Origin of the sequence: uncultured Roseobacter sp. (genome assembly GCF_947493125.1) — a bacterium.
Lineage (GTDB): Bacteria > Pseudomonadota > Alphaproteobacteria > Rhodobacterales > Rhodobacteraceae > Roseobacter.
Genome location: NZ_CANLQB010000003.1, coordinates 1 through 443,992, shown reverse-complemented (window position 1 = coordinate 443,992; position 443,992 = coordinate 1). Strand labels below are relative to the sequence as shown.

Below are 443,992 nucleotides of genomic sequence, written 5' to 3'. Positions count from 1 at the left end.
ATGAACTCCGCCCCGCGATAGCCGATGATCATCAGCACCAGCCCGGCGACGACCCCCACGGCCACGAGCCCCTTGCCCGGGTCTCCCAGCGCTGCACGACGCTCGGGCGCAAGACGCTTGAAATAGTGAACGAGGGTCCAGAGGATCAGTCCGGCGAGGATCAGGGCCATTGGCTTACTCCGCGGTAAGAGCTGCTATCGCATCCATCTTTGCCAGTGTTTCGCGGGCGGTTGCAACATGCAGGTTTTCGACGATCCGCCCATCGACCACGGCAACCGCCTGCCCCGCCGCAATCGCCTCGTCATATGCGGCGATCTGCCGCCGGGCCAGGTCGACCTCTTCCTCGGTCGGCGAGAACGCCTCATTGGCGATCTCCAGCTGTGCCGGATGGATCAGCGTCTTGCCATCAAACCCCATGTCGCGGCCCTGTGCGCATTCGGCGGCGAGGCCCTCGGCATCCTTGAAGGCATTGAAGACACCATCGACAATGGCGACCCCATGCGCCTTGGCCGCGAGCAGGCACAGGCCGAGCCCTGTCATCAGCGGCAGGCGGTCGGCGCGAAAGCGCGTGCCCATGTCCTTGGCGAGATCATTGGTGCCCATGACCATGCCCTGGCACAGCGCATGCGCGGCGATCTCGGCGGCGTTCAGCATGCCCTGCGGTGTCTCCATCATGGCCCAAAGCGGGGTTTCTCCGGTGATCTCGGCCAGCGCATCGAGCTGCCCGGGGCCGTCCACCTTGGGCAGCAGAACCGCATCCGCGCCCATCTCGGCGGCAGCTTCGGCATCCTCCGCGCCCCATTGCGTGTCGAGCCCGTTGATCCGCACAATTTTTAGGCGCTCGCCGTAGCCCCCCGCCGCCAGGGCGTCCCCCAGCGTGAGGCGTGCAGCGGGTTTTTCATCCGGGGCGACCGCGTCCTCGAGATCGAAGATAACCGCATCTGTCGGTAATGTCCGGGCTTTCTCCAACGCGCGGGGGCGCGACCCCGGAATATAGAGAACGGAGCGCAACGGGCGCTGGAACTGTGGCATCGATTTCAATCCGGCTCATCGGTATGATCACAAAATTGCGCGGAATGGGGCATTTTCTGAAACAAACTGCAAGGGAAATTGTGCCGCAATGCAGCAAATTTCGAATTATCTACATCCCCGGACGCCGGATTAACCATTACTTCAAATCTCCAGCCGATGGTGTTGGCGTCGAATATCCGGGACACTACCGCGTCGGCTCGGCCGCTGATCGCACCCCCTCCGGGATAGGATCGATGCATAACTTGAACCGGGGCCGCCCGGTCATCACCGGTAAAACCGGTTGGGCCAGATGACAGCGGGTGCCGCCTTTTGAATTGAAGGCAGACACGAGTATGAAACGCACGACCAAAATCCTGCATTTGGGGGCGCTCAGCGCGGCAGCCGCTCTCTACATTGCTTCCACCACCGATGCAGCGGCGCAAAATGCCCGCAACTGCGCACCCCGCGACGCCGTGATTGACCGGCTTGCCGAAGGGTATGGCGAATCCCGCCAGTCCATGGGCTTGGGCGCCAACAACGCGGTGGTCGAGGTCTTCGCCTCGGATGAAACCGGCACCTGGACCATCACGGTCACGACCCCCAATGGTCTCACCTGCCTGGTTGCGTCAGGCCAGTCTTACGAGACATTGGCAGAAGCGCTGCCCGCCAAAGGCAACGACGCTTGAGCGATACGAGGTGGGCCAGCGGCCCGCCTGATATCCCGCCCGGCCCCGAGGCCGGATCGGGTCATGTCAGACCATCCCAGATCAGCTTGAGCCCCGTCAGGCTCAGCAATACGTAAGTCAGCGCGAAGAAAAGTCTCTCGGGGACCAGCCGGTGCGCGCGCACGCCCAGCCACGCGCCGAGCAGCGCGAAAGGGGCGAGCGCGAGATTGGCGAGACCGGTCTGCAGCGTGAACATCCCCAGAAAGGCGTAGGGGATGAACTTCGCGATATTCACCACCCAGAACACCAGAACGGTTGTCGCCTGATACTGCGTCTTGGTGAGCGGCTTTGACAGCAAATAGACCGCGGCGGGTGGCCCGCCTGCATGGCTGACAAAGCTCGTGAACCCGGCGAAGAGACCGGCCAGCACCCCGGCCCATCGGGGCAGTTGCCGCTTCGTCCGCACCGCCGACCGGCGCGCGAAGAAAAGCTGCCACACCACGAAGGCCACGGAAATCACCCCGATCAGCACCCGAAACACATCCGGCTCGGCAACGGTATACAGTGCCGCCCCCAGAGCCACGCCGGGCAACCCGCCCAGGATCAGCAACAGCGCCCCCTCTCCGTCCCATTTGCGCCAATAGGGTCCGAGGGTCGCCACGTCGATCAGCATCAGCAGCGGCAGCATCACACCCAGCGCCAAACCCGGCTCGACCACAAGCGCCAGCACGCTGGCCGACGCGAAGGCCGCGCCCGAGCCAAACCCGCCTTTCGAGATGCCCGCGAAGATCACCGCGGGACCAGCGATCAGAAAGAACATCCAATCAAGCATGAGCATCGCGTGGCCTTTCCCGCTGCTGCACAGGGTGCGCCCTGTCCGCGGGCCTCTGCCGCGCGATTCGGCCTGCCCAGATCACGACACCGCGCGCCCGAACACAACCGCCCGAGCAAACTTGCGCAATCTCGCGTTAATGGGTAGCAGGGGCCCAACTTCAACCCAATGCGGAGCATATTTCCATGGCAAGACCCAAAATCGCGCTGATCGGCGCCGGTCAAATCGGCGGCACGCTCGCTCATCTGGCGGCGCTGAAGGAGTTGGGCGACGTTGTCCTGTTCGACATCGCCGAGGGCACGCCCGAGGGCAAGGCGCTCGACATCGCGGAGAGCGGCCCGTCGGGCAAGTTCGACGCGGCTCTGTCCGGCACGCAGTCCTACGAGGATATCGCGGGCGCCGATGTCTGCATCGTCACTGCCGGTGTGCCGCGCAAGCCGGGTATGAGCCGCGACGACCTGCTGGGCATCAACCTCAAGGTCATGAAATCCGTGGGCGAAGGCATCCGCGACCACGCGCCCGACGCCTTTGTCATCTGCATCACCAACCCGCTCGACGCGATGGTCTGGGCCCTGCGCGAATTCTCCGGCCTGCCGCATGAGAAGGTCTGCGGCATGGCGGGCGTGCTCGATTCCGCGCGCTTCCGGCACTTCCTTGCCACCGAATTCGACGTGTCGATGAAGGACGTCACTGCCTTCGTTCTGGGCGGGCACGGCGACACGATGGTGCCGCTGGTGCGCTATTCCACCGTCGCCGGCATCCCCCTGCCCGATCTCGTCAAGATGGGTTGGACCACGCAGGAGAAACTCGACGCGATCGTGCAGCGCACCCGCGATGGCGGCGCCGAGATCGTCGGCCTGTTGAAAACCGGCTCGGCCTTCTATGCACCCGCAACCTCGGCCATTGAGATGGCGGAAAGTTATCTGAAGGATCAGAAGCGCGTACTGCCCTGCGCGGCCTATGTGGATGGCGCCTATGGGCTGAAAGGCTTTTACGTCGGTGTTCCCACGGTGATCGGCGCGGGCGGTATCGAGCGGATCGTGGAGATTTCCATGGACAAGGACGAGCAGGCCATGTTCGACAACTCGGTCAGTGCGGTGAAAGGTCTGGTCGAGGCGTGCAAGGGTATCGACAACACGCTGGCGTGAGCCGCCGGCACGACACGGACGAGGCGGGCCATCGTGCCCGCCTTTTTTTGTGCCGGAACCAAGCGCTGACCCTGCAATGCGGCCCAAAGAGTTGCCCGTCAGGCGCGAGACAGGCATGCCTTTCAGCACCCGGCACGCAGGCGTTCGGGGAATGACCTTCAGCCCGGACTGAGACGCGCTCCCAACCGGACAGGCGCCGGGCGGAGATGAGTATGTGCCGAGAGCCCTGCCGGTGGACGATTCGTGGTCAGCCTTGCCATGTCCGGCGTCGGAGGCGATGTCTGTCGAACACGAGCTGCCGCCAGCGATAGGGCGCGGCCAGCCCGCCGGCTCTCTAGACGGCCGCGTCACGAGGTGGAGGCAGAACCGCGCCGGCGCGATCATCACGCATGGCCCGTCTCGCGCTGAAGCCGCCGCGCTGAGGCACCCCTTATCAGGGACAGGACGATACATTGGGTCGTGTCACCGCATGGCGTTTGCTATCCAAGCCCCTACCCCGCGCGAATCCCTTGCTTTATATGAAAATTGTGAAGCTGATGGCTTTTGTGATCACACTCAGAAATGCCGTGATCACAAAATGTCGATTTCCTGTGCGCAGGCCCCGCTTCCGGCCAAAACGGGTTCCCTCCCGGCAAGTTCACGTCTTATATCGGCGACAATGATCCGATCCATCAACACGGGACCTTTTTCATGAACATCCACGAATATCAGGCAAAAGCATTGTTGCGCAGCTATGGCGCGCCGGTCTCCGATGGTCGGGTGGTGCTGCGCGCCGAGGAGGCCAAGACGGCTGCGGGCGCGCTCGATGGTCCGATGTGGGTGGTCAAGGCGCAGATCCACGCCGGTGGTCGCGGCAAGGGGTCCTTCAAGGAGGCCGACGCGGGCGAGAAAGGCGGCGTGCGTCTGACCAAATCCGTGGAAGAGGCTGCCGAGGAAGCCAAGAAGATGCTGGGCCGCACGCTCGTCACGCATCAGACCGGCCCGATCGGCAAGCAGGTCAACCGGATCTACATCGAAGATGGCTCGGGCATTGAAACCGAGATGTACCTCGCGCTGCTTGTGGACCGGCAGACCTCCCGTGTCAGCTTTGTCTGCTCCACCGAAGGTGGCATGGACATCGAGGAGGTGGCCGCCGCCACACCTGACAAGATCCTCAGCTTCTCCGTCGATCCCGCGACCGGATATCAGGCCTTCCATGGCCGCCGCATCGCCTTTGCGCTGGGGCTGGAGGGCAAGCAGATCAAGCAATGCGTCGGCCTGATGAGCCTTCTCTACAAGGCGTTCATGGAAAAAGACATGGAGATGCTCGAGATCAACCCGCTGATCGTCACCGACAGCGGGGATCTGAAGGTACTCGACGCCAAGGTCAGCTTCGACGGCAACGCGATCTACCGCCACCCTGACATCGCCGAGTTGCGTGACACAACTGAAGAAGACGCCAAGGAGCTGGAGGCGTCTAAATACGATCTCAACTACATCGCGCTCGATGGCGAGATCGGCTGCATGGTGAACGGCGCGGGCCTTGCGATGGCGACCATGGACATCATCAAGCTCTATGGCGCGGAGCCTGCAAACTTCCTCGACGTAGGCGGCGGTGCCACCAAGGAAAAGGTCACCGAAGCCTTCAAGATCATCACCTCGGATCCGAACGTGAAGGGCATCCTGGTGAACATCTTCGGCGGCATCATGCGCTGTGACGTGATCGCCGAGGGCGTGGTCGCCGCGGTGAAGGAGGTCGGCCTCAAGGTTCCGCTCGTGGTCCGGCTCGAAGGCACCAACGTGCAGCAGGGCAAGGACATCATCAACAATTCGGATGTGGATGTGATCGCCGCCGACGACCTCAAGGACGGCGCGCAGAAAATCGTGAAAGCGGTCAAGGGCTGAGCAGCCATGCGCGTGACCTTCCCACTGGTCCTGGCGGGGCTCCTCGGCCTCGCCGCCTGCGGGCCAAGCGAGCAGCAGATTGCCGCCGCAACATTCTCCGTCGCCGAAACCACCACGCCCGTCGATGTGTTCTCCGAGACCTGTCTACGGACCTTGCCGAACTTTGACGGCTACGAAGCGGCGGTCACGCGTCGGGGTTTTCGACTTGCGACACGCGAGAGCGTTGGCACCATCTACAGGGCACCGGGCGACAAACCCCTGACGTCCGTGCGCGCGTCGGAGCGGTTCAAAGAGGCATGCGGGGCTGCTTTCCTGGGCTCAGCGGACACGGCCGCCGTGGGGTCGCAGTTCTTGGCCGAGGCGGTACGTCGAACGGGCGGGCAGCCCAGAGAGAAACTGCCAAGCTCCTTTTTCCAGTACGCCTACCATCTGAGGAACGGCAGCGTGATGACACATGACGTCCGCCGTAGTGCCGGCCAGACGCGGCATATCGTTTTGATTTCCCCACCCGTCCCGAAGGAAGATATCGCTGAGTTGATCTACAACTGAACCGATTTCTAAGCAGCTTATGTGCGACATGAAAACCACGGCCGGACTTCGAGGCATCGCTTCTGCGGTAGGGCGAGCCATGAGCCAGTGGACCGTGAAACGTGCCCCACCGGACAGCGGGGGGTGTCGGCAGCTCCGCCCCCGAGCCGCGGCTGGTGGCCGCTCGACGTTATCGCGGCCTCAGCATAGGTGCCATCTGCCGACCCGCCCTTGTGGGCTAGCGCGCCCCGTTGCCGTGTCAGCCGCGCTTGCCGTCGCGACCCCAGCGCTGCCCCAGAGCTTCGAGGAGGCGGTCTGGGCCAACACCGGGCTGGCGCTGCAATACTGTCTTATCGACGGCGCTGCAGGTGCGACGCGCGCGGCCTGGTTCCGGCAGGCGGGCTTCACCGAAACGGTCCAGCGGAGCAGCGTGAATTCGGACACCACCCATATCTTCACCGCGCCGGCCGAGACGGTGGAGGTGGAGCTCTACTACGGCGAGATGCCTCAGCACTGCATCGTCACGACGCAGCATATGGGCGTGACCCAAGGCAGCGCTCTTCTCGATGGCCTGGTGCCGCAGATCTTCCCCGGCTTCGCCCGCCGCGTGATCGCCGGAACCGGCGCGACATGTGTGACCTATGAAGACCCCGCCAATCCCATTGGCCTCGCCATCGGCGTTGGCTCCGCGACCGATCAGGGCTGTGCGGAGAACGGCACCGCGGTCTTCTACAGCACGTATCGGGTGTGATGCGCGGCGTGGGGCTCATATCCGCGTGTCTGGCGCTGGCGGCCTGCTCCGCAGAAGGCGTCTCGCCGGACACCGCCGAGCTGCGCAACATGTGGCGCGGCAATCTGGTGCCGAAATCGAGCCCGGCGCTGATGGTCCGCGCCTTCGACCGGTTCTGCACGGACGGCCCGCGGGACGACGCCACCCTGCGCGCGGCGGGCTATGTCCCCCTGCCCCGGCGCACGGCTGGCGCAAGGGCCTATGTGATCGACGACAGCCGCCCGGCGGTTGCTGTCTCCGAGACCATGTGCCTGGTGCAAGCGGAATCGCGGACCGGCCAGACCACGCGCTTTCAGAACTACGTCGCCGCGACCTATCCGGGCGCCCGGGCCATCGACCCCGCGCCGCTGGGCCAAAATATCGAGCAGGCCTGGTCCGTTCCCACCAGCCCGCCTGCCATCATCGCGACGGAACGCACCGTGAGCGTCGGCTGGTATCGCTATGCGCTCATCCTGTTTCAGCCAGGGGCGACATGATCCGGGCGGCGCTCATATCGCTGGCGCTTGCGGGTTCTGCCGGTGCGAGCCCGGTGGCGGAGAGTGCCATCGCCAGCTTCACCACGCTCTGCTTCACCGCCGGACAGACGGCAGAGGAGGTGCGGACCAACATGCAGGCGCGGGACGGCGCCCCGCTGCCCTATACGCTGATCTTCTGGGACACGACACTCGCGCCCGCGCCGGGCATGCCCGAGGCCATCGAACGGCGTTGCGAAGTAGCCTTCGACGGCGATCATACCCAGGCCGCCATTGCCGCGCTGCGCGAGAAGATGGAAACACCGCCGGTCTTCGGCAGCGCCACCGAGCTGCCCGCCACCCATGCGGAGGAGCCCGGCACCGCCTTCATCGAAGGTCGCGAGCTGCTCGGCGGGCGCGTCGCCGTGGTGCATGTGGGCACCCGCGCAGGCCAGACCTTCATGGCCGTCGACCGGCTGCCCGCAGACTGGGAGGCGCTCTGAGCCATGGCCCCGCGTCTTCATATCGAGATGATCAACCTCGCCCGCGCGTCAGAGCGCCGCGCGCGGATGCAGGCCGAGCTGGCGCAGGCCGGTGTGGAGGCAGAGTTCCACCCAGCGTTTGATATGAAAGAGCACCCGCGCGAGGAGATGCTGCGCCACTGCCGGCCTGACGGGCCCTGGGGCCTCTTTCACGACAGCAATATGGCGATCACGATCAGCCACGCGCAGGTGTGGGAGCGGTTCCTCGCCTCCGATGCCGAGCTGTGCCTGGTGATGGAGGACGACATCTTCATCGCGCCCGAGCTGGGCCAGTGGCTAGAGGATCTCAGCTGGTGGCCGGCGGATGCGGATATGGTCAAGCTCGAGCGCTGGCGCGCGCGCAGCCTCAAGGTGCTTCTGGGTGCGGAGGGCGAAGGCTATCGCGGGCGGCGGATCACGCGGCTGTTGTCGCGCCACGTGGGCGCGGCAGGCTACATCCTGACCCGCGATGCCGCCCTGCGCTTTCTGGCCGAGCGACCCTTCGACATCACCATCGACAACCTTCTGTTCAACTTCAATGCCTCGCCCGTCGCGCGCGCCATGCGCGTCTATCAGGTGCAGCCCGCGCTCATTGAGCAGGGCAACGAGCCCGAGGGCGTGGCCCTGCAGACCGCCACCCGCTTCCGGCCCAAGGGCCTCGCCCTGGTGCGCCAGAAGCTCAAGCGCGCCTATTATGAGCTGGCCTACCCGTTGCCCACGCTGTTGAGCGCCCTCACCGGGCGCGCCAGACTGCATCAGATCACCTTTCTCGCCCAACCTGCGGAGGCCAAGCAATGAGCCGCCGCACCCCAACGCCCGCCGACCTCGGCGCCAGAAATCTGTAAGTCAAAAGGACACACCATGGCCGTACTCATCGACGAAACCACCAAAGTCATCTGTCAGGGTCTGACCGGATCGCAGGGCACATTCCACACCGAGCAGGCCATCGCCTATGGCACCCAGATGGTGGGCGGCGTCACCCCCGGCAAAGGCGGCCAGACCCACCTGGATCTGCCGGTCTTCAACTCGGTGCATGAAGCCAAGGCCAAGACAGAAGCCAATGCGTCGGTGGTCTATGTGCCGCCGCCCTTCGCCGCGGATTCGATCCTCGAGGCCATCGATGCCGAAATGGAGCTGATCGTCTGCATCACCGAAGGAATCCCTGTGCTCGACATGATGAAGGTGCAGCGCGCGCTGGAAGGGTCTTCGTCGCGGCTGGTGGGCCCGAACTGCCCCGGGGTGATCACGCCCGACGCCTGCAAGATCGGCATCATGCCCGGCCACATCCACAAGCGCGGCTCCTGCGGCGTGGTCTCGCGCTCAGGCACGCTGACCTACGAGGCGGTCAAGCAGACGACCGATCTGGGCTACGGCCAGTCGACCGCGGTGGGCATCGGCGGCGACCCGATCAAGGGCACCGAGCACATCGACGTGCTGGAGATGTTCCTCGCCGATGACGAGACGCAAAGCATTATCATGATTGGTGAAATCGGCGGCAGCGCCGAGGAAGACGCGGCACAGTTCCTGGCAGATGAGAAGAAAAAGGGCCGCTGGAAGCCCACGGCGGGTTTCATCGCAGGCCGCACAGCCCCTCCGGGCCGCCGCATGGGCCACGCGGGCGCGATCGTCGCGGGTGGCAAGGGCGGTGCTGAGGACAAGATCGAAGCCATGCGCGCCGCCGGGATCGTGGTGGCCGACAGCCCCGCAACGCTGGGCGAAGCGGTGAAAGAGGCGATTGAGAAGGGGTGAGGACCGATCCGAGCATAAGCGAGGCAAACGTGCCACTGGCACGTTTGAGGTCCGAACGGGCGGAGCCCCGGAAAGGCGACGGGTCGAGCACGCGCAATTCAGTCCTGCCATTCACTCGCTCGCGGTCTGAGCGAGCGAAGCCTCAGCCCGCAACCAAAGGATGCACCGACGCGCTGAGGGCAGCGCCCGACCCTAGGGTGGGCGAGAAGCGCCCTCCCTGGGGGGAGGGTCGGGCGCTGCCCGGCGATGCCCGTCGGGCGGGAGGTCCCGCAAGATGACCACCATTCAGGAAGACGCACGGCAATTGCTTGTTGATCTCTTTTCAAGACGCGGGCGATTGCCTGCGGAAAGATTTAGGGCAGCTTATCGTGCCAGCCTAGCAATGATGATCATAATCAACGCGCTTTCGTTACTTGCTTCAGGCGCTCTTTCACTAATTGCAGGCTTCTTTGGCGTGGCCCTAGCCTTTTTTGTCGTTGCCAACGTGGCAGCTAAAAGGCACCGCGACACTCGTCCCTTGCACGTCCCGCCGATCTATCCGTTCCGTATTTTCTCGTCTAATCCGTTTGCCAATCAAAATGGCCGGAGTGGTCTATGCGCCATTGGACTGTTTTTTATGGCGATGTCGCTACTCCATTTGATCCATCTTGAACACAACAAGATGGCCTTACAGTTCCCTGCCGCGACTTTTTTTATCGGCAGTGCGGCCACCTTCGCAGCGCGATATCTCTGGGTGGCTCCATCATATCCCGGCCCCAACACATACGGTCCCAACCCACATGAGGTAATCCCATGACCGAACACACCCCCAACGACCAGTTCCATGCCTCCTCCTTCATGCAGGGGCACAACGCCGAATACCTCGAACAGATGTACGCGCGATACGCCAGTGACCCCAATGCGGTCGATGACGCCTGGCGGGCCTTCTTCAAGGCGATGGGGGATGATGAGGTCTCGGTCAAGAAAGAGGCCACTGGCCCCTCCTGGGCGCGCACCGACTGGCCGCCGCAGCCGGGCGATGATCTGACCGCAGCACTCACCGGTGAGTGGGCGCCGGAGGCCGAGGTAAAGGGCGCGGGCGACAAGATCAAGGCTAAGGCGGCAGCAGCTGGCATCGAGGTGACCGACGACCAGATCAAGCGCGCCGTGCTCGACAGTATCCGCGCGCTGATGATCATCCGCGCCTACCGGATCCGGGGGCATCTGGTGGCCGATCTCGACCCGCTGGGGATGCGCGAAAACACACCGCATCCGGAGCTTGACCCGCGCTCCTACGGCTTCACCGAGGCCGATATGGACCGGCCCATCTTCATCGACAACGTGCTGGGGCTGGAGACCGCCTCGATGCGCGAGATCCTCAGCATCGTGCAGCGCACCTATTGCGGCACCTTCGCGCTGCAATACATGCACATCTCCAACCCCGAAGAGGCGGGCTGGCTGAAGGAGCGCATCGAGGGCTTCGGCAAGGAGGTGTCCTTCACCCGCGAAGGGCGCAAGGCGATCCTGGCCAAGCTGGTCGAGGCCGAGGGTTTCGAAAAATTCCTGCACGTGAAATACATGGGCACCAAGCGCTTCGGCCTCGACGGCGGCGAAAGCCTGGTGCCCGCAATGGAGCAGATCATCAAGCGCGGCGGTGCTCTGGGCGTCCGCGACATCGTGATCGGGATGCCGCACCGAGGCCGTCTATCGGTGCTGGCCAATGTGATGGCCAAACCCTACAAGGCGATTTTCAACGAGTTTCAGGGCGGCAGCTTCAAGCCAGAAGACGTCGACGGTTCCGGCGATGTGAAGTACCACCTCGGCGCGTCCTCAGACCGCGAGTTTGACGGCAACACCGTGCACCTGAGCCTGACCGCCAACCCCAGCCACCTCGAAGCGGTGAACCCCGTTGTGCTCGGCAAGGCGCGCGCCAAGCAGGACCAGAACAACGACCCCGACCGCACCTCCTGCATTCCGATCCTGCTGCACGGCGATGCGGCCTTTGCAGGCCAGGGTGTCGTGGCGGAATGCTTCGCGCTCTCGGGTCTGCGCGGTCACAAGACCGGTGGCACGATCCATCTGGTGGTGAACAACCAGATCGGCTTTACCACCGCGCCGCATTTCAGCCGCTCCTCCCCCTACCCCACCGACAACGCGCTGGTGGTGGAGGCCCCGATCTTCCACGTGAACGGCGATGACCCGGAAGCCGTGGTGCACGCGGCCAAAGTCGCCACGGAATTCCGCCAGAAGTTCCGCAAGGACGTGGTGATCGACATCTTCTGCTATCGCCGCTTCGGGCACAACGAAGGCGACGAGCCGATGTTCACCAACCCGATCATGTACAAGAAGATCAAGAGCCATAAGACCACGCTCAGCCTCTATACCGAGCGGCTGGTCAAGGACGGGCTGATCCCCGAAGGCGAGATCGAGGACATGAAAGCCGCCTTCCAGGCCTATCTGAGCGAAGAGTTCGAGGCGGGCAAGGAGTATCGCCCGAACAAGGCCGACTGGCTCGATGGCAAGTGGTCCCACCTCGACAAACAGAAGACCCAGTATCAACGCGGGCGCACCGCGATCTCCAAGGGCCTGCTGGCGGAAGTGGGCGCGGCGCTGAGCGCGGTGCCCGAGGACTATCCGCTGCACAAGACGGTCGGACGCCTGCTCGAGGCGAAGAAGGAGATGTTCGAAAACGGCGCCGGTATCGATTGGGCCACAGCGGAGGCGCTGGCCTTCGGCTCGCTGCTGACCGAAGGGTATCCGGTGCGGCTCGCGGGGCAGGATTCGACCCGCGGCACCTTTTCGCAGCGGCACTCGGGGCTGGTGAACCAGGACACCGAGGAACGCTTCTATCCGCTCAACAACATCAAGCCCGGTCAGGCGCATTACGAGGTCATCGACTCGATGCTCTCGGAATATGCGGTGCTTGGCTTCGAATATGGCTACTCCATGGCCGAGCCCAATGCGCTGACGCTCTGGGAGGCGCAGTTCGGCGACTTTGCCAACGGGGCGCAGATCATGTTCGACCAGTTCATCTCGTCGGGTGAAAGCAAATGGCTGCGCATGTCGGGTCTTGTGTGCCTGCTGCCCCATGGGTTCGAGGGCCAGGGGCCCGAGCACTCCTCTGCAAGGCTGGAGCGGTTCCTGCAGATGTGCGGGCAGGACAACTGGATCGTGGCGAACTGCACGACGCCCGCGAACTATTTCCACATCCTGCGGCGGCAGATCCACCGCAGCTTCCGCAAGCCGCTCATCCTGATGACGCCGAAGTCGCTCTTGCGCCACAAGCTCGCGGTCAGCACGGCGAAGGAATTCACCACCGGGTCGAGCTTCCACCGGCTGATGTGGGACGATGCGCAGGAGGGCAACTCCGAGACTACGCTTGTCGAAGACAAGAAGATCAAGCGCGTGGTGATGTGCTCCGGCAAGGTCTACTACGACCTGCTGGAAGAACGCGACGCCCGCGGGATCGACGACATCTACCTCTTGCGGGTCGAGCAGTTCTACCCCTTCCCCGCCCAATCCGCGGTCAAGGAGCTGGAGCGGTTCAAGCAGGCGGAGGTGGTCTGGTGTCAGGAAGAGCCCAAGAACCAGGGCGCCTGGACCTTCATCGAGCCCAACATCGAATGGGTGCTGGGCCGCATCAAGGCCAAGCACACGCGCCCACGCTACGTCGGGCGCGCGACGTCCGCCAGCCCCGCAACCGGGCTCGCCAGCCAGCACAAGGCACAACAAGCAGCGCTCGTCGATGATGCGCTGACACTCAAGAAATAAGCGTCGAAGGGAATACTGAAATGACCACCGAAGTTCGCGTCCCCACGCTGGGCGAATCCGTCACCGAAGCCACTGTGGCCACCTGGTTCAAGAAGCCCGGTGACACGGTCGCCGTGGATGAAATGCTCTGCGAGCTGGAAACCGACAAGGTCACCGTCGAAGTGCCCAGCCCGGTCGCCGGAACGCTGGATGAGATCGTCGCGGGCGAAGGGGAGACGGTGGGGGTCGATGCCCTGCTGGCCAATATCTCCGAGGGCGACGCAGGCTCGAAAGCGGCACCGAAAGGCAAGGAAGCTGCAAAGGACGAAGAAGCGCCCTCCTCCGCGGCGCGTACGGCCTCGGGCGATGGCGGAGGCGAAACCATCGACGTCATGGTGCCGACGCTGGGCGAAAGCGTGACCGAAGCCACCGTGAGCACCTGGTTCAAGGCGGTGGGCGACAGCGTGGCCGCAGACGAGATGCTCTGCGAGCTGGAGACCGACAAGGTCAGCGTCGAGGTGCCTGCGCCCGCCGCAGGCACGCTCTCCGAGATCCTCGCGCCCGAGGGCACGACGGTGGATGCCAGCGCCAAGCTTGCCGTGATGACGCAAGGTGAGGGCGCGGCGCCTGCCGCCACCGAGCCGGCCGCCCCTGCGGGCGACACGCAGTACAGCACCCCCGCTGCGGGCAAGGATGCCAGCATGGGCAAGGACGTGGAGGATGCGCCGTCGGCCAAGAAGGCCATGGCCGAAGCCGGGATCGACCGCGATCAGGTTACCGGCTCGGGACGCGACGGGCGCGTGATGAAAGAGGATGTGCAGGCCGCCATCGCCGCCGCAGAGTCGGCCCCAGCGCCTGCGGCGACTGCGCCCGCCCCGCGTGCCCCTGTGGCCGCCGATGACGCGGCGCGCGAGGAACGGGTGAAAATGACCCGTCTGCGCCAGACCATCGCCAAGCGCCTGAAGGACAGCCAGAACACCGCGGCCATGCTCACCACCTACAACGAGGTGGACATGACCGAGGTCATGGCCCTGCGCAATGAGTACAAGGACCTGTTCCTGAAGAAGCACGGCGTCAAGCTGGGCTTCATGTCCTTCTTCACCAAGGCCTGCTGCCACGCGCTGAAAGAGGTGCCGGAGGTCAACGCCGAGATCGACGGGACGGATATCGTTTACAAGAACTTCGTTCATATGGGTATCGCGGCGGGCACGCCGACGGGCCTCGTGGTGCCGGTCATTCGCGACGCGGACGCGATGAGCTTCCATGCCATCGAACAGGCCATCGCCGAAAAAGGCGCCCGCGCGCGGGACGGCAAGCTCAGCATGGCCGAGATGCAGGGCGGCACCTTCACGATCTCCAACGGCGGTGTCTACGGCTCGCTCATGTCCTCACCGATCCTGAACCCGCCGCAATCGGGCATCCTGGGCATGCACAAGATCCAGGACCGCCCGATGGCGATTGGCGGCGAGGTGAAGATCCGCCCGATGATGTATCTGGCGCTGTCTTATGATCACCGCATCGTCGACGGCAAGGGCGCGGTGACCTTCCTGGTGCGAGTGAAAGAGGCGCTGGAGGATCCGCGGCGGCTACTGATGGATTTGTGAAATGGTTGGATCTTACAGAACACTCAAAAAACAATACGACGACTTTCCGGAGGCCACGAGGAATTATCTTAGAAAATTAGATATGCTGCTAGCTGACGGTAAGAACTTAGATGCCGCGCTAGCATACATTTTCATGAAGCTGGAAGAAGGGCATCACAAGGCGCTAAAATGCGGCTTGGTTAGAATTCATGATTGCAACTCCGCGAAGGTTGACGAAGCACTCAGGAAACAACACTTCACCCGGGCATACTTCCGAACGGTCTATAAGAACGTTTTTGGAGAGGCTATTCCCTCAGAAATAACCGAAATTATCTCGATCGCAGAGAAGACACGGGACGGTCTGATCCACGGGAAAGATGTCAAGGAGCTCGAGTTGCGGAAGGCAATTTCTTTGGCGTTGTCTTATGTGTTTGAGGTCGGACAGCTTGTTGAAAAGAAAACGGGGAAAAATCCATACGGGGATCTTCGTGGGTTGGCAGGCAGAAAGGCTCCCCTCAAAAAAACGACTTCATACTGGGTAATGAAAGGCATTGGCTTGTACTCCCAAGACGATGGCGACTAGCGCAGGAAAAGAGGCCATCGCCTGACCGCCGGGTGGAAGCGAAGCGCCCGCCCGAGGGGGGCGGTCGGGCGCTGGCCGGGCCGCAAGCGCCCCGGCTGGGGCAATTCACCTCGGATCTGAGCTGTTGATTGAAACCGTACCTGCCTCAAACATGGAGTGCGGCAGACGTCTGAGAGGAAGAAACCGAAAATGACCGAAATCCAAATCCTCGCCCTCTACGGCCTTCTGGTGATCCTGACCCTGATCCTGCAGGCCACGGGCGGGCTGACGCAGCTCGGCATGGGTTACCTGCTGGGCTCCCGCGATGAGGGGCGCACCGTCTCCGGCATCGCCGGGCGGCTGGAGCGCGCGCTCAACAACTCCGTCACCGCCATGGTGCTCTTTGCCCCTGCGGTCCTGCTGATCAGCATCACTGAGAGCAGCACCAACGAAACCCTGCTCGCCGCGCAGGCCTTCCTGATCGCGCGGATTGTCTACCTGCCGTCCTATGCCTTCGGCATCGTCGGGCTGCGCAGCCTCGCCTGGACGGTGGGCATCGTGGCGACCGTCGCGCTCTACCTGCTGGCGCTCTAGGCCACGGATGCTGACCGCCACGCTCCGCAATCGCTGCATCGCGGCCCGCCGTGCCTTCCGGCGCCCGGGCTATCACAGCTATGCGGATGTGGGGCTCGAAGGCGACTACATCAGCCCCTATCAGCTGAGCTGTGGCAGCCCGACAGGGCCGGTGTTGATCAGCTACAACTGGCTCGACGCGCCGACGGCCAAGCTGCACCACGAGACGCTGGCCCGGCTGGGCTATCTGCCGCAGATGGTGTTCAACCGGGTGCTTGATCTTGCGCTTGCCCTCGCCGGGCGGACGCGGGACGCGATCTATTTGACTCATGCCTTTCATTTGCTGCCCGCGCAGCGGTCGGCGACGGTTCCGGTGGCGGATGTGGAGGCCAGCTTTGAGGCTATCACCCGACATGAGATTGCGGGCCGCCCGGTGGTGGCCCTAGGACGCGTCGCGACAGCGGCCTGCGCGCGGTTCGGCATTCCTCACCGCGCCGTGGCCCATCCCAGCGCCCGCGGCCTCCCGGTCCGCACCAAAGCGACACAGATAGCGGAGGCATTGGGCGCATGACGGTTGAGCTCACTGTCCTCGCGCTCGCCGCCCTTCTGCAAGGGGTGCAATTCGGTTTGATGGCCGTCCCCGCCAACATCGAGCTTGCGCCGGGTGAAACACTCAGCCCCCGCGACAGGAACAAACTCGGCGGGGATCTCGTTGACAAACTGTCGCCGCGCACGGCGCGCCTGTACCGCGCGCTGAACAATCACTTCGAGGCGCTCATCCTCTTCACCATCGCGGTGGTCGTGGTGGCACTGGGCGAGCAGTCCTCAGGCGTCACCCGGACCTGCGCCTGGGTCTACCTCGTGGCCCGCGTTCTCTATGTTCCCGCCTATGCCTTTGGCTGGGTGCCCTGGCGCTCGCTGATCTGGTTTGTGGGCTTCGGCGCAACCCTCCTGATGCTGCTTGCAGCTTTGGTCTAAGCGGGGCAACTATGGCGAGAGATACTGGCAAAAAACCGACGTGGGCACCGACGCAATACCGACGTGATACCGACGTTATACCGACGTTCCAATTTGAAGGATCTGACCCATGGCTAACTACGACGTGATCATCATCGGCTCCGGCCCCGGCGGCTATGTCTGCGCCATCCGATGCGCGCAGCTGGGGCTGAAGGTGGCCTGCGTCGAGGGGCGCGAGACGCTGGGTGGCACCTGCCTGAACGTGGGTTGTATCCCGTCGAAAGCGCTGCTGCATGCGAGCCATATGCTGCATGAGGCCGAGCATAATTTTGCTGAGATGGGCCTCAAGGGCAAAAGCCCGTCGGTCGACTGGAAGCAGATGCTGGCTTACAAGGAAAAGACCATCGGCCAGAACACCAGCGGCATCGAATTTCTGTTCAAAAAGAACAAGGTGGACTGGCTGAAAGGTTGGGGATCGATCCCCGAAGCCGGGAAGGTGAAGGTGGGCGATGAGGTTCATGAGACCAAAAATATCATCATCGCCTCCGGGTCGGAGCCCGCGTCGCTGCCGGGGGTCGAGGTCGACGAGAAGGTGGTGGTGACTTCCACCGGTGCGCTGGAACTGGGCAAGGTGCCGAAGAAGCTGGTGGTGATCGGCGCAGGCGTGATCGGGTTGGAGCTGGGCTCGGTCTATGCGCGGCTGGGCTCCGAGGTGACGGTCGTGGAATTCCTCGACGTCATCACGCCGGGCATGGATGCGGAGATCCAGAAAGCCTTCCAGAGAACGCTGAAAAAACAAGGGCTTGAATTCATCATGGGCGCCGCGGTTCAGAAGACCGAAGCGACCAAGACGAAGGCCAAGGTCCACTACAAGCTGCGCAAGGATGACAGTGAGCATGTGCTCGACGCAGATGTCGTTCTGGTGGCGACGGGTCGCAAACCCTACACCGAAGGTCTGGGGCTGGACGCGCTCGGCCTGAAGATGACCGAGCGTGGGCAGATCGCGGTGAACGGCAAATGGGAGACCAGCGTGCCCGGGATCTACGCGATCGGAGACGTGATTGAAGGGCCGATGCTGGCGCATAAGGCGGAAGACGAAGGTATGGCTGCCGCCGAGCAGGTGGCCGGGAAACATGGCCATGTGAACTATGGCGTGATCCCAGGCGTGATCTATACCCACCCGGAAGTGGCCAATGTGGGCGCGACCGAAGAGATGCTGAAAGATCAAGAGCATAGCTACAAGGTCGGCAAGTTCAGCTTCATGGGCAACGGGCGGGCGAAGGCGAATTTCGCCGCAGATGGCTTTGTGAAGATCCTCGCCGACAAGGAGACAGACCGCATTCTGGGCGCGCATATCATGGGGCCTGCGGCGGGCGATCTCATTCACGAGATCTGCGTAGCGATGGAGTTCGGCGCCTCGGCAGAGGATCTCGCGATGACCTGTCACGCGCATCCGACCTATTCCGAAGCCGTGCGCGAGGCGGCATTGGCCTGCGGTGACGGCCCGATCCATATGTGAGTGACGCGGTGGCCTGAAAGCCCACCGCACCTGCCTGTCCTGACGTTCGTGTTGGCAGGTAGGGTGGGCTTTCAGGCCACCCGTGCTTACCACATCGTCTTGGCCGCCCGCGCGCCCCAAGCGGCATCGTAGCTCTCGCCGCCCTCCTCGCCTTCGGACACCTCTGCAAGGATTTGACCAACCGTCGGGACATCGGCATTTTCGCAGGTCGGATCCCACAGTCCGGCGCGCAGCATCGCGCGGGCGCATTGCGTGTAGATCTCGGACATCTCGATGACAATCACGGTAGCGGGCAACAGCGTCTTCTTCGCGAAGCGTTGACGCAGATCGGCATCTGCCGTCAGCCAGGCCACGCCGTTCACCCGCACGACATTGTTGGACCCAGGCACGAAAAACATCAGTGACACGCGTCCGTCGGTGACGATATTCCGCAGCGAATCCAGCCGGTTGTTCCCTCGCCAATCGGGCATGGCCAGCGTGCCGGGATCGAGCTCCAGCACAACCGGACCGTCTTCGCCACGCGGGCTGCCATCCGTGCCCTCCTCTCCGACGGTGCTGAGCACGCAGAAGCGCGACGCCATGATCCACTTGCGATACAATGGGGTCATCCGGCGCGCCACCTTGCGCAGCGCTGGCGCCCCCGGCACGCCATAAAGCGCCTCAAGCGCCGTCAGACTGTCAATCGCCTGGTCTTTGTTCGTCATAGTCAAAACCCGCTTCTGCCATCAAGGAATCCGAGCTCAGCTCGACCGCGGCCTCGAGCTGCGTCATGAACGCATCCCGATCCAGCCCTGGCGGAATGGCCGGCAGGAACTCCACCACCGCCACCCCCGGTTTGCGCAACAGGCCGCGTTTCGGCCAGAGCACGCCCACATTGGTCGCAACCGGCACGCACGGCTGATCGAGTTGCTCGTAGAGCACAGCCGTGCCGATCTTGTACGGCAGCTTTGCACCTGGCGCGACGCGAGTGCCCTGCGAGTAGATGATCAGCTGCCCGGGCTCGGCGCGCCCGGCGTTGACATCCGCGACCATCCTTTCAATGGCGGCACCGCGCTTGCCCCGATCCACCGGGACACACCCGAGTTTGCGGGCGTATTGTCCAATGATCGGCGTCATCAGGATTTCCTTTTTCATGATGAACTTCGCCGCCGGCAGAGCCGTGAAGATCATCATGATATCGAGGAAAGACTGGTGCTTCGCCGCAATCAGGGCCTCGCCCTGCGGCACCGTCCCCCGCACCTCACAGCGCAGACCGACCATCCAGCGCGCTGTCCAGAAGACGTAGCGTGAATAGGATTTGCAGGCCGCAAAGGCGCCACGGCGACTGAAGAGCGCCCAGGGCGCGAAGACAAGACCGAAAACCGGCATGGCCACATACATCTGGACGATGAAGAACACGGAGCGAGTGTACTGCAGCATCAGGCAAGCCTTTTCAACGTTCGGCCCGCCGCGGCACGTGTCGCGACGAAGGCCACCGCCGCGCAGAGCAGCGGGATCAGGAAAGGCAGGAACCAGTGCCAGCCTTGGAAACTCAGGCCGGTCAGAAACCCGGCGGTGTCCGACGCATCGGGCAGAAAGGCCACGACAGCCATCGCAACAACGGAACCAACCAGCGCGCCGCCGAAGGCCCGCAGCGTGAACCGGCGAATGAAGGCCTGCGCGATATAGCGGTCTGTCGCACCCACCAGACGCAAAACGGCGATCACCTGCGCGTTGGCTGCGAGGGCTGCATGAGCGGCAAGGGTCACCATGGCCGCAACACTTGCTCCAAGAAGCACGGCCGACAGCCAGCCCAGCAAGCGCAGCCGGTTGGCCGCATCAACGAGCGGCGCGCGCCAGCGGCTGTGATCATCGAGGATCGCTCCGGGAACCTCGGCGGCCAGTCGCAGGCGCAGACCGGCGGCGTCAAAGCCACTGTCTTCCTCAATGACTTCAATCAATTGCGGGACAGGCAAGGTCTGAAGATCGAGTTCGGCTCCGAACCACGGCGCCAGCAACGCCTGCTGTTCCGAGGCGCTGAGGGCGCGCGCAAATGCGACACCGGCTGTTGTTTCCAGAATGCCCAAGGCCGCCTCTGTCTGCGCCGCACGCTGATCGAGTGGTGCCACGATCCGGATTGTGGACGACTGGGCCAGCTCATCGCCCCAACGTGTCGCCAGCCGCCCCGCCGCAAGCGACAGGGCCATGGCGAAAACCGCCAGGAACGCCATCGCTGCGGCAGCAAAAACGGTAAGCTGAGCGGTGAACCCGGAGCGGGGAACCACCCGATCCGCCTGCCGGTCGCCCAGCACAAAGCGTTTGACGTCGGCCCGCACCAGCTTCACAGATCCGCTCCGGCAAGTTGGACCTGCCGATTGGCGATCCGCAGCACACGCGCCTGCACTTGGCTCTTGGCGGCGCGGATCAGGCTGAGATCATGTGTTGCGATCAGCACCGTCTTGCCCATCTTGTTGAGTTCGACCAGCAGGCGCAGCAGGCGCTGGGACATCTCCCAATCGACATTCCCGGTGGGCTCATCTGCGAGCACGACATCGGGCGACATGATGACGGCCCGCGCCAGTGCGGCACGCTGACGCTCACCACCAGAAAGCTCCGGCGGAAGCGCCTCTGCCCGGTGGGTCAACCCGACCCAGGCCATCAGCTCTGTCAGATCCTCCTGCGCCGCCTTGCTTTGACGTCCGGAGACCCTGAGCGGCAATGCGATATTCTCCGTCACGCTGAGATGATCGAGAAAACTGCAGTCCTGATGAACCACGCCCATCCGGCGCCGCAGTACAGCGATGTCGTCCCGCGCCAACCCGGCGACGTCGTCCCCGAAGAGCGTGACCTCGCCCGAAGTCGGCTGCAGCGCACCGTAGCAGAGTTTCAGAAGTGTGGTCTTTCCGGCACCGGACGGTCCGGTGAGAAAGTAAAACGAGCCGGGCGCCAATTGCAGCGAGATGTCCGACAGTAATGCGCCGCCACCATAGCTGTAGGCGACATTGTTGAGCTCGATCACGCTGCCCCCCTTTTTGTGGCGCTTTTGTGCCTCAACGCTGGCCCGGTTTCAATGCACGACATGGCGGGTCAGCGCGCAGTTAACGCTTTTCGCACGACAATGATGTCAATATGGTGCGGGGAAAAATATGGGGTAGTTATGAAGCAGGACCCGCCATGCGCCTGATCTGTCCGAATTGTGGCGCGCAATACGAAGTGCCCGACGATGTCATGCCCCCCGACGGCCGGGAGGTACAGTGCTCGAATTGCGAACAGACCTGGTTCCAGGCCCACCCGGACGCCGAGACGGCGCCGGAGGACGACGTGGATGTGTCTGCTGATCGCACCGCAACCTCCGACCCCGATGCGAAGACGGCGCCGGACAGGAAAAAGACATCACAACCTGACCCCGAGAGCGACTCAGAGGAGGACGCGGACGAGGCGCCCAACCCTCTACCGCGCCGACCGCTTGATCAGGCTGTCATCGACGTGCTTCGCGAAGAGGCGGAACTGGAGAAACAGGCCCGCCAAAACGAAGCGACGGGCGGCGCAGTGGAGAGCCAGCCCGACCTCGGACTGGACGAGAGTGGCGGAAGCGATGAGGCGCGCCGCCGCGCCCATGAGAGCCGCGACCGCATGGCCCGGATGCGGGGCGAGGATCCTTCGGGTCCGGTGACGGAGACCACCGCGGTTTCGGACTCGCGGCGTGACATGCTTCCCGACATTGCCGAGATCAACTCGACCCTGCGGTCGAACAGCGATCGCTCACCCACCGAAGATCCGGGGCAAACCGCACAAGTCGAAGCGCGCGAGCGTCGCAGCTTTGGGCGTGGTTTTTTGGTGATGGTGGTGCTGGTCGCCCTGCTTTCGCTCGCCTACGCCTTTGCACCGCAGATCGCCGAAGCGGTGCCGCAGGTGGACCCATGGCTCAGCACCTATGTCGGCATGATCGACCAGTGGCGCGTGTGGCTGGATGGCCAGGTTCAGAGCCTTCTCGCCTGGTTCGACCCGGCCGCGGACAGCAGCGCCCAGTGAGCCTGATCAGAACCGGTCGAGAAGGCGTTTGAGGTAGTTGCGCTCTTCTTCCGGGCGCGCGGTTTCACCGGACCGGCGGCGGATTTCATCGAGCAGTTCGCGGGCCCGGCCATAGGCATCCTCATCGTTCAGCGCCAGCGGCCCGGTATCGCCATCGGGGCCCGTGTTGCCCGACTCACGGCCCAGCGGATCGCGGTTTTCGGCCTGGCGGTCCGAGGGTTGCGAGCCCTGCCCCGGCTGCTGGTTCTGCTGTTGCTCTGCCATCATCTCTCCGAGCGCGCGCATGCCTTCGCGCAGCGCCTCCATGGCCTGACCCTGATCGTCAATGGCACCGGCCAGATCATCGTTGCGCAGCGCCTCTTCAGCATCATCCATGGCGCGCCCTGCCCGGTCGAGCGCGTCGCGGGCGGCGTCACCGCCGGGTGTGCCGGCGCCCGGCAGATTTCCCTGCTGCCGCCGCAGTTCATCGCGCAGCGCACGCTGCCGGTCGGCAATGGAGCCTTCGGAGCCCGGATTTTGGCCCTCCGCGCTGCCATCGCCCTCGGCCTCACCCTGACCGGACTGGCCTTCATGGCTTTGTCCGCGGCCCTGGCCGCCATTACGGCCTTCGTTGTCCTGGCTTTCGCCCGCCTGCGCACCGGGGTTGAACTGTTCTTGCAGATCGCGGAAAGCCTGATCGGACAGGCCCTGCTGTTCACGCAAGGTTTCGGACAGGCCTTCCATCGCCTGCTCACCAGGGCTCTGACTGCCCTGGCCCTGCTGGCCTTGCGCCATCTGCATGTTTTCCATCAGCTGTTGAAGTTCCTGCAGCGCCTGTTGCGCCTCGGCCATGCGGCCTTGTTCCATCAGCTCCTGAATCCGGTCCATCATGCGCTGCAGGTCGTCCTGCGTCATCATCATGGAATCCTGGTTCGGCGCTTCGAAGTTGTTCTCGTCGTTCTGCTGCTGTTGCCGCTCCGCCTGACGCATCATCTGCTGCAAGTAGTCTTCGGTGGCGCGGCGCAGCTCGCGCATCAGCTCGGCGATCTCCTCATCCGAGGCACCGTTCTCGATGGCCTCGTTCAGCCGCTCCTGCGCGCGGCGTAGGCGCTCCGCAGCATCGGCCAGATCGCCCTCTTCGAGAATGATCGCGAGATCCCACATCTCAGCCGCCAGATCGTCCTGCATCTCGTCTGTCAGGCCATAGGTGGCAAACGTCTCAAGCTGCCGGATCACCTTGCGCAGGCGCAGCGCGTCGACCTCCTTGCGGAAGAGATCCTCCGGCACATAGGCGGTGGCACGCAGGATCTGGCTGATGCGACCGCTGTTCGCCCGGGACCACAGCAGATCCCGGCGCTGTTCGATGACGGCGGCCGCGACAGGATCGAAGAAGCGACGTCCGGGCAGAACCATCGCGCGCGGCTCGGTCTCATACTCCTGTTCGGCCCCATCCAGCGCGGACAGACGCACCTGCACCGGCAGGTTGGCCCAGGGGTGCTCGGAAAAATCCTCGATCAGGTTTTCTTCGAACTCACGGCGATTCCCCGCGATAGGCGTGGGCAGCGGCACCACAAGATCGGGGCGCGTTTCCGGAGCGATGGTAAGCCCGTGCTGGCGGGTGACAGAGGCCAGATCAAGCGAAAACCGCGCTTCGCCTGCTTCCACGCCGTAGTCATCGCGCGCCTCGAAGGGCAATGTCATCTCACCGAATGCCGACGCGGAGGGATCTTCAAGCACGGCAATCTCGGGCGGGGCGTCGGCGATTACTTCGACCTGCCAGCTGCGCCCTCCGGGACCGCTGATCGTTACGGTGCCATTCTGGACGACGGTGAAGTCCTGCGCCGGGTCGGAGGCGGGTGGCACATCCGTCCGGCCCGAGACGGTTTCCGACAGGGTCAGCGCTCCGATCTCGCCATAGAGCCGCAAGGTGATCAGGCTGCCGACCGGCACCTGAAGCCGGCCGTCCGGAATGTCGTTGAGATAGATCGTCGGGCGCCCTGTGTACCGGGGGCTTTCCGCCCAGCCTTCCCAGATCGGGCCGGACGCAAGCCCGCCGCCCCCCGGTGTCATCTCGGCCACCGAGCCCACGCGCCAGATCGAACCGAAGAGCAGTGCGATGCCGAACACCAGCACGGCAATGTAGCGCAGGGCATAGGGGTCGCGGTCGGAGACGCGCAGATCGGCGGGCACAGGCTCGGCTGCAGCGGCGCGCTCTGCCATCCGTGTCTGATGCGCACGCCAGACGGCGGCCGAGGCCGCATCCTGTGCGCCGATGGTTTGGGTGTCGAGCAGCGCCTGCAGGGGACGCCCAGACATGCTGGCGTCAAGCCGGGCTATGGCAGCCGTCCGGCTCGGCAGCCGGAACCGCTTGAACGCATAGCCCAGCGTGCCCAGCAGCCCAAGGCCGGCCGCCACGGCCAGTGCCCAGACAAGTTCGACGGAGATCGCATCCTGCAGGCCCAGCATCAGCGCGGCCAGCACCAAGAGGCAGACGGTCAACAGCGGCCAGAGGCTTTGCACGAGCGCCTCCGCAACCATCCCCAGCCACGTCAGCCGCAGGGGCCAGCGCACCGTTTTCAGGCTATGGCTCGCGTCTTGCCGGGAAAATGACGCCATCGCTTCGTCTCCGCTGGTCCATGACCCCGGGGATACGGGATCAAAGCCATTCTGGAATGGTATCTCGTTTTATCATTTCGTCAAAGGTCGGACGTCGGCGAATAACCGCAAATTGATCCTCATTCACCAGAACCTCGGGGATCAGGGGTCGGGAATTGTACTCACTGCTCATCACCGCGCCATATGCACCGGCCGAGCGGAAGGCAACCAGGTCACCGGCGGCCACAGCCGGCATCTGTCGCCCGCGCGCGAATGTATCGCCGGTTTCGCAGACCGGACCCACGATATCGAAGGTGGCAGGCTCGGCGCCCGGCGCAGGTTCGACCACCGGGATGATGTCGTGATAGGCCTCGTACATGGCGGGGCGGATCAGGTCGTTCATCGCGCCGTCGATGATCAGGAAGTCGCGGTCTTCGCCGGACTTCACGTAGATCACTTCGGACACCATGAGCCCCGCGTTTCCAGCGATCAGTCGGCCCGGTTCGATCTCGATCTCACACCCCAGATGACCAAGCGTGCGCTTGATCATCGCGCCGTAGTCCAACGGCAAGGGAGGCGCCTGGTTGTCACGCGCATAGGGGATGCCGAGGCCACCGCCCAGATCGAGGCGGCGGATGTCATGCCCGTCGGCACGCAGTTGCTCTGTCAGCTCGGCCACCTTCTGGTAGGCCAGTTCAAAGGGCGCCAGATCGGTCAGCTGGCTGCCGATGTGCACGTCGATGCCGATGACGTCCAGCCCGTCCATGGAAGCCGCCAGCGCATAGACCTCCCGCGCTCGCGAAATCGGGATGCCGAACTTGTTTTCGGATTTGCCGGTTGCGATCTTGGCATGGGTCTTCGCATCGACATCCGGGTTCACGCGAATGGTGATCGGAGCGATCTTGCCCATGGCCAGAGCGGTGGCGTTCAGCACCTCCATCTCCGGTTCGGACTCGACATTGAACTGGCGGATACCCCCTTCGAGCGCGAGGCGGATTTCGGCGGCGGTTTTGCCGACACCGGAGAAGACGATCTTGTCGCCCGGCACACCTGCGGCTTTCGCACGCATGTATTCGCCACCCGATACCACATCCATGCCCGCGCCGGCCTGTGCGAGCGTTGCCAGGATGGCCTGGTTACTGGCCGCCTTCATGGCATAGCAGACGAGATGGTCGAGCCCCTCCAGCGCGTCATCGAACAGCTGGAAGTGCCGCAGCAGAGTGGCGGTGGAGTAGACATAAAACGGTGTGCCGACCGCTGCGGCGATCTCCGCAACGGGAACGTCTTCGGCGTGCAATGCGCCATTGCGGTAGAGAAAGTGATCCATTCGGTGCCCCTGATTGGCCGTCTCCGCCTCATAGCAGACCCGCGCGCCGAGGCAATCTTCTGATCGGTGCTGCGATCATTTGTCGAAAGAGGATGGTCGCCGCCATTGCGGCGCGCTGTCTGACATGCAGACGCATCTGCGCGGGGGACGTGACCGTCTAGGCAGTTGGCCTCGATCGCAAATATAGATAGAGCGGCAGCCCGCAGCTGACACCGATACCGAAGGTGGCGGGTATCGCCAGCAGCCCGAGCCACAGGCGTTTCTGCACGCACTCCACAATCACCCAGATGGTCAGCGTCACGGCGGCGACGGTGAGATCCCACACAAGCCCGCTGGTCGCGGCATTTGCGTGCCAGGCATCGACCATGGCCATCAGGTTATAGCCGTTCTCGTTGAACCACTGCAAAAAGTAGCTCATCGGGTGGATGGTGCCCCAAATGGCAAGCACGAGCCAAATCAGTCGCATCGACACCGTTCAGCGCCCCTTGATGTATCCGATGGTGGCATAGCCTGAGAGCCGGATCCCGGCCTCGGGCTCGGCGCGCTCCGGTTCGGGCGCCGGAATCGGCCCGGTACATGCGGCCAGCGCCAGCACACATCCCGCGAGCAGGACACTCCGCATCACAGCCCGAGCCAGATCGAAAGCGGCCCCTTGCCCAGACCCACGGAGGCACTGGGATGAATACCGTTGTTGTTGATGGTTACACCGCCGTTGATCTGCGGGGTCACCGGCTCTCCGTCTGCACCGCATCCGGCCAAAAGCCCCAGACCAGCGGCGAAAATCAGGCGTTTCATGCGATCATCTCCTTCCAGCGAGCGATCTGTGACCGGACCTGTACGGGCGCCGTGCCTCCATAAGAGGTACGACTTCTGACGGAGTTTTCCACCCCAAGCACGTCGAAAACCTCGGCCGTGATGCCCGCATGAACCTCAGTCATATCCTCAAGCGTGAGGTCAGGCAAATCGCACCCCTTCTGCTCGGCCCGCGCGACAAGCCGCCCAGTGATGTGATGGGCCTCGCGGAACGGGAGCCCCAGCACCCGCACCAGCCAGTCCGCAAGATCGGTTGCCGTGGAGAAGCCCGACCCTGCCGCCGCGGCGAGGCTGCTTCGGTTTGCGGTCATGTCCGACACCATCCCCGTCATTGCCGCAAGCGCGAGCATCAGGGTATCGGCGGCATCGAAGACCTGTTCCTTGTCCTCTTGCATATCCTTCGAATAGGTCAGCGGCAGGCCCTTCATCACCATCATCAGCGCCGTGTTGGCGCCGAAGATCCGGCCCACCTTGGCCCGGATGAGCTCGGCGGCATCCGGATTCTTCTTCTGCGGCATGATCGACGAACCCGTGGAGAACCGATCAGATAGGGTCACGAAGCGGAACTGGGCCGATGACCAGATCACCAGTTCCTCGGCAAAGCGGCTGAGATGCACGGCGCAGATGCTGGCGGCACCGAGAAACTCCAGCGCGAAATCGCGGTCGCTCACGGCGTCCAGCGAGTTGGCCGCGGGAGCATCGAACCCCAGTGCCTTGGCCGTCATCTCCCGATCGATGGGGAAGGATGTCCCGGCGAGCGCCGCTGCACCGAGGGGCGACGTATTCATGCGGGCCCGCGCATCGCGCATGCGGCTGAGATCACGCCCAAACATCTCGACATATGCCATCATGTGATGACCCCAGGTGACCGGCTGTGCCGTCTGCAGATGGGTAAAGCCGGGCATTACCCAATCCGCCCCCGCCTCGGCCTGATCGAGCAGCGCGCTGATCAGCGCCAGCAGCCCGCCTTCGGCAGCATCCAACTGATCGCGTACCCAGAGCTTGAAATCGGTGGCGACCTGGTCGTTGCGGCTGCGACCTGTGTGCAGCCGCCCGGCGGGCTCGCCGATGATCTCCTTCAACCGCGCCTCGACGTTCATGTGAATGTCTTCGAGTGCCGTCGAGAAGGCGAACCGTCCCTCCTCGATTTCTGACAAGACTGTGAGCAGGCCTTTCCGGATGGCCTCGACATCGCTAGCTTGCAAAATGCCGGTTGCGCCCAGCATCGCGGCATGCGCACGCGAGCCGGCAATGTCCTGCGCCGCCATCCGTTTGTCGAAGCCGATGGAGGCGTTGATCGCCTCCATGATCGCATCCGGACCGGCGGCAAAGCGCCCGCCCCACATCTGGTTGGAGGTGGTGGCGTCAGGAGCGGCGGGCGTGTCTGTCATTGGTTTGAACCCTTCGGAGGGAATATGAAAAGAATTCTTGCTGCGCTCGTTTATACGGCCCTCGGCGCAGGCGCAATCATGGCTCCTGCCGCTGCTCAGGCCGACCTGGCCGCTGCCGCACTGTTGCGCGATGGCGACATGAAGAAGCTGGTCTTCCATGAAGTGCCCGAAGCCACGTCAAACGCCGCCTATGACCTTGCGGATGGAGCGGGGCAGCAAACACTCGAAGCCTATCGCGGCAAATACATCCTGCTGAATTTCTGGGCCACCTGGTGCGCGCCCTGCCGCAAGGAAATGCCGCAACTGTCAGAGCTGCAGGCGGAATATGGCGGCGATGACTTTGAAGTCGTGACCATCGCAACCGGGCGGAATTCGCCCGAAGGCATCAAGAAGTTCTTTGCCGAAATCGGCGTCGACAACCTGCCGCGCCATCAGGACCCAAAACAGGCACTGGCCAGTCAAATGGCGATATTCGGACTGCCGATCACGGTTCTGATCGACCCCGAGGGCCGCGAAGTGGCGCGCCTGAGGGGCGATGCAAACTGGTCGAGCGACAGCGCCAAGGCAGTGATTGCCGCCGTGATCGGTGCAGACAGCTAGGCGGCGTACCGCAGCTGCACTGCCTCGGGGCGCGTAAGGCTGCGCCGGGCGTAACTGCCATAGGCCCGCGGATCGCGCGCAAGCCGCGGGTGTTGCTGCAGGAGCCTGTCCCGGTCGCTTGGGTCAAGCATTGACAGCGCAGCGCTCGCCGGGTGGAAGCTCTCGGTGAGCACACCGTTGGCCCAGATGACGCTGTGCCGTGGCAACAGCAAGTGGATATAGACAACTTCCTTGACCGAGCGGTCTACCACGATCTTGCGGCCGTCGACGAGATCCTTCGCGGTGACCAGCACTTCGGGCGTGTTGAAGAGCGCGCGAGCCGCACTGCCGGTGATCAGCATCCGATGCTGCGGCGAGACGAGCAACTCTTGGTCCGGTCGGTCCACGCCGAGAGCGCCCGCGCGAATGCGCACAGGTCGACACCCCGCCATGGTCAGCAGCCGGGTGCCGTTCATATGACGGCGTCCGATCCACTGCACCGGTTGCGGCCCATCGTCTTTGGTCAGCACCAGATCTCCCATCTTGAGATGCTCGATGAGGCGCGGCCCGGAGGGCGTGGCAATACGTGTGCCCAGGGTGAAACAGATGACGGCGGAGCTGTCGTCCTGTGGCTCGCGGATCATAGGGTCGTGCAGCGTCTGTCGCTCCACCCAGAGATCGGTGCCACGCGGTGGCAGCTCGTCGACGAACATGAGCAAAGGTCCGGCCTCATCGGCGCCGCCGATCATCGTGGCCGCATAGCTGCGCGCACCGTCCGTGACTGCAAAGCTTTGTGAGGGCAGGCTCGCGGCGCTGGCGATGGGGTGAGCCATATGCAAAGATCCCCCCTCGAGCGCATTATGAACGAGCCGGTACACACGCGCGGTGGCGCGACGGCGCAAGGCGTCGGTGCAGCCGTCCCGATCAATGCGCAGAAGACCGGCAGGCCCGTCGATTTGAACCGCGTCGCCGCGCCAGGACCACGCGGCCCCAACGGTGAGCGACAGAAGCGACGGCGCGTCCAGGCCGTCGATTTCCGTTTGAGACCATTTGATAACAAACGTGCCGTGACAGCCCGTCTTCATAAACGCCAAGTTCCGCCCTGTTGTCTTTGATCCATCGGTAACAATCTTGCGCGGTGGTGGGAATATGCGCAGCGCACTGGAATCGAAGTGTTGCAAAATGACCTCGGAACAGAGCGCCAGATGCTAAGTTTTTTGAGACTCCGGCGGCTTCCAGCCGACAGATCGCGGCTCCGCCGCCGAGGACAACGCCCAACAAACGTGATCGAGCCCGAACGTCCGACCGAACGGCAGGGTATCTCAGGCGCGCGCCTTCTCCCGTTTCGGGTCGACGAAGGGTACATCGGTGACTTCAGCTGTCAGACGCTTCATGCGCCCATCGAGTTGTCCGACCTCCAGCGTCTTCCCCGTCTCGGCGTGCTCGACACTCAGTCGTGCCATGGCAATTGACCGCTCCAGAAGCGGCGATTGCGTGGCAGAGGTGATCGTGCCCACTTGCCGTTCGCCGCAATAGACGGGAGCGCCTTGCGGGGGCACATCCTGACAGTCAAACAGCAGTCCTTTCAGCCGGCGCCGGGGGGCTGTGGCATTGCGCTCCAGAGCCGTTTTGCCCACGAAGTCGGCCGCCTTCCGGTCCACCGCGAAACCGAGACCGGCTTCATAGGCATCCACGCTAGCGGCAAACTCGGCGCCGGCCGCAGCCAGCCCGGCCTCGATCCGGATGATTTCCAGCGCGGCTGACCCCATCGGCTTGAGACCAAGAGACGCTCCCGCGTCCATCACGGCATCCCAAAGACGCACGGCATCCTCCTTTGAACAGAAGAGCTCGTAGCCCAGCTCGCCGGTGTATCCGCTGCGGGTCAGGAAGAACGGCACGCCGTCACGATCTCCGATGCGCGCGACCGTCGCGCCAAACCATTTGAGCTGGTCCAGCGTCGGCACATGAGGTTGCGTAAAGACAATCTTGCGCAGGATATCCCTGGATTTCGGCCCCTGAAGCGCGAGGTTCGGCAAGGCGCCGCCCAGGTCGTGGATCCGGACCTGCAGATCGTCGCGATCCGCCAGCGCCTTAAGGGTGCGCCCGCTCTCCTCCGAGCCGCAGCACCACCGGAACAGATGCGGAGCCATGCGGAAGAGTGTGCCGTCATCAATCACCTGGCCTGTGTCGTCGCACATTAGGGCGTAGCTGCCGCGCCACACCGCCAGACGTCCGATATCGCGGGTCAACGCGCGCTGCAAAAGCCGCTCTGCGTCCGGCCCAACCACGTCGTATTTCCGCAACCCGCTCATGTCCTGCAGCGTGGCGGCTTCACGGCAGGCCCAGTACTCTCCCAGGGTGCCGTGGGACGGAAAGGAGACGGGCAACCAGAGATCGCGCGCGGGAGCGAATTGGTCGGTCAGAGGCGCCAGTCTCTCGTGAAAGGCAGATTCCTGACTGATCTGCATGGGCGCGTCCTCTTTGTGGCGATAGGCAACCGATCGTGTGAGCTTGGTATCGGACCGATAGATGCGGATATGCACATCCGTCGGGTTCCAGCCGTTTATGGGGTCGATGTCGTCGGGACAGGCGGTGCTGACGCAGGTCAGATCGTCCAGCGCCTGCATGGCCACGTAGTCCCCGGGTCGGGAGTGGCTTTCATCGGTCTGGATGTGGTGCTGCGGATCAATCCAGGTGTTCCAGAAGAAGTTGATTGCGGGCCAGGCCGTGCGCGGTGCGACGCCGAAGTCCGCCAGCGCCTCCGAGATGTTGTCCGAACAATTGACGTGCCCGGGAAATCCGCGCTCCTCATAGCCCCGCGCCGTACAGGCCATGCCAAAGGTGTCGTGTCGCCCGCAGGTGTCACGCACAACCCGCAGCATCGGCGTCATCGCCGCGTCGAAGAACTTGTCGAAGAGCCCCGGACCGGGGAAGGATCGGCGGACCATGCTGCGCGTGGCCGTTGCATCAATCAGGCGTTCCTGAGCGCGGCCCAGCGCGGCCAGACCGAACGCCTGAAAGTCGGAGCATTGCTGACCCTCGACGTCGATCACCTGCAAGATTTCGCCGCGTTGAATCTCATAGGCCCGCGCCGTGCCGCGCGGGATGGTGAATTCCTCTCTGACATCGCCGAATGGCTCCGGTAGGCGCGCGGGGGTGGAGTGCGCGGTATGCTCCACCAAGGCTGTAGCTCCGCGTCCTCCGTCGACAAGCTGCACTTGCGATGTCGGATTGACCAACCACACGGTCAGGGCCGAGGGCGCCCGCAAGACAACCCCGTCGTCCTGGAATGCGACCCGACCGGCGGACAAACCGCTTGGAGCATCGCAGCGCTGCGCATGCAGCCAGCCGAGAAGAGGTGCGGAGGCAAAGTCATCGCTCGAAACCGAATCTATTGTTGTGATACCGAAGGCGGCCTCCTGTCGAGACCCGTCCGGTCCGAAGGCCAGAAGGCCCAGATGCCTGTCGTGTCCCGCCAGCACGATACGGATGAGATCGCCTTCGCCGACCTTCAGGCGCAGGCTGCCGCGCGGTTCGATCCGATGGGAAACTGAATTATTGGACGCAAAACCCGCGAAGTTGCGGCTCTCCGAAACATATCCAACGTTGGAAAAGCTGCGCAGGGGCTGGAGACTTTGCATGACAGGTCGCGCCGGGCCAGATGTAACTAGTTACACGATGATCGAAGTGTGGGATATATGTCAACGGCCTTGCCACCATTTCGGCCTCTAGAGGAGCAAGAATTGACCGAGAAGACAGCGAAGAAACGTCACAACATGCGCGATGTCGCGCGGTATGCCGGGGTGTCTGTGGCAACCGTGTCGCGCGTGGTCAGCGGCGCGTCCTCGGTGGCAGATACAACGCAAGCGCGGGTCCGCAGTGCAATCGACGCGCTGAACTTTGTCCCAAGTGCAGCGGCCCGTGTCATCAATTCCGGGCGCAGTTACATGGTCGGCGCCCTGGTTCCGACGCTCGATCACGCGATCTTCTCCCGGTTTCTCGACGCATTGGAACGTGAGCTTGCGGATCACGGGTTTTCGCTGGTGGTCGCGACCACGCATGATGACCCGGACCGAGAGGCCCGGCGCGCGCAGGATTTGCTCAATCTGGGTGTCGAGGGGTTTGTCGTCTCTGGCCTGTCGCACAGCGACGCGTTCGGGGATCTGATCGCACGGTACAAGACACCGGTGATCGCCACCTCGTATTTCGACCCGTCGAGCCCGCTGGTCACGGTGGGGTACGACAATGGCGCAGCGGCGCTCCGCGCTCTCGATCATCTTGTTGAGATGGGTCATGAGACTATCGCGGTCCTTTCCGGTCCGATGCGTGACAACGACAGGACCCGCGCCCGGGTGCGTGCATTGAAACGGCAACCCGCGCAAGCTCTTCAATTCCACGACGTGCCGATGGGCCTCGCTGCCTCCGAAAGTGTTGAGGACGTGTTGCAGAGTGATCCGCGGGTGACGGCGATCCTGTGCCTCTCGGATGTGATCGCTCAGGGCGCCATGAACGGGTTGCGACGGCTGGACGTTCGGGTGCCGGAGGACATGTCGGTGGTGGGGGTGGACGATTTGCCGAGTTCGCAAAGCATCTGGCCCCCGTTGAGCAGCGTGCATCTTCCGGTGACGCGAATGGGCACCTGTGCCGCCGAGAGGCTCGCCCGATGGATCGAGACAGGAGAGCGCGCGCGGCCGCTGGAGCTCGAGACCCGCATGGTCGCCAGATCGACGGTGAGGTCTCTCGATGGGAGGGCACGCGAGCCGTAGCAGACGGTGCAGCTTCGACATCGACGCGCGGATGTGGTTCGAGGCTCTCGAAGGCGCCGGACGTTCCGAGACGCGGCGATCCGCGCGTCATCCGGACCGGTCCAATGTTTCATCTTGTTGCCGCGCGCCCGTCTGTTCGACGACCGGCTCCTCCGCCTGCGTGTTTTCTTGCCCGCGCAAGACGGCGCGGTTTCAGGCCCATAGCCACCGCCGATCACAGAGGAAGAACTCCCCACTCACCGTCTGTCCGTTGAAGGCTGTGTCGGTTGACGTGAGCCCACCTGAGACCTGACGTTAGGGCCGAGGGCAATCGGGGTCTCAAGCGGGTCAGACCCAACCCGATCATGGGGTTCATTGTTGCAATGCGGCCTGCCCCTATGCCCGGAGATGACCGAAACAGGACCGGCCCCGCGACCAACCACCCCCTCTGTCAGGCGCTTGGCGCCCACGCCGCTGGTGACGTGTGGGGTCATGGTCTTGCCAAAGGTATCGACAGACGGTTGAACCGCGCATCACGGATCGCGATATTCACACTGTAAGGGTCACAGGAAAGCGGCTTGACAGACATGAACAAACTCAAGCGTACCTCAGCCGAGATGGTCCGGGCCGCCAGGGACCGGATCGAGGAGATTGAAACCGCGGATCTGATCGCTAGGGTGGACGACCCGGATGTGGTGATCGTCGATATCCGCGACATTCGCGAACGGCAGCGGACGGGGGTGATCCCCGGTGCCGTACATGCGCCGCGCGGCATGGTCGAATTCTGGGTCGATCCCGACAGCCCCTATTACAAAGAGGTCTTCGGACAGAGCGGCAAGACATACGTCTTTCACTGCGCCTCCGGCTGGCGCTCGGCCCTGACAGTCGCGACGCTGCAGGACATGGGGTTTGAAGCGGCGCATCTGAAAGAAGGGTTTTCCACCTGGGCGGACCAAGGCGGCCCCGTCGAACAGGTGGAGAAATCGGATTGAGACCGCCACGCGGCGGGCCTTCGACCGGGTCGCGGTCACTCGAGATCGACCTGGCATCCAGCCGGATTTGGGAGAGGTCCAGCCGGGCGCGGTGCTTGCGAGACCGAGCGGGCATGTTAGGATCATGATCAATGGGAGACGCTGAAATGACTTTGCCCAAGGTTCATATGGACAAGCACCCCAAGGTACAGTCCTTCTTCGATCCGCAATCCAACACCATCAGCTATGTGGTCACCGATCCTGACAGCACCTCCTGCGCCGTGATCGACGCGGTCATGAATTTCGACTATGCCGCGGGGCGATTGAGTTACGACAGCGCGGACGAGGTTATCGCCTACATCGAAGCGCAGGGGCTGACGCTGGACTGGATCATCGAGACCCATGTGCACGCCGATCATCTCTCTGGCGCACCCTACATCCAGCAGAAGCTGGGTGGGAAGATCGGGATCGGTGAGCACATCCAGACCGTACAGGACACCTTCGGCAAGATCTTCAATGAGGGGACGGAATTCCAGCGCGATGGCTCGCAATTCGACGCGCTGTTCAAGGACGGCGATAGCTATCACGTTGGCGCGCTGGAGTGTTTTGCGCTGCACACCCCCGGCCATACGCCCGCCTGCATGGTGCATATCTTCGGCGATGCAGCCTTTGCGGGAGACACGCTTTTCATGCCGGACGGCGGGTCGGCGCGGGCGGATTTCCCCGGTGGTGACGCAGGCGAGCTTTACGATTCCATTCAGCGCATTCTCAGTCTGCCCGAAGAGATGCGCCTTTTTGTCTGTCACGACTATGGCCCCGGTGGCCGTGCCATCGCCTGGGAAACCACGATCGGACAGCAGAAGGCCGCCAACATTCACGTGGGCGGTGGAAAGGGCCGCGATGACTTCGTGAAAATGCGAACGGAGCGGGATGCACAACTGTCGATGCCCAATCTGATCATTCCCTCCTTGCAGGTGAATATTCGCGCCGGCGAAGTACCGCGCGATCGCGACGGCAACATGGCGCTGAAAATACCGCTGAACAAACTTTGAGCGGGATATGCGTCGGCCTGCGACTGTGGCCTAGGCGGTAGCCGAAAGCCGCAAATCGTCGTCCAAGGCGGAGGCCGCGCGGGACGGAAATGAGGCGGGCACCCTCGGCGCGGTCAACGTCAGCGGCCAGGTGATCAAGATCACCGCACAGCCGGTGACCTGATGCTCGGCCACGACCTCCTCAAGATCAGCGACCCGGCCGCGGAGGATCCGCTCCGTCGGTTTTGTGACGTCAACGGCGAGCGTAAATGGCGTGTCATCGGGCAGCCCGCGCCCCAGCAGGGCCTCCCGGATCGCACCTGATTGACGGGCGGCCATATAGAAGGCCGTGCTGGTGCCGGGACCGCTCAGGCGCACGCAGTCAGGCAGTACGCCGCCATGCGCGCCCGTCCCTGTGGCCAGAACGAGGCTGTTCGTCACGCCACGCTCCGTCAGGCTGGTGCCAGCGCTGGCGGCAGCGGCACAGGCCGCCGTCACGCCGGGCACGATTTCGACTGGAATGTTGCGCGCGCGGGCGGCGGCGATCTCTTCACCGGCGCGCCCGAAGATGCCCGGATCCCCTGACTTGAGACGCACCACCCTCCTGCCCTTGAGCGCTTCGGACACGATCAGCGCATTGATGCGCTCCTGTGGCCAGGCGCTCGTGCCCACCACCTTGCCGACATACACCCGGTCCGCATCCCTGCGCGCCAGCTCGAGCACCTCCGGGTCCACCAGCCGGTCATAGAAGATCACATCCGCTTCCTGCAGGCGCGCGACCGCCCGCAAGGTCAGAAGATCCCGCGCCCCGGGTCCCGCCCCGACAAGTGCGATGGAGCCATGGGACGCCACGCCCGGCGCGCCACCCGATGCGATGGCCCGTTTGATCGTGTCAACGGCGTCCCGCTCGGCGCCGCGCGCCCAGAGCTCCCGCGGCGTCTCGGCAAAGACCCAGCGCCAGAATGCGCGGCGCACAGGCCGCGGCACCCGCTGCGCCACCGCAGCCCGCAACCGACCGGCCACAGCGGCGAGACCTCCAAGCGTCGGCGGCAAGAGTTCTTCAACCTTCGTCTTGATCTGGCGCGCAAGGACCGGTGCCGTGCCGTCCGAACCGATGGCCACGACAACTGGGTCCCGGTCGACAATCGACGGTGTGGTCAGATCGCACAGTGCCGGCTGATCGACGACGTTGACCGGACAGCCCGCAACACGCGCGAGCCCGTGCAGGCTGGCATCCAGCCCGGGGCATCCTGTGGCGATGAAGCCCATGGCGGCATCCCGGAAGAAGGCGGCCGTCACCCGACCGCTGTGCCATGTTGCACGACCCTGGGCGACCACACCCTGAAGTTCCGGATCGAGCTCGGGCGCGGCGATTTCGATATTGGCGTCGCTCTTCAAGATCAGGCGCGTCTTCTGCGCCGCCTGTTCGCCACCTCCCAGGATCACCACGCGGCGCCCGGTTGTGCGGATGAACATGGGAAAGCTCTTCATGACAGTCCTTTCTTTCAGGCGGTGGCGTCATCGCCTCCCGCGCGGCCTCTGCGCACATCGTCAGACGCGGTCATTCTGCAGCCTCCCGAACGGTCCGGCTTTCCAGAAGAGCGCGAAGCTCGGGCCGACAGGAGCCGCAGTTCGTACCGGCACCCAGAGCGGTGCCGATCTCCTCAACCGATATGACGCCTTGGGTTTCGATAGCTGTGAGTATCGTGTTCACCCCCACATTCATGCAGGCGCAAATCACCGGCCCAGGATCCGGACGGTCGGCGGGTGTAAGCCCGGTCAGAACATCGCAACCCGGCTGGTGGATTTGCCCCGCCAGATAATCGCGCATGACCGCAACGGGCTGCGGCGAGACAAAAAGCGCCGCGATGAGCCTCCCTCCCTCGTGAAATGCCATCCGCACGGTGCCGCGCGCCGGATCCTCGACACTCTGCAGGCTGGCGGTGGGCAGGTCGAACATGCGCCGTGCCTCGGCCTCCCAGTCGGAGACCTGTGCTGTGCAGGCCAGCTCCGCCCGCCAGCCGGCGGCGGTGCGCGCGCGCGCCCAGTAGGATGCCCGAGGGTTCAGCGGCTGCGCCGAGACGGCGAACCCGTACCATGCCGCGTCAAAACGCGTGGCCGCCACAACAGCTGCCTTGCTTTCCGGCTGGCCCGAGACGGGATCCACCGCGCCTGCAACCAGCGCGTCGATCCGCCCGGTGGGCGCATATTGGGCTGTCCAATGCATCGGAGCAAAGAGCTGCCCCGGAGTCTGCGCATCGGCGATCCGTGCGCGTAGAATGGCAGTGCCATGGGGGCTGGTCAGACGGACCAGCTCTGCCGGAGACACTCCGATCCGATCTGCGTCAGCGGGGTGTATGTCTACAAACGGCTCAGCCAGGTGCGAGGACAGGCGCGGTGACAGACCGGACCGGGTCATGGTGTGCCACTGATCCCGGATGCGCCCGGTATTCAACCTGAAAGGATAACGCCCGTCTGTCCGGGCGACCGGGGGCCGCGCGCGCAGCGGCAACATGCGCGCCTTGCCATCCGGGTGGAAGAACCCGCCCCGCGCAAAGAACCGCCCGCAGCTTTGCTTGGCCGAGAGCGGCCAGCGCAGGGGGGCCAGCGCCTCATAGGCCGCATCATCCAGATCGCTCAGCGCCGAAATGTCGAAGTCACGCCCCAGGCGCGCGGCAACCGCAGACAAAGCCGCATGTTCGCGAAAGATCTCCGCCGAAGTGGTGTAGTCGAACGCGTCGGACCAGCCCATGCACCGGCCCACCTCCGCGAGGATGGCCCAATCGTCGCGCGCGCTGCCCGGTGGGGGCAGCACCGCGCGCTGTCGGCTGATCGTCCGGTCGGAATTGGTGACCGTACCGCTCTTCTCGGCCCAGGCAGTGGTAGGCAGAAGGACATCGGCCAGGCGCGCCGTATCTGTCGCCGCCGTGATGTCGCTGACGACCGTGAACTCACATCCGGCGATGGCACGGGCGACCCGGTCCGCTTCGGGCATCGACACCGCCGGGTTGGTATGGATGATCCAAAGCGCCTTGATCTCCCCCGCCTCAACCGCGCGGAACATATCGACGGCCTTCAGGCCCGGCGCAGTGGGCAGCCACCCCCCGCCCCAGAACTCTTGCACCGCGGCACGGTGAACCGCGTTCTCCAGATCGAGGTGACAGGCGAGCGTGTTGGCCAACCCACCCACTTCACGCCCGCCCATGGCGTTCGGCTGGCCGGTGACGGAGAATGGCCCCATGCCCGGCTTTCCAATCCGGCCCGTGGCGAGATGGCAGTTCAGAATCGCATTGACCTTGTCGGAGCCCGACGTGGACTGGTTCACTCCTTGACTGAAAACAGTGACGACTTTCTCGGTGCCGATCCAGGCAGCGCAGAACTGCTTAACATCGCTGCGGTCGAGCCCGGTCACTGTCACATCGTCGACATAGGCCGCACAAAGCGCCGCGTCGAACCCGGAGACATGTCTGAGGTAGGATTTGTCGAGTGCGCCGCCTTCGTAGATCTGCGTCAGCAGGTGGTTGAAGAGTGCGACATCACTGCCCGGCTCCAATGCCAGATGAAGATCCGCCTGATCACAACTGGCCGTGCGGCGCGGGTCGATCACGATGATCCGGGTGCCGCGCGTGGCCCGCGCTGCCATGAGCCTTTGGTAGAGGACCGGATGGCACCAGGCGAGGTTGGAGCCGACCAGCACGACCAGGTCCGCCTCGTCCAAATCCTCGTAGGTGCCAGGCACCGTGTCCGTCCCGAAGGCACGTTTGTGCCCCGCGACGGTCGAGGCCATGCAAAGGCGGGAATTCGTGTCGATATTCGCTGAGCCGATGAAGCCCTTCATCAGCTTGTTGGCAACATAATAGTCTTCGGTCAGCAACTGCCCCGAAACGTAGAAAGCAACGCTGTCCGGCCCGTGCTCTGCAATGGTCTCGGAGAAGCGCGTGGCCACATGTGCGAGTGCGTCGTCCCAGGGAACCTCCGCGCCGGCCACCTGCGGCGCCAGCAATCGCGTGTCCAAGCCGACGGTCTCGCCCAAAGCTGCACCTTTCGAGCAGAGCTTGCCGCGATTGGCCGGGTGGTCGGGATCGCCCCGCACGGCAAGTCCGCCCTGCCCGTCCGGGCGAAGCAACACGCCACATCCGACCCCGCAATAGGGGCAGGTCGAGCGTGTCTCGGGCAAGCCGCTGCCGTCCATCAGGCCGCGCTCCGCTTGCCCACTGCTGTGCCGTCAAGCAGGATGCGCCCCTGCTCCAGACGCACCGGGTAGGTGGCGATCCGGGCGTCTTCGCCCATCGCTTCGCCCGTGTTCAGGTCGAAGACCCAGTTGTGCAGCGGGCAGGTCACCTTTTGCCCATGCACGATCCCTTCGCTGAGCGGGCCGCCCTTATGCGGGCAGCTGTTTGAGGCGGCAAAGACCTCGGCCTCGCCTGTCCGAAAGAGCCCGACACAGCCCACATGCGTCTTGACCACACGCGCGCCGCGCAACGGGATGTCGTCGATATGGCCAATGTCGATCCAGCTCATTCCGCGGCCTCCAGTTCCAGATTTGCGAGCGGGGCAAAGGGCGCGGGTTCCTTGGCGCGTTCGGCCCAAGGGTCTTTGCGATAGATGCTCTGCGACAGCTCAAACCGCTCGGCCAGCGCGCGGCGGTTGTCGAGGTCCTCGACCACCTGCTCTTTGACCCAGTCCATGCCGACCTTGGCCAGCCACTTGTAGATACGGTCGAGATACTTGGCGCCTTCGCGGTAAGCTTGGGTCACGGCCATCACGACCTCGATGGCCTCCTCCTCGGTCGGCACCTGCACCAGCAGTTCGGTTTCCTTCACGTCCATGCCCGCTGCGCCGCCAATGCTGATCTGATACCCGCTATCCACGCAGACGACGCCGATGTCCTTACAGGTCGCCTCGGCGCAATTGCGCGGACAACCCGAGACGGCCAGTTTGAGTTTATGCGGCGTCCATGAGCCCCAAAGCATCTGTTCCAGTTTGATGCCCAGACCCGTCGAATCCTGCGTGCCAAAGCGGCAGTGATCTGTGCCCACGCAGGTTTTCACAGTGCGCAGGCCCTTGGAATAGGCGTGGCCCGAGACCAGCCCGGCCCTGTTCAGATCGGCCCAGATGTAAGGCAGGTCTTCCCCTTTCACGCCCAAAAGGTCGATGCGTTGCCCACCGGTCACCTTGACGGTCGGCACATCGTATTTCTCTGCGGCGTTAGCAATCGCGCGCAGCTCATCCGGGTTTGTGATGCCGCCCCACATGCGCGGGACCACGCTGAAGGTGCCGTCTTTCTGGATGTTGGCGTGCTTGCGTTCGTTCACGAAGCGGCTTTGCGGGTCGTCGCGGTATTCCAGTGGCCAATCGGCCAGCAGGTAGAAGTTCACCGCCGGGCGGCAGACATGACAGCCGTTGGGTGTTGTCCAGCCCAGCTCCTGCCAGACAGCGGCCTGAGACTTCAGCTCCTGCGACTTGATCAGCCGCCGCACGTCCTCATGGGTGAGGTCGGTGCAGCCGCAGACCGACTGCGCGGCAGGCATCTGGAAGTCATCGCCCAGCGTGACCTGCAGCAACTGCTCTACCAGCCCCGTACAGGTGCCGCAGGACGCGCTGGCCTTTGTGGTCGCGCGTACGGCGCCGAGGTCGGTTGCGCCACCGGCGATAGCGTCGGTAATCGTGGATTTGCAAATGCCGTTGCAGCCGCAGATTTCCACCTCAGGCGGCAAGGCTGCAACGGCTGACAGGGGGTCCACGGGGGACCCTCCCTGATAGGCCGGGCCAAAGATCAGCGTCTCGCGCATCTCGGAGATGTCGGTGCCGTCCTTGATGAGCCCGAAGAACCAGTTGCCGTCGGCTGTGTCGCCGTACATGACGGCGCCGACCAGCCGGTTCTCTTCGATCACCAGCCGCTTGTAGACACCCCGCGACGGATCGCGGAAAACGATATCTTCCCGCCGCTCCGCTTCGGCGAAATCGCCTGCAGAGAAGAGGTCGCAGCCCGTGACCTTCAGCTTGGTGGAGAGGCTTCTCTGCACGAAAGCGGCCTCCTGCCCCAGCAAGGTTTGGGCCGCCACCTTCGCCTGATCATAGAGCGGGGCGACGAGGCCAAAGACAGCACCGTCATGCTCGACGCATTCACCGACGGCGAGCACGTCCTCAACCGAAGTGAGCATCTGGTCATCCACATGGATGCCTCGCCCGACAGCCAGCCCAGCGGCTTGTGCTAACGCCACATTAGGCCGGATGCCCACCGCCATAACCAGCAGGTCGCAGGGCAGTTCCGTACCATCGTCCAGCAGCAACGCACGGGCGCGCCCGTCGGCGCCAAGGATCTCCTTGGAATTCGCGCCGCAGAGGATTGTGATGCCCTTGTCTTCCAGCGACTTGCGCAGCAGGTAGCCCGCCGCCTCGTCCAGCTGCCGCTCCATCAGGTGGCCCATGATGTGCACCACGGTCACGTCGACGCCACGCGCGGCCATCCCAGCCGCGGCCTCCAGCCCCAGCAAGCCCCCGCCGATGACGACAACCTTGTTGTCTGGCCCCATGGCCATCATCCGCTCGGTATCTTCGAGATCGCGGTAGGCAATGACTCCTTCCAGATCATGACCCGGCAGCGGGATCATGAAGGGGTTGGACCCAGTGCCAAAGAGCAGCTTGTCGTAGCCCAGCATTTCTCCTGTTTCAGAGGTGACAGTCTTGGCGGTGGTGTCTATCGCTGCGATGCGCTCACCAAAGTGGCAGGTCACACCCGACCCGGCATACCAGTCGTCACCATGGGTGACGATCTCGTCGTAGGTCTTTTCACCCGACAGCACCGGCGAGAGCATGATGCGGTTGTAGTTCCCGCGCGGCTCCGCGTTGAAGAGCGTGATGTCATAGGCGTCAGGGTTCGCCTCGGTCAGATGCTCCAACACCCTGCCCGACGCCATGCCAGCCCCAATGACGATGAGTTTTTTCCTAGACATGGGATGCACCCGTAGTTGGGAGTAATGAGAGGAGCGACCGGTCGCGGGCGTCGCGCTGCAAGCGCCCGCCGTTTTGCTGAAGGCAAACCAAAGGTTTGACGGGGGCGGTCGGTCGCTCCCCGGCATATCCGCCGGGGGCAGCATCAATTCGAAAGGGATTCTTCATTTCCATCACTCCGCCGCCATCGCCTTGGGGGCAGTCTTCTGCGCCGCCTTGGGCGTGTTGCCGTGCTCGTATTCCTCCAGGAAGTCGAGCACCTCCTGCCGATAGGTATAATAGTCGGGATGCTCCAGAAGCGCCTTGCGCGTGCGGGGGCGCGGCAGATCGACCTTTGTGATCTTGCCGATGGTCGCTTGCGGGCCGTTGGTCATCATCACCACGCGGTCGGCGAGAAGAATGGCCTCATCCACATCATGGGTGACGCAGATCGCTGTGACCTTGGTGCGCGACCACACCTCCATCAACACCTCCTGCAGCTCCCAGCGGGTAAGGCTGTCGAGCATGCCGAAAGGCTCATCGAGCAACAGCAGCTTGGGCGAGAGCGCAAAGGCTCGCGCGATGCCCACACGCTGCTTCATCCCGTTGGACAGATCAGCGGCGGATCTGTCCATTGCGTCGGCGAGGCCCACGCGTTCGAGGTAGTATTCGACCACGTCTTGCCGCTCCGCGCGGGAAGCACGGGGGTAGACCTTGTCGACGCCGATGGCGACGTTTTCCTTGGCTGTCAGCCAGGGAAAGAGGTTGGGCGACTGGAAGACCACGGCCCGCTCCGGGTCCGCGCCTTCCACATGGCGGCCGTCGAGTTTGATGGCCCCTTTGGAAATCTCATTGAGACCCGCCGCCATGGTCAGCACGGTCGACTTGCCACAGCCAGAGTGCCCAATGAGGGAAATGAACTCGCCCCGGTCGATCTTGAGGTCGAAGTCCTCCACCACGGTCAGCGGCCCTTTCGGCGTCGGGTAGACCTTGTGCAGCTGGCTGAAGTCCAGAAAGCGCTGATCGATCAGACCTTTCTGCGCATCGGCCACCGCCGTGGGCACGTCATGAATGGGCGTCACATCCGGCAGCTCGCGCGTGCCTTCGACCTTGGCTTCGATACCCACGTCCATCAGGTAGCCCGTGACCTCGGCCCGCAGCGCCTTGAAGGTGGCGTCGTTGTTCATCGCTGTGCGCTCGCGCGGACGTGGGATGCTAACCTTGAACTCCTGGCCCAAGGTGCCTTCAGGTGTCAGCGCAATGATCCGGCCGGCCAGAACAATCGCCTCGTCCACATCATTGGTGATCAGAACGCAGGTCTTGCGATCTGCCTCCCAGATGTGTTCGATCTCATCCGCCAGATTGGCGCGGGTCAGCGCGTCCAGCGCCGAGAGCGGCTCATCCAGCAGCAACACCTCCGGGTTCATCGCCAGCGCGCGGGCAACATTCACCCGTTGGCGCATCCCGCCCGACAGCTCCGCCGGGCGACGGGTTGCAGCGTGGCTCAGGCCCACCATCTTGACGAAATGCGCGACCTTCTCGGCCTTCTCGGATGACGACAGCCTTGGAAAGACAGTATCCACCGCCAGCCGCACATTGCCGGTGACCGTGAGCCACGGCATCAGCGAGTAGTTCTGAAAGATCACCCCCCGCTCCGGCCCCGGCCCGGTGATTGGCTTGCCGCGGAAGGTCACGCTGCCGGTGGAGGGTGTGTCCAGCCCAGCCATCATATTGATCAGCGTGGTCTTGCCCGTGCCGGAGAAGCCGAGGATCACGAGAAACTCGCCTTCCTCGACACTGAGGTTGATGTCTTTCAAAACCGGCGTTTCACCAAATGCGAGTGAGACCTTGTCGAATGTCAAAATACCCATGCCGCTCACCGGTTGTTCGTGAAGGTGAAGAGCGATTGCAGCGCGTACATCACCCGGTCGAGCAGGAAGCCGATGATCCCGATGGTGAAGACCGCCACCATGATCTTGGCCAGCGAGCTGGAGGAACCGTTCTGGAATTCGTCCCAGACGAATTTGCCCAGCCCCGGATTTTGGGCGAGCATCTCTGCCGCGATCAAGACCATCCAGCCGACGCCGAGGCTAAGGCGCAGACCGGTGAAGATCAGTGGCAGGGCCGAGGGCAGCACCAGTTTGGTGATCTTGGTATAGGTGTTCATTTTCAAGACCTTGGAGACATTCACCAAGTCCTTGTCGATGCTGGCTACGCCAAGGGCCGTGTTGATCAGCGTGGGCCAGAGGGAGCAGAGCGTCACAGTGATCGCCGAGATCAGGAAGGATTTGGCAAACCAGCCGTCTTGCGTCACATAGACCGCCGAGACCACCATGGTCACGATCGGTAGCCAGGCGAGCGGCGAGACCGGTTTGAAGATTTGGATCAAGGGGTTGAGCGCTGCGTTGGCGGTGGGAGAGAGCCCCGCTGCGATGCCCAAGGGCACGGCGACAACCGTCGCGATCAGGAAACCGAAGAAGACGGTTTTGATCGAGGTCCAGATCTGCGTGTAGTAGCTCGGAGCGCCAGTATAGGCAATGGTCTTGACCTGATCCGCCTTGCCCGCGTCGATGAGCTTCTGGTTGCGCTTCTCGACCATCTCATTGAATTTGGCTTCTTTTGCAGCCTTGGCCTGCGCGTCTTCGTGCAGGTTGACCACCTCGGTCCAGACCTGCGCAGGACCGGGCACGGCGCCGAGCGAGGTCTGCACTTTAGGCGCCAGCGTGCCCCACATCAGCAGGAAGGCGCAGATCGCGAGAAGCGGCACCCCCGCGAGGCGCCACAGGTCTTTCATCTGGGCGCGGGGGTTGTCGCCAGCGGCGGCCTTCAGGAGCGGCGTGATCCAGGCAAGGCCCAGAACCTGGAACCAGCTGTCGGCCTTGTTGATGCGCGTGAAGAGCCGCGCGCGGCGCGCCTCGCGGGCCTCTTCGGCGGCGAAATCCGGGTCCACTGTGGTCATCTGGGGTCTCCTGGATGGGGATCGAAAGGGCTGTCGGTGGCGCGTCTGTTTTGCGTCGGTATCACGTCGGTGCGGAGCGCGCGGCGGGGCAAGGCGGGGTTAACCCTGCCTTGCCCCGCCGCGCCCCCCCGTCACCCGCGGACCTCGGAGCCCACGACCGTCTGACCGGCTTTCAGGCCGATCGGCAGGCTGTCGAGATAGGCGTTCGGGCTGCGTCCGTCGTAGGGAATACCGTCGATGATATCCTCGGCAGGTGTCGCGGCTTTGTAGCCATCGCTGTCCCAGGGGAAGTCCGCTTCATTGGCGAGGCCCTCATCCACCAGCAGACGGGCCGCGGCGAGATAGATCTCGGGCTTGTAAACATCCTTGGCCACATCGTGATACCACTGATCGTCCTTCGCCTCGTCGATCTGCCCCCAGCGGCGCATCTGCGTCAGGTACCAGATCGCATCGGAGTAGAAGGGGTACGTCGCGTTGTAGCGGAAGAACACGTTGAAGTCGGGGATGTCACGCTTGTCGCCCTTCTCGAACTCGAAGAAGCCGGTCATGGAGTTGGCGATCACGTCATAGTCCGCGCCAACGTATTCCGGCTGGCTAAGGATTTCGACTGCCGCGGGGCGGTTGGCGTTGTCGTTCTCATCGAGCCAGATCGCCGCGCGGATCAGTGCCTTGGTGATCGCCAGCGTGGTGTTGGGGTACTGCTCGGCGAACTCGGCAGTGATGCCGAAGACCTTTTCGGGGTTGTTCTTCCAGAGCTGGTAGTCGGTGATCACTGGCACGCCGATGCCTTTGAACACCGCCTGCTGGTTCCAGGGCTCGCCGACGCAGTAGCCGTGGATCGTACCGGCTTCCAGCGTCGCGGGCATCTGCGGTGGCGGCGTCACGGAGAGGAAGACATCCGCGCCGATCTGGCCGGAGATGTTCTCGGGGCTGTAATAACCTGGGTGCAGACCCCCCGCCGCCAGCCAGTAGCGCAGCTCGTAATTGTGCGTCGAGACCGGGAAGACCATGCCCATGTTGAAGGGCTCGCCGTTGTCCTTGAAGGACTGAACCACGGGCGCCAGCGCCTCGGCGCTGATCGGATGCTTGGGACGACCGTCGTCCATTTTGGGGATGTTCGGCTTCATCATCTCCCAAACCTCGTTGGAGACGGTGATGCCGTTGCCGTTCAGATCCATGGAGAAGGGCGTGATGATATGCGCCTCGGTGCCGAAACCGATGGTCGCCGCCAGGGGCTGGCCCGCAAGCATATGCGCGCCGTCAAGCTGGCCGTCGATCACGCCGTCGAGCAGCACTTTCCAGTTGGCTTGCGCCTCCAGCGTGACGAAGAGACCCTCGTCGAGGAAGTAGCCGTTTTCATAGGCGACCGCGAGCGGCGCCATATCCGTCAGCTTGATGAAGCCGAAGGTGAGCTCGTCCTTTTCCAGCTCCAGCGATTGCGCCGCTGCTGGTCCCGTGATCGTGGCAGCGGCGGCCAGTCCGAGAAGAATGTGTTTCATATCAAAGCCTTTCGCTCTCGCGCCCGACCTCCGGGCAAGAAAAAAAGCCGCCGATCTTCACCGCCGGGGAGGAGAGAGGCGGGTCAGATCGAGCGGCTTTGCTCAGTAAATCCCCAGTCGAGGGGCGTAATTCGGTGACGGACATCCTTGTCCGCCGATACCATAGGTATGCCGAGTTGCGCGGCGTGCGGGCAAGTCGGAGTAGCGCATTTTCGAAAAACTTTCTGCGATGCAGCAGTGAATGCGCCGCGCCTGCACAAAATTGCGGCAGTTGCTAACCGGTCGGCTCAAAAACGCGCCCATCGAAGAACCGGTCGCGACACAGAATCACGCGGCCCGCGGCGGAGGCGACGGCGGTGTCGCCGTCCAAAGCGCCTTCGATTTTCGACGAGGCGCCGGGCAAATCGGCGCTCGTGTCCTTCAAGGCGGCACGGAAAAGGTCGGTGCGGTAGACCTGTGCGGCGGCCTGTCGCGCGGTACTGGGATCGTGCCCGGTGCGCAGCGCCATCTGGTGCCCGATCCACTCCGCTTGGCTGCGCCAGGGGAAGTTGGCCGCGCCACGGGCGAATTCGACGAATTGCGGGGTGTGACGCTCTTCGCCCGAAGCGTTGATGGTGAGCCGCCCGGTCAGGGCGCGTTCGATCAGCTCCGGCGGCAGGTCGAGATAGGCGGGTTTGCTGAGCAGTTCGCTCGCCAGCAAGGTCGAATCCGCCTCAGCCAGCCAGCGCCCCGCGCGCCAGACCGAACGGATCAGGCGGAAGAGCAGCGATTGTTCGGTCTCGGCCCAGTCCTGCCGCACCGCCAGCACCTTTTCGGGCGCGAAGTTCCAGATGGCCGTTCCGGGCAGCAGAAGCGCGCCCACACCTTTCTCAACCGAGCGGGAACCCCAGGGCTCGCCGACGCAGAAGGCGTCGATCTCGCCCGCTTCGATGGCTTCAGCCATCAGGGGAGGCGGCACGGTGCGGATCTCGATCTGCCCGTCGGCGACCGAACCAAGACTGGCGAGCCAGTAGAAGACGAGTTCTGCGTGCATGGAAAACGGAAAGGGCACGCCCACGCGCAGCGGTCGGTCGCTGACCTCAAACAGGGCCTGACCGGCGGCGCTGGCATCTTTGAAGTCGAAGCCAAAGCCCACGTCACGCAGGCGCTGTTCGAGCACACGGTTCAAACCGACCACATTGCCATTCACCGACATCACCGAGACGGCGGCGAGCGGGGTGCCGCCGCCGCCCAAGCCCATCGCGACCGCGACAGGCACGGTGGAGAGCATATGCGCGGCGTCCACCTGCCCGAAGCTCAGCATGTCGCGCAGGCTCGACCAGGAGGGCGCGCGTTTGAGGTCAAGCGCGATGCCTTCCTGTGCGGCGAACCCCATCTCCTGCGCGACGATCAGCGGCGCGGCATCGACCAGCGGGATGAAGCCAACGGAGACGGTGGCGGTTCTCATGACAGAAGTCCGGCGGCGGTGACAAGCGCGCTGGCCACGTCGGCCACGCGCTTGCCCTGGTCCATCGCGGCCTTGCGCAGGATGGCATAGGCTTCCTCTTCCTCGACACCCCGCGCCTTCATGATCATACCCTTGGCGCGGTCGATGAGCTTGCGCTCTTCCAGCGCGCGCTTGGTCTCGGCCAGTTCGGCGCGCATGCGCTGGAACATCCGAAAGCGCGCGATGGCCGCATCGAGCACAGGTTTGACGCGCGCGGGCTGCAACCCGTCGACCACGTAGGCCGAGACGCCCGCCTCGATGGCCGCATCGGAAAGCCCGGCCTCGGAGCGGTCTACGAACATGGCCACGGGGCGGTCCATGGGCCCGGAGGCGATGGCGAGCTCTTCGAGCGTGTCGCGCGAGGGGTTGGCGATGTCGATCAGCACGATATCCGGCTCTCGCGCCATGATTTCCCGCGCAAGCCGGGTGCGCTCCGAGATCACCTGGATATCGAACTCACCGGCCTGCTGCAGGCCATCGACGATCTGCATCGCGCGATCCCGATCCGCCTCGACCACAATTATGGACATCTTCCCCGTCATTGGCCTCTAAATCGCTGTGTGGGCCAAGGTTTGTAAACCAGCGATGCTGCTCTGCAGCAAGAGCGCGAACGTCCGGCGCACCCGGTGATTAATTTTTGAGCGGCTTCCCGGTGTGGCGCCAAGAGGTCGCAGGGGCTTTTGCTTGATTTGACTCGAATGAGAACATATCAGGAACATATGGCGCGATTGACCTTGAAAGAAAAGCTCGCGATCCTGAGCGATGCGGCGAAATACGATGCCTCCTGCGCATCGTCCGGCTCGACCAGGCGGGACAGCCGGGATGGCAAGGGGCTGGGCTCGAACGAAGGCTCGGGCATCTGCCATGCTTACGCGCCGGACGGGCGCTGCATCAGCCTGCTGAAGATCCTGATGACAAATTTCTGCATCTATGACTGCGCTTATTGCATCAACCGCGTGTCGTCGAACGTGCAGCGCGCGCGGTTCTCTGTAGAGGAGGTGGTGCAGCTCACCATCGAGTTTTACCGGCGCAATTACATCGAAGGGCTGTTTTTGTCCTCCGGTATCATCCGGTCTCCGGACGCGACGATGGCGGATATGGTGCGGATCGCGCGCAAGCTGCGCGAGGAGGAGAACTTTCGAGGCTACATTCATCTCAAGACCATTCCGGACGCGGCGCCCGAGCTGATCGAGGAGGCGGGGCGGCTGGCGGACCGGCTGTCGATCAACGTGGAGCTGCCCACCGATGCCTCGGTCAAGCAGCACGCACCCGAGAAGAGCCCGGACCAGATCCGCCGCGCGATGGCCGATGTGCGGCTGCGGCGGCAGGCCGCGAAAGACCGCAGCCATACCGGCAAGCGCCCGCCCCGCTTTGCGCCTGCGGGGCAGTCGACGCAGGTGATCGTGGGGGCGGATGGGGCCAATGATGCGACCATTCTGGGGCAATCGACGCGGCTGTATGGCTCTTACGGGCTCAAGCGCGTCTATTACTCCGCCTTCTCGCCGATCCCGGATGCCTCGTCGCGGCTGCCGCTGATCAGCCCGCCACTGCAGCGCGAGCATCGGCTCTATCAGGCGGATTGGCTGCTGCGGTTCTATGATTTTCAACTGGATGAGATCACCGGAGTTGCCCCCGGGGGCAATCTCGATCTGGAGGTGGACCCCAAACTCGCCTGGGCGCTGGCCAATCGCGCCCAGTTTCCGGTGGATGTGAACCATGCGTCGCGTGAGATGCTGCTGCGCGTGCCGGGGTTCGGGGTGAAAACCGTCAACCGGATCCTGGGCACGCGGCGGCATCGGCGGGTGCGCTATGAGGATTTGCTGCGCATCGGCGCGTCGATGAAGAAGGCGCGGTCGTTCATCACCGCACAGGGCTGGAGCCCCGGCGCGCTGACCGACAGCGCGGATCTGCGCGCCCGCTTCACGCCGCCGCCGGAACAGCTGAGCCTGTTTTGACCGGGCGGGTGACCCTGCCTCGGATCGGCACGGAGGCGGCATGGCGCCGGGCAGCACGCGGGTTTCTGAGCGCCGGCGTGCCACCCGAGGACCTGCGGTGGACGGACGCCGCCGCACCGCAGGGGCTCTTCGATGACGAGGCGGACGTGCCGGACGGTGCGCGCGAGATCCGGGTGCCGCGCGCCTTTGCCGCCATGAGCAACGCGGTGATCTGGCATAATGATGCGGATCGGTTCGACCGGCTCTATGCCTTTCTCTGGCGGCTGCAGCGGGAGCCGGGGCTGATGCGGGATCGGGGCGATGTTCAGCTTGCGCATCTGCGGCGGATGGAGAAGGCCGTGCACCGCTGCAAGCACAAGATGAAGGCCTTTGTGCGCTTTCGCGAGATCTCCGCGCCGCAGGATGGGCGGCGGCAGTTCGCGGCCTGGTTCGAGCCCACCCATCATACGGTGGAGTTCACGGCCACCTTCTTTGCCCGGCGGTTTGCCGACATGGACTGGCGGATCTACACGCCTGACGTTTCGGCGATCTTCGAGGACGGGCGCCTGCGCTTTGGGCTGGATGTGCCGCGCCCGGAGTTGCCGGGGGACGCCAGCGAAGACCTCTGGGTCACCTATTTTCGCAATATCTTCAACCCCGCCCGATTGAAGGTACAGGCCATGCAATCGGAAATGCCGAAGAAATACTGGCACAACATGCCCGAGGCCGCGAGTATCCCGGAGCTGATCGCGGAGGCCCCGGCGCGTGCGCGTGCGATGGCGGCGGCGGCCCCCACCCTGCCCCCTGTGAGGACCGCACGGGTGCAGGAGGTGGCACGCGCCCAAGCGCCGGATCATTGGAGCGGGCCGCGGGAGGGCTTTGCCGCAGCGCTCTCGGGCTGCACCCGCTGCCCGCTGCATCGAGGGGCCACGCAAGCGGTGCCGGGCGCCGGGCCCGAGACGGCGGCGCTGATGATCGTTGGGGAGCAGCCGGGCGACCTGGAGGATTTGCAGGGGCGGCCCTTCGTCGGGCCAGCGGGGCAGCTGCTTGATGCTGCACTGGCGGACGCGGGCGTGCCGCGCGCCGAGGTCTATCTCACCAATGCGGTGAAGCACTTCAAATACGTCACGCGCGGCAAGCGGCGCATTCACCAGCGGCCCAACACCAGCGAGATCGACCATTGCCGGTGGTGGCTGGAGGCGGAACTGGCGCGGGTGCGCCCGACCGTGGTGCTGGCCCTCGGGGCGACGGCGGCGCAGGCGCTGACCGGCGAGGGGGCGGGTATCCTGAAACGGCGCGGAGCGACGGAACGCGGGCGCCATGGTGGCGCGGTCATGATATCGCTGCACCCGGCGCATATTCTGCGGGTGCCGGTGCCGGCAGAACAGGCGCGGCTGCGGCGCGCGCTGACGGACGACCTTGCCGCGGCCTTCGCGACCTGCCGGGGCGCGGACGCGCGGATCGGGCGTTAAAGTTGGGCCGGAGCTTTCCACTGGTCCGGCCAGCGCCCCCATTGCTTTCAGCCGGGCGACGGCGCGGCCTTCGGTTCGGTTCCGAGGCGCGGCGGATGAGCCGCCAGATGCTCAGGGGCGGCGCGCGTACGGATCGGCCAGACGCGCACGCAGGAGCACATGGGTCTCGGCAATCTGGCGAGCGCGCCTGTCGGTCAGCGCCCGGGCCGCGCGGTAGGCCACCAGCAGCGCGCCCTCCGTCGCCAGATCCTCGCCGAGCGCCATAAGGATTTCGTCCCGCAGCGCGGTCTCGGACACATCCGCGGCAACGGCAAGCGCCTCGGCATGGCGGCCCGCGCGATGCAGCGCGTTGACCAAGGCGCGGTGTTCCGCGGCGCGGGTTTGCGGGTCCGCGGTTTGCAGGACGGCGGCGCGCAGATCGGCCAGCGGCTCGGTCTGGTCCTGCGCCGCTGGCCCCTGCGCCAGCAGCACGATCTGACCCATCAGGCGCTGGTGGCGCTCGGGCAGCTGATCAATCCGCGCGCGGGCAACCGCGAAGAGGCCCCGCTCCGCCTCGAAACGGGCGAGCGCCAGACGCGCCGCCGCATCGCGCACCACCGCGTCCGGCCCGTCGACCTCGGCCAGGGCGCTCATATAGGCGCGTCGGGCCTGCGCGTGGTGCCCGATCCGCAGCGCGGCCCGCGACAGGGCGAGCCGGTTCAGAAGGCGCGCAGTCTCATCTTCCTGAGCGTCGATCAGAAGGCGCGCGTCCGCCGGTGAGGCCGTGTCGAGCAGGCGGGTGATCAGGATAGCCCGCGCGCGCGCGCGATAGTCCTCCAGGGTGATCCCATTGAGAATCTCCACCGCGCGCTGCGGATCACCGCCGAGCGCCATGAGAGTGGCAGCCTCGGCCCCGATCTCTGCCCGGGAGACGACACGCGGCTCCTCGGCGCTCGGCCAGGCGGCCCAGTTCAGCAGCTCCAGCGCATCCTCCACCACGGGGCGCCAGTCTGCGGGCGCATGCTCGCGCTGCAGCAACGCGGCGAGCAGGAGCAGGGACTTGGCATGATCGGGCGGGAAGGTTCCGGCATCGCGGGCCATTTGACGGGCCAGCGCGATCTCATCGGCTTCGATAGCGACGGCGGCCAGTTCCTCGAAGAGGGGCAACCGGGCCAGCGGGTCGGATTCGCGCGCCATGGCCTCGGCGGCCTCCTCCAGCAGCGCGCGGACGCGATCCGTTGGCTGCCACTGCCGGCTGATATATCGCGCGATATGCGCGGTGGCCGTGGCCCGGAACACCTCCGCAAAGACACCTTCGATCCTGTCTCGCGCGGTCAGGGCGGCGTCAAACGCGCCCGTCTCCAGCAGGACGGGCACAAGATCGGCCAGCGTGGGCCCCCGCGACATGGCGGTGTTCCGGTCCAAGAGGTAGGCGATGGCGGCGTCCGGCTGACCCTCGCGCGCAAGGGTGAAGACCACGGCGCGCTCTGCCTGCAGGGAGACGCTCTGGCGCGGGCGCTGGGTCGCGTCGGAGACCACGCGGGCAGCGGCGGCGCCTGCGGTCTCGGCCACCCGATCAACAAAGGCACCCCGCGTACGACGCGCCAGCGCATGGTCGGAGATCTCCGCCAGAAGCTCCACGGCGAGATCCAGATCCTCGGGATACCGGCTTGCGGCCACGGCGGCGCGCGCGGCCTGGGCTTTCTGCGCGGAAGACCGCATCTGCGCGATCAGCGGTCGCATCTCCGCGAGGGCGCCCATACGCGCCAGATACTGCGCCTTGAGGTCGAGGAGCGCGGGCGGCCAAAGGTCGGGCGGCGCGTCGGTCTGGAGCCTCGACAGACGGTCGGTGAAAATAGCGGCGCAACCCGCTTGCGGCGTCTTGAGGCAGGCGGCGACGCGCTCGGACGGATCCGCGCGCGAGCCAGGCGCGGTGAGGCAGAGCAAGGTCAGAAGGAGCAGGATCGCGTGGCCGGGCAGCAGCATGGGAGTTTTCATCTCAGTTGGTCCGAAAGCGCCATGATACCGCCCGCAAAGCTGCGCTGACCAATCAAACCGGCGCTGCTTTGCATGCCGTGAGGCCCTGTTTTTCGGCTCGACAGAGCCTCTGTGCCATAAGGGGGACCGATGCCTTGGCAATTTGGGGCGGTGGGGGTCGGCTGCGCGCGATCCAACGGTTCCGGTCAGGTCAGCGTGACAGGCTGGCCCGTCTGCCAGGAGTGCGTGGCGGCATCGGCAAGCAACTGCGCGCGCAGCCCGTCGGTGATGCCGGGCGAGAGCGACGCGCCATCGCGGACAGCCGTCACGAAATGCGCCATCTCGGCGAGGTAGGCCGCCTCGTAGCGTTCGAGGAAGAAGTGCTTGGCGGGGGCGGTGGCGAAGCCGTCGACGGTCGCGGTCTCGACCGTGTGCTCGGGCACGTTGGCGGCGCGCAGCATGCCCTTCGCGCCGTGCACCTCGATGCGCTGGTCATAGCCATAGGTGGCGCGGCGCGAGTTGCTGATCTGGCAGATCTTGCCGCTGGCGGTGGTGAGGGTCACGGCGGCGGTGTCGGCGTCGCCTGCCTGGCCGATCTCCGGGTCGACGAGCGCGCTGCCCACAGCGAAAACGGTTGTGGGTTCCTCGCCCAGCAGGAAGCGCGCCATGTCCAGATCATGGATCATCATGTCGCGGAAGATGCCGCCGGAGCTTTGGATGTAGCTCACCGGCGGTGGGGAGGGATCGCGGGAGAGGATCGTGACGATCTCCGCCTCCCCGATATCGCCTGCGGCGAGGCGCGCTTGCAGATGCGCGAAGTTGGGGTCGAACCGGCGATTGAAGGCAGTCATGAAGGGCACGGCTGCGGCCTCGACTGCCGCGATGCAGTCGCGGATGCGGTCGGCGGACATGTCGATGGGCTTTTCACAGAAGATCGCCTTGCCTGCCTGCGCAGCCGCGTGGATCAGGTCGTAATGCGTGTCGGTGGGGGTGCCGATGACCACGGCGTCCACATCCGCGCTGGCGATGAGGGCCTGGCTGCCCATGGCTTGCGCGCCGGTCTTGGCCGCGAGCGCTTCGGCGGCGGCAGGCACCGCATCGGCGACGGCTGCAACGCGCACACCGTCCAGCCGGTCAATGGAGCCCGCGTGCACCGCTCCGATGCGACCGCAGCCCAGAAGCCCGATGTTCAGCATTGATCTTCTCCCTTGAAGCCCTGCAGCACGGTGCGGGTGGCGGCGACCAGAGGGGCATGCGTATCCTTGAGGATTTGCACACGGTCGAAGCGGCTGGGGTCGCTGTTGACGGCGGCGCGCAAGGCAGTGCCGAAGGCCATGCGCAGCTCGGTGCCGATGTTGTATTTGCAGATCTGCGAGGTGCGCGCGAGGTGCTGACGCTGTGCCATGGGCACGCCAGAGCCGCCGTGGATCACCAGTGGCGTGTCGGTCAGCGCTTCGATGGCGCGGATGCGCGGCTCGTCGAGCCCGCCGTCCTTGTTCTCCTGCAGGTGCACGTTGCCGACGGAGATGGCCATGGCATCGGCGCCGGTCTCACGGGCGAATTGCGCGGCCTCGTCGGGGTCGGTGCCTTGTGACGCAGCACCTTCGGCGTAGCCGACGAAGCCAATTTCGCCCTCGCAGGAGACGCCCGCGCTGTGAGCCATTTCGGCGATGGCGGCAGTTTCGTCGATGTTCTGCTGCAGCGGCAGGCGGGAGCCGTCGAACATGAGAGACGTGAAGCCGGACTCCAGAGCCTCGCGGCACTCGTCAGCCGTATAGCCGTGGTCGAGGTGCGCGACGACGGGCACGCTGGAGCCTTCAGCGAGATGCCGGAACATCTTGCCGAGGATCGGCAAGGGCGTGTGTTCGCGGCAGGAGGGCCCGGCCTGCAGGATCACGGGGACGTTTTCGGCTTCGGCGGCGGCGACGTAGGCGCGCATGTCCTCCCAGCCAAGGGTGACAAGGCCCGCCACCGCGTGGCCTTCCTTGAGTGCGGGTTGCAGGACGTCGGAGAGGGTGACGAGGGGCATGGCGGATGACAGCCTTGATTTCTTTGGTTGCGATCAGGGCTGTGACGACCCGCAGGGTGGCGCAAATGCGCCGCCCCATGGGGGCGGGTCGGCGCAGCCCGGTGGTGCCCACCGGGCGGGGCTTTCTATTTGAACTTCGCCACCATGTCCTTGATCCCAGGGATCGTCTCGATCTGGTAGGCGTGTGTGGGCTGGAAATATTGCACGAGACTGCGCTGGCTCAGCCCGCCCAGAATAGTGAAGTAATACATCTCGTAGCCCGGCATCACCGCGCAGGGGTGGTAGCCCTTGTCGATGCAGATCGTGGAGCCGTCCATGAGCTGATAGGCATCCCCCGGCCTGCCCTCCTCGCGCTGCAGGATCTGCACGCCGGAGCCATGGTTGGGCCGGAACCGGAAGTTGTAGGTCTCGTCGTGCCGTGTCTCATGCGGCAGATTATCCGTGTCGTGCTTATGCGCGGGAAAGCCCGACCAGCCGCCCTGCCCCACGGTGAAAAGCTCCGAGACCAGCAAGCGCCCCACCTTGCCATGCTGCTTCTGGCCGAGGATGTGCTTGATCTTGCGGTGGGTCTTGGTGTCGTCGGAGCCGTATTGCACCTTGTCGAGCTCGGGCACGCGCACGTCGAAGGGCTCCAGCACTTCGTCGTATTTGGCCCCGGCGATGAAGGTCTCCGTCGCGTCCGAGGTGCAGGTCATGCGGACTTTCGCGCCGACGGGCACATAGACGCCCTCGGGCTCGCCGTCCCAGACATCCTCGACGCGATTGCCGAGTTTGTCGAAACGGACACCCTCCACTTCCACATCCACAGTGCCGGTGGCGGGCACGATGCAGGTCTCGTAGCCCGGCACCTGATACTCGAAGCTCTGGCCGTCGGTCAGCTTGACGATGTTGAAGTAGTTCAGCGGGACGGTGGGGTCCTCCGCGTCCACGATTGCCTTGTTCTGGTTGTCGTGCGGTGCGATGTGCATGATGTCTCCTTCCTAGGCCGCGGTCGGGCCGGGGTGCGCGGCGAGGAACGCCGCGAGTTGATCGGTATCGGGCATGGCGGGGGCGCAGCCGGGGCGGGCCACCACATGGGAGGCACAGGCGGAGCCCCGCAGAACGGCCTCCTTCAGCGGGCGGCCTGTCGCAAGGCTGGCAAGCAGACCCGCCATGAAACTGTCGCCCGCGCCGGTGGGCTTCACCGCCTCCACGGGGTAGATGCCGGTGCGGGTCTCGGCACCCTCTGCGAAGGTGATCGCGCCCTCGGGACCCATCTTGTAGATGACGATTTCGGCGGACGTCTCGGCCAGCGCGCGGGCCTTAGCGAGGCCCTTGTCAATGTGCCCGGCCATGAAGCCGAACTCCTCATCATTGCCGACGATCACATCGGCCATATCGCCCGCGCGCGTAAGCACGTCGGCAGCTTCTTCCGCCGAGGGCCAGCTGTAGGGGCGGTAGTCGATGTCAAAGAGGATCGGCAGGCCTGCCTCTTTCGCCTTCTCGAAAGCGCGGAAGGCTGCGTCGCGGGAGGGTTCGGCGGCGAAGACTGTGCCGGCGGTGAGCACGGCGCCGTAGGCGGTGAAGTCGATAGCCTCGACGTCCGCGATATCCATTTGGAAGTCGGCGGCATTGTTGCGGTAGATGACGGACTGGTGCTCTTCGATGCGGGTTTCGTAGACGGCGAGCGAGGTACGGTATTCGCCGCGTACGCGCTTCACATGGGTGCGGTCGACACCGTAGTGATCGAGCTGGCCCTCGCAGTACCAGCCCACGGCATCATCCGACACGGCGGTGACCAGCGCGGCCTTGCAGCCCAGCTTGACCAGACCAGCGGCGGTATTGGCCGCCGAGCCGCCCATGCCCACATGCATGGTTGTGGCCTCGCGCGTGCGGGTGCCGGGCGGGTCGGGGAAGAAATCCATGCCCACCCGGCCAATCACCAGGAAGTTACCGGTGCTGAGCGCGTCTTTCAGCATCAGACGCCCTTCCTCTGACGCGGGCGGGCGCTTTCCCACTCGGCATGCGCCGCGCGCACCGTCTCGGAGGCGGAGACCTGCGGCGTGCCGCATTCCCACCAGGTGTGGCCTTGCGTCGTCCAGCCCTCATAGGCGTCGACCTTCATGACGATCACGCTCGTCTTGTCGGCGGCTTGCGCGCGCTTGAAGGCTTCGGCGAGCTCTGCGGGGTTTGCGACGGTTTCGGCGTGGGCGCCCATGGAGGCGGCGTGGGCCTCAAAGTCCACGGCGAAGGGCTCCGCGACCGTGGGGCAATCGGCGATCAGGTTGTTGAAGCTCTCGTTGCCGGTGTTGTTCTGCAGCTTGTTGATCACCGCAAAGCCGCCATTGTCGAGCACGAGGATGATCAGCTTCTTGCCCGTGAGCACCGAGGAGTAAATGTCGGAGTTCAGCATCAGGTAGGAGCCGTCACCGCAGAAGGCGATGGTGTCGCGTTCGGGCTCGCGCTGGGACTGGGCGATGCGCGCGCCCCAGGCGCCCGCGATCTCGTAGCCCATGCAGGAGAAGCCGAACTCGACGTCGACGGTGCCCGGATCCAGCGTGCGCCAGTTGGCGGTGACCTCGGCGGGCAGGCCTCCGGCGGCGGCGACCACCCGGTCGCGCGGGTCGCAAAGGGCGTTCACCACGCCGATGGCCTGCGCATAAGAGTTCGGACGATTGTCGCCGTAGGAGACGTTGGCCGCCACATAGGCAGTCCACTTGGCGCGATGGGCTTTGGCGGCTTCGACCCAGGATGCGGGGGCTTGGTAACCGCTGAGGACGTCGCCGAGGGCCGTGAGCCCAAGCTTGGCGTCTCCGACGATGGGCAGGGAGCGGTGCTTGCCCGCGTCATGACGGCCCGCGTTGAGCGAGACGAACCGCGCGTCCTTGGCAAAGGCGGTCCAGGAGCCGGTGGTGAAATCCTGCAGACGCGTGCCGACCGCGAGGATCACATCCGCCTCCTCGGCTATGGCATTGGCGCTGTCTGACCCGGTCACCCCGATGGGGCCGATGTTGAGCGGGTGGGTATCGGTGAGGTTCGCGCGGCCCGCGATGGTCTCGACCACGGGGATCTGATGCGCTTCAGCAAACCCGGTCAACTCAGCGACTGCGCGAGAGTATTGAACGCCACCCCCGGCGATGATCATCGGGCGCTCGGCGGTTTTCAGGAGCGCCGCTGCGTCAGCGATTTCGGCCACATCAGGCGTCTGGCGACGGATGCGGTGCACCCGTTTTTCGAAAAACTCCTCGGGGTAGTCATAAGCCCAGCCCTGCACATCCTGCGGCAACCCGATGAAGGCGGGGCCGCAGTCGGCGGGGTCGAGCATCGTGGCGAGTGCTGCCGGCAATGACTGGATGATCTGCGCAGGGTGCGTGATCCGGTCCCAATAGCGGCTGACCGAGCGGAAGGCATCGTTCACGCCGAGGGTGGGGTCGTGGAAATGCTCCATCTGCTGCAGGACCGGGTCCGGCAGGCGGGTGACATAGGCGTCCCCGCAAAGGAGCAGCATGGGCAGGCGGTTGGCGTGGGCAAGTGCTGCGGAGGTCACCAGGTTCGACGTGCCCGGCCCCGCAGAGGCGGTGCAGAACATAAACCGCTGGCGCAGCCACTGCTTGGCATAGCCTGCTGCGGCAAACCCCATGCTCTGCTCGTTCTGCCCGCGATAGAGCGGCAGCGTGTCCTGCACACCATAGAGTGCTTCACCGAGGCACGGCACGTTGCCATGTCCAAAGATCCCGAATCCGCCACCGCAGACGCGCATCTCAACGCCGTCGATTTCGATGAACTGAGTGTCCAGCCATTTGATGATGGCGTGCGCGGTGGTCAGAGTGTGAGACGTCATCGAAACAGGGGTCCTTCAGGCGATTGTTGCTGCCAGATCAATTCGCGTCTTGAACCGGGTCGAGTCTCACGATACAAATTTTGCAACCGGTTGCAACCGGAGTCTCGGAAAAAGGACGCGCCGATGGCTGAGATCGGGATAGGCATTGTCGGCGGCGGTTACATGGGTAAGGCCCATGCGGTGGCGATGTCGGCTGTGGGGGCGGTGTTCAACACCGCGCTGCGGCCCCGGCTGGAGATGATTTGCGCCACCTCTCCCGAAAGCGCCGAGCGGTATCGGGCGGCCTATGGGTTCGCCCGCGCGACCGAGGATTGGCAGGTTTTGGTGGCTGATCCGCGCGTCGAGGCGATTGTGATCGCCAGCCCGCAGGAGACCCATCGCGCGATTGCCGAGGCTGGTTTTGCCCTTGGCAAGCCAGTGTTCTGTGAAAAGCCGCTTGGGGCCTCGCTGGACGACAGCCGCGCGATGGTCGCAGCGGCGGAGGCCGCGGCTGTCGCGAATATGACGGGGTTCAATTATATCCGCACGCCCGCCAGCCAGTATGCGCGGGCACTCATCGCTGATGGTGCAATTGGCGAGGTGACCTGGTTTCGCGGCGAGCATACGGAGGACTTTCTGGCCGATCCGCAGACGCCCGCGTCCTGGCGGACGCAAGGCGAGGCCAATGGCACCATGGGCGACCTGGCGCCGCATATGATCAACGCGGCGCTGGCTTTGCTGGGCCAGATTGATCGGCTGATTGCGGACGTCGAAACAGTGCACGAGACCCGCCCCGGCGGCATGGTCACGAACGACGATCACGGCCAGATGATGTGCCGCTTTGCGCGTGGGACGATGGGGCAGCTGTATTTCTCGCGCATTTCGACGGGGCGCAAGATGGGCTATGCCTATGAGATCACCGGCACCAAGGGGGCGATCCGGTTTGATCAGGAGGATCAGAACGCGCTCTGGCTCTACCGTTCCGAGGGGCCGGAGGCGACGCGCGGCTTCACCAAGATCCTGACGGGCCCGGCCCATCCCGATTACGAACCCTTCTGCCAGGGGCCGGGCCACGGCACCGGCTATCAGGACCAGATCATCATCGAGGCGCGCGACTTCCTGCAGGCCATCGAGACCGGCGCGCCGGTGTGGCCCACCTTCAAGGACGGCATGGAGGTGAACCGCGTGATCGCAGCGGCGATGGCGTCGTCTGCTGATAAAACCTGGAAAGAGATTTCCGATTTCTGACCCAAGAAAGGGCTCTCATGACGATACGGATTGGCAATGCGCCCTGTTCCTGGGGTGTCGAATTCGCGGATGATGCGCGCAACCCGACATGGCAGTCGGTGCTGAAGGATTGCGCGGAGGCCGGTTACACCGGCATCGAGCTGGGACCGGTCGGCTTCATGCCGGAGGACCCTGTGCAGCTGGGTGAGGCCTTGGCCGAGCACGACCTGGCGCTGATCGGCGGCGTGGTCTTTCGCCCCTTCCACGACCCGGGTGCCTGGGAGGATGTGATGGACGGCTCGGTGCGCACCTGCAAGGCGCTGACTGCCCATGGGGCGCGGCATCTGGTGCTGATCGATTCCATTTCGCCGCGCCGGGCGCCGACGGCTGGCCGTGCGGCGGAAGCGGAGCAGATGGACAGTGCGGAGTGGAACGCCTACCGCGACCGGATCGGAACCATCGCAAAGATGGGGGCGGAAGAGTACGGTCTCACTGTCGGCATCCACGCCCATGCAGCGGGGTTCATGGATTTCGAGCCGGAGCTGGAGCGGCTGCTGGACGAGATCGATGACAGCCTGCTGAAGATCTGCTTCGACACCGGGCACCACTCCTACGCGGGGTTCGATCCGGTGGCCTTCATGCAGCGGCACATCGGGCGCATTTCCTACATGCATTTCAAGGATACCGATCCGGCGGTTAAGGCGGATGTGATCGACAAGCGCACCGGGTTTTATGACGCCTGTGGGCAGGGGATTTTCTGCAATCTCGGGCAAGGGGACGTGGACTTTCCGGCGGTGCGGCAGGTGCTGCTCGATGCGGGCTTCGAGGGGTGGTGCACGGTGGAGCAGGACTGCGACCCGCTGCTCGATCCTGACCCGTTGGGTGATGCGCGCGCCAACCGTGAATACCTTGAATCCATTGGCTTTCAGTGAGGGGCCGGATCATGATGAAGCTAAACTGGGGTATGATCGGCGGCGGTGAAGGCAGCCAGATCGGGCCAGCGCACCGGCTGGGGGCGCAGGCGGATGGGAACTTTGTGCTGGCGGCGGGGGCGCTCGACGTGGATGCGGAGAAGGGCCGGGCCTATGCGGAAGCGCTAGGAGTTGCGGCGGATCGGGCCTATGCGAATTGGCAGGAGATGCTAGAAGGGGAGCATGCGCGCGAAGACCGCGTCGATCTGGTGACCGTGGCCACGCCGAACTCCACGCATTTTGAGATCACCAAGGCGTTTCTCGAAGCAGGCTTCAACGTGCTCTGCGAGAAACCGATGACGATGACCGTCGAGGAAGGCGAGGAGATCGTGCGTGTGGCCGAGGCCTCGGGCAAGATCTGCGCGGTGAACTACTGCTATTCCGCCTACCCGATGGTGCGCGAAATGCGGCAGATGGTGAAGACCGGGCAGATCGGCAAGGTGCGCCTCGTGGTCGCCAACTTCAGCCACGGGCACCACGGCGATGCGGGCGACGCCGACAATCCGCGCGTCCGCTGGCGCTATGATCCGGCGATGGCGGGCGTGTCGGGGCAGTTTGCGGACTGCGGCATTCATGCGCTGCATATGGCGAGTTTCATTGCCGGGGATGAGGTGCGCAGCCTGTCTGCCGATTTCGCGTCAACCATACCGTCACGTACGCTGGAGGACGATGCGATGGTGAACTTCCGCATGGAGGGCGGAACGGTCGGGCGGCTCTGGACATCGTCGGTGGCGATCGGACGGCAGCATGGGTTCGACATCCAGGTTTTCGGCGAGACGGGCGGGATGCGGTGGGCCTCGGAGCAGCCCAATCAGGTGTTCTATACGCCCGTCGGCGGGCGCACGCAGATCATGGAGAAGGGTGAGGCTGGGCTGTCGGATGAGGCCGGGCGACTGAGCCGCGTGGCGATTGCCCACCCCGAAGGCTTCCCGCTGGCGGTCGCGAACATCTACGTCGATCTGGCTGCGGCGATCCGGGGAGAGGTGCGCGACGCCCTGCCCTCCGCGACTGACGGTCTGCGGTCTATGGCGGCGGTCTATGCGGCGGTGGAGTCGGCCAAGGCGGAGGGCGCCTGGATGGACGCCCGCCCGCCAATGTTGCGCTGATTTTCTCGATCCACCTTGCGGCTCTGCGGACTTTGTTGCCGTTCGTCTTTTTCCTAAAGAAAGGCCGCTTATCCGGGAAAGCTGATTTCACTGGCCGCAACACTGCTTATCAAACCACCGGTGTTCACAGCACGATATATGGATCGTGGCGGGCGGGCGGCTTCGTCAACATGGCGGTGAACCCAGCTTCTGATCTCCATCGTTTTCAATGACTGCGACAAGGCGCGATCCGTAATCGTTCGCAAGTTTCGTTTGATATCATTGAAGTGGCTTGGCCGATGGATTGCAGTCAGAACCGGCAAGGTCCATGAGCGCCGGAGCAAGTCCTGATCTCCTTCAGCAGCGACGCTTTGAATTCTGTTGGCAAGCGCCGCAGCAGAAATACCAAGCTCTGTCAGTCGAAACTCTGGACGCAGCGGATGGCCATAGCCGGGGTTTCGTTCCAGCAAGCTGATCGAGATGAGGTGATCCATGCTTTGCGCAAAAGCAGTTCTGCTCGCTCCGGTGGCAGCAAGTAGCGGCGCTTGTCTTCCGGCAATGCCTGCATGCAGGCTCGCCAGAATAGGAATGGCCCAAGCCCTTGAGGTGGTGTTGACAAAGACTTCAATGTCCATAAAGTATAGTTAATATATTTACAAGATAAAAGGAAGACCATGTCGCTCATTTCACTTGAAGAAACCATCACCATCGCGCTGTCAGTCAAAGACCGCCATGCAAGTGCCGAGTGGTACGGCAGCATGCTTGGGTTTGAAACGATCTACCACGCGGATGAGGCAGGGTGGTCAGAGCTTCAGACCAAAACGACCGGCGTAACAATCGGTTTGGGCGAACATACGGAACCTGCGCCTGGAAACTGTGTTCCTGTCTTCGGTGTCGCTGATCTGGACGCGGCGCGGCAAAAAATGGAACAGGCCAAAGTTGAATTTGACGGCGAAACCGATGTCGTTGAAGGCATGGTCAAGACGGCAACTTTCTATGATCCCGACGGCAATGCAATGATGCTTGCCCAGGATTTGACCGGCGGGGCAGAATAGTGCGCGGGCTGGTTTTCCTTTAGCGGTCGTTTAAAGTCTCCGCAGCATCAGTAACTTTGGGCTCAGAACCGACATACGGATATCAGTTACTTCAACGGCCTGAGCGTCCCACGCTCGACAATGGAACACGGGAAGATGCGCGCCTCGGGGTAGCGGTCGGGTTCGTCCAGCATAGCGACCATCAGCTCAATGGACGACGTGACGATCTGGCGGATCGGTTGGTGGATTGTCGTGAGGTTGATGTTCTCCCAGCGGGCCATTTCCATGTCGTTGAGGCCGATGATCCCGATGTCCTCAGGCACGCGCAGCCCGCTGTCAGCGATGGCGGAAAGCACACCGATGGAGAGCACGTCGTCGCCGCAGAAATAGGCCTCCGCCGGGTCGGATTTCAGAAGGCGCAGCATTTCGCGGCGGCCGGCGTCGAAGGAGTAGGCGTCGGCGAAGCTGTAGCTCGTGGTCACGTCCCGGTGGGCGCCGAGTTCGGAGAAGAACCCGGAGTAGCGGTCTTGCGTGGACGTCGCGCTTTCGGGCCCGCCGAGGAAGGCGATCTTGCGGTAGCCGCGCGCGACCAGCGTGCGGGCCGCCATGCGCCCGCATTCCACGTTGTCGATGCCCACCACATGCACCTGTGGCGCGCTGGAATAGCGCCCGAAGCTGTGCACCACGGGCACGCCTGCGTCGCGGAACGCCTTGGAGAACCCGGGCGGCAGTGTCGAGGAGGCGACCACCGCGCCATCGACGGAATACTGCCGCAGCATGGCGACGGACGCCTGCGGGTCGGTCTCATCCGTCAGGTTCACCAGCAAAGGACGCAAGCCGCGATCCTGCAGGCCCCGGGTGAAGAGATCGAAGACCTGCAGGAAAATCGGGTTGTGGAAGTTGTTCGAAATCAGCCCGATCAGCTTGGTCCGTCCGGTCGTCAAAGAGGAGGCCAGTGCATTGGGGCTGTAGCCCAGATCACGCGCGGCCTTCTCGACCTTGCGGCGCATCTTCTCCGAGACCGAGGCGCCATCGGTGAAGGTGCGCGAGACGGCGGAGCGGGACACGCCCGCGCGCTCTGCAACCTCTTTCAATGTGACGGGCATGGCTCTGGGTCCGATGGGGTTAGGTCCGCTCTGTTCTAGCTGACGATCAACGTCCTTGCAGCATGAAACAGCGCGCGCGCTTTTGCAACCGGTTGCAAAAAATCCAACCTCGTGCTTTAGTCAGATTCGGAGAAGTGACAGAGGTCACTCTTGCGCCATGAGAACGGTGAACCCTTGGGAGGAACATATGACATCTTTGATGAAGAACCTGGCATTGGCCACGGCGGTGGCCGCCGCATCCTTTACGGTCGCACAAACGGCGGCGGCTGAAGGCGAGAAATACATCCTCGTCAGCCATGCGCCGGACAGTGACACCTGGTGGAACACCATCAAGAACGGCATCGCGCTGGCGGGTGAGCAAGTGGGCGCCGAGGTCGAGTACCGCAACCCGCCCACGGGTGACATCGCCGATATGGCGCGGATCATCGAGCAGGCGACAGCCTCGGGCCCCGACGGGATCATCACCACGCTGGCGGATTTCGACGTGCTGAAGGGGCCGATTTCGGCCGCAGTTGATCAGGGTATCGACGTGATCATCATGAACACCGGCACGCCCGAGCAGGCGCGGGAGATCGGCGCGCTGATGTATGTGGGTCAGCCCGAGTATGACGCCGGCTACGCAGCCGGGCTGCGCGCCAAGGATGAGGGCGTGACCAACTTCCTCTGCGTGAACCACGCGATCCAGCAGCCCACCGTGGGCGAGCGCTGCCGCGGCTATGCCGATGGTCTGGGCATTGATCTGGGCGATTCCATGATGGACAGCGGCACCGACCCGTCCGAGATCAAGAACAAGGTGCTGGCCTATCTTTCGGCCAACCCGGATGTGGATGGCATCCTGACGCTAGGCCCGGTCTCGGCGGATCCGACCATCGCGGCGCTGCAGGAAAACGGCATGGCCGGGGACATCCACTTCGGCACCTTTGATCTGGGCGAGGAGATCGTGAAGGGCATCAAGGACGGCACCATCAACTGGGGCATCGACCAGCAGCCCTTCCTGCAGGCTTATATGCCGGTTGTGATCCTGGCGAACTGGGACCGCTATGGCGTGCTGCCGGGCAACAACATCAACTCCGGCCCCGGGTTCGTGACAAAGGACGCGCTGGCCAAGGTGGAAGAGTTCGCGGGCGAGTTCCGCTGATCTTCTGACAATTTGGGGCGGCTTTCGCGAGACGATAGCCGCCCTTTTTCTCACTTTCTGCATGCACCGGGGGATGAGGCCATGGCAGACACCACTGACGAGCGCATAAAAGAGATATCGCCGCTGCGGCGCGCGCTGATCCGGCCGGAGTTGGGCGGCATGGTGGGGACCGTCGCGGTCTTCACGCTGTTTGCGCTCTTTGCCTTCGATTCAGGTATGTTCAACAGCCAGGGCGTCATGAACTGGTCGATTGTCTCGGCGCAATTCATGATCATCGCGGTGGGGGCGTGCCTTTTGATGATCGCCGGGGAGTTCGACCTCTCGGTAGGCTCGATGATCGGCTTTGCGGGCATGATGATCGCTGTTTTCGGCGTGGTCCTGGCCTGGCCAATGTGGATCGCGATCCTCATCACCTTCGTGATTTGCTGCGCTTTGGGCGCGCTCAACGGGTGGATCGTGGTGCGCACAGGCCTGCCGAGCTTCATCGTCACACTGGCATTCCTGTTCATCCTGCGCGGCTTCACCATCTACATCCCCCAAACCATTGAGCGCAAAACCATCATCGGCGGTATTCGCGATGCGGCCGAGGGCGACTGGCTTGCGCCTATCTTCGGCGGCAAGATCGGCCAGCCTATCTTTCAGTGGCTCGGCGATATGGGCGTGATCGGGGTCTTTGAGCGTGGCACGCGGGCGGGTGAACCGGTGGTCGACGGCATCCCGATGCTGATCGTCTGGGCCATTGCTCTGATCATATTCGGGCACATCCTGCTGACCCGCACACGATTCGGCAATTGGATCTTCGCAGCAGGCGGCGACGCCGAGGCCGCGCGCAACTCGGGCGTGCCCGTGAACAAGGTCAAGGTCCTGATGTTCATGTTCACCGCCTTCTGCGCCACGGTCTTTGCGGTCTGTCAGGTCATGGAGTTCGGCTCCGCAGGGGCCGACCGGGGGCTGCTGAAGGAGTTCGAGGCGATCATCGCGGTGGTCATCGGTGGCGCGCTGCTCACGGGTGGGTACGGCTCGGTGATCGGCGCGGCATTGGGCGCGTTGATCTTCGGCGTCGTGCAACAGGGGCTGTTCTTCGCGGGCGTTGAATCAAGCCTCTTTCGGGTGTTCCTGGGGGTCATCCTGCTCTTTGCCGTGATCCTGAACACCTACATCCGCCGCATCATCACGGGAGAACGCTGATGGCCGATCCGATCATCCAGATGAAGGACATTCAGAAGCACTTCGGCTCTGTCATCGCGCTGGCGGGCGTCTCGGTCGATGTGTTCCCGGGCGAGTGCCACTGCCTGCTGGGCGACAACGGCGCGGGGAAGTCGACGTTCATCAAGACCATGTCCGGCGTGCATAAACCCACCAGCGGCGAGATCATCTTCGAGGGCCAGCCGCTCGACTTCGCCGACCCGCGCGATGCGATGGCGGCGGGAATTGCCACGGTGCATCAGCATCTGTCGATGATCCCGCTGATGTCGGTCAGCCGGAATTTCTTCATGGGCAACGAGCCGATGAAGAAAATTGCCGGGATCAGCTTCTTCGATCATGACTACGCCAACCGCGTGACCATGGAGGAGATGCGCAAGATGGGCATCAACCTGCGCGGACCCGATCAGGCGGTGGGCACGCTCTCGGGCGGCGAACGCCAGACGGTGGCGATTGCGCGCGCGGTGCATTTCGGGGCCAAGGTGCTGATCCTGGACGAGCCGACCTCGGCCTTGGGCGTGCGGCAGACGGCGAATGTGCTGGCGACCATCGACACCGTGCGCAAACAGGGCATCGCCGTCGTGTTCATCACCCACAACGTGCGCCATGCGATGGCGGTGGGCGACCGGTTTACTGTGCTGAACCGCGGCCAGACGCTTGGGACCGCGGTGCGCGGCGAGATCACGCCGGAAGAGCTGCAGGACATGATGGCCGGTGGCCAGGAGATGGTGAAGCTCGAAGGCAGCCTCGGCGGCACCGTCTAGCGGACAGGCCCGGCGCCTATCCTGACAGATCGCACGACCGCCCCGTCCGGCTGACAAGCCGGACAGTGCGCGCGCGCCCTCGATGGGGGCAAGCGCACTTCCCCCGGGGCCTGCTCAAACGGATCTGTTCAGAACAGCCGAAAGCCCACCTTGTTCCACAGCCGGTCCCAGACGTGGAAATCGGTGAAATAGCCCGTGTGCCCGCCGGCAGGCACCGCCCAGTTGCCGGCCAGCCCGTCAACACCGTCGATGGTGGTGCCGACGAAATCGTCGCTGCGATGGATGTTGTGCCAGATGGTGCGCTCAGGCATGTCCGCCAGCGCCACCTGAAAGAAATGCCGGAAATACCGACGATAAATATGGGTGACGGGCGAGCCCATGGTCACCAGCAGAACGTCGGGCGCCTGTCCGCTCGGCCGGACCTCGGCAAGCTTGGCGATCTTCCGTTTGACCCATGTGTTCTGCAGCATCTGGGTGGTGATCACGGTGCCCTGCGAGTGCGAGATCACCGTGATCCGGTCAGGTTTCAGCGCTTCGGCACCATAGTAGAGCACCCGGCGGAACCGGGCGTCGATGGCGTTGCGCTCATGGAAATTGGGGCGCCGCTCCTCGACGGAGCTGAGCCACTTGCAGTTCCTGACGACCGCGTAGGTCACGATATCGCGGACCACGCCCAACCCACCCGCAACAACGCTGGAAAAGTTGTAGATCAAAACAAAGAGCCCCAGCATCGCCGCCGTGGCGATTGGGCTGACCACCTCCTGCAGGCAGATCACGGCCTGATCGAAAGAGCCGGTGGCCTCGGCCAGCACGCATCGCGCATCCTCCTCTGACATGCTGGTCCCGTGGTGCGTGTCATAGACGATAAACACCGCAATCAGCGAGAGCGCGATGAAGAAAGCCCACTGCAGCGCGATGTTCAGAATGATGCGGGAGCCAAGTTCGCCCTGCTTGTAGAGCAGTTGCTTGTTGAAGACCCGCACAGCCACGATCAGCACCGCCACGAGGACCAGCAGGATCAGTCCAACAAAGGTGATCGACAGCGTGCCCATGGCCTGGTTCATCGGATCGGCAAAATACGTGTTGAGAAGTTCGAGGCCCTTGTTCCCGGTCTCTTCCGGGGTGGGGCTGCTCTGCGACGATGCGCTCTCCTCCGTCTTTGGGGCCGTGGTCTCGACCAGTTCCACAAACCCCATCCAGATCGCGCTGGAAATCACCATCCAGAACAGGATCATCGCGGTGCAGATACTGGGATAGATGTTGCGGTGTCCCACCGGCGTCTCGGGCGGCGCGGCCGCGCTCTGGAAGATCAGGGTGAGGTAGCTGGTCAGCGCCAGCACGACCACGGCGGCCCAGGACACACCCAGTGTCGCAACGCTATAGGTGACGAAGGCATCCAGATTGGCGAACTGGCCCTTTGCCGCGGTCTCGCAGGTGACATGATCGCAGAAGTCACCGCCGAAGATGCCGTATTCCCAGAGAAACAGCATCACCACACCCAGCACGGTCATGCCGCGTCCGAAGATGCGCACGAGGTAGGTGTTGGCCCGGGCGGCGGTCACCACACCGACCCCGAGCGTGAGCAGCCCATGCAGAAGAAACACCCATATGAGCGGGATGTCGGTCCAGTCGCGCCGGGCCGCAGGTACGTCGCTGGCAACGATGTTCAGCGCGGTCACGTCCACCAGCAGAAGCCCCGCCCCCAGTGCCAGCATCGCGTTCAGGGGCGCCACAAGCCCATAGAAGACCCAGGTGAAGAGATGCACCACACCGGTCGGGAACCAGCCGCGATTGTTCTCCACGTTGTCCATGGCCAGATAGCCGAGGCCCAGGACCACTCTCAGCAGATCGAAAATCGTGCGGAACGGGCCCACCGGCGCCGGAGAGCGATCCGCCCAGTAGACCTCGGCGAAGAGCGTTTCATCGTCCCCGTCGACCGGGCGCACCCGGCGCAGGTGCATCGGGAAAAGCTTCGCGTTGCGCGAGGTTCCGTCGAACTCTTCCTCGGCCAGCTGGATCAGATCGCGTTCGACCGTGACCGGCACGCGGTCGATCCCGGGAAAGCGCGTTGTGGCGGCGCCCACCACCGCGTCGACCGTCTCGCCAGGTTTCTGTTCGCCGATGCCGTGAACCGTGAGTACTAAATGCCGCCCCATCCCGTCAGTCCAAAAAACCTTAACCAATGAGCCGTGTTTAGCATGATTCCCGCATCTCGCCTATGACGTGCATCACACACAGGCGGGTCCTGTGCCGCCTCCCCGGAGGATCGCGCCAAGGGAAAGACAGGCGCGTCTGGCCCGGCGCTGAATGGCGTGGAGGTGTCGCGGCGCACCGGGACCGCGTGGTTTTATGGGGGCGCCGGTCTGCTGACGAAAGCCGCAGCAAGGCGCATTGCCCGGGCGCCCCGCATGCCCGAGCGTCTCTCATGCCGTGCCGGATGGGGTCAATGACATCAGACCGAGAAGAGACGCTGCCGCCGGGCGACGGGCGCGAGATCGCGCGCAAGGACGACCCGGGACCCACCTTTCGCAGCACGGGGCGTCCGCTTTGGATCATGATCATCGCAGCGTTTGCGGCGATGTCGGTCTATCGCTTCCGTGCCTCGGGCTTCGACCTCATTCGCGAGCTCTTGCACCGCGGCACCCACCTGTCTTTTGCGCTGGGGTTGCGCGGGTTGCGGGCCGAGGAAGAGCCGAAGGCGACCGCAAAGGCCGCCTGTCGAGCCGGTGCGCAGACCGCCCTACCGCTTGGCGCGGCGGCGCAATGCCACCAGACCGCCCAGGCCGACCATGAGCAAGGGCAGCGCCGCAGGCGCCGGGACGGGCGTCAGGTCGGAGTAAACCCGGGCGGTGACAGGCGAATAGAGATCGCCCGCAGCTGTTTCCTCGAAGAAGGAAAAGACGACCGTTGCGGTATCGCCGAAGAGACCCGCGTCGTCCCCCGACAGATCCCCGAAGACCACGGTGAAGAAATCTTCGGTCGCCAGCCCGTTGTCGGGATCATTGAGGGTCAGGTCGCTGCTGACAACCGTCGTGCTTTCGAGCAGCACGCCGGTGGCGCTCAGAAAGGACGACACGAAGAGCCCGGCATCGACCGTGGCGCCGGTGGTGTCTGCTTCGGCGGCCACATCGATGTCATCAAGGCCCAAGTCGAAAAACGCACCCGCAAAGCGCGTCCCGTCGGTGACGTCCACGATGGCTTCGCCGGTTGCTTCGTAGACCAGAACAGACGCGGCCTGTGCCGAGATCGGGGCCAGCAGCAACAGGCTGGCTATAAAGGCACTCAAGTGTTTCATGGGTAAAATCCTTCAAAGATAGAGGGCGCGGCGACAACCGCCGCACCGAGAGACTTAGGCGATCTCGAAGATCCCTTCGTTGATGATCGTGATGTCGTCGAGATCGTCGATACCGCGCAGGAAGATGCTGTCGCGATCCTCCTCCAGTTGCAGCAGCAGGTTGTCGCGCCCGAGGGTGCGGGTGGCGGCGATGATCGCGCCATCCAGATCGAGCGTATCGACCCCGGCTTCGAAGTCGAGGATGCGCAGGCCATCGCGCGCGCCCTCGAGATCGGTGAAGACGAAGGTGTCGGCGCCACCGCCGCCTGTCACCACGTCGATGCGGCCCCCGCCAGAGACGATCTGTTCCGCCGCATCGGTGCCGTTGAGGCGGTCGTTCCCCGAGGTGCCCGCGATCAGCAAGTCAGTGTCCCGCTCCAGATCCAGGCCGACGATGACCGGGTCGTGATCGGAGCCGCGCAGCGGGGTGCTGCCGTCGAACAGGCCCTGATCCGTCGGGCGCAGGGTGTTCGGACCGGTGAACGTGTCGTCGAGGTTGTAGTCGAAGAAGACCGGCGTATCGGCGTTCACGTTCCAGGTGGTTGCCCCCGTCACCTGCCCCAGCAGCCCCTCGTTTGCGAGCGCATAGTCCAGCGTGCCGATCTGGCCGCTAAACCGGTAGGAGTAGACGTCATCGCCCTCGAAGGTCCGTGCCAGATCGGTGTAACCTGCGGCCTCCAGCACCTGGATCGGGGTCTCGCGGGCATAGGCGTTGAGATCCCCGAGGATCATCACGTCCTCGTCGTCAACGCCCGTCGGGTTGGTCTCGAGCCACTCCGCCAGCTCCTGCGCGGCCAGCTCGCGGGTGGCGTTGTTGCGCCCGGCGCCATCGCCCTGGTCCTGATCCTCGACCGCGCCCGTGGGCGAGCCCTTGGATTTGAAGTGGTTCACGGAGGCGGTGAAGACGCCACCGGTGTCGATCTGCTCGAAGCTTTGTGCAAGTGCTGCCCGGTTGAAGGCATCGCCCCCCTGCCCCGCGCCCAGCGGGTCGAGGAAGGCGTCCGTATCCAGGATCGCCGCATCGCCCACCAGCTTGGTGGTGGTGGTGTCGTAGATGAAGGCGACGGCAATGGCGTCATCGCCCACGAACTCGGTGCCCGGATCGACGAAGGACCAGACCTCGGAGCCCAGCGTGGCGTTGATCTCACCTACCAGCGTCTTGATCGCAAACTCATCGCCGGCAAAGTCGTTCTCGATCTCGATGAGGCCGATCACGTCGCTCTCCATGCCGAGAATGGTCTGCACCAACTTCTCGGTCTGGCGCGCCAGCTCCTCGGGGTTTTCGGCCCCGCGCGGGTTCTCGCCATTGTCGATGGTGCCCTCAAGCGTGGTGAAATAGTTCAGCACGTTGAGCGAGCCGACCTTGTAGTCGCTGCCCACATCTTCGGGTTCGGCGGGCACGGGGTTGGTCTCTGCGTCCAGCTCGAAGGCGACACCTTCAGGCAGGCGCAGGCGGAATTCGCCGAAGTCGAAATCCATGATCGCGGTCAGCCCGTCGACCGACTGCCCCATGCGCACGCCCTCCACGGGCCCTTCGACCAGCGAGCCATCGGGCAGCGTGATCGGGTCGAAATCGCCTCGCGCGCTGTTGGTGCCATCGTCGATGGCGATGAGGCGGTTGGCGACCTCCTCCTGATAGGCGGCGTTGCCCGCCGCATCCGGCGTGTTGAGCTGGCTGTACTGGTAGACCGGGCCATCCGACGAGAGCGTGGCGCGCCCGAAATCCTCATAGTCGAAGCTCTCGGTGAAGGTCAGCGCCTCGTCGATGGTGACCAGCATGCTCTCGAACGCCTCGCGATCCTCGAGATCGGGCAGCGTGATCGACTGCGCCAGCGACAGCGGATCCACCGCGCCGGGCTCTTCCACCCGGATCTCCTGCACTTGGATCGTGGTCTTGCCGAAGCGTTCGATCACGGTGCCGAGCACGCGGACCTTGTCGCCGTCGTTCACATCCGTGAGCAGACCGCCCCCGCCCTCAAAGGCGAAGATACCTTCGGAGGTCAGGGCATCGGCGTCCTGGTCAGAGCTTTCCTCCATCAGGAAGAAGCCGCCAAGATCGCGGAAGCTGTCATCATCGCCGTTCTGGAAATCACCGGTCACGATCGCCTCGACGACCACGGTCTGCCCCACCAGGCCGCTGGCCGCACCGCTGCCCTGGATCTCGCTGATCAGCGTGGGCGCATCGTCGATGTTGCCACCGCCCCCGCCACCGCCGCCGAGGCCGGTCCCCGCCGTGGGCGTGTTGACCTCCGGGTTGTTGCCGAAGCTGAGGAGCTCGAAATCAGCGGCCGTATCGGTGTCGACGCCGTCCTCGATGCGGCCGACGCCCGCGGGCAGGAAGTTGCCGTCCGGTCCCACGACCGGCGCGCCCAGAACAGATGTGTCGCCATCCTCATTCACGGTGGCCACGGAATCGATCACCACCTCGCTGCCGGTGACGCTGTCACCAGAGAGGCTCGCGGTTTCGACCAACGCGAAGGTCGACGAGCTGTTCTGGAACGCATCGGTGGGCAGAGAGATATTGGCCTCGACGCCATAGGTCGCCTCGGCGATCTGGTTGGCGAGGAGCAGGAACCCGTTGTCGCCGAGCACCGTGCCGGGCGCGAAATCGAGACGATAGGTGATGGTGCCCTTGGAGGCGCCGGTGTTGCTGTCCACAACGATCAGGCTGAGCCCGTCGAGCGCGGCACCGGGCGTGCCGAAGAGCTCCACATATTCGGAATCCGTGCCCGTGGTGCTGGAGAGCACTTCGTTGATCACCACGCTGTCGTCACTGCCACCCTCGTCGAAGACGGTGTCCTCGCGGAAGTTCAGGTTCTGGATGCGGGTGTCGCCACTGGGGTCGCTGTCGGCCTCGTCGAACGGCGCGTCGAGATCGTCGAGGTATTCGGCCAGCGCATCCTGTTCGGAGCCGTCATCGGCGAAAGTGGCGTCCCCCGTCCGCGGCGCCCCGTCCTGCGCCAGATCGACCCGGTTGGCGCTCTCGCCCTGCGGGAAGGGAAAGCCGTCCCCGCCCCCGGCGAGGAAGTTCAGCGTCACGATGCGGAATTCCTGGCTCTCGTCGCCGACGATCGCGCCGTCGCGGACCAGCTCGGCAATCTGGGTGCCGTCCGCATCGACGATTTCCGCGTTCACGATGCGGCTGCCCGCTTCAAGGTCCGGGTCGAAGGAGAATTCGACGCCCGACACCTGAGGGAAGCGGCCCGCCACATCCGGCAGTCCGCCGACGCCATGCTCCAGCACCGCGACCAGTTCCGCCTTGGTCAACGTCAGCAGGGTCAGCCCGTTGTTGAAGGCCAGCGTGGTCTGGATGTCGTTCTGGCTGATGCCGCCTTCTGGTTTCACGATATTCCCGTCGCTGTCGACAATCTCGCCGTTGGGCAGGCGCGTGGCGGTCGTATCGCCCGGCAGCACCACGGTTTCGCCGATGGAGGCGCGGATGCCGCCACCGTTCTTGATCGACACCACGACCGTATCATCGGCCTCCTTGGCCGCGGCAAGGTTGGCATCGGCGGTCAGATTGCCGAGGTTGGTTTCCTGGGTGCGTACCCCGTCCGGGTCCCCTTCGGCGCCGGAGCGGTTGCCATTCAGGAACACCTCAGAGCTGCCGAAGACGTTCGATTCCGTGGCGATGATCTGCGCTTCGATGGCGTCCGCAATGGCCTGGATTTCCGGGTCCACCAGCGCTTCGGCGCCGAGGTCTGCCACGCCCTGGGCATCCGTCGCATAGGCGCCGGAGACCTCCGCGTCATAGGAGCCGGGGATAATGTTGCCGTCTTCGTCGAAGTCGATGACCAGACGGCCCACATATTTGTAGCTGCCATCGGTGTTGACCACGGCGGTCTGGGTGCCGCCGGCGTTCTGCACGAAGATCGGATAGTCACCCTGCACGCTGTCGCCGTCGCGCGGGCGGTCATTCTCGTCAAAGAGGCGGGTGTTGGAGCCGCCCGCGACGATCACGTCCACATGCTCCAGCCGCGCGGCGAGCTCCTGTTCGAGGGTCAGCCGCTGCATATGCGACAGCAGGATCACCTTGTTCATGCTCGGATCGGCAGCCAGCAGACCGTCCACTTCGGCCTGGATCTGTGCGGCCAGCGCGTCCAGCTGCTCCGGCGTTGGCGTGTCATCGAAATCTCCCGGCAGGATACCCAGATCGCCGGGGTTCGAGATGCGCCCGAGCGTCGGGGTCGTCGCCCCCACCACGCCGATCTTCTCGCCGCCCGTCTCCAGCACCACCGAGGAGGTCACGGTATTGCCGAGCGCGGATCCACCCCCCGCCACTTCGAGGGGCGCAAGGTTCGTATCGGTGGAGAACTCGAGATTGGCGGAGAGATAGGCGAACTCCGTGCCGCCGAAATCGGTGCTGAAGACATCGCCGGGCGCCTCGCCCGAAATGAGACCGGCCAGCGCTTCGGTACCGAAATCAAATTCGTGGTTGCCCAAGGCGATGGCCTGAATGCCCAGCTCGTTCTGGATCTGGATATCCGCGATGCCGGCGGAGCCGAAAATGGCCTCGGAGGCATCGAAGAACACACCGGGGATGATCGCGTCACCCGACGAGAGCGTCAGCGTGTTGTCCGGCTCGCCATCATCGCCCAGATCCTGCGCGCGGAGCGCGTTCAGCACGGCGGAGAGGTTGGGCGCGTCGACCACCGCGCCGGAGGAGGCTTCCTGATCGGCGATATGCAGCAGTTCCAGCGTGAAAACGCCGCCTTCGCCATCGGTCGCCTCGAGCCCGTCCACAAGCAGATTGTCGATGCCGAACTCGTCGCGGGCCCCGCTGCCCTCCACATCATCCCCGTCCCAGCGCAGATAGAAGGTGGTATTGGCGGGAAGGTCCGGCAGCGGCACCGCCACGGTGGAGGAGACCACGCCATTGGCATCCGCTGCCGCCGCGCTGGCGAAGGTGTCAAGCGGCTGGAAGGTCACACCGTCCAGCGAGAACGACAGATCGAAGGCGTTGCTGCGCGGCTGGTCGTTGGTGACGAGCCGCTCGAAGCTGACCACCACATCCGTAAGATCGGTGGGTCCGCTCTCGAGCGCGAGCGTCAGGCTGCCCGGGGTGAAATCGCTGCCCCCCGGCTGCAGGTAGAGCGCATTGTCTCCAGCGCCGCGGTTCAGCGCATAGAGCCCGCCCGTCGATACGCCACCGTCTGTTTCTCCCCGCGCCAGGTCCGCCTCGGAGTTGAACCCCTCGACCGACCACAGCATCGCATCGAGCTGTCCAGCCGCAGGCGTATCCGCCAGTCCCAAACCCAGAAAATCATTGAAGGTGTTCGCGTAAATCTGACGGCGCATAGCAGGATCCATTCTTGAAACAAAGACGGCGGGCGTGCCCTGACCTGATCAGGCGACCAGCGACCACACCCACTTCGCTCATCGGTAGAATTTATTTGTAACGGGTTGTTAACGATTGCCTAGAAATTTCTGCACGCGACGCGGGTGACGTCGGGGCGCCCGTGCTTGGGTGATGCAATCACAGGCATCGCCCTGCGCCGGCGGTCCGGGCCTTTCCAATGCTCACGAGAAGGTCCGGGCGCCCGCCCGGCAGATCAGTCTTCGCCGGCCGGCACGCTGTCCGCAGAGGTCAGTTCGAGGCCGTAGGCGCTACGCATCTGCTCGATAAAGCTGAGCGTATCGTCATCGAAAGGGGACTTGCCTTCGAAGCTGTGGAGCAGAATGCCTTCCAGCAAATCTCCCAGCGACATTTCATGCTGCGCGGCGACCGCCTTGAGAACTTTTAAGATGCGCTTTTCGATGCGAACACCGGTTTGCACGCGCTCTATCCTTTTATTCGCCATTCAGCCCCAACCGCACGCTGCTCCCCTGTTACAGGGGCAAAACGTAACAACTTCGACTGGGACTGGAAAGGGTTGGTTGACATCAGCAGGCCGTCAAACGGCCTTTTTTAAAGGAAATTCTGCGATAGGACGCGGAATCTGATACGATAGGTTGTAGGGGTGCACGGGTGGGTTGATACTTTTGAGTCCGATCCTGTTCTCCCGTCCCTTGCGACCCGTGGCGAGTCGCCGCGCGCGGCATGGCCTGGCGCGTGCCAGATGGCCCCGCCCGTCATCGCCGCTGGAGGCCCGGGCAAGACGACCCACCAGGGGGCCGACCCGCCCGGGCGCCATCTCGCTGTGTCACGACATGTGCCGCACCATGGCAACCAAACAACCTTGTTCACTCACCGCGCCGGAGGTCGAACCGGTCGGGGCAAAGCTGCCAGCATCGCCTCCACCGATCACGCACACCGTACGCGTCATGGGCATGAGATATCGCGCACCCGCCCCGGCGGGAACCCAAAGCGCTGCAAGCAGGTCTTGCGCGGATGCATGAGGCCTGTCCCCGACGTCTCGAAAAGGGCCGGCCCAGCGGGGGCAGTGGCACCACAGGCGGCGCCGGGGCGGGCCGCAACCCCTGCACGATGGCAACAGATGCGCGGCTTTGCTCTACCCCTGCTTGTAAAATTCGACATATGCGTGCACAAGACGGGCGGGGTCTTGCGGCATCGCGGAGGAAAAGATGGGGTCGTTCGTCAACCGTCTGATCGGGATCGCCGCCACCTGGGTGATGCTGAGTGCGGCACCCGCGCCTGCTCAGGACAAGCTGATCGTGGTCGCCGATGAATGGCCCCCCTTCTCCGGTGCAGCCCTGCCCGGCAAGGGCATCTCCATCGACGTGACCCAAGCGGTGCTGACCCGCGCTGGCTTCGAGGTGGAGACCGCGATCCTGCCCTGGTCGCGTGTGGTGAGCGGGGCCCGCTCCGGCGACTATGACGTGGTCACCAGCCTGTTCCTCGATGCGGAGATGCAGCAGGCGCTGGACTACTCGGAGCCGTTCTTCGAGACCCAGGTCAAATTCGTGCGCAAGACAGGCTCCTCGGTGCGCTATGACGGTCTGCAATCGCTCACACCCTATGTGATCGCGGTGGGGACCGGCTTTCTCTATGAACCCGCCTTCGACACCGCGGAGTTTCTCAACAAGTTCGAGGTCACCACCACGCTTCAGGGGGTGCAGATGGTCGCCGCCGGTAGGGTCGACCTGACGCTCGACAGCACCCATGTGGTGACCCACTCGGTCCTGATGGAAGACCCCGGGCTGCTGGATCAGATCGAATTCCTCGAGCCGTCGCTGGCCGATCAGAAGATCCACATGGCGGTGTCCAAGCGGCGGCCCGATCATGACCGCATCGTCGCCGCCTTCAATACGGCCCTCGCCGAGATGCGCGCCGACGGCTCGCTCGCCGCGCTGCTTCAGAAACACGCCGTGGACTGAGCGGCGTGCCCTCGCGTTGGAACAACCCGCTGGCGCTCAAGCTGCTGGTTCTGGTCCTCGCGATCAATGCGGTGCTGTCTCTGCTGGCGACCTCGGTGCAGCTTTACCTGACCTTCGTGCGACAGGACGAGGCGCTGCATGAGGTGACGGCGCAGATCGAGCAGGGCTTCGGGCAGAGCCTCAGCTCCGCGCTGTGGTCCTTCGACAGCCAACAGGTCGGGCAGATCATGGACGGCATCTTCTCGGGCGCCGATATCGGCGCGCTCAGCCTGACAACCGATGCCGGGACCAGCTGGACCCGGGGCCCGAAGGAGGACGGCGAGCAGCTGCAAATGGATACCATCGCGCTGCTGCACAGCGATCCGCTGCGCGGCGTCAGCCCCGTCGGCACACTGGAGGTCGGCCTCAGCCGGGCGCGGATCTGGTCGGACCTCTATGCCCAGGTGCTGGTGCTCTTTCTGTCGAACCTGGCCAAGACGGGCATCGCCTCCATCGCGATTCTGGCCATCTTCGGCCGCTTGGTCAGCCGCCACCTGCGACAGATCGCCAGATACGTCTCCGGGTCCGACTGGCTGACCCAGAGCCACGCCCTGGTGCTGGACCGTCGGACCGGCGGCAGAGCGGACGATCTGGACGCAATCGCGACGGCGATCAACACCACCCGCGACCACTTCGAAGATGTCGAGCGCGATCTCACCGCCACCTCCGAACAGCTGCGCCTGGTGCTCGACACCACGATGAACGGGATCATCGGCCTGGACGAGACGGGCAGGGTCGATGTGATCAACCCCGCCGCGCGGCACATGCTGGGCGGCACATCGCAGGAAACACCCTTTGCCTGGCCGGAGGCGATCAAGTTCCTCGACATCATCGACATGCATCCGCTGGAATCGTCGGCGGATCCGGTCAACCGCGTGATGGTGGGGCAGGCTCTGGCGGGCGAGACCCACCTGATGACGCGGCAGGGCGGCAGCGAAAACCGCTATGTCCGGGTGTCCACCTCCGTCGTCAAGGACCCCTCCAGCAGCCTGCGCTGTGTGATCGTCCTGGATGACGTGTCGCTGCTGGAGAAAAACCGCCAGCAGATCGAGCGCAAGGGCCGGCTGGATGCTCTGGGCCAGCTGACCGGAGGCATCGCCCATGATTTCAACAACCTGCTGGCGACGATCCTCTATGCGATGCAGCTGACCCGGACGGACAACCTCTCCGAACGGTCCGACAGGATGTTGGAAGCCGCGCTGGGGGCGGTGGAGCGCGGGCGCGAGCTCACGGGACGGCTGCTCGCCTTTGCCAAACCGCAGCCCGGCCTGTCGAAATCACGGCAGGTGTCGGACGTGTTCAGCGATGTCGAAGCGCTCGTTCGCCCGGCGATCGAGGCCAGTGTGGAGATCACCTTCCTGCCGCCCGAACCCGACATCCTGATCTACTGCGATCACGGCCAGCTCGACAATGCGCTGCTCAACCTCGTGCTGAACAGCCGCGACGCGATCCTGCGGACCGGCAAGGACGGCAAGATCACCGTCAAGGCGCGCGCGGTCGATGAGGTCGATGCCGATCTGGCGCTGCGGCGCGAGGATCTGAATGCCTATATCGCGCAGGGCATGAAACGCGAGCATGCCAAGGACGTCGCACGCCATGACGCGCGCGCCCATCGCTATGTGGAGATCTCCGTGACCGACGATGGGCCGGGCATGTCCGAAGAGGTCAAGCGCCGGGCCATTGATCCCTTCTTTACCACCAAGGACACGAACTCGGGCAGCGGCCTGGGCCTCTCCATGGTCTATGGCTTCATCCAGCACGCGGACGGCGAGCTGCGGATCTACTCCGAGATCGGCTTTGGCAGCACGATTCGCATGATCCTGCCCCGCGGCACCACCGAGGACGTGCGCGAAGAGCCGATTGCCCGGCTGCCGATTCGCCAGGGTCAGGGGCAGACCATCCTCGTGGTCGAAGACGAGGAGCCGCTGCTGGAGGTGATGCAGGACCTGCTCCAGGAGCTGGGCTTCGGGTTCCTGCCGGCCCGCTTCGGCAACGAAGCGCTGGCGGTTCTCGAAAGCGGCACGGAGGTCGACCTGCTGCTCACCGACATCGTGATGCCCGGCGGCATCGGCGGGTTCGAACTCGCCCGGCAGGCGCGGCAGCTGCGCCCCGAACTCCCCGTTGTCTATATGTCAGGATATACCGGGTTTACTTCCTCCGAGATGGGCGAGGTGGTGGCCCCGCTGCTGCAGAAACCCTGCCCTCCCGTGGAACTGGCCGACGTTCTGGCCAAAGCGCTGGCTGATGCAGCCGCCGGAAAGGAACATTGAAACAGTGCCCATGTCCGCCGCACCGCAGGCTCCTGCCTTGTTTTTTCATCCCGATATTGGCAAAGGGGGTGCCACGGCGGCGACGGACCGGTCAACAAGGTGGAGCATCCCTTGGTCAAGATACTGTTGATGGACGATGACGAGGCCTTCGCCTCTGTGCTGAGCGAGCTGCTTGCCGCGAACGGCCATTCGGTGCGGTGCTGTTCGACGGCCTCCGACGCCATTGAGCTGATCTCAAAAACACGCTTCGACCTGCTGATCACCGATATCATCGTGCGGCACGACAACAAGACCGTGCCCGACGGCGGTATCTCCCTGATTTCCCGGCTGCGCGGGGCGTTGAGCTGGAATCTCGAGCCCTGGATGAAGGAAATGCCGATCATCGCGATCTCGGGTGCGATTCACAATCAGGGCTTGTCCGACCTGCTGCGCATCACCAAGGATCTTGGCGCCGATATGGCGCTCGGCAAACCCACCGACACCGGCGAGTTGCTCGACGCGATCCACCTTCTGACCCGCAAGCCGAAGAACAGCCCGCAGGGCTAGGCCCGCGCGCGGCCGGTTGGGGTGCAGGGCAGCGGGAGGCCCGCGCCCGCGGCCTCAGCTCCGGCGCTTCTCCGTGACCCGCGTCCGGCAGCACCCGGCCCTGCCCGGCGCCCAGGGCTCCAACTCATAATCGAACCCCGCCGCCTCCCACAGCGCGGCGTCAAAGGCGGTGGCGCAGCGCAGCAACGTACAGACCTCCGCATCGCTGCATCCCATCTCGCGCCAGCCGTCCTTGAGCGGACAGGTCATGAACTGCACCTCGACACAGTCGGCAGTGATTTCCCGCAGCTCAGGCGCATAGGTCGCGCTGTCGGGTCCCAGGAAATAGGACGCAAGCAGCCCCTTGAAGTCCCGCGGGGCGAACTGCGCCAGCCCCGCGCCAACCTCCAGCCCATGGGCGCGGCTGGCACTCTGCAGCACGCGGACCGCTTCCGCTTCGCCGTGGCTCTGCGACAGCTCGCGAAAGATGCCCAGATAGATCCGCGCGCGGTCGCGCACGGCGCTCTCGTGCAGCGACAGGCAGGGCGCGCCGGTCATGCCGCCGCCACCGCTTCGATTTCCAGAAGCCAGGCCTCATCGAAAATCCCGGCGATGATCACGGTCAGCGCCGGTTCATGGGAGCCCAAAACCTCGCGGCGAATGCGGCTGTTCTCGGCCCTGTCCGCACGGTCGGCCAGGTAGGTCGTATGCCGCACCAGATGCTCCAGCCCCAGGCCCGCCGCGGCCAGCTGCGCCTGCACATTCGCCCAGGCCTGCCGGGCCTGCTCCGCGAAGGTCTCGGGCACGCTGCCATCGGCACGCACCGGGATCTGTCCGCTCACGTAGACGGTGCGCGCCGCCCCCGTCACGGCCACACATTGCGCATAGCCGGTCTTCCGATCATGCGCCTGTGGCGATGAGATATAGTCCAACGTCATAAATCCTCCGGCACTGTTTCCTGGCCCAAATCACGCCCGCACCCTAGGGTGCACCGGGGCCGTCTCCCAACCCAGAAGATCTCCTGCGCAGACCGAGAAATACTGAGTCTGCAAGCCCCGCCGTTTGTGCGATCCTGCCGCCAGGAGACCTGCCGATGACCTACAGACTGCCCTCGCTCAACAGCCTGCGCGCCTTCGAGGCTGCGGGGCGCCATCTCAGCTTCAAGACCGCCGCCGATGAGCTGGGCCTCACACCCGGCGCGGTCAGCCAGCAGGTCAAGAAGCTCGAAGCCTCGCTTGGGGTGCCGCTGTTCCGGAGGCTGCCGCAGGGCCTGCTGATGACCGCCGAGGGAGAGGCCTACCTGCCCGATGTCACGCACGTGTTCGAGGATCTGACCCGGGCGACGGAAGCCATCGCGCCGGGCATCAACAGCAAGAAGTTTCGCGTGGGCCTCGCGCCTGCGGTGCGACGCCTGCTGCCCGACGCCTGGCCGCAGCACTGCGAGACGCTGAAACACCACGTGCGCGACCTGGTCGAGACCAGCGACGTGGAGCGGGTGCGCCGCAATGAGATCGACTGCCTGATCCGGCCCGGCGGCGGCCCCTACGGTGCGCTGGCTCTGGTGATCCTGCCCGGCTGCGGTGCCGGAGAGGACCTGCATTTCATCTGCAGACCCGGCCTCGCCGACTGCGCCCAATCCAAAGCCATCCTGCAGGATCTCACCCGGCAGGTGGCCACCGTCTACTGAGCGGCGCACGCGCGACTGGCCAGCGCCGGCATTTGCCACACATTCTGGGGCCAGGAGGGTCGGATGATGCCAGGACGGAGCACCCCGCGCGCACCCCTATGCCGATGAACGACGCCGAGACACGGGAGTTTGCCGCGGAATCGGCTGCACGTCTGAAGCGCGCCGAAGAACAGGGGCTGCGGCTGGCCATCGCCTGCCGGACCGTGGTGACCGGGGCCGCCTTCGCCTGGTATGTGGGCGCGCCGCTGATCTTCAGCGGGTTCGAGCCACGGGTCGCCGCGGTCGTGGTCCTGCTGATCTTCACCGCCATCGGCATCGCGCATCTGGCGCTCATTGGCACCCGCTACGACCGCTGGTGGATGAAATACGCCGTCTACGCGATGGACAGTGCCGCCATTTGCGCCACTTTCGCGCTGGTCCCGATCAGCCGCGCGGACGACGTGCCGCAGATCATCGCCTTCCGGGCCTATGGCATCTACTACCTCTTTCCGATCATCGCCATTTCGTGCCTGAGCCTGTCCTGGCGGCTGGTGATCTGGACCGGCGCGGTCTGCGTGATCGCCTGGTGGGCGGCCTTTCTCTGGGTCGCGCTTGGCATGGACAGCGTGCTGTCCTGGGGGGACATCCCGGTGAACGCGACCCGCGCGGATTACGACGAGGTGTTCCTGTCGATGGACTTCATCGGCCGCGGCAACCGCATCGAGGAAACCGCGATGATCTTCTTCGCCGCGCTCAGCCTTGCCGTCGCCGTCTATCGCGCCCGCGCGGTCTTCTTCGCGCAGGTCGCCTCCGATGTGCAATGGCGCCGCGAGCGCTCCATACGCCGACGCATCAGCCGGCTCTTCGGCACCTATGTGCCAGCCGAGATCGCCCGGCGCCTGATCGCCGATGACAGCCCCATGGAGCCGCAGCAGACGGTCGGCACCGCGCTGGTGATGGACATCGCGGGCTTCACCCCCTTCTCGGCGCAGCACGCGCCCAAGACCGTGATCGCCCTGCTCGACCGGTTCTTTGCCGATGCCACCCGCGCGGTCTCGGAGGAGCGCGGCGTGGTCATCACCTATCTGGGCGACGGCTTCCTCGTCACCTTCAACGCGCCGCTGACGATCCCCGACCCGGCCGATGCCGCCCTGCGCACCGCGAGCAGGCTGCTGGAGGTGGCCCGCGCGCATGACTTCTCCATTCGGATCGGCATCGCCACCGGTGATCTCGCCTCCGGCACCGTCGGCTCGGATGACCGGCAGACCTTTACCGTCTACGGCAGCTCCGTGAACCTCGCCGCACGGCTCGAGGCGCTGAGCAAGCGTCTGGGCGAGCCGGTGCTGCTCGACGAGGCGACCCGGGCGGCCCTCGGCAACACCTGGGCGACCTCCCACGTGGGCGATCACCCGCTGAGCGGCTTTGCCGAGGCGCTCCCGGTCTTCAAACCGGACGCTCCCGTCGCCTGAAGGCAGCGCGCGGCCCGAAGGCGGTCATTTGCTCACCCAAGCCGCTCGGACCTCGCGACGGTGTTCAAACCGCGACACAGGCTCTAGGGTCGGTCAACATTCGCATCAGAAGGGTTTTCACGTGGCGGATTCCATCATCGAAGAGGACATGACCATCCAGGGCAATGTCGTCTCCAAAAAAGGCAGCATCGAGGTGAAGGGCAATGTGGTCGGCGACGTGACCGCGGATGCGCTGACCGTTCAGTCCACCGGCTCCATCGACGGGGCGCTCTCGGCCAAGACCATCGCCATCGAAGGCCGTCACAAGGGCAGCCTGAAATGCGATGACCTGACCTTCGCCGCCTCCTCGCATGTGCAGGCAGACGTCACGGCACAGACCATGACGACCGAGAGCGGCGCCAAGGTCGTCGGCAAGATCAACATCACCGGCGGGCCGTAAGCCACCGGCCTGTGGGCGTCAGTCCCAGAGCTCAGCCCGCCAGTCGGGGTTGGGCAGCGTCTCGACCACCTCGAAGGGGTAGCTCCGTGTAAAGCTGCGGCCATGGCGGTCCGTGGTGGACACCGTCATGCGGTGCACACCCAACGGCAGATCGGAGGGCAGATCGACCCGCCACAGATGCTGGCTCGCGTCGGTCAGCATCCAGCGGTGGTAGGGACCCACCGCGCCAGACCATTCGGAGCCCTGCCAGGTGGTGTAGCCCTCAGTGTCCGACCCGCCATCCACCGAGCGGGCCGCGACCGAGCTGATGGTCGACTGCTGCCAGATCGCCAGCGGGTCGGCATAGGCGAGCCCCCGGAGCTTGCCTTCACCCGCGCCGGGCTGGGTGCGCGTGCCATCCAGCGCCGGGCCCTCGTTGATTGAGACCGACACTGTCGCGCTTCTCGAGCCGTTCCAGACGTTCACCGCCACCCAGCTGCCCTCGGCCAGATCCTCCTGGGTGAGCATGTAGAGATCACCCAGATCGCGATTGATCACCGGCGGCACCTGATCGAAGGAGCGCGGATAGAGATCGCGATAGGCGAGCAGCCGGCCCGCCCAGTGGCGAAACCGCGGCGTGTTGAAACTGGCATGCAGCTGGGCGCCCTCCTGACCGAAGACATGATAGGTCTCCACATACTCGGCCCCGTCGAAGGACAGCTGGTAATACCCGCGCGGGCTGCCCAGCCGCTGGGTGCTGCGCGGCACGCCCTGGTCGTTGAGATCGCCCGCCCACCAGGACCCCGAGACCGCCCCCGTCACGATCTGGTGGAACGGTGCGCCCGCCAGATTGGTGTGCTGCTCCCAGCCGTCAAAACGCTCGCCGGGCTCGATGTTCTCGGTGGTGTGCGTATGCCCTGCAAGCGCCAGCACCTTCCGCCCTTCGAGCAGGGCCGCCAGAGCATCGAGATTGTCGGTCTGATGCTTGGCCGCATTGTGGTCCGTGAAGGTCTGAAACGGGATATGCGCCGTCATCACGATCAGGCGCTCCTGCGGCACAAGGGGCAAGAAGTTGCCCAGCCACTCCAGCTGCCGCTCGCTGACCACACCGTTGTAGGTGAGCGCCGTGTCGCTGGAGCAGAACGGGTGCGGATCGACGCCGTTGCAGGGATAGCGCACGTTGTCGAGCCCGATGAACATCACCTGACCGATCTCCGCCGCCCAATACTCCGGCCCCCACTCGCGGCGGAAGGTGTCGAAGCTGTCGGCATCGGAGGCGGCGTCGAAATCCACATCATGGTTGCCGCCCACAAAATACTGCGGCGTCCGGCCCACCGCCACGATCTCCTTGAAGCGGTCATAGAGCGACAGATCGTCGCCCATGACATCTCCGGCGAAAATCAGGCAGGCGGTCTCGCTCAGGTCCCGCTCCGCCAGCATGCGCCCGACAGTGTCGCGCACATATCCGATTTCGCGGTTGCTGTAGGGCTGCGTGTCACCGAAGACGAGGCAGTCGAACACATCGTCCTGCGCCTCTTCGATCAGCGGGAAATTCACCGCCGCGGGCAGCGGCCCCGTGGGCTCCAGCCCGCCAAAGCGCAGATCCGGTGAGCCCGCCTCCTTATGCACATAGGCGAACTGCGGCACCATCTGCGGGCTCACCGGCGTGACATAGCCCGCAGGCTGGGTGATGAAGAGGTTCATGTCGCCATAGGCGGGCAGGCGATAGGTGCCGTCCGCCCCCGTCACCACCACCTCGCGCCCGTTCGAGACGATCACACCCGCGACCTCGGCTTCGCCCGGGTCCAGCACCGAATTGCGATTGGCATCGAGAAAGACCGTGCCCTGCGCCTGCTCGGGCGCGGCGCCCGCGACAACCTCAACGCCCCCGATATAGGATGCATCCTTGGCCAGGCCCCCCCCGGTCAGGGCGAGGACAGTGGTCGCGGTCAGAAAGCGCAGCATCGGGATCTCCTTGGCCTGTGAAAGGTCCCCTGTCACCCAGGTTCGTGACGTAACGAGGCCCCTGCTGGGACAATGTGCCAAAGCTTTGATGACTTGCGTATGACAGTCGCCCGCCGCAGGTCCGGCTGGCAGATCCGCGCCGACGCCACCGCGCCCGGCGGCGCTTTCGATGACGGGTGACATCGGCAGATGGTCCGTCTGGTGCGGTCAGATCTACGACCGGTCGCCATCGGCCCCTGCGGCACCGGCCTGTCATGGCGGTGGCGGCGCGGGCCGTCGTGGCCGCCGTGAGGCTGCCCCACCCGCCCGGCTCACCGTGCGGAGCGGGGCCGGGCCTGCGGTTTGCCTGGAAGCAGGCGGCCCAGCCCGCGCAGCACAGACCGCAGCGCCAGCAAGCGCGCACGGGCCTTGCGCTGACGCAACTCCGCTTTCAGTTTTGCAAAGCCCGCGCGCTCCTTTTGATATTCCGTGGGCTCTGAGGATGCGTTAGGCAGAGGGCGGATCAGGGGCATCATGAGAGGTCTCCTTTCTGGGGTGCTCCTGAGATAACCCGCCGCCTGACATCCCATGAGTCCCCGAAACCGGAGGTGAACTTTCAGAAATGAAAACCGGTCCCGACTGGAACGATCTGGCCTATTTCTCCGCCATCGCCCGCACCGGCGGGCTGATGCGCGCGGCCGAAGAGCTGGGCGTCAGTGCGGCGACCCTCAGCCGCCGGATGAAAGCCTTCGAGGCCGCGCTGGGGCGGCGGCTCTTTCTGCATGGATCGGAAGGGTACAGCCTCACCGCCGATGGCCGGGCGCTGGCCCAGCAGACCCGCAGCATGGAGGATATCGCGCGCCAGATCGACATCTGGCAGGGCCAGGCCGCAGGGCCCGTCTGCGTGCGCATCTCCGCGGGCACCTGGACCGCCTTCGATCTGGCCGAGCGGCTGTCGGACTACTGGCGCCCGGACGCGCCCTGGGTGCCCGAGTTCATGTATTGCGATCTCGATCTCGACATCGCCCGGCGCGAGGTCGACATCGGCATCCGCAACCGCCGCCCCGAACAACCCTGGGTCGCCCGGCAACAGATCGGATGGGTGGACTATGCGGTCTATTCGGCAGATGAGGGCGTGCAGGGCTGGATCGGCCCGTCCTGGGACGCGGTGATCACGCCCTCCACGCGCTGGATCCAGAAGCACCACGGCGACGAGATCGTCACCAAGGTGAACAGCTCGCATCTGGCCTGCGCCCTCGCCCGTGCAGGAGTGGGCCGCGTGGTCCTCCCGGTTTTCGTGGGCGACCGGATGCCCGGGCTGGCACGGCTGTCCGACCCCATCGAGGCGCTGCGCAGCGAACAGTGGCTGGTCTCGCATCACGAAGGGCGTAACCAGCCTCCCATCCGCGCCGCCCTCGATGCCATCGGCGGATATCTCAAACGGCGCCCCTAGCTCGGGTCCCTCGGGACCGGCGCGGGGGCCCTACCATCCGGCAGATCCGGCCAGAGACTGCGCGCCGGGCGCGTCTGCCGCGGAACCACGGCGCAAAAAAAGGGGGCGACCGAAGCCGCCCCTCAAAAGGTTTTTCAACTGTGCTTAGCTGGTCTGATCGCCAGTCTGCTCTTCGATCTCGACGCTCGCGCGTGCCTGCTCCACAAGGTCTTCGATCTTGTCGCCCCCCTTGCCGGGAATCCGCGCATCCAGAATGTCCTGCGCGTTGCTCACGTCATCCCCGACCATCACGAGGGCGACCATGCCCATAGATTGGTGCGGCAGACAGATCACGGCGGTCAGCCCGGTTTCGGTCACCTCGTATTCGACGACCTGGTTGACCTTGCCGCGAAAACCTTCCTGACCCTCGGGCAGAGCCCTTTTGACCGATTGCGCGTTGTGCGACTTGTCGGTCGGCACAAAGCGGATCACATCGCCGACCTCGGCGCGGATCAGCTCTTCGCCAAAGACCATGCGGTCGCCGGCGTCGTTCTTGTTCAGCATCTCGATCTCGATTGTGTCGGCGAAGGCCGCCACGGACGACCCAAGAACCAACGCGGTGGACAGCAGAATATTACGCATGTTTTCCTCCTGTGTGTGCGTTTCGCTTCATCGGACATACGCACCGCAGACGGCATCGGTTCGGCCTCTTTCGCAAATCGCGACAGTCTTACACACCCTGCCGCGGCGTGAGCGCTAACGGTCGTCGCCTGCCTCTTCCCCGTCCAGCAGGTCTTCCTCGATCTGCGCCTGTGCGGCCGCCGTGACCGCCTTCTTGTCCTCCTCGGAGAGATCATCCACCTTGCCATCGGCCAATCGCACGGTGACTTCCTTGTGGGCGAACTTGATGCCCTCCCGCTCGAAGAGCGCGCGGATCTCCTCATAGACCTTCTTGCGCACCAGCCACTGATCGCCCGGCTTGGTCATGAACTTCACCCGGATGATCATCGCAGAATCCTGCATCTCGATCACACCCTGTGATTTCAGCGGCTGGATGAAGTTGTCGCCGATCACCGGATCATCCAAGAGCTCGATCCCCAGCTTCTTGATCAGCTTGCGCACCTGCTCCACGTCCGTGTCATAGGTCACCCGCAAGGGCAGCTTCATGATCACCCAGTCGCGCGAATAGTTGGTCATCACCTGGATCTCGCCAAAGGGAATCGTGTGCAGCGCACCGAGGTGGTGACGCAGCTGGAAGGACCGCACGGAGATCTTCTCCACCGTGCCCTTCACCCCGCCCACGTCGAGGTACTCCCCCTTGCGGAAGGCGTCATCGAACAGGAAGAACCCGCCCGAGAAGATGTCCCGCACCAGTGCCTGGCTGCCAAAGCCCACCGCCACGCCGACGACACCGGCCCCGGCAAAGAGCGGGCCCACGTTCACCCCCATCTCCATCAGCACGATGAGCGCGATGGTCACCACCAGGATCACCAGGATGAAATTCCGGAAGAGCGGCAGCAACGTCGCCAGACGGCTGGCGCTCGACCCGCCGCCCTCGTCGCCCAGCTCGCCCTCCTCGACCTCGCCCTGCTCCTCGCGGATCTTGTTGTCGATCCAGATCCGGAAGATGTGATAGACGATGTAGCCGAAGAAAATGATCACCATGATGTCGAGCAGACGGTTGGCGAAGGTCTCGGCCATCTCGGCGGATTCGTTGTCCCAGATGTAGAAGAACGCATAGACGCCCGCGACAAAGGCCAGAATGCCCGCCACCCGCCGGGCCAGCGCCTCGAAGGAGTTCAGCGCATGGCGCGGCTGCAGCTGGCGCACCTCCGCGTCGATCTCGGCCTCTTCCTCCGGCGTCAGATCCTCGTCAGCGCGCGCCTCGTTCAGCGCACGCAGGGCCCGGGCGCGCTGGAAACTGCGCTCGATCATGTAGTTGATCACGCCATAGACCACGATGATCGTCATCAGGATGCCATAAGCGCCGGCAATCAGCGGGATCGAGGAGGGGTTGCCCAGCACCAGGTCATAGGTCAGCTCGACCCAGGCGAAGAGCACATAGACGATGACCAGCGGCGCCCAGCCGTTTGCAAGCATCTTGATGATCCAGCTGGTCTGCTGCGGCGCGCGGCCATTGCGGATCGCGTTGGAAATGGCCGTGCGATTGACCAGCACCATGATGATGTTCAGCAGGACGACAAAGCCCGACATGATCGACGACAGGAAGGCATAGACGTCGTAATTCAGCCCCAGCTCACCGATCCAGACGCCAAAGAGGATGGCGCAGATGTCGACAATGGCCACCGTCACCAGCCAGAGATGCAGCCGCCTGGCATCGCGGGTTTCCATCCGCGGGATGCGGTACTGCGCCATATACGGCGACAGGATCATGCGCCACAGACCCGCGGCAAAGCGGCAAAAGAAGTAGCCTGCATTCACGATGCTGGCGGTGAATTGCACCGCCGGGTCCTTGATCGGCCCGAAGATCAGCGCCCCCAGCAGGTAGGCGACCGCCATGGAAATCAGGATGCCGACGACGCCCAGGAAGAAGCGGAACACCAGCCAGGGCATCTTTTCGGCATAGCCCTGCGGGTTTTCCTGCGTGCGCGCCACCACCCAATGCACCGCAATGCGCCGCCCATAGACGAAGCGTTCGACCAGCCAGCCCACGAAAAACAGCGCCAGCGAAAAGACCAGCACCTCGCCAAAGGTCGAGATCTGCCCCGTCGGGCTGGTTGCCCTCAGGATATAGAGCACCTCGTTGAAGGCATTCGGCAGATCCAGCACCCGCTCGATCAGCGCCGCGCGGAATTGCACCGCCGCGTCCTGCGCCTTCATCAGGTTCGACCCCTCGGTGCCGGCGGCGGCCCCGTCCTCCACCACCGCACTCGGCACCGTGCTGATCATCTGCCCGTCGCTGTCGATCACCACGACACCGACCCCGTTCTCGGCGGCCTGCCTCATGATTTCGGAAATCTGGTCGGAACTCTCGCTGCTCTCGGACGTTCCGGTGCCGAAGAGAGAGCCCACGCTCTGGGCCTGCAGGGGCGCGATAAGGAGCGCTGTTGTCAGAACCAGGCAGCACAGCAGCGCGGCAAATCGGGCAAGACGCATAAATACCGTCCGAAAAGGTCGTAATTCCAAAGGACGGTAGGGGAGGGTGCGCCGCATTGCAATCACACATCACCGCAAACCTGGGAGAGCAGTCGTGTTTTGCACCCGGCGCGCTTTTATGCCAAAGACTGGAACCGGGGCGGCTCTGGCGCCCCGCACCAAGACGCAAGGACTGGCCAATGCGGCTGATATCACTCCAAGGGGCCGTGGCCGGTTTTCCTGACCATCTCGACCACCAGACCTCCGTCGCGACAGGACGTCACGACGCCTCATGAATGTGCAAAAGCAGATGAACGCAGCCGCGCCCTCGGCCAACAGCGACAGCAGAGCCGCGCCCGCGCGCGAGCATCGGATCATGCTCTACAGCCACGACACCTTCGGGCTGGGGCACCTGCGGCGCTCGCGTGCGATTGCCTCGGCGCTGACCGCGCATGACCCGAACGCCTCCGCGATCATCCTCACCGGCTCGCCCGTCGCGGGCCGCTTCACCTTTCCCGAAAAGGTCGACCACATGCGCCTGCCCGGCGTCACGAAGCTGCCTGACGGCACCTATGTCAGCCAGACGCTGGGCCTGGATATCGACGATACCACCAACCTGCGCTCCGGTCTGATCCAGACCGCGGTGGAACAATACGAGCCCGACCTGCTGATCGTCGACAAGGAGCCCACGGGCTTTCGCGGCGAGCTGCTGCCGACGCTGGAATGGATCGCCAGCCGTGGCACCACGCGCTGTGTGCTGGGGCTGCGTGACGTGCTGGACGCGCCCGGCGCGCTGGCCACCGAATGGGTCCGCAAAGGGGCGACGGAGGCCACGGAGCGCTTCTACGACCAGATCTGGGTCTACGGCCCCCGCTCGATCTACGACCCGACCCAGGGCCTGCCGCTGTCCGAGGCGACCCGCGCCCGCATCCACTGGACAGGCTATCTGCGCCGCGAAGTCACCGATGTGGCCGAAACGCCCGACACGCCCTACGTGCTGATCACCCCGGGCGGCGGCGGCGACGGGCGCGCCATGGTCGATCTGGTGATTCGCGCCTACGAATCCGATCCGACGCTCGCGCCCAACGCGATGCTGGTCTACGGGCCGTTCCTCTCGGGCGAGGTGCGCGAAGCCTTCGAGGCGCGGGTTGCCAAGCTGAACGGCCGCGTCACCGCGCTGGGCTTTGAGAGCCGGATCGAATCGCTCTTTGCCGGGGCCCAGGGGGTTGTGTGCATGGGCGGCTACAACACCTTCTGCGAGGTGCTCTCCTTCGACCAGCGGGCGGTGATCGTGCCGCGCACCGTGCCGCGGCTGGAGCAGTGGATCCGCGCCGCCCGCGCCGAAGAGCTGGGGCTCGTCCGCATGCTCGACGAGGAGCGCGACGGCATGACCGCCCAGACGATGGTGGAGTTCATCCGCGCCCTGCCCGCGCAGCGCAAACCGTCGCAGGCGGGTGCGGACGGGCTGCTCGACGGGCTCGACGTGGTCGTCGCCCGCACCGCCGCGCTGCTGGCCGAGAAATGACACCGCGGCCCCGGCGGCTGGCGGTGGTGGTCAAGGGCTGGCCGCGTCTGTCCGAGACCTTCATCGCGCAGGAACTGGTGGCGCTGGAGGAGGCCGGGCTGCCGCTTGAGATCTGGTCCCTGCGGCATCCGACCGACACCAAGACCCACCCTCTGCACGACCGGCTGCAGGCCCCGGTGCGCTACCTGCCCGAATACCTCAAGGACGAACCGCAGCGTGTGCTGCGCGGGCTGCGCGCCGCCCGGCGGCGGCCAGGGTTCGCGACCGCCTGGCGCCTCTTCCGCCGCGACTATGCGCGCGACCGCACGCCCAACCGCCTGCGCCGCTTCGGCCAGGCCTGCGTACTGGCCCGGGAGCTGCCCGCCGACACGCCCGGGCTCTACGCCCATTTCCTGCACACCCCCTCCTCCGTGGCCCGCTACGCGGCGATCCTGCGCGGGCTGCCCTGGGCCTTTTCCGCCCATGCCAAGGACATCTGGACCTCGCCCGAGTGGGAGCTGCGCGAAAAGCTCGCACCCGAAAGCTTCGGGGCCGCCTTCGGCGCCACCTGCACCGGTGTCGGCGCCGCACATCTGCAGGCGCTGGCCGATACGCCCTCCCGGGTCGATCTGGTCTACCACGGCCTCGATCTGGCGCGCTTCCCCGCCCCACCCGACCGCCCTGCCCGACAGCTCGGCGATCCGCTGCGGCTGATGTCCGTCGGGCGGCTGGTGGAGAAAAAGGGGTTCGACCGCCTCATCGACGCCTTTGCCCTGCTGCCGGGCGATCTCAATTGGCACTGGACCCATATCGGCGGCGGCACCCTCAAGCACGACCTGCAGGCGCGCGCGCAGGCCACCGGCGTGGCAGAGCGCATCACCTGGCGCGGCGCCTGCGACCAGCCCGAGGTCATCGCCGCCATGCGCGCCGCCGATCTCTTCGTCCTGCCCAGCCGTGTGGCCGCCGACGGCGATCGCGACGGGCTGCCCAACGTGCTGATGGAAGCCGCGAGCCAGAGGCTGCCGATCCTCTCCACCCCGGTCTCCGCCATCCCCGAATTCATCGAGACCGGCACCCATGGCACGCTCACCGCCGACGCCCCCGACGCCCTCGCCCGCGCCCTCACCGACATTGCCCAGACCCCCGAGGCCGCCGCCCGCATGGCCGAGGCCGCGCATGCCCGGCTGCTGGCCGAGTTTCAGATGGCGCCGGGCATCGCCCATCTCGCCGACCGGCTGCGCCGCATGATGGAGGCCGCCGCGTGACCCCGGTGGCCTTCTACGCCCCGATGAAGGCGCCGACCCATCCGGTCCCGTCGGGAGACCGCACCATGGCCCGCGCGATCCTCAAGGCGCTGGATCACGGCGGGCTGGGGTGGGATCTGGTCTCCACCCTGCAAACACGCGACAAGGCCGGCGACACCACCACGCAAAACCGCCTCATCGCCGCCGCCGAGACGGAGGCCGCGCAGCTGATCGCACGGGGCCGCTGCGCCGGCTGGCGGCTCTGGCTGACCTATCACAGCTACTACAAGGTGCCCGACCTGCTGGGCCCGCCCGTGGCCGCAGCCCTCGGCATCCCTTACGTGCAGATCGAGGCGACCCGCGCCCGCAAGCGCCTCACCGGCCCCTGGGCCGCCTTCGCCGCCACCGCCGAAGCCGCAAGCGACGCCGCCGCCGTCATCTTTCACCTCACGGAGCGCGACGCCGAAGCGCTGCACGCCTATGCGCCACCCGGCCAGCGCATCCTGCACCTGCGCCCCTTTCTGGCCCAGGAGGAGCTGCCGCAGGCCGGACCCCGCACCGGCCCGATGCTCAGCGTCGGCATGCTGCGCCACGGCGACAAATTCGCCTCCTACGAACTCATCGCCGATACGCTGAAACTGCTCACGGTGCCCGACTGGCGGCTGGTGATCGCCGGAGACGGTCCGGCGCTCGACGCGGTGGCCTCCATCATGCACGGCTTCGGGGATCGTGTGGTCCTGCGCGGCTCGCTGGACGCCGCCGAGATGCAGCGCGCCTACCGCGATGCAAGCCTGCTGTTCTGGCCGGGCGTGAACGAGGCCTTCGGCATGACCTATCTGGAGGCCCAGGCCGCGGGTCTGCCGGTTGTCGCACAGGACCGGCTCGGCGTGCGCGACGTGCTGCCCCCCGGCCCGCACCCGGCGCCCGGCGACGGGCCCGCGGCCCTCGCCGCAGCCCTGCACCACCTCCTGACCAACCCCGCCGAGCGGCTGGCCCGGGGCGATGCGGCCCGCGCCCATGTGGCCGCCCGGCACCTGCTGCCCGCGGCAAGCGCCACGCTCTGCGGCACCATCGCGGAGCTGATCGCATGATGCGCCTGGCGCTCCTGCGCCACGGCCACACCGCCTGGAACCGGGCGGGCCGCATCCAGGGCCGTACCGATGTGCCGCTCGAGGCCGACGCCGAGGCGCAGCTCGCCACCCTGCGCCTGCCCACGCCCTGGGACCGCGCCGCCCTCTGCGCAAGCCCGCTGGCCCGCGCCCGGCGCACAGCCGAATGCATCGCCGACCGGGCACCGGAGACGCACGCCGCCCTCATCGAAATGGACTGGGGCGCCTGGGAAGGGTTGCAGGGCGCCGTGCTGCGCGCCGATCCCACCAGCGGCTTTCGCGATATCGAGGACTGGGGCTGGGACTTCCGCCCGCCCGGCGGCGAAAGCCCCGCCGAAGTGCGCGCCCGGCTCACCCCCTGGGCCGAGGCGCTGAGAACCGACACGCTCGCCGTCTGCCACATCGGCATCATGCGCGTGCTGCTGGCCGGGACCACCGGCTGGAATTTCACCGGCCCCGCACCGTTCCGGATCAAGCGCAACCGGCTCTATATCCTCAGCCGCACCGCCACGGGCTGGCAGCTCGACGATCCGCCCCTGCGGCTGGAGGCGCGCGCATGAGCACCGTTGCGATTCTCGTTACGCATCTGCTCGGCACCGGGCATCTGGCCCGCGCACTGACTCTGGCCCGCGCCTTTGCCGCAAGCGGACACCGCGCCGTTGTCCTCTCGGGCGGGCGCCCCGTGCCGCACCTCGACACCCGCGAGATCGAGATGCGGCAGCTGCCACCGCTACAGTCCGACGGTGTGAATTTCACCCGGCTGCTCGACGGCACCGGCGCGGTGGCCAGCGCCGCCTATCTGCAGAACCGGCAAGAACGGCTCTGCGGCAGCCTCGCGGATCTCGCCCCCGATGTGCTGATCACCGAGCTCTTCCCGTTTGGCCGCCGCGTGCTCCGCGCCGAATTCCTCGCAGCCCTTGAGACCGCACAACATCGGCCGCGCGCGCCCCTCATCTGCGCCTCGATCCGCGACATCCTCGCGCCGCCCTCCAAGCCCGCCAAGGCCGAGGCGACCGCCGACATCATCCGCCAGCACTACGATGCGGTGCTGGTGCATTCCGACCGCGATGTCACCCCGCTGGACGCCAGCTGGCCGGTGTCTCCCGACCTCGCTGCCAGGCTCTGCTACACCGGCTTCGTCGCGGCACCACCGGCCCGGCCCCATCCCGACGGGCTGGGGGCCGGTGAGGTGCTGGTGAGCGCCGGGGGCGGCAACGTCGGAGCGGAGATCTTCGCCGCCGCCCTGCAGGCCGCCACCGCCGACCCGACCCGACCCTGGCGCCTGCTAATCGGCGGCGGCGACAGCGCGGCGCAGATCGCGGCGCTCCGCCAGACCGCCCCGCCCAATGCCACCGTGGAAGCCGCGCGCCCGGAGTTCCGGCAGATGCTGCACCACGCCGCCGCCTCCGTGTCCATGGCGGGCTACAACACCGCGCTCGACCTTCTGCAGACCGGCACGCCCGCGGTGCTGGTGCCCTTTGACGCCGGGGGCGAAGTGGAGCAGCGCCTGCGTGCCGAGGCGCTCACGCAGCTGCCCGGCGTAGCACTCCTGCCCAGCGCGGCCCTCTCCGGCCCCGCCCTGCTGGAACACGTCCGGCAGGCGATCTCCGCGCCGCGCCGCCCGGCGCGCACCGACGGGCTCGATGGCGCCGCCGAGACCGTGCGATGTGTCACGCGCCTGCTGGAGCAGCGCCATGCGGGTTGACTGGTCTCCCCTGCGCCGCGAACTCGCCCTCTGGCGCGCCGAGGGCCGCCACCCGCCGCTGTGGTGGCGCGACGATGACGCGGTGCGCGCCACTGCCGCGCTCGAGGACCTGACCGCGCTGGCGACCGCGCTTGAGCTGCCCGTGCACCTCGCCGTGATCCCCGCCTTCGCCGAACCCTCGCTTGCGGAGGCCGTGGCGGAAAGCCCCATGCTCCTGCCCACGGTGCACGGCTGGGCACATGAGAACCGCGCAGCACCCGGCGCGAAAAAGGCCGAATTCGGCGCGGCGCACCCCGACAGCGCCACCCTGCTGAGCCGCGGTCTCACCAAGCTGCAGGCGCTCTTCGGCCCGCGCCTCCTGCCCGTCTTCGTGGCACCTTGGAACCGCCTGCATGCCGACGTGCTGCCGCACCTCGCCACCGCAGGCTACCGCGCGGTGTCGACCTTCACGCCCCGCCCGCAGCCCTTTGCCCGGCCGGGGCTGTTGATCGTCAACACCCATATCGACCCCATCGACTGGCGCGGCACCCGGGGCCTGCATGACCCGGCTGTGATCGTCGCGCAGACCGTGGCCCACCTGCAGGCCCGGCGCGCAGGCACCGAAGACCCCACGGAACCGCTCGGATATCTCACCCACCACCTTGTGCATGATGCTGATATCTGGTCCTTTTCGCGCGCGCTCCTGACCGAACTTCTGGACGGCGGCGCCACCGCAACCCCCCTGACCCAACTGCTGAAGGACACTGCATGAGCCGCCTTGAATCCATGCGCCGCAGGCTCACCGCCCAGATCGACGGGATCAACTGGGCCGCCGAGACGATCGCCCCGCTGCCGGGCGACGTGCTCGAGATGGGCTTGGGCAACGGGCGCACCTACGACCACCTGCGCCAGCAGCTGCCCGACCGGCGCATCTGGGTGATCGACCGGGTGCTGCAACCGCACCCCTCCTGCATCCCGCCCGCCGACTGCTTCCTCGAAGGCGAGGCCGACGCCATGCTGATCCGCCTCGCAGAGACGGGCGCGCGCATCGTGCTCGCACATTACGACTTCGGCTTCGGCATCAAGGAAAAGGACGTGGCCGAGGGCGCGCGCCTCTCCCCGCTGATCGCACCCCTCATGGTGCCGGGTGGGCTCATCGTCAGCCAGCAGCCGCTCACCGGGTTCGAGCAGCTCTGCGGCCCCGACAGCATCGCCCCCGACCGCTACCTCTTCTACCGGGCCGGCTGAACGCACGGAACCATTCCGCCGCAGGTGCGTTCCTGTCTCGGATCAACGAAAGGAAAGACCATGCTGAGATTTGTTGCTGCACTCACCGTACTGACCGCCCTGGCCGCCTGCGAGACCACCAAAGGCGTGGGGCGCGACGTGGAAGACGCAGGCGAAGCGATCCAGGACGCCGCAACCTGACCGGACCGGGTCCAGACAGACCTCAGAGGTGGCCCCGCGCCACCTCTTTTTTTGCGTGAACTGCCCTCGAAAATGGGTATACCTTGGGCGAAGACTTCCAACCAAAGGACCACTCCGATGATCAGACTTGCCGTTGCCCTCGCCGTCATCTTCACCCTGACAGCCTGCGAAACCACCAAGGGCCTCGGCCGTGATGTGACCAACGCCGGCGAGGCGCTCGACGAGGCGATCTGAGCCCCTCAGGCGGAGATCCGCGCCGCCACCGCCCAGGACACCGGCAACGCCAGCAGCGCGCCCACCCCCGCGGCCACCCCGATGGGCAGCGCCGCGGTGTATCCCATGCTCAGCACGGCGATCACCCCCGTCCCGGCCAGGGTGGCGGCGACGAAACAGTAAAGAATTGCAATCAGACGTAGCATGTCAGGCCTCATGCGGATGTGGCTGCGCAGGTCTTGCACAGCGGTGTGTCGGGCAGCACGGCCAGCCGCGCCTCCGAAATATCCTCGCCACAGGTGAGACAGACGCCGTAGGAGCCCGACGCAACCCGGGCCAGCGCGGCATCGATCCGGCGCAACTCGTTCAGCTCCGCCTGCCCCAAGGCTTCCAGCACCTCGTCGCCCTGCCGTTCGGAGGAGAAATCCTCCCAGTCCTTCGGCGGCGTCGCATCCAACTGCTGCTCCACCTCCGTCAGATGCCCCACCAGCTCGGCCCGGCGGCTCAGCAGGATGTCCTTGGCCCGCGCGTCATCCATCACCTGTCTCCTTTCTCTTGCGAAAAGAGATCGCACAGGGCGCGCGCCCGTGCCTTGATGTGGGTCAATTGAGCGGGGACAAAAGGGGGCGAAACAAGCGAAAGGCGCCAGGGGATCGAACCGAAGTCCAGACCCGTGCCCGAGAGCACATCCTGACGCCTTCTTGAACCTCTATATCCCCCCAGAGGGCGACAGCAGGCCCAGCTTGCGTTGAGAGCGTTGCCACCCTCCGCCGAGACGACCCGTCCGAAGACCGGCCCTCCCCCGCATCATCCCTACCTGACCCGGGTCCGTCTTCGCCGCCCTTGCGAGCCGCTCCAACCTCTCCGTGCCCGGCCTCCGCCGCCCTTTCGCCACGAGGCTTTCACCTCCCCGCGATCCGACCTGCATCCTCGTGGAGTTTGCGATCCGAACCTGACCCGAAGGCCTATCCCGTCTCGCCACCACCCCGAGGGGCCTTTGCGTCCTCAACTTCGTTCAGTGAACTCCGCTGCGGTAAGGTCAGATTGCGTCTTTCGAGGTGAGTCGCGCAACAGAAAAATGACGGATCGCGGAAATTTCTTGTGGATAAGGTATTGAATTTGTTGCGGTTTCAACTGTGGGTAACTTGGGGATAAGCTGGAATTTATGTTTGTTTTGGCAGGTTTCCAGAGGGAAGGTGTTTTTCTCGGCGCGCCGCTTTTTTGGGCAGGCCGAAAACGGCTTTCTGGCGTCAAATCGGAGCCTGGGTCTTGCCTCTTTTGTGCATTCGGGGCAAATGAGGCGCTGTCGGGGCATCGCCCGCGCGCCGCTGTAGCTCAGCTGGTAGAGCACGTCATTCGTAATTAGCGGGTCCGCTCGTGAATGTGATGTGATGCCAAGGGATTGGCGAAACGGAATTGAAAATAGTAGGGCATTAGTATGGTGCCCTGCGTTTGGTTAGGCCGCATTAGCTCAGTTGGTAGAGCACGTCATTCGTAATGACGGGGTCAGGTGTTCGAGTCACCTATGCGGCACCACCGTCGCCGTGTCAAAGGCGACGAGCAACGTTTCAGTCTGGTGCAAGCGGCAGGCGTGTCGCAGACATGCCGAGAGCGCGCCTCTTTCTGCGCTAGGTGGATCAAACAGTTCGGAGTGCGGTTTGAAGAGACGAAAGTGGAGAGCGCAAACGCTACGCTGAGCAACGCTATTCCAGTCTGCATATGAAATCCACCTTGTCTCTGCTCGCAGGGTTGGAGCGAAGTGGCGGCCGAACCAAACGCCCGCAGCACGCCTCCGGCGCTGTTTGAGTACGGCAGAGGCGGTCCGTGCGCTAACCGATTTCTGGTTGAGCATTTAGCAAAGGCGTTTTGCGTTTATCTCGATGTGATAAGAATGAGAAAAATTCGGTAAACTGTAAAAGTAATTATTATACCAAGGATAAAAACTACTAATTGTAAGTTGCCGAGCTCCGCCGCGTATATATACTAAAGTCTTTTCGCTGGTATACCCTCAAAATATTCATTCAGTTCTTTCCCAGCCAATTTTACATCTAATTTGCCATGCCCATCACTGCCAAATTTAGACATGAATAGCTTTCTAGCAAATGGACGGAACTTGAAACTTCCCGAACTCTCAGCGATCATGAATTCACGTGAACACTTCAATAAGTTGTTGTCGGGAAAGTTAATGCGCGGCGACTTAGGATCACTCAAGGTATTTTGGCACCAATTGATATCAGCCTGAAATTCTGGTCCTATCTGACCTTTCGTGAAGGTCGGTCTTTGCGCAAAAATTGAAACTATGGTCAGAAGCTTAGATTTATACTTAAAATGGTATTTTGCCGCTAAGCCCCAAGATTCCCCATCATGTAGAAGATGACATAGTGAATAGTTCATTTTCTTAAAACCACCCGACTTCAACGGTACCGTCCACTCAAGACCTGATCCGTAGGCTTTCTCTATGTCCATGCGGAATTGGGTTTCACGATAAAAGTACTCTCCAAGCCTTTGACTTGCTGCACGAAGGGCAGGACTAAGTCCGCCATACTCCTCACATACCAAAGGATGAGTAAAATTCGATTTCATTGGTCCAAACTCATCCCAATACAAGTCCCCTGAACCAGAACCCATCGAAACCACAATCGTTTCGTCGTTATCATCGCTAAAACTATTAGTGATGTATTTAATCCTTTTTCCGTCAAAATGGAATAATGCCCATGACAGTGATCTTAAGTTTAAATCTGAGTACTGAGTTAGGTAATTCTTAACTTCGTTAAATTTTTTGGATTTCAGCCTTTCTAGCTCACGAACAATACTCGCAGTTTCAATCCTTATACCAGCCCATAAGAATAGGTACTTACCGCAAATATGCATCTTCTGAACCAGATCTACACCTAAGGTAGGATGGGGGAGACCATTTTGTCTAGACGGAGAAAGTCCATTCCAGACCCACTTCTCTTTTCCATCTGACAGCAGTAGATCGGATACGAATAGCGAGGAGATAGGTGAAAACTTTGAGATAAAAGCTGCAGCAAATATCATGGTGTCGGCGCTAAAAATATCCTAGTGATGAAAGTAAACATATAAAATCTGAGATCCTGCTGCCGCTTTGCTAAGTCCCAGAGATGTCAAAGCTCACCTATCCATCCCCGCCACCACTGTACTGAGGTGCGGCCGCAACTCTGCTATGCAAAGCCGCTTTCCCGCACGCGTCGTCAAAAATGGCCAGCTGTCAGCCATCCATTTTTAACGCGGAAATAAACGCCTCCTGCGGAATATCCACCTTCCCGAACTGGCGCATCTTCTTCTTCCCCGCCTTCTGCTTGTCCAGCAGCTTGCGCTTCCGCGTCGCGTCGCCACCGTAGCACTTGGCCGTCACGTCCTTGCGCATCGCCGAGAGCGTCTCCCGCGCGATCACCTTGCCACCGATGGCCGCCTGGATCGGGATCTTGAACATGTGCCGCGGGATCAGGTCCTTCAGCTTCTCCACCATCGCCCGCCCGCGCTGCTCCGCCCGGTCGCGGTGGACCATTGTGCTCAGCGCATCCACCGGCTCGTCGTTCACCAGAATGGACATCTTCACCAGCTTGTCCTCGCGGTAGCCGATCATCTGATAGTCAAAGCTCGCGTAGCCCTTGGTGACCGATTTCAGCCGGTCGTAGAAGTCGAACACCACCTCGTTGAGCGGCAGGTCATAGACCACCATCGCGCGCGACCCCGCATAGGTCAGATCGAGCTGAATGCCCCGCCGGTCCTGACACAGCTTCAGCACGTCGCCCAGATACTCATCCGGCACCAGGATCGTCGCCTTGATCCGCGGCTCCTCCAGATGATCGACCAGCGTCAGATCCGGCATATCCGCCGGGTTGTGCAGCTCCATCATCTCGCCGTCCTTGAGGTACACATGATAGATCACCGAGGGCGCCGTGGTGATCAGCTCGATGTCATACTCCCGCTCGATCCGGTCGCGGATTACCTCCAGATGCAAGAGCCCCAGGAACCCGCAGCGGAACCCGAAGCCCAGCGCGGCGGACGTCTCCATCTCATAGGAAAACGACGCATCATTCAGCGCCAGCTTCTCGATCGCATCGCGCAGGTCTTCAAATTCCGCTGAATCCACCGGGAAGAGCCCACAGAACACGACAGGCTGCGAGGGCTTGAACCCCGGCAGCGCCACCTCCGTGCCCTTCTTCTCATGGGTGATCGTGTCGCCCACGCGCGTATCCCGCACCTGCTTGATCGAGGCCGTCAGGAACCCGATCTCCCCCGGCCCCAAGGCGTCAATCACCGTCATCTCAGGGCGGAAGACACCGATCCGGTCGACGTGATAGCTGGCCCCGGTCTGCATCATCCGGATGCGCTCGCCCTTCTTGAGCACGCCGTCCATGATCCGCACCAACACGATCACGCCGAGATAGCTGTCGTACCAGCTGTCCACCAGCATCGCCTTCAGCGGCGCCTCGCGCGCGCCCTTGGGCGCGGGCAGATGCTGCACGATGGCCTCCAGCGTCTCTGTGATGCCCTGCCCGGTCTTGGCCGAGACTTGGATGGCGCCGCTCGCATCGATCCCGATCACATCCTCGATCTGCTCCGCCACCCGGTCACAGTCGCTGGCCGGCAGGTCGATCTTGTTCAGCACCGGCACGATCTCGTGATCCGCATCAATCGCGTGATACACATTCGCCAGCGTCTGCGCCTCGACGCCCTGCGTGCTGTCCACCACCAGCAAGGACCCCTCGACCGCCCGCATGGACCGCGAGACCTCATAGGCGAAATCCACATGCCCCGGCGTGTCGATCAGGTTGAGCACATAACCCTCGCCATTCTGCGCGGTGTAATTGATCCGCACGGTCTGCGCCTTGATGGTGATGCCGCGCTCGCGCTCGATGTCCATGCTGTCGAGCATCTGATCCTTCATATCCCGGTCCGCCACCGTGTTGGTGGACTGAATGAGCCGGTCAGCGAGCGTCGATTTCCCATGGTCGATATGCGCGACGATGGAGAAATTGCGGATATGTGAAAGCGGTGTCATGGTGTTGGGATATGGTGCGGAATCCTCTAAGGGTCAATTAGTTTTAGATGTCAGAAATTTTGGATTTCGACAGCGCTGGAGATTGGCTGGACGGTCAAAATCATCAAACCAGAGTCTGGTTTGGGGCGCGTTCCGCACTCCGGTGCTTGCCTGCGCTCGAAACGCGAAGTGAAGACCTTTTCAACGGTTTTCGCGCCGCGCTGATCGCCTCAGCCGCCAGCAGAGATCATGACGGTGGTCGAGTAAGATTCGCAAAAGCCGCAGGCGCGGCGGCAGAAGCCATAGCCGATGCAGCTTTGTATGACGAAGAAGCACATGAAAGAGCCGCTCTATCCCTTCAATGCGCGCTATTCACTGTCTGCGACTCACAGCAGGATTCCGTTCTCTTCGCTCGCAACACTTTAGGGCGAACGGCTGCTAGCGCCCGCGAACTCGTCGCGCCAACTGGCCCAGATCCACAGAACCCAGAATACAAACCGGAGGACCTACCAGATCGAGAGCGCGCCGCATCGTCCATCTATAGAGCCGCGCACCTCGACAGCCTCCAGCCTTTGTCGTGGCCGCCTTTGTGGCACGATGAGCAGCTGGCCAACCCCTTTCCATCGCTCGCTCCGAGCGTTTTTGGACACTCCGATGGCAATAGCCGGAATAGATACTTTTTGTACGATTGGTACGACGCCATTCTCAAAGGTACTCCGCTGCCGTGGGAACTGACTCAACGCATTGCACTGGAGATTACCGATAGGCATTGGGAGTCTGGGCAAGCCGTCCTAGAACGTCGCATTTCTGAAATCCGTGCCGCTTATGATGTCCAGGTCATCGCTCACGGCATCGCAGAGTCTGCCCACTTGTCACAACCCGGCGGGCCGGGAATGGGCCACAACCAGCCGCCCTCCTTGGCGGACGACGACCTTCCTGCTCAAGCGCCGGAGACCATAATCTGGGTCGCCGCAGACGAACTGCGCACACAGGCGCAGGCGGAAACGCCAACGCCGTCCAGAATCAAGCGCGCACTCTCCCTCATTGCAGGCGTATTGAAGGCATCCGGACTTTGGGTCGCGGGGACGGTCGCCACAGGTATCAGCGTAGCAACTGTAACTGTGGTCAAGAAGGGAGCAGATGCTTGGGCGGTTCAGAACCAAGACAAGCTCGTTGAACTTATCGACGCGGCGCTCAAATGGCTATCGCTGCTTTTTTGAATCCGGGTTGCAGCAAAACGCTTCTCTAAATGCCCAATCTCCGATTGGGCAGCGCCCGAACCGCCCCCGTCGTGCCAGAGGCACGCCTGCGGCGTGACGCGGGCGCTTCGCGTCCACCCCTCGGTTCGGGCGCGGTGCTATACTGAAAGCGTACCGCCCTTCACGCTTCCCCCGGGGCACCGCCCGTTAACGGCTGAAACAGCCCCCGGATAGTTTCCGAGGCGCTGCCACCCCCCCTCGGTTCGAACGCAGGCGCCATTCTGAAAGCGCATCGTATGATATCGGTCCACCCTGGCGCTTCGCGAAGCTGGTGCCCGGCACCTGTGTCGGCGACAGAGCGGAGGCAAAGCCTCTGTGGAGTTGGCCGGTTCTGCCCTCAAGCGACACAATGCGTGTTCGGCCCACCAATGACCTGCCGGACCGTTGGACGACGGCCTCATCCCGGACGGCCTCCCAGACGGGCCTTACCCACCGGCCCAAGTCTTGCGACGTGTGTGTACGGCACGTTGAACCGTCCCCCCCGGACCGTTCAATTCGGCAATGCCGAACCGTGCCTTAACCCCCTCTCAACAAACCCCACCGCGCTCTCTCTTAACCACGCAACGTCGGTGCGCGGCACCGACACAATACCGACGTTATACCGACGCGATACCGACGTCCAAATCGCCCTGAAAACCTGCGTTAACCCGCGATTCGGCGCCCCACGCCAAAACCACCGCCCGAACTGTTGCGCGTACGGTCCCTTTACGGCCCGATCAACTTAGAGACCGAATGGTCCACAATTCCGCACAATCCCTCGTGCACCCACGCACCGCCCTCCGCCACTCGTGAGTTTGACCCACCCAGATACACGCGTAAGATGTATAGAGACGCCGGTCCGGCGCCGCTTCCCGAAAGGCACGTCCATGACGCACTCCCCCCGCATCCTCCCCGCTTCCGCCGGGCTCCTCGCCCTTGCGCTGCCGCTCGCCGCCACCGCTCAGCAGGCAGGCCCCGAGGTCGATTTCTACGGCCATCTGAACCTCGGCATCATCAACGTGGACAATGGCGACGGATCGAATACAGGCCTGACAGATAACGATAATTCCAACAGCCGGATCGGGTTGATCTACAAACAGCCACTGCAGGGCGGCGCCGAATTCCGCCTGCATTTCGAGACCGCTCTGGGCTTCACGGGCTCCTCCAGCATCAATGGCGCCGACGACGGGTTCGAGCAGAATTACCGCCGCACCGAGATCCGCAAGTTCGAGGCGATCTACCAGTCCCACACCTTCGGCACCTTCTCCTTCGGACAAGGCAGTATCGCCACCGACAGCACGGCGGAGGCCGACTTCTCCGGCACCTCCGTCATCGCCTACTCCAGCCTGCAGGATCAGGCGGGCAGCCAGGTCTTCCAGCTTGCAGGCGGCGGCGCCTCCGGATTTGACATCGGCGACGCCTTCAGCGCCTTCGACGGCGGCAGGCGGTTCCGCATCCGCTATGACACCCCCAGTTTCGCCGGATTCTCGCTGGCGGTCAGCGCCGGGGAAGAGGTCCTAACCCGCGGAAATGAAGACGAATTTTACGACATCGGCCTGAAGTACGATCAGGATTACGGCGCCTATCAGGTGGCTGCCCGCGCAGGTCTGTCGATCCGCGATTCCGATGAAGAGCTGCTGCTCGGGTCGGTCGCGATCCTGCACAAGGACACCGGCCTCAACCTCTCCGTCGCCACCGGTCGCCAACAGGACGGCGACGCGAGCTATGTCTACATCAAGGGCGGCATCAAACGCGATTGGATCGCCGCCGGAGAGACCCGCATTTCGCTTGACTACTACGCGGGCGAAGACTTCGGCGTGACTGGCTCGGACTCAAGCTCCGTCGGCCTCGCCGTGGTGCAAAAGGTCGATGCCTGGAACACCGAGCTCTATGCCAGCTACCGCACCTTCGAGTTCGACGACACCGGCGCCGACTTGCTGGATCAGGATGTGACCTTCGTCGGGGCGCGCTGGCGCTTCTGACGGGTTTGCAGTGGGCGCCGTGATGCGCCATAACAGAGCCATCTCAACGCGGGACCTTCACGATGCTGCGCGGCGCTGGCCTGATCTGTTTCATTCTGACCTTGGCCGCCTGCGGTGGCGGGAACGCACCGCAGCAGACCGCGGCTCTCAGCCCGCCCCCTCTGCCCGTTGCCGACGGCACGCCCCAGTTCGCCTCCGGCCCGATTGGCACCGCCTGTCTCGTGCATCGACGCCCCGGTGCGACGCGGGAACGTTGCGGCTGCATCCAGGCCGCCGCCAACCAAACCCTGACACCGGCCCAGCAGAAGCGCAGCGTCCGTTTCTTCAGTGAACCCGGGCAGTTACAGGATGTCCGACAATCCGATGCGCCGGGCAATGAACGCTTCTGGACGGCGTGGAAGCGCTTTGCAGAGACCGCCGAAACCTTTTGCAGGGAAGTCTGACAGACCCGGTCAAAGGTCCCGCATCCAGAACTGCAGCGTCTTTTCGGTCTCGTTGGCGGTGTCCAGATCTTTCCACGAAAACCGCGCTGTCACCCCTTCGAGCGGTGCATAGCCGCGTTTGCGCCAGAACGGGTCCAGCGGAGCATAGCCCGCTGGCCGCGCAGGATGATCACCCGGCCGGATCACCGCACAAAAGCAACACTTGAGGTACCCCAGATCCCGGGCATGAGCCTCGCGCGCCTCGAAAAAAGCATGGCCCGCACCCTGCCCGCGATACTGCGGCAACAGGACGCTCTCGGCGCAATAGAAGATCCTGGCGAGGTCCAACCCGGCCTCGGCAAAAGCCGCCGCGAAGTCCTCCGCATGATCGCTCAGCGGTGTTCCGGTGGAAGCGCCGACCAGCCGTGCGCCGTCAAACGCGCCCACCACAATCGCCTTTGCGCTGGTCAGATAGGGCTGCAGATACCGCTGCTCGTAGTCGAGGTCACCGTCGTAAAGATAAGGCCAATCTCGGAACACGGTGATCCGCAGCCGCGCGACATCTTCGATGTGATCCGACAGTTCGGACCGGCTCAAGGGGCGGATATCAAGCGCCACGCTCAGGAGACCTGCCGGACCCAATCCGAGAAGTTATAGCGCGTCGTCACACGGGTGATCAGCCCGTCTGCGACATCAAAGAACGACCCCGCAGGCAGCTGATATCGCTGGCCTTTCGCCTCGGGCAGCCCCTGATCTGTCTCGAGATAACGGCCATTCACCACATATTCGGCAGCGGCGCGCCCATGCTCAGGCGCATCGAAAATCACCATGTCGGTCAGTGTCTCGTCGTAACAGCGGCTCATGTGGTCACAGAACACCGCGAAGGCCTCCTTGCCCCGGCGCACACCGCCCTCGTTCACGTGATGTGCCACGTCGTCCGACAGGCAATCGAGCATCGCGCGCGTGTCCTTTGCGTTGAAGGCCTCGAAGTATCGCTTCACCACATCCGCCATGGCGGTCCTCCTCAGATAATCTCGGTGGGCGCGCCAAACCGGTTGAGTAGACGCTCTTTGATCTGATCGCGTGCCTGTCGGTAGCTCTCGAGCTTGGCCTCGCGGCTCTCGCCGAGGCCGGTTGGATCGAGAATGGGCCAGTATTCCACGTCCAGATGGTAGAAGCGGGTAAGATCCAGCGCCCGGCGCTGTGACGCGGGGCTCAGCGCGATGACCAGATCGAAGGAACTCAGATCATCCCCCCAGTTCTCCATCTCATCAAAGCTGCGCGAGCGGTGGCGGGACAACTCCACATCCATTTCTTGGCACACAGCGATGGAAAACCCGTCGATCTCCATATCGTTCGTAACCCCGGCGGACTGCACGTAAGTGCCCGTGCCGTAGAACTTTTTCATGATCCCTTCGGCCATGGGAGAGCGCACGGCATTGTGGTCGCAGCAAAACAGAACCGACCCTGGGAGCGCGTCGCTCATTCAGCCTCCGAAGTGCAGCACACAGATCAGCGTGAAGAGGCGGCGGGCGGTGTCAGTATCCACCTCGACCTTGCCGTCGAGCCGCTCCTGCAGCACACGGCTGCCTTCGTTGTGGATGCCGCGGCGGGCCATGTCGATGGTCTCGATCTGGCTGGGTGGGAGCTTTTTCACAGCCTCGAAATAGCTTTCGCAGATCTGGAAATAGTCCTTCACGACCTGCCGGAAGGGCCCCAGCGAGAGATGAAACTCCGCCGCCTTTTCCGCGCTTTCGGTGTTCACATCGAACACCAGCCGCTTGTCGCGGATCGCCAGGCTCACGTGGTACGGCCCCTCGGGCACCGCGCGCCCATCGCGGGCAGGCAACTTGAAGGTGTTCTCCTCAAGCAGATCGAACATCGCGACACGGCGCTCCTGTTCGATCTCTGGGGTGGCCGGCGGCAGGCCAGCGTCATCAAGGACGATCTGTGAAATACGGGACATAGGAGAGGTTCTTCACGCAAAACAAACAAACTCGAGATGCTTAACGCAGGTTCGCCGCAAAGAGCAACGACGAAGGCGCCCCGGGTCAGTCGTTGAGCTTCTTGAGCCGTGCAGTGACCGAGAGGCCGTGCGCTTCCAGGCTTTCAGTCTGTGCCAGCGTCTCCGCCGCCGGGCCGATGCTGCGCAAGGCGCCGGGTGTCATGCGCGCGAGCGTGGTGCGCTTGAGAAAATCCAGCACCGAGAGGCCCGAGGAAAACCGGGCAGAGCGCGCGGTGGGCAGCACGTGGTTTGGCCCGCCCACATAGTCGCCGATGGCCTCCGGCGTCCACTGGCCAAGGAAGATTGCCCCCGCATGGGTGATCTGCGCGCTCAAGGTCTCGGGATCGGCGACGCAGAGCTCAAGGTGCTCGGGCGCAATGCGGTCACTGAGCGTTGCAGCCGTTGTAAGGTCCGGCACGGTGATGATCGCCCCGAAATCGCGCCAGGACGTGCCCGCGATTGCGCGCCGCTCAAGCGTTTCAAGACGCGCTGCGACGGCCTCCGCCACCGCGCGCCCGAACCCCGCATCCGTGGTGATCAGGATCGATTGCGCGCTTTCGTCGTGCTCCGCCTGGCTCAGCAGATCAAGTGCTATCCAGTCCGGGTCGTTGTCACCATCGGCAATGACCAGGATCTCGGACGGCCCGGCAATCATGTCGATGCCGACCTTGCCAAACACCCGGCGCTTGGCCGCAGCCACATAGGCGTTGCCGGGGCCGGTGATCTTGTCCACCGGCGCGATGGTTTCGGTGCCATAGGCCAGGGCCGCCACCGCCTGCGCACCACCGATCCGGTAAATCTCGTCGACACCGGCGAGCGCGGCAGCAGCCAGCACCAGGGGGTTCAACACTCCGTCCGGCGCCGGCACAACCATGGCAAGACGCGGCACGCCGGCGACCTTGGCCGGGATGGCGTTCATCAGCACCGAAGACGGATAGGAGGCCAAACCGCCCGGCACGTAGAGCCCTGCGGCGGCCACGGGCGTCCAGCGCCAACCGAGGGTCGCGCCGCTTGCATCGGTCCACTGCAGATCCTGCGGTTGCTGGCGCTCGTGATAGGCGCGGATGCGCTCGGCAGCAAGCTCAAGGGCCGCAATCTCCACCGCCGGGACATTGGCCGTGGCCTCGTCAATCTCCGCCGCCGAGACCCGCAAGGCCTCGGACGTCAGCGCGAGCCGGTCATATTTTTCGGTAAGCTCAAGCACTGCCGCGTCCCCGCGCGCACGCACATCGGCGATGATGGCGGCCACAGCCTCATCCACATCCGGGCTGTCCTCGCGCTTGGCGGTGAGCAGGCGCTCGAACGAGCTCTCAAAGTCGGGCGCGGTGGCATCGAGGAAGACGGGCATGGGGCTGACCTTGGACAGGCGTCGGAGGCCGCTGCGGCATCGACGCAAGGAGATTGAGACAGAGACGCATTCAGTCCGGGTGTTCCGGCGTTTTCTTCGACGGAGCCATATAGGGTTTGGTGACGTCTTTCAAAGTGGCTTCCAGCGCTTCGACAGACAGCCGGATCGCGCCATCTCCCGCAAGGGTCAAAAGCACCTGTCCTGCGGGCGCGTCGATTGCCTCGAAGGCAATCGACAAGAGAGACAGCACAGTGTCGCAGTCGGTGCGGTCGATGCCGTTGCTTGCGACACCGGTGACCCCTTCGAACACCAGAAGGGACTGCACCCGTTCGGGTGAGGCCGCACGCGCCGGACCTTCCTCCCACCGGAACCGATTGATCAGCAGGGCAAAGCGGCGCGCGCTCCGGTCCCAGCGCATCTCCGTCGCGGGAAACACCCCGTCCTGAACCAGCGCGGAGACCACGGCCAGATCATCCGCATCCACCGCGCCGAGATTGAGCGGTGCCTCCCGGCCATCTTCGAAACGCGCGTCGTTCATGTGCCGGAAATCCGCTGGATGTTTGCGCCGACGCCGGAGAGCTTCGCGACCACATGTTCATAGCCGCGGTCAAGATGATAGACTCGGCCGACCAGCGTTTCACCTTCCGCAGCCAGCCCCGCCAGGATCAATGAGACGGACGCGCGCAGATCGGTTGCCATGACCGGCGCGCCCTTGAGCTTTTCAACCCCGGTGACAGTTGCAGTCCCTCCGTGCACGTCGATGTCAGCGCCCATGCGCATGAGTTCCGGCGCGTGCATGAAGCGGTTTTCAAAGATCTTTTCTTCCAGAACGGACGTCCCGTCTGCGGTACAGAGCAATGCCATCATCTGCGCCTGAAGGTCGGTTGGGAAGCCCGGGAAGGGCTCGGTCGTGACATCGACCGCGTGAACTCCGGCGTTGCGACGGCTCACCTTGAGCCCTCGCTCGGTTTCGGTCACGTCGACACCTGCAGCGTCGAGCTTTTCGCAAAACGCCTCCACCAGATCGAGGCGCCCCCCCAGCAGTTCGACCTCGCCGCCGCATATGGCCGGCGCCAGCATGTAGGTGCCGAGCTCGATCCGGTCGGTCACAACGGTGTGCGTGGCCCCTCCCAGCCGGTCGATCCCCTCAATCGTGATGATCGACGTGCCTTCACCGGCGATCCGCGCGCCCATGGCACGCAAACAGCGCGCCAGATCCACGATCTCGGGCTCACGCGCCGCGTTGTTGAGAACGGTCGTGCCCTTGGCCAGGGTCGCTGCCATCAGCGCGTTTTCGGTCGCCCCCACAGAGGCGAAGTCGAAATCCACCGTACCACCCTGCAGCCCGTTCGGGGCTTTGGCATGCACATAGCCGTCTTTCAATTCAAGGTCGGCCCCCATGGCTTCCAGCGCCTTGAGGTGCAGATCAACCGGACGCGCGCCGATGGCGCATCCGCCCGGCAGCGAGACCACCGCGTGACCTTCCCGCGCCAACAGCGGGCCCAACACAAGGATCGAGGCGCGCATCTTGCGCACGATGTCATAATGCGCGGTGTGATTGCTGATATCGTGGCTCGCCAGAGCAATGACCTGTCCATCCTGCAGGGCGGCGACCTCTGAGCCCAGGGATTGCAACAACTGGGTCATGGTCTGGATGTCGCTGAGCCGCGGCGCGTTGATCAGTGTCAAAGGTTCCTCGGTCAGAAGCGTGGCGGGCATCAGCGTCAGGCAGGCATTTTTGGCGCCCGCAATGGGGATCTGCCCGCTCAACGCGCCGCCGCCCTTCACAAGTATTGAATCCATGCGCTTATGCGTCCTTTTCTGCTCCGGCGTCCGGTGAACCGCCTGCCTGTGCCCCCTGGCTTTGCGCCCGCGCCTGTGCCTGCGCCTTGCGGCGCGCCATGTTGGCTTTCAGTGCCGCCTTCAAGCGATCTTCACGTGCCGCGCCAGCGCGAACCGGCTCTCGAGGGTCTGATTTCCGTGCCATGGCGCCTGTCTATCGCAGGCAGCCGAAAGCGTCCAGATTGGGCTTGCGCCGCTGCGGGATTGCGTCTAATCACCCGAGCCATCGGCGCTGCTGTAGCTCAGAGGTAGAGCACTCCCTTGGTAAGGGAGAGGTCGAGAGTTCAATTCTCTCCAGCAGCACCATCTCGCTTTCACACCGAATATTCTTCTAAACATGTCGAATGGAGCGCTAAGCCGAGCATTCGAGACATACCTTTTTGGCGGTATCGACGTGCGACCTCGCACCCAACGCAGGCAGAAGTCTCTCGCCTTGCAAAAGCTCAATTCCAGAACAATTTGGGCGAGTTTGACCGAAGTCCAAGGGTGAGTTCGATACAGTCCCATGGCCGAAACCTTTCTGACACCTCGTGCTTAGTCTTCTCCCGCAGTGCAGTTCTATTTCTTTCCAGCTATTTGATCTCGCCCTCTGAGGTGCGGACCACCGTGGATTCATCCGCTTCAGTCACACGATCCGGAAGGCTCTCGACCTGTCGCTTGAGATCGTCGAGTTGGTTCTGCGATCCCAGCCTTTCACCTTGCGCTGCGACAAGCCGTTTGTCAGGCCAATCGCAGAGAGGTTTTGGTCTGAGGCCGCGATGATGACCAGTCGGTTGACGCGCCGCCCTTGTCGTATGGATGTCTCACCGTGGCTGCTGACACAAAGCATTGAGACCCTTGCGGTCATGGCCCTGGCGTTGTGCTTCCACGCGCCTAACGCGCCGCGAAGCGGTTGGGCGTGTAGGGGCGCAGGTCCATGTTGGGCACCTGACCGGTGAGCATCTCCGCGATCAGACGGCCCGTCTTGGGACCGCCGGTCAGGCCGATGTGGTGATGCCCGAAAGCGCTCAGCACACCGGTTTCGGCAATCTCTCCAATCAGCGGCAGGCTGTCGGCGGGCGCGGGGCGGTGGCCCATCCACTCCACCTCCCGCCCGTGGGTCAGAGAGGGGTACGCCACCCGAACCTGCCGTCGCAACAGCGCGAAGGGCGCTTTCGACGGGCCGGTGTCCAAACCCCCAAGTTCCACCACGCCGGCGCAGCGCAGCCCGGCGGCCATTGGTGTCGCCACGAATTTCCCGCTGGTCACCATCGTGGGAGCCTGTGGTCCCCCCACCGCACCTTCAAAGACGATATGGTATCCCCGCTCACTCTCCAGCGGCACGGACAGACCCAACTTCTGCATCAGCGGCTTTGACCAAACGCCAGTGGCCAGAACCACGCGATCACAGGGCAAGGCGCCTTCGGTCGTGCAGACCGCCGCGACCCGCCCACCTGACAGATCAAAGTCCGTCACCTCCGCTGTCCTGATCTCGCCCCCTAGATCAGTGAAGACCCGCGCCAGCGCAGCAACATACCCGCCCGGGTCCCGGATGAACCCGTGATCCTTCATCGTCGCCAGACATCCCACCGCTGGCGAGAGGGCGGGCTCCACCTCCCGCACCGCCGCCCCTTCCGTGATCTGGGGCACGAAGCCCGCCGCGCGGCGCAGCTCCCAGGTATAGCCATCGGCGTCGAAGGCTGCGCGATCCCTGTAGGCGAAATGATAGTCGCTGTCGGTGACCCAATCGGCCGCTTGAGTGCCCTGCACCAGCGCCTTGTGCTGCTCAACCGTGTCTGCCACGATCGGCGTGAGGCCCTGCGCAATCCGCCGCGTCTCCCGATCATTGGCATGGCTGAGGTACTTCATGAGCCAAGGCGCGAGCTTCGGCAGATAGCCCCATCGCAGGAACAGTGGAAAATCCTTGTTCAACAGCATGGCCGGCGCTTTCGGGATCAGGCCCGGTGTCGTCACGGGCACCATCGAACAGGCCGCCAGCACGCCCGCGTTGCCAAAGGAGGTGCCCTGCCCCGGCGCGCTGCGATCCAGCAGGATGACCTTTGCGCCATACCGCCGCAGCCAGATCCCCGTCGAGACACCGACAATGCCTCCGCCGATGATAATGATGGTCCCGGTCATCGCTCATCCTGTCCCCGCAGGACCATTTGGCGGGCAGGGGACGCTGCGTCAATCCTTTGTGACCGCGCAGGACAGGTGCTGCACGATTGCCCTTTCGGCATAAGTGAGACAGCATATGAGGCGAAAAAGGGCCACAGCGGCACGGAGCGAGCGATATGGATGTCCAACGGGGCGGCAAAACGGTCTATGGGGCGACCGTCGGCATCCTGATGCTGGAGACGCGGTTTCCCCGCATCCCCGGCGATATCGGCAATGCAACGACCTGGCCGTTCCCGGTGCAATATCGCGTGGTGGAAGGCGCCACGCCCGATCAGATCGTGCTCCAGGATGCACGGGCGATGCGGGATGCCTTCCTCACCGAAGGCCGGGCGCTGGTGCGCATGGGGTGCGACGGAATTGTCACCAACTGCGGGTTTCTGTCAGTCCTGCAAGACGATCTGGCGATGGGACTGGGCGTGCCCGTGGCCAGTTCGGCACTGATGCAAATCCCGATGATCCAGCGCAGCCTGCCGTTTGGTCAACAGGTCGGCGTGCTCACCGTCTCGAAAACCAGCCTGACACCGGACCATCTCGCCGCCGCCGGCGTGCATGCGGAGGTACCAATCGTGGGCACGGAGGGCGGGCGCTGCTTCTCCCAGGCCTTTCTCACCGACCAGCCGCGCATCGACTTCGGCGCCTGTCAGCGCGATATGCTCGACAGCGCCACAGAGCTGGTGGGCACCTACCCCGACGTGGGCGCCATCCTTCTGGAATGCACGAACATGGTGCCCTATGCCCCGGACATCCGGCGCGCGACCGGGCGGCCCGTCTTTTCGATCTACACCCTCGTCAACTGGTTCCAGGGGGCACTGACCCCGAGGATCTTTGGGCAGATGGTGGAAGATCCGCGGCCCCTCTAGCGATCAAACCTCGCCCTGGGCAGCGTAGGCCCGGCCGGTCCCCGTCTGCAGGAACGCCGCCAGGGGCACATCCTCCTGCTTCAGAAATCCGGCAGACGGCAACACGCCATCGCGCACCAGCTCGATGATGCCCACAACGGAACAGGCCGTTGTCCATGCAATCGCCGTCCTGCTGCGCCCGGCGAGCGCCATCGGCTTGTACCCGCGGACGAACTCGCGCCGCTCCAGCGCCCCGTCAATCCTGCCCTCTGCCGAGACATGCACATAGACGATGTCATCATCGACCGGCGGCTTGGCATTGACGAGGATCTCGCCAGCCTCGCGTCGGCGGTCGCGCATCAGCAGTTCGTGAAAGAAAAAGTTCATCAGCGCCACATGACCGGGATAGCGCATGGTCTTGTAGTCCATGTTGGGCACCCGCCCGTGATACGTCTCACACATGGTGCCGAGACCGCCCGAGGTCGTGAAAGCCTCCAATTCGGTGCCGTTGATATAGAGTTTCTCGATCCACTCCATCGGCGAGACGGTCTTGATCTGCCCGTCCTCCAGCACCTCGCAATCGTTGAGATACTCGTTCACGACGCCCTCCGGTGACCAGTTGAACGAATACCCCATGAGCCCGGTGGGGTGCTGCGGCAGCGCGCCCACACGCATCTTGCACATCCGACAGTCATCGAATTGCCCGATGAGATCGGCGCCCACGATCCCCACAAATCCCGGCGCCAGCCCGCATTGCGGCGCCATCAGACCCGCTGAGGTCTCTGCCAAATCACGGATGGCCTTGGTCGTGGGCACGTCCTCGGTCAGATCGAAGTAATGGATGCCGGCCGCGTGGGCGGCTTCAGCCACGGCCGCGCTGAGGTGATAGGGCAGGCAGGAGAGCACCGCATCGGTATTGCGCAGTTCACCGGTCGGCTGTGTGAGGTCGGCCAGGTCATGCCGCCGCGTTTCGAACGGCAGCTCGGCAGGGGCCGTCTCCATATCCATCCCGGTCACGGTGAACCCTGCCGTGTGCAGCAGTTCCCCCGCCAGCGCACCCACTTTGCCCAAGCCCAATACGACAATAGACTTCATCTGCGCTCCCCTCCTGCCTGCGGCGGTGATGCTCCGCCGATCACATGCAAATCGCGTTCGCGACGAGAGGGCAAGGACGTTTTTCTAAAGCGGGTTGTGACAGGCCACACTGTGATCGCGCGCAAGATCACCAAGCGGTGGAGCTGTCGTGGCACAAAGCTCCGTGGCGCGCGAACAACGCGCGCGGAAGGCACAGCCCAGCGGCGGGTTCAGCGGGTCGGGCAGTTCCGTTTCCCGCCCCTCCGGCGCGGAGAGGGCGCGCCCGACCACCGGTGCGCTGTCAGCAAGCAGCCGGGTGTAGGGGTGGGCCGGTCGGCCAAAGATCGTCTCGGCACGGCCAATCTCCACAATGGAGCCGAAATAGAGAACAGCGACACGATCACTCACCGCCTCGACCACCGCCAGATCATGACTGATGAAAAGATAGGTCAGCCCCAGATCGCGGCGCAGATCGGCCAGCAGGTTCAGCACCTGCGCCTGCACCGAAACATCCAGCGCCGAGACCGGTTCGTCCAGGATCAGGATGCGCGCCTCAGCCGCCAGCGCCCGCGCAATCCCGATCCGTTGTGCCTGCCCGCCCGAGAACTCGTGCGGATAGCGGTCCAGAAACTCCTCCCGCAAGTTCACCGCAGCGAAAATCTCGACAATGCGCGCCGCGCGCGCGGCCCGGTCCAGCGCATGCAGGTGTTTCAGCGGCGCGTCCATGATCTGCCGGATCGTCTTGCGCGGGTTCAGGCTGCTGGTCGGGTCCTGGAACACGTATTGGATGCGCTTGCCGAAGGCGGCGGCGTCCGCGGTGTTGAGCACCTCCCCCTCAATCTCGATCTGGCCCGTGGTCGGCGCCGTCAACCCGACCAGCAATCGCGCGAGCGTGGACTTGCCGCAGCCAGATTCACCGACGATGCCGAGGGTCTCTCCCGTTTGCACATCCAGTGTCACCGGATGCACCGCATGCACACGCCCCTTCGCCCGGCCAAAGAGGGACTTGCCCACGTCAAAGGTCTTTGAAAGCTCCGTCAGGCGCAGCGCAGGGGTCATGCCACGGTCTCCGCAAGAGCCACATCCGGGTCAATGCAGCGCACCGCGCGGGCGCCGCTCTGCGCCAAAGCGATTTCTCCGCCGCGGCAGGCATCGCGCGTCTTGATGCAGCGTTCCGCAAAAGCGCAGCCCGCGGGCAGCTTGTCGACCACCGGCGGCAACCCTGTGATCGCCTCCAACCGCCGCCGTCCCTGCCCCAACTCGGGCACGCAGGCCATCAGCCGCGCGGTATAGGGATGCGCCGGCGCGGTCAGGATCGCCTTGGTCGGGCCCTCCTCCACGATCCGACCCGCGTACATCACCGCGACGCGGTCGCAAAGCTGCGCCACCACGCCAAAGTCATGGGTGATGAAGATGATCGCCAGCCCACGCTCGCGCCGCAAATCGTCCAGCAGCGACAGGATCTGTGCCTGCACCGTGACGTCCAGCGCAGTCGTCGGCTCATCGGCAATGATCACCTCCGGATCATTCGCAAGTGCCATGGCGATGCCGACGCGCTGGCGCATTCCGCCCGACAACTCGTGCGGATAGCTGTCCACCCGACTTTCCGCATTGGGAATGCGCACCGAAGTTAGCAGCTCGATCGCACGGCGGCGCGCCTCGGCACGCGCAACACGGTGATGCGACTGCACCGCTTCGATCAACTGATCCCCCAAGGTATAGAGCGGATGCAGCGTCGAGAGCGGGTCCTGGAAGATGTACGCGACCCGGTCACCACGCAGAGACCGCAGCGTCTCGTAGGGGGCGCCGATCAGGTCCTCCCCCTTAAAGCGCACGGCCCCGCCGGTGATGACACCCGGCGGCGACGCAACCAGCCCCATGATCGACAGCGCCGTCACCGACTTGCCCGAGCCGCTTTCCCCGATGATGCCGAGACACTGGCCCGGCTCCACCGTCAAGTCGACCCCGCCGACCGCGCGATACACACGGTCCTTCACGTGAAATTGCGTCTGCAACTGCTGGACGGCCAGCAGCCCGTCGCCCTGCGCGGCTGGCACCTCGGCCCGATCCACCGCCGTCGCTGGCATCGGTCGGCTCAGCGCGCCGGATTTCAGCCGCGGGTCGAGCGCATCGCGCACCCCGTCGCCCAGCAGGTTGATGCACATGACGATCACGAGGATCATCGCGCCCGGCACAATCGAGGTATGCGGGTTGGTGATCAGAGCCGCGCGCGCCTCCCCCAGCATCGAGCCCAGATCGGCCTGCGGCGGTTGCGAGCCAAGTCCAAGGAACGACAAACCCGCCGTCTCCAGGATCATCCAGCCGATGGTTGTCGACATCGCGATCACAATGACCGGCAAGACGTTTGGCAGGATTTCAAAGAGGATGATCCGCGCGTTGCTCATCCCCGCCAATCGCGCCGCATCCACAAACTCCTTATGCGCGATGCTCACCGTGACCCCCCGGATATTGCGCGCGAAGAAGGGCACGTTCACCGCCGCCACTGCGATCAGCGCATTCAGCAGCCCCGGCCCAAGTGCGGCCACAATCGCCAGCGCCAGCAGGATGTAGGGAAAGGCCATCAGCATATCGACGCCGCGCATGATCACATTGTCAGTGCGCCCGCCATAGAAGCCCGCAATGATCCCGATCGTCGCCCCGACGGTCGCCGCAATCAGCGCTGCCGCAAACCCCACCGCCAGTGACAGCCGCGTCCCCCAGAGCAGCCGACTCAGCAGATCGCGGCCCAGATGATCGGTGCCCAGCAAGGCACCTTCCGAGAACGGCGGTTTGAACCGGTTGGCGGTGTCGGTCACATCGGGCTCGGCCAGCGGCAAAAGCGGCGTGATCAGCGCCAGCAGCACCACGACCGAGAGAACAACCCCACCCCACAGCGCCAGTCGATTGCGCGCCAGCAGGGACAGGAAGGTCCTCACGTCTTGATCCTCGGGTCGAGCAGGCTCTGCGCGACATCCACGGCGATGTTGAACATCACATAGCAGGCGGCGACAAAGACCACACCGCCCTGCACCAACAGAATATCACGCTTGAGAATGGCATCGACCAGCATCCGCCCAACGCCGGGCCACTGGAACACGATCTCAACATAGACCGCGCCCGACAGCACAAACCCCGCCTGAATGCCCAGAACAGGGATGATCGAGACCATGGCCGCCCGCAGCGCATGCCGCCAGATCACCCGACGCTCGGGCACCCCCTTGGCGCGCGCCGTGCGAATGAAATCCTGCCGCAACACCTCCAGCATCGCCGAGCGGGACAGCCGCGCGATCACCCCCGTCGCCACCACCGCCAGCGCCAGCGCGGGCATCGTCAGGTGGCTGATCAGCGCGCCCAGATCCCGCGCGCCATAGATCGGCCACATGCCCGAGACCGGAAACCAGCGCAGACTGACCGCGAAGGTCAGGATCATCATCATGCCGAGGAAAAACGACGGGATCGAAATCCCCAGCAGCACGACGAAAGTGATGGCCTTGTCCGCAAACCCGTACTGCCGCGCCGCCGAGACCACCCCCGCCATCACCCCGAAAAGCGAACACAGAACGAAGGCTGTCCCCGCGAGGATCAGCGTCGCTCCAAACCGCTCCAGCAACTCGTCGATCACGGGCCTGTTCAGTGCGAAGCTCTGCCCGAAATCGCCCTGCAGCATATTGCCCAGCCAGATGAAGTACTGGGCGACCAGCGGCTTATCCAAACCGAGGTCCCGGTTCAGCTTCTCGACATTCTCAGGCGTCGCAAAGGACCCCAGGATCGCGGTCGCCGGATCACCCGGGATCAGCGCCATGATTGCAAAGACGATCACCGTGATGCCGAGCAGAACCGGGATCGCCGACAACAGCCGTTTCAGTATGTACCCCGCCATGCCCGGGCTCCCCTGCACTGGCCACATGTGTCCCCTGGGGGTCCGGGGGCGCAGCCCCCGGCCGGTCGGACCGGGCCTCGCCCGGTTCGAAACCAGATCAGTTCTTCACCACATCCTTCAGCAGCAGGAAGAACGACGGCTGCAACGCAAAACTCTCCACCCGGTCGGATGTGACGGCGTTCTGCTTCCAATTGGCCACGAAAACCCAGGGCGCGTCTTCCTGGACGATGGTCTGCATCTCCTGATAGAGCGCCGCCCGCTCGGCCTGATCGGTCGCAGAGCGTGCATCCTCCAGCAGCTTGTCCACCTCCGGGTTCGAGTAATAGCCGGAGTTGAAGCCGCCGTTCTCCGGCCAGGCCTCTGTGCGCAGCGCCAGATAGGGCAGCGTGTCAGGGTCATTCGTCATCCACGCCATCTGCGCCATATCGGCCTTGCCCTCCAGCCCTGGGTTCACCTCACCAAGGAAGGTGTTCCACTCGTAGGTCTCGATGGTCACTTCGAAGCCCACTGCCTTCAGATCGGCTTGGATCGCCGTCCCCATGGCCACCGGGTCCAGCATGCCCGAGCCCCCTTCGGTCACATAGAAGGTCAGCTCGGCGCCCTCTGCGCCCGCTTCGGCGATCAGCGCCTTGGCCTTCTCCGGGTCATAAGGATAGGGCTCAAGGCTCTCGTTGTACGCCCAGGCAAAGGCGGGTGGCGTGGGTCCGGCTGCGACAGCAGCTGTACCCTCCAGCACATCGTTCACAATGGCGGATTTGTTGATCGCGTAGTTCGCCGCCTGCCGGACGCGCACGTCGGCAAAGGGCCCCTCTTTCGCATTCAGGATCAGGAACCACACATGCGGGCCCGCCTGCTCGTGCAATGTGTATGCGTCCCCCGCAAATTCCGAAAGCGCTACCGGCGGCACCTCGACCATCAGGTCGATCCCGCCCGCCAGCATCTCGGCCGTGCGCGTGTTCGCATCGGAGATCGGCCGGAAGACAACCGCCTGGCTCGCCGGTGCGCCGTCCCAATAGTCCGGGTTCGCCTCGATCACGACCGCCTCGTTGCTGCGCCATTCCGCAAAGGTGAACGGACCGGTGCCCGACGGGTTGCGCCCAAACTCCGCGCCGTGTTGTTCCACAGCGGCAGGCGATACGATCAACCCGGTGGGATAGGCCAGATTGGACAGGAACGGCGCATATGGCGCGTCCAGCGTGAATTGCACAGTGAGCGGGTCGATCACCGTGACCTCCTGCACAGCCGAGAAGAAGAACGCCAGCGGGAAGGGGCCGGTGTCGTGGTAGGGGTGATCCTCCTTCAGCATCCGGTCGAAGTTGAACTTCACCGCCGCCGCGTCGAAAGCGCTGCCATCGTGGAAGGTCACCCCCTCGCGCAGCGAAAATGTATAGACGGTGCCGTCCTCGCTGATCTCCCAGGCCGTTGCCAACGCGGGCTCCACCTCCAGCGTCCCGTCCTTGTACCGCACCAGTCCGTCGTAAACGTTCATCAGGATGCGGAAATCATTCACCGCCGTCACCGCCGCCGGATCGAGCGCCTTGGGCTCCGCGATCTGCCCCACGATCAGAACGCCCGGCGGTGTTTGCGCGAGTGTCGGCGCACTCAGACCCAGGCTCAGGCCGAAAGCAGCTGACGCAGCCAGCACGCTGCGCCGCGTCCATGTCAAAACTGTCATTTCTGTTGTCCTCTCTGTTGACTGCAGCGTATAATTTTCATGATTAATTGCAGTGCTGCAAATTTTCATGATAAATACAAGGAAAATCCCCCCGGGTGAGTATATGACAATTTCCATTCTCGCGTACGATGCAAAATCGGGCACGTTTGGCGGTGCCGCGGCCACAGGCAGCCTTTGCGTCGGTGGATGGGTGCTGCGCGGCGATGTGCGGTCGGGCCTCTCCGCATCACAAGGCACCTCCCCCAGCACGCTCTGGGGGGAAGACGCTCTGGCGCTGATGAACGCGGGCGTCTCAGCGCAGGACGCTGTCGCCGAGCTGACCAAGGGCGATCCGGGGCGCGATCACCGACAGTTGAGCGTGCTCGACTGCGCGGGCCGCACGGCTGGTTTCACCGGCCACGAGAGCGTCGCCCATGCGGGCGTGCTCGCCGCCGATTGCCTTGTCGTCAGCGGTAATATGCTGACAGATGGCGCAGTGTTGACAGCGGCGCGCGATGGCTACCTCAACGCTCCGGGCTCGATGCCGTTGCGGCTGCTCGCAGCGCTCACCGCGGCGCAGGAGGCGGGCGGAGACATCCGCGGGTTCAAATCCGCTGCTCTTCTGCAACTGCACCCCGATCAAGCGCCGCTGTCGCTGCGGATCGACTACGCTGAAGAGCCCCTTGCAGCCATGCACGATCTCTACGCGCGCGCCACGTCACAGCCCTACGTCGGCTGGACACAGGTCGTCCCGACGCGCAGCGACCCGTACCGCTCAAAAACTGCCTAGGCTCTGCTCGGCCATGAAGCGCCGCTGCACTTCTGCCTCCTGCCGGATCATCATCGCTTCGGCCGCCTGCATGTGCTCGGCCATGATCTGGCTGGCGTCTTCCGGGGCACCGTCCCGCAGCGCGACGAGCAGGCGCTGATGACACTCCCGCCCCTTCCGCCACAGCTCCGTATTGGGCGGGTTGTAGAGGCGGCGATAGATCGTCAAGTCCGACAAAATCTGAGACATGAAGCCAATCAAGAAGCCAAGAAGCTCGTTCTGCGCAAAGGAGGCAAGCCGCGCATGCACTTCGAGCGAGCCGATGTGATGCGCGCGCTCTTCTTCGGCAGACTGCGGCGGTGCCGGAAACTGCTCTGCCAGATCCTCCAACTCGGCCAGCTGCGCCCGGCTCAGCTGCCCTGCCAGCGAAGCAGCCAGTTCCGGCTCCAGCACCCTGCGCACCTGGTATATGTCGGCAATCGTCAGGTTCTTGAAATAGAAATAGTTGCCCAGAAGAGCCCGCGCCCGCTCGACCGAGACCTCCCCCACGAAGCTGCCGCCCCCCGGGCCCGTGCGCGTCTCGATCAGCCCTTGTGCTTCGAGAATGCGCATGGCCTCGCGGATCGTGCCCTTGGCCATGCCAAATCGCTCGATCATCTCCGGCTCTCCCGGCAGGCGATCCCCCCGCTTGAGGTCCTGTTCCACAACCCACTGCTTGATCTCATCGGCAACGCGGACAGGTCTGCTGCGCCGGGGCGTACGGGTGGTGGCGTGGGACGATGTGGGTGACATGAGCGGCGCGGTCCTGGCTGCGTCGGATGCCGATGTTCTATCGCCAAGTGCGATGAGATTGAACCGATAATTTATAATGATAAATAGCTCAAATAACGATACCGAACCCGCCACCACCCCTGCAGACCTCTGATAAAACCCCGCGCTTTGCTCTCCGTTTCGCGTCAGCCTCAATCAAAACTAGAAAAATCATCCGTTTTGGTGTGAAATGGGCGGTATTTCAGTGACCCATTTTAGACCGTGCCGGAGAATTGATCATGGCAGAGAGCTCTCACTCGCAACACAAAACCTTCCTCGCAGCTGCCTGCGCCCTCATCGGCGCAGTCATGCTTTACCAGATGATGCGACATCTGACCCAATTCCCGGGCGACGGGGCGCGGCTGCTTCTGGTCCCCGTTTTCCTGGCCAGCCTCTTCGGCATCTACAAGCTGTGGCGCGGTCGGCAGCATGGCTGGTGGATCTTCACGGTCTTCAGCGTGATCGCCGGGCTCTGGTCCATCGTGGCGCTCGACCAGCCATGGACAGGCCAGCTTTGGTATATTCTTGCCTTTCCTCTGGTCTTTCGTGCCTTCTACGGACAGATGAAAAAGTCGCGCACGGTCGATCTGTTCCTGCGCCGCGTCTTGGGACGCATCGGCGACGCTTTAATGGGGCTGCTGAACGTGCCCTGGATCGTCGCGCTGATCGAGAAGGTGCCGCCGCTCGACGCCTTCATCAACCGCGTGGTGATCAACCGGATCGTGAAACAGGTGCGCAACCGCCCGCATCCCTTCTCCACCCGCAGCGACTATACCTCCTGGGCCAGCCTGACCGACACCGAATGGAGCGCGCGGCACCTTGGGGTCTCGCCGCTTGATCAAGAGAGCCTGCCCAGTTGGGAGGAGATCAGCCCGCTCTTTGAACGCACCTCAGGCACACAGCGCATGTGCCCGAAGTCCACCTGCCTCTTCCCGTCCTTCGCGCAATATCTGACCGATGGGTTCATCCGCACGCAGACGAATGAGACCGTCACGGATCGCCTCAAGAAGAACACATCGAACCACAACATCGACCTCTGCCCGCTCTATGGCCGCACGGAAGAACAGACCGTGGCGCTGCGGGTGAAAGATCCTGCGCCCGAAGATCGCGGCAAGCTCAAGTCCCAGCTGTTGGACGACGAGGAGTTCGCGCCCTTCCTGTTCGAGGGCGACGAAATCAAGCCGGAATTCGCAGTGCTCGACAAACCTCTGGGGCTCGAGAACCTGACCAACGCCATCGACAAGGCCATTGCAGAGGACAAGCCCGAGGTGGCCGAGAAGGTCCGCGCCAAACGCGGGCGGCTCTTTGCCTTCGGCGGGGACCGGGCGAATTCGGTGCCGCAAACCGCAATGATCAACACCGTTCTTTTGCGTGAACACAATCGCCTCGCCGCCGAGATGGGCAAGCGCTATCCCGACTGGGATGACGACAGGCTGTTCGAGACTGCGCGGAATATCGTGATCGTGCAATTCATCAAGATCGTGGTGGAGGATTACATCAATCACATCGCGCCCACGGAATTCCGGCTGAAGGCCGACCCGAAGGCGGCCTGGAACGCCAACTGGAACCGTCCGAACTGGATCACGACGGAGTTCAGCCTGCTCTACCGCTGGCACGCGCTGATCCCGGATGAAATCCGCTGGGGAGAGACCACGCATAAGACGAACCCGGCGTATTTCATGGAGATGAAACCGCTGCTCGACGGCGGGCTGGCGCAGGCTTTCGAGGACATGAGCGCGCAGGCCACGGGCGAATTGGGCCCGCGCAACACCACGAAGTTCCTCATGCATGTAGAGCAAGCTTCGGTCGAGCAGGGCCGGTTCTGTCAGCTGCGGCCCTTCACGGACTATCTGGAATACCTCCAGCGCCTGCCGATCGAGAGCATGTCGGACATCTCCTCTGATCGTGAGGTCGCGAAGATCCTCAAGAAGACGTATGGCGATGTGGACCGGGTCGACTTCTTCGTGGGCCTCTTCTGCGAGGACCGGGTGAAGAACGCGCCGCTGCCGCGCACGATCCTGTCCTTCGTGGCGCTGGATGCGTTTTCACAGGCGCTGACCAATCCGCTCCTGTCCGAACATATCTTCAAACCGCCGCAGGACCCGGAGGTGGAGCATCCGACGTTTTCCAGATACGGCTGGGAGCAGATCGCGGCCTGCGGTTCGATGCGCGATCTGGTTCTGCGCAACGTGCCGGCACCTGCCGAGCTCGGCTTCGTCGGAATGACGCAACGCGGGTGGGTCCGGGCGTAGCACCCGCCGGGCCGCGCGCCCGTCATCGGGCGCGCGGCCCGGCGGGTGACGCGGCAGGCAAGCGCCGCGCACCGGTGTCAAACCGCAGGAGGCAGTGCGCTGAATTCCTGGACCAACCAGTCGAACACCAGCCGCACACGGCGGCTGGAGTTCACTTCACGGTGCGCGACCAACCAGACCTCGAATTCGAAGGGAGGCAGCCAGGGGGCAGCCTGCGCGACCCCCGGATCCGCATCGCCTACACGTGACAACATCACCCCAATGCCCAGCCCCTGCCGGACCATCTCCCAATGCACCAGATGCACCGCAGTTCTCACACCGAACTGACGCTCGTCGAGACGCAGATCCATGCCGTTCAGGAATTCGATGAAGGGCATGTTGTCCTCGAACCCGATGAACTGGGCCCGCGACAGATCTTGCGGCGCCTCGAACGGGCCTTGCGCCTCCAGATAAGCCTTGCTCGCATAGAGCCGCGCCACTTCGGAGGGCAGCTTGCGCCCGATGAGCTGCGGATCGGCCGGGCGCACCGTACGGATCGCGATATCCGCCTCGCGCCGGCGCAAATCGCGCAGCAGGTTCGTGGCCACAAGCTCCACCTCGATACCCGGATGGGCCGCCCGCAGCCGGTCGATCATCCGGGGCAGCACGAAGGCCGAGGCCACTTCGGTGGCCGTGATCCGCACCGTCCCTTCCACCGAGGTCGACTGACCCGAGGCGGTCATGGACACATGGCTCGCCGCCTCGCCCATGGCGCGCACGTGATCCACCAGTTCCAGCCCGTTCGCGGTCAGCGTCAGCCCCCGCCCGACCCGGTCAAAGAGCAGCACACCCAGTTCCTCTTCGAGCGCGGCCACCTGTCGCCCGAGCGTGGGTTGCGTCATCCCCAGCGCCCGCGCGGCCGCCGAGAGCGAGCCCTCCTCCGCCGTCACCAGAAACGCGCGCGCGCGGTTCCAGTCAAATTTCATTGACCGCCAATCCATGCAAATTCGCATAGCAAATAAGCCAATTTAGTCAATTTATTTGCTACGTACGCAGAGATATAGCCGCGGCACACGACCCCAAGGTGACAAAGATGACCTATTCAGACCCTCTTGCAATGACCAACGCTGGCGAAACCCGGTTCTGGGACAGGGTTGCGCCCGGCTATGCCAAGCGGCCCGTTGCCGACCAGGCGGCTTACGAACGCAAGCTCGAGATCACGCAGTCGCACCTCAGCCCCGGTATGGATGTGCTCGAGTTCGGCTGCGGCACCGGCACCACGGCACTGATCCACGCCGCCCATGTCAATCATGTGCTCGCGTTCGACTTCTCTGCCCAGATGATCGCCATCGCCGAGGACAAGGCGAACGCGCAGGGCGTCGAGAATGTGACCTTCGTGCAAAACCGGATCGAGGATTTCGAGCCACCGGCAAATCGGTACGACGCCGTGCTCGCCATGAGCATCCTGCACCTGCTGCAAGACCCACGCGCCGCGCTCGCAAAGACCTTTGACATGCTCAAGCCGGGCGGGACGTTCCATTCCAGCACCGTGTGTCTCGCGGACGGGATGCGCTGGTTCCAGCCCATCGCGCTGGCCGGGCGGGCGCTGCGCCTGCTGCCCCGGGTGCGTTTTCTGTCCGCGCCACAGCTGGAAGACATGGTGCGGGACGCCGGATTCGAGATCGAAACCGCCTGGCGCCCCAAAGACGGGCGCACCCTGTTTCTGGTCGCCCGCAAACCCGATTAACCCTCGCCCTTCACGATTTTCTTGACGGATCGCCCGAATTGATCTTAGCGTCTGGACAGAACTGTACAGTACTGTCCAATGCCTGCGCCAAGATCACCGGGAGGATCCCCATGAAGTCGCACTACCGCGTTGTCGTGATTGGGGGCGGCGTAGTCGGCGCCTCCGTGCTTTACCATCTGGCCAAGATGGGCTGGTCCGACGTCTGCCTGATCGAGCGCTCGGTGCTGACCGCGGGCTCCAGCTGGCACGCGGCGGGCGGCATCCACGCGCTGAACGCCGATCCGAACATCGCGCAACTGCAGGCCTATACCATCGACCTCTTGAGCGAGATCGAGGCGGAAAGCGGCCAGAACATCGGGCTGCACATGACCGGCGGGCTGACGATGGCCGGAACCCCCGACCGCTGGAAATGGCTGCAGTCAGCCTACCGCACCTTCCAGTCCATCGGCATCGAAGACTGCCGCCTCGTCACCGTCGAAGAGGCGATGGAGCTCAATCCGATCATGTCGGGTGACGGGCTGCTGGGCGGCATGTGGGCAGACCGCGAGGGGTACATCGACACCACCGGCACCGTGCACGCCTATGCGGGGGCCGCCAAGAAGCGCGGCGCCGAGGTGATCGAGCACAACCGCGTGTTGGAGCTGAACCAGACGCTGCAAGGCTGGGAGGTCGTCACCGAAAAGGGCACGGTGACCTGCGAGCATGTGGTCAATGCCGCCGGTCTCTGGGCCAAGCAGGTGGGACGCATGGCGGGCATCGAACTGCCCGTCTCCCCGCTCAACCACCACTACCTGATCTCCGACACGATCCCGCAGCTGGAGGACATCGACTTCGAAGTGCCAATGACCGTGGATCTGGAGGGCTTCACCTATCTGAGGCAGGATCAGAAAGGCGTGCTGCTGGGCATCTACGAGATCAATCACCAGCACTGGATGATGGACGGCGCGCCATGGGAGTATGGCTTCGAGCTCCAGCAGGAAGACCCTGACCGCATCGAGTATGAGCTGACCCTTGGCTTCGAACGCTACCCCTGCTTGCAAGAGGTCGGCGTGAAGACCTGGGTCAACGGCGCCTTCACCTTCTCGCCCGACGGCAACCCGCTGGTGGGCCCGGTGCCCGGCAAACGTGGCTATTGGTCCGCCTGCGCGGTGATGGCCGGCTTCCTGCAAGGCGGCGGCGTGGGCAAAAGCCTTGCCGAATGGATGATCCACGGCGCGCCCGAAGCGGATGTCTACGGGATGGACGTGGCCCGCTACGGCATCTGGGCCGAGAACAAACAGTACATCAAGGAGACCACCGGCCAGTTCTACACCCGCCGCTTCGTGATGACCTATCCGAACGAACAGCTGCCCGCGGGCCGCCCGCTGAAGACCGCAGGCGCTTACGCCGACATGACCGCCGCGGGCTGCCAGTGGGGCCAAAGCTGGGATCTGGAGGTGCCGCTCTATTTTGCCGAGCCCGGGTTCGAGGAAACGCCCTCGCTCAAACGCTCGAACGCACATCTGATCGTGGCCGATGAATGTCACGCCGTGCGCAACGGCGTCGGCCTGCTCGACATCACCGGGTTCTCGCGCTTCGAGGTCACCGGCCCGAACGCAGAGGCCTGGCTCGACTGCATCATGGCCTCGAAACTGCCGAAACCGGGTCGGGCGAAACTGGCGCCCATGCTGGCGGAAGACGGGCGTCTCAAAGGAGACCTGACCATCTTCAACTGGGGCGACGGCACCTGGTGGATCATGGGCAGCTACTACCTGCGCAGCTGGCACATGCGCTGGTTCAACGACCACATGGACGACGGCGTAACCATCCGCGACTTGGGTGACGACACCGCCGGGTTCTCGCTCTCCGGACCTGCGTCGAAGGCGGTCATTGAGAAACTCACCGACGGCCCCATCGGCGACCTGCCCTTCATGGGCTGCGGCGCCTTCGACATCGGCCTTCTGCGCTGCAAGGTGGGTCGCCTCTCGGTCACGGGCGAGCTGGGGTATGAAATCCACTGCCGCGCGGGCGATCACGCCACCCTGCGCCGCATCCTGCTGGAGGCGGGCGAAGAGGACGGTATCCGCGAGATCGGGTTCAACGCGCTCCTCAGCCTGAGGATCGAAAAGAGCTTCGGCATCTGGAACGCCGAATTCACCCAAGGCTACACCCCTGGCATGACCGGCATGGACCGCTGGATCGACTGGGAGAAAGACTTTGTCGGCAAATCGGCAGCCCTGGCGGAACGGGACGGCAACGGCCCCGCGCAAATCCAGGTGACCCTTGAAATCGACGCCAAGGACGCGGATGCCAGCGGCTATGAACCCATCTGGGCCGGCGAGGAAAAGGTCGGCTTCGTGACCTCCGGCGCCTTCGGGCACACCACCGGCAAATCGCTCGCCATGGCGCTGGTCAACACCGAACATGCGAAACCGGACACAGCACTCAGCGTGCATGTGGTGGGGATCGAGCGCGCCGCGAAGGTTATCCCGCCCTCGCCTTATGATCCAGAGGGCAAGGTCATGCGAGTATGACGCTGGCCGAAAACACCGGTCGTCGGCGGACCCGCCGGGGCGGCGGCGCCCCGCCCGAGAAACGCAAGGTCGACTATCGCCGCCTGCGCAACCCGTTCCCACCCATGTCGGTGTTCTCGGAGGATCGGATCGCGGCGATCCACGAAGCCGCGCTGGACGTGCTCGAACGCCTCGGCATCAAGGTGCTCCTGCCCGCTGCGCGCGACGCCTACAAGGCGGGCGGTGCCACGGTGCACGACGACACAGAAATGGTGCACATCGGGCGCGAGATTGTGGAGGCCGCGCTGGCCAGCGCGCCCCGCTCTATCCCCGTGCGCGGCGCCGTGCCTGATCGTGACATCACCCTGGAGCTCGGCAACCTTGTCTTTCAGCCCGGCGCCGGCGCGCCCCATGCCACCGATCTGGAACGGGGCCGCCGCCCCGGCACAGACCGCGACTTCCGCGAGCTCGTGCAGCTCACCCAGCATTTCGACGTGCTGCACATGGTCCCGCCGCTGATCGAGCCGCAGGATGTGCCGATGCACCTGCGCCACTACGCAACGCTGGACGCGCAACTGTCGCTGTCGGACAAGGTGCCCTTCATCTTCTCGCGCGGCACGCCGCAGGTGGAGCAAAGCTTCGAGATGCTGCGCGACTTCCGGGGGCTCTCGGATGCGGAGTTCACCGCGGAAAGCCACTGCTATACGATCATCAACACCAATTCGCCCCGCACGCTCGACATCCCCATGGCGCAGGGGCTGATGGATTTTGCCAAGGCCGGGCAGGTCAGCATCGTCACGCCCTTTACCCTCATGGGTGCGATGGCCCCGATCACCGTGGCGGGGGCGATGACGCTCAGTCACGCCGAAGCGCTCGCCGCCATCGCCCTCACCCAACTGGTCCGCCCCGGCGCGCCGGTCTGCTACGGCACCTTCACCTCCAACGTCGACATGAAATCCGGCGCCCCGGCCTTCGGCACGCCCGAACACTTCAAGGCGAGCCTCGCCGCAGGCCAGCTCGCGCGGTTCATCGGCCTGCCCTGGCGCTGCGCCAGCGGGTCGGCGGCCAACCTCGGCGATGTGCAGGCCGCCAATGAAACCCAGTTCGGCACCTGGGGCTGCCTGCTGGCGGGCGCCACGGTGGTGATCCATGCCGCCGGCTGGCTGGAAGGTGGGCTGACCGTGTCCTACGAAAAGCTGATCACCGATCTGGAAGTGCTGCAAATGGTCGCTGAGCTTTGCGCCGAAACGCCCGCACAAGACGCCGACATCGGCCTCGCAGCTCTCGAAGAGGTCCAACCCGGCGGCCATTTCTTCGGCGCCGCCCACACGATGGAGCGCTATCAAACCGCCTTCTACGAACCGCTGATCGGGGACCTCTCGAACTTCGGCACCTGGCAGGAACGCGGCAGCATCGACACAACCACCCGCGCCACAGGCCTGTGGAAGCGGATCCTCGCGGATCCCACGGGCCCGACCGTCGATCCCGATGCGCTGTCGCGCCTGCACGCCGATATCCGCACCAGATCGGACGCGGGCGGCGCGCCACCGGAGAGCTGAGTGCCGCGCATCAGGCAGAAATCCGGCGATCTCGTCGGCAATATCAAGGTCACCCGGCAGGACTGGCTGGATGCCGCCCTCACCGCGCTTCTGGAGCACGGCGTCGAAGGCGTGAAAATCCAACCGCTAGGCGAACAACTCAACGTCTCCCGCTCCAGCTTTTACTGGTATTTCCAGTCCCGCCAGGATCTGCTGACCGCGCTTCTGGAGCACTGGCAGCGCAGCAACAGCGCCGCTCTGATCGCAATGGCCGAACGCCCGGCGACGACCATCACCGAAGCCGTCGGCAACGTCTTTCGCTGCGTGATCAACCCCGCGCTCTTCGACACGCGGCTGGACTTTGCGATCCGCGACTGGGCGCGGCGTGCCCCTGACGTGCGCGCCGTTCTGCACGCCTCGGAAGCCGCGCGGCTGGAAGCTCTGCGCGCCATGTTCGCCCGCTTCGGCTGTCCCGATCTCGAGGCGATCGCCCGCGCCCGCATTCTCTACTACATGCAAATCGGCTATGATGACGCGCAACTGAATGAACCGATGGACGCGCGCAACCGCCTGATGCCCAGCTATCTCATTGGCTTCACCGGACAGGAGCCGCTGGACAGCGAGGTCGAGGCGCTCATCGCCTACGCGAAAGCCGTCGAGGCCGGCAAAAACCCGAAATAAACCACCCGGTCACGCATTTTTGCCAAGCGACATGCGCACTTAAGTGTTATTTGATTGCGGTGGGACCGCGCTAGATCCTCCCAAACGTCCCATGGTGGGCAAAAAAGGCATCCCTATGACTGCATGTGCACTTCCTAGATTGCTGCAAGTTGTGCTGGGCACCGGCGCGCTCTGCCTCGCGGCGGCGGTGGCTTTGGCCCAAAATGGCCCGGCCTCCGTGGGCGTCGAGACGGTCGAGACCAGGACCATCGCGGAAACCGTGCCCCTCTTTGCGGAGGTGGTGACCTCGCGCGAAGGCACCGTGGCCAGCCGCATTGCGGGCACCGTGGAGGCCGTGCATGTGCTGGAGGGGGTCGCGGTATCGGAAGGAGACATCCTCGCCGAGCTCGACACGGAACTCCTCGACATCCTGGCACGGCAGGCCGAAGCCGGGCTGGCTGAAACACGCGCAGGCATTTCCACCGCCAAGGCGCGGGTCGACCGCACCGCCAAGGCGTTCGCCCGGATCGAAGGTCTGCGCGGCACCACCTCGTTTTCGTCCAGCCGGTTCGATGAGGCGCAGAGCGACGTCTTTGAAGCCCAGGGCCAGTTAGCCGAGGCCGAAGCGCGCGTGAAAACGGCAGAGGCCAACGCCGCTGAAGCCCGCTATGAGCTCGACCGCGCCCAGATCCGCGCTCCGTTTTCCGGCATCGTGCTGGAGGTCAACGTCAACCCCGGCGAGTTCATCAGCGCCGGTTCCGCCGTGGTCTCCCTGCTCGACACCGCCTCTTTCGAGATCGAAGCCAGCGTGCCCTCGAAATACATCCGCGTGCTGGAACCGGGGCTGGCCGTCGAGGGAGTGACGGAGGCGGGCGAAGATCTTGCATTGACAGTGCGGGCGTTGCTGCCGGTCGAGGAGACGGCAACCCGCACCCGGCCCGTCCGCTTTGCCTCCGGTCAGCTCACGGGCCTGCAGACCATCGCGATCGGCCAGTCGATCACCGTATCCATCCCGATCAGCACCCCCCGCGAGGTGCTCTCGGTGCCAAAGGACGCCCTAGTCCAGGCCCGCGGCGGTTGGACGGTCTTCGTTGCGGAAGACGGCCAGGCGCAACCGCGGCCCGTGGAAATCGGCGTCGCTCTGGGCGACCGCTTCGAAGTGCTCGGCGGGCTCGCCGAGGGAGATGTTGTGGTGACCCGTGGCAACGAACGCCTGCGCCCCGGCCAGCCCATCGCGCCCATGGGCGACCCGACGAACGGAGGCTAGCCATGGACATCATCCGCTTTGCAATCGACCGCCCCGTTGCCGTCATGGCCGCGGTGGTGATGGCCGTGCTCTTCGGTGTGATCGCCGTCACCCGAATCCCGATCCAGCTGGCCCCGGACGTGCGCAAACCCATCGTGGTGATCACCACCAACTGGCCTGGGGCCGCGCCCTCCGAGATCGAGCGGGAAATCATCAACCCGCAGGAGGAGGCGCTGCGCGGGCTCGAAGGGCTCGACGTCATGACCTCTCGGGCCCAGACCGGTGAGGCCGAGGTGACGCTGGAGTTCGGCATCGGCACCGATATGAGCCAGTCGCTGCTGCTGGTCTCGAACCGGCTCGACCGGGTGGGCGACTACCCCGACGAGGCGGGCGAGCCCTCGCTCGACACCTCCGGGTCGGATGACAGCCCGATTGCCTGGGTGCTGCTCACCGCGCAGGACGGCAACACCCGCGCCATGCCGACCTATGGCGACTTCGTGGAGGACATCATCAAGGACCGTGTGGAGCGGATCGAGGGTGTCTCGGCCGTGAACGTCTTTGGCGGCGTCACACGGGAATTGCAGGTTGTGGTCGACCCGCGCCAGCTCGCCCGCTTCGATCTGACGGTGCCGGATGTGGTGCGGATCCTGCGCAACGAGAACATCTCGCTCTCCGCCGGTGACGTCGAAGAGGGCAAGCGCCGCTACGTGGTGCGCGCCGAGGGCAACCTCAACACGGTCGCCGCCATCGAGGAAGTCGTTCTGCGCTCCGAGATCGGCTCAGGCGGTTCGGGCCGTGTCCGCGTCGGCGATGTGGCCGAGGTGGGCTTTTCCTTCGAGGAGCCGCGCGCGCGTCTGCGCTTTCGCGGTGAACCGGGGCTCGCCTTCAACATCGTGCGCGAACCCGGCGCCAATGTGATCGAGACCATGGACGCCGTGCGCGCCGTGCTGACCGAGCTGGATGAAGGCCCCGTCTCCGACGCAGGCCTGAAGATGCGACAGGTCTACGACGAGACGATCTACATCAATGGCGCGATTGACCTCGTCACGCAAAACATCTGGATCGGCGGCGTGCTGGCAGCTGCCGTGCTGCTCTCCTTCCTGCGCAGCCCGCGCGCAACTCTGGTGGTCTCGCTCGCCATCCCGGTCAGTATCGTGGCCACCTTCGTCGCCATGGCCGCCACCGGGCGCACGCTCAACGTGATCTCGCTCGCAGGTATCGCCTTTGCGGTCGGCATGATCGTCGACGCCGCCATCGTTGTGCTCGAAAACATCTACCGATTACGCGAACAGGGCCTCAGCCGACGTGAGGCCGCGTACAAAGGCGCCAAGCAGGTATGGGGTGCGATCCTCGTCTCAGCACTAACCACCGTTCTCGTCTTCGTCCCGATCCTGATCATGCAGCTCGAAGCGGGGCAGCTTTTCCGCGACATCGCCGTGGCGATTTCCGTATCCGTGCTGCTGTCCCTCGTTGTCGCCGTCACGGTGATCCCGGCCCTGGCCAGCCGCCTGCTGAAACAGGGCGAGCAGACCACCATCGGCATCCCGGGTCTCGACCATCTGGCCCGCGGGTTCCACGGGCTGGTCATGCGCTACGTGCGGATGACGGTGCGGTTCCGCGCCATCGGGCTCCTGATGGTCGCCGCCATCGCGGGGGGGGCGGCCATTGCGGCCGTGATCTTCCTGCCACGCCTCGAATACCTGCCGGAAGGCAACCGCAACCTCGTCTTCGGCTTGATCATTCCGCCACCGGGCTACAACCTCGACACCACCGAAACCATCGCGCAGCGCATCGAAGGTGTGGCGCGCCCGCTCTGGGAAGCCGCGCCCGAGCCGCAGATGGAAGACGGCACACCGACGATTGAGAACTTCTTCTTCGTGGCCCTCAGCGGCACCAGCTTCGTCGGCGCCGCCGCCGTCGACGGCACACGCGCCGGCGAACTCATCCCCGTGCTCTCCGGCCCCATCTTCGCCGAACCGGGCACCTTCGGCTTCATGACCCAGCCCTCGCTCTTCGGACGCGGCGTGGGGGGCGGGCGCACCATTGAGCTCAACATCTCCGGCCAGGACCTGGAAGACATCCTCTCCGTGGCCGGTCAGGCCGCGGGCACGATCTCCGGCCTGCTGCCGCGCTCGGAAGGGCACCAGTTCCGCCCGATCCCCGGGCTTGAGCTTGGCGCACCCGAGGTGCGGCTGGTGCCGGACCGGCTCAGGCTGGCCGACGCGGGGCTCACGGCCTCTGACCTCGCGCTCACGGTCGATGCCTTCAACGACGGGCTGCGCATTGCGGAAATCACCGTGGGGGCAGAGCGCCTCAACCTCATGCTCAAGGGTGATCCCGGCCTGCAGCTGGCGCAGCGCACGCAGGACATCGGGAACTACCCGGTGGTCACGCCCTCGGGCCAGATCGTGCCGGTGTCGGCCTTGGCCGACGTCATCGTGACCGCTGGCCCCACGGAAATCCGCCACCGTGACCGGCTGCGCACCGTGACGCTGGAAGTCCGCCCCTCCGATGCGCTCCCGCTGGAGGCGGCCGTCGAACTGCTGCAAACCGAAGTGGTCGATGCGCTGGAAGAGCAGGGATTGCCAAACGGCATCCGCATGAGCGTCTCCGGCACCGCGGATCAGCTGAGCCAGACCTGGGACGCGATCCAGATCAACCTCGCCGTGGCGCTGGTCATCGTGTTCCTCGTGATGGCAATCCTCTTCGAGAGCTTCGTGCTGCCCCTCGTGATCCTGATTTCCGTCCCCGTGGCCGCGGCAGGGGGTGTCGGAGGGCTGGCGCTTCTGAACACCTACCAGACCCAGCCACTCGATATGCTGACGCTGCTGGGGTTCATCATCCTCGTCGGCATCGTCGTGAACAACGCCATCCTGATCGTGCACCAGACGCTCTACCATTTGCGCGAGGATGGCCTGGCGCCCATCGACGCGATCGAGGAAGCCACGAGCAACCGCATCCGGCCGATCTTCATGTCCACGCTCACCTCCGTCTTCGGGATGCTGCCGCTGGTGATGATCCCCGGTGAAGGCTCGGAGCTCTATCGGGGCCTGGGCGCGGTCGTGGTCGGCGGCCTGTCCATGTCCGCCTTCCTGACGCTGCTGACCGTGCCGCCGCTCCTCCGTCTTTGCGTGCGCGCCCCCCGCCCCGACGCGGACACCGCAATGAGCCAGAGCCCCGCGGAGTAACGCTATTTCCGCCAGTGAAACGGCACGATGATCAGCGCGCCGATGGAGGCGGCGATGGCGTTCATGCCTGGGCTGCGGAAGCCAATGCCAAACATCAGTGTGATGAAATAGAACACGAAGGCTCCGCCCACGCAGATCACGATGCTCTGCAGCACGCCGTTGTGCGTGAAGCCCGTTCTCTCGCAGAGGTAGCCGACAATGCCCGCAATCACCACGGTGCCAATGATGGTTGGAAACATGCGCTGTCCTCCTCGCTCGCGGTTCGACTATTCATTCAGACAGACCTAACGCTTCTTGCGTTTGAACCACAGGTGAAAAGCCGCAAAAAGCGGTTCATTGTAAAGTCGAATTGCGTCAAAGCTGCTTGCCCGCCGGCATGGGCCATCCTCGCAGGAACGTGTCGGCATCCTGCACCCCTTTGCCCGCCCGCTGCAAGCGCGTGAGTTCCACTGCGCCCTCCCCGCAGGCCACGCGCAGCGGGCCATTCAGAATCGTCCCGGCCGCGCCCTGCCCGTCGGCCACACGCGAACCCAGCAGCTTGATGCGGGTCTCGCCGTCCAGCGTCCAGGCCCCGGGAAAGGGCGAGAGCCCACGGATCAGACGGTCCACCTCCGCCGCATCCCGGGTCCAATCCACGCGGGCCTCGGCCTTGTCGATCTTCTCGGCATAGGTCACCCCCGCCTCGGGCTGAGGCTCGGCCACCAGATCATTGATCTGCGACAGCGCATCGACGATCAAGCGGGCGCCAAGCTGGCTCAGCCGGTCATGCAACTCCGAGGTTGTCTCTTCGGCGCCGATCTCGGTGGCCTGACGCAAGAGCACCGGCCCGGTGTCGAGGCCCGCCTCCATCTGCATGATGCAAACACCGGTCTGCGCGTCCCCCGCCATGATGGCCCGATGGATCGGGGCCGCGCCGCGCCAGCGCGGCAGCAGGCTGGCGTGGATATTGAGGCACCCATGCGCCGGCGCTTCGAGGATCGCGCGCGGCAGGATGAGACCATAGGCCACCACCACGGCCACATCGGCATTGACAGTGCGGAAGGCCGCCTGCGCCTCGGGGTCGCGCAGCGAGGCCGGTGTGCGCACCGGCAGGTCGAGGTCCAGCGCGCGGCTGTGCACCGGGCTGGGCCGCTCGTTCTTGCCGCGCCCTGCCGGTCGGGGCGGCTGGCAATAGACGCAAGGAATCTCGTGCCCCGCCGTCACCAGCGCGTCCAGCAGCGGCACCGAAAACTCGGGCGTTCCCATGAAGATCACACGCATGTCACTGCTCCGGGCCGGGGTGGCCTGAAAGCCCACCCAACCTGCCAGCCCAAAGGTCAGCCACCGGCAGGTCAGGTGGGCTTTCAGGCCACCTCACCGCTGCAGCTTGCGGGCCTTGCGCAGCAGCATGTCGCGTTTGACCTTGCTGAGCCGGTCGAAATACATCCGCCCCTGCAGATGATCGATCTGATGCTGCACGCTGGCCGCCTCCAGCCCTACGAAATCACGCCGCACGTACATCCCCGTCTCATCCAGAAACCGCACCGCCACACCGCGTGGACGCGAGACCTTCGCCGACACGCCCGGCAGGTTCGGGCTGGCTTCCTCGTGGTCGTTCATCACCGCAGACGCATCCAGCACCTCTGGATTGGCCATGCGGATGCGCCGGTCGCGCTTATCGGAGGCATCCACCACGGCGACCTGCAACAGGACCCCGACTTGCGGCGCCGCAAGCCCGACCCCCGGCATCGCATCCATCGTCTCGATCATATCATCCCAGAGCGTGCGGATCTCATCGGTGATCTCCTCTACCGGCGCCGCCCTGGCACGCAACCGCGGGTCCGGCCACTGAAGCAAAGCGCGTTGGGTCACGTCCGGGCAAGCTCACGCTTCATCTTGACCATCTTGCGCGTGATCATCTGCCGTTTCAGCGGCTTGAGATAGTCGATGAAGAGCTTGCCCTCCAGATGGTCGATCTCATGCTGCGCGCAGGTGGCCCAGAGCCCGTCGAACACCTCCTGCTGTTCCCTCCCATCCCGGTCGATCCAGCGTACCTCGACCTCCGCGGGACGCGTCACATCCGCAAACTGCTCCGGCAAAGACAGGCACCCCTCCTCATAGACGTTCGTCTCGTCGGAGGAGGATACGATCTCCGGATTGAACAGGACCATCGGGCGCGGCGTCTCCCCCTCGCCCTTGATGCAATCCATCACCACCAGACGCTGCAAAATCCCCACCTGCGGCGCCGCCAGGCCTACGCCAGGCGCGTCATACATGGTCTCCAGCATATCGTCGGCCAAAGCGCGCAGCTCATCGCTCAAATCCGCCACAGGTGCTGCGACCTTTTTCAGGCGCGGATCGGGGTGCAGCAGTATCTTTCTCTTCATAATCTGCATGTATGCCAGCCGCCACGGCTCTGCAACACACACGGGCTTGCAGCGCCCCACAAACCCGCTAGCTTGCGCATCAAACGCAGGAGACCTCCCATGAGCCTTGATACCCCACATGACCCCCGCTTCGATACGCTGATCGACCGCTGCGGCACCGATTGCGCGAAATGGGACGGCATGCAGGGCCTCTACGGCGTCTCACCGGACAGCGGCCTGTCCATGTGGGTGGCGGATATGGACTTTCGCCCGCCAGAGTGCGTCCAGACGGCGCTGCAGGGGATGATCGACCACGGGATCTACGGCTATTACGGCGATGAGGGCAGCTACCGCGCCGCGATCCAATGGTGGATGCAGACCCGGCACTGCTGGCACGTGGAGAGCGACTGGATCTTCAGCACCCACGGTCTTGTCAACGGCACCGGGCTCTGCATCGACGCCTTCACAGAGCCCGGCGACGGGGTGATCCTCTTCACCCCCGTCTACCACGCCTTCTCGCGCGTCATCAAAGCGGCTGAACGGCAGGTCGTCGAATGCAGGCTGGTCAACACGGATGGCCGTTACGAGATGGACTTCGACGCCTATGACGCACAGATGACCGGCTCCGAGAGGATGATCATCCTGTGCTCGCCGCACAACCCCGGCGGGCGCGTCTGGACACGCGCAGAGCTTGAGGGGCTGGCCGCCTTCGCGCGCCGCCACGACCTGATCCTGGTGTCGGACGAGATCCACCACGATCTGGTGATGCCCTGTCACAGCCATATTCCTGCCGCTCTGATCGACGGCATCACCGACCGGCTGGTGATGATGACCGCCACCAGCAAAACCTTCAATCTCGCCGGGCACCACACCGGCAACGTGATCATCGAGGACCCCGCCCTGCGCGCGCGCTTTGCGCAGCGCATGGCGGGGTTGGGGCTCTCGCCCAATTCCTTCGGCCTGGTGATGGCCCGCGCGGCCTACACGCCCGAGGGGGCGGCCTGGGTGGAGGATCTGGTGGGTTACATCGACGGCAACCGCCGGCTCTTCGATGCCGAGGTCAACGCCATCCCCGGCCTGCGCTCCATGGCGCTGGAAAGCACCTATCTGTCGTGGGTCGACTTCTCCGGCACCGGCATGGCACAGGACGAGGTGATCCGCCGCATCCAGGACGACGCGCAGATTGCCGCCAACCACGGCACCACCTTCGGCGGCGGCGGCGAAAGCTTCATGCGGTTCAACATCGGCACCCAGCGGGCGCGCGTGAAAGACGCCTGCGACCGGCTCGCCCGCGCCTTCGGAGACCTGCAGTAGAGCCCGACCCGCGGCTCAGCGCGCGTCTTCGATCAGCCCCGCAGGTGCCTCCTCGTCGATCTCGAAATCCACCGCCGGTGCGTCGGAGACGGCTGTCGCGCGCTTGAACTCATAGCGCCGCTCGCCCGCCTCGTCGGAACTGGTGATGATCAGGCACTGAAACAGATGCACCGCGCCATCGTAGAGATCGACACGGCCGCGCAGCGCCGGCGCATCGCTCGGCAGCGCAAAGCCGGTCTTCCACATGTGCAGAACCGGGTGGATGTCACCATCGACCCGCACCCGCAACCGCGATGACTTCTTCATCGCGTCGATCCGGGCCTGATCCAGACCCGCTTGAATTTCCTTGGAAAAAATCGCTTCCATATCGTTACGCCCTACAAGACCCCCGGCTGCCAGATGAGACGCGCTTTGTCTAAAAATCAAGTTAAGTTTTTGTGGCAGACGCCGTTGTGCAGGCGTGCAGATCCCCTGCGCGGCGGCGCCTATGGTGCGCGGGTCGGTCCCAGCCTAGGGTTTGGCCAGAAAACACAGGAGAATGCGTGTGGGACTATTGGTAGACGGCGTTTGGCAGGACAGCTGGTATGACACTGCGTCAACCGGCGGCACATTCAAACGCTCCGAGTCGAAATTCCGCAACTGGATCACCCCGGACGGGGCGGCAGGCCCCTCGGGCACGGGCGGTTTCACGCCCGATTCGGGCCGCTACCACCTCTATGTCAGCCTCGCCTGTCCCTGGGCGCACCGCACGCTGATCTTCCGGCAGTTGAAGGAGCTGACCAGTCATATCTCGGTCTCAGTCGTGCACCCGGACATGCTGGGCGAAGGCTGGACCTTCGAAACCGATGACCAAGGCGCCACCGGCGACACACTCTACGGCCTCCCCTTCGCGCGCGACATCTATCTCAAGGCCGATCCCCAGATCACAGGGCGCGTCACCGTCCCGATCCTCTGGGACCGGCAGCGGGAGACCATCGTTTCCAACGAAAGCTCCGAGATCATCCGCATGTTCAACACGGGCTTCAACGACCTGACCGGCAATACCGACGACTACTGGCCCGAAGCCCTGCGCACCGAGATCGCCCCGGTAAACGACCGCATCTACGACACGCTGAACAACGGCGTCTACAAGTCCGGGTTTGCCACCACGCAAGAGGCCTACGATGCTGCGATAACACCGCTTTTCGAAACGCTCGACTGGCTCGAGGCGCGGCTCTCGGACCGGCGCTACCTCATGGGCGACCCGCTGACGGAAGCGGACTGGCGGCTCTTCACCACGCTGGTGCGCTTTGATCCGGTCTATCACGGGCATTTCAAATGCAACCGCAAACGGGTGATCGACTACCCCCACCTCTGGGCCTACACGCGCGATCTCTACCAGACCCCGGGTGTCGCCGAGACGGTCAACTTCGCCCACATCATCCGGCACTATCACTACAGCCACGAGACCATCAATCCGCACAGGATCATTCCGATCGGGCCGGATCTGGATTTCATGGCGCCGCATGGCCGCGGCTAGGCTGGTTTGGGCGTCTCGGTCAGCCGGACGCGGTCAGGCCGCGCCCGATTGCGGCGTCGTGGCACCGTAGTGTTCCACCATGGCCGCCAGATCTTCGGGCGGCGTGGCACTTTGCACGAAGGCGCAGGCGTTGGTGGCATGCGAAAAGATCGAGCCATCGGAGAAGAACGACGTGTTGGTGACAAAGATCACCTTGGCGTCGGGCTGCCGATAGCTGGCATAATCCGCAACAGCCAGCGCAGATCCATCATCCAGAACCAGGTCCATGATGATGATGTCCGTATCATATGTGCTCAGATGGCAAATCGCATCCGTCTGCCCGGACGAGCGCGACACGCTCATACCCATGCGTTCAAGATGTCTCTGCCAGATTTTAGCCAGATCGTTTTGGCTCTCGACAATCAGAACCTTCATCTGTCCTCCATCCCGGAAGCTCCGGAATTGTTGCACTCTGTAACACTGTGGTGTGCTTCAAAGGTTAACAAACGATTAAGCGATCAGCGACAACTTTATGATTTGCGGTCAGACTTGATTAACAGGCTGATTTCCGCTTTCTGCGACGGGCAAAGCTGCGGTTTTGCGCCACGATCCTTGATTTTGAGGCCGACTGTTGACGACAGGTGAACGCGACCACGGCGGCGGACTGGATGCTGCGATTGCGAAGTTCGGCGGCAACCGAATCGGCTGGATCGACCTGTCGACCGGCATCAACCCGCACCCCTACCCGGTCTCCCGGCTGCCCTCCGCGGCCTGGGCCGCCCTGCCCGATACCGGCGCTGCGGCTCGTCTCGAGGCGGCGGCGCGGAGCTTCTGGCAGGTCCCGGACATGGCCGCGCTGCTGGCCGCGCCCGGCGCCTCGGCCGTCATCGCGCAGATCCCGCAGCTGCTGCCGCGGGGCACCGTCTGCATACCCGGGCCCACCTACAACGAACACGCCGCCGCTTTCGCCGCCCACGGCTGGCAGGAGGTCGAGACCGCGCCCGCCATCGCACAGGTTGTGGTGCATCCCAACAACCCCGATGGCACGCTCTGGACCTCCGAAACCCTGCCCGCGCGCGATGCCACGCTCACTGTGATCGACGAAAGCTTCTGTGATGTCGACCGCACCCAGTCGTTGATCTCCCTGGCCGACAGCCCCGGCACGCTGGTGCTCAAGAGCTTCGGGAAATTCTGGGGGCTGGCGGGGCTGCGCCTTGGGTTCGTCGCGGGCGATCCGGCGCTGATCACCCGGCTGCGCGAGCGGCTGGGCCCCTGGGCGGTCTCCGGTCCCGCGCTGCATCTGGGGGTCGCGGCGCTGACCGATCCGCAGTGGGCCCGCGACACCCGCACCCGTCTGGCGGAGGACGCCGCCCGTCTCGATGCGCTCATGCAGATCGCAGGGGCCCGGGTGCTGGGCGGCACCACGCTCTTCCGGCTGTACGAGGTCACGGACGCCAGCGCCTGGCAAACCCGCCTCGCCTCACATCGGATCTGGAGCCGTGTCTTCCCCTACAACCCGCGCTGGCTGCGCCTCGGCCTGCCGCACCGCCTGCACTGGCCGCGCCTCGAAGCCGCGCTGGCATGAGCGCCGCCGCCCTGCTGATCTGCGCGCTGCTGCTCGACGCGCTGCTGGGTGAGCCGCGCTGGCTCTGGGACCGTGCGCCGCATCCCGCCGTGCTGATGGGCCGGCTCGTCGCAGCACTGGACCGACGCGTCAACGCCGGCACGCATCGCCGTGCGAAGGGGGCGCTCTGCGCCTTTCTTCTCTGCCTCACCGGCGTGGTCTCCGGCTGGCTCCTCCAACACCTCGGCCCCTTTGCCGAGATCCTCATCGCCGCCATCCTGCTGGCTCACCGCTCGCTGACCGAGCACGTCGCACAGGTCGCCCGCGGCCTGCGTCGGTCGCTGCCTGAGGGCCGCCGCGCCGTCGCCCTGATCGTCAGCCGCGACACCGCGGCCATGGATCAAAGCCAGATCAGCCGCAGCGCCGTCGAGAGTGCCGCAGAAAACCTCTCCGACGGGGTCATCGCGCCTGCGATCTGGTTCCTGGTCGCCGGGTTGCCCGGCCTGATCACCTACAAGCTCATCAACACCGCCGACAGCATGATCGGCTACCGCACCCCCCGGCACGAGGCCTTCGGCTGGGCCGCCGCGCGGCTCGATGATGTGCTGAACCTGATCCCCGCGCGCCTGACCGCCCTGCTCATCGCCGTGCCGGCCGGCGTCGCTGACGCCCGCGGCATTCGCGCCGATGCAGCCAAACACCGCTCGCCGAACGCCGGCTGGCCCGAGGCGGCCATGTCCCGCGCACTCGGCATCGCGCTGGCAGGCCCCCGGGCCTATGACGGCGAGATGCGCGATTATCCTTTTGTAAACCCCACCGGCCGTAAGCTGCTCACATCGGTGGACATCGAAGCCAGTATCGCCATGCTGTGGCGCGCATGGGCCCTCTTTGTCGCCTTTTGCACCGTAATTGTTGCCGTTCAATTCTTGGGAGACCCCTGATGCGCCTGCCCCTCCTCGCTGCTCTTATGTTCACCCTGCCCGGCGTCGCAATGGCCTGCGGGGGCAGCTTTTCCGGCTTCGTGACCGACCTCAAGGCCGAAGCGGTCCGGAAGGGCCACGATCGCGGCACTGTCGATCAGTTCTTTGCCAGCGTCCGGCAGGACCAGGCCGTGCTCAAGGCCGACCGCGCGCAAGGCGTCTTCCAACGCCCCTTCCTCGACTTCTCACAACGCCTGATCTCCGCAGACCGGCTCAAGCGCGGCCAGACCAACGCGCGCACATACGACGCCGTCTTCGACCAGATCGAACGGCGCTACGGTGTGAGCCGCGGTGTCCTGCTGGCCTTCTGGGCCTTCGAGACGGACTACGGCGGCTTTCAGGGGGACTTCAACACAGTCAACGCGCTCGTGACGCTCTCTCACGACTGCCGGCGCCCGGAACTCTTCCGCCCGCAGGTCTTCGCCGCACTGGAACTTTTCGAGCAGGGCGGCCTTGATCCGCGCACCACCACCGGCGCCTGGGCGGGCGAGATCGGCATGGTCCAGATGCTGCCCCGCGACATCATCGAAAACGGGGTGGATGGCGACGGCGACGGTAAGGTTTCGTTAAAGACCTCGCCCACCGATGCGCTGATGTCCGGCGGCAAGATGCTGCAGAGTCTCGGCTGGCGTGCCGGAGAGCCCTGGCTGCAGGAGGTCACCGTGCCCGCCACTATGGACTGGTCGCAAAGCGGGCTGCGCACCCAGAAGACCGCCGCGCAATGGGAGGCGCTCGGCGTCCGCGCCCGCACCGGCAGCCTGACACGCGGGCTCCAGGCCTCGCTGCTGCTGCCGCAGGGTCACAAGGGCCCGGCCTTCCTCGCATATCCGAATTTCCGCGTCTATTTTGAATGGAATCAAAGCTTTACCTATGTTCTGACCGCCGCTTATTTCGGCACACGTCTGGAAGGCGCCCCGGTCTATGATGCCGGAAGCCCGGATCCGGGCCTCAGCGGCGCCCAGATCAAGGAGCTTCAGCGCAAGCTGCAGGCCCGCGGTCATGATGTGGGCAAGGTCGATGGCATCCTCGGGGCCCGCAGCCGTGCCGCGGTGCAGGCCGAACAGAAACGCCTCGGCCTGCCAGCGGATGCCTGGCCCACGCCCGCGCTGCTCTCACGGCTCTGACGCCCGCGGCGTTTACCTTTCTTTACGAGCGCGGGGCTATCTTCTCCGCTGAACTCACATTCAGGTTTGTCACTTCATGACCCTGTGCGCCCCAAAGCCACAGGGTCTTTTCTTGGGCCGCCCTAATCCGCCAACGGTCGGATCGGAAAGCGCTCCCCTCTCTCGGTCAGCATGACGATCCGGTCGCCACTCTGAACATAGCGGTCACAGCGACCAAACCCGTTGCGATAGTCGATGCACACGGTCCCGTCGGCCTCGACCCGATAGCGCCCAAAGGCCGATGCGCCACTGGCATAGGTGTAGGAATAGGCCCCGCCCGCCGAGAATTTCGACCGCCCGTCATCATAGAAGACCAGGGTCCGCCCTTCGGTCAGGGCCGCGACCTCTTCCCGCGTCAACAGACGATCCTGCGCACGCAACGCCCAGTCCTGCGCCAGCACCGACACCGGACAAAAGGCAGCCACAAGAGCAAGATACCGCAAAGACATGGCGGCCACCTTACCGCAGCGCAGGACACATCCAAGACACGTTCCGGTGACCGCAGGCAGGTGCGGTGGGCTTTCAGGCCACCGCCGGCGCAGGCTCACGCCACCAGTGTCTCCGCCCTCTTCAGATCGACCGAGACCAGCTGGCTCACGCCCTGCTCCGCCATCGTCACCCCGAAGAGCCGATCCATCCGCGCCATGGTCACCGCGTGGTGCGTGATGATCAGAAACCGCGTCTCCGTCCGGCGGCACATCTCGTCGAGCAGATCGCAGAACCGGGTGACATTCGCATCATCCAGCGGCGCATCCACCTCGTCGAGCACACAGATCGGCGCGGGATTGGCCAAAAACACCGCAAAGATCAGCGCCATCGCCGTCAGCGTCTGCTCCCCGCCCGACAGCAGGCTCAGCGTCGAGAGCTTCTTGCCCGGCGGCTGGCACATGATCTCCAGCCCCGCCTCCAGCGGATCGTCGCTCTCCACCATCACCAGATTGGCCTCACCGCCGCCGAACAGATGCGTGAACAGCATGGAGAAGTTGGAATTGACCTGTTCAAACGCGGTCAGCAGCCGCTCGCGCCCCTCCTTGTTGAGGCTGGCAATCCCGCTGCGCAGGGTCTTGATCGCCTCCTCAAGATCGGCCTTTTCCCCTGTCAGGGTATCGTAGTCCGTCTGCACCTCGGCGGCATCTTCCTCGGCGCGCAGATTGACCGCCCCCAGCGCATCGCGCTGTCGCTTCAACCGGTTCACATCCGCCTCCAGCGCATCTGCGCGCGGCATGTCGTCGGGTGTCACCTCCAGTTGCCCCAGGAGCTGGTTGGGCGTCACCTGCGCCTCATCCGCAATCCGCTCCGCCGCCGACGCCACCGTCTCGCGGGCCGCCTCGCTGCGCGCCTCCGCCCCGGCACGCGCCTCACGCGCCTCCGACGCGGTGCGCTCGGCGTCGCGCTCCGTCTGCGTGGCACCGCGCAGCACAGTCTCCGCCTCCGACAGCGCATCGGCACTCTGCGCCTTGCGCACCTGCGCGATGGAAATCGCGTCACTCATCTCCAGACGCTTCGCGGCAATCTCCTCGGGCGCAGCCTCTGCCAGCGTCAACTCCTCCTCGGCGGAGGCCTTGCGCGCCACCAGCTCGGCCGAGCGCTTCGCCGCCGTCTCGAGCCGGTGCCGCCAGCCGCTGATCTCCTTGGTCACTTCCTGCGCCCGCCGGGTGCGCGCCTCCCCTTCGCGGCGCAGCTCATCATGGGCCGAGCGGCGCGACATCATGGTGATCCGCGCAGCCTCGACCGCCATGCGCACCTGCTCGACCAGCGCCCGCGCTTCCTCCAGATCGCCCAGTTCCTCCAGCGCGCGCTCGGCCTCCTTCAGCCGCGTGCGCGCCGCCATCGCCTCTTCCTCATGCCGCGTCACCGCAAGCCCGAGCGACTCCAGCCTGCCCTCCGCAAGATTGCGGTCCGCCTCCGCACGGCTCAGCTGGCGCCCGGCCTCCGCCATCAGCCGGTCCGCCGCCCGCCGCGCATCACGAGCGCGCTTGTCGGCCTGGGTCAGCTCTTCCAGCTCCTCTCCAAGCCGCAGATGTGCCGCCCGCGCGCCATCGGCCCGCTGGGTCGCAGCCTCAAGCCCCTGCTTCAGCTCCTCCAGCCGGTTCAGCTGCTGCAGCCGCAGCGCCGCCGCCGAGGGCGCATCCTCGGCCCAGGCGCGGAACCCGTCCCAGCGCCACAGATCGCCCTCAACCGAAACCAGCCGCTGCCCCGGCCCGAGCGCGGCCTGCAACCGCGACCCCTCATCTGCCTCCACCAGCCCGATCTGACTGATCCGCCGCGCCAGAACCTCGGGCACGTCGACAAAGAGCGACAACGGCTTCACACCTGCAGGCAAGGGCTGGTGCCGCTCATAACCCGGCAACGCGGCCCATCCCGACGGCCCATCATCCGCCACCTCGGGCGCGCGCAGATCATCGGCCAGGGCCGCCCCCAACGCCTTTTCATAACCCGCGGTCACCTGCAGCTGGTCGAGCACCTGTCCGCCCTCCGTGGTGTCCCGCTCCACCAGCTTGGCCAGCGCCCCCGCCTCGGCCCGCAATGCGTTCATCTCACCTTCGGCTTCCGAGCGCTGCGCCCGCGCCTCCGCCTCCCGCGCCTGTGTCTCCGCGCGCGCGTCTTCCGCCGCGATCAGGGCCGCATCGGCGGTCTCGGCACTGGCCACCGCCTCTTTCTCCGCAGCTTCCGCCGCCACGAAATCCGCCCGGGCCCGGGCCAGCGCCGCCTCGCTCGCGGCCACCGCGTCGCGCGCTCGCGCCGCTTCGGCCTCGGATTTGCCCAGAGTCTTCCGACTGTCCTCCAACACCCGCTGCGCCGAGCCGTGCCGTGCGGCAAGCCGCGCCATATCCTCGGTCTGGGTCGACATATCTCCTTCACGGGTCTGCAGCACCGCCGCCGCCTCGCGCGCCGCCTCTGCCGCCTCGGCCAGATCCGCCTCATGGCCCTCCGAGGCCTTGGCAAGCTCCGCCGCTTCCCATTCGAGCCGCGCGATCGTCTCGCCCGCATCGCGGTTCAGCCCGCCTTCGCGCTCGATGTCATGGCCCAGTTGCGCGATCCGACCCGTCAGCGTCTCGATCAGCGCCAGCGCCCGCGCCTCCTGCTCGTTCAGCGTGTCGCGCTCGACGGTCAACCGCTGCAACACCGCCGCGGCAATCGCCTCTTCCTCGCGCAGGGGCGGCAGGGCAGCCTCCGCCGCTTCCCGTGCCTTGGCCGCCTGACGCACCGCTGCTTCGGCCTGCGCCGCCTCGGTCACCTTGCCGCGCAGCGCATCCTCGGCCTGGGCCCGCGCCTCATCCGCCTCGCGCCAGCGGCGATAGAGCAGCATGCCCTCCGCCCGCCGCAGCGATGCGCCGATCTCGCGATACCGCGCCGCCTGCTTGGCTTGCCGCGCCAGCTGAGCCAACTGGCCTGCCAACTGCTCGATCACATCATCGACCCGCGCGAGGTTCGCCTCGGCACCCTTCAGCTTCAACTCCGCCTCATGCCGCCGCTGGTAGAGCCCGCTGATCCCCGCCGCCTCTTCCAGAACGCGCCGCCGGCTCTTCGGCTTAGCATTGATCAGCTCCGCAATCTGCCCCTGCCGCACCAGCGCGGGGCTGTGCGCCCCCGTCGAGGCATCGGCAAAGAGCATCTGCACGTCGCGCGCCCGCACATCCTTGGCCCCAACCTTATAGGCGCTGCCCACATCGCGGGTGATCCGCCGCACGATCTCCAATTGATCGCTGTCATTGAACCCCGCAGGCGCCAACCGCTCCGAATTGTCCAGATGCAGCGCCACCTCGGCAAAGTTGCGCGCGGGCCGGGTCGCAGCGCCGGCGAAGATCACGTCTTCCATCCCGCCGCCGCGCATCGCCGTGGGGCGATTCTCGCCCATCACCCAGCGCAGCGCCTCCAGCAGGTTCGACTTGCCACAGCCGTTCGGGCCGACAACACCGGTCAGGCCGTCCGCGATGATCAGATCGGTGGGATCCACGAAGCTCTTGAAGCCGGTCAGTCTCAGTTTGGAAAAGCGCACAGCGGTCCGCCCTTTGATTCCTATGGTGCCTCAGCCTGCGGGCGCCAGCAGGGTGTGTCAACCAAAACACACCACACCCTGCGCGACAGGGCGGGTTATCCACAAGATATTGTTTCGGCACCGAGAGCAGCCCGCCGCGCACGCACATCCGGGCGTCGCAAAAAGGGTTTCCCATCCCCTCGAAGTGGTCATATAATTTGACCAAAATGGAGCAGACATGCCTTTCCGCCCCGTCCAGTCCGAAAAGCTTTCCACCGCCGTTGTCCGGCAGATCGAGCAGTTGATCCTGCGCGGCATCCTGCGCCCGGGAGAGCGGCTGCCGGCAGAGCGCGAATTGGCCGAGCGCCTGGGTGTGTCCCGCCCCAGCCTGCGCGATGCGATCAGCACGCTGCAGGAGCAGGGGTTGCTCAGCACCCGGGCCGGGGCGGGCGTCTATGTGGCCGATGTTCTGGGCTCGGCCTTTGCCCCCGCGCTGGTACAGCTCTTTGCCCGTCACGAGACGGCGGTCTTCGATTACCTGTCCTTCCGGCGCGACATGGAGGGGCTGGCCGCAGAGCGCGCCGCACGGCTTGGCTCCGACACGGATCTGCGCGTCGTGCAGACCATCTTCGAAAAGATGGAAGCCGCCCATGCCAAGCGGAACCCCGAGGACGAGGCCCGGCTCGACGCCCAGTTCCACATGGCCATCATCGAGGCGAGCCACAACGTCGTCATGCTGCACATGATGCGCTCCATGTACGAGTTGCTGCGCGAGGGCGTGTTCTACAACCGGCAGATCATGTTCAAACAGCGCGCAACGCGCGAGACGCTGCTCGACCAGCATCGCGACATCAACGACAGCCTGCAGGCCCGCGATGCCAACGCCACCCGCGCGGCGGTGGAGGCGCATCTCGACTACGTGGAGACCTGCCTGCAGGATCAGGTCAAGGCGGAGCGCAACGAGGAGGTGGCCCGCCAGCGTCTTGACCACGAGGTGCACGAGCGCTGATCCGCATGGCCTCTTCTCATCGGCGCCCTGTGTCCCCACGCTCCGAAACGACACCGTCCGTGATGGGCTGACACAAATGCAAAAGCCCGGCGCGGTGGCCGGGCTTTGCAACAGTCAAAAGCGGTTCGGGTCAGTGCAGCTTGGCATCCACTTCCGAGATCGCCTCGTCGATCAGCCCGTTGGCCTGCGCCGCCGTCATCTGCTTGGCGATCACCTCGCGGGCCACGGACATGGCAACGGTCACCGACTGGTCGCGCACTTCCCTGATCGCCGCGCTCTGAGCATTGGTGATCTGCTCTTCGGCCGCAGCCATCCGGCGCTCCAGCGACTTGGCCAGATCCGCGCGCGCTGCCTCGGCGGCGACGGTGGCTTCTTCCTTGGCGGCAGCCACAATCCGGTCCGCCTGCTCCTGCACCTCGCGCTGCTTGCGCTCATAGCTGGCAAGCAGGGCCTGTGCCTCGTCGCGCAGGCTGCGTGCTTCGTCGAGCTCCGACTGGATGCCCTCGGCGCGCTTGTCCAGCATCCCCGCCACCAGGCTCGGCACCTTGAAGTAGACAAGGATCGCAACAAAGAGGATCAGGCCCAGCAGCACCACAAAATCGGTGTTCTTGAGCGAGAAGAACGGCTTGTCGCCCGCCGCAAAGGCCGGGTTCGCGAGAAGCAGGCCAGCGGCCAGCGACAGGTGTCCGGTCAGGGTCCGCATGACGTTCATCCTTTCATCCGTGCGTCGACGGCAGCGGAAATCGCCTTGGCATCCGCTTGTCCGCCCATGGCCGCCACGATCCCCTGCGCGGTCTCGGCAGCGACCTCCTTCACGGCCTCCATGGCACCGGCCCGGATCTCGGCGATGGCCTTCTCGGATTCAGCCGCCTTGGCCGCGATCTCCGCATCCGCCTTGGCCATGGCGGCGTCCAGATCGCCTTGGATCTCGGCCTTGGCTTCCGCCACGATGCGATGTGCCTCCGCGCGGGCATCCACCAGCGCCTTCTCATAAGCCGCCTCTGCCTGTTCCGCTTTCGCCTTCAGATCCTCGGCAGCCGCCAGATCGCTTGTGATCGTGCCTTGCCGCTCCGCCAGAATGGCCGCAATCCGCGGCAGCGCGATGCGCGACAGAACGAAATAGATGACAATGAGCGTCAGAACCAGCCAGAAGATCTGGTTGCCCCAGGTCGAGAAATCGAGCTGTGGCATGCCCCCCGAGGAGGCGGCGTCTGCGCTTGGTGTTTCGGTTGCCATGGTGGTCTCCTTCGAGGCGGTCCCAGACATCGGGCAGCGCGTCGTCGCGCCGCCCGAGCGTAAGGAAAGTCGTCTCTAGAGCTTAGACGGCAAACATCAGCAGCAGGGCGACGAGGAACGCGAAGATCCCGAGCGCTTCTGCGAAGGCGATGCCGATGAAGAGCGTCGCGGTCTGCGAGGCTGCTGCGGAGGGGTTGCGCAGAGCGCCGGCCAGATAGTTGCCGGCCACGTTGCCCACCCCGATGGCAGCCGCGCCCGAGCCGATTGCCGCCAGACCTGCGCCGATATGTGCGAGTTCGCCTTCCATGTGAATTCTCCTTACGATTGGAAGTTGAGTAGAGTTACGGACGGATCGTCCGAATTAGTGATGCGGGTGCAGCGCGTCCTTGAGGTACACGCATGTGAGGATCGTGAAGACATAGGCCTGGATGAAGGACACCAGCACCTCCAGCCCGTACATCGCGGTGATCCCGAGCACCGCCACCGGGCTGACGGCGGCGATGGCCGCGAAGCCTGCAAAGACCTTGATCACCGCGTGGCCCGCCATGACGTTGCCCGCAAGACGAATGGAGTGGCTCACGGGCCGCACGAAATAGGAAATGATCTCGATGATCGCCAGCACCGGGCGCAGCGCCAGCGGGGCTGAGGACACCCAGAAGAGGCTCAGGAACCCCGCCCCGTTCTTCACGAAGCCCAGCACGGTCACGGTCAGGAAGACCGCGAGCGCCAGCACAACCGTGACCGCAAAATGCGAGGTCGGCGTGAAGGACGTGGGGATCAGCCCGAGGAAGTTCGCGCAGACAATGAACATGAACAGCGTCATGATATACGGAAAATACCGCAAACCTTCCTTGCCGCAGATGTCCTCGACCATCTTGTAAATGAAGCCATAGGCGAGCTCCGCAATCGACTGCGACCGGCTCGGCACAATGGCGCGGTGACGGCTGCCCAGAACCAGCAGGACGATGATGGCGATGATCGAAAAGCCCATCCACATCGCCGTGTTCGTCGGCGTGTACCAGGTCACCTCACCGCCGAACAACGGCTTGATGATGAACTGGTCCATGGGGTGAAATACCAGACCGCCTTCTTCCGCCTTATCCGCCATTCCCGGCTCCCTCGTCTTTCTTCTCGGCCTCTTCGGCCAATTTCTTCTCCTGGATCTCCTTGGCGGAGCGCAGCATCGTCTTGATCCCCGCCGCCAGACCCAGCATCGTAAAGAGCACCAGGAAGATCGGGATGGTCCCGAACAGGCTGTCGAGCCCGTATCCGATGCCGAAACCGATCCCCAGACCGGCCACCAATTCGATCACCATGCGCCAGGCCAGCTGCGCCTGTGAATAGTGTTCATCCTGCCGGGGCTTGGGCGCCTGACCCTGTTTTGCCGCCGCGATCCGGGCCTCAAGCTGCTCAAGTTGCCGCTTTTCGTCCGGGTCGGTCACGCGCAAACACTCCCTTCGGATGGTTGCGCCGTTGCTATTGCGCAGGGCGGGGTGAGTCAAGCGCACTGCCCAGAGTGTTGGAACTGGCACAAGTATCTGTAAAATTTCATATTTTTGGAACAATGAAAAGGCGGCGCGCGCTTTGCCGCAGCCCGGTTTCCGGCCAATTGGCGGTAAAGTCTTATTCAACCATATGGTTGATCGTCGTCAGATCGGCTCGTCCCGATGTGGTGCGGTGCGGTCCATCAGCCAATCCCGAAACAGGCGGACGGGCTTGCGCCGCCGCGCACCTTCGCCGAGTAGGAGATAGTAGCCCCCCTCGCGGAAACCGATGTCCGACAGACGCTGCAGCCGCCCGGCTGCCACATCGAGACAGGTGACCTCGCTCGAGGTCAGAAAGACGCCCTGCCCGGCCAGAGTCGCCTCGTAGGCCAGATAGGACCGCATCCGCCAGCCGATCGACGGCACGATCTCCGGGTCGTGCTCACCCGCGCAGGCAAACCAAACGCCCCAGGTCCCGGTCGAGCGGTCCCGCATCAGCGTGTGCCGTGCCAGATCGCGCGGGCGCGCCAGCGGCAGATCGACCAGGCCAGGTATTGCAAAAGGATGGAGCGGCGCGTTGCTGAGCAAAACCGCATCCGGGTCGGAGCCCGCCACCTTGAGAAACCGGATCGCGATATCCGCCTCATAGCGGCTCACATCGGCGAGCCAGCGAGAGCCCTCCAGCCGGATCTCGATCTCCGGATGCGCCGCGTGAAACTCCGACAGCCTCGGGATCAGCCATTTCGTGGCAAACAGCGGCTCGCTGTTGACCATCACGACACCTGCGGGCTGTTCGGTGACCCGATCCGTCGCCTCTGCAATCGAATCGAGGGCCGGGGTGATCTGCTCCAGATAGGCCGCGCCATCGACGGTCAGCTGAACTCCCCGCGCCAGATCGCGAAACAGCCGCGTGCTCAAACGGTCCTCGAGCCCCCGCACGTGTCGGCTGATCGCGGAATGGCTGACGCCCAGCTCCTCCGCGGCTCTGGAAAAGCTCTCGTGGCGCCCGGCGGCCTCAAAGGCGCGCAGAGCATTCAAAGGGGGGAGCCGACGGGACATGCCAATTTGTGCCTTTTTTGCACAGATCCAGTCAAGCAATTGATTTTGAAATCAGCGCATTCTTACAGCAGACTAGGCTCAAATCCTCGAATGGAGGCTCTACATGGCCAGTCTAACGCGTTTGCGCGCTCGCTCTTTTCTTGCATTTTGGTCACAAAAAAGTGCTTTGAAACAGATGAAGGGCTGGTTTCGGCGGCCCACGAAGGGGCTGAAGCTCGGTCAAATCGACGATCATCTCGCCCGCGATATCGGGCTGTCCCCCGCAGAGCTGGAGCGGCATCGGATGGAACTTCCGTCTCAAACCACCCACCACCCGCGCGGCTGACAGGCTTTCCCTGGTCCAGTGCCAGCGCTATGACGGGGCATGACCCGCGATCTTGATCAGGCCTTTGCAGCACTTGCGGACCCGACGCGCCGGGCAATTCTGACAATGCTTTTGGAAGACGATATGGCCGTCACCGATGTGGCCGAACCTTTCGAGATGTCGCTGGCCGCGATTTCCAAACACCTCGGGGTGCTCACCGCGGCCGGGCTGATCTCACAGGAAAAGCGGGGCCGCGTGAAGTGGTGCAAGCTCGAGCCGGACGCGCTGCGCGCCGCCTCGGTCTGGATGCAGGGATTCGGGCAGTTCGAGCCGGTGAACCTCGAGGCGTTCGAGCGGTTCCTCGCGGCCGAACTCCCGGATCAGAGCGCCTGAGCGCTCGACAGTGTCAGGTGGCGAGATTGATTACCGCCATCACCACAACAACAAGGCCAATAATGTAAATAATGCTACGCATGTTCAGGGTCCTTTCTCGTTTCGTTGAAAGCTCAACGTGAGAGCTGCGTCTTTGGTTCCCCTTGGCTTGTCGTTTCATCGCGAAGCAGCAGCGCCAGCGCCACCATGGTCAGCGCCACGCCCCCCAGCACCAGCGCGTGTGGCACCCCGTTGCCAAAGGCGATCTCCCACAGGATCACCCAGCTGGGCGTGAGGTAGGTATAGGCCATGACCTTGGCGCTCGGCAGGCGCAGCGTGGCGAATTGCAGCAGCACGAAGGTCGCGGCGGAGGCAAAGAGCGCCACATAGATCAGCGTGACCCAGACGATCCCCGGCAGCCCCCTCCAATCCGTCGCCAGAATGTCACGCCACGCGACCACGGTCAGCAGCACCGCCCCCGCCACCAGCATCCCGAAGGTGAACACGACCGCCGGCTCCCCCCGGTTCAGCTTGCGCACCATCGGCGTATAGGCTGCATGCGCCACGCACCCCAGAAAATAGATCGCCTCCCCCCGCCCCACCTCGAACGCCCGCAGCGCCGCGAAATCTGCCCGAAAAATCACCCAGAGCGCACCCACGGCGCCAATGCTCAAGGCGAGCGCCATGCGCGCCGTGGTGATCTGGCGCAAAAGCAGCCAGCCGAACCCCGCCGCCATCACCGGTGTCAGCGTGAAGACCGCCGCCGCACTCACCGGCGGTGCGGTCTTCAGCCCCTCGAACATCAGCACGAAGTAGATCGCGAAGGTCCCGCCCAACAGCGCATAGCGCCACGGCGCCCGGAAGGCTGTGCGCGGCACCCCGGTTGTGGCCAGCGCCGCCGCCCCGATCACCGCCGCGGCAATGACAAAGCGCGCGGCATTCAGCACCGCCGGATCAATCGCATTCGCCGCCTGCGCGCCCAGCGAGAACGACCCCGCCACCAGCGCCGAGAAGGTCAGCATCGCCAGATGCCCCTGCGCGCCAGGGCTCATGCGCCCCAGTCTTTCGACTGCTCCTTGAGGAAACTCAGAAAGGCCTGCACCTTCGTCGTCCGGTGCAGATCCACATGGGTGACCAGCCACAGCGGCGCCGACCAATCCTCCTGCCGCGGGATGACCTCCACAAGCTCCGGATCGTCCCGCGCATCCAGCACCGCCATGAAGCCGATGCCCGCGCCTGTCTTCACCGCCACATCCAGCGCGCGGGTGTCGGTGGAGCGGAAGATGATCGCCTCGGCAGGCACATGCGCGCGCAGCCAGCGATTGAACGGCGCCCGGCTCTGATCGCTGTCGTGCCCCACGAAGCGGTGCTGCGCGAGATCCGCCACCGACGCCGGTGTCCCATGCGCCGTCAGATAGCCACGGGTCGCATAGAGCCCCATCTGCTGATGGTGAAAGGTCTGCACCACATTGTCCGGCTGGTCCGGCGCGCTGCCCGCGCGGATCGCCACATGCGCCTCGCCGTACTCCAGCCGAAACAGCCGCTCGCCCGTGAGATACCGCACCACCACATCCGGATAAAGCTCCTGAAACCGCGCCAGCAGCGGCACCATGCGCGGCGCGAGGCTGATCAGCGAGGTGATCACCAGATCGCCCGAGACCTCATCGCCCAACCCCTTGATGCGGCCCGCCAACTGGCTGAACTGATCATCCGTCGCCTGCGCCACGCGCAGCAGATCCTGTCCCGCCTCCGTGGCGGTATAGCCCCGCGCGTGCCTCTGAAAGAGCTTCACGCCCAGCCGCCCCTCCAGCGCATCGATATGGCGGATCACCGTGGCATGGTGCACCCCCAGCACCTCCGCCGCCCCACTGACCGTGCCCATGCGCGCCACCTGATAGGCCGTCTTGATCTCGTCCCAGTTTTCCATGGCAGTCCACTCACCGAAGCTGTGCGCAACCGCACATCTGATGTGGAAGATCAAGAATTGCGTTCGAAATTGCAATAGGCATCTTGGAAGGCACCACGACATCCCCGATCCTCAACCAAGGACACGCCCCATGACACAGACCATTTTGCACATCGACGCCTCCGCGCGGACCGCAGGCTCCACGTCGCGTCAACTCACCGCCTCCATCGTCGAAAAGCTCGGCGGCGACGTGATCCGCCGCGACCTGACCGCCGCAATTCCACAGATCGACGAGAGCTGGGTGACCGCCAATTTCACCCCCGCCGATCAACGCACCGAGGCACAGAAAAACGCGCTGGCGCTCTCCGACACGCTGGTGGAGGAGATCAAATCCGCCGATGTGCTGGTGATTGGCGTGCCGGTCTATAATTTCGGCATCCCTGCGGCCCTCAAGGCCTGGGTCGACCAGATCGCCCGCGCGGGCCTCACCTTCAAATACACCGAACAGGGCCCCGAAGGCCTTCTTCAGGGCAAACGCGCGGTGATCGCCCTGGCCACCGGCGGCACGCCCGTGGGCTCCGAGATCGACTTCGCGAGCGGCTACATGCGCCACATCATGGGCTTCATCGGCATCACCGACGTCGAGATCGTCGCCGCCGACCGGCTGATGGCGGATGCCGAGAAAGCCATGGCCGAGGCCACCGCCCAGATCGCGGCGCTCGCCGCCTGACCGTCACGATGATCGGGGGCGGAGAAAAGCCGCCTCCGATCGCCGGGCTCAATGACAATGATAGGGTTGTAACCCGTCATGGCAGCATTGTCCCGGGGGCGAGCTTTTGTGGCACCCACCCCCATGCGACATCTCGGTGTTGTCCGGCCGCGGTAGGTCCGCCAAAGCCGCGAATGATGACGTCGCGGCCAAAGACACTGCGACCGAGGCCAGTTTCACAAGGCTCATATCCCTATCCCTACAGGTCGTAAGGTTGACCTTGATGGGGTTCGCGGCACTCCGCCTTGCGCCGGATCAACACAAGCCCGTGCCGTCGTCATGCACCTGTCTTCACCCTTCCCCAAATACTCAGACGCGCCGCGGGCCATCCGGGGCCGCCGCCACCCTCCTGCTCGGAAGCTGCCGCAATACCACCATTCTTTTGCGGCACACTTGCCGCATGAAGATTCTGATCGACACCCCCGACCTCCTGGTGCTGGAGCACCGCCCCATCCTGCTCGGCCTGTCCCTGACCGCGCTGACCCTGATCCTGGTCTTCGCGGCCCTGAGCAACTATGCCGACGGCTACGCCGCCAGAGGGCATTTCGTCCTCTTCCTCACCGCAGCACTCATGGGCCCCGCCTTCTGGTTCGCCATCGAGCGGGTCCAGGTCACTTTCGACCGGTCCGTGGGCACCGTCACCTGGCGCGCGCGCCGGTTTTCGGGCGAGCGCGTCACCACCCACGCGCTGGGCGAGGTGACCCGCGCCATGCTTCAGACCCGCAAGGGCAATCACGACACCGCCGACAGCCACCGCGTCGCCCTGGTGCTGGGGACCGAGCGGCTGGAAAACCGCCACGGGCTCACCCGCAGCTACCGCAGCGGGCCGCATGCCGAAAAGGTAGTCCAGCGCATCAACGCCTGGCTTGACTCGCGGTCCATCACCGCCTAAACGCCACCCAACATCCGGAAGCATCAGCCTTCCGGTCCCGAGCCGTTCGGGATCGCCCTCCGTCAGCGCGTCGCGCCCACGGGGGCGCTTTTCGTTTCGGTCCGGCCGGGACGTTTGTGCAATGACCGTGGGTTGCTTACATCAGAAGCATCCCGCAACCGACATCGAAGGGGGCCATGGCCCATGTTTGAAAATCTGTCCGAACGCCTCGGCGGCGTCTTTGACCGGCTCACGAAACAGGGCGCGCTGTCCGAAGACGATGTCACCACCGCCCTGCGCGAGGTGCGCGTGGCGCTGCTGGAGGCCGACGTCTCCCTGCCCGTCGCCCGCGACTTCGTCAAAGCCGTTCAGGAGAAAGCCACCGGGCAAGCGGTCACCAAATCGATCACGCCGGGCCAGCAGGTCGTCAAGATCGTGCACGATGCGCTGATCGACGTGCTGAAAGGCGAAGGCGAACCCGGTGCGCTGAAGATCGACAACCCGCCCGCCCCGATCCTCATGGTCGGCCTGCAGGGCTCCGGTAAGACCACCACCACCGCCAAGCTCGCCAAACGCCTGACCGACCGTGAGGGCAAGCGCGTGCTGATGGCCTCGCTCGACGTGAACCGCCCCGCCGCGATGGAGCAGCTCGCCATTCTCGGCCAACAGATCGGCGTCGACACCCTGCCCATCGTCAAGGGCGAAGACCCCGTCGCCATCGCCAGGCGCGCCAAGACGCAAGCGGGCCTCGGCGGTTACGACGTCTATATGCTCGACACCGCGGGTCGGCTGCACATCGATCAGGAGCTGATCGCCCAGGCCGCCGCCGTGCGCGACGTGGCCAACCCGCGCGAAACCCTGCTCGTGGTCGATGGCCTCACCGGTCAGGACGCGGTGAACGTCGCCACCGAATTTGACGACAAGATCGGCGTCTCCGGCGTCGTGCTGACCCGGATGGACGGTGACGGGCGCGGCGGCGCGGCGCTGTCGATGCGCGCCGTCACCGGCAAGCCGATCAAATTCGTGGGCCTGGGCGAGAAAATGGACGCCATCGAGACCTTCGAGCCCGAGCGCATCGCGGGCCGCATCCTGGGCATGGGCGACATCGTGGCGCTGGTCGAGAAGGCGCAGGAAACGCTCGAAATCGAACAGACCGAGCGCATGATGAAGCGCATGACCAAGGGTCAGTTCAACATGAACGACCTCAAGATGCAGCTCGAACAGATGCTCAAGATGGGCGGGATGGAAGGCATGATGGGCATGATGCCCGGCATGGGCAAGATGGCCAAACAGGTCGAGGCCGCGGGCTTTGATGACAGCATCCTCAAGCGCCAGATCGCGCTCATCCAGTCGATGACCAAGAAGGAACGCGCCAATCCGCAGATCCTGCAGGCCTCCCGCAAGAAACGCATCGCCAAGGGCGCCGGCCTCGAGGTCTCCGAGCTCAACAAGCTGCTGAAGATGCAGCGCCAGATGGGCGACATGATGAAAAAGATGGGCAAAATGGGCAAAGGCGGTATGCTGAAACAGGCCATGAAGGGCATGTTCGGCAAAGGCGGCATGCCCGCGGGCATGGACCCCAGCCAGATGGACCCCAAACAGCTCGAAGCCGCGGCAAAGGCCATGGGCGGCAAGCTGCCCGGCGGCCTCGGTGGTTTGGGCGGTGGCGGCGGCATGCCCCTGCCCCCCGGCCTGTCTGGGTTCGGCAAGAAGAAATGATGCAGGTCGAGGACCATACCCTCATCCGCATTCCCACCCTGCGGACGGAGCGCTTCGTGATGCGCGCGCCGAAAGCCTCGGATTTCGAGGCCTATGCCGCCTTTCGCAGCTCCGACCGTGCGGTGGGCGTGGGCGGGCCCTACACGCGCGAGCAGGCCTACGACAGCCTCTGCGGCCTCATCGGCCACTGGCAGGTCGAAGGCTACGGCCGCTGGATGGTCACCGACGCTGACGACACCCCGCTCGGCGTGGTCGGGCTGATGAACACACCGGCCTGGCCGGAACCCGAAATCGCATGGTCGGTCTTCGCCGACGCCGAGGGCAAGGGGGTCGCCTATGAGGCCGCGCTGGCCACCCGCACCTACGCCTACACCGTGCTCGGCTGGTCCACGGTCATCAGCTGTGTTCTCAAGGACAACACCCGCAGCCACGCGCTGGCCAAACTCCTGGGGGCCACGCGCGACGGCAGCTTTACCGCACCCGACCTTGGCGAGCTTCTGATCTACCGCCACCAACCGGCGAGGGATGTCGCATGATCACCTGCACCGTCCGATATGAAATCGACCCGGCCAAGCTCGACGCCTTCGAACGCTATGCCCGCTTCTGGATCTATAAGATCGCGCAGATGGGTGGCACGCACCACGGCTATCACATGCCCCACGAGGGCCCGAACGACATCGCCTACTGCCACTTCTCCTTCCCGTCGCTCGCCGCCTACGAGGACTACCGCACCCGCATGTGGGAGGATGAGGAGTGCCTGGCCGCCTACGCCCTGGCCACCGAAACCCAATGTATCCGCCGCTACGACCGCTCCTTCACGCGACCCGTGCTCGACGGCGCCCGCCCCACCGATCTCGGCCTGATGTAACGTGACCACAGCCCCCGTCATAACCAACGGCCGTGTGCGCCTGCGCCCCCATGTCCTGGACGACATGGAGGCCTTCTGGTCGTTCTACCAAAGCTCGCGCGCTGAGTTCATGGACCGCCCGAACACCCGCACCCACCTGTGGTACGGCTTTGCCTCCGAGGTCGGCTCCTGGCAGCTCACCGGCATGGGGGGCTGGGGCATCGAGGTCGAAGGCGCTCTTGCAGGACAGGTCGCCGTCACCCACCCGCCCCATTTCGCCGAGCCGGAACTCGGCTGGGTCCTCTTCGACGGCTTCGAAGGCCAAGGCATCGGGTTCGAAGCAGCAACCCTTGCGCTCGACTATGCGCGCAGCACCATCAAACCCGCCTCGCTGGTCAGCTACATCCACCGCGACAACGCGCGCTCCATCGCGCTGTCCAAACGGCTGGGCGGCACCCACGATCCAGCGGGCGAAACGCACGACGCCGATGATGTGGTCTACCGCTACGAGGTCGCCGCATGAGCTTCGCCTGCGAAACGCCCCGCACCGGCCCCGCCGCGATGTTTGCGCTGCACCTGCAAGGCCAATTGCCGCTGCTGGCGACCGACCGCCTCTTGCTGCGCGCGCCCAAGGTCGAGGACTTCGACGCCTTCGCCCGCATCGCCTGCACCGAGCGCGGCCAATATTTCGGCGGCCCCATGACGCGCGAAGACGCCTGGGCGGACTTCACGCAGATGACCGCCACCTGGCTGCTGCACGGCCATGGCATCTGGACCATCGGACGTGGCGGAGAAATCGCAGGCTTCGTCCTGCTCGGGTTTGAGCCGGGCGATCTGGAACCCGAGCTCGGCTTCCTGCTGCTGCCCGAAGCCGAAGGCTGTGGCATCGCCTTCGAGGCCGCGACCGCGGCGCAGCATCACGCCCTCAACGGCCTCGGCTGGACCACGCTCGTCAGCTACATCGACCCGAGCAACACCCGCGCCCAGCGCCTCGCCACCCGGCTGGGTGCTGTGCGCGACGGCCTGGTCGACGACGCGCAGGTCTGGCGTTATGGCAGCGGGGGGGTCGCCGCATGACCCTCATCAAAACACCCACGCTCGAGACCGACCGCCTGATCCTGCGCGGCCCGAAAGCCTCCGACGCCGAGGCCTTCATGGCGTTCTACGCCACCGAGCGGTCGCAGTTCACCGGGGGCCCGATGACACCGCGCCAGGCCTGGAATTTCTTTGGCACCGAAATCGGCCATTGGGCGATCCACGGCTTCGGCATGTTCATCGTCACCCGCAAAGGCTCTGACGCCCCCTTGGGCATCGTCGGCCACTGGTACCCCTGGGGCTGGCCCGAAAAGGAAGTGGGCTGGGTCCTCTTCGAGGCGGCCAGCGAAGGCCAGGGCATCGCCTTCGAGGCGGCAAAGGCCTGCGTCGACCACGCCTGGCGGGTCCTGAAATGGCCGACCATCGTCAGTTACATCGCCCATGGCAACGACGCCTCCGTGGCGCTCGCCAAACGCCTTGGTGCCTTGCTCGACGAGGAGGCCGTCCAGCCCAAACCGGAAACACCCGGCTACGTCTACCGCCACCCCCGCCCGGAGGGTCTGGCATGACGGGCCTCCCTTCATTCTTCCCAAAATACTCCCGCCGGAGGCGATCCACGATCTCAATCTGCTTTGAGGTCGCCCAATGAGCATGCAAATCCCCACATTGGAGACCCGCCGTCTCGTCCTGCGCGGCCCGGAACCGGAAGACTATCCCGACTTCAAGGCGACCTTCACCAGCTACCGCGCACGCTTCATGGGCGGGCCGCTCAACGCCTATGAGGCCTGGATGCTCTACGCCGCCGAAATCGGCCACTGGCAGATCCGCGGCTACGGCATGTGGATGATCCACGACAAGGCCAGCGGTGACACCTTCGGCATGGCGGGTGGCTGGAAACCCGCGAAATGGCCCGAGGCCGAAATCGCCTGGGTGATCTGGCCGGATCGCGGCGGCAAGGGTTACGCGCTCGAAGCCACCCATGCCGTCCGAGGTTACCTCTATGACCAACTCGGCTGGGAGACGGCGGTCAGCTACATCGACCCCAAGAACCTGGACAGCATCCGGCTGGCCGAGCGGCTGGGTGCTGCGAAGGACCACGACGCGGCGACCATCGACGGCAATGACGCGGTCTACCGCCACCCCGCGCCCGCCGAGATCATGGGCTCGCAGCTCGCGCATGGGATCGAAATGGAGATCAGCCACTACGCCGATCCGCTCTTCAAACCGAAAGGCTGGGCCATTGACTAGACCTTACCACAGCGCGCGCCGCGCACCGACGTTATACCGACGTGATACCGACGCGATACCGACAGGCCACAGACGTCGGATTTGGGGGTGCGCATGACCGACGCTGCAACCCGCGCGGCAGAGGTGCTGAAAGAGCACCGCGCCTCCATTGACCGCCTCGATGCGATCCTCGTCTATACGCTCGGCGAGCGGTTCAAACACACGCAGGCTGTGGGGAAACTCAAGGCTGCACACGACCTTCCCCCGTCCGATCCCGCGCGCGAAGCCGCACAGATCGAACGGCTCGAAGATTTGGCGAACCGGGCCGATCTCGACCCCGAATTCGCCAAGAAGTTCCTGAACTTCATCATCGCTGAAGTCATTCAGCACCACAAACTTCACCAAACCTAGGGTGGCCTGAAAGCCCACCCTACCTGCCGATTACAAAGGACACACACTATGGCTATGAAAATTCGTCTTGCCCGCGGCGGCTCCAAAAAACGCCCCTTCTACCGGATCGTTGCAGCCGACAGCCGCATGCCACGCGACGGCCGCTACATCGAGAAACTGGGCACCTACAACCCGCTGCTGCCGAAAGACAGCGAAGAGCGCGTGAAGATGGACGTCGAGCGCGTCCAGCACTGGCTCAGCCAAGGCGCGCAGCCCACCGACCGTGTCGCCCGCATGTTGGAAGCCGCTGGTCTGAAAGAGAAAACCGAGCGCAACAACCCCAACAAGGGCACACCTGGCAAGAAAGCGCAGGAACGCGCAGAGGAGAAGGCGGCCAAGGCTGCAGACGCCGCTGCTCCGGCTGAAGCCCCTGCGGAAGACGCGCCCGCAGAAGAAACCACCGAGTAAGGCATGTACTGCCGGGCTGCCCCGTTTTTGGGGCAGCCTGTCTCCGGATGCCGTCTGCAACATCGAGGATGGCCGCTGAGGTGCCTCATGTTTCGCCCGATCCGCACGCTCATGCTGGTGCTCGTCGCCTTCCTCGCCGGCCTCTTTGTCGAGCGGGCCAATCAGCGTGACAGCTGCCTTGATCGAGGCGGAGCAATGTCCGAAGGTCTCTGCATAGGAGTGGACGAATGATGTCGGAGAAGGTCTGTGTCGGTGCCATCGGAGGGGCTTATGGGGTGCGCGGCGAGCTGCGCATCAAGAGCTTCTGCGCCGTGCCCGAAGATGTTGAAACCTATACGCCACTGACCACCGAAAGCGGCGAACAGACCTTTCATCTCGCCCTCATCCGGCCCATTAAAAACGGCTTTGTCGCCCGCATCGCGGAAGTCGCGACAAAAGAGGAGGCCGACGCGCTGAAAGGGACACAGCTCTTCGCACGCCGCGATCAACTCCCGGGACTGCCGGATGATGAGTACTACCACGCTGACCTGATTGGGTTGGACGTCCTGGACACCGGCGGTACGCTCTTGGGACGTGTCAAGACGGTTCTGGACCACGGCGCCGGTGATCTTCTGGAAGTCCAGCGCCCGGGATCCTCCGAAACCGTCCTGCTCCCTTTCACGCTGGCAGCCGTCCCCACTGTCGACATCGGCGTCGGGCGGATCATCGCCGACCCGCCCGAGGGCCTCTTCTGACATGAGCGACACGCCCAGAAGCCACGGTCGCAAGCGTCTTCGGCCCACCCTCACACCCCGGTCCCTGATGGACGAGACGGAGACGCTGGCTCGGGCGTGGCAGGCCCGGATCGTTACGCTCTTCCCCGAGGCATTTCCCGGCGTGCTGGGCCTGTCGCTGACGGGCAAGGCGCTGCAAGAAGGGCTCTGGCAGCTGCATACCCACAATCTGCGGGACTTCGGCATCGGCAAGCACCACAACGTTGACGACACACCGGCCGGTGGTGGCGCGGGGATGGTGATGCGTGCGGATGTGGTCGGCCCTGCCATCGCCGATGCACAGCAGCATGCGACAGGCCGCTGGCCGGTGCTCTATCTGTCGCCTCGCGGACGAGTTTTCGATCAAAGCATGGCCCGTGATCTTGCGCGCAGTGACGGCGTCACCCTGCTCTGTGGTCGCTTCGAAGGCGTCGATGAACGGGTTCTCGAACACTTCAGCATCACCGAGGTGTCTCTCGGGGATTTCGTGATGACAGGCGGCGAATTGGCGGCGCAGGCGCTCATCGATGCCACCGTGCGGCTGCTGCCCGGTGTGCTGGGGAATGCTGATAGTACGCGGGAGGAAAGCCATGCGGACGGGCTGCTAGAGCACCCGCACTACACGCGGCCCGTTGTCTGGGAAGGCCGTGCGATCCCCGATGTTCTTCAGTCCGGACATCATGGGGAGATCGCAAAATGGCGCCGGGAACGGTCCGAAGCGCTGACCCAAGAGCGCCGGCCTGACTTGTGGTCGACGTTCGCAGGAGAGGACTGAGCCTGGCACGCACCGAACCTTCGGCCTGCCGTTTGGATTGGGCTGCCCGGTTGCAGCCGCAAATCGGGCCAGTCTTGACTAAAAATCGACACATTGACCCGCGACCTTGGAGGCAACGTCAATCAGGGGCCACATCAGATGCCAAAACCGTCCGAAACCGCCGCGGCAGAAACCCGTAAGAACACGCAGCCGCCTGAGGATATCCGCTATACGCGCTTCACCCACACCAAGACACGCGCCGTCTTGGCCGCTCCGGTCGCTGCGATGTCGCTGTCCGAGCATGACGGGACCGTCCGCAGCATGTCGCGTCAACCAGCGTCCCGTGTGGCTGTGCCCGACTCGTTGCCGATTGACGAAAACGCTCACCTCTACGCGGATACCGGCGTTTCTGTTGCCGTCTTGCGGCGCGCTCTGCCGCAAAGATTTGCCGATCTGGTCTGAGACCCACGCGACCGAGAGCATCCCGGATCGGCTGTACGATCAGTCGGCGTTCTCGGTGCGTCTGGATCGCTGTACTGCGTCGATTTCTCGGGTAGTCAGGATGTAGGACTTGGGGCGCTGCCGTGCGGTCATGTCGTAAGCCGGCGCCTCTCCGAATTGAACGAGTGTGCCTGTCTGGTCGGTGAAGGCCCATCGGGCAGCCACCAGTTGGTAGATCCCGTTCTCGATGTCATCGTCGTCCCGCCGGGACTGTTGCCGCCAGGCTCCTTTGACTTGAACGGACAGCCGGACCAGATCCGGACTTGGCGAGGGGCGCCGCGCGGCGACGGCGGCCCGACGTGCCCGGCTGTCGAGCCATCGCAAATGCTGATGAAGCGGTCCGATCTCGCGCGCTCGGCGTCCCGGAAACATGACAGAGATTTCGCGTACCCCCTTGAAGAAGGCGTGTATGACAACATCGCCCGCCGCGTCGCGACTTAATCTCGGAACCAGCTCAACCTCGATTGGACCGCCATAGGTCCGGAACAGGCCGCGATCCTCCTGTTCTGGAGACAATGCGCTCGCCGGTTCTCGTCTTTTTGCCATGTCAAATCACCCCGTCCAACTCCACTCAGATCGCTCCGCTGCCCCCACAAGCAAAGCGCCGGGCCACACGCTAGACTGCAAAACGTTAACGAAGAATTGAGCCGTATATCTCCTCTTGATCCGCAGGCGGTTCCCGCTTATACGGCCCAGGTTCGGACAGAAAATGCTGTACTGGACCCGTTACTCATGGAGCATTAAGCGCTGTTTTCTGTCGGCGTTCCATGACAGGCGGTGCATCAAGGAATGACGTTTGGACTCTCCCGGCGGGCGCAAACTGCGGACCCGATGACAGACCGGAAGCTCTGGAACGCGGTACAATCTTCGTGGAACAACCACGAGCAGATAGGAGATGATCCGATGGATCTGATAGCTGAGATTGAAGCGGAGCAAATCGCCGCTCTGGGAAAAGATATTCCCGACTTCCGCGCCGGAGATACCATCCGCGTCGGTTTTAAAGTGACCGAAGGCACGCGCACCCGCGTGCAGAACTACGAAGGCGTCTGCATCGCCCGCAACAATGGGTCCGGCATCGCGGGCTCGTTCACGGTGCGCAAGATTTCCTTCGGCGAGGGCGTGGAACGTGTGTTCCCGCTGCATTCCACCAACATCGACAGCATCACCGTTGTCCGTCGCGGGCGAGTCCGTCGCGCCAAACTGTACTACCTGCGCAGCCGTCGCGGGAAATCCGCGCGGATTACGGAAAACACCAACTACAAGCCCAAAGCGGGCGCTGAAGCGTAAGGATCTGACCGATGAAAGCCGATACACATCCCGAATATCACATCATCGACGTCAAGATGACCGATGGCACCGTGGTGCAGATGAAATCTACCTGGGGTAAGGAAGGCGACCAGTTGGCGCTGGATATTGATCCTTCCGTGCACCCGGCCTGGACCGGCGGCTCGTCGCGTCTGATGGACACCGGCGGGCGCGTGTCCAAGTTCAAGAACAAATATGCAGGTCTGGGCTTCTAAGATCAGCTCGACTGGACAGTCGGAAAGCCATCTGCGGTGCGGATGGCTTTTTCTTTTTCAGAGGTATTCAGCGACGGTTGGAGCCTTGCAATGACTATGGCGCACCTAGGGGGCCACGGAACACTCACGCAGATCTAGAACTCTTCCCAACCGGAATCGAGATCAGGCTGGTCGGATACCGCAAGTGCGGCATTCCCATCCATTCTGGGCGCCGGTTTCGCAGCTGCGGCCCGCGAAGACGCGCCAGAGGCTGCCGCCTCTATAGAGACAGCAGACCGCGATGCCGCCCGCTCTGTACCAATCGAGAAGCGGGCCATGGCCGCCTTGAGACTGTGCGCCTGTTTGGCCAGTGATTGCGTCACCGCGTTGGTCTCTTCGAACATGGCCGCGTTCTGTTGGGTCACGCCTTCGAGCTGCTGCATCGCATCGTTCGACTCCGAAATGCTCAAGGATTGCTCCTCGGCCGCCGTTGCAATCACCGAGACGAAGCTGGCGATATCCTCCACCGCCTCATTAATGTTCTGCAGCGCGTTGCCTGCCTCGCTCACAAGCTCCACACCGTTCGCGACCTGCTTGCCGCTCGCGTCGATCAACTCGCCGATCTCGCGTGCCGCTTCGGAGGATCGGCGCGCAAGCTCGCGGACCTCCGACGCCACGACCGAGAACCCACGCCCGGTCTCACCGGCGCGGGCCGCCTCCACACCCGCATTCAAAGCCAGTAGATTGGTTTGGAAGGCAATGTCTTCGATTACCCCCACAATCTTGGCAATCTGCCCGGAGGAAGTTTCAATCTCTGCCATTGCAGAGACCGCCTTGCGTACAATCTCGTCAGAGGAATCCGCCTTGGATTTCGCGACTGCAACGGCCTCATCGGCCTGTTTTGCGCTCTGGGCTGCGCTTCCCGAATTGGCGGAAATCTGAGAAATCGCGGCAGTCGTTTCTTCGAGCGTTGAAGCCTGGGACTCGGTCCGCTTGGCCAGCGTATCTGCCGCATCCTCGATAGAGTTCACATCGTCGACAATGGTTTCCGCATTCTGGTCCACTACCGTCATGGCTTCGCGCAAGGCGGAGAGCGCCGTATTGAAGTCACGACGCAGGTCTTCGTATCTCTCAGGCAGCGGCGTCTCAATCTCCTTGCACAGATCCCCCGTCGACAGATTGCTCAAAGCGTCGCGCAAGGTGTCGACGACAAGAGTTTGCTCCGCCTCGGTCTTGGCCCGCTTCTCGCGCGCAACCTCTTCGGTTTCGCGCGCCTTGCGATCAGCCTCGATGGCGTTCTGCGTTTCCTGCTCTGCCGTCTTGCGTGCCTCAAGTGCCTCTTGCTGTGCAGCCTTGGCGGAGGCAAGCGCATCTTCAGTCTCGGCCCGGGCGGTTTCCGCCGCAGCCAGTGCAGCCCGCGTTTCATCCGCCGAGGCCTGAATCTCAGCACTTTTTTTCAGGCTGTCCTCATACGCCGCATTCCGATTCCGCAGCGCGATCCAGAGCACCGCAGCCTCGATCACGACGACAACGCCATGCAGCGCCGTTCTGGACAGGTTCTCGCTCAGGTCTGCCGACGGATATACCAGCGCCGGGAAGGCCACCGACAAGCTAAGGTGATGCGTGGCAATGACGCCCGCCGCGGCAAGGATCACCAGCGGCTCCGACATGATCATGCACACCGCCAGAAGCGCGAAGAAAATCATATGGCTGTCAAGCTGCCAGGGATGACCGGACAGAGCAGCGGTGATACAAATCGCCTGCCCAATCAGGCCAACCGCCGCCAGGATGCGACCATGGACGTTGGGCAGGCGCGCACCGACGAACGCGAGCCCGGAAAAAGCGGCCGCAACAGCCCCCACAAGCAAGACAGGCGTCCCCGCAATCCATGCCGCGAGCAGTGCAAATGGCACCAGCGCAGCACTGCCAAAGGCAACCTGCGTCGCCGCCCTTTCCGCCGCCTTATTCCATGCCTCATCACGAAAGGTTTGGGGGGTGCTCATATTTCTACTCCACAAAAAGCCGCAATGCGCCGACCATCGACGACGAACCATGCGCCCTGTTCCACGAGCACATGCGAAAACTCTGCAAGATCGGATTGAGCCAAAGCGCCAAAGCGCGCCAGTTCCGGCCCGATCAGGTGCCCCCCCGCTGCAGTGATCACAGCAGGCTGCACGGACGCCGACGGACCGATCACCAGCATGATCTCTCCCGGGACCGGATCGGCCGCGGCAAGTGCCAGCAACGGGCCGGAAAAGGCAACCAATGTGAACGCCATGATGTAGGACAGGATCGGCATAGACTCTCGCTCATCTTTGCTGCGGAATAGCAACCGAAAGTTTACAAGCCGCTAAAACCGGGCAATTTCCTGGCGATGAACCGCCTCGCCGATGGTGCACCGCACGGGGTGCGAGTCTCGGCGCCAAAGCGGACAGACTTAGGCACTCTGACGCCTTCCCAAAGACCCGAACACTCCATAAAGTGCCGCCGAACAGACAGGCCGCGCGAAGCGGTCGGGGCAAAGGATCGGGCCATGGCGCATATCATCGTCGTCGGGAATGAAAAGGGTGGCGCAGGCAAATCGACCGTCTCTATGCATGTGGCCACGGCCTTGGCCCGCATGGGCCACAAGATCAGCGCCCTTGATCTGGATCTGCGCCAGCGAACTTTTGGGCGCTATACGGAAAACCGCAAAGCCTTCCTGATCAAGGCGGGCTTCGATCTTGCCAGTCCAACCACCTGCGAGCTGCCGGAAATTGCACCGGACAGCCTCAAGCCTGGTGAGAATATCTACGACCATCGTCTCTCGGCGGCAGTGGCGTCGCTGGAGCCGGACAATGATTTTATCCTGATCGACTGCCCGGGCTCGCACACGCGCCTCAGCCAGGTGGCACATTCTCTGGCCGACACGCTGATCACACCACTGAACGACAGTTTCGTCGATTTCGATCTGCTGGCGCGAACCGATGCGTCGGGGGACGAAATTCTCGGCCCGTCGGTTTATTCCGAGATGGTCTGGAACGCGCGCCAACTCCGGGCCCAGGCAGGCCTGGCGCCGATTGACTGGATCGTCGTGCGCAACCGCATGGGCGCGCAACGCATGGTCAACAAGGAAAAAATGGAGCGCGCCATCAGAAACCTCAGCAAGCGCATCGGCTTCCGCATAGCGCCCGGCTTCTCCGAGCGTGTGATATTTCGTGAGCTCTTCCCGCGCGGATTGACACTGCTCGACCTCAAGGACATCGGGGTCAAGCAACTCAATATCTCCAACGTCGCCGCCCGTCAGGAGTTGCGTGATCTGATGAAGGCGCTCAACTTGCCGGGGGTTTCCGTTGATTTCTGACATGGCCTGACCGACCGGTCGTCTTGCACGGCATGCCTTCGCTGCGGGGTTCTCTGGAGATGTGAACCCCTGTGGTCAGAAGATCCGGAAAAACTGTTCGACAGCCCGCCAATAGAGAATAGATATCCCTCATGTCGCATATGCTGATTGACCTTCTGTTCTGGACTGGGCTCTTTGTTGTGCTGTTTGTCCTCTTTCGCTGGCTGCAAGCGCGGAAAAAGCGCGACAGCGCCCCTCCGGACGAATGAGCCGCGCCGAGGCACCGATGACCCGACAGATCACGCCCCTCGACGCCTATCTGAGGATGGCCGAGAACAACGCATGGGCAAACGCGACGCTCTATGAGGCCGCGCGCAGGCTGCCCGACACCGACGCCACGAGGTCGGCACCCGGGTTCTTTCCGACGCTTACGGCAACTCTGAACCACATCTATGAGGTCGACCTTTACTACGTCGACGCGCTTGAGGCGGGCAGGCTTGGGCGCCGTGTCTACGCGCGTGAGGAGGAGCTGTCCCTGGCGAAACTGGCAGAAGAGCAAGCGTCCGTTGACGCCCGTCTGATCGCCTTCTGCACAACACTGACGGTTGAGCAATTGTCCGAGAGCCGCGCGACGGAGCGTCGAGACATGACGACGGAAGAGACGGTTCAGGCGCTGTTGTTGCACCTCTTCCAACATCAGGTGCACCATCGCGGACAGGCGCATGTGCAATTGCAAGCCCTGGGCGTCGCGCCACCGCAGCTCGACGAGTTTCACCTCTCCTTCGATCGGGCCCCTTCCGCGGAGATCTACTGGACATGAATAAATACGGCCCCAGCAGGAAGGAACTGAAGTTCCGGCTGTACGTCTCGGTGGGTGGTCTCGTCTTCATGGCAATCGCCATCGCCTATCGGGGGATGCCACAGGGCCCGGCCATGTTCGAAACCATTGGCATCGCAGGTGCCTTCTTCGGGGGCACCTTCTTGTGGAGCCTCAAGAAGCTGCTTCGCAAGGAGTATTCGGACGCGCCCGACCCCTAGCCGGCGGCCGCGGCCCAAACCTCCACCTCCACGACAAACTCCGGGCGGGTGAAGCCCGACACGATCACGAGCGTCGACGACGGCAACACCGGCACGCTGCCAAGGAAGCGATCACGCGCAGCCATATAGCCTGTCATGTGCACGCGATCGGTAACGTAAGCACTCAGATGACACACGTTCGCTGGCACCATCTCGGCTTCCGCCAGAATGGCTGCGATGTTGCGAAAACAGATCTCAGCCTGGGCCTCGGCACCGTCCGGCACGGTTCCGTCGGGCGCCGCCCCCAGCTGCCCCGAGGTGCGCACGAGCCGGACCCCTGCAGGCAACGCAACACCATGCGAATAACGGGCGAACGGAGGTGCGATACTGGCTGGTGAAAGAGCTCTCATGACATCATCCTGCTGTGCGGGTCGCGGTCATGATGATAGCAGTGGCGGCTTTTGCAACCTGCAATGAAATGACCGGTGGCAAAGTTCTAGACCGACAAATCAGATTCGCACCCCGCAACGGAGACCAAACCCACCGCAATGAGGGCCCGCGCGCGCTACCAAAGAAGACAGCAGACAAGTTTTTTCGTGCGCACCCAAACCCGTCAGCTGCGCGGGGACGGGCCGCAAAGCATTGGGGGCTGCCACAGACGGGGCGACTTGCGTTGCACTTTCGCGACATCTCCTGTCAAAAATCCGCCGTGCCCGACCGTCAGCTCGGGGTTTTCCAGCCCATTTGAATGCGTCCCGGCTTTGCACCAATCGGCTGGGCAGCAGTGCGTCCTCGCGGATGCAGCCCGCAGGACCTCCCTGCAGAGCTCGACGCTCCGGAGAAAGGGTTGACGCCACGGCTGTGACATCTGACACTCTGCGCGTTCCCCGATGGGCGACCAATGAAGGCAGAACAACTGCATCACCGATGCCGATGTAATGCGGCAAAGCGCGCCAGGACTGCGTGCAAAAAAACAGAGAGGAAGAAGATGACATTTTTCACACGTACCGGCAAACCCTTGCCGAAAACCGTGGTGGACTCAGCGGCGAAGGTCGGGGCCGACCCGGTCAACCGCCGCGAGTTTCTGGCCATCGCCAGCGCCTTTGGCGCGACGGCGGCCACAGCCTATTCCATGATCGGTATGGCGGCCCCCGCACAAGCGGCGGGACACAAAGAAGGCGGCGTTGTCCGCATGCAACAAGAGGTGCGCGCCCTCAAGGATCCGCGCACCTACGACTGGTCACAAATCGCCAACTTTTCGCGCGGCTGGCTCGAATATCTGGTGATCTACGAAAACGACGGCACCTTCACCCCAGCCCTGCTGGAAAGCTGGGAGATCAATGACAACGCGACCGAATACACGCTGAACGTCCGCAAGGGCGTGACCTGGAACGACGGCAGCGATTTCACTGCCGAGGATGTGGCGCGCAATATCACCGGTTGGTGCGACAAAGGCCTCGAAGGCAACTCGATGGCGGGCCGTTTTGCCGTGCTGATCGACGACGATACCGGCCAAGCCATTGACGGCGCGATCACGGTGGTGGACAGCCACACCGTGAAGCTCGCCCTGCCGCGGCCCGACATCTCCCTGATCCCTGGCATGGCGGATTATCCGGCTGCGATCACACCTGCGGGGTTTGACGCCGGCACAATGCTGGAAAATCCGGTCGGCACCGGACCGTACCTGCCAGAGTCGCTAGAGGTGGGCGTCAAGGGCGTGCTGGTCAAGAATACCGAGCACACCTGGTGGGGCACGGAGGTCTTCGGTGGTCCTTACATCGACCGTCTGGAATATATCGACTATGGCACGGATCCATCGGCGTTTGTCGCCGCTGCGGAAGCAGAGGAGATCGATGCGGTCTATTCCATCGAGGGCGACTTCATCGACATCTTTGCAACGCTCGATGGCTGGGTGGAGAACTCCATCGCCACGGCAGCGACGATTGTCATTCGCCCGAACCAGTTGGCCGAAATCGACGGCGAGAAGCCCTATGCGGACAAGCGCGTCCGACAGGCGCTGGCCATGGCCGTGGACAACGAAGTGCTTCTGGAGCTTGGCTACGGCGGGCGCGGGATCGTGGCGGAGAACCACCACGTGGGCCCGATGCACCCCGACTATGCCGAGTTGCCCCCGATCAAGGTTGACCCGGCAGCGGCGAAGGCGCTCATGGACGAGGCCGGTATGGGGGATTTCGAGCACGAACTCTTCTCCATCGACGATGCCTGGCGCAAGGACACCACAGATGCCGTCGCAGCGCAGTTGCGCGACGCGGGCATCAAGGTGAAGCGCACGATCCTGCCGGGCTCCACCTTCTGGAACGACTGGGTCAAGTACCCCTTCTCGTCGACCAACTGGAACCATCGTCCCTTGGGCGTGCAGATCTGGGCGCTGGCCTATCGCTCTGGCGAAGCCTGGAACGAATTCGGTTGGTCCAATGCCGAGTTCGACAAGATGCTCGATGAAGCTCTGGCCACGGCAGATGTGGAGGCGCGCCGCACGATGATGAAAGACATGCAGGCGCTCATTCAGGAAGAGGGTGTGACGATCCAGCCGTACTGGCGATCGCTCTACAACTTCACCAAGGACGGCCTCGTCGGCGCCGAGCACCATATCGCCTTCGAGTATCATCCGGCCCGTATGGCCTGGACCTGATCAAAATCAAACTCAAGGGTCGCGCACCGCGCGGCCCTTTTTCTGTCGGAACTCAGCAAAGGACGCACGTATGGACAGCGTGTTGTTGCTGGCACAGACCGTTTCAACCGGGCTGATCGCTGCGTGGCTGTCGCTGGGGCTGCGCGACAATCTGCTCTACCCGTCGGTGAATGAGACCTACACCGCACAGGTGCTGGCCATGACCCGGATGCGAACCGACTTCCCGGAGGAATTTGCGCATGTCGCCCACAGGGCGATTACGAACCGACAGCTTCAGCAGCTTGCCTTCAAGCTCGTGTTGCTGACCGAAGGTATTGCCTGCCTGCTGCTTTGGGTCGGCACCGTCGGGCTGCTGATGGGCATGGCGGGTACGGCGTTGCCGGAAACCGGGCGGGCCTTGGCTCTCCTCGGCACGTTGAGTTTCACCGCCGTCTGGGCCGGGTTTCTCGTGATCGGCAACCACTTTTGCTACTGGTTTTGTCACGAAGACGCGCAGAACACGCACTTCCAGATGACGCTTTGGGGCTTGGCGACAATGATCCTGCTCGCTCAGGGGTGAAGGAAAATCACGCGGATGTTTTAAAGTGCGAGCCTTCAAACGCGGGCAAACGCATCTCCGACGGCAACGAGACCGGCCGCGCGGGCATGGCTGAGAAGCCCGCCCTTCGCACGTGGAAAGCCAAGCCGGTCACAGCTCACCCGGTCAATCTGGTCAGGTGCGGCGCCGGCACTCATAAGTGACAGACCCTCGCGCAGCAGGCCGGCGAGCAGTCCGGTCATGAGCGCAGCGTCAGAAACTTCCTTGCGCTCACCTTGAGCAAACCATGCTTCCTCCCGCAACAGATCTTCGACCAGAGGATCGACCACTGGGCCGCCACCGCCCGGATACCGATACCATCCAACCCCCACCGCACGCCCAAGGCGGCCTTCCGCAACCATCCGCGTCAGGACCGGTGTCGGAGTGTGACCAGTCTTCTGACGCTGCGCGCATATGGTATCCAACCCCACGGCATCCTGCAGGGCGCAGACGCCAGCTGCAAAACCGAAATCGGTCATGACCGCGTCTAACTCCCAGGGCGTGGTCATCCGAAAGAGAAGATCGTCGGCAACAGCATTCAAACTGTCCTGCAACTGCGCTGCGATCTGAGCCTCGGTCACTCCGCTGCCCCATCGAGAAAGCCCTTTGAGGCAATCACTTTGAGCAGATCATTCAGCGATGACTTGACCGTCTTGCTCGACGTGTCCACCTGCGCATCGGCGCGCCGATAAAGCGGTGCGCGCGCATCCAGAAGCGACTTGAGCTGCTCCATAGCAGCCGGGTTGCCCTGCATAGGGCGTAAGTCACCTTGCGCGCGAACCCGCTGCATATGCTCCACAGGAGATGTCTTCAGCCAAACGGTGTGGAACCGCTGCAACACCTGCTCATAGGTCGCCTCCTCGGCAACCAGCCCGCCGGCCACGGCCAGAACGAGGCGGTCGTGCGTCGCGACCACGCGAGAAATGGCGTCTGCCTCCAGCGCGCGATATCCCTCCTGTCCATAAAACGCCATCACCTCGGCCAGCGGCATACCGGTCTCGCGCTCAATCTCGCGATTGAGCTCAACAAAGGGCAGATTGAGGGCTTCGCTGGCCAGCTTGCCCAAGGTGGACTTTCCCGCACCACGCAGGCCGATCAGGCAAATCCGGCCTGCCCGCAGGGCCGCTGGATTTTGAGGTGCCAGCAACCCCCGGACCGCCCTTTGAACGTCCGGAGAGGCCTCGCGATATAGCTCGCCAATGCGCTGCGCCTCGCGGTCTTGAGGAGCATCCTCGGACAGCAGGCTGTCGACCGGAAGACCAAGCGCCAGAGCGATCCGGTGCAGCAGCGCGATCGAGATGTTTCCCTCCCCCGCCTCCAACTGCGCGAGATAGCGGGGGGACACGTCCGACATCTCCGAGAGCACCCGGCGCGGCAGGCCTTGCGCCTTGCGCTGGCTGCGGACACGGGCCGCAACACGGTTCTTCAGCTGCTGCGAAGGGTCGGCGACGAGCGGTGTTTCGGTCACGCCGCCCTCCCCCACACGCGTCTGCGCGAACCGACGCCATATACCGGATGGGTCGGCACCCGCAGGTCCGACAGAAACCCGGAGGCGCGCCAGACCTCAATACGTCTCGACATGATACCGGCCCTCTTCGCGCATCTGCTGGCGCAGCGCGGCCCAGTCTGTACCCGACGCCTCGGCAATGTCCTGCAGCGCGTCCTCCACACCTTCTTCCATCGCCTTAAGCCCGCAAATGTAGACGTGCGTTTTGTCCCGACCGAGCACCGAGGCCACCACATCGGACTGTTCCCGAAGTTTGTCCTGCACGTATTGCTTGGGTTGATCCACGGCACGGCTGAACGCAAATGACTTGCGCATAAACTGATCGGGCACTTTCTTGAGCGGCCCGAAATACGGCAGATCCCGCGCACTGCGCGCTCCGAACACCAACGTGAGACTGTCGCGGGCACCGGGTGTCTCACGCTGGCGGCGCATCGTGAAGCCGCGAAACGGAGCGGACCCTGTCCCGGTGCAAATCATCAGCAGATGTGCGGTCGGATCGGACGGCAACAAAAACGTCGACCCGAACGGCCCAGTGATCTGGACCGTATCGCTCTTCTGCAGATCGCAGACGTAGTTAGAGCAGACACCCTGGCGCTCCCGTTTGACTGTCAGGGAGATATTGTTGAAGCCGGGCCGCTCGCCGTCGCGTGGGCTCGAGACGGAATAGAGCCGTGGCAAATGTGGTTTCCCGTCCGCGTCCTCACCGGGTGGAACGATCCCTATGCTCTGCCCTTCCAGGACAGGAAACGGTTGTGCTCCCAGATCGAGAATGACATGACGCACGTCGTTCTCGCCATCGGCGTCCGTCAAGCGGTAGTTGCCCTGCACGGTCGCGGTCGCCGGATTGCCAAGCGCATAGAGGTTGATTGTCGGTTTGGATGCGGATGCGGGCGCGCGCGTCTTGCCACCCGTCCCCTTGTGAGCCTCGGCCAACAACGCAGCGATGGCCGTTTCATGCGCCTCGATCTCCGCTGGTTCGGATGCGTCTGGAAGCGCGATATCGTCCTGCTCTGGAAGTTCGTCAAAGGCATACTGCTGTTCGAGAGTATATGGTTGCGCCACCACACGCCATTCGTCGATGGACCCGGTGGGACAGACCGGGATGCAATCCATGCAGAAGTTGCATGTGTCCGGGTCCACAACCACGTTTGTATCGTCGTGCTGGATCGCTCCGATGGGGCAGGTCATCTCGCAGGTATAGCAGCGGATGCAGATCTCCGGATCGATCAGATGTTGTTTGACGGGGGCGGTCATGGGCTGGCGGCGGGTCGCTTCAAAATGGCCTCGGGCAAAACCGCAAGGTCGAGGATATCCCGGCAAAGGCCTTTGCACTCGGTACAGCCGATACAGGCTGGCCTGGGTTGTGGATGTAACGGTGTCACTTGAGTCTGCATGGGTCAAATCTCCTTAAGGCGCCAAAGTCACAGTGGACAGTTCACAACAGTCAAATCGGCCTGCCGGTCGAATACTTTGATGCACATCAAGCCATGTGCAGTTTCACGTATTCGAAATCGCCGGGCTTGTTGTCGATGCCAACCTTTGGCGGTGCAATCCAGGAGGCGTATTGCCCCGGCTCATAGCAGGGAACCATCAGCGACTGTATGAAGTCTCCGTCAGCCTTGGTCGGCAGCCAGGCATCGCGTTGCCTCGCCCAATCGTCGGCGGAAATGATAGTGCCGTCCGGATCAACGGTGACAGTAGAAAAAACCCCGATCTGCCGGTTGAAGCCTTCGTGTGGCAGCTTGAGTTCGAACTGAACGCCGGCCTTCGCGATGGCCTTGTTCCAGCGGCCTACGCCGCCTGCCGCATCGCGCACGTAGTCGTCCCGCAGCCGCATATTGATTGCCGTCAGCGCTGGAACGTCTTCTGTCAAGATCTTGCCATCCTTGATCGACGTCACCGCATATGTGTCATTCTGGAGCTTGTGATCATCGTCGATGCGCTGCTCCATGTAGCGCCCCTTGATGCCCGCGTTGAAGGCATTCGCCGCGTTGGTGGACACCTCCTGGCCAAACAGGTCGAGCGACAGCGTATAGTGCAGGTTGAGTTTCTTCTGGATTGTCGGAAGGTCGATCACACCGAGATCGCGGACCTTGTTGATATCGTAGGGATCGGTGAGCCCGGCCTTGTTCATCGCTTCCAACGTGGCCTGAATGGTCCGTCCGACGCCAGTCTCTCCGACAAACATGTGGTGCGCTTCTTCGGTCAGCATGAAACGGCAGGTGCGGCTCAACGGGTCGAAGCCGGATTGCGCGAGGCTCTCCAGCTGCATCTTTCCATCCCGATCCGTGAAGTAAGTGAACATGAAAAAGCTGAGCCAGTCGGGCGTTTCTTCATTGAACGCGCCCAGCATCCGCGGCGCCTCATCCGATCCCGAAGAGCGGACGAGCAGATCATCCGCCTCTTCGCGCCCGTCTCGTCCGAAATACTTCTGCAGCAAATAGACCATTGCCCAGAGGTGACGGCCTTCTTCGACGTTGACCTGGAAGAGATTGCGCATGTCATAGAGCGAAGGCGCGGTCAGCCCGAGGAATCTCTGCTGCTCGACAGAGCCCGGCTCGGTATCGCCCTGAATGACAATCAGTCGCTTGAGCATATTGCGGTACTCACCCGGCACCTCCTGCCAGGCGAGCTCACCCAGATGCTCCCCCATGGGGATGCGACGGTCCTCAACCGCCGGGGCCAGAAGGACGCCCCACCGATATTCCGGCATTTTTACATAGTCGAACTTGGCCCAGCCTTTTGGATCCACAGAGACAGCCGTCCGAAGATAGACCATGCTCTCCTGGAAGTTCTGCGGGATAAGGTCATTCCACCAATTGATGTAACCCGGGTGCCATTTTTCCAGTGCCTTGAGCACTTTCCTGTCCGAACTCAGTCCGACATTGTTCGGTATTTGGCTGTCGTAGCTGACATTGATCAGATCAAGCATTTAGTCCTCCTGTCGCGCGGCGGCCTGAAAGCCCACCGCACCTGCCTGTCCTGCCCGTCGTGCTGGCAGGTAGGGTGGGCTTTCAGGCCACCCTCGTTACACACGTTGCATGTCATAGACGGCTCGCATCCCTGTTCCATAGCGCTGCAGGGCGCCCTCGGGACCGACGGCATTGGGACGCTGGAAGATCCAGTTCTGCCAGGCCGTCAGACGCCCGAAAATCCGGGTTTCCATTGTTTCCGGTCCCGCAAAGCGCAGGTTGGCCTCCATGCCGGTCATTGCATCGGCCGAGAAACTCGCGCGTTCTTCGCGGAACAGCCGTACCTCATCCTCCCAATCGATATCGTCGAAGGCATAGGTTACCAGACCAAGCACCTCAGCTGCCTCGGCGTCCAAAGTGACGCCTGTTTTGGGTTGCATCGTCTCGACGTGATCCGGCGTGCCCCAGAACCGGGTCTGAAGGCGGCTCAGCCCGTTGCTCATGACATACTGCCCGAAGTTGCCAGGTGTCAGAGTGATGGCGGCCAGCCGTCTGTCATCATCTTCAAATGGATCCAGCATCATGTAGCTGCGATCCACAGCCCAAAGCAGTTCGGCCAAAACGCCCGCGAAACAAGACCCGTGCTCGACCAGCGCGACAAGACTGCGTGACGTCATATCAACGCGTTTCAGCACCCGCTTCCAAAGGCACACCACTTCGTTGGCGAGCCAATGTTCCCGGTTCGACAGCAACAGCGCCTCGTGCGCGACCACGCGCGCCGGGTCTCCGATCGTCTGGAATTCGATGAGGCCGAGCGCGCCTTCATTGGTACGCAGGTGCAGGATCGCGTCGTCCAGTTCCCGCGCGCACCGCAGCATCCAGGCATCGGACCCCTCCGCTTCAAAGGTGGCCATATCAATAGGCGCGTCTTCGTTCGGACCCCGAATCGTGATCACCGCGCGCCGACCAGGGCGATCAAACTTCACGTCCAGAGTCGAATAGGTCACGCTGTCCGTGGCAAATACACGGTCCAGCGGCTTCAACGTGATGCCCCGCGCGACATCAGGTTTGTCCGACGCCTCCGCAAAACCTCGCGCGCGCTCGCGCACTGTCTCTTCAAACTTGGAATTCGGGATCACTTCATCGACCAACCGCCACTCCACAGCACGCTTGCCCTTTACGCCCTCTTCCACCGAACAAAACACATCCGCGAGGTCGCGACGCAGCTTGCGCTTGTCGGTCACGCGCGTCAGGCCACCGGTGCCCGGCAGGACGGCCAAGAGGGGGACTTCAGGCAGGGCGACCGACGAGGTGCTGTCGTCTGTCAGCATGATATGGTTGCACGCCAGTGCCAGTTCGTAACCGCCACCCGCACATGCGCCGCGCACTGCACAGATGTAGTTCTGTCCACTGTCCTGCAGGGCAGCCTCAAAGGTGTTGCGGGTCTCATTTGTGAATTTGCAGAAGTTCACCTTGTGCGCGTGCGCCGCACTGCCCAGCATGCGAATGTTTGCACCCGCGCAAAACACCTTCTCCTTGGCGGAGCCGAGGACGACCACCTTCACCTCCGGATGCTCGAACCGCATGCGCTGGACCACATCCGCAAGCTCGATATCCACGCCAAGATCATAGGAGTTCAGTTTCAACTGGTAGCCTTCGAAGAGGCCACCGTCTTCATCAACATCCATATAGAGATATGCGACAGCACCGTCGTAGGTGACCTTCCAGTGCTTCATCTTGGTTGGATCAACTTGAAAATCTATGCGCTCGCTCACGGGCTGGCCTTTGGACTGCGCCGGTAAGCCCGACAAGTTTTTGAATGATAGTACACAAGTTTCCGACATGAAACACCGCTAAGGTGCTCGATACTTGTGCAAAGTGATCAATTTATGATTTATAGTGCACCTAAAGGGAGTCTCGTGTCTCAGTCAGTTCCTTGGTCAGATCCGCGATTCCCACCCCAAGAACGCGTCGGTGCCCCTCACATCGGCACAGATGAGTATCGACGATATCGCACAGCCGCCGGGCCGCTCTTGGTCGCGACATCTCAAGCTTAAGGCGTGCGTTAGCCAGTTGGATCAAGGCGACGACAAGCGCACGTTCGACGCTGCGCTCGGCGGTGCGCATCCACACCGCCTCAAGCACCTCGTGACATTCCCAGAAAAACCCCTCCCCAAAGTAGGCAAGACCGGTCTGAAACGCGACCGTATGGTGCAAACGGCTTGGCGGCACACCGGCGACCGATGCCTTGATCTGATCGAACCAGTCCTCCGGATGTCTTGCGGTTTTGCCAGGAATATAGGCGTGAGGCGGTCGCCAGTGGGGCCGCAACTCAGGCCAGAGCGACATGGTCCTGCTCGAGCCGAAGCAACCGCGCGCAAAACTCTGTGATCGTATCCAGAGTTGCCTCAGGGCAGTCCACATGTGGAGCGTGGCCGCATCCTTCTATGATCTTCGTCTCAAGAGGCGCGTAGATTCGAGCCTCTATCTCGTCGATTTGCGCGAGACTGCCATAGACATCCTCCGCGCCCTGGATGGCCAGAACAGGAACGCGCCAATGGTCTATGGCATCGGTCACATCCCAATCGGCAAAGGCCGGGTTGGTCCACGCATCGTGCCACCCCCAAAACACCCGATCAGCATCCTTGTGGTGGCGGGCAAGCCTGTCGCGAAGATCGCCCGATCCAAACTTCGCCCCCGCAGCACGAATCGCGGCGACGCCCTGTGGTTCCGCAAAGAAATGCGGCGCGATCAGAATGAGCCCACGCACCCGCCGGTCGCTGACCGATCCGGCATATTCTGCAGCGATGGTGCCGCCATCTGAGTGCCCGACCAAGATGACATCCCCCAGACCTGCCGCGTCGATAACCGGGCCGAGCACGGAGACGGCTTCTTGGGTGAGGTAGTCAAGGGGACGCGGCAAAGAAACCGGGTCCGACTGCCCATATCCCTGCCGTGAGTAAGCAAAGACACCCAAGCCAGTTCGCTGTGAGAGCCGCGTGGGGACATCCCGCCAGAGCGTGACGCACCCCAAACCTTCGTGCAAAAGGACAAGCGTTGGCCCCGTACCAGGGTGCGGTCCGTGGCAACTGTACTCCAACCGAACGCCTCCTACGTCAAGGGGCGAGGACGGTGTGGCGCTCCAGTCCATCAATATGCCTCTGGCTCGCGGAGCTTGAACCGTTGGATCTTCCCCGTCGCGGTCTTGGGCAGATCCTCCACAATTTCGATCCAGCGTGGATACTTCCACTTGCCCACGCGCGACTTTACATGCTCAACCAGCTGGGCTTCGAGGTCGGCCGGCGCTTCGGCCTCGAGCACAATGAATGCCTTGGGTTTGTCCAACCCATCACCGTCCTTCGCAGCGACCACAGCAGCTTCCATCACAGCGGGATGGCTTGCCAGAGCCTGCTCAACCTCAAAGGGCGAGACCCAGATACCCGACACTTTGAACATGTCATCCGTACGCCCGCAGTAGACGTAGCGGCCATCCGCGCGGCGTTCGTATTTGTCGCCTGTTCGTGTCCAGAGGCCTTCAAACGTGCGGCGCGACTTGTCCCTCTGGTTCCAATAGGCTGCTGCTGCGGACCCGCCAGTCACGAGAAGTTCGCCAATCTCATTGTCCCCGACATCACGACCCGAGTCGTCCACAAGCCGCACGTCGTATCCCGGCACCGGCGTTCCCGAGGTGCCATATTCCAGATCGTCAACTGTGTTGCTCAGGAAGATGTGCAGCATCTCGGTAGATCCGACACCGTCGAGGATATCGACGCCCGTGTGCGCTTTCCAGCGCCGCCCTACGTCCTCCGGCAGGGCCTCGCCTGCCGAGATACAGCGGCGCAGAGGCACCTCAGGCACGCCGGACTTATCCATCTCGGCCACCAGCGCGGCATAAAGCGTGGGCACGCCGCAAAACACCGTGGGTTGTTCCGCCTCCAGCGTCGCGATCATATCTCCGGGCGTTGGGCGACCTGAAAACAGGATCGTCGTGCCACCAACGGCCAGTGGGAAGGTCATCGCATTTCCGAGACCGTAGGCAAAGAAAAGCTTGGCAGCGGACAGCACCGTGTCCTCTGCGGTCAGGCCAAGAACCTGAGCACCGTAGGTATCAGCCGTCGCCTTCAAGCTGGAATGAACATGTTGAACGCCCTTCGGTCGACCGGTGGACCCAGAGGAATAGAGCCAGAAGGCGACTTCATCGGCACTGACATTCGCCGTCGGCAGCGTCTCCGCCCCGGACATGAAGGTCTCATAGTCCATGCCGCCTAGGGGCGCGGGCCCGCCGACCACGACGACCGCGCGAATGTAAGCGTTACCGTCCAGAGCAGGCTTGACCGCCTCGTAGAGCGGCGCCGATACGATCAGCGCGGCGGCACGGCTGTCCCGAAGAATGGAATCGTAGATCGGGCCTGCGAGCAAAGTGTTGATCGGGACAGGTATGACGCCGCACTTCAGAGCGCCAAAGAAAACCTGCGGAAACTCAATTGTGTCAAGCATCAGCATGGCAACACGCTCTTCCGGTCGAAGCCCTGCGCGCAACAGGGCGCCCGCGCATTGTCCCGCTCCATCGGCCAATTGTTGATAGCTCAATGACCGACCAGTGATCGCTTCCCGGTACGCAACCCGCTCGGATCGGCCCTCCGCCAGGTGCCGGTCAACAAAGTAGCTGGCCGCGTTCATATCAGTCCCGATCACATCGCTCTCCCCGGCCCCCCGTGACGCACCTGCATTAGTGCACGCGTGTTCGAGCGCTGCAAGTTGTCGGATACTGCTTTGCACTTTCGTGCATGCCGTCTCAGCCGGGCAGCAGGAAGAGCGTGATCGCCGGAAACATCACGAGGATAATCACCCGCACAATGTCCGATCCGACGAAGAACAGGACGGCCTTGTAGGTCTCGGTCATGGGTGTTTGCCGATCCATCGCGTTGATGACGAACAGATTCATACCCACAGGTGGTGTGATCAGCCCGACCTCAACCACAATCAGCACAAGGATGCCGAACCAGATCGCCAGATGCTCCGGTGACATGCCGAAGTCCATCGCCGCGATCACCGGGAAGAAGATCGGCACAGTCAGCAGGATCATGGACAGGCTGTCCATCAGACAGCCGAAGATCAGGTAGAAGACAAGGATCACCGAGAGGACGAACCAAGCGCTGAAGCCTTGGGCCAGGACCCAATCGGCCATGAACTGCGGCACACCGGACAGCGCGAGGAAGCTGTTGTAAAAACTCGCGCCCAGCACAATGAAGAAGATCATCGCCGTGGTGCGGGCCGTCCCAAAGAGGCTGTCGCGGAAGACGGCCCAATTCAAACTGCCAGACAAGAGCGCGACAAGCCCGGTGCCTGCCGCTCCGATGGCTGACCCTTCCGTCGGAGTAAACCACCCCAGATAGATACCGCCGACAACCAGCCCGAAGATCACCAGCACAGGCCAGGTCTCCGCCAAGGCCGCCCAGCGTTCGGACATGGGCTGAGGTGGTCGCGTGCCCGCGGCATCGGGATAGAGCCGAACGTAGAGCGAGATGGTGAGCATGTATCCCAGCGCCGCCATGATTCCTGGGATGAACGCGGCCAGAAACAGCTTGGCAATGTTCTGCTCCGTCAAAATTGCATAGATCACGAGGATCACCGACGGCGGGATCAGGATGCCCAGCGTCCCACCCGCAGCCAGCGTAGCGGTGGAGAACCCGCCCGAGTACCCATAACGGCGCAGCTCAGGCAAGGCGACCTTGGACATGGTGGCCGCTGTCGCAAGAGAGGAGCCGCAGATCGCACCGAAGCCTGCACAGGCCCCCACCGACGCCATTGCAACGCCTCCTCTGCGGTGGCCCAAAAAGCTCTCGGCCGCTTTGAACAGAGCGGACGACATGCCTGAGAGCGTCGCGAACTGCCCCATCAAGAGGAACATCGGGATGATCGACAGGGAGTAGCTGGAAAACTGCGTATAGGTTTCGGACTTCAGCTTGTTCAGCAGGACATTGGGATTGCCGCCCATGGCAAAATACCACCCCGCGAAGCCGCACAGAAGCATGGCCAACCCGATCGGCGCACGCAGAAACACCATGAGCAGCAGAACCGGAAAGGACCAAAACCCAAGTTCAAGGTTGCTCACGCCGTTGGTCCTCAGGCCGTCGGCAGCAAGGTGCGCCCGCTCACGACCTCGCGCACTCGCAGCACAGCGCAGTAGATTGCGACAATGCAGGTCACGACGCAGGCTGCAAAGCTGAACGCATAGCCCCACCAGACCGGAAACTGCAGAAACAGCGTCGTCTCGCCATTGCCAATATAGCGTTGCATCCCTTCATAAAGACGCCAGCTGATCAGCAGAAGTGCGGCGGTCAGGACGAGCTCCCAAAACGCAATGATGGCGCGGTTCACCCGGTCCGGCAGTCTGGATGTGAAGATGTCAACTGTCGCATGCGCGCCATACAACTGACAAATCGGAAAGAAGGAGAAGATGGCAAAGGCCACGCCCGCTTCGAGGATTTCGTAGCTGCCGTTGACCTCGCCAAGCCCCAGCTCTCGGCCGGCTGTTGACACAGTTGTCAGGGCGACGAGCCCGACCAGAACAAGACCGCCGATGATCGCTGTCCCGCGGGCGAGCAGTTGCACGGCCTGATGCATAGAGAGCTCCGTCAGAAGAAAGGCCCGCGGTGCGACACTGCGGGCCAGCCGATACCGCGATTACTCGGTGTATTTGTCGATCAGCATGCGGGCTTCATCAATCAAGGCCTGCCCGTCGATGCCCTTCTCGTTCATTTCTGCCACCCATTCGTCGTAGATCGGCTGCGCAACGTCGCGCCACGCAGCGGTTTCCTCTTCGGTCAGCGTGACGATGTTGTTGCCCCGTGCAGCGGCTGCCTCACGTGCGGGCCCATCGGCATCGGCCTGCGTTCCCCCTGCAAACACAGAGAACTCCAGGCCGGAGTTGTCGTCGATCACCTTCTTCAGATCATCGGGCAGGCCCTCGTAACGGTCCTTGTTCATGGCCAGCACGAAGGTCAGGACGTAAAGCGCATTTCCAGTGAATTCCGTGTGGTTATCCACCAGTTCGGGGATCTTCAGGGCCGCTGTGACTTCCCATGGGATCGTGGTGCCATCGATGACCCCTTTGGACAACCCTTCCGGCACTGCGGGTACGGGCATGCCGACAGGTGTCGCACCAACCTTTTGCAGCAAAGCATTGGCCAGGCGCGAGCCTCCGCGAATCTTCAGACCGTCCATATCGGAGGGCTTGCGCACCTCCTTGTTGGCATGGATCAAGCCCGGTCCGTGGACCCAGGTGCCAAGGATATGAACGTCCTTGAATTCCGTGTCTTTCATGTGGGTCTCGAACATCTCCCAATAGGCGCGGGAGGCGGCCCTTGCATTGGTCATCATGAAGGGCAGTTCGAACACCTCGGTCGAGGGGAAGCGACCCGGCGTATATCCGACCACGGTCCAGACGATATCCGCGACCCCGTCGATGGCCTGATCCATAAGCTCAGGCGGCTTGCCGCCCAGCTGCATCGACGGATACCGCTCCACCTTGATGCGCCCGCCGCTGTCTTCCTCCACACTGTCGGCCCAGACATCCAGCACGAGCTTGGGCACATTGGCCTGTGGCGGCAGAAATTGATGAAGACGCAGCGTAACCTCCTGCGCCATGGCAGAAGGCGCGCCCAAGCCAATCATCATTGCGGCAGCGGCCATACCCAGAAATGTTTTGCGTGAAATCGTCATGACGGTTCCTCCCTAATCCCAGCCGGGCCTCGCGTTTTGCGGCCTCTGACTCGTCTTCCCTGTCAAATTGCTATTGCAGATCTATCGGGATGTCACCCGGGTTTGTCATCGCGCCTCCGCCATCCGAGGCCAGTTCTCAGCTCCGCGTCACCCCGCCGGCCACGTTATCGCCACCCAACCAAACGACGGCAGGCAGAGCTGGGAGCGCAGGCAGAGAACAGGAGGGCGAGTTGGTGGCGTTAGGTGGACTTGAACCACCGACCTAACGATTATGAGTCGTTCGCTCTAACCAACTGAGCTATAACGCCACGAGCGCTTCGATTAGTCCGCCGGGCTGAGCGCGTCAACCCAGAAATCAAGGTTATTGAGCCCGAACAGCGTCAATCATTCGCTGGACGTTGTCGGGATCTGCATCGGGCGTGATGCCGTGCCCAAGGTTGAAAATATGAGGTCCGTTGGACAGTGCGGTGACAATCGCCCGTGTCTCATCAACCAGCGCCTGACCCCCTGTCACCATATGGCTGCTGGCCAAGTTCCCCTGTACGCAACCGTCGACCTGCACATGTTTGGCGGCCCAATCTGCGCTCACGGAATTGTCGAGCGCAACACAATCGACCCCGGTAGCCTTCGCAAAGCCGATATAGCTGTCCCCCGCCTCCCGCGGAAAACCGATCACAGGGATGCCGGGATATCGCTCTTTCAATGCCTTCGTGATCTCGCGTGCGGGCTCAAGCGCGTAGCGCTGGAACGCATCTCCCTTGAGCGAGCCAGCCCAGCTGTCGAAAATCTTGACCACCTCGACCCCAGCATCGATTTGCGCGGCGAGATAGTCTATTGTCCCCGCCGTCAAACGCGCAATGAGCGCCTCGAAGAGCGGTCTGTTTTCCTGCATCAATGCGTGGGCGGGCCCCTGATCCGGGGTCCCGCGTCCCGCGATCATGTAAGTGGCCACAGTCCAGGGCGCTCCCGCAAACCCGATCAGGGTTGTCTCCGACGGCAACTCGCGACGCAGAATGCGCACGGTCTCGTAGATCGGCCCCAGCGTCTCGTGGATGTCATCGACCGGACGCAGCTTATCGAAATCGGCCTGCGTCTGGATGGTCGACAGGCGCGGCCCTTCTCCCGTCACAAACCAAAGATCGGCCCCCAAAGCCTGCGGCAACAACAAGATATCCGCAAAGAGGATCGCCGCATCGAAGGCATACCGTCGGATCGGTTGCAGGGTCACTTCGGCTGCAAGCTCCGAATTGTAGCAAAGCGACAAAAAGTCCCCGGCCTGCGCCCGAGTCGCCCGGTATTCGGGCAGGTACCGGCCCGCCTGGCGCATCATCCAAATCGGTGGTGTCGGGAGAGTTTCACCCGCAAGCGCGCGCAGGATCGGTTTTGTCGCAGCCATGATCATCCTCATCTGTCTTGGCACGTTGGTCGGTGTCCGACGCGCCATTGTCAAGACGCTGACGGGTTGTCAGGAGAAATTGACGCGCCTAAAGATATCGCTATGACAGTGACGCTCCCAACACCCGATAGACCTCTCAAAATTGGCACCCGCGGCTCTCCCCTGGCGTTGGCTCAGGCATATGAGACGCGTAACCGACTGCGCCAAGCCTTTGATCTTGATGATGATTGCTTTGAGATTGTCGTGATCAAGGTGACCGGTGATGCGATCCAGGATCGCCCCTTGAAAGACATTGGCGGCAAGGGGCTGTTTACACGCGAAATCGAAGAGGACCTGCTGTCAGAAAAAATTGACATCGCGGTTCACTCTATGAAGGACATGCCGACAGTGCAGCCCAACGGGCTGGTCTTGGAGACGTTTTTGCCGCGGGAAGATGTACGCGATGCCTTCGTCTCACCACGGCTGAAAAACCTCTCTGAACTTGCCGAAGGTGCTGTCGTTGGAACGTCCAGCTTGCGGCGCAAGGCGCAGTTGCTCAATCGTCGCCCCGATCTGCAGGTCGTAGAGTTTCGTGGTAATGTCCAAACCAGACTGAAGAAGCTTGGAGATGGCGTGGCCGAATGCACCTTCCTCGCCGCAGCTGGCTTAAATCGTCTCAAGATGGACGAGGTCCCTGCCACGCCAATTGATCCAGACAACATGCTGCCCGCAGTTGCCCAAGGCGCCATAGGTATCGAGCGGCGGGTCGCGGATGAAACCACTGCCGCTTTGCTGGCCGCCGTCCACGACTTGCCCACCGGGCATCGCTTGATCGCCGAACGCAGTTTTCTCCTCACGCTGGATGGGTCCTGCGAAACGCCCATTGCCGGCCTTGCCGAACTGGACGGTGATCGCCTGCATCTGCGGGGCGAAGTGCTGCGCCCTGACGGATCGGAAGCGATCGCAGGAGCCCGGGATGGCAGCATAACAGACGGGGCGCGGATGGGAGAGGATCTCGCAAAAGAACTACTCGCCAGAGCTGGGGCAGATTTCTTCGACTGGCACCACAGCTGATGCGCCGCGTCTAGGTCAGACCCATTTGGCCAATGGTGGCAGGCTCATGAGGACAGCGTTGGCATCATGGCCTGTCTCAAGGCCAAACTTGGTCCCGCGGTCATAGACAAGATTGTATTCCGCATACAGGCCCCGATGTACCAATTGAGCGTCTTTGTCCTGATCTGACCACGTCTGAATGCGGCGCTTGCGAACCAGCGGAACAAAGGCAGGCAGGAAGGCGCGACCGATATCCTGAGTCAGGCTGAAATCCTTCTCCCAATCCCCGGTACAATGGTCATCCATGAAAATGCCGCCAACGCCCCGAGCCCGGTTGCGGTGAGGCACGAAGAAGTACTCATCCGCCCAGTCCTTGAGCCGTGGGTAGAGCTCGGATCCATGCGGATCCAGCTTCTCTTTTTGCTGCGCGTGAAAATGCGCGGTGTCTTCGTCATATTCGATGCACGGGTTCAGGTCGGACCCCCCACCGAACCACCAGGCGTGCGGTGTCCAGAACATGCGTGTATTCATATGCACGGCGGGCACATGTGGATTGTTCATATGCGCCACAAGACTGATGCCGGAGGCCCAGAACCGCGGATCCTCCTTCATGCCAGGAATTCCCTTTCGCGCGGCCATCGCCATCTGCGCCCGCGCACCCAATGTGCCGTAGACGGTCGAGACGTTCACACCGACCTTTTCGAACACGCGACCACCGCGCATCACGCTCATGAGGCCGCCGCCCGCGTCCGTCCTATCGTCGCTTTTGCGCTGCGTTTCGGTCACGTCGAACCTGCCGGGCGCCGCCTCCGAAAGTGGCCCTTCTCCGTGATCCTGCTCCAAGGCTTCAAATGCCGCGACGATCTCATCGCGCAGGCTGCGGAACCAAGCGGAAGCACGGGTTTTTTCGGTCTCAAAGCTGTCGGTCATCCATCGTCCAATGTGTCAATCTGTCCTGACACCCTCTGTAGCGCGGAACGGGCAGGGACGAAAAGCCGCAATTCTTAGTGCGCAGGTGCAGACACGACATCCAGAAGGCTACGGCCGCCATCGACCGTGATCACCTCCCCGGTTATGAAACCTGATCCATCAGCCGCCAAAAACTGAACCGCGTCCGCAAGCTCGGATGGTCCAGCGATGCGCCCAAGCGGTGTGTGATCCAGAATATCTTCGCGCCAATCTGCATTCTCGATCACGGATGACTTGAGCGATGCGCTCATCACAGACCCGAATGACACCGCGTTGACGCGAATGCGCTCAGGCGCCAGCGCCAATGCCATCGAGCGGGTCATCTGTTCAAGCGCTGCACAGGCAATCGAGTATCCCATCAGCTCGGGTCGTGTGTGGCGTGCGGCGATTGAGCTGAGGTTGATGATCGACCCCAGCTGCCCTTCGGGCTGATCTGCGCCTTGCTTGATCATGCGCTTTGCCACCTGCTGGATCAGGCTCAAGGACGTCATGAGGTTTTGATCCAGCAGAACACCGACGGACGTGTCGTCGACATTCAGCGCGTCTGTCGGCATGACCTGCCTTGAGGCGTTGACCAGAATATCCACGCGCTCGAACGCATCTATTGTCGCAGAGACCAGATTGGCGATTGTGAGGCGCTGGCGCAGATCGCCCGCGAAATAGCGCAGATTGCCATCTTCGGCCTGATCTCCCCATTCGCTGACAAGTTTTCTTTCGTCCATATCCGCGCACATGACATTGGCACCGCGGTCTGCGAACTGACGTGCTATGGCCAAGCCAATGCCATTCGCGGCACCGGTCACGATCGCTGTTTTACCGTTGATAGAGAATGACATCAGGGCCCCCTGTGGTACGTCTTCATCGCGGTGGCGTCAGGCTGGTGTACGACGTGGACGGCTGGCATGGAACAGCTTGAAAAGCCTGTCGCCCGCCAGTTCCGTGGTTTTCGCGAAGAACGCATTTAGCGTCGCCTCATAAGGCAAATGCCGGTTGGCCACCATCCAAAGCTGGCCTTGGGATGTCAGCATTTTTGCCGCCGCCTGTATGAAAGCCTGACCCAAGGTCGGCTCGGCTGCGCGGCCGACGTGGAATGGCGGGTTCATGACAACGGCATCGACGTGGTCTGATGGGCGCCAGTCTGTTGCATCAGCCCAATGAAAGCGCGCGCGCGGGTCAGTGACATTGCGTTTGGCGCACTCCAGCGCCACATGACCCGCTTCGACCAGGTGTAGCTCTTCAACGTCTGATCGCGTCAGAACATGCGCTGACAAAAACCCCCATCCGGCACCGAGATCGGCCACGCGGTAACCGAGAGTCTCAGGCAGTGAAGCCGCCAGCAGTGCCGAGGCAGGATCGATGCCATCTGCCGAGAAGACACCCGGTGCAGTCCAGAACCCACCATCGGTCAATACGGGCCCCGACGCCCAATCCTCAAAGGGATTTCGATCTCCTGCCGCGATCCAGAAGAGTTTACCGTGGCCCTTGTTGATCGGCCCGGCGATATCGGTTCGCTTTCGGACATCGCGCAGCAGACTGTCAATTCCATCAGTCTTTTGCCCGTTGATCACCACGGTTCCGTCGGTGCGAGACGCCGCCTCGGCGACCAGTGCGCGCGCCGCCGTCTTCGCGCGCGGCAGAGAGACGATACTCAAGCCGTATAGCTGCTGAGGCTCGACCACGCAGTCATATCCACGATGCCGCCACTGATCTACGTCCGGCTTGAAATCCGCTATGATCTGGGCACGGTCCTTCGGAAGGCCCGGAAGCGATGCGCCGACCGGCGGGTTGAAAACGCCCAGTCTGCCCCGCGATGGTAACTCCAGCCCGCCTTGATCAAGCGCGAGCGATAGCCGGGCGTCGATCACGCGCTCAGTCTTCTTTTTCCATCGTGCATTGCAGCGGGTGCTGATGACGCCGTGCAAAATCCATGACCTGGGCCACCTTGGTCTCGGCAATCTCGTGGCTGAAGACACCCACCACCGCAACGCCCTTCTTGTGCACGGTCAACATGATCTCGAAGGCTTGCGCGTGGTTTAGGCCAAAGAACCGCTCTAGCACATGTACAACGAATTCCATCGGTGTGAAGTCGTCGTTGAGCAACAGCACCTTGTAGAGCGGCGGGCGCTTCGTCTTCGGCTTGGTCGCGGTCAGGATCGACGTGTCGCCGTCATCGTCTGATCGGTCTGCCATCATCATTGCATCGCGGTGCATTTCTGCTCCTGATCTGCGTTTAGGTCGTGGTGAGTCGTTGAGCGCTCTATATAAACTGTCTGAACATTTAGAAAAGGGGCGAGCACCGTGGGTCAGCGGCTGAGCACAATCGGATTTGATGCCGATGACACGCTCTGGCACAACGAGCGTTTCTTCCAGATGACCCAGGCCCACTTCGCCGGCCTTCTCTCCGACTTCACCGACCGCGACAGCCTGCTGGAGCGCCTGCTGGCAGCTGAGAAACGCAACTTGGGTCACTATGGGTTTGGCGTGAAGGGCTTTACACTGTCGATGATCGAAACTGCAATCGAAGTCACCGGCGGTCAGGTCCCCGCACCGGTTATCGCGGAGATCCTCGATGCAGGCCGCGAAATGCTCCGTCACCCTGTCGACCTTCTGCCGCATGCCCGCCGGGCCGTCGAGTGCGCCCGCGAAACGCACCGCATTCTGCTGATCACCAAAGGCGACCTGCTCGATCAGGAACGCAAACTGGCACAGTCCGGGCTGGACGATCTGTTTGATGGCGTGGAAATCGTTTCGTACAAAACCCCGCAGGTCTATTCTGAAATCTTCGCGCGCTACGGGACGGTCACCGACCAAGGCATGATGGTGGGCAACTCCTTGCGTTCCGATGTCTTGCCGATGATCGAAGCGGGTGGCTGGGGTGTCTTCGTCCCCCATGAACACGAGTGGGACATGGAACGGGCCGCACCACCGGCTCGCAATGATCGGTACCATAGTTTGACCAGCCTTGCCGAACTGCCTGATCTGATCCGGCTAATTGAGTCGTCCTGAACCGACGCAACCAAATGGTTGTCATCTTCAATACACCGGCAATCCTCCTTTTTGGGGGCCTAGGGTGTTGGCCCCCCAGATGTGGATTCGGGTTCATCAAAACTTAACGCAAATACTTTAAATCAAAGACTTTATAGAAATCCAAAGCTGTGTTAGTCTCGCACACAATAAAATAGCCAGTCGACTAATCGGCGGCGTGAGGCAGAAAAGGCAGGTTATCATGAAGGTTCGGCGCGCGGTGCCGGCCCGGTACGGGCTATTTATTCTGGCAGCTTTATGGATGTTGGTCATCGTGCCGCTGAGTGCGGTGGCAGCACCCTACGCGGCCTACGTCATGGATGCACGATCCGGCGAGGTCCTGCACTCTCGAAATGCCGACACACGCCTGCACCCGGCCTCTCTCACCAAGATGATGACGCTATACATTGCTTTCCAGGCTGTTGAGCAGGGCGAAATCACACTCGACACCAAGGTCAAGATTTCCCGGTTTGCAGCCTCTGAACCTCCCTCCAAGCTTGGACTCAAGCCGGGGCAGCGAATCGCATTTCGCTACTTGATCCGCGCCGCTGCCGTGAAATCTGCCAATGACGCGGCGACGGCCATCGGTGAGGCCTTGGAAGGCTCCGAAGCTGCCTTTGCACGCCGGATGAACCGCACAGCCAAAGCCTTGGGCATGACCAGAACGACCTTCAAGAACGCGCACGGCCTGACCGAATCCGGCCATCTGTCGACGGCGCGTGACATGTCGATCCTGGGCCGTCATGTGCTGTATGACTATCCGGAGTACTACAATCTCTTTTCGCGCCGCTCGACCAACGCAGGCGTGCGCGAAGTTGCCAATACCAATCGGCGACTGTTGTCAGCCTATCGTGGCGCAGACGGTATCAAGACCGGGTACACGCGCGCTGCAGGGTTCAACTTGGTCGCCTCCGCCGAGCGCGGCCGCGAGCGGATCATTGCGACGGTTTTTGGCGGCACGTCCACAAGCGCGCGGAATGCGCGTGTGGCCGAGTTGCTCGACATGGGGTTCAAGCGCGCACCCTCGCGGGTCACCTTGCGCAAACCCAAGAAACCGGCGTACGTCCGTGGTGGAGCCGGAAAAATCGTGCGTACGAGTGGGCTTACCCGAACCAGCCTACGCCCTCAGATGAGAGCGGGCAGCTTGATAGCCGCGGCACCAGCCGCAACGACGCCCCCTCCCGCAGCGGCGCAGGCCAGCACCAGCGGCGTTCTGTCCTCTGACATTCAAATGGCTTTGATCGCAGCACAAGAAACCCCGATCGAGCCCGCGCCAACGACGGCGTCAGCCTCCAACGGCTTGGCTGGTGTCAGCCTGCGGCCCATCCTGCGACCTGCAGATGAAACCCTGGCCGAGGCAGAAGGCGCCGCGGAGGAGAATGAAGTCGTGACACGCCTGTCGACATCCGGGGGGCATCAGTGGGGCGTAAACGTCGGCCGCTACACCACGCGGTACAATGCGGAACGCGCCTTGGTCACGACAGCCCTTGCAGAGATGACCACGCTGGAAGGTACGTTGCGCAAGGTTGTGAAGAAGCCGACGGGCTTTGAAGCGAATTTCCTGGGCATGACGCAAGAAAGCGCAGATCTTGCCTGCCGCAGGCTCACAGCCAGAAATATCAGCTGCCAGATGGTTGGACCGTCCTGACGACCAGCCTAGTCGTCTTTGGGATAATCGTCCCAGGTATCGCTGAGGATCCGACGACTGTCGCCCTCCGGATCATCATACTGGCGTGACTTGAGCGTATAGAGAAACCCCAGAAGGCCCAAGCCTCCGAGGATGAGCGAGATGGGGATCAGGTAGGCCAAAACGTTCATCGACGTCCTCCAATTCGCAGCGCATTGAGCGACACCGAGATAGAGGATGTTGACATGGCCAGCGCCGCTATGAGCGGTGTCGCCATCCCCGCCACGGCCAAAGGCACTGCGATGACATTGTAGAGAGTGGCAATCTGGAAGTTCTCGCGGATGCGTCGTGTGGCTTGCCGGGCCACCGCAACCGCATCGGCAATCGGAGACAGGGTCTGGCCAAGCAAGACCATGTCAGAGGCTGCGCGCGCGGCATCAAGCGCCTGTGCGGGGCTGATCGAGACATGCGCGGAGGCCAACGCGGCTGTGTCATTCAGGCCATCACCGACCATCAGCACGCGGCGCCCCTGATCACCAAGCTCCGCAACGAATTCCGCCTTCTCTTGCGGCAACATGCTCGCGTGCCACTCATCAATCCCAAGCGCATCTGCAAAGGCTTCGACGGCTGCGGTCCGGTCACCTGACAACAGCACGACGTCAAACCCCTGATCCTTCAGCGCTGTCAAAAGCTGATCAGCCCCCAAGCGCGCCGTGTCAGTGAAGGTCAGCAGGATCGGCGCCGCACCGCCCACCTGCAGAGCAGTACAGATTTCGTCTCCATCCGAGACAACGCCGATCCAGTCGGGCCGCCCCATGCGCACCTTCTCCGATCCAAAAGATGCCTCGACACCAAACCCCGGTATTTCGCTGGTATCTGACAGCTGTACCTGCTCACAGCCCTGAGCGCGCGCCATCTCGACAATCGCCAGCGACAACGGGTGCTGAGACCCCAGTGCCAAAGCATATGCGACCGCCTTTTGCTGTGCCTGCAAATCGTCCCAATTGGTCAGTTGGGGCTTGCCGGTGGTCAACGTTCCGGTCTTGTCGAACACGACGGTGTCGACCTCGGCCAGCCGCTCAAGCGCTGTGGCGCTCTTGATCAGAAGCCCTTGGCCAAACAGGCGCCCTGAGGCCGCGGTTGTGACGGCTGGCACGGCCAACCCGAGCGCGCAGGGGCAGGTTATGATCAGAACAGCCGCCGCAATATTCAACGAGACCCGCATGTCGCCCGACCAAATCAACCATCCGATAAAGGCCAGGGCTGACAAGATGTGAACGCCCGGTGCGTAGAGCTTCGCCGCGCGGTCCGCCAAGGATGTGTAACGCGACCGACCGCTTTCCGCGATGGTGACCAGAGCCGCCATGCGCTGTAGCGAGGTATCCTGACCGACGGCCGTCGCACGAAGGGTCAGCGGCCCGGTCAGGTTGACCTCACCCGCGCTGATCATGTCTCCGGGGCATCGCCGCTCAGGCAGGGTCTCTCCGGTGAGCAGGGCCCGGTCCACCTCCGACTGACCGTTCACAACCTCGCCGTCAACCGGCGCGCGCGCGCCGGGGCGCACCAGCACACGATCACCCACCTGCAACTCCGAAACAGCGACCTCGACAGGGCCATTCTCGGACCAGCGCAATGCGCGCGGAACCTCAAGAGCTGTCAATTCCTCCGCAGCAGAGCGGGCTGCAGAGCGGGCGCGCGCGTCAAGCCAACGCCCCGCGAGCAGAAAGAACGTCAGCGTCAGCGCGGCGTCAAAATACGCATGATGGCCGGAGAGCCAGGTCTCCCAGAGCGACGTGACCAAGGCCAGGACGATTGCGAGGCTGATCGGCACATCCATGTTAAGCCGGCCGACACGCAGCGCATGCCAGGCATTCACGAAGAACGGCTGCGCCGAGAACGAGATGGCGGGCAAAGCAATGGCCGCTGAAATCCAATGGAAGAGGTCGCGCGTCGCGTCTTCGGCGCCGGACCATACGGCCACGGACAGCAACATCACGTTCATCGAGGCAAAGCCGGCCACAGCGAGGCGCATGAGCAGGTCCCGCCCCGCCGTCCGGGTCGTCGTTTCACTGAGGGCACCGGCGTCCAGTTCGTGGGCTTCAAACCCTTCATCGGCAAGAAGATCGATCAGGGTGCCGGTCTCGACCTCGGGGGCCGCCTCGATCATGGCCCGTTTCAGTGTCAGGTTCACACGGGCCGAAGTCACGCCCAAGTACGAATTCAGGGCACGCTCGACTTTGGCGATGCAGGCCTGGCAATGGACCGTCGGCAAGGACAGCAGGATCCGCGCATCTTTTGATGGTGCATCGATGGGATCAACGGGCCCGGCAAGGCACCCCGGACAGGCAACCGCCGTATTTGTGGTGACGGTCGTCACGACTTGGCTCGGGGAACGTGCAGGATGACACGCTGCTGAAAGACTGTTCCATCATCCGCGACGGCCTTCATCCGCAGGTTCCAATTGCCGGGTGCGAGAGTCGCGGGCGCGACATAGGCCGTTCCGTCGAAGACGAAGGCTGGCGTCTGATCATCGCGCACATGGGTCGCGCGCCCCAACGTGGCCTCCAGTTCATTCACCTCGACTGGCCGACCCGCGCTGTTTGTGATCGACAGGACAACGTCATCGCCGCGAGCCTGTGCCAGCACCGACCAGCCGAGCGCCTGCTGTGCGGCACGGTTTTCATCGAACGTCTGGCTGGCCACATAGGAGTTCTTCACTTCGAGGCCGGGAAAGGTGCTCAGCGCGTTATAGGCAAGCGTCAGGTTGACGCCGATGATAACGGTGAAGGCCGAGACGAAGATCAAGGCCACATGGCGACCTGTCAGTTGTTTGGGCGCTGATGTCATTACTCGTCTCCTTTGCCGTTAAAGCTGCTGTCCTTGTAGGCACGGTCACCATTCGTCAGATCCTCAACCCAGAACCGCAGATCGGTACGCGCGGCTTCGGCGGGGTCAGACCCCGGCGGGGCGATGACATAAACCCGCTGCAACAGGGAGGTGTCGGCGGGGACATCGACTGACCCGTAAGGTGTGCCCTCAAGTTGGATCCGCAGTGCCGGATCACCGGCGAGCGACAAGCGGAAAAGCCGCTCATCGTTGTTCTTGTTACGCAGGCGGATGTCGTAGGTATTGCGGATCGAGCCGTCGGAGAGCGTGACAAACGTCGGATTACGCACGGCAGCCACGGTCATCTCGATCTCTGCGCGGATGAACAGCGCCACGAGAAGAGCGACACCGACACCGCTCCAAAGCGCCGTATAGAGAAGTGTGCGCGGACGGAAGACGTGCTTCCAGACTGCTCGCGGTTCGGCGCCGGCACGTTCCCGCTCTTCGTCAGACAGGGCAATATAGTCGATCAGCCCCCGCGGCTTGCCAATACGCTCCATCACATCATCGCAGGCGTCGATGCAAAGCGCGCAGGTGATGCACTCAAGCTGCTGTCCGTCGCGAATGTCGATGCCCATGGGGCAGACGTTGACGCAGGCCATACAATCGATGCAGTCGCCCTGCGGCTGTGTCTTGGCCTCCTGGCTGTGTTTGCGCGGCTCGCCCCGCCATTCACGATAGGCGACGGTGAGTGTGTCTTCGTCCATCATCGCGGCCTGGATGCGCGGCCAGGGGCAGGCGTAGATGCAGATCTGCTCCCGCATGAAGCCGCCGAAGACGAAGGTCGTCGCCGTCAGGATCGCGACGGTGATGTAGGCCACAGCGTGCGCCTGCCCGGTGAAGAGATCGACAAAGAGTGTCGGCGCATCGGCGAAGTAGAAAACCCAGGCCCCACCGGTTGCCACGGCAATCAACAGCCAGAGAACCCATTTGGTCAGCCGCAACCGCAGCTTGCGCCCATCCATTTTCGCTTGCCGATGCAGCCGCAGGCGGGCGTTGCGATCTCCTTCGACCCAGCGTTCAACGAGGATGAACAGATCCGTCCAGACGGTCTGCGGACAGGCATAGCCGCACCAGACGCGGCCCAAGGCGGAGGTGAAGAGGAAGAGCCCCAACCCCGCCATGATCAAGAGCCCGGCAACGAAATAGAACTCGTGGCTCCAGATCTCGATCCAGAAGAAGTAGAAGCGCCGGTTTGCCAGATCGAGCAGCACGGCCTGGTTGGGCAACTCTGGTCCGCGGTCCCAGCGGATCCAGGGCACGAGGTAGTAGATGCCGAGGGTGACCGCGAGGATCACCCATTTGAGGTTGCGAAACGACCCCGAAACGCGGCGCGGAAAAATCGGCTCGCGAGCGGCGTAGAGGCTGGGAGGCGGCGCTTGATCTGTCACGGCTGTCCTTGCGGATAGGGTAAGAAGCTGTCGGGGCCGGCGTGTATCTGCGGCGGCTTACCGCAAATCCGGCCCCGGTTCGGCGGGGTTTACTCCCCCCCGCCAAGCTGGTGCACATAAAGTGCGACCGCCCTGATCTCTGCCTCGCTCAAGCGGTTTGTCCAAGGTGGCATCACGCCATAGCGGCTATAGGTCACAGTCTCGGTCAGGGTTTCTTCGTCACCCCCATAGAGCCAGATCGCATCGGCGAGATTCGGTGCGCCGAGATCGGTGTTCCCGAGCCCGTTGTCGCCGTGACACGCCGCGCAATTATCGGCAAACAGTTCGGCCCCCGGCTCGGCCAGCGCGGCATCATGCTCCCCACCTGAGAGCGACATGACGTAGTGGACCACTTGGCTGATCTCCTCAGGTTCGAAGATGTCGCCATAGGCCGGCATCTCCGAATAGCGCGCATCTGGATCATCCTCATTGCGGATCCCGTGCGCGATTGTTGTGTGGATCGCCTCGATATCCCCCCCCCACAACCAGTCATCATCCAGAAGATTTGGATACCCCACAAAGCCAGCGGCACCAGAACCGTGACATTGCGCGCACCAAGTCCGGAAGACGGCGGCCCCGGAAGAAACAGCATAGCTGTTTAGGTCCGCATCAGCGGAGATCTCTGTCAGTTCCGCTTCGGCCAGCCGCGCATTGATACCCGCATTGGCCTCTTCAACGGCAGCGATTTCAACCGCCACTTCCTCTCGGGTCGAGTATCCCAGAAGGCCAGCGGTGGCCGAGGACACCAGCGGCCAGGCGGGATAGGCGATGGTGTACAGCACACCCCAGACGATGGTGGCGTAGAACGTCCAGAGCCACCAGCGCGGCATCGGGTTGTCAAACTCTTCGATCCCGTCCCAGCTGTGACCGGTGGTGTTCGGATCGCCCTCTTGCTTTGGGGGTACTTTGCTCATTTGTCTGCCTCCTCTCGGGGCGCGGGTCGTTCATCGTTACGGAAGATCATGGTTGCGGCTTCGCGGTGGGCCTTTCCCGATCCGGGCCGGATGACCCAGAACCAGATACCCACAAAGACGCAGAACAGGACCAGAAGCATCCAGCTGTCAGCGAATTCACGCAGGAGCGAATAGGTTTCCATTTCTTGGCCCTCCTATCGGCTTGCGTCAGGCGTGAAGGTCGAGAAGTCGACCAGCGTGCCCAGCATTTGCAGATAAGCGATCATCGCATCGGCCTCGGAGATGCCAGGGGCGCCGTCGAAGTTGCGCACCTGTGCGCCCGGATAGCGCTCCAGCAGCCCGTCAAAGTCGCTGTCGGGGTCGGCCTGCGCCCGGAAGTCCGCAGCCGCTTCCGCGATCATCTGGTCTGTATAGGGCACACCAACCAGTTGGTGAGTCCGGAGCAAGTCCTCGATATGATCGCCTTCGATCAGCGTTTCCTCAAGGAACGCATAGGGTGGCATGATTGATTCCGGCACCACCGCCTTGGGGTTGCGCAAGTGGTCGATGTGCCAGTCATCCGAATAGCGCCCACCCACGCGGGCCAGGTCCGGGCCGGTCCGCTTGGAGCCCCACTGGAACGGGTGGTCGTACATCGATTCCGCGGCAAGGCTGTAGTGGCCGTAGCGCTCGACCTCGTCCCGCATCGGGCGGATCATCTGGCTGTGGCACACATAGCAACCCTCGCGGATGTAGATGTCGCGACCCGCCAGCTCCAGCGGCGAATAGGGGCGCATCCCCTCCACTTTCTCGATGGTGTTTTCGAGGTAGAAGAGCGGCACGATCTGCACGATGCCACCGATGGTCACCACCAGGAAGCTGAGGATCAGCAACAGGGTGGCGTTGGTTTCGATGAGCTTATGTTTTGTGAGGATCGACATCTTGGCCCCTCCTTATTCCGCAGGGACGGCTGTGCCGAGGGTCGCCTTGGCAGGCGCCGCACGGACAGTCATCCACAGGTTGTAGCACATGATGATCGAGCCAGCGAGGAACAGCACCCCACCCAGAGCGCGCACCACATACATGGGGAACTTGGCGCTCACGGTGTCGGCAAAGCTGTTCACGAGGAAACCGTTGGCATCCACTTCGCGCCACATCAAGCCCTCCATGATCCCGGTCACCCACATGGACGCGGCGTAGAGCACGATGCCGATGGTCGCGAGCCAGAAGTGCCAGCTCACAAGGCTGAGGCTGTAGAGCCGCTCGCGCTTCCAGAGCACGGGCACCAGATAGTAGAGCGCGCCAAAGGTGATCAGCCCGTTCCAGCCAAGCGCACCGGAATGCACGTGCCCGATGGTCCAGTCGGTATAATGGCTCAGGGAGTTGACCGAGCGGATCGACATCATCGGCCCCTCGAAGGTGGACATGCCGTAGAACGCGAGGCTGGTGACCATCATCCGCAGCACCGGGTCGGTGCGCAGCTTGTCCCAGGCGCCTTGCAGCGTCATCAGGCCATTGATCATCCCACCCCAGCTGGGCATCCACAGGATGATCGAGAAGACCATGCCAAGCGTAGACGCCCAGTCAGGGAGTGCGGTGTAATGCAAGTGGTGCGGCCCGGCCCAGATATAGAGGAAGATCAGCGCCCAAAAGTGGATGATCGACAGTTTGTAGGAGAACACCGGGCGTTCGGCCTGCTTTGGCACGAAGTAGTACATCATGCCCAGGAACCCGGCCGTCAGGAAGAATCCCACAGCGTTGTGGCCGTACCACCACTGCACCATCGCATCCTGCACGCCTGAGAAGACCTGCACCGATTTGCTGCCCCAGATCGAAACGGGGATAGAGATGTTGTTGACAATATGCAGCATCGCCACCGTCACGATGAAGGACAAAAGGAACCAGTTCGCCACATAGATATGCGGCTCTTTCCGCCGGATGATCGTGCCGAGGAAACAGGCGAGGAACGCGACCCAGACAATGGTCAACCAGATGTCCACATACCATTCGGGCTCGGCGTACTCTTTCGACTGCGTGCCGCCCAGAAGGTACCCCGTCGCCGCAAGAACGATAAAGAGCTGATAGCCCCAGAACACGAACCACCCCAGGTTGCCGCCCCAAAGCCGCGCTGCCGAGGTGCGCTGCACGATGTAGAACGACGACGCGATCAGCGCGTTGCCTCCAAATGCAAAAATCACCGCCGAGGTGTGCAGCGGACGCAGACGGCCAAAGTTGCCATAGCCCTGTGTCCACTCGAAATTGAGCTGTGGAAAAGCGAGCTGAAAGGCGATCACCACACCCACGAGAAAGCCGACAACGCCCCAGAAGGCAGTTGCAATCACGCCCGCGCGGACGACGCTGTCGAAATACTCGTTGGTGGGGATAGGCTTTGCGGGCTCATCCGTCGCGCGCAGAGTGACCAAAAACAGCCCCCCTGCAACGATCATGAAGATGATCATGTGAACCTGATAGGCGAGATCGCGGGCATAGCTGGCCGCGATCATCGTAAACAGCGTGGCGAGCGCCAGGACCACCAGCTTCACGTAGTTTGATGTTCCGGTATTCATTGTTCCGGGTTCCCTTACGGTTAGCCCCACGCAGGGCGTGGGAACGTCTCAATACTTTGCATGTGCCGGTTTGACCTTCGCCGCGCTTTGATCTGCATCAAGAATCCTGGGCTTTTTGCCTGACGAGGATCAAGGTTCACGCAGGGCGCGAAGGCTAGTTTTGCAGGCAAGATCACCACAAAGGACCTGCGCCATGACCTTCAAGACACTCTTCACCGCGCTGACCGACTTTGAAGCCGGCAAGGCCGCCCTGGCACAAGCTGCCGCAATGGCGGAAACCCTCGACGCGCATCTGGATGTAATGTGCCTCGGCATGGATCGGTCGCGAAGCAACTACTACGAGGTCGGGGCCAATGCGATTCTGGTCCAGACGGCGCTCGAAGAGGCGCATCGAAAGGCGGAAAAGACCCGCGTCGAAGTCGATGCCTGGCTTAAGACCGCAAACCTCCGCTGGACCGCCGTAGACGCCATCGCCACGCTTGCGGATGCCGGGCGTCCTCTGGCGCTGGCCGCGCGCTTTGCTGATCTCAGCGTTGTGCCTCTGCCCTATCGCAAACACAGCAGCGCTGAGGAGACCCTCATTCTCGAAGCGCTGCTCTTCGATGCGTCATGCCCGACGATCGTGATGCCGGATATGGACCCGGTCGCCGCACCGTCGCGTATCGTGATCGGATGGAACGAGAGCACCGAGGCACTGCGTGCGATCCATGCGGCGATGCCCGTCCTGACCGCCGCCAAGGAGGTGCATATCGCGATCATTGATCCGCCGGAACACGCCGCCGACCGCTCAGATCCCGGCGGGGCGTTGGCGGTGATGCTGTCCCGGCATGGTGTCAACTGTGATATACAGGTGATGTCGCGCAACGGCGCCCGTATCAGCGAGCGGTTGCAGCGCCATGTCACCGAAATGGGCGCCGACATGCTGGTGATGGGCGCCTATGGGCACTCCCGTTTTCGAGAGGCGATCCTTGGTGGCGCGACGCGCGAGATGCTGGAACACGCCAAGGTGCCGGTCTTCATGGCGCACTGATGCGGATCAGACCAGATAGCCGCCATCACTGTCGTCGCCCGCCTCGGTCATGAGCCGATCCATATCGGGAATCGTCACCAGCCGCTTGCCGCTGAGCACGATCACGCCGTCCCGCTTCAGTGCGGAGATTTGGCGGCTGACGGTCTCCAGTGTGAGGCCAAGATAGTCCGCCATGGCTTCGCGTGTGAGCGGGATCTCGACCTGCAGCTCCTTTCCGGGCGCGGCCAGACCAAGGAGCGCATCACGCCGCGCGATGATCGAAAGCAGGCTGGCGATCTTCTCGCGCGCTGTTTTTCGGCCTAAAACCAACATCCATTCGCGCGCTGCGTCTAGTTCGTCCAGCGTCATCTCGAGCAAACGGTGCGCAATATGGGGTGTCGTGCTGATCATCTGCTCAAAGGGTTTGCGCCGGAAGCAGCACATCACCAAATCCGACGTGGCCGTCACCGTATAGGCCGCCTCGGCGCGTCCGGGGCGCCCGACGAAGTCAGACGGCAGCAACAGGCCGACCATCTGGGTCCGGCCATCCTCCATCGTCTGAGTCAGGGTTGCGACGCCCGACACGACCGAGGCCACGAAGTCCATGTGATCACCGGCCCACATCACGGTCTGCCCCGCACTGAAACTTCGATAATACTTGATGTCTTCCAACAGCTCGAGTTCTTGGCTGTCACATTTGGCGCAGACCGCCCGATGACGGATCGGACAGTCCGAACAGGTCTTGAAGGCAGGGGCAACCACCTGCTGCATTTTGGAGCTCCACTTTTGATCTGTGTCAAGGAACAGTGACACAACGCACTTTATGCGAGCAGTATGCACATGACATCCAAATTAGCAAAGCTGGGTCTTTTTGACGCGATGGTGCCGAGGTACACAAGCTACCCTACCGCACCCCAGTTCAAATCCGACATTGGCGGAGGGCAGATGGAAAGCTGGATCCGTGCGATCCCGCAGGGCAGCCAGATCTCGCTCTATCTGCATATCCCCTTCTGCAGAAGGCTCTGCTGGTTCTGTGCCTGCCGCACGCAAGGGACCCAGACGCTGTCACCGGTTCAGGGCTATCTCGACACGCTGATTCAGGAGGTTGAGATGCTCGGCCAACTGCTGCCATCCGGTGTCACGCTGAGCCGGATGCACTGGGGCGGCGGAACACCGACGCTTCTGCCGCCTGACATGATCGCCAACCTGGCAAGTGCGGTTTCCGATGTCGCGCCGCTGGCCCCGAATGCGGAGTTCTCGGTGGAGGTGGACCCCAACGAAATTGATTCGGCACGCGTGCAGGGGCTGGCAAAAGCGGGCATGAACCGGGCCTCGATTGGCGTACAGGACTTCGACCCGGAGGTTCAGACCACCATTGGCCGGATCCAGGGCTTTGAGATCACCCGCGACGCGTCCGAGATGCTCAGGGCCGCCGGCATCACTTCTCTGAATGCGGATATCCTCTACGGTTTGCCCCATCAGGACGAGACCAAGATCGCGGCCTCCGTTCAGAAACTGCTGACACTGAACCCGGACCGCGTGGCGCTTTACGGCTATGCGCATGTGCCTTGGATGGCGCGGCGCCAGTCGATGATCCCAAGCGATGCCCTGCCAGCACCCGAACGACGGCTGAACCTGTTTGAAACGGCAGCGCGGCTCTTCGATTGGGATGGGTATACCCAAATTGGCATCGACCACTTCGCGGCGCCGCACGACAGCCTGGCTATTGCAGCGCGTGCGGGGTGCCTGCGCCGAAACTTCCAGGGCTACACCGACGACCCCGCAGATGTGCTTATCGGCCTTGGCGCTTCGGCGATTTCGCGGTTTCCGCAAGGATATACCCAGAACGCCTCGGCGACATCGGATTATGCAAAAGCGGTTCAAAGCGGGCGGTTTGCCGCGGCGCGCGGGCACGCCTTTGCTGGCGAGGACCTTCTACGCGCGCGGATCATTGAAGCGCTGATGTGTGACTTTGACGTGCGTTTTGATGACATTGCGCAGCGCTTTCCCGATCACGTGCGGCGCCTTGCGGAGTTGCTGCAATCGGCAGCGGATCGGTTTGGAGAGATGGTGCAGTTGACGGAGACGGGTCTGCGGATCAGACCCGAGGGACGCCCGCTCACCCGGATTATCGCGCGTTTCTTCGACGCCTATGACATGTCGGGCGCGGGGCACGCCTCGGCGATCTGACGCAAGGGTGGCCTAAAGCCCACCCAACCTGCCGGTGTCACCGGACACGCGAAAGATCAGACCGCAGCCTGCAGGAGCGTGCGAGTGTACGTATGTTGCGGTGTGTCAAAGACGGCATTCACATCTCCAAGCTCAACAACATCTCCACGGTTCATCACCATGACCTGATGTGACATCGCGCGAACGACTTTGAGATCGTGGCTGATAAAGATGTAAGCCAAACCATATTTCGCCTGCAAATCGCGCAATAGATCGACGATCTGCACCTGCACGGTCATGTCGAGCGCGGAGGTTGGCTCGTCCAGAACAAGCAGACGCGGGCGCAACACCATGGCACGCGCAATTGCGATCCTTTGCCTCTGACCACCTGAGAATTCATGCGGATAGCGATCCATCGTGGCCGGATCCAGACCAACTTCGACCATGACCTCCCGGACTAGATCCCGCGGGTCACGATCCGCGTCCACATTGTGAATGCCAAGCCCTTCGGCGATGATCTGCGCGCAGGTCATCCGCGGAGAGAGCGAGCCATAGGGGTCCTGGAAAACGATCTGCATGTCTTTGCGAAGGCTGCGCAGCTCGCGCGTCGACCATTTGCGCACATCCCGCCCCATGAAGACGATCTGGCCCTCCGACGCAATCAGCCGCATGATCGCCAGTGCCAGCGTGGTCTTGCCCGATCCGCTTTCGCCGACGATCCCGATGGTCTCCCCTGCCCGGACGGTCAGACTGGCATCGTTGACCGCTTTCACATGGCCGACGGTGCGCCGCAGCAGGCCAGCCTGGATCGGAAACCAGATCTTCATGTTGTCTGTTTGCGCCACAATATCGGCATCCTGTGGCACGGGCGCGGGGCCACCCGACGGCTCGGCACTTAGAAGCTTTATCGTATAGGGGTGGCGCGGTGCGTCGAAAATCTCGCGTGCAGGACCGGTCTCGACGATCTCGCCATGCTGCATCACGCAGACGCGATCCGCGATGCGCCGTACAATCCCCAGATCATGGGTGATAAACAACAATCCCATCCCCAGACGATCCTTGAGTTCCTTGAGCAGATCGAGGATCTGCGCCTGGATGGTGACATCGAGCGCCGTCGTCGGCTCATCCGCGATCAACACGTCGGGCTCATTGGCAAGCGCCATCGCGATCATGACCCGTTGCCGTTGCCCGCCGGACAACTGGTGCGGATAGCTGGCAAGCCGCGTCTCAGCGTCGGGAATTCCGACCTGATCCAGCAACTCCAGTATCCGTGCCCGCGCCGCAGCCCCGGCGAGCCCCTGGTGCAAGGCCAGGCTTTCGCCAAGCTGCTTTTCGATGGTGTGCAGCGGGTTCAAGGACGTCATAGGTTCCTGGAAAATAAAGCTGATATCATTTCCGCGCACCTCGCGCAGTTTCGCCTCCTCTGCGCCAATCATCTGTTGGCCGTCGAACACCACAGATCCGGAGACCTCAGCGCTTTCCCCAAGCAGCGCGACCGTTGACAGAGCGGACACAGACTTGCCCGATCCGGACTCGCCCACCAGCGCAACGGTCTCGCCACGTGCGACAGAGAAGCTCACACCCTTGACCGCTTCGGTCAATGTCCCGTCCTGCCGGAAGCTGACGCGCAGGTCTTTCACCTCGAGCAATGCGCTCATGAGAAGGTCTTTCTCGGATCGAACGCATCGCGGATGCCTTCGAAGATGAAGATCAGCAGCGAGAGCATGATCGCGAAGGTGAAGAAGGCGGTGAAGGCCAGCCACGGCGCCTGAAGGTTCTGCTTGGCCTGCAAGGTCAACTCGCCGAGGGACGGGGCTGAGGATGGCAGGCCAAAGCCGAGGAAGTCGAGGATCGCAAGCGTCGAGATGGTTCCGGTGACAATGAACGGCAGCATGGTCAGCGTGGCGACCATCGCATTTGGCAGCATGTGGCGAAACATGATGGTCATGTTGCCAACGCCCAAGGCCCGCGCGGCACGCACATACTCGAGATTGCGCGCGCGCAGAAATTCCGCCCGCACGACGCCAACCAGCGACGTCCAACTGAACAGCACCAGCAGGATCACCAGCAGCCAGAAACTTCGGCCGAGAATGGCGAACATGATGATGATGACGTAGAGAGACGGGGTCGAAGACCAGATCTCTATGATCCGCTGAAAGATCAGGTCGGTCTTGCCGCCGAAGAAGCCCTGTACGGCTCCGGCGATGATTCCGATCAGGCTCGCGGCTCCGGTGACGATCAGCGTGAAGATGATGGACAGGCGAAACCCGTGGATCACACGAGCGAGCACATCACGCTTTGTGCCGTCGGTACCAAGCAGATTCTCCGCGTTTGGCGGCAGTGGCGCAGCGCCGGGACGGTCAACGGCGGTGTCGAAGGAATACGGGATGAGCGGCCAGATCGCCCACCCTTTCTCGATGGGCTCTCCCTCGATGATCCCGTCCTGCGCGTCTTCGATGTAGCCCTCTGGGTCGTCGAAGCAGAGCTCCAAACCACCGGTCTCGATCAGGCATTGCACCTCAGGGTCGCGATAGACGGCCTCGGTCTGGAAATCGCCGCCGAATTCCGTCTCCGGGTAGAAAGACCAGATCGGCGTATAGTAGCTGCCGCGATACTGAACCAGGATCGGTTTATCATAGGCGACGAACTCCGCCATCAGCGAAATCCCGAAGAGCACCGCGAATATCCACAAGGACCAGTAAGCGCGCCTGTTCCGCTTGAAATTTCGCCAGCGGCGCTGGTTGAGCGGGGACATGGCCATCAACCTTCCCTCCGCTCAAAATCGATGCGCGGATCGACGAGCACATACATGAGGTCGGACAGGATCCCGACGATCAAGCCGATCAGGCCGAAGATGAACAGGGTTCCGAAGACCACCGGGTAGTCCCGTGCGACCGCCGCCTCGAACCCCAATCGGCCGAGGCCATCCAGGCTGAAAATCGTTTCGATGATCAGCGAGCCTCCGAAGAACACACCGATGAACACGGCCGGAAAGCCCGCAATTACAATCAGCATCGCGTTACGGAACACATGCCCATAGAGGACCCGACCCTCGGCAAGGCCCTTGGCACGGGCGGTGATCACATACTGCTTCTTGATCTCGTCGAGGAAGCTGTTCTTCGTGAGCAGGGTGAGCGTCGCAAAAGCCGAGATGGTTGAGGCCAGCACGGGCAGGGTGATGTGCCAGAAGTAGTCGGCAACCTTGCCCAGCGGGCTAAGCTGGTCAAAGTTGTCAGACGTCAGACCTCTGAGCGGAAAAATCTGCCAATAGGAGCCGCCAGCGAAGAGCACAAGCAACAGAATGGCGAAGAGAAATCCGGGTATGGCATAAGCGGCGATGATGGCGCCGGAGGTCCAGGTATCGAAGCTGGTTCCGTCCTTGACCGCCTTGCGAATGCCCAGGGGGATCGACACCAAATAGGCGATCAGCGTCGACCACAGCCCTAGCGTGATGGAGACCGGCAGCTTTTCCTTGATCAGGTCGATAACGGAGATGGAGCGAAAGTAACTTTCTCCGAAATCAAACCGCATGTAATTCCAGATCATGTTGAGGAAGCGTTCGATCGGCGGCTTGTCAAAGCCGAACTCACGCTCGAGTTCCGCGATGAATTCGGGCGGCAGACCACGGGCGCCAACGTATTTGCTGTCTGACGCCGTATTCAGCTCATCCACGCTCGCATCGTTGTTTGTGCCCGCAAAGCCTCCAAACACGTCGCCGCCGCCCTGAGCGCGGGCAATCGCCTGTTCGACGGGGCCTCCGGGAACAAACTGCACAAGCGCGAAATTGATGAGCATGATTCCGAGCAGGGTCGGAACAATGAGCAGAAGACGTCGGACAATATAGGCGCCCATAGGGAGACTACCTCAGCGCCCCTGCGTCGCGCAGTGCGTCCGCCTTGTCTTCATTATACCACCAAAAGTCTAGATACCCCAGGTTATAGGGCGGGATCTCAGGATGCTCGTATTGATCGTAATAAGCCACCCAATGAGAGGGGTTATACCAGAGCGGTATCATGATGAACTCATATCGCAACGCTCGGTCGAGCGCCATCAGAGCAGCCGTTTCCTCCTCCCGCGTCTCGGCGTCCAGAGCAGCGTCGATCAGGGCATCCACAAGTGGACTGGCAAGCCCCGCCGGATTGAACAGGGAAAAGGCCGCATCCTCGGAGCCGAACCGCTGTGTCAGCCCGGTGCCCGCCGCGAGGAAGCTCGCATAGCTGTCATAGAGCAGATCATAGTCCCGGTCGCGCTCACGGGCTGTGTATTGCGAGGGGTCGACCTTTTCGAAGGCCACGTTGATACCCATTTTCTGGGCGTTCGACACGAAATTCTCCATCGCAGCCGTGAGTGTGGCACCGGCAGCCGAGTTGAACAGGAAATTGAGCGTCAAGGCGGTCCCATCGGAATTGCGCCGCACCCCGTCATCATCGACGGTCCACCCGGCCTCATCCAACAGCGCCATCGCGACACGCGCCTGCCGCCGATCAAACAGGCGATCAGCGCTGGACGCATGGGGGATACGGACATTCTCCGTCAGCATCTTGGGAGGCACCAGGTCGCCCAGGGATTGCAGCAGCTCAAGTTCCGCGCCTGTCGGCGTGCCCTCCGCCATCAGCGGCGAGCCTTGGGTGAAGGATACACGCTGGTTGTACAACCCGTACTGCAAGCTCTCGTTTGTCCATTCGAAATTATAGGCACGCGCGACCGCTTCCCGAACGCGCTTGTCCTGCAGCACCGGGCTGGCGAGATTGAAGATGATACCGGTGGGCACCGGCGGATTCCCATTCGGCAATTCCTTCTGGACCACCTGGCCAGCACGGGTTTTTGGGAAATCATACCCGGTCGCCCAACGCTTTGGGTCGGCCTCTGCTCGGAAGGTGTACTCTCCGGCCTTGAAGGCTTCAAACGCGGCGGTGTCGTCTCCGAAAATCTCCAGGCGGAGCCGGTCAAAATTGTGCCGCCCGCGGTTGAACGGCAAATCCGTACCCCAATAGTCGGGGTTGCGTTTCAAGACGATCCGGCGGGAGATATCGACGCTTTCCACCATATACGGCCCGGAGCCGGTTGGCGCCTCCAGGCGGCTTTCGTCAAGCCGTGCGCCGGTGTCTTCGTACCACTTCCTCGACCAGGCCGGCACCGTCCCCACTTGCTCAATCAGGCTGCGCCGCGAGATCCCCTCGGCGAAATAAAACTTAATCGTGTGATCATCCAGTACTTCGACTTTCGGAATGGCCCGGCGCACGCTGTCCGCGTAGGACTTGAAGCCTTGATCCAGCAGCAGGTTGTGGCTGAAGGCAATATCATGCGCGGTGACTGGTGTGCCGTCCGAGAACCGCGCTTCCGGCCGCATGTAGAAGATCACCCAGTCCTTGCTTGGCGGGTACTCCAGCCGTTCCGCCAGAAGTCCATAATACTCCCCGTAAATATCCGCCGGTGCCGAGGTGCCCGCCGCACCTTCACCCAGAAGGCTCTCGTACATGAAGACGGAGAAGGCGTGCGCACGGCCCTGACGGGCATAGGGGTTCATGGAATCCAGCGTTCCAACGAAGGCGATGGACAACTCGCCGCCTTTCGGCGCATTCGGATTCACATAGCTGAAGTGTTCGTAATCCTCGGGGTAGCTGAGATCGCCATAGAAGGAATACCCATGGCTTACGATCGTCTCTTCTTCAGCAACGACCGCGCTGGGCCAGACCCAAGATAGCGCCAGCAGCAGAACGCCAAGACCGACCGTCTTGAGGCCTCTCCATGAAGGCTGCGCAACCTTACGGGCCTGGGGGGGGGTCATCTCGCATATCCTCCGGTTTTGCGCCGCGCATCTCGGCGTCTCTGTCGTTAACCATGTAAGCTAACGGAGCGGCGCGCCAAGTTACAAGTTGCGAAAATGTGATCGTATCGCCAGAGACACGTCCGTGAAAAAAGCCGCCTGTTTCTTAACAAGCGGCTTCTTTGGTTAATTTGTGGTTAAGATCAGTTGTCGAGACTGTCCAGATAGGCGATCAGATCGGCCCGCTCTTCGACCTTCCGCAAGCCCGCAAAGCTCATCGAAGTGCCGGGCGCATAAGAAGAGGGACGCTCCAGGAACCCGTTGAGGTTTTCCGCAGTCCAGTCGCCTTCCATCGAGGCCAGCGTGTCGGAGTAGTTGAACCCATCGACCCCGCCTTTGTCGCGACCGACCACTCCATAAAGATGCGGGCCGGTGCCGTTTTCACCATCAGCCAGCTTGTGGCACGCGGAGCATTTGCGGAAGACACGCGCGCCCGCCTCCGGGTCGGCCGAGGCCAGAACCGTTGCGAAATCGACTTCTTCTTCGACTTCCGCAACCTCTTCGGCACCCTCGACCTCGATCACGTAAGACGCTTCGCCGTGACTGTCCACATGATACAGCTCCTCGGCGGCCCATTTACCAAGCAGAAATACAAGCAGTGCGCCACAAACGGCACCGGCTGCTTTCGTGAAGGTCATTGTGTCGAGCATTCTCATCGATCCATTTCTACGGGTTTGCGCGCTATCTATTGCTTCACCTTACCGGTGGCAAGGTGTAGTTACCGCGACCAATCGACCCCGCATAGAAGAAAAGAGCCAAGGAACGCTTAATGAGTACCGCATCCTCCGCCCGCATCGCCTTCCAGGGTGAATTGGGCGCCTATAGCCATGAGGCCTGCAGGGTGGCACGCCCGAATATGACCCCCGTCCCCTGCGCAACCTTCGAAGATGCAATCGATGCGGTGCGCAGCGGCAAGGCCGAATTGGCGATGCTGCCGGTCGAGAATACGACATATGGCCGTGTTGCCGACATTCACTCGCTGCTGCCGAAATCCGGCCTTCATATCATCGAAGAAGCGTTCGTGCGGGTCCATATCAACTTGCTGGCCGTGCCGGGCACGGCCATCGAAGACGTAAAATCGGCAATGAGCCACACCGTGCTGCTGGGGCAGTGCAAGGCATTTCTCGCCCGCCATGGCATTTCTCGCGTGACCGGCGCTGACACCGCGGGATCGGCCAAGGACGTGGCCGCGACCGGAGACCCATCCATGGCGGCGCTGGCGAGTGAGCTGGCAGGGGACATCTACGGGTTGGACGTGCTTGCGAGACACATCGAGGATGAAGGCAACAACACCACCCGATTTCTGCTGATGTCGCCCGAAGCGGATCACAGGCGGCGGGGCGATCACGGGATGATCACAAGTTTCGTCTTCGAGGTCCGGAACATTCCCGCCGCGCTCTACAAGGCGATGGGGGGCTTCGCGACCAATGGGATCAACATGACCAAGCTTGAAAGCTACATGGTCGGCGGCTCATTCACGGCAACCCAGTTCTATGCCGATATCGAAGGTCATCCAGACGATCCGGGCGTGCAGCGGGCCTTGGAAGAGCTGGAATACTTCACGAATATGGTCGAAATCCTCGGTGTCTATCCCGCGGACCTCGGTCGACACTAGGTCATTTCCGCCGAGCCTGCTCCCTCATACCGGCTCTCCAGATCTCCGATATGACGGGCGATGCGGGCCTTGTACCGTTGGCTCAGTCGCGGCTTGGCAAGCTTGAGCGACTGAAGCAGGAGACGCGCCGCCAATGTGACAGGCCGCATCTCCAGGCTGACCATGACCCGCGTCCGGCTGGCAGAAAGCATCACCAGTTCCAAACAGGTCTCGCCGGATAGGCCCTGCGACAGGAAATCCAGCGTCAGCAGCCCAGGCGGCTCGAACCGGGTCACCTGCAGGCTGATGTTCCGCCTGCGGTTGTTCAAAGCAAACGACGCCTCCCAGGCCAGCCCGACACCAACTTGACCGGGTTCGCTCACCCGCCGCAGGTCCACACCACGGTGGATAGCGGCCTGCTCCAGTCGTTCGAAATCCGTGAGCATGTCGAACCCGGTTTGGACCGGAACCTCCATCACCTCTTGTGTAGAAAACTTCATGCAGCGGATATCTTCTCTTCTGGCTCTGGGCCGACCCTAGTCCAACCTGTCCGACAACCAGTTTTCCAGCAAGAAATGCGCAATCGCACCCCTGCGCGCCGGCTTGATCTTCGGGTGTTTGCCGGAAAAAACCGTCATCATCTCTTCGCGGCCAACCCAGAGGGCGTCTTCGATTTCAACGGGGTCGATCGTAATGCTGTCGCTGATCGCTTCGCCAGCACACCCAAACATCAGGGAGGCCGGGAACGGCCAGGGCTGGCTGGACAGATAGGTGACCGGACCCACCTTGACCCCGGTTTCTTCGAAGACCTCGCGCCGCACGGCGGCCTCCAGCGTCTCTCCCGGCTCCACGAAACCGGCGAGCAACGAATACATGCCGTCGGGCCATCCCGGCGAGCGCCCCATCAGCACGGAATTGCCGCGCGTGATCAGCATGATCACCACCGGATCGGTGCGTGGGAAATGGGTGCCGGCGCAGACCGGGCACCGGCGCTGCCAGCCGGCCTGACTCATGTCTGACTGAGCACCGCATCGCGAACAGAACCGATGGGTCTCATGCCATCCGAAAACCGCCTTTCCGGTCGCAGCCAGTTCCGCATCCCGCGGAGTGAGCCAGGTCATCACACGCCGTAATTCCAAAAAAGCCATTGTATCGGCCAGCTGAGGATGTCGTTGTTCGCTAGGGTCCAGAAACCCGCCCAGAGCCGCCTCATCCAAATCATCGGGGGTCCAGCCTGACAGGTCGCAGGCGAACCGATAGGCGCCCTCCTCCCGACCCAGCAGAATGCGCTCCTCTGACGCCTCGGCAAGAACGGGGTGATCCATTGGCAAACGCACGAGCTCTGCAGGATCGGTCATTTGGATCAACGGCTTGCCGCGCCAGAACAGGATCGCCCGGGTCTCGGCGGCTCCAGCGGCTGCCCCGACTGCAGCGCAGTCGAGGCGTATCTCACCTGCCCGATCCAGCCCGGACCCGCCAAAGGTCACCGTTTCCGCATGTCTCATATTCTGTCCCTGCCGTTTTGGAACGACTGGCATGCAGCCTGCATTCTTTCAAGGGCCATGACGCTTTTCCGCGTCGGCGAAGGCTTGCCAACTCCTGCGCGATCTGATGGATATGATTTCGTGCGAAAGTTGAATGCTTCGATCATGGATTCCTCCAAGACCTCGTCAGCTGCGGCCCCGCGCGCCAACGTCGAGCGTCTGTATCTGCGAGTCCTGGCGACGAGCGATCTGCACATGCAGCTCATCGCTTACGACTACGTTAAGGACAGGCAGACCGATGGGGAGAGCCTGGCGCGTCTTGCCACGCTGATCCGGTCCGCACGATCCGAGGCCGAGAGCATAGGCGCGCTGTGCCTGCTTCTTGACAATGGCGATACGCTTCAGGGCAACCCACTGGGCGCCTTTCTCGCCAAGACGGAATTCCAGCCCAACCCGATGGTCACCGCAATGAACACGCTCGGTTATGACGCCGTGGGTCTGGGCAACCATGATTTCGACCATGGTATTGCCCATCTGGCGCGCTGTATCCAGGCCTTCGATGCGCCTGTCGTAGGCTCAAATGTGACGTCCAAAGAGTTGCCCGGTCTGACGGCCTCCGCGCTGCTTGAAAGGGACGTGCAGACCACGGCCGGAGCCAGCGCATCTTTGCGCATCGGCATCATCTCTGCGCTCCCGAAAGAAACGGCGACGTGGAACCGTCAGCAGTTGGACGGCCTGGTGCAGATCGATCCGCCGGTGAGCGCGCTGCAGCAGGCCGCCGATCAACTGAAGTCCGATGGCGCCGATATCGTGATTGCGCTGGCACACATGGGCATCGCCCTTTTTGACGAGGGCGAGGAGGCCCAAAACCGCGTGGCCGAGGTGGCCGCGCTCCCGCATGTGGATGTTGTGATCGCGGGGCACACACATCTCCGTTTCCCCGGGCCCGATCATCAGTCGGCCGCGGGCGCCAACAGCGACACAGGCCTTATCTCTGGCACGCCCGTCGTCATGCCCGGCAGCGGCGGCTCGGATCTTGGCGTGATCGACGTGTGTCTGCAACGAGACACGCCGGAAACCTTCTGGACCGTCTCCGACCGGGTTGTCACCCTGCGGCCGCTGACGGAGGACATTCGCGAAGATCCAACAGTCGCGACCCTGGCGGACGACGCGCATCTCGCAACCCGCAAGCATCTGGCACAGCCGGTTGCCCGGATCACCGAGCCGATGCACAGCTACTTTGCGCTTGCCAGTCCCAGCCCCGTCACCGCGTTAATGGCCGCAGCCAAACGATATGCGATCGCGAAGGCGGTCGAAGCGTCCGACCTTGCGCAACTGCCTCTGATCGCCGCAGCCGCCACGCCCGCAACAGGAGGGTTTGACGGGCCCGGGAACTTCATCACGCTTCCCTCAGGCCAGTTGGAGCAACGCCACGTGGCTGGTCTTGTGCCCTATGCCAACCAAGTCTGGGCCGTGAAGGCGACAGGCGCGCGGATTGCGGGCTGGCTGGAGCGCTCGGCCCTCATTTTCAATGTCCTGCGGAAGGACAGGTCCGACCAGATGCTGATCGACCCCAAGGTGCCGGGCTTTCGCTACGACGCGCTTTACGGATTACACTACAAGATCGACCTCACCGCGCCCTCGCGCTTCGACGCAGCCGGTCGCCCCTTGCCCGGCGAACGCGGTCGGGTGTCGGACATCACCTGGCAGGGCGCGCCAGTCGATCCTGATCAGGAGTTTCTGGTCGCCGTCACCGACCACCGGGCCGGAGGCGGCGGCATGTTCAGACCGTTCGAGGAGGACGACATCGTCGTCCGAGACAACGCCCCGCTGGACCGAGCCTTGATCGACTATCTGTCGCTCCCATCGCTCGAACGCACAGTCCCGGCTGCGCCTTGGCAATTCAGACCCGCACCCGGCGTCACGGCGATCCTTCACACCGCACCGAATGCACTCAACCATCTTGACGACATCGCCCACATGGCACCGGAACCCTGCGGATTCACGCAAGACGGGTTCGCGCGATTGCGGCTGCATCTTTAGTCTGCGGCCTTGCCTCGCGCATTGGGTTTGCCTATATCACCAGATGAGAGGTTGGCGCGGGCGAGCGCCTCGCCAACCCGGTCAGGTCCGGAAGGAAGCAGCCGTAACGAGCCCCGCTTGGGTCGTTGTCCAGCCTCTCACTCCACCTCTCGTCAGCGCCTTTTCAGACTGTAGCCGCATGTTTCGGCGTGGAGTTCGGCACGGCCTCGTCCGGACCAAAGAGGAGCCGTGTCCACACCGCATCGTTCTGGCGCGCAAAGGCGCCGATATGGCCCAGGGTGCGCAGCCCCACATCTGAGGGTCGGACGAAATCTATGTCGGCAAAACCACCATATTTTGCCGCCAGTCTGCGCGTGCACACCTCGGGGCAGACATCGTCGTCCGTGAAGGAGATCAGCCGCACCGGAGCGCCAGATCTGGACCAGTCCGGCGTCGGCAGGCTGTCCTGCACCGCGCCGGCGAAGACGCTGGGCGTTGTGCACCATCTGCGCCATTCCGTATAAGCAGGGGCCGGCATGTCAGCTCCCAGCCCCAGCCGTCTTCCCGGCAAGTACCCGAACAGACGCGCCGCCACAGGCGGGATTCCGAACCAGAAGAAGAGCGCCAAGGCGCGGTAGGGCCACGGATGATCCGCGTGATGCACGAGACCGCTGGCCACGCCGATGACCTTGTCGATCCCCGAGAGGTCCTCTTGCATCGGCAACATCATCGCTCCGAGAGAATGGCCCATCACCCAAAGCGGCACATCCGGAACCGCCCTGCGCAAATATGCGCGGGCGGCCACATTGTCGCGCAAGCCCCAGTCGGACATGGTGGCACGGCTGTCCCGCATCGACCCGTTCAGCGAACGACCCGTTCCACGGTAGTCGTAGGTCAAAACAGCAACCCCCTGTTCGGTCGCGGCCCAGCGGGCAAAACGCTGATAGTAGCTCTGCGGAACACCCGTGGCACCGTTCAGCACCAGCGCAGCGCGCGGCTGAAAGGGAGGCAGAATAAGCGTGCCCCCCAACTCGGCCCCATCGGATGTCTTGATCAGGCGCCGCCGGACGACGGGTGCTTCCACGACTTTCAACATATCCAACTCCTCAGCGCTAGACCAATTGGTCTAGCTCTATCACTGGACCATTTGGTCTAGTTGTGTCAAGCTTTTTGGATGACCACCGCTGCGCTTCCTACCAAGGACAGGCTGATCCAGGCCGCTGCCAAGCTGTTCCGCACCCACGGATATCACGGGGTCGGGCTCAATGATCTGCTGACCGAGGCGGCCGCGCCCAAAGGGTCGCTCTATCACCATTTTCCGAATGGAAAATCCGATCTGGCCATCGCTGCCGCCACATGGGCCTCAGACCAGATGCTGCGCCTGATTGCAGCAAGCTTCGCCGAGGCCAAAACCTTTGAGGACGGTGCAACAACGCTGTGTTTCAAGCTGGCCAAGCTCTTCGATCTGACGGGGCAACAGGACGGCTGCCCGATCGGATCTACACTGTTCGAAGATCCGGGGAATGCCGAGTTTCTGGAACATGCAGAGCGCTGCTACTCCGGCTGGATCGATGAAGTTCAGGACAATGCGAGACGCTTCGGCCTGAGCGAGACTGACGCGAAGAGGTGCGCGGAACATGTCTTCCTGCTGATCGAAGGCGGCTGGCAACTGGCCAGGGTGCGGCGCAACTCGGACATACTGAGGTCTCTGCCCGATCTTTTCAAGACGCCGCCAGCCGCACCCAAAAAAGCCAGCTGATTTCAGGACACGACGCGGTGCCGCCGCTGGACGGCGACCTGCGAAGCCTCTACCTTACCAGCAGCCAGCCTCGAAAGCGCATCATGCAAGACACCACATCGGACTATCAGGTCCTCGCAAGAAAGTACCGTCCGGAAACCTTCGCCGATCTGGTCGGACAGGATGCGATGGTGCGCACCCTGAAGAATGCGTTCGAGGCCGACCGGATCGCGCAGGCCTTCATCATGACCGGCATCCGGGGCACCGGCAAAACCACCACGGCACGGATCATCGCCAAAGGCATGAACTGCATCGGTCCCGACGGTCAGGGTGGCCCGACGACCGATCCCTGCGGCACTTGTGAGCATTGTTCCGCGATTATGGAGGGCCGCCATGTCGATGTGATGGAGATGGACGCGGCATCGAACACGGGCGTGGCGAACATCCGTGAAATCATCGATTCGGTGCACTACCGCGCAGCCGCCGCCCGCTACAAGGTCTACATCATCGACGAAGTACACATGCTTTCGACCGGCGCGTTCAGCGCGCTGCTCAAGACCCTGGAGGAACCGCCCTCTCACGTGAAGTTCATCTTCGCGACCACCGAAATCCGAAAGGTGCCAGTGACGGTCCTGTCGCGCTGTCAACGGTTCGATTTGCGGCGGATCGAACCGGAAGTGATGATCGCCCTGATGCGCCGGATCGCGGAGGCCGAGCGCGCAAAGATCGCCGGGGACGCCCTTGCGCTGATCGCGCGGGCGGCAGAAGGGTCGGCTCGGGATGCGACCTCGCTGCTGGATCAGGCGATCAGCCACGGCGCAGGCGAGACCACCGCGGCACAGGTCCGCGCGATGCTGGGTCTGGCGGACCGCGGGCGCGTTCTCGATCTTTTCGACATGATCCTGAAGGGAGATGCCGCCGGCGCACTGACCGAACTCTCCGCGCAATATGCGGAAGGGGCCGATCCGATGGCCGTCCTGCGGGATCTGGCGGAGATCACCCATTGGGTGTCGGTCGTGAAGATCACGCCCGAGGCCGCCGCCGACCCGACGGTCTCCCCGGACGAACGCACACGGGGTGTCGCCATGGCCGATGCGCTGCCGATGCGGGTGCTCACGCGTCTCTGGCAGATGCTCCTGAAGGCATTGGACGAAGTGGCGAGCGCCCCGAATGCTATGATGGCCGCAGAAATGGCCATCATTCGCCTCACACATGTGGCGGACCTGCCCAGCCCGGAAGACCTCGTGCGCAAGCTGCACGGCGCCACACCTCCGCCCGCCTCTGGACCGAATGGCGGCGGACAGCCTGTGCAAAGCACAGGCGCGCGTGCCGCGACCGGGGGGGCCTCGGCTGCCGCCTCGGCCCCGACATCCGCAAGCCGCGGCGCGGTGCCTGTAACCGCGCAAGCCGTTGATCTGGATGCGGCGCTGGCGCGGTTCCCGACCTTCGAGCACGTGGTGGAGCTGATCCGGGCAAACCGCGACGGCAAGCTGCTTGCCGATGTGGAGACGGACCTGAGGCTGGTTTCATATCAACCCGGGCGGATCGAATTCCAACCGACCGACCGCGCGCCCCGCGATCTGGCCCAGCGTCTTGGCCATCGCCTGCAAACGTGGACAGGAAATCGCTGGGCAGTCACTATCGTCAATGACGGCGGCGGCAAGACCATCGACGAGGTGCGCAACGCAGAGCTCTACGCGCTGCACGAGGCCGCCAAGGAACACCCCCTTATGCAAGCCGTGATCGCCGCGTTTCCCAAGGCGAAGATCAAGAACATCCGCACGCCTGCGAAAATCGCCGCCGAAGCGGAACAGGAGGCCCTGCCCGAGGTCGAGGACGAATGGGACCCCTTCGAGGATGACTGAGCTGCGCGCCCTCATCCCGGACGAGATGGCCGCGCTGGAGCAGGACTGGCGCATGTCGCCCGGCCTTATCTCCGGCGACCACGTCTTTCTCACGGGGTTCAACGGCTGTCCACTAGAGGGCCCTCCGCCACCCGAGCCGGAGATCCAGATAGAGACCGCCTTCGAAGCCGTGAAGACGGTCCTTGCCGAGGCCGGGCTCGACTTCACCGACGTCGTAGATATGACCAGCTACCACCTGGGGCTTGCCGACCACCTCACACTGTTCCGACAGATCCGCGCCGCTCGCGTGCGTCCGCCTTACCCCGCATGGACCGCAATTGAGGTCGCGGGCTTTGCCACCCCGGGCGTCATTGTTGAGCTGAAGGTGGTCGCGCGGCTTCGGACAGGCTAATTTCAGATCAATCACGGTTCATCCAGAGGCAACAAGGAAAACAGGACATGTTCAAAGGACTAGGCGGGCTCGGCGATATGGCCGGCATGATGAAGAAGGCGCAGGAAATGCAGGGCAAGATGGCCCAGCTGCAGGAAGACATGCACAGCATCATTGTGGAAGGGGCCTCCGGTGCCGGGTTGGTCAAGGCCACCTGTACGGCGAAGGGCGAACTCAAGACGCTCGATATCGACCCCTCGATCTTCAATGGCGATGACAAGGAAGTGGTGGAGGACCTGATCCTCGCCGCCATCAAGGACGCGCAGACCAAAGCCAGCGAACGCGCGCAGGAGGAAATGTCGAAGCTGACCGAAGGGCTCGGGCTGCCCGCGGACATGAAACTGCCCTTCTGACCGAAGATGTCGGACGGCCCTTCCACTCTGGACTTTCACGCGCCCCCCTATCTGGTGCGTGTCGGGGGATGGGTCGTCTTTGCCTCCGCTGTTGTGGCGGGGCTCTACGCCGGGATCCAGGTGGCGCACATTGGCGCCTTGAAGGATGCCGCCCTCATCGTTCTGGTGACGGCGAACACGCTCTTCATCTACCGCTTCGGCATCCATATCGCGCCGCGCATCGCCGACATGTTCCGTGACTTTCCGGTTGCGGGCCGTGATCCGCAAGCCGCCGTCGATCACCTGCTGGGAGACCGAACAACGGCCCTGCCCGCGGTGGTCTATGCAGCGTTCATCGCCTTCGCGGTCTGGCAGATCGACCCCTGGCGCGAGACGCCCGACCTCACCATCTGGCTTTGCGTCTTTGTCTTCGTCAACAACCTGATCGTGGGCACGGTGATCGTGGGCATCGGTCGCTTCTGGCAGTCAGTGCTGCGCGAGATGTCGACACTCGACCTGCGCATTCTCAATCTCAATCGCGCGCCCATGATCACCCTGCTTCGCATAAACAGTCAGATCGTGATGGCCACCGCCCTCGTGGCCTGCCTGTCCATCCTCGCGGTGGTTTTGTCGGATTACGCCGTCGACCCGATCATATTGGTCTTCTCCGTGTCCGCACTGGCCATGGTCGTGGCCACCTACGCCGTCCCGGTCCTGCCCCTTTCGAACCTGCTCGCCGTCAAGAAGGCCCAGGAACTCGACCGGATCGAGCGCATGATCGACGCGCATATCCGGCACCTTGGCAATCAGACCCCGCGCGAGGATCTCGAGGTCGACATCGACAAACTGCCCAGCCTCGGGGATCTGGTGAACGCGCGCGACCTGCTGCTCAAAGTGCGCACGCTACCGCCGGGCGGGCAAATCTCGGTCTCTGCCGCGGCCATCGTGACCTTCTTGTCTTTCATGCCCAGCCTCATAGACTACACGATGCGCAAATTCTTCTGATCGCAGCGACCAGAGGCACAAAGAGGCACCGCAGTGAGCAGCACCAAGGATATCGACGCTCTGATCGAGTTGATGGCGAAACTGCCGGGGCTGGGCCCGCGGTCAGCCCGGCGGGCCGTGCTGCATCTGATCCGCAAGCGCAGCCTGTTGCTCACCCCCCTTGCCGATGTCATGCAAACGGTGGCCGCGACCGCGCGGGAGTGCCTGAACTGTGGCAATGTCGGCACCTTGGACGTCTGCGATATCTGCACTTCCGAGAAGCGCGCGAATGGCGAGCTTTGCGTGGTCGAGGATGTGGCCGACCTCTGGGCGATGGAACGCGCGGGCGTCTTCAAGGGGCGCTATCACGTGCTGGGCGGCACGCTGTCCGCGCTCGATGCCATCGGGCCAGACGACCTGCGCATCCCCCGCCTGATCGACCGGGTCCCGAGCGAAAACATCACCGAGGTGATCCTCGCGCTGAACGCCACCATCGACGGGCAGACGACGGCCCATTACATCGCCGACCGGCTCGACGGCCAGGTCACCTTGACGTCGCTTGCGCAAGGCGTCCCAATCGGCGGCGAGCTGGACTATCTCGACGATGGCACGATCTCCGCGGCATTGCGCGCCCGCAAGGCGTTGTAGCGGGCGCGACGGCGCTCTTGTTTCATTGATTGCGCACCGAGACACTTAAGTGCTTAGAAGCAACCCCGATCAAGCGACCAGAACTGCCCCGGTCGCGGGCCTAGGCGTCTTCGGTACGCCGCGCTTTTCCGGCGGTGCGTGTGGACGTTTTTCGAGCCTGGAGCGCCAGATCGACGCCCGCGCGTTCCAGCGTCGCATTGAACGCTTCGAGATCAATCGCCTTGGGGTCGATCTGCCCCATCAAGGTCGCCAATAGAGCAGGTCGTATGGCGCCGTCCGGCAACTCCGCTACAAGATCGTCAAGCTCGGAGGCTTCGAGGGCTGCGCCGCCAAGGCCAAACGGCTGCCCGGGCTCTATCGCCATCTTGCCTTCACCGTTCGCAAGTGGCAGCGACGATTGTGTCTGCGCGCCGATGGCACCGTCAGGCTTCAGATAGGTGGCGCGGTTCTGTGGTGTCAGCAAGACGTCAACCGGCGCATCGCTTTGCGGCACCTGCTGGAAGAAGCCGAACCCGCCGGGTCCCTCCACGAACTGGAAGAGCGCAGGCAGGCTGATGTCGACATAGCCGCGGCATTCGAAATCAGGCGTCGGCGGCGTGCACCCTGGCAGGGCAAATGGATCGCCCGGAAGCACCGCGACCAAAGCGGTGCCATGCGCCGGAACTGTCACAAGGGGGTTCAGCCGGAAGGATTTGGCATCGAGCCCGCCCACAAGGCTGAAGGTTCCGGCCGCGTTGTTCTGGCCCGGTGTGTCTACGAAAACGATCGTGTTTTCGAACAGGCTCCTGTCCGGATCTGAAATCGAGGACGTCGTGAAGTCCAGCCGGTAGGACAGCTCCTGATCTTCGACATTGCTGATCTTCAGAAAATACCCTTGGAGCACCGTATCGGCTGGGCCTTCGGGAGATTGCGGTTTGAATACGAGTTCGAATTGAGAAACATTCATTACTGGCTCCTAAAAAAGAATTTATCAAAGAGCCATATTATACACGTTTTGAGGGAAATTCCCATTTGCACCGTTTCAGTGCCGCAAACCTCTGCAACCAAAAGAAAACCCCCGGCGCCATCGGCACCGGGGATGTCAAGCGTGTCAATGGAGAGAGAATCAGCGCTGCGGGTCGCTGTCTTCGTCCTCTTCCACCGGACCATCGGGCAGGTTGAAGAAGCTGTCCGCATCCGCAAAGGTTTCTTTTTCTTCCTCGGCGGTTTCGTCGACCGGATCACCCGCCAGCGTGAAGGTTTCCAGGCCCTCGATGGCTGTCGGGATCTTCGGTTCCGCGTCCAGACCGAGGCTCTGCTCGGTGCTCACCAGCTTGCGGCGCTCGTCATCGCTCATCACAGGCGCATCGGCGGCCTTCTTCGCGGCGGCTTTCTGCACGGCGGCATCCAGCTCGGACTGCTTGCAGAGCCCCAGGGCCACCGGGTCAATCGGTTGGATGTTGGCGATGTTCCAGTGCGTCCGCTCGCGGATCGCCTGGATCGTCGGCTTAGTGGTGCCCACCAGCTTGCTGATCTGACCATCGCTCAGCTCAGGATGGAATTTCACGAGCCACAGGATCGAGGCCGGGCGGTCCTGCCGTTTCGACAGCGGCGTGTAACGGGGGCCACGGCGTTTCTCTTCGCCTTGGGCAGCAGCGTTGAATTTCAGCTTGAGCTTGTGCAGCGGGTTGGACTGTGCAGCGTCGATCTCCTCCTGCGTCAGCTGGTTGTTGGAGATCGGGTCAAACCCTTTCACACCCTGCGCCACATCGCCATCGGCGATGCCCTGCACTTCCAGCTCGTGCATACCGACGAAATCGGCGATCTGTTTGAAGCTGATGGTGGTATTGTCCACCAACCAGACGGCGGTGGCTTTGGCCATGATCGGTTTTGCCATTGTCTTAACTCCTGTCTACCGGTCTTTGCCCACATCTCTCCTGTCGCCTGAAAGGGCTGTCCCTGGGGCCGGAACGGTTTCCATTGTGGGGGAACTTGTGGCTTATATAGGCGGATCGACCGGATAAGGAAAGACCCAATGCGCAGCCTGCTTTTCTGGCTTTTAACCGCCCTGCCCCTTGCGGCACAGGATCATCGCGCGGGCGAATTCGACTACTACGTCCTCAGTCTGAGTTGGTCGCCGAACTGGTGCGCGCTCGAGGGCGACGCGCGCGGGTCCGAGCAATGCGAGGCCCACCACGATCACGGCTGGATCCTGCACGGGCTCTGGCCGCAGTATGAGCGCGGCTATCCCGAGTATTGCCACTCGTCGGAACGCGCGCCCTCGCGGCGCATGACGGGTGAAATGGCGGACATCATGGGCACCTCCGGCCTCGCCTGGCATCAGTGGAAGAAGCACGGCACCTGCAGCGGGCTGGACGCAGCCGGCTACTACGCGCGCTCCCGTGACGCTTATGGTCGGATCACCCGCCCGGCGGTGTTTCGCGGCTTGGAGACGGCGGTACGACTGCCGCCGTCCGTAGTCGAAGAAGCGTTTCTCGAGGCGAATCCGAAGCTGACTGCCCAGGGGATCACCATCACCTGCCGAGAGGGGCATATCCAGGAGGCCCGGATTTGCCTGACCCGCGATCTGGAGCTCCGCACCTGCGGTGCGGACGTCCTGCGCGACTGCAGCGCGCCCAATGCGCTCTTCACGCCGATCCGCTAGCGAAGGGTGGCCTGAAAGCCCACCCTACCTGTCTGAGACGTTCAGGACGATCTTGCCGATATGATCGGAGCTTTCCATACGGGCATGTGCCTTCGCGGCCTCCTCCAACGGGAAAGACTGATCCATGACCGGAGCGATGCGCCCCGACGACAGCAGCGGCCATACCGCCTCCCGCAGGTCCTGCGCAATGCGCGCCTTGGCCAGGTCGCTCTGCGGGCGCAGCGTGCTGCCTGTCATCGTCAGCCGCCGCATCATCAGCTGCGCGAAATTCACCTCGACCTTGGGGCCTTGCAAAAACGCAATCTGGACCAGACGTCCGTCGTCGGCCAGCGCCTTGAGGTTGCGCGGGATATAGTCGCCGCCCACCATGTCGAGGATCAGATCTGCGCCGCCCTCGCCGCGCAGCACCTCCACAAAGTCCTGCTCGCGATAGTTGATCGCGATCTCGGCACCCAGCTCGACACAGGCCGCACATTTCTCGTCGGACCCAGCCGTGGCAAAGACCCGTGCCCCGAAGGCGCTCGCCAGCTGAATGGCGGTGGTGCCGATCCCCGAGGAGCCGCCGTGTACCAGAAACCGCTCGCCCCCTCTCAGCCCGCCCCGGGTAAAAACGTTAGACCAGACCGTAAAAAAAGTCTCGGGCAAGCAGGCTGCTTCTTTCACCGCCATGCCCTCCGGGACCGGCAAGCAGTGAGCCGCAGACGTGGCCACATACTCCGCATAGCCACCGCCCGGCAACAGTGCGCAGACCTGATCACCGACCGAGAGCCCGGTGACGCCCGCACCGAGCGCCACGATTTCGCCCGCCGCTTCCAGACCGGGCAAATCGCTCGCCGTCGGCGGTGGGGCGTAGAGACCCGCCCGCTGCAGCGCGTCGGGGCGGTTCACCCCGGCCCAGGCGACCTTGATCACCACCTGCCCGTGGCCGGGCACCGGCACCGGGCGGTCGGTGATCTGCAAGACCTCCGGGCCACCAGGTTTGGTGATTTCAACGGCGCGCATCATCTCGGTCATGAACTGATCCTTTCTGTTGCCCCATGCGTAACAGGACAACTCGGAATGGCAAACCAAAGGCCTCGCATACTCGCGCTGTCCTTCCTTGCGAACTGCTTGATCGTCTTTCCCGTCGCGGCCTCACCGCTGCACGGCTCCTCCACAATGACGGAGACCCTTGGGCCCGACACGGTGGCCCGGCCTATCCTTTCAAGTGTCTATCTTGGGATCGGCGCTCTCAGCCGTGCCGCACGCGGGCTTATGGCCTAGGGCCAGTCAAACGCTTTGACCGGTCTCGCGCTTGACCTGCTGCCGATTTAGATCCCCTACAAGCTGATCACCGTCGTCACGGTGGCCCGGCCAGCCCCTTGGTCTGCGTCAACTTCGGGGTTGTTGTCCTGCACAGCCTGACACTGGCCAGTCTGCCGCTCTCGTCATCAGTCGCGCGGTGCGGTCCAACTCCCGGGGAAGTCCATCTTGGGCATGCGTGTCGGCGCCTTGATCCGGCTCAACACCCAATTGGGCCCCGTCATCAGGCGGCTGAGCGTGGGACTGTTGCGCAGGCGCGCCTTTGCCTTTTCGATCTGCATCACGTCCTCGATGCGGCGATCCAAAAAGGCCCAGGTGGCCATTGCGTCAGGACTGTCGTCGCCGAGCCAATAGAGCACGGTCGAGGAATAGACCCCGCTCAGCGTCGCGCGCTTGGTGTACCAGTTGATGTCGTCTGACGTATCCCCCAGCGCCGTCCAGATCGCATCCGACGTGCCCCAGATCAGCTTGGCGCCGTCAACGGCATGCATGGGCAGCGCAAAGAGAGTGGTGCCACGGCGCACGGCTTCCTTGTCCTCCACGGCTTCCAACCGCCACCGCACGGCGGCAGCGACCTTCTCGCGGAACTTCATGCTGCTCATATCTTCGGACTTGATGCGCGCCTCCATCGCCTCGTCCCCGCGCTTGTGGAAAGCCACGGCCAGATCGACAGCGCCCCGCGGGCAGATCGCCCGCGCCACCGTCGGGCTCACATCGGTGTCGCGAATCGCTGCCTGAAAGGTGGCGTTCGACCAGCCGTCAAATGGCACATGCGCCAAAGCGGCGTCCAAAAGCTGTGTCTTGGCAGTCTCGTATGATGTGGTCATGACAACTCTCCGAGAGGACTTACGATGGCATACTAGACAAGTTAGGGCGTCCTTGCTATATGCCCACTTCCTGCAATTCCTTGCAACTCAACTTAGAAAGGTGGTGAAAACCACATGCAGGTTAGTGTTCGCGACAACAATGTCGATCAGGCGCTTCGTGCCCTGAAGAAAAAGCTGCAGCGTGAGGGTGTCTTCCGCGAGATGAAGCTCAAGCAACATTTCGAGAAGCCGTCCGAGAAAAAAGCGCGCGAGAAAGCTGAAGCGATCCGCCGTGCCCGTAAGCTGGCACGCAAGAAAGCCCAACGCGAAGGCATGCTCTAAGCACCTCGCCAACAGGCTGATCTAAACACAACCCCCCGTCCGGCATGCGCCGTGCGGGGGTTTTTGTGTCTGCTCCTTGGCTCCCTTGCACATAAAAGCCGCGGGTTTTTGCCGATTTTACCAGGCCCGCAGCGCTCCAAGCGAACGCGGCGTTTTTCTGCTGTCGCGGCTCCGGCATTCGCGCTCGTTATTGCTTAAAAAACAGGCATACGGTGACGGACCTATCCGCACCCATCTCCAGCTTCTAGCGATCTGCAGGCTGACACACCGCATCAAGGAGAATGACATGTCACGCGCAAGCGACTTAGAACGGCAGATGCTCGACCTCATCAACGAGGAGCGCACATCCCGCGGCCTCGACCCGGTCGAGCTGGAGCTCCGGCTCAATGACAGCAGCGAAGACCACAGCCAGTGGATGCTCGAGGAGGACCGCTTTTCACATACGGGCGAGGGCGGCAGCAGCGCGGGCGAGCGCATGCGTGACGCCAATTTCGACTTCGACGGCAACTGGACCTGGGGCGAGAACATCGCCTATCAGAGCGAGCGCGGCGCGCCGGGCCTCGCCGATGACGTCGAGGACCTGCACGACAGCCTGATGAACAGCCCCGGCCACCGCGCCAATATCCTGAACCCGGATTTCGAGGTCGTCGGGCTTGGCATCGAAATGGGCGACTTCAACGGCTTTGACGCGGTGATGGTCACACAGAACTTCGCAGCGACGGATGCGGAGCTGCAGCTTGACGCGGGCACCGCGACATCGCCCGAGGAGGTTGACGACACGTCCGACCCGCAACCGGACCCCGAAGACCCAGTCGCCGAAGCGCCCGAACCGGAGACGGAAGACCCTGTGGCCGAAGCGCCCGAGCCCGCGCCGGAAACGCCCGAAGAACCCGTCGCCGAAGCACCAGGCCCAGAGCCTGAGGAACCAGAGGAACCCATCGCGGAGACCCCCGAGGAGCCGGTGGCCGAGGCTCCGGAGCCCGATCCCGAAGCGCCGGAAGAGCCGATTGCAGAAGCTCCGGAGCCCGAAGCCCCAGAGCCGGAAGAGCCGGTCGCCGAAGCACCGGAGCCTGAGCCGGAGACACCCGACATGCCCGACCCGGACACCCCCGATGACGGCGATGAAAGCCCCGTGGGTAAAATCGACAGTGACACATTTGCGCAGCTGCAATTCTTCGTCACCGGGTTCCTGGCCACGCTCTTCGACGACGATTTCACCTTCACCTGGACTGGCGGCGACGAACCGCAGACAGTGACCTTCAATATCGACGAGCTGTTCGACGAGCTGTTCAACGGCTCCGACGATGGGAGCGACATGGACGACGATGACATGATGCTCGCGCAGGACGATACCGCCGGTGACGGCGGCTCCGGCTTCCAGTTCATGCAAGACTGGGACTGCCTCGCCTAGTCCTATCGCGGCCTGCCTTGGCGGGCGGGCCGCATCCCGATCTCTCAGGTCACGGGCAGCGCGGTGGTCTTGAACACCGTCCGCAGCGCAAAGCTCGACTGCATTTGCCCGACCCCCGGCAGCCGCGCCAGATACTGGCGATGGATACGCGCAAAATCCTCGGTGTTCTCCGCCACCACCTTCAACAGATAATCCGCCGTGCCCGCCATCAGATGGCATTCCAGCACATCCGGAATGCGCCGTACGGCCTTCTCGAAAGCCTCCAGCACCTCATCCGCCTGCCCCTGCAGCGTGATCTCGACAAACACGGTCGTCGGCACCCCCATCTTGCGCGCGTCCAGCAGGGCCACATAATCGCGGATATAGCCCTCCTTCTCCAACCTCTGCACCCGCCGGTGACAGGCGGAGGCCGAGAGGTTGACCGCCTCGCTCAACTCGGCATTGGCCATGCGGCCTTTCCGTTGCAGCGCCGTGAGAATCCGCCGATCCGTTGCATCCAGGCTCATATGCGCAAAAATCTCCCGCCGTACGACATCTGTACGCCAATATATTCGGAAGATATGCCGAATGGCGAGGCATCTTTGGTGCAACATTGCGTGCGCGGCACGATATCTACGACACAAACCTTTGGTGGAGGAGAGCCCCCATGATTATCGGATGCCCGACAGAGATCAAACCGCAGGAATTCCGCGTTGGCATGACACCCAATGCCGCGCGCGAAGCTGTGACCCACGGCCATAACGTTCGCATTCAGGCGGGCGCGGGCACAGGGGCCGGCTTTGAGGATGCAGACTACATCGCTGCAGGTGCCACCATCATCGACACGGCGGAGGACATCTTTGCAACCGCCGACATGATCGTGAAGGTGAAGGAGCCTCAGGCCGGTGAGCGCAAGATGCTGCGCGAGGGCCAGTTGCTCTTCACCTACCTTCATCTCGCGCCTGACCCCGATCAGACACACGACCTGCTGGCCTCCGGCGCCACCTGCATCGCCTACGAAACCGTGACAGACGACCGGGGCGGCTTGCCCTTGCTCGCGCCGATGTCAGAGGTTGCCGGGCGGCTCGCGCCGCAAGTGGGCGCCTGGACCCTGCAAAAGGCCAACGGTGGGCGCGGTGTGTTGATGGGCGGCGTGCCCGGCGTGGGCCCCGCGCGCGTGGTGGTCATCGGTGGTGGTGTCGTCGGCACCCACGCTGCCAAGATCGCGGCCGGCATGGGCGCCGATGTCACCGTGCTTGACCGTTCGCTCACCCGCCTGCGCTATCTCGACGATGTCTTCGGCGGCACCTTCAAGACCTCCTACGCCTCGGCGGGCAACACCCTCGATCTGGCCCAGGCCGCTGACATGATCATCGGCGCCGTGCTGATCCCCGGCGCCGCAGCCCCCAAGCTGATCAGCCGCGCGCAACTGGCGGATCTGAAACCCGGCGCCGCGCTCGTCGATGTGGCCATCGACCAGGGCGGGTGCTTTGAGACCTCGAAGGCCACGACCCATCAGGACCCGATCTACGATGTGGATGGAATCATGCACTACTGCGTGGCCAACATGCCCGGCGCCGTGGCCCGGACCTCGACCATCGCCTTGGGCAACGCCACTATGCCTTTCATGCTGGCGCTCGCCGACAAGGGCTGGCGGCGGGCCTGCTTGGATGATCCCCATCTGATGAACGGGCTGAACGTACATGCAGGACAGCTCACCTACTACGCGGTCGGCAAAGCGCTCGGCATCGACGTGATTGCCCCCAGCATCGCCGTCAAAAGCTGAGCGGTGTCTCGCGCGTGCGCCCCTCAAAGAGCGGGCGCTGCGCCTGGATCCGCGTTGCCGCGAACTGCGTGAAGGTCGTGACCTTTCGCGTATCGCGCAGATCAGCGTGGGTCAGCACCCACAACGGTCGATAGGGCATCAGCGGCACGCCCGGCAGTCGCTCCAGCCCGGGCTCGGCATCCCCGATGAAGCACGGCATGCGCGTCGCCCCCATGCCGCTGCGGACACCCGCAAGCGCGGCATACATATCGTCGACGGTCAGCGTCACGCGCCGGTCGGGCCAGACCTCCTTCAACGCTTCCGGCGGGCCGGGCCAATGAGCAAAGCGGATCCAGTCGAGCGGACGGCCTGGCTCCAGGCGCATCCTGTCTGCGAGCTCCGTCGCGATATAGGCGGCCGCGGCCTGTTCCGTAACGCGGCGGCCCACGAGCGTCTCTCCGGGTGTGTCGGAAATCCGAAACGCCACATCGGCCTCATGTGCGGCCAGGTTCAGCGTTCGGTTGTCGGCAATCACCGAGAGGTCAATCGCGGGATAGCTCTCCTTGAACTCCCGAAGGATCGGCGCAAGCAGGCGGTCAACGAGCAGTTGCGGCGCGGTCACGGTCAAGCTGCCACCCAGCACCTGGTCACGCGCGGTCAGCCGCCGGCTGAGATCAAAGCTCCTGGCCTCCATCTGCTCGGCGATCTGCGCCGCTTCCCGCCCTGCGTCCGTGGGACGGTAGCCTGCAGGGGCACGGTCGAAAAGCCGGGTGCCCATCGCAGCCTCCGCCGCAGCAATCCGGCGTGAGACGGTGGCATGGTTGACCTTCAGCGCCCGCGCCGCGCCGCTCAGCCCGCCATGCCGCACGGTTTCAAGCACAAAGCGCAGATCGTTCCAGTTCAAACTCATCCGATCATTTTTGCACATGCCAGGCGCAATGTTGAGCGGTTTTAGGCGACAAACATGCTGCCTAGGTCGAAACTGTTCAACAGAAAAGGAGACCCCCATGCCCGCATACGCCTTTGTCACCCTCGATGTGACCGACCCCGACAAGCTCGCCGCCTACCGTGAAAGAGCCGGCGACGCACTGGCCAAACACGGCGGCAAGGTGTTGCAGGCCTCCGCCAATCCGACCGTGCTGGAAGGAGACGTCGCCACGCCGCAAATGGCCGTGGTGCTGGAATTCGAGACGCGCGAGGGTGCCGAGCACTGGCGCGCGGATCCGGAACTGGCCGATACCCATGCCCTGCGCACCGGCTCCGGGCAGACGTCCATCACCCTGCTCTGATCTCACACAAAAAAACCCGGGCCGCTTTCGCCCGGGTTTTCAAAGCTTCACGTGTTGCTTCAAAGCCCGATGGTCACCTCGACCAGCGCCATAAAGAGCGGGATGCTCAGGATCGCAACCGGTGTGCCCAATCCCGTAGAGGCGCCGATATAGGCCGAGGGGTTCGCCTCGGGCAGCGCCCCGCGCATCGTCGGCGGGCCGGAGATATCCGAGCTGGAGGCTGCCATGATTGCCAGCAGAACCACGCCACCGCCGGAAAAGCCCGTGAGGTGATGCGCGACCAGCCCGAGGCCAAAGCCCATCATCCCATGCACGATCGGTGCGGTCAGACCGTAGATCACATAGGCATGGGCCACCTTGCGCAGTTCCGACAACCGCGACCACGCCTCCATGCCCATCACCAGCATCAGGATCGACAACAGCCCCCGGAAGAGCGGCTCGTAGAAGCTTTCATAGACCGACTCGGGCCGTGCGAAGAGGCCGATGGCAATGCCGAGCACCAGCGCCGAGATCGCCGGGCTGCGGAAGGTGTCAACCAGAATGCCGCGCACCACGTCACCGTCAAACCCACTGCCGGAACCGCCACCGCCCACGGTCACCGTTCCGCCGGACTGAACGTTACTTGCCGCGCGCCGCTCCGCACTCATCCGCGCCAGCACGATGGCCGTGACCAAGGCTGCAATGTCCATGAAGGGATAAAGCGCGCCGATGAAGCCTTCATAAGCGATATTCTCCGCGTCAAGCATCGCCATACCCGCCGCCAGCGTCGAGGCAGAGACAGCGCCGAAAAGACCTGCCGTCGCCATCCCGTCCATGCGGGAAACCCCGCGCCACCGCGCCAAAGTGCTGCCGCCGAGCAGGACAATAGCCACACCTATCGCAGCCGCGCAGAGCGCCGGCACGGCAAGCGCAATCACATCGGCCTCGCGCACCGAGATACCCGCGCCCAAGCCGACTTTGAGCAGCAAGAGCATGACAATGAACTTATAGACCGGATCCGGCACTTCGAGCTTGCTGCCGAGGGCAGCCAGCATCATCCCACCCAGCAGGAACGCCAATGTCGGTTTTTGCATTTGCGCCAGAATGGTCGTGGCGATGTCAGCGATGATGTCCATAAAACCTCCGTTGTGCAACGTCTGATCATATGGCGCATCCCAATGAAGAAATAAAATATATCTTTTTGTAATATATGTTCTACTAAATAGAACTAAGGGCCAAGCCAGTCTCCCAGGCCTAAAATAAGCCCGCGGGACGTCGCACGCGGGCTTCCAGGTTATTCCATTATGTTCAGTCTGACGTCTTCAACGCATCCCGGATTTCCAGCAGCACGTCCAGCTCACTCGGGCCGGAGGGCTCTTCAGGCGCGGCCTCTTCTTCCGCGGTTGCCGCATCCTTGATGCGGTTGACCATCTTCACCAGCAAAAACACCACGAAGGCCACGATCAGGAAATTGATCACCGCCATCACGAATTTGCCCACGGCGAAGACAGGAACACCCGCTTCGGTCGCCGATTCAATGGAGGCAAAAGTCTCTTCGCCCAGAACGTAGAACCAGCCGGAGAAGTCGATCCCGCCGGTAAAGAGCGCGATGATCGGATTGATCAGATCCCCCACCAGCGATGTGACAATCGCCGTAAATGCGGCCCCTATGATGATGCCCACAGCCATGTCCATGACATTGCCCTTGGCAATGAAATCCTTGAATTCGTTGATCATTGATGTCCCTCACACTGTTTTTCCGGCGGTCTGTTTCACGGAACCGGCCGCCTTGTGCATTTGTTAACACATCGCTGCGCGCAAACGAGACTGTTTTTACGGGGAAATCCGCCTAGCTTGCACTCACAATCAGACCGAGGAGAGCCAGGATGGCGGATGTGTCCAACTTCAAGATCAACGAGAAATGGCCCGCGAAGGACCCCAGCGTGCTGCAGCTCTATTCCTTCCCGACACCAAACGGGGTGAAAGTATCCATCGCGCTGGAAGAAATGGGCATTCCCTATGAGGCGCATACGGTCACGCTTGCGGATGCGGATGTGAAGAGCCCGGAGTTTCTCTCGCTCAACCCGAACAACAAGATCCCGGCGATCATAGATCCGGACGGCCCCGGCGACCAACCGCTTGAGCTCTTCGAAAGCGGGGCGATCCTGATCTATCTTGCCGAGAAGTCAGGCAAGCTGATCGGGTCCGGGGCCGCCGAAAAGGCGCACATCATCCAATGGGTGATGTTCCAGATGGGCGGTCTGGGGCCGATGTTCGGCCAGCTTGGGTTCTTCTACAAATTTGCCGGATCTCAATGGGAGGATAAGCGCCCTCAAGAACGCTACATCGGCGAGGCCAAACGCCTGTTGGGGGTGCTTGACGGCGTGCTGGACGGCAAGACCTGGATCGCAGAGGAGTACTCCATCGCCGATATCGCCATTGCACCGTGGCTGCGTGCGCTGGATTTCTACGGTGCGAAAGAGGCGGTCGGCTTCTCCGGTTACACAAATGTGGCAGCCCATCTCGACCGGTTCCTGGAGCGGCCTGCCGTGGCGACAGGGCTGCAGATCCCGCCGCGCGAGCCGGCATCACGCGCCGCCTAGCGGTGGCCCAAAGGCCCACCGTACCTGCCAGGCCTGACCGTGTGTGCTGGCAGGTGGGGTGGGCTTTCAGGCCACCCCGCGGCGCGCCGTCAGGACGGCAGCGTCCCGGTGAGCACGTAGCGTAAGATCTGCACCACCTGCCCGGGCTCTTCGGCGACCGCCAAGGCCGCGGCATCCACTTCTTTCAGCGCATGGGCATGATCGGGCCCGTGCAGGATGATCAGTGATTTTCCGAGAGCTGCGGCATAACCGGCATCGAAGGCGGCATTCCACTGCTTGTACTGGTCGCCGAACCTGACGACCACCACATCGGCATCCGCGATACCTTTGCGCGTGCGGATGGCATTTACCATCGCGCCCTTGTGGTCGTGCCAGTACTTGTTCAGCTCCGCCCCGAGGATCGCGACGCCGCAATCATCACTGGCCGCGTGGTCGGTGACAGGACTGTCGAACCGCACATCAAGGTCCTTGGCCCCGTCAATGATCTGCTCGCGCCAGTCGGTGTGGATTTCTCCGGACAAATAGACGTTTAGCGTCATGGCGCTCTCCTTCGTTTCGATATTTGCCCTGAGATAGGGCGCCAGTCGGGCCTGTCCCGCACTAACCGCGCAGGACAGCTCCGGTCGCCTTGCTGACTTTCTCGACGACCTTGGCACTGACCGCTTCGATATCCGTATCCTTCAAGGTCTGGTCCACCGGTTGCATCCGCACCGTGAGCGCGAGGGATTTCTTGCCCTCTCCCAGGCTGCCGCCGATGAACTCGTCGAAGATGTGCACATCCTCGATCAGCGCCTTGTCAGCACCCATGGCGGCATTCACCAGAGTCAGCGCTTCTACATCGGCATCGACCACGAAGGCGAAATCGCGTTCGACCGCCTGCAGATCAGAGATCTTCAGCGCGGGCCGGGTCGCGCCCGTCTTGCGGGGCATCGGCACTTCGCCGGGCCAGAGCGTGAAAGCCATCGCCGGGCCTTTTACATCCATCGCAGCCAGCACCCGCGGGTGCAGCTCGCCAAAGATGCCCAGAACCTTTTTCGGGCCCAGGCAGATCATCCCGTGCCGACCCGGGTGCCACCACTCTGACGCGCCGCGCAGGATCTGCACCTTGGCGGGTGCCCCAAGCGTTGCGAGCACGGTCTCTGCATCCGCCTTCACGTCAAAGACATCGACCGCGCGGGAGGCGCCCAGCACGTCCTTCGGGCCCGTCCGTCCGACGAGAAGTCCGCTGACCAGCGTGTGCTGCTCTCCGGGCTCGCCCCCATGGAAGGCGGGGCCGACCTCGAAAAGCGCCAGATCGCCGAAGCCCCGCGCCTGGTTGCGGGCCGCCGCCTGCAACAGCCCCGGCAACAGTGCCGGGCGCATATGGCTCATGTCGCTGCTGATCGGGTTTTCCAGCTTGGTGTCCTCCGCACCACCGCCAAAGAGCGCGGCCGAAGCCTGATCAATGAAAGTATAGGTCACACACTCATTGTACCCGAGCGCCGCGCAGGTGCGCCGGGCGATCGCTTCGCGGCGCTGCACCGGCGACAGGATCGGCTTGGGCACGCCCTCCGTGACCCGCGGCAAAGGCTTGCCCTGGAGCTTGGTAAGCGACGCCACGCGTGCAACCTCTTCCACCAGATCGGCCTCACCCTGTACATCGGGGCGCCAGCTGGGCACATGAGCCATACTGCCTTCGAGAACGAAGCCCAGAGAGGTCAGCGTCTGACGCTGCTCGCTTTCGGGAATATCCATGCCCACCAGCGAGCGCACCCGCGCCGCATCCAGCTTGTAGGCGCGGCCCGTCTCGGGGATCTTGCCCGCCACGATCACCTCGGAGGCCTCGCCGCCCGCATGATCCAGGATCATCCGGGTCGCGTGCTCGATGCCATAGGGTGTCCACGCCGGGTCAATGCCCCGCTCGAACCGGTATCGGGCGTCGGAATTGATCTTGAGCGCGCGGCCCGTGTGGGCCGTGCGGATCGGGTCGAAATAGGCCGTCTCAAGGAACACATTCGTGGTCTCTTCCGTGCAGCCCGACGCCAGCCCCCCCATCACACCGCCAATGCTCTCGACGCCATTCGCATCCGAGATCAGGGTCATGCCCTCGTCGAAGGTGTAGTCCTTCTCGTCGAGACCTATCAGCGTCTCGCCGCCCTTGGCGCGGTGCACGCGCAGGGCCTTGCCGGCAATCTTGTCCGCATCAAAGACATGCAGCGGGCGGTTGCGGTCATAGGTGAAGAAGTTTGTGACATCCACGAGGAAGGAGATCGGGCGCAATCCGATGGCCCGTAAACAGTCCTGCAACCAGGCAGGGCTAGGCCCGTTTGACACGCCGCGAATGACGCGGCCGTAAAACACCGGGCATTGCTCCAGCGTGTCGCCATCAATAGTGACGCTGACCGGACAGGGGAAGGTGCCCTCCACCGCATCCACATCGCGCTTCTTCAGGGTGCCGAGCCCGCGCGCGGCCAAATCACGCGCAATGCCGCGCACGCCAAGCGCATCGGGCCGGTTCGGCGTGATCGCAATCTCGATCACCGGGTCGACCTTGGCCGGGTCATTCTCTGCCAGCCAGTCGACAAAGCTCTGACCCACCTCACCCGAGGGCAACTCGATGATGCCGTCATGCTCATCGCTCAGCTCCATCTCGCGCTCGGAGGCCATCATGCCGAAGCTCTCGATCCCGCGGATCTTGCCCACGCCGATGGTCGTGTCGATGCCGGGCACGTAGACACCCGGCTTGGCCACCACCACGGTGATGCCTTCGCGGGCATTTGGCGCCCCGCAGATAATCTGCTTCACACCCTCGTCCGTTTCAACCTGGCAGACGCGCAACCGGTCGGCATCGGGATGTTTCTCGGCGGATTTCACATAGCCGATTGTAAAGTCGCGCAGTTTTGCCCCCCGGTCCTCGACGCCTTCGACCTCAAGCCCGAGGTCGGTCAACGCATAGAGGATCTCATCCAGCGTCGCGGTTGTGTCCAGATGGTCTTTCAACCAGGAAAGCGTGAATTTCATGTCTCGGCACCGGGGCAAATCAAGTCCGCGCCCTGATAGCGGAAAGGACCGCGAGGGGAAAGGCATTGGTGCGCTTAGGGATAGGAGGGTGGCAATCCCAGCAACTCGTCGAGCTGACGCGCAATCCAGCCGTGCGGAATGAAATGCCCGCTGGGATGCAGATCGAGGCTCACGCGCCCGCCGTCACACTCCCATGTGGTACGCTCAAAGGTGAGGAACTCCCGAGCGCTCCACGAACCCTGCGCGATCCCCTCCATGCAGCCGAAATGCGCACGCCACAGCGCCACCGGGTAGGTTTCGTCCCCGCCGGGACCCACCGGAAAATCCATGACCGTATCTGCAAGCCCATGCACGTGGCGCACTTCGCGCGGCGCCTGCGGGCAGTCCTCGCTCTGCCGCAACGTACCTGCAACCGCCAACAGGGCGGCCACGCCATCGCCGTTCTCGCAGACAAACCGCCAGGCCATGGCCGATCCGAAGGAGTAGCCCGAGACGTAGATCCGCTCAGGATCAATCGGGTAGCGCCTCGCAGCATCCTCCAGAACAGCTGCGGCAAAGGCCACATCCTCCGTCTCGCTGTCCCAAAAGTCCCAGGTCTTGCGCAGCCCGTTCGGCGCCAGCAACAACACGCCTCGCCGCCGGGTGGCCCCCGAAATCCGCTGGTGCTTCACCGGCAGGGCACCGGTGCGCTGCCACCCGTGAAAATGCAGCATGACCGGCAAGGGCGTGGTGCCGTCCCAGTCATCGGGCAGCTTCAAGTGATACGACCGGTCTCCGAGGACGCAAGGCACGTCATCCATGCAAGCGGGCGTCGCGGGCCCCATCGCAAAGCTGGCGGGTGCCAAGCACATAAGAGAGATCATCACGAGAAATCGCAACAGCATGGTCGCACTCTATGCAGCACCGATGCCGTGTCACATCACGTCCGCGTCAGTCGCCCCCGTCAGGGGCTCTGAACCTCCGGGTCCTCGTCCGTATTGCCCGACTGGATCGTGGCCAGCCAGCGGTCGACCAGAAGGATCGGGGCAAGCACGATGGTCCAGCCCGCTGCATTCAGAACCGTGAAGACGATCTTCAGGTCGCGCGGCATGTCAGAGAACCACATGAACACATGTGCCACGATGATCAGGCACAGCATCACGGCCACCAGCAAAACGCGTGAGCCCCGGTCGGGTGTCTGGTCTTTCTCTACCATGGCGGGAATCATAGCACGCTTTTCCCGTGCCGTCGATATTTACCGACTCAGGCCGCCGTGCAGGGTTGGCTGATCCAGGCTGGCAAAGCCGTAGTGGCGCAGCCAGCGCAGATCCGAGTCGAAGAAGGCGCGCAAATCAGGGATGCCGTATTTCAGCATCGCGATACGGTCGATGCCCATGCCAAAGGCAAACCCCTGCCAGCTCTCGGGGTCGATCCCGCCCGCCTTCAGCACCTTGGGATGCACCATACCGGAGCCCAGGATCTCAAGCCAATCGTCGCCCTCGCCCACATTGAGCTTGCCACCCTCCCAAGAGCAGCGAATATCCACCTCGGCGGAGGGTTCGGTGAAGGGGAAGTGCGAGGCGCGGAAGCGCAGGTCGACACCGTCTACCTCGAAAAACGCCTTCACGAACTCTTCCAAGACCCACTTGAGATTGGCCATGGAGATGTCTTGGTCAATGGCCAGACCTTCGACCTGGTGGAACATTGGTGTGTGGGTCTGGTCATAATCCGCGCGGTAGACGCCACCCGGACAGATGATGCGCATCGGCGCGCCCATCGTCTCCATCGAGCGGATCTGCACCGGCGAGGTATGCGTGCGCAGCACATGCGGCGGGCGGTTATCGCCCTCCGCGCGGTGCATATAGAAAGTGTCCATCTCCGCCCGCGCCGGATGATGCCCGGGGATGTTCAGCGCATCGAAGTTGTACCAATCGGTGTCGATGCGCGGGCCTTCGGCGACGCTGAACCCCATCTCGGCGAAGATGGCGGTCACCTCTTCGGTGACCTGGCTGATCGGATGGATCGTGCCCTGTCGCCGGCTGCGCGCCGGCAGGGTGACGTCGAGCCACTCCTCGCGGAGCCGCGCATCGAGCGCCGTGTCCGCGAGGGCCGCCTTTTTGGCGGCCAGCGCCGAATTAATCTCGTCCTTCAAGGCATTCAGCGCCGGGCCCGCGACCTGCCGCTCCTCGGGCGTCATCTTGCCGAGCTCGCGCATCTTCAGCGCAACTTCGCCCTTCTTGCCCACGGCGGAGAGCCGGATCGCCTCCAGCACGGCTTCATCGCCTGCATCGGCAATCTGGCCCAGGTATTTCTGCTTGAGGTCGTCCATCTCTGCCTCGTCGATCATAGGTGCGCAGGTGCTAGCAGAATGCCCGTCGATTGCAAGGTGGGCTGCGGATCCATAGGCTGACCAGATGGCAATCCCGCGTTGCACGCCCGGGTCAGGGGTGGCGGACGAGGGGCGGTCTTGCCATGCTGGAACAGAGATCGAACGAGAGGGACGCAGCATGTCGCACTGGGACATCGCCGATGCGGTTCACACCTCCGCGGGACAGGTGCGCGCGGGCCGCAGTGGTCGCGGGCCGGACCTTGTTCTGGCACACGGCTGGCCATGGTCGTCCTTTTCCTGGCATCGGATCATTCCAACGCTCGCCAAAGCCTACCGGGTCCACTGGTACGACATGCCCGGATACGGACAATCCGAGAAGCGCCCCAACCAGCGCACGTCCCTCGATGTTCAGGGTGAGATCTTTGCCGAGATGCTCGATCACTGGGGGCTGCGTCGTCCGTCGGTCATCGCCCATGACTTCGGCGGGGCCACGACACTGCGCGCGCACCTGTTGCACGGCTGCGACTTCGACCGGTACGTGATCATGAATGTGGTCGCCATGCGCCCCTGGGGCTCTGAGTTTTTCGACCACGTCGGCAAACATGTGGCCGCCTTTCAGGGCCTGCCGCCCCATATCCACAAAGCCATCGTCGAGGCCTATATTCGCGGCGCCCTCGCAAACGGGTTACCGGAGGACGACGTGACCCAACTTGTGGCGCCCTGGCTGACGGAGGATGGCGCCGCCAGCTTCTATCGCCAATTCGCTCAGGCCGATGAGCGCTACACCGCAGAGGTCGAGCCGCTCTTTGCGAGCATCCGCTGCCCGGTCAAGGTGATCTGGGGGGCGGACGATCCCTGGATCCCCCTCGCCCGCGGCGAAGCCCTGCACGCGCTGATCGGCCAAGAGCAGTTCGAAACCCTGCCAGGCGTCGGCCACCTGCCGCAACTCGAAGCCCCCGAGGCCGTTCTGAACGCCCTGTCAGGCTTCCTGCCGGGGCTCGGGTGATCGCTGATCAGCGCAGCACGGACCGCAGGAAAGCCTGCGTCCGCGCCACCTGGGGCGCGCTAAAGATCTGCTCGGGCGGGCCCTGCTCCACGATCACGCCGCCGTCCATGAAGCACACCCGGTCGGCCAACTCGCGCGCAAACCCCATCTCGTGCGTGGCCAGGATCATCGTCATGCCTTCGGTGCGCAGCTGGCGCAGCACCTGAAGCACCTCCCCCACAAGCTCCGGGTCGAGCGCCGCGGTGATCTCGTCAAAAAGCATGATCTCCGGCTGCATCGCCAGCGCCCGGATCACCGCGACACGCTGCTGCTGCCCGCCCGAGAGCTGGTCGGGATATTTGCGCATGTGCTCAGCGAGCCCGAACCGCGCGAACAGCGCCTCCGCCTCTGCGGTGCTGTCCCGCTGCAAGACCCGGCGCGGCGCCAGCAGCACATTCTCCAGCGCCGACATATGCGGAAAGAGATTGTAGGACTGAAAGACAATCCCGATGCGCCGCCGCACCGAGCTCAGATCGCGTCCCGGCTCCGAAATATCGATCCTATCCAGCCAGACGGCGCCGTCGTCAATCGGCTCCAGCTGATTGATACAGCGCAGGAGCGTCGACTTGCCAGACCCGGAGGCGCCGATCAGGCAGACCATCTCACCCGCCGCCACATCGAGGTCGATGCCCCGCAGCACCGCATTGTCGCCAAAAGACTTCTGCACGCCGCGCAAGGACAGCTTAGGATCGGGCATCACGATCCTTGTTCAGCAGATGGTCCGCATAGCGCGTGGCCGGCACGGTGATCGCGAGGAAGATCACCGCAGCCACCACGTACGGTGTGAAATTGGCCAGCAGGCTCTTGTAGATGCCGGCCTGCCGCAGAATCTCCACCGGCCCGATGAACGACAGCAGCGCCACGTCTTTCTGCAAGGCCACAAGCATGTTCATATTCGCAGGCAGCACGCGGCGGACGGCTTGCGGCAGGATCACATAGCGCATGGTGTCGCGCTCGCTCAGCCCCAAGCAGATCGCGGCGTTGCGTTGGCTGGCGTGGATGCTCTCGATCCCTGAGCGCAAGACTTCGGCGATATAGGCGGAATAGGTCAGCACCAGCGCCACCGTCCCCCAAATGTAGGGGCTGTTCCACGGGCGGGGCAGCCCAAGCCCCGGCACCCCGAAGCCAATGAGATAGATCGTCAGCACCACCGGCACGCCACGGAAGATGTCCACGTAAACCGCGCCGAAGATCCGCAGCGGAAAGAGTGCGGGCGCGCGGGCGCCTCTGGCCAAGGCAACCGCCAGCCCCAACACACAGATCAGTGGCACCGACCAGGCAAAGATCATCACGTCGATGAGGAAGGCTTTCAACAGCGTTGGAAAGGTTTGCACAAAGACCGCGCCGTCAAAGAAGCTGGCCCGCACCGCAGGCCAGCCCGGCGCAAGCGGGACCAGCAAAACAACTGCGGCGACCACCAGCCCGGTGCTCAGAGCGGCGACGATCAGCGCGCGCCGTCGCTCCGCGGCCTCATATGCCTGCCTGCGGTTCATCGGCCTATTGGATCAGCGGAACGCCCGTCGCCTCCTGCAGCCACTCCGCCTCGATGGCCGCGAGCGACCCGTCCGCCTTGAGCGCCTCGAGGGCGGTGTCCACGCACTCTTTCAGCGGGTTGCCTTCGGTCATGAGCGCACCGAAATGATCGGGGTTGGCAGCCTCATCAGGCGCGAACTGACCAAGGACCTGCCCGCCTTCGAGAACAACAGCCGAGAGATAGAGCGCAGTGGGCAAATCGAAAAGCGCCGCATCGACCTGCCCCGCCTTGATCGCCTCGACCACATTCGCGTTGTCATCATAGACCAGCGGGCTCGCGGTCGGCTGGATTGTCTCGGTGATCATCGGCAGCGCCGTAGTTGAGGCCACGACGCCCCATTTCAGCGCCTTGAGCGCGTCGAGGTCGGCGCTGAGATCGCCGCCACCCCGCACCAGCACCGCCATCGGCGCGGTGTAGTAGGGCGCCGAGAAATCCACCACCTTGTCGCGCTCAGGCGTGATGGAGAACTGCTGCATGTTGATGTCGAAATCCTTGGCACCCGGCTGGATAGCCTGATCGAAGGAGGTGCGGGTCCAGACCACGTCCTCCGCGGCAAAGCCCATCTCGGCGGCCAGCGCATAGGCTACGGCCGCCTCGAACCCCTTGCCGCTTTCGGGCGCATCGTCGATGACCCAAGGATAATAGGCCGGATTGCCGGTGGCGATGGTCAGCTTCCCCTCGGTCAGGGTCTTGCCGTCGCTGCAGCTTTGCGCCGCCGCCGCACCTGCGATCAGCACCGATCCCAGCACCGCGCCTGTCAGTTTCGTCCACATGGTCATGCTCCCCGTTTGTCATCTGCTTGCTCCGGTTATCCCCGGAGAGGCGCCCGCAGGCAAGGCCCGGGCGCAGCCCGGGCCTTGCCTGCGGGTGACGCGCCTCAAATGTCAGCGCCCAGAGGCTTCCAGCGGCGGTGCACCCACAACCATTGGGCCATGTGCGCGCGCACCTGGGCCTCCAGGCTGTCATTAAGCGCCTGCGTCATCTCCTCCGGCGTCGTGTGCGGAACGGGCGCTTCGAGCACCATCTCGAAACTGAGACCATCGGGCTGGCGCACGCCATAACAGGGGACCAGCAGCGCGTCGTAGCGCAGGGCAAGCTCCGCCGCCGAAAGGGCGGTATAGGCCGTATGCCCGAAGAATTTCAGCGGCGCGCCTGCCGCCATATGCTGGTCGATCAGCAGCGCAATCGCATTGCCCGCCTTGAGGAACTTCACCATCTCGCCCATGCCGCGCCGCCCGCGCAGGAACAGCGGCGTGCCCACCTGGCTGATGCGCGAGACGTAGAATTCGTTGAATCCGCGGTAGTTCATCGCCCGATAGAGCCCGCCGACCTTGTGCCCGCGCTGGATCAGAACCGAGCGGGCGATGTCGTAGTTGCCGAAATGGCCCGAGACCAGAATGATCGGGCGCCCCGCGTCGCGTGCGGCATCCACAGCGTCGATCCCCGCGCCCGTAACCGGCGTCTGTGCAGCGGTCCTGATCAGGTCTTTCGGCGAGAAGAGCTCGGCCAGCGTGCGTCCGATGTGATCGGGGACCGCGCGCGCCAACTGCTCCTTCTCGGCCAGAGGCATCTCCGGAAAGATCCGGCTGAGGTTGTCGCGCACGCGCGTGCGATAGCCGATCAGCGGCCCGACGATGCGCGACAGCACCCAGCCACTCACCGGCACGCGGGTCTTGTAGGGCAGCAGCGTCAACAACCGGATGATCCCGATGATGATCGCGCTGACGATCCGGTCTTTCAGGCCGACCTGGTCGTCAGTCTTCGAAGGAGTGTTGCCTGTCGCCGCCATTGCGCCTTCGCATCGTTCGGATGCCGCGGTTGTAGCACGTCGCCGCGCGCGCTCAAGGCCCGGGACGCGCGCGCACGAAAAAAGCCGCCCCGAACCAGGGCGGCTTTTCGTTCAGTCTCAAGCGGTTGCGGCTCAGGCGGTCAGCGCGTCCTGCGCCTGTTTCACGATCGCACCAAAGGCCTCCGGCTCATGCACGGCCAGATCGGCCAGCACCTTGCGGTCCACCTCGATGCCCGCGAGGGTCAGCCCGTTGATGAAGCGGCTGTAGGTCAGCGCCTCGTCATGGCTGCGCACCGCGGCGTTGATCCGCTGGATCCACAGCGCGCGGAAGTTGCGCTTGCGGTTCTTGCGGTCGCGGGTCGCGTATTGGTTCGCCTTGTCGACCGCCTGACGGGCGACCTTGAAGGTGTTCTTGCGGCGGCCATAGTAACCTTTGGCGGCCTTGATGACCTTCTTGTGACGGGCGTGGGTGACGGTTCCACCTTTCACTCGGCTCATATCTGATCTCCTGTCCCTTAGCGGTCGTAGGGCATGAAGCCCTTGACGATTTTGGCATCGGGCGCGGACAGCGTTGTCGTGCCGCGCGCATCACGGATGAACTTGTTGCTGCGCTTGATCATGCCGTGGCGTTTGCCAGCCTGTGCGGACAGCACCTTGCCGGTGGCCGTCACCTTGAAGCGCTTCTTGGCGCTCGATTTTGTCTTCATCTTGGGCATTTCCGTCTCCTGATCTCGGGTCGGTGTCAGCCCGACTCGGCATGCCACATAAGCCGGTCGAGCGGTTTGGAAGCCGCCGTATAGGAGGTTGCCACCGGATTGGCAAGAGACCATGCGCCCTCAGGGCAGCAGATTGACCATCACGGTCACAAAGGTCTCGGGCAAGGAGGCGACCGTGTAGCCGGTGGGCGGCGTGTTGGCCGCATAGACGATAAGCCCCGTGGCAATCAGCACCGTGATCGCCGGGGCACGCGGCACCCGCCTGTCAACCAGTGCAGAAAAAATCGAGATGAGCGAGAAAGCCCCGATGACGATGCCAGGCACCATTGCGGTGTCGGCGTCCATTGCCTCCCCTTTCGGTTTTCCCACTGCAAGGACGATCCGTCAGGTCTGGCCTGAAAATCAAGCGCCCGGCGTAGACATCGCGCCAAGGCGGACTCCGCCCACCGGCTTCGGTCCTTGCGAAAGAACGGAATGATGAAGACCAGACAGGCCAGCAGAAACAGGAGACTGCCCGCCATCGCCCACAGATTGCCGATGCTGGCGACGACGAAGGATGAGGCCGACAGCGTAAAGAGGACCCACCCCAGAAAGTCGATCTGTCGATTGCTGATCCGGCGGCGCCCGCCCCTGTCCCTGTGAAAGCCCAAGCTCATGTCCGCTCACCCCATGGATTGCCCGCCGCCCAGCATGGCATTGGCGTCAGCGCACGACAACTTTAGCCCTCTTGACGGGGGGCCGCTGGGCCAAATACCTATTCCGGATCCGTGGTGAAAATCAGACGTTCATCGCAGGGCGCCACCCGCAGGATGTTGGTGCTGCCGGGCACGTTGAAGGGCACGCCCGCCGTCACCACGATCTGATCGGTCTTTTCGGCATAGCCCTGCCGCGTTGCCGCCCGGGCCGAGGCGACAACCGCCAGCTTGAAGCGGTCGAGCTTTTCGGTCATCACGCAGTTCACGCCCCAGCTCAGGGTCAGCCGCCGCGCCGTACTGCGCAGCGGGGTCATGGCGATGATCGGCACCCGCGGACGCTCGCGTGCGGTGAGAGCCGCGGTCGTCCCACTCTGCGAAAAGCAACAGATGGCCTTGATCTCCGTTTTCTCCGCAATCTCGCGCGCCGCGGCGACGATGCCATCGGCGATGGTGATGCCACGTGTCTCGCGCGAGGCTTCGATGATCTGCGTATAGGTCGGGTCAAGCTCGACCTCGGTAGCGACATTGTTCATCGTCGTGACCGCCTCGATGGGATAGGCGCCCGCCGCCGATTCCGCCGACAGCATCACCGCGTCCGCACCTTCATAGATCGCTGTCGCCACGTCCGAGACCTCGGCCCGCGTCGGCATGGGGCTTTCGATCATGCTCTCCATCATCTGGGTCGCCACGATCACCGGCTTGGCGGCCCGGCGGCACTTGCGGACGAGGCGCTTCTGAATTGGCGGCACATTCTGCACCGGCAGTTCCACCCCGAGATCGCCCCGCGCCACCATGATGCCGTCGCTGACCTTGAGGATTTCGTCGAAATTGGTCACCGCCGCCGGCTTTTCGATCTTGCTGAGGATCGCGGCCCGCCCGTTGGCCAGATCCGACGCCTCCAGCACATCATCCGGACGTTGCACGAAGCTCAGCGCCAGCCAGTCAACACCCAACTCGCACACAAACTCCAGATCCTTGCGGTCCTTGTCAGAGAGCGCCGCCAGAGGCAGCACCACATCCGGCACGTTCACCCCCTTGCGGTTCGAGATCACACCGCCCGCCACCACCGTACAATTGGCAAAATCCGGGCCGCACTCCTCGACCCTGAGACGGATCTTGCCATCGTTCACGAGCAGCGCCGCGCCCGGTTCCAGCGCTTCGAAAATCTCGGGGTGAGGCAGGCACACACGGCTGGCGTCGCCCACCGCTTCGTCAAGATCCATGCGGAACGCCGCCCCCTCTTCCAGCAGTTCACCGTCCTCATCGGCAAAGACGCCGACGCGCAGCTTCGGCCCCTGCAAATCCGCGAGAATACAGATGCTGCCGCCGGTCTCTTCTTCGATCTGGCGGATGATCTTGTGCTTTTCGCGGATTTCCTCGTGGCTGCCATGGCTCATGTTCAGCCGGAACACATCGGCCCCCGCCATGTGCAGCGCGTGGATGGTCTCATATGTCTCCGACGCAGGGCCCAGGGTGGCCACGATCTTAACATTGCGTGTGCGTCTCATTGTCGTGTCGTCCCTCTCGGTGCGTTACCGCTAACTGTTTTGCGCACCTTATGTCGCATGATGCCCACATGGGCAACTGCGCTGATCCTGGAACGCGATAATTACATCGTGATGACACGGTCGGTGCTTACCCCGCAAGCAGCCCACCCGGTTGACAGCACCGGTGGCCGCCCCAATCTAGGTTCCAGACAGCGCAGGAGCTTGCCCATGCCCACCCCGACCGAGATCGAACTCCAGGCCGCCGCCTTCCGCCGCCTGCAGAAACACCTGATGGAAGACCGCACCGATGTGCAGAACATCGACATGATGAACCTTGCCGGGTTCTGCCGCAACTGCCTCAGCCGCTGGTATCAGGAAGCGGCAGCCGAGAAGGGCATCGAGATGAGCAAGGACGAGGCGCGCGAGCTCTTCTATCGGATGACGATGGCCGAGTGGAAGGCCAACTATCAGACCGAGGCGACGGGCGATCAGAAAGAGGTCTTTGAGAAAGCCTTCGCGGAAAACGTCGGCCAAAAGTAGTTTACCCGATCTTCAATTCCCTGCCGTAGCCTCCGATCTGATCTGGTCGGAGGTTTTCGGGATGCGGGTCTTTCTGGCGTTCTTGGCAACGACTATTATCTCCAGCATCACTGAGGCCGGGGAGTATTGGGACTATAAGGACTGGATCGTGCTTGTGGAGGAGCTCGACACCGGTCAGGATCTGCGTCGGACCTGCACAGCCTGGACCGGTGGAGATGGCCAGCCGACCCTGCGGCTTGAAATCACCAATGGCGACGCGGGTCCACCCGACGCATATCCTCTCCCAACCCTGGAAGAACGCGCGCCACGGGGCTACGCCACCCAGATCAGGGCTGAAGATTCTGTGATCTATGAATTTGACGACGGCACCGGCGCTGACATGTCGCTGACAACCGGTTTTGAAGAGGGCGTCTTTGAATATGCGCTGGCCGCGCCGTGGGCGCGGGACAGTCTTTGGATGCTGCAGTCGATGCGGACGGCCCAGACGATGATCATCTACCGCAGGGGTCTGCAGAGTTCGGGTCGCGAGCATGTCACAACCGTGTCTCTGTCAGGGTTTACCGCGGCATACCTCAAAATGATGAGCCGTTGTGGCCATGAGCCCGGCGCGGTGATGAACTGACCCGCCGGATCTAGATGGCCGCCTTCAGACTCTCTTCGAGATAGATCTCGCGCAGCCGTGGAGCCACCCGCCCCGGCACCCCATCGCCCAACGCCACCCCGTCGATCTCTACAACCGGCATCACGAAGGTGCTGGCCGAGGTGATGAAGGCCTCGTCCGCCTCTTTCGCCTCGTCGATGGTGAAATTGCGCTCCTCGACCTCCATCTGCGCCTCCCGCGCAAAGCGCAACACCGCCGCCCGGGTGATCCCGTGCAGGATGTCATGGCTCAAGCCCCGGGTGATGATCTTGTTGCCCTTGACGATGTAGGCGTTGTTCGACGTGCCCTCGGTGACGAACCCATCCTCGATCATCCAGGCGTCATCCGCGCCGGCCTTCTTAGCCATCATCTTACCCATCGAGGGATAGAGCAGCTGCACCGTCTTGATGTCGCGCCGCCCCCAGCGGATATCCTCTATACTTATGATTTTCATTCCCTTTTTCGCGGCCGGGCTGTCCGAAAGCCCGGGCTTGTTCTGGGTAAAGAGCACAATCGTAGGCGCGGTCGTCTCAGGGTCGGGGAAGACGAAATCCCGGTCGCCGGGTGCACCCCTGGTGATCTGCAGATAGATCATGCCCTCTTCGATCCCGTTCAGCCGCACCAACTCTCGATGCACCTCGAGCAGGTCCTCCTTGCTGATCGGGGTTTTCATGTCGAGTTCCCGCAGGGAGCGCTCCAGCCGTACGGCGTGACCGTCAAAATCAATCAGCTTGCCGTCCAGTACCGACGTCACCTCATAGACACCGTCCGCCATCAGAAACCCGCGATCAAAGATCGACACCGTGGCTTCGTTTTCCGGCAGGTAGTCGCCATTCACATAAACGGTGCGCATCGTTCGTTCTCCTTATCGTCCCTCATCTGCATCTCTGGCGCGACAATCCTATCGGATCAATCAGTCATCCCGCCGCAGAGGTCCCTCACATCTAGGTCGGCCAACCGCCCGGTTGCAAGCAAGTGTTGCAATACCGTCGCCACCGATATGGCATCCCCACGCGCATCATGCGCGGGACCTGCGTCCGCCAATCCAAAATGCGCGCAGATCGTATGGCTGCGCAGCGTCTCGACTGTCTCAACAGGCTCGCCCGCCTTGACCACCAGCGGCACCGCACTGCGAAAGCGGCCGGCGGGGATCGGGCTGGCCAAGTCCTGCACGAACAACCCCGCCGCCAGCGACAACAGCTCATCCTTGCCCCAGGCAAGCAGCGGGGCCCCTGCGGCAAAAGCGTCGAGCTGCACCAGGGCGTCGGCAAGCGCAATCCCGTCCGCGTCGATCCTCTCCTGTGTGATCCCGGTCAACTTGGTCACCAGGTCATGCAGCGGCACGGCGCGCTCATCCCGATCCACCGGGTGGACATACCAGCCCACCGGTTCCGAAATGGCAAAAGGCGCTGCCAGCTCCAGTCGAACCGCACCGATCTGGATCGGCAGCGGGTCCGGATCCACCGGCCCGCACCAGAAGCGCTGCGGCGCGCCGGGCGCGGTCAGAAACTCGCAGTCATAGACGACGACAGAGCGCATCCGCCTACCCCCAGAGTGCAGCAACAGGCGGATGTACCCCTGCAGCATCAAAACCCAAAGGGCACGGCCGATCCACAGCCAGCAACAGCGGCCCATCGAGATCGGTCACCGCCGCGCCCTGCGCCACCAGCGTCGCGGGCGCCATCGCCAAGCTCGAGCCGACCATGCAACCGACCATGACGTCATAGCCCTCCGCCCGTGCCGCATCGCGCAGTGCCAAAGCTTCGGTCAGCCCGCCGGTCTTGTCGAGCTTGATGTTGACCACGTCGTATTTGCCTTTTAGCGCGGGCAAGCTCGCCCGGTCATGACAACTCTCGTCAGCACAAACAGGAACCGGTCGCTCCATCCCGAGGAGCGCGTCATCCTGCCCGGCAGGCAAGGGTTGCTCGACAAGCTGCACGCCCAGACGCAGCAGATGCGGCGCAAGATCGGCATAGACCTCCGCGCTCCAGCCCTCATTCGCATCCACGATGATCCGGGCCTCCGGCGCGCCCGCCCGCACAGCCTCCAACCGCGGCATGTCATCCGGTGTGCCCAGCTTGATCTTCAGCAAGGGCCGATGCGCATGCGCCGCCGCCTGTGCCCGCATCTTCTCCGCCGTGTCCAGTGACAGCGTATAAGCGGTGATCTCCGGCCCCGGCGCCGCCAGACCGGCAAGCTCCCAAACCCGTCTGCCGGCACGCTTGGCCTCCAGATCCCAAAGCGCGCAGTCCACCGCATTGCGCGCGGCTCCCGCGGGCAAAAGATCCGCCAGCGCAGCGCGCGTCACATCCGAGGGCAACTCGTCGATCTCAGTCGTCACACTCTCCAGTGTCTCATCGTAGCGCGCGTAAGGCACACACTCGCCCCAGCCCTGATGCGCGCCATCTGACACCCGCACCGTCAGAACCTGCGCCTCGGTGCGCGAGCCCCGGGAAATCGTGAAGACCTGAGCAAGCCGAAAAACATCACGGCTGACCTCTATGCGCATGCCCGCTCCTTCATTCTTCCCAAAATACTCACGACACGATCCGCGACGCTTGCCCTGCCGCTAACCGATCTCGAGCAGCGCATCCACCAGCTTGCCCGCCCCAAAGCGGAACGGATCAGTCGCAGGCAGGTTCATCCGGTCCTCGATCTCCTGCAGACAGGCTTTCGCCGCCGCCTCATCCAGCGCCTTGGTGTTGACCGACACGCCGGTGACCTGGCACGCCGGGTTGGCCACACGCGCAAACGGCAACGCCGTGTCCCGCAGCGTCTCCAGCGACGGCAGCCCATAATGCGGAAGACCCCGCATATGCGTCCGCGTCGGCTCGTGGCAGAGGATCAGCGCATCGGGCTGACCGCCGTGGATCAGCGCCATCGTCACGCCGGAATAGGATACGTGGAACAGGCTCCCCTGTCCCTCGATGTGGTCCCAATGGTCTGCGTCGTTGTCCGGCGTCAGATACTCCACCGCACCCGCCATGAAATCGGCAATCACCGCATCCAGTGGCACGCCCTTGCCGGTGATCAGGATGCCAGTCTGGCCGGTTGCGCGGAAATCGGACCTCATCCCGCGCTTGACCATCTCCGCATCCATCGACATCGCGGTGTACATCTTGCCGCAGGAGCAATCGGTCCCAACCGCCAGCGCGCGCTTGCCCGTCCGCTTCTGACCGTTCGCAATCGGATAGGCCACCGTGGGCACGCGCACGTCATGCAGCGTGCCGCCATGCACTTTCGAAGCGGCCTGCAGCTCATCCTCGTTGCGCAGCAGATTGTGCAGACCGGCAGCGAGGTCGTAGCCAAGCTGCAGCGCCTTCACAAGCACCACTTTCCACTCCGCCGAGATCACGCCGCCGCGGTTGGCCACACCGATGACCAGCGTCTTGGCCCCCGCCGCCAGACCTTCCTCCAAGCTCATGTCGGCGAGCCCCATATCCGCGCCACAACCTGGCAGGCGGAACTGGCCCACCGCGTTTTCAGGGCGCCAGTCCTTGATCCCCTGGGCCACCTTCGCGGCAAGCTGGTCCGGTGCGTCGCCGAGGAACAAAAGGTAAGGTGTCTGGATCATGGGAAAGCCTCCGTCAAAGTCGCTGCAATTTCTCCTCATTGCCCCGCAAAGACATCTCGAATGAAGAGGATCTGGCGCCATAGACGCAAATATCTTCGAATATTTGACCAACGTGGCGAAGAATTCAGCAATCCTTAACGGCAGGCATCGCGAATCCATTGCTGCAGTTGCAAAATGCACTTGCAGCATTCTACGCAATTTCATACCAACAGGCGCGACACGATTGTAATTTTATTACTCAAGGGCCCGACATGAGTTTCCGCCTCCAACCCACACCGCCTGCCCGCCCCAACCGCTGCCAGCTCTTTGGCCCCGGCTCGCGCCCCGCGATTTTTGAGAAAATGGCCGCCTCAGCCGCCGATGTGATCAACCTCGATCTCGAAGACAGCGTGGCCCCGTCCGACAAGGACAGCGCGCGCGCCAACATCATCGCGGCCATCTCGGACATCGACTGGGGCAACAAGACGCTCTCGGTTCGCATCAACGGTCTCGACACGCCCTACTGGTACCGCGATGTGGTCGACCTGATGGAGCAGGCGGGTGACCGGCTCGACCAGATCATGATCCCCAAAGTGGGCTGCGCGGCGGACATCTATGCGGTTGACGCGCTGGTCACAGCCATCGAGGCCGCCAAAGGCCGCAGCAAAAAGATCACCTTCGAGGTCATCATCGAATCCGCCGCCGGCATCGCCCATGTGGAAGAGATCGCGGCCAGCTCCCCGCGTCTCGCCGCGATGAGCCTCGGCGCGGCCGATTTCGCCGCTTCCATGGGCATGGCCACCACCGGCATCGGCGGCACGCAGGAGAACTACTACATGATCCGTGAGGGCCAGAAACACTGGTCGGACCCGTGGCACTGGGCCCAGGCCGCCATCGTTGCCGCCTGCCGCACACATGGCGTGCTGCCGGTCGATGGCCCGTTTGGCGACTTCTCTGATGACGAGGGCTTCCGCGCACAGGCCCGTCGCTCCGCCACGCTCGGCATGGTCGGCAAATGGGCGATCCACCCCAAACAGGTGGCCATCGCTAACGAGGTCTTCACCCCCTCCGACGAAGCCGTCACCGAGGCGCGCGAGATCCTCGCCGCCATGGAAGAGGCCAAGGCCAAGGGCGAAGGCGCCACGGTCTACAAGGGCCGCCTCGTCGACATCGCCTCCATCAAACAGGCAGAGGTCATCGTGCGCCAATCGGAGATGATCGTGGGCTGACGCGCTCGTGACTTGGCAAGGGGCGTGCACTCTGCCCCTATTGGGGCAGACCACCCGGGAGCCTGCCATGAAATCCATCCTCGCCACCTGCCTCGCGTTCCTTTGCGCCACTGCACTTCACGCTCAGTCCATCGCGCCGCGCGACGGCTGGATGGTAATCGGCACGGACAAGCCTCACGACAAACTGCTCGATGATCTGAAAAAGGCAGTGAAAGCCAACAAGATGGGTATCGTGACCCAGGCAGGCCCCACGGGTGCGGCCAAGGCGCGCGGCATCACGATCCCGCAAAACCGCGTCGTCGGTGTGTTCAACAACGACTTCGCCGTAAAGGTACTCGCGACATCAACGGCCGCGATGATCGAAGCGCCCATCCGCTTCTATGTCACCGAAGAACCCGACGGCACCGCCACGCTGTCCTACAAGACGCCCAGCTTCGTCTTTGCGCCCTACCTGGACGAAGGCGGTGCGGCCCTCGACGCGCTCGCCAAAGACCTCGACACCCGCTTCGCCACCATCGCGGAAGCCGCCGTCAACTGACCGCTTCATTGTTCCAAAAAATATGCAAGCCCAACCGGTGGCAACCCTCACGCCCGCTCATCCTTGGGCGAGCCCATGACCACGTAAGAGGTGATCGCGTTCACCTGCGGCAGCGCCCCGAGCTTGTCGGTATGAAACTGCTTGTAGCTTGGCAGATCGGCGCATTCCACGCGCAACAGGTATTCCGTCGCCCCGGTGATGTTGTGGCATTCCACCACCTCCGGCGACCGCGCAATCGCCCGCTCAAAGGCCTCCTGCGAGGCCTTCGAATGATCGCTCAGCCCCACGGTGATGTAAGCTGTGAACCCAAGGCCCAGCTTCACCGGGTCCAGCACCGCGCGATACCCCCGGATCACGCCAGACCGCTCCAACTCCTGCACCCGGCGCAGGCAGGCCGAGGGCGAGAGCCCCACCCGCTCGGCCAACTCGAGGTTACTGATACGACCATCGCGCTTCAGCTCACGCAATATCTGATCGGATTTCTGATCTATTCCACGCATTTGTTGCAAAACTAACCGAGATACGCAGCACTACGCAATTTCAAACCGCATATCTTCCGCAACTGTTGCGCCATGACACTCGAGCTGCTCTCCGCCCTTATCCTCTTTGCCCTCGTCACCTCGGCGACGCCGGGGCCGAACAACCTGATGCTCATGGCCTCCGGCGCCAACTACGGCTTTACCCGCTCGATCCCGCATATGCTCGGCATCTCCATCGGGTTCGGCCTGATGATCGTGCTCGTGGGCGCAGGTCTCGCGCAGATCTTCGACAGCTACCTATTGAGCTATACGATCCTGAAGCTCCTCTCGGTGCTTTACCTCAGCTACCTCGCGTGGAAGATCGCGACCGCCGCGCCCATCGACAGCACGGCAGCCGAGGGTCGGCCCATGACCTTCCTGCAGGCCGCGGCCTTCCAATGGGTGAATCCAAGGCCTGGGCGATGGCCTTGACAGCGCTCTCGGTCTACGCGCCCAGCCAGACGCTCGCCGCCTTCACGGTCGTCGCGGTCGTCTTCGCCACCGTGAACCTGCCCGCGATCACCGCCTGGACCGTGCTGGGCCAGCAGCTCGCGCGCGTGCTGACCAACCCGCGGCGGCTCGCCATCTTCAACTGGACCATGGCCGCGCTGCTCATCGCCTCGCTCTACCCGGTGCTTTGGCCCGCGTGACCCACCTGTGACGCGGCGTTGCATTGCCCTGCAAGGCCCGTCATATAACGGGAGACAACAAACAGAAGGTCTCCCATGACCCAATACATGGATTTCGAAAAACCGCTGGCCGAGATCGAGGGCAAGGCGGAGGAGTTGCGCGCGCTCGCCCGGGCGAATGAAGAGATGGACGTCACCGAAGAGGCGGCCGCCCTCGACGTCAAGGCCAAGGCGATGCTCGAGGAGCTCTACAAATCGCTGACCCCCTGGCGCAAATGCCAGGTCGCGCGGCACCCCGAACGGCCCCACTGTCAGGATTATATCGACGCGCTGTTTACCGATTACACGCCGCTTGCAGGGGACCGGAACTTCGCCGATGACCACGCGGTCATGGGTGGGCTCGCACGGCTGAACGACCGCCCGGTGATGGTGATCGGCCATGAGAAGGGCAATGACACCAAATCCCGGATCGAGCGCAATTTCGGCATGGCGCGCCCCGAAGGCTACCGCAAGGCGATCCGCCTGATGGACCTGGCGCACCGCTTCAAGCTGCCGGTGATAACGCTCGTCGACACACCCGGCGCCTATCCCGGCAAGGGTGCCGAAGAGCGTGGCCAGTCCGAGGCCATCGCGCGCGCCACCGAAAAATGCCTGCAGATCGGCGTGCCACTGGTCTCGGCGATCATCGGCGAAGGCGGCTCGGGCGGTGCTGTCGCCTTTGCCACCGCCAACCGCGTGGCCATGCTCGAGCACTCCGTCTATTCGGTGATCAGCCCCGAAGGCTGCGCGTCGATCCTCTGGAAGGACGCCGAGAAAATGCGCGAGGCCGCCGAGGCGTTGCGGCTCACCGCAGAGGATCTCAAGCAGCTCGGCGTCATCGACCGGATCATCGCCGAGCCTATGGGCGGCGCGCATCGTGATTCCACCGCCGCCATCGCCGCCGTGGGCCGCGCGCTCGACGGCATGCTCGAGGATCTCGACGGTAAGGATGCGCAGACACTGATCGCGGACCGCCGCGCCAAATTCATCGAAATCGGGGGGATCGGACTGGCGGCCTGATCTCAGGACGCCGCCGCAAGCCTGATCCGGAACCGCGGCCCCGGCGGATCGAGCTCTTCGAAGCCCATGCCGCGATAGATCTCCTGCGCCCGCGCGTTGTCCGGGTGGGTGCCCACGGACAAATAGTGGCATCCCCCTTGCCGCGCGATGCGCTCGCTGGCTGCAATCAACGCCCCGCCCACACCCCGCTCACGCGCCTCCGGCACAACAAAAAGGTGATGCATGTCCATGCCGCGGACACCGAATTGCATCTGTGACCAGGGCGTCAGCGCCGCATATCCCAGCGCCCGACCGCGCTCTTCGGCCAGCAGCAGGCGCACCCAGGGCTCGGGCCCCTCCATGTAGCGCATCAATTGATCGGGGGTCACGGTGGCGACATCGCCATGATAAGCCGCAAGCTGGGCGACCATGTCCAACACGGTCGCAAGATCATCGTGGCCCGCAGCGCGGACCTTTCCACTAAAAACAGGATGTTTCATTTCAATCTGAACCATTTACTAGAACACGCATCCCCCTTTACCCAGTGGGCTCGACCCACGTGGACGACGAAACAATGCCGCCTGACGGGTCGAATTTCGATAAAATTCTACATAAAGTAGAAAAATTCAATGGTGCTTTGGTTCTATGGTAAAGATTCAGCTGGCCAGCATGCGAAGACCTTGCGTCACGTCCGACCGGACTGCCAGGCGCAAGCCCGGCTCGTCCCCCGCCCGCAGCGCCGCGATGATGTGCCGGTGGAACTGCGGCGGTTCTGTCTTGCGCAGCCGTCCGTAGAGGGCACGCATCGTCGGCCCCATCTGCAACCAGACCGTCTCGGCCATGGCGAGCATCGCAGGCGCCTGCGCACGCAGGTAGAGCGTCCGATGGAATTCGAGGTTGGTGCGGATGTAGCGGGCCGCATCGCGGTGCGCGACGGCCTCGGCGATACTGGCGTTGATGGTCTGCATCCGCTCGATCAGCGCCATATGCGCCCGCGGCAACGCCCGGCTGGCCAGTTCCACCTCGATGAGCGCGCGCAGAGCGGCCAGTTCCTCGATCCGCTCGTTGCTGAGCTCGGGCGTCGAGACGCGGCCCGAGCTGGACATGGTCAGCGCCCCTTCTGCCACCAGCCGCCGCACCGCCTCGCGCGCCGGGGTCATCGAAACGTCATACGCCCGGCCGATCCCGCGCAGCGTCAGCCCCTCGCCGGGCGGCAGATCGCCCTGCATGATCCGTCCGCGCAGCGCGCGATAGACACGGTCATGCGCGGCGGTGGTGGCATCGACGGGGCGCGGGTTCAGGATCATGGGCGCATATGTGATCACAAATGCAGATCGGTCAAGTCACGCGGCGCTGTCGAACCTGTAGCGGTGCAGATCGCCTCCATGGGTGCGCAACCAATTGCGCGGCCCGGCATAATCGCCATAGATACGCGTGACCTCGGTCCAGAAGGCGCCGGAATGGTTCATCTCGGCCAGATGCGCCACCTCATGGGCGGCCACATAGTCCAGCACCTCCGGCGGCGCGAGGATCAGCCGCCAGGAATACATCAGCCGTCCCTCCGCCGTGCAGGAGCCCCAACGCGACCGCGTGTCGCGCAAGGTGATGGCGCTGTAAGAGCGCCCCAGCCGCGCCGCGTAGTTGTCCGAGGCCTCCGCCAGCCGCGCTCGCGCCAGCTCCTTGAGATGCCCCGCCAGCCGCCGGCCCACACGCTCGGGCGGGCCCGGCACCGCCACGCGCCCCTCCTCAAAGACCACCCTGCGCCCGGTGCCCGGCACAACCTCGTGCACCTGCCCGCCCACGGGCAACTCCGCGCCGAGCCCTACGCTCACATCTGCTGCCCGTGCCGCCAGGTGCTTGCGAATCCAGAGCTCCTTCTCGCGGGCAAACCCCAGCGCCTCGCGCTCCGGCATGCCCTTGGGCAGTGTCAGCGTCACCCGCCCATCGAGCTGTGAAATGCGCAGCGAGATCCGCCGCGCACGCCCCGAACGCCGCAGGACCAGCGGAATGGGGGGATCACCGGCAAGGATCAACTCGGACATGGGCGGATCTCCGAATACGGGCCTGCACGCAGCAGCCCTTTACAGCCCTCGCGTCATATGGCACTTCGCCGGAATCATCTACACGAAGAGTCGCAATCACAAAGAGGGTTTTTCATGCCCAAGGAAGAATGGGGAACGAAGCGTCTTTGCCCCACCACAGGCAAACGCTTCTACGATCTGAACAAGAATCCGATCGTCAGCCCCTACACCGGCGAAGTGGTCGAGATCGACTTGTCGAAATCCCGCATGATCGCCGCGGATGCCGAAGACGCCGCCTCGGCCAAGGCCAAGGCCTCGACCGAAGAGGACGATGTGGTGCTCGAGGACGATGAGGACGATGTCGATGTCGATCTGGGCGATGATCTGCTCGACGACGACGAAGACGATGACGACAACGTGCCCTTGGAAGAGATCGCGGATGTCGCCTCGGAAGACGACGACAGCTGATCTGTCGAAAACGCGTGGGGCGGGCGGTTTTTCCGCTTGATCCCGCCCCGCGTTGCGCCTATTCAGCGGCGCACCGGATGTCACATCCACTGATGGGGCCTTAGCTCAGCTGGGAGAGCGCCTGCATGGCATGCAGGAGGTCAGCGGTTCGATCCCGCTAGGCTCCACCATCGCTCCACATCCAGCGTCAAATTGTGTGGCCTCACTGGCTAGTTTTTCGACCCCTGTTGCCAGACGGACCAACCCGATTGTGGCGGGTGCCGAACCCGTGCGCGCAGAGCCAAGATCCAGCTTGTCGTGGGTATCCGTCAGAATGCGCAGACTGTCTTCCTACGCCGCATGGAATGCGCGCCGAATGGTCTGCCGCATCGCGTCGATGGCGTCAGTCCGGGCCGCGCCCTTGCTCTTCATCACGAGCTTTGACGTCGGTGTCGGGCCAAACGACATCGCGTCGGTCAGGACCAGAAGCCCTGCATCCAAGGATGAGCGCCCCAAGAGGCCGATGGCCATACCGGCCCGAACAGCAGCGAGCACACCCAGGACACTCTGGCTTGAATAGACGATGCGGTACGGCCGCCCCTGCGCCTCCAGCGATGCAATCGCCGCATCCCGCCACCAGCAGGCTTCATCAAACAAGGCCACAGGCAAAGGTTCGACATCTGTGAAGTCGCGCTCCGCTGATGACACCCAACAAGTCGGATCTTCGATGAGGAGCTCCTCGGAAGGTGACACCGCCTCGACTTCGTAAATCGCCAGATCAAGTGCCCCGCGCCGCAGCGCCTCGGGGAAACCGGCGCTGAGGCTGCAGGTCACGTTCAGTTCGATCCCGGGTTGGTCGCGGCTGAAGTCGGCCACGATCTGCGCCAGTTTCTCACGGCCATGATCGTCAGGAATGCCAAGGCTCAATTTTCCCTCGACCGGAGGATTGGCGATGCTCCGAAGCGTTGCGTCAAGGCGCGCGGTCACATCCATCGCAACGGGCAACAGACGGCGCCCCGTCTCTGTCAGAATCACACCTCGCCCGTGGCGTTAAAAGACAGGCCGCCCCAAGACAGCCTCAAGGCGCTTGATCTGAATGCTGGTGGCGGATTGAGATCGGCAAATGCGCGCCGCGCCATCGGTGACACTTCCCGCCTGTGCGACGGCCACAAAGGTGCGGAGCAGATCGCTTTCAAGATTTTCCATTCACAAAACCGATAGCTGATATAAGAACTATGCGCTTCATATATGCTGCAGTGCCGATCTAGTCTACAGGCCTGGGAGGCCCTTATGACAGACCACAGCAGTTCACTCGCAGAAAAATCGGGACCATCGAGGCTCTGGTGGGGCATCGTGGTTCTGGTGGGAGCAAGTGCCGCGCTCTGGCCGTCACATGCAGTCAGCACGGCTGCGTTCGTGATCTGGGGTCTTGTTTCCGTCGCGCCGATCGTCATCCCGGGCATCGTGCTGGCCGCCTGGATCGTCGCCAGCGGCGCGGACGGGCGGATCGCGGGAGCCTTCGAAGGCCGGCTCGGTCCTTCTGTATTGGCAGCATCGGTGATCGGCGCCGTTACACCCGTCTGCGGCGTAACCGTTCTGCCGATGATGGTGGGCTTGCTGGCAGCGGGCGTGCCGCTTGCGCCCATCATGGCGTTCTGGCTGTCCTCTCCGATCACGGATCCCGCGATGCTGGCGACAACCGCCGCCACCTTGGGCTGGGCCTTTGCCCTCGGGAAGACCCTCGGCGCCTTTGGGATCGGTGTGTTTGGCGGCGCGGTGACTGCGTTTTTTTCGCGGCGCCCTTGGGCACTCAGTGCACTGCGCGATACCGGTCTGGCCAGGAAGCTGATCACACAGCGCTGCGGAGACGACGTGCCATTTCAGCCTCGGGTCTGGCGGAGCGAACGGCGCCGGGCCGTGTTTCGGCGCCAGTTCATGGCGACCTCGCGGCTGATCCTGATCTGCCTCATTCCAGCCTTTGCTGCGGAATACGCACTCAACGCCACCCTGACACCGGGGTCTCTTGCCGCTTACGTCGGCAAGGACCAGTGGTGGGCAATACCCGCAGCAGTTTTTGTGGGTGCACCGGCCTACATTGATGGCTACGCCGCCCTCCCGCTGACGCGCGCACTGATCGACAACGGAATGTCCCAAGGAGCTGCGATGGCGTTTCTGATCTCAGGGGGTGTGGTCAGCATCTGGGGTGCGATGGCCATAGCGCCGGTGCTGAAGCTGAAGCCGTTTCTGCTCTATCTTGCGCTGGCGGTTTCGGGGTCTCTGGCGGCTGGATATGTGTTCGAATGGCTCGCCTGAGCAGGTCATCGGCCAGGATCCCGGCACCAAAAGCGGTTCGTTTTGAAAGGAGACGTCCTGCCAAGCCGGTCCCCCCTCGCGCCCCGAGACTGACCATTGCAGGTCGCCAATCAAGCCACGCCTAACAAAAAGTCCATTGTTCGGGCGGGTCAGATCTGACGCGCAGAGCGCCAAGGCGCCGAACAGCCACTGTCCCAGCAGGGTACAGTGGCTGAAGCGGGTCGCACCAAACGTCGGCCGCTGGCCCCTGTGCGTTGCCGGAAAACACCCCGACCCGCACAGCTCCGGCATCCAAACGACCCGCCGCTGCCAGTCACCGGCTCACGAGCGCGGCGATCAGACCGGGGTCTCCGGTCAACTCATACCGCACGGGCTGTCCCGCCCCGCCCGTCTGGACCCCGCTTGCCACCAGCTTGAAGTATTTTTCGGCATAGTCGATATTCTTGCATGACGCCGTCCGTGGGATCTCGCCGCGGCGAATGCGCTGCTGCAGGGAATGGCCGATCAACATGCGCGTATAGCCGTGGGTCAACACCAGCGGACCGGTCCCATCCCGATGGTACCGGTTGTTCACTTCCCGAAAGATATGGATCTCGCGCGGTCTGAAATCTGCCACATGAGCGCTCAGCGCCTGGCTCATAAGCGCCGGCGTGCGCTCGACATCCACGATCATCAGACAGGTCGCCTTGCGCATCTCGCTCTGATGCCAGGCGCCAATCGCATTCTGTATCGCCTCCAGATCCTCGCGGGTGAAACCACCCGATCCAGCGGATCCACCCGAACAGGTCATACCGGTCCAACTGCCGCCTCTCCCGCTACACCGGCTCTGCTCCATCAGCGAAAAGTTCAGCAGCGAATCGTAGGTCGATCCCTGCGCGCTCGCCATGCCGGACAGGCCGCTCAAAACCGCGGCGCAGAACGCCATTAGGAAAAATCTCATCTCAATCGCCTTCCTGAAATCAATCGCAGCGGCGCCCAAACCCCCTCGCCACGTTGGCCGCACATCCTCTCATCACATACTGTGAAAATCTCTGCAAATCCCGGCAACATAGGAATTTTGTCGCCGATCTTTTGCTCGATTTCAAAGTTGTTGGTGTACAATGCGCGCAGTTCTACCGCACGTTGTAGTCATATGGCGATCCCGGCGATGCAGCCGCCGGACGTCGAAAAACAAAAACAAGGGAGACAAAGACAATGATCACGCATCGACTTCTGGCCGGTTCGGCCCTGGCGGCACTCGCGCTCGGCCCGGCGGCCTGGGCGCAAGACACGCACCCCGTGACGGGCGAGCCGCTCGCCGCTGACCAGACCTTTCAATACCGCATGCTGGACCAGTTCCCCTCGATCGACCCGCAATTGATCGAAGAGACCGTCGGCGGCCACCTGGCCCGGCAACTCTTCGAAGGGCTTCTGACACAGAACGCCGATGGCACCCTGCGGGAGGGCGTGGCCGAGGCGTGGTCCTCCGAGGACAACCAGACCTGGACCTTCACGCTGCGCGAGGACGCGCGGTGGTCCAACGGCGATCCGGTCACGGCGCAGGATTTCGTCTTTGCCTGGCAGCGGGCAGCGGATCCGGGCACGGCATCGGAATACGCCTGGTATGTAGAGCTCAGCCAGATCACCAATGCCGCAGCGGTCATCGCGGGTGAGGCGGAGCCCTCCGAGCTTGGCGTGCGGGCGGTCGACGAGCGCACGCTGGAGGTGACGCTGGCGCAGCCCCTGCCCTATTTTCCGCAGATGACGGTGCATTACACCTTTATGCCCACGCATCAGCCCACGATTGAGGCGCATAGCGCCGCCTGGACCAACCCGGACAACATCGTTTCCAACGGCGCCTATGTGCTGGAGGACATGGCGGTGAATGAGTTTATCCGCCTGGGCCAGAACCCGGAGTATTGGGGCGCCGAAGATGTGATCATCACCGAGATCACCGGCTATGTGATCAACGACGCCAATCAGGCGCTGACCCGCTTTCAGGCTGGCGAATTTGACATGATGGACGACCTGCCCGCGGGCAGCTATCCACGGCTGGAGGCGGAAATGCCCGATGTGGCGCATTCCGTGCCGCGGCTCTGCTCCTACTACTACACCGTGAACCAGTCCGAGAGCGGCCATGAGGCGCTGCAGGATGCGCGCGTGCGCACGGCACTCAGCTACATGATCAACCGAGATGTGATCACCGATCAGGTGCTGAAGGCCGGTCAGGCCCCGGCCTACAGCTTCACCCACTGGGCCACGGCTGATTTTGAGCTGCCGGAGATCGAGTATTCCCTCTGGAGCCAGGAAGAGCGCATGGAGAAAGCCATGGCGCTGATGCAAGAGGCGGGCTACGGGCCCGACAATCCCATTGAGCTCGACCTGATCTACAACACCTCTGAAAATCACAAACAGATCGCCACGGTGATCAGCCAGATGTGGCGACCCCTGGGGGTGACCACCAAGCTCAGCAACTTCGAATGGCAATCTTATCTGGAAATCCGGGGCAACCAGAACTTCGATATCGCTCGGTCCGCCTGGTGCGGTGACTATAACGAGGCCTCGACCTTCCTCGATCTGCTCACCACCCGGAACGCCAACAACGATGGCAAATACTCGAATCCAGAGGTCGACCGGCTGATGGCCGAGAGCGTGACCATGTCCGACCCGCAACCCACCTACAGCCAGGTCGAACAGATCCTGGCCGAGGACATGGCGATCCTGCCGATCTATCACTACACCCAGAATTTCGTGCTGGATCCGACCATCCGAAACTGGCCGACCGAGAACGTCGAGAACAACTGGTACGTGCGCGACATCTACCGCGTCGCAGCCGATTAAGACGCAGCGGAGCGGGTGACAGCGCCCGCTCCGCCGCGACGCTGGTCTCATGTCCGTCTATATCCTCAAGCGCCTGCTGGTCGCGATCCCGGTTCTGCTGATCCTGATCGTCTTCACCTTTGTGCTCATGTATGCCGCCCCCGGCAGCCCCTTTGCCAGCGAACGCGGCGTGCCGCCTGCGGTGCTGGCCAACCTTCAGGCGCAATACGGGCTCGACCAGCCCTTCCATATGCAGATCTGGCGGTACATCGTGGCGCTGGTGACCGAGTTCGACTTCGGCCCCTCCTTCATCTACCGCGATCAGGACGTGAACAGCCTGATCGCCCAGGGCTTTCCGGTGACGCTCACCTACGGCTTCTGGAGCTTTCTCGTCGCGGTCATCGTGGGCGGCGCGCTCGGCATCCTGGCTGCTGTCCGTCACAACACCTGGCTGGACTACCTGGCTGTTGGCATCTCAATCGGCGCGCAGGTGCTGCCGAATTTCGTGCTGGCGCCGATCCTCGTTCTGACCTTCACGCTGTGGCTCGGCTGGCTGCCGGGCGGTGGCTGGCAGGGCGGGCAGTGGCAATTCGTGATCCTGCCGGTGATCGCGCTCTCCACCAGCTACATGGCGTCCATTGCGCGGATCGCGCGTGCCTCGATGCTCGAGGTTCTGACCTCCAACTATATCCGCACCGCCCGCGCCAAGGGCCTGTCCGCACGAAGGGTGATCCTGCGCCACGCGCTGAAACCGGCGCTGCTCCCGGTGATCTCCTACCTGGGGCCCGCCTTCGTGGGCATGATCACCGGCTCGGTCGTGATCGACATCTATTTCTCCACCGGTGGCATCGGGCAGTTCTTTGTCGCCTCCGCGCTCAACCGCGACTACGGCGTGATGATGGGCATCACCATCCTGCTCGGCGCGCTCACCATTTTCTTCAACCTGCTGGTCGACGTGCTCTACGCATGGATCGACCCGAAAATCAGGTATTAGGCCCATGTTCGCAACCAAATCCGTGGCCGACGATCTGGCCGGCAGCGCTCCGATCAAGGGCCGCTCGCTCTGGGCCGACGCGCGCGCGCGGTTCTTCCGCAACCGCGCCGCCGTGGCCGGGCTGATCGTGCTGATCGCGGTCGCCGCTTTTGCTGTGATCGGTCCCTTCATCGCGCCCTGGAACAACGAGGACATCGACTGGAACGTGCTTGGCAACGTGGCGGAAGGCGGGCGCCCGTCGCTCGAGACAGGCCACTGGTTCGGCACCGACGCGCTGGGGCGCGACCTTTTTGCCCGCACGGTGCAGGGCACGCAGATCTCGCTGCTGGTGGGCATCGTCGGCGCGCTGATCTCGGTCATTGTCGGGACGCTCTATGGCGCGGTGGCGGGCTATTTCGGCGGGCGCATCGACAATGTGATGATGCGCATCGTCGATGTGCTGATGTCCATTCCCTACATGTTCGTGCTGATCCTGCTCTTGGTGGTCTTCGGCCGCTCGCTCTTCATGCTCTTCGTGGGCATTGGCCTCATCAGCTGGCTCGACATGGCGCGTATCGCCCGCGGCCAGACGCTGACGCTCAAGGGCAAGGCCTATATCGAGGCCGCGCGCGCCACGGGAGTGCGGCCCTTCACCATCATCCTGCGCCACATCATCCCCAACCTGCTGGGCGTGGTGATCGTCTATGCCACGCTGCTGGTACCTTCGATGATCATCTACGAAAGCTTCATCAGCTTTCTGGGCCTCGGCGTGCAGGAACCGCTGACCAGCTGGGGGGCGCTGATCAACGACGGGGCGGCGGAGATGACCAACGGCACGCTCTGGATGCTGACCTGGCCGCTGTTTTTCTTCGTCATCACGCTCTTCGGCTTCTTCTTCGTGGGCGACGGGCTGCGCGACGCGCTCGACCCGAAGGACCGCTGAACCATGGCGTTGTTGGAGATCACCGACCTCACGGTCAGCTTCGACACCCCCGACGGGGTGGTGAAGGCCGTGAATGGCATGACGCTCGCACTCGACGCAGGCGACAGCCTCGCCATCGTGGGCGAGAGCGGTTCGGGCAAGACACAACTGGCCTTCGCCACGCTGGGCCTTCTGGCGAGGAACGGGCGCGCCGGGGGCTCGGTCCGGTTCGACGGGCAGGACATCCTGAACCTGCCCGAGGACAAACTCAACGCGATCCGCGCCAATGAAATCGCCATGATCTTCCAGGATCCGATGACCTCGCTCAATCCCTACCTGCGCGTGGGCGAGCAGATGACCGAGGTGCTGATGCTGCACAAGGGTGCGTCACGGCGGGACGCGCTGACCGAAAGCGCACGGATGCTGGACGCGGTGCGGATCCCCGATGCACAGGCGCGGCTCGGCATGTACCCCCATGAGTTCTCGGGTGGCATGCGGCAGCGCATCATGATCGCCATGGCGCTGCTGTGCCGCCCCAGGTTGCTGATCGCGGACGAGCCGACCACGGCCCTCGACGTCACGGTGCAGAACCAGATCATGCAGTTGATGGCCGATATCCAACGCGACTTCGGCACCGCACTGATCCTCATCACCCACGACCTGGCCATCGTCGCCGGGTCGTGCCGCAGAACGCTGGTGATGTACGGCGGTCGTGTGATGGAAACCGGCCCCACCGATGATCTGTTCGAGGCCCCCTCACACCCCTACACCCGGGGTCTGCTGAACGCCGTCCCGCGCCTCGATGTCCCGCAGGAGACACTGCGCACCATCCCAGGGGATCCGCCGGACCTGACCGCCCTGCCCTCCGGCTGCCCCTTCAGCCCGCGCTGCCCGGCCAGCCACGATCCCTGCAGCAGCCTGATGCCCCCGCTGGAAGGGTTCGGGTCAGGCCGGCTCCGCGCCTGCCACGCCGCCCGCGAGGCCATCACATGAGCGGCCCGCTGCTGCAGGTGCAGGACCTCAGCGTCACCTTTGATGTGGCCCACCGCGGCAGCTGGCCCTGGACCGAACCGCACAAGTTGCAGGCGGTCAAACAAGCGTCGATCCTGCTGGAGCCCGGCCGGACGCTCGGGCTCGTGGGCGAAAGCGGCTCGGGCAAATCGACGCTGGCACGCGCCATCGTCGGCACCGTCCCCGTAAGCGCGGGCCGCGTGCTCTGGCGGGGCGCGGACATCGCCCAGATGGACGCCTCCGAGAGACGCGCCCACGGACGGCACGTGCAGATGGTCTTCCAGGACCCGCTCGACGCACTCAACCCGCGCATGACCGTGGGCCAGATCGTGGCCGAACCGCTGCTGACACATATGCCAGACCTCTCCAAGGCGCAGGTCCGCACGAAGGTGGGCGCCATGATGGAGCGGGTGGGCCTGCTGCCCGCGCTGGTCAACCGCTACCCGCACGAATTCTCGGGCGGCCAGTGCCAGCGCATCGGCATTGCCCGCGCCCTGATCACCGAGCCTGAGCTTGTGGTCTGCGACGAGCCGGTCAGCGCGCTCGATGTCTCGGTCCAGGCCCAGGTGGTGAACCTGCTGCAGGATCTGCAGCGCGAGATGGGTCTGGCGCTCATGTTCATCGCCCACGATCTCAGCGTGGTGCGCCACATCTCCCATCGCATTGCCGTGATGTACCTGGGCCGCATCGTCGAGACAGCGGGGGCGGCAGAGCTGATCACGAACCCGCGCCACCCCTACACACGCGCCCTGATCGCCTCGGTCCCGATCCCGTCGCCCAAGGCCGAACGCGCCCGGCCCCGCCCGGTCCTCCAGGGCGAATTGCCCTCGCCGATGGCCCCGCCCTCGGGTTGCGTCTTCCGCACACGCTGCCCCATCGCACAGCCGGACTGCGCCGAGGCGTCGCCGCCCCTGACAGACCTCGGGCAGGACCATCTCGTGGCCTGCCCCCATCATGCAGAACCCTAGCCCGGCTGCCCGCCGCCCTCAGCAGCCCAAAGCGTCATCAGCGTCTGCGTCATCTCCGCCCGCCTGTCGGCATAGATCGCCACCTCCAGCGGCTCTTGCCCATAGCGATGGGCCAGCGAAATCAGCGCCCCGCTCTCGATCTCCCGATGCGCCATGCTGAACGGCAACCACCCGACGCCCAGCCCCTTGAGTGCCAGTTCCCGCAACCCGCTCGAGAAGGCCGTGACGCTGAACGGATTGGCACTGAACCCGGAGGTGCCGAAAGCCCGTTCATTCCTGCTGAGCACCTGCCCGAAATAGCTGTCCTCCGGATAGACGATCGCGGGTGTATCGGCGGGGATGTCTCCGGTGTCCCGCACCGTATAGCGCAGCGCGCCGCCGATCACCGGGATGAGATAGTCCGTCCCCCAGCGGCCGCGCCGGACGTCCGGACCAAAGGCAAGCGGCCCCACACGCTCCGCCTCATAGCAGAGCAGCATGCCGGTATCGCCCCGCAGGAACATAGACACGCAATCGTTCAGATTGCCGGCTCGTATGCGAAACTGCAGCCCGGGAAAGGCCCGCCGCGCGCGCAGCGCCATATCCGGGAAGGTTGAGAAAATGGGCGCGTGCTGCGCGGCGATCTCGACCGTCGTCCGCGTCGGCGCGAACTGCGCAATTTTTGTGCGCAGCTCGCCCAGCCGCCTGATCAGCGCGCGGATCTCGTCCTCGTTGGAGGACAGCGCCTCGCTGATCTCGACCCGGTTGGTGCGCCGGTCCAGGATCGTCACGCCCAACCAATCCTCAAACCCCCGGATTCGCCGGGAAAACGCAGGCTGCGTGATGTTTCGGCGCGCCGCGGCCCGGCTCATATTGCCCTCTTCCAGCAGGACAAGAACATCGTTCAACCATTGCAACTGCATGTGAGACCTCTCTTCACCCAAAGAAAATGTATGAGCAGCCATAGGAAAAAGCACTGGTTTTTTGGCTGGCTCCAGACAAAACTTTGAGTCGCGCTATGCTTGGGAGACGTGCCGTGACGATAACGGATCAGATGACAGAACACGACGCAGAGAGCTCTGCCGACCTGAGCGCCAGCCGGTGCAAGGATCTTGCCATCCGCCTGGCCAAGTTTCCGCGGGTGGCCCTCGGGCATCTGCCGACACCGCTGGAGCCGATGGATCGGCTGAGCGAAAAGCTCGGTGGCCCGCGCCTCTGGGTGAAACGGGACGACTGCACGGGCCTCTCCTCGGGTGGCAACAAGACCCGGAAGCTGGAATTTCTGATGGCCGACGCCCGGCAGCAGGGCGCCGACACGATCATCACCCAGGGCGCCACACAGTCGAACCACGCGCGCCAGACCGCTGCGGCAGCGGCCAAACTGGGGATGGCCTGCCATATCCTGCTCGAAGACCGGACCGGCTCGAACGACGAGAATTACGTCCTCAACGGCAACGTCCTGCTCGACCGGCTGCACGGCGCCACGGTGTCCAAGCGCGGCGGCGGCACCGACATGAATGCCGAAATGGCAAACCTGGCCGAGACGCTGCACCAGCAGGGCAAGCGCCCCTACATCATCCCCGGCGGCGGCTCCAACCCCATTGGTGCCCTCGGCTATGTCAACTGCGCGCGCGAGCTGTCCGAACAGGCCGATGCCATGGGCCTGAAGATCGACGCCTTCGTGCATGCCACCGGCAGCTCCGGCACCCAGGCCGGTCTGGTGGCCGGTCTGGCCGCGATCCAGAGTGATGTCCACCTGCTCGGCATCGGCGTGCGGGCACCGCAGGACAAGCAGGAGAGCATGGTGCACGATCTGGCACAGCGCACCGCCGATCACCTCGGCCTGCCGGGCAGCATCGACCGCAGCGCCGTGCGCGCCAACTGCGATTACGTCGGGGCCGGCTATGGCCTGCCCACCGATGGCATGATCGCAGCACTCAAGCTTCTGGCGCAGACCGAAGGCCTGCTCTTCGATCCGGTCTATTCCGGCAAGGGCCTCGATGGGCTGATTGATCTGATCCAGAAAGGCTATTTTGACGGCATGCAAAACGTCGTTTTTCTGCACACCGGCGGAAGTGCTGCGCTTTTTGGCTATCCAGAGACTTTCGGACTGCCCGGATACACCTCATAAACAGTAAAAAAACGACCAACAAGGAGATCAACCAATGAAATTGAAAACAAGCTTGATGGCGGCTGCGCTGGTCAGTGGCATCGGTGCCCCGGTCCTGGCGGAAGAGGTCAAGATCGGCGTGCCGACCTGGACCGGGGCGCAGGCCATTGCCTATGTTCTGGGTGAAATCGTCACCTCGCGGATCGGCGGCAGCGTCGAATACGTGCCCGGCAACAACGCCACGATCTTCCAGGCCATGGACCAGGGCGAGGGCGACATCGACGTGCATCCGGATGTGTGGCTGCCGAACCAGGAAAGCTTCACCAAGGAATATGTGGATGGTGCAGGCACCGTCACCTTGTCGTCGAACCCCTATGAGGGCAACCAGGGCTTCTGTGTCTCCAAGGACTTCGCCGAAGCCAATGACATCACCGACATCACAGATCTGGGCCGCCCCGACGTCGCCGCTCTGATGGACAGTGACGGCAACGGCCTTGGAGAGATGTGGATCGGCGCCCCCGGCTGGGCCTCCGCCAATGTGAACGAAGTCAAGGTGCGCGACTATGGCCTGCTCGACTTCGTCGAGCCCATCCGCGCGGAAGAAGCGGTGAAAACGGCGCGGATCAAGGACAGCATCGCCAAGGGCGAGGGCTACGCCTTCTACTGCTATGAGCCGCATGCCGTCTGGTACATGTTCGACGTGGTCATGCTGACAGAACCGGCCTTCGACCCCGAGAAATACGTGATGGTGCAGCCCTCCGACGACGCCGACTGGTATGACAAGTCCATGGTGGCCACGAAGGACGACCTCAAGCAGGTCCAGATCGCCTGGTCGAACTCGCTTGCAGACCGGTCGCCCGCCATCGCCGAGTTCTTCGCGAACTTCTCCCTGACCGCCGATGACGTCAGCGGCCTCGCGTTCGAAATCAGCGCGCAGGGTCGCGAACCGGCCGAGGCCGCCAAGGAATGGGTCGAGGCGAACTCGGATCGCGTGGATACGATGCTGGGGCTCTGATCCCGGCACGCGTTTGTCAGCATCGGCACGGCGATGCGGTGCCGATGCGTCCAAAGCCGGGGGGCGCCATGAAGGACAACCACGATTGCGTCATTGAAATCTCCAACGTCTGGAAGATCTTCGGCGCCAAACCGGAGCAGGCCCTGCAGGCCATCCGGGACCGCGGGCTGACCAAGGCGGAGGTGCTGGCCGAGTTCAATTCCGTCGTCGGCGTCGCCGATGTCAGCCTCTCGGTCAATCGCGGCGAAATCTTCTGCGTCATGGGCCTCTCGGGCAGTGGCAAATCCACCCTCGTGCGCCACTTCAACCGGCTGCTCGAACCCACCGCCGGCAAGATCGAAATCGAAGGCACCGACGTCATGGCGCTCGGGCCGCAAGAGCTGCAGACCTTCCGCAACCGCAAGATCGGCATGGTCTTCCAGAACTTCGCGCTCATGCCGCACCGGTCGGTGCTGGACAACGTGGCCATGCCGCTCGAAATCCGCCAGGTGGCCAAGAACGAACGCATGCGCCAGGCCGCCGCCATCCTCGACATCGTCGAGCTTGGCGCCTGGGGTTCCAAGTTCGCCCATGAGCTTTCAGGCGGCATGCAACAGCGGGTCGGCCTCGCCCGCGCGCTCGCCGCCAACCCCGATGTGCTGCTGATGGACGAGCCTTTCTCCGCGCTCGACCCGCTGATCCGCCGGCAGTTGCAGGAGGAATTCATCCGGCTCTCCAAGATCCTCAAGAAAACCACGATCTTCATCACACACGACCTCGATGAGGCGGTCCGCATCGGCGACCGCATCGCGATCATGCGCGACGGCAAGGTCGTGCAGATCGGCACCGCCGAGGACATCGTGATGCACCCCGCCGATGACTACGTCGCCGACTTCGTGGCCGGCATCTCCCGGCTCAAGGTCGTGCACGCGCATGCGGTCATGCAGCCTGTCGACGCCTATGTGGGAAACCACGGCCCGGTGCCCGCCAGCGCACCACGCGTCGACGGCGATGAAACCCTCAGCAACCTGATCAACCTCGCCATCGACGACGCCAACCCGATCCTCGTGCAGGACCAGGGCAGCGACGTCGGCGTCATCACCCGCGAAGACCTGTTGCGCACCGTCATTGAAGGCACGGAGGTATCATGAAGGACGACACCGTAAACCCGCTCGATGATCCCGAAAGCGCCGCCGCCATCGCCTACGCCAAGGAGCGGCACGACAACATCCGCACCTTCGTGCGCACCAGTCCGGAGTACTACATCCGCAAATTCGACAAGATCGGCGCCTCCGCCCGCTTCACACCGACGTTCAACCTCATGGCCGGGCTGTTTGGCCCCATCTGGTTCGGCGCGCGCGGCCTGTGGTCCTGGGCGCTGCCGTTCCTGATCCTCGAGGCGCTGGCGCTGGTGCAGATCGCCCGCGGCCTCTTCGGTGATCTGGCCGCCGACGCCATGGAGCGGATTGCCTCCATCGAAGGCACGCTGGAGCTGCGGCGCCAGCAACTGGCCGCGGCCATCGAGAGCGGCTCCGACCGGGTCGATGCCTTCCGCCGCGCCGTGGAAGGGCTCGAGGCCAACATCGGCGGCATCCGCGACGAAGCCGCAGCCCTGGCCGCCCAGGGCCCCTGGATCGCCTTCATTGGCCTCGCCATCCTGCTGCTGGCCAAAGCCGCCCAGGCCACCGTGGCCAACTGGGTGCTGGAGGCGCGGTTTTCCGACTGGCTGTCCGACCGCTCGATCCGCTCCGGCATGCCCATGTCGCAGATCGTGTTCAGCGCGGTCTTCATGGGGCTCATCGTCCTGGCGGCGATGCTGCACTACAGCTTGCCGGGCCGCTTCGATCTGCTCAGCAATTTCCCGACCGATCCCGGCATCCGCCTGACCAGCATCGACTGGGTCGAGAACTTCTTCAACTGGGCCGTCCTGAACGGCGAGGCCCTCTTCGACGGCATCACGCTGGTGATCCGCCTCGTGCTCGACGCGCTCGAGATCGTTTTCGTCAGCACACCCTGGATCGTGATCGCCGCTCTGATCATCCTGCTGACCTGGCTCACCGCCGGTGTGCGGATGGCGATCTATTCCAGCGCGTTTCTGGCCTACATGGGCCTGCTCGGCTTCTGGGAAAAGGCGATGACCACGCTCGCGCTGCTCGGCACCGCGGCCTGCCTGTCGATCCTCATCGGCATTCCGCTGGGCATGTTTGCCGCGCGACGGCCGCGATTCTACGCCGCGATCCAGCCGATCATGGACTTCATGCAGACCATGCCCGCCTTCGTCTTCATGATCCCGGTGATCGCCTTCTTCGGCACCGGCAAACCCGCGGCGGTCGTGACCACCATGATCTTCGGCGGCACCCCTGTGGTGCGCCTGACCGTGCTGGGCCTGCGTGGCGTGCCGGAAAGCGTGCGCGAGGCGGCGATCTCCTTCGGGGCCAACAAGTGGTACCTGCTCACCCGGGTCGATCTGCCGCTCGCCAGCCCGTCGATCCGCGCCGGGATCAACCAGACCATCATGCTCTCGCTGGCCATGGTCGTGGTGGCCTCGCTGATCGGCGCCAAGGGTCTTGGGGAAGACGTGCTCGAAGCGCTGCAATACGCCAATGTGGGCCAGGGCATCCTCGCAGGCTTCGCGATCCTCTTCTGCGCCATGATCCTCGACCGCATCGTGCAGGGCCAGCGCAAGTGACACCGCTGGTGCTGGTCCATGGGTTCATGGGCGGCAGCGCGCAATGGGAGGCAGAGATCGCAGCGCTCTCGGGCACGCGCCCGATCATCGCGCTCGACCTGCCGGGCTTCGGCGCCAACGCCCACCTGCCGCCCATCGCCTCGATCGTGGGCTTCGCGGAGTGGGTGCTCGCCGATCTGCAGGCCCGCGGCGTCGAGGCGTTTCACCTTCTCGGCCATTCGATGGGTGGAATGATCGTACAGGAGGTGGCCCACCGGGCACCCACTCGGGTCCGGCAGCTGGTGCTCTACGCCACCGGCGCCATTGGCGTGCTGCCCGGTCGGTTCGAGACCATCGCAGAAAGCAAGGCACGCGCCCGGGCTGACGGAGCGCGCGCGACCGCCCGACGCATCGCCGCGACCTGGTTCCGGGAGGGGACGGCCTGTCCCGCCTACGAAGGCTGCGCCGCCATCGCCGAGAGCGCCGCCCCCGATGCCATCGACGCGGGGCTCGACGCCATGCAGCATTGGTCGGGCGAGGCCGCACTTCCAAAGCTGCAGCAGGACACGCTGATCATCTGGGGCGATCAGGATCGCACCTACCCCTGGCGCCAGATCGAAACCCTGTGGCAGCGCATTCCGACCACGCATCTCGCCGTCGTCCCGCGCTGCGCCCATGCCGTGCATCTCGAAAACCCCGACGCCTTTGTCCCGCTCCTGCGCCAGCATCTCGACGCCGCCGGATAACCTAGGCCGCCCCCACCGCATCGTAGATGAACACCCGCGCGTCGCCGTCCCACCCGGCGAACCGGAAGCCCATGAGTGCAAACCACGCGGCCACCTTCGCATGATCGGAACGGCTGTAAGCGCGCAGCGCCGTGCCCAACCTGGCCGCCAGATCCCGGTTATAGCGGCGGGAGATGCGCAGGAAATCCCGCTGGAAACACCGCTCCGTGGGCAGTGCCGTGGTGTAATGGTAATCCCGCTCCGGCGTATGGGTCACGATCCCCACCGGCGCATCCCCCAGCAGAAACGTATCCGACCGCGCCGCGACAATCGACGCGCTGACGTGCTCGCGCAGAAATCCGATCCGGGCGCCCGGCGGATGATGCCGCAGGTAGCGGTCCATCTCCCGCAGCGTCCGCGCCGCAAGGTTGCCGAGCACGACATCCACGTCGTGCTCCTGGCTGGCACGAAAGCCGATTTCGGAGGTCTTCTGCACCACAGGCTCCTGCGAAAAGGCAACGGCCCCGAGCCGGGACACGCGCCCCGGCCACAGGCTCCATCTGCGCGCCAGGTCAGCAAAAACGCCGCGCCGCTGTCCATCCTGCGCAGCGCCCGCGCGCGTTTCGGCGACCGGCTGCACAATCACTGCGAATCCAAGGCGAAAACCCGCCGCCCCAAAGACACGTTCCAAACCGCGGGACGCAGACCGGCAGAGAACATCACCCGACTGGCGCTAATCCGCGGGCCAAATCGGGCGCGATCAAGATCCGTTGACTAAAAGAGGGCAGCCCGTAGCGTCTGGGCACAGTGCGGGTATCAGGATTTTATGACGTGTGGCCATTGGGTTTGCAGATATTGCTTGGTGAGGCGACAGCGCCGCCGCGGGTCAGAGAAGCGCCCTCTCGCCCCGAACCAGGCCCGTCCGACTGGCTCACCCTGAACGACCTGACCCGCAGCACGGTGCTTCGGCACCTCGCCCGGATTGCGCCACCCCCCGTCCCGCAAACAGGGCCCGGACACCGCCACAACGGCCTGTCAGCCGAGGCCGCCTGGGCACTCTGCGCCCATGCGATGCGCAGGGCCTTTCCCGGCCTCGCGGAGGAGGTCAACCGCACCGAGGCGCAAACCCCAAAATGCGTGCAGCCTCGCGCGGACAAGCATCCCAAAGCCTTCACCTACAATCTCGGCCATGACAGGTTGCCCTTCGTCAGCCTGCACTACCGGGACCGCCCGCGGGATCTGCTGGTCATGGCGCATGAATTCGGCCATGCCCTGCAGATCGTGGCGAGCGCGCCGCTCAGGACGGGACAAATGCCGCCCATCGCCCGGGAATGCTGCGCCTTTCTGGCCGAGCTGGCTCTGATCCGGCACTGCAGCGCCGGACGCTCCGACTTGAGCGCAGCCCACGCCGCGGACACCGCCGTGTATTTCGGTGCCGACAGGCTCCGGCTCCAGCACGCGCTGCAAGGCGCCCGCACGCCCTACCGATATGACTGGAACTATCCGCTCGCCCGCCGGCGCGCCGCCGATCTGATGGCGCAGGGCACGCCAAAGGTCCTCTGTGCGCTCTACCGCGCCGGCGCCGAGGGCGGGCGCCAGCTCAACCGAGACGTCCACGCGCTGGGCCTGGAGGCCTGCGCCGCATGATCCCCGCCGCTGTCCGTCAAAAAAGCATACCCCTGCCCGCGGCCGTCATTCGGGTGAGAGAGTTCGGCCCCTGAGGCCGGAGAGTTGGCGGGCGGGGGTGCCTCCCCACCCGCCGATTGAGCCGCCGGACAACGCGTCCGGCAAACAGCAATGGGTGGTGTATATATGACGGACCGCCCGAAGAATAGGAAATGAACTATGTTTGATCTCGATGGTCTCGACGCACCGGTCAGCTTCTGTGGCGGCGGTGGCAGCAGCGGCGGCGGCAGTGACGGCCCCGACGCCATCACGCAGAAGATGGACCGCGACAACTCCGCCACACAACAGGCGCTGGACAATGCGCTCGGCAACGAAAATGCGTGGTCGGAAATGGACACGCGCGCCCATGCCGCACAGGAGGTGAACCGTGCGGCCAACGGTTGGCCCGACAGCCCCACAGGCAGCATCGGCGGCTGTACCGGCTGCCACCAGGGCGCCTACGACACGCACTACTGATCGACCGTCACGGGCAGGGGCGTGCAACGCCCCTCCCACCCCCAGGAACGAGGCGCGCCGATGCGGGCATCCCATCTCAAAATCATGACCCTCGCCGCCCTTCTCTGTGGCGGCCTCGCAGCCCTGGCCAGCACGCTTCTGGCCCGCGATGACATCTCCAGTCAGGCAGAGCGGATCTTCGACGGGGCCTTCGCCTCGAAAGTGACCGAGCAGATCAGCGATCCGATCCTGCGCGTCCGCACCGGAACTGAGACCTTCTGCATCCAGCAGGACACCGCCGCCGGGGTGCCGGCCAGCATGCTGATCTCTGACCTCTCCGAGGCCTTCGGCCTCGACTGGCGGCAGATCGAGGTCGACGATCTGGCCGATTGTCCCGCGGACAAGACCACGTTCTACGTGTTGCAGGGCGCACGGCCTGCCCAGGCCGATCTGCTGGATCTGGTCGCCGGCATCGTGGGCAGCACCCCTCCGAACCCCGACGCCATGTTCCCGGACTGGGCGCTTGGCCTCTCGGTCAGCCTGCCCGGCCCCGGCCACCGGGAATTCGTTTTCGCCACCTCCGTGGCGGACATGCCCGGCGATGTCGCCCGCTCCATCCTCTCCGAAGAACTGCTGCAGTCCATCCTGCGCGCCTCCGACGTGGACAGCCGCGAAATCATCTCCCTGCTGGGCGAGGACCTGCGCAACACCGACTACGCGCAGTGGTTTCACAACAACCCCATCGGATTTTGCACGGTCGACATCGTCCTGCTGGAACTGCTGCTCGGCCCGTCGACCTCCGGCCTGCACAAGATGGCCCAGATGCGCGCGCATCTGACATCGGACTTCGACGCGCTGCTCGCGGCAGCCGAAACCCGCGCGCCAAAACTGGGCGCCTACGCCGATCCCCGCTGCTGGGCCTGGGAGATCTCCTCCTAGAGCCGCGACGAGCGCCCGACAGGCGGTGCGCGCGGATCGCCCCGCGCCGCTATCGCTCCCCCAGACTCTCCTCGACGACCTTCACAACCGGCGCAAAGAAATAGCTGATCAGCCGCCTGTCTCCGGTGATCACATCCACCACCGCCGTCATCCCTGGCTGCACCGCATGGCTCGCACCTGCAGTCTCCAGCGTGGCACTTTCGGGCTTGATGCGCACCACGAAGCCAAAGGCACCCTCGCCCACCTCGATCGAATCCGCCGACACGTTGGACACCCACCCCTTCAGCGCGCCGAACCGCTCCGACGGGTAGGCATCGAGCTTGATATTGGCCGCCTGCCCGACCTCCAGAAAGCCCACGTCGATATTGGGAAAGATCGCCTCCACCTCAAAGGCCCGATCTTCGGGAACGATGCGCAGAAGCTCCTGACCAGCCTCCACGATGCCCCCGATGGTGAAGACCGACAGCTGGTCGATCACCCCCGTCGCCGGCGCGATCAGCCGGGTGTTGGCCAACTGCCGCTGGCTGATCACCAGCTCTTCGGAGAGCGCCGCGCTGCGCGCCTCGAGCTCGGCCCGCCGCGTCTGCAACCGGCTGCGCAAGGCCGAGACGATGCCGGCGCGCTCCGCCAGATAGGAGGCATCGAGCGCCGTCTTCTGATCAAGTTCGCGGAAGAACACCTCGCGCTCGCTCTCCAGCCGGTTGAACCCGTCCAACACATCGAGATAGTTCGCGCGGCTCGCGGTGCCCTTCTCCAGAAGGCTCTGCACCGTCTCCAGCCGCTCTTCCTGGGTCTCCAGCGCCGCGTCGATCCGCCCGATCCCGGCGCGGGTCACCGCCTTCGACTTGGCGTTGGCCTCAAGGCGCGTCTCGACCTGCGCCAGCGCGTCCCGCAGCTCCACCAGCTCGGCCCGCAACAGATCACTCTGCTCCCGAAAGAAGCTCGACTGCGCCTCCGGGGCATGGGTCTGAAACCGCGCTACATGCGCTGCGATCGCCGCATCCTCCAGGTGATCGCGCGCCGGCAGCGCGGCAAGCACCGTCTCGATCCGCAGCCGCTCGATCTCGAGCCGCTTCCGCTCGGCCTGCAGCGTGTTCAGCTCCGACTGCGCCTTGGTCGGGTCCAGCTCGATCACCACGTCGCCCTTCTGCACCCGTATCCCGTCGCGCACGTGAATGGCGCGCAGCTGCCCGGCAAACTCCGGCTGCACCACCTGCACGCGCCCCAGCGGCACCACCTTGCCCGTGCCCTTGGCCACGATCTCAACCTTCAGCACATAGGACATCACCAGAATCGCCACAAAGACTGAGAGCGTGAACAGCACGGTCGCGTGCAGCGTCGGCGACCCGACCCCCAGACCGCCGGCCCCGCGCCTCATGTCAGCGCCTCGAAATCGACGACCTGATCGGGTGCTGCAAAGACATCCGGGCGGTGGGTGATCACGATGACCGTCATCGTCTCCTTCAGCCGTTCGATCTCCGTGACCATCTGGGTCTGCGCCGCCCCGTCGAGCGCACTCGTCGGCTCATCGAGGATCAGCACCCGCGGGCTGTTCAGGAGCGAGCGCGCCATGGCGATCCGCTGGCGCTGCCCGCCCGACAGGGCCGCCCCGCGCTCGCCCACCTGCGTGTCCAGCCCCATCGGCAGGCGCTGGACCATCGTATCCGCCGCCGCCACGCGCAGCGCATCGATGATCACCGCGTCGCTCACCGCGTCCTCCTCCTCGACGTTCAGAGACAGGTTTTCCCGCACCGTGCCTGAGAAGAGATACGGCTCCTGCGGCACATAGGCGATCTTGGTGCGCACATCATGCGGCTCGCGCTCCGCGATGTCATGGCCACCCAGCGTGATCACGCCGCCCGTGGGCCTCTCGATCCCCGAGGCCAGCCGCCCGAAGGTGCTCTTGCCGATCCCGGACGGCCCCACCACCAGCGACAGGCTGCGCGCCTGCGCAGTGAAGGAGAAATCCTTCAGGATCGGCGTGCCCGGCTGATAGGCGAAATCCACATGCTCGAACCGCAACTCGGGCTCGATCCGGTGGGGCAATCGCGGCAGCGCCTCAAAGGGTTCCGGCTCCGAAAGCAGAATATCCCCCAGCCTCTGGCGCGAGATCTTGATGTTCTGCCACTTCTCCCAGAGGCCCGAAAAATTGCTGATCGGCGAGGCGACCTTCTCCGCGATCAGGTGAAACGCGATGAGCTGGCCCAGCGTCAACTCCCCCGCAAAGACCTCGCGCGCGCCCATGAAGATGATCGTGATGGTCAGCGTCTGGCTCAACGCATAGATCAGATTGGTGCTGGCGATGCGCAGCTTGCCGACCCGCAGCCCCGCATCCAGATTGGCACCCAGGGTCTCGCGCAACCCGCCGAGCATCTTGTCCTCCGCACTCAGCGCCTTGACCGAGGCGATCCCGCCGATGCTCTCGACCATGCGGGACTGGTGCCGCGCGCCGGCATCGAACTGCACCCGCAGGCGACGGCGCAGGAATGGCCCGAAGATGAAATAGACAAACCCCTGCAGCGGCAGGGAAATCAACACAATGGTCGTCAGCAGCGGCGACAGCGTGAAGAGCACGCCGATGTAGATGACCACGAACAGCAGGTCCAGAAACACACCCGTCGTGGTGCCGACCAGAAACGCCCGGATGGTGTCGGTCTCGCTCACCCGGGCGATTGTCTCGCCGATGGGCCATTTGCGGAAATGGCTATAGGGCAGCCGGAACAGATGTTCAAAAATGCGGCTGCCAAGCTCGCGCGTCACCCGATTGGCGGTCAGCATACCCAAAAGGCTCGACAGGATGTTGAAGCCGATGTGAAACACGCTGACCGCGGCAAAGACCGCCATCACCACGATCAGCGTCGCCTCTCGCTCGAAGGGCAGAATGCGGTCGATGATGACCTGAAAGATAAAGGGCTCCACCAGCCCCAGCAGGCGAATGCAGATCGCCAGAAACACCAGCTCCACGTAGAGCGGCGTAAACTTCCACAGCGTCTTGCCGAACCACGACAGCGGCACCATTCGCGGCTGCTCCGCCGTCTCCCGGTCCTGCGTCGCGGCGCTCACAAAGGCGCCCGCCGGGCGAAACGCCCGGTCCGCCTGACAGCATCCGGGACATCGGGAAAACCATGCGTGGAGAAAACCTTAGCAAAACCTGCCGCAGGAAAAGCGTCGTGCACAATGACCCCAAAATGATGTCTTCGACATACGTGTGCGATCACTACAGCCCATCGCACCGGTCACGAAAAGGGGGTGACAGGTTCGGCGCACGAAGCGGCGGGAGACGCGCCGTTCCCCCGCCCGGCCTCGGCGGATTCCGGCGCAATCGCCGCGCCTGACAAGCTCCCGCCTAGCCAGGTGGTCTCAACGCCTGCAGCAGCATCTCCACATGCCCCTGCTTCAGCGGCTCTATGGGGAAGTGATCGTCGAGGTCTTTAAAGTCGACGAACATTTCCCGCGACAGAGACAGGGTCACGATGGGGCCCATCAGCACATGCGACAAGAGCTTGTGGTCGATCTCCCTGAAGGTGCCCCGCGCCACGCCGTCCTCGACGATCCGCGCGATCAGCGCCTGCTGCGGCGCCACATAACCGTCGTGAAAGGAGCGCGCCACATTCGGAAACGCCTGCGCCACCTCCGCAATCAGCGGCGACATCCGCCCCACCGGCGAGCAGATCGTGACGTCATAGAGCACCTCCATCGCCTCGCGCAGCTTGTCCTCCGGACCGCGGTCCGAGGCGGCGATCTCCTGCACCCGGTCCAGCGCCTCGGCATAGCCGTGGGTCACGCAGGCGGCGAAGAGATCATCCTTGCCCGGAAAGTGATGATAAAGCGTGGCCTTCGTGATCCCGCAGGCCCTGGCCACCGCACTCATCGACGTGCCCGCAAACCCGCTGTCGAGAAAAAGGCCAGTCGTCACCTCAACGATTTCCGCCCGACGGTCCTTTGTCATGTTTTCCCGCGCCATCCTCTTGACCTTTTCCTGGCTGTCCCTAGCTACCCTACCGAACGGTCGGTTGATATGCTGTGAGAGATAGGACCCCTTATGTGGAAATACCATACATACAGCCTGCTGGTAGCCACATCGCTTGTTTTGCTGCCGATACAGGTGCCTGCCCAGACCGCGGCGCCGATGGCTCAGCCGATCCCGGTGCGCACGATGACCGTTCCCGCGCCCGATCCAGTGATGCAACGCCAGTTCTTTGGCCGTGTCATCGCGCGCGATACTGTCGATCTCGCCTTCGAGGTCAGCGGCCAGATCGAGATGCTGGATGCGCCCGAAGGGGCGATCCTCCCGGCGGGCACACTGCTGGCGCGGCTCGACCCCGGCCCGTTCGAACGACGGGTCGAGCGCGCCGAATTGGCACTGCAGCAGGCCGACCGCGCTCGGACCCGTGCGCTGGCGCTCGCCGACCGCAACGCTGCCTCGCAGGTGCGGGCGGAAGATGCCCAGACCGCGTTCGATCTGGCCGAAGTGGAGCTGCGGGACGCGCGCGCCGCACTTGCCGATGCGCAGATCACCGCACCTTTCGATGCGCAGGTGGCCGATCGCATCGCCTCGCCGCACGCCGTGGTCGACCCGGGCCAGCCCATCCTGCGCCTGCATGATCTCTCGGAAACGCGGGTGCAATTCGACCTGCCCGAACGCCTGCTGCGCCATCTCGGCGACGTCGAGACCGTCCGCTTCGACGGGCACTTGCCGGGCGAGACGGCCCGTCTGCCGCTGGCGTTCCGGGAGTTCCGGGCCGAAACCGGCGAGATCGGCCAGAGCTATGTCATCTCGCTCGCAATCGTGGGCGAGAGGGCCCGGCACCTCCGACCGGGGCAGAGCCTGATCGTCCGCGCCACCATCGACGCGCCCATGCCCGGCACCGCCCTGCCAGCCAGCGCCATCGCCACAACACCCGATGGCGAACGCTACGTGGTGGTGATCGACGACAGCGAGAGCGGTCTGCTTGCACGGCACCACCCGGTCTCGGTCACGGCACCCACCGGCGCCGGCTTTGTCACAACCCCTCTGGACCCGGGCACCGAACTCGTGGCCGTCGGCGCCCATGCCGTGCCCAATGGCGCCTCTGTCAGCCGCTATACCGGTCTCACGCGCGGCGACGGCTGAGCCCATGCAGATCGCCCGCCTGTCCATCGAAAAGCCCCTCTATACGTGGCTGCTGATCCTCTTCTGTCTCTTCGGCGGCGCCGCGGGGTACCTGAGCGTCGGCAAGCTCGAAGATCCGGTCTTCACGCTCAAATCCGCACTGGTGATCACCCCCTACCCGGGCGCGACGGCCCATGAGGTCGCCAGCGAAGTCTCCGAGGTGCTCGCGGCGGAGCTGCAGCAGATGGATGAGGTGGACGTCATCACCTCGGCCAACCGGCCCGGCCTGTCGGTGATCGAGGTTGCCATCAAGGACACCTATGACGGCACCGAGCTGCCCCAGGTCTGGGATGATCTGCGCGACCGGATCGCCGACGCCCGGCCCGACCTGCCGCCCGGCGCCCTGGCACCGCAGGTCAATGACGGCTTCGGGGATGTCTTCGGCCTGCTCTACGCGGTCTCCGCGCCGGGCTACAGCGATGCGGACATCTGGGACATCGCCACCTTCCTGCGGCGCGAACTTCTGTCCGTGACCGGCGTCGCCAATGCCGAGGTACTGGGCCTGCCCGAGGAGGCGATCTTCGTCGAACCCTCCAGCCCGACCCTCACCGAACTCGGCATCCCGCCCGATGTTCTGCTGGGGGCCATCGGCGCTGCCGACACCATCACGCCAACCGGGGCTCTGGGTCAGGGCCGGACCGATCTGCGCACCGAAAGCCCCCTCGCCGATGACAGTGCACAGGCGATCTCCGGGCTGACCTTCGGCTATCAGGGCGAGGTTCTGAACCTGCGCGATGTGGCGTCCGTGACGCGCGCGCGGGTCGAAGCGCCGCGCCAGATCATCCGGCACAACGGGGTAGAGGCCTTCACCCTGGGTGTCGCGGGCCTGACCTCGGAGAACATCGTCACCGTCGGTGCCGCCGTCGAAGACCGGCTGGACGAGATCACGCCGCTGCTGCCCGCCGGGGTCACCGTGACGCCGGTCTACGAACAGCACCGCGTGGTGGCGGCGGCCAACGACGCTTTCCTGCTCAGCCTGGCCACCTCCGTCGCCGTGGTCATCGGCGTGCTGGCGCTCTTCATGGGCTGGCGCGCGGCCATCGTGGTCGGCGGCTCGCTGCTGCTCACCGTCTGCTTCACCTTCTTCTTCATGCACCTCTTCGACATCAAGGTGGAGCGGATCAGCCTCGGCGCGCTGATCATCGCCATGGGGATGCTGGTGGACAACGCCATCGTCGTGGCCGAAGGCATGCAGGTGCAGATGCGCCGCGGACGCAAGGCCGTTGAGGCCGCCGCCGAGGTCGCGCGCCGCACCCAGCTCCCGCTGCTCGGCGCCACTGTGATCGGCATCCTCGCCTTCGCCGGCATCGGGCTCAGCCCCGACAGCTCGGGCGAGTTCCTGTTCTCGCTCTTCGCGGTGATCGGCATCTCGCTGATGCTGTCCTGGCTGCTCGCCGTCACGGTCACGCCCCTGCTGGCCAGCTATTTCTTCCGCACCGCAGATCAGGCGCACGCCGCAGATCCCTACGACACCGCCTTCTTCCGCGGCTACGGTGCCCTCGTGCGGGGCGCCCTGCGGCTGCGCTGGCTGGTCATCGTCTCGCTGATCGGCGCTACGGTCGCAGGCGTCGGCGCCATGGGCTTCGTCAAGCAGCAGTTCTTCCCCCCCGCCACGACACCGCTCGTCTACCTGAACTACCATGCCGCACAGGGCACGACGATCCACGCCGCCTCCGACGATCTGGCGCTGATGGAACGCTGGCTGATGGACCGCCCGGAGGTCACGGCGGTCACCACCACGGTCGGCGCCAGCATGACCCGTTTCATGCTGACCTACACGCCCGAAGACCCGGACCCGGCCTATGGACAGATCGTCATCCGCCTGCGGGACCACACCGACATCCCGCTGCTGCGTGACGCGGCCACGACAGCCGCGCGCGATCTGCTGCCCTGGGCCGAAACGCGGGTGCAACAGATCATCTACGGCCCGCCCGTCGGCGCCGATGTCGAGGTCCGCCTCAGCGGGCCCGATGCCGATGTGCTGCGCCGCCTCGCCGCCGAGGCGCAACACATCTTCGAAACCGAGACCGACCTTCTGACCGTCGAACGCACCGACTGGCGCGAGCCGGAACTGGTCTCCCGGCCCCGCTTCGCCGCCGAGCGCGGCCAGACCCTCGGGATCAGCCGCGGCGATCTTGCCCAGGCCATCGCTCTGGCAACCGACGGGGTGCAGGCGGGCGTTCTCCGCGAGGCCGACCGGCTGATCCCGATCATCGTCCGCACCCCCAGAGAGGAACAGCTCGCCGGCGCGCAGCTGATCGACCAGCCGATCTACGCGCCCGCCGCCGGCAGCTTCACCACGGTGTCGCAGGTCGTCGACGGGTTCGACGTGCTCACCCGCGACGTGGTGATCCAGCGGCGCGACCGGGTGCCGACGGTCAGCGTCCAGGCCTTCACCGTGCCCGACGTGCTGCCGCCCGAGGCCTTTGCCGAGGTGCGCGGCGCCATTGAGGCGATGCCGCTGCCACCGGGCTACCGCATGGAATGGGGCGGCGAGTTCGAAAGCGCCTCGACCGCCCAGGCCAGCCTGGGGCGGCAAATGCCGCTGGCCTTCGGTGCGATGTTCCTGATCACGCTGCTGCTCTTCGGCAAGCTGCGCCAGACGCTGGTGATCTGGACGGTGGTGCCCATGGCCGTCACCGGCGTGGGTCTCGGGCTGCTGTTCACCAGCCTGCCCTTCAGCTTCACCGCCCTGCTCGGCCTGCTCAGCCTCTCGGGCATGCTGATCAAGAATGCCATCGTTCTGGTCGAGGAGATCGACACCCAGAAAAGCGAGGCGGGCCTGGCACAGAGCGACGCCATCGTCGCCGCCTCCGTCACCCGGTTGCGCCCGGTGATCCTCGCGGCTGCAACCACGATCCTGGGGATGATCCCGCTGCTCTCCGACGCCTTTTTCGCCTCCATGGCAGTGGCGATCATGGCGGGCCTCGGCTTCGCCTCCGTCCTGACGCTCATCGGCATCCCGGCGATCTACCACACCTATCTGCGCAAGGAACGGCGCAGCGAAGGAGGCTCCGCAGAGGCCGCAAGCGCGAAAAACGGGACGGCGCGCCCCAAGACGCCGGACGACGAAGGCTACCCCGTCGCCGCCGAATAGGACCGCCGCGCGATCCGCGGATGACACGAAAAAAGAAGGCTCCCAGCGGAGCCTTCTTTTGCCGATCTCAGGTCCGTCTGCGCCCGGATCAGCCCTTGCCCTTCCAGGGCACGAGGATGCGTTCGGCCCATCGCATCAGCATGTCGATGCCGAAGCCGATGACGCCGATCAGGATGATCCCCATGATCACGATATCGGTGTTCTGGAACTTGGACGCGGTCATGATCATCATGCCTGCCCCCTGCTCGGCCGCCACCAGTTCTGCGGCAACAACCGTGCCCCAGCACACACCCATCGCGACCCGCGCGCCGGTGAAGATCTCGGGCAGCGAGTTGGGGACGATCACATGGCGCATGATCTGCCACTTGCTGGCGCCCAGCGAATAGGCCGCGTGCACCTTGGAGATTTTCACACCGGATACCCCCGACCTTGCCGCAATCGCCATGATCCATAGCGCGGCCAGGAACAGCAGGATGATCTTGCCCGCCTCGCCGATGCCTGCCCAGATGATCACCAGCGGGATCAGCGCCAGCGGCGGCACCGGACGCATGAACTCCACAATCGGGTCGAACCAGCCGCGGAACCAGTCGCTCAGGCCCATGGCATAGCCCAGCGGGATCCCCACCAGAGCACCGATCACAAAGCCTACGATCACACGGAACAGCGAATAGCCCAGGTGCTCCAGCAGCGTGAAGTTCCGAAAGCCGGAGCTCACCACCTCCAGCGAGCGGGTCCAGACCGCCTCGGGCGCGGGCAGATAGAGCGGCTCCATCTGCCAGCCCTTCGTGGGCTCGAAGTTCGGCGTGCCCCGGTCGCTCAGCGTGACCGTGCCGCCGTCAACCGCAACGGTCTCCCCCGGCGCAATCGACTCTCCGTTGATCGCCACAACCGTGGCCCCCGCATCGCGGCCCAACTCGTCGTTGCGGTCCACCCGAATGAGCCCCGAGCGCCACTGCGCAATCGCCGCCGCATCGTTCTTGGCAAAGCCGTCACCGGGGTCGACCTCAGGCGCCTCGGTGTCGACCTCGCGCGGATGCACGACCACGGTGACCGTCGCGTCATCCGTCTCGCCGCCCTCGACCTGCGCCGTGTAGGTGAAGCTCGTGGTGCCCTCAAACGGTCCCGGCGCGTGCAGGAACCCCGGCAACAGGTTGGATCCGGTGAAGATCCCCCACATCAGGAAGATCGTCAGGATCGAGATAATGCCCGCCGCCCGGTTCGGCCGCACCGCACTTTCGTCGCCAAAGGTCACCGTCTTCAGCGAGGTATAGTCGCTCAGCCCCGCGCCCTGCACCACCTTGGTCACGATGAAGAAGGCGGCGATGAAAATCGCAACGTAAATCAGCAGAGGGATCATGCCGCGTCCTCCTTACCGCCCATAATTTCTTCTTCCATGTCCCAGATCATGTTCAGGATCTCTTCGCGCTTGGGCCCGAAGTCGGGGTGTTTCTTGACCTCGCGCAGATCGGCATCGACGCCGAGATCCGCAAAGGGCAGCCGGTATTCGGTGTGGATGCGCCCGGGGCGCGGCGCCATCACGATCAGGCGCTCGCCCAGCAGCAGCGCCTCTTCGACCGAGTGGGTGATCAGGATGATGGTCTTGCCGGTCTCCTTCCAGAGCTTGAGCACGAGGCTCTGCATCTTCTCCCGCGTTAGCGCATCGAGCGCGCCCAGCGGCTCGTCCATCAGGATCACGTCCGGATCATTGGCCAGGCACCGCGCCAGCGCCACCCGCTGCTGCATGCCGCCCGAGAGCTCATAGACGGCCTTCTCCTTGAAGTCCTGCAGGCCCACCACATCCAGCAGATGATTGACCGTCTCGTCCTTCTCGGCCTTGGGCGTGCCCTTCATCGAAGGCCCAAAACCCACATTCTCGCGCACCGACATCCACTCGAACAACGCGCCCTGCTGGAACACCATGCCCCGCTCCGCATCGGGCCCTTTGATCTCGTGACCGTTCAGAATCAGCTTGCCCGAGGTCGGCGCCAGAAAGCCCGCAACGATGTTGAGCAGGGTGGTCTTGCCACAGCCCGACGGGCCCAGCACGCTCAGAAGCTCGCCCGCCTTGAGATCAAGCGACACATCCTGCAACGCCTGCACATGGTCGCCGTTGGGCAACTCAAAGCGCATCGATAAATTCTCTATGGATAATCCCGTCATGAGGTCCCCACCTGTTGTCCGCACGAGGGCGGGTGGCTGAGCGGGGTTCGCCCCGCCTCTGGTCTTGATGCAAAGCGGCGCGGGGGTGTCCCGCGCCGCCTGGCCGTCTTACATTTCGCTGGCAGCTTGCAGCGGCCCGATGTTCACCGCGTCCTCATAGCTGTCGAGCGCCGAGTCGATGGACCCCGCCTCGACAAAGACATCCGCAACACCTTTCATGAAGGTCGCCGCATTGGCGCCCAGCCAGCCGTCCGACAGCTGGTCTTCCACGCTGGGGAACTTCATGGTCTCAATCGCCGCCTTGGCCGCATCAAGGTCCATACCGGCCTGCTCGGCGATCACCGCCAGCATCTCGTCGCTGGGGTTGGCGTTCCACTCCGCATTGGCATCCGCCGTCACCTTGAGGAACTTGGACACGATGTCGCCGTTCTCCGCGATGAAAGACGCGGGCGAGGAGGTCACGTCGAAGACCAGAATGCCCAGCTCTTCCTTCTCATCCCCGGTCAGCAACACGTTGCCGTATTCCTTCATGCGCGCCAGACCGCCGCCGTAGCCACAGGCGAAATCCACTGCCTTCTGGCTCAGCGCAGCGGCGCCCTCCGGCGGCGCCATGTCGACAACCTGCAGGCTTGCCACGTCGATCCCGAAGTGGTTCATCTGACGCAGGAAGCCATAGTGCGCCGCAGTGCCCAGCGGCACGGCCACTTTCTTGCCTGCCAGTTCACCCGCGGTTTCCTTGTCGATCTCCAGATCGGCATGCACGACACAGTTGTCATTGTCGGAATAGCTCACCGCCACGTCGACAACCTGAATGTCCTGACCGCCCGACGCGGCCACCACGAAGGGCGGCACACCCTGGCTCAGCGCGATCTGCACGTCGCCCGAGGCCATTGCCGCGGACATCGCCGTGCCGGTCTCGAAGGACACCCAGTTGACCTTCATCCCAAGCGCTTCATCATAAGCGCCCGACGCCTTGGCCGCCATCATCGGCATCGGCCACTCGAGGAAATAGGCGACGGTGAGTTCTTCCGCTGCCGCGCTCTGCGCGCTGATCGCCATCACGGCGCCCGCCACAAAAGCACATGTCGTCTTCTTGATCATTTCGTTCTCCCGTTGATCATACGCCGACCCGTCCCAGGTCGGCCTTCATTTGGTGCGACGCGGCTTGCCGCCGCTTGTTCGTCATGCATTGCACGTCGTCATCCAATGTCAGAATTGCACTGCCTGCAAGGGCATTATTGATACAAAACCGTCACGCAGATGAGACTGCCCGAAAAATGCGCCCCTCTCTTCTCGTCCTGCGGGACTTTGCAAAAACCTGAAAATCCCGATTGCAAAACCCTGAAGTCAGACGGCCTTCTGACCGATCCCGCCGCGCATAGTGGCCAGAGCCGTCCAGGATCAAATGTCCACTTTGACCTGCTCAATGAGTCCAGTTTTGCCTCACGCGTCGCTTTTCCATTCCATCTGGTCGCGCAAGCGCAGCGCGGCCATGGCGAGCCCTGCGCCCAGCACCTGAGGCGTTCGGAATTTGTAAGCGGGGATCTTCGTCACCGGGAACGGCAAGTCCTCCGCCGGCGTCCCAAGCGCCCGCCGTGCCAGTTCGCGCCCCATCACATGGCTCATCGCCACACCGCGCCCGTTGTACCCCAACCCGCAGATCAGACCCGGCGCGGGTTCGTGCAGATGCGGCACCCGGTCTTCGGTCAGCGCGATGTGCCCGCTCCACTTGTACCGCCAGGTGACGCCTTTGAGGCTCGGGAAGGTCTCGGGCGCATCCTTCTGGATCCAGCCAAAGCCGCCAACGCCACCGCGCAGATCGTTGAACCCGATGCCGCCGAAACACATCTGCCCACCGGGCTCGCGCCGCGCATACATGATCAGCCGCCGCGTGTCCGAGATCGTATGCCCCTGCGGCAGGATCGGCCCGATCTCGCTGTCCTCCAGCGGGTCGGTCGCCATCTGCGTCGAATAGAGCGGCAGCACGGAGCCTTTCAGCCCCTTCACCAGGCCATCGGAATAGCCATTCGTCGCCACGATCACGGTCTCGGCGGTGACCGCATGGCCCGCCACATCCAGATGCCAGCGCCCGTCGCGCCGTCGCATGTCCTTCACGGGTGCAAAACTATAAACCTGCGCGCCCGCCGCCCGCGCCACCCGGTCGAGCCCGCGCACCAGCGCCATCGGCTGCACCGCGCCCCCGCGCGCCGAGAGCGTGCCGGTGGCATAGCCCTGCGCCCCGGTCAGCCGCTGCACATCCTCGCGGTCCAGAAACTCGAAATCCGCGCCGTGGCTGTTCCACAGCTTGGCATTCCGCCGCGAGACGTCCCGCGCAGCGGCGCAATGATCCACCCGGATCCACCCCTTCTGCCGCGCGTCGCACTGGATCTGGTAGGCCCGGATCAGATCAAAGAGATCATCTGCGGACCGCAGCGAGGTCTCGGCCATCCGCTCGAAATACTTCGGCCCCACTGCCCGATGCAGATCATCCGGCTCCGCCACCGGCAGCATCGGGTTGACCTGCCCGCCATTGCGCCCCGAGGCGCCAAAGCCCACATCGCCCGCCTCGAAGACGGCAACCGTGCTGCCCGCCTCGGCAAGGCCCAGCGCTGCGCGCAGCCCGGTGAACCCGCCCCCCACGATGGCCACATCCACGGCCAGATCGCCTTCCAGCCTCTCGGCCGGGGCAGCATCGGGAGCGGTCACCCGCCAAAGCGCGTCAGGGATCTGCATGGGCTATCCGTTGCTCACAATTGCGGCAGCGGTCAATGCCGCCACGCAGGCCCCCGATTTGACGGCGCAGGGTCAATTGGCCCACAATAACAGGGCGATGGACCGATCTCGCTTGAAATACCTTTCAATCTGGCTCTATCGTTGCACAGCGTCTGGCCCTACTGCGGATGCCCGAAAAACAGTCATGTCAGTCAAATCCGGAGCGTATCCCGCCCGATTTCACCTGATTCTACGCTTTAAGGAAAGGCCTGACCCATGGACGGCAATTTCAACGAGAACGACCTCAGCCGCGTCGTCGAAGCGGACCGCGCGAATGTCTGGCACCACCTGATCCAGCACCAGCCCTTCTTCACCGGCGCCGACCCCAAGATCATCATCGAGGGCAAGGGCCTGCGCGTCTGGGACCAGAAAGGCATCGAACATATCGACGCGGTCTCCGGCGGGGTCTGGACCGTGAACGTGGGCTACGGTCGCGAGAGCATGGGCGACGCCGTGCGCGATGCGATCGTGAAGATGAACTTCTTCGGCGGCACCGTGGGCTCGATCCCAGGCGCGCTCTTTGCCGAGAAGCTGCTGACGAAGATGCCCGGGCTCGACCGGATCTACTACGCCAACTCCGGTTCCGAGGCGAACGAGAAAGCCTTCAAGATGGTCCGCCAGATCGCTCACAAGCGCTATGGCGGCAAGAAGCACAAGATCCTGTATCGGGATCGCGACTACCACGGCACCACCATCGCCTGCCTCAGCGCGGGCGGTCAGGACGAGCGCAACGCGCAATACGGGCCCTACACGCCGGGCTTCGTGCGCGTGCCGCACTGCCTGGAGTATCGCAAGCACGAACAAGACGGCGCGCCCGATCAGAACTACGGCGAATGGGCCGCGAACCAGATCGAAGAGGTCATCCTGCGCGAAGGCCCCGACACCGTGGGCGCGCTCTGCCTCGAGCCGGTCACTGCAGGCGGCGGCGTGATCGTCCCGCCCGAAGGCTATTGGGAGCGCGTGCAGGAGATCTGCCGCAAGTACGACATCCTGCTGCACATCGACGAGGTCGTCTGCGGCGTGGGCCGCACCGGCGAATGGTTCGGCTACCAGCACTACGGCATCCAGCCCGACATGGTCACCATGGCCAAGGGCGTGGCCTCGGGCTACGCGGCGATCTCCTGCCTCGCGACCACCAACGCCGTCTTCGACATGTTCAAGGACGACGCCAGTGATCACATGAACTACTTCCGCGACATCTCCACCTTCGGGGGCTGCACCGCAGGCCCGGCGGCAGCACTCGAGAACATGCGCATCATCGAGGACGAGGACCTGCTCGGCAACACCACCGCCATGGGCGACTACATGCTGGGCAAGCTGGGCGAGCTGAAAGACAAGCACGCCGTCATCGGCGACGTGCGCGGCAAGGGCCTCTTCCTCGGCGCCGAGTTGGTGAAAGACCGCGACAGCCGCGACCCGGCGGATGAGAAGATGGTACAGGCGGTGGTCAAGGACTGCATGAGCCAGGCGGTGATCATCGGTGCCACCAACCGCTCCCTGCCCGGCAAGAACAACACGCTGTGCTTCTCGCCCGCGCTCATCGCCACCAAGGACGACATCGACCAGATCTGTGCTGCGGTCGACAGTGCCCTGACCCGCGTCTTCGGCTAAGCTATCTGTCCTCCGCGCCCTGCGCGGGGGACGCACCCGGCGCCATCGGTATTATCAAAGGGTTGATCCGAGCTAATGACACGAGTTCTTGGCAAACCGGTCCAGGCTCTTGCTGTGTGAGCCATGCGCTGAAATCATCAGAAAGATGGGGGCCTTTGTTTAGTCGAACACCGGTCCAGTCTGGTGGGATGCCATCGGCGCGGTGTAGCACAGTTATCCCATTCAGAGGTTTTTCCGGGTCCGGGCGGGTAGCGACGTTCCCGAAACCCGACAGCGAATGTTGTCTGCGTTTGAAAAAGACCGACGTTCCGACATGGACATGGCACGCCCCGCAGAACAGAGCTGGCACATACGAGGCCTGAAATACGAGTCGATACGCCTGATCGCTCAGAAACACAGGATCGGTGATCATCACGCTGCGCAGATGCACTTCACTCTCCAGATAAGGCTGGCCGATCTTATCCAGAATGAGTAGCGCGCCCAAGACCACACCCCCGTTCCGATCCTGCGTCAATAGCCGCAATGCGTCGATGACCCGCCCGCCTAAGGCATCGCTCTTTGTCAGCTCAATGATAGCACCCAGCGTCGCCGTGCTGGGTTGCGAGTGCAGCAAGTGATCCTGATTGAACCCGAGCCCGCAGGCCTCGCGCTCCGTCACATAGCTCACAATCGGCTCATCCACGCCCGCCAACCCGAATGACCGTAGCCAGTCCCCCAAGGGTTGGGTCTCGATCGACGCCAGCATCTGATCGCGCAGCTGGTTCACCAGGCTCAGCGTCATGATCTCATTCTGCATCGCCGCCGCTTCGGTCTGCTCCTGCAACCGCAGCGTCTGGCTCTCCATGAACCGCGTCTGCGCGTCCATCAGCTCCTGCTGGGCCTGCATCACGCGGGTCTGATCCTCCAGCTTCGCAATCTGCTCGAACAGCAGCACGGTCCCCGTGAAAGACGCAAAGGCCAGCAGCAACGCCAGTGCCGTGCCAATCACCCAGCGGTAGAAGTTCGACCAGGCGTACCAGCCCAGCACCACGCGGGCGAGCTTGTCCGCCTCGCGCTCCGCCGTTGCCCGGTCCTGCGCAACCGCTGCCGACACGCCCGAAATCAGCGTGGACGAGATGTCTTCCACCGTCGCCTCAGCCCGCCCCGTGAGCCGCCGCAGGATCACCCCGCGAAACAGCAGACCGATCACCAAGAGGCCAACAATGGTGCATATGACAATGAAGAAGGTTGCAGCCCAGTCGCGGGCAAACCCCTGCGTAACGCCCCAGGCGCCGACGGCCACAGGGACGATCACGAGGGCCGCGGCAAAAAACCCGATCCAGAACGACAAATGACGCGACATCACACCCCCAATTGAGCCTCATCCGGCTCAGCCTGCCACAGCGGGGCCCAAGGACCAAAAGCAAATCGTACAGGCAACGGCTCGGCGGCTTTCCGCGCGCGAAAGAGCTGCAGGCTTCTCGGCTCGGAACCCACGCCCGCGCCTGAGCGTTATGAGGATACGAAAAGGAGTAAGTTCATGCGTAAGTTTGTTATCACACTGCCCCTGATTGCGGCAGTCTCGGCCTGCGCCACGCAGGATCAGAATACCATCGCGGGCACCCTCGGCGGTGCTGCGGTGGGCTATGCCCTGGATGACAACGACCGTGGCCGGGGCGCCCTGGTTGGCGCCGCGGCAGGCGCGATCGCCGGCAACCAGCTGGTCCGTCCGACCAGCCCCGGCAGCCGCAACTGTATCTACCAGAACCCGGACGGCTCCCGCTATACGGCGGCCTGCCCCTGAGGCGGCGCCCGCAGGCGGGGCCGGGGCCAAAGCCCCGGCCCCGCCTGCGGGCTCCCCCCTGCTCCGCTAGGCCTGCGTCAGTAGGCCAGCGATCTCGTCTTTCAGACGCAACCGCTCCTTGCGCATCTCCGCAAAGTGAAAGTCATCGGTCGGCTCCACATTGGTCTCCGCCCTGTGGATTGCCCGGTTGATCTCGTGATAGGCTTCCGACAGCTTGGCAAACCGCGCGTCGTTGGTCTTCAGCAGGCTCATCGCCTGCACATGCTCCGGAAACTCCTCGGCCAATTCATGCGGTGTATGCGACATGGTGATCTCCTTCCTGTTTCAAACGGATGCCGTCTTGCGGCGCGCCTTCGGGTGCAGTGAGGACGCCAGAATGTGATCCGCCGAATGGACCACATTGCTCGCCGTCCGCACGATCAGCGGATCGGGCGTCACCTCGATTTTCTCATCGCGGCCCGGATAGTCGAAACTGCACAGGAAGTGCTTCATGCAGTTCAGCCGCGCCCGCTTCTTGTCGTTCGAGCGGATCACCGTCCAGGGCGCGTCGGCGGTGTCCGTATAAAAGAACATCGCCTCCTTCGCCTCGGTATAGTCATCCCACTTGTCGAGGCTTGCGCGGTCGATGGGTGACAGCTTCCACTGCTTGAGCGGGTCCGTCTCGCGCGATGCAAACCGCGCCCGCTGTTCGTCGCGGGTGACCGAAAACCAGTATTTGAAGAGATGAATGCGCGACCTTGTCAGCATCCGCTCGAATTCCGGCGTCTGGCGCATGAACTCCAGATAGTCGCCCGGCGCGCAGAAATCCATCACCCGTTCCACGCCCGCCCGGTTGTACCAGCTGCGGTCGTAGAGCACGATCTCGCCGTCCGTGGGCAGATGCTTGATGTAGCGCTGAAAAAACCACTGGCCGCGTTCTTCGTCCGTGGGCTTATTCAGCGCTACGACGCGCGCCTGGCGGGGGTTGAGGTGCTCCATGAAGCGCTTGATGGTGCCGCCCTTGCCAGCGGCATCGCGCCCCTCGAACAGCATCACCACCTTCTGCCCGGTTTCATGCAGCCAGTGCTGCACCTTCAGCAACTCAACCTGCAGCGCAGCCTTTTCAGCCTCGTAACAGCCGCGATCCATCTTCTTGTCATAGGGGTAGTCGTCCTGCTCAAACCCCGCAGTGGCGGCGGGATCCGGGGCTGGTTTGTCCAGTACCGTATCTTTCATAACAATATCCTTCTGTTGGAGCGTGGGTTGTCTGCGCCCTCAAAACGCCGTTGTCTCTGACATGGATCAAAGCCAGCATCGGAATCACGCAGACCCCGCCCGCAGAGCAAAAACAGATGCTTACCCCTCCCTGCGCGGCGCACCGATGTGGAACGACACGAGACCGACGCACGACAGACCCCATACCGCATGACAGCGCTTGCAATAGATGCGCATTAATGATACCCACGGTTTCATTAATCGTTGAATTGGTCAAAAAACAGACTGGGCATATGGGAGGAGTGATCAGGCATTTCGCGCCTGATTAAGGCCAGATTGCGATCAGTCTATATCCAGTATAGGCTCACCGCATGGCGCTGCCCGTCGAGACATTCTTTCTGCATCCCGAGGCGCAGGGAACGCTGCAATCGCAGATCCAGCAGATGATCGCACAGGGCATCCTCTCGGGCCGCTTCCAGCGCGGGGAAAAACTGCCCTCGACACGCAAGCTCGCCACCCACCTCGGCGTCAGCCGGATCACCGTCACCATCGCCTATACCGAACTGCTCGCCAATGATTATCTGACATCGCGCGGGCGCTCGGGCTATTTCGTCTCTGACAACGCGCCGGTGCCGCCCGCCTTCGCGCCCAGCGAAGTGGGCCCCGATGCGGTCGACTGGACCCGCGCGATCGGCCAGAAGTTCTCGGGCGGGGACACAGTGCGCAAGCCGCCCGACTGGGGCAGCTACCGATATCCCTTCATCTACGGCCAGGCCGACCCCGCACTCTTCGATCACGCCAACTGGCGGCTCTGTGCCCTGAAGGCGCTGGGGCAGAAGGATTTCACCGCGCTCACCACCGATTACTATGACCAGGACGACCCGCAGCTCATCGAGTTCATCGCGCGGCACACCCTGCCCCGGCGCGGCATCGCTGCCCGGCCCGAACAGATCCTGATCACCCTGGGCGCGCAGAACGCGCTCTGGCTGACGACGCAGGTGCTGCTCACCCAACGCCGCCGCGCGGCACTGGAAGACCCCTGTTATCACGCGCTTAGAGACATCCTGAGCCAATCCCGCTGTCACATGACGCCGGTCCGCGTGGACGCCGATGGCATGCCCCCCGACGCGATCCCGCCCGACACCGATGTCATCTTCACCACCCCCAGCCACCAGTGCCCGACCACGGGCACCATGCCCATGCACCGCCGGCACGATTTGCTCGAACGCGCCGCCGATATGGACGCGCTGATCGTCGAGGATGACTATGAATTCGAGATGTCCTTTCTCAAAAGCCCCTCGCCTGCGCTGAAAAGCCTCGATACCGAAGGCCGCGTGATCTATGTGGGCAGCTTCTCGAAATCGCTCTTTCCAGGGCTGCGGCTGGGCTACCTGGTGGGCTCGGAACCCTTCATCCGCGAGGCCCGCGCGCTGCGCGCCTCCGTGCTGCGTCACCCGCCCGGCCACGTGCAGCGCACCGCGGCCTATTTCCTGTCGCTCGGGCACCACGACGCGCTCATTCGTCGCATGGGGGCCGCCCTGCACGACCGGCGCGAGGTCATGGCCAAGGCGCTCACCGCGCACGGCCTGCAGATCGCGGGCCAGGGCGCCTATGGCGGCTCCTCCTTCTGGATGCGCGCGCCCGAGGCTGTCGACACGCAGGAGCTCGCCCGCCGCCTGCAGGCCAAGGGCGTGCTGATCGAGCCCGGCCACGCCTTCTTTTCCGGCCCCGCCCGCCCCAAGACATACTATCGCCTCGCCTATTCCTCGATCCCCGCGACCCGGATTGCAAAGGGCATCGACATTGTCGCCAATGAAATCCGCGATATGGCCCATCTGGGCTTAAGCGAAGCCATCAACTGGCCCTAACGACGCCAGCCGCAACCCTCTAAGTAACCCACAAGCCAGAATCACCACTGTTCAATCAAGGATCCTACCGCATGAAAATGACCACTGAAGAAGCCTTCGTCAAAACGCTGCAAGCGCATGGCATCGAACATGCCTTCGGGATCATCGGCTCCGCCATGATGCCGATCTCCGACATCTTCCCCGATGCCGGCATCACCTTCTGGGACTGCGCGCATGAGGGCTCCGCCGGCATGATGGCCGATGGTTACACCCGCGCCACCGGCAAGGTCTCGATGATGATCGCGCAGAACGGCCCCGGCATCACCAACTTCGTCACGGCTGTGAAAACCGCCTACTGGAACCACACGCCGCTGCTGCTGGTCACCCCGCAGGCCGCCAACAAGACCATCGGTCAGGGCGGCTTCCAGGAAGTCGAGCAGATGAAGCTCTTCGAGGACATGGTCGCCTATCAGGAAGAGGTCCGCGACCCGACCCGCGTCGCCGAAGTGCTGACCCGCGTGATCGCCAAGGCCAAGCGCCTCTCCGGCCCCGCGCAGATCAACATCCCCCGCGACTTCTGGACCCAGGTGGTCGACATCGAGATCCCCGATCCCATCGAGTTCGAAGCCTCCCCGGGCGGCGAAACCTCTGTCGCCAAAGCGGCTGAGCTGCTGTCCAACGCGAAAAACCCCGTCATCCTGAACGGTGCCGGCGTGGTCCTCTCCAAAGGCGGCATCGAGGCGTCGAAGAAACTGGCCGAGCAGCTCGAAGCGCCGGTCTGCGTAGGCTACCAGCACAATGACGCCTTCCCGGGCAACCACCCGCTCTTTGCCGGCCCGCTGGGCTACAACGGCTCCAAGGCAGGCATGCAGCTGATCAAGGAGGCTGACGTGGTGCTCTGCCTCGGCACCCGCCTGAACCCGTTCTCGACCCTGCCCGGCTATGGCATCGAGTACTGGCCCGCAGATGCCAAGATCATCCAGGTCGACATCAACCCAGACCGCATTGGCCTGACCAAGAAGGTCACCGTCGGCATCGTCGGTGACGCGGCCAAAGTGGCCAAGGGCATCCTCGCACAGCTGAGCGACACCGCCGGTGACGAAGGCCGTGCCGAGCGCAAGGCCCACATCGCCCAGACCAAATCCGCCTGGGCGCAGGAGCTGACCTCGCTCACCCACGAGCAGGACGATCCCGGCACCGACTGGAACGTGCGGGCCCGCAAGGCCAAACCCGACTGGATGAGCCCCCGCATGGCATGGCGCGCCATCCAGGCAGCCCTTCCGGTCGAGGCGATCATCTCGTCCGACATCGGCAACAACTGCGCCATCGGCAACGCGTATCCGTCCTTCGAGGAGGGCCGCAAGTATCTGGCCCCCGGCCTCTTCGGCCCCTGCGGCTACGGCCTGCCTGCGATTGTGGGTGCGAAAATCGGCCAGCCGGATGTGCCGGTTGTGGGCTTTGCCGGTGACGGCGCCTTCGGCATCGCGGTCAACGAACTCACAGCCATCGGCCGCGGCGAATGGCCTGCGATCACACAAATCGTTTTCCGCAACTACCAGTGGGGCGCGGAAAAGCGGAACTCCACACTCTGGTTCGACGACAACTTCGTCGGCACTGAGCTGGACGAGCAGGTCTCCTACGCCGGGATCGCCAATGCCTGCGGTCTGAAAGGTGTGGTCGCCCGCACACAGGAAGAGCTGACCGCCGCGTTGAACCAGGCCATCAAGGACCAGATGGAGAACGGTGTGACCACGCTCATTGAAGCCATGATCAACCAGGAGCTGGGCGATCCGTTCCGCCGGGATGCCATGAAGAAGCCCGTCGAAGTTGCTGGCATCAGCAAAGACGACATGCGTCCGCAGACCGTCTGATCCGGGTGCCATCCAGCATCCGCATAGAAGAAGGGCTCAGGCCATGAGCGTGCTGCGCGAACTGACCGAACGCGCCGCCGCCCGGCCTGCCCATATCGTGATGAGCGAAGGCCACGATCCCCGGATCGTGGCCGGCGCCATTGCCGCCGTCACTGCCGGGACCGCCCGGATCACCCTCGTCGGCCCCAAGGATGACATCGCCGCCCAGCTTGTCGCGGCAGGCATGCCCAACCATCCCAATATCACCCTCGAAGACCCTGCGACCTCGGCGCTCACCGCCGATCTGGCCGCCGCCTTCCACGCGCTCCGCAAGCACAAAGGGGTCACCCCCGAGATCGCGGAGACCCAGGTGCAAAACCCGCTCGTCTTTGCCGCGATGATGGTCCGCGAGGGCCACGCAGACGGCACCGTCGGCGGCGCCATCCACACCACCTCCGACACCGTGCGCGCCGCGCTGCAGGTCATCGGCAAGGCCAAGGATGCACCGCTTGTCTCCAGCTTCTTCCTCATGGCCCTGCCCGAAAACCATCCCTCGGGCCGTGACGCGATGATCTTCGGCGACTGCGGGCTGGTCATCGACCCCACAGCCGACGAACTCGCCGCCATCGCCGTCGCCTCGGCCCAATCCTGCCGCCAGCTTCTGGACGTGGAGCCGCAGGTCGCACTCCTGTCCTTCTCCACCATGGGCTCTGCCAAACACCCGGCCGTTGACAAGGTCGCCGAGGCCGCCGCCCTGCTCAAGGCCAACCACCCCGACCTCAAGGCCGACGGCGAGCTGCAATTCGACGCGGCCTTCGTGCCTCAAGTCGCCGCCAGCAAAGCCCCCGGCTCTCCCACCGCAGGCCAGGCCAATGTGATGATCTTCCCCACCCTCGACGCGGGCAACATCGGCTACAAGATCGCCCAGCGCATCGGCGGGGCCGAGGCCATCGGCCCGACCCTGCAAGGCCTCGCCAAACCCGCCAACGACCTCTCGCGCGGCTGCACCGCCGAGGATGTCGCCAATATGATCGCAGTGACCACCCTTCAGGTCGCCCGCCAACCATCAGGAGCTTTCCCATGAATCAGCCCGTCATCGACCTGAGCCCGAAAGTCTCCGACGAGGTGCGCAAGACCACCTGCTACATGTGTGCCTGCCGCTGCGGCATCAACGTGCACATGAAGGACGGGAAAGTCGCCTATATCGAAGGCAACAAGGATCACCCGGTGAACCGGGGCGTGCTCTGCGCCAAGGGCTCCGCGGGCATCATGCAGGTCAACGCGCCGTCCCGTCTGCGCAAGCCGCTGAAACGCGTGGGCGAACGCGGCTCAGGCGAATTCGAGGAAATCGAATGGGACGAGGCGCTGCAAATCGCCGCCGACTGGCTGGAGCCTGTGCGCCAGAGCAACCCCGAAAAGCTCGCCTTCTTCACCGGGCGCGACCAGTCTCAGTCTTTTACCTCCTTCTGGGCGCAAAACTTCGGCACGCCCAACTACGCGGCCCACGGCGGCTTCTGCTCTGTGAATATGGCCGCGGCGGGCATCTACACCATGGGCGGCGCCTTCTGGGAGTTCGGCCAGCCCGATTGGGACCACACCAAGCTCTTCATGCTCTTCGGCGTCGCCGAGGATCACGACAGCAACCCGATCAAGATGGGGATCGGCAAGATCAAGGCGCGCGGTGCGCGGGTCATTGGCGTGAACCCGATCCGCACAGGCTATAACGCCGTGGCCGACGACTGGGTCGGCATCACGCCCGGCACCGATGGTCTGTTTATCCTCGCGATGATCCACTGCCTGATGAAAGCCGGCAAGATTGACCTGCACTACCTCGCCCAGTACACTAACGCCCCGGTGCTGGTGATCAACAACCCCGGCGGCGCCGACCACGGTCTGCTAATGCGCGACGAAAACGGCAAGGAGTTGGTCATCGACCGCGCCACGGGCAAGCTCACCCCCTTCGACCAGCCCGGAGTAAAGCCCGATCTTGCCGCCACCTATGAGAAAGACGGCCAGACCCACCGCCCGGTCTTCCACCAGATGGCCGAGATGTATCTCGACGAACAATACACGCCGGAAAACGTCGCCGACCGCTGCGGCATCCCCGCGAAACGCATCCGCGCCATCGCCGCAGAACTGGCCCGCGTCGCCTTCGAGGAAGCCTTCACCCTCGACCACGAATGGACCGACTTCCGCGGCGAAAAGCACGCGCAAATGATCGGCCGCCCCGTCTCCTTCCACTCCATGCGCGGCATCTCCGCTCACGCCAACGGCTTCCAGACCTGCCGCGCGCTGCACACGCTGCAAATCCTCCTCGGCACCGTCGAGGTGCCCGGAGGCTTCCGTTTCAAGCCGCCCTACCCGAAACCCGCCACCGCCCACCCCAAACCCCACGTGGGCCTGACCCCGGGCGCACCGCTCAACGGCCCGCATCTGGGCTTCACCCATGGCCCCGAAGACCTCGCGCTGAAGGAGGACGGCACCCCCGCCCGCATCGACAAGGCCTTCACCTGGGAAAACCCGATGTCGAGCCACGGGCTCATGCATATGGTGATCTCCAACGCCTACGCGGGCGATCCCTACAAGATCGACGTTCTCTTCATGTATATGGCGAACATGTCGTGGAACTCGACCATGAACACCCGTGGCGTGATCGACATGCTGACCGACAAGGACGAAAACGGCGACTACGTGATCCCCAAGATTATCTATTCGGATGCGTATAGTTCCGAGATGGTCGCCTACTCCGACCTGATCCTGCCCGACACCACCTATCTGGAACGCCACGACTGCATTTCGCTGCTCGACCGTCCGATCTGCGAGGCCGATGCCGCCGCCGACGCCATCCGCTGGCCGGTGATCGAGCCGGATCGCGACGTGAAGGGCTTCCAGTCCATGCTCTGCGAGCTGGGCGCGAAACTTAACCTGCCCGGTTTCGTGAAAGAAGACGGCAGCCAGAAATACGCCGATTACGGCGATTACATCGTGAACCACGAACGCCGCCCCGGCATCGGGCCGTTGGCCGGCTTTCGCGGCGAAAACGGCGATCAGGCCGGGCGCGGGGCCGTGAACCCCAAGCAGCTCGACCAATACATCGCGAACGGCGGCTTCTTCGTCGAACACATCCCCGCCGGATCGAACTACTACAAGCCGTGGAACATGGCCTATCAGGACTGGGCAGTGAACATCGGGATCTACGACAAGCCCACGCCTTACCTCTTCTCGCTCTACGTGGAGCCCCTGCGCAAGTTCCAGCTCGCGGCCGAGGGTCATGGCGACCGGCAACCGCCCGACCACCTGCGCGCGCGCATCAAAGACACCATGTCCCCGCTGCCGATCTGGTATTCCTCGGAGGAGGACAACCACGCCGCCGACTACCCCGTGACAGCCCTAACCCAGCGTCCGATGGCCATGTACCACTCCTGGGGCTCGCAAAACGCCTGGCTGCGCCAGCTGCACGGGCACAACCCGCTCTACGTCCCCACCAGGCTGATGCGCGAAAACAACCTCAGCGACGGCGACTGGGCCAAAGTGACGTCCCCCCACGGCGAGATTACCGTGCCGGTGCTGGAGATGGCCGCCCTCAACGACAACACGATCTGGACCTGGAACGCCATCGGCAAACGCAAGGGCGCCTGGGCGCTGGAAGAAAACGCGCCCGAAGCCACCCGCGGCTTCCTGCTCAATCACCTCATCCACGAGCTGCTGCCGCCCAAGGGCGACGGGCTGCGCTGGGCCAACTCCGATCCGATCACCGGCCAGGCCGCCTGGTTCGACCTCAAGGTCCGCATCGAAAAAGCCGCAGCCCCCGCCGAATCCCAACCCGGCTTCGCCCCGATCAAATCCCCTGTCGGCCAGGGCCCGAAAGACCTGACCTGGAAGGTCGGCACATGACCGGCCTTCATTTTTCCCCAAATACTCCGGGGGCCGCGGGCCACGGGCCCGCGGCGGGGCGGAGCCCCCTCATAAAAGACTCTAACGCTCTCCTACGCCAACGCACGCCGCGCACCGACGTAATACCGACGTTTTACCGACGCGATACCGACGCCACACCGACGACCAATTCAGGGGGCCGCACATGACCACTCTGCCAGCCAAAACCGACAAGAAACTGGGGCTCGTCATCGATCTCGATACCTGCGTCGGCTGCCACGCCTGCGTGATCTCCTGCAAAGGGTGGAACACCGAAAACTACGGCGCGCCGCTCTCCGATCAGAACGCCTATGGCGCTGACAACTCCGGCACCTTCCTCAACCGCGTTCACTCCTACGAGGTGCAACCGCCGGGCGATGCCGCCGCCCAACTCATCCACTTCCCCAAGTCCTGCCTGCACTGCGAAGACGCGCCCTGCGTCACCGTCTGCCCCACCGGCGCCAGCTACAAACGTGTCGAAGACGGCATCGTTTTGGTCAACGAATCCAACTGCATCGGCTGCGGCCTCTGCGCCTGGGCCTGCCCCTACGGCGCGCGCGAGCTCGACCAGGCCGAGGGTGTGATGAAGAAATGCACCCTCTGCGTGGACCGGATCTACAACGAGAACCTTCCCGAAGAAGATCGCCAGCCTGCCTGCGTCCGCACCTGCCCCGCCGGCGCGCGCCATTTCGGCGACTTGGGCGATGAAAACAGCGATGTCAGCAAACTCGTCGCTGAGCGCGGCGGTATGGACCTGATGCCCGAACAGGGCACCAAACCGGTGAACAAATACCTGCCCCCGCGCCCCAAGGACGAGATGCCCGAATTCGACGTGCTCGCCCCCTTCCTCGAGCCTGTCGCAGAGGAACCCAAAGGCTTCCTAGGCTGGCTTGACAAGACCCTGGAGAAACTCTGATGCACCCCGCCCCTTCCGTCATTTTCTTTACGACTTTCAGTGGTTTGGGCTTTGGCCTCTTGTTCTTCCTCGGCCTTGGGTTCCCTGGCGTGACAGGCTGGACGGCCTTTGCCTTTTTCGCAATCGCCTACCTGATGGCGGTGGGTGGCCTCATGGCCTCCACCTTCCACCTCGGCCGCCCCGAACGGGCGATCAAGGCCTTTACCCAGTGGCGCTCCAGCTGGCTCAGCCGCGAGGCCTGGTGCGCCGTCGGCGCGCTGGTGCTGATGGGGCTCTATGGCCTCGGCCTCGTGTTCTTCGACGCCCGCTGGACCGTGCTCGGGCTCCTCGGCGCACTCTTTTCCATGGCCACGGTCTTCACCACGTCGATGATCTACACCCAGCTCAAAACCATCCCGCGCTGGAACATGAAGCTGACGCCTGTGAAGTTTCTCTCGCTGTCACTGGCGGGCGGCGCGCTCTTGGCCGGGCAGGTCTCCATCGCCCTTGTTTTGCTGGTGATCGCGGGGCTTGTGCAGCTTTACACCTGGGTCGAGGGGGACAAGGCACTCAACGCGTCGGGCACCAATATGGCGACAGCGACCGGGTTGGGAAACATCGGCCATGTCCGCGCTTTCGAGCCGCCGCACACCGGCACGAATTACCTGCTTAAGGAGTTCGTGCATGTGATCGGCCGCAAACACAGCCAGAAGCTGCGAGTGATTGCACTTGGCCTGATGACAATCGCGCCCATCATCCTTCTGGCCCTGCCGTTTTCACATGTTCTCGGAGTGCTCGCGATCCTCAGCCACATCGCCGGGGTCCTCACCGCGCGCTGGCTCTTCTTCGCGGAAGCCGAGCATGTGGTCGGCCTCTATTACGGCAAGCGCTAAACGCAACTCGGCGCAAAACAAAACGGGCGTGGAGATATCCACGCCCGTTTGCGTTTCGCTGAACCCAGCGCTCAGTTCAGAAGCCCCGCATGGCGCAGCCCGTCGTCGACCAGCGCGCGGGTGGCATCGGACAGCCCCACAAGCGGCAAGCGCACCTCATCCGAGCAAAGCCGCAGCTGCGACATCGCGTATTTCACGCCCACCAGCCCCGGCTCTGTGAAGATGGCCTTGTGCAGCGGCATCAACCGATCCTGGATGCCAAGTGCCGTGGCATAGTCGCCCGCCAGGCAAGCGGCTTGCATCTCACTCAGAAGCTTCGGCGCCACATTGGCGGTGACCGAGATACAACCGACGCCACCCTGGGCATTGAACCCATGAGCCGTGGCATCCTCACCCGAAAGCTGGACGAAATCGGGCCCGCAGGTCATCCGCTGGTCGCTCACACGGGCCAGATCACCGGTGGCGTCTTTCACACCGACGATCCTTGGCAGCTTGGCAAGCTCGCCCATCGTCTCCGGCGACATATCCACGACCGAGCGCCCTGGAATGTTGTAGATGATAATCGGCAGCTCGGCGCAATCATGCAGCGCCGTGAAATGCGCCAGCAGCCCCGATTGCGTCGGCTTGTTGTAGTAAGGCGTCACGACAAGCGCCGCATCGGCCCCAACCTCTTCCGCGTGGCGCACGAGCCGCATTGCTTCGACGGTGTTGTTGGAACCGGCGCCCGCAATCACCGGCACGCGACCGGCGGCGGCCTTAACAACTTCTTCGACCACAATCTCATGTTCGCCGTGGGTCAGCGTCGGGCTTTCGCCGGTTGTGCCCACCGGAACGAGCCCATTCGAGCCTTCACCAATGTGCCATTCCACCAGTTTTTTCAATGTCTCAAGATCCAGCTCGCCGTTCCTGAACGGCGTGACGAGGGCAGGCAGTGAGCCTTTGAACATGTGCACGCTCCTTTTTCTTTTTTGGCCGGCAAATGGCCTGAGATTAACCGTTGATTCAGCACAATCGTGATTTGATCGCACAGAACCGCGCTTCTATGTATCAGAGGCTCTAGCCCTCAAACGCTGGGAATTGCAAGTGATCAGACTGTGGCTGACGACGCTAATTTTGATTTTCTCCATGGCGGCCGCGGCGGCCGCGGATCGCCCCCGTCCCCTGGCGCACGCGATGGACGCCATGCGCGATGGCGATTGGGCGACAGCCGCAAAAATCGCCGCGCGCGATGGTGCCGTCGCAGCGGATATCATCGAGTGGAACCGGCTGCGGGCAGGGCGCGGATCATACCAGGATGTTACTGCATTTCTTGCGCGCAGACCCGATTGGCCGGGTGAGCCTTACCTGCGCAAGCAATCCGAACGGGTGGTGATTGCGCGCCCGGATTCGGAGGTCATCGCCTTCTTCGATACGGTCCCCGCACAAACACCAGAGGGTGTGTTACGCCATGCAGAAGCGCTCGCGCGTTCGGGGGCGCAGGCCGACGCCGACGCGCTTGTGGTAGGAGCCTGGCAGAACATGCCAATGGGCAGCACCGCGCAGGCGCTCTATCTTGCAAGCCATGCGACATTGCTGAAACCCCACCACAGCACCCGGCTCGACACGATGCTGTGGGACGGCGCATTCGAGAACGCGCGCCGCATGTACGATCTCGTCTCGAAGGCCGATGTGGCGGTGGCCAAGGCACGGATCGCACTCCGGGGTCGGGCCAACGGGGTCGATGCGCTGATCGCCCAAGTCCCGGCAAGCCATGCCAACACCCCCGGGCTCCAGTATGAGCGGTTTGTCTGGCGCGCGCGTAAGGGTCGGTGGGACGATGCAAAGGCCCTTTTGCGGGCGACATCGACCAGTGCCGAGGCTTTGGGCGAGCCTGAAGCCTGGGCCAACCGCCGACGCTCCATGGCACGGGATGAAATGCGGGACGGCTCGGCCGAGCGGGCCTATGAGCTTGCAGCGCGGCATTTTCTGACCTCCGGGTCCTCTTACGCCGATCTGGAATGGTTGGCCGGGTATATCGCGCTGCGCAAACTGAACGAGCCTGAAACGGCGTTGCAGCATTTCCGAAATCACGATGCCGCCGTCCGCTCGCCTATTTCCAAGGGCAGGTCCGGATACTGGCGCGGGCGCGCCCTGGAAGCCATGGGCGATGTCGCCGCCGCCGATCAGGCCTACACCGATGCGGCGCAATACCAGACATCCTTTTACGGTTTACTGGCTGCAGAGCGGGCCGATCTGCCGTTCGATGATGCGCTGGCAGCTGAGACGGTCGCGGGCGAATGGCGCACATCTCCGCTGGCCGATGACCCTGTCTTCATCGCCGGGATGCTTTTGCAGGCCTCCGGCCAGCTCAATCTTGCCGAACGGTTCTGGACCCATCTGGCGGAATCGCTCGACCGTGACACCGCAGCCTTGCTCGCTGAGGCCGCGTTGGACATGGACCAACCTCATCTGGCTGTCATGATCGGCAAGCGTACGGCACGCCGGGCGGTCGTTGTCCCACGTGGGTATTATCCATTGCATCCTCTCGCGGATCGGAGCCTGCCGATGGCACCCGAGATGCTGCTGGCCATCGCCCGTCGTGAGAGCGAATTCGACCCCGGGGTTCAAAGCGGTGTCGGCGCGCGTGGGCTGATGCAAATCATGCCTGCAACCGGGCGCGAGGTCGCCGCAGCTCTTGGGCGCAGCAGTGGTCACAGCACCGAGCGGCTGATCAATGATCCGGTTTACAACGCTGAGCTCGGCGCCGCCTATCTGGCGGGCCTTGCCGGACGTTTCCGCGGCAATGTGGTGATGATGTCCGCAGGCTACAATGCCGGTCCAAGCAGGCCAGACCGCTGGATGATCACCTATGGTGACCCGCGGAGAAGCGATGTCGATATGATCGACTGGATCGAGCACATCCCGTTTCGCGAAACCCGAAACTATGTGATGCGCGTCACCGAAAGCCTGCCGATCTACCGCGCGCGACTTGGCAAAGACCCGCTGCCGGTGCCCTTCCTCGAAGAATTGGAAGGCTCAACGCTGCTGGCGTTCGCGCCAAAGGGTGAATAGCCCCGCACTGACAATCACAACGACGCCAAGCGCAACATTCGGGCGGATGCTCTCGCCGAAGACAGAGATGCCAATGGCCGCGGCAAAGACCAGCTGAAAGTAGGCAAACGGCTGGACGGCACTGGCTTCCGCCACCTCGTAGCAACGGATCAACAGCCAATGCCCCGCCGCACCTGTGACGCAAAGCAGGGCCATCCAAGCCCAATCGCCCCCTGACATCGGCTCCCAGAACCAGATGCCGATCACCGACATGGTCGCGGCCCCGGCAGTCCCGGTCCAAAAGAAGCTTGTGGCCGTGCTGTCTTGACGCGCCGCATAGCGCGTCAGCAATCCATAGAGCGCAAACATGAAAGCCGCTGCGAGCGGCACAATCGCGTACGGGTTGAACACAGAAACCCCCGGCTGGAGGATGATCATCACGCCGACAAAGCCAACGCCGATCGCGGCCCACCGCCGCCAACCCACGGCCTCACCGAGGACGGGACCGGACAGCGCCGCGACAAGCAAGGGGTAGCAGGCAAACACCGCATGGCTCTCGACCAGCCCCAGCAGCGTGAAACCGGTGACCATCACGCAGACCTCCAACGCCAAAAGGACACCCCGAGCCGCTTGCAAACCTGGTTGGCGGGTCTGCGCCGCCACACGCACCCCGCCCGCCTGTCGCGCAGCAACGGCGATCACAAAAGCAGCAAAAAACCAATAGCGGATCATCACCACCATGTAGACATTGTAGGCATCAGCCAAATGCCGCGAGATGCCATCCTGCAGCGCGAAGACAAAGGTCGTCGCCAACATCAGTGCGACGCCAAGCCGGGTATTGCTGGATTGTGTCATGCCCGCAACGTGCCGACACTCATATGCCGTTTGCGGCCAAAGCCCTGCACCCGCTGCACGTCGAACCCGGCCGCGTCGAGCGCCCGGCGCACCGAGCCGGCGGCCGTGTAGGTGGCGAACGTCCCGCCCGGCGCAGTATGTGCGGCGACCGCGCGCATCAGATCGGCCTCCCAAAGCTCCGGGTTCTTCGCAGGCGAGAAACCGTCGAGATACCACGCATGGGCGCATCCGTTCCAGTTCGGCAGCCTTTGCCGGGCATCGCCAACGACAATCTCCAGAGTCACATCAGGCGCGATCTGGAACCGGCCGCCTTCGGGCCGCCAGTGATTGGTCAAATGCTCGCGGAGATCTGCCAGATCGCTGAACGCTCCAAGTGCCGCGCTCACGTCATCCCTGCCCATCGGAAACGCCTCGAAGCTGGTGAACATGAGGTGGCCGGAAATACCTGCCAAGCGCCACGCCTGAAGTGTCACGAGGAAACTCAGCCCCGTCCCGAAACCCAGCTCGGCGATATGAAATCCGTCCTCGAACCGCTCGGGCAACCGGTTGCCGCGCAAAAAGACGTGCCGCGTCTCGGCCAACCCGTCGTCCAGGCTGAAATAGGGATCATCAAACCGCACGGAGACCGGAACGCCATTTGCCCTCCAAGACACATCTGCCGTCTGGTTCTGCACGGATCCGCCTTATATCATACCGGGAAACTGCCGCGACATTGAGGGAGAGCAGAACCTTTGGCAATGGCCGATATCACCGTCCGCGGTGCGGGCATTTTCGGCCTGTCGATTGCCTGGGCCTGCCTGCAGCGCGGTGCGCGTGTTGCCGTGATTGATCCGAATGGACTTGGCGCAGGCAGCAGCGGCGGCCTTGTTGGTGCTTTGGCGCCGCACGTACCGGAGAACTGGAATGCCAAAAAGGCGTTCCAGCTCGACAGCCTGTTGCGCGCCGAATCCTTCTGGTCCGACGTTGAAGCCGCCGGGGGGGTAAGCGCTGGCTACGCAAGGACGGGGCGCCTGCAACCCATTTCAGACGCACGCAGCCTGGAATTGGCGCATCAACGCGCCAACAGCGCAACCAAGCTCTGGGCCGATCACGCCCGGTGGCAAGTGGAACGCGCGCCGGACGCAGGCTGGAGCCCGATCTCCACCACGGGATGGCTTATCCGCGACACGCTGAGCGCGCATCTGCACCCGCGACACGCCTGCGTCGCACTGGGCGCCGCGCTCGCATCGAAAGGAGTGACGGTCGAACGATACGGCAGCTCCGCAGGCGCGGTCATTTGGGCCACGGGTGTCGCTGGGCTGGCAGACCTCAATCGAGGGCACACACGCCAGATCGGCAACGGCGTGAAAGGCCAGGCCGCACTGCTGGAATTCGACGCTCGTGGTGCGCCGCAAATCTTTGCAGATGGTGTTCACATTATCCCGCATCAGGACGGAACCGTGGCAGTCGGATCAACCTCAGAGCGTGACTACGACGACCCCACCGCCACCGATGCGCAATTGGACACGGTCATCGCGAAGGCCCGCGGTGCCGTGCCCGTGCTCGCCTCGGCCCCGGTGCTCGAGCGATGGGCTGGCGTGCGCCCGCGCACGCGCAGCCGTGCACCTATGCTTGGGCCTTGGCCCGGAAGACCTGGCCATTTCATTGCCAATGGCGGGTTCAAAATCGGTTTCGGCATGGCGCCAAAGGTCGCGGATGTGATGGCGAATCTGGTTCTCGACGGGATCAACGAGATCCCCGAGGCGTTCGGTATCGCTGCATCGCTGTGACCTAGCGGGGACACATCTGCCGTGAGCCAGTCCGACTTGCCGACCAACCCGGTTCCGAGCGCTCAGCGATCCGCCTCGGCGCGCAGGGCCTGCATCAAAGCGGAGAGCTCCCGGACATAGATCTCGCCGGTCAGCCGCCCATCGGAATCGAACTGATTGCTGCTGTCGGCGAGATGAATCTCCGGCCCTTGCAGTATCACGGGGCGAAACGGCACCATGAACCCTCGCAATACCATCTGAGCCCGCTCACCGCCCGCTCGGCCCGCAGCGGCGGACATGACGGCCACCGGTTTGCCCTCCCAGGGTCGGCCTTTGGTGCGGCTCACCCAATCCAGCGCATTCTTGAGCACACCGGACGGGCCCTTGTTGTACTCAGGCGTGGAGATGATCACCGCATCAGCCGCAGCAATATCATCCGCGAGCGTTTGCACTGCGGTAGGCACACCATCGGCGGCCTCGGCATCGCCGTCGTAGAGCGGCAGGCGCAGATCGGCGAGTTCAAACTCACAGTCACCAAATAGCCGCGCCGCCTCACGCAGCAACATCGTGTTGGTCGACGCCTTGCGCAGCGATCCTGACAACCCCAAAACCGTGTACTTCGCCATGATCCATGTCCCTTCAGCCAGTGTTTGGGCTTACCCTGATGCCCCGTTGTGAAAAAACAAGAGCCCCGGCGGCAAATGCGGGGCTCTTGCGGCAATAAATGAGTGATGCGTCAGGCCGTAGGCAGAATGACGATCTCGACCCGCCGGTTCTGGGCCTTGCCGGCTGCGTTCAGGTTGCTGGCGATGGGCTGGTTCTCGCCGCGCCCGAAAGTCCGCACACGGGCGCTGGGCACACCTGCGTTCAGAAGTACGTTGGCCACAGCCGTGGCCCGGCGTTCGGACAATTGCTGGTTATAACCTGCGTCACCGTCGCTGTCGGTATGTCCGATGACCTGAACGGTCGACTGCGGGTACTTGTTCAAGCTTGCGGCAACCGAGAAGAGATCGTCCTGCAGATCGGGCCGAACGGAGAAACTGTCCGTGGCAAAGACAATGCTTTGCGGCAGATTGAGGATCAGGCGATCACCCGTGTTGGTGATGACGACATCGTTGTCGAGCTGGCGCCGCAATTCGGCCTCCTGCTGATCGAGATTGTATCCGATGCCCGCGCCAATGGCGCCGCCGATCACGGCCCCGACGAGCGCGCCGTCCCCGCGGTTGCCGTCGCCTCTGGACAGCGCGCCAGCAAGCGCGCCCGCGCCCGCGCCGATCAGCGCGCCGCGCTGGGCTTTGGGGTTGTTGGAATTGGCGCCGATCTGGTTCGGGTCCGTACAGGCGGTCAGAACAAGCGCGCCCGAAACGGCCACGATCAGCGGGGTTTTCAGAAATGTCATAGCGGTCTGCCTTCAATAGCTGCGGCCCCGTTCGGGCGGGGCATCTTGGTTGAACGCAGTATATATGGCGGGGGTTCCACCCCAAACCAAGGGGAAAAAGGCTGGGCGGCAACCCGCCGCCCGCTGTGGTGGATCAATTTTCCGCGTGTACCGCTTCATAGGCCAGCATGGCGCGCTTCATCGGCAACCCCCAGTGATAACCGCCCAAACCACCGGATTTGCGCAAGGCGCGGTGGCATGGGATCAGCCAACTGATCGGATTTCGCCCGACCGCCGTCCCCACTGCGCGAACGGCCGCAGGCTTGCCAATGGCTTGCGCGATCTCGGAGTAGGTGGTCACATGACCGGAGGGGATGCTCAACAGCGCCTCCCAAACCTTGATCTGGAAGGGGGCACCAATGAGGAACAGGGGCGCCCGCTCCAGCGTGCCATCCCCCGCGCCGAAGGCCTGAAGCACCCAAGGCCGCAGCATCATGGGGTCCTCAACGAACTCCGCTTTCGGCCAACGCGAGAGCAGGTCGCGCAGCGCGGCGTCTTCCCCCATCTCCGCCGCGAATCCCATACCGCAGATGCCTTTCTCCGTGCCCATCACGACGGCGGGGCCAAAGGGGCTTTCGAACCAGCCCCAGAAGATCGTCAGCCCCGCGCCGCCGCGGGCGAATTCGCCCGGGCTCATCGCTTCCCACCGCACAAACAGATCATGCAGACGCCCGCTGCCCGACAAACCGACCGCGTGGGAAGCTTCGAGGGTTGTGAACCGATCCCGCAACAGGGTCTTGGCATGACCAAGGGTCAGATACTGTTGATACCGTTTCGGCGAGATTCCGACCCAGCGGGAAAATATCCTCTGGAAATGGGCGACGCTCATCCCCATCTGGTCGGCGATCTGATCCAGCGACAGCGGCTCGTCGGCCTGGTCGATGAGATCGATGGCGCGGCGCACCACCTGATAGTGATAGGAGGTCTCGGTCTGGTTCGGGAGGGTCTGATGCTGTGTCATACCCGCAAATTAGGGGCTATCGCTCCGTCGCGCGACCCGAAACCTGCGGGATCTTGGCCGGGTTCCCGCCTCAGGCCGTTTTCAGCAGCAGATTGTCCGAGATGTCCGGAGCCCGATCTATGAGGAGCCGCGCTTCCGTCCGCGTGAGGCAGGGGCGTGCGGTCGACTGGTCGAACCCGTCAGGTCCGAGTGCGGCGGCCAGCCGCGCGGCATCCGATGCCGATAGCCTGCGCTGTGTTTCCGGCCCGGTGAAGATCGTCTCGACCCACGCACCCTGTGCCAGGATCACCTCATGATGCGCGCAGGCGATATGTGTGAGCGTATAGTGCTGCAGAGGCGTCGTCTGAAACGCGCGCCCGCGATCGACCCAAGCCTTGGCCGGTGCGAGCACCTCATTGGAGAAATAGAGCATCTGCGCCTCGGCCGAGTTGAGCAGCAGGCGATGATCCCCCGTTACATGCAGATCATGCGTCGGTGCGTTGGGCCCCAGCGCCCCTGCCGGTATGCAGATTGGCCGCTCGTCGGGATACTGCGCAAAATAGGTCGGTGGCAGCTTGGTCCGACCAATCCAGATGATCGGCTGATACCCGTGATCGCGGGTCAGAACCATGTCGCCCGTCTCGAGCCACTCGACCGGTATCTCGCCGTTCTGGGTGCGAATCATCGTGCCGGGCCCAAAACACGGCACACTCTGCTGTTCGTATTGGGTGTAGGTCTGGCGTGTGTCCGCACCGCCCTGCGATTGCAGGCTGTTGTCGATGTCGTCGCCACCCACATAGGTGTAGGTCACACCCGGTGTCAGGGGCTCGGACGGCACATACCCCATCTTGACGCCCGCGATTTCGATCCGGTCGATGGTCACATAAGATCCATCGGGTGCCTGGAGGATGGCATACTCCTCACCATAGATTTGCCCCGATCCGATCTGCGTGCCGTCTGGGCGGGTCACAACACCGGTCTGATTGGCATCCTCCCCCACCTCGTTGTTGTGCTCGTCACCGTCGAGCGAGGAATCATCATCAGTGATCTGGAACAACACCCGATCGGTCGTGAAGTCGTAGTTCGGATCAAGCGTGAAGGTCCCGTTACTGGCATTGTAGACCAGTGCTTCCGAAGAGTAGCCGTAAAACGAACTTGTAGGCATTGCACAGACCTGCGTGAGAATATTTGCCCGGCCACCCTCGCAGATCAGGGTGAAGATACTGCTGAAAAATACGTCGGGTTTTGACACGCATTTTAGGGATCGCCCGCCCGCGGTCTTGCCCATGCGCGGGAAAGGCCGCATACCGTCCGGATGGCAAAGCAGCTCGATTATCACACCATCCGTCAGATCTTCACGCGGTTCCGGGAGGCCGATCCGGAACCCAAGGGTGAGCTTGAGCATGTGAATGTCTACACGCTCGTCGTGGCGGTGGCGCTCAGCGCACAAGCCACAGACGCGGGCGTGAACAAGGCCACGCGCGCGCTCTTCCAGATCGCCGACACCCCGCAGAAAATGCTCGATCTGGGTATCGACGGGCTGACGGAGCACATCAAGACCATCGGGCTCTACCGCCAGAAGGCCAAGAACGTGATGAAGCTGAGCCAGATCCTCGTCGATGATTACGGCGGCGAGGTGCCCAACAGCCGCGCCGCGCTGCAGGGGCTGCCGGGTGTGGGGCGCAAAACCGCGAATGTGGTGCTGAACATGTGGTGGCAGCACCCGGCGCAGGCCGTCGACACCCACATCTTCCGGCTGGGCAACCGCACCGGCATTGCGCCTGGCAAGACCGTCGAGGCGGTCGAGCGCGCCATCGAAGACAACATCCCCGCCGATTTCCAACTGCACGCCCACCACTGGATGATTTTGCATGGGCGCTATCATTGCAAGGCGCGCAAGCCGCTGTGCCCCACCTGCATCATCCGCGATCTCTGCCCATTCGAGGACAAAACAGAATGAAACACTACCAGCTTGTCGGCATCGGAAACGCCGTTGTCGACGTCATCACCCATGCCGATGACAGCTTTCTCGACCTTATGGGCATTGAGAAGGGCATCATGCAGCTGGTAGATCGCGACCGGTCGGAGACGCTCTACGCCTCCATGAACGACCGGTTGCAAACGCCCGGCGGAGCTGTCGCGAACACGGTCGCCGGTGTGGGTGCGCTGGGGCTGCAAACGGCCTTCATCGGGCGCGTGCGCGACGATGCGCTAGGGCATTTCTACGCCAGCGCGATGACAGACAATGGCATCGATTTCGTCAACCCTCCGGTGGAGAACGGTGACGTCCCCACCTCGCGCAGCATGATTTTCGTGGCGCCCGATGGGGAGCGCTCGATGAACACCTATCTCGGCATTTCAACGGGCCTGACCTCGGCGGACGTACCGCCCGCCGTCTCTGGCAACGCGCGCATCATGTTCCTCGAAGGCTACCTCTTCGACCATGACGCGGGCAAGACGGCCTTCCGCGAGGCCGCGCGCGCGACTAAGGCAGGCGGCGGGATGGCGGGTATCGCCATCTCCGACCCCTTCTGCGTGGAGCGTCACCGGGCCGACTTCCTGTCGCTGATCGAGAACGACCTCGACTATGTGATCGGCAACCAGCATGAGATCGAGTCGCTCTTCCAGACCGACTTCGAAACGGCACTGGCCAAAACCACCGAGATTTGCCCGCTGGTCATCGCCACCCGGTCCGGGGATGGGGTCAGTGTCCTTGGCGATGGGCGCCGGGTCGATGTGCCCGTCCAGGAGGTCACACCCGTCGATGCCACCGGTGCGGGCGACCAGTTCGCGGCCGGGTTCCTCTACGGCCTCGCGACGAACCGCGATCTGGAGGTCTGCGCCAAGATGGGCAACCTCTGTGCCGCGGAGGTGATCAGCCACGTCGGCCCCCGCCCGCAGACCGACATGATGAAGGTGTTCGAAAAAGAAGGCCTCGCCTGACCATGCTGGAAAACGGGTTTCACGACGTGCCCGCGGGCAAGGTTACGGTGGTGGTCACCTTTCTGGAAATGACCGCCAAGCCCGCCATGAAAGCGGGCGCACTGCCGGACGGTGTGGCGTTTCGGCGTGTGACGCCTGATCTGGATTGGTATCGGGACATTTTCACCCGCGTGGGCGGGATGGATTGGCTGTGGTTCGGGCGGCTGATGCTCGAGGACAGCGCGCTCGAAGCCATCCTCGCCGACCCGGGCGTCGAGATCTATACCCTCACGCGCAACGGGGTGGACCTCGCTTTGATGGAGCTCGACTTCCGCGAAGACGGCGCCTGCGAACTGGAATACTTCGGCCTCGCCTCGGAGCTGATCGGAACAGGCGCCGGCCGCTATCTGATCAATCAGGCGATTGAGCGCGCCTGGACCAAGCCGATCTCCCGGTTTCACCTGCGCACCTGCACCATCGACAGCCCGCAGGCGCTGGGATTCTACCAGCATGTCGGGTTCAAACCGGTGAAACAAGCCATCGAGATTGCCGACGACCCCCGGTTGCTGGGGGTGTTGCCGGAAACGGCCGGGCCGCATGTGCCGATGCTGCGGCCCTAGAGCCGCTCGCCAAATTCGGCCATCACCGCCGCATATACATCGCGCTTGAACGGCACGATGTTCTCAACCAGCGCGCCCGCGTCCAGCCAGCGCCAGACGGAGAACTCCGGATGCGACGTTTCGATGTTGATCTGACTATCATCTCCCTGGAACCGCATCAGAAACCACTTCTGCTCCTGCCCACGATAGCGGCCCTTCCAAAGCTTCGGCACCAGATCATGCGGCAGCTCATAGGGCAGCCACTGCGCACTCTCGGCCTCCACCTCGACCAGATCCGCAGTCACCCCGGTCTCCTCCCAGAGTTCGCGCAGCGCTGCGGCGCGCGGCGCTTCACCTTTGTCGATCCCGCCCTGCGGCATCTGCCAGGCCGGTGTGCTGATCGGGCTGTCGCGGCGCTGTCCGACAAAGACCTGACCCATTGGATTGACCAGCATCACACCAACGCACGGCCGGTAGGGCAGCTTTTCGATCTCTTCGGGGGTCATCCGAGTGTCTTCTCCATCTTGGCGCGCTGCAGGCTCTCGCCGTTCCGCACCACCGTCTCGTGATGGATAGTCGAAAAGCCCATCGCCCGAAAGGCCGGTTGCGCCATAAGGCTCGCGTGGGTCCAGAGCCGCGCCTCACCCGCGCCCCGCGCGTGGGCCTCGACCCGGTCGAACAGCTGCCGGACCAGCCCACGGCCCCTATGTTCAGGCCGGATGAAGGCGAGATCGATGTAGCCGCCCGGCTCGATGCTCATGAAGCCCACGACCGCCCCCTCCACCTCTGCCACCGCCACATCCAAGGGCGCCAGCCGGTCAGCCCAGCTTTGGCCCTGCGGCGGCGCCTCCAACCACGCAGCGCGCTGCGCCTCGGTGTAGGGGCTTGGCCCCTCGCGGACCGCTGCAAAGAAGACCGCGCCCAAATCATCCGCATCCGCAGGCCTCGCCCATCTGATCATGATCTTGCATCCCACTTCGCGCGGCCTTGTGACGCCGCGTTCGACGTGACAGCCCATATGTGAAAATGTGATCCCGTGCCAAGACCATCCGGGGAGGAGTTTCCATGGCCGACTATCCGCATCTTCTGGCACCGCTCGATCTGGGCTTCACGACGCTGAAGAACCGCGTGCTCATGGGCTCGATGCACACCGGGCTGGAAGAGACAAAGGACTGGGGCCGGGTCGCCGAATTCTACGCCGCGCGTGCGCGCGGTCAGGTGGCGCTGATGGTCACCGGCGGGATTGGCCCCAACCTCGAAGGGTCCGTGTTGCCGGGCGCTGCCATGATGGTCACGGATGAAGATGTCGCGAACCACAGCGTGATCACGAAGGCTGTGCATGCGGACGGCGGCAAGATCGCAATGCAGATCCTGCACGCGGGCCGCTATGCCTACGGACCGAAGTGTGTGGCGCCCTCGGCAATCAAATCCCCTATCTCGCCCTTCCCGCCCGCCGAGCTGGACGGAGACGGTATCGAAAAACAGATCAGCGATATCGTCACCTGCGCGCAGCGCGCGCAGGAGGCAGGCTATGACGGCGTCGAGATCATGGGCTCGGAAGGTTACTTCCTGAACCAGTTCCTGGTCACGCATACCAACAAGCGCGACGACCGCTGGGGCGGATCCTACGAAAATCGGATGCGCCTGCCCATCGAAGTGGTCCGCCGCACGCGCGAGGCGGTCGGTCCGAACTTCATCCTGATCTACCGGCTGTCGATGATCGACCTGGTCCCCAACGGATCCACCCATGACGAGGTGGTGCAATTGGCCCAGGAAATCGAGACCGCAGGCGCCACGATCATCAACACCGGCATCGGCTGGCACGAGGCGCGCATCCCGACCATCGCGACCTCGGTGCCCCGCGCGGCCTTCGCCTGGGTCACGAAGAAACTGATGGGCAAGGTCGGTATCCCGGTGATCACCTCGAACCGGATCAACACACCCGAAGTGGCGGAAGAAGTGCTGGCGGGTGGCTGCGCCGATATGGTCTCGATGGCGCGACCCATGCTGGCGGATGCGGATTTCGTGGCCAAGGCCATCGCGGGCAAATCCGACCAAATCGCCCCCTGCATCGCCTGCAACCAGGCCTGCCTGGACCATACATTCAGCGGCAAGATCTCAAGCTGTCTGGTGAACCCGCGCGCCTGTTACGAGACGGAACTGCAAATCACGCCCACCGATGCGGCGAAATCCATCGCTGTCGTCGGTGCGGGCCCGGCAGGGCTCTCTGCCGCGATGACGGCTGCGGAGCGCGGGCACAACGTCACCCTCTTCGATCAGGCCGGTGAGATCGGCGGCCAGCTCAACATGGCCAAACAGGTGCCGGGCAAGGAGGAGTTCTGGGGGCTGGTCGACTGGTACCGCACCATGATCGCCGAGCATGGCATCACCACGCAGCTTGGCCAGACCGTCACCGCTTCCGATCTGGCCGGGTTCGATGAGGTCATCATCGCAACCGGTGTGATGCCACGCGATCCCGAAATCCCGGGACAGGACGCACCCCATGTGCTCAGCTACATCGACGTGCTGCGCGGCAAGGCCAAGGTGGGCGCGAGCGTCGCGATCATCGGCGCGGGCGGCATCGGTTTCGATGTGGCCGAGTACCTTGTGCATGAGGGGACCAGCCCCACGGAAAGCCTGCCCGACTGGATGCGTGAATGGGGCGTAGCCGACCCGGCCCAGCACCGCTCCGGCCTGGCTCCCGAAGGTCCCCAGCCCGAGGCACCTGCACGGCAGGTCACCCTGCTGCAGCGCAAGGCCGAGAAACCCGGCAAACGCCTCGGCAAGACCACGGGGTGGATCCACCGCGCGGCGCTGGCGATGAAGGACGTCAAGATGATCGGCGGTGTCAACTACGAGCGTATCGAAGCGGGCGGCATCGTGGTCTCCCACGGCGAGACGCGCGAAAATCCCACGCTGATCGAGGCCGAAACCATCGTGCTCTGCGCCGGGCAACTGTCTGATCGCAGCCTCGCCGATGCTCTGGAGGTCCAGGGCACGCCTTGCCACGTAATCGGCGGCGCCGATGTGGCCGCCGAACTTGATGCAAAGCGCGCGATCAACCAGGGCACACGGCTCGCCGCGGCCCTCTGACCGGCGGCTACTCTACGGTGATCGTGATCACATCTGATACGATCGGCGTGGAATGCGGCACATGGCCCGCATCACCCAGCACCAGCTGCAGCGTATGCTCTCCGGGCGGCAGTTCGATGGTTGTCTCGGTCTGACCACCGCCAAAGTGCACATGGTTCTCATCCGCTGGAATGCCCAGCTCGAGTTCCTCCGCACCGAACTCACCCTCTCCCAGGGGCGGGCGGTTGATGAACAGATGGTGATGGCCGGTATTCTCCACTTCGGCTCCAGCCGGGGCGACCCCCATGCCCCGCAGGCCGAAGATCACCTGCACCGGCGATGACACCGTCGCGCCATCTTCAAGATTGACGAAATAGAGCTCCGCATCCGGGTTGGATGGCGTTTCCCCACCCGCAATGGCAGCGCTGGCGGCCAGTATCCCGGCGGCAATTGTGGCGAACAGTCGTGTCATGTCGTCTCCTCCCAGATCAAGCTCACTCCGAAAGATATAGACCAAATGGGCCGTTTGTCGAAAGGCCCGACCCATCCGGCCCCGGGGGAGAGCCGCACCCGCGCGGACCTGCAAAACCGCCGAGGTGTCACACTGTCCCGCGATCCATTCAAAAACCGTGATACTGTCTTACCTCCGCCGCGTTCCTGCCCAAATTCTCCGCCATATCCGGTCGCGGACCCGACAGACCAAAGAAGGGAAGGCCATGGACCGCCTCACAGAAATGGAAGCTTTTGCCACGGTGGTTGACCAGGGCGGCTTCACCGATGCGGCCAAGAAGATGGGGATCTCCAAATCCGCCGTGTCCAAACATGTGTCCTCGCTCGAAGCGCGCCTGGGTGCGCGCCTGCTCAATCGCACCACGCGGCGGGTCAGCCCCACCGAGATCGGTCTGGCCTATTACGACCGTGCCCGGCGGGTCCTGAACGATGCAGGCGAAGCCGATGCGCTGGTCACGTCGATGCAGAGCGCGCCTTCGGGCCTTTTGCGCATCTCGGTGGCCACGGACTTCGGGGTGAACCACCTCTCACCGGTCTTGAGCGACTTTCTGTCGGATTTCCCGGACATCACTGTGAACATGGTGCTCAACAATCGCTATGTTGAGCTGATATCCGAAGGGTTCGATATGGCGATCCGTATCGGCGAGCTGGAAGACAGCTCCCTGCGCGCCCGCAAGCTGACCGAGACAACCAAACGGATGATTGCGAGCCCGGAATACTTCGAAAAATACGGCCGCCCGCAGAAGATCGACGAGTTGAACGCCCATAAACTGCTGCACTATTCGAACCAATCCTCCGGCAACGTCTGGAAACTGACCGCCCCCTCGGGTGAGAAACGTCAGGTCCGCACTGCAGGGTGGCTCAGCGTCAACGACGGTCAATCGCTGCTGAACGCCGCCATCTCCGGCCTTGGCATCGCCTATCTGCCCAGTTTTCTCTATGCCGAGGCCATGGAAAAGGGCCTCGTCGAGGACGCCATCCCCGATCTGCCGGTCGAAACCCAGGGCATCTACGCGGTCTACCCGCCCGGGCGCTTCACACAACCGAAAGTGCGCGCCTTCATCGACTTCCTCGTGCACGCCTTTGCCGAAAAAGGCCCATCGGACTGGTAACGTCAGACAGGTCCACGCAAGGCCTATCCCGCGACAAGCGGCACCTCTCCGCACCAATACGCGTCGCTATCGTCAGTCGACATTGAGCAGGATCGCCTCGACGCGCCGGTTTTTTTCGCGCCCCTCCGGCGTCAGATTGGTCGCCACAGGCGCGAGGTAGCCCATGCCTTCCGCATCGAGCCGGTCGGGATCAATCTGATACTGATCAACCAACCGCGCCCGCACCGCCTGAGCCCGCTCCCGGGACAGGGTGATGTTGGGCGCAAGCCCGCCGACGGTATCCGTGTGCCCGACCAAAGCCACGCGCAACTCGGGCCGCGCGGTCATCAATTCCGCCAGCCGGGTCAGAGAGCCGAAGGGCCCCGGACCGAGCGCTGTGGTGCCGGTATCGAAATCGAGATCGTCGAGGACCACGAAACCATCACGCAGAAGGTTCGGCGGCGCGTTCGAGGCTGCTTCGGCGACGGGTGGTGTCACCGGTGCCACCGCCACCGGCGGGCGCACCGCATCTCCGGCGGCTGTGTGGATTACCTGCACATAGGCAGACGCCGCGGTTGCACTTGTCAAGACGGTCAGAGCCTCTTCAGGATCGCCCTCCTTACCCTTGAACGCCGTCAGATAACGGAAGGAGCCGATATTGACGTACATATTCGGCCCCGGCAGAACCTCGACGGCAAAGCGAAAATCGAACCCGCCACAGGCACGGTTGCTGCACTCAAACACGATATCATAGCCAAGCGCTTCGATCTGCTCCCGCACCGGCGCCATCACCTGCAGGGGCGTCAGACCGCCGGTGCCGATCCGCCAGGCGCGCCGGGTTACCGCCCCCTCCAGTCTGCGGGACGGCACAGCACCGCCGGCGAATGCGCCTATGGGCGCCTCGAAACTGTCCAATTCCGTCGCACGTTCCACCGTCATCTGCGCGCCAGGCGGGAGCGTGAGGTCCGCCGCCCACCCGCTGCTCACGCTGAGCGCACCTGCGAGGCACCAGGCTGCCGGGCGCACCGTCATCTGGCCTGGGCGTGATAGTCGTCGTTGGGCTGCATGGCTGTCGCACTGGCCACCCGATTGGTCATGTTGAAGAACGCAGCCACACTGACGATATCCCAGATGTCATGGTCCGTGAAGCCGACCTGGCGCAGCGCATCGCGGTCCTGCTCCTCAATGGTCGCACTCGACGTGGTCATCTGCGCGGCGAAATCGAGCATCGCGCGCTGGCGCGCATCGAGCTTGGCAACCCGGTAGTTCATCACCAAGACTTCCCCCAACTGCGGATCCCCGGACAAGGCCCGCACCGCCGCCCCATGCGCCACCAGACAATAAAAGCACTTGTTGATCGAGGACACCACCACGGCGATCATCTCCCGCTCCAGCTTGCTGAGCCCCGAGGGCGCGAGCATCAGGTTGTTGTACATCGCCGTGAACGCATCGAGCTTTTCGATGTCGAAGGCATAGGCTCGCAGCACATTGGGGATCATACCCAGCTTCTCCTGGCAGACATCGAAATATGTCTGTGTCGCCTCCGGAAGGGGTTCGACCATCGGCAAATTCAAAGCTGTCGGGAGGGAATTATCCGCCATATCAGGGCACCTTCTGCGCGTCTTTCTGTCGATAATGGTACTGCCCCACCGTCTCAAAGCCCAGAGAGGAATAGAGCCGGTTGGCACCTGTGTTGGCCTGAGTACACAGGACGGAGATCTGTTGTGCCCCGCGGGCCTGGGCCCAGAAGGCCGCCGCCCGCATGACCCAGCTCGCCACACCCTGCCGGCGCTGCTCGGGCAGGATCTCCACCGCATGCACCATGCAGATCTCTTCATGAAGCGCCGCGAAGGCCGCACCCGCAGGCCGTTCATTCCAGCGCGCGAGGATTCCCGTCTTCTCCCCAGCCCGCGCCATCACGTCGAGCCGCGCAGGGCCGATCCCGCCCTTGGCCCAGATCTCTTCCATGATCGCCAAAGGTTCCCAGATGCAGAACGCCGTGACGCGCGGCACCGGCACATCCGTCAGCCGTGCGATAGGGGCGAGCCAGATGTTGGTGGGATCGACCACGCCATAGCCGCGATCCGCGAGGGCCGCGTCGATCTCTCGGTCCTCCGGGCGCAAGGTGAAGAGCAGGCTTTGCCCGCGCGTCGTCATCGCCGCCTCGGCGACCGGGATGTCGGAGGGCTGAGCGACATTCGTGGCGGAGGTCGCCGACACCCGCTTGCCGCCGCCCTGCCCATCCCGCAGGATCCACGGGCCGACGGGCGTCCGGCTGGCGGCAGGCCACGTCGCATCGACCGCCTCGAAAAGCGGGGCCAGTGTCATTCGGGAAACGTCTCGGCCAGCCGCTCTTTCACCTGTCGGACCAATGCCGCATCCGCACCGCGGATCACCACATTCGCACCATAGCTGCCGTTCTTCTGCTGAAACGGGTAGCAGCCCAGGCTCAGCATCGGATATTCCTCCGCGAGGGCGCCGAGCGGTCCCGCAATATCCCCCTCGCCACGATGAATTCGCAGGGTCTCCGACACAAGCGGCGCGCCACCCACCAGTTGAGGCAGGAGCCCCTCGACCATCGCCTGAAAGACGGATGGGACCCCGGCCATGACATGCACGTTCTGCAGCGTGAAGCCGGGCGCCGCAGAAACCGGGTTGTCGATCAGCGCCGCCCCGTCCGGGATGCGTGCCATCCGCAGCCGCGCCGCGTTCAGCTCCGTCTCGGAGCTGGCATAATGCTGCTCCAGAAGAGCGCGCGCATCGGCGCGCACGTCGATCGGCGCGTCAAAGGCCGCTGCGATGCAATCGGCGGTGATATCGTCATGGGTCGGGCCAATACCGCCACTGGTGAAGACGTGGTCATGCGCCGCGGCCAGAGCCTGCACCGCCGCGATGATCGCCGCCCGGTCATCGCTGATGACGCGTACCTCGCGCAGGTCGATCCCCGCCTCGGTCAGTTTGCCCGCGAGGTGATACATATTCGCATCCCGCGTCCGCCCGGAGAGGATTTCATCTCCGATCACCATCATCGCAGCCGTGGGGTTGGGCATGGGGTCTTCCTTGCGTCTCGCCTTCGCGCAGGTATAGACCCGGCCTCATGCGCTTTCAAACCGATCTTGTCCCCGCCCGCCTGACCCGCCGTTACAAACGCTTTCTGGCCGATTGCGTGCTGGAAGGCAGCGGGGCGGAGATCACCGCCCATTGCGCAAACCCGGGCTCCATGATGGGCCTCGCGGAGCCCGGAACCCGGGTTTGGCTCGAGCCCAATGACGACCCCAAGAAGAAGCTCAAGTACGGCTGGCGGCTGGTCGATCACGAAAACGGGCATTTCACCGGCGTGGACACCTCGCTGCCCAACAAGGCACTGAAGGCGGCGCTCGAGGCCCGGCAGATCCCGGCGTTGGCCGACTACGGCACGGTGCGACCAGAGGTGAAATACGGCACGGGCAGCCGTATCGACTTTCTGCTGCAGGAAGAGGGCCTGCCGGATGCCTACGTGGAGGTGAAAAGCGTCACACTGTCACGCAGCCCGGGCGTGGCCGAATTCCCCGACAGCGTGACCGCCCGCGGCGCCAAGCATCTGACCGAGCTTGCCGGGATGGCCAAGGCCGGCCATCGCGCCATCATGCTCTACCTCGTCCAGCGCACGGACAGCACCCAGTTCACGCTCGCGTCCGACATCGATCCGCGGTATGGTGCGGCGTATCGTACCGCTCGCGCCCAAGGCGTTGAAACTTTATGTTTCGGCACCAATATTTCGCGTCAAGGCGTCGACATCTCAGACGCACTCGATATCCGGATCTGACGGCCTCTGGCTCTCAGGTCTTTCACGCGTTACAAGCGCGCCAAAAGTCACGATGGAGCAAATTCGTGGACGAAGACCTTCGCAGCCGCCACACCAAGGACGGCATCCGCATCTACGACCCAGCCGATTTCGCGGGCATGAAGGCCGCGGGCGCGCTGGCCGCACGCATCCTCGATGATGTGGCCGAGCTGGTTTTTGTGGGCCAGACAACCGGTGCCATCGATGATGCCATCACCAAGATGGTCGAGGAGGCAGGCGCCACCTCCGCCACCATCGGCTACAAGGGCTACAAGCACGCCAGCTGTATCTCGGTCAACCACGTGGTCTGCCACGGCATCCCGGGTGACAAGCGGCTGAAGGACGGCGACATCCTCAACATCGACGTCACCGTGATCGTCGATGGCTGGTTCGGAGACACCAGCCGCATGTATGTGGCGGGCAAACTGCCGCGCAAGGCCGAGCGGCTGATCCAAGTCACCCATGACGCGCTGATGATCGGCATTGACGCGGTGAAGCCGGGCAAGACCTTCGGGGATATCGGCCATGCGATCCAGTCTTTCGTGGAAAGTCACCGCATGTCCGTGGTGCGCGATTTCTGCGGGCACGGGCTGGGCCGGGTCTTCCACGCACCGCCCAATGTGCTGCACTACGGGCGCCCCGGCACCGGTGCCACGCTTGAGGAAGGTATGTTCTTCACCATCGAACCGATGGTGAATCTGGGCCGTCCCGAAACCAAGACGCTCGCTGATGACTGGACAGCCGTGACCCGCGACAAGTCGCTCTCCGCGCAGTTCGAACATTCGATTGGCGTGACGGCAGATGGGGCCGAGATCTTCACCCTTTCGCCCGGCGGGCTGTTCCACCCGACCTATTCGGTAGGTTGATCCTCAGCGTCACGACGCAGGATGGCCAAAAGCAGGGTGTCCTCGCCGAAGGGTTGGACCGCATCCCCGATGAAGACCGGTGCCGCGCGGCGCTTTTCCTCGGGCTGCGTGGTGGCCTGCGTCTCGATGAGCGGCCAGAAGAGAGAAACGGCTGAGGCGAACATGACCTTCGCCTAGCACATCAGACTGCTGTTTTCGACAGCAACGTGATATGCGTGTCGCCATAGCGCCGCTGGTCCACAAGCGCGAAGCTCTCCGGCGCGGCCATCGGCTGCGCCTCCTCCCATACCACAAAGGCCGTCGGCGCAAGCCAGCCGCCAGCCTCCGCCACTGCCAGCGCCTTCTCCCCCAACGCCTTGCCATAGGGCGGATCGAGGAAGACCAGATCGAAGGGCGCACCGTCAAAGACCGGCAGACGCAGGGCATCGCGTCGCAACAGCGCGGTTCTGTCGGCAACCCGCAGCTTGGCGATGTTCTGTCGGATCAGCCCCTGCGCTACGCGTCCGTCATCGACAAAGCTCACATGCGCCGCCCCGCGCGACAGCGCCTCCAGACCCAGCGCGCCGGTCCCGGCAAAGAGGTCCAGAACCCGTGCGCCCGCAATCACATCGTGATGGGTCAGCATGCTGAAAAGACTCTCGCGCACGCGATCGGCAGTGGGACGCAGATGCGCTGCGGTGTCGCCCTTACCGACGCTGGCCAACGGCGTCCCGCGGTACTGACCCGCGATGATCCTCACGCGCTCAAGAGCGGCTTCAGGTCGGCGTCCGCATCGGCCACCACCGACGGGTCTGCGCTCTTGCCCGCCTCGATCAACCGCTTGCCGATCATATAGGCCCGCGGGTCGTTCATGGCATCCACCGCCAGCAGGGCATCGCCGTCATAGTACCAGAAGGAGGCGCTCTGCCCGGCGCCGATGCGGCTGACCACATCCGTATAGCCGGTGTTCAACCCGGCGATCTGCAGTTTCACGTCATACTGATCCGACCAGAACCACGGCTTGGCGACATAGTCCTTGCGGGCGCCCATGATGTTCTCGGCGACCAGTTCCCCCTGGTCAATCGCGTGCGGGACACTCTCCAACCGGATCCGCGCGTCTCGATAAGGAAAGGATGCGCAATCTCCTGCCGCCCAGATGTGCGGCACCGACGTGCGTCCCTGCCCGTCCACACAGATGCCATTGTCGACCTCCACCCCCGCAGCCTCGGCCAGCGCGGTGGCAGGCGCAATGCCAACCCCCACAATCACGAAGTCGACCTCAAGCTCAGTACCATCGCTCAGCACCGCCCCACTGACCGCCCCATCACCGGTGAGCCGGTCCAGACCCACCCCTTCGCGGATCTCAACACCGTGCCCTGCGTGAAGCGCCCGGAAGTAATCGCTCGTCTGGGGGGCCGCGACCCGCTGCAGGATCCGCTCCGCCATCTCGACCAACGTCACCTGCAGCCCCTGCTTGGCGGCAACGGCGGCAGCCTCCAGCCCGATGTAACCGCCGCCCACGATCAAAACGCGGCGCTCTGCCTGAAAACGCGGGGCCATGGCGTCCGTATCGGCAAGGTCCCGCACACAGTAAACGCCATCGAGATCCCCCCCGATGCTGGCGGGCAGGCGGCGCGGGACCGATCCCGTGGTCAGGACCAGATCATCATAGCTCAGCGTCTCGCCGCCCAGGTGCACCGACTGCTCGCCGGGGAGGATGGCTGTCACCTCCGCACCTGTCCGCAGCGTGATATCCTGCTCGGCATAAAAGCTCTCAGGGCGCAGAAACAGCCGTTCCAACGCCATCTCACCCATGAGATATGCCTTGGACAGCGGCGGACGTTGATAGGGCGGCACCGGTTCCGCACCAATCAGGGTGATCCGATCCTCGCAGCCAGCGTTGCGCAGTTTGGCGACGCAAGACGCGCCCGCCTGTCCCGCCCCGATCACTACGATGTGGCGCATCTCGCCCCCTTCTTCTTGTTAAGGAATTCTCTGGCTTCGCCCAAGGCCGCACCCTATATCCGCAAGAGCGACAAACGCAATTGCAAGAAAGGCCTAGCACATGACGATATCACCGGGTGATCCGCTTCCCGACGCAACTCTGGTCCAATTGGGCGCGGATGGGCCAGCGTCCGTGTCGCTTGCCGACAAGACCAAGGGCCGCAAGGTGGTGATCTTCGCCGTGCCGGGCGCCTATACGCCCACCTGCCACTCCGCGCATGTGCCGAGCTTCATCCGCACCAAGGATCAGTTCGACGCCAAAGGCGTGGACGAGATCATCTGCATCTCGGTGAACGACCCCTTCGTCATGAAGTCCTGGGGCGAAGCCACCGGCGCCACCGCCGCAGGCATCACCATGCTGGGCGACGCGGACAGCTCCTTCACCAAGGCGATCGGCATGGACTTCGACGCGCCACCCGCCGGGCTGCACGCGCGATCCAAGCGCTATGCGATGCTGGTCGATGACGGGACGGTGACGCTGCTGCAGGCCGAGGAAAGCCCCGGCGTCTGCGAGGTTTCGGGCGGCGAAGCACTGCTCGAAAACATGTAAGACAAAGGCCGCCCGGGGCGGAGACGCTCCGGGCCGCCGCATAGCCGCCTACGCCCCGTGTCAGGCGTGCTGGTCGTCCGGGTCGCCGTCAAGGCCCCTGCGCGCCGCGCCATTTCCGGCGCTTTGATCCGCCTCGTCATCGCTCTCATCCGCATCCGCACGCACGATGGTGCGCGTGGGAAAGGGAATATCAATTCCGCCTGCGTCCAGCGCCTCTTTAACAGCCCGCTTCATATCAGCCTGATAGGCGAAGTACTCCGCCGCATCGACCCAGACACGCACCAGAAAATCGACCGAGCTGGAGCCCAGATTGTTCACCTGAATGAACGGCTCCGGATCGGATTTGGAGCGTGCGTCCGCCATGATCGTGTCCAGAATGATCTTTTGCGCATCGGCGAGGTTCACGCCATAGCCGACACCGAAGGTCCATTCCGCACGACGGGTCGGATTTGTCGAATAGTTGGTGATCACATTGCCCCAGACCTCTGAGTTCGGGATGATCACCTGCACGTTGCTGAGATCCGCCAGTTCTGTGAAATTCAACGTGATCGCTTTCACCGTCCCCATCTCGCCGCCAACTTCAACAAAATCTCCGAGCTTGACCGGCCGGAAGAGGATCAGCATGACCCCCGCCGCGACATTTGACAGCGTGCCCTGCAGCGCCAGACCGATGGCCAGACCAGCGGCACCGATGATGGCGACGACCGAGGTGGTCTGCACCCCAAAGGTGTTGAGCACGAAAAGAACGGCAAATCCCAGCACCACATAACGGACGATGGACGACAGGAAGTCGAACAGCGTGTCGTCCAGATGGCGGTGCTTCTTGCCCAGGTTCTGAATACGCCGCTGCAGCCAGGCAGAGACGATCCAGCCGATGATAAGAATGCCGATGGCTGCGAGCACGGAGCCCGCAGCGCTCAGCAGAAAGTCGAGGGTCAGCAGATCGGCAAGGGTCTTGCCCTGCCAGATTTCGGTTTGCAGTAGGTCTTCCATTGTTTACTCCGAGAGACTGTCCATCTTCCGTGCGAGCTTGGCGTCCAGCGCACTCAATCCGCCCACATCATGGGTGCTCAGCACCACATCGACCGTCTTGTAGACATTGTTCCATTCCGGGTGGTGGTCCCATTTCTCCGCCCAGATCGCCACGCGGGTCATCCACCCGAAGGCATCTGTGAAATCCTTGAAGACAAAGGTCTTCTGGATGGCATCGCGCCCATCGACCATCTGCCATCCGGCAGCAAAAAGCGGCTCCAGCAGGGGGCCGCGCGTCTCTTCGCTCAGTTTTTCCGTCATTCCTGTTCCTCAACTTGGGCTCGTTTGAAAGGCCCGTACTCCGTCAGCACCGTGATTTCTTCATCGACCGCCGCGCGCTCGGCCTCCAGATAGTCGCCGATGGCTTTCGCAAAGCCCGGGTCATTCACCCAGTGCAGCGACCACGTGGGCTGTGGCAGATAGCCCCGCGCCAGCTTGTGCTCGCCCTGCGCGCCCGCCTCGACCCGCGCCAATCCCTCCGCGATGGCGATGTCGATCGCGCGGTAGTAGCACAGCTCGAAATGCAAGCAAGGGTGATGCTCGGTGCATCCCCAATACCGGCCATATAACGCCTCGGCGCCGAAAAAGTTCAACGCACCCGCCACCCAGCGCCCATTGCGTTCGGCCAGCACCAGCGCCATGTCGTCGCGCAAGCTCTCCTGTGCCATATCGAAAAACTGACGCGTCAGGTAGGGCGTTCCCCATTTCCGTGCACCTGTGTCCTGATAGAAGCGCCAGAAGGCGTCCCAATGCTCCGGCTCCAGCGCATCTCCCGTGAAGGTCCGGATGGTGCCGCCGAAGGCCTGCGCGCGGGCCCGCTCCTTGCGGATATTCTTGCGCTTGCGCGAGCTCAGGCTCGCCAGGAAGCCGTGAAAATCCGCATATCCGTCGTTCAGCCAATGAAACTGTTGCGTCTTGCGCAGCATCAGCCCCATGGCCTGCCCGCGCGCCGCCTCTTCCTCCGTGCAGAACGTCAGGTGCAGCGAGGACAGACGATTGTTCTCCGCCAGTTGCACCGCCCCCTGGATCAGCGCCGCCGTGCCCGTCTCTTCAAATCCCGGGCGCACCAGCAGCCGCCGTCCGGTGGCGGGCGTGTGTGGCACCGCGACCTGCAGCTTGGGATAGTAGCGCCCGCCCGCCCGCTCATAGCCGTGCGCCCAGTTGTGATCAAAGATGTATTCCCCCTGGCTGTGCGACTTCGCATACATCGGCGCCACGGCGATCAACTGGCCTTCGATGCGCGCGGTCAGGTACTGCGGCTGCCAGCCCGTGCCCGTCCCGACCGAGCCGCTGTCCTCCAGAGCTCGCAGAAACCGATACGTCGTGAACGGGTCCGTGGGCCGCGCACCGCCCACAGATTCGGGGCAGGCACAGGCATCCCACTCCGCCGCATCAATGTCACGCAGCGAGGGCAGCACCCTGATCTCGATTTCCTGTTCCTGCATCGCGTCGCCTCTGCTCACAGCCTTACTTGTGCCCCGGCTGCGCGGGTTCAAGCGGGCAGCGGCGCGCGGTACTGCTCGAAGGTGATATTCTGGGCGATTTTGCGGGCCTTTGCCTCATCTTCCGCCGACTTTACCGTCCAACAGAGGATCTGCGCCCCCTGCGCCTTCAGCTCTGCCACCCGCGGGCGGTCCAGGTCGTGCCAGTTGTGGCTGATGAAGCTGCAGCCGGTGCGGTCATAGTCCGGGATCGCGCGCAGTTCGACGCGGCGGGCCTCGGGGATGGGCCAATGGGCTGCGTCGAAGGCATCGGTCACCAATCCGCGCGGCACCTCCGGGCACAGCTCCGCCATGCGCATCACCGCATGCGGGTTGAACGACATGACCGCCACAGCCCCCTCATAGTCTTCGAGCGCAGCCGCCACCGCTGCTTCCAGCGGCCCGACATCGGGGCCCAAAGCACCATCCTGGTCCTTGATCTCGATGAGCAGTGGCACCTGTCCGGCCACGAGCGAGATGATCTCCGCAAGATCAGGTATGCCCTCCGTGCCGCCTTTCAGCGGTATCTGCCCCAGCGCCTGTGCCGAGACGGCCCGAACAGCGCCCTCGCCCTCGGCGAGACGGTCCAGCGCATCATCGTGAAACACCATGGCCTGCGCATCGGCACTCATCTGAACGTCGATCTCGATCCCGTAGCCTGCGTCGATCGCCGCCTGCACGGCGGCGCGGCTGTTCTCGGGGCGCCCGCGGGCCACATCATGCAACGCACGATGTGCCAGCGGGCGACGCAGGAAGGCCTGCGGCAGCGCGACGGTCATCTGATCTCGAAAATCCCTTCGATCTCCACCGCAACGCCCAGCGGCAAGGACCCGGCGGAGACCGCGGACCGCGCGTGGCGCCCGGCGTCTCCCAAGGCCTCGACCAGGAAATCGGAGGCGCCGTTGATCACCTTGGGCTGATCCGTGAAGTCGGCAGTGGAGTTGACGAAGCCGGTGAGCTTCACGACGCGCACGAGGCGCTCGATGTCCCCGTCACAGGCCACCTTCACCTGCGCCAGAAGGCTGATCGCGCAGAGCTTGGCTGCCTCGGCCCCCGCAGGCACGTCCAGCTCCGCGCCCAGCTTGCCCGTCACCAGGCCATCCGGACCGTTTGAGATTTGGCCCGAGACATAGAGCGTACTGCCCACCTTCACGAAAGGCACATAGTTGGCGGCAGGAGCAGGCGCATCAGGCAGGCTGACGCCCAGGTCGGCAAGGCGGGAGGCAATAGACATGATGAAATCCTCTTAGATAGGTCCGGGCGTGCCGCGACACGCCCTGCGGGTCAAACTATGCCCAGACCGCGGCAATCCACAAGCGCATATGGGGGGCGCGGGCCTCCGCCCCGAAACGCCGGGCGCATCGCCTGATCCCGAGGCTAACCACCTTGGTACACTGGATAATCCGGCGGCGCGCAGCAGCCCCTCTTGACCTCCCTCAGTCACCCGTGCAGGTTGCATCAACACATTTCCGCTCACAATTCGGGGCTTGCCCGTTGAATCGTGGACTGTATAGGCCCAAAACCAGTACTGTGACGCTGTCGCGCAACTGCCACATCGCAGGAATTCCACTCCCAAGCCCTCTGGGCTTTACCGCAAGAAGTCTTACCTACCGCTCAGTCAATTTCACAGGATGATATCAGTGCCTGCTTTCCACTTCCCCAAGGCGTCCGCGCGGCCCACCTTCGCCCTTCTCACAGTGCTCGCCCTGGGTGCCTGCGCCACGCAAGAGGCCGTGACCCGCTCCGATGGGATCAATGACCCCTACGAGACGCAGAACCGCAAGGTGCACGGCTTCAACAAAGGGCTCGACAAGAACCTGGTGCGGCCCGTCTCACAGGCCTATGGCGTGGTTCCGGTGGAGATCCGCAATACCGTCAACAATTTCTCAGAGAACCTCTCGATGCCCCGCGTGGCGGTGAACAGCCTGCTACAAGGCGATCTGCGCGGCACCGGCCTGGCCACCTTGCGCTTCGTGATGAACTCCACACTCGGGATCGGCGGGCTCTTTGACCCCGCAACCGAGCTGAATATCCCCGAGCACAGCACCGACTTCGGCGAAACGCTCGCGGTCTGGGGCGCGGGCGAAGGCGCCTATGTGGAGCTGCCGGTCTTCGGCCCCTCCACACAGCGCGATGCGGTGGGGCTGGTGGTGGATTTCTTCACCAACCCGCTGACGACCAACACGAACAACAAGTTCGACGACGACCTGCGCGCCGTGCCGCCCTCCACAGCCACGGCCTCGGTGCTAAACGACCGGGAGAAATTCTCCGATTCGATTGATTCCGTGCTCTATGAAAGTGCGGACAGCTATGCGCAATCGCGCTCGATCTACCTGCAAAACCGCAGGTTCGAACTGGGACAGGACGATCAGACCGATATCGACCCCTTTGCAGCTGACCCCTATGAGGACCCCTATGCCGAGTAATCTCACCCGCCGAGATGTTTTCCTGAGTGCCGCCGCCGTTGCCCTGATCACGGCCAGCCCCGCCAACGCTCTGACCGAAGCCGCCGCACGCCGACTGGTGGACAAGGTCGTGGCCGACATCGACCGCGTCATCAGTTCCGGGCAGTCGGACGCCGCCATCCTGCGCGAGTTCGAAAAGCTCTTCGCGCGCTATGCGGATGTGAACATCATGGCGCAATATGCGCTGGGTGCCGACGGCCGCTCCGCCTCCGCCTCGCAAAAGCGCGCCTTCAATGACGCGTTCACCACCTACATCACCCGCAAATATGGCCGCCAGTTCCGCGATTTCGTGGGCGGTCGGGTCGAGATCCAGTCCGCGCGCGAGATCCGGGCGGGCTATGAGATCCAGACCCTGGCCTATCTGCGCGGCGAAGGCCCGTTCGAGGTGAACTTCCACATCTCCGACAAGTCCGGCAGCAACAAGTTCTTCAACGTCTATATCGAAGGCGTGAACCTGCTGCTGACCGAACGCGGTGAAATCGGCGCGATGCTCGACCGCCGCGGCGGCGACATCAACGCCATGATCAGCGATCTGCGCAACGCAGGCTGATCAAAACCAGACAGGGTTTCGAACCCAGAGTCACCCACTGCTGCTGTCTCTCGGCGGCAGTGGGTATGCGCTTGGATGCGCCTGACGTCCGCCGGTGCACAACTCATCGCATCACGCCCTTGGACTGCGAGGGCAGCGCCACCTGCGGGCCACAACGGGAGAGCTTCCAGCGATCTGATCCGGCCCGACGCGCGATGGGCCCGATCATCCGCCCCGAACCGCTCAAGAGGTACGCCACCCGCCATTTCCGGGCAGCGCTCGACCTTGCTCCAAGCGTCGATCACCGCGCTCCGTTCGGCACGTCAGCCTTTCAGGTTTTGCCCGATGTCCTACCGGTCCGGTCCATGCACATTGTCTGGTGCCGGGCGACCACTTGTGCCGCCGCCTCCGAGAATGTCGCGCAGCAACCCTTCCAGAAGGCCAACCGCCCCACCCCCCGTCTGCTGCCCGCCGCGCGGTTCACGCTCGGCGCCCGCATTGGACGGCCCCATCATCGGCAACGGTTTCGCCGGCACACCTTCATGCACCCGCGCCATGGTCTCGCGCCAGATCTCGGCCGGCAGCCCGGCGCCGGTGACACCGGTGAGCGGTGTGTTGTCGTCATACCCCATCCAGACCCCGGCCACGTAATCCGCGGAGAAGCCCACGAACCAGGCATCCCGCGCGGCTTGTGTGGTGCCCGTCTTGCCCGCCAATTGCCGTCCGCCGAATTGCGCGCGCTTTCCGGTGCCGTCCGAGACCACCTTCTCCATCATATAGATCAGCTGCCGGGCCGCCTGTTCCTGCACCACGCGCTCGCCGATGCCCCCGCCGGTGCCCATCAGAGGCTCCTCATCGCCCAGCAGGCGCAGTTCGATCAGCCCATAGGGCTGCACCGAAGACCCGCCGTTCAGAATGCCCGCATAGGCACTGGTCATCTCGATGAGCGTGCTCTCGGACGCCCCGAGCGCCAGCGCGGGTCCCGCCGCCAGATCACTCTCCAAACCGAAATCGCTCGCCACCTGCCGCACCAGGTCACGGCCCACGAACTCCGACACCTTCACCGCGGGGATGTTCAGGCTGTCCTTGAGCGCTTCCGTCAACGTCACCTTGCCGTAGAACTGATTGGTGTAGTTCCGCGGCGACCAGGGGCCCGAGCCCGGGATATTGATTGTGAGGGGCTCGTCCGTCACCGTGTCGTTCGGGGAATAGCCCAGATCAAGCGCGGCGGCGTAGACAAAGGGCTTGAAGGCCGATCCCGTCTGGCGCTTGGCCTGTACGGCGCGGTTGAAGGCGCCCGCCACCTTGGTCTCGCGCCCGCCGACCATGGCGCGCACGGCCCCATCGGCGGACATCACCACAATGGCCGCCTGCGCCTTGCTGCCCGGGCGCACCTTGTTCTCGAAGACCCAGTCCATGGCGTCATCCGCGGCACGCTGAATGCGCTGGTCGAGCGTGGTCTTGATGATCACGTCCTCTGTAGTCTTTCGCGTGAAGAACTCCGGCCCCGATGACATCACCCAATCGGCGAAATACCCGCCCGCCCGCGCCTCGGCGGCCTGTGACAGCTGTGCGGGGTTGTTCTGGGCCTCCCGCGCCTCGCTGTCGCTCAGATAGCCCTGCTCGTTCATCAGCCGCACGATGGTTGCCGCCCGATTCTGTGACCGTGCCAGATCGTTGGTCGGCGCAAAACGGGTGGGCGCCACCAGAAGCCCGGCCAACATCGCCGCCTCCGCCGGGGAGACATTCGCCGCCGATTTGCCAAAGTAGCGCTGGCTCGCCGCCTCGAACCCCCGCGCACCGGCACCCAGAAAGGCCCGGTTCATGTAAACCGTCAGGATTTCGTCCTTGGAATACTTCGCCTCCATCGCCAGCGCATAGATCGCCTCGGACGCCTTCCGCTTGATCGTGCCGCGCCGGCAATCCGCCTCGTAGTCCGCCTCGCTCTGCACCGTCGGATCGAACGGCACCCCGAGACAGAGCAGCTTGGCCGTCTGCTGCGTGATGGTCGAGCCACCATGGCCCGAGAGTGGCCCGCGCCCTTCGCTCAGGTTGATGCGCACCGCACTGGCGATCCCCCGCGGGCTGAGTCCGAAGTGATGATAGAACCGCTTGTCCTCGGTCGCGATGATCGCATTGCGCAGATGGGGCGAGACGGTCTCGGTGGTGATCGCCCCGCCGAACTGATCGCCGCGCCAGGCAAAGACCCGCCCCTGATCGTCCAGTAGCGTGACCGATCCGCGCGCGCGCCCGTCCAGCAGTTCGGTCACATCCGGCAGGGTCGTGTAGTAATAGCCCACCATCAGCGCCAACCCGAGGCAGGCCACAGCACCCACGCGCCAGGTGATGCGCCAAACCAGCCGCACCACCCACCCGATGAGCCGTTGCAAAAGTCCGATCAGACCGCCGCGCCGCCGCGCCGGTGCCCTGCGCCGGGCCGTCTTGCGCGGCTTGGCCTTCGCCTTCGGCTTGGCCTTGGATTTGCGCGCAGTCTTGGGAGACGCCGTATAGCGCCGATCAGCGACCAGCGGTCGCTTGCCTCTGCGTGAATCACTCATGACGACCTGCCCGGCCCATTGTTCTTTGCGCCACCCTACCGCGCCGCAGCAGATTTGTTGAGGGACTGCTGCACAGAAAGGCAATTAAAAATTCGCACAATTTTTAGGCACGAAATACAAGTTGTCTAATTTTTAATCGAACCAATCCCATTTCGCCCGGGATTCGCCTCCCGCAACTTCCAACACAACCGTTCCCTGGCGTTTTCTGCGGGCGCAAAAGTCGCAGACCAGTCTGCCAAGTGAAGGGGATACGAGGTGAAACTCATCATTGCAACAATCAAGCCGTTCAAGCTGGAGGAAGTGCGCGAAGCACTGACCGAAGCCGGTGTGCGCGGCATGATGGTCACGGAGATCAAGGGCTTCGGCTCCCAGTCCGGCCATACCGAAATCTACCGTGGCGCCGAATATGCCGTGAACTTCGTGCCGAAGGTCAAGATCGAGATCGTCGTCTCCGACAGCGTGGTCGATCAGGTGGTCGAGACCATCACCAAGACGGCGCAGACCGGCAAGATCGGCGACGGCAAGATCTTTGTCCTCAGCGTCGACCAGGCGGTGCGGGTCCGCACCGGCGAAACCAATGAAGACGCGCTGTGATCGCGGTACATCAACCAGGGATACGATACTCATGAAGCTTCTCAACACTCTTGCCCCTGCTGCAGCACTTGTTGCACTGCCGGGCCTCGGGCTGGCCCAGGAGGGCCCCACCCCGGGTGTGAACCCCTCCACCGATTCGGTCTTTATTTTCAACTCGCTGCTGTTCCTGATCGGCGGCTTCCTGGTGTTCTGGATGGCCGCTGGCTTTGCCATGCTCGAGGCAGGCCTCGTGCGCTCCAAGAACGTCACCATGCAGCTCACCAAGAACATGGCGCTCTTCTCGCTCGCCGCAATTTTCTATTACCTGATCGGCTACAACCTGATGTATCCGCTCGGCACGTGGATGGTCGAAGGCGTGCTCTCCGGCGTCTGGGGGCCCGGTGTGCTCGAAGCGGTCGGCGTGACCGCTGACGCCGCCGACGACTACGGCTATGCGTCTACCGGCTCGGACTTCTTCTTCCAGCTGATGTTCTGCGCGGCAACCGCCTCCATCGTGTCGGGTGCCTTGGCAGAGCGGATCAGGCTCTGGCCCTTCCTGATCTTCGTGATCGTGCTCACGGCCGTGATCTACCCGCTGCAGGCCTCCTGGAAGTGGGGCGGTGGTTTCCTGGACGAAATGGGCTTCCTCGACTTCGCGGGGTCGACCGTGGTGCACTCGGTCGGTGGCTGGGCCGCCCTCGCAGGCGCTCTCATCCTCGGGCCGCGCATCGGCAAGTACAAGGACGGCAAGGTGAACCCGATGCCGGGCTCCAACCTGGCGCTGGCCACACTGGGCACATTCATCCTCTGGATGGGCTGGTTCGGCTTTAACGGCGGCTCGCAGCTGGCCATGGGCACCGTGGGGGACGTGGCCGACGTCAGCCGCATCTTCGCCAACACCAACGCGGCAGCCGCCGGTGGGGCCGTGGCCGCGCTGATCCTGACGCAGATCATGTACAAGAAACCAGACCTCACCATGATCCTGAACGGCGCGCTGGCGGGCCTCGTATCCATCACGGCTGAGCCGCTGACCCCGACGCTGGGTTCGGCCACGCTCATCGGTGCGGTCGGCGGTGTGATCGTGGTCTTCGCGGTGCCCTTCCTCGACAAGCTGAAGATCGACGATGTGGTCGGCGCGATCCCGGTGCACCTCTTTGCAGGCATCTGGGGCACTATCGCGGTGGTCCTGACCAACCCCGACGCCTCCTTCGGTGTGCAGATCTATTCGATCTTCGTGGTGGGTATCTTCACGCTGGTCGCCTCGGGTGTGATGTGGTTCATCCTCAAGGCCACCATGGGCATCCGCGTGGACGAGGAATCGGAGATCAACGGTCTCGACACCTCCGAGCTGGGCATGGAAGCCTATCCGGACTTCTCCAAAGGCTGAACCTGCGGATCACAGGCAAGAAACGGAGAACCCGGGCCAAGCGCCCGGGTTTTTCACGTTTCGAGAGGGCCGGCCGCGCAGAAAGCCCAGCGGCAGCGCTGGCTGTCAGACGCCCGCGTTGATGATCGCCTTCGCAAGAATCGGCACGGTCTCGGCGTTCAGCCCCGCGATGTTCATCCGGCTGTCGCCCACCATGTAGATGCCATGTTTCTCACGCATCTCGACGACTTTCTCGGGCGTTGTACCCAGACGTGAGAACATGCCCCGATGCTGTGCCAGAAACCCGAACCGGTCCGAGCCCGACAGCCGCTGTAATTCGCCCGCCAACTGGCTGCGCAGGCCCAGCATGCTGCTGCGCACCTCTTCCAGCTCGGCCATCCAATCGGCCTTCAGCGCCGCGTCATTCAGGATCATCGTAACCAGCCGCGCCCCATGATCGGGCGGGAAAGAGAAGTTCTGCCGGTTCAGAAACGCCAGCGTGTCCTGATGCAGCTTGCGGGCTTGCGTGTTCTGGCTCACCGCCATCAATAGCCCGGTGCGCTCGCGGTAGATGCCGAAGTTCTTCGAACAGCTCGCCGCGATCAGGCATTCGGGCACCGAGGACGCGACCAAACGCGTGGCCGCCGCATCCTCTTCCAGCCCATCGCCAAAGCCCTGATAGGCGATGTCGATCATCGGCACCGCGCCGGTCTCCAGCAGCACATCCACCACCGCCTGCCACTGCGTCAGGTTCAGGTTGGCCCCGGTCGGGTTGTGGCAGCAGCCATGCAGCAGCAACACGTCGCCCGCCTTGGCCTGTTTGATGTCCGCCAGCATCCCGTCGAAATCGACGCCGCGGCTGTCCTCATCGAAATAGCGGTAGTTCACCGCTTCCATGCCCAGATAACTCAGGATCGACAGATGATTGGGCCAGGTCGGGTCCGAGACAAACACCCGCGCCTCGGGCCGCGCCATCTTGATCAGTTCAAAGGCCTGCCGCACGGCCCCCGTCCCGCCCGGTGTGGCGACCGCGGCCACGCTCTCGCGCGCCACCGCATCACCCAGCACCAGCTGGATCATCGCGTCGGAGAACGCCGGGTCTCCGGCGAGCCCGGTGTAGACCTTGCTGTCCTGCGCCTCCCACAGCTGATGCTCCGCGGCCTTCACCGCGCGCATGATCGGCGTGAGGCCCGTCGCGTCCTTGTAAACACCGACGCCCAGGTCGATCTTCGTCGGGCGCGGGTCATCCTTGTACATCTGCATCAGCGCAAGAATGCCGTCCGCGGGGCGGGTCTTCAGGGTCTCAAACATCAGGCCTCTCCGGTTGCGACAGGCACGGTGGGGTACATCCCCCACTCGGCCCAGGATCCATCGTAAAGCGACCACTGCGTATGCCCCATCCGCTCCAGCGCCAACGCGAGAATCGCGGCGGTCACCCCCGATCCGCAGGAGGTGATGATGGGTTTGCTCAGATCCACGCCTGCAGCCTCGAACACGGCGCGGCAGGCGTCAGGGTCCTTCATGGTCTTGTCGTCGTTCAGAAGTGCTGTGTAGGGCACATTGCGCGCGCCCGGGATGTGACCCGCGCGTAGCCCCTCACGCGGCTCGGGTGCATCGCCGCGGAAGCGCGGCGCCGCGCGGGCGTCCACGATCTGGTAATCTTTCAGCTTCGAGGCGGAAGAGACCTGGGTCACGTCCCGCACCAGATGGTTCTGGAACCGTACCGTCATGTGCCGGTCGCGGATCACCGGCGGCATGTCCTCGACCGGGTGGTCCTCGGCCTGCCACTTGGGGAAACCGCCGTCGAGGACCGCCACGTTCTCCTGCCCCATCAGGCGGAACAGCCACCAGACCCGCGCCGCAGACAGCAGCCCCGCGCCATCATAGACCACCACCTGATGGCCGTCGCCCACGCCCATAGCCCGCATCCGGGACATGAATTTCTCCACCGGTGGGGCCATATGCGGCAGCTCGGACCGGTGGTCCGAGATTTCGTCGATATCGAAGAACCGCGCGCCGGGGATATGCGCTGCCTCATACTCCGCCTTGGCATCGCGACCCGCATCCGGCAGATACCAGGAGGCATCGAGCACCCGCAGGTCCGGATCCTTCATGTGCTGGGCCAGCCACGTGGTCGAGACCAGTGTTTTTGGATCATCGGACATGGAAGACTCCCTCAACTGCGAACGACCACCGGGTTAACGAGCACAGACCGCAGAGGCAAGCCCGCTTGCGCGGGCGGGTGGCCTGAAAGCCCACCCAACCTGCCGGCTCGCAGGTCTGTACTGGCAGGTGCGGTGGGCTTTCAGGCCACCGCGGGCGGGGTCAGCCATGATCCTTCATCAGCCGCGATTTCTGGCGCGACCAGTCGCGCTTGGCCGCCGTCTCGCGCTTGTCGTGCAGCTTCTTGCCCTTCGCCACACCGATCTTGATCTTCGCCATGCCACGATGGTTGAAGTAGAGCACCAGCGGCACCAGCGTCATGCCCTTGCGCTGCGTGGCGTTCCAGAAATCCGCCAGCTGCTTGCGCGAGGCCAGGAGCTTGCGCCGCCGCCGCTCCTCATGCTGGAAGGTCTTGGCCTGCTTGTAGGGCGCGATATAGCTGTTCACCAACCACAGCTCGCCATCCTCCACGGCCGCGTAGCTCTCGGCGATATTCGCACCACCCTCGCGCAGCGACTTCACCTCTGAGCCTTCCAGCACAATCCCGCACTCGACATCTTCTTCGATGGCATAGTCGAAGCGCGCCCGCCGATTTTCGGCGACCACCTTATAGTTGGGATCGGATTTGGAGGACGATTTCACCTGGGCCATGCGCGCAGATGTAGTCCGTGCGGAACAGCCGTGCAAGCGGCCCGCAGCCGCAGCCCGACCATGCGCCGCCGGATAGAATGGCCGTGGCGGAAAAAATAGTGTATGACCAAAGCGCAAGACAGGCCCCGGAGCGTTTCGATGTTCAACCCGACAGCCACGCTGGCAGCCTCTTTTGGCGACCATCTGTCGGACACATTCCTGCAGTATTTCTCGGGCCGCGAACCGGAATACGCCGCCTTCATCAACGGCTGCGCGAAGATGGTGCTGGAGCGTCTTGCGAACTCCGATGCGCTCTTTCACAACGCCGAACATACCATCATGGTCACGCTGGTGGGCCAGCAGATCATCCGCGGTCGCCTGGTCACCGAGGCGATCCAGCCGGGCGACTGGCTGCACTACATCGTCGCGCTGCTGCTGCATGACGTCGGCTACATGCGCGATATCTGCGACGGCGACGGCGAGTCAAAGGTGGTGATCGACGCCGATGGCACCACCATCACCCCGCCGCGCGGCGCCTCGGACGCCTATCTCGCGCCCTACCATGTCGACCGTGGCATGATGTACGCCCGGCAGCGCTTTGCCGGCTCCAGCCTGATTGACGAAGAACGCATCGCCGCGGCCATTGACTACACGCGCTTCCCGGTCCCTGCCGATGATCGCTATGCCTCCACGACAAGCGAGCCCGCGCTGGTGCGCGCCGCGGACCTGATCGGGCAGATGGCCGACCCCTTCTATCACCGCAAGATCGGCGCGCTCTACCTGGAGTTCAAGGAGACCGGCATGGCCGAAGAGCTTGGCTATCAAAGCGCCGTGGACCTGATGGAGAAGTTTCCGGATTTCTTCTGGGCTCAGGTCCAGCCGCTCATCGGCCCTGCCCTCGGCCACCTCGAGCATACGATGGAGGGCAAGCAATGGGTCGCGCAGCTCTACAATCACATCTTCCAGGTCCATCACCGGACGAGCGTGCTGGGCCCCTTTGCCGGTGACGAGGGCGTGAGCGCGCATATCTGACACGGGCGCTGCCGGGCGTGCTGGAAGAGCCTGCATGCGCCACCCTGCCGCATCCGCGCCGCACTCGTCACGCGGCCCGACGCGCGCCGCTAATCTCCCAGCTTGGCATGCACCTCGTCGAGATCGATCTCGCTCACCGGCAGCTTGTTGCCCGGGTTCTCGGCATCATACCGGAACAGCTCGAAATCCCGCTTGTAGATCTCATAGACCAGATGCATCGACAGATCGTCGAAGTAATCCTCGACGGGATGTGCCCGCTTGGGTCCATGCCCCTCGCTTTCATTGAACCGCGGCACGTCCGCGAGGGCGATCGGATGCGGCGTCTCGATGGCATCGAGCACCTCCTGCATGCCGCCGTTGAACTTCTCGGTCCAGACGATCTTGTCATAGCTGCCGCCGTTCACGATGAAGGTGCTCACATGCCCCGACATGGCCGACCAGTGAATGTCCGGGTCCATCGGCTTTCGAAACCGGATCGTGTCGCGCGCGAAGAGCAGAAACCGCCGGAACGAGGCGATCTGGTCGAACTCCTGCTGACCGTCCTCGCCGCCCACGTCGATGCCGTACTTCTGCACCAGCACCGGCACCAGATTGCCGCGGTACCGGTTGCCGTTGCGCTGGATGCCGCAGATCTTGTCGAAGAACGAGCTCAGGATGCGCGTGTAGGGATTGCGCACGCAGGTGAAGGCATAAGACTTGTGATGCTGCACGTTCTCGGTGATCGGCTCCTGGCTGTCGTCCAGCGCCCACTTGTGCAGACCCTCCTTCGCGTCATGAATATCCCCATCGAAGAACTGCCCGTGGTCGGAGAAATACATGATCTGGCCGATGGTCGAACAGGCGCATTTCGGCACCACGCGGTACACCATGCTCTCACTTGTGGTCATCCAGGTGCCTGGGAAACCCATGTCGCTCAACTCCTGCCCGGCCCGCCCGTTTTTACGGTTATCGGCCCATTTTGGTTAGTAAGAAGCAAATAATTGAAATTTATTCAATGTGTCTTCATCCTTATTCCCCTATAGGTGGACAGCGTTAAGAGCAGATCCGGACCCGCGTGGCAAAAATCGCCTATATCCTTTTGTGCCATAAGGACCCCGATGCCATCATCCGGCAGGCGGAGCGTCTGACAGCGGCAGGCGATTACATGGCCATCCATTTCGATGCCAGATCCACCGCCGGCCAGTACAAACAGATCCGCAGCGCCCTGGCCGACAACCCGAATGTCGTCTTCGCCCGCAAGCGCGTGAAATGCGGCTGGGGTGAGTGGTCGCTGGTGCAGGCCACGCTGCACGCCGTGGAGGCCGCCATCGACGCTTTCCCCCGTGCAACGCATGTCTACATGCTCTCGGGTGACTGCATGCCGATCAAGACGGCAGAGCATATCCACCGCTTTCTCGATGACAACAACGCCGATTTCATCGAGAGCTTCGACTACTTCGAAAGCGACTGGATCAAGACCGGCATGAAGGAAGAGCGGCTGATCTACCGCCACTACTTCAACGAACGCAAATCCAAGCGCCTGTTCTATGGTGCGCTGGAGATGCAGCGGCGGTTGAAGCTGAAACGCAGGCCGCCCGACGATCTGCAGATCAGGATCGGCAGCCAGTGGTGGTGCCTGCGCCGGGCCACCGTCGAGAAGACGCTGGCGTTTCTGAAACAGCGCCGTGACGTGATGCGCTTCTTCTCCACCACCTGGATCCCGGACGAAACCGTGTTCCAGACCGTCGTGCCGCACCTGGTGCCCGAGGCCGAGATCCGCAGCCGCACGCTCACCTTCCTGATGTTCACCGACTACGGCATGCCCGTCACCTTCTACAATGACCACTACGACATGCTGATCAGCCAGGATTACCTCTTCACCCGCAAGATCAGCCCGGAGGCGAACGACCTCAAGCGCCGGCTCGGGCTGCTCTACACCGCCTCCGGCGTCACCTTTCAGATCTCCGGCGAAGGGCCCGAGCTTTTCAAGTTCCTCACCGGCCGCGGCCGCATCGGGCGCCGCTTTGCCTCGCGGTTCTGGGAAACCGAATCGACCTTGGGGCGCGAACGGGAGTTGCTCGTGGTGGTCTGCAAGAAATGGCACGTGGCCAAACGCGTGCTCGAACGCATCCGCCAGACCACCAACGTGCCTGCCGTCGAATACATCTTCAACGAGGAGAGCGCCGAGCTGCCCGATCTGGGCGGCATCCAGACCAGCCTGGAGAAACGCACGCGCCACCGCCGCGCGCTGATGCGCATGCTCTTCGACTACTACGAGACCGACCGCATGATGGTCTGTATGGATCCCAGCAACATCGAACTGCTTGAGGATTTCGCCGCCGACCGGTCGGTGACGCGGTTGCTGGAAATCGAGTGCACCTTCACGGATGACTACCTCATCGGCCACGCCATGCGGGTCGGGCTCGCCGGTGAACAAACCTCTGCGGAGACATTGCAACGGTTGCTGCCCACGATCCGCAATGACATCGTCTTCGAAAGCGACCGCATCCGCGATGCGGAGTTCAAGAACCACCATCGCATCCGCGAAACCGCGGATCTGGGCAGGAACGCCGACGCTCTGGCGCAGTTCCTCTCCATCTCGCAGGAGGCCGCGCGCGAGATCGCCGACAGTCCGCACCTCTTTGCGGATTGAGCGACCGCGCCGCCGGTATTTGGCACCTCATGCGGCTTTTCTGTTTGAGCCCGCGGCGAAAGACGGCGAAAACCAAGGCACGCCTGATCCGAACACCCTCAAGGAGCCCGCATGAGCTACGCCTACGACGACCAGAACATCTTCGCCAAGATCCTGCGCGGCGAGATCCCGAACACCACGGTGCTGGAGACCGAACACAGCCTCGCCTTCCGCGACCTCTATCCTCAGGCGCCGACGCATGTGCTGGTGATCCCCAAGGGCGCCTACGTCAGCTACGATCACTTCGCCACCGAAGCCTCCGAGGCCGAGATTGTGGATTATACCCGCGCTATCGCCGAGGTCTGCCGCCTCGAAGGCGTGACCCTGACGGCGGGGGAGGGTTTTCGCATGATCTCCAATGCCGGGTCACACGGCGTGCAGGAGGTGCCGCATCTGCACGTGCATATCCTCGGCGGTCGGCCGCTGGGCCGAATGCTGGCAAAAGCCTGAAGTCAAAGGCAAAACGGTGACGCGGCGCGGGCGGTGCAGGGCGGCGCGGGGCAAGCCCCGCGCCGCCCTGCACCGCCCTCCCCCGGATGGCTCCCGTATCGCGCAGACCCGAGCCGGAGCCGGATCTAGTATCCCCGCCGTTTCGCCGCCCACCAGCGACGAAGCCGCGCGCGCTTCTCGGCCCAGCGGTCTTCCCGGGCTTCCCAGCTGTCCTGCATCTCTTCCAGCGTCGGATCGATCCGCTTCTCTCGGAACCGGCGCCAGCGCACCCAGATGCCATAGACCATGGCGGCAATCACAATCAGGATCAGCGTATTGAGCCAGGGCAGCGGCTTGCGCGCCTCCGCACTCTCCACCGGCCAGAGCGAGATCGCATTGGGATAGATCGAGAAGAGCTCATTGCGCCAGCCATAGTGCCGGATCATCGCGAACTGCGGGTTGGCGGATGTCGAGCGCAGGTCATTCGCCTCGGCCTGCAGGTTCGCTGTGTCGAATTTGAAGTACGGCGGCCAGCCCCAACCGGTGTCCTCGTTGCGATAGACCATCACACCCTTGCCAGGCCGCTGTGTCTGGATGAAGAACACGTCGCGCCCCACGGTCCCTTGCGCGTTGCCCGCATCCGCCTGCGCCCAGAACAGCCGGTTCTCGCCCGGCTCGATCCGCTGCTCATAGGTGTCGGTGATCCGCACCACATCCACCTGCGGCAGCGTATAGTGCAGAAAGGACGCCACGATCAGCCAGAAGCTGACGAGGATCCCCCATTTGAGATAAAACATGGCCAGCCCCCTCAGGCGAAATTCGTGAAGTAGATCAACAGTCCGATAGCGATCATCGGGATCACGTAGACCCCGAGGATCAGCTTGCGCCGCAGGGACCCATCATAGTCCTGCAACCCCGCGCGCACAAAGCTCTCGCGGTCCCCCGGACCTTGGGCGGCATCCCACTCGGCCTCCAGCTTCCCGCGGCGTACGGCACGCGAATAGAACGACAGGCACACGTAGATGATCGTCAGGACAATAAACGCGATGAACAACATCCGTGCCAATGCGGCCATTCCCAGTCTCCTTTGTGCAGCTCTAACCAATATAGGTGATGCGCACGCCAGTGACATGCCTTTTGCCGCAGCGCCTCCATCGCAAAAGTCACGGACCTTGGAAAGCGCCTTTCACACCACGCGGTCCGGAAGAGTCAGCCGACGATGTTGAACTCCGGCCCGTAGGGGTAGCCGGTGATGTTCTCGTGACCGTCCTCGGTGATCACCAGAATGTCGTGCTCGCGGTAGCCGCCCGCGCCGGGTTTATCCGCGGCAATGGTCAGCATCGGCTCCATTGAGATCACCATGCCCGGCTCCAGCACCGTGTCGACATCCTCGCGCAGCTCCAGCCCCGCCTCGCGCCCGTAGTAGTGGCTGAGCACGCCAAAGGAATGCCCGTAGCCAAAGGTGCGGTACTGCAGCAGGTCGCGTTCCGCAAAGAACTCATTGATCTGATGCGTGACATCCGAGCACGAGACACCCGGCTTCAGCAGGCCCATACCGAACTCATGTGCGGCCACATTCGCCTCCCAGATCTTCAGGCTCTCGGGGTCGCAGTCCTGCACAAACAGCGTCCGCTCCAACGCGGTGTAATAGCCCGAGATCATCGGGAAGGCGTTGAGCGACAGGATGTCGCCGCGCTCCAGCATCCGTCCGGTGACCGGGTTATGCGCCCCATCGGTATTGAGCCCCGACTGGAACCAGACCCAGGTGTCGCGATACTCCGCATCCGGAAAGCGCTTGGCGATCTCCAGTTCCATCGCATCGCGCCCGGCCATGGCCATGTCGATCTCGCGCACGCCCGGCTTGATCGCCTCGCGGATTGCATAGCCGCCCACATCCGCCACCTGCGCTCCGTGGCGGATCAGCGCAATCTCGGCCTCGGATTTATGCATCCGCTGCCGCATCGCGGTCTCGGCGAGGTCCACCATGGTGAGCGGCTGCAGGAAATCCTCCAGCTTGTCGCGCTGCACCAGCGTCAGGTGATCGCCCTCGTAGCCGACAATCGCATTTTTGCCGGCCACAGAGGCCACCGCGCGCCAGAAGTTGTCGCGCTGCCAGTCGGTATAGGTGATATTGTCGCAAAAGCTGCGCCGCCACGGCTGGCCCGCGTCGATCCCGGCACTGATCGTGACCGCATCCGTCTCCGTCACCACCATCCCGTAAGGTCGCCCGAAGGCGCAGTAGAGAAAGCCGGAATAGTAGGCGATGCTGTGCATCGAGGTGAACACGGCTGCCGAGGCGCCCGCTGCCTCCATGCGCTCGCGCAGCTCCGCCAGCCGCGCCTCATACTCCGCCACGTCGAACGGCAACGGCGACTTCTCCCCGTTGTGATAGCGGTACATCTCGGGGCGGTCAGAGAGGTGTGGGGTGGTCATGTCAGACCCTCCTTATGCAGAAAGGTCCCGGCGTTCAGGACAGATCAGGCCAAAGCACCGGGCGACGCCATCGCCCCGCAGCCTTGGGCAAGGCTTGGCCGATTCCGGCGCGACGATCAAGGCTCAGGTTGCGGTCAGAAACCGCACAATGTCGCTGCTCGGGTCTTCCAGCGCGTCGATCACGTCGAAATGATGTGTGCCGGGCACAACCACATGCGGCGCTGACCAGGCTTTTGCCAGCAGATCGGCGTGCTCGAGAAACACAGGCCGTTCCTCCGCGCCGACCCAGATCTTCACTTCGGTGCCCGCAGGCTGCGCCTGGCGGATCGGGCTTTCGGCCAGCGCTTCCTCCGCATCAAGGCGCAGGATCTCGTTCATCGAGGTTTTCATCAGCGGCGGCAGATCGGTCACGGGAGAGATCGGCGCCACCCGCACGACGCGCGCCCGCACCTCCGCCGCAAGCACCTCCGCATCGAGCATTCGGGCGACGAGGTGGCCACCTGCCGAATGCCCGGTCAGCGCCAACGGGCCCTCGGTGCGGGCGGCGATGGCCGTGACCGCCTGTGCGATCTGCCGGGTGATCTCGGAAATCCGCACGTCAGGGCAGAGGTCATAGCCCGGCAATGCCACGGACCAGCCCGCCGCCAGCGATCCCGCCGCGAAATGCGACCAGCTTGTATGATCGAAGGCCTTCCAATAGCCGCCATGCACGAAGATCACCGTGCCCTTTGACGTCCCTTCCGCGTTGAAGAAATCAAACACCTGCCGCTCGGAGGCACCATAAGACAGACCGATCTCCGCCCGCGCCCCCAGCGCCTCGCGAAACGCGGCCGCTGCGGCCGCCCATCGCGGCGGGAAGGCGTCGGCCCCTGCGATATAGGGCGCATTCGCATAGGCATCGTCAAGCGGCATCATAACTGTCTCTCCCGTTTCGGAACTGGACAATCATAGCCAGAGTTGAAATGACAACCATAGCCATTTTCGCGGAGGACCCGAAATGAAAGATATTCTAAACACCGATCTGAAATCCCTGCTGAAAGATCCGAGTCTGCTGGAAACCCGCGCCTATATCGGCGGGCAGTGGGTCGAGGGCGACGACGGCACCTTCGAGGTGACCAACCCCGCCCGCGGGGACGTGATCGCCGAGGTGGCCAATCTCAGCCGCGCGCAGGTCGCGGGTGCCATCGCGCAGGCCGAAGCCGCGCAGAAGGACTGGGCCGCCTCGACGGCCAAGGAGCGCGCGCAGGTGCTGCGCAAATGGTTCGATCTGATGATGGAAAACGCCGACGATCTGGCCACCATCCTGACCGCCGAGCAGGGCAAGCCCCACGCCGAGGCTAAGGGCGAGATCGGCTATGGCGCGAGCTTCATCGAGTTCTTTGGCGAGCAGGCCAAGCGGGTCTATGGCGAGACGATCCCCGGGCATCAACGCGACAAGCGCATCACGGTGCTGAAACAGCCCATTGGCGTGGCGGCCTCGATCACGCCATGGAACTTCCCGAATGCGATGATCACCCGCAAGGCGGCCCCGGCGCTGGCGGTGGGCTGTTCCTTCGTGGCGCGCCCGGCCAAAGAAACGCCGCTCTCGGCCATTGTCATGGGCGTGCTGGCCGAACGCGCGGGCATTCCGGCGGGCGTCTTCAACGTGGTGCCCTCCGCCTCCTCCTCCGAGGTCGGCAAGGAGTTCTGCGAAAACCCTGCCGTGCGCAAGCTGACCTTCACAGGCTCTACCGAAGTGGGGCGCATCCTGCTGAAGCAGGCTGCAGATCAGGTCATGAAGTGCTCCATGGAGCTTGGCGGCAACGCGCCCTTCATCGTCTTCGATGACGCGGACCTCGATGCCGCTGTTGAGGGCGCCATGATGTGCAAGTTCCGCAACAACGGGCAGACCTGTGTCTGCGCCAACCGCATCTACGTGCAGGCGGGCGTCTATGATGCCTTTGCCGAGAAGCTCAAGGTGGCTGTCGAGAACCTCAAGGTGGGTGATGGTCTGGAGGAGGGCGTGACCACCGGGCCCCTCATCAACCAGGACGCGGTCGAGAAGGTGCAGGAGCACATGCAGGATGTGGTCGACAACGGCGGCGCGATCCTCACCGGCGGCAAGCCGCATGAGAAAGGCGGCACCTTCTTCCAGCCCACCGTTGTCACTGGCGTGACACAGGATATGAAGGTGGCAACCGAAGAAACCTTCGGGCCCTTGGCGCCGCTCTTCAAATTCGAGGATGAGGATGAGGTCATCGCCATGGCGAATGACACGATCTTCGGTCTGGCGAGCTATTTCTACGCCAAGGATCTCAGCCGCGTCTACAAGGTGGCCGAGGCGCTGGAATACGGCATCGTGGGTGTGAACACCGGCATCATCTCGACCGAGGTCGGCCCTTTCGGCGGCGTGAAACAGTCCGGGCTCGGCCGCGAAGGCTCGCACCACGGGATCGAGGATTATCTGGAGATGAAATACATCTGCATGTCGGTCTGAGTGATCACCAGATGACAAAAAGGGGCCGCATCGAGCGGCCCCTTTTTGTTGTCCCGCTGTCGCGGGACTCGCGCGGCAGATCGCACCGCGCGGCACAGTGTCAGGCCGCTGTGGCCTGCGCCTCAGTCCACGCATTCGGCGCAAAGGCCGCATCCAGATCGGTGCTGGCGATGTGATTGGTGTAGTTCGACAGAACCTTCACCGCTGTCCCGAGCACGACCTCCAACGCGGTTTGCGTGCTGTATCCAGCCGCAATCAGCGCCTCGATCTCCGCATCCGACGGCCAGCCCCGGCTTTCATTCACCACGATGGAAAACTGCCGCAGCGCTTCCAGCTTGGCATCCGCAATCGGCGTATTCGTCCGCAGCGCCTCGATCACATCCGCGGGCACACCGGCGCCCTGCGCAATGGTCGTGTGCGCCGCCATACAGTAGCTACAGCCGTTTAGCCGGTTGTTCGTCATCAGGATGATCTGCCGCTCGGTCTCGCTCAGATCGGTCTTGCCGAAGATGCCGGCCAGCGCGGTGTAGCCTTCAAGCAAAGCGGGCGCTTCGGCCATGGTGGCATAAAGGTTCGGCACGAAGCCGAGGCTCTTCTGAGCCCCCTCGAGCGTTGCTTTGGCGGCGGCGGGGGCGGTGTCGATGGTGTGGGTCGGGAAGTCGGTCATGGGATCGGTATCCTGTGTCGCTGCTATGTTTATACCGCTCGGTACAAACTGGCAGATAGGGAGCCTATACCGGTCGGTCAAGGCCTGCCATGCAGATTTCTTGAACGATCAGTATAAATGCATATATCTGTGAGCAGATCCCCGCCCAAACCCGGAGCCGGACCATGCCATGGGAAAAGACATTCGACCTCGATGAGGCCACCGACAAGGCCATCCGCGTCTTCTGGAAGAAAGGCTATGAAGGCACCTCCATGTCCGACCTGATCGATGGCATGGGGATCAACAAGGGCAGTCTTTACAATGCTTTCGGATCGAAGCAGGCGCTCTTTGATCGCGCATTGCTGCGCTATGATCAGCAGAACCGCGGCGTGATGCTGGCGGAACTGTCGGAATTCCAGGATCCGGTCGCCGCGATCACAGAGCTCTTTGACCGGATGATCGATGCGGGCTGCAGCGATCCGCAGAACCTGGGGTGTTTCCTGATCAACACGGCGCAGGATCTACCAAACCAGACACCGGACGTCGCCGAGATCGTGCGGAGGTCTCTCGCCGAAATAGAGCGCTTCTTTGCGATCATGCTGCGGCGCGGGCAGGCCAGCGGCCAGCTGTCACCGGAGCTTGACGTCGCGACGACCTCGCAGTCCCTGCTGGCCATGTTCGTCGGGCTGCGCCTGCTGTCGCGGGGCGCTGTCCCTCCTGCCGCGCTGGAGGGTGTGCGCCGTGGGGTACAGCAGGTGCTGAAGCGCTGACAAAAAAGGGCGCAGCCGACTGGCCGCGCCCTGTGCTCTGGATGGGGACCGCTTAGTTCACCGACTTCGCGTCAACCACATCCTTTTCGATCTGCTTGGTGGAAGAGATCGCAATCTGGCGTGGCTTCAGCGCCTCGGGCACTTCGCGCACCAGATCAATGTGCAGCATGCCGTCCACATGGCTCGCGCCAGTGACCTGCACGTGATCGGCCAGATGGAAGCGACGCTCGAACGCGCGGGTCGCGATGCCACGGTGCAGGTAACTGCGCTCGGCATTGTCTTCAGCCTTGCGGGCCGACACGATCAGCGCATTTTCCCGCACCTCAACGCTCAGATCCGCGTCGGAGAAGCCCGCGACCGCAATCGAGATGCGGTAGGAATCATCATCCAGCTTTTCGATGTTGTAAGGCGGGTAGGACGGCTGCGAGCCTTCGTTGGTCAGCACCCGGTCCATCAGGTCGGCGATCTGGTCAAAGCCGACGGTGGCGCGGTAAAGCGGTGCAAAATCATATGTACGCATTGTGTTATCCTCTCATTGAGCGATGACGTGCCAGCGGCTCCGAACTTGGACGCACGCCAGCAATGGTTATGCCGGAGCCCTCTCTAGGCACCCCGGACACCGCTGATGTGGGGATGGATTTTCCGCTTTCAAGACCCCCCGGGGCGGACAAATTTCGCCCCACCGGTCCGCTGGGTGCGGCTGGTCCCGTTCGTCACCGTGATGCGCCGGTGCTCGGCCAGCGGGGACAGCGCATTGGCCCGCATCTGCCGTTTGAGATCGGCCACCAGCTGCGGCAGCTCCATGCCGAAGGACACCCGCCGCCCGTCATAGCTGCCCACGCTCGAGATCACAGAGACGATCTGCCCGCGCCCGTTGATGTGGCTGAACACCGGCGCCCCGGAGGAGCCGAAGGTCACGTCGCAATCGAGCAGCAACACCCCCTCGTACCGGTCGAACATCCGGCACACCGACTGGCGCGAGGGACGCTCCGACCGGCCGCGCCCGTAAGAGACCACACTGACCGGCCCCCGCGACATCCGCTCGCGGAACAGCACGAACGGGTCCAGCACATGGGTCGGGATCGGCTCCGCCAGCCGCAGCAGCGCCACGTCATGACGGATGTTGCGCAGCTCGACCCCCCGCGCCGGATCGTAGCCCGCATGCGCCTCGATCTGCGCAATGCCCCGTTCCGCGATCGCCGCACCATCGCGCAACCCGGCGCGAAACGTCAGATCTTCGGGGGCATAGGCCGCCCCCGACCGGCGATCATAGACACAATGCGCCGCGGTCAGGACAAGATCGGGCGCAATCAGCGTGCCGGTGCAAAAGCCGCGTGCATCCATGTCGAGCCGCCCGACCGCCTGCCAGACCAGCGCTTCATTGGCCGTGCCAAGCCCGTGCAACGTGGTGTTCTGCTGCGCCGACCCCGTCGCGGCCGCAGAGCACAGCAGCGCCACCACCAAAGACATCCAGAGCTGCCGCATGACCTACTGACCCGGTGTCACGAATTTGGCACCCGATGATGCCCGCCCCTCGCCCACACCGATCCGGGCACTGATCGGAGCGCTCTCCTGATAGACGCCCTTGCCCGCTGACAGCTCCGCCCGCAGGATCTCCAGCGGTGCGCCAAGCGCCGTGCCCAGAGAGACGTTCTGACCGTCCATCTCCGCCTTCGCCGACACCACGGACACGATCTGTGCCTCACCGTCCGCAAACGTGAAGATGGGCGCCCCGGAGGAGCCGAAATCCACAGTGCAGGAGGTCACCAGAACCCCCTGCTGCCGGGCCAGAACCCGGCAAACCTCCTGCAGGGACGGCGCCTCGGCGCGGTCACGGGCATAGCTCACCACCCCCACATGTGCGCCCTTGCGGGGACGTGGGGCTGTGTCGAAGGGCTCGATGGTTGTGTTGCGAATGGGATGCGCCAGCTCCAGCAGCGCCACATCGTTACGCACCCGGGCAGAGGAGACATCCGCATCATAGTTGTAGTCCGGGTGCACCACGGCGCGGCGAACCTGACGGTAAGCCGATGCGCGCCCGTTGCGCCACCCGGCGAGGAACTCCACAGTCTCATGGTTGATCCGCGCGCCGGACGTCTTGTCAAACAGGCAATGCGCCGCCGTGAGCACCAGATCGGGGCTGATCAGGGCACCGGTGCAAAATCCACGGCCATTGATGTCGAGCCGTCCGACAGCCTCCCAGGCGCCCGCGTCATGCCCCGTCTGCAGGCTCTTCAACCGCGCATCCTCGGCCCAGGAGACAGTCCCAAAAACAACCGCGACAACGGCCGGCAAAATCCAACGCATCACACCAGATCCTCGTACCCCCAACGCAGATCATAGACGCAGGATGCGGCAGGAATAGGGCAAAACCGCGTGGCGCGGATCTTTCAGGCGGGCGATGCCCGCAAACCACTATCGCAAGATCGGCACCGGTGCTGCGGCCCCCTCGGCGCCGAGCGCGGGCGGTTGCGGCCCGCCGGTGGCCCAATCCAGCAGCTCCACGGTATGCACGATCGGCACGGCTGTCCCCGACCCGATCTGCATCATGCAGCCGATATTGCCCGCGGCGATCACATCGGGGTTCTTCGCCTCGAGCGTCCGCACCTTGCGGTCCTTCAGCTTCTTGGAAATCTCCGGCTGCATCAGGTTGTAGGTCCCCGCCGAGCCACAGCAGAGATGCGGATCAGACGGCTCCACAATCGTGAACCCGGCGCGTTTCAACAGCTCCTTCGGATAGGTCTTGATCTGCTGCCCATGCTGCAGCGAACAGGCCGCGTGATAAGCCACCAACATGTCCTTGTCCGCGCCCTCCGGCAGATCGAGCTGCATTAACAGCTCCGAGACATCCATAGCGATCTCCGACACCCGCGCCGCATCCTCGGCCAGCGGCTCATTGCGGAACATATGGCCGTAGTCTTTCACGGTTGTGCCGCAGCCGCTGGTATTGATGACAATCGCATCAAGCCCCGCGCCATCCATCTCGGTCGCCCAGGCGCGAATGTTCTTCGCCGCCGTCGCGTGGCTCTCTTGCGTCTTGCCCATATGGTGGGTGAGCGCGCCGCAGCAGCCCGCGCCCTCCGCGACCACCACCTCACAGCCGAGCCGCGTGAGCAGCCGGATGGTCGCATCATTGATATCGGTGTTCAGCGCCCGCTGCGCACAGCCCGTCATCAGCGCCACCCGCTTGACCGCTGTGCCCTGCGGCGCAAAGCTCTGCGGGTCATCGTTGCGGCTCACGGGGGGGATCTGCTGTGGCGCCATCTCCAGCATCGCGCGCAGACGTGCATCGGGCATCCACCCTGCAAAGGGCCGCCCCAGCTTGGCGCCCAGCAAGGCCACCCGGAACCGCATGGGATAGGGCAGGATGCGCGCCAGAATCCACCGCAGCGCCCGGTCGCTGAAGGGCCGCTTGTAGCGCTGCTCGATATACTCGCGCGCGTGATCCACCAGATGCATGTAGTGCACCCCCGAAGGGCAGGTGGTCATGCAGGCGAGGCAACTCAGACAGCGATCAATATGCTTGACCGTCTTCGCATCCGGATCGCGGTCGTTCTCCAGCATGTCCTTGATCAGGTAAATCCGGCCCCGCGGGCTGTCGAGCTCATCGCCCAGCACCTGATAGGTCGGGCAGGTCGCGGTGCAGAACCCGCAATGCACGCAGGAGCGTAAAATCTCGTTGCTGCGCGCGATGCCGGGGTCTTTCAGCTGGGCTTGGGTGAATGTGGTCTGCATCAGGCGACCTCCTCTGCAACCGGCCCCATGAGGCCGCGGTTGAGGATGCCCCGCGGATCAAACCGCGCCCGGAGCCCGGCAGCGATCTTTGCCACACCGGGCGTCTCTGGCTGAAACACCGGTAGCGCCGCGCGCGTCGCGGGCGCCGCCCGCACCAGCGTCGCATGCCCATCGAAAGCCCCCAGTGCCGCCCGCAGGTCCTGCCCTTGCGGCATCCGCACCCAGATCCGCCCCCCGCCCCAGTCATAAAACCAGCCCGCAGCACCCGAGCGCGCCATCAGCCCCGGCGCGTCCGAGGGCTTGCAGGACAGCCGCCAGATATCCTCCGGCACGTCGCGCAGCAGCTCCGCATCCCGCACGCTGCGCCAGACCCGGTCGCTCATTGCGGCATCTCCCACGGTCATCTCCGCATCGAACCGGGCCAGCAACGTCTTGAGCTGCTCCAGCCGATAAGCCACCGAGCGCTCGAACCCCTCGATCCGCAGCGCCGTGACCGGCCCGTCCTCCATGATCGTCGCGCAATGCGCCGCACCGGTGATCTCGAAGGGCGATCCCATGGCCGCCGCCATGGCCTCAACGGCCTCCGCATCACTCAACCCGCGCAGCAGCAGCGTGCCCTCCGTCTCCGGCATCGGCAGCACCTTCAAGGAGACCTCGGTCAGCACCCCCAGCGTCCCGAACGACCCGCACATCAGCTTCACGAGGTCATAACCGGTGACGTTCTTCATCACCCGCCCGCCATTCTTGACCACCGTGCCAGTGCCGTCGACGAAGCGCACGCCAAGCGCATAATCCCGCGCGGCCCCGCCCTGAATGCGCCGCGGCCCGCTCACATTGGCGGCAATCACGCCGCCCAAGGTTGGCTCTCCGTCGGTGCCCATCAGCGCCCGCGGGTCCATCGGCTCAAACGCCAGCCGCTGGTTCTCCGCCGCCAGCGCCGCCTCGATCTCGGCAATCGGCGTGCCCGCCTGCGCCACCAGGGTCAGCGCGCCCGGCTCGTAAAGCGTGATGCCCGACAGCCCGGCCACGGATAGAGCCTGACCTTCCACCGCAATCCCGCGGGTCCCCCCGCCCTGGATCGCCAAGGGGCCCGTGGCCGATTTCACCACATCAGCCAGCTCCGCTTCACTTGTCGGTGCACTCATCTTCATCCTTTCAGAAATACTCCGGGGGAGTCTCCCATCCGGGAGACGGGGGCAGCGCCCCCTTACTCCGCCGCCATTCGCTCGGCCCGCCGGGCCTCCGAGACATCGAGCGGAAACACCTTCGCCGGGTTCAACAGCCACGCCGGATCGAACACATCTTTCACCGCCATCTGCGCCTCCAGATCGGCGGGGGCATACTGATGGCTCATCAGATCCCGTTTCTCGATGCCGACGCCATGCTCGCCGGTCAGGCACCCGCCCGCCTCGACGCAGAGCTTCAACACTTCGGCCCCAAATTCCTCGCAAATCTCCAGATCGCCCGGTTTGTTCGCGTCATAACAAATCAGCGGGTGCATATTGCCGTCGCCGGCGTGGAACACGTTCCCCACCGGCAGCCCGTAGTGCTCCGACATCTCGCCAATCCGCCGCAGCACATACGGCAGCGAGCTCACCGGGATCGTCCCATCGAGACACATGTAATCGCTGATCCGCCCGATGGCCGAAAAGGCCGCCTTGCGCCCGGCCCAGATGCGCGCACTCTCCTCCGCCGACGCACTCTCGCGCAAGGCCACCGGGTCATGCCGCTGCGCAATCTCGGTGATCAACGCCAACTGGTGGTCGATCTCCTCCTCCGAGCCTTCGACCTCAACAATCAGCAGCGCCTCACACATCGGATAATCCGCCTTGGCGAAATCCTCACAAACCTCGATCAGCATCTTGTCCATGAACTCGATGGCGACGGGCAGCACACCCGCCTTGATGATATCCGCCACACAAGCGCCCGCGACCTCGGCGCTGTCAAAGCCCATCAGCACCGGCCGTGCGCCCTCGGGCTTCGGCAGAATGCGCAGCGTCGCCTCGGTCACGACGCCCAACTGTCCTTCCGAGCCGCAGATCAGCCCCAGCAGGTCAAGCCCGCCCGCATCCATATGCGTACCGCCCAGCTCAACGACCTCGCCGTCCATCATCACCATGGTCACGCCCAGAAGATTGTTGGTCGTCACCCCATACTTCAGACAATGTGCGCCGCCCGAATTCATCGCGATATTGCCTGCAATTGCACAGGCCAGCTGGCTCGACGGATCGGGCGCGTAGAAAAACCCATCCTCTTCCACAGCGCCTGTGACACTCAGATTGGTGCGCCCGGTCTGCACCCGCACGAAGCGGTCCGCATAGCTGGTCTCCAGCACGTCATTCATCCGCGCCACACCAAGGATCACGCAATCCGCGGTGGGCAGCGCGCCGCCGGCCAGCGAAGTGCCAGACCCGCGCGGCACCACCGGCACGCCCTCCTCGTGGCAAATGCGCAGCACGTCCGAGACCTCCTGTGTGCTCGACGGCAGCACCGCCACCATCGGCGGGCATTTATAGGCTGTCAGCGCATCGCACTCATACGCCCGGGTCTCGGCGTCCTCGTGGATCACAGCATCCGCCGGCAAAACCTGTTGCAACCGCGCCACCACGCGGTCCTTGCGGGCCAGAACACTCGGGTCGGGAATCGGCATTTCCATGGGCGCACCTCCGTTTGGTAAAATAATATGACCAATTTCACCCATTGGCAAGATTTATCCAACCTGCGATGCGTGCCCCATGACACTCATGGACCGCCTCGCGCTCTTCCAGCCGCTCGATTTCATCGCCCTGACCGCCCTTTTTCTCTTCTGGGCGGGCATCGGCTGGCGGGTGGAGCACCCGTCTGCCAAGCACCTCTCCACCACGCGCATCATGGCAGGCTACCGGCAGGAATGGATGCGCCAGATGGTGACGCGCGAGCCGCGCATCTTCGACGCACAGGTGCTCAACACCCTGCGCCAGGGTGCCGCGTTTTTCGCCTCCACCTCGGTCATCGCCATCGGCGGCACGCTGGCCGTGCTCGGCAACGCGGAACGCCTGGCCAATGTGGCGTCCGAGATCACGCTGATGGATCACCCGACCATTGTCTGGGAAATCAAGCTGATGGTGCTGACCCTGTTCCTGACCAACGCCTTCCTGAAATTCGTCTGGGCCAACCGGCTCTTTGGCTACTGTGCCGTGCTCATGGGCGCGGTGCCGAACGATCCCGAGGACCCCGAGGCCTTCAAACGCGCCGAACAGGCCGCCCAGATCAACATCACAGGCGCGCGCAGCTTCACCCGCGGCCTGCGCTCGATGTATTTCGCGCTCGCCTCAGCCGCCTGGCTCGCCGGGCCCATTCCCCTCATGCTGGCCGCCAGCATCACCCTGATCGTCATCTGGCGCCGCGAATTTGCCTCCGCCTCTCGCAAAATTCTGCTAAACCCCTAAATTAGAGCGAGTACGGTGGGCCTATTGGTTTTGGTGATACGATGAGATACACACTTCTGGCACTGCTTCTGGCGGCAACACCGGCACTGGCCGAACCTCCCCAAATCGACAACGTCAAGGCCCGCAAGAGCGGCGACACCTGGCGTTTCGATGTGACCATCTCGCACCCGGACACCGGCTGGGATCACTACGCGGACGCCTGGCGCATTCTCGACATGGACGGCAATCAACTGGCCATCCGCGAACTGGCGCACCCGCATGTGGAAGAGCAGCCCTTCACGCGCTCCCTCTCCGGTGTGCGCATCCCCGAAGGCACCACCCAGGTGCAGGTTCAGGCGCGCGACCTGCCCGGGGGCTGGAACCCCGGCACCACCATCATAACCCTGCCCCGCTGACAGGCGTCGTCGCCACAACACCGACCAGCTGACAGCCGCGCGGAACAAGGCAGTCGCCTGAATTCAACCCGGAAGATGCCTGCTCCTTCTCACAAAGCGCAGGATCAGGGGTCCGGTCCTCCACGATCAGTTTCGCGCAAACATTGCACGCCCAATCGGAACAACCAGCGCGATGATCGCCAATTGAGCGGTGACGACCGCGGGCCACACGAGGCCAATTGCCGGATCGAAGAACTTTTGCGGGCCGTAGGATATCGCTGCCAACAGGCAGGCACAAAGGATGAGAGCTTTGCCGCTGCGCCCTTCCCCTCGAAAGACAAGCGCTGCGCATGCTGCACTGAGGGACATGCCAATCACCGGCCCCATACCTCCGATTGGAATGACGTCCGGCGGGTGAGGTGGCAGCTTGAACAACAAAGCCGCAAGCATTGTCAGTTGCAGGATGATCAATGTGCCAAGTGCGGCGGAACGGATTTCGGTATGCATGGAGCCCTCAAATTCTAGTGTACATTAGTGTACGCTTGCATAACCCGTAAACTTTTGTACGGTATCCGTCAAGTGACATCTGGAGTGCAGCTTTGGACACGAGCGAACGCGCAGCAAGAATTGAGGCGGCGGCCTATAAAATACTGGCAGAAAAAGGGTTTAAGGGCGCTTCTATGCTGGCCATTGCGAAAGCGGCCAAAGCGTCGAACGAAACACTCTACAATTGGTATGGCGACAAGACAGGTCTCTTTGCAGCCATGATCAGACAAAACACATCCGTTGTGGTTGATGAACTCCAGACGGCAAGAGCGACCGGTCGCACAGGCCGTACCGCGTTGCGCGAGGTCGGACGGGCGCTTTTGACTATGGTCACATCAGACAAAGCAGTTGCACTGAATAGAGCTGCCGCTGGCGACATCTCTGGCAAGCTCGGTAAGATTCTGGCGGAGGAGGGCCGCGGCCGCGTGCTTCCGATCATCGCCCAGCTGCTTGAGGAAGCCTTCGGAACCGAGCACGACATGGGCGAGCTTACCGATTGCTATATCTCCCTTTTGATCGGAGATCTGCAGATCAGGCGAGCGACAGGGGCACAGGCGGCTCCTGACAGGGACTTTGTCGTGGCCCGCGCCGACAGGGCGCTAGATCACGTCCAAAAGATCTATGCGTCTCTCAACCAGCCTCCGTGATTGCGCACGGCAAAACGTCATCAACAACGCTGCTCAGGCATGCTGCGGCAGTCTGCACTTGGCGCTCATGTTGTCTTCGGGTTCAGCAGGGCGGCGTGTGGAAGGGTGCCGCACGCATCAGTGTCGGTGATAGGGCGTGCCCGCGAGGATCGACGCTGCGCGATAGAGCTGCTCGGCCAGCATCACCCGCACCAGCATGTGCGGCCAGACCATCTTGCCGAACGACAGCGCAAAATCCGCCTCCGCCCGCAGCCCCGGATCAATCCCGTCCGCGCCGCCGATCACCAGCGCCAGGTCGCCGCGCCCCGCATCGCGCCAGCCCGCGATCCGCTGGGCGAAGTCCGGCGAACTCTCGACCCGCCCGCGCTCGTCCAGCGCCACGACCACCGCGCCCGCCGGCAGCGCCCGGCGGATCAGTTCCGCCTCCCCGGCCATGCCAGCGCCCTTGCGGTCATCCACCTCAACAACGCGGGCAGGCCCAAGCCCGAGGCCCCGGCCCGTGCGGTCAAACCGCGTCAGGTAATCGTCGATCAAGTCCTTCTGCGGTCCCGAGCGCAAGCGCCCCACCGCAACAATATGCACACGCATGAGAGCGCCTCCGATCCGGCAGGATCAGTTGGCCGCGCTCTCCGAGCCGTCCATCGGCTGCCACATCTTCTCAAGCTGGTAGAACTCGCGCACTTCCGGGCGGAAGACATGCACGATCACATCGCCTGTGTCGATCAGCACCCAGTCGCCCGTCTCCTTGCCCTCGACCTTCGCCGTGCGGCCAAACTCGTCCTTGACCGTCTGTGCGAGCTTTTCCGAAATCGCAGAGACCTGCCGGGTCGAGCGCCCGGAGCAGATCACCATATAGTCGCCGATCTCGGTCTTGCCGCGCAGGTCGATCTGCACGATGTCTTCAGCCTTGTCGCCTTCGAGGGATGAAAGGATGGTCGCCAGGAGCGTATCGCTTGTGGCCGTGTCGGTCGCCGTCACCATGACCGCTGACCCGTTTTGAGCAGCACCCGCTGCATCAGCATGGATAGACAGGACATTGTCCTCCTTATATCGCGCCGCCGGACCCCCGGCGCTGGGGTAGTCACAGGGTAACAACTGGACTGCGATATTTCAATGACAGGGTGCCGTTAAGGTGAACTTGCCTCACCGGACGCCGCAGGTGCCTCATCGTCGAGCAGACGCACCTCGCGCTGCGGGAAGGGAATGGAAATGTCATGTTCCTTGAACGCATCCCAGAGCGCCAGATAGACATTGCCCCGGATATTGGTCAGCCCGCCCGTGGGGTCACGGATCCAGAACCGCAGGATGTAGTCCACCGAACTGTCGCCGAAGCCTACGATGTGGCAGACGGGCAGCTTGGGATGCGCCAGCACCCGGTCCACGTCCGCCGCCGCCGCGATGGCCAGCTTGCGCACCTGATGCGGGTCGCAGCCGTAGGAGGTGCCGAAATAGATGTCCAGCCGCACGAATTCATTGGAATGCGACCAGTTCACCACCTGCCCGGTGATCAGGTCCTCGTTCGGGATCAGATACTCGCGCCCATCCCGCGTCACCACGCTGACATAGCGGGCGCCCAGCGCATTGATCCACCCGAAGGTCTCGCCGAGCGAGATCACATCGCCGGGCTTGATCGACTTGTCGAGCAGGATGATCACACCCGAGACAAGGTTCGACACCACCTTCTGCAGACCAAAACCAAGGCCCACACCAATCGCGCCCGACAGCACCGCGAGCCCGGTGAGGTCGATGCCCACGGCCTTCACCCCCATGAAGAAGGCAAAGCCATAGAGGAAGATCTGCACCCCCTTGACGGCGAGCACCTGCATCGACGGGCTGATATCCTCGTTGCGCCGGATGCTGCTCGCAGTGGTGGAACTGACCAGCCGCGCCACGGTAAACAGCACGCCGATCACAACAGCCGCCGAAATCAGCGTCAGCACCGAGAGGTGGAAATCCCCCACATCGAGCGCAATCTCGTCCAGAAAGGCCGAAACCTCATCCGAGACCCCGACCAGATAGAGCGTGGCATAGATCCACAAGCCCCAGGTCACCAGCCGTCGCAGGAAGCGGTTGCGCACCAGCCGCGCGGCATAGGCGATGCTGGTCCAGACTATCGCCAGCGTGGCCGCAAGCCCGATGAAATAGGAGCGCGACGGCCAGGTGACCTGCTGCATGACCAGATACAGCCCGCCCGCCAGCACCGCGAACCAGATCAGCCCCATGCGGCGCTTGATCTGCACGATCATGCGCAGCTGCCACTTCGACCAGCCCTCGCGCGCCCGCACCTGGTTCTCAATCACCCGGCCAGACAGGATGTGCAGGAAATAGCACAGCACCGCCAGACCCAGCACGATCAGCACCTGATTCTGCCGCCAGCCGGGCGTGATGATGCTCTGCAGGAAGCTGACGAACAGGAACCAAATCTCGTCGACCGACATCAAGGCGGCGGCAAAAGGTTCTTCTTCAGTCTCCATGCAGGCTCCCTTTTGGGGAAAACTGGCACAGTCGCGGGGCCGCCACAAGCCGCGAACCCTTGCGGCGCGCCCTTCTGCGCGGTATCTGGAGAGCCATGATACGCATTGTCGATATGGATGACCGCGCGCGGCTGCGCGAACGCTTCTTTGGCGCGACCCATACCGTGCTGGCGCGACTATAAGCGCGCGACCTCAGACCATATCCAATTCATTCACATGACGGGAGAGGACCCATGTCCCCCAAAACACTCTATGATAAAATCTGGGATGCCCATGTCGCGCATGAAGCCGACGATGGCACCTGCCTGCTCTACATCGACCGCCACCTCGTGCATGAGGTGACCTCGCCGCAGGCCTTCGAAGGCCTGCGCATGGCGGGCCGCAAGGTGCGCGCGCCCGAGAAGACCATCGCAGTGCCGGATCACAACGTGCCCACCACCGCAGGCCGCGAAGATCCGTCGAACATGACCGAGGATTCAGCTATTCAGGTCGCCGCCCTCGACAAGAATGCCAAGGACTTTGGCATTCATTACTATCCCGTCTCCGACATCCGTCAGGGCATCGTGCATATCGTCGGCCCCGAGCAGGGCTGGACCCTGCCGGGCATGACCGTGGTCTGCGGTGACAGCCATACGGCCACCCACGGCGCCTTCGGTGCGCTGGCCCATGGCATCGGCACCTCCGAGGTCGAGCACGTGCTGGCCACGCAAACGCTGATCCAGAAGAAATCGAAGAACATGAAGGTCGAGATCACCGGCAAGCTGCGCCCCGGTGTGACCGCCAAGGACATCACGCTCTCGGTCATCGGCGCCACCGGCACCGCGGGCGGCACCGGCTATGTGATCGAATACTGTGGCAAGGCGATCCGCGATCTGTCCGTGGAAGGCCGCATGACCGTCTGCAACATGGCCATCGAAGGCGGCGCCCGCGCCGGTCTCATCGCGCCCGATGAGAAAACCTTTGCGTACTGCAAGGGCCGCCCGCACGCGCCCAAGGGCGCGCAGTGGGAAGCCGCGATGGCGTGGTGGAAGACACTCTACTCCGACGACGACGCCCATTGGGACAAGGTGATCACGCTGAAGGGCGAGGATATCGCCCCGGTCGTCACCTGGGGCACCTCGCCCGAAGACGTGCTGCCGATCACCGCTGCCGTCCCCGACGCCGATGATTTCGAAGGCGGCAAGGTGGGGGCCGCCCAGCGCTCGCTCGACTACATGGGGCTGACGCCCGGCACGCCGCTCTCGGAGGTCGAGATCGACACCGTCTTCATCGGCTCCTGCACCAATGGCCGCATCGAGGATCTGCGCGCCGCGGCGGCGATCCTGAAGGGCAAAAAGATCGGCGTGAAGCGCGCCATGGTGGTCCCCGGTTCGGGCCTCGTGCGCGCACAGGCCGAAGAAGAGGGTCTGGCCGACATCTTCAAAGAGGCGGGCTTCGAATGGCGCCTTGCGGGCTGTTCCATGTGTCTGGCGATGAACCCCGACCAGCTGCAGCCGGGCGAGCGCTGTGCCGCGACCTCGAACCGCAACTTCGAGGGCCGTCAGGGCCGTGGGGGCCGCACGCATCTGATGTCGCCCGCCATGGCGGCGGCGGCTGCGATCACCGGCAAACTCACAGACGTCCGGGAGTTGATGTGACGGGATGGGTGGCCTGAAAGCCCACCCTACCTGCCGGTTAATGCGGCGTGCGCCTCGCACCGACGTAATACCGACGTGATACCGACGCAAAACAGACGCCCCACCGACAGCCTTTTTCAAGGCGAGGAGAGACACAATGGACAAGTTCACCACCCTCACTGGCATCGCCGCTCCGATGCCCCTGATCAACGTCGACACCGACATGATCATCCCCAAACAGTTCCTGAAGACGATCAAGCGCTCGGGCCTTGGCGTGAACCTCTTTGACGAGATGCGCTATGACGACGACGGCAAGGAGATCCCCGAGTTCGTGCTGAACAAGGACGCGTACCGCGAGGCCGAAATCCTCGTGGCCGGCGACAATTTCGGCTGCGGCTCGTCCCGCGAGCATGCGCCCTGGGCCATCAAGGATTTCGGCATCCGCTGCGTGATAGCACCCTCTTTTGCCGACATCTTCTACAACAACTGCTTCAAGAACGGCATCCTGCCCATCGCCCTTCCCCAGGAGCAGGTGGATGTGCTGATGAAAGACGCGGAGAAGGGCTCGAACGCGCGCATGATCGTCGATCTGGATGCGCAGACCGTGACGAGCTCTGACGGCGAGGTGTTTCAATTCGAGCTTGATAGCTTCAAAAAACACTGCCTGATGAATGGGTTGGACGATATTGGCCTGACCATGGAAAAGGCGTCGGCAATCGACAGCTTCGAGACCGCGGCTGCGCAGGCGCGTCCCTGGGTCTGAGCCGGCGCGAGCTCATCGACGATGATCAACCGGCGTCGATGAGGATGTTCCCGGAGGTCTGATGCGGGCCAAGACCCCCGCGTCAGATTTTCCACGCTCGGGACGCCCCTGCGGTGGCCAAAGTGGCGGAGGGTCTGCTACACCGCTCCTGCGGGACAGACCGCCGATATCCACTTGGACGACCTCCGCATGGGCCCTCTTTCCCCTCAACACAAGCCGGCGCGCCATTGCGGTAGACTGGATCGCCGGAGGGGCCGCCTGGCGCTAGGGCGGAGACAGCGCTGCGCCCTGCTGGCCTGCCTGCTCTGTGCAATGACCGCCGTTACGGCTCATGGCGACAGCCTGAGGGTCGCGACCTTCAACACCGAACTGTCCCGCAAGGGTCCTGGCCTTCTGTTGCGTGATATCGTCGGCGGTGACGACCCGCAGGTGCTGGCAACATTGGACGTGATCGCGGAGGCCAAACCTGATGTCTTGCTGCTGCAAGGGTTTGATTATGACCTGACGGGCGAGGCTCTCGCGGCCTATATCGCTGCACTCAGGGACTATGGGCTCGACTACGCCTACAGCTTCTCAGCGCGGCCCAACACGGGGATGCCGACGGGCCTCGACATGGACGGCAACGGCAAGCTTGGAGAACCACGCGACGCACAAAGCTACGGGCGCTTCTCGGGGCAGGGAGGCATGGCCATCCTGTCGCGCCATCCCATCGACATTGGCGCCGTGCAGGACTTCACCGAGCTGCTGTGGCGCGACCTGCCGAACGCCCTTTTGCCGGAAACCGAGGACGGCCCCTTCCCCTCGGAGGAGGCCCTCGCAGCGCAGCGCCTTTCCACCACTAACCATTGGGTGGTGCCGATCGAGGTGCCGGAGTTCGGTCGCCTCGACATCATGGCGTTCCAGGGCAGCCCACCCGTTTTCGACGGGCCGGAGGACCGAAACGGGAAACGCAACCACGATGAAACCGTGTTCTGGCAGCACTATCTTGCCGGCCACTTCGGTGAGACCGAGACGGAAAGCTTTGTGCTGCTTGGTGACATCAATCAGGACCGGCGCGACGGCGAAGGCATCAAGTCGGCCATCATCAATCTGCTGGACGACCCACGCCTGCAGGACCCGATGCCGAAGAGCGCGGGCAGCGAAACTGCCACCGGCGATCCCTTCGACACCGTGGACTGGACGGACCCGGTGCCCGGCAATCTCCGGGTGGACTATGTTCTGCCCTCGGCCGACTGGCAGGTTGTGGATGCAGGGGTGCTCTGGCCAGACCCGGACAGCACTCTGGGCCAAACCGTGATCGCGGCGAGCCGACACCGGTTGGTCTGGGTTGATATCGCTCGCTAGGCGGGGAGCGGACCGCGGCGCATCCACCATTCCAGGAGCAGCAGATAGGGCAAATAGAACGCCACGTTCTGAACCAGATCGAAGATGCCGTCAAAGGCGGGGGTAGACGCCAACCCGCCGGTCAGAAGATACCAGACCCCGTAGTGCACCCGATACAGCCATGACCCGAAGGTCAGCACGAGCAGGCGGAGCGCCCATCTGCGGTGGCGGTCAAAGTCCCGCGCGCGGGCGCAGCGGATCACCTGACCTCCGCTCAGCACGACCAGCATGCCGTAAAGGCCAAAGCCCAGATCCATCCAAAACCCGCCGATCGTGCCGCGCGCGGCGATATAAAGTAGCCCCGCCACACCGGTGACCACCGCGCCCAGACAGAGCAAGCGGCCCGCGGCCCGGTGGTAGCTCACGAACCGCCGGCGCAAGCCGGGCCAGAATTGCAGCGGCACGAAGATCATCAGCAACGCACCCAGCGCCATATGAGAGAAAATCGCAAGATTGGCGAGGAGATTGCCGGGTGTGTAGAGCCGGTTTTCATAAAGCTCCGGACCAAGCGGCGCCAGCACCGCTGAACTGATCGCCCAGATCGTAAAGGGCAGAGTGTGCGCGATAAGGAAGCCGAGAAAGATCTCGAACGGCAGACTGCGCTCCTTGGCTGCGGGCATCATGCCCTCCTCCGGTCATATCTGCAGGGGTTCTACCAGCCGCGTCCGCGCTACGCCACGCCGGAGGCCAGGCATTCGCGCAATAGTGTCCCGCTTGAACGCATCGCCCGGTCTGCAAACCCCGCGCCCCGCTTGACCCTGCGAAGGCCGCGCGTTAGGCCGCGCAGGACGGATTTCAAAGGAGACAGTCCATGGCCAACCCTTCCCTTCTCATCCTGGCCGGAGACGGCATCGGCCCCGAGGTCATGGAGCAGGTCAAGCGGGTGATCGGGTGGTTTGGCGACAAGCGCGACCTGGCGTTTGATGTGAGCGAAGATCTGGTGGGTGGAGCCGCCTATGACGCCCATGGCACACCGCTGCATGATGACACCATGGCGAAGGCGCTGGAGGTGGATGCAGTCTTGCTGGGCGCCGTAGGCGGGCCAAAATATGACGACCTGGACTTCAGCGTGAAGCCGGAACGCGGACTGCTCCGCCTGCGCAAGGAGATGGACCTGTTTTCAAACCTGCGCCCGGCGCAGTGTTTCGACGCGCTGGCGGATTTCTCCTCACTGAAAAAGGACGTGGTCGCGGGCCTCGATATCATGATCGTGCGCGAGCTGACCTCGGGCGTTTATTTCGGCGAACCGCGCGGCATCTTCGAAGAAGGCAACGAACGCGTCGGGATCAACACCCAGCGCTATACCGAAGGCGAGATCGACCGGGTTGCGCGCTCAGCCTTCGAGCTGGCGCGGCGACGCTCCGGCAAGGTCTGTTCGATGGAAAAGGCCAATGTGATGGAGAGCGGTATCCTCTGGCGCGAAGTGGTGCAGAAGGTGCGCGACACCGACTATCCGGACATCGAGCTGAGCCATATGTACGCGGACAATGGCGCGATGCAGCTGGTGCGTGCCCCCAAGCAGTTCGACGTGATCCTGACCGACAATCTCTTTGGCGACATCCTGTCAGACTGTGCGGCGATGCTGACAGGCTCGCTGGGCATGTTGCCCTCCGCCAGCCTCGGCAAACCGACGGAGAACGGCCCGCCCCGGGCGCTCTACGAGCCCGTGCATGGGTCCGCACCGGATATCGCAGGTCAGGGCAAGGCCAACCCGATTGCCTGTATCCTGAGTTTCGCCATGGCGCTGCGCTATTCCTTCGACAAGGGGGATGAGGCTGCGCGGCTTGAAGCGGCCATAGAACAGGTGCTCGCCGATGGCGCACGCACTGCGGATCTGATGGGCAAAGAAGGTGGCACAGCTATCAGCACAGCCGAGATGGGTGATGCCATTCTCGGTGCGCTTGACGCTAGCCTGTAACGCAGACCGGATATGCGACACAGGGCGGTTGTCAGGACATCGCTACGTCAGGATAGTGTGCGACAACCGAACCGTGTGGACCCAAGGTCCACGCGGCCCGGGTGCCTGACCCCAGCAGCGGCGGACCGCTAAAATGAACCAAAATCTCCGAGCGGCCCTGATGGCGCTTGTGGCCTTTGGCCTCTTTGCCAGTCACGATGTCATCATCAAGATCCTGGGCGGTGGCTACTCCCCCATCCAGATCGTGTTCTTCAGCGTGCTTTTCAGCTTTCCGCTCGCCATGCTCTATCTGCTGCGTGACGCCACGCCGGGAACCTTGATCCCGGTGCATCCATGGTGGATGGCCGCGCGCACACTGGCTGCTGTGATCACCGGCTTCTGCGCGTTCTACGCCTTTTCGGTCCTCCCGCTCGCGCAGGTTTATGCGATCCTCTTCGCCTCACCATTGCTGATCACCATCCTCGCGATCCCAATCCTGGGCGAGCAGGTCAAGCTGCGCCGCTGGATTGCCGTTGCCATCGGTCTTTGCGGTGTCCTAGTCGTGCTCCGCCCCGGCGAAGCCGAACTCGAACTCGGCCATCTCGCAGCACTTGTCTCCGCAATCTGTGGCGCCTTCGCCTCGATCATCGTCCGCAAGATAGGTCGGGAGGAACGTGCTGTGGTGATCATGCTCTACCCGATGATGGCGAATTTCATCGTGATGGCCGCTCTGCTGCCGTTGGTCTATCAACCGCTGCCGCTGTCCGATCTCGCAAAGCTTGGCGTCATCGCGGTGCTGGCCTGGACCGCCGGGCGCTTCCTGATCGCCGCTTACAACGCCGGCGAGGCGGTGATCGTGGCACCGATGCAGTACTCTCAAATCCTGTGGGCGACCTTCTATGGCGTGCTCTTCTTCGATGAAGCGCCCGGCACCAGCACAATCATCGGCTCGACGATCATCATCGCCAGCGGTCTCTTCATCGTGCTGCGCGAGAGCAAGGCGCCGGGATCGGAACAACCGGTCCTGCGCACGCGATCGCGCCTCGAGACAGGCACAACGCCCCGGGTCTCACCGTTTCTGCGCCGCGAAAAACGCCGGAAATAGATCGCGGGCAGGCGCTTGCCAAGGCCGTGCGATCCCGCTATTGCGGCAACACCGGTCGGGCTGTAGCGCAGCCTGGTAGCGCACCTGCTTCGGGAGCAGGGGGTCGGAGGTTCGAATCCTCTCAGCCCGACCAATTCCAGTTTTGTCGTTGTGGAGTTGCAGGGACTTTGTCCCAAGAGCTACCAAAGTGTCCTCTATTCGCACACACTTTGTCCAACTGGTTGAAAACAAAAGGTCGCTTTTTGAGCCCTATTTCAGCGGCTTTTGGGCGTTTCATCTAGCGTGAGGGGCGGGAAGCAGACATTCGCTGCAAGCGCGAAACTTGGTTGGTGGTAAAGCGACAGCGGGCATTCACATGATCGACCCAGCTGGACCTATTGCAACGACTTGATACGTTCCTGCAGAGCGAGCGCGGACGGAACATTTTTCGAAACCAGCATGGCAGCAATGTCAAAGAGCGCCTGCCGCGCTTCAGCATTCTTCTGTAGGCTTTGAGTGTTTTTTGCCAGCGCAGACGTTAAGAGCTCAACAAGTGCGTCGCCGGTTCCGTCACGGTACCAGCGACCGGAGGGCGACTTCTCATTTAAAGAAGCGGCAATCCAACGAAGGCCATCAAGACGAATTGGACTGCCAAAGTCGGAGACAAGAAAGTAACAGAACCTCGAAACGCTTTCTTCGTCCCGATCCAAGCGCGTGGTGGCCCAGCGCTCGTAAACATCACTCATGCGCATGGAGGCGCCGGGATTTAGAAGCATCAGAGCCTTCTCGTTTCCGAAGCCCATGAGATCGCAAACCAGGCGTTCACCGTAAAACCAGAGCCCAGGCTGAGACCAATCACTTGCGAGACCGTATTCCGCGACAGCCCGCCAAGTACGCTCAAACACCGCCGGGTCATCGCCGTCAGCAAGGTGTTGGAACAGCCCCCGAATGAAATGCCGTAATGCGTAGTGTGCTGCTGGCCCATGTGAAATAACCGCCTCCCACACCTTGCTTGCCTTTTCTTGAGGTAGTGCCGCCGACATGGCAGCAAGCTTCGTTAGGAGGCTGTAGCCAAATTGACTGCTCGGCAAATCGTAGTCGCGCTCACCGTCTCTGCGGCGTGCTTCGGCACGGGAAGCCTCATAGTCCCAGGCAGTCAACAAAAGGCTCTCGTCTTCTTCTGGGCTACCAGTGCCTTCGCCCTCGATAAGCCAACCGAACAGGATACTAAGGAATCGGCTGTCGAGTTCCCCACCCAGGTCTCGGGTTGGTTTTCCCATCCGCATTTCGTCTCCAGCTTCGTAGAGCCGCAATCGTCGCCGAAAGTCCAACCTTCCTTGCATTTGTGCAATGCGCTTGAAGTCCAAATCAGCATGTGTCGCTTTGAACCCTCGAAGCGAATACCGCCGGAGCTTCGCAAGCCATTGGTTCCAAGCGCACCGTGCCTTGTCATCGTCCCCGTAGCGTGGTGCCAGCAGCTTGAGACCTGCCCAAAAGAGCCCTGCTTGCAGCAGGCGCCACCAAGCCTCTCCGAGCTCCTCACGGTGGCTGTAGGCAATCCCGACCACTGCCAGTGCCGCTCCGGCGTCACCGCTGGTCAGGAGAAGGAGCACGGCTTTCTCCCATTCTTGGGCGACCTCAGAATCTGTTAGCCATAGGTGCATCACAGCATGAGCGATGAACTCCAGTCCGTGGCGGCTCTCACTCATCCGACCGTCCCTACGGTCTTTGCTTGAAGTGGCGACCTCAGACACCTTGGCGCGTAGCACCTCGAATGCGAGTTTTTGGGTTTCGTTGTTTTGGCTAAGCCATGCTTCACCCAGGCAAATCAATGTGCTCGCGGCGGCTGACCGGCATCGCGAAACTGCATCGGCTTCATCTTTGTCGGTCGACTCTGTTGTCGCGCATTCGTGCAAGAGGTCGCGAAGGTATTTGGCCTCGTCTTCAGAGAGTGGCTCGTTATTGACGAGTCGTTTCTCACACTGAAGTGGTACGAAAATGACCGCACGAATTGGTGCGTGCTCGCCTTCCCAAACCGCTATCTCATTGCGCAGTGCTTCTGGGTATTCGAACGTTTTTTTGTTCTCTTCTATCGTCGCATTTGGGCTGATCCGATAATTGGACCTATCAAGCGAAGCGAATAGTAGTTTGTACTCCAGAGCGACTTTCGGGTCGCTAGGGACTGACCAGGCAGAAGTCACGTTCTGCAAACGGATTGCAACGTCGTCACTTTCCAACAGGAGTTCTATCACCACGTCTATGAAAGCCCGTTGACGGTGTGGCGCCAGAGTCCAGTCGCGGGCGATCTCGAAAATCGCGTCGCCACATCGGGCCCAGCTAGGGCCATCGAAGTTGTAACCAACCTTATCGGTGAGTTTTCTGTCCCAATCGAAGTGGTCCGGAAAAGTCATTAAAGGTGAAAGGGAGGCAGTCAACAACAACGGTCGATACTTGGCGACATTCACAAGAACTCTGACGAGGGCCGCCGAATTGCCCTCCGAGAAAATCTTCTCGATGTCATTGGTAATGTCTTCGTCATTATCCAAACGCATCGTCAACCAACGCTCTAACGCATCAAGTGCGCAGTACAGATGGCTATTGTTGAAGTCGTTGCTCTGCGGCCAGTCGTAGACCTGCCACCAGCCCATGAAAGCTTTCTGCGAGCCATCCGCAAACTCTAACGTTACACAAGGCGGTTCGCTGGCATCGCCGTCTGTGGCGTTCTCGATCCAGCGTTCTGTGCAAAAGTTCACAAGACTGATCAATGTTGTAAGTGCGACCTCCGGGGCCGACTGGAGAAAATGGAAAAAGGGACTCTTCCAGAAAATCGTCGGGTAAGCATCCGACGAAAACTCCAATCCAAGTTCGTCTCTGATCCGCCCTGATCCGTAGTCGCGCTCAGGCTCATCTTCTATGATTAGTGCCAACAAGACTTCACCCGCCAACTCTGGCTCCGAGTTGATGAGATGTTGAAGGCCGTGACTTTTTATACATGCATCTCGAAAATCCTGATCCACCCTATGTCTGGCACCAAGGGGCCAAGGAAGTAATTTTTGCCTAAACGACCCGATGGAACGCCCAATTTGCTGCCGTTCTTCATGTCTTGCCCGGTACACAGGGTCAGTGCGAAGGCGCTCGACGTGCGCCTTCGCCTTCTTTTCCAGAGCCTCGCGGATACGCCCCCTGACGGCAGTGTCAACTTGCCTACGACCCGCGAGCTCAAGCGCCCACTGCCCCACTTCAGTTGGCAGGTCTTCGGCGCCTGCCAGCGCCGCGGTGTAGAGTTCTGGCTCACAGTCGATGTACCAAATACCTTGGCCCTTTTCGACTTGCACCGTCCGCGCCATGTCGAGTGCTATCCGGGCCAACTCTTCTCTGAAAGGCACCGCACCGCCATTGCCCAGCTTGTGAGGCGTCTTGGTCAGCCACGTCTCGATTACCCTCGCGAGCGCTGGAGAAACCAGTTCCTTCAACCGAACTCGATGCGCGACCAAGAAGCGGAGTATCGGCGGCCAACGTCCGACAATGATCGAGCGGAAGCGCTCTTCCAAGACCAAAGCGAATTCAGAGCTCAGTGTTTCGCCTCCGCCTATTGGCAAGGTCGCCAAGTGGTGGAAACGTCTCAACAGCCGCTCCAGCTGCTTCGCTCCGTTGTCGAGCAAAAGATCAACACGCTCTGCTAGAAACCTGTCGGCTTCAGTATCCAAGCAAAGAGCATCAAGCAGAATATCGCCTGCCAACTGGCTCTCTAGCTCTGCTGTATTCTTGAAAGCAGCATCCCAGGCATTGTCGGAACCGGCCGTCTGGCGCAGCAAGAGTTGGCCCAGCATTCGAAGAGCGTTGGTCCAAAGAGGGTTGCTGGCTAGTGGTACCCATTCGGCGATCTCCGTACAAATCTGTTTAAGGAATTGGTACCGCGCCCAATCGGCTGCGAGGTCGTGCTCAAATTCGATCCGATTGGTTTGGTCGTTCAGGCGAAGGGGCAGGTCATCCGGGCGTTCGGCAAAAATCGTTGTGTCAGTGGGGTCCAATCCCGATAGCGCAAAGCTACGCTCAAACGATGCCTCGCGTTGAGCGAGACGCATCGTCATTGCCTGTACGTCGGCTCGGCCCTTTGTCCAGTATTTCCAAAGGCGGTCGGAGACGGCGACATGGGATGTCAGTTCATTGGCGTTCGGTTGAAACGCTGAGCCCGCTTTGCAGACCCACGCCAAAGTCCTGAGATTCGTAAGCGCCGCAACCGTATCATCATGTGCAGTCAGCCAGCCCAAGCCAGGCGCGTGATTCAGCGCAAGTTTCACTTCATTGCTGGTAAGTGCTTCGACCTCGATTGGCTGAGCGCTGAGCCCTGCGAGCAGGGTCTCCATATGACCTGTTGAGCCCTGGGTTTGCGTCACGACTATGACGCGCCACACATCAGAGTATTCATCACGTGCTTCTTCAACTACAGCGCGAATGAGGTTGCGGACGGCAATCAGCTCCTCCGCCCCGATACGCTCCGCTGAGTCTATGACGAGTACATTTTCGGGCTCAACCGTTGCCCTCAAAATATCAGAGAGTTCGTGTTCGAGACGAAGCGAAGTGTGTTTTGCGGCGCTCAAGGCAGTCGTAAGCTCGTCTGGCCCAAACCAGACCTGGTTCCTCCGGGGGTGCTTTTGATCCAATACCGCCTTGACTAGGGCCGACTTGCCCGAGCCCGAGCCTCCATGAACTACCGTGACCTTGTCTTCCACTATTGCATTCTGAAGCGATAGCCGACCATCTTCCTGAGGCAGTTCGAAACCCGATGGCAACTCAGTCTCTATCTTGGATTTGTAATCGGTTGTGATTTTGGAGAGCGTATCCCAGTCACCTCGATAGTCGGGGTGGTGCCGGAGCTCAAACTCGCCACGAAGTGAGGACAGTAGCTCCAGCACGGCAATGGTACCGCTCTCTAGGCGCACCTTTCGCGCAACTTCGACTAGTTTCTCCCAGAGCCTTTGCGCGTCGTCGGTTCTTCCAGCAGTGAGCAAGTCCCTGCATCGCGCAATTGACCGGTCTTTGTCTTCCGAATGGGCGAATTGAAAGTCTAAAGGCAAAACGTGCAGGCAGTGAATGAGCTCGATCGCCTCTTGCTCGGACGCATTGCCTGCCTGTCTAAGATTTTCAAAAATTCGATTTTGTTTCGTATTTGAACGAATGCGACTCAATGCCAGTTCAGCATCGAGCCCGCTAGATGCGTTCTTAACTTCGCGCCAAGTAGCGTCAAACGTCTTGTCAGTTCCCCGTGTCGCCAATGCCATTCCATCAGCGTATCTGTTGAAAGGACCGTCAAAGTCTCTCCATTGTTCCCAAGCGCTTTTAAGAAAGTCTCTTGGAAGCCCGGTGGCGGTGACCTGTGTGTTTCCTTTTGCGGAAATCGCAAGTCGATGGGTTGAGTTACTTTCCCGCGATGTGATCAAGAGGTCGTCAATTCGCCAGCCCAAATCATATACTTGGGCTTGGACCTTGGTGGCTCCTCCGCCGACACCTGGGACTTGCTCACCAGAGAGAGACTTAGCCATAAGCCAAGCACTGACCAAATCCTCGAAATCGAACCCGGCACCACTCCTAGACCTGACCGTTGCGGACGTAGGTTTCTTGGACTTACCGGTATGCTCTACTGGCTTTGGTTTGCCTTTGGAAGGTGCCATCTGCTTCTTGATTCCTAGTCTATTCGTACCCCACAACGAGAATGCGCAGCAGTCGATGTGTGCCGTCCGGTTACATCTGTCTGCCGGAGTGGCGCCCACTGCTTAGATTTTGCATAGCAGTTGGCTTTTTCTAGTATGCAGCGCAAGGGTCAAGTATACCCAGCAGACAGAGCCGACACTTTTCGAGAATGGAGTTCAAGAACGTTCGGAGGCCTTGGACCTGAATTGCCAGTCATTTGGAACGCCGCCTGCAAGCCTTTATCCGTGGCTTCAATTCAACGCAGCAGGCGCTTTTCAAGATGATGAAGGTTGATGCCTTATGTCGTTCCTAGGTATGCACATCTACGTCTGGATTAGAGCGCTGCGCCGCGGCATCGAGGAGGCCTAGCCAACGGCAGCTCCGGGCCGTCCACATCTGGAGTCTGTTCAGCGAAGCGTTTTGACTGCGAAATCAATAAATACACGCAGTTTGAGCATGATCTGAGCGCGCCCTGGATAGTAGATGTGGAAACCAGGGATATCAGGCAAATGTTCTTCTAAGACTGAAACCAGATCGCCGCGATCGAGGTGAGGTTGCACAATTGGACCAACCTCATAGGCCAATCCCAACCCAGCAAGGGCCGCATGCATCTTGGCGTTCGGATCGTTGACCGTGACGCTTCCCTTGACTGGAACATGCCGGTCCTCGCCTTCTTCGACAAAACGCCAGTGGTAGATCGTTTTTTGCGTTGGGCGACGGAAGTTGATGCAGCGATGATGAACGAGATCGTCGGGCGTTTTTGGCGTACCCAAAGCCGCCAGATAGTCAGGTGAGGCAAAGACGACCATGCGCGATGGCGGCGTCAGTGCACGTGCGATCATATCCGGGGCCACCATTTGACCTAGTCTCATCCCGGCGTCGAATCCATCCCGAGCGATGTCGGCCAGCCCGTCATCAAGAAAAACTTCAACCTCCACTTCAGGATAGGCTTTGAGGAAAGCGGGCAGGATAGGTTCAAATATCACCGGGTAGGCAATGCGTGGCGCATTAACTCGCAACAGCCCCGAGGGCCGCTCTCCGAACTCACGGATCGACTCCAGCGTGTCGCTGACCTCTGCCATTGCTGGCCGAACGCGATCAATGAAAACCTGCCCTGCCTGTGTCAGCCCCACACTGCGCGTCGTGCGCACCAGAAGGGGCACACCGATACGCTCTTCCAACTGTTTGACGGCTTGACTGATTGCGGAGGGCGTAACCCCAAGCGCGTCGGCTGCCGCGCGAAAGCTGCCATGTTCGACAACCGCCAGAAGCGGCAGGACACCATCCAGGTCATTTCGCTTCATTCATTAGCTCAGCTTAACAGGGTGTGAATAAGATAGCGGATTATCGAACAAAGGCATAGGCCACATATTCGTGCCAGACGCAACGGGCTGACGCCCACACACAAGGAACACTGACATGACCGATCAAATCGACACCACCCGCCGCAGCCTCCTGACCTCTGGCATTGTAGGGGCCGCCGCCACCGGTGCAGGCCTTGCCGCAGCCTCAGGTGCTTTCGCCCAGACAGCGCCTTCCGGCACGCTTGAAGGCAAGGTTGCGCTCGTAACCGGCGCAGCGCGCGGCATTGGCCGCAGCATCGCCGAAGAATACGCGCGTCACGGCGCATCCGTCGCAATGCTAGACATTGCAGATCCTTCTGCAGTGCCGCCGGTCGATGGGTTTCGCATCGCCAACAGCGAAGAATTCGATGCGGCGTTCGAAACGGTGCGGTCCATCAATCCCAATACGGCGCAAATTCGCGGCGACGTGCGCAGCGAAGAAGACCTCGATGAGGCGGTGTCCGAAGCGATTTCGCGGTTTGGTGGTCTTGACGTCGCGGTCGCAAACGCGGGCTATGTGCGTTGGCATGGCTTTGCTGAAGGGCGCGAGTTGGACTGGAAAAGTGTACTCGACGTGAACGTCTGGGGTGTGGCGAACAAATTCCGCGCTGCGACGCCTGCATTGCGTCGTCGGGGTGGTGGACGGCTGATCTCGATCAGTTCCATCGGTGGCCGTCAGGGTGTCCCCGGCAATGGTGCCTACACCTCCAGCAAATGGGCCGTGATCGGCCTGACCAAGCAAGCCGCGATCGAGTTGGGGCCAGACAATATCACCGTCAACGCAATCGCGCCCGGCCCCGTCGACACGCCAATGTACCGCTCGGAAGGGCAGATCGCCTCGATGGGTCTGTCCACCGCCGCCGAGCAGGACGCGGCGATCAACCCCTTGTTGCCAGTGGGGGATCGTCCGGTGCTTGATCCGGTCGAGATCGCAAACACGGCCGTCTTCTTGGCCGGAGAGGCGGGTGGCTCGATCTCCGGGGCGTCGCTGGACGTGGCACTTGGATACAACGCGTTCTACACGTCTTGACTCCCATCATAGAAGGAGACATCGGTCGGCCCCGGAAGTGGGGCCGACCAATTGCCTTGAAACCAGGTGGTCAGTTTGTTGTGACTGCGGCCGCCGACACTCGGTTGAACGTGATCAGTTGTTCGTTGACTTCCAGTTCAGCAGCGCTTGATTTTGCGAATGCGGCGAATGTCTGGAAAGCGGTCTGCACGCGCAGCATCCTGAACGGTCCGTGAAAGGCTGCTAAGGGCCGATCCTCAGTCAGAGAACTGGAGCGTTTAGAATGAATGCTGCGTCGTCATCGAGGTCGGCTGAAAGCCCGAACTTCCTGCTTTCTGACTTGCAGCGAAGGACTGTCTTAAGGGATTTGCTGCTGGGTCTTTGACTTGCGCAGAGTGGTAACAGCGAAATCAATAAACACACGCAGTTTGAGCATGATCTGCGCGCGCCCCGGATAGTAGATGTGAAAGCCCGGTACATCCGGCAGATGGTCTTCCAGAACTTGAACCAAGTCGCCACGATTAAGATGAGGTTGCACAATCGGACCAACCTCATAGGCCAGCCCCAACCCCGCAAGTGCCGCATGCATTTTGGCGTTTGGGTCGTTGACGGTCACAACCCCAGAGACGGGCACATGCCGGTCTTCGCCTTCCTCGATAAAGCGCCAGTGGTAGATCGTTTTTTGCGTTGGGCGGCGGAAGTTGATGCAGCGATGATGAACGAGATCGTCCGGCGTTTGCGGCGTACCCAAAGCCGCCAGATAGTCAGGTGAGGCAAAGACGACCATGCGCGATGGTGGCGTCAGTGCACGTGCGATCATATCCGGGGCCACCATTTGACCGAGCCTGATCCCGGCGTCGAACCCGTCTCTAACGATGTCGGCAAGGCCGTCATCGAGGAATACTTCGACCTTGACATCTGGGTAGGCGTCCAGAAAGGCAGGCAGGATCGGTTCAAACATAACCGGATAAGCGATGCGCGGTGCATTGATGCGCAGCAGGCCCGAGGGCCGCTCTCCGAACTCGCGGATCGAGGCCAACGTATCGGAGACTTCGGCCATCGCTGGCCGTACGCGATCTACAAAAACGCGACCCGCCTGCGTCAGTCCGACACTTCGGGTTGTGCGTGTCAGGAGAGGCACTCCGATACGCTCTTCTAGCAGTTTGACCGATTGGCTGACTGCAGAGGGTGTGACGCCAAGTGCGCTGGCCGCTGCGCGAAAGCTGCCATGCTCAACAACCGCCAGGAGCGGCAGCACACCATCCTGATCACCTCGTTTCATTAATTAGCTCTTCTTAACGATCTTTTAAGTAGATAGCGGATTATCGAACAGCTGCAAAGGTCACATATTCGCTTCAGACGTAACGGGCAGATGCCCAAAACCAAGGAGCAAAGACATGACCGATCAAATCGACACAACCCGCCGCAACCTTCTGACCTCTGGAATCGCAGGGGCCGCTGCTGCGGGTGCAAGCCTTGCCGCAGCAACAGGCGCTCTCGCGCAGACCACTCCTTTCGGCACACTTGAAGGCAAAGTTGCCCTCATCACTGGTGCCGCCCGCGGGATCGGCCGTAGCATCGCAGAGGAATATGCTCGCCACGGTGCCTCCATCGTGATGCTCGATGTTGCTGACCCATCCGTTGTACCACCTGTCGAGGGGTTCCGGATCGCCAATAGCGAAGAGTTTGATGCTGCGTTCGAAGCGGTACGGGCGATCAACCCCAACACGTTGCAGATCCGGGGCGACGTGCGCAGCGAAGGCGATCTGGATGGAGCCATGTCCCAAGCGATCTCGCGCTTTGGTGGTCTGGACATCGCGGTGGCCAATGCAGGCTATGTACGCTGGCACGGCTTTGCCGATGGGCGCGAGTTGGATTGGAAAAGCGTTCTGGATGTCAATGTCTGGGGTGTAGCGAACACCTTTCGCGCAGCGACGCCAGCACTGCGCCAGCGGGGCGGTGGTCGGCTCATCTCAATCAGTTCCATTGGAGGTCGGCAAGGTGTTCCGGGCAATGGTGCCTACACTTCCAGCAAGTGGGCTGTGATTGGCCTGACGAAGCAAGCGGCGATCGAGCTGGGGCCAGACAACATCACCGTCAACGCCATCGCACCTGGTCCTGTGGATACCCCGATGTACCGGTCCGAAGCACAGATCGCATCGATGGGTCTCAGCACTGCCGCCGAGCAAGATGCAGCGCTCAACCCGATGCTGCCCGTCGGTGACAGGCCCGCGCTTGCCCCGGTCGACATTGCGAACACCGCGGTGTTCCTTGCCGGTGACGCTGGCGCATCGATCTCGGGCGTCTCACTGGATGTCGCACTTGGCTACAACGCGTTCTACACATCCTGACACCTTGTGTTAGAACCAAGGACGAGCCAATCCTGGAAACAGGTTCGGCTCATTCTCGTCAGAGATCCGCAATGCAATAATCAATGGGAAAGCCGACATTCAAATCAAGCCGGCATAAGGCGGCTTTGGTCCGCTTAGCAGACCTCTTAGCCCTGGTAGCCCCTAAGCTCAGCGCGTTGCACCGACACATGTCCGCTACGAATGCAATGTGACCGATGGCACGCAGCGGTCCAGTGCCTCCTTTAGAGGCGCCGCCCAATCTGGGTCGGTCCAGCGATACTGAGGCCGTCAGCCAACGCCAGTTACATCGCGAAGGAGCCGTTTCTCAACCGCCTGACCGTGCAAGACCGAAATGTCGCCAGTTGTCTCTAGGACCACGGCGCGCACCTCGGAAAAATCGAGAACGTTGGCCTCTCGGAGCTTGGCCAGCAGGTCTTGCTCTGACACGCGACTTGCGTGCAGCGCGGCTTGAATGATTTCGCCTTCTCGCATCAGAAGCAAGGGACAGTTTTGAATGGCCGCCATGAATGTCGACGATGACTGCCTGAGCTTGGCGACAACAACCTGAACGGCGAGAAGCGCTGCAATCGAAAATAGGGCCTGGAAGAATGCGGCCCACTCGGTTGCCTGGCTCGCGCCAGCCAGCAATGAGCCGATTGCGACGGTGCCCACAAAGTCGAAGGCCGTCATCTTGGAGAAAGCGCGCAGCCCGGTTATCCTGACCGCGACGATCACCCAAAGGAGCGCCAATATTGCAAGGATCGTTCCTCGGGCGACCACATCTAGAACGTCTGGCTCGAAGAGCATTTCGGTCACTTTCTTTTCAATGGTCGGTGATTGCAGGTTTGGCGAGACACCACTGGTTTTGGCGTCTCGCCGAACTCGTCAGTGTTTGCTCAGAAACGCATCGACTTCCTGCTTGGCTTCTTCTTTGGATTTTCCGTATTTCGCCTGGATCTTGCCTTCGAGCGCTTCCCGCTCGCCATTGACTTCGGCGATCTCGTCATCCGTCAGCTCGCCCCACTGTGCCTTGATGTTGCCGGTCATTTGGTTCCATTTACCTTGAATCTGATCCCAATTCATATCTATCTCCAGCTGGTTTTTGCGCCACAACGGCAAGCTCGGATCGATAATCCGGAGCGTGTTGTGGCCTTAGATCTAAAGGCTTCACGCAAATGACCGGGTTTGCCCACCCTGCGTGCCGGGGAAAAAGCCGGAGACCTAAACTAGGACAGGATTTAAGCGGCAAGTCGACGCTGGTGTCCGCCTTTCGGCCCGAGCCCATGGCTGGCAGGGACAACGGGCGCGGGTCAATGCGCGGGGCCAGACATTCGCCTAACGCGCCCCATGAAGCATCTGTCCACGCTTGATGAACAGCCGAGCAAGCGTGATCACCAAGGCAAAGGCGATCACACCGAGATAGCGTTCATAGAGACCATCCACAGAATCCGGCAGAAGGAAGAAGACCGGGGCCGATACAACCCAAATCAGCGATATTGCGACAAGGATCGCCCCGTAGCGCCCGCCCGCTCGACGGGCCCCCTGGGACATCAGCCATGGCACCGCCGCCATGATCGCGCCAAGGCCATAGACCAGATAGATGTGGATCACGACACCGTCCGAGTCACGATCACCATATTCGTTGCGGGCGCCAATCAGGAACACCAGCAAGCCGAGCAGGGCCAGGCCCACGATGCCGACGCTCCACTTCCACCCGCCCATATGCACATGAGCAGACAGCAAGGCGGTGCAAATCAGCGATCCGGAAAACGCGTAGATGCCGATGTCCACGATGAACTCGTACCGGCCCGCGCCAAGGTCGCTGATCGTGTCGGCGATCCAATCGTGGTCTGGAACAACAAAATCGGCAATGAGGATCGATATGCTGAAAACGGCACAGCCGAGAATGGCGGCCCAGCCCAATGCGATCATGAGCAGTGGTTGGTCACTGACTTTTGGTGTGGACGTCTCGTGAAGCACAACGTTTGACCATGGTATCCGCGGATGGGTGAGACGGAAGTGGCCCGGCGGGCCACTTCGCTTGGGTTACAGACCTTTAGGTCAGTTCCACCATGCTTCGTCGACCGAGTCCATCTCTTCGAGTTGCTCTTCGGTCTTTCGGGTGACGATCACATAGGTTTTGTCGTCCACCGGCGTAAGGCGGATGTCATCCACGGGGACGAACACGTGCTTGTCGCCGATGTCGAGAAAGCCGCCGACTTCAGCGACAACACCAATCATCTGGCCGTCGCGGTCGAGAATGACGTCTTCGATTTCCCCGATATCATTCCAGTCGGGACCGACGCCCTCAGCTTCCCAGTTGCCCCAGGTATCCTCATCCATCGGGCCATTGAGCGTGTAGATGTCGCCGCCGGTGATGTCGCGCGTCCGGATCATGTTCGCGGTGTCCATGTGGGCTTCGGCAAGAGCCGGGCCTGTGGCGATCACGGCGATCAGGGCTGTTACGGAAAGTTTTTTCATTCTGACGTCTCCAATATTTTCTTCGTGTATCCAGACAATTGCGCTCTCAGGCGCTCCGTGGCCATCCTTCGCGCAAGGCGAAATGCCCAAGCATTAAACTGGAACAGTATTTAAGATGCCCGCTTCGGTGGTTTCTGTTCCACCGGCCGCTTCGGGCTGCCTTGATCAACAGGCACCGACGTCGGATCGGGGGCATGAAAGTCGGAAAACTTGTCAGGGATTAGTGCCTCGGGCCACCTCATCACGGCAGAAACTGCTAGTTCTATGACAGCTTCAAGGGCTGGCATTTCTGTCGGTTCAGGCATCCGGCGGTAAGACAAAGGCGCGTCGTAAATGGGGCGCTCGAGCCAATCCGGAAATCAACTTTGTCCGAGGTCACACGATTTGAGCGCACGCCTCCGGGCAGTGCTCGATCCCGGTCATGCGAAGGAAACTATATGAGCCCGACACTGAAAACACTCCTCGGCACTGCCGCCATCGGCGCGTTGGCCGCAACGGGCGCTCTCGCCCAGTCGACGACCGAAACCGACGCGACCGTCGTTCCCGCTGAAGTCGGACAGGTGGTCGTCAAGCAGGAAGATGCAACCGTCAATGTGACCGTGCCAGACCCCAACTTTGAAGTGACACAAGGCCAGCCCGTGGTCACGGTCGAGCAACCGCAACCAGAGATCACCGTGGTGGTGCCGGAACCCACCGTGAAGGTTCGCCAACAGGCCCCGATCATCACCGTTGAACAGGCCCAGCCGCAGATCACGGTCGTGATCCCCGAGCCTGTTGTCACCGTGATGGTACCCAAGCCTGAAGTGGATGTTGAGACCGGTGAGCCAATAATTGACCTTGATCAGCCCGAACCTGTCGTACGATTCATTCGCCCGGAGCCGAAGATCACCATCCAGGAAGCGCAGCCGCGCGTGGAATTCCAGCAAGGCGAGGCGCAGGTCAATATCTCTGATGCGCAGGAGGCCCGGATCGACGTGACGCAGGCCGACGCGCAAGTGAATCTGGAGCAAGGCGAGAGCGCCAATGTGTCCGTCACCAGCGAGGAGCCAGAGGTCAACGTCGTCGATGGCGGCGCAGCGAATGTCGAGGTTGAACAGATGCAGGCGCGCGTTGTCATGGAGGATTTTAAAGCGGATGCGGCCGGGAACATGGCTGACGAGGACCGCGCCCGCTATCAGGAGACGGTAAAGGTGCTGCCGATCTTTGACCGCAAGGCCGAAGACTTGATCGGGCGGAGCGTTGCCACTGAAACCGGTGAAGACGTGGGCGAGGTCGATTTCATCGGTATACGCGGTCAAACGCTAGTGGCCATCATCGGCGTTGGCGGTTTCCTTGGCATGGGCGAAAATGAAGTCGCAGTGCCGGTCGAGAAACTGATCCTGCGCAAAGACGAGCTGATCCTGCCCGAGTTCACGCAGTCCAAGCTGGAGAACATGCCTGAGTATCGCGAGACAGAAGTGCGCGTGCTCGACCCCGGTCTGCGCCTGGCCGAGCAACTCGGTCTCGACTGAGTGTCAGATTGATGCGGGCACCGGAACGTATCTTGATGGTGTAGGTAACGAGTTCGCTGCCGCCGGTGTCCCTCCGGCGGCGGCATTTTTTTTTGTAAATAAGTACAGCGTGAGCGCCGAGATGCCGCTTGCATAACACCTCTCCTCAACTCTCGAAGAAGGACCTAAAGAATGACTGGAGTAGGATGGATCGGATCACTGATCATCGGCGCGACGCTTGGCGGGTGGATCGGTCAGTTGATCGTTGCCGCTGCTGGTGCCTTTATGCTGATATTCGTGGCGCGCCTTGTTCGCAGGAAGACCTGAGCGGAGATCGGCTGGCGGTGCGGGCCGCCGCCAGCCATCTAGTCCCGGACGTCGCTCCCCGAGGTGTCGTCCAGATCCCCCAGAAACCCGGCGAGGGTCTGCGGTGATTTGGTCTCATCACAGGCGATCTTGAGCACGATCAAGATGGGCAGAGCGACGATCATTCCGATGATCGACCAGATCCAAGCGAAGAAGGCGACAAATAGGAAAACGACCGGAGTGTTCAACCGCATTCTGCGCGAAATTATAAGCGGTGTGATGAACTGACCTTCGATGAAAGTTAGCGCGATGTAAGTCGCAAATACACCTGCTGCGGCCAACGTCCCGTCAAGAGTGACGAATGCGACGGCGGCCGCAATGGCCGCGCCCATCAGCCCGCCCAGGAACGGTACGAAATTGAGCCCGAAGGCCATGAAGCCGAAGATGATCGCGTTCGGCAAACCCCAGAGATGCGTCGCAATGGCCACGGCAAGCCCAAGGCCCGCGTTGATGAACGCAATGCCGCCCAGATAGTATCCCAGACGATCCTCGATCGAATGCACGACCTCCACGGCGCGCCGCTTGTCGGCAAACCGCTCGAAGCTTTGCACGGTCTTGGTCAGGAATATGTCCCCCGATGCAATCAGGAAGAACAACAGGATCAGCGCGAAGAGAATCCGGCTGAGGAAACCGGGCGCCATGCTGAAGAGAGTCGTGGCGATGCCTGTGTTGGACACTACCTCGACCTCCACTGTTTCGGCGTTTTGATCTTCGATGATCTCCTCGGCCGCAACGGTCGCGTCATTGATGGCTTCCAAGGTGCCACCCGCTGCGGAGAGCTTTTGCTTGATTTCATCCATAAGTGACGGCAGGTCCTCAATGAACTGCGCCGCCGGTGCGCTGAGTTGCCTAAGCAAGAGTATGATGAGGGCTGTCAGAAAGGCAGTGAACAAAGCGGCCGAGACAATCGGCGCGATCCCGAGCCTGGACAGAATACGACGGGGTCGGTTCAGGACGAAATAGCCAAGACATGCGGCAGTAACCGGTATCAGAAAATCGCTGGCCCAGACCAGAGCCTGCAACAGCAGTAAACCGAAAATGCCGATGAGCGGGACCTCCAAGCGGTTCCGCAACGCAGCAGGCCGACGCCGTGGCTGTGCCTTGGCCGACGGCTTGGCCGGCTTACTGTCCATCGTTCGGCCTTTGATTGAGGATGAAAGCGGTGGCCGCCATCGGGAAGTGATCGGACCCGAAAGGCTCTAGCCTGCGGAACGACACCAGCCCGACGTCCTTTGTCATGAACATCTGATCGATCGGTAGGCGCATGAACGGATACTCCGCGTGGAAGCTGGACATCATGCCGCGTCCCACGCGTGGCTCCAGAAGATCGCAGTATCGTTTGAAACGCTTCGTGGTCCAGGACCAGGCAACATCGTTGAAATCCCCCATCACGACAGTCGGCCGTTCGGACGATTTGGTCATCAAGGCGACCTCCTTGATCTGCCTGTCGCGCACGGCCGTCGTGTTGCCGAACACGGGGGGCCGCGGATGCAGACCGATGAAGTTGAATGCGGCACCGCTTGGGGACGTCATCACCGCCCTGACGGCGGGCGTATCATCGGCCAAGGGCCACAGCAGCTCGACGCCGGACGTTTCCAGCCGCGTGGCAAAGATCAGTCCATAGTGGTAATTGGCGATGTGTGACTTGATGGTTGGGTAGCGGGCGAGCGTCTGTGACAAGGCTGCGTGCCACGTGTCATCGGTTTCCATCAGAAGTAAGACATCCGGGTCTTCGCGTTCTAGAATTGCGATCAGATCATGATGCCGGGTGTTTTCCATCAGCACGTTCAGCGACAGGAGTGACATCTCCTCCGCCGGAGACGGTGCACCTGCGATGTCGACTTCCGTACGCGCCAGTGGTGTGTAGGGGAAGATCTGCATACCCTGATAGACCATCACAGCAATCAAAGCGGCTGCCAGAAGAGGCTTCTGGGACATCGCGAAGGGCAGGCAAGCGAGCAGGGTTAGCAGTGCCACTCCGGCGATGTGCAGGCGTGGAAAATCCCACATGCGGACCCACCAGGTCGCGCTGCTGGTCAGCGGCAGGAGCGTGGTGATGATAATGATAAGAGCGAGGCCCCAGAAAACCCAGTTCAGCATGCGGCGGATTGCAGCATCATGACTTTGTGGCCTCGCCCGAAGTATCGGCCTTCACTGCCTGGCGCAATCCCATCGGTTCATCGGGGCCTTGTGTCGTGTCAGCGCGCGTTTGCGCCTCCATCTCGGCATTCAGCTCCGCGCCCAGCAGGATAATGAAGGCGGATATCCAGAACCACATCAGCAGAACGACCACCCCGGCCAGCGTCCCGAAGCTTTCGTTGTAAGACCCGAAATTCCCAACGTAGAACGCAAGGCCGGCCGAGGCGATGACCCAGATGAGGCAGGCGACGATTGCGCCGGGCGAGCCCCATTTCCATTCCGGTTCATCGCGAGACGGCGCATAGCGGTAGAGCACGGAAAGGCCAAAGACGGTCAGACAGAATAGCCCGATCCAAAGGCCGACCGTCATGAAGACCTCGAACACCGGACCAAATTTCAGAAGTGCCAGAACCGCGGGCAAGCCAAGGGTTGCCATCAAGGCGACCAGCAGGCCGACCATCAGAAAAAGCGTCAAGGCAAATGTGACAAGTTTGAGCTTTATGAACCCGCGATCTTCATCCTCGTCGTAAGCGAAGTTGATGCCTTCGATGAGGCTCGCCATACCTTTCGAGGCTGAATAAAGCGCGATCAGAACGCCGGCGAGTGCCGCAAGGCCGAGGCCGCCTTCGCGGGACCCGGCCACGGCGGTGGCCTGCCTCGTGACAATTGCGATCACGTCTTACGGCATTAGGCCTGAAAGGCGTTCCAGCTGATCGACGATCTGGCTCGGTTCGACCATCAACCCACTGATGGCAATAAGCGCGGTTATGGCGGGGAAAAGGGCCAACAACCCGTAAAAGGCAATTCCGGCCGCAATCAGCCCGACCCGGTCGGCGAAGATCTCGTCCTTGAGCCGAAAGGCAATATCCTTCCAGCCGCGGGCCGTGATGTCGGTCGGGGTCTCGGCAGAGCGGCCGCGTGGCATGACATAACCTCAGGTTTGGGAGATGAGAAGGCAGGAAAGGGCCGAATGGCCTCTCCCGGATTTATCAGGACTTGGGCTTGCCCAGATTCTTGTCCTGCGCTTCGGATTTGGCCGTCTTCGCAACCCGTTCTGCCGCGTTTTTGGCCTTGTCACCAATCGCCTCGACAGCGGATTTATCGCCGGGCGCGCCACTGTCCATGTCGGCCTTGGTCTCTGCTGCGATGTCCTTGACTTCATCTTTCACTGAGCCCGCAATGGACAGCGCCTTCGCTTTTTCCTCCTCCAAGATGCGCTCGGCTTCGTCATAGAGGCTGTCACTCTGCGCGCCCATCAGATCGTCTTCGGCCTTTGTGCGCGGCAAAGCCCCGCCCAACGCGGCACCGACGGCGAGTGCGAGCGCGCCAACGACCAACGGCTGCTGATCATAAAAGTCAACCGCCGCATCCGTTCCCTGGTGCATTGACCGCGCCGCGGAGCGGCGCATTTCCACGGCTTTCTGACGTGCGGCGATCACACGCTTGCGGCCTTCTTCGGTTAGCGTCTCGGTGCCCTCCGCGATACGGTGTCTCACCGTGGCCAGACCCTGCTTTACGGATTGCGTCGCAGTTCCCGCCGTCGATTTAGCGGAAGACGCGGCATCGCCGAGCGCCGAGCCAGCGCTTGCGAGGCCGCCCTTCACCGATTGTGCGCCATCCGCCGCCTTGTCCTTCACGGCTTCGGCACTGCTGGACAGACGGTTTGCCACCGAAGGGCTGTCTTCGTCATCGTGATCCCGCGCCCAGGAGGGCTCCGAAGAGGATCGCGTACTAAGCGTTTTCGGCGGCGTGTAAGGCATTCCGCGCTCGGCACGATTGCGGTGAAACTCGCCTTCTGCCGAACTGTAGCGGTCATCGTCTAAATCATCGGAAGCGCGGTGACGTGGCTGCGGCTGCTGGGAATCTCCAAATATCAGCCAGGCCAGACCGATGCCGGTGAGCGCCAGCGGGATCGGGTTGGCTTTGACCTGATTGGAGATCGAGCGGCCCATGTCGCCACCGTGTTCGCGAAACTGATCGCTGATCTGGCGAACGATGGTGTCGAGTGAAAACTTGTCCTGCAGGTCCTCCAGATTGGAGGTCAGGTCGGACCGCTGATCTTCGATCTCGCGTTCGATTTCTTTCGGGCTGCGGGTCTCATTTGTCATCGTAGGCGTCCTTCACGGCTGCGGCATCGCGTTGGACGTTCTTCACTGTCCGCGTCGGTGCGAGGCTTGAGAGTTTGAGGTCGTTCACGCCCTTGCTGATCAAAGCAAAGGCAATGATGCCAAGTGCGGTGCCAACGATCAGCGATGACCAACCGGCTTCCAGACCAATATCGGTGAGCGCCGCCACGAGTGCGGCGGCCAGAACATTCAGAGCGACCAGGGCGATGATGGCTGCACCGGCGATCAGGCCAAGGGCGACACCCGCCTTGGTGACGTTCTCGCTGATTTCGGCGCGGGCGAGGTCGACCTCATTGCGCACCAGGCCACCGACGTTGCTCATTACATCAGACAGAAGATGACCCGCGCTCTTGTTTGTCGTGTTGTCGCTCATGAGATCTCTCCGTGCGGTGTGGTTCCACGCGCGGTGAGGATTGCCTGCGGATCACGGGTGTTGGACGCTTTGGCGAACCTAGTGGCCGCAAAGCCGATCAGGGCAGCGCCACCGAGAAACACCAATGGGTTCTTGCGGGCGAAGGCGCTGACATCCTGCACCATCTCACTCAGATCCTTGTTGCGCATCGCCTCGGACGCATCGGCCAGACCTTCGGCGATTTGACCGAAGGTGCGTTCTTGCGGAGAGCCGCTGCGCATCTCTTCGGCTGCGGTGCGAAGCGCTGACGCAACACCCGACATCTCGTCGGCAACCGATGACTTGGCGGTCTCCGCATGATCCTTTGCAGCGGAGGCGGCATCTTGCGCGACGTCACGGGCGGCGGATTTCGCGTTCTCCGTCATTTCGCCTGCTTTCTGCTTGGCCTGCGATGCGTCGGAATGGGCAGACGTTTGGTCCGGAGTTTTTTGTGTCGACATGAATCTCTCCACTTCAGGTTCAGAACAGAAAACTGATGACAGCCAAAACGACGACGATCAGTCCGATGAGGTAAAAGACGTTATGCATTAGGGGCTCCTCTGATGGGGCGTGACTGTGGTCAGCCCCGCTGTGAGCAGCTTAGGCGGTTGAGGTTTGTGATGCGGGGCGCAGACGCTAATCTGGTTTAGCATTTGCCCATTCGAAGGACGCTCCAGCCAGATCGTCTCTGTTGCGGTGGCCGATTCCAGTTAGCGTGAAAGCTCACCTCGAAAGGATCGAACATGAGCATCGACACTCTGGAAGACCTCTATCTTGAACAGCTCAAGGATATCCACAGCGCCAACGTACAGGCGCTGGATGTCACCAAGGAGATGGCGCAGGCGGCAAGCGACAAGGACCTGTCCGACGCTCTCAACGCCGGAGCGGACGGTATTCAGGACGGCATCACCGCCCTCAAGAAAATTTCCGAAGGTCACGACGAAAATCCGAGCGGCGCGCACTGCAAAGGCATGGAAGGCCTCGTGAAAGAAGCACGAGCCCATGCGATCGAAGAGACATTTGGTGAGGACGCGACCAAAGACGCGATGATCATCACGCAATACCAGCGGCTGGTCCACTACGCCATTGCGGGATACGGCTGTCTTGCCGCCTTCGCTGACCGGCTGGAGCTGGATGAGGATGTGGCAGCGCTCAAGAAATGCCTTGATGCATCCTATGATGGCGACCGTGCCATGACCGAGCTTGCGACAAGCGGGATCAACAAGGATGCGGCTGCATGACCCTCAGGCCGGCTTGACCAGTTCGGCCGAGCCGGTCGTCTCCGTCTCGATTGCAGGTGGGAACCAGGACGTGTCCATGTCAACGAAGGCGTTGACGAATTCGCAATCGTTTTCCCATTCGTCCCGCTTGAGCAGGCGGACGTAGGGGCGCTCGATCTCAATGTCTCCGTTTTCGACAAACCGGCGCAGCAGTTTGTTGACATAGATCGACGTCAGCCCGACCGCCTGTCCGATCTCGACCTGGCTGAAGGGCACCTGAAACCGGTTGCCAAGACCGACATTGGCCACCTCCAACCGCGACCGGAGTTGCAGCAACCAGAACTTCAGCTTGCCGGACGCATCCATCACCCAAGACTGCTGGCGTGATGACGCAGCGCGATCTGATCAAGACTGCCAACCCCCGTCAGCAAGGCACCGAGACGAGGATATTCGCTGTAGAGCGGTGCCAAACCGCTCCTAGGGAATGGGCAGATCACACCGTCCGTCTGCATCGTGATGCGATGATTGGCGCGTGACGATCCGATTTCGGCCAGTCCCATGACCTCGCCCGGCAAATACACGCGCAGGATTTGACTGCGCCCGTCCGAGCTGTCCGCTTTTACCACCGCCCACCCTGTCTTGAGGACCATGATCCCCTCGGTTCGATCCCCGACGCTGACAACCGACCGGCCTTTCTTGCGCGGGTGTTCATCCTTTTCCATCTCTGCAATGAATGCACATTCGTGATCGGTGAGGGACACGAAACGGGACAGTCGACTGACAAGGCAGCTTTGATATTCTTCGGACATACCAGAAGTTAACACAGATTAAGACGCCTGACCTCGCCAATTTCGGCGCAACCTGCGATACGCTGCGGGACTCCCCGAAAAAAATCTCAGAAGAGAGCGCTCATGGACCTTATCCGCATCATCCTCTCCGTCATCATTCCGCCGCTTGGCGTCTTCTTGCAGGTAGGGTTTGGGAAACACTTCTGGCTCAACATCCTGCTGACACTGCTTGGGTATATCCCGGGGCTTGTGCATGCGGTCTACATCGTCGCGCGCAAGTGAGCGGCGTGCCTGGTTCCGAGATCGATAAGCTCGACCGCCTCTCCACGCTACTGGACAGTCGGTTCCGGATACCGGGCACACCCATTCGGTTTGGATGGGACTCTCTTCTCGGGCTCATTCCGGGTGCAGGTGACCTCGCATCGCTCGGGCCATCGGCCTATCTCATCTATCAAGGCTACAGGCTTGGCGCACGCAAGCGCACGATTGTTCGTATGGCGGCAAACGCCGGGCTGGACCTTGTTATCGGCGCGGTGCCTCTTCTCGGAGACGCGTTCGATCTCGTGTTCAAGGCGAACAATCGAAATGTCGCGCTGCTGCGCAAGGAATTGGCAGACGCTTCAGAGACTGCGAAGGATAGCTCATGATTGTCGATATCGACGTACGGCTTGCCTATGACATCGCCCAACCAGCCAATCTGGCCCTTCAGGTGCGCGCCCCGCGCTTTGCGGACCAGAAGGTCCTGTCGGAAACTTTCGATATCGGCGCGCCTGACCATGTCGCAGAGACCGCCGCGGAGACCGGACTTGGCGCCAGAACCCTGCTGCAAACGTCCTAGGGCGTTAAGTGCGTCTACTCCGCAAAGCTCGAAATTGACCGGCTGTCTCTGGATACTGCTGCGCTGGACAAGGTGCCGCCGCATCTTCTTCCTGGGGACGTCGTCCAGTACTGATGCCGGCACGCTACTGCCACTCGGATGAATTCCGGAGCTTCGTCGCCGCCGAGTTCGGTCACTTGCAACGTGGGCAGTGCATCGCTGGGATACGGGACCGGATATTTCGGCGCTTCGAATATGTCCGGGGGTCCAGCACGGCGCAGACGACTGTCATCGATACCTTCGTTCAACGGTAGGGCGTCTGTCAGGACTTTGCGCATGTGCTCATCACCCTTGCGCGCGCCTCCGCCATGCCCGTCGTGTCGATCAGGTGTCAAATGCCGTCCAAGTGTTCCTCGGCGACCGCATGAAAATCCCGGGGGTCGACATGCGGGGCGTAGACGCTGGCGAAGCGTGAGGGCATGGCGGAGGCGTCGCAGATCGTGCGGATCGGCGTCGGCATGGATGCGGCAGAGGTCCCGTTGACGGCGAGCCTTGGCTGGATCTCCCCGACGGAGAAAAACGTCTCGGGAAGGATTTCCGGACTTTGAGACCCGGTGGTAAACGGCCGGTCTTTCGGTCGGGCTACATGTCCGCCATTTCCTGCGAACTGTGAGTTCGAACTTACCTCGATTTTGCATCTGCGGCGAACAGCCGGTTTGTCGGGCTGCACCGCAGCATCGAGATCATGGAGCGAAGGTCCGGTCTGGGCCGTCCCTTGCAGGCGGCCCTAGGTTTTAGATTTCAATGGCTTCCGCGATAGCTAACGCGTCTTCAAGTTCGACGCCGAGATATCGGACCGTGCTATCCATCTTGGTGTGACCAAGCAGTAGCTGCACGGCTCGGAGATTTCCCGTCTTTTTATAGATCTGCGTAACCTTGGTGCGGCGCATCGAATGGGTGCCATAGGCCGTCGCTTCAAGGCCGATCGAAGTGATCCAGTCGCGTACGATCCGGGCGTATTGACGGGTCGAAATGTGCAGTCGTTCGTGAAAACGCCCTAGCCAAAGATATTCTGACCCGTTCATCAATTCGTCTTCCATCCATTTCTCAACTGACGATCTAGTCCCTTCCGATATCTCAAACCGTACCGGTTTCTGTGTCTTGCTTTGTAACACCGACGCCCGTTCCTTAATTTGGCCGGATGCCATGACGTCAACCACCTTCATCTTCACTAGATCACACCCGCGCAACTTGCTGTCGATCGCCATGTTGAACAATGCGAGATCGCGATGGTTCTCAGCCAATTCAAGGCGGACACGGATCGCCCAGACATGCTTGGGTTTCAGGGGTCGTTTCTGACCGACGATGCGACCTTTGTTCCATGCAGGGCGAAGTGCGCGAATGGCTGGCAGGTTTGGTGTTTCCATGACTGATCCTCCGATCCGCCATGCCCTCCCGAAACGACAACCCTTTGTTGACACGGAAGGATAACACATAACCTCAACTTCCCTTTTGGTGTCGGATGACCAGTCAGAAAGTTGAACCGCTTTGGCTCAAACCATCAGCCAAAGCATCACGACCGCCATCCCGACCATCATCAGGTTTTCGGTAAGGCTCACAAACCCAAGCGGAACGTTTGAATTTCCACCAACGCATGCGCATTTAAGCTCACGTTTGTCGATGTAGACGGCCTTGAAGACACTGACAGCCCCAATACCAGCAACGAAAAGTGCCGCGGGAGCTGACACCCAAGTCAGGATCATGCCGGTCATTAGGATGCCCGCGCCTGTTTCTACAAATGGATAGATATATGCGTAGGGTACCCACCTTCGCGCAAGAAGGTCGTAGTTGAGGAACATCGTAGAGAAGCCCTCGATATCGCGCAGTTTCTGCATGCCGAGAAGGATCATTGAGACTGAGATGAACCAGCCGAGTGTCTGCCAAGTGATTGCGCCAAGGAACCCGATTGATAGCGCAATTGCGGTGAGCGCAGCGACAGCAAAGAGGTAGAGGACGGGTCGATAAGTGGTTGCCTCCGGATCCCAGCCGGTCAGCTTTTCGCGCAGGTCCGTGTAGCCGCCAACGCGTTCGCCTTCGATCCATGCTTGGGGCGTCGTCTTGACGTCGTGCTCGGCCTTGAAAGCGTCAACTTCGGAACGGGTTCGGAAAAGCCGGTCATCGACATCATATCCCTGACGTTCAAGAAGCCAGCGCGCCTTTTGACCTGATGGGCAGAGATGATCTGGTAGCGCCATCCGGTAAAGCACAGCTGTCTTGCCCACCGCCACTTCGGCCGGATTTGTATCAATGTTAGCAACGTCGCGGGTGTCTTTGGGCATTGGCTTCTCCGACGATTTATTGGCGTAGGCATTTCTCATTTCTATATACCCCCATAGGGTATATAATCAAGAGTGCGAGCTTTGGTTCCGCACTCACTCGACTTTTTGTCGGCCACCATGCGAAAAGAGACTATGCACGAAAACCGCGAAGCCACTTTGAAACGTCTGAAGCGCCTTGAGGGTCAGGTCCGCGGGATTGCCCGGATGGTGGAAGAAGACCGCTATTGTGTTGATGTCCTGACACAGATCGCGGCTGTACGCGCAGCCTTGAAAGGTGTCGAAAAGCTCGTGATCGATGATCATGCATCCCATTGCATCGAAGATGCGCTTGCATCCGGTGATCGGGAGGACCAGCGGGCGAAGTTCACCGAACTCCTTGAATTGCTCGACAAGGCGCGCGGTTAAGAGGTCAAAGATTGACGGGCGGTGTGGTCACGCTGGTCAGTGTCGCAGTTGCCAACAGGATCAGGGCCACAGCCATTTTTTCCATTGAAATAGACCTCCTCAGGGCATGGACTGCACCGGGCTTCTGAGAACGCAAAGCGGGAACAAGCCTCAGCTTATTCCAAGTTGCAAAGCCGAGGAGGACCGCAACAATCGCGACTTTGACCAGTAGTGCCAAACCATAGGCTGTTCCAAATAACGCAGTGGTAGAGCCTGAAAGCAGCCAAGCGAGCGATGTGCCTGCGAGGATTAGAGCCGCCACTCCGCCAGCGGCGAGATTACCGAAATAGTGCAACAGATCAGCACCGTCAGGAGCAAGTGCCGCCCGCCGCAAAGGTATCAAAGCACCAACCCAGAAAGCAGCGGCCAGAAGATGGAGAACAATCAGGACTGCAAGGGCCGATCTGGGCTCCCCAAGCGCGTGGCCGACCTGCGCGAAAGATGTAGCTATGGCGACGCTCCCCACCAGAGAGATCCAGTGCCCAAATCGCGGCAGCAGGATTGCAAGTATCGCAAGTTCGCCTATCCCGCGCCAAATCGCGGCGGTTCCAAGTGGACTTTCCCAAACGAAGCCGAGCATCATTGGGTCGGTCGCGCCGTCGAAACCCATCCCAGATATTCTTGCTGCGCGAATGCCGAACCGGATGGCCAATACGGCAAGACCGACGAGCGCTGCACAGACAGCAAGCTGCTTGGCAAGGCGCAGGACCGATGCCTCTGCGTGCTTGGCAAAGACGACCGAAAACAGCACGCCCCCCATCGCGAGCAAAGCCGCGCCATAGCCAATCGCTTTGGCCAAGATGGCCAAAACAACAAGACCGTCGATCGGTGCGAGGCCTGTCACTCAGCGACCGTGAAGGAGAAGCTGCCCTGCATCGGGTGGCCGTCCGACGCCATACCGCGCCAGTCGAAGCGATAGCTTCCAGGCGCAAGCTCTTCCAATGGCAAGGCGCGAAACTCCGTAGCGGGGTCCATACCGGTCTCGCGTTCGATTTCGACGTCGCCATCTGGAGAGGTGAGCGTGACTGAAATGATGCGCATCGGATCATCGAACCGCATTGAAAGCTCCGGCACTTCTGTGACTGTCGCACCGTCGGCGGGTGTTGTGGCCTCAGACTTCGAATGGGCAAAGGCAAGAGCGGGAGCAACTACGACTGCCAAGCCTAGAAGAGTTTGTTTGATCATCTGAATTTTCCTCTATTCGGACTGGGCGTTCAGTTCGTCGTGATACTGACGAAGGTCGTCAGGCCAAGTCGACTTGATGAAAGACAGCACCGCAATGATCTCGTCATCGGTGAGTACACCATCATAGACAGGCATGCCGGACGGTGGCGCGTTCTCCATCTGACCGGCAAGCCCATATTTGGTCAGGGTAAAAAGCGTTTCATCATCATGGTGCCACGTATGGCCCGTTGCGTCATGTGGCGGTGCTGGCAGCAGTCCATCTTCTCCACGCATCCGCCAGTTTGGCTGCCCCTCTAGGCGCGCACCATGGCAAGCAGCACATTGGTCGGCGTAGATGCTTTGACCCACGGCGATCACTTCGGTGTCGTCAGGCGTCAAAATACCAACCGTTTGGGAAGGTTGCGCCAGAACAAATGCGGCTGCGAAACCGGCGAGCGTGAGCCCACCGGTTAGCAAAACGGCTTTCCGACTTACCATCAGGTGTCGAACGGCTGCGCCGTGCCAGCGCGGTAGTATAGCGTGCCGGTGCCAGCATTTCCACCAAATGCAATGACATCGTAGCGGGCGGACGGGTCGTCGCCCATGCCAGGAGAACCCATCGGCATGCCCGGAACAGCAAGCCCAGTGATGTCTGGGCGATCCTGCAAGACTGTTTCCAGTGCTTCGAACGGCACATGCCCTTCGAAGACATAACCATCCGCTTCAATGGTGTGACAGGAGGCGAGCTCAAGCGGAATGCCGCGCTCTGACTTTTGCGCCTCGGGATCGGTCAGTTCCTCGACGGTCACGGCGTAGCCGCGAGCGCGAGCCAGGTCAGCCCAGGCGTGACAGCACCCGCAGCCGGGCGAAGCGAGAACGCGCATTGGCGTGCTTGCCCGAGCAGGCAGGGCAGCCATGATAAGAGCTGTTGCGGATAGGGTAGTGAAGTGACGACGAGTGATCATGTTTGTCGGTCCTTTGATTAGAAAGTTGAATGAATGGCGGGCAAGCGCCCGTTGCCGCTCAGACTTTCGGAGGACCGGTTGGGACAGCCAGCGTCAGGTTTGAAAAATCGCAATCAGCATACGTCCCAGCGACGACCGTATTATTTGCAAGATGGGCTGGCGAAATCGCCGATGTGGCCGCGAGATCGCCAAAACAGGGCATTGACCCCATGCCGCTGGTGGCGTCGCAGCAGCCCGTGAGTGCCGTCTCAGCATCAGCCAATGGATCGCTTTTTGACATTTCGGCGTGGTGGTCTGCGTGGCCCGATCCATGGTTCAAGCCATGCGTCACAGACGCGGTGGATGCACTCGCGAATGCAACAACAAGAATGATCGACAGAACCAAACGAACCATAGCCAATACCTACTGGGGGTATAAGGCTTTGACAAGTCACGAGGATGTGTCGCCGCGATCAAGCCTAGTTGCATCCGTTATGGCTGCGCCACATCTCCGGATCATGCCCGACTGGAACAGAGGCACAGGGATCATCTGAATAGCCGCGCAATACCGAGTACCGGCTGATTTGAGCGTCGGTCAGCAATGGCAAGGTCAACAGATGCGCATCGAGATGAACAAAGCGGAGGGTTGCCCGCGCTTGACCTGCTTCTTTCACCAGCCGCTCAAGCGCCAGAGCATCTGGGGCTCCGTGTTGAAAGGCTGTGTCCAACGCATGTTCCGCCGCCACGAAACGCTCCCCGGCCGTTATGGCGTCTGCTTGCATCTGCGCTCGGATCGCCTCGATGTCGTCGCGCTGCCGCTCGCTCAGCCCGATTTGATCCGCTAGTTCGAGGAGGTGCGTTGGCCCTGGAACACCATTGAGTTCGGCTGCTCGCGCAAGTCCCCATCCGCCGCCGCGCGCGATTTCTTCCAAGTCTTGTTCCGAAAGAGACTTAATCAGGCGCGTTTCTTCGCCTGCGTAAACCGAAGGCGTCGATCCATAACTTCCATCATGGGTCTGAGACAACGCGACAGCGGGCAAAGCCATCATAAGAAGTGCGACGTTTGCTATACGCATTGTTGAAGTCCTTGTTCGATCCAGCGTTGGGACCAGGGTATTGCATGACGCGGGTGAAACTGAACATGATAGAAATCATGTCGGAATATTGGGCTCACTGTTTTGATGGCGCGCCAGAACGCTCGCTGCATGAAGGCGAAACGCTGTTTCGTCGAGATGATAGCGTCGATTGGGCGTTTCTCGTCAGAGAAGGACGGATTTCTCTTCGGCGTGCGCTGCAAGACGGCGGGCTCTTGACCCTGCACACGGCCGAGGCAACAGAACTAGTTGCCGAAGCATCCCTCTTTGCGGATCGCTATCATTGCGATGCTGTCACCGAAATGCCGACAAAGGTCTCTCTGATTTCAAAGACCGAGTTGAAGGCGAGCCTTGAGAACTCTGCCACATCAAAGCGACTTTCGGTCAAAGCCTTTGAACGCACCGCGAGAGAACTGCAGAACCTCCGGACCCGCATTGAGATCATGCGTTTGCGGAAGGTGGTAGATCGCCTTGATGCCTATCTCGAGCTTTACGGTCCGCCGGAATTAGGCGGGTGGGTGCGTGTCGCTGATTGGATCGGAGTGTCGCCTCCAGCGCTCTATCGAGCGCTAGCGGAACGGCGGACGAACAAACCTGATCTCTTTTGATTGACTGGCAGGAAGCTGGAAATTTCTAGTGTCCGCTTTCGGGAAGCCGCACCGCAGCATCAGTTGCCAAGACGAGTGTCTGGTTTGGGCCGTCCTGAACCATTCATGCGCGCTCTGCTATTAGATTCTGCGCCGCATCCGAGGTCCGGAGTGAGCCCAAGACTGACCGATGCTGCACTTTAGACGAGTGCCGGCTTACAACGACGCGGAAAAAACGTGTCAGGTTCAAACTGGGTTCTTTGGCAGAAAGTTAGTGACCCCCAAGAGCCTTGAACGTCTGTAACGCAACACAGCTTGGGCTAAGTGTTGATCGCCGAGAATTTGTGTGTCTTGATCGGGCGATGTTGAAGTTCGACCAGGAAACAACGCGGCTTTTGGACATCGTCTATCAAGGCGCGGATATCACGCGGAGACGCCAAGCTTCGTTCGATGCGCTTTGCCCCAAGGCCAATGAAACAATTGTCGATATTGGCTGTGGAAATGGTTTGCTGACATTGGAGTTAGCCCGAGCCGTTGGATCGGGTGGCAAGGCAATTGGCATTGATCCCAGCGAAGATATGCTTGTCCCGGCGAAGGAGCGTTGCAAGGGATTTGATTGGGTTGAAATCCTGATCGGTACGGCCAATGATTTGCCGATAACCACCGGCACTGTGGACAAAGCCGTCTCAGTGCAAGTTTTTGAATACCTTGACGATGTTCCCGGAGCAATTGCCGAGGCATATCGCGTGCTCAAACCCGGCGGCAAACTTGTCATCGGAGACATTCATCTCGATAGTCTCGTGTGGTTCAGCGACGACAGGGATCGTATGAATCGCATGATCGCTTCTTGGGATCGTCACTTCACGCAGCGCGATCTCCCTGCAGTATTGCCTTCCATCATGCGAGACGAAGGCTTTGTCGTTGAAGGCGTCACGCCGATGACAACATGCGATCATACGCTGAAGCCAGACGGGCTTGCGACAATGATGATGCAATTGATGGTCCGATACGCGGCCGACAACAACCATGTTCCGGAGAGCGAAGCCTCGGCATGGTTGGAAGAGCAAAAGGCATTGGCTACCGAGGGCAGGTTTTTCTATGCGCTGACTCATTTCGTCGTAAGTGCCCGGAAGGCGTAGCTATCTGGATAGCAGCAAATCTCCGGCGGTTTGCCATTGGCTGAATTGAATTTTTGCCACGTTCTCCCAGAGCGGACATCCGATTCGCGGCAGAGCCCGGTCGCTTTGTCCCGCGTCTCCGATCTCAACAAGCGCGTCGATCTCGCGTTGCAGCGAATGGCCGCTAAGCGGGCTGCGACCGCAGCATCCTTTGCCGGTGTCGCGTGACCGCTATGGGCCGACCACAGACAGATCCGAGGACGCCGCCGGGTCTCCCGGTCGATCTGTTGCCAGGTGGCCCTCCTCTGCATCTCTGACCTTGATTTCGGGTCACATATCGCAGAGCCTTCATCGATGACAACACCCCAGGGATACCAGCAGTTTTGCCCGATCGCGTTGACTTCGGAGATCTTGTGCAACCGCTGGACAACCCTGATCTTGCGGGCCTTCTTCTGTGGGGCGACGAGGTTTTCGGACATCCAGAAGAGTGCACCGAACATGTCGTCGGCAACCTTGTCGAGCCGCCTCAGGCAGCTTGAACAGGCCGGCATCATAAAGCGGCGCCCCGGACAGACGTCCGGGGCTTCGGAGTACGGGCTGACGGAGTCCGGGCGCGCCCTCTTTCCCATTCTTGATGAGATGGGGACCTGGGCGCAGCAATGGCTGCGCCGCGAGATCGTCGCGGACGAGAACCTCGACCCGGACGTTCTCTTTTGGGAGCTGCGGCAGCTGACGCTGCTTCGTGGAGACAGGCGGAAGACCCGGCGGGTCGCGTCGTTCCTGCTCGACGGCGTGCCGCAGAAGAAACGCACCTACTGGATTGTCTTCGAACCCGAAGATATCGAGGTCTGCGTTAAGGACCCCGGCCATGAGGTCGATATCGCGATCACCGCTCATATCCGGACATTGGTCGAGATCTGGCTCGGCCATGTCAGCCTCGGAGCCGCGCTCGAAAGGGGCGCGATCACGCTCGATGGCTCTGCTTCAGAAATCAAAGCGTTCTCGACATGGTTCATGCTCAGCCATTTCTCCAAGGTTGGGCTGAACAAACACCCCAGAAAATAGACGCCATCCCGACCTGCACCCGCAGGGCCCGCCGGGTTGGGGCCCGAAGTCTGACTTCAGCTATTGAAGTGGATGCGGGGCGGGTGGCCGCCATAGGCTGATCCTGCGCAATCACCGGAGGGCCGATACGATGCAGGAATTCATGAAATACGCGCTGGCGGCTGGCATGCTGGCGGCAACACCGGCGGCTGCCGAAATCCAGACCGTCGAGGTCAGGACCCACCCCTCGCAAGGGGATGTCGAGGTGGTGGAAGGTGGCGGCTCGACCCTGATCCGGGGCCCCGACGGCATCCATGTCAGCCTCAGCACCAGCGGTCTTATTGCCGGCCACGTCTATACCTACTGGATGGTCGTGTTCAATGAACCCGGCCAGTGCGAGGCCGAGATGTGTTCGGGCAAGGACGCGTTGGTGCGGACCGACATCGTGGAATCCGATGCGGGTTATGTCGGTGGCGCGGTCGTGGGGGCGGACGGGACGTTGAGCATGACCGCCTACCAGCCGGTCGGACAACTGAACAACGCGTTCTTCGACCGCGGTATTCTGGAGACCGATGACCTGGAGGTTCACCTGATCCTGCAGGATCACGGGCCGGTCATTGCCGGGCGCGAGCTCGAGATGCTGAGCACCTATCGTGGCGGCTGCAGCGACGACAGCATCCCGCCGCCCTTTCCCGTGACCGCGCGGGCACAGGGAGAACCCGGACCTAATGCGTGCCGCATGGTGCAGGTTGCGCTGTTTGCACCGTCATGAGCAGGATTGGTCTGGTGGACATGAACGGATCGAACACTCCCAACCGCCTAGCAACCGCGCTGAGCGACCTTGTCCCGGTCTTCGCCGGCCGCGTCACAGACCTGGATGCATCCGACGCGTTCGCGGGCCAGAACGTTCAGGACCTGAAGGATCGCAAGGTCCTTTCTGCCATGGTCCCCGCCGCCTTCGGGGGCGGCGGGGCGGACTTCTCCGAGATGACCGCATTCCTTCGGTCGCTGGCGCAGGCGTGTCCTTCGACGGCGCTCTGCCTCTCGATGCATCAGCATGTGGTCGCGACGAATATCGTCAATGCGCGCCTCGGCCGCCCGGGTGAGGCGCTGTTGCGAAAGGTGGCCGCGAACGAGGCGCTGATAACGACTACGGTTGCCAAGGACTGGATCGCCTCGAGCGGCACGGCGCGGCCGGTCGAGGGCGGATTTCGGGTCGATGCCCACAAGACCTTCGTCTCCGGCGCGCCGGCCGGCGACGTCCTGGTGACGTCGGCCCGCACCGAAGGCGAGGCGGGCATACCCGAGGTGCTGCACTTCGCGATTTCCTATGACGCCGATGGTCTGCAGGTCTGCGGCGAATGGCGGGCGCACGGAATGCGCGGGACCGGGACCGTCGATGTCAAACTCGACGGTGTCTTGGTGCCCGAAAGCGCGATCACGCTCCGGCGGCCGGCCGAGGGGCTGCACCCGCTTTTCCACGTCATTCTGACCGTCGCGCCAACATTGATCATGTCCTGCTACATGGGCATTGCCGACCGTGCGCGAGACCTGGCGATAGACGCCGTATGCCGGGAGAGGCCGGACAGCCTGCGCCATGCCCGGATCGGCGAGTTGGAGGCCGCCCACACCACCGCGAAACTCGCGCATCAGGACATGGTTGCCCTGGTCCAGGAGCTGCAATTCGACCCCTCGCCCGAACGCGCGACCGACGTCCTGGTGCGAAAATCCATCCTGTCCGAAAACGTGATGGCGACGTGCGGACTGTGCGCGGCAATCGTGGGCGCCGCCGGCTATCTCAGATCGTCGGAGATCGAGCGCCTGCTTCGCGACGCGCGCGCAGCGGCCATGCACCCCATGCCCACGGACCAGCTCTATGTCCATGCGGGCGAAATGCTCTGCAGGACGCCGTAGGCGTACTGGCAGCGTCGGAGAACGTCATGATGACACGCGATTACCTGTCGACCAACAAGGCGATCTGGAATGCCGACGCCGTCAACTGGGTGACCATCGCCGAGCGGCTCTGGCGCCTCGAGACACCGGAATGGGGCACCTGGGGGAACGCGGAAGAGGATCTGAGCATGCTTCCGGCGGACATGACAGATATGGATGCCATCGAACTCGGCTGTGGCACCGGATATGTCTCGGGGTGGATGGCGCGAAGGGGCGCGCGGGTGACGGCGATCGATATCTCGGCCGAACAGCTGACCACGGCCCTCGGTCTTGCGGCGGAGCACGGCGCGGATATTGCGTTCATCGAGGGCAACGCCGAGGCGACCGGTCTTCCGGATGCCGCGTTCGACTTCGCGATCTCGGAATATGGCGCATCGATCTGGTGCCCACCGGACAAGTGGCTGCGGGAAGCCTGGCGATTGCTGCGTCCGGGCGGGCAGCTTGTGTTCCTGGGCAACCATCCGCTCTCGCTGATCTGCTCACCCCTCGACGGATCGCCCGCCGTCCGCACGCTGCACCGCCCCTACCGGGGCATGTGGGGCGCGGATTGGACGGAGGTCGAGTTCGAACCGACCGGCGTGTGCTTCAACCTGACGATCTCGTCCTGGATGGACTTGTTTGCCGAGATCGGCTTTGACGTCGCAAGATACCAGGAACTCTACGCCCCCCAGCTGGCTTCGGGAACGCGCGCCGCGATCCCCGCCGACTGGGCCAGGAGCTACCCGGTCGAGCAGGTATGGCACTTGAGGCGGATTGGATGACCGCATTCTCCCAAGGTCAACGATCAAGCCATCGAAATGCTTGAGATCAAAAGAATGGCAGGAATGGGAAAGCTGCAATGCGGCGCTCAATAGCATTGCAGATGGCAGCAAAGGGCCGTGTTGTGACCTTCACACATCATTCGGGTGCCGAGAATTGCACTAGTGAAGCTTGGAGCTCCCTAAGATTGGTTTGCCACTGTGCTGCGGCATCTTGTGCATCAAGCCTCACTTAAACACAGATACGTTCGCAGTGTTTTGGCTACAAATCAGTCTTCCAAGTATTTTGGTAAGCATCCGGCAAATCAAGCAGGTTGGGATAAGCGTGTTGCTGCGCTGTCAACCTGCGTCCCATTCACCCAGACATGCGACAGTGATCCCGCGTTGGCGGTCAATACGAGCTTTTCGAATATGTCCTGATGACTGTCGCGCGCATCAACACGAAATCCCGAAAGCGGGTCACCCGGCCTTAAATGGCTTGTCCCGCACGGCCGTGGCTAAACTGCTAGAAAGCCTGGATTGCCCAGTTGCTATCTCGGTTGCCAAGTCACCCAAGTTCTTCCGGAGATCCGATGTTGCCAAGACCGAGCTCACACATGAGTTGGGTGAGCCAAACTAGTTCGGAAAGCCCCCATTTGTAACATCATGGCCCGTTGAAGCTTCGTTCGACGGGCTCTTTGTTTGCAACGCGTTGGACAAAGTGGGTGAAAAAGAAGGACACTTTGATTTCAACGATGCATTTTGGCATGATACATTTCAATGACTTACGGCGTCACCTAAGGACAAAGTCACCGTGTCTCATCAGTCGTGAAGATGAGGTGCACTCGCGCCTGAGAGCGCCAGCTTGTTCAAATGACTGAGCATCGTCCGGCCGCTGCCCCAAAATGCCCTTGGAAATCGGGCCCGATTAGGCCGGGGCGGTGAGGGGTGTGCTGAACTGTGCGGCTGTGACGCAGCACCCTTTGATCGCACTCACCTTTCTAAGCGCTCAAAGACCGGTGTGGGCGCGGCTGCGCGACATAAGTGCCCAACCCCGGTGACGAATTCACATCCAGTCGTCGTAAACCAGGCTCTCATAGACGCCCGCCAATGCGCCCGAGAAGCCAGCGTTGTAATCTGTTGCGACCTCATTCAACACATAGTTGCTGCGGACGTCCTCATAGGAACCATTCAAGGTGGGACCACCGACCACCGCGCCATGAAGAGTGTAAGCGTTTGGTGCGGGATCTCCCACATGGGTTGTACCCGATGCGCCACGATGATGAGGATTGAGCGGGAAAGTCTCGCCGAACCCGACCACGAAACTTTGCTCATCAGGGTTGTCGCCCATCATGAAATCCAGCTGATCACCGGCAAAGTCCAGCAAATCCTCTATCCGATCAGCATTGCTCGCAGGATCAGCGTAGGCGAGGTGCTTCGCGTGAACCGTGGCCAGAAGCGATGTATTGGCGGCATAGCGGTTCGCCCCCCATTCATCGACCCAGGCCAGCCCATCGTTGGTGTCGGTTCCAGGTGTGGTCGCAATCTCCGTCATCCAATAGTCCAGATGCCGGTCGAGATCATCAACGTAGCGCTCGTCTCCGGTCTGCTGTGCGAGCAGAAGCGCGGTTCCGTTGCTCATGTTCTCCCAGCCGAAGGCGAAGGCCGTATTCGGCTCCACGTAATAGTCCTCGGATTTCTGCAAATACGCGTCATCGTCCGTCGCCTGGTACAGCCAGTTTGCGGCCCATGACAACTCATCAGCATACCCGCTCCAGGAGTTGTAGAACTGCGCAGCATCCGTGACGGTGTCAGTGTAGTTTCCCAGATATCTCTCAGAGAAAGAGAACAGCTGCTGGGCCTTCTCAAGCAATTCATCTGCATAGGCCGTGTCGCCTTGCGCACGGAAGAACATGGATGCTGACGCCAGGGCTGCCGCGGTCTGCGCCGTGACCTCGGTCCCCGGATTCTCGGCATCAACGGAATAGACCGGGCGCTCCATCAGCATGTCTTCTGGAGCACCCCAAAAGGCGTGATCTGCGTTGCCATCGCCAACCTGAGCATGGAACACGTCGTCGGAGAGGTCTGCCGTGCCCTTATCGTCATAGGCATTCAGAAAGTAGTCGTTCAATTGGCGCAGATGTTCGCTCAGCGCCGCGTAGGCGCCGGTGTCCTTGTACCCGTCTTCAAAGGCGAGCCCGCCCCAGGCGAGGGTTGTCGCGGTGCCCGCCATGGGCAAGCCGAACTTCACATGATCACCCGCATCGAACATGCCGCCGGACAGATCACGTCCCACCTCGGCACCATCATCGAGTGTCGCATCCCATCGCCATGAAATCGGGTGATCATCCGGCAGATCGCCTGCGTAATTGGCATAGTAGAACAACATCGATTTATTCAGCACGACCTCGTAATCAGCTGCGCCAAAAGGCGCCCCGTCCGCGCCGCCAACCGGGAGCGTGGTGCCGGTCTCATCTGGCTGTGTCGAATTCCAGTTTTCGGGATCCGCGTCCTCTGGCACTGTGATCACGCTGCCATCATCCACATTCGCCTTAAAACCGAGACTTCCCAGCTCTGAAGGCGATGCGCCGACTGCCGAGAAGCCGAAGGTGACGGACTGACCTGGTGCGATATTGGTCGTCCACCCCTTGGCCTCAAGATAGGCCATATTGCCGTGGGTTCTCAGATCTCCGCCCCAGGCATCACGGATTGCAAACCCCGTGGTGTCAAAGTTCAAAAACCAGTCTGCTATGGTCTGGCCGGTCATATTGGTGAGCGTGATCTCACCCAGGAACCCTCCCTCCCAGCGATCAGCGACCTCAAAACCCAGTGTCGGAGTCTCTCGGCTCACGGCCGCTGTGCGTTGGTCTTGGCTCTGTGTGTGTGGTTTGAGGCTAGGCGTCGTACTCGTGCGGTGCTGTGTCATACAAATCCCTTTGTAGGCTGCGCCATCAACTATGCCGTGTATGTCTGGAGCAACGGTCCTTCGCGACCCCTAAAGCGGCTCGACGGGTCGGTGCGCAAAAACCTGCTGCCCGGCAGATCGCTTTGGTCATCGTGGGGCGTGGGCGAAGGCCGCAGCGGATGTGAGGCCGCCGGTGCCAGCAGCCATAGCAGGAACAAGCTTTCCACATGTGTTCGGCCTGGCGCTCGTTGAGGTCTCAGGCTTCGGAAACTCTATTGCGAAGCGACGAGCGCTTCCTTCAAGACAGCCTGATCGCCAATGTGATTGGCCAGAACCAGAATGAGCCGGGCGTTAAAGGCCTCGCTTTCGGCATCGGACTTGCCCTCGTGCGCGGCAATGAGATCGGCATAGAAATCGTCAGGCGAGGCCATGTTTGGATGTGTAATAAGCTTGGCCATCTCTCAGTCCCTTCCGCAGGCTTTCAGCGTCGCCGCGTGTACGGCGGTCTCATCGAAAGTCGACCAGCGCCCCGCCACATGTTGATCGGGCCGGATCAGGTAGACAGCACTTTTCGCCGCTCCGAGGTAGCGCTCGGACAAGGCGCCAAAGGATTCGTCCGACGTCGCAACTGCAACTGTGCGTACCGGGATGTCGCCGACCTGGATTGATGTCGGAACCTCAGTGTTCAGCGCCAGGACGGCGAAATCGTCGCCCAGCTGCTGCAAAAGAAAGCCGTCGCCCAGCGGTGCATCTTTGCAGCTGCTTCCAACCCGGGTCTGCTCTGGTCCGTCTGGCAGGTCGTCCGGCCCATTGAGCGGCGAGGCGTCGTAGACACACGGCACGGACAGTCGACCGGAGTTCACCATCGGGCGCGCAAACGCGTGCTGCTCGGCCAGTTTCAGAACGGCGTTTCTGAAAGTGTGGCTCACCTTTGACTTGGGCGTGATGAACTCCGTGGCTCGTGTGGAATTCAGGATGTTTTCATCCGCCGCAAAGATGCGCTCGTCATCATATGTGTCGAGAAGCTGTTCCGGCGCTATACCCCTAACGACCAGGCCGAGTTTCCAGCCCAGATTGTCCACGTCCTGGATGCCGGAATTGGCCCCACGCGCACCGAAGGGCGATACCTGATGCGCGCTGTCACCGGCAAAGAGAACGCGCCCATGACGGAACTTCTCCATCCGACGACACTGGAACGTGTAGATCGACGACCAGACGATTTCGTACTCGACGTCACCCCCCAGCATCGCGTCGAGTCGGCGGCGAATATTCTCTTCCTTCAATTCTTCTGCGCGGTCGACGTCCCATCCAATCTGGAAATCAACGCGCCAGATGTCATCCGGCTGCTTGTGAAGCAAAGTCGAAGCACCGGATTTGAAGTACGGTTCAAACCAGAACCAACGCTCTGTCGGGAAGTCATCGGATGTCATCTTGATGTCCGCAATCAGGAAGCTGTCTTCGAACACGCGCCCCTCAAAGCCAAGCCCCAGCATGCCGCGCAAGGGTGAGCTTGCCCCATCACATCCGACGACCCACTCCGCCTCCAACGTATAGGGACCTTCAGGCGTGGCGACCTCAAGCACCACGTGGTCATCGAAGCTGGCCACGTGGTCGACGCGGTTCTTGCCCCTGATCTCGATCGGTGCACCCTTCCTTTGCTCCTCGCAGATCTGCTCGAAGATGAATTTTTCAAAGAAGGGCTGCTGCAGGTTGATGAAGGCCGGGTTTGCATGCCCCTCCTCGGGCTGCAAATTGAATTCGAACACCTGTCGGTCGTCCTGGAACACCCGGCCGACATTCCAGACGACCCCCTTGTCCAGCATCGCTGTGCCACATCCCCATCGGTCGGCAATATCCAAGGTGCGCTTGGCGAAACAAATCGCACGGCTGCCCATTCCGACACCCTCGTGATCATCCAGCAAAACGACCGGCACGCCCTGACGCCCCAGGTCGAGCGCGGTGGCCAAGCCAATTGGACCACCGCCAACCACCACGACCGGGTGGCGCACAACGGTATCAGCGTCCTGATCAGCGCTTCTCTTGTAAGGATAGAGTTTGAATGCGAGCGAATATCTGTCTTCGAACATGGGTCGCCTGTTGAACGGAGCCTGCGCCGTTGGTGGCTCAGCCTTGCAGTTGTTCCCACATCTCCAGATCACGCTTGTCTGTCCAGATGCGGGGTGTGTCGATGCCGCGGGCCTCGTCGTAGGCGCGGCTGACGTTGAAGGGCAGACAATGCTCGTAAATCGCATAGTCCTTGAATTTCGGGTCGCAGGCTGCGCGCACAGCGTTCCATGCCTCCTTGAGCGATCCGCCGCGCGCCGCCACCCGGGCCGCAGGCGCATAGGTGCTGTTCACGAAGTCCCGGGTGCTTTCAATGGCCCGGTCCACAGCGTCCTTCCCGATCAGCGCTCCCCCCCGTCCCGGGGCAATCGCATCGACATCATAGGCCTTGATCTTGTCGAGCGTGCTGCCCCAGTCGGCAAAATGCCCGTCGCCGCAATAGCAGGCGGAATGGTCCTCCACGATATCGCCGGTAAACATCACGTTCTGATCGGGCACATGGATGATCGCGTCGCCTGCGGTATGGGCCCGGCCAATGTGGCGGATGTCAACGCGGCGACGGCCCATATAAACCGTCATACTGTTGCTGAAGGTTGTCGTGGGGTAAGTCAGGCCCGGGATGCTCTCATGACCTTCGAACAGGCGGGGGAAGCGTTGAAATTCACTGTCCCAATCCTCCTGACCGCGCTCCACGACCATGGCGCGTGCGGTATCGGACATAATGATCTGATCGGCATTGAACGCAGAGGCGCCGAGCACGCGCACCGCGTGATAATGCGTCAGAACCACATGGCTGATCGGCTTGTCGGTCACTTCGCGGACCTTTTCGATCACCTTGCCGGCAAGGCGCGGCGTCGCCTGCGCCTCGACGATCATCACGCTATCATCGCCAATGATCACTCCTGAGTTGGGATCACCCTCCGCCGTGAACGCCCAAAGACCGTCACCGATCTCGTCGAAGGTGATGGTCTTTTCGGTGAGGTCCCCTTGGGACGCGAATGCCTTGGCCATGGTCGTTCCTTTGCTATGCGTCGCGCGCGTACGGATCGTCGAGGGCGGGCAGTAGGGTGCCGGTACAATCGCCGAAGCCAATGGTATAGCCATCTCCCCGGGCACTTCCCTTCAATGTGAGCGTGTCGCCATCTTCGATAAAGCTGCGGGTCTCGCCGGTGTCCAGAGTGATGGGCTCCTTGCCGCCCCAACTCATCTCAAGCAGCGAGCCGCGGTTTTGCTTCTCCGGCCCGGAGATTGTGCCGGAGCCGAGAAGATCACCAGTCCGCATCGCGCAACCCGAGGTCGTGTGATGTGCAAGCTGCTGGGCGGCGGAGTAATACATCTCGTTGTAGTTCGTACGGGCAATCGTGCTGGCCTCTCTGCCTTTGGGCGCAAGGGTGACCTCCAGGTCAATATCAAAGAGCATCGGCCCATCGTCCTTCAGGTGATCCAACAATTCGACCTCCCGCGCAGGCGTATGACAGCGGAATGGTTTCAAGGCCTCAGCCGTGACAATCCATGGGCTGATCGAGGTCGCGGTCGCCTTGGCCTGAAACGGCCCCAAGGGTTGATACTCCCAGGCCTGAATATCGCGCGCGGACCAATCGTTCAGGAGGACGTAGCCGAAGATATTGGCATCGGCCTCGCGCACCGTGATCGGCCCGTCGCTCGGAGTTCCCACGATGGCGCCCATCTCCAGTTCGATGTCAAAGCGGGCCGATGGCCCAAAGCGCGGCGCATCGTCGTTGGGTCCTTTCAGCTGCCCCCAGGGTCGGCGCACATTCGTGCCCGACACCAGCACCGATGAAGCGCGGCCATTATATCCGATGGGAATATGCAGCCAGTTCGGCGGCAGCGCGTTCTCCGCACCACGAAACATCGTGCCGACGTTCAAGGCATGATGCCGTCCCGCGTAGAAATCTGTAAATTCGCTGACGGCGATAGGCAGGTGAAGATCGGTGCCCTTCTGGGTGATCAGGTGCGGCTCCACGCGATCACGATCAACGCTGTCTGCGGCCAGGAGGGCCGTCAGCCTTGTCCGCAAATCTGTCCATGCCGGACGGCCCATCGCCATAAAGGCATTCCATGACTGAATGAACGGCGTGCCAAATGTCAGGATGCCCGCGGCCTCAAGCGCGGCCAGATCGAGGACCTGGTCACCAATGGCGACGCCGCAGCGGCGGTCGGACCCACTCACCGAAAACACTCCATAAGGGAGGTTGTTGAGCGGGAACGGCGTCTCGGCGCTATTGGCGGTTGCCACCCAGGATCGGCGCAATGTGGTCATGTTTGTCTTTCGCTGTTCGGGATCGGCACGGACGCAGCTGATCTCTATTTCTTGCCCGGCGTCCCGTCGAACTTTCGTTCAATATCGTCCCAGCAGTCGATGTAATCGTCCTGCAGCGGGGCTTCCCTTGCGGCAAATTCCGTCAGGTGCTGCGGGAAGCGGGTTTCGAACATGAACGACATCGTGTTGTCGAGCTTGTCCGGGCCAAGATTTGCATTCGACGCCTTCTCAAAGGCCTCCTTGTCCGGCCCATGCGGCAACATCATGTTGTGCAGGCTCATCCCGCCGGGAACGAAGCCCTGCGGCTTGGCGTCATACTGGCCATAGATGTTGCCCATCAGCTCGGACATGACGTTCTTGTGATACCAAGGCGGGCGGAAGGTGTCCTCCGCCACCATCCAGCGCTCGCGGAACAGCACAAAATCAATGTTTGCCGTTCCTTCAACGCCACTTGGCGCAGTCAGAACAGTGAAGATCGACGGATCGGGGTGATCAAAGAGGATCGCACCGACCGGGCAATAGGTGCGCAGATCATATTTGCAGGGCGCGTAGTTGCCATGCCAGGCAACAACGTCCAGCGGGCTATGCCCGATCTTCGTCTCATGGAACTGGCCGCACCATTTGATCGTCACGGTGGAGGGCACCTCGCGGTCCTCATAGGCCGCCACAGGCGTCTTGAAATCGCGCCGGTTGGCCATGCAGTTTGCGCCAATCGGACCCCGACCGGGAAGATCGAACTTTTGCCCGTAGTTTTCACAGACAAAGCCGCGCGCCGGGCCTTCCAGCACCTCAACGCGGTAGAGCAGTCCGCGCGGTAGGATTGCGATTTCCTTTGGCTCAAGGTCAATCACCCCCAACTCGGTACAAAACCGCAGGTGGCCTTCCTGCGGAACCACGAGCAGCTCTGAGTCGGCGGAATAGAAGTAGCTATCCACCATGCTGTCGGTCACCAGATAGATATGACTGGCCATACCCACTTGGGTGTTCACATCGCCCGCCGTGGTCATGGTGCGCATGCCCGTCAGCCAGGTCAGCCCGTCGTCCGCATGCGGCACCGGGTCCCAGCGATACTGTCCCAGTGAGGTCACATCCTGCGGGATGTGCGGGGCGGATTTCCAGTACGGCAGATCGATGCGCTCATACCGGTGTGAATGCTTCACCGAAGGCCGGATGCGATAGCACCAGGTCCGCTCGTTCTGATGGCTGGGCGCGGTGAAAGCCGTGCCTGACAATTGCTCCCCGTAGAGCCCGTAGTTGACCTTCTGCGGCGAGTTCATCCCCTGAGGCAAGGCTCCCGGCAAGGCCTCGGTCTCGAAGTCGTTCCCAAACCCAGGCATGTAGCCTTGGGTCGTTCCTGCCCCGTCTGGAGCGATCGTCATGTCCGTCGGCAAGGCGTGCTCGTTCATCCCGCTCTCCTGATCTGAAGACTGATTCTGAGCTTACCTTCATATTCGTTGCAAATGCAACGACAGTGGGTGCGTACCAGCACTGCAGAGGGACGCCAGTGACGAAACCAGAACTCCCGGAGCTTGATCAGCGACTGGACCGACAGTCCGACCGGGAGTGAATGCGCCTCTCAACGGATCCGCATGTCTATAACGAGCCGGAGTCAGCGCTCGGACCGCTCTATCCGAAAAGAGGTGATAACGAGGAAACGTATTGCCAAATTCGTGACCGGGTTGGCGGACGGAATGCTGTCACAACCCTCGGCCCTCCTTCCGTTTTGACCAAAGCTGGTGCGAGAAACGTCCCCGCTAACCACCCTCGCGGACATAGACAAGTGACATGGAGTCTCTCAAGGTGATCGGCCCGCCCGTGTAATCCGGGCCAATTGAAGGAGTGCGCAAGGCCACGCGCCAACCACCACCGTCGATCCCCGGCAGCGGCAAATCCAGGGGATCCGTCTCTTCGAGAGGCTTCCCCTCCATGTGCGAGATCGTTAAAACCTGCTCGCCACTCGGGCCATGCCGCAGCGAGGTAAATACGGTCCGGCCATTGATCGGGTGCAAGTAGTCGAACTGATCTTTTGGTCCATAGTTCTGCCTGAGCCAAGGCCGGGCGCTGCGGAAGTCTCGGACCTCGAGACAGAATGCGGCCTGCTCGGCATCAAGCGATGACAACGAGTTCGAAACATTGCAGTAGTCGTGCATGTCATCCATCCACGCCCGCGCGATCTGCTTGAGTGTCTCGACGGAGAAGTCCGGGCCTGCCAGGGCCGGCTCTGACGCATTCAAAAGCCGCGCGATCTCTTCAAGGTCATATTCGGTGACCTCCACCAAGGCCGGCAGGAACTCCAGGAAGCGCGCCAGCTCTTCACGCGTTTCATAGCCAAGCGCCTTCAGGCGCCGAAAACTCCCCGGCATCGAGTAGCTGTACTCGTCCACCTGCCATTTGAGGCTGATCGCTTCTTCGGCCACGACCTTGACCCCATAGCGATCATCCTGATTGCGGATAAATCCCCAGGATGCCCGCGCCATGGCGTTCAGGAAGTCCATCGGCACCCCCGGCATCGTCACATAGGTCAGCACATGAACAGCCGGGTTGTCATATGCCTTGTCGAGGATCTCCATCCGCGTCCGCCCAAGCCGCGTATTGATGTTGAGTTTAGGGCTCACTTGCGTTCCCCGGCGCAAGGTGTCGTGGTTCGACGTACCCGAGATCCAGTTTTCACCAACCGTGACCATCTCGCGGATGCGCCAATACTTCGAGAGCCAGAATGTGTAGAGAAAGGGCGTGTTGTGCGCAAACGTCAGCGGGCCCCACTGGAACACGTCGTCATCGCGCTGGCTTTCGATGACTGACCGATAGGAGGAGGACAGTTCCCAGTCCTCTTCCGGCCATGGTCGGCCATCCTCGAAAATGAACCAAGGTCGGTAGTCCGTTCCCGCGACCTCCTGGACGATATCGGCCATTGACTGAAGATACTCATCGTCATGGCGGAGCTCCTGTGCAGCGGCATCCCACCACTTGAAGTCCTGCGCACCATCGACACGCACCCCATCTGCGCCGAAATTCACCTTGCGACGCTGCATTTCCAGAAGGATCGCCCGCACCGCCGTATTCTGATAATCGAGGTTCTGGCCATACATGTTGGGTCCGGCGAAGTAGTGACCGTTCAAGGCGTTCAAGCCCTGGTTGTCGGAGTGACCGAACACAACATCGAAGATCAGCGCTTTCGGTTTGGACGGGAAGGTGTGGAGTGTCGCAGCAAGTTCCACCAGTTCATCGGGCCGGCCCGTTTCGAGCAGGACGGGGTTCACCGTGGCCATGCCCGAGATGACGACGTCATAGCCCCAGTTTGTTGTGTCCGGGCGCAAAAGCGACACTGACACGCTGTCGCTGGTCGGATCACTTTCTTGCCAGAAGTCCGGGCCAGCCTCATAGACAGTGGTCGGTTCAACCGGGAGAAGCTGGACCGCATCATAGCCGAGAAACAACTGGTCGGCTGGTTCCATCGGCAAACCGCGTGCGACCCGTTCGGCCAGGCGCTGATAGTGCCGGGTCAGGCTTGCAAGCGTGCCACCTGCCGTGGCGGTCGGGACGTGGATTTGCAGAATGTTTTCCGGAGGGCCAAACTTGTGCGGCTCCGCGCCTTTGAGCGCCTCGAAGTACGCCCTGTCCTCCCGGTGCGCGTGCATGGCCTCCAAGTCGTAGAGCTCTGCGGGCGCCATGGCCCCGAATGGCAGCGATGCGGCAAGCGGATCGAGGATGCGATGCCATTTGTCTTCGGCGTCGCGCCAGGTCAGCGCATAGAAATCGCCGACGACCTCTGCGCTGCCCGGTCGCAAGCCTTCGACAGCCGTGAAACAATAGGCGTCCTCACGGAGCACAGGCACGTAGCCAAGCTCGAAATTCACCTCCTGGTGAGACCGCGTCAGGTCGATGGGATCGACGGCGCGAAGCACCTCCAGGAAGATGTCGCTTGTCGGGACACGTGAATCGAGCAATTCAGGTGTCCAGAACCCAAAGACGGCCATGCCATCGACCAGCCGGCCTCCAAGTCGGCGCGCAATGTCGCGCTCGGCTTCGAACGTGCTCTCGGCGGTGGTCAGCGCCTTGTGTGTCGCCGCCACCTCCGCATGGGCTGCCTGTTCGATGAAGCTTATCGTATCCTTGAGTGGCATTTTCGGGTCCTCAGACATCGTGTGGGTCGCTCAATCACTTGCGCCGGAATCAGCAGGCTGGCCTAACGATGCCTGATACACAAGGAAGATGGCCGAGAGTGGCGGGAGATAAATCTCTGCGCTGGCAGGTTGATCATGTTCGGGGGCCGGCCTCGCCTCAATTGCCCCCATATTGCCCCGTCCCTGTCCACCGTAGATGCGCGCGTCTGTGTTCAAAGCTTCAGTCCACACGCCCGACATCGGCAGCCCGATCCTATATTCTCCAAGTTTCACCGGCGTGAAGTTGCAGACCACGACGACATTCGGCACGTCTCCGGTTCCGCGCCTGATCCAGGCATAGACCGAGTTCGCCGCATCATCGGCCTCAATCCACTGAAAACCGTCCTGCTGCGCGTCCTTCTCGTGGAGTGCAGGCGCGCTCCTGTAGAGCGTATTCAGATCGCGGACTAACCGTTGCAAGCCTGCGTGCCGCGCATCATCCAGCGCGGACCAGTCCACTTCGCTCGCGTAGTTCCACTCGCCGATCTGCCCGAATTCCTGCCCCATGAAGAGCAGCTTCTTGCCTGGATGCCCCCACATGAACGCGTAATATGTCCGCAGGTTGGCGAAGCGCTGCTCGGTCCCGCCTGGCATCTTGCCGAGCATCGAACCCTTGCCATGCACGACCTCATCGTGGCTGATCGGGAGCACGAAATTCTCGGAGAACGCGTAGGTCAGGCCAAACGTCATCTTGTGATGGTGGTGCTTGCGATGCACCGGGTCTGTTTTCATGTAGTTGAGCGTGTCGTTCATCCACCCCATGTTCCACTTGAACCCAAAACCGAGCCCCCCCTCTGACACAGGCCGAGACACGCCCGGATATGCCGTGCTCTCCTCCGCGATGGTCAGAATACCAGGCTGATCGCCATAGGTGGTTGTGTTCATGTCTCGCAGCATAGCGATCGCTTCGTAGTTTTCGCGCCCCCCATCTTTGTTGGGCACCCACTCACCCTCCTTGCGGGAGTAGTCGCGGTAGAGCATCGACGCCACGGCATCTACACGAAGGCCGTCAATGTGGTACTCATCCAACCAGTAGCGCGCGTTCGCGACCAGGTAGTTTTTCACCTCGCTCCGGCCATAGTTGTAAATCAGCGTGTTCCAGTCCTGGTGAAAGCCTTCACGGGGGTCGGCATGTTCATAGAGCGCCGTGCCATCGAACTGGCCAAGCCCGTGGCCATCTGTCGGAAAATGCCCTGGCACCCAATCCAGGATCACGCCAAGACCTCTGGCATGCGCGGCATCGACGAGATTACGAAACTCATGTGGGGGGCCGTGACGGATCGTGGGTGCGAAAAGACCGACGGGTTGATACCCCCAGGAGCCGTCAAAGGGGTACTCGCTGATGGGCATCAACTCGATGTGGGTAAAGCCCATATCAACGGCGTAATCGACCAGTTCCTCCGCGGCTTCGCGGTAGGAGATCGGTCGTCCATCGTCTTTGCGGCGCCAGGAGCCGAGATGCACTTCGTAGATTGAAATCGGGGCTGAACGGTCGTTCCTTTCCCCTCTGTTCGCCATCCACTCGCTGTCGCTCCAGCCATAGCCACGAATGTCCCGCACGACCGAGGCATTTTTTGGCGGATGTTCGGAGCCGAAACCCACGGGATCGGATTTCAACGGTTGCAGCACACCGTCTGCACCAAGCACCTCGTACTTGTAGGCCTCTCCGTCACCGATATCAGGAAGAAAGATTTCCCAAATGCCCGAAGCGCCACGGCGCCCCATCGGATGGCGACGCCCGTCCCAGTTGTTGAACCCGCCCACAACGGAGACGCGCCGCGCATTTGGCGCCCAGACCGCAAAATGGGTGCCGACGACGCCCTCATGCTCCATGACATGCGCGCCGAGAACCTCCCAAAGCCGTCCATGGGTGCCTTCGCTGATCAGATGTTCGTCAATCTGACCAATGACGGGGCCAAACCTGTAGGCATCCTCAAATGTCCAGACCCGACCGCCAGCCATGGTGGCACGCAGGCGATAGCCCGGACCCTTTTCTATAACGCCCTCGAACACGCCTGGAGCACCTGTCACTGGTCGGAGTTCCGTCGCGTCGGTCTCCTCTTGAACTGCGGCGATCGCTGCTGCATCGGGCAGGAACACAGTCACCATGTTCTGGCCATCCTCAGACCGGTGTGGGCCAAGAACGCCAAAAGGGTCGTCATGAGTGCCCGTGATCAGGCGGTTAAGTATCTCGGTTCTAGGTTTCAAGCGGCGACCGTTCGTTTGTCTGATGACTTCTCATGCTAGTGTCGCTCGACTGCAGATCAACCGGAGCAGACGCAGACACCTTGAGAATGAGGTCTGCCCGCGTCCTGTTGCACGCCTAATGGCCGCGACGCCCACTAGGATCGTCTTGACGACCAGCGGGTGCCCTCATGTGTGTCTCAGGCGAAAGATCTGCTCAGAAAAATGCTCTCATGCTTACCGGCGGATCCACGTTTCAAAGTGACGAAAAACTAAAGACAGCCCCCAGAGGTGATCTCGTCTTGGTGTCAGCATTTTCCAGCCCGCGGATGCCTGCTTAAACCAGACACGAGACTGCCAGTCGGCGATCTCAATCAGTAAGAGATCGGACGAGGCGATTTGATTGATCGAGACGTTCCGCGATCGTCCTCAGGAAATACCTGTTCAGCGCATCGGCCAAAGCGGGGTTCAACAGCGTCATCCGCTTCAAATCCTGCTGACTCAGGCGCCAAACTGTAGCAGCCGTTTCGGCGGTTGCCGACGCGGTGCGCTCCCGCTCAAGAAAGACGGACATTTCCCCGACGATGGTTCCTGGTCCAAGTGTTCGCAGATGAACGGGAAGGGTTGCAGGGCTGTCGAGGTGCACCTTGATGAGACCTTTTTCAATGAAGTAAATGTCTGTCCCCGCATCCTGTTGGCGGATCAGCATCTCCTGCGGTCTGAGCGCGATCCTTTTCAAATACGGCTTCATGGTCGCAAAGGCATCTGCATCCTTCAGGCAGGCGGCCAGCTGTTCTGCAATATGTGGTGTTGCTTCCGGGCGTCGGCCAGAGGTGCCGTCCAGCAACAGGCGATCTTCACACCATGCGACGGCCGCATCTGCCTCGTCGAAATAGAGTATTGCCGGGTCGGCTTCCGCTTTCAGCAGTAGCTTGTTGAGGCGTTTGGACATGACGGGTTTGAGAGCAACGATGACCAATCGACCGTCCTGTTTCTGAACGATGTCGCAGATTTTGCTCAGCCCTTGAATGGCGGATGAGTCAAACCCGGTCACATCCCGGCAATCCAGCACGAGAAAGCGGCCCCCCGCCGTTCCGCATATCTCAAAGCAGTCCCGGGCCTGCTGATACAACTGATGTACGCTGCCGAAAAAGATGAAGCCCTGCAGTCTTAGGATACAGATCTGATCTCCATGTCTCCGCAGATAGGCGCGATCATCCGGGGCGTGTTCGGTGCGGCTGGTATAAGTTTTTCCGTTGACTGCATATTTCACCACATCAACGCGAGCGTATTCCGCGGTAAAAAGCGCCGCCGCTGCGAAAACACCCGCGGCGATCCCTTCCAGCAAACCGACGGTGACCATGAGGAGAACGATCAGCACCACAACCACATATTCGCGACGCGATACGCTGGCGAAGACCCCGATCAACCACTGATAAAGAAGGCCACCACCAATCCAGAGGAGCAGGCCACCAAAGAGCGGGACCGGAACGACGCTCAGCAATGACCCGCCGAAAACCAGGATCGCGGTACACACCCCCGCGACCAGCAGGCCGGTGATGCGGTAAGCTGCGCCCAAGTGATGTGCCAGGATCGTGAGCCCCAATCCCTGGAATCCCGCGGCGCCGCCTCCGGAACCTGCCACCATGTTTGCAAGACCCGCGGCCCGGAGCTCTCGGTCGAGGTCGATATCCCGGCGCAGGGAAAGCTCAATGCCGCTCGCAGCGAAGAGCAATGCCGCGGCGCTTATCGCCAGGAGCGCAGATATCTTTGGCAGTTCTGACCAGATCGTCGTCCAGTCGGCCAGAGCCAAGGGGTTGCCATGAAACGGCAGATCTATCGCCCCGTCATGCGGTGGCGCGAAGAGCCAGCCGTCACGCTGCAGATCCGCGGCCGAGAGATCAAACAACCAGACACCGGTGTGAAACAGGGCGAGAAACAGTGCTATGGCTATCGGTAAGACAAACGGGCTTCCGCTCCGGCGCGCCGCAACATCCACGACAGCTGCGAAGGCTACCGCAGGCACCCATTTGGCCATGGCATCGGCGTCAACCAGCGCAGGCAGGGTCTTCGCAGTGACTGGATCGCCCAAGATCACCGCCAGCGCACCTGCCACGATCAACCAGCCCATTCCGGCTAGGAACCCTGCGACCACCGGATAGGGTATAAACCGGATCAGCCGGCCGAGCCGGAAACTCCCCATCGCAAAGAGTGCCGCGCCGGTCAATGCGGTAGCCAGCCCGATCATCACGATGATCGTCGCCAGGGTCTCCGCTTCGCTGTGGGTGCCGAACATGCCCCCGTGGATCGAAGCTGCGATCACCGCCAGTGTGACCACGGTTACCTCCTGTGTCACCGACAGCATCCCCGGGCAGGAGCTGGATAGCGCGATCACGACATTCAGCACGATGGTTCCGAACAGGCAGATTCCGATGGCCAGGGTGATATGAGTGCTCAGCACTGTTGAGAACAGCAACGCGGCCGCAGAGATGGCAAACATCGCAGTCAGCAGGCCGCAAATCAGCCCGGCGGAGAGGATGGCGGGCAAGTCGCGGAGCCCCGGAATGTGGCCTCCTGGAATAGCCTTTCCGGCCGCCGCGGACCCTGTGTGAGCTGTGGCGCTGCCGTCGGTCCGTGGCGCGAAAGCCTCCGCGTGAGCATGGTCATCCATGGGCTGCGATGCGATATCGAGGAGGCAATCCTTCAGGGTTCATTGTATCCAGCCCGCCGCAGCCGCTATGCGCCGTGACCGCGACACTCCGAGACTGTCGAAACTAGCAAGCGCGACAACCCGATAGGCTGGCAGAGGACCAAGGGAGGCGGCAGATTGCGTAAAGCGGGCATACCTGTCTCCTGCGTCAAACGACCGGCCACCTTGGATGCTCGAGGACCAGGCCTCGAAAACTTGGTCGGTCGCCGCAGACGCAGAGCTAGACAAAGATATGACAGTGACGAAGAACCAAGGTCGCGCGCAAGGGATCTGAAATTCGCCCCCGACCCGGCGCTCAATGCCTCTCTTAAGCTCGGGGGGCGCATTGAAGTTGCCAAGCAGGCCGTCCACAAACACGCTCGAGAGCAGAATTGTAACAGCGGCCCCGGCCTTAGACGCAGTCCAGAAAACAAAGTCCGACGTGTCTTCGCAGCCGTCAACGAACCCGGCATAGCTTCCATCAATGAAGTCGACGTCGCAGAAGGTTTCACTTACGGAGATGTTCGAGGGACGGAGCAGGTCGCCACCGGCGACATTCAATGTGACGGTGGCTGCGAAACCTGATGTTGCGGTGACTGCGGCCAGAGTTACAGCGAGAGCGATGCCTTTGATGGTCATATCTATGTCTCCCTATAAATAGTCCTGCTCGACAGGCCCTCGGGACGTTTCATGCGCACCAGAACACAGATGGCGCGGGCGCATGGCCTGTACCGGCCTCACGGAAGTTCTCGCCAAAGTTGAATTGCATACGATTTACGAGCATCATCAAAGCCAGCTTTGAAGCGCAAAGAGAACGGGGCGAGGCGGATTTGGCCGAAACGCGCTCAAATTTGTCCCAAACCAGTGCAGCCGAGCGTTGCGAATTCGCATAGAACACTCGGCACACACACATTCTCGATTGGGGGGTCGATGATCAGGACATATGTGATTGTCTGCGTGCTGCTTGTGTTGTCCATCATCGCCGTACCGGCAGGAGCGGAGGAGAGAAGCGGCCAAGCCCTTGCATGCCTGACGCCGGAAGATGCGTCTCCGGTCGTCCATAGGCTGTCCGGCACATCTGACGATCAGATGCAGGCGCTGCGCGCGGAAGCCTTCCTGGACCCGACCGGGACGGTTGGCCCGGACAGCATCCTCAGCCAGAGCTTTTATCCTCCGAATTGCAGCGGTCTCTTCGATGCTCCGGTGCCGTCCCAAGCCCTTTGGCTGCGGTTTTCCATCGCGAACCCGTCTGCCGAAGAACAGGACGTGTTCGTCACCTTCATCGAGAAGATCTTCGACGAGGTGGTTTTGTTTGAGGAGCAGGACGGCACGCTCGTCGAGATGTCCCGCGCCGGTCGCGTCATCCGCCCCGAAGACACGGACAGCGCGGCGATCAGGACCGGGTTGCCGCTTGCCCTGCAACCGGGCGACCCTCGGGTGTTCTACCTGCGGATCACCGGCACGTTCGAGCCCACAATCACCGCAGCAATCATGTCGGCAGATCTTTTTTCCGACTGGACCACGGTCACCCTCCTGATGACGGTGCTCTTCTTGGCGTATGTCGCCACGATCGCGCTTCTGAGCCTGATCGTGTTCCGACAAATCGACCGGCGCTTTTATCAGTACTACGCGCTCTATCTGCTTTGCCTCTTCATGTTCACCTTCATCTATGATGGCTGGTTGAACGAGCTCTTCGATGTGACGCTACCTGCGGTCACGCTGACGCCGATCACCGAAGGATTTGCCGGGTTGGGAATTCTGGCCAATGTGCAATACTGCCGCGTTCTGCTGAATGTAGATGCAGACCCTCGCAGCTGGCGGCGGCTGTTTCAGTCTCTTTCTGCAGTGATTGTTGTGGTCACGGCATTGGCCGTTATGGATCCGTGGCACCTTGCGATGCCACTGCATCTGATTTACTTCGTCAGCCCGCTGATCCTTCTGGTCGTGGCCATTCACAAAATACGTGCCGGGCTTCCGCAAGCCTGGCCGATTGCGGGCTCCCTGATCGCGCTGAGCGGCGGGCTTTTCGTAGCGGTTTACGCGTTTCTGGTGCCCGTTGACATCACTCTGGCGAACTCGGTCTTTGACGTCGTGCTCGCGCGACCGCTGTCCCTGGGGTACATTGCCGCCATTGTGGGCGAGACCCTTTTCATGATGTTGGCCATATCGGTGGTGGTGCGGTCGATGCAAGCGGAGCGCCGGTCTGCCGTTGTGGAACTGGCCGCACTGGGGCGGCATATCAAATACATCGAAGAGCAGCGCACCCAGACAGAGCGGACGACCATGGCCCGCCTCGAAGCCCTTGAGGCAGCACTGGCGGATGATCCCGACGGGAAGCAGCACCTGCCCATCAATCGGCAGTTCTTGGAGCGCGCCACAGAATCCATCCTCGACAACGTGGCCGATCAAAGCTTTGGGGTTGAGAAACTGGCCGCCTCGCTCGCGGTGAGCCAGAAGACACTTGGTCGACGGCTGAAGGAGGCCAACGGGCAATCACCCGCGTCCGTTATCAGATCGGTCCGGCTCAATTTCGCGCGCAACCTGATCCTGCTTGATCAATACAACACCGTCGCAGAGATCGCCCATGCCGCTGGGTTTTCGAGTGTCAGCAACTTCGCCAAGCTCTACCGGCAGGAATTTGGCGAACCGCCGAGCAAGTCCATCAGCATGCTAAGGAACATCCAGTAGGCTATCGCGGCGCGCGATATAGAAGGGCAGGCCAGAAGCAGCTTTCATATAAGGCAGCGATCCGCGTCGGATCATTTTTGGCCAAAGCCTATTTCCAGGTGAGATCCAGATCTTCTCTTTGAGAGAATACAAACCAATCGGTTTTCTGCGTTGCACCTTGTAACACTGATGACTGCATTTTTGCCAAGCAAGACGATATGACACCCGCGACCTTCATATTGCGAGGTCGCAACGGCACGGCGCCTCTCCGAGCAGCACGCTCATCCATATCAGATTGTGAAAGCCCTCGTCGCGATTCTACCCCATTGCGGGCTCATTGGACGGGTCTGTCAACAACATCTCAGCAAGAGATTTGTCCGTACACAAGTGCGTCACGTACCCGCCCTTTATGGCCGCACGCGTCGCCTCCACACGGCTGTCTCCTCCGACGACCATCAATCGGCGACGGGCGCGCCGAATGTCGTCAAGGCGCGCTGCGATGATCCGATCATCAGGTGGCAAAGACAGGAGATCACCGTTCCTATCGATGTAGCGGCAACATAGTATCCCGACTGCACCCGCGGATCGGGCACGCGCAAGTTCTTGACGCGTGACCATTCCTGACAAAGCCATCGGTGTGGTGTCGGTGACATCACCGATGGAAACAACCGCGGTGTCCAGAGTCTTCAGAGCTGCAAGCTGTGCCTTGATGGTCGGTTCCGCTTCGAGGATTGCCGCGACCTCAGCGGTCGAAGCGAGCGCAGGCGCGTGCAGGGTGTAGCATGGGGCGCCAAGTTTTGTGGCAATATCGATCGAGCATTTCTCCGACGCCGGAACAAAATCGGAGATCAGAGAACCGATCATCTGATAGACTTCGACGCCGGGTGTCTCTGTCACCAGCATCTGGTCAGCCACGGCCTGAACCGGAAGCCCCCACGCGATACCGAGGCGATCTCCTTGCTGGATCGTTTCGGAAAGCGCGGTCGAACCGACACGTCCCAGCTGCCGCATCACTTCTTCCGGCGAATTTGGCTTGGCCTCGTTCAGGGTGCTGGCGATGTAGACTTCTTCTAGACCATATTTGTCACGTAATCGCAGAGAAGCCGTTGAACTCGCGAGGCTCTTGCCATCTACGCGAATATCCACAACTCCTTCTTCCCGCGCCTCTTTCAGCAAGTTCACAACGGTTGTGCGCGCAACATCAATCCTGCTGGCGATGTCATTTTGCGTCAGGCCCTCACCGTAATAGAGCAGCGCAACATTCGCGAGGAGCGCGCGTTTATCCTGGGAGTTTTTTCGCAGTTTCGAGGCCATTTAGCGCGCTCGTTCTTTTTCCGTCTGCTGCAGTTTGCGAAGCCTAGCGCGATGTTGAAAGATAAAGTCGCGGCAGTTGTCAATAGATGACTATGACATTTGATTAGCAAAACCAACAAAAGGCAAAACTTTTACACATGTAAAATTATTTGACTTTTGTAATACTGCATGCTTGCCTCTAGACTTAAAACAACAGTCGCTCTGGGAGGAGAAGAATGACTTTCAAATCTTCGATTTTAGGTCTCGCTGTCGTGGCACTTTCGACAATGACCGCTCAAGCTGACGAGGGTCTTAGTCTCGAAGGAAAACGTATTGGCGTGGCCGTTGTCGGGACCCAGCACTTTTGGGACCGGGAAGCGTTCAACGGGGCCACATCGACCGTCGAAAAACTGGGCGGCGAGGTCGTGCCGGTCGATGGGGGGCGGGACAATCAGGTCCACGCAGACAACCACGATGTGCTGCTCACATCGGGTGTCGATGCCGTGATCTCCATCCTTGGGGATGGAGCGGTCGAGCCGAAGTTCGAAGCGCTCAAGTCCGCTGGCATTCCGGTTTTCACTGTCGATCATCCAAGCCCGCATGCGGTCAATAACACCACATCGGACAACTACTACATGGGCACGACCATCGGACGCTATATGGCGGACGCCATTGGAGGAGAGGGTAAGGTCGCCGTCTTCAATGCCTTTGAGAACGCATTGCGCATTTGCGGGATCCGTACCGGACTTTGGAAATACGTACTGCAGGATTACCCCGGAATTGAGATCATCCAGCCTGAACTGGCGGAGGAATTCGCCAACGCACCGGAAGATGCCAGAAAGCAGACCCTTGATCTTCTTAGCCAATACCCGGAAGGCACAATCGACGCCATCCATGTCGGCTGCTGGGACCAGCCTGCCATTGGCGTGGTTCAGGCGCTTGAAGAAACCGGTCGGACCGATATCATCGTAACGGCCCTGGACGGCGGACCAGACACGCTGGAAATTATGGCCGAGGACGGCAGCCCCTTTGTCGCCAATGTGGCACAACAGCCAAACCTCATAGGCTCAACAGCGGCAATGAATGTCGCGCGCCACTTCGCGGGTGAGACGTTGCTTCCGCAAACCTATGTGGATGTGGTCCCGGTCAACGGCGCAGAAGAGGCCAAGGCGGCATATAGCTCCCTAGGCTACGGATCGCTCGAGTAAACCCCTGACATCTGTGTGTCTGGGCCGATCTGCGCTGTTGGATCGGCCCTTATTCATCCAAACAGTGTTGCGGCGTCCAGAGGGTCACCCAAGTGTCCAATCGTCTTCTTCACCTCGACCAAGTCACCAAGTCTTTTCCAGGTGTCCTTGCCCTGGACAAGGCATCGCTGGACATTCGCAGCGGTGAGGTCCATGGCTTGGTTGGTGAAAACGGTGCTGGCAAATCAACGATCATTAAGGTTCTTGCAGGCGTCTACGTTCCGGATGGCGGCCGCCTGACCATAGGTGGCCGGGTCATCGACCCCATCACGCCCGAGTCAGTCCACGCAGCGGGTGTGCGGTTCATTCATCAAGAGCTGCACCTCGTGCCGCACTTTACGGTCACAGAATCCGTGTTCATGGGTCAGGAGGTCAGAGGACGTTTCGGTCTGGATACAGGCGGAATGCGCAGGCGTGCCGAAGCATTCCTGCGGGATGTGCTGGCTGTTTCCATTCCGGGAAACCGGCTCATACGGGATTTGGGCACCGCGGAACGCAAACTGGTACAGATCGCAAGGGCCCTCATTGACGAGGCCGCAAAGGTGGTTGTCTTCGATGAACCGACGGCCCCCCTGGCCAGCGAAGAATGCGCCACGCTCATGCACGCGATCGCACGCCTGAAGGACCGTGGCATCTCGATCCTTTACGTCTCGCATTATCTCAACGAAATCACGGATATCTGCGACCGCGTCACAGTCTTTCGCAACGGCAGGAGCGTGAGCGTCTTTGACGATATCGAAGACAGCACAGGTCAGGACCTGATCGCAGCCATGGTCGGGCGCGAATTGGAAGACCTCTATCCCGAAAACAGGCGGACGCCACAAGCGTCCTTGCTGGAACTGGAGAACTATTCTGGCACGGGATTCCGGAACGTTTCATTCAGATTGCGGGCGGGTGAGATCCTTGGCATTGCCGGGCTTATCGGATCCGGTCGTGAGGAGTTGATCGATACGATCTACGGCCTCCGACGCTCGACGAGCGGAACGCTTCGGCTCAGATCGCGCCAACTCCGCATGCGCGCACCAAAGGATGCCATTGACGCCGGCATCGTCCTCGTCCCACGGGACCGTCGCCATGACGGTTTGGTGCTGCCCATGACGGTTTCCGAGAATGTGACGCTTGCGACGCTTGATGCAATCTCGCGTTTTGGCCTTGAAAACCGACGACGGGCACGCCAGCAGACCGAAGAACAGATTTCCGCGCTCGATATCCGGCCTTCTGACCCCGAAAAGGTTGTCCGGCTCTTGAGTGGCGGCAATCAGCAAAAGGTGGTGCTTGGCCGCTGGCTCTTGAAGAATGCCGATGTGTATCTGCTAGACGAACCCACCGTGGGCGTCGACGTCGGCGCGCGCTCGGAGATCTATGCCCTCGTTGATCGGCTGGCAAAAGACGGCTCCGGGGTCATCGTGTCCTCGTCCGACCCGGGCGAGCTGATCGGAATATGTGATCGCATCGCAGTGATGATGCGCGGAGAGATCGTCAGCGTTCTTGATGCCAGTGACCTCTCGCTGGATCATTTGATCTCCGTAACAACGGGCGCGGAACCGACCGAGGCCGCCCATGGCTGAACATGGTAGCCCCGGTCGCCTGTCTCGTTTGGTCGATACGGCCCCCCTGCTCATCTTCGCGCTGCTGCTCGCCTATATCGCATTCGAGGCGCACAACTTCTTCAGTCTCCTCAGCTTCAAGCTCATCCTCAATCAAAGTCTGCCTGTTGTTATCATCTGCATGGGGTTGGCTTTCGTTGTGATGGCGGGGGGCGACGATGTCGTCTCCGGTGGCATAGACCTGTCCATCCCGGCGACGGCGGTCCTGTGCGCTGGGATCATCGCACAATGGCTGGCGACGAACGGAAGCTTGCCCGTGGCAGTGGCCCTTGCGGCAGGGGCCGCCCTGCTGGTTGGCGCAATCAACGCATTGCTTGTCACCAGAATAGGCATGACGCCTCTCCTGACCACGCTGTCCATGTTCGTCGCAGTCGTCGGCGTCAATAACGTGGTCACCTCCAGTCGCCGCATCAACGTCAGCGATCCGGTCATATTGTGGCTGCGCGACGGGCAGATTGCAGGCGTTCCGGTGGGCATCCCCATTGTCGCGCTGATCGCGCTCAGCTTCTACCACCTGGCACATCGCACCCGTATTGGCCTGAACATGCAGGCCGTTGGAGGCAGCCGGGATGCTGCAGAGACATCTGGCCTTGATGTCAAGAAGCTTCAATCAGCATCGTTCATCTTGGCAGCGACAACCGGGTTCATCGCGAGTTTCTTTGTTTTGGCCCGCGGCTCAGGCTCATCACCTGGCGTCGAGAACAATCTCATGCTCGAGATGGTATTGGCCACCTTTCTGGGCGCCGCCTTTTCGGGCCGCCGGGTCGTCACACTTTGGGGTGCCGTTCTTGGCGCCGTGCTGGTGGCTGCCATCTCGATTGGGTTTAAATCCATGGGTGTCAACGTATTCTGGACCGGTCTCATCAAAGGCAGCTTGATCCTGGCGGTCGTAGCCTTTGGCGCTTTGGCGCAGCGGGGCCGCCGATGACGGAGCTTACCTCCAACCGGTCATCGTCGCTGCTGCGACATCTGTTCGTCAGGTTCGGATTTCTCTTGGCGTTCTTTGCGTTTTTTGTGTTCTTCGCCGCCTGGAACCCGGTATTCCTTCAGGGCGGAAACCTGCTGAACATAGTCGAGGGTTCAGCAATCCTGCTCATTGTCGCCCTCGGCATGACACTCATCGTCGCCACGGGAGGTATCGACCTGTCGGTCGGCATCGCGCTCGATTTCGGCGCCGCGTTCGCCATCGTCGCGATGAAGAGCTACGGCGCGGACTGGATCACAGCCGCGGCGCTCGGGGTCTCGGGCGGCTCTATCGTAGGTATCGTGAACGCCATTCTCGTTGTCGGGTTGCGCATCAGCCCGTTCATGGCAACCTTGGGCACGTTCTTTATCGGCTCTTCGGTTCAGCGTATTTTTACCAATGGCGGCGGACCGATCTCACACAGGCGGATGCCGGATGAGTTTCGGAACCTGGCCATGGGAGATATCGGCGGCGTACCCGTCGAGGTCATTGTCGCCGCCGTGCTCTGCGTGATCTACTTTCTGGTTCTGGAGCGTTCCATCCACGGGCGACGCATCCACGCCATGGGTATGCAACGCTTGGCCTCGATCGTGGCCGGTATCAGGGTAAACCGCGTCCTGATCGCGAGCTACATTGTGGCGGCGATGACCTGCGCCATCGGCGGATTGATCGCGGCTGCATCCATTCGCATGTTCACGCCACTTTCAGGCTTCTCATACCTCCTCGACGCGATTGCCGCCGTTTTCATCGGTGCCGCTTTGCACCCGCGGGGGCGCCCCAATGTCCTCGGAACGATTGCCGGCGTTCTCTTTCTCGGCATGGTTGTCAACGGACTGAACCTGATGGGCTTGAATTTCAACGTCAAGGACGCCCTGTCGGGGATCATCCTCGTGTCTGCGCTGGCTCTGGCGGTGGCGCAGCGAAAAATGCGCTAACTGCTTGGATCCAGAACAACTTTGATCTGTACTTCACCATCCTGCGGTGTGCGCTTGATCGCCTCCTTGAAGGCCTCCAATGGATATCTGTGCGTGACGCAAGCATCCCCGTCAATCAGTCCGCGCGCCATGAGATCCAGCGCTGTCGCATAGGTGAAGGGCGCCAGATGACCGCCCAGGATATTGAGCTCCTTGAACTCACCAAAGACATTCAAGTCCACTGTTGCGGGTTCCTTGTAGACACCGAAGACGACAAGTGTGCCGCGCTTGCGCAGAAGCTCCAGTCCCACGCTGAAAGCAGCAGTCTGGCCGGAAGCCTCCAAAAACACATCTGCACCGCGCCCTCCGGTGAGATCGCCGATGGCGTCACGCAGCTTCGGGTCGTCGGGCGCGAAGGCCATATCCGCACCCAGCGACAGGGCAAGCTCCCGTTTTGGCGCCCCCGGGTTCACCAGTATCAGCGTCCGGGGAGACTTCAGTCGCGCAGCCTGAAGCATGCCCATGCCAATCGGACCCGCGCCCGAGACCACAACGACATCCTGAAACTGAATACTGGCGCGTTCGACACCATGGATCGCATTGGCGAGCGGTTCGGCGTAACAGGCCGCGGCGTCGCTCAACGGCGCAGGAACCTTGTGAACCACCGCATCTGCCGGATAGAGCATGTATTCAGCCCACGCCCCGTTCAAGGTCGCACCCAGCACATCCATTCGGTCGGACAAATGATAGAGCCCCCGCTGACGGAAGAAGTCATTGCCGTAGGTGATATTGAGCTCGGCCACTGCACGGTCGCCTTCCGATACACCGTGGCGCGCACCGCTCCCCTCTCCCAAGGCGACCACAGTGCCTGTGAATTCATGCCCCGGGATGAAAGGGAAATTCAGTTCCCAGGGCCCGGTCCCATCGTACATGGCGCGGTCCGCAGCGCAGATCCCGGAGAGGTCAACGCGGACAAGAACCTCACCGGGCCCGGGTTCGGGCACTGGCACGTCATTGATGAATCTGTGCTGTCCGCCAAATCCATCACATCTCACAGCATTCATATGGCTTTGCAAAACCTTCGCCCCCCAAAAAAAGGATTTGTACTCAGATGATTGCGCGCTTGGATCGCTTTGTCAAAGACACCCAGTTCGCAAATCTCGCACTTGGATGTCGTTTTGCTGATGCTGACCAACCGGCGTTTAGGTTTCAACAACATGGGCCATAAAACCCACAAAATAGCTGACACATGAGCGAACAAACTGGCGACTGCGGACCGGAGAGGTTTTCTGATCCAGCCCACTCCCCAGGAGTATTTGAACCGCGTGGCGGATCATCTCCGCATACGCCTGTACCGGTCTTCACGGCCAACATTCATGCCGGGCAAACCTCCGGTCGTTACCGCAAAGAGCTCCCAACCTCACCGGCACACGTCGGTCGCGTGCAGACCGAATTGGCGGGCAGTCGGTTCACTCATTGGCTCTGAGCGGTGGCGCTTGATGCGTCGCATGATACGCAGGGCCGTGCTCATCTAGACCGTTCACCTTTGATCAATCATTGCAACGAGGGTGCTGAATACTCCGCGTTTGCTTGAATGGTGAGCCAAGGAAAACAGCGCGACGGCCAGGGGGCACCAATCAGCCGGCTTTCGTCGGAGGAGCTCCACGCTTTCCCACAATCCAAAGCGTTTTCGAATACATGTGCACGCTGACCTTATCCCGGACCAACACCATCGATTTCCGCTGCAGTCACCTCATTGCCATCCCGGGCAATCTCTGCGCCGGTGGGCTTATGCTCCAGAAGAATTACTCGATCAGCCAGTCTTTCCGCCTCTCGCCGATCATGTGTCACGAACAGTGCGGCCGGCTGATGTGCAACTATGAGTTTCTCAGTCAGCCTCATCATCTCGTCCGCAGTCTCCGCGTCCAAGGATACAAATGGCTCATCCATGATCAGAAGTTCGGGCGTCCGCGCAAAGGCCCTGGCGAGAGACAGCCTGCGCTGCTGTCCCAATGACAACTGATTGGGAAAGAACTCTGCCTTGTCTTCCAGTCCGACGCTCTTCAACGCCTCATGTCCTTGTTGCGGCGTCAGTCGAGGATGCGGCACCAATATGTTTTTGAGAACGGATCGCCATGGCAGTAGCGTTGGCTCCTGAAAGACGAAAGCCACCTCGTCTGGCCGGGTAATCGTGCCTTCAAACTGCTCGTCAATCCCAGCCAGAATTCGCAGAACTGTCGATTTCCCGATCCCGGACGGGCCGGTCAGAGCAACTGTTTCACCTGCCCTCACACCAAAACGAATTGGTCCAAGCACGGGTGTGCTGCCAAACGCCTTCGACTCAATATTGACCTCGATCACGCTGTTCTCCAGCGTCGCGTGCTGCGCTCAAACGGCTGCAACAGGAGCCATTCTACCAGCAGCATCACACAGATGAATGAAAAGGCATAAACGAGGACCATAGCGACATCGAAGAGCTGGAAGTAAAGGTGGATCTGGAAGCCGATGCCAGACGAGCGCCCCAGAAACTCGACCACGAGCACGATCTTCCAGATCACGGCGACGCCGGAGCGCGCGGCGGCAGCGATGAAGGGCGCAAGCTGCGGGAAGATCACATGCCGCATCCGCGAAAGCCATGGCATCTTGTAGACCTGCGCCATGGCGTCGAGATCGGGGTCGAGGGCGCGGGCCCCTTCGCGGATCACCACAGCCACATTGGGCACCTTGTTGAGCGTCACCGCGATGATCGCTGCGGCCTCGGTGAGCCCGATCCAGAGATAGCACAGCACGATCAGCACCAGTGCTGGCAGGTTGAGGAACACGACGAGCCATGGGTCCAGCCAAGCATTCGTGCGCGGGGAGCGGCCCATGATGAGGCCCAGCAGGGTGCCGAGTGTCATCGCTAAGCCGAACGCCCAGAGCACGCGGATGATCGTCGCCAAAAGATGGCTCCACAGCTCGCCGGAACCTGCTTCCTGGAGGAAAAGCGGCCCCAGCTGCCAGGGTTTTGGCAGGATCTGAGCATCGTCCGTGAGAACGGCCGCCACGACCCACAGCGAGAGCAGCCCAGCGAGAGAGAGAAGAGGTGTGAGCCGCGCAGCCTGCATCGGGCGATGTTACTTTACATCGGCAAAAAGGCCAGCGGGGATAGATGTGGCCCCGCCGACAAGCTCCGGGCCACCCAGATCGCTCATCAGGCTCAGCATCTTGTCGGCGGCGGCCTCATCGACCGGCGCGCGATCAGGGATGCCTGCGATCCAGTCGGCTCTGAGCTGGTCGTATTGTGCATCGGTTGCGGCATTCATACGGGGACGTATGGACACCCAAGCATCCTCCGAGCCTGCAAGTTTGTCCTTGGCGGCGCGGCTGGCCTCGAAAAAGCTCTGTTCCAAGCCCGGATGATCGGCGAGAAAGCTCTCTTTCATATAGTAGCCGAGCAGCGGGGTGTTGGTGTCGAGGCCAAGCGCCTGGCCCGCCTCTTCCACCGAGATCAGCTGCCGCATCCCAGCGGCCTTGTTCTTAGCCAGAAAGTGCCAGAAGTTGATCGACCCTGCATATTCCTCGCCCATGGTGGATTTGAAGATGAGGGGCGGCGCACCATAGACCTGCTCGGTCTCGGACTTCAGATCCATATCGTATTTCTGCTGCGCATAGGCGCGCAGGATCAGCCAGGACTTGTCGAGCGGCCCACCCGCGATGCCGATCTTGCCGCCCGCGAGGTCAGCCAGCGTTTCGGCCGAACTGCTGGCGGGGATGACCACGCCGCCCACCGCCTTAGAGTAAGGGATGAAAACATAGTCCTTGCCCGCCGCGCGTTGGCGGGCGACCCAGATCCAGTCGGCCACGGCCATGTCGGCCTGGCCACCTTCCACGGCGATGCGGGTGCCGCTGTTGTCAGCGAAGGGCTGGACCTCGAGGACGAAGCCGTTCGCCCGGTCCAGCCCGTTTTCGGTGATTGTCGCGAGTTCCCAGTTGACCGTGCCGATCTTGAGCACGGCGGCCCGGATGGTCGGAAGGTCATTGGCAAGGCTGGGTGCTGCCAATGACATCAGCACTATCGAAATCACATGGATTAAACGCACGGCGCTGATCCTCTCTCGGTCTTGGCGCTACTCCGCCCGGCGGCTGACCTCGTTGAGGTCCTTGTCGAGCTTGATGTCGAACTGGTTGCCGCCCTTGCAGATCACGTCATCAAGGTCGTAGCCGTCGTCTTCTACTTCGATATCATCCGGGTCCATCTGGCATTCGATGGACGTCAGCATCGCTTCGATCTTCTCGATGGTCTGAGCATCGAGGTGCGCTTCGGCCAAGGCCGGGCCAGAGATAAGGGCGGTGGCGGTCAAGGTGAGGATGTATTTCATCATGTGCTCCGAGGTTACTGTATGGAAATGGTCATGGATTGTGTCTCGCCGGTCGAGCCAGGGATCTTTATGGTGTGGCTGCCGGGTTTGATCGCGATAAAGGACAGCTCGGCCACTCCAGCCTTGTCGAACTCGATGCTGTCGATAGCCATGGGGCGGATCTCGATCTTGTTGATGACGATTTCGTTCATCCAGATCGCCCGGAAGAAGCTTGGCCCTTCGATGGCCAGTTCCGCCGAGCCGTCCGCTGTGACCACTAGCGTGTAGTAAGCGCCGGACTGCAGGACCACATCCTCTCCGAGCGGCTGACCGGACGCGAGGGTCAGCGGGATGTCCTCACCGCGATTGCACTTGGCCAGAAGGCCCGCAAAGCCCAGATCGTCGCACAGGGGGCCTGCCATAACCGGGCTGCACATCATCGCAAGCGCCGCAGCTGTCATCAGTTTTTTCATCCGTTCTCTCTCTCCGATTGTCCTTGCGTGTTTCAGTCGATGGCCACAACGCCCCAGGGCTGTTGTCCGACCTGAATGGATTTGATGGCCTGTTCCTTCTCCACATCAATCACGGTGATGTCGTTGGAGTTGCCATTGGTGGTCAAAAGGTACTTCTCATCCGGCGTGAAATCGAGCTGCCAGACCCGCTGTCCAACGAGGATGTAGTCGAGCACCTCAAGACTTTGCGCGTCGATCACCGCGACTCGGTTTGCGGGCCCCAGCGCCACGAAGAGCCGGGTGCCATCAGCCGTCACTCGTGCACCTACGGGTTGCAGCCACTCCGGTTGAACGCCCGCCACCTCAAAGCTGATCTTGCCGACCACCGTTGGCGCGCCGTCCTCGGCGATATCCATCACCGACACAGTCCCGCCGATTTCAGACGTCACAAAGAGCCGTTTGCCGTCTGCCGTGTAATGCGCGTAGCGCGGGCGCTGGTCCACAAGGATGTTATGCTTGATCTTGTAGTCCTCGGTGGAAATGAAATGCGCCATGTTGGTGGTTTCCGAGGTATTCACCACGAACTTCGCATCCGGGCTCATCCCCATCCCCTCGGGCTCCACACCCACCGGCACTTCGGCCAGGACCATACGGGTCTCGGTATCGACGACGGTCACCAGATTGTCGTCTTCATTCGCGATGTAGAGCCGCTTGCCGGAGGGCTCCAAGATAAAGAGCTCCGGGTCCGGTCCGGACGGCAGGCTGGGCAGCTCCTCATAGGTGGTGGCATCGAAGACCCGCACCAGATTGTCGTCGGAAGCGCAAACATAGATGACGCTGCCGTCGGGGCTCGTGGTGATGCCCCGCGGCCGGTTGCCCGCAAAGAATTCAGTTTCCACCTCCCAGGTCTCAGTGTTCACCACGGTGATCGTGTTGCCGCGCTCGTTCGAGATGAACGCCTTTCCCGCGTAGGCCGGGACGGCAAGCAGCGCGGCCAGAGCAGTCGAGAATAAAAATGATTTCATTTCGTATCTCCGATTAGTCGAAGGCGGTGCAGCTCGATTCGGGCCGGTCGAGACCCATCGTGTCGAGCGGTGAGCTTTGGTGCAGGAAGCCTTCTTGTGGGCTCACGCTGACCGTTATCATGCCGTCATAGAGCAGGATCGGCTGACGTAGCTGGCCGTTCCAGTCGCGAAAGGTGACCTTCTGCCCTTTGAAGGCGGCCAGCTCGAATTCATCCGAGATCGCATAATCCCGCACGCCATCAGGCTCGGCGGTATTCGCCCGGGTCACCGCTTCGCCGACCACCCGCAGGGCGAGCCAGACGTTGTAGTCTTCGGGCCGCGCATAACGCCCGGTCAGCGCCTCAAACCGGGTCTGGTATTGCGTGGCGCCATAGGCTTCGTGCGCCCCATGGAAGCTTGTGGGCACCAGACCGCCCGAGCCCATCACGGGCCGCGGCGTCCAGAGGTGATAGCTCAGATAGCGCGCGAAATAGTCGGTCTCGTCCGCGGCGATCACCACATCATGGTCATCCGCATCCTGGGTGAAGGCAGGCAGCTGGCGCTGGACCATCACATGGCCGGAATCGGTGCGCCGTGAGCCGCCTGTGTCGTCGAAGGTGCGATCCTCGACAACCTCCGCCCCGAACTTGAGCGCGGCCTTGCGGTAGGCTTCCGCCAGCGCGACGTCCTCCGGGTTCGAGCCCGAAATCAGAAACCACTCCGTCCATTTCTTCCACACGGCAAACTGGGCCACGGCGTCCGCTTTCATGCCGTGCGAGGGTGCGGTGTGGAGCAGGTTTCCGCGGCAGGACGCATCCCGCAGCTCTACTTCTGGCGCACGCGCGTTGAAGACCAATGCGCCCGCCTCCGCCGCCTGATCTGTCAGGCGCAGCAGGTCTTCCTTGCGGGACTGAAGAACCACCAGCTTGATACCGTCGGCGAGGATTTGTGCCATCGCGGCGTCGGCCTCTTCCGGTGGAACCGCCACGGTGGTCGTCTCATAGGTGTGTCCAAGAAAGCCACCCGTCGTGCCGTTGTCCTCATCCGCGAGCGCGGCGCCGCCAAACCCAAGATCGTCCGGGGGAAGATCATAGCGGCTGATCGGCAGCAAAGTCGGATAGTCGATGCGCAGGACCGCCGCCTTGACGTCGATCGCCCAAGCAGAGTCAGTAGTGAAAATGATAGCAAGGGCCGCAAACAGCGACCTGTGCAGGCGATGCACGTGAACCTCCCCTGCCCGGTCGTTCTGCCGGGCCTCCCGTTTATCCCCGTCCATCGGAATCGTGTGAACCGATACTATTGGCCGGGTTGTGGAAAACAGCCTAGCAGCCGCACCATAAAGGACGATTCTTATTTTTTAAGAACAGACACATGCGATTAACCGTCTTAGCCCTGCTTGCCGCCACTGGCGTTCACGCACAGGAACGCGTGGCGTTTTTTGGCCTGACGTTGCTGGACACATCGCTGCAGACCAGTGCGTCCGGAGAGAACACGGCAGAGCAGGCAAGGCTCGCGGTTCTGGAAGAGATGGTGGCGGAGCGGTTCATGCAGGAAGGCTATGTGCTGGTTGATATCGAGCCTGCGCGCACGGAGATCGACCGAGTGGTCAATCTGGCCAAATGCTACGGCTGCGACACCCGCATCGCGGTGCAGCTGGGCGCCGACTATTCGCTGGTGGGCGAGGTGCAGAAAGTGTCGGATCTGATCCTCGCGATCAACCTGCAACTGCGCGCGGCTGAGACCGGCGACATGGTCAAGGGCGGGGTCGTCGATATTCGCGGCAACACCGACGAAAGCTGGCAGCGCGGCATGCGCTACATCTTGAAGAACAGGTTTTTCGTGGAGGAGAAATGATGAAGAAACGCGTATTCCTGGCGGCTTGTGTGGCGGCGTTTGTCACGCCGGGGCTGGCCCTGGCGCATGGGCCGACCCGGCAAAAGGTGACGTTGACCACCGAGGTGGCCGCCGATCCGGCAGAGGTCTGGGCCACCATCAGAAATTTTCAGGACATGTCCTGGCACCCTGCTGTGCATGAAACGGCAGGCGAGAACGGCAATGAGATAGACGCCACGCGGGTGTTGACCCTGGGTGCCGCAGATGGGCCAACCATTTCGGAAATCCTCTACAAGTTCAGCGATGAGAAGATGAGCTATTCGTACCGGATCACCGATGTGCAGGTCGAGGTGCTGCCGGTCACGAATTACTCCTCGCACCTGACCGTGATGCCGCGCGATGGCGGCGGGTCGATCGTCGAATGGCGCGGCGCGTTTTATCGCGGTTATCCCAACAATGACCCGCCCGAAGAGCTGAACGACGAAGCCGCAATTGCTGCGGTCACCGGGGTATATCAGGCCGGGCTTGATGCTCTGACCGAGCGCTTTGGTGCGCCGGGCTCTTAATCTCGCCACTGCGCTGATCGTCGCTGGCACCTTGTGTTCCGCGCGCGATCTGGCCTTTGTCACCTGCCAGACCGGGGACGCGGTGAGCGTTCTGGACATCACCGCGGGTGAAGAGATCGCCCGCTGGTCTGTCCCCGGCAAACCGGCTGGCATCGCCGTGTCTGAAACGGCGGTCTTCACGGTCGCCGCTGACAGCAAGACCGTCCGCAAACATGATTTGCTGTCGGGAGAGCCGCTGGTGTCCGTGCAACTGGACGGTGGCCCGATTGGCCTTACGCATGACACAGCGCGCGGGCACCTCTTCGTCTCCGACTGGTACAACGCCCGCATCTGGGTGCTGGATGACACCTCTTTGCAGGTCGTGGCGGAGCTTGCTGTTGGCGCGGCCCCGGCTGGGCTCGCGCTGTCGGACGATGGGCGTTATCTTGCCTCTGCGGATCGCGACGCGGATCAGGTTTCGATCTTTGACGCCGAGACTCTGAGACTGCGCACGCGTCTTGAGGCAGGTAGCCGCCCGTTTGGTCTGCGCTTTGCGCCTGACGGGCGGCTCTTCGTCGGGAATGTGGGCAGCAACGATGTGACGGTGATCGACGCTCTGAACAGCGAGGTCCTTGCAGCGGTTCCAGTTGGAGCTCGGCCCTATGGCGTGGCCTTTGCCGGGGGTCGCGCCTTCGTGACCAACCAATACGAAGACAGCTTGAGCGTGATAGACCTCGCGACGCTGGAGCCAATGGCTAAGCTGGAAACGGGCGAATATCCCGAAGGCGTCGATGCCACCGCGGATGGCACCCGCATCGTCGTCGCGAATTGGTTCGATAATACAGTCACTATTTTCGACGCCGAAAGCCTTTCTGTGATAGAAGAGATCGACACGTGCGATGGCCCCCGCGCCTTTGGTACGTTTTTGCTGGAGGAGGCAGAATGAAACATCTGGCACTGGCAGCCGCGGTGCTGTCGTGGACCATCTTGCCCGCGTTTGCGAGCAACGAGGCCTGGGACTCTGTGAAAGAACAGCTCTATGGTGATCGGGTCATGCTCAATGGCGACAGTCTCATCGCAATCGACGCGCCCTATCGCACTTTCGATGACGCGCGCACCGATCTTGCGGCGCAGATCATCGCCCCGCCAGGCGCCCAGATCGCCAAGGTCACCGTGGTGCTTGATGAGAACCCGATGCCGGTCTCGGCCGTGTTTGACCTAGAAACCCCGCAGCCGGGCTTCTATTTCGACATCACCATGCGCGTAAACGGCCCCACGCCGATGCATGTGATTGCCGAGACCTCCGATGGCCGGCTGTTTGTCTCCGAGACCTTCGTGAAAACCTCCGGCCAGGGCGCTTGTGCGGCTCCGCCCGGAACCGATCCGGAGCTTGCGCTCGCAACGTTGGGCCAGATGCACATCGATGTGCTGGGCACCGTGCCGGGTGTGGACAGTGGCAAGCTAACCAGCCTTGCCTCACGCCTCAGCAAGATGGATGTGGATATCTCGCATCCCTCGCATTCGGGGATGCAAATGGACCAAATCTCGCTCTTGTTCATCCCGATGCGTTATGTCGAAACGGTTGAGATTAATCTCGATGGTGCGGGGTTTGTCGATCTGACGGGCTCGATCTCGCTGTCCGAAAACCCGCGTCTCGGGCTCGCTGTGCCGCGCAGCACGCAATCCGTGGATGTGACCATGACGGATACGGACGGCACTGTAAGCCACGCGCACAAGGAGCTGGCGGGCTTCTGACTAGTTGGTCTGTGGTTGGCCGTCTTCCGGCTTTACCTTTTCCAGCGGGTAGCCCCAAAGCTGCCAGCCGTTGGTGCCTTCGGGCAGCCAGTAAACGGACGTATATCCCCACTCCAGCGCGCGTTTCGCCGCGTTCCAACTCATCCAGCAGTCTTCCAGGCAGAAGATCACGACCGGGTGGGTCGGATCGCCTTCGGTGATTTTTTCAAGGCCGGTTTTGAAGTAATCGGCGGTGATATCCGCAATCGCCCCATACCCAACGTTGGGAAGCCAGATCGCGCCCGGAATCGTGTGGCGGGGTTTGTCCCGCCAGATCGTACCCTTGGGTAGATTGGCGGGCTTGGGTGGTTGCGGCATTACGTCGATAAAGGCAGCATCATCCCTTTCCCAAAGCGCATGTGCTTCCTCGGGACCGACGACTGTGGCCCCGAGCAACGTGGCGGGGACGGGCGCGCGATAGTGATCGGTTCGGTAGTCAGATGGCTCGGGAACTGTTTGGGCCATGCTCGCAAGCGGCAGCGCTAACCACGCCCCCACGAGCACGGCCCTGATCAATTGGAGATCTCCATGACCTCGGTGCCGAGATCGGTGACCAGGGGCACACCTGCCTCGACGAGCAGGGCGTTGATCTCATCCTGATTGCGGCGGATCAGCGAGTTGAGCTGGCGCTGCCAGACTTTCTCGCCCTGCCGCACGCCCATCGTAATGCGATAGAAGAGGCGCGGCGGCAGCTCTTCCTTGATCAGAGGAATGACTTTGAAATCGGGGTACTCTGTCTTGACCAGCGGCCCCCCAAGCGGGCCCCAGAGTACGGCTGCATCGATTTCGCCGGCCTTCAGGTCATTGAGCATATCGGTCGCGGGGCTCTCGTGCCGCCGGTCGACGACGAGGTTATAGCCCTTGGACTTCCCGATCAAACCGTTGCGCGCCAAATGCGCGGCAGGCGGCGTGCCCGCGATGATCCCGACCCGCTTGCCCTTCAAGGCGGGATCGGTCAGCGCCTCTACCCCGGCCAGATCGCCATCTTGCGGCACGATCAGCGTATAGACGGATGTGAAATAGTGGTTCGTGTTGAGCACCAGCTCGTGGCCTTGGGCATAGCCCATCACCACGTCGCATTGCTTGGCTTTCAGCGTGTTTCGGATGAAACCGGTCGCCATCGGATACCAGGTGTATTGCACCGGCAGATCAAGCTTCGCAGCCACAAAATCAGCCAGCTTGTTTTCGAAGCCGCTCTCGTCCTTGGCCGACATGGGATAATTCGCGGGGTCCGCACAGACTCGAAAGGCGTTGTTCGACACCAGATCAGAGGTCTGTGCACCTGCGGACCCCGCGAGGGAGAACCCCATGAAGAGGGGAACGGTCAGGTTTCGAATGGTCTCAGCCCATGCAGGCATCTTCATCCTCACGGATCACATCAGATTTGGCTTCTTTCTTCGCGGGTCGCCCGCGCGGTACCGCATCGAGGCCACGGGCCTTCAGATAGACATAGATGTCATCAAGATAGCACATGACATTCCTGTTTTCCCCGAAATGCGGCATGACCGAATTCCCGTTCTCGCGCCCATTCACCACCACGTCGAAAAATCCGTCATAGCCCAGGTCAATCGCGGAATTCTTGACAGCGGGCGCATAGGTCGAGCCCTCGCCATCCGGCCCATGGCAGACGTGGCATTCAGCGTGATAGCGCCGGAAGCCCGAAAAGGTGAGCCAATCGACCGTACCGTCCTCGGTGATGCTGAAGGTTGGCGTTCCATCTTCGGTGTAGTAGCGGCCATCCTCGCTCTCGGCGACTTCATAAATTGCGGGGTCCACGGCTTTTTCCGCCATGGCGGGTGCGGCAAAGCCACCAGCCAGACAAAGCGCCAGGATGCAGTGTGTGGTTTTCATCGTATCTCACCCATTGTATCTGGGGCCGCGTATCGCTGTCGCCCGATTGTTTGTTGGACTGGCGCGACCCCAGGAGAGGTCGCGCCGATCGTGTGCTTATGGCACCTGCCTTGATCAGTTCGGCAGTGCAAAGACCGTCAGCTGACCGCCCAGGGCTGTGTAGTCGCTCAGCGCGGCATAGCCTCCAACGGCACCAAGGCCGTCATTCGGGTTGGTCAGACCAGCCGCCAGACCGATCCCGGCCCAGCCGCCGACACCCGACAGGATGCCGACATACTGGCGCCCGTCGGATTCGTAGGTCATCACGTTGCCGATGATGCCCGACGGTGTCTTGAAGCGGTACAGCTCCTCACCCGTGTCGGCATGCACCGCCTTCAGATGACCCTCGAGCGTCCCATAAAAGACAATGTCACCCGCGGTCGCCAGCGCCCCGGACCAGACCGAGAACTTCTCGGGGATGGACCATTTGATCTCGCCATTGATGTTGTCCCAGGCGATGAAGTTGCCCATACCGCCATGGCTGTCGGGTGCCGGATACATCGAGAGCGTCGCCCCCACGTAGGGCTGACCGGCGGTATAGCTCACCCGGAAGGGTTCATAGTCCATGCAGACGTGGTTTGTCGGCACATAGAACATCTCCGTTTTCGGCGAGTAGGCCGCAGGCTGCTGGTCCTTGGTCCCGAGCGCTGCCGGGCAGATGCCGGTGGTGTTCACGTCTTCGCCGTTCTGCGCGGTGGAGTACTGCGCCACAACAGCCGGACGTCCATAGGTCTCGGAGTTCGGGTCCATATCGACGCCCGTGGTCCAGTTCACCACGGGGTCATACTTCTCGGCAACGAGCAACTCGCCCGACACACGGTCCATCGTGTAGGCCAGACCGTTGCGGTCGAAGTGTGTGAGCAGCTTGCGCTCCTCGCCGTCGATCTCCTGCTCGGACAGGATCATCTCGTTCACGCCGTCATAATCCCACTCGTCATGCGGGGTCATCTGGTAGAACCACTTGGCCATGCCGGTGTCAATGTCACGCGCCATGACGGTCATCGACCAGCGGTTGTCACCGGGACGCTGTGCGGGGTTCCAGGTCGAGGGGTTGCCTGTGCCGTAGTAGAACAGGTTCTCATCCAGATCCGCAGAGTACCAGCCCCAGGTGGTGCCGCCCCCGATCATCCACTGATCGCCTTCCCAGGTGTTGGTGCCTGAATCCGCGCCCACCGGCGTGCCGAGATGCGTGGTGTTTTCAGGATCAGCCAGGATGTCGCTGTCCGGCCCCATGGAATAGGCGCGCCAGACCAGCTCGCCGGTGTTCATGTCATAGGCCGTCGTGTGACCGCGGACACCGAATTCACCCCCCGAGATACCAACAATCACCTTGTCCTTGATCGGCAGGACGGTGGCGGTGTTGGTCTCACCAATCGCCGGGTCGCCGTTCTGGGCTTCCCACTCAACGGCACCGGTTTCCGCATTCAGAGCGACCACCTTGGTGTCCGCCTGATGCAGGAAGATCTTGCCGTCCGCATAGGCCACACCGCGGTTCACGGTGTCACAGCACATCACCGGAATGACGTCCGGGTCCTGCTTGGGCTCGTATTTCCAAATGATCTTGCCCTCGTTGGCCAGATCGAGCGCATAGACGATGTTCGGGAACGGCGTGTGCACATACATCACATCGCCGATCACCAGCGGCGAGCCTTCGTGCCCGCGCAGAACACCGGTCGAGAACGTCCAGGCCACCTGCAGGTCGCCCACATTCTCCGCGTTGATCTGATCCAGCTGCGAATAGCGCTGGTTCTTGTAGTCACCCGTCTGGATCGCCCATTGGCTGGGATTGTCCATCTGGGCAATGAGATCGTCATTTGCAAAGGCCATACTGGCGGCGCAAAGAGCGATCCCAGACGTGAAAAGCTTGAGCTTTTTCATCATAGTACCTCCCTGTGGTGCGGCGGGATTGCCGCGAGAATGACGCGCGAGCCCGGCATGGGGCCTGGCATCAGGTCTTTCCTGCGCGGTGGTTCTCTCCTCCCGCCGCACAGGAAATTCGTGGTCTTACGAGCCTTCCGCTGGGAAGCTCGCAAGATATGCAATCACGTTGGCCCGGTCTTCCTCCTTGCGCAGCCCGGCAAAGGACATCTTGGTGCCTTTGAGATAGCTGCGGGGTTTTTGCAGGAAGGCGTCGAGCTCTTCCGGCGTCCAGGTCTTGCCCTCGGCGGCCATCTCCATCAGCACATCCGAATAGGAGAAGCCCTCCACAGCGCCAAAGGCGCGATCGACCACACCATTCAGAACCGGCCCAACCTTGTTCTCGGCGCCCTCACCCACGGCGTGGCACGCCTTGCACTTGCGGAACACCTTTTCACCAGCAGCAGCATCCCCAGTGACATGACCATCCGCGAAGGCCATCGCGGGGAGCATCGTCAGGGAGAGAGCTGCCAGAAACGTCTTTACCATTCTTGTACCTTCCTTGGTTTGAGCCTGGGTCGTGTCGGGTCAATTCAAACGGGCCGCATGCCATTGCACGTGATCGCGCGCGAAACTGTTCACGAAGAAATAGGAGTGATCATACCCGTCCTGCATGCGCACCTGTCCGGGTTGACGGCGCCGCGCCATCATGTCTGCCAGCGCCTCGGGCTTCAGCAGGTCGAGAAACTGATCGCCGGAGCCCTGATCGACGAGCAGGTCGCCTTTCCAACCATATTCCTGCAGCAACAATGTGGCATCATGTTCCGCCCAGCTGCTCTCATCATCTCCCAGATAGGCGCTGAGCTGCTTGCGGCCCCAGTCCGACTTCGTCGGGTTGGCGATCGGCGCGAAGGCCGACAGCGAGTCGAACAGGCCTGCGTTGCGGATCGCGATCGTGATCGCACCATGCCCGCCCATCGAATGGCCGGTGATGCCGTGCCGGTCGCGAACAGGCAGGTTGTCCACCACAATCGAGCGGAGCTCGCTGACGATATAGTCGTACATGCGGTAGTTGTTTTTCCACGGGTTGCGCGTCGCATTCACATAGAACCCTGCGCCCTGCCCCAGGTCATAGGCCTCGTCATCGCTGACGCTGTCACCACGCGGGGAGGTATCGGGGAAGATCACCGCGAGCCCATGCTCGGCGGCATGCTCCTGAAACCCGCCTTTGGTCATCGCATTTTCATGGGTGCAGGTCAGACCGCTCAGGTACCATAGGACAGGCACGGGCCCGTCCTTGGCCTGCGGGGGCAGATAGGCGGCGAAAGTCATCTCGCAGCCGCAGGTGTTCGACGGGTGTCTGTAGACCCGCTGTTGGCCCCCGAAGCTGCGATTTTCCGACACCAGCTCCATGCGCTCAGAACTCCACCACAGCCCTGATGGATTTGCCCTCGTGCATCAGCTCAAAGCCGTGGTTGATCTCGTCCAAGGTG

At 62.7% G+C, this 443,992-nt stretch carries 443 protein-coding genes, 5 tRNA genes, 1 other RNA gene and 2 pseudogenes (1 of these 451 cut by a window edge); 199 read left to right on the top strand and 252 right to left on the bottom strand.

The annotated features are described in order from the left end of the window. Both Q1A71_RS08620 and Q1A71_RS08615 read right to left on the bottom strand, forming a co-directional pair. Window positions 1-170, bottom strand: partial view of an NnrU family protein gene (locus Q1A71_RS08620; protein ID WP_299674046.1) — the start only. 388 nt of this gene lie to the left of the window's left edge; 170 of the gene's 558 nt are visible here — the first part of the coding sequence; the start codon lies at window positions 168-170; its stop codon lies off the left edge, out of view. Between the two features lie 4 nt (window positions 171-174). Then, window positions 175-1,032 carry a CoA ester lyase gene (locus tag Q1A71_RS08615; RefSeq protein WP_299674335.1) on the bottom strand — a complete coding sequence of 286 codons (858 nt, stop codon included), beginning with the start codon at window positions 1,030-1,032 and terminating at the stop codon, window positions 175-177. A gap of 23 nt (window positions 1,033-1,055) precedes the next feature. Between Q1A71_RS08615 and Q1A71_RS08610 the strand changes: the two genes are divergently transcribed. Both Q1A71_RS08610 and Q1A71_RS08605 read left to right on the top strand, forming a co-directional pair. Further along, on the top strand, window positions 1,056-1,325 hold the full coding sequence (locus tag Q1A71_RS08610) for a hypothetical protein (RefSeq protein WP_299674044.1): 270 nt from the start codon (window positions 1,056-1,058) through the stop codon (window positions 1,323-1,325). A 39-nt stretch (window positions 1,326-1,364) separates the two neighbouring features. Then, window positions 1,365-1,697 (top strand): hypothetical protein, encoded by a 333-nt coding sequence (locus Q1A71_RS08605; RefSeq protein WP_299674042.1) that lies wholly within the window; start codon window positions 1,365-1,367, stop codon window positions 1,695-1,697. A 61-nt stretch (window positions 1,698-1,758) separates the two neighbouring features. On the opposite strand, the gene Q1A71_RS08600 is transcribed toward Q1A71_RS08605, so the two are convergent. Beyond that, complete coding sequence (locus Q1A71_RS08600) at window positions 1,759-2,514, bottom strand: sulfite exporter TauE/SafE family protein (RefSeq protein WP_299674040.1); 756 nt, start codon at window positions 2,512-2,514, stop codon at window positions 1,759-1,761. Window positions 2,515-2,693: 179 nt separating this feature from the next. Here Q1A71_RS08600 and mdh point away from each other — a divergent pair, with 179 nt between their 5' ends. The 16 genes from mdh (at window position 2,694) to lpdA (ending at window position 18,503) form a co-directional block, all read left to right on the top strand. Then, window positions 2,694-3,656, top strand: a complete 963-nt coding sequence (gene mdh / locus Q1A71_RS08595) for a malate dehydrogenase (protein WP_299674038.1) — start codon at window positions 2,694-2,696, stop codon at window positions 3,654-3,656. A gap of 690 nt (window positions 3,657-4,346) precedes the next feature. Continuing rightward, the gene (gene sucC, locus Q1A71_RS08590) at window positions 4,347-5,540 is read left to right on the top strand and encodes an ADP-forming succinate--CoA ligase subunit beta (protein WP_299674036.1); all 1,194 of its coding nucleotides are present in this window, start codon (window positions 4,347-4,349) and stop codon (window positions 5,538-5,540) included. Between the two features lie 6 nt (window positions 5,541-5,546). After that, complete coding sequence (locus tag Q1A71_RS08585; protein WP_299674034.1) at window positions 5,547-6,089, top strand: hypothetical protein; 543 nt, start codon at window positions 5,547-5,549, stop codon at window positions 6,087-6,089. 235 nt (window positions 6,090-6,324) lie between these two features. Then, window positions 6,325-6,819 carry a hypothetical protein gene (locus Q1A71_RS08580; protein WP_299674032.1) on the top strand — a complete coding sequence of 165 codons (495 nt, stop codon included), beginning with the start codon at window positions 6,325-6,327 and terminating at the stop codon, window positions 6,817-6,819. An 8-nt stretch (window positions 6,820-6,827) separates the two neighbouring features. After that, entirely contained in the window at window positions 6,828-7,334 is a 507-nt protein-coding gene (locus tag Q1A71_RS08575) for a hypothetical protein (RefSeq protein ID WP_299674030.1), read from the top strand. Beyond that, window positions 7,331-7,813 (top strand): hypothetical protein, encoded by a 483-nt coding sequence (locus tag Q1A71_RS08570; RefSeq protein WP_299674028.1) that lies wholly within the window; start codon window positions 7,331-7,333, stop codon window positions 7,811-7,813. The genes Q1A71_RS08575 and Q1A71_RS08570 overlap by 4 nt, the downstream gene beginning before the upstream one ends. 3 nt (window positions 7,814-7,816) lie before the next feature. Further along, window positions 7,817-8,629, top strand: a complete 813-nt coding sequence (locus Q1A71_RS08565) for a glycosyltransferase family 25 protein (RefSeq protein ID WP_299674026.1) — start codon at window positions 7,817-7,819, stop codon at window positions 8,627-8,629. A 63-nt stretch (window positions 8,630-8,692) separates the two neighbouring features. Further along, a complete protein-coding gene (gene sucD, locus Q1A71_RS08560; protein ID WP_299674024.1) occupies window positions 8,693-9,580 on the top strand; it encodes a succinate--CoA ligase subunit alpha in 888 nt (295 codons plus the stop codon). Window positions 9,581-9,854: 274 nt separating this feature from the next. Continuing rightward, window positions 9,855-10,376 (top strand): hypothetical protein, encoded by a 522-nt coding sequence (locus Q1A71_RS08555; RefSeq protein ID WP_299674022.1) that lies wholly within the window; start codon window positions 9,855-9,857, stop codon window positions 10,374-10,376. Further along, on the top strand, window positions 10,373-13,330 hold the full coding sequence (locus tag Q1A71_RS08550) for a 2-oxoglutarate dehydrogenase E1 component (RefSeq protein WP_299674020.1): 2,958 nt from the start codon (window positions 10,373-10,375) through the stop codon (window positions 13,328-13,330). The genes Q1A71_RS08555 and Q1A71_RS08550 overlap by 4 nt, the downstream gene beginning before the upstream one ends. A 20-nt stretch (window positions 13,331-13,350) precedes the next feature. Further along, window positions 13,351-14,913: a 2-oxoglutarate dehydrogenase complex dihydrolipoyllysine-residue succinyltransferase gene (odhB, locus tag Q1A71_RS08545; protein ID WP_299674018.1), complete on the top strand. Its 1,563-nt coding sequence runs from the start codon at window positions 13,351-13,353 to the stop codon at window positions 14,911-14,913. Window position 14,914: 1 nt separating this feature from the next. Further along, entirely contained in the window at window positions 14,915-15,475 is a 561-nt protein-coding gene (locus tag Q1A71_RS08540) for a hypothetical protein (RefSeq protein ID WP_299674016.1), read from the top strand. 189 nt (window positions 15,476-15,664) lie between these two features. Then, a complete protein-coding gene (locus Q1A71_RS08535; RefSeq protein WP_299674014.1) occupies window positions 15,665-16,048 on the top strand; it encodes an MAPEG family protein in 384 nt (127 codons plus the stop codon). A gap of 7 nt (window positions 16,049-16,055) precedes the next feature. Further along, complete coding sequence (locus Q1A71_RS08530) at window positions 16,056-16,598, top strand: hypothetical protein (RefSeq protein ID WP_299674012.1); 543 nt, start codon at window positions 16,056-16,058, stop codon at window positions 16,596-16,598. After that, window positions 16,595-17,005, top strand: coding sequence for an MAPEG family protein (locus tag Q1A71_RS08525; RefSeq protein WP_299674010.1), 411 nt, complete (start codon window positions 16,595-16,597; stop codon window positions 17,003-17,005). The genes Q1A71_RS08530 and Q1A71_RS08525 overlap by 4 nt, the downstream gene beginning before the upstream one ends. A gap of 109 nt (window positions 17,006-17,114) precedes the next feature. Continuing rightward, window positions 17,115-18,503 (top strand): dihydrolipoyl dehydrogenase, encoded by a 1,389-nt coding sequence (lpdA, locus tag Q1A71_RS08520; protein WP_299674007.1) that lies wholly within the window; start codon window positions 17,115-17,117, stop codon window positions 18,501-18,503. An 86-nt stretch (window positions 18,504-18,589) separates the two neighbouring features. On the opposite strand, the gene Q1A71_RS08515 is transcribed toward lpdA, so the two are convergent. The 4 genes from Q1A71_RS08515 to Q1A71_RS08500 are packed head-to-tail and all read right to left on the bottom strand — an operon-like array spanning window position 18,590 to window position 21,501. Further along, the gene (locus Q1A71_RS08515; RefSeq protein WP_299674005.1) at window positions 18,590-19,207 is read right to left on the bottom strand and encodes a pyridoxamine 5'-phosphate oxidase family protein; all 618 of its coding nucleotides are present in this window, start codon (window positions 19,205-19,207) and stop codon (window positions 18,590-18,592) included. Then, entirely contained in the window at window positions 19,182-19,922 is a 741-nt protein-coding gene (locus Q1A71_RS08510) for a lysophospholipid acyltransferase family protein (protein ID WP_299674003.1), read from the bottom strand. The genes Q1A71_RS08515 and Q1A71_RS08510 overlap by 26 nt, the downstream gene beginning before the upstream one ends. After that, window positions 19,922-20,827 carry an FtsX-like permease family protein gene (locus tag Q1A71_RS08505; protein ID WP_299674001.1) on the bottom strand — a complete coding sequence of 302 codons (906 nt, stop codon included), beginning with the start codon at window positions 20,825-20,827 and terminating at the stop codon, window positions 19,922-19,924. Before Q1A71_RS08505 ends, Q1A71_RS08510 begins: the two co-directional genes overlap by 1 nt. Next, window positions 20,824-21,501 carry an ATP-binding cassette domain-containing protein gene (locus Q1A71_RS08500; protein ID WP_299673999.1) on the bottom strand — a complete coding sequence of 226 codons (678 nt, stop codon included), beginning with the start codon at window positions 21,499-21,501 and terminating at the stop codon, window positions 20,824-20,826. The genes Q1A71_RS08505 and Q1A71_RS08500 overlap by 4 nt, the downstream gene beginning before the upstream one ends. Window positions 21,502-21,656: 155 nt before the next feature. Here Q1A71_RS08500 and Q1A71_RS08495 point away from each other — a divergent pair, with 155 nt between their 5' ends. Next, the gene (locus Q1A71_RS08495; protein WP_299673997.1) at window positions 21,657-22,514 is read left to right on the top strand and encodes a zinc-ribbon domain-containing protein; all 858 of its coding nucleotides are present in this window, start codon (window positions 21,657-21,659) and stop codon (window positions 22,512-22,514) included. Window positions 22,515-22,520: 6 nt separating this feature from the next. Here the strand turns inward: Q1A71_RS08495 and Q1A71_RS08490 are convergent, their stop codons facing one another. The 6 genes from Q1A71_RS08490 to argH form a co-directional block, all read right to left on the bottom strand. After that, window positions 22,521-25,109 carry a TIGR02302 family protein gene (locus tag Q1A71_RS08490; RefSeq protein ID WP_299673995.1) on the bottom strand — a complete coding sequence of 863 codons (2,589 nt, stop codon included), beginning with the start codon at window positions 25,107-25,109 and terminating at the stop codon, window positions 22,521-22,523. Window positions 25,110-25,149: 40 nt separating this feature from the next. Continuing rightward, entirely contained in the window at window positions 25,150-26,415 is a 1,266-nt protein-coding gene (gene lysA / locus Q1A71_RS08485) for a diaminopimelate decarboxylase (RefSeq protein ID WP_299673993.1), read from the bottom strand. A 157-nt stretch (window positions 26,416-26,572) separates the two neighbouring features. Further along, window positions 26,573-26,881, bottom strand: coding sequence for a DUF2834 domain-containing protein (locus tag Q1A71_RS08480; protein WP_299674332.1), 309 nt, complete (start codon window positions 26,879-26,881; stop codon window positions 26,573-26,575). Window positions 26,882-26,890: 9 nt separating this feature from the next. Further along, window positions 26,891-27,040, bottom strand: a complete 150-nt coding sequence (locus Q1A71_RS08475) for an argininosuccinate lyase (protein ID WP_299673991.1) — start codon at window positions 27,038-27,040, stop codon at window positions 26,891-26,893. Then, window positions 27,037-27,210: a hypothetical protein gene (locus tag Q1A71_RS08470; RefSeq protein WP_299673989.1), complete on the bottom strand. Its 174-nt coding sequence runs from the start codon at window positions 27,208-27,210 to the stop codon at window positions 27,037-27,039. Before Q1A71_RS08470 ends, Q1A71_RS08475 begins: the two co-directional genes overlap by 4 nt. Further along, window positions 27,207-28,619, bottom strand: a complete 1,413-nt coding sequence (gene argH / locus Q1A71_RS08465; RefSeq protein ID WP_299673987.1) for an argininosuccinate lyase — start codon at window positions 28,617-28,619, stop codon at window positions 27,207-27,209. Before argH ends, Q1A71_RS08470 begins: the two co-directional genes overlap by 4 nt. A gap of 24 nt (window positions 28,620-28,643) precedes the next feature. Between argH and Q1A71_RS08460 the strand changes: the two genes are divergently transcribed. Then, window positions 28,644-29,219, top strand: a complete 576-nt coding sequence (locus Q1A71_RS08460) for a TlpA disulfide reductase family protein (protein ID WP_299673985.1) — start codon at window positions 28,644-28,646, stop codon at window positions 29,217-29,219. On the opposite strand, the gene Q1A71_RS08455 is transcribed toward Q1A71_RS08460, so the two are convergent. Beyond that, entirely contained in the window at window positions 29,216-30,283 is a 1,068-nt protein-coding gene (locus tag Q1A71_RS08455; protein ID WP_299674328.1) for a Hint domain-containing protein, read from the bottom strand. The two genes, Q1A71_RS08460 and Q1A71_RS08455, sit on opposite strands and share 4 nt — an antisense overlap. Window positions 30,284-30,520: 237 nt before the next feature. Further along, complete coding sequence (locus Q1A71_RS08450; RefSeq protein WP_299673983.1) at window positions 30,521-32,839, bottom strand: aminomethyltransferase family protein; 2,319 nt, start codon at window positions 32,837-32,839, stop codon at window positions 30,521-30,523. Between the two features lie 102 nt (window positions 32,840-32,941). Between Q1A71_RS08450 and Q1A71_RS08445 the strand changes: the two genes are divergently transcribed. From Q1A71_RS08445 to Q1A71_RS08435, 3 genes are all read left to right on the top strand, one after another. Then, window positions 32,942-33,964 (top strand): LacI family DNA-binding transcriptional regulator, encoded by a 1,023-nt coding sequence (locus tag Q1A71_RS08445; RefSeq protein WP_299673981.1) that lies wholly within the window; start codon window positions 32,942-32,944, stop codon window positions 33,962-33,964. Between the two features lie 566 nt (window positions 33,965-34,530). After that, window positions 34,531-34,935: a rhodanese-like domain-containing protein gene (locus Q1A71_RS08440; RefSeq protein WP_299674325.1), complete on the top strand. Its 405-nt coding sequence runs from the start codon at window positions 34,531-34,533 to the stop codon at window positions 34,933-34,935. Window positions 34,936-35,081: 146 nt separating this feature from the next. Further along, complete coding sequence (locus tag Q1A71_RS08435) at window positions 35,082-35,966, top strand: MBL fold metallo-hydrolase (protein ID WP_299674322.1); 885 nt, start codon at window positions 35,082-35,084, stop codon at window positions 35,964-35,966. Window positions 35,967-35,996: 30 nt separating this feature from the next. Here the strand turns inward: Q1A71_RS08435 and cysG are convergent, their stop codons facing one another. The 9 genes from cysG to Q1A71_RS08390 all read right to left on the bottom strand — a co-directional run bounded on the left by cysG (window position 35,997) and on the right by Q1A71_RS08390 (window position 49,364). After that, window positions 35,997-37,421, bottom strand: a complete 1,425-nt coding sequence (gene cysG, locus Q1A71_RS08430) for a siroheme synthase CysG (RefSeq protein ID WP_299673979.1) — start codon at window positions 37,419-37,421, stop codon at window positions 35,997-35,999. Between the two features lie 85 nt (window positions 37,422-37,506). Then, on the bottom strand, window positions 37,507-40,137 hold the full coding sequence (locus tag Q1A71_RS08425) for a nitrate reductase (RefSeq protein WP_299673976.1): 2,631 nt from the start codon (window positions 40,135-40,137) through the stop codon (window positions 37,507-37,509). Next, window positions 40,137-40,466 (bottom strand): nitrite reductase small subunit NirD, encoded by a 330-nt coding sequence (gene nirD / locus Q1A71_RS08420; RefSeq protein ID WP_299673974.1) that lies wholly within the window; start codon window positions 40,464-40,466, stop codon window positions 40,137-40,139. Before nirD ends, Q1A71_RS08425 begins: the two co-directional genes overlap by 1 nt. Next, window positions 40,463-42,901, bottom strand: coding sequence for a nitrite reductase large subunit NirB (nirB, locus tag Q1A71_RS08415; protein WP_299673973.1), 2,439 nt, complete (start codon window positions 42,899-42,901; stop codon window positions 40,463-40,465). Before nirB ends, nirD begins: the two co-directional genes overlap by 4 nt. Before the next feature lie 171 nt (window positions 42,902-43,072). Then, window positions 43,073-44,749: an ABC transporter ATP-binding protein gene (locus Q1A71_RS08410; protein WP_299673970.1), complete on the bottom strand. Its 1,677-nt coding sequence runs from the start codon at window positions 44,747-44,749 to the stop codon at window positions 43,073-43,075. Window positions 44,750-44,754: 5 nt separating this feature from the next. Continuing rightward, window positions 44,755-45,837 carry an ABC transporter permease gene (locus tag Q1A71_RS08405; protein WP_299673968.1) on the bottom strand — a complete coding sequence of 361 codons (1,083 nt, stop codon included), beginning with the start codon at window positions 45,835-45,837 and terminating at the stop codon, window positions 44,755-44,757. Between the two features lie 131 nt (window positions 45,838-45,968). Next, window positions 45,969-47,336, bottom strand: coding sequence for a CmpA/NrtA family ABC transporter substrate-binding protein (locus tag Q1A71_RS08400; RefSeq protein WP_299673966.1), 1,368 nt, complete (start codon window positions 47,334-47,336; stop codon window positions 45,969-45,971). A gap of 274 nt (window positions 47,337-47,610) precedes the next feature. After that, on the bottom strand, window positions 47,611-48,783 hold the full coding sequence (locus Q1A71_RS08395) for a CmpA/NrtA family ABC transporter substrate-binding protein (protein WP_299673964.1): 1,173 nt from the start codon (window positions 48,781-48,783) through the stop codon (window positions 47,611-47,613). After that, window positions 48,780-49,364 carry an ANTAR domain-containing protein gene (locus Q1A71_RS08390; protein WP_299673962.1) on the bottom strand — a complete coding sequence of 195 codons (585 nt, stop codon included), beginning with the start codon at window positions 49,362-49,364 and terminating at the stop codon, window positions 48,780-48,782. Before Q1A71_RS08390 ends, Q1A71_RS08395 begins: the two co-directional genes overlap by 4 nt. 177 nt (window positions 49,365-49,541) lie before the next feature. On the opposite strand from Q1A71_RS08390, the gene Q1A71_RS08385 reads away from it, so the two are divergent. Together Q1A71_RS08385 and Q1A71_RS08380 are read left to right on the top strand one after the other, a co-directional pair. Then, on the top strand, window positions 49,542-50,777 hold the full coding sequence (locus Q1A71_RS08385; protein ID WP_299673960.1) for a putative DNA modification/repair radical SAM protein: 1,236 nt from the start codon (window positions 49,542-49,544) through the stop codon (window positions 50,775-50,777). 8 nt (window positions 50,778-50,785) lie between these two features. Further along, complete coding sequence (locus Q1A71_RS08380) at window positions 50,786-52,228, top strand: UdgX family uracil-DNA binding protein (protein ID WP_299673958.1); 1,443 nt, start codon at window positions 50,786-50,788, stop codon at window positions 52,226-52,228. A 111-nt stretch (window positions 52,229-52,339) separates the two neighbouring features. On the opposite strand, the gene Q1A71_RS08375 is transcribed toward Q1A71_RS08380, so the two are convergent. The 6 genes from Q1A71_RS08375 to iolD form a co-directional block, all read right to left on the bottom strand. Then, a complete protein-coding gene (locus tag Q1A71_RS08375; RefSeq protein WP_299673956.1) occupies window positions 52,340-54,205 on the bottom strand; it encodes a hypothetical protein in 1,866 nt (621 codons plus the stop codon). 185 nt (window positions 54,206-54,390) lie between these two features. Next, the gene (iolG, locus tag Q1A71_RS08370) at window positions 54,391-55,380 is read right to left on the bottom strand and encodes an inositol 2-dehydrogenase (RefSeq protein WP_299673954.1); all 990 of its coding nucleotides are present in this window, start codon (window positions 55,378-55,380) and stop codon (window positions 54,391-54,393) included. After that, window positions 55,374-56,213, bottom strand: coding sequence for a class II fructose-bisphosphate aldolase (locus tag Q1A71_RS08365; RefSeq protein WP_299673952.1), 840 nt, complete (start codon window positions 56,211-56,213; stop codon window positions 55,374-55,376). The genes iolG and Q1A71_RS08365 overlap by 7 nt, the downstream gene beginning before the upstream one ends. Window positions 56,214-56,338: 125 nt before the next feature. After that, the gene (locus Q1A71_RS08360; protein ID WP_299673950.1) at window positions 56,339-57,181 is read right to left on the bottom strand and encodes a 5-deoxy-glucuronate isomerase; all 843 of its coding nucleotides are present in this window, start codon (window positions 57,179-57,181) and stop codon (window positions 56,339-56,341) included. Window positions 57,182-57,193: 12 nt separating this feature from the next. Further along, window positions 57,194-58,171 (bottom strand): 5-dehydro-2-deoxygluconokinase, encoded by a 978-nt coding sequence (iolC, locus tag Q1A71_RS08355; RefSeq protein WP_299673948.1) that lies wholly within the window; start codon window positions 58,169-58,171, stop codon window positions 57,194-57,196. Then, complete coding sequence (gene iolD / locus Q1A71_RS08350; protein ID WP_299673946.1) at window positions 58,171-60,033, bottom strand: 3D-(3,5/4)-trihydroxycyclohexane-1,2-dione acylhydrolase (decyclizing); 1,863 nt, start codon at window positions 60,031-60,033, stop codon at window positions 58,171-58,173. Before iolD ends, iolC begins: the two co-directional genes overlap by 1 nt. Window positions 60,034-60,156: 123 nt before the next feature. Here iolD and Q1A71_RS08345 point away from each other — a divergent pair, with 123 nt between their 5' ends. The 3 genes from Q1A71_RS08345 to Q1A71_RS08335 are packed head-to-tail and all read left to right on the top strand — an operon-like array spanning window position 60,157 to window position 63,316. Continuing rightward, window positions 60,157-61,260, top strand: coding sequence for a Gfo/Idh/MocA family oxidoreductase (locus tag Q1A71_RS08345; RefSeq protein ID WP_299673944.1), 1,104 nt, complete (start codon window positions 60,157-60,159; stop codon window positions 61,258-61,260). A gap of 17 nt (window positions 61,261-61,277) precedes the next feature. Next, window positions 61,278-62,171: a TIM barrel protein gene (locus Q1A71_RS08340; protein ID WP_299673942.1), complete on the top strand. Its 894-nt coding sequence runs from the start codon at window positions 61,278-61,280 to the stop codon at window positions 62,169-62,171. Between the two features lie 11 nt (window positions 62,172-62,182). Further along, the gene (locus Q1A71_RS08335; protein ID WP_299673940.1) at window positions 62,183-63,316 is read left to right on the top strand and encodes a Gfo/Idh/MocA family oxidoreductase; all 1,134 of its coding nucleotides are present in this window, start codon (window positions 62,183-62,185) and stop codon (window positions 63,314-63,316) included. 68 nt (window positions 63,317-63,384) lie between these two features. Here the strand turns inward: Q1A71_RS08335 and Q1A71_RS08330 are convergent, their stop codons facing one another. Beyond that, complete coding sequence (locus Q1A71_RS08330; protein ID WP_299673938.1) at window positions 63,385-63,930, bottom strand: winged helix-turn-helix transcriptional regulator; 546 nt, start codon at window positions 63,928-63,930, stop codon at window positions 63,385-63,387. 39 nt (window positions 63,931-63,969) lie between these two features. Here Q1A71_RS08330 and Q1A71_RS08325 point away from each other — a divergent pair, with 39 nt between their 5' ends. Beyond that, complete coding sequence (locus tag Q1A71_RS08325; RefSeq protein ID WP_299673936.1) at window positions 63,970-64,350, top strand: VOC family protein; 381 nt, start codon at window positions 63,970-63,972, stop codon at window positions 64,348-64,350. Between the two features lie 86 nt (window positions 64,351-64,436). On the opposite strand, the gene Q1A71_RS08320 is transcribed toward Q1A71_RS08325, so the two are convergent. Next, window positions 64,437-65,435 (bottom strand): LacI family DNA-binding transcriptional regulator, encoded by a 999-nt coding sequence (locus Q1A71_RS08320; protein ID WP_299673935.1) that lies wholly within the window; start codon window positions 65,433-65,435, stop codon window positions 64,437-64,439. A 187-nt stretch (window positions 65,436-65,622) separates the two neighbouring features. Here Q1A71_RS08320 and Q1A71_RS08315 point away from each other — a divergent pair, with 187 nt between their 5' ends. The 3 genes from Q1A71_RS08315 to Q1A71_RS08305 all read left to right on the top strand — a co-directional run bounded on the left by Q1A71_RS08315 (window position 65,623) and on the right by Q1A71_RS08305 (window position 68,540). After that, window positions 65,623-66,573 carry a sugar ABC transporter substrate-binding protein gene (locus tag Q1A71_RS08315; RefSeq protein WP_299673933.1) on the top strand — a complete coding sequence of 317 codons (951 nt, stop codon included), beginning with the start codon at window positions 65,623-65,625 and terminating at the stop codon, window positions 66,571-66,573. A gap of 81 nt (window positions 66,574-66,654) precedes the next feature. Beyond that, window positions 66,655-67,761 (top strand): ABC transporter permease, encoded by a 1,107-nt coding sequence (locus Q1A71_RS08310; RefSeq protein ID WP_299673931.1) that lies wholly within the window; start codon window positions 66,655-66,657, stop codon window positions 67,759-67,761. Beyond that, window positions 67,761-68,540: an ATP-binding cassette domain-containing protein gene (locus Q1A71_RS08305; RefSeq protein ID WP_299673929.1), complete on the top strand. Its 780-nt coding sequence runs from the start codon at window positions 67,761-67,763 to the stop codon at window positions 68,538-68,540. Before Q1A71_RS08310 ends, Q1A71_RS08305 begins: the two co-directional genes overlap by 1 nt. 128 nt (window positions 68,541-68,668) lie before the next feature. Here the strand turns inward: Q1A71_RS08305 and Q1A71_RS08300 are convergent, their stop codons facing one another. The 4 genes from Q1A71_RS08300 to Q1A71_RS08285 form a co-directional block, all read right to left on the bottom strand. Next, window positions 68,669-70,696 carry a hypothetical protein gene (locus Q1A71_RS08300; protein ID WP_299673927.1) on the bottom strand — a complete coding sequence of 676 codons (2,028 nt, stop codon included), beginning with the start codon at window positions 70,694-70,696 and terminating at the stop codon, window positions 68,669-68,671. Window positions 70,697-71,280: 584 nt separating this feature from the next. Continuing rightward, entirely contained in the window at window positions 71,281-71,835 is a 555-nt protein-coding gene (locus Q1A71_RS08295) for a PEP-CTERM sorting domain-containing protein (protein WP_299673925.1), read from the bottom strand. A gap of 54 nt (window positions 71,836-71,889) precedes the next feature. Continuing rightward, window positions 71,890-77,172 (bottom strand): ExeM/NucH family extracellular endonuclease, encoded by a 5,283-nt coding sequence (locus tag Q1A71_RS08290; RefSeq protein WP_299673923.1) that lies wholly within the window; start codon window positions 77,170-77,172, stop codon window positions 71,890-71,892. 254 nt (window positions 77,173-77,426) lie between these two features. After that, window positions 77,427-77,651: a hypothetical protein gene (locus tag Q1A71_RS08285; RefSeq protein ID WP_299673921.1), complete on the bottom strand. Its 225-nt coding sequence runs from the start codon at window positions 77,649-77,651 to the stop codon at window positions 77,427-77,429. Window positions 77,652-78,399: 748 nt separating this feature from the next. Here Q1A71_RS08285 and Q1A71_RS08280 point away from each other — a divergent pair. From Q1A71_RS08280 to Q1A71_RS08270, 3 genes are all read left to right on the top strand, one after another. After that, window positions 78,400-79,152 (top strand): transporter substrate-binding domain-containing protein, encoded by a 753-nt coding sequence (locus Q1A71_RS08280; protein ID WP_299673919.1) that lies wholly within the window; start codon window positions 78,400-78,402, stop codon window positions 79,150-79,152. Between the two features lie 5 nt (window positions 79,153-79,157). Then, entirely contained in the window at window positions 79,158-81,461 is a 2,304-nt protein-coding gene (locus tag Q1A71_RS08275; RefSeq protein ID WP_299673917.1) for an ATP-binding protein, read from the top strand. Between the two features lie 111 nt (window positions 81,462-81,572). Next, window positions 81,573-82,007 (top strand): response regulator, encoded by a 435-nt coding sequence (locus Q1A71_RS08270; protein WP_299673915.1) that lies wholly within the window; start codon window positions 81,573-81,575, stop codon window positions 82,005-82,007. Between the two features lie 54 nt (window positions 82,008-82,061). On the opposite strand, the gene Q1A71_RS08265 is transcribed toward Q1A71_RS08270, so the two are convergent. Together Q1A71_RS08265 and Q1A71_RS08260 are read right to left on the bottom strand one after the other, a co-directional pair. Further along, a complete protein-coding gene (locus Q1A71_RS08265) occupies window positions 82,062-82,544 on the bottom strand; it encodes an L-2-amino-thiazoline-4-carboxylic acid hydrolase (protein WP_299673913.1) in 483 nt (160 codons plus the stop codon). Next, window positions 82,541-82,924 carry a RidA family protein gene (locus tag Q1A71_RS08260; protein WP_299673911.1) on the bottom strand — a complete coding sequence of 128 codons (384 nt, stop codon included), beginning with the start codon at window positions 82,922-82,924 and terminating at the stop codon, window positions 82,541-82,543. Before Q1A71_RS08260 ends, Q1A71_RS08265 begins: the two co-directional genes overlap by 4 nt. Before the next feature lie 155 nt (window positions 82,925-83,079). Here Q1A71_RS08260 and Q1A71_RS08255 point away from each other — a divergent pair, with 155 nt between their 5' ends. The 3 genes from Q1A71_RS08255 (at window position 83,080) to Q1A71_RS08245 (ending at window position 85,560) form a co-directional block, all read left to right on the top strand. Beyond that, window positions 83,080-83,673 (top strand): LysR family transcriptional regulator, encoded by a 594-nt coding sequence (locus Q1A71_RS08255; RefSeq protein WP_299673909.1) that lies wholly within the window; start codon window positions 83,080-83,082, stop codon window positions 83,671-83,673. Window positions 83,674-83,771: 98 nt separating this feature from the next. Then, window positions 83,772-85,121, top strand: coding sequence for an adenylate/guanylate cyclase domain-containing protein (locus tag Q1A71_RS08250; protein ID WP_299673907.1), 1,350 nt, complete (start codon window positions 83,772-83,774; stop codon window positions 85,119-85,121). A gap of 121 nt (window positions 85,122-85,242) precedes the next feature. Next, window positions 85,243-85,560, top strand: coding sequence for a polymer-forming cytoskeletal protein (locus Q1A71_RS08245; protein WP_299673905.1), 318 nt, complete (start codon window positions 85,243-85,245; stop codon window positions 85,558-85,560). 18 nt (window positions 85,561-85,578) lie between these two features. On the opposite strand, the gene Q1A71_RS08240 is transcribed toward Q1A71_RS08245, so the two are convergent. Continuing rightward, window positions 85,579-87,504 (bottom strand): calcineurin-like phosphoesterase family protein, encoded by a 1,926-nt coding sequence (locus tag Q1A71_RS08240; protein ID WP_299673903.1) that lies wholly within the window; start codon window positions 87,502-87,504, stop codon window positions 85,579-85,581. A gap of 311 nt (window positions 87,505-87,815) precedes the next feature. Continuing rightward, on the bottom strand, window positions 87,816-88,019 hold the full coding sequence (locus tag Q1A71_RS08235) for a hypothetical protein (protein ID WP_299673901.1): 204 nt from the start codon (window positions 88,017-88,019) through the stop codon (window positions 87,816-87,818). 86 nt (window positions 88,020-88,105) lie between these two features. Between Q1A71_RS08235 and Q1A71_RS08230 the strand changes: the two genes are divergently transcribed. Next, window positions 88,106-88,936: a LysR family transcriptional regulator gene (locus Q1A71_RS08230; RefSeq protein ID WP_299673898.1), complete on the top strand. Its 831-nt coding sequence runs from the start codon at window positions 88,106-88,108 to the stop codon at window positions 88,934-88,936. A gap of 144 nt (window positions 88,937-89,080) precedes the next feature. On the opposite strand, the gene Q1A71_RS08225 is transcribed toward Q1A71_RS08230, so the two are convergent. Both Q1A71_RS08225 and Q1A71_RS08220 read right to left on the bottom strand, forming a co-directional pair. Further along, window positions 89,081-89,557, bottom strand: coding sequence for a plastocyanin/azurin family copper-binding protein (locus Q1A71_RS08225; RefSeq protein ID WP_299673896.1), 477 nt, complete (start codon window positions 89,555-89,557; stop codon window positions 89,081-89,083). 114 nt (window positions 89,558-89,671) lie between these two features. Further along, entirely contained in the window at window positions 89,672-92,032 is a 2,361-nt protein-coding gene (locus Q1A71_RS08220) for a mechanosensitive ion channel family protein (protein ID WP_299673894.1), read from the bottom strand. A gap of 289 nt (window positions 92,033-92,321) precedes the next feature. On the opposite strand from Q1A71_RS08220, the gene Q1A71_RS08215 reads away from it, so the two are divergent. The 9 genes from Q1A71_RS08215 to Q1A71_RS08175 all read left to right on the top strand — a co-directional run bounded on the left by Q1A71_RS08215 (window position 92,322) and on the right by Q1A71_RS08175 (window position 99,214). Further along, complete coding sequence (locus Q1A71_RS08215; protein WP_299674319.1) at window positions 92,322-93,536, top strand: hypothetical protein; 1,215 nt, start codon at window positions 92,322-92,324, stop codon at window positions 93,534-93,536. After that, window positions 93,533-94,780, top strand: a complete 1,248-nt coding sequence (locus Q1A71_RS08210; RefSeq protein WP_299673892.1) for a glycosyltransferase — start codon at window positions 93,533-93,535, stop codon at window positions 94,778-94,780. The genes Q1A71_RS08215 and Q1A71_RS08210 overlap by 4 nt, the downstream gene beginning before the upstream one ends. Beyond that, window positions 94,777-95,850, top strand: a complete 1,074-nt coding sequence (locus tag Q1A71_RS08205; protein ID WP_299673890.1) for a glycosyltransferase family 4 protein — start codon at window positions 94,777-94,779, stop codon at window positions 95,848-95,850. Before Q1A71_RS08210 ends, Q1A71_RS08205 begins: the two co-directional genes overlap by 4 nt. Continuing rightward, a complete protein-coding gene (locus Q1A71_RS08200; RefSeq protein ID WP_299673888.1) occupies window positions 95,847-96,428 on the top strand; it encodes a histidine phosphatase family protein in 582 nt (193 codons plus the stop codon). The genes Q1A71_RS08205 and Q1A71_RS08200 overlap by 4 nt, the downstream gene beginning before the upstream one ends. Continuing rightward, the gene (locus Q1A71_RS08195) at window positions 96,425-97,573 is read left to right on the top strand and encodes a glycosyltransferase (protein ID WP_299673886.1); all 1,149 of its coding nucleotides are present in this window, start codon (window positions 96,425-96,427) and stop codon (window positions 97,571-97,573) included. Before Q1A71_RS08200 ends, Q1A71_RS08195 begins: the two co-directional genes overlap by 4 nt. Beyond that, window positions 97,563-98,324 carry a polysaccharide deacetylase family protein gene (locus Q1A71_RS08190; RefSeq protein WP_299673884.1) on the top strand — a complete coding sequence of 254 codons (762 nt, stop codon included), beginning with the start codon at window positions 97,563-97,565 and terminating at the stop codon, window positions 98,322-98,324. Before Q1A71_RS08195 ends, Q1A71_RS08190 begins: the two co-directional genes overlap by 11 nt. Continuing rightward, window positions 98,321-98,800 carry a class I SAM-dependent methyltransferase gene (locus tag Q1A71_RS08185; RefSeq protein WP_299673882.1) on the top strand — a complete coding sequence of 160 codons (480 nt, stop codon included), beginning with the start codon at window positions 98,321-98,323 and terminating at the stop codon, window positions 98,798-98,800. Before Q1A71_RS08190 ends, Q1A71_RS08185 begins: the two co-directional genes overlap by 4 nt. Before the next feature lie 60 nt (window positions 98,801-98,860). Further along, window positions 98,861-98,980 (top strand): entericidin A/B family lipoprotein, encoded by a 120-nt coding sequence (locus Q1A71_RS08180; protein ID WP_299673879.1) that lies wholly within the window; start codon window positions 98,861-98,863, stop codon window positions 98,978-98,980. A 117-nt stretch (window positions 98,981-99,097) separates the two neighbouring features. Then, window positions 99,098-99,214, top strand: coding sequence for an EcnA/B family entericidin (locus Q1A71_RS08175; protein WP_299673877.1), 117 nt, complete (start codon window positions 99,098-99,100; stop codon window positions 99,212-99,214). Between the two features lie 5 nt (window positions 99,215-99,219). Here the strand turns inward: Q1A71_RS08175 and Q1A71_RS08170 are convergent, their stop codons facing one another. Together Q1A71_RS08170 and Q1A71_RS08165 are read right to left on the bottom strand one after the other, a co-directional pair. Further along, a complete protein-coding gene (locus Q1A71_RS08170) occupies window positions 99,220-99,399 on the bottom strand; it encodes a CTP synthetase (protein WP_299673875.1) in 180 nt (59 codons plus the stop codon). Window positions 99,400-99,407: 8 nt separating this feature from the next. Next, the gene (locus tag Q1A71_RS08165; protein WP_299673873.1) at window positions 99,408-99,731 is read right to left on the bottom strand and encodes a TraR/DksA C4-type zinc finger protein; all 324 of its coding nucleotides are present in this window, start codon (window positions 99,729-99,731) and stop codon (window positions 99,408-99,410) included. 922 nt (window positions 99,732-100,653) lie between these two features. Here Q1A71_RS08165 and Q1A71_RS08160 point away from each other — a divergent pair. Beyond that, window positions 100,654-100,729 (top strand) — tRNA-Thr (locus tag Q1A71_RS08160). 447 nt (window positions 100,730-101,176) lie between these two features. Here the strand turns inward: Q1A71_RS08160 and Q1A71_RS08155 are convergent. Together Q1A71_RS08155 and lepA are read right to left on the bottom strand one after the other, a co-directional pair. Continuing rightward, window positions 101,177-102,232 carry a hypothetical protein gene (locus tag Q1A71_RS08155; RefSeq protein WP_299673870.1) on the bottom strand — a complete coding sequence of 352 codons (1,056 nt, stop codon included), beginning with the start codon at window positions 102,230-102,232 and terminating at the stop codon, window positions 101,177-101,179. 190 nt (window positions 102,233-102,422) lie between these two features. Further along, complete coding sequence (gene lepA / locus Q1A71_RS08150) at window positions 102,423-104,222, bottom strand: translation elongation factor 4 (protein ID WP_299673868.1); 1,800 nt, start codon at window positions 104,220-104,222, stop codon at window positions 102,423-102,425. Between the two features lie 47 nt (window positions 104,223-104,269). On the opposite strand from lepA, the gene Q1A71_RS08145 reads away from it, so the two are divergent. From Q1A71_RS08145 to Q1A71_RS08135, 3 genes are all read left to right on the top strand, one after another. Next, window positions 104,270-105,421 (top strand): hypothetical protein, encoded by a 1,152-nt coding sequence (locus Q1A71_RS08145; protein ID WP_299673866.1) that lies wholly within the window; start codon window positions 104,270-104,272, stop codon window positions 105,419-105,421. Between the two features lie 905 nt (window positions 105,422-106,326). Continuing rightward, window positions 106,327-107,421: a porin gene (locus tag Q1A71_RS08140; protein WP_299673864.1), complete on the top strand. Its 1,095-nt coding sequence runs from the start codon at window positions 106,327-106,329 to the stop codon at window positions 107,419-107,421. 62 nt (window positions 107,422-107,483) lie between these two features. Next, window positions 107,484-107,864 (top strand): hypothetical protein, encoded by a 381-nt coding sequence (locus Q1A71_RS08135; protein WP_299673862.1) that lies wholly within the window; start codon window positions 107,484-107,486, stop codon window positions 107,862-107,864. 9 nt (window positions 107,865-107,873) lie between these two features. On the opposite strand, the gene Q1A71_RS08130 is transcribed toward Q1A71_RS08135, so the two are convergent. The 8 genes from Q1A71_RS08130 to Q1A71_RS08095 form a co-directional block, all read right to left on the bottom strand. Further along, window positions 107,874-108,461, bottom strand: coding sequence for a GNAT family N-acetyltransferase (locus Q1A71_RS08130; RefSeq protein ID WP_299673860.1), 588 nt, complete (start codon window positions 108,459-108,461; stop codon window positions 107,874-107,876). Between the two features lie 2 nt (window positions 108,462-108,463). Beyond that, on the bottom strand, window positions 108,464-108,856 hold the full coding sequence (locus Q1A71_RS08125) for a ketosteroid isomerase-related protein (RefSeq protein ID WP_299673858.1): 393 nt from the start codon (window positions 108,854-108,856) through the stop codon (window positions 108,464-108,466). 11 nt (window positions 108,857-108,867) lie between these two features. Beyond that, a complete protein-coding gene (locus tag Q1A71_RS08120; RefSeq protein WP_299673855.1) occupies window positions 108,868-109,329 on the bottom strand; it encodes a low molecular weight phosphatase family protein in 462 nt (153 codons plus the stop codon). After that, complete coding sequence (locus Q1A71_RS08115; protein ID WP_299673853.1) at window positions 109,330-109,809, bottom strand: UPF0262 family protein; 480 nt, start codon at window positions 109,807-109,809, stop codon at window positions 109,330-109,332. It abuts the gene before it with no gap. A gap of 85 nt (window positions 109,810-109,894) precedes the next feature. Beyond that, entirely contained in the window at window positions 109,895-111,196 is a 1,302-nt protein-coding gene (hisD, locus tag Q1A71_RS08110) for a histidinol dehydrogenase (RefSeq protein WP_299673852.1), read from the bottom strand. 70 nt (window positions 111,197-111,266) lie between these two features. Next, entirely contained in the window at window positions 111,267-111,734 is a 468-nt protein-coding gene (locus Q1A71_RS08105; RefSeq protein WP_299673850.1) for a DUF2948 family protein, read from the bottom strand. Next, on the bottom strand, window positions 111,731-112,999 hold the full coding sequence (gene murA, locus Q1A71_RS08100) for a UDP-N-acetylglucosamine 1-carboxyvinyltransferase (RefSeq protein WP_299673848.1): 1,269 nt from the start codon (window positions 112,997-112,999) through the stop codon (window positions 111,731-111,733). The genes Q1A71_RS08105 and murA overlap by 4 nt, the downstream gene beginning before the upstream one ends. 4 nt (window positions 113,000-113,003) lie before the next feature. Then, a complete protein-coding gene (locus Q1A71_RS08095) occupies window positions 113,004-113,183 on the bottom strand; it encodes a hypothetical protein (RefSeq protein ID WP_299673846.1) in 180 nt (59 codons plus the stop codon). 86 nt (window positions 113,184-113,269) lie between these two features. Here Q1A71_RS08095 and Q1A71_RS08090 point away from each other — a divergent pair. Further along, window positions 113,270-113,344, top strand: a tRNA-Thr gene (locus Q1A71_RS08090). A gap of 567 nt (window positions 113,345-113,911) precedes the next feature. On the opposite strand, the gene Q1A71_RS08085 is transcribed toward Q1A71_RS08090, so the two are convergent. After that, window positions 113,912-115,156 carry an FAD-binding oxidoreductase gene (locus Q1A71_RS08085; RefSeq protein ID WP_299673844.1) on the bottom strand — a complete coding sequence of 415 codons (1,245 nt, stop codon included), beginning with the start codon at window positions 115,154-115,156 and terminating at the stop codon, window positions 113,912-113,914. A gap of 155 nt (window positions 115,157-115,311) precedes the next feature. Here Q1A71_RS08085 and Q1A71_RS08080 point away from each other — a divergent pair, with 155 nt between their 5' ends. Further along, window positions 115,312-116,055: an aspartate/glutamate racemase family protein gene (locus tag Q1A71_RS08080; protein ID WP_299673842.1), complete on the top strand. Its 744-nt coding sequence runs from the start codon at window positions 115,312-115,314 to the stop codon at window positions 116,053-116,055. A 3-nt stretch (window positions 116,056-116,058) separates the two neighbouring features. Here the strand turns inward: Q1A71_RS08080 and Q1A71_RS08075 are convergent, their stop codons facing one another. From Q1A71_RS08075 to Q1A71_RS08055, 5 genes are all read right to left on the bottom strand, one after another. Then, window positions 116,059-117,129 (bottom strand): saccharopine dehydrogenase C-terminal domain-containing protein, encoded by a 1,071-nt coding sequence (locus Q1A71_RS08075; RefSeq protein ID WP_299673840.1) that lies wholly within the window; start codon window positions 117,127-117,129, stop codon window positions 116,059-116,061. A gap of 84 nt (window positions 117,130-117,213) precedes the next feature. Beyond that, a complete protein-coding gene (locus Q1A71_RS08070; protein WP_299673838.1) occupies window positions 117,214-118,167 on the bottom strand; it encodes an oligopeptide/dipeptide ABC transporter ATP-binding protein in 954 nt (317 codons plus the stop codon). Then, complete coding sequence (locus Q1A71_RS08065) at window positions 118,164-120,044, bottom strand: dipeptide/oligopeptide/nickel ABC transporter permease/ATP-binding protein (protein WP_299673836.1); 1,881 nt, start codon at window positions 120,042-120,044, stop codon at window positions 118,164-118,166. The genes Q1A71_RS08070 and Q1A71_RS08065 overlap by 4 nt, the downstream gene beginning before the upstream one ends. Then, window positions 120,041-120,988 (bottom strand): ABC transporter permease, encoded by a 948-nt coding sequence (locus Q1A71_RS08060; RefSeq protein ID WP_299673834.1) that lies wholly within the window; start codon window positions 120,986-120,988, stop codon window positions 120,041-120,043. Before Q1A71_RS08060 ends, Q1A71_RS08065 begins: the two co-directional genes overlap by 4 nt. A 97-nt stretch (window positions 120,989-121,085) precedes the next feature. After that, the gene (locus tag Q1A71_RS08055) at window positions 121,086-122,663 is read right to left on the bottom strand and encodes an ABC transporter substrate-binding protein (protein WP_299673832.1); all 1,578 of its coding nucleotides are present in this window, start codon (window positions 122,661-122,663) and stop codon (window positions 121,086-121,088) included. A 103-nt stretch (window positions 122,664-122,766) separates the two neighbouring features. Between Q1A71_RS08055 and Q1A71_RS08050 the strand changes: the two genes are divergently transcribed. Beyond that, complete coding sequence (locus Q1A71_RS08050) at window positions 122,767-123,432, top strand: DUF1028 domain-containing protein (protein ID WP_299673830.1); 666 nt, start codon at window positions 122,767-122,769, stop codon at window positions 123,430-123,432. Here Q1A71_RS08050 and Q1A71_RS08045 read toward each other — a convergent pair. Beyond that, entirely contained in the window at window positions 123,418-124,203 is a 786-nt protein-coding gene (locus Q1A71_RS08045) for an FCD domain-containing protein (protein ID WP_299673828.1), read from the bottom strand. The two genes, Q1A71_RS08050 and Q1A71_RS08045, sit on opposite strands and share 15 nt — an antisense overlap. Before the next feature lie 257 nt (window positions 124,204-124,460). On the opposite strand from Q1A71_RS08045, the gene Q1A71_RS08040 reads away from it, so the two are divergent. Then, window positions 124,461-126,473: a peroxidase family protein gene (locus Q1A71_RS08040; RefSeq protein ID WP_299673826.1), complete on the top strand. Its 2,013-nt coding sequence runs from the start codon at window positions 124,461-124,463 to the stop codon at window positions 126,471-126,473. A 77-nt stretch (window positions 126,474-126,550) separates the two neighbouring features. Here Q1A71_RS08040 and Q1A71_RS08035 read toward each other — a convergent pair whose 3' ends face one another. After that, window positions 126,551-127,438 carry a LysR family transcriptional regulator gene (locus tag Q1A71_RS08035; RefSeq protein ID WP_299673824.1) on the bottom strand — a complete coding sequence of 296 codons (888 nt, stop codon included), beginning with the start codon at window positions 127,436-127,438 and terminating at the stop codon, window positions 126,551-126,553. Between the two features lie 107 nt (window positions 127,439-127,545). Here Q1A71_RS08035 and Q1A71_RS08030 point away from each other — a divergent pair, with 107 nt between their 5' ends. From Q1A71_RS08030 to Q1A71_RS08005, 6 genes are all read left to right on the top strand, one after another. Then, on the top strand, window positions 127,546-128,199 hold the full coding sequence (locus Q1A71_RS08030) for a class I SAM-dependent methyltransferase (RefSeq protein WP_299673822.1): 654 nt from the start codon (window positions 127,546-127,548) through the stop codon (window positions 128,197-128,199). Between the two features lie 110 nt (window positions 128,200-128,309). Further along, window positions 128,310-130,712, top strand: a complete 2,403-nt coding sequence (locus Q1A71_RS08025; RefSeq protein ID WP_299673820.1) for an FAD-dependent oxidoreductase — start codon at window positions 128,310-128,312, stop codon at window positions 130,710-130,712. Continuing rightward, on the top strand, window positions 130,709-132,250 hold the full coding sequence (locus Q1A71_RS08020) for a trimethylamine methyltransferase family protein (protein WP_299673818.1): 1,542 nt from the start codon (window positions 130,709-130,711) through the stop codon (window positions 132,248-132,250). The genes Q1A71_RS08025 and Q1A71_RS08020 overlap by 4 nt, the downstream gene beginning before the upstream one ends. Next, on the top strand, window positions 132,251-132,910 hold the full coding sequence (locus Q1A71_RS08015; protein ID WP_299673816.1) for a TetR/AcrR family transcriptional regulator: 660 nt from the start codon (window positions 132,251-132,253) through the stop codon (window positions 132,908-132,910). Between the two features lie 115 nt (window positions 132,911-133,025). After that, complete coding sequence (locus tag Q1A71_RS08010; RefSeq protein ID WP_299673814.1) at window positions 133,026-134,156, top strand: efflux RND transporter periplasmic adaptor subunit; 1,131 nt, start codon at window positions 133,026-133,028, stop codon at window positions 134,154-134,156. Window positions 134,157-134,158: 2 nt separating this feature from the next. Then, window positions 134,159-137,323 carry an efflux RND transporter permease subunit gene (locus tag Q1A71_RS08005; protein WP_299673812.1) on the top strand — a complete coding sequence of 1,055 codons (3,165 nt, stop codon included), beginning with the start codon at window positions 134,159-134,161 and terminating at the stop codon, window positions 137,321-137,323. A 2-nt stretch (window positions 137,324-137,325) separates the two neighbouring features. Here Q1A71_RS08005 and Q1A71_RS08000 read toward each other — a convergent pair whose 3' ends face one another. The 4 genes from Q1A71_RS08000 to def (Q1A71_RS07985) all read right to left on the bottom strand — a co-directional run bounded on the left by Q1A71_RS08000 (window position 137,326) and on the right by def (Q1A71_RS07985) (window position 139,689). Beyond that, entirely contained in the window at window positions 137,326-137,562 is a 237-nt protein-coding gene (locus tag Q1A71_RS08000) for a hypothetical protein (protein ID WP_299673810.1), read from the bottom strand. Between the two features lie 115 nt (window positions 137,563-137,677). After that, window positions 137,678-138,583 carry a methionyl-tRNA formyltransferase gene (gene fmt, locus Q1A71_RS07995; RefSeq protein WP_299673808.1) on the bottom strand — a complete coding sequence of 302 codons (906 nt, stop codon included), beginning with the start codon at window positions 138,581-138,583 and terminating at the stop codon, window positions 137,678-137,680. Between the two features lie 93 nt (window positions 138,584-138,676). Next, window positions 138,677-139,174: a peptide deformylase gene (gene def, locus Q1A71_RS07990; protein WP_299673806.1), complete on the bottom strand. Its 498-nt coding sequence runs from the start codon at window positions 139,172-139,174 to the stop codon at window positions 138,677-138,679. Beyond that, entirely contained in the window at window positions 139,171-139,689 is a 519-nt protein-coding gene (gene def / locus Q1A71_RS07985) for a peptide deformylase (RefSeq protein WP_299673804.1), read from the bottom strand. The genes def (Q1A71_RS07990) and def (Q1A71_RS07985) overlap by 4 nt, the downstream gene beginning before the upstream one ends. A gap of 99 nt (window positions 139,690-139,788) precedes the next feature. Between def (Q1A71_RS07985) and Q1A71_RS07980 the strand changes: the two genes are divergently transcribed. Further along, a complete protein-coding gene (locus Q1A71_RS07980) occupies window positions 139,789-140,982 on the top strand; it encodes a MalY/PatB family protein (RefSeq protein ID WP_299673802.1) in 1,194 nt (397 codons plus the stop codon). Window positions 140,983-140,997: 15 nt separating this feature from the next. On the opposite strand, the gene Q1A71_RS07975 is transcribed toward Q1A71_RS07980, so the two are convergent. After that, window positions 140,998-141,348 carry a hypothetical protein gene (locus tag Q1A71_RS07975; protein ID WP_299673800.1) on the bottom strand — a complete coding sequence of 117 codons (351 nt, stop codon included), beginning with the start codon at window positions 141,346-141,348 and terminating at the stop codon, window positions 140,998-141,000. Window positions 141,349-141,526: 178 nt separating this feature from the next. Here Q1A71_RS07975 and Q1A71_RS07970 point away from each other — a divergent pair, with 178 nt between their 5' ends. Then, entirely contained in the window at window positions 141,527-142,501 is a 975-nt protein-coding gene (locus Q1A71_RS07970) for a glutathione S-transferase family protein (protein ID WP_299673798.1), read from the top strand. A 33-nt stretch (window positions 142,502-142,534) separates the two neighbouring features. Here the strand turns inward: Q1A71_RS07970 and Q1A71_RS07965 are convergent, their stop codons facing one another. Further along, window positions 142,535-142,915 (bottom strand): response regulator, encoded by a 381-nt coding sequence (locus Q1A71_RS07965; protein WP_299673796.1) that lies wholly within the window; start codon window positions 142,913-142,915, stop codon window positions 142,535-142,537. A gap of 196 nt (window positions 142,916-143,111) precedes the next feature. On the opposite strand from Q1A71_RS07965, the gene cobD reads away from it, so the two are divergent. From cobD to Q1A71_RS07950, 3 genes are read left to right on the top strand one after another with little or no spacing between them, the layout of a single operon-like run. Beyond that, entirely contained in the window at window positions 143,112-144,065 is a 954-nt protein-coding gene (gene cobD / locus Q1A71_RS07960; RefSeq protein WP_299673794.1) for a threonine-phosphate decarboxylase CobD, read from the top strand. Next, window positions 144,062-144,985, top strand: a complete 924-nt coding sequence (gene cbiB, locus Q1A71_RS07955) for an adenosylcobinamide-phosphate synthase CbiB (RefSeq protein ID WP_299673792.1) — start codon at window positions 144,062-144,064, stop codon at window positions 144,983-144,985. The genes cobD and cbiB overlap by 4 nt, the downstream gene beginning before the upstream one ends. Beyond that, window positions 144,985-146,148, top strand: coding sequence for a lytic murein transglycosylase (locus tag Q1A71_RS07950; protein WP_299673790.1), 1,164 nt, complete (start codon window positions 144,985-144,987; stop codon window positions 146,146-146,148). The genes cbiB and Q1A71_RS07950 overlap by 1 nt, the downstream gene beginning before the upstream one ends. A 122-nt stretch (window positions 146,149-146,270) precedes the next feature. Here the strand turns inward: Q1A71_RS07950 and Q1A71_RS07945 are convergent, their stop codons facing one another. Next, the gene (locus Q1A71_RS07945) at window positions 146,271-146,636 is read right to left on the bottom strand and encodes a hypothetical protein (protein ID WP_299673788.1); all 366 of its coding nucleotides are present in this window, start codon (window positions 146,634-146,636) and stop codon (window positions 146,271-146,273) included. 95 nt (window positions 146,637-146,731) lie between these two features. Continuing rightward, window positions 146,732-150,187, bottom strand: coding sequence for a chromosome segregation protein SMC (gene smc, locus Q1A71_RS07940; protein ID WP_299673786.1), 3,456 nt, complete (start codon window positions 150,185-150,187; stop codon window positions 146,732-146,734). Window positions 150,188-150,404: 217 nt separating this feature from the next. Here smc and Q1A71_RS07935 point away from each other — a divergent pair, with 217 nt between their 5' ends. Then, window positions 150,405-151,175: an FCD domain-containing protein gene (locus tag Q1A71_RS07935; RefSeq protein WP_299673785.1), complete on the top strand. Its 771-nt coding sequence runs from the start codon at window positions 150,405-150,407 to the stop codon at window positions 151,173-151,175. Window positions 151,176-151,305: 130 nt separating this feature from the next. On the opposite strand, the gene Q1A71_RS07930 is transcribed toward Q1A71_RS07935, so the two are convergent. The 6 genes from Q1A71_RS07930 to Q1A71_RS07905 form a co-directional block, all read right to left on the bottom strand. Then, on the bottom strand, window positions 151,306-151,878 hold the full coding sequence (locus tag Q1A71_RS07930) for a F0F1 ATP synthase subunit B (protein ID WP_299673784.1): 573 nt from the start codon (window positions 151,876-151,878) through the stop codon (window positions 151,306-151,308). A gap of 5 nt (window positions 151,879-151,883) precedes the next feature. Beyond that, window positions 151,884-152,411, bottom strand: coding sequence for a F0F1 ATP synthase subunit B' (locus Q1A71_RS07925; RefSeq protein ID WP_299673782.1), 528 nt, complete (start codon window positions 152,409-152,411; stop codon window positions 151,884-151,886). Between the two features lie 82 nt (window positions 152,412-152,493). After that, entirely contained in the window at window positions 152,494-152,718 is a 225-nt protein-coding gene (locus Q1A71_RS07920; protein WP_011567586.1) for a F0F1 ATP synthase subunit C, read from the bottom strand. 54 nt (window positions 152,719-152,772) lie between these two features. Continuing rightward, window positions 152,773-153,519, bottom strand: a complete 747-nt coding sequence (locus tag Q1A71_RS07915) for a F0F1 ATP synthase subunit A (protein ID WP_299673781.1) — start codon at window positions 153,517-153,519, stop codon at window positions 152,773-152,775. Then, on the bottom strand, window positions 153,509-153,853 hold the full coding sequence (locus tag Q1A71_RS07910; protein WP_299673780.1) for an AtpZ/AtpI family protein: 345 nt from the start codon (window positions 153,851-153,853) through the stop codon (window positions 153,509-153,511). The genes Q1A71_RS07915 and Q1A71_RS07910 overlap by 11 nt, the downstream gene beginning before the upstream one ends. Window positions 153,854-154,060: 207 nt before the next feature. Continuing rightward, entirely contained in the window at window positions 154,061-154,954 is an 894-nt protein-coding gene (locus Q1A71_RS07905) for a LysR substrate-binding domain-containing protein (protein WP_299673779.1), read from the bottom strand. Between the two features lie 175 nt (window positions 154,955-155,129). On the opposite strand from Q1A71_RS07905, the gene Q1A71_RS07900 reads away from it, so the two are divergent. Both Q1A71_RS07900 and Q1A71_RS07895 read left to right on the top strand, forming a co-directional pair. Beyond that, window positions 155,130-155,279, top strand: a complete 150-nt coding sequence (locus tag Q1A71_RS07900; protein ID WP_299673777.1) for a hypothetical protein — start codon at window positions 155,130-155,132, stop codon at window positions 155,277-155,279. 39 nt (window positions 155,280-155,318) lie between these two features. After that, on the top strand, window positions 155,319-155,651 hold the full coding sequence (locus Q1A71_RS07895; protein ID WP_299673775.1) for a metalloregulator ArsR/SmtB family transcription factor: 333 nt from the start codon (window positions 155,319-155,321) through the stop codon (window positions 155,649-155,651). Between the two features lie 113 nt (window positions 155,652-155,764). Here the strand turns inward: Q1A71_RS07895 and Q1A71_RS07890 are convergent, their stop codons facing one another. Beyond that, window positions 155,765-156,682: a DMT family transporter gene (locus Q1A71_RS07890; RefSeq protein WP_299673774.1), complete on the bottom strand. Its 918-nt coding sequence runs from the start codon at window positions 156,680-156,682 to the stop codon at window positions 155,765-155,767. Further along, window positions 156,679-157,557, bottom strand: coding sequence for a LysR family transcriptional regulator (locus Q1A71_RS07885; protein WP_299673773.1), 879 nt, complete (start codon window positions 157,555-157,557; stop codon window positions 156,679-156,681). The genes Q1A71_RS07890 and Q1A71_RS07885 overlap by 4 nt, the downstream gene beginning before the upstream one ends. Before the next feature lie 130 nt (window positions 157,558-157,687). On the opposite strand from Q1A71_RS07885, the gene Q1A71_RS07880 reads away from it, so the two are divergent. The 15 genes from Q1A71_RS07880 (at window position 157,688) to Q1A71_RS07810 (ending at window position 166,830) form a co-directional block, all read left to right on the top strand. Beyond that, complete coding sequence (locus Q1A71_RS07880; protein WP_299673771.1) at window positions 157,688-158,266, top strand: NAD(P)H-dependent oxidoreductase; 579 nt, start codon at window positions 157,688-157,690, stop codon at window positions 158,264-158,266. Window positions 158,267-158,705: 439 nt separating this feature from the next. Beyond that, window positions 158,706-159,197: a hypothetical protein gene (locus tag Q1A71_RS07875; RefSeq protein WP_299673770.1), complete on the top strand. Its 492-nt coding sequence runs from the start codon at window positions 158,706-158,708 to the stop codon at window positions 159,195-159,197. Between the two features lie 183 nt (window positions 159,198-159,380). After that, window positions 159,381-160,895, top strand: a complete 1,515-nt coding sequence (gene ffh / locus Q1A71_RS07870) for a signal recognition particle protein (RefSeq protein WP_299673768.1) — start codon at window positions 159,381-159,383, stop codon at window positions 160,893-160,895. Further along, entirely contained in the window at window positions 160,895-161,431 is a 537-nt protein-coding gene (locus Q1A71_RS07865) for a GNAT family N-acetyltransferase (RefSeq protein WP_299673766.1), read from the top strand. Before ffh ends, Q1A71_RS07865 begins: the two co-directional genes overlap by 1 nt. Next, the gene (locus Q1A71_RS07860) at window positions 161,428-161,763 is read left to right on the top strand and encodes an NIPSNAP family protein (RefSeq protein ID WP_299673765.1); all 336 of its coding nucleotides are present in this window, start codon (window positions 161,428-161,430) and stop codon (window positions 161,761-161,763) included. Before Q1A71_RS07865 ends, Q1A71_RS07860 begins: the two co-directional genes overlap by 4 nt. 1 nt (window position 161,764) lies before the next feature. Continuing rightward, on the top strand, window positions 161,765-162,265 hold the full coding sequence (locus Q1A71_RS07855; RefSeq protein ID WP_299673764.1) for a GNAT family N-acetyltransferase: 501 nt from the start codon (window positions 161,765-161,767) through the stop codon (window positions 162,263-162,265). Continuing rightward, complete coding sequence (locus Q1A71_RS07850; RefSeq protein ID WP_299673762.1) at window positions 162,262-162,819, top strand: GNAT family N-acetyltransferase; 558 nt, start codon at window positions 162,262-162,264, stop codon at window positions 162,817-162,819. Before Q1A71_RS07855 ends, Q1A71_RS07850 begins: the two co-directional genes overlap by 4 nt. Then, window positions 162,816-163,346 carry a GNAT family N-acetyltransferase gene (locus Q1A71_RS07845; RefSeq protein ID WP_299673760.1) on the top strand — a complete coding sequence of 177 codons (531 nt, stop codon included), beginning with the start codon at window positions 162,816-162,818 and terminating at the stop codon, window positions 163,344-163,346. The genes Q1A71_RS07850 and Q1A71_RS07845 overlap by 4 nt, the downstream gene beginning before the upstream one ends. A 76-nt stretch (window positions 163,347-163,422) precedes the next feature. Further along, entirely contained in the window at window positions 163,423-164,025 is a 603-nt protein-coding gene (locus tag Q1A71_RS07840) for a GNAT family N-acetyltransferase (RefSeq protein ID WP_299673758.1), read from the top strand. A 93-nt stretch (window positions 164,026-164,118) separates the two neighbouring features. Continuing rightward, a complete protein-coding gene (locus Q1A71_RS07835; protein WP_299673756.1) occupies window positions 164,119-164,415 on the top strand; it encodes a chorismate mutase in 297 nt (98 codons plus the stop codon). 48 nt (window positions 164,416-164,463) lie between these two features. Further along, on the top strand, window positions 164,464-164,862 hold the full coding sequence (gene rpsP / locus Q1A71_RS07830) for a 30S ribosomal protein S16 (protein WP_299673754.1): 399 nt from the start codon (window positions 164,464-164,466) through the stop codon (window positions 164,860-164,862). Between the two features lie 87 nt (window positions 164,863-164,949). Beyond that, window positions 164,950-165,093, top strand: coding sequence for a hypothetical protein (locus Q1A71_RS07825; RefSeq protein WP_299673752.1), 144 nt, complete (start codon window positions 164,950-164,952; stop codon window positions 165,091-165,093). Next, window positions 165,093-165,596, top strand: a complete 504-nt coding sequence (gene rimM / locus Q1A71_RS07820) for a ribosome maturation factor RimM (RefSeq protein WP_299674316.1) — start codon at window positions 165,093-165,095, stop codon at window positions 165,594-165,596. Before Q1A71_RS07825 ends, rimM begins: the two co-directional genes overlap by 1 nt. Before the next feature lies 1 nt (window position 165,597). Continuing rightward, window positions 165,598-166,389 carry a tRNA (guanosine(37)-N1)-methyltransferase TrmD gene (gene trmD, locus Q1A71_RS07815; protein WP_299673750.1) on the top strand — a complete coding sequence of 264 codons (792 nt, stop codon included), beginning with the start codon at window positions 165,598-165,600 and terminating at the stop codon, window positions 166,387-166,389. Window positions 166,390-166,527: 138 nt separating this feature from the next. Then, window positions 166,528-166,830 carry a hypothetical protein gene (locus Q1A71_RS07810; RefSeq protein ID WP_299673748.1) on the top strand — a complete coding sequence of 101 codons (303 nt, stop codon included), beginning with the start codon at window positions 166,528-166,530 and terminating at the stop codon, window positions 166,828-166,830. Window positions 166,831-166,869: 39 nt separating this feature from the next. On the opposite strand, the gene Q1A71_RS07805 is transcribed toward Q1A71_RS07810, so the two are convergent. Next, window positions 166,870-167,415, bottom strand: a complete 546-nt coding sequence (locus tag Q1A71_RS07805) for a hypothetical protein (protein ID WP_299673746.1) — start codon at window positions 167,413-167,415, stop codon at window positions 166,870-166,872. A gap of 357 nt (window positions 167,416-167,772) precedes the next feature. Here Q1A71_RS07805 and rplS point away from each other — a divergent pair, with 357 nt between their 5' ends. Both rplS and rpmE read left to right on the top strand, forming a co-directional pair. Further along, complete coding sequence (rplS, locus tag Q1A71_RS07800) at window positions 167,773-168,156, top strand: 50S ribosomal protein L19 (protein ID WP_299673744.1); 384 nt, start codon at window positions 167,773-167,775, stop codon at window positions 168,154-168,156. A gap of 11 nt (window positions 168,157-168,167) precedes the next feature. Beyond that, window positions 168,168-168,389 carry a 50S ribosomal protein L31 gene (rpmE, locus tag Q1A71_RS07795; RefSeq protein ID WP_299673742.1) on the top strand — a complete coding sequence of 74 codons (222 nt, stop codon included), beginning with the start codon at window positions 168,168-168,170 and terminating at the stop codon, window positions 168,387-168,389. A 134-nt stretch (window positions 168,390-168,523) separates the two neighbouring features. On the opposite strand, the gene Q1A71_RS07790 is transcribed toward rpmE, so the two are convergent. Both Q1A71_RS07790 and Q1A71_RS07785 read right to left on the bottom strand, forming a co-directional pair. Then, complete coding sequence (locus Q1A71_RS07790) at window positions 168,524-170,371, bottom strand: methyl-accepting chemotaxis protein (protein ID WP_299673740.1); 1,848 nt, start codon at window positions 170,369-170,371, stop codon at window positions 168,524-168,526. Further along, window positions 170,368-170,667: a hypothetical protein gene (locus tag Q1A71_RS07785; RefSeq protein ID WP_299673738.1), complete on the bottom strand. Its 300-nt coding sequence runs from the start codon at window positions 170,665-170,667 to the stop codon at window positions 170,368-170,370. Before Q1A71_RS07785 ends, Q1A71_RS07790 begins: the two co-directional genes overlap by 4 nt. Window positions 170,668-170,901: 234 nt before the next feature. On the opposite strand from Q1A71_RS07785, the gene Q1A71_RS07780 reads away from it, so the two are divergent. The 3 genes from Q1A71_RS07780 (at window position 170,902) to Q1A71_RS07770 (ending at window position 172,728) form a co-directional block, all read left to right on the top strand. Continuing rightward, entirely contained in the window at window positions 170,902-171,711 is an 810-nt protein-coding gene (locus tag Q1A71_RS07780; protein WP_299673736.1) for a division plane positioning ATPase MipZ, read from the top strand. Window positions 171,712-171,955: 244 nt separating this feature from the next. Further along, complete coding sequence (locus tag Q1A71_RS07775) at window positions 171,956-172,510, top strand: DinB family protein (protein ID WP_299673734.1); 555 nt, start codon at window positions 171,956-171,958, stop codon at window positions 172,508-172,510. After that, a complete protein-coding gene (locus Q1A71_RS07770; RefSeq protein ID WP_299673732.1) occupies window positions 172,507-172,728 on the top strand; it encodes a hypothetical protein in 222 nt (73 codons plus the stop codon). The genes Q1A71_RS07775 and Q1A71_RS07770 overlap by 4 nt, the downstream gene beginning before the upstream one ends. Here the strand turns inward: Q1A71_RS07770 and Q1A71_RS07765 are convergent. After that, entirely contained in the window at window positions 172,725-173,117 is a 393-nt protein-coding gene (locus Q1A71_RS07765; protein ID WP_299673730.1) for a RidA family protein, read from the bottom strand. The genes Q1A71_RS07770 and Q1A71_RS07765 overlap by 4 nt on opposite strands. Before the next feature lie 578 nt (window positions 173,118-173,695). Here Q1A71_RS07765 and Q1A71_RS07760 point away from each other — a divergent pair. Further along, window positions 173,696-175,360, top strand: coding sequence for an ABC transporter substrate-binding protein (locus Q1A71_RS07760; RefSeq protein ID WP_299673727.1), 1,665 nt, complete (start codon window positions 173,696-173,698; stop codon window positions 175,358-175,360). Window positions 175,361-175,430: 70 nt separating this feature from the next. Next, window positions 175,431-175,919, top strand: coding sequence for a DUF2165 domain-containing protein (locus tag Q1A71_RS07755; protein WP_299673724.1), 489 nt, complete (start codon window positions 175,431-175,433; stop codon window positions 175,917-175,919). 35 nt (window positions 175,920-175,954) lie between these two features. On the opposite strand, the gene Q1A71_RS07750 is transcribed toward Q1A71_RS07755, so the two are convergent. The 13 genes from Q1A71_RS07750 to hemE all read right to left on the bottom strand — a co-directional run bounded on the left by Q1A71_RS07750 (window position 175,955) and on the right by hemE (window position 189,477). Beyond that, complete coding sequence (locus Q1A71_RS07750) at window positions 175,955-176,518, bottom strand: 3-hydroxyacyl-CoA dehydrogenase family protein (RefSeq protein ID WP_299673722.1); 564 nt, start codon at window positions 176,516-176,518, stop codon at window positions 175,955-175,957. After that, complete coding sequence (locus Q1A71_RS07745; protein WP_299673720.1) at window positions 176,515-177,405, bottom strand: helix-turn-helix transcriptional regulator; 891 nt, start codon at window positions 177,403-177,405, stop codon at window positions 176,515-176,517. The genes Q1A71_RS07750 and Q1A71_RS07745 overlap by 4 nt, the downstream gene beginning before the upstream one ends. 96 nt (window positions 177,406-177,501) lie before the next feature. Further along, complete coding sequence (gene boxA / locus Q1A71_RS07740; RefSeq protein ID WP_299673718.1) at window positions 177,502-178,698, bottom strand: benzoyl-CoA 2,3-epoxidase subunit BoxA; 1,197 nt, start codon at window positions 178,696-178,698, stop codon at window positions 177,502-177,504. A gap of 226 nt (window positions 178,699-178,924) precedes the next feature. Next, window positions 178,925-180,376: a benzoyl-CoA 2,3-epoxidase subunit BoxB gene (boxB, locus tag Q1A71_RS07735; protein WP_299673716.1), complete on the bottom strand. Its 1,452-nt coding sequence runs from the start codon at window positions 180,374-180,376 to the stop codon at window positions 178,925-178,927. 96 nt (window positions 180,377-180,472) lie between these two features. Then, window positions 180,473-182,131 (bottom strand): 2,3-epoxybenzoyl-CoA dihydrolase, encoded by a 1,659-nt coding sequence (boxC, locus tag Q1A71_RS07730; RefSeq protein ID WP_299673714.1) that lies wholly within the window; start codon window positions 182,129-182,131, stop codon window positions 180,473-180,475. Window positions 182,132-182,261: 130 nt separating this feature from the next. Continuing rightward, window positions 182,262-182,705, bottom strand: coding sequence for a DUF309 domain-containing protein (locus Q1A71_RS07725; RefSeq protein ID WP_299673712.1), 444 nt, complete (start codon window positions 182,703-182,705; stop codon window positions 182,262-182,264). Continuing rightward, window positions 182,689-183,507 (bottom strand): alpha/beta hydrolase, encoded by an 819-nt coding sequence (locus Q1A71_RS07720; protein WP_299673710.1) that lies wholly within the window; start codon window positions 183,505-183,507, stop codon window positions 182,689-182,691. The genes Q1A71_RS07725 and Q1A71_RS07720 overlap by 17 nt, the downstream gene beginning before the upstream one ends. Beyond that, window positions 183,507-185,036, bottom strand: coding sequence for a benzoate-CoA ligase family protein (locus Q1A71_RS07715; protein WP_299674312.1), 1,530 nt, complete (start codon window positions 185,034-185,036; stop codon window positions 183,507-183,509). Before Q1A71_RS07715 ends, Q1A71_RS07720 begins: the two co-directional genes overlap by 1 nt. A gap of 115 nt (window positions 185,037-185,151) precedes the next feature. After that, window positions 185,152-186,471 (bottom strand): TRAP transporter large permease, encoded by a 1,320-nt coding sequence (locus Q1A71_RS07710; protein WP_299673708.1) that lies wholly within the window; start codon window positions 186,469-186,471, stop codon window positions 185,152-185,154. An 11-nt stretch (window positions 186,472-186,482) separates the two neighbouring features. Beyond that, window positions 186,483-186,983, bottom strand: a complete 501-nt coding sequence (locus Q1A71_RS07705) for a TRAP transporter small permease (protein ID WP_299673706.1) — start codon at window positions 186,981-186,983, stop codon at window positions 186,483-186,485. Window positions 186,984-187,043: 60 nt separating this feature from the next. Beyond that, complete coding sequence (locus Q1A71_RS07700) at window positions 187,044-188,081, bottom strand: TRAP transporter substrate-binding protein (protein WP_299673704.1); 1,038 nt, start codon at window positions 188,079-188,081, stop codon at window positions 187,044-187,046. A gap of 231 nt (window positions 188,082-188,312) precedes the next feature. Further along, window positions 188,313-188,389 (bottom strand) — tRNA-Met (locus tag Q1A71_RS07695). Window positions 188,390-188,442: 53 nt separating this feature from the next. After that, the gene (hemE, locus tag Q1A71_RS07690; protein ID WP_299673702.1) at window positions 188,443-189,477 is read right to left on the bottom strand and encodes a uroporphyrinogen decarboxylase; all 1,035 of its coding nucleotides are present in this window, start codon (window positions 189,475-189,477) and stop codon (window positions 188,443-188,445) included. A 102-nt stretch (window positions 189,478-189,579) separates the two neighbouring features. On the opposite strand from hemE, the gene hemC reads away from it, so the two are divergent. Continuing rightward, window positions 189,580-190,530 (top strand): hydroxymethylbilane synthase, encoded by a 951-nt coding sequence (hemC, locus tag Q1A71_RS07685; RefSeq protein WP_299673700.1) that lies wholly within the window; start codon window positions 189,580-189,582, stop codon window positions 190,528-190,530. Window positions 190,531-190,545: 15 nt separating this feature from the next. Here the strand turns inward: hemC and hemF are convergent, their stop codons facing one another. The 4 genes from hemF to clpS all read right to left on the bottom strand — a co-directional run bounded on the left by hemF (window position 190,546) and on the right by clpS (window position 193,689). Beyond that, complete coding sequence (gene hemF, locus Q1A71_RS07680) at window positions 190,546-191,439, bottom strand: oxygen-dependent coproporphyrinogen oxidase (RefSeq protein ID WP_299673698.1); 894 nt, start codon at window positions 191,437-191,439, stop codon at window positions 190,546-190,548. Window positions 191,440-191,513: 74 nt separating this feature from the next. Beyond that, window positions 191,514-192,314 carry an SDR family oxidoreductase gene (locus Q1A71_RS07675; protein WP_299673696.1) on the bottom strand — a complete coding sequence of 267 codons (801 nt, stop codon included), beginning with the start codon at window positions 192,312-192,314 and terminating at the stop codon, window positions 191,514-191,516. A gap of 36 nt (window positions 192,315-192,350) precedes the next feature. After that, window positions 192,351-193,343 (bottom strand): methyltransferase, encoded by a 993-nt coding sequence (locus tag Q1A71_RS07670; RefSeq protein ID WP_299673694.1) that lies wholly within the window; start codon window positions 193,341-193,343, stop codon window positions 192,351-192,353. Window positions 193,344-193,347: 4 nt separating this feature from the next. After that, window positions 193,348-193,689 (bottom strand): ATP-dependent Clp protease adapter ClpS, encoded by a 342-nt coding sequence (gene clpS, locus Q1A71_RS07665; protein ID WP_299673692.1) that lies wholly within the window; start codon window positions 193,687-193,689, stop codon window positions 193,348-193,350. Between the two features lie 87 nt (window positions 193,690-193,776). On the opposite strand from clpS, the gene Q1A71_RS07660 reads away from it, so the two are divergent. Continuing rightward, window positions 193,777-194,484 carry an HAD family hydrolase gene (locus Q1A71_RS07660; RefSeq protein WP_299673690.1) on the top strand — a complete coding sequence of 236 codons (708 nt, stop codon included), beginning with the start codon at window positions 193,777-193,779 and terminating at the stop codon, window positions 194,482-194,484. Window positions 194,485-194,704: 220 nt separating this feature from the next. Continuing rightward, window positions 194,705-196,150, top strand: a complete 1,446-nt coding sequence (locus tag Q1A71_RS07655) for a D-alanyl-D-alanine carboxypeptidase family protein (RefSeq protein ID WP_299673688.1) — start codon at window positions 194,705-194,707, stop codon at window positions 196,148-196,150. Window positions 196,151-196,158: 8 nt separating this feature from the next. On the opposite strand, the gene ccoS is transcribed toward Q1A71_RS07655, so the two are convergent. The 8 genes from ccoS to ccoN all read right to left on the bottom strand — a co-directional run bounded on the left by ccoS (window position 196,159) and on the right by ccoN (window position 203,905). After that, window positions 196,159-196,320: a cbb3-type cytochrome oxidase assembly protein CcoS gene (gene ccoS / locus Q1A71_RS07650; protein WP_299673686.1), complete on the bottom strand. Its 162-nt coding sequence runs from the start codon at window positions 196,318-196,320 to the stop codon at window positions 196,159-196,161. Further along, window positions 196,317-198,506 (bottom strand): heavy metal translocating P-type ATPase, encoded by a 2,190-nt coding sequence (locus Q1A71_RS07645; protein WP_299673684.1) that lies wholly within the window; start codon window positions 198,504-198,506, stop codon window positions 196,317-196,319. The genes ccoS and Q1A71_RS07645 overlap by 4 nt, the downstream gene beginning before the upstream one ends. Then, on the bottom strand, window positions 198,503-198,976 hold the full coding sequence (locus Q1A71_RS07640; RefSeq protein WP_299673682.1) for a FixH family protein: 474 nt from the start codon (window positions 198,974-198,976) through the stop codon (window positions 198,503-198,505). Before Q1A71_RS07640 ends, Q1A71_RS07645 begins: the two co-directional genes overlap by 4 nt. Beyond that, window positions 198,976-200,406, bottom strand: coding sequence for a cytochrome c oxidase accessory protein CcoG (gene ccoG / locus Q1A71_RS07635; protein WP_299673680.1), 1,431 nt, complete (start codon window positions 200,404-200,406; stop codon window positions 198,976-198,978). Before ccoG ends, Q1A71_RS07640 begins: the two co-directional genes overlap by 1 nt. Before the next feature lie 89 nt (window positions 200,407-200,495). Next, complete coding sequence (gene ccoP, locus Q1A71_RS07630; protein ID WP_299673678.1) at window positions 200,496-201,359, bottom strand: cytochrome-c oxidase, cbb3-type subunit III; 864 nt, start codon at window positions 201,357-201,359, stop codon at window positions 200,496-200,498. Further along, complete coding sequence (locus Q1A71_RS07625; RefSeq protein WP_299673676.1) at window positions 201,356-201,541, bottom strand: cbb3-type cytochrome c oxidase subunit 3; 186 nt, start codon at window positions 201,539-201,541, stop codon at window positions 201,356-201,358. Before Q1A71_RS07625 ends, ccoP begins: the two co-directional genes overlap by 4 nt. Before the next feature lie 12 nt (window positions 201,542-201,553). Continuing rightward, entirely contained in the window at window positions 201,554-202,279 is a 726-nt protein-coding gene (ccoO, locus tag Q1A71_RS07620) for a cytochrome-c oxidase, cbb3-type subunit II (protein ID WP_299673674.1), read from the bottom strand. A gap of 12 nt (window positions 202,280-202,291) precedes the next feature. Next, window positions 202,292-203,905 (bottom strand): cytochrome-c oxidase, cbb3-type subunit I, encoded by a 1,614-nt coding sequence (gene ccoN / locus Q1A71_RS07615; RefSeq protein WP_299673672.1) that lies wholly within the window; start codon window positions 203,903-203,905, stop codon window positions 202,292-202,294. Between the two features lie 193 nt (window positions 203,906-204,098). Here ccoN and Q1A71_RS07610 point away from each other — a divergent pair, with 193 nt between their 5' ends. Beyond that, complete coding sequence (locus tag Q1A71_RS07610) at window positions 204,099-204,935, top strand: universal stress protein (RefSeq protein ID WP_299673670.1); 837 nt, start codon at window positions 204,099-204,101, stop codon at window positions 204,933-204,935. Window positions 204,936-204,941: 6 nt separating this feature from the next. Here Q1A71_RS07610 and fnrL read toward each other — a convergent pair whose 3' ends face one another. Continuing rightward, a complete protein-coding gene (gene fnrL, locus Q1A71_RS07605; RefSeq protein ID WP_299673668.1) occupies window positions 204,942-205,685 on the bottom strand; it encodes a transcriptional regulator FnrL in 744 nt (247 codons plus the stop codon). A 63-nt stretch (window positions 205,686-205,748) separates the two neighbouring features. Here fnrL and hemN point away from each other — a divergent pair, with 63 nt between their 5' ends. Next, the gene (hemN, locus tag Q1A71_RS07600; protein WP_299673666.1) at window positions 205,749-207,104 is read left to right on the top strand and encodes an oxygen-independent coproporphyrinogen III oxidase; all 1,356 of its coding nucleotides are present in this window, start codon (window positions 205,749-205,751) and stop codon (window positions 207,102-207,104) included. Between the two features lie 56 nt (window positions 207,105-207,160). Here the strand turns inward: hemN and Q1A71_RS07595 are convergent, their stop codons facing one another. From Q1A71_RS07595 to Q1A71_RS07575, 5 genes are all read right to left on the bottom strand, one after another. After that, window positions 207,161-208,741, bottom strand: a complete 1,581-nt coding sequence (locus Q1A71_RS07595) for an ABC transporter ATP-binding protein (protein ID WP_299673664.1) — start codon at window positions 208,739-208,741, stop codon at window positions 207,161-207,163. Next, complete coding sequence (locus tag Q1A71_RS07590) at window positions 208,738-209,844, bottom strand: ABC transporter permease (RefSeq protein WP_299673662.1); 1,107 nt, start codon at window positions 209,842-209,844, stop codon at window positions 208,738-208,740. The genes Q1A71_RS07595 and Q1A71_RS07590 overlap by 4 nt, the downstream gene beginning before the upstream one ends. Continuing rightward, window positions 209,844-210,935 (bottom strand): microcin C ABC transporter permease YejB, encoded by a 1,092-nt coding sequence (locus Q1A71_RS07585; protein WP_299673660.1) that lies wholly within the window; start codon window positions 210,933-210,935, stop codon window positions 209,844-209,846. Before Q1A71_RS07585 ends, Q1A71_RS07590 begins: the two co-directional genes overlap by 1 nt. A gap of 7 nt (window positions 210,936-210,942) precedes the next feature. Beyond that, window positions 210,943-212,871: an extracellular solute-binding protein gene (locus tag Q1A71_RS07580; RefSeq protein ID WP_299673658.1), complete on the bottom strand. Its 1,929-nt coding sequence runs from the start codon at window positions 212,869-212,871 to the stop codon at window positions 210,943-210,945. A gap of 182 nt (window positions 212,872-213,053) precedes the next feature. Next, window positions 213,054-213,560: a cytochrome c family protein gene (locus Q1A71_RS07575; protein WP_299673656.1), complete on the bottom strand. Its 507-nt coding sequence runs from the start codon at window positions 213,558-213,560 to the stop codon at window positions 213,054-213,056. A 119-nt stretch (window positions 213,561-213,679) separates the two neighbouring features. On the opposite strand from Q1A71_RS07575, the gene Q1A71_RS07570 reads away from it, so the two are divergent. Beyond that, entirely contained in the window at window positions 213,680-214,525 is an 846-nt protein-coding gene (locus Q1A71_RS07570; protein WP_299673654.1) for a prephenate dehydratase, read from the top strand. Here the strand turns inward: Q1A71_RS07570 and Q1A71_RS07565 are convergent. Both Q1A71_RS07565 and nudC read right to left on the bottom strand, forming a co-directional pair. Further along, window positions 214,522-215,004 carry an SRPBCC family protein gene (locus Q1A71_RS07565; RefSeq protein ID WP_299673652.1) on the bottom strand — a complete coding sequence of 161 codons (483 nt, stop codon included), beginning with the start codon at window positions 215,002-215,004 and terminating at the stop codon, window positions 214,522-214,524. The genes Q1A71_RS07570 and Q1A71_RS07565 overlap by 4 nt on opposite strands. Before the next feature lie 36 nt (window positions 215,005-215,040). Further along, a complete protein-coding gene (nudC, locus tag Q1A71_RS07560; protein WP_299673650.1) occupies window positions 215,041-216,009 on the bottom strand; it encodes an NAD(+) diphosphatase in 969 nt (322 codons plus the stop codon). A gap of 120 nt (window positions 216,010-216,129) precedes the next feature. Between nudC and Q1A71_RS07555 the strand changes: the two genes are divergently transcribed. Further along, window positions 216,130-218,031, top strand: coding sequence for a 5'-nucleotidase C-terminal domain-containing protein (locus tag Q1A71_RS07555; RefSeq protein ID WP_299673648.1), 1,902 nt, complete (start codon window positions 216,130-216,132; stop codon window positions 218,029-218,031). A gap of 44 nt (window positions 218,032-218,075) precedes the next feature. Next, window positions 218,076-218,174, top strand: an RNA gene (gene ffs / locus Q1A71_RS07550) — signal recognition particle sRNA small type. Window positions 218,175-218,194: 20 nt separating this feature from the next. On the opposite strand, the gene Q1A71_RS07545 is transcribed toward ffs, so the two are convergent. Then, window positions 218,195-219,106: an alpha/beta fold hydrolase gene (locus tag Q1A71_RS07545; RefSeq protein WP_299673646.1), complete on the bottom strand. Its 912-nt coding sequence runs from the start codon at window positions 219,104-219,106 to the stop codon at window positions 218,195-218,197. A gap of 78 nt (window positions 219,107-219,184) precedes the next feature. On the opposite strand from Q1A71_RS07545, the gene Q1A71_RS07540 reads away from it, so the two are divergent. The 6 genes from Q1A71_RS07540 to recR all read left to right on the top strand — a co-directional run bounded on the left by Q1A71_RS07540 (window position 219,185) and on the right by recR (window position 224,007). Continuing rightward, a complete protein-coding gene (locus tag Q1A71_RS07540; protein ID WP_299673644.1) occupies window positions 219,185-219,769 on the top strand; it encodes a TetR/AcrR family transcriptional regulator in 585 nt (194 codons plus the stop codon). 83 nt (window positions 219,770-219,852) lie between these two features. Continuing rightward, complete coding sequence (locus Q1A71_RS07535; protein ID WP_299673642.1) at window positions 219,853-221,613, top strand: DNA polymerase III subunit gamma/tau; 1,761 nt, start codon at window positions 219,853-219,855, stop codon at window positions 221,611-221,613. Further along, complete coding sequence (locus tag Q1A71_RS07530; RefSeq protein ID WP_299673640.1) at window positions 221,606-222,004, top strand: Rid family hydrolase; 399 nt, start codon at window positions 221,606-221,608, stop codon at window positions 222,002-222,004. Before Q1A71_RS07535 ends, Q1A71_RS07530 begins: the two co-directional genes overlap by 8 nt. Before the next feature lie 47 nt (window positions 222,005-222,051). Beyond that, window positions 222,052-222,396 (top strand): YbaB/EbfC family nucleoid-associated protein, encoded by a 345-nt coding sequence (locus Q1A71_RS07525; RefSeq protein WP_299673639.1) that lies wholly within the window; start codon window positions 222,052-222,054, stop codon window positions 222,394-222,396. 6 nt (window positions 222,397-222,402) lie between these two features. Continuing rightward, on the top strand, window positions 222,403-223,380 hold the full coding sequence (locus Q1A71_RS07520; RefSeq protein WP_299673637.1) for a hypothetical protein: 978 nt from the start codon (window positions 222,403-222,405) through the stop codon (window positions 223,378-223,380). A gap of 33 nt (window positions 223,381-223,413) precedes the next feature. Further along, window positions 223,414-224,007, top strand: coding sequence for a recombination mediator RecR (gene recR, locus Q1A71_RS07515; protein ID WP_299673635.1), 594 nt, complete (start codon window positions 223,414-223,416; stop codon window positions 224,005-224,007). Between the two features lie 100 nt (window positions 224,008-224,107). Here recR and Q1A71_RS07510 read toward each other — a convergent pair whose 3' ends face one another. Further along, window positions 224,108-224,953 (bottom strand): hypothetical protein, encoded by an 846-nt coding sequence (locus Q1A71_RS07510; RefSeq protein ID WP_299673633.1) that lies wholly within the window; start codon window positions 224,951-224,953, stop codon window positions 224,108-224,110. A 159-nt stretch (window positions 224,954-225,112) separates the two neighbouring features. Continuing rightward, entirely contained in the window at window positions 225,113-225,883 is a 771-nt protein-coding gene (locus Q1A71_RS07505) for a DUF1013 domain-containing protein (protein ID WP_299673631.1), read from the bottom strand. Between the two features lie 138 nt (window positions 225,884-226,021). Between Q1A71_RS07505 and Q1A71_RS07500 the strand changes: the two genes are divergently transcribed. Further along, window positions 226,022-226,651, top strand: coding sequence for a ribonuclease T2 (locus Q1A71_RS07500; RefSeq protein ID WP_299673629.1), 630 nt, complete (start codon window positions 226,022-226,024; stop codon window positions 226,649-226,651). A gap of 24 nt (window positions 226,652-226,675) precedes the next feature. On the opposite strand, the gene Q1A71_RS07495 is transcribed toward Q1A71_RS07500, so the two are convergent. Continuing rightward, window positions 226,676-227,665, bottom strand: a complete 990-nt coding sequence (locus Q1A71_RS07495; protein WP_299673627.1) for an NAD(P)H-quinone oxidoreductase — start codon at window positions 227,663-227,665, stop codon at window positions 226,676-226,678. 45 nt (window positions 227,666-227,710) lie between these two features. Here Q1A71_RS07495 and Q1A71_RS07490 point away from each other — a divergent pair, with 45 nt between their 5' ends. Next, the gene (locus Q1A71_RS07490) at window positions 227,711-227,914 is read left to right on the top strand and encodes a hypothetical protein (protein ID WP_299673625.1); all 204 of its coding nucleotides are present in this window, start codon (window positions 227,711-227,713) and stop codon (window positions 227,912-227,914) included. A 167-nt stretch (window positions 227,915-228,081) separates the two neighbouring features. Here Q1A71_RS07490 and Q1A71_RS07485 read toward each other — a convergent pair whose 3' ends face one another. After that, entirely contained in the window at window positions 228,082-228,780 is a 699-nt protein-coding gene (locus Q1A71_RS07485; protein WP_299673623.1) for a COQ9 family protein, read from the bottom strand. Between the two features lie 114 nt (window positions 228,781-228,894). Here Q1A71_RS07485 and rpsU point away from each other — a divergent pair, with 114 nt between their 5' ends. Beyond that, window positions 228,895-229,101 (top strand): 30S ribosomal protein S21, encoded by a 207-nt coding sequence (gene rpsU / locus Q1A71_RS07480; RefSeq protein WP_008207378.1) that lies wholly within the window; start codon window positions 228,895-228,897, stop codon window positions 229,099-229,101. 286 nt (window positions 229,102-229,387) lie between these two features. Next, window positions 229,388-230,512: a CAP domain-containing protein gene (locus Q1A71_RS07475; RefSeq protein ID WP_299673621.1), complete on the top strand. Its 1,125-nt coding sequence runs from the start codon at window positions 229,388-229,390 to the stop codon at window positions 230,510-230,512. Window positions 230,513-230,556: 44 nt separating this feature from the next. Here the strand turns inward: Q1A71_RS07475 and Q1A71_RS07470 are convergent, their stop codons facing one another. Beyond that, on the bottom strand, window positions 230,557-231,018 hold the full coding sequence (locus Q1A71_RS07470; RefSeq protein ID WP_299673619.1) for an Lrp/AsnC family transcriptional regulator: 462 nt from the start codon (window positions 231,016-231,018) through the stop codon (window positions 230,557-230,559). A 140-nt stretch (window positions 231,019-231,158) separates the two neighbouring features. On the opposite strand from Q1A71_RS07470, the gene ald reads away from it, so the two are divergent. Next, window positions 231,159-232,277, top strand: a complete 1,119-nt coding sequence (gene ald, locus Q1A71_RS07465; protein ID WP_299673617.1) for an alanine dehydrogenase — start codon at window positions 231,159-231,161, stop codon at window positions 232,275-232,277. Here ald and Q1A71_RS07460 read toward each other — a convergent pair. After that, window positions 232,267-233,166, bottom strand: coding sequence for a LysR family transcriptional regulator (locus Q1A71_RS07460; protein WP_299673615.1), 900 nt, complete (start codon window positions 233,164-233,166; stop codon window positions 232,267-232,269). The genes ald and Q1A71_RS07460 overlap by 11 nt on opposite strands. A gap of 97 nt (window positions 233,167-233,263) precedes the next feature. Here Q1A71_RS07460 and Q1A71_RS07455 point away from each other — a divergent pair, with 97 nt between their 5' ends. Further along, window positions 233,264-233,545 (top strand): DUF1330 domain-containing protein, encoded by a 282-nt coding sequence (locus Q1A71_RS07455; RefSeq protein WP_299673613.1) that lies wholly within the window; start codon window positions 233,264-233,266, stop codon window positions 233,543-233,545. Between the two features lie 59 nt (window positions 233,546-233,604). Here the strand turns inward: Q1A71_RS07455 and Q1A71_RS07450 are convergent, their stop codons facing one another. Both Q1A71_RS07450 and mscL read right to left on the bottom strand, forming a co-directional pair. After that, window positions 233,605-234,660: a sodium-dependent bicarbonate transport family permease gene (locus Q1A71_RS07450; RefSeq protein ID WP_299673611.1), complete on the bottom strand. Its 1,056-nt coding sequence runs from the start codon at window positions 234,658-234,660 to the stop codon at window positions 233,605-233,607. Between the two features lie 172 nt (window positions 234,661-234,832). Next, the gene (mscL, locus tag Q1A71_RS07445) at window positions 234,833-235,261 is read right to left on the bottom strand and encodes a large conductance mechanosensitive channel protein MscL (RefSeq protein WP_299673609.1); all 429 of its coding nucleotides are present in this window, start codon (window positions 235,259-235,261) and stop codon (window positions 234,833-234,835) included. 149 nt (window positions 235,262-235,410) lie between these two features. Between mscL and Q1A71_RS07440 the strand changes: the two genes are divergently transcribed. Further along, a complete protein-coding gene (locus tag Q1A71_RS07440) occupies window positions 235,411-236,127 on the top strand; it encodes a glutathione S-transferase N-terminal domain-containing protein (protein WP_299673607.1) in 717 nt (238 codons plus the stop codon). Window positions 236,128-236,216: 89 nt separating this feature from the next. Here Q1A71_RS07440 and Q1A71_RS07435 read toward each other — a convergent pair whose 3' ends face one another. From Q1A71_RS07435 to pheS, 5 genes are all read right to left on the bottom strand, one after another. Continuing rightward, window positions 236,217-236,666, bottom strand: coding sequence for a YtoQ family protein (locus Q1A71_RS07435; protein WP_299673605.1), 450 nt, complete (start codon window positions 236,664-236,666; stop codon window positions 236,217-236,219). A 61-nt stretch (window positions 236,667-236,727) separates the two neighbouring features. Beyond that, window positions 236,728-239,127, bottom strand: a complete 2,400-nt coding sequence (gene pheT / locus Q1A71_RS07430) for a phenylalanine--tRNA ligase subunit beta (protein ID WP_299673603.1) — start codon at window positions 239,125-239,127, stop codon at window positions 236,728-236,730. A 74-nt stretch (window positions 239,128-239,201) separates the two neighbouring features. After that, window positions 239,202-240,011 (bottom strand): PHB depolymerase family esterase, encoded by an 810-nt coding sequence (locus Q1A71_RS07425; RefSeq protein WP_299673601.1) that lies wholly within the window; start codon window positions 240,009-240,011, stop codon window positions 239,202-239,204. A gap of 59 nt (window positions 240,012-240,070) precedes the next feature. Then, complete coding sequence (locus Q1A71_RS07420; RefSeq protein WP_299673599.1) at window positions 240,071-240,322, bottom strand: hypothetical protein; 252 nt, start codon at window positions 240,320-240,322, stop codon at window positions 240,071-240,073. A gap of 39 nt (window positions 240,323-240,361) precedes the next feature. Then, window positions 240,362-241,435 carry a phenylalanine--tRNA ligase subunit alpha gene (gene pheS, locus Q1A71_RS07415; protein WP_299674309.1) on the bottom strand — a complete coding sequence of 358 codons (1,074 nt, stop codon included), beginning with the start codon at window positions 241,433-241,435 and terminating at the stop codon, window positions 240,362-240,364. A 178-nt stretch (window positions 241,436-241,613) separates the two neighbouring features. Between pheS and Q1A71_RS07410 the strand changes: the two genes are divergently transcribed. Then, on the top strand, window positions 241,614-242,441 hold the full coding sequence (locus Q1A71_RS07410; RefSeq protein WP_299673597.1) for an alpha/beta hydrolase: 828 nt from the start codon (window positions 241,614-241,616) through the stop codon (window positions 242,439-242,441). Window positions 242,442-242,448: 7 nt separating this feature from the next. On the opposite strand, the gene Q1A71_RS07405 is transcribed toward Q1A71_RS07410, so the two are convergent. The 8 genes from Q1A71_RS07405 to pyk form a co-directional block, all read right to left on the bottom strand. After that, window positions 242,449-243,177, bottom strand: a complete 729-nt coding sequence (locus tag Q1A71_RS07405) for an amino acid ABC transporter ATP-binding protein (protein WP_299673595.1) — start codon at window positions 243,175-243,177, stop codon at window positions 242,449-242,451. Then, window positions 243,164-243,973: an amino acid ABC transporter permease gene (locus Q1A71_RS07400; protein ID WP_299673593.1), complete on the bottom strand. Its 810-nt coding sequence runs from the start codon at window positions 243,971-243,973 to the stop codon at window positions 243,164-243,166. The genes Q1A71_RS07405 and Q1A71_RS07400 overlap by 14 nt, the downstream gene beginning before the upstream one ends. Before the next feature lie 4 nt (window positions 243,974-243,977). After that, a complete protein-coding gene (locus tag Q1A71_RS07395; RefSeq protein WP_299673591.1) occupies window positions 243,978-244,787 on the bottom strand; it encodes an ABC transporter substrate-binding protein in 810 nt (269 codons plus the stop codon). Between the two features lie 104 nt (window positions 244,788-244,891). Next, window positions 244,892-245,803, bottom strand: a complete 912-nt coding sequence (locus tag Q1A71_RS07390) for a lysophospholipid acyltransferase family protein (RefSeq protein ID WP_299673588.1) — start codon at window positions 245,801-245,803, stop codon at window positions 244,892-244,894. Between the two features lie 132 nt (window positions 245,804-245,935). After that, window positions 245,936-246,301: a 50S ribosomal protein L20 gene (gene rplT, locus Q1A71_RS07385; protein ID WP_299673586.1), complete on the bottom strand. Its 366-nt coding sequence runs from the start codon at window positions 246,299-246,301 to the stop codon at window positions 245,936-245,938. A gap of 17 nt (window positions 246,302-246,318) precedes the next feature. Next, the gene (gene rpmI / locus Q1A71_RS07380) at window positions 246,319-246,519 is read right to left on the bottom strand and encodes a 50S ribosomal protein L35 (protein WP_299673584.1); all 201 of its coding nucleotides are present in this window, start codon (window positions 246,517-246,519) and stop codon (window positions 246,319-246,321) included. 120 nt (window positions 246,520-246,639) lie between these two features. Beyond that, entirely contained in the window at window positions 246,640-246,864 is a 225-nt protein-coding gene (locus Q1A71_RS07375; RefSeq protein ID WP_299673582.1) for a hypothetical protein, read from the bottom strand. Window positions 246,865-247,273: 409 nt separating this feature from the next. Further along, window positions 247,274-248,722 (bottom strand): pyruvate kinase, encoded by a 1,449-nt coding sequence (pyk, locus tag Q1A71_RS07370; RefSeq protein WP_299673580.1) that lies wholly within the window; start codon window positions 248,720-248,722, stop codon window positions 247,274-247,276. A 207-nt stretch (window positions 248,723-248,929) separates the two neighbouring features. Between pyk and Q1A71_RS07365 the strand changes: the two genes are divergently transcribed. Next, window positions 248,930-249,241, top strand: coding sequence for a DUF1244 domain-containing protein (locus Q1A71_RS07365; protein WP_299673578.1), 312 nt, complete (start codon window positions 248,930-248,932; stop codon window positions 249,239-249,241). Between the two features lie 61 nt (window positions 249,242-249,302). Then, window positions 249,303-249,863, top strand: coding sequence for a hypothetical protein (locus Q1A71_RS07360; RefSeq protein WP_299673576.1), 561 nt, complete (start codon window positions 249,303-249,305; stop codon window positions 249,861-249,863). A 10-nt stretch (window positions 249,864-249,873) separates the two neighbouring features. On the opposite strand, the gene Q1A71_RS07355 is transcribed toward Q1A71_RS07360, so the two are convergent. From Q1A71_RS07355 to dgcN, 4 genes are read right to left on the bottom strand one after another with little or no spacing between them, the layout of a single operon-like run. Further along, window positions 249,874-250,734, bottom strand: coding sequence for a D-amino-acid transaminase (locus Q1A71_RS07355; RefSeq protein ID WP_299673574.1), 861 nt, complete (start codon window positions 250,732-250,734; stop codon window positions 249,874-249,876). 56 nt (window positions 250,735-250,790) lie between these two features. Beyond that, window positions 250,791-251,420, bottom strand: a complete 630-nt coding sequence (locus Q1A71_RS07350; protein WP_299673572.1) for an exonuclease — start codon at window positions 251,418-251,420, stop codon at window positions 250,791-250,793. A gap of 4 nt (window positions 251,421-251,424) precedes the next feature. Then, window positions 251,425-252,390 carry an N-acetyl-D-Glu racemase DgcA gene (gene dgcA / locus Q1A71_RS07345; RefSeq protein WP_299673570.1) on the bottom strand — a complete coding sequence of 322 codons (966 nt, stop codon included), beginning with the start codon at window positions 252,388-252,390 and terminating at the stop codon, window positions 251,425-251,427. Between the two features lie 60 nt (window positions 252,391-252,450). Then, window positions 252,451-253,455, bottom strand: a complete 1,005-nt coding sequence (gene dgcN, locus Q1A71_RS07340; protein WP_299673568.1) for an N-acetyltransferase DgcN — start codon at window positions 253,453-253,455, stop codon at window positions 252,451-252,453. Between the two features lie 251 nt (window positions 253,456-253,706). Between dgcN and Q1A71_RS07335 the strand changes: the two genes are divergently transcribed. Then, window positions 253,707-254,663, top strand: coding sequence for an L-malyl-CoA/beta-methylmalyl-CoA lyase (locus tag Q1A71_RS07335; RefSeq protein WP_299673566.1), 957 nt, complete (start codon window positions 253,707-253,709; stop codon window positions 254,661-254,663). 67 nt (window positions 254,664-254,730) lie between these two features. Next, window positions 254,731-255,201: a DUF302 domain-containing protein gene (locus tag Q1A71_RS07330; protein WP_299673564.1), complete on the top strand. Its 471-nt coding sequence runs from the start codon at window positions 254,731-254,733 to the stop codon at window positions 255,199-255,201. A gap of 47 nt (window positions 255,202-255,248) precedes the next feature. Here the strand turns inward: Q1A71_RS07330 and Q1A71_RS07325 are convergent, their stop codons facing one another. Beyond that, on the bottom strand, window positions 255,249-255,701 hold the full coding sequence (locus Q1A71_RS07325) for an Lrp/AsnC family transcriptional regulator (protein ID WP_299673562.1): 453 nt from the start codon (window positions 255,699-255,701) through the stop codon (window positions 255,249-255,251). 72 nt (window positions 255,702-255,773) lie between these two features. Here Q1A71_RS07325 and Q1A71_RS07320 point away from each other — a divergent pair. After that, a pseudogene (locus tag Q1A71_RS07320) lies at window positions 255,774-256,369 on the top strand (LysE family translocator). 75 nt (window positions 256,370-256,444) lie between these two features. Beyond that, window positions 256,445-257,407: an acetyl-CoA carboxylase carboxyltransferase subunit alpha gene (locus tag Q1A71_RS07315; RefSeq protein ID WP_299673560.1), complete on the top strand. Its 963-nt coding sequence runs from the start codon at window positions 256,445-256,447 to the stop codon at window positions 257,405-257,407. Window positions 257,408-257,409: 2 nt separating this feature from the next. Here the strand turns inward: Q1A71_RS07315 and Q1A71_RS07310 are convergent, their stop codons facing one another. From Q1A71_RS07310 to Q1A71_RS07300, 3 genes are all read right to left on the bottom strand, one after another. After that, entirely contained in the window at window positions 257,410-257,886 is a 477-nt protein-coding gene (locus Q1A71_RS07310; RefSeq protein WP_299673558.1) for a GNAT family N-acetyltransferase, read from the bottom strand. Window positions 257,887-258,042: 156 nt separating this feature from the next. Next, window positions 258,043-258,693 carry a GntR family transcriptional regulator gene (locus tag Q1A71_RS07305; protein WP_299674306.1) on the bottom strand — a complete coding sequence of 217 codons (651 nt, stop codon included), beginning with the start codon at window positions 258,691-258,693 and terminating at the stop codon, window positions 258,043-258,045. Between the two features lie 36 nt (window positions 258,694-258,729). Next, window positions 258,730-259,428: a SprT family zinc-dependent metalloprotease gene (locus tag Q1A71_RS07300; protein WP_299673557.1), complete on the bottom strand. Its 699-nt coding sequence runs from the start codon at window positions 259,426-259,428 to the stop codon at window positions 258,730-258,732. A gap of 114 nt (window positions 259,429-259,542) precedes the next feature. Between Q1A71_RS07300 and Q1A71_RS07295 the strand changes: the two genes are divergently transcribed. Both Q1A71_RS07295 and Q1A71_RS07290 read left to right on the top strand, forming a co-directional pair. Then, window positions 259,543-259,875, top strand: coding sequence for a TIGR02300 family protein (locus Q1A71_RS07295; RefSeq protein WP_299673555.1), 333 nt, complete (start codon window positions 259,543-259,545; stop codon window positions 259,873-259,875). A 94-nt stretch (window positions 259,876-259,969) separates the two neighbouring features. After that, window positions 259,970-260,045: transfer RNA gene (locus Q1A71_RS07290), tRNA-Ala, on the top strand. 160 nt (window positions 260,046-260,205) lie between these two features. On the opposite strand, the gene Q1A71_RS07285 is transcribed toward Q1A71_RS07290, so the two are convergent. Beyond that, on the bottom strand, window positions 260,206-260,889 hold the full coding sequence (locus Q1A71_RS07285) for a LysR substrate-binding domain-containing protein (RefSeq protein WP_299673553.1): 684 nt from the start codon (window positions 260,887-260,889) through the stop codon (window positions 260,206-260,208). A 15-nt stretch (window positions 260,890-260,904) separates the two neighbouring features. Beyond that, window positions 260,905-261,060 carry a LysR family transcriptional regulator gene (locus Q1A71_RS07280; protein WP_299673551.1) on the bottom strand — a complete coding sequence of 52 codons (156 nt, stop codon included), beginning with the start codon at window positions 261,058-261,060 and terminating at the stop codon, window positions 260,905-260,907. An 84-nt stretch (window positions 261,061-261,144) separates the two neighbouring features. On the opposite strand from Q1A71_RS07280, the gene Q1A71_RS07275 reads away from it, so the two are divergent. Then, window positions 261,145-262,167 carry a permease gene (locus Q1A71_RS07275; protein ID WP_299673549.1) on the top strand — a complete coding sequence of 341 codons (1,023 nt, stop codon included), beginning with the start codon at window positions 261,145-261,147 and terminating at the stop codon, window positions 262,165-262,167. Between the two features lie 313 nt (window positions 262,168-262,480). Here Q1A71_RS07275 and Q1A71_RS07270 read toward each other — a convergent pair whose 3' ends face one another. Continuing rightward, window positions 262,481-263,107 (bottom strand): hypothetical protein, encoded by a 627-nt coding sequence (locus Q1A71_RS07270; protein ID WP_299673547.1) that lies wholly within the window; start codon window positions 263,105-263,107, stop codon window positions 262,481-262,483. Between the two features lie 254 nt (window positions 263,108-263,361). On the opposite strand from Q1A71_RS07270, the gene Q1A71_RS07265 reads away from it, so the two are divergent. The 5 genes from Q1A71_RS07265 to Q1A71_RS07245 are packed head-to-tail and all read left to right on the top strand — an operon-like array spanning window position 263,362 to window position 268,840. Further along, window positions 263,362-264,987, top strand: coding sequence for a peptide ABC transporter substrate-binding protein (locus Q1A71_RS07265; RefSeq protein ID WP_299673545.1), 1,626 nt, complete (start codon window positions 263,362-263,364; stop codon window positions 264,985-264,987). 49 nt (window positions 264,988-265,036) lie between these two features. Continuing rightward, the gene (oppB, locus tag Q1A71_RS07260) at window positions 265,037-265,960 is read left to right on the top strand and encodes an oligopeptide ABC transporter permease OppB (RefSeq protein ID WP_299673543.1); all 924 of its coding nucleotides are present in this window, start codon (window positions 265,037-265,039) and stop codon (window positions 265,958-265,960) included. Between the two features lie 4 nt (window positions 265,961-265,964). Then, window positions 265,965-266,882 (top strand): ABC transporter permease subunit, encoded by a 918-nt coding sequence (locus tag Q1A71_RS07255; RefSeq protein ID WP_299673541.1) that lies wholly within the window; start codon window positions 265,965-265,967, stop codon window positions 266,880-266,882. Between the two features lie 3 nt (window positions 266,883-266,885). Next, window positions 266,886-267,854: an oligopeptide/dipeptide ABC transporter ATP-binding protein gene (locus tag Q1A71_RS07250; RefSeq protein WP_299673539.1), complete on the top strand. Its 969-nt coding sequence runs from the start codon at window positions 266,886-266,888 to the stop codon at window positions 267,852-267,854. Further along, window positions 267,851-268,840 carry an oligopeptide/dipeptide ABC transporter ATP-binding protein gene (locus tag Q1A71_RS07245; protein ID WP_299673537.1) on the top strand — a complete coding sequence of 330 codons (990 nt, stop codon included), beginning with the start codon at window positions 267,851-267,853 and terminating at the stop codon, window positions 268,838-268,840. Before Q1A71_RS07250 ends, Q1A71_RS07245 begins: the two co-directional genes overlap by 4 nt. Here the strand turns inward: Q1A71_RS07245 and Q1A71_RS07240 are convergent. Then, window positions 268,837-269,742, bottom strand: a complete 906-nt coding sequence (locus Q1A71_RS07240) for a LysR family transcriptional regulator (RefSeq protein WP_299673535.1) — start codon at window positions 269,740-269,742, stop codon at window positions 268,837-268,839. The two genes, Q1A71_RS07245 and Q1A71_RS07240, sit on opposite strands and share 4 nt — an antisense overlap. A 194-nt stretch (window positions 269,743-269,936) precedes the next feature. Here Q1A71_RS07240 and Q1A71_RS07235 point away from each other — a divergent pair, with 194 nt between their 5' ends. From Q1A71_RS07235 to Q1A71_RS07215, 5 genes are all read left to right on the top strand, one after another. Beyond that, window positions 269,937-270,950 carry a D-cysteine desulfhydrase gene (locus tag Q1A71_RS07235; RefSeq protein WP_299674303.1) on the top strand — a complete coding sequence of 338 codons (1,014 nt, stop codon included), beginning with the start codon at window positions 269,937-269,939 and terminating at the stop codon, window positions 270,948-270,950. Window positions 270,951-270,984: 34 nt separating this feature from the next. After that, a complete protein-coding gene (locus Q1A71_RS07230; protein WP_299673533.1) occupies window positions 270,985-271,944 on the top strand; it encodes a glycine betaine ABC transporter substrate-binding protein in 960 nt (319 codons plus the stop codon). A 68-nt stretch (window positions 271,945-272,012) separates the two neighbouring features. After that, the gene (locus Q1A71_RS07225; RefSeq protein ID WP_299673532.1) at window positions 272,013-273,074 is read left to right on the top strand and encodes a glycine betaine/L-proline ABC transporter ATP-binding protein; all 1,062 of its coding nucleotides are present in this window, start codon (window positions 272,013-272,015) and stop codon (window positions 273,072-273,074) included. Beyond that, complete coding sequence (locus tag Q1A71_RS07220) at window positions 273,071-274,612, top strand: ABC transporter permease subunit (protein ID WP_299673530.1); 1,542 nt, start codon at window positions 273,071-273,073, stop codon at window positions 274,610-274,612. The genes Q1A71_RS07225 and Q1A71_RS07220 overlap by 4 nt, the downstream gene beginning before the upstream one ends. Continuing rightward, window positions 274,609-275,337, top strand: coding sequence for an alpha/beta fold hydrolase (locus Q1A71_RS07215; RefSeq protein WP_299673528.1), 729 nt, complete (start codon window positions 274,609-274,611; stop codon window positions 275,335-275,337). The genes Q1A71_RS07220 and Q1A71_RS07215 overlap by 4 nt, the downstream gene beginning before the upstream one ends. A 1-nt stretch (window position 275,338) precedes the next feature. Here the strand turns inward: Q1A71_RS07215 and Q1A71_RS07210 are convergent, their stop codons facing one another. Then, entirely contained in the window at window positions 275,339-275,962 is a 624-nt protein-coding gene (locus tag Q1A71_RS07210; protein WP_299673526.1) for a hypothetical protein, read from the bottom strand. A 185-nt stretch (window positions 275,963-276,147) separates the two neighbouring features. Here Q1A71_RS07210 and Q1A71_RS07205 point away from each other — a divergent pair, with 185 nt between their 5' ends. The 3 genes from Q1A71_RS07205 (at window position 276,148) to Q1A71_RS07195 (ending at window position 278,376) form a co-directional block, all read left to right on the top strand. Next, complete coding sequence (locus Q1A71_RS07205; RefSeq protein ID WP_299673524.1) at window positions 276,148-276,963, top strand: hypothetical protein; 816 nt, start codon at window positions 276,148-276,150, stop codon at window positions 276,961-276,963. A 198-nt stretch (window positions 276,964-277,161) separates the two neighbouring features. Then, a complete protein-coding gene (locus Q1A71_RS07200) occupies window positions 277,162-277,458 on the top strand; it encodes a hypothetical protein (RefSeq protein WP_299673522.1) in 297 nt (98 codons plus the stop codon). Between the two features lie 60 nt (window positions 277,459-277,518). Further along, window positions 277,519-278,376: a hypothetical protein gene (locus tag Q1A71_RS07195; RefSeq protein ID WP_299673520.1), complete on the top strand. Its 858-nt coding sequence runs from the start codon at window positions 277,519-277,521 to the stop codon at window positions 278,374-278,376. Between the two features lie 49 nt (window positions 278,377-278,425). Here the strand turns inward: Q1A71_RS07195 and Q1A71_RS07190 are convergent, their stop codons facing one another. The 3 genes from Q1A71_RS07190 to Q1A71_RS07180 all read right to left on the bottom strand — a co-directional run bounded on the left by Q1A71_RS07190 (window position 278,426) and on the right by Q1A71_RS07180 (window position 282,340). Then, a complete protein-coding gene (locus tag Q1A71_RS07190; RefSeq protein ID WP_299673518.1) occupies window positions 278,426-279,754 on the bottom strand; it encodes an HlyD family type I secretion periplasmic adaptor subunit in 1,329 nt (442 codons plus the stop codon). Beyond that, a complete protein-coding gene (locus Q1A71_RS07185) occupies window positions 279,751-281,439 on the bottom strand; it encodes a peptidase domain-containing ABC transporter (RefSeq protein WP_299673516.1) in 1,689 nt (562 codons plus the stop codon). The genes Q1A71_RS07190 and Q1A71_RS07185 overlap by 4 nt, the downstream gene beginning before the upstream one ends. A gap of 283 nt (window positions 281,440-281,722) precedes the next feature. Next, window positions 281,723-282,340 (bottom strand): TetR/AcrR family transcriptional regulator, encoded by a 618-nt coding sequence (locus Q1A71_RS07180; RefSeq protein WP_299673514.1) that lies wholly within the window; start codon window positions 282,338-282,340, stop codon window positions 281,723-281,725. 78 nt (window positions 282,341-282,418) lie between these two features. Here Q1A71_RS07180 and Q1A71_RS07175 point away from each other — a divergent pair, with 78 nt between their 5' ends. Continuing rightward, the gene (locus tag Q1A71_RS07175) at window positions 282,419-283,489 is read left to right on the top strand and encodes an efflux RND transporter periplasmic adaptor subunit (protein ID WP_299673512.1); all 1,071 of its coding nucleotides are present in this window, start codon (window positions 282,419-282,421) and stop codon (window positions 283,487-283,489) included. Between the two features lie 4 nt (window positions 283,490-283,493). Beyond that, on the top strand, window positions 283,494-286,625 hold the full coding sequence (locus tag Q1A71_RS07170) for an efflux RND transporter permease subunit (protein WP_299673510.1): 3,132 nt from the start codon (window positions 283,494-283,496) through the stop codon (window positions 286,623-286,625). Between the two features lie 88 nt (window positions 286,626-286,713). Here the strand turns inward: Q1A71_RS07170 and Q1A71_RS07165 are convergent, their stop codons facing one another. From Q1A71_RS07165 to Q1A71_RS07150, 4 genes are all read right to left on the bottom strand, one after another. Then, on the bottom strand, window positions 286,714-287,982 hold the full coding sequence (locus Q1A71_RS07165) for an ABC transporter permease (protein ID WP_299673508.1): 1,269 nt from the start codon (window positions 287,980-287,982) through the stop codon (window positions 286,714-286,716). Continuing rightward, window positions 287,979-288,785: an ABC transporter ATP-binding protein gene (locus Q1A71_RS07160; RefSeq protein ID WP_299673506.1), complete on the bottom strand. Its 807-nt coding sequence runs from the start codon at window positions 288,783-288,785 to the stop codon at window positions 287,979-287,981. Before Q1A71_RS07160 ends, Q1A71_RS07165 begins: the two co-directional genes overlap by 4 nt. Before the next feature lie 108 nt (window positions 288,786-288,893). Next, entirely contained in the window at window positions 288,894-289,886 is a 993-nt protein-coding gene (locus tag Q1A71_RS07155; RefSeq protein ID WP_299673504.1) for an ABC transporter substrate-binding protein, read from the bottom strand. Window positions 289,887-290,228: 342 nt separating this feature from the next. After that, window positions 290,229-291,518: an FAD-dependent oxidoreductase gene (locus Q1A71_RS07150; RefSeq protein WP_299673502.1), complete on the bottom strand. Its 1,290-nt coding sequence runs from the start codon at window positions 291,516-291,518 to the stop codon at window positions 290,229-290,231. Window positions 291,519-291,773: 255 nt separating this feature from the next. Here Q1A71_RS07150 and Q1A71_RS07145 point away from each other — a divergent pair, with 255 nt between their 5' ends. Beyond that, window positions 291,774-293,168 carry an aminotransferase class III-fold pyridoxal phosphate-dependent enzyme gene (locus tag Q1A71_RS07145; protein ID WP_299673500.1) on the top strand — a complete coding sequence of 465 codons (1,395 nt, stop codon included), beginning with the start codon at window positions 291,774-291,776 and terminating at the stop codon, window positions 293,166-293,168. 1 nt (window position 293,169) lies between these two features. Here the strand turns inward: Q1A71_RS07145 and Q1A71_RS07140 are convergent, their stop codons facing one another. Beyond that, on the bottom strand, window positions 293,170-294,510 hold the full coding sequence (locus tag Q1A71_RS07140; protein ID WP_299673498.1) for a hypothetical protein: 1,341 nt from the start codon (window positions 294,508-294,510) through the stop codon (window positions 293,170-293,172). A 177-nt stretch (window positions 294,511-294,687) separates the two neighbouring features. On the opposite strand from Q1A71_RS07140, the gene Q1A71_RS07135 reads away from it, so the two are divergent. Next, a complete protein-coding gene (locus Q1A71_RS07135; RefSeq protein WP_299673496.1) occupies window positions 294,688-294,951 on the top strand; it encodes a YMGG-like glycine zipper-containing protein in 264 nt (87 codons plus the stop codon). 66 nt (window positions 294,952-295,017) lie between these two features. Here the strand turns inward: Q1A71_RS07135 and Q1A71_RS07130 are convergent, their stop codons facing one another. Both Q1A71_RS07130 and ppk2 read right to left on the bottom strand, forming a co-directional pair. Then, a complete protein-coding gene (locus Q1A71_RS07130; RefSeq protein ID WP_299673494.1) occupies window positions 295,018-295,257 on the bottom strand; it encodes a YdcH family protein in 240 nt (79 codons plus the stop codon). 18 nt (window positions 295,258-295,275) lie between these two features. After that, window positions 295,276-296,166 (bottom strand): polyphosphate kinase 2, encoded by an 891-nt coding sequence (gene ppk2, locus Q1A71_RS07125; RefSeq protein ID WP_299673492.1) that lies wholly within the window; start codon window positions 296,164-296,166, stop codon window positions 295,276-295,278. Between the two features lie 350 nt (window positions 296,167-296,516). Here ppk2 and Q1A71_RS07120 point away from each other — a divergent pair, with 350 nt between their 5' ends. The 6 genes from Q1A71_RS07120 to Q1A71_RS07095 all read left to right on the top strand — a co-directional run bounded on the left by Q1A71_RS07120 (window position 296,517) and on the right by Q1A71_RS07095 (window position 305,542). Further along, complete coding sequence (locus Q1A71_RS07120) at window positions 296,517-298,013, top strand: PLP-dependent aminotransferase family protein (RefSeq protein WP_299673490.1); 1,497 nt, start codon at window positions 296,517-296,519, stop codon at window positions 298,011-298,013. 71 nt (window positions 298,014-298,084) lie between these two features. After that, window positions 298,085-299,863 (top strand): sulfoacetaldehyde acetyltransferase, encoded by a 1,779-nt coding sequence (xsc, locus tag Q1A71_RS07115; protein WP_299673488.1) that lies wholly within the window; start codon window positions 298,085-298,087, stop codon window positions 299,861-299,863. A gap of 43 nt (window positions 299,864-299,906) precedes the next feature. After that, window positions 299,907-300,926: a phosphate acetyltransferase gene (gene pta, locus Q1A71_RS07110; RefSeq protein WP_299673486.1), complete on the top strand. Its 1,020-nt coding sequence runs from the start codon at window positions 299,907-299,909 to the stop codon at window positions 300,924-300,926. Then, a complete protein-coding gene (locus tag Q1A71_RS07105) occupies window positions 300,923-303,736 on the top strand; it encodes a molybdopterin-dependent oxidoreductase (protein ID WP_299673484.1) in 2,814 nt (937 codons plus the stop codon). The genes pta and Q1A71_RS07105 overlap by 4 nt, the downstream gene beginning before the upstream one ends. Window positions 303,737-303,920: 184 nt before the next feature. Next, complete coding sequence (locus tag Q1A71_RS07100) at window positions 303,921-304,670, top strand: 4Fe-4S dicluster domain-containing protein (RefSeq protein WP_299673482.1); 750 nt, start codon at window positions 303,921-303,923, stop codon at window positions 304,668-304,670. After that, on the top strand, window positions 304,670-305,542 hold the full coding sequence (locus Q1A71_RS07095; RefSeq protein WP_299673480.1) for a DmsC/YnfH family molybdoenzyme membrane anchor subunit: 873 nt from the start codon (window positions 304,670-304,672) through the stop codon (window positions 305,540-305,542). The genes Q1A71_RS07100 and Q1A71_RS07095 overlap by 1 nt, the downstream gene beginning before the upstream one ends. Before the next feature lie 71 nt (window positions 305,543-305,613). Here the strand turns inward: Q1A71_RS07095 and dapA are convergent, their stop codons facing one another. Further along, on the bottom strand, window positions 305,614-306,489 hold the full coding sequence (gene dapA, locus Q1A71_RS07090; RefSeq protein ID WP_299673478.1) for a 4-hydroxy-tetrahydrodipicolinate synthase: 876 nt from the start codon (window positions 306,487-306,489) through the stop codon (window positions 305,614-305,616). A gap of 136 nt (window positions 306,490-306,625) precedes the next feature. On the opposite strand from dapA, the gene Q1A71_RS07085 reads away from it, so the two are divergent. After that, window positions 306,626-308,593: a lytic transglycosylase domain-containing protein gene (locus Q1A71_RS07085; protein ID WP_366140222.1), complete on the top strand. Its 1,968-nt coding sequence runs from the start codon at window positions 306,626-306,628 to the stop codon at window positions 308,591-308,593. Here the strand turns inward: Q1A71_RS07085 and Q1A71_RS07080 are convergent. Together Q1A71_RS07080 and mnmD are read right to left on the bottom strand one after the other, a co-directional pair. Then, a complete protein-coding gene (locus tag Q1A71_RS07080; protein ID WP_299673476.1) occupies window positions 308,558-309,427 on the bottom strand; it encodes a DMT family transporter in 870 nt (289 codons plus the stop codon). The genes Q1A71_RS07085 and Q1A71_RS07080 overlap by 36 nt on opposite strands. Next, the gene (gene mnmD, locus Q1A71_RS07075) at window positions 309,424-310,101 is read right to left on the bottom strand and encodes a tRNA (5-methylaminomethyl-2-thiouridine)(34)-methyltransferase MnmD (protein ID WP_299673474.1); all 678 of its coding nucleotides are present in this window, start codon (window positions 310,099-310,101) and stop codon (window positions 309,424-309,426) included. The genes Q1A71_RS07080 and mnmD overlap by 4 nt, the downstream gene beginning before the upstream one ends. Before the next feature lie 63 nt (window positions 310,102-310,164). Between mnmD and Q1A71_RS07070 the strand changes: the two genes are divergently transcribed. After that, window positions 310,165-311,196 (top strand): FAD-dependent oxidoreductase, encoded by a 1,032-nt coding sequence (locus Q1A71_RS07070; protein ID WP_299673472.1) that lies wholly within the window; start codon window positions 310,165-310,167, stop codon window positions 311,194-311,196. Window positions 311,197-311,258: 62 nt separating this feature from the next. On the opposite strand, the gene Q1A71_RS07065 is transcribed toward Q1A71_RS07070, so the two are convergent. From Q1A71_RS07065 to Q1A71_RS07050, 4 genes are all read right to left on the bottom strand, one after another. Then, entirely contained in the window at window positions 311,259-311,801 is a 543-nt protein-coding gene (locus tag Q1A71_RS07065) for an NAD(P)H-dependent oxidoreductase (RefSeq protein ID WP_299673470.1), read from the bottom strand. A gap of 110 nt (window positions 311,802-311,911) precedes the next feature. Further along, on the bottom strand, window positions 311,912-312,574 hold the full coding sequence (locus Q1A71_RS07060; protein WP_299673468.1) for an OmpA family protein: 663 nt from the start codon (window positions 312,572-312,574) through the stop codon (window positions 311,912-311,914). 133 nt (window positions 312,575-312,707) lie between these two features. Then, a complete protein-coding gene (locus tag Q1A71_RS07055) occupies window positions 312,708-313,574 on the bottom strand; it encodes a bifunctional helix-turn-helix domain-containing protein/methylated-DNA--[protein]-cysteine S-methyltransferase (RefSeq protein ID WP_299673466.1) in 867 nt (288 codons plus the stop codon). 70 nt (window positions 313,575-313,644) lie between these two features. Then, window positions 313,645-314,718 (bottom strand): Hint domain-containing protein, encoded by a 1,074-nt coding sequence (locus tag Q1A71_RS07050; RefSeq protein WP_299673464.1) that lies wholly within the window; start codon window positions 314,716-314,718, stop codon window positions 313,645-313,647. A gap of 150 nt (window positions 314,719-314,868) precedes the next feature. Between Q1A71_RS07050 and nth the strand changes: the two genes are divergently transcribed. Genes nth through Q1A71_RS07035 form a run of 3 tightly spaced genes read left to right on the top strand, consistent with a single transcriptional unit; the run spans window position 314,869 to window position 317,095 of the window. Then, the gene (gene nth, locus Q1A71_RS07045) at window positions 314,869-315,513 is read left to right on the top strand and encodes an endonuclease III (protein WP_299673462.1); all 645 of its coding nucleotides are present in this window, start codon (window positions 314,869-314,871) and stop codon (window positions 315,511-315,513) included. Then, window positions 315,510-316,496 (top strand): adenosine kinase, encoded by a 987-nt coding sequence (locus Q1A71_RS07040; RefSeq protein ID WP_299673460.1) that lies wholly within the window; start codon window positions 315,510-315,512, stop codon window positions 316,494-316,496. The genes nth and Q1A71_RS07040 overlap by 4 nt, the downstream gene beginning before the upstream one ends. A 2-nt stretch (window positions 316,497-316,498) precedes the next feature. Continuing rightward, on the top strand, window positions 316,499-317,095 hold the full coding sequence (locus tag Q1A71_RS07035) for a GNAT family N-acetyltransferase (protein ID WP_299673458.1): 597 nt from the start codon (window positions 316,499-316,501) through the stop codon (window positions 317,093-317,095). Here the strand turns inward: Q1A71_RS07035 and Q1A71_RS07030 are convergent. After that, window positions 317,092-317,580: an RNA pyrophosphohydrolase gene (locus tag Q1A71_RS07030; protein WP_299673449.1), complete on the bottom strand. Its 489-nt coding sequence runs from the start codon at window positions 317,578-317,580 to the stop codon at window positions 317,092-317,094. The two genes, Q1A71_RS07035 and Q1A71_RS07030, sit on opposite strands and share 4 nt — an antisense overlap. Next, window positions 317,577-318,035: a GNAT family N-acetyltransferase gene (locus Q1A71_RS07025; protein ID WP_299673447.1), complete on the bottom strand. Its 459-nt coding sequence runs from the start codon at window positions 318,033-318,035 to the stop codon at window positions 317,577-317,579. The genes Q1A71_RS07030 and Q1A71_RS07025 overlap by 4 nt, the downstream gene beginning before the upstream one ends. A 104-nt stretch (window positions 318,036-318,139) precedes the next feature. Here Q1A71_RS07025 and Q1A71_RS07020 point away from each other — a divergent pair, with 104 nt between their 5' ends. Beyond that, entirely contained in the window at window positions 318,140-320,167 is a 2,028-nt protein-coding gene (locus Q1A71_RS07020) for an NADPH-dependent 2,4-dienoyl-CoA reductase (RefSeq protein ID WP_299673445.1), read from the top strand. 7 nt (window positions 320,168-320,174) lie between these two features. Here the strand turns inward: Q1A71_RS07020 and Q1A71_RS07015 are convergent, their stop codons facing one another. After that, window positions 320,175-320,618 (bottom strand): DUF4399 domain-containing protein, encoded by a 444-nt coding sequence (locus Q1A71_RS07015; RefSeq protein WP_299673443.1) that lies wholly within the window; start codon window positions 320,616-320,618, stop codon window positions 320,175-320,177. A 244-nt stretch (window positions 320,619-320,862) separates the two neighbouring features. Here Q1A71_RS07015 and Q1A71_RS07010 point away from each other — a divergent pair, with 244 nt between their 5' ends. Beyond that, complete coding sequence (locus Q1A71_RS07010) at window positions 320,863-321,768, top strand: LysR family transcriptional regulator (protein WP_299673441.1); 906 nt, start codon at window positions 320,863-320,865, stop codon at window positions 321,766-321,768. Between the two features lie 72 nt (window positions 321,769-321,840). Here the strand turns inward: Q1A71_RS07010 and Q1A71_RS07005 are convergent, their stop codons facing one another. From Q1A71_RS07005 to Q1A71_RS06990, 4 genes are read right to left on the bottom strand one after another with little or no spacing between them, the layout of a single operon-like run. Beyond that, complete coding sequence (locus Q1A71_RS07005; protein ID WP_299673439.1) at window positions 321,841-322,734, bottom strand: OmpA family protein; 894 nt, start codon at window positions 322,732-322,734, stop codon at window positions 321,841-321,843. A gap of 41 nt (window positions 322,735-322,775) precedes the next feature. Further along, window positions 322,776-323,348: a peroxidase-related enzyme gene (locus Q1A71_RS07000; protein WP_299673437.1), complete on the bottom strand. Its 573-nt coding sequence runs from the start codon at window positions 323,346-323,348 to the stop codon at window positions 322,776-322,778. A gap of 1 nt (window position 323,349) precedes the next feature. Beyond that, window positions 323,350-324,075 (bottom strand): GNAT family N-acetyltransferase, encoded by a 726-nt coding sequence (locus tag Q1A71_RS06995; protein WP_299673435.1) that lies wholly within the window; start codon window positions 324,073-324,075, stop codon window positions 323,350-323,352. Then, window positions 324,072-324,797 carry a molybdopterin-binding protein gene (locus Q1A71_RS06990; protein WP_299673433.1) on the bottom strand — a complete coding sequence of 242 codons (726 nt, stop codon included), beginning with the start codon at window positions 324,795-324,797 and terminating at the stop codon, window positions 324,072-324,074. The genes Q1A71_RS06995 and Q1A71_RS06990 overlap by 4 nt, the downstream gene beginning before the upstream one ends. A gap of 47 nt (window positions 324,798-324,844) precedes the next feature. On the opposite strand from Q1A71_RS06990, the gene sfsA reads away from it, so the two are divergent. Together sfsA and map are read left to right on the top strand one after the other, a co-directional pair. Then, the gene (gene sfsA, locus Q1A71_RS06985; RefSeq protein ID WP_299673431.1) at window positions 324,845-325,552 is read left to right on the top strand and encodes a DNA/RNA nuclease SfsA; all 708 of its coding nucleotides are present in this window, start codon (window positions 324,845-324,847) and stop codon (window positions 325,550-325,552) included. A 65-nt stretch (window positions 325,553-325,617) separates the two neighbouring features. After that, complete coding sequence (gene map / locus Q1A71_RS06980; RefSeq protein ID WP_299673429.1) at window positions 325,618-326,436, top strand: type I methionyl aminopeptidase; 819 nt, start codon at window positions 325,618-325,620, stop codon at window positions 326,434-326,436. Here map and Q1A71_RS06975 read toward each other — a convergent pair. From Q1A71_RS06975 to Q1A71_RS06965, 3 genes are read right to left on the bottom strand one after another with little or no spacing between them, the layout of a single operon-like run. Next, window positions 326,421-326,600 carry a hypothetical protein gene (locus Q1A71_RS06975; protein ID WP_299673427.1) on the bottom strand — a complete coding sequence of 60 codons (180 nt, stop codon included), beginning with the start codon at window positions 326,598-326,600 and terminating at the stop codon, window positions 326,421-326,423. The two genes, map and Q1A71_RS06975, sit on opposite strands and share 16 nt — an antisense overlap. A 17-nt stretch (window positions 326,601-326,617) precedes the next feature. Continuing rightward, entirely contained in the window at window positions 326,618-327,175 is a 558-nt protein-coding gene (gene rsmD, locus Q1A71_RS06970; RefSeq protein ID WP_299673425.1) for a 16S rRNA (guanine(966)-N(2))-methyltransferase RsmD, read from the bottom strand. After that, entirely contained in the window at window positions 327,172-328,380 is a 1,209-nt protein-coding gene (locus tag Q1A71_RS06965; RefSeq protein ID WP_299673423.1) for an FAD/NAD(P)-binding oxidoreductase, read from the bottom strand. Before Q1A71_RS06965 ends, rsmD begins: the two co-directional genes overlap by 4 nt. Window positions 328,381-328,480: 100 nt before the next feature. Between Q1A71_RS06965 and Q1A71_RS06960 the strand changes: the two genes are divergently transcribed. Continuing rightward, on the top strand, window positions 328,481-328,969 hold the full coding sequence (locus Q1A71_RS06960; RefSeq protein ID WP_299673421.1) for a peroxiredoxin: 489 nt from the start codon (window positions 328,481-328,483) through the stop codon (window positions 328,967-328,969). 60 nt (window positions 328,970-329,029) lie between these two features. On the opposite strand, the gene Q1A71_RS06955 is transcribed toward Q1A71_RS06960, so the two are convergent. The 5 genes from Q1A71_RS06955 to Q1A71_RS06935 are packed head-to-tail and all read right to left on the bottom strand — an operon-like array spanning window position 329,030 to window position 332,716. Next, the gene (locus Q1A71_RS06955; protein WP_299673419.1) at window positions 329,030-329,962 is read right to left on the bottom strand and encodes a mechanosensitive ion channel domain-containing protein; all 933 of its coding nucleotides are present in this window, start codon (window positions 329,960-329,962) and stop codon (window positions 329,030-329,032) included. 3 nt (window positions 329,963-329,965) lie between these two features. After that, window positions 329,966-330,262, bottom strand: coding sequence for a 4a-hydroxytetrahydrobiopterin dehydratase (locus tag Q1A71_RS06950; RefSeq protein ID WP_299673417.1), 297 nt, complete (start codon window positions 330,260-330,262; stop codon window positions 329,966-329,968). Continuing rightward, entirely contained in the window at window positions 330,259-331,446 is a 1,188-nt protein-coding gene (locus Q1A71_RS06945; protein ID WP_299673415.1) for a GNAT family N-acetyltransferase, read from the bottom strand. Before Q1A71_RS06945 ends, Q1A71_RS06950 begins: the two co-directional genes overlap by 4 nt. A gap of 47 nt (window positions 331,447-331,493) precedes the next feature. Next, on the bottom strand, window positions 331,494-332,261 hold the full coding sequence (locus Q1A71_RS06940; protein WP_299673413.1) for a glycerophosphodiester phosphodiesterase family protein: 768 nt from the start codon (window positions 332,259-332,261) through the stop codon (window positions 331,494-331,496). After that, window positions 332,258-332,716, bottom strand: coding sequence for a RidA family protein (locus tag Q1A71_RS06935; protein ID WP_299673411.1), 459 nt, complete (start codon window positions 332,714-332,716; stop codon window positions 332,258-332,260). Before Q1A71_RS06935 ends, Q1A71_RS06940 begins: the two co-directional genes overlap by 4 nt. A gap of 406 nt (window positions 332,717-333,122) precedes the next feature. On the opposite strand from Q1A71_RS06935, the gene Q1A71_RS06930 reads away from it, so the two are divergent. Continuing rightward, window positions 333,123-333,908 (top strand): VacJ family lipoprotein, encoded by a 786-nt coding sequence (locus tag Q1A71_RS06930; protein ID WP_299673409.1) that lies wholly within the window; start codon window positions 333,123-333,125, stop codon window positions 333,906-333,908. Further along, window positions 333,898-334,497 carry a phospholipid-binding protein MlaC gene (locus Q1A71_RS06925; protein WP_299673407.1) on the top strand — a complete coding sequence of 200 codons (600 nt, stop codon included), beginning with the start codon at window positions 333,898-333,900 and terminating at the stop codon, window positions 334,495-334,497. The genes Q1A71_RS06930 and Q1A71_RS06925 overlap by 11 nt, the downstream gene beginning before the upstream one ends. Window positions 334,498-334,826: 329 nt before the next feature. Here the strand turns inward: Q1A71_RS06925 and Q1A71_RS06920 are convergent, their stop codons facing one another. Continuing rightward, window positions 334,827-337,034, bottom strand: coding sequence for a PBP1A family penicillin-binding protein (locus Q1A71_RS06920; protein WP_299673405.1), 2,208 nt, complete (start codon window positions 337,032-337,034; stop codon window positions 334,827-334,829). Window positions 337,035-337,289: 255 nt separating this feature from the next. Here Q1A71_RS06920 and Q1A71_RS06915 point away from each other — a divergent pair, with 255 nt between their 5' ends. Then, on the top strand, window positions 337,290-337,628 hold the full coding sequence (locus Q1A71_RS06915; protein ID WP_299673403.1) for a P-II family nitrogen regulator: 339 nt from the start codon (window positions 337,290-337,292) through the stop codon (window positions 337,626-337,628). A 31-nt stretch (window positions 337,629-337,659) separates the two neighbouring features. Continuing rightward, window positions 337,660-338,994, top strand: coding sequence for an ammonium transporter (locus tag Q1A71_RS06910; RefSeq protein ID WP_299673401.1), 1,335 nt, complete (start codon window positions 337,660-337,662; stop codon window positions 338,992-338,994). Window positions 338,995-339,099: 105 nt separating this feature from the next. Here the strand turns inward: Q1A71_RS06910 and Q1A71_RS06905 are convergent, their stop codons facing one another. The 3 genes from Q1A71_RS06905 to smpB form a co-directional block, all read right to left on the bottom strand. After that, on the bottom strand, window positions 339,100-340,284 hold the full coding sequence (locus Q1A71_RS06905; RefSeq protein ID WP_299673399.1) for an amino acid aminotransferase: 1,185 nt from the start codon (window positions 340,282-340,284) through the stop codon (window positions 339,100-339,102). Then, window positions 340,284-341,138 carry a 3-mercaptopyruvate sulfurtransferase gene (sseA, locus tag Q1A71_RS06900; RefSeq protein WP_299673397.1) on the bottom strand — a complete coding sequence of 285 codons (855 nt, stop codon included), beginning with the start codon at window positions 341,136-341,138 and terminating at the stop codon, window positions 340,284-340,286. Before sseA ends, Q1A71_RS06905 begins: the two co-directional genes overlap by 1 nt. Window positions 341,139-341,298: 160 nt before the next feature. Further along, the gene (smpB, locus tag Q1A71_RS06895; protein ID WP_299673395.1) at window positions 341,299-341,787 is read right to left on the bottom strand and encodes an SsrA-binding protein SmpB; all 489 of its coding nucleotides are present in this window, start codon (window positions 341,785-341,787) and stop codon (window positions 341,299-341,301) included. Between the two features lie 138 nt (window positions 341,788-341,925). Here smpB and Q1A71_RS06890 point away from each other — a divergent pair, with 138 nt between their 5' ends. Then, window positions 341,926-342,798 carry a hypothetical protein gene (locus Q1A71_RS06890; protein WP_299673393.1) on the top strand — a complete coding sequence of 291 codons (873 nt, stop codon included), beginning with the start codon at window positions 341,926-341,928 and terminating at the stop codon, window positions 342,796-342,798. 89 nt (window positions 342,799-342,887) lie between these two features. On the opposite strand, the gene Q1A71_RS06885 is transcribed toward Q1A71_RS06890, so the two are convergent. Then, window positions 342,888-343,706, bottom strand: coding sequence for a sulfotransferase family protein (locus tag Q1A71_RS06885; RefSeq protein WP_299673391.1), 819 nt, complete (start codon window positions 343,704-343,706; stop codon window positions 342,888-342,890). Between the two features lie 146 nt (window positions 343,707-343,852). Here Q1A71_RS06885 and Q1A71_RS06880 point away from each other — a divergent pair, with 146 nt between their 5' ends. Beyond that, window positions 343,853-345,430 carry a DUF5928 domain-containing protein gene (locus tag Q1A71_RS06880; RefSeq protein WP_299673389.1) on the top strand — a complete coding sequence of 526 codons (1,578 nt, stop codon included), beginning with the start codon at window positions 343,853-343,855 and terminating at the stop codon, window positions 345,428-345,430. A gap of 111 nt (window positions 345,431-345,541) precedes the next feature. Then, window positions 345,542-345,919, top strand: coding sequence for a histidine triad nucleotide-binding protein (locus tag Q1A71_RS06875; RefSeq protein ID WP_299673387.1), 378 nt, complete (start codon window positions 345,542-345,544; stop codon window positions 345,917-345,919). A 125-nt stretch (window positions 345,920-346,044) separates the two neighbouring features. On the opposite strand, the gene Q1A71_RS06870 is transcribed toward Q1A71_RS06875, so the two are convergent. The 4 genes from Q1A71_RS06870 to Q1A71_RS06855 form a co-directional block, all read right to left on the bottom strand. Then, window positions 346,045-346,695 carry a DUF1523 family protein gene (locus tag Q1A71_RS06870; protein ID WP_299673385.1) on the bottom strand — a complete coding sequence of 217 codons (651 nt, stop codon included), beginning with the start codon at window positions 346,693-346,695 and terminating at the stop codon, window positions 346,045-346,047. 11 nt (window positions 346,696-346,706) lie between these two features. Then, complete coding sequence (locus Q1A71_RS06865) at window positions 346,707-346,973, bottom strand: hypothetical protein (protein WP_299673383.1); 267 nt, start codon at window positions 346,971-346,973, stop codon at window positions 346,707-346,709. Window positions 346,974-347,107: 134 nt separating this feature from the next. Further along, window positions 347,108-348,331 (bottom strand): aminopeptidase P family protein, encoded by a 1,224-nt coding sequence (locus Q1A71_RS06860; protein WP_299673381.1) that lies wholly within the window; start codon window positions 348,329-348,331, stop codon window positions 347,108-347,110. Window positions 348,332-348,454: 123 nt separating this feature from the next. Beyond that, window positions 348,455-349,243 carry an alpha/beta hydrolase gene (locus Q1A71_RS06855; RefSeq protein ID WP_299674297.1) on the bottom strand — a complete coding sequence of 263 codons (789 nt, stop codon included), beginning with the start codon at window positions 349,241-349,243 and terminating at the stop codon, window positions 348,455-348,457. A gap of 85 nt (window positions 349,244-349,328) precedes the next feature. Between Q1A71_RS06855 and Q1A71_RS06850 the strand changes: the two genes are divergently transcribed. After that, the gene (locus Q1A71_RS06850) at window positions 349,329-350,807 is read left to right on the top strand and encodes an NAD-dependent succinate-semialdehyde dehydrogenase (RefSeq protein WP_299673379.1); all 1,479 of its coding nucleotides are present in this window, start codon (window positions 349,329-349,331) and stop codon (window positions 350,805-350,807) included. Window positions 350,808-350,907: 100 nt separating this feature from the next. Here Q1A71_RS06850 and Q1A71_RS06845 read toward each other — a convergent pair whose 3' ends face one another. Continuing rightward, complete coding sequence (locus Q1A71_RS06845) at window positions 350,908-351,474, bottom strand: carboxymuconolactone decarboxylase family protein (protein WP_299673377.1); 567 nt, start codon at window positions 351,472-351,474, stop codon at window positions 350,908-350,910. Window positions 351,475-351,638: 164 nt separating this feature from the next. On the opposite strand from Q1A71_RS06845, the gene Q1A71_RS06840 reads away from it, so the two are divergent. Then, the gene (locus Q1A71_RS06840; protein ID WP_299673375.1) at window positions 351,639-352,223 is read left to right on the top strand and encodes a TetR/AcrR family transcriptional regulator; all 585 of its coding nucleotides are present in this window, start codon (window positions 351,639-351,641) and stop codon (window positions 352,221-352,223) included. Window positions 352,224-352,275: 52 nt separating this feature from the next. Here Q1A71_RS06840 and Q1A71_RS06835 read toward each other — a convergent pair whose 3' ends face one another. The 6 genes from Q1A71_RS06835 to Q1A71_RS06810 all read right to left on the bottom strand — a co-directional run bounded on the left by Q1A71_RS06835 (window position 352,276) and on the right by Q1A71_RS06810 (window position 358,614). After that, the gene (locus Q1A71_RS06835) at window positions 352,276-352,743 is read right to left on the bottom strand and encodes an Hsp20 family protein (protein ID WP_299673373.1); all 468 of its coding nucleotides are present in this window, start codon (window positions 352,741-352,743) and stop codon (window positions 352,276-352,278) included. Window positions 352,744-352,871: 128 nt separating this feature from the next. Continuing rightward, entirely contained in the window at window positions 352,872-353,708 is an 837-nt protein-coding gene (locus Q1A71_RS06830; RefSeq protein WP_299673371.1) for a trypsin-like peptidase domain-containing protein, read from the bottom strand. A 3-nt stretch (window positions 353,709-353,711) separates the two neighbouring features. Then, window positions 353,712-354,530, bottom strand: coding sequence for a trypsin-like serine protease (locus Q1A71_RS06825; RefSeq protein WP_299673369.1), 819 nt, complete (start codon window positions 354,528-354,530; stop codon window positions 353,712-353,714). 108 nt (window positions 354,531-354,638) lie between these two features. Beyond that, entirely contained in the window at window positions 354,639-355,958 is a 1,320-nt protein-coding gene (gene glcF, locus Q1A71_RS06820) for a glycolate oxidase subunit GlcF (RefSeq protein ID WP_299673367.1), read from the bottom strand. Next, window positions 355,958-357,103 (bottom strand): FAD-binding protein, encoded by a 1,146-nt coding sequence (locus Q1A71_RS06815; protein ID WP_299673365.1) that lies wholly within the window; start codon window positions 357,101-357,103, stop codon window positions 355,958-355,960. Before Q1A71_RS06815 ends, glcF begins: the two co-directional genes overlap by 1 nt. A 62-nt stretch (window positions 357,104-357,165) precedes the next feature. Continuing rightward, window positions 357,166-358,614: an FAD-linked oxidase C-terminal domain-containing protein gene (locus tag Q1A71_RS06810; RefSeq protein ID WP_299673363.1), complete on the bottom strand. Its 1,449-nt coding sequence runs from the start codon at window positions 358,612-358,614 to the stop codon at window positions 357,166-357,168. A 79-nt stretch (window positions 358,615-358,693) separates the two neighbouring features. Between Q1A71_RS06810 and Q1A71_RS06805 the strand changes: the two genes are divergently transcribed. Then, complete coding sequence (locus Q1A71_RS06805; protein ID WP_299673362.1) at window positions 358,694-359,386, top strand: DUF599 domain-containing protein; 693 nt, start codon at window positions 358,694-358,696, stop codon at window positions 359,384-359,386. Between the two features lie 41 nt (window positions 359,387-359,427). After that, complete coding sequence (locus Q1A71_RS06800) at window positions 359,428-359,781, top strand: hypothetical protein (protein ID WP_299673360.1); 354 nt, start codon at window positions 359,428-359,430, stop codon at window positions 359,779-359,781. A 126-nt stretch (window positions 359,782-359,907) separates the two neighbouring features. On the opposite strand, the gene Q1A71_RS06795 is transcribed toward Q1A71_RS06800, so the two are convergent. Then, on the bottom strand, window positions 359,908-360,231 hold the full coding sequence (locus tag Q1A71_RS06795) for a hypothetical protein (RefSeq protein WP_299673358.1): 324 nt from the start codon (window positions 360,229-360,231) through the stop codon (window positions 359,908-359,910). 128 nt (window positions 360,232-360,359) lie between these two features. On the opposite strand from Q1A71_RS06795, the gene Q1A71_RS06790 reads away from it, so the two are divergent. Further along, entirely contained in the window at window positions 360,360-360,953 is a 594-nt protein-coding gene (locus Q1A71_RS06790; RefSeq protein WP_299673356.1) for a TetR/AcrR family transcriptional regulator, read from the top strand. 117 nt (window positions 360,954-361,070) lie between these two features. On the opposite strand, the gene rlmH is transcribed toward Q1A71_RS06790, so the two are convergent. From rlmH to Q1A71_RS06775, 3 genes are all read right to left on the bottom strand, one after another. Continuing rightward, window positions 361,071-361,541 carry a 23S rRNA (pseudouridine(1915)-N(3))-methyltransferase RlmH gene (gene rlmH / locus Q1A71_RS06785; protein WP_299673354.1) on the bottom strand — a complete coding sequence of 157 codons (471 nt, stop codon included), beginning with the start codon at window positions 361,539-361,541 and terminating at the stop codon, window positions 361,071-361,073. A 24-nt stretch (window positions 361,542-361,565) separates the two neighbouring features. Beyond that, entirely contained in the window at window positions 361,566-361,934 is a 369-nt protein-coding gene (gene rsfS / locus Q1A71_RS06780) for a ribosome silencing factor (protein WP_299673352.1), read from the bottom strand. Window positions 361,935-362,080: 146 nt separating this feature from the next. Then, complete coding sequence (locus tag Q1A71_RS06775) at window positions 362,081-363,427, bottom strand: mechanosensitive ion channel domain-containing protein (RefSeq protein ID WP_299673350.1); 1,347 nt, start codon at window positions 363,425-363,427, stop codon at window positions 362,081-362,083. A gap of 233 nt (window positions 363,428-363,660) precedes the next feature. Here Q1A71_RS06775 and leuC point away from each other — a divergent pair, with 233 nt between their 5' ends. The 3 genes from leuC (at window position 363,661) to Q1A71_RS06760 (ending at window position 367,150) form a co-directional block, all read left to right on the top strand. Then, window positions 363,661-365,064: a 3-isopropylmalate dehydratase large subunit gene (leuC, locus tag Q1A71_RS06770; protein WP_299673348.1), complete on the top strand. Its 1,404-nt coding sequence runs from the start codon at window positions 363,661-363,663 to the stop codon at window positions 365,062-365,064. 136 nt (window positions 365,065-365,200) lie between these two features. Further along, complete coding sequence (leuD, locus tag Q1A71_RS06765; protein ID WP_299673346.1) at window positions 365,201-365,806, top strand: 3-isopropylmalate dehydratase small subunit; 606 nt, start codon at window positions 365,201-365,203, stop codon at window positions 365,804-365,806. Between the two features lie 312 nt (window positions 365,807-366,118). Next, complete coding sequence (locus tag Q1A71_RS06760; protein WP_299673344.1) at window positions 366,119-367,150, top strand: endonuclease/exonuclease/phosphatase family protein; 1,032 nt, start codon at window positions 366,119-366,121, stop codon at window positions 367,148-367,150. Here the strand turns inward: Q1A71_RS06760 and Q1A71_RS06755 are convergent. Then, window positions 367,147-367,809 carry a DUF2306 domain-containing protein gene (locus tag Q1A71_RS06755; protein ID WP_299673342.1) on the bottom strand — a complete coding sequence of 221 codons (663 nt, stop codon included), beginning with the start codon at window positions 367,807-367,809 and terminating at the stop codon, window positions 367,147-367,149. The genes Q1A71_RS06760 and Q1A71_RS06755 overlap by 4 nt on opposite strands. Window positions 367,810-368,000: 191 nt before the next feature. Here Q1A71_RS06755 and leuB point away from each other — a divergent pair, with 191 nt between their 5' ends. The 3 genes from leuB (at window position 368,001) to Q1A71_RS06740 (ending at window position 370,324) form a co-directional block, all read left to right on the top strand. Continuing rightward, window positions 368,001-369,107, top strand: a complete 1,107-nt coding sequence (gene leuB, locus Q1A71_RS06750; RefSeq protein ID WP_299673340.1) for a 3-isopropylmalate dehydrogenase — start codon at window positions 368,001-368,003, stop codon at window positions 369,105-369,107. A 133-nt stretch (window positions 369,108-369,240) separates the two neighbouring features. Next, window positions 369,241-370,191: a DMT family transporter gene (locus tag Q1A71_RS06745; RefSeq protein WP_299673338.1), complete on the top strand. Its 951-nt coding sequence runs from the start codon at window positions 369,241-369,243 to the stop codon at window positions 370,189-370,191. Between the two features lie 56 nt (window positions 370,192-370,247). Further along, window positions 370,248-370,324, top strand: a tRNA-Pro gene (locus tag Q1A71_RS06740). Between the two features lie 241 nt (window positions 370,325-370,565). Here the strand turns inward: Q1A71_RS06740 and Q1A71_RS06735 are convergent. Further along, window positions 370,566-375,452, bottom strand: coding sequence for an ATP-binding protein (locus Q1A71_RS06735; RefSeq protein WP_299673336.1), 4,887 nt, complete (start codon window positions 375,450-375,452; stop codon window positions 370,566-370,568). A gap of 816 nt (window positions 375,453-376,268) precedes the next feature. Next, window positions 376,269-377,165 (bottom strand): LysR family transcriptional regulator, encoded by an 897-nt coding sequence (locus Q1A71_RS06730; RefSeq protein ID WP_299673334.1) that lies wholly within the window; start codon window positions 377,163-377,165, stop codon window positions 376,269-376,271. A gap of 115 nt (window positions 377,166-377,280) precedes the next feature. Between Q1A71_RS06730 and Q1A71_RS06725 the strand changes: the two genes are divergently transcribed. Next, window positions 377,281-378,234, top strand: coding sequence for an SDR family oxidoreductase (locus Q1A71_RS06725; RefSeq protein ID WP_299673333.1), 954 nt, complete (start codon window positions 377,281-377,283; stop codon window positions 378,232-378,234). Between the two features lie 70 nt (window positions 378,235-378,304). Here the strand turns inward: Q1A71_RS06725 and Q1A71_RS06720 are convergent, their stop codons facing one another. Together Q1A71_RS06720 and Q1A71_RS06715 are read right to left on the bottom strand one after the other, a co-directional pair. Beyond that, on the bottom strand, window positions 378,305-378,433 hold the full coding sequence (locus Q1A71_RS06720; RefSeq protein ID WP_299673331.1) for a hypothetical protein: 129 nt from the start codon (window positions 378,431-378,433) through the stop codon (window positions 378,305-378,307). 138 nt (window positions 378,434-378,571) lie between these two features. Continuing rightward, window positions 378,572-379,495, bottom strand: coding sequence for a LysR family transcriptional regulator (locus tag Q1A71_RS06715; protein ID WP_299673329.1), 924 nt, complete (start codon window positions 379,493-379,495; stop codon window positions 378,572-378,574). 115 nt (window positions 379,496-379,610) lie between these two features. On the opposite strand from Q1A71_RS06715, the gene Q1A71_RS06710 reads away from it, so the two are divergent. Further along, window positions 379,611-380,564: an SDR family oxidoreductase gene (locus Q1A71_RS06710; RefSeq protein ID WP_299673327.1), complete on the top strand. Its 954-nt coding sequence runs from the start codon at window positions 379,611-379,613 to the stop codon at window positions 380,562-380,564. Window positions 380,565-380,852: 288 nt separating this feature from the next. On the opposite strand, the gene Q1A71_RS06705 is transcribed toward Q1A71_RS06710, so the two are convergent. The 4 genes from Q1A71_RS06705 to Q1A71_RS06690 form a co-directional block, all read right to left on the bottom strand. Further along, window positions 380,853-381,371, bottom strand: coding sequence for a YetF domain-containing protein (locus Q1A71_RS06705; protein WP_299674294.1), 519 nt, complete (start codon window positions 381,369-381,371; stop codon window positions 380,853-380,855). A 78-nt stretch (window positions 381,372-381,449) separates the two neighbouring features. Continuing rightward, window positions 381,450-381,647, bottom strand: coding sequence for a CsbD family protein (locus tag Q1A71_RS06700; protein ID WP_299673325.1), 198 nt, complete (start codon window positions 381,645-381,647; stop codon window positions 381,450-381,452). A 252-nt stretch (window positions 381,648-381,899) separates the two neighbouring features. After that, window positions 381,900-382,496 carry a DUF998 domain-containing protein gene (locus tag Q1A71_RS06695; protein ID WP_299673323.1) on the bottom strand — a complete coding sequence of 199 codons (597 nt, stop codon included), beginning with the start codon at window positions 382,494-382,496 and terminating at the stop codon, window positions 381,900-381,902. A 129-nt stretch (window positions 382,497-382,625) separates the two neighbouring features. After that, window positions 382,626-383,045, bottom strand: coding sequence for a PRC-barrel domain-containing protein (locus tag Q1A71_RS06690; protein ID WP_299673321.1), 420 nt, complete (start codon window positions 383,043-383,045; stop codon window positions 382,626-382,628). 437 nt (window positions 383,046-383,482) lie between these two features. Here Q1A71_RS06690 and Q1A71_RS06685 point away from each other — a divergent pair, with 437 nt between their 5' ends. Both Q1A71_RS06685 and Q1A71_RS06680 read left to right on the top strand, forming a co-directional pair. Beyond that, the gene (locus Q1A71_RS06685) at window positions 383,483-384,556 is read left to right on the top strand and encodes a PRC-barrel domain-containing protein (RefSeq protein ID WP_299673319.1); all 1,074 of its coding nucleotides are present in this window, start codon (window positions 383,483-383,485) and stop codon (window positions 384,554-384,556) included. 171 nt (window positions 384,557-384,727) lie between these two features. Then, window positions 384,728-384,862: a hypothetical protein gene (locus tag Q1A71_RS06680; protein ID WP_299673317.1), complete on the top strand. Its 135-nt coding sequence runs from the start codon at window positions 384,728-384,730 to the stop codon at window positions 384,860-384,862. A gap of 38 nt (window positions 384,863-384,900) precedes the next feature. On the opposite strand, the gene Q1A71_RS06675 is transcribed toward Q1A71_RS06680, so the two are convergent. From Q1A71_RS06675 to Q1A71_RS06650, 6 genes and pseudogenes are all read right to left on the bottom strand, one after another. Continuing rightward, window positions 384,901-386,034 carry an AI-2E family transporter gene (locus Q1A71_RS06675; RefSeq protein WP_299673315.1) on the bottom strand — a complete coding sequence of 378 codons (1,134 nt, stop codon included), beginning with the start codon at window positions 386,032-386,034 and terminating at the stop codon, window positions 384,901-384,903. Further along, a complete protein-coding gene (locus Q1A71_RS06670) occupies window positions 386,024-387,001 on the bottom strand; it encodes an endonuclease/exonuclease/phosphatase family protein (protein WP_299673313.1) in 978 nt (325 codons plus the stop codon). Before Q1A71_RS06670 ends, Q1A71_RS06675 begins: the two co-directional genes overlap by 11 nt. A gap of 16 nt (window positions 387,002-387,017) precedes the next feature. Next, window positions 387,018-387,965, bottom strand: a pseudogene (locus tag Q1A71_RS06665) (YihY/virulence factor BrkB family protein). Between the two features lie 64 nt (window positions 387,966-388,029). Next, the gene (locus tag Q1A71_RS06660; RefSeq protein WP_299673311.1) at window positions 388,030-389,148 is read right to left on the bottom strand and encodes a DUF3618 domain-containing protein; all 1,119 of its coding nucleotides are present in this window, start codon (window positions 389,146-389,148) and stop codon (window positions 388,030-388,032) included. Continuing rightward, window positions 389,138-389,539, bottom strand: coding sequence for a phage holin family protein (locus tag Q1A71_RS06655; protein WP_299673309.1), 402 nt, complete (start codon window positions 389,537-389,539; stop codon window positions 389,138-389,140). The genes Q1A71_RS06660 and Q1A71_RS06655 overlap by 11 nt, the downstream gene beginning before the upstream one ends. Further along, window positions 389,536-390,018 (bottom strand): hypothetical protein, encoded by a 483-nt coding sequence (locus Q1A71_RS06650; protein ID WP_299673307.1) that lies wholly within the window; start codon window positions 390,016-390,018, stop codon window positions 389,536-389,538. The genes Q1A71_RS06655 and Q1A71_RS06650 overlap by 4 nt, the downstream gene beginning before the upstream one ends. A gap of 282 nt (window positions 390,019-390,300) precedes the next feature. Here Q1A71_RS06650 and Q1A71_RS06645 point away from each other — a divergent pair, with 282 nt between their 5' ends. Further along, window positions 390,301-390,798, top strand: coding sequence for a ferritin-like domain-containing protein (locus tag Q1A71_RS06645; RefSeq protein WP_299673305.1), 498 nt, complete (start codon window positions 390,301-390,303; stop codon window positions 390,796-390,798). A gap of 3 nt (window positions 390,799-390,801) precedes the next feature. On the opposite strand, the gene Q1A71_RS06640 is transcribed toward Q1A71_RS06645, so the two are convergent. Both Q1A71_RS06640 and Q1A71_RS06635 read right to left on the bottom strand, forming a co-directional pair. Beyond that, entirely contained in the window at window positions 390,802-391,143 is a 342-nt protein-coding gene (locus Q1A71_RS06640) for a helix-turn-helix domain-containing protein (RefSeq protein WP_299674291.1), read from the bottom strand. Next, window positions 391,143-391,499 carry a cyclic nucleotide-binding domain-containing protein gene (locus tag Q1A71_RS06635; protein ID WP_299673303.1) on the bottom strand — a complete coding sequence of 119 codons (357 nt, stop codon included), beginning with the start codon at window positions 391,497-391,499 and terminating at the stop codon, window positions 391,143-391,145. Before Q1A71_RS06635 ends, Q1A71_RS06640 begins: the two co-directional genes overlap by 1 nt. A gap of 189 nt (window positions 391,500-391,688) precedes the next feature. On the opposite strand from Q1A71_RS06635, the gene Q1A71_RS06630 reads away from it, so the two are divergent. From Q1A71_RS06630 to Q1A71_RS06615, 4 genes are all read left to right on the top strand, one after another. Further along, a complete protein-coding gene (locus Q1A71_RS06630; protein WP_204417449.1) occupies window positions 391,689-391,847 on the top strand; it encodes a YqaE/Pmp3 family membrane protein in 159 nt (52 codons plus the stop codon). Window positions 391,848-391,852: 5 nt separating this feature from the next. Further along, window positions 391,853-392,212: a DUF4112 domain-containing protein gene (locus Q1A71_RS06625; protein WP_299673299.1), complete on the top strand. Its 360-nt coding sequence runs from the start codon at window positions 391,853-391,855 to the stop codon at window positions 392,210-392,212. Beyond that, window positions 392,209-392,403 carry a hypothetical protein gene (locus Q1A71_RS06620; protein ID WP_299673297.1) on the top strand — a complete coding sequence of 65 codons (195 nt, stop codon included), beginning with the start codon at window positions 392,209-392,211 and terminating at the stop codon, window positions 392,401-392,403. The genes Q1A71_RS06625 and Q1A71_RS06620 overlap by 4 nt, the downstream gene beginning before the upstream one ends. Before the next feature lie 458 nt (window positions 392,404-392,861). Further along, the gene (locus Q1A71_RS06615; protein WP_299673295.1) at window positions 392,862-392,990 is read left to right on the top strand and encodes a hypothetical protein; all 129 of its coding nucleotides are present in this window, start codon (window positions 392,862-392,864) and stop codon (window positions 392,988-392,990) included. 186 nt (window positions 392,991-393,176) lie between these two features. Here Q1A71_RS06615 and Q1A71_RS06610 read toward each other — a convergent pair whose 3' ends face one another. Both Q1A71_RS06610 and Q1A71_RS06605 read right to left on the bottom strand, forming a co-directional pair. Further along, window positions 393,177-393,809 (bottom strand): tyrosine-type recombinase/integrase, encoded by a 633-nt coding sequence (locus tag Q1A71_RS06610; RefSeq protein WP_299673293.1) that lies wholly within the window; start codon window positions 393,807-393,809, stop codon window positions 393,177-393,179. Between the two features lie 126 nt (window positions 393,810-393,935). Then, on the bottom strand, window positions 393,936-394,721 hold the full coding sequence (locus Q1A71_RS06605; protein ID WP_299410710.1) for a MauE/DoxX family redox-associated membrane protein: 786 nt from the start codon (window positions 394,719-394,721) through the stop codon (window positions 393,936-393,938). Window positions 394,722-394,853: 132 nt separating this feature from the next. Here Q1A71_RS06605 and Q1A71_RS06600 point away from each other — a divergent pair, with 132 nt between their 5' ends. Next, complete coding sequence (locus tag Q1A71_RS06600) at window positions 394,854-395,126, top strand: metal-sensitive transcriptional regulator (protein WP_220750648.1); 273 nt, start codon at window positions 394,854-394,856, stop codon at window positions 395,124-395,126. Between the two features lie 4 nt (window positions 395,127-395,130). Here Q1A71_RS06600 and Q1A71_RS06595 read toward each other — a convergent pair whose 3' ends face one another. The 6 genes from Q1A71_RS06595 to Q1A71_RS06570 all read right to left on the bottom strand — a co-directional run bounded on the left by Q1A71_RS06595 (window position 395,131) and on the right by Q1A71_RS06570 (window position 398,319). Beyond that, window positions 395,131-396,009 carry a CopD family protein gene (locus Q1A71_RS06595; protein ID WP_299673290.1) on the bottom strand — a complete coding sequence of 293 codons (879 nt, stop codon included), beginning with the start codon at window positions 396,007-396,009 and terminating at the stop codon, window positions 395,131-395,133. After that, complete coding sequence (locus Q1A71_RS06590; protein WP_299673288.1) at window positions 396,006-396,350, bottom strand: copper resistance CopC family protein; 345 nt, start codon at window positions 396,348-396,350, stop codon at window positions 396,006-396,008. Before Q1A71_RS06590 ends, Q1A71_RS06595 begins: the two co-directional genes overlap by 4 nt. A 12-nt stretch (window positions 396,351-396,362) precedes the next feature. Continuing rightward, the gene (locus tag Q1A71_RS06585) at window positions 396,363-396,806 is read right to left on the bottom strand and encodes a cytochrome c (RefSeq protein WP_299673286.1); all 444 of its coding nucleotides are present in this window, start codon (window positions 396,804-396,806) and stop codon (window positions 396,363-396,365) included. Window positions 396,807-396,826: 20 nt separating this feature from the next. Beyond that, window positions 396,827-397,294, bottom strand: coding sequence for a DUF411 domain-containing protein (locus tag Q1A71_RS06580; RefSeq protein WP_299673284.1), 468 nt, complete (start codon window positions 397,292-397,294; stop codon window positions 396,827-396,829). A gap of 58 nt (window positions 397,295-397,352) precedes the next feature. Beyond that, window positions 397,353-397,688: a hypothetical protein gene (locus tag Q1A71_RS06575; protein WP_299673282.1), complete on the bottom strand. Its 336-nt coding sequence runs from the start codon at window positions 397,686-397,688 to the stop codon at window positions 397,353-397,355. Between the two features lie 64 nt (window positions 397,689-397,752). Then, on the bottom strand, window positions 397,753-398,319 hold the full coding sequence (locus Q1A71_RS06570) for a hypothetical protein (protein WP_299673280.1): 567 nt from the start codon (window positions 398,317-398,319) through the stop codon (window positions 397,753-397,755). A gap of 74 nt (window positions 398,320-398,393) precedes the next feature. Between Q1A71_RS06570 and Q1A71_RS06565 the strand changes: the two genes are divergently transcribed. From Q1A71_RS06565 to Q1A71_RS06540, 6 genes are all read left to right on the top strand, one after another. After that, window positions 398,394-398,975 (top strand): Crp/Fnr family transcriptional regulator, encoded by a 582-nt coding sequence (locus tag Q1A71_RS06565; RefSeq protein WP_299673278.1) that lies wholly within the window; start codon window positions 398,394-398,396, stop codon window positions 398,973-398,975. 341 nt (window positions 398,976-399,316) lie between these two features. After that, window positions 399,317-400,093 (top strand): methyltransferase domain-containing protein, encoded by a 777-nt coding sequence (locus tag Q1A71_RS06560; protein ID WP_299673276.1) that lies wholly within the window; start codon window positions 399,317-399,319, stop codon window positions 400,091-400,093. A 333-nt stretch (window positions 400,094-400,426) separates the two neighbouring features. Continuing rightward, a complete protein-coding gene (locus Q1A71_RS06555) occupies window positions 400,427-401,137 on the top strand; it encodes a helix-turn-helix domain-containing protein (protein WP_299673274.1) in 711 nt (236 codons plus the stop codon). A gap of 130 nt (window positions 401,138-401,267) precedes the next feature. Beyond that, entirely contained in the window at window positions 401,268-401,888 is a 621-nt protein-coding gene (locus tag Q1A71_RS06550) for a hypothetical protein (RefSeq protein ID WP_299673272.1), read from the top strand. Between the two features lie 20 nt (window positions 401,889-401,908). Beyond that, on the top strand, window positions 401,909-403,030 hold the full coding sequence (locus tag Q1A71_RS06545) for an acyl-CoA dehydrogenase family protein (RefSeq protein ID WP_299674288.1): 1,122 nt from the start codon (window positions 401,909-401,911) through the stop codon (window positions 403,028-403,030). Window positions 403,031-403,056: 26 nt separating this feature from the next. Then, on the top strand, window positions 403,057-403,830 hold the full coding sequence (locus Q1A71_RS06540) for a methyltransferase domain-containing protein (protein WP_299673270.1): 774 nt from the start codon (window positions 403,057-403,059) through the stop codon (window positions 403,828-403,830). Between the two features lie 1,042 nt (window positions 403,831-404,872). On the opposite strand, the gene Q1A71_RS06535 is transcribed toward Q1A71_RS06540, so the two are convergent. The 10 genes from Q1A71_RS06535 to Q1A71_RS06490 all read right to left on the bottom strand — a co-directional run bounded on the left by Q1A71_RS06535 (window position 404,873) and on the right by Q1A71_RS06490 (window position 420,731). Then, a complete protein-coding gene (locus tag Q1A71_RS06535; RefSeq protein WP_299673268.1) occupies window positions 404,873-406,657 on the bottom strand; it encodes a glycoside hydrolase family 9 protein in 1,785 nt (594 codons plus the stop codon). Between the two features lie 326 nt (window positions 406,658-406,983). Beyond that, a complete protein-coding gene (locus tag Q1A71_RS06530) occupies window positions 406,984-407,169 on the bottom strand; it encodes a DUF2783 domain-containing protein (protein WP_299673266.1) in 186 nt (61 codons plus the stop codon). 3 nt (window positions 407,170-407,172) lie between these two features. Beyond that, window positions 407,173-408,798 (bottom strand): FAD-dependent oxidoreductase, encoded by a 1,626-nt coding sequence (locus Q1A71_RS06525; RefSeq protein ID WP_299673264.1) that lies wholly within the window; start codon window positions 408,796-408,798, stop codon window positions 407,173-407,175. 37 nt (window positions 408,799-408,835) lie between these two features. Further along, a complete protein-coding gene (locus Q1A71_RS06520; RefSeq protein ID WP_299673262.1) occupies window positions 408,836-409,786 on the bottom strand; it encodes an MBL fold metallo-hydrolase in 951 nt (316 codons plus the stop codon). Window positions 409,787-409,799: 13 nt separating this feature from the next. Next, window positions 409,800-411,056, bottom strand: a complete 1,257-nt coding sequence (fahA, locus tag Q1A71_RS06515; protein ID WP_299673260.1) for a fumarylacetoacetase — start codon at window positions 411,054-411,056, stop codon at window positions 409,800-409,802. Between the two features lie 44 nt (window positions 411,057-411,100). After that, the gene (gene hmgA / locus Q1A71_RS06510; protein WP_299673258.1) at window positions 411,101-412,462 is read right to left on the bottom strand and encodes a homogentisate 1,2-dioxygenase; all 1,362 of its coding nucleotides are present in this window, start codon (window positions 412,460-412,462) and stop codon (window positions 411,101-411,103) included. A gap of 348 nt (window positions 412,463-412,810) precedes the next feature. Further along, on the bottom strand, window positions 412,811-415,180 hold the full coding sequence (gghA, locus tag Q1A71_RS06505) for a glucosylglycerol hydrolase (RefSeq protein WP_299673256.1): 2,370 nt from the start codon (window positions 415,178-415,180) through the stop codon (window positions 412,811-412,813). A gap of 30 nt (window positions 415,181-415,210) precedes the next feature. Beyond that, window positions 415,211-417,427 carry a 1,4-alpha-glucan branching protein GlgB gene (gene glgB, locus Q1A71_RS06500; RefSeq protein ID WP_299673254.1) on the bottom strand — a complete coding sequence of 739 codons (2,217 nt, stop codon included), beginning with the start codon at window positions 417,425-417,427 and terminating at the stop codon, window positions 415,211-415,213. Between the two features lie 346 nt (window positions 417,428-417,773). Continuing rightward, window positions 417,774-419,951 (bottom strand): SulP family inorganic anion transporter, encoded by a 2,178-nt coding sequence (locus tag Q1A71_RS06495; protein ID WP_299673252.1) that lies wholly within the window; start codon window positions 419,949-419,951, stop codon window positions 417,774-417,776. A 162-nt stretch (window positions 419,952-420,113) separates the two neighbouring features. After that, window positions 420,114-420,731 (bottom strand): hypothetical protein, encoded by a 618-nt coding sequence (locus Q1A71_RS06490; protein ID WP_299673250.1) that lies wholly within the window; start codon window positions 420,729-420,731, stop codon window positions 420,114-420,116. Between the two features lie 291 nt (window positions 420,732-421,022). Here Q1A71_RS06490 and Q1A71_RS06485 point away from each other — a divergent pair, with 291 nt between their 5' ends. After that, window positions 421,023-422,780 (top strand): helix-turn-helix domain-containing protein, encoded by a 1,758-nt coding sequence (locus Q1A71_RS06485; RefSeq protein ID WP_299673248.1) that lies wholly within the window; start codon window positions 421,023-421,025, stop codon window positions 422,778-422,780. Between the two features lie 297 nt (window positions 422,781-423,077). Here Q1A71_RS06485 and Q1A71_RS06480 read toward each other — a convergent pair whose 3' ends face one another. Then, window positions 423,078-424,073 carry a sugar-binding transcriptional regulator gene (locus Q1A71_RS06480; RefSeq protein ID WP_299673246.1) on the bottom strand — a complete coding sequence of 332 codons (996 nt, stop codon included), beginning with the start codon at window positions 424,071-424,073 and terminating at the stop codon, window positions 423,078-423,080. A 215-nt stretch (window positions 424,074-424,288) separates the two neighbouring features. Between Q1A71_RS06480 and Q1A71_RS06475 the strand changes: the two genes are divergently transcribed. The 4 genes from Q1A71_RS06475 to Q1A71_RS06460 all read left to right on the top strand — a co-directional run bounded on the left by Q1A71_RS06475 (window position 424,289) and on the right by Q1A71_RS06460 (window position 428,805). Further along, complete coding sequence (locus Q1A71_RS06475; RefSeq protein ID WP_299673244.1) at window positions 424,289-425,260, top strand: sugar ABC transporter substrate-binding protein; 972 nt, start codon at window positions 424,289-424,291, stop codon at window positions 425,258-425,260. Window positions 425,261-425,352: 92 nt separating this feature from the next. Further along, a complete protein-coding gene (locus Q1A71_RS06470) occupies window positions 425,353-426,867 on the top strand; it encodes a sugar ABC transporter ATP-binding protein (protein WP_299673242.1) in 1,515 nt (504 codons plus the stop codon). Then, entirely contained in the window at window positions 426,860-427,834 is a 975-nt protein-coding gene (locus tag Q1A71_RS06465; protein WP_299673240.1) for an ABC transporter permease, read from the top strand. The genes Q1A71_RS06470 and Q1A71_RS06465 overlap by 8 nt, the downstream gene beginning before the upstream one ends. Window positions 427,835-427,920: 86 nt before the next feature. Continuing rightward, complete coding sequence (locus Q1A71_RS06460; RefSeq protein ID WP_299673238.1) at window positions 427,921-428,805, top strand: ABC transporter permease; 885 nt, start codon at window positions 427,921-427,923, stop codon at window positions 428,803-428,805. Here the strand turns inward: Q1A71_RS06460 and Q1A71_RS06455 are convergent. From Q1A71_RS06455 to Q1A71_RS06420, 8 genes are all read right to left on the bottom strand, one after another. Next, window positions 428,802-429,788 (bottom strand): alcohol dehydrogenase catalytic domain-containing protein, encoded by a 987-nt coding sequence (locus tag Q1A71_RS06455; RefSeq protein WP_299673236.1) that lies wholly within the window; start codon window positions 429,786-429,788, stop codon window positions 428,802-428,804. The two genes, Q1A71_RS06460 and Q1A71_RS06455, sit on opposite strands and share 4 nt — an antisense overlap. Before the next feature lie 709 nt (window positions 429,789-430,497). Further along, a complete protein-coding gene (locus Q1A71_RS06450; RefSeq protein ID WP_299673234.1) occupies window positions 430,498-431,145 on the bottom strand; it encodes an ABC transporter ATP-binding protein in 648 nt (215 codons plus the stop codon). Beyond that, on the bottom strand, window positions 431,142-431,891 hold the full coding sequence (locus Q1A71_RS06445) for an ABC transporter permease (RefSeq protein ID WP_299673232.1): 750 nt from the start codon (window positions 431,889-431,891) through the stop codon (window positions 431,142-431,144). The genes Q1A71_RS06450 and Q1A71_RS06445 overlap by 4 nt, the downstream gene beginning before the upstream one ends. Before the next feature lie 9 nt (window positions 431,892-431,900). Continuing rightward, the gene (locus tag Q1A71_RS06440; protein ID WP_299674284.1) at window positions 431,901-432,833 is read right to left on the bottom strand and encodes an ABC transporter substrate-binding protein; all 933 of its coding nucleotides are present in this window, start codon (window positions 432,831-432,833) and stop codon (window positions 431,901-431,903) included. Between the two features lie 60 nt (window positions 432,834-432,893). Next, window positions 432,894-433,145 (bottom strand): PepSY domain-containing protein, encoded by a 252-nt coding sequence (locus tag Q1A71_RS06435; protein ID WP_299673230.1) that lies wholly within the window; start codon window positions 433,143-433,145, stop codon window positions 432,894-432,896. Between the two features lie 14 nt (window positions 433,146-433,159). Beyond that, entirely contained in the window at window positions 433,160-433,597 is a 438-nt protein-coding gene (locus Q1A71_RS06430; RefSeq protein WP_299673228.1) for a hypothetical protein, read from the bottom strand. Window positions 433,598-433,629: 32 nt separating this feature from the next. Next, window positions 433,630-434,601: a YVTN family beta-propeller repeat protein gene (locus Q1A71_RS06425; protein WP_299673226.1), complete on the bottom strand. Its 972-nt coding sequence runs from the start codon at window positions 434,599-434,601 to the stop codon at window positions 433,630-433,632. A gap of 13 nt (window positions 434,602-434,614) precedes the next feature. Continuing rightward, complete coding sequence (locus tag Q1A71_RS06420; protein WP_299673224.1) at window positions 434,615-435,856, bottom strand: ABC transporter substrate-binding protein; 1,242 nt, start codon at window positions 435,854-435,856, stop codon at window positions 434,615-434,617. Between the two features lie 95 nt (window positions 435,857-435,951). Between Q1A71_RS06420 and Q1A71_RS06415 the strand changes: the two genes are divergently transcribed. The 4 genes from Q1A71_RS06415 to Q1A71_RS06400 are packed head-to-tail and all read left to right on the top strand — an operon-like array spanning window position 435,952 to window position 438,713. Continuing rightward, on the top strand, window positions 435,952-436,434 hold the full coding sequence (locus tag Q1A71_RS06415; protein ID WP_299673222.1) for a DUF3280 domain-containing protein: 483 nt from the start codon (window positions 435,952-435,954) through the stop codon (window positions 436,432-436,434). Further along, window positions 436,434-436,979, top strand: a complete 546-nt coding sequence (locus tag Q1A71_RS06410; protein WP_299673220.1) for an SRPBCC family protein — start codon at window positions 436,434-436,436, stop codon at window positions 436,977-436,979. Before Q1A71_RS06415 ends, Q1A71_RS06410 begins: the two co-directional genes overlap by 1 nt. After that, a complete protein-coding gene (locus Q1A71_RS06405; protein ID WP_299673218.1) occupies window positions 436,963-437,904 on the top strand; it encodes a cytochrome D1 domain-containing protein in 942 nt (313 codons plus the stop codon). The genes Q1A71_RS06410 and Q1A71_RS06405 overlap by 17 nt, the downstream gene beginning before the upstream one ends. After that, entirely contained in the window at window positions 437,901-438,713 is an 813-nt protein-coding gene (locus Q1A71_RS06400; RefSeq protein WP_299673217.1) for a quinoprotein dehydrogenase-associated SoxYZ-like carrier, read from the top strand. The genes Q1A71_RS06405 and Q1A71_RS06400 overlap by 4 nt, the downstream gene beginning before the upstream one ends. On the opposite strand, the gene Q1A71_RS06395 is transcribed toward Q1A71_RS06400, so the two are convergent. The 6 genes from Q1A71_RS06395 to fghA all read right to left on the bottom strand — a co-directional run bounded on the left by Q1A71_RS06395 (window position 438,714) and on the right by fghA (window position 443,912). After that, window positions 438,714-439,268: a PQQ-dependent catabolism-associated CXXCW motif protein gene (locus Q1A71_RS06395; RefSeq protein WP_299673215.1), complete on the bottom strand. Its 555-nt coding sequence runs from the start codon at window positions 439,266-439,268 to the stop codon at window positions 438,714-438,716. After that, window positions 439,265-440,062 (bottom strand): substrate-binding domain-containing protein, encoded by a 798-nt coding sequence (locus Q1A71_RS06390; protein ID WP_299674281.1) that lies wholly within the window; start codon window positions 440,060-440,062, stop codon window positions 439,265-439,267. Before Q1A71_RS06390 ends, Q1A71_RS06395 begins: the two co-directional genes overlap by 4 nt. A gap of 31 nt (window positions 440,063-440,093) precedes the next feature. After that, complete coding sequence (locus Q1A71_RS06385; protein WP_299673213.1) at window positions 440,094-440,603, bottom strand: c-type cytochrome, methanol metabolism-related; 510 nt, start codon at window positions 440,601-440,603, stop codon at window positions 440,094-440,096. Window positions 440,604-440,717: 114 nt separating this feature from the next. Beyond that, on the bottom strand, window positions 440,718-442,520 hold the full coding sequence (locus Q1A71_RS06380) for a methanol/ethanol family PQQ-dependent dehydrogenase (RefSeq protein ID WP_299673211.1): 1,803 nt from the start codon (window positions 442,518-442,520) through the stop codon (window positions 440,718-440,720). Window positions 442,521-442,646: 126 nt separating this feature from the next. Then, a complete protein-coding gene (locus tag Q1A71_RS06375; protein WP_299673210.1) occupies window positions 442,647-443,048 on the bottom strand; it encodes a cytochrome c family protein in 402 nt (133 codons plus the stop codon). 39 nt (window positions 443,049-443,087) lie between these two features. Continuing rightward, window positions 443,088-443,912 carry an S-formylglutathione hydrolase gene (fghA, locus tag Q1A71_RS06370; RefSeq protein WP_299673208.1) on the bottom strand — a complete coding sequence of 275 codons (825 nt, stop codon included), beginning with the start codon at window positions 443,910-443,912 and terminating at the stop codon, window positions 443,088-443,090. Window positions 443,913-443,992: the final 80 nt, after the last annotated feature.

Excerpts from the sequence above, each read along its gene's own strand:
- Q1A71_RS06685 (WP_299673319.1), top strand. The coding sequence starts at position 383,483 with ATGAGCCCGACACTGAAAACACTCCTCGGCACTGCCGCCATCGGCGCG.
- Q1A71_RS06400 (WP_299673217.1), top strand. The coding sequence starts at position 437,901 with ATGAAACATCTGGCACTGGCAGCCGCGGTGCTGTCGTGGACCATCTTG.
- Q1A71_RS07945 (WP_299673788.1), bottom strand. The coding sequence starts at position 146,636 with ATGTCTTTGCGGTATCTTGCTCTTGTGGCTGCCTTTTGTCCGGTGTCG.
- rpsU (WP_008207378.1), top strand. The coding sequence starts at position 228,895 with ATGCAGGTTAGTGTTCGCGACAACAATGTCGATCAGGCGCTTCGTGCC.
- Q1A71_RS06775 (WP_299673350.1), bottom strand. The coding sequence starts at position 363,427 with ATGGAGACTGAAGAAGAACCTTTTGCCGCCGCCTTGATGTCGGTCGAC.
- ccoN (WP_299673672.1), bottom strand. The coding sequence starts at position 203,905 with ATGAATACCGGAACATCAAACTACGTGAAGCTGGTGGTCCTGGCGCTC.
- Q1A71_RS07240 (WP_299673535.1), bottom strand. The coding sequence starts at position 269,742 with ATGCAGTTGCAATGGTTGAACGATGTTCTTGTCCTGCTGGAAGAGGGC.
- fghA (WP_299673208.1), bottom strand. The coding sequence starts at position 443,912 with ATGGAGCTGGTGTCGGAAAATCGCAGCTTCGGGGGCCAACAGCGGGTC.
- fmt (WP_299673808.1), bottom strand. The coding sequence starts at position 138,583 with ATGCGTGTGATCTTCATGGGAACGCCCGAGTTTTCGGTGCCGCTGCTG.
- sfsA (WP_299673431.1), top strand. The coding sequence starts at position 324,845 with ATGCGCTTTCAAACCGATCTTGTCCCCGCCCGCCTGACCCGCCGTTAC.
- Q1A71_RS06935 (WP_299673411.1), bottom strand. The coding sequence starts at position 332,716 with ATGTCTATTGCCTCCCGCCTTGCCGACCTGGGCGTCAGCCTGCCTGAT.
- Q1A71_RS07135 (WP_299673496.1), top strand. The coding sequence starts at position 294,688 with ATGCGTAAGTTTGTTATCACACTGCCCCTGATTGCGGCAGTCTCGGCC.
- rpmI (WP_299673584.1), bottom strand. The coding sequence starts at position 246,519 with ATGCCCAAGATGAAGACAAAATCGAGCGCCAAGAAGCGCTTCAAGGTG.
- Q1A71_RS07395 (WP_299673591.1), bottom strand. The coding sequence starts at position 244,787 with ATGTGGACGAAACTGACAGGCGCGGTGCTGGGATCGGTGCTGATCGCA.
- Q1A71_RS08075 (WP_299673840.1), bottom strand. The coding sequence starts at position 117,129 with ATGAAGTCTATTGTCGTATTGGGCTTGGGCAAAGTGGGTGCGCTGGCG.
- Q1A71_RS08460 (WP_299673985.1), top strand. The coding sequence starts at position 28,644 with ATGAAAAGAATTCTTGCTGCGCTCGTTTATACGGCCCTCGGCGCAGGC.
- nth (WP_299673462.1), top strand. The coding sequence starts at position 314,869 with ATGGCAAAGCAGCTCGATTATCACACCATCCGTCAGATCTTCACGCGG.
- Q1A71_RS07420 (WP_299673599.1), bottom strand. The coding sequence starts at position 240,322 with ATGGTAGAGAAAGACCAGACACCCGACCGGGGCTCACGCGTTTTGCTG.
- Q1A71_RS08330 (WP_299673938.1), bottom strand. The coding sequence starts at position 63,930 with ATGGACATTGAAGTCTTTGTCAACACCACCTCAAGGGCTTGGGCCATT.
- rplS (WP_299673744.1), top strand. The coding sequence starts at position 167,773 with ATGGATCTGATAGCTGAGATTGAAGCGGAGCAAATCGCCGCTCTGGGA.
- Q1A71_RS06800 (WP_299673360.1), top strand. The coding sequence starts at position 359,428 with ATGAGATACACACTTCTGGCACTGCTTCTGGCGGCAACACCGGCACTG.
- Q1A71_RS06650 (WP_299673307.1), bottom strand. The coding sequence starts at position 390,018 with ATGTCGACACAAAAAACTCCGGACCAAACGTCTGCCCATTCCGACGCA.
- Q1A71_RS07500 (WP_299673629.1), top strand. The coding sequence starts at position 226,022 with ATGCGCAGCCTGCTTTTCTGGCTTTTAACCGCCCTGCCCCTTGCGGCA.
- leuB (WP_299673340.1), top strand. The coding sequence starts at position 368,001 with ATGGCCAACCCTTCCCTTCTCATCCTGGCCGGAGACGGCATCGGCCCC.
- Q1A71_RS06530 (WP_299673266.1), bottom strand. The coding sequence starts at position 407,169 with ATGGCCAAGCTTATTACACATCCAAACATGGCCTCGCCTGACGATTTC.
- Q1A71_RS07200 (WP_299673522.1), top strand. The coding sequence starts at position 277,162 with ATGTTTGATCTCGATGGTCTCGACGCACCGGTCAGCTTCTGTGGCGGC.
- Q1A71_RS08565 (WP_299674026.1), top strand. The coding sequence starts at position 7,817 with ATGGCCCCGCGTCTTCATATCGAGATGATCAACCTCGCCCGCGCGTCA.
- pyk (WP_299673580.1), bottom strand. The coding sequence starts at position 248,722 with ATGAGACGCACACGCAATGTTAAGATCGTGGCCACCCTGGGCCCTGCG.
- Q1A71_RS07070 (WP_299673472.1), top strand. The coding sequence starts at position 310,165 with ATGGCCGATATCACCGTCCGCGGTGCGGGCATTTTCGGCCTGTCGATT.
- Q1A71_RS06375 (WP_299673210.1), bottom strand. The coding sequence starts at position 443,048 with ATGGTAAAGACGTTTCTGGCAGCTCTCTCCCTGACGATGCTCCCCGCG.
- Q1A71_RS07315 (WP_299673560.1), top strand. The coding sequence starts at position 256,445 with ATGACCCAATACATGGATTTCGAAAAACCGCTGGCCGAGATCGAGGGC.
- mscL (WP_299673609.1), bottom strand. The coding sequence starts at position 235,261 with ATGATCAACGAATTCAAGGATTTCATTGCCAAGGGCAATGTCATGGAC.
- nirD (WP_299673974.1), bottom strand. The coding sequence starts at position 40,466 with ATGAGCTGGATCGACATTGGCCATATCGACGACATCCCGTTGCGCGGC.
- Q1A71_RS07365 (WP_299673578.1), top strand. The coding sequence starts at position 248,930 with ATGCCCACCCCGACCGAGATCGAACTCCAGGCCGCCGCCTTCCGCCGC.
- leuC (WP_299673348.1), top strand. The coding sequence starts at position 363,661 with ATGTCCCCCAAAACACTCTATGATAAAATCTGGGATGCCCATGTCGCG.
- Q1A71_RS08425 (WP_299673976.1), bottom strand. The coding sequence starts at position 40,137 with ATGGACGGCAGCGGCTTGCCCGAGACACGCTCGACCTGCCCCTATTGC.
- sucD (WP_299674024.1), top strand. The coding sequence starts at position 8,693 with ATGGCCGTACTCATCGACGAAACCACCAAAGTCATCTGTCAGGGTCTG.
- dgcA (WP_299673570.1), bottom strand. The coding sequence starts at position 252,390 with ATGCGCATAGAGGTCAGCCGTGATGTTTTTCGGCTTGCTCAGGTCTTC.
- rimM (WP_299674316.1), top strand. The coding sequence starts at position 165,093 with ATGTCGGAGAAGGTCTGTGTCGGTGCCATCGGAGGGGCTTATGGGGTG.
- Q1A71_RS08585 (WP_299674034.1), top strand. The coding sequence starts at position 5,547 with ATGCGCGTGACCTTCCCACTGGTCCTGGCGGGGCTCCTCGGCCTCGCC.
- Q1A71_RS07275 (WP_299673549.1), top strand. The coding sequence starts at position 261,145 with ATGACAGACCACAGCAGTTCACTCGCAGAAAAATCGGGACCATCGAGG.
- ccoP (WP_299673678.1), bottom strand. The coding sequence starts at position 201,359 with ATGAGCAAAGTACCCCCAAAGCAAGAGGGCGATCCGAACACCACCGGT.
- smpB (WP_299673395.1), bottom strand. The coding sequence starts at position 341,787 with ATGGCCCAGGTGAAATCGTCCTCCAAATCCGATCCCAACTATAAGGTG.
- Q1A71_RS07325 (WP_299673562.1), bottom strand. The coding sequence starts at position 255,701 with ATGCGTGGAATAGATCAGAAATCCGATCAGATATTGCGTGAGCTGAAG.
- Q1A71_RS07280 (WP_299673551.1), bottom strand. The coding sequence starts at position 261,060 with ATGGAAAATCTTGAAAGCGATCTGCTCCGCACCTTTGTGGCCGTCGCA.
- Q1A71_RS08215 (WP_299674319.1), top strand. The coding sequence starts at position 92,322 with ATGAACGCAGCCGCGCCCTCGGCCAACAGCGACAGCAGAGCCGCGCCC.
- clpS (WP_299673692.1), bottom strand. The coding sequence starts at position 193,689 with ATGCACCGCGATGCAATGATGATGGCAGACCGATCAGACGATGACGGC.
- Q1A71_RS08385 (WP_299673960.1), top strand. The coding sequence starts at position 49,542 with ATGGCGCGATTGACCTTGAAAGAAAAGCTCGCGATCCTGAGCGATGCG.
- Q1A71_RS07880 (WP_299673771.1), top strand. The coding sequence starts at position 157,688 with ATGACACAGACCATTTTGCACATCGACGCCTCCGCGCGGACCGCAGGC.
- Q1A71_RS06660 (WP_299673311.1), bottom strand. The coding sequence starts at position 389,148 with ATGACAAATGAGACCCGCAGCCCGAAAGAAATCGAACGCGAGATCGAA.
- Q1A71_RS08105 (WP_299673850.1), bottom strand. The coding sequence starts at position 111,734 with ATGAACGACGCGCGTTTCGAAGATGGCCGGGAGGCACCGCTCAATCTC.
- Q1A71_RS06910 (WP_299673401.1), top strand. The coding sequence starts at position 337,660 with ATGAAGCTTCTCAACACTCTTGCCCCTGCTGCAGCACTTGTTGCACTG.
- Q1A71_RS07440 (WP_299673607.1), top strand. The coding sequence starts at position 235,411 with ATGGCGGATGTGTCCAACTTCAAGATCAACGAGAAATGGCCCGCGAAG.
- Q1A71_RS07130 (WP_299673494.1), bottom strand. The coding sequence starts at position 295,257 with ATGTCGCATACACCGCATGAATTGGCCGAGGAGTTTCCGGAGCATGTG.
- Q1A71_RS07720 (WP_299673710.1), bottom strand. The coding sequence starts at position 183,507 with ATGGACTGGAGCGCCACACCGTCCTCGCCCCTTGACGTAGGAGGCGTT.
- leuD (WP_299673346.1), top strand. The coding sequence starts at position 365,201 with ATGGACAAGTTCACCACCCTCACTGGCATCGCCGCTCCGATGCCCCTG.
- fnrL (WP_299673668.1), bottom strand. The coding sequence starts at position 205,685 with ATGCAGCAGGTGGTTGCCCCTGCCTTCAAGACCTGTTCGGACTGTCCG.
- Q1A71_RS08035 (WP_299673824.1), bottom strand. The coding sequence starts at position 127,438 with ATGAAATTTGACTGGAACCGCGCGCGCGCGTTTCTGGTGACGGCGGAG.
- Q1A71_RS07575 (WP_299673656.1), bottom strand. The coding sequence starts at position 213,560 with ATGCTCGACACAATGACCTTCACGAAAGCAGCCGGTGCCGTTTGTGGC.
- Q1A71_RS06815 (WP_299673365.1), bottom strand. The coding sequence starts at position 357,103 with ATGAGTGCACCGACAAGTGAAGCGGAGCTGGCTGATGTGGTGAAATCG.
- Q1A71_RS06965 (WP_299673423.1), bottom strand. The coding sequence starts at position 328,380 with ATGCGCCACATCGTAGTGATCGGGGCGGGACAGGCGGGCGCGTCTTGC.
- Q1A71_RS07250 (WP_299673539.1), top strand. The coding sequence starts at position 266,886 with ATGGCGTTGTTGGAGATCACCGACCTCACGGTCAGCTTCGACACCCCC.
- Q1A71_RS06420 (WP_299673224.1), bottom strand. The coding sequence starts at position 435,856 with ATGGACGGGGATAAACGGGAGGCCCGGCAGAACGACCGGGCAGGGGAG.
- Q1A71_RS07835 (WP_299673756.1), top strand. The coding sequence starts at position 164,119 with ATGACCGACGCTGCAACCCGCGCGGCAGAGGTGCTGAAAGAGCACCGC.
- Q1A71_RS07140 (WP_299673498.1), bottom strand. The coding sequence starts at position 294,510 with ATGTCGCGTCATTTGTCGTTCTGGATCGGGTTTTTTGCCGCGGCCCTC.
- Q1A71_RS08280 (WP_299673919.1), top strand. The coding sequence starts at position 78,400 with ATGGGGTCGTTCGTCAACCGTCTGATCGGGATCGCCGCCACCTGGGTG.
- Q1A71_RS08610 (WP_299674044.1), top strand. The coding sequence starts at position 1,056 with ATGATCACAAAATTGCGCGGAATGGGGCATTTTCTGAAACAAACTGCA.
- iolG (WP_299673954.1), bottom strand. The coding sequence starts at position 55,380 with ATGCTGAACATCGGGCTTCTGGGCTGCGGTCGCATCGGAGCGGTGCAC.
- ppk2 (WP_299673492.1), bottom strand. The coding sequence starts at position 296,166 with ATGAAAGATACGGTACTGGACAAACCAGCCCCGGATCCCGCCGCCACT.
- Q1A71_RS06940 (WP_299673413.1), bottom strand. The coding sequence starts at position 332,261 with ATGACCGTCGCGCTGCCGCAGGCCTTCCTGCGTCGCCCGCTGGCACAT.
- Q1A71_RS08345 (WP_299673944.1), top strand. The coding sequence starts at position 60,157 with ATGGCTGAGATCGGGATAGGCATTGTCGGCGGCGGTTACATGGGTAAG.
- Q1A71_RS07195 (WP_299673520.1), top strand. The coding sequence starts at position 277,519 with ATGCGGGCATCCCATCTCAAAATCATGACCCTCGCCGCCCTTCTCTGT.
- sucC (WP_299674036.1), top strand. The coding sequence starts at position 4,347 with ATGAACATCCACGAATATCAGGCAAAAGCATTGTTGCGCAGCTATGGC.
- Q1A71_RS08435 (WP_299674322.1), top strand. The coding sequence starts at position 35,082 with ATGACTTTGCCCAAGGTTCATATGGACAAGCACCCCAAGGTACAGTCC.
- Q1A71_RS08230 (WP_299673898.1), top strand. The coding sequence starts at position 88,106 with ATGAAAACCGGTCCCGACTGGAACGATCTGGCCTATTTCTCCGCCATC.
- Q1A71_RS08360 (WP_299673950.1), bottom strand. The coding sequence starts at position 57,181 with ATGCACATCGCACCGCACGACAACCAGAACAAGGCAATCGTGGACGCG.
- Q1A71_RS07145 (WP_299673500.1), top strand. The coding sequence starts at position 291,774 with ATGGACGGCAATTTCAACGAGAACGACCTCAGCCGCGTCGTCGAAGCG.
- Q1A71_RS06670 (WP_299673313.1), bottom strand. The coding sequence starts at position 387,001 with ATGCTGAACTGGGTTTTCTGGGGCCTCGCTCTTATCATTATCATCACC.
- Q1A71_RS07000 (WP_299673437.1), bottom strand. The coding sequence starts at position 323,348 with ATGGCGGATAATTCCCTCCCGACAGCTTTGAATTTGCCGATGGTCGAA.
- Q1A71_RS06615 (WP_299673295.1), top strand. The coding sequence starts at position 392,862 with ATGGCGGAGGCGTCGCAGATCGTGCGGATCGGCGTCGGCATGGATGCG.
- Q1A71_RS06960 (WP_299673421.1), top strand. The coding sequence starts at position 328,481 with ATGACGATATCACCGGGTGATCCGCTTCCCGACGCAACTCTGGTCCAA.
- Q1A71_RS06865 (WP_299673383.1), bottom strand. The coding sequence starts at position 346,973 with ATGGCCGCATTGGCACGGATGTTGTTCATCGCGTTTATTGTCCTGACG.
- Q1A71_RS08290 (WP_299673923.1), bottom strand. The coding sequence starts at position 77,172 with ATGCGCCGTCAGATTTACGCGAACACCTTCAATGATTTTCTGGGTTTG.
- Q1A71_RS07975 (WP_299673800.1), bottom strand. The coding sequence starts at position 141,348 with ATGGAAGCGATTTTTTCCAAGGAAATTCAAGCGGGTCTGGATCAGGCC.
- Q1A71_RS08115 (WP_299673853.1), bottom strand. The coding sequence starts at position 109,809 with ATGTCCCGTATTTCACAGATCGTCCTTGATGACGCTGGCCTGCCGCCG.
- Q1A71_RS07425 (WP_299673601.1), bottom strand. The coding sequence starts at position 240,011 with ATGCTGTTGCGATTTCTCGTGATGATCTCTCTTATGTGCTTGGCACCC.
- rlmH (WP_299673354.1), bottom strand. The coding sequence starts at position 361,541 with ATGCGTGTGCATATTGTTGCGGTGGGGCGCTTGCGCTCGGGACCGCAG.
- Q1A71_RS08300 (WP_299673927.1), bottom strand. The coding sequence starts at position 70,696 with ATGGGGCGGCATTTAGTACTCACGGTTCACGGCATCGGCGAACAGAAA.
- Q1A71_RS08395 (WP_299673964.1), bottom strand. The coding sequence starts at position 48,783 with ATGAGAACCGCCACCGTCTCCGTTGGCTTCATCCCGCTGGTCGATGCC.
- Q1A71_RS07675 (WP_299673696.1), bottom strand. The coding sequence starts at position 192,314 with ATGTCATTCTCTATCAACGGTAAAACAGCGATCGTGACCGGTGCCGCG.
- Q1A71_RS08170 (WP_299673875.1), bottom strand. The coding sequence starts at position 99,399 with ATGCTACGTCTGATTGCAATTCTTTACTGTTTCGTCGCCGCCACCCTG.
- Q1A71_RS08600 (WP_299674040.1), bottom strand. The coding sequence starts at position 2,514 with ATGCTCATGCTTGATTGGATGTTCTTTCTGATCGCTGGTCCCGCGGTG.
- Q1A71_RS06435 (WP_299673230.1), bottom strand. The coding sequence starts at position 433,145 with ATGAAATACATCCTCACCTTGACCGCCACCGCCCTTATCTCTGGCCCG.
- Q1A71_RS06885 (WP_299673391.1), bottom strand. The coding sequence starts at position 343,706 with ATGGGTTTCCCAGGCACCTGGATGACCACAAGTGAGAGCATGGTGTAC.
- ccoO (WP_299673674.1), bottom strand. The coding sequence starts at position 202,279 with ATGTCGATCCTCACAAAACATAAGCTCATCGAAACCAACGCCACCCTG.
- Q1A71_RS08055 (WP_299673832.1), bottom strand. The coding sequence starts at position 122,663 with ATGACAGTTTTGACATGGACGCGGCGCAGCGTGCTGGCTGCGTCAGCT.
- Q1A71_RS08190 (WP_299673884.1), top strand. The coding sequence starts at position 97,563 with ATGCGGGTTGACTGGTCTCCCCTGCGCCGCGAACTCGCCCTCTGGCGC.
- Q1A71_RS07470 (WP_299673619.1), bottom strand. The coding sequence starts at position 231,018 with ATGAGCCTGGATGCAACGGATCGGCGGATTCTCACGGCGCTGCAACGG.
- Q1A71_RS08210 (WP_299673892.1), top strand. The coding sequence starts at position 93,533 with ATGACACCGCGGCCCCGGCGGCTGGCGGTGGTGGTCAAGGGCTGGCCG.
- Q1A71_RS08145 (WP_299673866.1), top strand. The coding sequence starts at position 104,270 with ATGTCAGAAATTTTGGATTTCGACAGCGCTGGAGATTGGCTGGACGGT.
- Q1A71_RS07920 (WP_011567586.1), bottom strand. The coding sequence starts at position 152,718 with ATGGAAGGCGAACTCGCACATATCGGCGCAGGTCTGGCGGCAATCGGC.
- Q1A71_RS07255 (WP_299673541.1), top strand. The coding sequence starts at position 265,965 with ATGTTCGCAACCAAATCCGTGGCCGACGATCTGGCCGGCAGCGCTCCG.
- Q1A71_RS08180 (WP_299673879.1), top strand. The coding sequence starts at position 98,861 with ATGCTGAGATTTGTTGCTGCACTCACCGTACTGACCGCCCTGGCCGCC.
- def (WP_299673804.1), bottom strand. The coding sequence starts at position 139,689 with ATGAAGAGAAAGATACTGCTGCACCCCGATCCGCGCCTGAAAAAGGTC.
- Q1A71_RS07540 (WP_299673644.1), top strand. The coding sequence starts at position 219,185 with ATGACCACCGCTGCGCTTCCTACCAAGGACAGGCTGATCCAGGCCGCT.
- Q1A71_RS06695 (WP_299673323.1), bottom strand. The coding sequence starts at position 382,496 with ATGATCGCATTGGGCTGGGCCGCCATTCTCGGCTGTGCCGTTTTCAGC.
- Q1A71_RS07530 (WP_299673640.1), top strand. The coding sequence starts at position 221,606 with ATGACTGAGCTGCGCGCCCTCATCCCGGACGAGATGGCCGCGCTGGAG.
- fahA (WP_299673260.1), bottom strand. The coding sequence starts at position 411,056 with ATGACCACATTGCGCCGATCCTGGGTGGCAACCGCCAATAGCGCCGAG.
- Q1A71_RS06445 (WP_299673232.1), bottom strand. The coding sequence starts at position 431,891 with ATGCAGGCTGCGCGGCTCACACCTCTTCTCTCTCTCGCTGGGCTGCTC.
- Q1A71_RS06580 (WP_299673284.1), bottom strand. The coding sequence starts at position 397,294 with ATGATCACTCGTCGTCACTTCACTACCCTATCCGCAACAGCTCTTATC.
- Q1A71_RS07305 (WP_299674306.1), bottom strand. The coding sequence starts at position 258,693 with ATGATCCTGAACCCGCGCCCCGTCGATGCCACCACCGCCGCGCATGAC.
- Q1A71_RS07220 (WP_299673530.1), top strand. The coding sequence starts at position 273,071 with ATGAAGGACGACACCGTAAACCCGCTCGATGATCCCGAAAGCGCCGCC.
- gghA (WP_299673256.1), bottom strand. The coding sequence starts at position 415,180 with ATGCCACTCAAGGATACGATAAGCTTCATCGAACAGGCAGCCCATGCG.
- Q1A71_RS07875 (WP_299673770.1), top strand. The coding sequence starts at position 158,706 with ATGAAGATTCTGATCGACACCCCCGACCTCCTGGTGCTGGAGCACCGC.
- Q1A71_RS07405 (WP_299673595.1), bottom strand. The coding sequence starts at position 243,177 with ATGCCCGATCCTAAGCTGTCCTTGCGCGGCGTGCAGAAGTCTTTTGGC.
- Q1A71_RS07190 (WP_299673518.1), bottom strand. The coding sequence starts at position 279,754 with ATGAGGCGCGGGGCCGGCGGTCTGGGGGTCGGGTCGCCGACGCTGCAC.
- pta (WP_299673486.1), top strand. The coding sequence starts at position 299,907 with ATGAGCGTGCTGCGCGAACTGACCGAACGCGCCGCCGCCCGGCCTGCC.
- Q1A71_RS07965 (WP_299673796.1), bottom strand. The coding sequence starts at position 142,915 with ATGAAGGTTCTGATTGTCGAGAGCCAAAACGATCTGGCTAAAATCTGG.
- Q1A71_RS08335 (WP_299673940.1), top strand. The coding sequence starts at position 62,183 with ATGATGAAGCTAAACTGGGGTATGATCGGCGGCGGTGAAGGCAGCCAG.
- Q1A71_RS08010 (WP_299673814.1), top strand. The coding sequence starts at position 133,026 with ATGACTGCATGTGCACTTCCTAGATTGCTGCAAGTTGTGCTGGGCACC.
- Q1A71_RS07355 (WP_299673574.1), bottom strand. The coding sequence starts at position 250,734 with ATGCGCACCGTTTATGTGAATGGCGACTACCTGCCGGAAAACGAAGCC.
- Q1A71_RS08000 (WP_299673810.1), bottom strand. The coding sequence starts at position 137,562 with ATGTTTCCAACCATCATTGGCACCGTGGTGATTGCGGGCATTGTCGGC.
- Q1A71_RS07390 (WP_299673588.1), bottom strand. The coding sequence starts at position 245,803 with ATGGCGGCGACAGGCAACACTCCTTCGAAGACTGACGACCAGGTCGGC.
- Q1A71_RS07725 (WP_299673712.1), bottom strand. The coding sequence starts at position 182,705 with ATGTCGCTCTGGCCTGAGTTGCGGCCCCACTGGCGACCGCCTCACGCC.
- Q1A71_RS06550 (WP_299673272.1), top strand. The coding sequence starts at position 401,268 with ATGCAGGAATTCATGAAATACGCGCTGGCGGCTGGCATGCTGGCGGCA.
- sseA (WP_299673397.1), bottom strand. The coding sequence starts at position 341,138 with ATGTCCGATGATCCAAAAACACTGGTCTCGACCACGTGGCTGGCCCAG.
- Q1A71_RS07510 (WP_299673633.1), bottom strand. The coding sequence starts at position 224,953 with ATGAATGTTTCTCAATTCGAACTCGTATTCAAACCGCAATCTCCCGAA.
- Q1A71_RS07760 (WP_299673727.1), top strand. The coding sequence starts at position 173,696 with ATGACATTTTTCACACGTACCGGCAAACCCTTGCCGAAAACCGTGGTG.
- Q1A71_RS07310 (WP_299673558.1), bottom strand. The coding sequence starts at position 257,886 with ATGAAACATCCTGTTTTTAGTGGAAAGGTCCGCGCTGCGGGCCACGAT.
- Q1A71_RS06975 (WP_299673427.1), bottom strand. The coding sequence starts at position 326,600 with ATGTTCGCCTCAGCCGTTTCTCTCTTCTGGCCGCTCATCGAGACGCAG.
- Q1A71_RS06760 (WP_299673344.1), top strand. The coding sequence starts at position 366,119 with ATGACCGCCGTTACGGCTCATGGCGACAGCCTGAGGGTCGCGACCTTC.
- Q1A71_RS06745 (WP_299673338.1), top strand. The coding sequence starts at position 369,241 with ATGAACCAAAATCTCCGAGCGGCCCTGATGGCGCTTGTGGCCTTTGGC.
- Q1A71_RS08555 (WP_299674022.1), top strand. The coding sequence starts at position 9,855 with ATGACCACCATTCAGGAAGACGCACGGCAATTGCTTGTTGATCTCTTT.
- Q1A71_RS07120 (WP_299673490.1), top strand. The coding sequence starts at position 296,517 with ATGGCGCTGCCCGTCGAGACATTCTTTCTGCATCCCGAGGCGCAGGGA.
- Q1A71_RS07410 (WP_299673597.1), top strand. The coding sequence starts at position 241,614 with ATGTCGCACTGGGACATCGCCGATGCGGTTCACACCTCCGCGGGACAG.
- Q1A71_RS08295 (WP_299673925.1), bottom strand. The coding sequence starts at position 71,835 with ATGAAACACTTGAGTGCCTTTATAGCCAGCCTGTTGCTGCTGGCCCCG.
- Q1A71_RS07040 (WP_299673460.1), top strand. The coding sequence starts at position 315,510 with ATGAAACACTACCAGCTTGTCGGCATCGGAAACGCCGTTGTCGACGTC.
- Q1A71_RS07490 (WP_299673625.1), top strand. The coding sequence starts at position 227,711 with ATGGCAAACCAAAGGCCTCGCATACTCGCGCTGTCCTTCCTTGCGAAC.
- Q1A71_RS06955 (WP_299673419.1), bottom strand. The coding sequence starts at position 329,962 with ATGGAAGACCTACTGCAAACCGAAATCTGGCAGGGCAAGACCCTTGCC.
- Q1A71_RS06380 (WP_299673211.1), bottom strand. The coding sequence starts at position 442,520 with ATGAAAAAGCTCAAGCTTTTCACGTCTGGGATCGCTCTTTGCGCCGCC.
- murA (WP_299673848.1), bottom strand. The coding sequence starts at position 112,999 with ATGGATTCAATACTTGTGAAGGGCGGCGGCGCGTTGAGCGGGCAGATC.
- Q1A71_RS06810 (WP_299673363.1), bottom strand. The coding sequence starts at position 358,614 with ATGGAAATGCCGATTCCCGACCCGAGTGTTCTGGCCCGCAAGGACCGC.
- Q1A71_RS07175 (WP_299673512.1), top strand. The coding sequence starts at position 282,419 with ATGTGGAAATACCATACATACAGCCTGCTGGTAGCCACATCGCTTGTT.
- Q1A71_RS07915 (WP_299673781.1), bottom strand. The coding sequence starts at position 153,519 with ATGGCGGATAAGGCGGAAGAAGGCGGTCTGGTATTTCACCCCATGGAC.
- Q1A71_RS07775 (WP_299673734.1), top strand. The coding sequence starts at position 171,956 with ATGAGCCGCGCCGAGGCACCGATGACCCGACAGATCACGCCCCTCGAC.
- Q1A71_RS07455 (WP_299673613.1), top strand. The coding sequence starts at position 233,264 with ATGCCCGCATACGCCTTTGTCACCCTCGATGTGACCGACCCCGACAAG.
- trmD (WP_299673750.1), top strand. The coding sequence starts at position 165,598 with ATGAGCGACACGCCCAGAAGCCACGGTCGCAAGCGTCTTCGGCCCACC.
- odhB (WP_299674018.1), top strand. The coding sequence starts at position 13,351 with ATGACCACCGAAGTTCGCGTCCCCACGCTGGGCGAATCCGTCACCGAA.
- Q1A71_RS07495 (WP_299673627.1), bottom strand. The coding sequence starts at position 227,665 with ATGACCGAGATGATGCGCGCCGTTGAAATCACCAAACCTGGTGGCCCG.
- Q1A71_RS06630 (WP_204417449.1), top strand. The coding sequence starts at position 391,689 with ATGGACCTTATCCGCATCATCCTCTCCGTCATCATTCCGCCGCTTGGC.
- Q1A71_RS08390 (WP_299673962.1), bottom strand. The coding sequence starts at position 49,364 with ATGACGGGGAAGATGTCCATAATTGTGGTCGAGGCGGATCGGGATCGC.
- Q1A71_RS07060 (WP_299673468.1), bottom strand. The coding sequence starts at position 312,574 with ATGACATTTCTGAAAACCCCGCTGATCGTGGCCGTTTCGGGCGCGCTT.
- Q1A71_RS06655 (WP_299673309.1), bottom strand. The coding sequence starts at position 389,539 with ATGAGCGACAACACGACAAACAAGAGCGCGGGTCATCTTCTGTCTGAT.
- Q1A71_RS08165 (WP_299673873.1), bottom strand. The coding sequence starts at position 99,731 with ATGGATGACGCGCGGGCCAAGGACATCCTGCTGAGCCGCCGGGCCGAG.
- Q1A71_RS08450 (WP_299673983.1), bottom strand. The coding sequence starts at position 32,839 with ATGCAAAGTCTCCAGCCCCTGCGCAGCTTTTCCAACGTTGGATATGTT.
- Q1A71_RS07790 (WP_299673740.1), bottom strand. The coding sequence starts at position 170,371 with ATGAGCACCCCCCAAACCTTTCGTGATGAGGCATGGAATAAGGCGGCG.
- cbiB (WP_299673792.1), top strand. The coding sequence starts at position 144,062 with ATGAGCGCCGCCGCCCTGCTGATCTGCGCGCTGCTGCTCGACGCGCTG.
- Q1A71_RS08175 (WP_299673877.1), top strand. The coding sequence starts at position 99,098 with ATGATCAGACTTGCCGTTGCCCTCGCCGTCATCTTCACCCTGACAGCC.
- Q1A71_RS06545 (WP_299674288.1), top strand. The coding sequence starts at position 401,909 with ATGAACGGATCGAACACTCCCAACCGCCTAGCAACCGCGCTGAGCGAC.
- Q1A71_RS07505 (WP_299673631.1), bottom strand. The coding sequence starts at position 225,883 with ATGGCAAAACCGATCATGGCCAAAGCCACCGCCGTCTGGTTGGTGGAC.
- Q1A71_RS07050 (WP_299673464.1), bottom strand. The coding sequence starts at position 314,718 with ATGCCTACAAGTTCGTTTTACGGCTACTCTTCGGAAGCACTGGTCTAC.
- Q1A71_RS08060 (WP_299673834.1), bottom strand. The coding sequence starts at position 120,988 with ATGGCGGGGTACATACTGAAACGGCTGTTGTCGGCGATCCCGGTTCTG.
- Q1A71_RS07935 (WP_299673785.1), top strand. The coding sequence starts at position 150,405 with ATGCCTTTCCGCCCCGTCCAGTCCGAAAAGCTTTCCACCGCCGTTGTC.
- Q1A71_RS08265 (WP_299673913.1), bottom strand. The coding sequence starts at position 82,544 with ATGACCGGCGCGCCCTGCCTGTCGCTGCACGAGAGCGCCGTGCGCGAC.
- Q1A71_RS08570 (WP_299674028.1), top strand. The coding sequence starts at position 7,331 with ATGATCCGGGCGGCGCTCATATCGCTGGCGCTTGCGGGTTCTGCCGGT.
- Q1A71_RS07585 (WP_299673660.1), bottom strand. The coding sequence starts at position 210,935 with ATGGGCGCCTATATTGTCCGACGTCTTCTGCTCATTGTTCCGACCCTG.
- pheS (WP_299674309.1), bottom strand. The coding sequence starts at position 241,435 with ATGGACGACCTCAAGCAGAAATACCTGGGCCAGATTGCCGATGCAGGC.
- Q1A71_RS07845 (WP_299673760.1), top strand. The coding sequence starts at position 162,816 with ATGACCCTCATCAAAACACCCACGCTCGAGACCGACCGCCTGATCCTG.
- Q1A71_RS07980 (WP_299673802.1), top strand. The coding sequence starts at position 139,789 with ATGAGCCTTGATACCCCACATGACCCCCGCTTCGATACGCTGATCGAC.
- Q1A71_RS06905 (WP_299673399.1), bottom strand. The coding sequence starts at position 340,284 with ATGTTTGAGACCCTGAAGACCCGCCCCGCGGACGGCATTCTTGCGCTG.
- Q1A71_RS07020 (WP_299673445.1), top strand. The coding sequence starts at position 318,140 with ATGGCCGACTATCCGCATCTTCTGGCACCGCTCGATCTGGGCTTCACG.
- Q1A71_RS06700 (WP_299673325.1), bottom strand. The coding sequence starts at position 381,647 with ATGAATTGGGATCAGATTCAAGGTAAATGGAACCAAATGACCGGCAAC.
- Q1A71_RS07155 (WP_299673504.1), bottom strand. The coding sequence starts at position 289,886 with ATGATCAAGAAGACGACATGTGCTTTTGTGGCGGGCGCCGTGATGGCG.
- Q1A71_RS06565 (WP_299673278.1), top strand. The coding sequence starts at position 398,394 with ATGACGCGGGTGAAACTGAACATGATAGAAATCATGTCGGAATATTGG.
- pheT (WP_299673603.1), bottom strand. The coding sequence starts at position 239,127 with ATGAAATTCACGCTTTCCTGGTTGAAAGACCATCTGGACACAACCGCG.
- Q1A71_RS06465 (WP_299673240.1), top strand. The coding sequence starts at position 426,860 with ATGGCTGAACATGGTAGCCCCGGTCGCCTGTCTCGTTTGGTCGATACG.
- Q1A71_RS07785 (WP_299673738.1), bottom strand. The coding sequence starts at position 170,667 with ATGCCGATCCTGTCCTACATCATGGCGTTCACATTGGTTGCCTTTTCC.
- Q1A71_RS08260 (WP_299673911.1), bottom strand. The coding sequence starts at position 82,924 with ATGACGTTGGACTATATCTCATCGCCACAGGCGCATGATCGGAAGACC.
- Q1A71_RS06870 (WP_299673385.1), bottom strand. The coding sequence starts at position 346,695 with ATGTTTTATCTCAAATGGGGGATCCTCGTCAGCTTCTGGCTGATCGTG.
- Q1A71_RS06675 (WP_299673315.1), bottom strand. The coding sequence starts at position 386,034 with ATGGACAGTAAGCCGGCCAAGCCGTCGGCCAAGGCACAGCCACGGCGT.
- Q1A71_RS08085 (WP_299673844.1), bottom strand. The coding sequence starts at position 115,156 with ATGACCGGGACCATCATTATCATCGGCGGAGGCATTGTCGGTGTCTCG.
- Q1A71_RS08615 (WP_299674335.1), bottom strand. The coding sequence starts at position 1,032 with ATGCCACAGTTCCAGCGCCCGTTGCGCTCCGTTCTCTATATTCCGGGG.
- Q1A71_RS06570 (WP_299673280.1), bottom strand. The coding sequence starts at position 398,319 with ATGGCTTTGCCCGCTGTCGCGTTGTCTCAGACCCATGATGGAAGTTAT.
- Q1A71_RS08140 (WP_299673864.1), top strand. The coding sequence starts at position 106,327 with ATGACGCACTCCCCCCGCATCCTCCCCGCTTCCGCCGGGCTCCTCGCC.
- Q1A71_RS07460 (WP_299673615.1), bottom strand. The coding sequence starts at position 233,166 with ATGAGTTTGAACTGGAACGATCTGCGCTTTGTGCTTGAAACCGTGCGG.
- Q1A71_RS08495 (WP_299673997.1), top strand. The coding sequence starts at position 21,657 with ATGCGCCTGATCTGTCCGAATTGTGGCGCGCAATACGAAGTGCCCGAC.
- Q1A71_RS08470 (WP_299673989.1), bottom strand. The coding sequence starts at position 27,210 with ATGAAACGCCTGATTTTCGCCGCTGGTCTGGGGCTTTTGGCCGGATGC.
- Q1A71_RS07715 (WP_299674312.1), bottom strand. The coding sequence starts at position 185,036 with ATGAACGCGGCCAGCTACTTTGTTGACCGGCACCTGGCGGAGGGCCGA.
- ccoS (WP_299673686.1), bottom strand. The coding sequence starts at position 196,320 with ATGAACGTTTTGGCCTACCTGATCCCCATCTCGCTCATCCTCGGAGGC.
- cysG (WP_299673979.1), bottom strand. The coding sequence starts at position 37,421 with ATGTTCATCCGCACAACCGGGCGCCGCGTGGTGATCCTGGGAGGTGGC.
- hemC (WP_299673700.1), top strand. The coding sequence starts at position 189,580 with ATGACAGTGACGCTCCCAACACCCGATAGACCTCTCAAAATTGGCACC.
- Q1A71_RS07080 (WP_299673476.1), bottom strand. The coding sequence starts at position 309,427 with ATGACACAATCCAGCAATACCCGGCTTGGCGTCGCACTGATGTTGGCG.
- Q1A71_RS06950 (WP_299673417.1), bottom strand. The coding sequence starts at position 330,262 with ATGACGGAAAAACTGAGCGAAGAGACGCGCGGCCCCCTGCTGGAGCCG.
- dgcN (WP_299673568.1), bottom strand. The coding sequence starts at position 253,455 with ATGATCCAGACACCTTACCTTTTGTTCCTCGGCGACGCACCGGACCAG.
- mdh (WP_299674038.1), top strand. The coding sequence starts at position 2,694 with ATGGCAAGACCCAAAATCGCGCTGATCGGCGCCGGTCAAATCGGCGGC.
- Q1A71_RS06635 (WP_299673303.1), bottom strand. The coding sequence starts at position 391,499 with ATGGAAAAGGATGAACACCCGCGCAAGAAAGGCCGGTCGGTTGTCAGC.
- ffh (WP_299673768.1), top strand. The coding sequence starts at position 159,381 with ATGTTTGAAAATCTGTCCGAACGCCTCGGCGGCGTCTTTGACCGGCTC.
- lysA (WP_299673993.1), bottom strand. The coding sequence starts at position 26,415 with ATGGATCACTTTCTCTACCGCAATGGCGCATTGCACGCCGAAGACGTT.
- Q1A71_RS06640 (WP_299674291.1), bottom strand. The coding sequence starts at position 391,143 with ATGGATGCGTCCGGCAAGCTGAAGTTCTGGTTGCTGCAACTCCGGTCG.
- Q1A71_RS07900 (WP_299673777.1), top strand. The coding sequence starts at position 155,130 with ATGAAGGGCTGGTTTCGGCGGCCCACGAAGGGGCTGAAGCTCGGTCAA.
- rpsP (WP_299673754.1), top strand. The coding sequence starts at position 164,464 with ATGGCTATGAAAATTCGTCTTGCCCGCGGCGGCTCCAAAAAACGCCCC.
- Q1A71_RS07885 (WP_299673773.1), bottom strand. The coding sequence starts at position 157,557 with ATGGAAAACTGGGACGAGATCAAGACGGCCTATCAGGTGGCGCGCATG.
- Q1A71_RS08080 (WP_299673842.1), top strand. The coding sequence starts at position 115,312 with ATGGATGTCCAACGGGGCGGCAAAACGGTCTATGGGGCGACCGTCGGC.
- iolD (WP_299673946.1), bottom strand. The coding sequence starts at position 60,033 with ATGACGTCTCACACTCTGACCACCGCGCACGCCATCATCAAATGGCTG.
- Q1A71_RS08225 (WP_299673896.1), bottom strand. The coding sequence starts at position 89,557 with ATGCGTAATATTCTGCTGTCCACCGCGTTGGTTCTTGGGTCGTCCGTG.
- argH (WP_299673987.1), bottom strand. The coding sequence starts at position 28,619 with ATGACAGACACGCCCGCCGCTCCTGACGCCACCACCTCCAACCAGATG.
- Q1A71_RS06590 (WP_299673288.1), bottom strand. The coding sequence starts at position 396,350 with ATGATCAAACAAACTCTTCTAGGCTTGGCAGTCGTAGTTGCTCCCGCT.
- Q1A71_RS07330 (WP_299673564.1), top strand. The coding sequence starts at position 254,731 with ATGAAATCCATCCTCGCCACCTGCCTCGCGTTCCTTTGCGCCACTGCA.
- Q1A71_RS07300 (WP_299673557.1), bottom strand. The coding sequence starts at position 259,428 with ATGTCCGAGTTGATCCTTGCCGGTGATCCCCCCATTCCGCTGGTCCTG.
- Q1A71_RS07350 (WP_299673572.1), bottom strand. The coding sequence starts at position 251,420 with ATGCGCTCTGTCGTCGTCTATGACTGCGAGTTTCTGACCGCGCCCGGC.
- Q1A71_RS08365 (WP_299673952.1), bottom strand. The coding sequence starts at position 56,213 with ATGCCCCTCGTCACCCTCTCCGACGTCCTGCAACCCGCACTCAAGGAA.
- Q1A71_RS08480 (WP_299674332.1), bottom strand. The coding sequence starts at position 26,881 with ATGCGACTGATTTGGCTCGTGCTTGCCATTTGGGGCACCATCCACCCG.
- rplT (WP_299673586.1), bottom strand. The coding sequence starts at position 246,301 with ATGAGCCGAGTGAAAGGTGGAACCGTCACCCACGCCCGTCACAAGAAG.
- Q1A71_RS06485 (WP_299673248.1), top strand. The coding sequence starts at position 421,023 with ATGATCAGGACATATGTGATTGTCTGCGTGCTGCTTGTGTTGTCCATC.
- Q1A71_RS07150 (WP_299673502.1), bottom strand. The coding sequence starts at position 291,518 with ATGCAGATCCCTGACGCGCTTTGGCGGGTGACCGCTCCCGATGCTGCC.
- Q1A71_RS07860 (WP_299673765.1), top strand. The coding sequence starts at position 161,428 with ATGATCACCTGCACCGTCCGATATGAAATCGACCCGGCCAAGCTCGAC.
- Q1A71_RS06690 (WP_299673321.1), bottom strand. The coding sequence starts at position 383,045 with ATGAAAAAACTTTCCGTAACAGCCCTGATCGCCGTGATCGCCACAGGC.
- dapA (WP_299673478.1), bottom strand. The coding sequence starts at position 306,489 with ATGTTCAAAGGCTCACTGCCTGCCCTCGTCACGCCGTTCAGGAACGGC.
- Q1A71_RS08320 (WP_299673935.1), bottom strand. The coding sequence starts at position 65,435 with ATGCCCGTCACATTGAAAGAGGTTGCAGAGCGCGCGGGCGTGTCCCGC.
- Q1A71_RS07580 (WP_299673658.1), bottom strand. The coding sequence starts at position 212,871 with ATGACCCCCCCCCAGGCCCGTAAGGTTGCGCAGCCTTCATGGAGAGGC.
- Q1A71_RS06525 (WP_299673264.1), bottom strand. The coding sequence starts at position 408,798 with ATGTTCGAAGACAGATATTCGCTCGCATTCAAACTCTATCCTTACAAG.
- Q1A71_RS07035 (WP_299673458.1), top strand. The coding sequence starts at position 316,499 with ATGCTGGAAAACGGGTTTCACGACGTGCCCGCGGGCAAGGTTACGGTG.
- Q1A71_RS06440 (WP_299674284.1), bottom strand. The coding sequence starts at position 432,833 with ATGTCATTGGCAGCACCCAGCCTTGCCAATGACCTTCCGACCATCCGG.
- Q1A71_RS07590 (WP_299673662.1), bottom strand. The coding sequence starts at position 209,844 with ATGGCCATGTCCCCGCTCAACCAGCGCCGCTGGCGAAATTTCAAGCGG.
- Q1A71_RS06430 (WP_299673228.1), bottom strand. The coding sequence starts at position 433,597 with ATGAAAAAACTGATGACAGCTGCGGCGCTTGCGATGATGTGCAGCCCG.
- Q1A71_RS06805 (WP_299673362.1), top strand. The coding sequence starts at position 358,694 with ATGACACTCATGGACCGCCTCGCGCTCTTCCAGCCGCTCGATTTCATC.
- Q1A71_RS08550 (WP_299674020.1), top strand. The coding sequence starts at position 10,373 with ATGACCGAACACACCCCCAACGACCAGTTCCATGCCTCCTCCTTCATG.
- Q1A71_RS07095 (WP_299673480.1), top strand. The coding sequence starts at position 304,670 with ATGCACCCCGCCCCTTCCGTCATTTTCTTTACGACTTTCAGTGGTTTG.
- Q1A71_RS07165 (WP_299673508.1), bottom strand. The coding sequence starts at position 287,982 with ATGATCCCTCTGCTGATTTACGTTGCGATTTTCATCGCCGCCTTCTTC.
- Q1A71_RS06475 (WP_299673244.1), top strand. The coding sequence starts at position 424,289 with ATGACTTTCAAATCTTCGATTTTAGGTCTCGCTGTCGTGGCACTTTCG.
- Q1A71_RS07100 (WP_299673482.1), top strand. The coding sequence starts at position 303,921 with ATGACCACTCTGCCAGCCAAAACCGACAAGAAACTGGGGCTCGTCATC.
- Q1A71_RS06575 (WP_299673282.1), bottom strand. The coding sequence starts at position 397,688 with ATGGTTCGTTTGGTTCTGTCGATCATTCTTGTTGTTGCATTCGCGAGT.
- Q1A71_RS07865 (WP_299673766.1), top strand. The coding sequence starts at position 160,895 with ATGCAGGTCGAGGACCATACCCTCATCCGCATTCCCACCCTGCGGACG.
- Q1A71_RS08530 (WP_299674012.1), top strand. The coding sequence starts at position 16,056 with ATGCTGACCGCCACGCTCCGCAATCGCTGCATCGCGGCCCGCCGTGCC.
- Q1A71_RS06385 (WP_299673213.1), bottom strand. The coding sequence starts at position 440,603 with ATGAAAACCACACACTGCATCCTGGCGCTTTGTCTGGCTGGTGGCTTT.
- Q1A71_RS06725 (WP_299673333.1), top strand. The coding sequence starts at position 377,281 with ATGACCGATCAAATCGACACCACCCGCCGCAGCCTCCTGACCTCTGGC.
- Q1A71_RS06755 (WP_299673342.1), bottom strand. The coding sequence starts at position 367,809 with ATGCCCGCAGCCAAGGAGCGCAGTCTGCCGTTCGAGATCTTTCTCGGC.
- Q1A71_RS08540 (WP_299674016.1), top strand. The coding sequence starts at position 14,915 with ATGGTTGGATCTTACAGAACACTCAAAAAACAATACGACGACTTTCCG.
- Q1A71_RS06845 (WP_299673377.1), bottom strand. The coding sequence starts at position 351,474 with ATGACCGACTTCCCGACCCACACCATCGACACCGCCCCCGCCGCCGCC.
- Q1A71_RS07450 (WP_299673611.1), bottom strand. The coding sequence starts at position 234,660 with ATGGACATCATCGCTGACATCGCCACGACCATTCTGGCGCAAATGCAA.
- Q1A71_RS07265 (WP_299673545.1), top strand. The coding sequence starts at position 263,362 with ATGATCACGCATCGACTTCTGGCCGGTTCGGCCCTGGCGGCACTCGCG.
- Q1A71_RS06410 (WP_299673220.1), top strand. The coding sequence starts at position 436,434 with ATGAAGAAACGCGTATTCCTGGCGGCTTGTGTGGCGGCGTTTGTCACG.
- Q1A71_RS07895 (WP_299673775.1), top strand. The coding sequence starts at position 155,319 with ATGACCCGCGATCTTGATCAGGCCTTTGCAGCACTTGCGGACCCGACG.
- Q1A71_RS07950 (WP_299673790.1), top strand. The coding sequence starts at position 144,985 with ATGCGCCTGCCCCTCCTCGCTGCTCTTATGTTCACCCTGCCCGGCGTC.
- oppB (WP_299673543.1), top strand. The coding sequence starts at position 265,037 with ATGTCCGTCTATATCCTCAAGCGCCTGCTGGTCGCGATCCCGGTTCTG.
- Q1A71_RS07810 (WP_299673748.1), top strand. The coding sequence starts at position 166,528 with ATGCCAAAACCGTCCGAAACCGCCGCGGCAGAAACCCGTAAGAACACG.
- Q1A71_RS06415 (WP_299673222.1), top strand. The coding sequence starts at position 435,952 with ATGCGATTAACCGTCTTAGCCCTGCTTGCCGCCACTGGCGTTCACGCA.
- Q1A71_RS06920 (WP_299673405.1), bottom strand. The coding sequence starts at position 337,034 with ATGAGTGATTCACGCAGAGGCAAGCGACCGCTGGTCGCTGATCGGCGC.
- Q1A71_RS08490 (WP_299673995.1), bottom strand. The coding sequence starts at position 25,109 with ATGGCGTCATTTTCCCGGCAAGACGCGAGCCATAGCCTGAAAACGGTG.
- Q1A71_RS07520 (WP_299673637.1), top strand. The coding sequence starts at position 222,403 with ATGTCGGACGGCCCTTCCACTCTGGACTTTCACGCGCCCCCCTATCTG.
- lpdA (WP_299674007.1), top strand. The coding sequence starts at position 17,115 with ATGGCTAACTACGACGTGATCATCATCGGCTCCGGCCCCGGCGGCTAT.
- boxA (WP_299673718.1), bottom strand. The coding sequence starts at position 178,698 with ATGACCGCCCCCGTCAAACAACATCTGATCGATCCGGAGATCTGCATC.
- Q1A71_RS06540 (WP_299673270.1), top strand. The coding sequence starts at position 403,057 with ATGATGACACGCGATTACCTGTCGACCAACAAGGCGATCTGGAATGCC.
- Q1A71_RS08240 (WP_299673903.1), bottom strand. The coding sequence starts at position 87,504 with ATGCTGCGCTTTCTGACCGCGACCACTGTCCTCGCCCTGACCGGGGGG.
- Q1A71_RS08510 (WP_299674003.1), bottom strand. The coding sequence starts at position 19,922 with ATGCTGCAGTACACTCGCTCCGTGTTCTTCATCGTCCAGATGTATGTG.
- Q1A71_RS08315 (WP_299673933.1), top strand. The coding sequence starts at position 65,623 with ATGACATCTTTGATGAAGAACCTGGCATTGGCCACGGCGGTGGCCGCC.
- Q1A71_RS08030 (WP_299673822.1), top strand. The coding sequence starts at position 127,546 with ATGACCTATTCAGACCCTCTTGCAATGACCAACGCTGGCGAAACCCGG.
- Q1A71_RS06860 (WP_299673381.1), bottom strand. The coding sequence starts at position 348,331 with ATGACCACCCCACACCTCTCTGACCGCCCCGAGATGTACCGCTATCAC.
- Q1A71_RS08310 (WP_299673931.1), top strand. The coding sequence starts at position 66,655 with ATGGCAGACACCACTGACGAGCGCATAAAAGAGATATCGCCGCTGCGG.
- Q1A71_RS07925 (WP_299673782.1), bottom strand. The coding sequence starts at position 152,411 with ATGGCAACCGAAACACCAAGCGCAGACGCCGCCTCCTCGGGGGGCATG.
- Q1A71_RS07055 (WP_299673466.1), bottom strand. The coding sequence starts at position 313,574 with ATGACACAGCATCAGACCCTCCCGAACCAGACCGAGACCTCCTATCAC.
- Q1A71_RS06390 (WP_299674281.1), bottom strand. The coding sequence starts at position 440,062 with ATGGGGTTCTCCCTCGCGGGGTCCGCAGGTGCACAGACCTCTGATCTG.
- Q1A71_RS06875 (WP_299673387.1), top strand. The coding sequence starts at position 345,542 with ATGAGCTACGCCTACGACGACCAGAACATCTTCGCCAAGATCCTGCGC.
- Q1A71_RS07890 (WP_299673774.1), bottom strand. The coding sequence starts at position 156,682 with ATGAGCCCTGGCGCGCAGGGGCATCTGGCGATGCTGACCTTCTCGGCG.
- hemE (WP_299673702.1), bottom strand. The coding sequence starts at position 189,477 with ATGGCTGCGACAAAACCGATCCTGCGCGCGCTTGCGGGTGAAACTCTC.
- Q1A71_RS06890 (WP_299673393.1), top strand. The coding sequence starts at position 341,926 with ATGTTCAACCCGACAGCCACGCTGGCAGCCTCTTTTGGCGACCATCTG.
- Q1A71_RS06995 (WP_299673435.1), bottom strand. The coding sequence starts at position 324,075 with ATGACACTGGCCCCGCTTTTCGAGGCGGTCGATGCGACGTGGCCTGCC.
- Q1A71_RS07840 (WP_299673758.1), top strand. The coding sequence starts at position 163,423 with ATGAGCATGCAAATCCCCACATTGGAGACCCGCCGTCTCGTCCTGCGC.
- Q1A71_RS08400 (WP_299673966.1), bottom strand. The coding sequence starts at position 47,336 with ATGAAACACATTCTTCTCGGACTGGCCGCCGCTGCCACGATCACGGGA.
- Q1A71_RS08220 (WP_299673894.1), bottom strand. The coding sequence starts at position 92,032 with ATGCGTCTTGCCCGATTTGCCGCGCTGCTGTGCTGCCTGGTTCTGACA.
- Q1A71_RS07595 (WP_299673664.1), bottom strand. The coding sequence starts at position 208,741 with ATGAGCGCATTGCTCGAGGTGAAAGACCTGCGCGTCAGCTTCCGGCAG.
- Q1A71_RS06945 (WP_299673415.1), bottom strand. The coding sequence starts at position 331,446 with ATGCAGGAACAGGAAATCGAGATCAGGGTGCTGCCCTCGCTGCGTGAC.
- Q1A71_RS08525 (WP_299674010.1), top strand. The coding sequence starts at position 16,595 with ATGACGGTTGAGCTCACTGTCCTCGCGCTCGCCGCCCTTCTGCAAGGG.
- Q1A71_RS08200 (WP_299673888.1), top strand. The coding sequence starts at position 95,847 with ATGATGCGCCTGGCGCTCCTGCGCCACGGCCACACCGCCTGGAACCGG.
- Q1A71_RS08095 (WP_299673846.1), bottom strand. The coding sequence starts at position 113,183 with ATGGCACGGAAATCAGACCCTCGAGAGCCGGTTCGCGCTGGCGCGGCA.
- Q1A71_RS06425 (WP_299673226.1), bottom strand. The coding sequence starts at position 434,601 with ATGAAATCATTTTTATTCTCGACTGCTCTGGCCGCGCTGCTTGCCGTC.
- Q1A71_RS07030 (WP_299673449.1), bottom strand. The coding sequence starts at position 317,580 with ATGACCCCCGAAGAGATCGAAAAGCTGCCCTACCGGCCGTGCGTTGGT.
- hisD (WP_299673852.1), bottom strand. The coding sequence starts at position 111,196 with ATGCCCGTCTTCCTCGATGCCACCGCGCCCGACTTTGAGAGCTCGTTC.
- Q1A71_RS07525 (WP_299673639.1), top strand. The coding sequence starts at position 222,052 with ATGTTCAAAGGACTAGGCGGGCTCGGCGATATGGCCGGCATGATGAAG.
- Q1A71_RS08455 (WP_299674328.1), bottom strand. The coding sequence starts at position 30,283 with ATGAAGACGGGCTGTCACGGCACGTTTGTTATCAAATGGTCTCAAACG.
- Q1A71_RS06720 (WP_299673331.1), bottom strand. The coding sequence starts at position 378,433 with ATGCTGCGCGTGCAGACCGCTTTCCAGACATTCGCCGCATTCGCAAAA.
- Q1A71_RS08535 (WP_299674014.1), top strand. The coding sequence starts at position 15,665 with ATGACCGAAATCCAAATCCTCGCCCTCTACGGCCTTCTGGTGATCCTG.
- hemN (WP_299673666.1), top strand. The coding sequence starts at position 205,749 with ATGCACATGACATCCAAATTAGCAAAGCTGGGTCTTTTTGACGCGATG.
- Q1A71_RS06990 (WP_299673433.1), bottom strand. The coding sequence starts at position 324,797 with ATGCCCAACCCCACGGCTGCGATGATGGTGATCGGAGATGAAATCCTC.
- Q1A71_RS08255 (WP_299673909.1), top strand. The coding sequence starts at position 83,080 with ATGACCTACAGACTGCCCTCGCTCAACAGCCTGCGCGCCTTCGAGGCT.
- Q1A71_RS08045 (WP_299673828.1), bottom strand. The coding sequence starts at position 124,203 with ATGTCACCCACATCGTCCCACGCCACCACCCGTACGCCCCGGCGCAGC.
- hemF (WP_299673698.1), bottom strand. The coding sequence starts at position 191,439 with ATGACCGACAGCTTTGAGACCGAAAAAACCCGTGCTTCCGCTTGGTTC.
- Q1A71_RS08375 (WP_299673956.1), bottom strand. The coding sequence starts at position 54,205 with ATGAAAACTCCCATGCTGCTGCCCGGCCACGCGATCCTGCTCCTTCTG.
- nudC (WP_299673650.1), bottom strand. The coding sequence starts at position 216,009 with ATGAGACATGCGGAAACGGTGACCTTTGGCGGGTCCGGGCTGGATCGG.
- Q1A71_RS07015 (WP_299673443.1), bottom strand. The coding sequence starts at position 320,618 with ATGACACGACTGTTCGCCACAATTGCCGCCGGGATACTGGCCGCCAGC.
- Q1A71_RS07335 (WP_299673566.1), top strand. The coding sequence starts at position 253,707 with ATGAGTTTCCGCCTCCAACCCACACCGCCTGCCCGCCCCAACCGCTGC.
- Q1A71_RS06840 (WP_299673375.1), top strand. The coding sequence starts at position 351,639 with ATGCCATGGGAAAAGACATTCGACCTCGATGAGGCCACCGACAAGGCC.
- Q1A71_RS07010 (WP_299673441.1), top strand. The coding sequence starts at position 320,863 with ATGGACCGCCTCACAGAAATGGAAGCTTTTGCCACGGTGGTTGACCAG.
- Q1A71_RS07025 (WP_299673447.1), bottom strand. The coding sequence starts at position 318,035 with ATGATCAGATGGGCGAGGCCTGCGGATGCGGATGATTTGGGCGCGGTC.
- Q1A71_RS08050 (WP_299673830.1), top strand. The coding sequence starts at position 122,767 with ATGACAATTTCCATTCTCGCGTACGATGCAAAATCGGGCACGTTTGGC.
- hmgA (WP_299673258.1), bottom strand. The coding sequence starts at position 412,462 with ATGAACGAGCACGCCTTGCCGACGGACATGACGATCGCTCCAGACGGG.
- Q1A71_RS08410 (WP_299673970.1), bottom strand. The coding sequence starts at position 44,749 with ATGGGTATTTTGACATTCGACAAGGTCTCACTCGCATTTGGTGAAACG.
- Q1A71_RS06850 (WP_299673379.1), top strand. The coding sequence starts at position 349,329 with ATGAAAGATATTCTAAACACCGATCTGAAATCCCTGCTGAAAGATCCG.
- glcF (WP_299673367.1), bottom strand. The coding sequence starts at position 355,958 with ATGCAGACCACATTCACCCAAGCCCAGCTGAAAGACCCCGGCATCGCG.
- Q1A71_RS08250 (WP_299673907.1), top strand. The coding sequence starts at position 83,772 with ATGCCGATGAACGACGCCGAGACACGGGAGTTTGCCGCGGAATCGGCT.
- Q1A71_RS08040 (WP_299673826.1), top strand. The coding sequence starts at position 124,461 with ATGGCAGAGAGCTCTCACTCGCAACACAAAACCTTCCTCGCAGCTGCC.
- Q1A71_RS06715 (WP_299673329.1), bottom strand. The coding sequence starts at position 379,495 with ATGAAACGAGGTGATCAGGATGGTGTGCTGCCGCTCCTGGCGGTTGTT.
- Q1A71_RS06560 (WP_299673276.1), top strand. The coding sequence starts at position 399,317 with ATGTTGAAGTTCGACCAGGAAACAACGCGGCTTTTGGACATCGTCTAT.
- rsfS (WP_299673352.1), bottom strand. The coding sequence starts at position 361,934 with ATGGTGACGGCGACCGACACGGCCACAAGCGATACGCTCCTGGCGACC.
- Q1A71_RS07770 (WP_299673732.1), top strand. The coding sequence starts at position 172,507 with ATGAATAAATACGGCCCCAGCAGGAAGGAACTGAAGTTCCGGCTGTAC.
- Q1A71_RS06825 (WP_299673369.1), bottom strand. The coding sequence starts at position 354,530 with ATGCGTTGGATTTTGCCGGCCGTTGTCGCGGTTGTTTTTGGGACTGTC.
- Q1A71_RS08605 (WP_299674042.1), top strand. The coding sequence starts at position 1,365 with ATGAAACGCACGACCAAAATCCTGCATTTGGGGGCGCTCAGCGCGGCA.
- Q1A71_RS08515 (WP_299674005.1), bottom strand. The coding sequence starts at position 19,207 with ATGACGAACAAAGACCAGGCGATTGACAGTCTGACGGCGCTTGAGGCG.
- Q1A71_RS07160 (WP_299673506.1), bottom strand. The coding sequence starts at position 288,785 with ATGACGGGATTATCCATAGAGAATTTATCGATGCGCTTTGAGTTGCCC.
- Q1A71_RS06605 (WP_299410710.1), bottom strand. The coding sequence starts at position 394,721 with ATGCCCAAAGACACCCGCGACGTTGCTAACATTGATACAAATCCGGCC.
- Q1A71_RS08135 (WP_299673862.1), top strand. The coding sequence starts at position 107,484 with ATGCTGCGCGGCGCTGGCCTGATCTGTTTCATTCTGACCTTGGCCGCC.
- Q1A71_RS07625 (WP_299673676.1), bottom strand. The coding sequence starts at position 201,541 with ATGGAAACCTATTCGCTCCTGCGTGAATTCGCTGACAGCTGGATGCTT.
- Q1A71_RS06925 (WP_299673407.1), top strand. The coding sequence starts at position 333,898 with ATGCCGAGTAATCTCACCCGCCGAGATGTTTTCCTGAGTGCCGCCGCC.
- Q1A71_RS07610 (WP_299673670.1), top strand. The coding sequence starts at position 204,099 with ATGACCTTCAAGACACTCTTCACCGCGCTGACCGACTTTGAAGCCGGC.
- Q1A71_RS07400 (WP_299673593.1), bottom strand. The coding sequence starts at position 243,973 with ATGAACCGCAGGCAGGCATATGAGGCCGCGGAGCGACGGCGCGCGCTG.
- Q1A71_RS07565 (WP_299673652.1), bottom strand. The coding sequence starts at position 215,004 with ATGAAGTTTTCTACACAAGAGGTGATGGAGGTTCCGGTCCAAACCGGG.
- Q1A71_RS06835 (WP_299673373.1), bottom strand. The coding sequence starts at position 352,743 with ATGCGTACATATGATTTTGCACCGCTTTACCGCGCCACCGTCGGCTTT.
- Q1A71_RS06680 (WP_299673317.1), top strand. The coding sequence starts at position 384,728 with ATGACTGGAGTAGGATGGATCGGATCACTGATCATCGGCGCGACGCTT.
- Q1A71_RS07535 (WP_299673642.1), top strand. The coding sequence starts at position 219,853 with ATGCAAGACACCACATCGGACTATCAGGTCCTCGCAAGAAAGTACCGT.
- Q1A71_RS06600 (WP_220750648.1), top strand. The coding sequence starts at position 394,854 with ATGCACGAAAACCGCGAAGCCACTTTGAAACGTCTGAAGCGCCTTGAG.
- Q1A71_RS08195 (WP_299673886.1), top strand. The coding sequence starts at position 96,425 with ATGAGCACCGTTGCGATTCTCGTTACGCATCTGCTCGGCACCGGGCAT.
- Q1A71_RS07825 (WP_299673752.1), top strand. The coding sequence starts at position 164,950 with ATGTTTCGCCCGATCCGCACGCTCATGCTGGTGCTCGTCGCCTTCCTC.
- Q1A71_RS07360 (WP_299673576.1), top strand. The coding sequence starts at position 249,303 with ATGCGGGTCTTTCTGGCGTTCTTGGCAACGACTATTATCTCCAGCATC.
- Q1A71_RS07065 (WP_299673470.1), bottom strand. The coding sequence starts at position 311,801 with ATGGCGAAGTACACGGTTTTGGGGTTGTCAGGATCGCTGCGCAAGGCG.
- Q1A71_RS07640 (WP_299673682.1), bottom strand. The coding sequence starts at position 198,976 with ATGACATCAGCGCCCAAACAACTGACAGGTCGCCATGTGGCCTTGATC.
- Q1A71_RS08325 (WP_299673936.1), top strand. The coding sequence starts at position 63,970 with ATGTCGCTCATTTCACTTGAAGAAACCATCACCATCGCGCTGTCAGTC.
- Q1A71_RS07485 (WP_299673623.1), bottom strand. The coding sequence starts at position 228,780 with ATGACCACATCATACGAGACTGCCAAGACACAGCTTTTGGACGCCGCT.
- Q1A71_RS07655 (WP_299673688.1), top strand. The coding sequence starts at position 194,705 with ATGAAGGTTCGGCGCGCGGTGCCGGCCCGGTACGGGCTATTTATTCTG.
- Q1A71_RS07105 (WP_299673484.1), top strand. The coding sequence starts at position 300,923 with ATGAATCAGCCCGTCATCGACCTGAGCCCGAAAGTCTCCGACGAGGTG.
- Q1A71_RS06855 (WP_299674297.1), bottom strand. The coding sequence starts at position 349,243 with ATGCCGCTTGACGATGCCTATGCGAATGCGCCCTATATCGCAGGGGCC.
- Q1A71_RS06730 (WP_299673334.1), bottom strand. The coding sequence starts at position 377,165 with ATGAAGCGAAATGACCTGGATGGTGTCCTGCCGCTTCTGGCGGTTGTC.
- Q1A71_RS07295 (WP_299673555.1), top strand. The coding sequence starts at position 259,543 with ATGCCCAAGGAAGAATGGGGAACGAAGCGTCTTTGCCCCACCACAGGC.
- Q1A71_RS06705 (WP_299674294.1), bottom strand. The coding sequence starts at position 381,371 with ATGCTCTTCGAGCCAGACGTTCTAGATGTGGTCGCCCGAGGAACGATC.
- Q1A71_RS06480 (WP_299673246.1), bottom strand. The coding sequence starts at position 424,073 with ATGGCCTCGAAACTGCGAAAAAACTCCCAGGATAAACGCGCGCTCCTC.
- boxB (WP_299673716.1), bottom strand. The coding sequence starts at position 180,376 with ATGCTTGATCTGATCAATGTCAGCTACGACAGCCAAATACCGAACAAT.
- Q1A71_RS07765 (WP_299673730.1), bottom strand. The coding sequence starts at position 173,117 with ATGAGAGCTCTTTCACCAGCCAGTATCGCACCTCCGTTCGCCCGTTAT.
- Q1A71_RS06710 (WP_299673327.1), top strand. The coding sequence starts at position 379,611 with ATGACCGATCAAATCGACACAACCCGCCGCAACCTTCTGACCTCTGGA.
- Q1A71_RS06555 (WP_299673274.1), top strand. The coding sequence starts at position 400,427 with ATGACAACACCCCAGGGATACCAGCAGTTTTGCCCGATCGCGTTGACT.
- Q1A71_RS08405 (WP_299673968.1), bottom strand. The coding sequence starts at position 45,837 with ATGACCACAGTGGACCCGGATTTCGCCGCCGAAGAGGCCCGCGAGGCG.
- Q1A71_RS07755 (WP_299673724.1), top strand. The coding sequence starts at position 175,431 with ATGGACAGCGTGTTGTTGCTGGCACAGACCGTTTCAACCGGGCTGATC.
- Q1A71_RS06620 (WP_299673297.1), top strand. The coding sequence starts at position 392,209 with ATGATTGTCGATATCGACGTACGGCTTGCCTATGACATCGCCCAACCA.
- Q1A71_RS07245 (WP_299673537.1), top strand. The coding sequence starts at position 267,851 with ATGAGCGGCCCGCTGCTGCAGGTGCAGGACCTCAGCGTCACCTTTGAT.
- Q1A71_RS08340 (WP_299673942.1), top strand. The coding sequence starts at position 61,278 with ATGACGATACGGATTGGCAATGCGCCCTGTTCCTGGGGTGTCGAATTC.
- Q1A71_RS08155 (WP_299673870.1), bottom strand. The coding sequence starts at position 102,232 with ATGATATTTGCTGCAGCTTTTATCTCAAAGTTTTCACCTATCTCCTCG.
- xsc (WP_299673488.1), top strand. The coding sequence starts at position 298,085 with ATGAAAATGACCACTGAAGAAGCCTTCGTCAAAACGCTGCAAGCGCAT.
- Q1A71_RS07570 (WP_299673654.1), top strand. The coding sequence starts at position 213,680 with ATGAGTACCGCATCCTCCGCCCGCATCGCCTTCCAGGGTGAATTGGGC.
- Q1A71_RS06490 (WP_299673250.1), bottom strand. The coding sequence starts at position 420,731 with ATGACCATCAAAGGCATCGCTCTCGCTGTAACTCTGGCCGCAGTCACC.
- rpmE (WP_299673742.1), top strand. The coding sequence starts at position 168,168 with ATGAAAGCCGATACACATCCCGAATATCACATCATCGACGTCAAGATG.
- Q1A71_RS07230 (WP_299673533.1), top strand. The coding sequence starts at position 270,985 with ATGAAATTGAAAACAAGCTTGATGGCGGCTGCGCTGGTCAGTGGCATC.
- Q1A71_RS07225 (WP_299673532.1), top strand. The coding sequence starts at position 272,013 with ATGAAGGACAACCACGATTGCGTCATTGAAATCTCCAACGTCTGGAAG.
- Q1A71_RS08005 (WP_299673812.1), top strand. The coding sequence starts at position 134,159 with ATGGACATCATCCGCTTTGCAATCGACCGCCCCGTTGCCGTCATGGCC.
- Q1A71_RS08125 (WP_299673858.1), bottom strand. The coding sequence starts at position 108,856 with ATGGCGGATGTGGTGAAGCGATACTTCGAGGCCTTCAACGCAAAGGAC.
- Q1A71_RS08305 (WP_299673929.1), top strand. The coding sequence starts at position 67,761 with ATGGCCGATCCGATCATCCAGATGAAGGACATTCAGAAGCACTTCGGC.
- Q1A71_RS07780 (WP_299673736.1), top strand. The coding sequence starts at position 170,902 with ATGGCGCATATCATCGTCGTCGGGAATGAAAAGGGTGGCGCAGGCAAA.
- Q1A71_RS07545 (WP_299673646.1), bottom strand. The coding sequence starts at position 219,106 with ATGTTGAAAGTCGTGGAAGCACCCGTCGTCCGGCGGCGCCTGATCAAG.
- Q1A71_RS07705 (WP_299673706.1), bottom strand. The coding sequence starts at position 186,983 with ATGCATCAGGCCGTGCAACTGCTCGCCCGCGGGACAGCGATCATCGGC.
- Q1A71_RS06610 (WP_299673293.1), bottom strand. The coding sequence starts at position 393,809 with ATGGAAACACCAAACCTGCCAGCCATTCGCGCACTTCGCCCTGCATGG.
- Q1A71_RS07930 (WP_299673784.1), bottom strand. The coding sequence starts at position 151,878 with ATGCGGACCCTGACCGGACACCTGTCGCTGGCCGCTGGCCTGCTTCTC.
- Q1A71_RS08025 (WP_299673820.1), top strand. The coding sequence starts at position 128,310 with ATGAAGTCGCACTACCGCGTTGTCGTGATTGGGGGCGGCGTAGTCGGC.
- ald (WP_299673617.1), top strand. The coding sequence starts at position 231,159 with ATGATTATCGGATGCCCGACAGAGATCAAACCGCAGGAATTCCGCGTT.
- Q1A71_RS07700 (WP_299673704.1), bottom strand. The coding sequence starts at position 188,081 with ATGACGATTTCACGCAAAACATTTCTGGGTATGGCCGCTGCCGCAATG.
- Q1A71_RS06830 (WP_299673371.1), bottom strand. The coding sequence starts at position 353,708 with ATGCGGCAGCTCTGGATGTCTTTGGTGGTGGCGCTGCTGTGCTCTGCG.
- Q1A71_RS08235 (WP_299673901.1), bottom strand. The coding sequence starts at position 88,019 with ATGATGCCCCTGATCCGCCCTCTGCCTAACGCATCCTCAGAGCCCACG.
- Q1A71_RS06735 (WP_299673336.1), bottom strand. The coding sequence starts at position 375,452 with ATGGCATTGGCGACACGGGGAACTGACAAGACGTTTGACGCTACTTGG.
- Q1A71_RS07375 (WP_299673582.1), bottom strand. The coding sequence starts at position 246,864 with ATGGACGCCGACACCGCAATGGTGCCTGGCATCGTCATCGGGGCTTTC.
- Q1A71_RS07170 (WP_299673510.1), top strand. The coding sequence starts at position 283,494 with ATGCAGATCGCCCGCCTGTCCATCGAAAAGCCCCTCTATACGTGGCTG.
- Q1A71_RS07270 (WP_299673547.1), bottom strand. The coding sequence starts at position 263,107 with ATGAGATTTTTCCTAATGGCGTTCTGCGCCGCGGTTTTGAGCGGCCTG.
- Q1A71_RS08185 (WP_299673882.1), top strand. The coding sequence starts at position 98,321 with ATGAGCCGCCTTGAATCCATGCGCCGCAGGCTCACCGCCCAGATCGAC.
- nirB (WP_299673973.1), bottom strand. The coding sequence starts at position 42,901 with ATGTCTAGGAAAAAACTCATCGTCATTGGGGCTGGCATGGCGTCGGGC.
- Q1A71_RS08020 (WP_299673818.1), top strand. The coding sequence starts at position 130,709 with ATGACGCTGGCCGAAAACACCGGTCGTCGGCGGACCCGCCGGGGCGGC.
- Q1A71_RS07905 (WP_299673779.1), bottom strand. The coding sequence starts at position 154,954 with ATGTCCCGTCGGCTCCCCCCTTTGAATGCTCTGCGCGCCTTTGAGGCC.
- Q1A71_RS08120 (WP_299673855.1), bottom strand. The coding sequence starts at position 109,329 with ATGAGCGACGCGCTCCCAGGGTCGGTTCTGTTTTGCTGCGACCACAAT.
- Q1A71_RS07850 (WP_299673762.1), top strand. The coding sequence starts at position 162,262 with ATGAGCTTCGCCTGCGAAACGCCCCGCACCGGCCCCGCCGCGATGTTT.
- Q1A71_RS07475 (WP_299673621.1), top strand. The coding sequence starts at position 229,388 with ATGTCACGCGCAAGCGACTTAGAACGGCAGATGCTCGACCTCATCAAC.
- Q1A71_RS08440 (WP_299674325.1), top strand. The coding sequence starts at position 34,531 with ATGAACAAACTCAAGCGTACCTCAGCCGAGATGGTCCGGGCCGCCAGG.
- Q1A71_RS07180 (WP_299673514.1), bottom strand. The coding sequence starts at position 282,340 with ATGGCGCGGGAAAACATGACAAAGGACCGTCGGGCGGAAATCGTTGAG.
- Q1A71_RS06520 (WP_299673262.1), bottom strand. The coding sequence starts at position 409,786 with ATGGCCAAGGCATTCGCGTCCCAAGGGGACCTCACCGAAAAGACCATC.
- Q1A71_RS07805 (WP_299673746.1), bottom strand. The coding sequence starts at position 167,415 with ATGGCAAAAAGACGAGAACCGGCGAGCGCATTGTCTCCAGAACAGGAG.
- Q1A71_RS06645 (WP_299673305.1), top strand. The coding sequence starts at position 390,301 with ATGAGCATCGACACTCTGGAAGACCTCTATCTTGAACAGCTCAAGGAT.
- Q1A71_RS08070 (WP_299673838.1), bottom strand. The coding sequence starts at position 118,167 with ATGACCCCTGCGCTGCGCCTGACGGAGCTTTCAAAGACCTTTGACGTG.
- iolC (WP_299673948.1), bottom strand. The coding sequence starts at position 58,171 with ATGCTGAAAGACGCGCTCAGCACCGGTAACTTCCTGGTGATTGGCCGG.
- Q1A71_RS07435 (WP_299673605.1), bottom strand. The coding sequence starts at position 236,666 with ATGACGCTAAACGTCTATTTGTCCGGAGAAATCCACACCGACTGGCGC.
- lepA (WP_299673868.1), bottom strand. The coding sequence starts at position 104,222 with ATGACACCGCTTTCACATATCCGCAATTTCTCCATCGTCGCGCATATC.